Here is a 461,373-nt window from a genome sequence, read left to right as displayed (position 1 = left end):
TGATGTAACTGTTCTTTTTCTTCGTAGGAAAAGCAGCTCTCAATCAAATCACCGGTTTCAATTCGCCGGGGAGTAATGACATCATGGAAGGCCGCTCCTTCTTCAGTCAAATAAATTAGCTGCTTACGTCTGTCTCGTTTGGAATTCCTGGTATCAACAAAGCCAAGCTTCTTCAATACCTTTACTGCGCGAGTCACAGTTGCCGCGTCTGTTTTTAGTACGTCAGCTACATGGCCATTGGTCAATCCGCCGTAAGAACCTAATACGGAAATAACCCGCCATTCTCGCTCACCTATGGGTACACCCGTTTCCTGAAGCAAAAAGGAAAGCTTATTTCCGGCCTGAGCCATTTGCGCAGCAAGCCGGTACATTCGATACGGAAGAAAGCTTTGCAGGTCAAGTGTATATTGACACTTTCCCGCTTCCTTTCTCAAAGGTTTTTCAACCGAAAATTCGTTCTCGTCAGCTTGTATGTTCAACAATCGAACTCCCAAACGCTAAGTTTCGTCAATAACAAACCTTCGATATTACCTTTATTCCTTAGGAATTTAAAATGGACAGTTCAACCTGAGGCCAAATTCTTGCACTTTCTTTATCTCTGAGAGCATCCAATTTTTGTTCAACCAGCAGTTTGCCCATCTGTTTGGCCTGAAAAATGGGTCCTCCTTTGTGGCGCGGGAAGCCATAACCGTGCAGCCAAATGACGTCAATATCGCTGATACGCTGTACTATCCCTTCTTTGAATAAGGCCAAACCTTCCGAAATTAGTGCGAGTATGGCTCTGTCGACTATTTCTTCATCTTCAAAAGTTCGTAGCTGTATACCAAGCTCGGTAGCTTTCGTTCTGATCAGACTTTCGGCAGCTTCGTCAGCATACTTTTTGCCTTCTTCATCATAACGATAAAACCCCATTCCTGTCTTACGGCCCAGCCTTCCATTTTCCACCATAGTAGCTGCTGCGCGGAAATAACCAGGATCATGTTCAGGAAATGGTTGCGCGCTTCGTGCATTGTGACCGATATCGATCCCGGACAAATCCTGTACCGCAAGAGGCCCCATTGCCATCCCCCAATTTGTCATAGCCTTGTCGATTTGCTCAATGCTAGCGCCTTCAAGCAACATTTGTTGTATTTCCCTTCCATAGCGGGTATACATACGGTTTCCAGCGAAACCAAAACAAACCCCGACCAGAACACTCATCTTTCCAAGTTTCTTGCCAACAGACATTGCTGTTGCAAGAGCTAGTTCTGAAGATTTTTCAGCTCTGACCACCTCCAGTAGTTTCATAATATTAGCGGGACTAAAAAAGTGCATTCCGATTACGCGAGGAGGATCATTTACCACTGAAGCAATTTCATTGATATCCAGATAAGATGTATTGGTAGCAAGAATACAATCTTCCCGAGTTACACTATCCAGTTTGGAGAAAACTGATTTCTTAATATCAATGTTCTCAAAGATCGCTTCAATCACAAGGTCAGATCCTGATAATGACTCATACTCCGTGCTAATATGAACACGAGAAAGACATTCCTCGAATTGTGACTGGCTCATTCGCCCACGCTTTACATTTGAAGAAAGATTTTTTTCTATTCTTTCCATACCCGCCGCTAAAGCCTCTGCTGTCTGCTCTATCAGCTGCACTTGAAATCCTGATGTCAGGAACGCTGTCGCAATTCCCGAGCCCATATTGCCGGCACCGATAACACCAACGTTATTCACTTCGAGTGGCACTGTTGTAAGGTCAGTTTTACCCGCAGCTCTTTCAATTGCGAAAGCATATCTGAGTGCTGCAGATTGCTCAGACTCCCTTAATTTTAAAAACGCTTCTCGCTCGAATTTCATGCCATTTTCAATACTGTTTTCCAGCGACTTTCTAATAACTTCAGCGGCAACCACCGGAGCATCCTTTCCTCGAGCCTTTCTTTTGATATTTGAAATTTCCTGATCCCAGTCGATATCACTCGTTTCGACACTCTTCTCGCCAACTCGTTTGACGACTAACTGTCCGCTACTAATAAGCTCTTCAACGTAAGATTCAGTTGCTTCATCCAGATCCGCATCTACCGGAAATAGCTTGTCAATAAGTCCTGTCGAAGATAGTTCGTTCACCCGGTAGTGTTTGCCATTGGTTACCATTTCAAGGGCTTTGCCCACACCAACAACTCTAGGCAATCTTTGTGTTCCTCCAGCTCCCGGAATAAGACCGAGGTTGACTTCAGGCAATCCTACCTTGGCCGATTCTAGCGCTACCCTGTAATGACAAGCGAGAGCCACCTCAAAACCTCCTCCAAGAGAAGTACCAAAGAGACTTGCAATCACAGGTGTATTGCAATTTTCAATACGATTAACAACATCAGGTAAAAATGGTTCTGTTGGCGGCTTTCCAAACTCCTTAATATCAGCACCGGCAATAAAAGTTCGTGACTTACAGCGAATGATAATGGCTTTTATTTCACCACTGGCTTCAAACTTTTCAATTCCGTCAACAATTCCCTGACGAACACCTTGCGAAAGCGCATTAACCGGAGCGTAGTCAATTTCAATAATTCCCAATGAGTTTTTCTCAATTAAGTTCACCGAGTTGATTTCTGAGTTGGCCATATTATTTTCCAAAATAATTAAAATACTGTTATGTTATATATTCATTTAGCTGTTGTATTTGACTACATACAGCAGATAATCAAATTAATTTCTTGTACTCGAAAATCTTCGGCTAAAAGAGCTACTAACTTGAGGCATTAGGCCATACGAATTTTCAAAATGATTTTCAATATAGCGCAAGGAAAAATGCGAAAAATACTGATAGATTTTACCAACCAATATGCATGCTTCATAGCCAGGCCAGTTAGCAGGCAACATTGCCTCTGGTAGCTCGTGATCCTTTAGCAATATTCTTCGATATTCATGAATAAGAAGCAATCTTAAATGTAGTGCCTCTTGATCGTTCAATGGCATGTCGGTTTTTTTGTCAGCAAATTCGATAAACTCCCTAAACGGTTTGTAGGCCTCGACAAATTCTTTATAGCCATTTGCCAGCGCTTCTAAATCCCAGGCCTTGTTGACAAAATTTTTGAGGACTTGACTGGAATTTTGATCCGCAGTTTCGCAAGAAAATACTATTACCGAATCGGTAAGTGAAAGCTCCTTTAACGTTTCATTTAAAGACTCCGACTCAATGGACGGATGGGCAAAGGCCCCGGATGCCAACGGACTAAAACCAAGCCAACGCAGCTGCCGCCGAAAACTTTGCTGCTTTGGCTCTGGAACGGCTGTTGGAATAACAATTAACCAACGAGAGTCTGAACTATATGTCTTATTGGCGTAAATACGACGTGCGGCTTTTGTATAGTGTCGTAACGCAGAGTCAGTGAATGCGTAGAAACTCTTTCGCCCTGCCTTTTCTACCTTAAGCCAATCATCCTGTACCAGACGAAAGACCGACGTTCGAATTAACCGTTCGGAGAATCCCAATGGTTCTAATGCCGCAATCAAACTTCCCATCCAGATCCAGCCACCATGCTGCGATACCAGATCACCAAAAAAGGTAACGACAAAGGATTTACAGCTAATCTCTTTGTCGATTACTCGATTGCTAATAAATTGTCGAGTTAAGTCAGAAAAATCCAACCTGGTCTCCATCAATCGGCACCTGCCAAATCGTATCGGTCAGCGATTAATTGTTCAGGTCGAAATCAATTTCGACTTCATCTGAAACTGGATGCGATTGACATGTCAGCACCATACCTTCGGCAACTTCTTCAGGTGTTAATGAATGATTTAAGTCCATTTCAACTTTACCTTTCACAACTTTTGCCTTACAGGTAGCGCAAACGCCGCCTTTACAGGAGAAAGGTAAATCGGCCCCGGCTTCCATCGCAGCATCGAGGATGTTATCTCCCCCCATTGCCAGCTCAAGCGTGGTCTTGCGACCAGCGACTTTTACCGAAACCTTTGCGGTTTTCTCGCCATATTTTTCAGCTCTTTGTGCAATTTTTTCACTGGCTTTGTCTTCTGCAGATCCGGCGAAAAAGAGCTCATAGTGAATTTTTTCTTTCGGCATTTTATTTACTTCAAAAAATGCAGCCACATCATTAATCATCGACTCCGGTCCACACAGAAAAACTTCATCAAAGCTTGCCAAATCGATGACTCTCGCTTTGTTTAAATCCAGTAATTTCTGAGCACTAATTCTTCCGTTAAAGACTTCCGCTTCATTTTCTTCCTGAGTAAACAAATTGATCCAGTGAAGTCTGTCGATAAATCGGTTTTTAATAAAACTCAATTTTTCTCGGAACATCATAAGAGGTGTTGATTTATTACCATAAATCAGAGTTACCATGGCTTTGGGCTCGTTTTCAAGAATCGTCTGAATATGAGACAGCATCGGAGTGATACCGCTTCCTGCAGCCACCATTAAATAGTGATTACTATTAGTTTCACTTAACTCTGTATAGAAATGGCCTTGCGGCGGCATCACTTCGAGAGTCATACCCGCTTCAAGCTTGTCATTGGCATAATTAGAAAAAAGACCTGCGTCAATTCGCTTGATACCAACGGTTAATTTTTGTTCATTTGCACTGTTACAGATCGAATATGAACGGCGTACATCATGCCCGTCTATATCAGCTTTCAAAGTTAAGTGCTGGCCCTGACGATATTGATACTCATCAGCCAGCTCTTTGGGTAATTCAAAACTGATCGAAACTGCATCTTTTGTCAGCCTTTCCAGTTTACTTATTTTTAAAGGATGGAATTCTGTGCTCATTTTGATTCCTTATGTTCTTTTGATTGCTCTACTCTGTTTGACCACTAGCGCCATTTAAAAGTGTTTAAAGTAATCGAAAGTCTCAAAACAATCGTTACATTGATAAAAAGCCTTACATGCAGTCGAACCAAACTGACTGATGATTTTGGTATTTTCACTTTCACACTTGGGGCAACAAACCTGGTCCTGCTCATTTGGGGGCGCTATATTAATACTTTTCAGGTGAGCTTTTCCCGCTGGAGAAACCATTTCGGTAGACCACGCTGGCGATAAAACCAGATCAACTTTTACATCTAGATAACCAGCGTCATTTAATGTTGTCACGATATCCTGATTGATCGTTTCAACTGCCGGGCACCCACTATAGGTCGGAGTAACAACGATTCGCCAAATGCTATCCGAACTGTCTTCACCTTCCACCAGCTGAACATCCTGTAAAATACCTAGGTCCCAAATGGTTAGTCCGGGTAATTCGGGATCAAAAACATTATCCAGAATTTCCCAGATTTTCTGATGCGGCGAATTATTTCTATGGTTTAATCTCGCCGCATACACCGGGTTTAAGGTAGGAATGACTTTTTCGGAGGGGCTCATGATTCTTCCGTCGTTAAAAAACTAGTTTGCTTCGTTAAGCTGGTTACCACTGTTGACCGGGATAAGCTCGTTGAACATATTGCATATCACTCAACATATGACCTAAATGCTCTGTATGGATCCCTTCTCGACCACCTTGAACTAACAAACGACTTTCTGCAAAGTCAATATCTGAAGCTTTAAGAAATTGTTGAACGTATTCGTCCCAGTTAGCTTTAAGTGCTTTGCGATCCACGGCGATACCTTGCTCAGCCAGTTCAACTTCCCAGGCAGGCATTTCAAAAAGCTCTCCAAGAAAGTTTTCAAGCTCTGCCAAAGCATTTTCTATTCTTCGGCGACTCTCATCGGTGCCTTCGGCTAACTGTCTGATCCATGGCTCACTTCGCTTTAAGTGATATCGACTTTCTTTGACAGCCTTAGCTGCTATTGCCGCGATTCGCTCATCACTTGACTTGCAGAGCTCTTCCAGATAATTACAATAGAAGACATCCACAAAGAACTGTCTAAGCATGGTAAAAGCAAAGTCGTTAATAGGTAGCTCATGAATTAAGAGATTGGTAAATTCTCTTTCATCTCTTAAATAAGCAATGTCATCTTCAGTGCGCCCTTTGCCTTCAATTTCTGCAGCATACTGATAAAACATTCGAGCACGGCCAATATAATCTAGAGCGACATTAGACAAGGCCAGATCTTCTTCAAGGTAGGGAGCGTTACTGCACCATTCTGACAAGCGATGACTTAACACGACTGAGTCATCACCCAGGCCGACTAAAAAGCGATAGAGGTTTTGCTGTTGCTGATCCATTACACCAACCTCTTACATGTTGTTGACGCTATCAGGCAACACGTAATGTGTTGCATGGCGGTATGGTTTATCGTCCATCGGCTCGACAAAATTTTCTGTATCGTTATCTTGCGACGCAGTGATGTTTTTAGATTCTACAACCCAGATACTTACCCCTTCCGAGCGACGAATATAACAATCACGGGCATACATTAACGCGTGCTCAGGGCTTTCTGCGTGTAAGCTGCCGACATGTTTATGATCCAATCCTCTGGCTGAACGAACGAAAACTTCGTATACCGCTAAATGTTCCTGACTCATAATTTTTCTCTCTTAAAATTCGATAATATTTTTGGTCGTCTTTCAAAAATATAACTGTCCAAACTAGACCTATCCAAAATCAATCCTTCGAAAATCAGGCAGCGTTTTCTTTTTTAGCTGCTTGCTTTGCGCGATAAGCTCTCACAGCTTCACGCACCCACTCACCCTCTTCATGCGCTTTAACATGATGCTTGATTCTCTGGTGATTACAGGGGCCACTGCCGTTTATAACCTGGTAAAATTCTTCCCAGTTTATTTCGCCAGAGTCATAGTGGCCACGCTCTTCATTCCACTTGATTTCAGGATCGGGCATTTCCAAACCTAACACTTCGATCTGAGGAACAGTTTGATCGATGAATTTCTGTCTTAATTCATCGTTGGACTGACGCTTAATTTTCCATTTCATTGATTGACCACTATGGGCTGACTCGCTGTCGTGTGGTCCAAACATCATCAATGACGGCCACCAGAAACGATTCATCGCATCTTGTGCCATTTTCTTTTGCTCAGGAGATCCTTTGGCTAACTGATACATGATTTCGTAGCCTTGACGCTGATGAAAACTCTCTTCCTTACAGATACGAATCATCGCACGTGAATAGGGACCATAAGAGGTTCGCTGGAGTGAAATTTGATTCACAATCGCAGCACCATCAACCAACCAGCCAATTGCGCCAACATCTGCCCAGGTCAATGTCGGATAGTTAAAAATAGAGGCGTATTTGGCAACACCGGTTTGCAATGCTTCAATCATTTCGCTACGAGAAATGCCCAATGTTTCAGTCGCACTGTATAGATAGAGTCCGTGTCCACCTTCATCCTGCACCTTGGCCAGAAGAACCGCTTTTCTGCGCAAGCTTGGCGCGCGAGTAATCCAGTTACCTTCAGGCTGCATACCGATAACTTCAGAATGCGCATGCTGGGACATCTGACGGATCAAATTTTTACGATAAGCTTCTGGCATCCAGTCTGTCGGTTCAATTTTCTCTTCTGCCTCAATTTTACGCTCGAACTCTTCGAGCAAGGCCTCTTCATCTTGAGATCGCATTGGCACTTTTCTCCATTATTATCAATGCAGATATGATACTAATATCCTCAATATCAATCAATATGTGTATCATATTATCTCAGAGGTCAAACCAAGCGCCAAACAGGATGCGGGATGCAGGATGCAGGATGCAGGCTACAAAAAAGATAGTTAGTAAAAAACCCGAAGCAGATTCTGCTCCGGGTTTTAGACGATTAAGATGAGTATTGCTTTCTGATCGATGACTATGCGCTTTCGATAATCAGAGCAATACCCTGGCCTACGCCGATACACATAGTACACAGCGCATATTTACCCCCGCTTCGTTTTAGTTGGTAAGCAGCAGTTGTCACCAGTCGAGCGCCACTCATACCCAGTGGATGGCCCAGAGCAATTGCGCCCCCGTTTGGATTAACACGAGGATCGTCATCAGCAACTCCCAGCTCGCGCAGTACAGCAAGTCCTTGAGCCGCAAATGCTTCATTCAGTTCAATGACATCCATCTGATCGAGTGTTAAACCTGTTTTTTCCAGTACTTTTTGTGACGCGCTGACCGGCCCGATTCCCATGATTCGTGGTTCTACTCCGGAAACAGCCATGCCTACGACTCTGGCCAATGGCTTCAATCCATTAGCATTCATGGCTTCCTCACTCGCTAATAGTAACGCACAGGCTCCATCATTAATCCCGGATGCATTACCGGCAGTCACGCTACCACCTTCTCTGAATGGCGCCGTTAATTTGGCCAGTCCTTCAATTGTGCTAGGACGAGGGTGCTCATCGACCGCGAACTCTTTGCTTTCTTTGCGACTAACCTTAACGGTAACCGGTACGATTTCATCATTAAAAATACCAGCTTGCTGTGCTTTTTGTGTTTTGTTCTGTGTATTTAAAGCAAACTGATCCTGATCTTCGCGACTAATATTAAATTGCTCTGCGACATTTTCCGCCGTTTCCGGCATAGAGTCGACACCGTAAACTTCTTTCATCTGCTTATTAATAAACCGCCAGCCCATAGTTGTGTCGTAGATTTCCGCTTTTCTGGAAAATGGCGTTTCCGCTTTTGGCATAACAAAAGGTGCACGCGACATCTGTTCTACCCCACCAGCAATCACCAGAGATTGCTCACCGGTCGCAATAGCTCTGGCCGCCGTACCCACGGCATCCATTCCTGAGCCACAAAGTCGATTAATGGTCATACCTGGTACCGACTGTGGTAAACCAGCTAGCAGGCTACTCATGCGAGCAACATTACGGTTATCTTCGCCTGCCTGATTGGCACAGCCATAATAAACATCATCCACACTTTCCCAGTTGACTTGTGGATTGCGCTCCATCAATGCTTTCATAGGAATTGCGCCTAAGTCGTCCGCTCTGACTCCGGACAGAGAGCCTCCAAAACGACCTATGGGCGTACGTATTGCATCGCAAATAAATACCTTTTTCATTGGTTTTCCTGATTTTCTATTCTCTAAAACTCGAAATATGATGATAAATTCTTTTACGCTGTTGCTATTGGCAAGCTTATTCGCTATTCGCTATTCGCTTACTAATAAGCTTGCTACGACTCACTGCAATCAGCTGATTATTTTGGTCGCAGACTTTAACATCACAAAAGCGGTTGCGACCACTATTTATTGAAACTTTTGCCTCCGCGGTGAGCCTGTCACCGTTTTTTGCTGGTGCCAGATACTCAATCAGATGACTGGCCGTTAGAATGGTCTCCCCCTCGACAGCTGCAGCAAAAGCACTGGCAGTGTCCGCCAGGGAGTAAACAAATCCACCATGACAGAAGTCATATCCATTAGTCATAGCATCAGTCACCAGCATCACTAATCGACACTCATCCTTAGTGCACTTTTCCAGCGTAATGCCGAGCATCTGTGATGCCGGATCATTATTTAACAACTGCTCGACTCTGTTCATACTCAATAATTCCAACAATATAAATTTAGGTTGTCAGTTTGCACATAGAATAAACGCTTAGTAAAAAAAATCAAAACTGACTTCCTGGCAGCGAAAGCCATCGCAGAATCAAGCTGAGCTTTCAGTCCGGCAAGTAAAGTGTCATTATAGCGTTATTGCTTTTTTTGGGGGAACTCCACAATTGCAGGGAAAGTGTATTTACTCATGCCCAAAGTTAATCTTTCCGATGGTCCGAGCGTTTATAGCTCTGATTCAAACAAGTCTGATTTGGGAAAATCAAATTCAATCGAGTTAACTACAGGTGATAAATTGAAGCGCAATCATTTAAAAAATAACACCCAAAGGCCTTATCGCTGGGACTTGTTGCTTCGTTACCGCCTGATTGAAATCATTGCATTGTGGGAAGGACGCCTGACCACTAATTCTCTGCAAACAGCCTTTGGTATAGGGCGCCAACAAGCCAGCAAGGATATTAACAACTACATCAAAGATGTTGCCCCCCAAAATCTGACATATGATAAAACCCTTAAAGGCTATGCTCCTACAGAAATGTTTACCCCAAAAGTATCCTCTGGCGATATCAATGAATACCTCCAGCTTATCAGCAGTCGCCAAGATTTAATGACCCAATTTGAGTCACTTAATGTGCAGCAAACCAACACCGAACTATTAAATCCGTTGATGAGAAAGGTCAATCCAGAATACGTCAGACCTATATTGCAAGCCGCTCGAGAAAACAAGCGTATCGATATCAGCTACGCTTCGCTGACTAATCCGGTCAATGATGGTCGAGTTATCGCCCCTCATACTCTGGTTTTCAACGGGTATAGATGGCACATCAGGGCATACTGTGAAAAGTCAGGAGAATTTAGAGACTTCCTGCTATCCAGACTAACCGAAAAGCCAGAAACTACTCTACAATCGGAAGTCACTATCGCTGATGATGTAGCATGGAATACTCAGGTAGAAATTCAGGTCGTCCCCGACCAGCGACTCAATGCGCACCAGCAGAAAGTTATAGCTCAGGATTATGGAATGGAGGAGCAACTATTAAAAATAAACACTCGCGGAGCGCTAGTACAGTACGTCATGCAACTGTTAAGGCTTGATGTAGCAAATACCAGTCCGTTAGCATCACAGATTATGATTAGAAACCAGGATGAACTATCGCCCTGGCTTTTTAATCAATAGTTGTTCTGATTCATCAACACTAGTTAGATACAGACTTCTCCAGAAACGCTTTTAACCCATCGAAAAAGTGTGCCTTAGCTGCCGCTTTCCGTTGCATCAGGGGTCCAAGGTATCCTTCTACCTGCTCATATTGGATAAATCCATTCAAAATTCCGAGCTTAAGCGAATAAGCGGTGACTATATCGGCCACAGTTAAGCGGTTAGCTACGAGAAAGCCTTCTTCCGGTAGCTGTTGTGCAAACGCTCTACATTTAAACTCGAGTAGCTGCTGAAAAATTCCCTTTAACTCTTCCGGCATAATTCCATAACTTGCCAGAATATAATCGACCAGTTTGCCCTCCATAGATTCTGCGCTCATAGAAATCCAACGCAAATATTCATAACGCTCTTTCTCTTTGGCAAAAACAGCCATCCCCTTTTCCGGAAACATTTCTGCGAGATGAATACAGGTTGCAGTTGATTCCGTCAGAGTTTCGCCGCGATAAATAGCCGTAGGAATCGCACCGAAAGGATTAATTTGCTTATATTCAGGTTTACGATTGTCACCAACCTCGACTTTGTGCTCTTCTACCGATATACCCAATTCCTCAGCCAGCCAACGAACTTTTCCCGAACGATCTGTATAACCAAAAGAATAAAGTTTTAGCGCCTCGTCCAGAATTTGATTTGCAGTATTAGCAGTCGTTTCGGTCATTCTTTTTCCTCTCTAGTGAACATGTTGGAACCTTATATGATTCTCTAGTAGTTGTCAGCAAATTCAATTTCAAATTTAACGCTAAATTTAACGTCAAATCCCTTACGGCCGTCTAACTTGGCTCACCCAAAAGCAAGCATCCACTTTTGAGATATAGCAAATAAACTAACTTTTATCTCACTTTTTGTGTAGGCAAAGGCTTACAAAACTTTGAGTAATTTGGTTCTATTTTTTACTGAATGAAAATCCTATCATGTGCTCGCTTGGCTCGAACAGGAAAAACAAATCAAGTCAAGCCAACAATTCACAAGGAAATTTTAATAAAAAGGAAATTTATAATGAAAAAACTTAATGCAATTGCCGCTGCAATCAGCCTGACAGCATTCAGCCAACTTACAATGGCTGACAGCGATGTAAAAGTCGAACGTCTACTCGCAAAATCAGATCTGGTTATTCAAGGTGAAGTCGTCAACATTGAATACAAAGATTCAAACGAAGGACTACCCCACACTTTCGTTACTTATCGTGTTGACAATTTGATTGCAGGAAACACTCGAAATAAAACGGTCACCTTACGCTTTATCGGAGGCGAGCAAAAGAAAGGCGATATTATTCGTTACCTTTCGGTTTCGGAAGTTCCTACCTTTGAAAAAGGCGAAAAAGATATTCTTTTCGTCAGTAAAAACAATTCTGTCATTTGCCCTCTAGTTAATTGTAGCCAGGGGCGATATCGAGATCTCAATGGTCTGGTTTCAAATGAACATGGCCAGCCATTAATGATGAATGGACAAGGTGAATTCAAGCTAGGCAAAGACAGTATGGTAGAACAAATATCTTCTACCAATCGAAAAACAGGCTTCGCCAAAGGACTGAGCAATTATGAAAATGAATCAAAACCTCAAGTAGAAAAGAACACTTCGGTGCTCGATACGCAAACATTTGTTGCAATGATAAAAGACAAATCAATCAGCATGCAAGCCAATGGTTTGTTAAAGGGTTCAAGTTTTAAATCCAGCAATGCTAAACTGGATTTCTCAACACCTTTGTTTAAAGCTGCTACACCAAAAGATGCTGCGCAATCATTAAATCCATTGCGTTCACCCAAACAACCTACAGCAACAGGGCGTGCCAAATCGGCTTATGACCAATGGGAAGAACAAGCTATTTTGGAAAGCAATGGCGAACCTGTTCTTAACGTACCAGCAAAATTCAAACAATCTAAATAAAGCTAACCAGTGGAAGGTTATCTATTTGTTTTTAATAATTAAACTTAGGATGAGATCATGAAAAAATTAGTTTTAGCATCAATTGCAATCGCAGCGTTATTTAACATATCCAATTCAGAAGCTGCGGCCTGGAGAACTTGTGATGGCAATAAAATCAAATGGGGAAGTAATTCAAAAACCTTTAGAGCCAGCAATGTCAGCTTCCCGTCAGGCAGTTCTTATTTAAGCGCACTGCAAACGGTAATCAGCCGAGTGAATGACAACCCAAGTAAGTTCAATTTCAGTCTGCAAACCGGAGATACTTCTGTCGGCTTTGACAATGGTCAGAATGAGACCTGGTTTACTAACGACTCAGCAGCACTAGATGGAGCACCAGCGGTAGCTTTTACCTGGAGTCATTGTTACTGGCTATTTGGCTGGCACTACGGTATAGATGAAGTTGATGTCCTGTTTAACAATAACGTTGCATACACCAGTTCTTCAAACAAAAGTAGTTCTATAACCTACGGTGGTTCGTTCCGTCCTTTCAGAACAACAGCTACCCATGAGTTCGGACACGCGATGGGATTACTGCATGAAAACCGTTTCTACAACATAATGGGACAGGACTGGGATCATATTCATGCTAACGGTAATTCAACTCGAGCTTATCTTGGTGAAGACGCTGCAAATGGTTCAGTAATTCTTTATGGAACCACAACCGGCACTATGGAAGATGTCTCTTTGACTCATCACAAATATCTGGGAACCAGCGGTGAATACTCTACCCATCAATCGACTAAACTTTACACAAGTACCGGCGGAAACCTGAGTAGTTTTGTCAACAGTGGAGAAAGAGTCTATCGGGTAAATAAAGGCCAATCAGTTAAGCTGGAATTAACCGCTGAGAATAACGGAAAGTCTTCTCAAACTCCGCAAATCAAGTACTACATTTCGACCAATAATATCATCTCTACCGGTGACCAGAATATAGGTACAGGTTCGCTGACGTTAAATCGAAATACCCCCTACACTTTCCAGCGCTCTTTGACCATTCCTTCAAGTCTTAACTCCGGGCAATACTACTGGATTGGTGCAGTCATAGACAGCAATAACGCGATTGCCGAAACAACCGGTGCCAATAATGCGACCTATTTGAGAATCTATGTAAATTAATTATCTAAATACCCAGTTTTCAAATAGATGAAAAGCACTTTCCATACCGGAAGGTGCTTTTTTTAGTTAGTCATAGAAACGACATACTACTATCATTTTGCTGTAACAATCATTAAAGATACTGAGTATAAAAATAGCTCTAATATCTGTCGCTTATTTATTACTGGCTTTGGCCATTTTCGACATATAAGCTTTGTCGATTTTAGGGCTTATTTCACTTTCAGTGATAGTACATTTATACAGGTTCTGTATGATTAACGTAGAATCTTTGGTGAGCGAAAAAATCCCTCAACTTAACAGTCCTAAATTAAAAAAGACATTGACTCACATATTCAGGCGTCTGGCTGTTTTTGATTCCAGCCACTCATCAATATTGAGTTCGACCTCTCCGGCAACCTTCACTGGAAATCCCTCGGTATCAAACTTGCTGATAACGTCAATTTCCGAGCAACCATTAATGAGCGATTGCCAGCTTTCCTGGACACAATTACCAACGGGTGAAACAGTACCATAACCGCTGTTCACAACTCTTCTAGTCATCTTTTGACACTCTTTTTCGGATTTTAAAGATTATCCTAGGAATGAAAAATGATATGCAAATGAAGAAACCTCGACACTTATGTGACGACTAATTACCTGGAACATCTGATCGGTTCCCCAAATATTTTTGTCGCGATATTTTTAACAGCCGTTTGTAGTTAACTCGCTATTTCTGATTATCTTGCTAGCAGCCTGATTCGCTATGCAAACAAGCTTTTCTGCCACCCACTCAGGATCGTCCTGTGGTAAGTCATGTCCGCCCCAGGAATGACAGTAATGAGCTGTTTGATAGTAGTTTATAAGATCGCGACTACATTGAAATGAAACCAGTGGATCCTCAATCGAATAAAGAATCGTAGTAAAAGGAATTTTTTCCGGTTTAGGAAGTGAAAATTTGAAAGCAGCAATAAGCTGCCTCAACTGATTGGTTGAGCTCACAGGATGCTTCAGTTGTATATCAACCCACTTTTCGATCAAACTTTTTTGCAGCGGCCTTTTATTACAGGTTAACTGGTAAATAGCACTTTCCTTGCGATCTATATATACAGGCATAAACAGTTGCGGAAACTTTAAAATGCGCAGCAGATTCAATCGTCGGTAAAACGGTGACAACCGACTACTGGAGTTAATCAACACTAGTTGGCTAAATTTTTGTGGATATTTTTCTGCCCATTTAAGTGCAATCATTCCACCTAGTGATAAACCAACAAGAATGGTTGGCTCGTCAGTGTTAGTCACTTGTGACTCCAGAGCACTAATGTAGGCATCGATTTCAGTCGGACTCTTTTGCTTGAATAGAACCCCTGCACCGGGCAAGTCTGGAGTTTCAATTTTCAAATCAGAACTACACTTTTTGAGCGCATTTAAAAGTGGAGTCCAGTGTTCCTGGTCCCTGCCAAGACCTCTCAATAGAACTATTCGCATGGATGAAAAAACTCTTCGCTTATAATGTTCAGCCTTTTACGCAAGGCTATGTTTTCAATTCAAGCCTAAATATTCACACATTCAACTTTCGATACTTATAGACTTTCCCATTAATCTCGCTGATGCCATAAACTATGTGCCATTTGCTTCAAACTCGATTGCTCTCTTTCATCGGGATACCGGTTTTGATAACTCTGGGTTGCATGACAGAGAAAATCCATTAAAGGTAAGTGTCTTCTTAAAGTGCGCTGCAAACGATGGGGAACCATTGGGTTAAACATTCCTTCAAATTGAAAAAGTTGAAGTGGTCTCTTTTTCACCCAGCTCCATGACCCCATTTCCAGAGTCAAAGGTAACAAACGATTCCTTCCTCGGCCATACTTCTTGTAGAAATAATCCCATAAATCGCTATTTGTGCAATAGTGATTTGATTGCGGTTCAAAAATATATCTATGGTTGGGATAGCTACTTTCCCACAGTAGCTTTAGAGCAACCATCTGAGCAACATCTTTCATAGGTCCACGTCGATATGCATAGGGAAACCATATTCTATCAACAAGTCCCAAACCGGAATGACAGTCAATGGCGATAGTAAATGGTGATACCTGCGTTATCCTTTCGAGTCCTTTTTCTAGCAGCTGGTTTTCTCTGGCAAACAGCCCTACTTTACCTCGATACCAGGGCAAATGAGGTTTTCCTTTGACTGCACGACCAATATCTATTGCATATACCGGAACAGCAATTTCCTTATACTGGAGAATATCCAGCTTGCGATAGCTGACAGAATCTAACTGACCAAAATTGAGTAGTCTTTCCAGTTCGACCAGTTCAGGCAAACGTTTTTGCATTAGGCGCTGGCCTTCACCGCTTCTTTTATGTTTGGGAGTATTTTTCATCAGGAGCGAGTATAAATCCTGATGTATGAATTAATTATTTAAACAGTATGACAGAGCGGAACAAGTTCAGAGCAAGTATGGGACCAGAATCTGGTGAACGTCGATACCAGAAAGCTCTCCTTTAGTGGTGAGCCTTTTTTGACCTTATTGCTATCATTATCACGCAAACCGCGTATAATCGCCCACAATTTAATCAACCCCGTCCGATATTGGTTTTAGATCGCTCTGATGGCGTCCACTCCCATTTGGCAACGCCCATTCTCAATTGGTAACAGGGTTGATTTCACATCCAGAACCGATGTTTGAATTATCGGCTTGCTCAACCTGACTGAGCCTTATACAGATTTTAGGAATATTTTAAGTGACCCCTGTTTTGTTCTCGACCCTGCCGCTGTCAAAAGCGATGCTCGCCAATTTAAAGACTCTCGACTACACTGCAATGACGCCGATCCAGCAGCATAGCCTGCCGGAGATACTCAAAGGTAACGACCTGATAGCACAGGCCAAGACAGGTAGCGGTAAAACCGCCGCATTTGGCATCGGCCTGCTGCACCGGCTCGATGTAACCGAGTTCACAACCCAGGCGCTGGTGATTTGCCCCACCCGCGAACTCTCGGACCAGGTGTGTAACGAGTTACGCCGTCTGGCTCGTGCCATACCCAATACCAAAATTACTGCACTTTGTGGTGGTAAACCCATGGGCGGACAACTGGCTTCTCTGGAATGTGCTCCGCATATCGTTGTGGGTACGCCGGGACGATTGTTAAAGCACCTGACCAAGGGCAGCTTACGCCTTAATCACCTGAAGACTCTGGTGCTCGACGAAGCCGACCGTATGCTCGACATGGGTTTTATCGACGATATTAAAACGATTATTGAACGCGTGCCAAAGCAGCGGCAAACTCTGCTGTTTTCGGCCACCTACCCCGATGAAATCAAACACATCAGCGCCTCGGTACAAAATCAGCCTATTGATGTGCGGGTGGAAAGTCGCCATGAAGACAGCGATATTGAACAGGTCTTTTTCGAAGTTGAACCCGAGAATCGTATCGATGCCCTGCTCAAGCTTCTTGGTCAGGCGCAGCCTGAATCCTGCATTATCTTCTGCAATCGCAAACAGCAGTGTAACGACGTGGCCCGGGAACTCAACGCCCGAGGCATCGCGGCCAAGGCGCTGCACGGAGACCTCGACCAAAAAGATCGGGACAGGGTATTTTCCCAGTTCTGTAACCAAAGTTGTAATATCCTGATTGCCACCGATGTCGCCGCGCGCGGACTGGATATTAAAGATCTGCCCATGGTGATTAATTTTGAGTTGTCACACGATGCCGAAGTCCACGTCCACCGAATTGGCCGCACCGGTCGCGCTGGCGCCCGGGGACATGCCTACAGTTTGTTTCAGGCATCCGAAATGCCCAAGGTGATCGCGATTGAAAACGAGTGCCAGCAAAGTCTGTCATTTAAACAGGCAAGTGACATTAAAGCGGATAAGGATTACCGGGTAAAACCCGAGAAAATTACTCTGGAGATCAACGGTGGACGCAAAGACAAACTTCGCGCCGGCGATATTTTAGGAGCGCTGACAGCGGCAAAACAGATCGCCGGCAGTGACATCGGTAAAATTGATCGCTTTGAACGCTTAAGCTACGTTGCGGTTAATTCAAGCAAGGCTGCGTTAGCGCTTGATCTTTTAAATAACGATAAAATAAAAGGCAGGATATTTAAGGCTCGGCGGGTGAAGTGATTGGTAAATTTAAGAAACTTGGGGCGTTAACGCTCAATCATTAAGTACTGCTCTATGCCGGAATCTAACTTAAAGTCAAACATCCTTTATATTAGAATATTGCGGCCAGTAAGTTGCTTTTAAGCTTCTTTAGATTCTTGCTTTTGATTGATTTAGTATAGCTTTCAATAAGTTGTGTAGGTCCGACACCGATCACTAACCCTTTATGGTTGTTTTGTGCTTATAAAAATCAAGGTAAAAGATTAAAGCAATAAAATCAAAAAATTATTTTCTCGTTCGCGTCAAATGCAACAAAACCTCCCGGTAGTCTTATCTGTTTCAAAATTAAAATTGTCAGATTTTATCTAACCGGTAAGTTCTTTATACTAAGACTAATCCACATAGGCGGATTACTGAAGACTTTCTGTAATTGACATTTTGTTGACACAGGCAAAGTCACACTTATTTTTTAGACACGTTTGAACCTGAATAATTGACATCAAAATAGTATTTAATACAGCTCTAACTCTTCGATGATTACCCCCCATCCTCCACTGGGTTTATTCGATTTTAAAGCCTTTACAATTGATTCACTAATTATGATTGAGCGTGGGTCTTCAGCAAGTCTAAACATACTCACATCTTGAGTCTTCTTTCCGTCAATGACTATTTTGTTAAACGCAACAAGAGGAAGCATGCCAGTTTCTGGATTTCCCGGCATAATTTCGTCATAGTCAGAACGCTCCATATTTGTAACTTTCATCAGACCAATTACGTTAAACAAAAAATAGTCTTTTCTTTCTTCATTAGTTTCAGGATTAATTAGTGTTACCGGAAATATTTGGAAGTTATCGACATTAGCTATTTTTAGCGTGTCTACAAAAAATTGACTCACCAAAACTGCACTATCCACTAACAAGCCAGGAATAGTCTCATTACCAGGAAAGTTGTGTTCAAATATCAATGGAGGAAGGTTATCTCTTTTTAGCAGACGCCCTGCAAAAACACTTTCCGCTCCCAATTTAGGCGATTTAGTAATTCCATAATCAACATAGCAGCTAGATTCCAATAGATAGTACTTATTCATTAACCTTCCTGATGAGTGCAGACTTGTTTGTAATAGTACATAGCATATTTTTAAGGGACAATTCTGTTCAAAGAACATGTCGTACAGAGAAAGTAATGAACAGAAAAAGATAAATTTTGAAAAGAATGGTCGGAGCGAGAGGATTTGAACCTCCGACCACTTGCACCCCATGCAAGTGCGCTACCAGGCTGCGCCACGCTCCGATTGAGAAATTCTTGACCAAACCGATGTCTTCGATTTGAGGCCGGAATATTACCTGATTGGGAAAACAATGCAAGCACTAGATGTATAAAAGTGCTCGCATTTTTTAGAGATTGCTTTGTTAGTAACAGAAAATTAGTGCTTGAGGATTTGCAGCACTTCTTCCAGTTCACCAATGATTGCATTAATCACTTTAGGATCTGCCCCGGAAGGCGCATCTTCAGCTTCAAGCTGCTGACGGGCACCACCGATGGTAAATCCCTGTTCATACAGTAATTCGCGGATTTCACGGATAACTAACACATCGTCGCGCTGATAATAGCGACGATTACCCCGACGTTTTACCGGCTTGAGTTGAGGAAATTCCTGCTCCCAGTACCGCAAAACATGGGGTTTAACCAGACATAATTCGCTAACTTCCCCTATGGTAAAATAACGTTTGTCCGGAATGGGTAAAAGTTCGTTATTGTTGCTTGCTTCCAGCATAGGCCTCTACTCGGGCTTTTAGTTTTTGACCAGGACGAAAAGTTACTACACGACGAGCACTTATAGGGATCTCTTCGCCAGTTTTGGGATTCCGTCCAGGACGTTGCTTCTTGTCTCTTAAGTCAAAGTTGCCAAAACCAGACAACTTCACCTGCCTGTTATTTGCTAGTGAGTCCCGAATCTCTTCGTAAAACCCTTCTACCATTTCTTTAGCTTCACGCTTATTAAGACCTAAGTCCTCAAAAAGACGTTCTGCCATATCTGCTTTAGTCAATGCCATCGCTAATCCCTTAAAACTGCACCCAGTTTTTCTGTTAACGCCGAAATGATTCTATCGAGTGTTTTACTTATCTCGGTATCTTTAAAGGTACGGTCGTTTCGCTCTAATGTAAAGCCAATCGCAACACTCTTGTGACCCGGTTCAATACCTTTACCGCGATAAATATCGAATATCACTATACTTTTTAGCCAATTTTTAGCTGTTTGTCCAATTAAATCAACAATTTGCGTGGAAGTCACGCTTTCTTTTACTAAAATTGCCAAATCACGACGAATGGTTGGAAATTTGGAAAGTGGTTCAAATTTCGGGATCTTGCGTGAAACAGTACGCTTAAGCTCTAGCTCGAAGACATAAGCAGGCATTTCCAGATCAAAATCTTTCTCTGTTTGCGGGTGAACTTTACCGATATATCCGCATTCCTGACCATTTCGCAAAATCTGCGCAGTCTGCCCCGGATGAAGTCCGTTTCGTTGCGCGGCAACAAAAGTAAACTGATCCGCTGCAGCTGTGAGCGCAAATAACGCTTCCAGATCGCCCTTCAAATCAAAGAAATCCACCATTTCATTTTGCGCTTCCCAGTTTTCCGGGTAGCGACGACCAGAGATAATGCCTGAGATAACCTGTGTTTGCTCCAGCCCATCTTCTGTTGGTACAAATTTCAAACCGGTTTCGAACATCTTAACCTGATCATGCTGGCGCTTCTGATTATGCTCTACCGCCTTAATCAATCCGGGCCAAAGCGAAGTGCGCATCACACCCAGTTCAGAAGAGATCGGATTAAGTAATGCCAAAGGCTCCAGATCCGGGTCAATCAGCTGTTGAGAATCACGATCAATAAAAGTATATGTTATGGCTTCCTGATAACCGCGGGCTGCAAGCAAACGTGCCAATTGCAGCTTTTGAAGTTTCTTTTCCGGCTGACGAATCATCGCCATTTCACTGACCGGCTTGCGGCTTGGTACATTATTGTAACCGTAAACACGAACCAGCTCTTCGATTAGATCTGCTTCAATTGAAATATCAAACCTTTGGCTCGGAACTTCAACATCCCAGCCTTTGTCGTTTGAAGACAGTTTCATACCAAGGCGAGTGAGGATATCTTCTACCTGTTCATCGGCTAATTTAATTCCCAGAAGACGTTCTATTCTGGCGCGGCGCAATTTAACCTGCCTGGCTTGCGGGAAATGTTCGCTGGCGATTTCATCAACGATAGGGCCAGCTTCACCGCCGACAATCTCGAGTAGCAGCTCTGTAGCGCGCTCAATGACATCGGCACTCAGGTTATAGTCTACCCCACGCTCAAAGCGGTGCGAGGCATCGGTATGTAGCCCATAACTTCTTGCTTTCCCAGCAATTGCCACCGGCTCCCAATGCGCGGCTTCCAGTAACAGGTCGACAGTATCTTCATTAATACCGGAGAATTTACCGCCCATAATTCCGGCCATCGACAAGGCTTTTTCATCGTCCGCTACCACCAGGGTATCGTCACGCAGAGTGATCTCGCTATCGTCTAGCAGGATCAGTTTTTCACCTTCTTTGGCAAAACGAACTTCCAGTTTGCCATTGTTAACATTATTTAAGTCAAACGCGTGCATAGGATGACCGAGTTCCAGCATCACATAGTTGGTCACATCAACCACCGGATCGATGCTTCGAATGTCAGACGCCAGTAACCTGGCTTTCATCCACTCTGGCGTAGCCGCCTTGATGTTTACCCCTTTCATCACGCGAGCTACAAAACGCGGATTGGCTGCCGGTGCACTTAAAGTCACTTCAACCTTGTCATCGATAGTAACCGGAGCTTTTTTGATTTCAATCGGGTCAACTGTAGTTTGAGTGAGTACACCCACTTCAGTCGCGATCCCTTTAATACCAAGACAATCGCCTCTGTTAGGCGTCAAATCCACTTCAATCGCATTATCTTTAAGTCCCAGATAATCGATTAACTGAGTACCAATTTTGGCGTCTTCTGCCAGTTCCATAATGCCATCGTGATCATCAGAAATTTGCAGCTCTTTACCCGAACACAACATGCCGAACGAAAGAACACCACGCATTTTGGCTTTCTTGATTTTAAAGTCGCCTGGCAGGACACAGCCGATAGTAGCGACTGCGACTTTTAACCCCGCTCTGGCATTTGGCGCTCCACAAATAATTTGCAGATTTTCTTCACCACCAACATTAACCGAACAGACCTGAAGCTTATCTGCTTCAGGATGTTTCTCAGTAGTTTCAATTTGACCGACAACTATACCTTGTAACTCTGCGCCCATGGTTTCAACACCATCGACTTCCAGCCCGGCCATAGTCAAAGTAGCGACTAGCTCATCAGTAGAGATGTTTGGATTAACCCAGGTTCTTAACCAATTTTCACTTACTTTCATTTTTCGTTTTCCGAATTCTTTTTAACTGTTTAATCTTTGAAATTTTCTGTTTCTTTTATATGACTCTAACTCGCTACACGAGTCTCGTCTTTGCAGCTCTAGTTAAACTGCTTCAGGAAACGTAAATCGTTTTCAAAGAAAAGTCGTAAGTCATTTACGCCATAACGTAGCATGGTCATACGCTCAACGCCCATACCAAATGCGTAACCGGTGTACTCTTCGCTATCGATACCGACAGATTCAAGAACGTTCGGGTGAACCATACCCGAGCCCAAAATTTCCAACCAGCCAGTGTGACTACATACGCGACATCCTTTACCGGAACACATCACACATTCAATATCTACTTCAGCTGATGGCTCGGTGAACGGGAAGTAAGACGGTCTGAAACGAACCGCCAGATTATCATTTTCGAAAAAGTGCTTAAGGAACTCGTCCAACACACCTTTTAGATCGGCAAATGAAGTAGTTTTATCTACTAACAATCCTTCCACCTGATGGAACATCGGCGTATGCGTTAAATCCGAGTCGCAACGGTAAACTCGTCCAGGAGCGATAATTCTTACCGGTGGCTGCGTCTTTTCCATAGTACGGATCTGAACCGGAGAAGTATGAGTTCTCAGTAAGTCTCCGTTGCCAAAATAGAAGGTATCATGCATCGCGCGCGCAGGGTGATGGCCGGGAATATTAAGCGCTTCAAAATTGTGGTAGTCATCTTCAACTTCTGGCCCTTCCTCTACAGAGAAACCAATTTGTGAGAAGTAATTTACAATACGTTCAAGAGTTCTGTTTACCGGATGAATACCACCGACCAAAGAATGGCGACCAGCCAAAGTAACATCAACAGACTCGTCGGATAATTGCTGTGCAATAGCGGCCTGTTCAAATTTGGACTTTTGTGAATCCAAGACTTCTTGAATCGCTTTTTTTGCTTTATTAATCGCAGCTCCGGCAAGAGGACGCTCTTCAGCAGGTAACTTGCCCAGTGACTTTAACTGCTGGGTAAGTTCGCCTTTTTTACCTAAAAAGTCGACTTTAACTTGTTCAAGTTCTTGCAAATTGCTTGCATTATTTGCCGCATCAAGGCCGCGACTTAATAACTCTTCTACAGTAGTGGACATCTGTTTTTCCGTTTTAATTTAACTCTTGGAATAAGTACTAATTGATTCAGCTTTAGGGTTCAAAGCTAATAAATTAATACTTAGTAGTGATTATCTTTATCTTTTTTAAATTCTTAAATGAACTATTGGTAATAAAGCTCAGAAGTCATAAAAAATAAAAGGGAAGGACTGACGCCCTTCCCTTTCAAATACTGAAAAAGTTTAACTATTATTAGCTAACCTTCAAATTCAGTTGGTGCTTAAGCAAGAGCTGCTTTTGCTTTTTCAACTAAAGTAGCGAATGCTTCTTTATCGAAAACAGCAATGTCCGCCAAAATTTTACGGTCGATTGCGATAGACGCTTTCTTTAAACCGTTGATAAATTGGCTGTAAGACATACCATTAACTCGTGCTTCAGCGTTAATACGTTGGATCCATAATGCACGGAACTGACGCTTGCGCTGACGACGGTCACGGTAAGCATACTGAGCTGCTTTTGTTACCGCTTGTTTAGCAACGCGGAAAACACGGCTACGAGCACCGTAATAACCTTTTGCTGCTTTTAAGACTTTTTTGTGACGCTTATGGGCGGTCACACCACGTTTAACTCTTGGCATCTTTTAAACCTCCCAATTCTTACGCGTAAGGCAGTTGACGATTCAACTGTTCAACATCTGAAGCTTTAACCATTTCCATACCACGCAAATGGCGTTTACGCTTAGTGCTCTTCTTAGTAAGAATGTGGCGACGATGCGATTGAGCGTGCTTGAAACCACCTTTACCAGTTCTCTTGAAACGCTTTGCAGCGCCACTGTCTGATTTAATTTTTGGCATTGCTTTTTACTCCAAATTAGCATCTGCAGGTCGTAAAATCAGTTAACTAAAAGGCCAACTTCTTTTACTGTTTTGGGGTACCTAACAGTGTTTAACTTTCAAGAAAATTAAAAATTCATTTAACCTTCTCACCAAAATCCACACGGGGTTGCCAAAAACCTCGCGCAGATAAAACAGCCAACAATATCGAAAAAAGCAATATTATTGGCTATTTATTCTATTTGCGAACCTCAATAATTCGCTGAAAACTACTTTTTCTTTTTAGGCGCCAACACCATAATCATCTGGCGACCTTCAAGTTTTGGCCTGGCTTCAACTTCAGAGATTTCAGCCAAGTCCTTTTCCACCCGCTCCATCAACTCCATTCCGAGTTCTTTATGAGCCATTTCACGGCCACGGAAGCGAACAGTAATTTTCGTTTTATCGCCATCTTCAAGAAATTCAGTCAATTTCTTCAACTTAACATTGTAATCACCAATGTCAGTACCGGGGCGGAATTTAATCTCTTTTACATGAACAACGGTTTGTTTTTTCTTCGCAGCAGCTTTTGCTTTTTTCTGCTCGAAAATAAACTTGCCGTAATCCATCACTTTGCATACCGGCGGCTCAGCTCCCGGAGAAATTTCAACTAAATCAAGTTCTTCTCTTTCGGCTACATCAAGCGCTTCCTGAATGGATACGACACCAATTGCTTCTCCATCTGAACCAATCAATCGTACTTCGCGTGCAGTTATTTCTTCATTTATATTGGCACGTTGCTCTTTTTGGCCTGCCTTTGGTCTTGCTCTTTTAATGTTAAATATCCTCTAAATGGTTATCAATTAACAGCGAGAAGCTGACGGTACCCTAACTCTTTAACCTTTACCGACTTCTCCTGCACTCCTTTACTTTTGTATGTTCACCCGCTTATCAATTCGAAAGCCAAGCTAACACATTGAAAATATAGTTTATTTTCACAAGCCTTGAAGAAAAATTTACTTCTCGACCGATTCTTCTTCGTACTTGCCTTTCAATGCAATATTAGCACTTATGTGCTCAGCAAAGGCTTCAATGGACATAGTGCCCAAATCTTTACCGGAACGAGTTCTAACCGAAATCGTACTATTTTCGACCTCTTTGTCACCCGCTACCAACAAGTAAGGTATGCGCTGTAACGTATGTTGGCGAATTTTAAAGCCGATCTTCTCGTTTCTCAAGTCCGATTTTGCTCTAAACCCTTGAGAATTCAAATATTTCGCACATTTTTCGATATATTCCGACTGTTTATCGGTAATATTCATCAAAACCGCCTGCGTTGGCGACAACCATGGCGGGAACTTGCCGGCATACTCTTCGATTAAAATACCAATAAATCGCTCCAGTGAACCCAATACCGCACGATGGATCATTACTGGTACTTTCTTGCTGCCATCTTCCGCAACATATTCAGCTCCAAGGCGCCCAGGCATCGAGAAGTCCAGCTGAACTGTACCACATTGCCATACCCTGTCGAGACAATCTCTCAATGCAAACTCAATTTTTGGTCCATAGAAAGCACCTTCGCCTGGCTGCAGCTCATATTCAATACCTTTCGACTCAAGCGCGTCCGCCAGAGCCTTCTCAGATTGATCCCATATTGCATCGTCTCCAACCCGCTTTTCAGGACGAGTTGACAGTTTAATTTCGATATTTTCAAAGCCGAAGTCTGCGTAAACAGCATAAATCATATCGATTAGTACGCTAACTTCGTCCTGAATCTGTTCCTCGGTGCAGAAGACATGAGCATCATCCTGAGTAAAACCGCGAACACGCATCAATCCGTGCAATGCGCCAGAAGGCTCATTGCGGTGACAGGAACCAAACTCTGCGATACGTAAAGGCAAGTCGCGATAAGACTTAAGCCCTTGATTGTAAATCAAAATGTGTCCAGGACAGTTCATCGGCTTAACCGCAAAAGTACGACTTTCTGATTCAGTCGTGAACATATCATCTTTGAACTTATCCCAGTGCCCCGATTTTTCCCAAAGACTACGATCAAGTACCTGTGGCGCTTTTACTTCCTGGTAATCATGTTTTTTAAGGACATCCCGAATATAAGCTTCAAGCTCTTTGAAAATGGTCCAGCCATCATTGTGCCAGAAAACCATACCAGGAGACTCTTCCTGAAAATGGAATAACTCAAGCTGTTTACCCACTTTTCTATGGTCACGCTTTTCGGCTTCTTCCAAACGATGTAGATAAGCTTTTAAGTCTTTTTTGTTTGCCCAGCAGGTACCGTAGATACGTTGTAGCATTTCATTATTTGAGTCACCTCGCCAATAAGCTCCAGCTACTTTCATTAACTTGAATGCTTTCAAACGGCCAGTACTTGGTACATGCGGACCACGGCAAAGATCAATAAAATCCCCCTGCTTATACAGTGAGATTTCTTCATTACCCGGTATGCTTGCAATAATTTCTGCTTTGTAGGCTTCGCCCATATCTTTAAAAAACCGAACCGCTTCATCACGCATCATAACCGAACGCTCGACAGAGTAATCAGCCTTGGCCAGCTCGCCCATCTTTTTCTCAATCTTGCTCAAATCTTCCGGCGTGAAAGGACGCTCGTAGGCAAAGTCATAGTAGAATCCATTGTCGATAACCGGACCGATTGTTACCTGAGCTTCAGGAAACAGCTCCTTTACTGCTTGTGCCAGCAAGTGAGCACAGGAATGACGCAATACTTCAAGACCATCTACATCTCTTTCGGTGATAATTGCCAAATCAACATCTTCGGTGATGGTGAAAGAGGTATCCACTTCTTTCCCATTTACTTTGCCGGCCAAAGCAGCTTTTGCCAGGCCGGGACCGATATCGGCAGCAACATCATGTACAGTCACTGCGCTGTCGAATTCTCTCTGACTACCATCAGGAAGTGTAATTACTGGCATTGTTCTATTAAAACCTTAATTTATTATTTAATAATCAATAAGTTATAAACATATCTCGAACGGCTTTAGAGTTTGGCTTGAGTGTAAAACTAAGAAAGCACCCTTTTTCGGTGCTTCCTGATAGAGACAAGCGCTTAAAATTGCCGCATTTAACCCGCGGATGATAGCTAATAAGGCGTTGAAAAGCAAAGAAGAAATTGAACCGCGTTTGTCTGGCCTTTTCTCTTTATTGAGAAAGTCCAACAAAAAGACTGACTAGCTTAACTCCCAGATTACAGGAATTAACCCAAGAGAAATCAGTGCAGATATTATGCTAAGAGGTATACCCAGCTTTATATAGTCCTTAAACTGATAACGTCCGGCACTATATACCATCAGGTTGGTTTGATATCCCAGAGGAGAAATGAAGCTCGCAGACGCAGCAATCATGATAGCCACCGCATAAGGCACAATATTGTAGCCAAGCGCGATGACTACGCTGGAAATCAACGAATATGACAAGACTGCAGCCGCATTATTGGTAATTAGCTCAGTCAAAATTACTGTTAAAAAGTAGGTTGCGACCAGCAGGCCAAATGGACTACTGCCAACAGTGTTAACAAGGGCTTGTGCAATTAATTGCGCGCTCCCCCCTTCTGTCATAGCGGCACCGATACCATAAGCACTGCCGATTGTCAGCAAAACTTGCAAATCGATGCTTTTCTTTGCAAGTTCTAGTGAAATACATCCGAACAACACCATCAGTAAAGCAGCAGCCATTGCAGCCACTACGACGGGTATTAATCCAGATGCTGCGGCGATTATAAACCCGACCGTGAAGAAAAATGCATAAGCCCGTTTTGAACTTGGACGAATGGAGAGTTCGTGGCTAGCATGAACCAATAAAAAGTCCTTCGAATACCGATATTGTTCAATGAAGCTCCTTCTGGCTAACATTAACAAGGTATCACCGCGCTCCAGCCTGATATCCCCTATCTTTTTGTCAATTCGCTCTCCTTCTCTTAGCACAGCAATAATGACCGCATTATATTGTTTTCGAAATCCGACTTGCTTGACAGTTTTTCCAGCTAACGGATTTGAAGCACCGACGACAACTTCCACCATTGTTGCTTTTCCAGTGTCATTGGCCAGTTTGAATACCTGGTCTTCCGCAACCTTAAGCCCTTCAACATTAATCAAATCCGAAATACTGGTAACTTTGCCGGTAAACACCAAGCGATCGCCCCCGCTGAGCTTGGTCGATGGGGAGACCGCTGCCAATATCAGATCACCACGAATTATCTCGATCAGGTAAAGTCCTTTTAATTTTCTCAGGTTCGCCTGTTCGATAGTTTTACCTTCAAGTGGCCCATTTTTCGCCACAATCATTTCGACAGTATACTCTCTGGTTTTCTCTGCCTGTTTTCGACTAGAGTCATCTTCGCCTAGAATCCTTTTAGTAAATAGGACGAGAAAAAGTATGCCGAAAATAGTAATAGGCAAACCGACTAGTCCTAAATCAAAAAAACCCAATTTTTCTGAATTCGACGACTGTTGAAGAAAACCAAATATTAGCAAGTTGGTACTCGAACCAATGACAGTACAGGTTCCTCCCATTATTGCCGCGTAGCTAAGCGGCAATAAAAAGCCTCGTTTACTCCATTGGTTAGAACGACACCAAGAAGATATTCCTGGTAATAGCGCGGCAACAATTGGCGTGTTATTCATGACTGAGCTTAATGCACTAACAGGAATAGTAATATTTAAATGAGCCCGCCGATAGCTTCGAACATTGCCCAACATTTGATTGAGAACAGGTTGAAGCAATCCTGTTTCTTTGATTCCAGCGGCAACTACATAAAGGCAGGCAACCGTAAAAAAGCCTGGACTGGCAAAACCACTCAGGGCTGACTCGATAGACACCTGATTGAATATCAGTAACAGCAGCAATCCCCCGCCAAATATCAACTCGGGTTCTTTTTTAGTGGTGAAAAGGGTTATAAAACACCCAGCCACAATTGAAATCGTAATATAGGTTGCCAATATCTTATGCTCGGTTCTGTTTCAACAATTAATGCTATTTGCCTCAATTGTTCTCAAGGTCTAAAGAGCAAAGTTTGTAAAGCTCAAAGGTCCGGGTGATTCAAAATCAATCTGGACTTTAAAAAAGTTTTTGCATCAATTTAGCTGGCGTAGAAATCCGCAACTGTTGAAATGAAATCATCGAGCTGGAAATCTTCGAGCGCGTTGATTCCTGCTGCACTTGCTCGTCCTCCACCGCTGGGATGTTGGCCGCACAGGTCGCTGGCGCCAAATGGTTTTGACTTAGGCGCTCTTAAACTGATGGTTAGTGTTCCATCGGGATTGTCTGAGGCAATGATCACGGCTTTATCAGGGTTCTCTTTTGATAAACGATTGCCATAGGTTCCGCTAATACGCTTGGACCAGGCTTCATTGGGCAACTTGATTGCAACCAGGGTTTCCGACTCAGCAATTGGCATACAAGCAAGCGCGTTTGACAAGTCGCTTTCAAAGCTTGTTGTAAGCTTTTGATAAGGAGAATGACTATCGGCAATCACGTCTAGAGGAGAGTCATATTCAACTAAAATACGATACAAATCCGCAGGATCATAGTGTAAATCTTCGAGAGAATTACCATACCCGTTATAATTGACCAAGACTCCGAGATTTTTAATTGCTTCGATATCTGAGCTGTCCAGTTCGCACTGCTTCGCAAACTCGTAGGCGGACTTATCAAGTCCATCACCGAATAATGCTGCCAATGCCCATAGAGCATGCTTTCCTTCAATGTGCTTATTAATTAACAATCCAGTACAAACAAACGCCGAAGTGTCAATAATGCTTTGCAGAGATTGATGCTCAAATAAGCTATCAGCCTTGTGATGATCGCAATAAAAAACCGAAGCACCAGCCTCAAGGAGCCTCTCTACGTCTTTAACGTTTTTATCGAAAGAAATATCGAGCGCATTGATATGACTGCCAGAGAGATTATTTGTGTCAATTTTTGATAAAAGCTTAATGTCTCTTTTGACACCAGTAACTAAGTGGTGTTCTCCTTTTACAGGATTAGACTTTCTTAATTGAATCAAAGAAAAGATACCGTCCGCATCTCCATTAAATACATCATATACTTTCATTTAAACAATCTCTCTTAGGCGGGAATCACTTTGTGTTTAACCAGATATTCGACTATTTGATTCGCTGCTTCTTCTATCGATAACTTATCTGTTTCAATATGAATTTGTGGACTTGGCGGGGCTTCATACGGAGAAGAAATACCGGTAAAGTTTGGAATTTCTCCTTTTCTTGCTTTAGTGTAAAGCCCTTTTGGATCTCTCTGTTCACAAATTTCGAGTGGAGTATCAACAAAAACTTCGATAAAAGTCTCTTTGGCTAAATTTCGGGCCTGCTCTCTATCAGCAATAAAAGGAGAAATAAACGCGGTGCCTACAATCAAGCCGGCATCGGCAAAAAGGTTTGCAACTTCTGTAATCCGTCTAATATTTTCTTTACGCGAGTTGTCATCAAACCCCAGGTCAGAGTTAAGACCATGACGAACATTGTCGCCGTCCAACAAATAAGTATGACAACCTCGTTCAAATAAAATTCTATCTACTGCATTGGCAATGGTCGACTTTCCAGAACCAGAAAGTCCGGTGTACCATAGCAAACAAGGAGCATGTCCTTTTTGCTCATTACGCTCGCCTGTAGTCACAGATGCATTATGCCAAACTATGTTGCTATTCATTGCTTAAGTTCTATTTTGTTTGATATATCATTAAAAAAGCTCCTTAAAAAAGGAGCTTTTTTAGTTTCTTAAATAATTAAAGTTTTTCCGTCAACTGAGGAAAGTGTTTTCTAACAAGTTCTATCAAGTCTTTTTCAAAAGGACTTAACGCAACTTTTTCGTGCTGAACTTCTTTAGTTGCAACAAGTGCAGAGTCTATCATTCCAGCACCAACGGTAAGATTGCTCAATCTGTCAATAATGATAAATCCGCCAGTTTGCTTGTTCTTAATATAAGCATCAAAAACTACCGGCTCACTCAAGCTGATATCAACAACGCCAATTTCGTTAAGCTCAAGGAAATTTGCATCGGTTTCTTCCAGAGTATTAACATCTATCTTATGACGAATTTTTTCAAAGTCCCCGGAAGTCATCTTACCCGCAAACTTAAAAATATATTCGCGATTCGCTTTCATCGCGTCTTCGTGCATCCAGATGATCTTGGCTTTCAATCGCGGTGATACATGCGGTAATGCATCCTTTTTAACGATCATGCATCCTCGACTAACGTCAACTTCATCATTCAATGTCAAGGTCACGGCCATCGGAAAATGAGCTTCTTCTAATTCTCCATCAAAAGTTACTATCGATTTGACGCTGGAAATAGTTCCGGATGGCAATACTCTTACTGTATCTCCCACCTTCACAGAGCCAGCTGCAACCGTTCCCTGGAATCCTCTAAAATCAGAGTTTGGGCGAGAAACTAACTGAACTGGAAACCTGAAATCTTCGCTCACATGGACAGACTCGATATCTGTAGTTTCAAGATATTGCATCAAGGTAGAGCCCCGGAACCAGGCAAGCTTCTCGCTAGGGTTTACAACGTTGTCACCCTTTAATGCGGAAATCGGAACAAAACGTATGTCAGGAATATCCAGAGATCCAGCCATGGATAGATATTCGTCCTGGATTTCCTTATAACGAGTTTGAGAATAGTCAACCAAATCCATTTTGTTGATCGCAACGATAACTTGTTTAATTCCTAACAATGAACAGATAAAACTATGTCGGCGTGTTTGCGTTTGTACACCCTTGCGTGCATCAACCAGAATAATAGCCAAATCACAGGTTGACGCTCCGGTTGCCATGTTACGGGTATACTGCTCATGCCCCGGAGTATCGGCAATAATGAATTTGCGCTTGTCCGTTGAGAAATAGCGGTAAGCTACGTCAATGGTAATCCCTTGCTCTCGCTCAGACTGCAAACCATCAACCAGCAATGCCAGGTCAATTTCTTCTCCCTGTGTACCAACTTTTTTACTATCTTCGCTGATAGCGGCAAGTTGGTCTTCAAAAATCATTTTACTGTCATGAAGTAATCTGCCAATTAAGGTACTCTTGCCGTCGTCAACACTTCCACATGTGATGAACCTGAGTAACTCTTTTTCTTCATGCTGTTTAAGGTATCCTAAAATATCTTTTTCAATTAGAGGTGATGCATGACTCATTAGAAGTATCCCTCCATTTTCTTCTTTTCCATAGAACCAACTGAATCACTGTCTATGACCCTGCCTTGTCGTTCTGATGTTTTGGTTAACAACATTTCCTGAATAATTTCAGGCAAAGTTGCTGCGGTCGATTCAACAGCTCCGGTTAACGGGTAGCAGCCAAGCGTTCTAAAGCGAACATTCTTCATTTCAGGCTCTTCCCCTTCTTTCAACGGCATTCTGTCGTCATCAACCATAATCAATGTTCCATCTCTTTCAACAACCGGACGCGGCTTGGAAAAATAAAGGTCGGGAATTTGAATATTTTCCAGATAAATATATTGCCAGATATCTAGTTCAGTCCAATTCGACAAAGGGAATACTCTAATGCTCTCACCCTTGTCAACTTTGCCATTATAAATATTCCATAGCTCAGGACGTTGAGACTTAGGATCCCAGCGGTGTTTCTTATCTCTAAATGAATAGACTCTTTCCTTAGCTCTGGATTTTTCCTCATCTCTTCTTGCCCCACCAAAAGCAGCATCAAATCCATACTTGTCTAGGGCCTGTTTTAAAGCTTGAGTTTTCATTATGTCAGTATGTTTGGCACTTCCGTGGACGAATGGACTGATATTCATTTCCAGACCTTCAGGATTTTGGTGGACAAGCAGATCCACTCCCAAATCAGTTGCAATATTATCGCGAAAAGCAATCATTTCCTTAAATTTCCATCCCGTGTCAACATGCAGCAGGGGAAACGGAATTTTACCTGGGAAAAATGCCTTGCGTGCCAGATGTAGAAGTACTGACGAGTCCTTTCCGACAGAATACAGCATAACCGGATTTTCAAACTCTGCTGCAACTTCCCTGAATATCTGAATACTTTCAGCTTCTAGTTGTTTTAAATGTGTAATTTTCATACTTTGATGGCTTGTATAAGTGTCAGGCTTCGATTCAAATTAAGATTTGTCCTTGAAAGCGCGTATTCTAGTAACTTTAATACTAAATTGAAACCTTTAGCTATTGAAATTCTATAAAGGGCGTACATTAGCAGTCTCAATATCAGGAAGAAAAGTTCCATCTGGAATGTGTTCATAACCAATAAATAGGTTTATTATGGCCCCAAATTCGCATTTCAAAAATATCGGATTCACATAAAGCATGCTGAAATTTATTGTAGAACCACGAAATTATGAGTTCTTCTGGCGTCCCCTGTTTTGCGGCATTTCTATAGCGCTTCTATCTTTAACTTTAAGCCCAAAAGTTGTTAGCCCGGTCAGTCTAAATAATATTGACAAAATCTATCACCTTGTTGCTTTTGCTTCATTCAGTGGGAGTTTCAGGCTGGCTTTTAGTAGCTTAAAAATATTTTATTTAATTACGCTTTCCTGCTTGTTCGGAGTTATGATCGAGATTGTGCAGCACTTTATCCCTAATAGGTCCTTCAGTCTTGCCGATATTCTTGCGGATGTTCTGGGAGTTCTGCTCGGAGTTTTAATAGTAAAATACTTATCTACATACAAAATACGAGATCAATAAAAAAGCCCTCTTAGAGGGCTTTCTTATCAACATACTAATGGAATTTAGTCTGCGCGACCATACCTGTCATCAAACCTGACAATATCATCCTCTCCGAGATAGGAGCCAGTTTGTACCTCGATTAACTCCAATGGCACTTTACCCGGATTCTCCAGAGCATGAATCTGCCCTATTGGGATATAGGTCGACTCATTTTCCGAAACCAAAAACGTCTTTTCGCCATTAGTAACGGAAGCGGTACCCGAAACTACCACCCAGTGCTCTGCTCGATGATGATGCATTTGAACACTTAATTTGGCCCCTGGTTTAACGGTGATTCTCTTTGCCTGATAGCGCTCACCCATATCGATAGAGTCATATTTCCCCCAGGGACGGTAGACTTCTCGATGAATTTTCCATTCCGAGCGATCACTTGACTTTAATTTTTCAACAATCTTTTTGACATCCTGTACTTTAGATTTGTGAGCAACGAGCACCGCATCTTTGGTATCCACAACGACAATATCTTCTAGGCCAAGTAATGAAACCAGCCTGTCTTCGCCATGTACCAGACAATTTTTGGAGTCCTCGGCAATGACGTCTCCTAAGGTACGATTGCCATTGTCATCTTTGTCACTGACATCCCAAATTGCAGACCAGGATCCGATATCACTCCAGCCTGCGTCCATTGGCACGACCACCGCTTTTTCGGTTTTCTCCATTACCGCATAATCTATCGATTCTGAGGGACACTGAGCAAACTCTTCTTTGTCAATTCGAATAAAATCCAGGTCCTGCTGAGCTTTAGCTACACTGCGTCGGCACGCGTCCAGAATATCAGGTCGAAATTGTTCCAATTCTGCTAGAAAGCTACTGGCTTTGAACATAAACATGCCGCTATTCCAGTAATAATCACCACTTTCAAAATACTTCCTGGCTGTCTCCAGATTCGGTTTCTCGACAAATCCTGCAACTTTATACGCTGTCTCCGAAAGCTCTGCACCGCGATTAATATAACCGTAACCTGTTTCGGGTGTATTGGCGACTATTCCAAAGGTCACCAGAGAACCATCACTGGCAAACTTCTCGGCAGCTTTAACCGAAGACTGGAAAGCTTTGGTATTCAAGATAACGTGATCCGCCGCCAGCACTAGTAGCAAAGGATCGTCCCCATTTTCTATCGCTCTGAGCGCCGCCAGTGCTATCGCAGGTGCTGTATTTCGGCCTTCTGGTTCAAGAATGATTTCTCCTGCCCCGCCCTTTCCTCTCAATTGCTCAGCTACCAAAAACCGGTGTTCATTGTTGCAAATCACCAGAGGATTTTTAACATCGAGTCCTTCCAGGCGAGCGACCGTATCTTGGAGCATTGTATTTTCCCCAATGATATTGAGGAATTGTTTAGGGTAAAGTTGACGAGATAAAGGCCAGAGTCGCGTTCCCGAACCGCCAGCCATAATAATGGGCAAAATCATAATATCTTCCTTAAATAATAATCCAACAACTAAAGCTGTGCGCTAGATTCGCCAAACTTCAACCCCCTGACTGGCGAGCTCTTCCCTCGGCAAAATGCCTTTAATATCAAATAGAGCTCCGGTCGGAGAAAGCATTGCTTTATACTGTTCAACGTCAAGCTTAACATATTCTTTGTGAGAAACTGCAACCACCACCAACTCACAATCTTTAACAGCCTCAAGGGGACTTAGATTAATGCCATAGAACCTGGTGGCTTCAGAGGACTCAGCCCAGGCATCAGTAACAATTGGCTGAATACCAAACCCTTGAAAAGCCTTAACAAGGTCGACAACTTTAGAGTTTCTCAGATCCGGACAGTTTTCTTTGAAGGTCAGACCCAGAATAGCAACTTTCGCTCCTTTGATTTTGGTATCTTTCAAAATCATATTCTTAACGCAACGTTCAGCGATGAAGTGTCCCATATTGTCATTGACTCTTCGTCCCGACTGGATGACTTCAGGTCGATAACCGACTTGTTCTGCTTTATAGGTCAAATAGTACGGGTCAACGCTAATGCAGTGTCCTCCGACTAAACCCGGTTTAAACGGTAAAAAATTCCACTTGGTACCAGCCGCTTCAAGAACATCCAGGGTATCAACTCCCATACGTTCAAAAATAACTGACAACTCGTTCATTAAAGCAATATTCAGGTCCCGCTGGGTATTTTCAATGACCTTGGCTGCTTCAGCTACTTTGATGGTTGGAGCACGGTGAACGCCTGCAGTTACGACGCTCGAGTAGACATCAGCAACAATATCCAGGGTTTCCTTGTCCATTCCCGATACTATCTTAAGTATCTTGGTGAAAGTTCTTTCTTTGTCTCCCGGATTGATACGTTCAGGCGAATATCCCACTTTGAAGTCAACTCCACACTTAAGACCTGACTCAGCTTCCAGTACGGGAACACAATCTTCTTCAGTTGCTCCGGGGTATACGGTTGACTCAAATACAACAATATCGCCTTTCTTAAGAATTTGGCCGATTGTCTTTGATGCTCCTAGCATAGGAGATAGGTCTGGCAGATTTGCATGGTTGATAGGTGTCGGAACTGCCACAATATGAAAATCTGCCTTTTTCAGATCTTCTGGATCAGCGGTGAACAAAATATCGGCTTCTGCAAGTTCAGAATCTTCTACTTCCAGAGTATGATCTCTACCAGACTTTAACTCATCGATACGAGTCTGATTTAAATCGAAACCAATGACCTGGTGAGACTTTCCAAATGCCACTGCGACAGGCAAACCTACATATCCGAGGCCTATTACTGATATTTTTCTATCCATTATTCCTATATTTCCTTTAACCGGGCTAAAAGCTCGGGAAATTATCCACTAATCGGGAAACTAGTCAAGCAGTCCTGACTTTACCCTATCGCTCTTCAATAATTTTGCACAGCTCAGCCAGCTTTTCTTTCATTAGCTCTTTGTCTCCGCGCGTTTCCAGATTGAGCCTAATTACCGGTTCGGTGTTGGATGCCCTTAGATTAAAGCGCCAAGATTCAAACTCCATACTGATACCATCCGTCCGATCAACCGTATGGGCGTCATCTAAGTATATTTGTTCAATTCTGCTAATCGTCTCTGCGGTATCCGTCACTTTAAAGTTAATTTCACCTGGAGAAGGATATTTCTCAATCCTTTCATCCACTAGCGTGGACAGAGGCTTTTTAGATAAACTCACTAACTCAGCAACCAGCAGCCAGGGAATCATACCGCTATCACAATATCCAAAATCCCTGAAATAATGGTGAGCGCTCATTTCTCCACCATAAACAGCATCTTCAATTCGCATTCTTTCTTTGATGAAAGCGTGTCCGGTTTTCGATTGAACAGCTTCACCGCCGGCAGCGGAGACTATTTCCTGGGTGTTCCATACCAAACGAGGATCATGGATGACTTTTTGACCACTTTTCTTTTGTAAAAATGCTTCCGCCAACAAGCCAACAATGTAATATCCCTCAATAAAGCGTCCATTTTGGTCAAACAAAAAACAACGATCAAAGTCGCCATCCCATGCAATTCCAAAATCTGCACTACTTTCCAGAACCGCCTTTGAAGTCACTTGTTGATTCTCAGGCAATATCGGATTGGGAATTCCATTGGGAAAATTGCAATCAGGTTCATGCTGGATCTTTACAAAAGTAACAGGAACCTTGTTTTCATTGAACTTTTCTTCAATTCGATCAATGACATGACCTGCAGCACCATTACCTGAATTGACCACTAATTTAAGTGGAGCAAGCTTTTTGGTGTCTATATAAGATAAAAGGTGGTCAACATAGGCCTCAAGATTATCCAGTTGACAATACTCACCTTTTTTCTCTTCAGAATTTTCTATTGCAGAAATATCTTTCAAAATAATCTCTGCAGAATTTTTAATATCCAGTAAGCCAGAGTCATTGGATATGGGTTTTGAGCCCTTCCTAACAGGTTTCATTCCATTGTAATCGATTGGGTTGTGTGAAGCGGTAACCTCGATGCCGCCATCAACGCCAAGATGTTGGACTGCGAAATAAACTTCTTCGGTACCGGTTAAACCAATATCGATAACGTTACTCCCAGTATCCATGATCCCTCTAGCAAGCGCCATTTTCAACTCTTCACTCGTTTCTCGAACATCCCCGCCCAGCACTATCGACTTTGGCTTTAAGTACTCTGCGTAAGCTCGTCCAATAGCATAGGCGATATCTTCATTAAGCTCTTCGCCGAGCTTGCCTCGAATATCATACGCTTTAAAACATTTTAAATTCATTCAATTAACCTTTTAAATAATACTGTTTATACCATTCTACAAACTTTTTCACGCCAATGTTTAAAGTCGTTGTGGGCTTAAAACCTACTTCCTCATATAAGGCTGAAGAGTCTGCACAAGTACTTACGACATCGCCACTTTGCATGGGTAAATAATTTTTAAGTGCCTTTTTTCCAAAGGCTTCTTCAAGAACTTCAATAAAATCAATCAGCTTTACCGGACTATTATTTCCTATATTGTAGATTCGGTAAGGCGCATAACTCGTCGCTGGGTCCGGGGTATCACTATTCCACTCACTGTTTGGTTTAGCCGGGTTATCCAGAGCTCGAATAACACCTTCAACTATATCGTCTATAAAGGTAAAGTCCCGATACATATTGCCACTATTAAATACCTTAATTGCTTCTCCGCTTTCAATCGCATTGGCAAAAAGAATTGGTGCCATATCGGGCCTTCCCCATGGGCCATATACGGTAAAAAACCTTAGACCTGTTGTCGGGATGTTATACAGGTGTGAATAGCTATGAGACATTAGTTCATTAGACTTTTTGCTTGCCGCATAAAGCGATACAGGATGGTCCACACTGTGATGCTCGGAAAAAGGCTGCGCAGTATTGGCACCATAAACTGAACTGGATGAGGCATAAACCAAATGTCTTATATTATTGTTACGACATCCCTCCAGAATATTGAGGTGACCGACAATATTCGAATGCGTATAAGCATGAGGATTTTCCAGCGAATATCTGACTCCAGCCTGTGCCGCCATATGTACTACCGTGTCAAACTTTTCCCTTTCAAAAAGAGTAGCAACAATATCTTTATCGGCAATATCAAGTTTGACAAACCGAAAGCGTTTATAAGGTTTCAAATTCTTGAGACGAGCATATTTTAAATCAGGGTCGTAATAGTCATTAATGCTATCAATACCAATTACTTCATCGCCCCTTTTTAATAGATATTCCGCTACATGAAACCCAATAAAACCTGCAGCACCAGTAACTAATATTTTCATAGTAGAGCTCTTCGTAAATGCTTTTTCTTTATATCGCCACTTGAACAGAATCGCCGCGCCCTATCGCATAATAACTAAAACCTTTTTCAGTCATGAGTTTAGGCTCATAAAGATTTCTTCCATCAAAAATCACTTTATTAGTTAAAGACTGACCAATTAACTCAAAGTCTGGAGCTCTGAACTGATTCCACTCCGTACAAATAACCAGGGCGTCTGCATGAATCAATGTTAGCTCTTTGGTGTTACATAATACTAAATCATCCCTCTGTCCATATATTCGTTCACACTCCTTCATTGCCTCTGGATCGAAGGCTTTAACGGTTACGCCATTGTGCCATAAGGCTTCCATAAGAGTGCGGCTTGACGCTTCTCGCATATCGTCAGTATTAGGTTTAAAGCTTAACCCCCAAAGTGCAATCGTTTTTCCTTCAATTGATTTTCCAAAGTAACTCTTAATGTATTCAAAAAGTTTGTTTTTCTGACGATTATTTACTGCTTCCACCGCTTCCAAAATCTGCGGCGCATAATCGATTTCTTTTGCTGTTCGAATCAGAGCCTGAACGTCTTTGGGAAAACAAGAACCACCATAACCACAACCAGGGTAAATAAACTGGTATCCTATCCTTGGGTCGGATCCAATTCCTTGACGTACAGCTTCAATATCCGCACCCAACTTTTCCGCCAGATTTGACATTTCATTCATAAAAGATATTTTAGTTGCGAGCATACAGTTGGCAGCATACTTTGTTAGCTCAGCAGAACGCACATCCATGACTATAAGCTTTTCGTGGTTTCGACTAAACGGCGCGTACAACTCTCGCATAGCCGCAATCGCGGTGTCGCATTCAGTTCCAATAATTATTCGGTCTGGCTTTAAACAGTCACTAACTGCAGCTCCTTCTTTCAAAAACTCTGGATTAGAAACAACGGAATACTTTTGATCTACTTGTCTAGCATCCAACTTTGCTTGAATGACTTTTGAGACTCTATCTGCAGTTCCTACTGGTACTGTCGATTTATCAATAATAATTTTTTCGTCTTCCATATAAGTCGCAATAGTTTCTGCAACTGCCAATACATATTTTAAGTCTGCGGATCCGTCCTCATCGGGCGGTGTACCGACTGCAATAAATTGAAACCGACCATGGTCCACGGCAAATTCAGAGTCAGTTGTAAACTTTAGACGACCAGCATGAACATTTTCGTTTACTAAGGACGTCAGCCCCGGTTCGTAGATAGGGATAATGCCATTTTCAAGGTCTTTAACTTTTCTTTCATCAACATCAACACAAACAACGTCATGACCAACTGAGGCTAGAACAGCTCCCTGTACTAATCCAACATACCCTATGCCAAAAACTGTAACTTTCATTAAACTACTACCTAACTAGTTTTTATATTTCTTCCCATGTCATCTTATCAAAGGGAAATCACGAGCAACTCGAAGTTTTAAATTTTTTCCTCGAAATGCTTTCATATATTCGCAAACTGAGGCTAATGCTCAAAGTTATTGCCTACCAATACCAAAATATTTCAGACCGGCTAGTTTAACCTGGTCTGGTCCGTAGATGTTTCTGCCATCAAAAATCGCTTTGCATCTTAACCTCGCTGCAAGTTCAGCAAAGCTTGGATTCCATAGTTCCTTCCACTCTGTACACACAACCAATACATCCGCATTGTCACATGCATCCATAGCTCTATCCGTCGCTTTTACTGAAATTTCTCTTTCAGCAAAGTACTCAATAGCGTTCTGTTTAGCCATTGGATCGTAGAAAACAATTTCGGCTTGCTGTGCGGTAAGTGACTCAATCAATTGAAGCGCCGGAGCCCCCTCTATAGAATCTGTCTCCGGTTTAAAAGACACCCCCCAGACAGCAATCACCTTTCCTTTTAAAGAGCCTCCAAAAAAATGCCAAATTTTTCTAAATAGCAAATCTTTTTGACGATTATTTATTTCCGCAACTATATCCAATAAACCAAGATCATCATTTCTCCGTTTCAATTTACTCGAAATTCGCTGAAGATTCTTAGACAACGTGGCTCCTCCGTACCCACACCCAGGGTATAGATAACTAGAACCAATCCTTGGATCTGAGCCGATGCAAGCTCTGATCACATCGATATCAACTCCCGTTTTCTCAGCTAGTGCAGCCATTTCATTCATAAAACTAAGCCGAGTAGCTAACATTGCATGACTCGCAAAACAGGCAAACTCGGCCTCTTTGGTAGATACGATTTTAATATCATCTTTTTGTCTGTTGAACGGATACATTAATGCCTTAACCCTTATAGCAGAGCATTCCGTATCGCAACCTAATGTAATTAGTTCTGGTCTTGAAAAATCCTCCAGAGCCCTCCCTTCTCTTATTAACAAGGGACAACTAATCACATCAATGCAATTTTTTACTGTTGAGCCATTGCCATTGTTTCGAGAGTTCAGACGTTTTTTCCAATAAATAGCTTCACCAATATCAGATGGAGACAAGAGAATCCAGATAGCTTGGTCCAGGGTAAATTTAATCGTCCAATCAATATCTTCTAATGAGTAAGTTTCAACCTCTTCACCCAATACAATAATTTCATAGGACTCTTCAAGCTTTTGATTAGTGGTCGAAATCTCTACTATTCGTCCTACTTCAACCTGCTCTTTAAAAAGAGACTCCAATCCCGGTTCTAGCTGATAACGCGAAATAGAACACCCAAAAGAATTAAAATATACAGTGTTTCCTACCGAGGCAAATAAAGATGCAGAAACAAAAGAGTTTAGTCCTCCACCAACAACCAAAATATTCATCATAGACCTCCGCTATCCTTGACTTTAGAGTTTATGAAACGAATTAACTTGTTTGTCGACTGATCAAAATCATCAACTTTACCCTTATTCGATAATGCATCGAGTGTCCCCTCTGCCATAACCTTTCCTAATTCGACACCCCACTGATCAAAAGGGTTGATATTCCATAGTACAGCCATAACGTAGACTTTATGCTCGTAAAGAGCAATCAACTGCCCTAGTGAATAGGCCGATAACTCCTCTAGCAAAATAGTGGTAGAGGGTTGCTCTCCTGGGTAATGTCGATGAGAAGTTGAGTTCGCGGATTCTTCTCTGGTTTTGTTTGATATTCCTTCTGAGCTAGATGAACCTAACATCAAAGCTCTCGATTGTGCAAAACAGTTGGCCAACGTCAAAAGGTGTTGCTCTTTAAGACGTTTACCGTGCTCTCCGTCGGTATTACAAAACCGTTTAACTGGCGCAATAAAATCGCAATTTACCTTTTGCGTACCTTGATGTAACAGCTGATAGAAAGCATGTTGAGCATTTGGTCCTACTTCCCCCCAAAGTACAGGACAAGTGTCGTAATCAACTGCTTCACCATTCAATGTTACAGACTTGCCATTGCTCTCCATTTCTAACTGAGTCAGGTAATCAGGGAATACCGCCAGGCGAGCATCATAGGGCAATATTGCTTGAGCGTTGATCTTACGAAAATTGACATTCCATATACTAATCAAGCCAAGGAGAACGGGTAAATTATTTTCAAACTCAGCGGAAAGGAAATGCTTATCCATTTCATGAGCACCCTGTAACAGCAGCCTGAAATTCCGCATACCAAGCTTAATAGCAATGCAAATACCAACACTTGACCACAACGAAAAACGACCTCCAACCCATTCCCAAAAGAGCAGCTGATGTTCAGCTACAATTCCCCACTCTTCCATTTTAGAAGGGCTAGCAGAAACACCTATAAAATGCTGTTTACTTACCAATGCTTCATTACTGCATTGCTCTAAAACCCATTGTTTAGCCGTCTCAGCATTTGTCAGAGTATCAATCGTCGTAAACGACTTGGATACAACAATAAACAATGTAGTTTCTGGATTAAGTGAGCTAAACAAAGAAGAAATCTGAGAGCCATCCATGGTAGATGCAAAGTGAACGTTAATTCCTGTTTCACCTTGAACTTCGTATTCATCTAAAGCATCACAAACAAGAAGCGGACCTAAATCTGAACCTCCGACTCCCAAATTAACTACATCGGTAATCGGCTTACCACTGAACCCCCTCCAATGCCCATTAATTAACCGGTTAACAATTTCTTCCATTTTGGTTAACTGTAACTGTACGTCGGAATTAATGTCTTCTCCATTTAAAATTAAAGACTTTTCGGCAGGCAAGCGAAGAGCGGTGTGAAGTGCAGCCCTGTCTTCGGTTGTATTTACTTTATCTCCACTTAGCAGACCTGAAATTTTTTCATTTAGATTTACCGATAAAGCTAATTCAAAAAGCATTTCCAATGTATTGGCACTGATTTTTTGTTTCGAAAAATCTATTGTTATTTTATCAAAACCTTTGAACAGGCAGTCATTTCTCTCTCTGTCCTTTAAGAGTTGACAAGTTTTTATGTCTGCAAGTGATTGATGGTGGGCTTCTAAAGCTTTCCATTCTTTAGTATTAGAAATTAGCATTATTCGTAAGGCTACTGTTAATAATTCAGTTAGTTGTAATAGTTAAAATAAAAACTTATCGCGCCAGATTTGTTGTTAATAGCATTAACAATAAATACAGTGGAAAATAAAGTCTGAGAAAGACTAGCGTCTAGCCATCTCAGGATTCGTCACCGCAGGCTTAATTAGTCAATAGCGTTTGACTAAATCCTCTCTCATTGAATTCTTTTCAGGTAATCTCGAAACCGTTCCCCTATTTCTGAATGACGCAATCCGTACTCAACGATAGCTTGCATGTATCCGAGTTTTGAACCACAGTCATGAGACTTACCGACCATGTGATAAGCTTCTACAGTTTCCAGGTTCGTAAGCTCATCAATTGCATCTGTCAGTTGAATTTCATCCCCTGCTCCGGGTGCTGTGTTTTCTAATAAATCCCATATTCCTTTCGACAATACATACCTACCTACAACAGCCAAGTTTGAAGGTGCTTCACCTATTTTAGGCTTTTCTACAACACGTTGCATTTGAATCGAATGACCTTTTTTCAAATCACAGCCGTCGCAGTCGACAATTCCATAATTAGAAATTTTCTCATCAGGAACAGGCTCCACCATCACCTGGGATACTTCTGACTCCTCAAACCTCCTTATCATTGCCGCCAGATTATCACTTTGCAGGTCACAATTTGCATCATCAATAATAACGTCGGGTAATACCACAACAAACGGATTTTCTCCAACCAGAGGCCTGGCAATCGATATCGCATGCCCTAATCCTTTAGATTCACCCTGACGAACATGCATAATGGTTACATCTTTCGGACAAATAGCTTGAATTTCTTCCAGTAATTGGCGTTTAACCCTTTTTTCCAGTGTGGTTTCAAGCTCGAAGGACTTGTCAAAGTGATTTTCAATCGCATTTTTAGAAGAGTGAGTCACCAATACGATTTCCTTTATCCCAGCCAGGATACACTCATTGACTATGTACTGAATAAGAGGTTTGTCGACGATAGGTAGCATTTCTTTTGGGATCGCCTTAGTAGCTGGTAACATTCGAGTGCCAAGACCAGCCACAGGGATAACTGCTTTTAGATTTCGTACCATGATAATAAATACTTTTAAGGACTTCTTTATTGGGCAGAAGTATATTCTGATCGGACTTAAATAGCCAGACTACAGGCTCGAACGTGAAGCGCTTGCAAGAAGGAAGCAAAGGTTATTAATTATGCAACTAATACATATAAAAGTGAGAATGAGTCCATTCTAGATACTCCTTAACAGTGGATTAATTTGTTAAACTTCAATGGAAACGTGACATTAAATGGTAACTACGCGAAAATTCATACTTAGTCTGGGTTGCTTTCACACTAAAACAGTTAGCATTGGCCAATAATTAGACAATTTATCAATACATGAATTCAAATAATAAATTAAAAGTGGTCGCTGTATCGACATCTCGTGCAGATTTTAGTCACCTTTATTGGCCGTTGCGCTTATTGGAAGCCGAGTCATCGATTGAGCTGACGGTACTAGCGATGGCGGCACACTTATCACCAGAGTATGGAAACACCTGGAGTGAAATCGAAAATGCAGGCTTTAAACGCATAGAAAAGCTTGAATGTCTGGTAAGCTCTGATTCCGATGTTGGGATGGCAAAATCTCTTGGACTTGCTACATTGGGCTTGGCAGATCAACTAGATAATCTACGTCCGGACTTATTACTACTAATCGCTGATCGTTACGAAATGTTAGCACCTGCCAGTGTAGCTCTGACCTTGAGAATACCTATCGCTCATATTGAAGGTGGAGATATCAGTGAAGGAGCGATTGACGATGCGGTACGTAACGCACTAACCAAAATGAGTCATTTACATTTCACTCCAACCGAATCCGCGCGGCAACGAGTTCTTAAGATGGGTGAAGAGTCCTGGCGAGTTTATTTTTCAGGCGCTCCTTCTCTGGATCATCTACGTCGTTCCTCTATTCCAGACGAAAAACTTGTTCGAGAAAAATTATCTCTGACAGAAACTGATAAAATAATTATCGTTGCTTATCACCCGGTAACCCTGCTTGACCATACAACGGCCGAAATGGAATCCTTATTTGAAGCACTCGAAAAACGCAATGAACAAATTGTCTTCTGTTTTCCTAACGCAGATACAGGCTCACATCAAATTATGGAAAAAGCAGAAAAATTCAGTGCGCGCCACCCAAAAGCGCAAATTAGAGTTAATCTCGACCCGATCACTTATTTTGGACTTTTATGCTGTGCCAACATGATGGTTGGGAATTCATCTAGTGGAATCATGGAATCGCCAAGTATGGGTTTACCAGCGGTTAATATTGGATTACGACAACAAGGGCGAGAGCAGGCAAAAAACATAATTGATGTTTCAGCGGACGCAACTGCAATATCAATTGCAATTGAAAAGGCCTTATGCCCAGCCTTTAAGGAGTCAATAAAAAATACAATCAACCCTTATGGGGATGGACACGCCGCAGAAAGAATTCTTGAAGTGCTAAAGAGATTACCATCAAAAGAAAAACTGTTATTTAAGAAGTCAACCATATAATTATGATCCCACTTGCTCAACCCGACATATCCGAATTGGAAAAAGAATTGGTTCTCGAAGTTTTGGATTCTGGCCAGCTTTCCAGAGGCCCAATGTTAAGAAAGTTTGAAGCGCAGTTTGCCACGTTAACGAAAACTAAATATGCGTTAGGAGTTAGCTCAGGAACCTCTGGCTTAATCATGTCGCTACAAGCAATGGAAATTGGCTCTGGAGACGAAGTCATTACCGTGTCTTATACGGTCCCCGCTACGGTAAATGCTATTATTTCGGTTGGTGCGACACCAATACTGATTGATATTGATCTAGATACACGAGGCATGTCGCCAACTTGCTTAAAGCGTGCAATCACTCCTCAAACCAAAGCAGTCATAGTTGTTCATTCGTTTGGTCAAGCTGCTGATATCGATAGTATCATTGCTATTTGCGAATCATATGGAATACCCGTAATCGAAGACGCTTGTGAAGCCACCGGAAACTGTTTCAAGGGAAAAGCACTGGGAAGTTGGGGTGTTATCGGCGTTTTTGGCTTTTATGCTAACAAACAGGTAACCACTGGTGAAGGAGGTATGATAGTTACTAACAATTCAGCGATTGCAGATAAAATTATCAAATTACGTAATAATGGTCGAAAAATGGATGGCCGCTGGCTGGATCAGGATAGCGTTGGTACAAATAGCCGCCTGAACGAATTAAGCGCAGCAATAGGATTTGCACAACTTCGTCGTCTGGAAAGCATCCGTAAAAAGAGACAGAAAGTTAACGAAAATTATGCAAAATTTTTCAACGCATTCAAGCCTATTACCCTCCCCTGTTTTAGTCAGCATGAATATAAGTCAATGTGGTTTGCTTATGTAATTCATATCGATAATAGCTTCGCACATCATAGAGACGAACTGTGCCAGAGCCTGGGAGAAGATGGAATAGCGTGTGGTCGCTATTTTTCACCCATACATTTGCAGCCGTTTTATCAAAAGCAATTCTCACCAATTTCACTACCCAACACAGAAATTCTTGCCCGTAACGGTTTGGCGCTACCATTTTTTAACAATATATCGGAAAAAGACATACAAACAGTTGTCGATAAAGTAAAGTTTAACCTTTGCAGATTGAGTGATAGCTTATCAGGTCAATATCAGTGTGGAATCAGAAATGCAACTTAGCAGCATCCCTATAAAAATTATTATAGTCCTCATTTTATCCTACAACATTAATACACTGTTAGTTTTTGCTGCGGAAAAAAGAGAAACGACACCACCAATTTTTGAAGATATCACCTCCTCTTCAGGAATTAATTTCGTACATTTCAACGGTATGACCGGAGAGTACTACTTTCCAGAAATGACTGGTTCTGGTGGAGCTCTATTCGATTATGATAACGATGGCGATCTCGACCTGTATCTGGTACAGGGAAATTTGCTCGGTAAGAAAGATAGCATCAAACAAGCGATGTTTCCTATTCAAGGTACACCGAGAGATCGCTTGTTCCGTAATAACTTGATATCTGGTTCAAAACAACAATCAAGCGTTAGTTTCACTGACATTACTGAACAAAGTGGACTGAATATCCAAGACTATGGCATGGGAGTCGCAACTGGAGATTATAACAACGATGGCTGGATAGATCTTCTGATCACGAATTATGGCAAAAATCGTCTGCTAAAAAATAATGGTGATGGTACTTTTACCGATGAATCTCTGGTACTGGAGAAAAATGATAACCGCTGGAGTACCAGTGCGACATTTTTCGATTTTGATAAAGACGGCTATCTTGACATTTATATAGCGAACTATGTCGAATACGATGTAAACAACAAAAAAGACTGTTATGCACGCAGCAGTCGTCAAGATTACTGTGGACCTGCAGCTTTTATACCGCAAGTCGACACTTTGTATCATAATCAGGGAAACGGCACATTCAAAGACGTCACTCAATCTCTACTTCGTGATTACAAAGCGGGGCCAGGACTGGGTGTCGTCACTGCTGACTTTAATGGAGACGGTTGGATTGATATCTACGTAGCAAATGATGGCGCGGCAAATCAGTTATGGCTGAACAGAAAAGGAAAATTCTTCGAGGATGACGCCCTCTTTTCAGGAACCTCAGTAAACAGTGATGGAAAAGCTGAGGCGAGTATGGGGATCGATGCAGCTGATTTTGATAACGATGGTGATACAGATCTGTTTATGACACATTTGATGGGTGAAACGAATACGCTTTATCGAAACGATGGAAGTGGAATTTTTGAAGACATCACTCAGGACGCCGGACTTGGGCTGTCCAGTTTGCCATACACGGCATTTGGTACAGCATGGCTGGATTTTGACAACGATGCTTTTCTTGACTTGATCATTCTCAATGGCGCTGTTGCTACACTTGAACATCAACTAAAAGCAGGAGAAAATTATCCTCTTAAGCAACCGAATCAAATATTCAAAAATATTGACGGTAAGCGATTTCAGGAAATCGACGACAATCGTGTTCTTGCACTTAAGCAACAAAATGTCTCTCGCGGCGCAGCCTTTGGCGATATCGACAATGACGGAGACATGGACTTTGTTATTTTCAACAATAACGGGCCGGTCAAAATATTGTTAAATAACGTAGGACAAAAAAATTCCTGGATTGGTTTTAGACTGACGGATAAGCTATTAAAAAGAGACAGCCATGGAGCGCAAGTAGAACTTAAGTTCAAAAACAAAAATTCCATGTGGCGACGAGTGAGAACGGACGGTAGCTACTGTTCAGCTAACGATCCCCGAGTTCTCATTGGTTTACATAAGGCCAGAGATATAGAATCGATTTATATACATTGGCCAGATGGCAGTACTCAGGAAGTAAAACAGTTTTCATATAATAACTACCAAACAATCCAAAAGTTAAAATAATAAGTGTGTATCATCAAACCGGTGTACTATAGAGGAAAATCCATGCGTAATAACAATATGATAAAAAGAAGAACATGGCTCAGAAATATCTTTTTTCCTCCTCTGATTGCAACTATGTTAACAACTAATATTAATGCAACCGAACAGAGTATCGAACAAACTATCAACGTTGATATTAGCCCCCTCACCCAGCTTCCGGTTCTGCAGAAAAAAAACCTGGAAAGTGCTGTCGTAGAGCAAATAGAATCTCAGAACAAAAAAATCAATCAACAATTAGTCGAGTTCATGCAGAACAAAACAAAGCTCGCACAGCAATATGAGCTAATGGGTCAACTATACCATGCATATGAACTTTACGAACCTGCAAAGATTAGTTATCAAAATGCACTTCAACTGGAGCCAGGACGTTTCACTTCGCAATATTTATTGGCTCTGGTTTTTCGCAGTAGTGAAATGCCCAATGAAGCTGTAGAGAGTTTTGTTCAGGCGCAACGTATAAATGCGGCTTATCCAGCTCTTTGGATTAACCTTGGTGAAACTCTTGAACAGCTTTCTCGATATGACAAATCAAAAATTGCTTTCCAGAAGGCTCAGGAACTGACTCCTAATGAGCCGAGCATATTTGCGGGAATAGGTAAATTATTACTATCAGAAAAGAAATACAAACAATCAATTCAATTCTTTGAACAGGCGCTAAAACTCGTTCCACAAGCTGACAGACTACACTACTCCATAGCAATGGCGTACCGAGGTTTGGGAGATGAAATAAAAGCGAGGGAACATTTAAAACTTAGCGGAAAAATAGGGATAAAGCCACATGATCCTATCCGAGAAAATCTGGAGCAGTTACTGGCTGGTGAACGAGTGCAATTGCTACAAGGAAAAAATGAGTTTGCTATGGGTAAATATCAAGAATCCATAAACAGCTTCCAGGAAGCGTTGGCTGCAGCTCCTGACAGTGTACGCGCTAGAATAAATCTATCCGCAGCACTAACAAAGCTGAATAAAATTGCCGATGCGCAGGAACACCTGGAAAAAGCAATAGAACTAGCACCAGAGAATGCTACCGCACATTTTAATCTAGCCAAATTGTTACAGCACCAGAAGAAATACTCGGGTGCACTTAAACATTTTGAATCTGCGGCAAAAATATCACCAACAGATGCAGGTATTTTATTTGAATTGGCTAACATACAGCAATATACGGGCAAGATAGATGAAGCATTAAGGAACTTTGAAAAGATTAATAAAATATCACCGGAAAACACTGTTGCACAGGCGGGATATGCAAATCTTTTATTTCATAAAAAACAGTATCAGAAAGCAATAGAGATTCTGGAGCAAGTCAATAAAGCGCATCCAACTGATGGACTGATAGCACACGACTTAGCACGAGCATTAGTTACAGTCCCACAACAAGGTTTGCGCGATGGAACAAAAGCTCTCCAGTTGGCGAAAGTTGTAATGAGCGCTCAACCAACATTAGAGCACGCAGATACCCTAATTCGAGCATATGTAGAAACTGGCTCCTGTCAAAATGCCAGCACACTGGTAGAACAAGTTTTAAATAGTATTGACCCATCAGACCCCAAATTACCTAAGCTAAAGCAAAACTATGAGCGGTTGCTACGAAATATGCCTGGCGGTAAAGCGTGCAACTGAAACATGTTTGTTAGTTCTTCAACCTATTCCTTAAGACCGAGAGATCATTCATGAAACAATTTTTCAAAATTGCGAGTGTGTTGCCAGTTATATTGCTATTGATTTCCGGATGTGACACTCAACCAAAAGAAGAGCTCTCAAAAAAAATCACTCTGGAAATGGTTCAGAAAAATAATCTTGCAGTGGGCTTGATGGGACAATTTGATTACACTGCAGCCCTTTCCATTTTTGAATCATTAACTAAAGAAAATCCAGAATGGACCGATGTAGCAATAAATCGTGTCATCGCGCAACTAAATCGAAATCAGGAAGGTGATGTACAAACGGCATTAACTCTAATTTCAGAAATACTTAATCAAGCACCAAATAATATAAGAGCACATTATATCAAAGGTATACTATCGCAATATGTTGGAAATATTGATCAAGCAATATTGGAATTCCGTTGGGTGCTTGATAATGAAGGCAATAGTGCACATGCATCTTATTTTTTAGCGCAAGCGTTATCTCAAAAAAATAAACATCAACAAGCCTTAAGCTATTATCAAAGAGCCGCAAGCATTAATCCTTATTTGCGAAGCGTATACTATGGTGCTTTTCAGGCCTCGCAGAAGCTAAAACAGCGAGAACTTGCTCGCCAGTATCTGAAGGAGTTTGAAGCCTTACGAAATAACCCTCGTGCAGAGCTGGTCGAAATAAAGTACACGCGGATGGGTACGCTGGCAGAAGTCAAAGCTATAAACATCAATCAAAGCTCTCCCCTACCAACTCCTGGCGGTCCATTATTTGTAGACCCCGTAAAATATGCATCACTGTCTTCGGATAATGAGAACCAAACGCCGTCTGGTTTTAAGAAGAAATCTATAACAACAGCAGATTTTAATCATGATGACAAACAAGACCTCATTGTGCATGACTCTCATATCAACACTTTGCTGATTCAGGATTCAATCACAGGCTGGCAGCAGCAAGGCGGTTCAACTCAGGATGATATCGCAAAAGTAAAAGGCGTCAACTCAAGTCTATTGGGTGATTTTGACAATGACGGATTGGTAGATATATATCTTCTAAGAAATGGCAAGAATCAAATGTGGAAAAACATTGGAGATGGGCGCTTTCAAATCGCTGAACTCCCCGGAATTTCTGGTGAAGAAAATAATAGCGTGGACGGTGCGATTTTTGATGCAGATCACGATGGTGACCTTGATATACTTGTGATCAATTCTAATGGTAAAAATGATTTGCTAAACAACAATCTTGACGGCACTTTTCGCTCTCTCACAGACAAGTATCAAATAAGCAATCAATCACGATCTTCTCAGCAGGTATTAACCTTCGACTTTGATCAAGATAGAGATACTGACCTATTAGTAATCAATCGAAAGCCTCCTCATGAAGCATATCAAAATGATCGCTTATGGCGCTATCAAAACTCAGAAGCCTTTCAGCATCTAATTCAGTCAGATATCAAAGCCGCTGTAGCAGCCGACCTTGACGCAGATGGGATACCAGAAATTTATACACAAAATTCACTAGGTCAACTTAGTCGCTGGTTCAAAGAAGATAAATTGTGGATTGAAACGCCGGTTCTATTCGACATCAAACCTGATCTTTCTCACAATCCTAAGCTGGCGACACAGGATATTACTGGCGACGGAAAACTTGAGCTTATTACTTCCGATGGCAATAGCTGGAGTGTTTATAGTTTTGAGCATATCCCCTTGAAATTTAAACTCCGATATAAGGCAAGTACTTCCAGTGCTTTGGTTGACTGGCTTCCCGTCATTAATTCGCATAGTAAAGGTCCTTCAATCTTTGCTATAAACGAAAAAAATGAACTACTAGAATGGGCGCCCGGCGTTGGACGTTACCCATTTGTGACGATGCAGTTTTCAGGATTGGAAAAGGCCGCCGACTCCATGCGCTCGAATGCGTCAGGAATAGGTACTGAAATCGCCGTTAGAAATGGGTCTAACTGGACTATTACTAGTACCTTTCGCAAATACTCTGGTCCAGGCCAAAGCTTACAACCAGTTGCCGTCGGAATGGGTGATTCTCAAAGTATCGATTTCGTCGCTATGGAATGGTCCGATGGAGTCTATCAAACAGAGTTAAACTTAAAAGCAGGCTTGAATAAGATTACAGAAACACAGCGTCAGTTGGCCAGTTGTCCGGTGCTATTTGTTTGGAATGGCGAAAGGTTTGAATTTGTCAGCGATATCATTGGCGTCGGCGGATTAGGATTTGCTATTGGCCCGGGGGAATACGCAACCCCAAGACCTTGGGAGAACTTTTTAATTCCGGAGAACTTACTACAGGCAAAAGACGGCTTCTATCAAATGATTATCTCAGAACCTATGGAAGAAGTAATGTATTTCGATCATGCCGAGCTTGTGGTGTATGACTTACCTGCGGATTTACATTTAGCAGTTGATGAAAGAATGGGCGTGGGTAATCCGCTACCAACAGGAAAAGCTTTCGTTTACAGTGATATAGTTAAGCCAATACATGCATACAATGATCGTGGAGAAGATGTATTGAACAGCATCAGTCTACTTGATCATAAAGCGCCGCCAGTAGGGAAACTGGATCACAGGTTCATCGGTATGACCCAGACTCACCATCAGGTCTCTTTTATTTTTGAAAACCCGATTGAATACGATAAAAACCCTACCCTTATCATTGATGGCTGGGTGGAGTATCCCTATTCTCAAACTAGCTTTGCCTCATGGCAGGCCAATCGTTCATATCAAGCAGCCGATCTCGAATTTCGTCAAGCCAACGGGGAATGGAAAACACTTTATTCCGAATTTGGTTACCCTGCTGGTATGCCCAGGCAAATGACACTTCCATTAAATAATTTGCCGGAAAATATCACCGAATTACGCCTGAGCTCAAATATGGAAATTTACTGGGATCGTATTCAACTGGTTTACCGGAAAGATCTTAAAGAAATTCCAGAGAGAAGTCGGATTCAGCGACTTCACATTGATAAAGCGGAAGCACTGCAGACCGGATTTGCATTAAGGACAACTGGAGCTCAACGCTTGCCGCATTATGATTTTAACAAAAGCGCCCCACTATGGGATACTCGACATCCCTCCGGTTACTACTCAGAATTTGGCGACGTCACCGAGCTTGTAGCAAACGATGATAGCGCTGTAGCCGTCATAGGCCCCGGCGAAGGCCTTAAACTCAAGTTCCCACAATTGAAACAAACATTAAATGATGGCTGGAAACGCTATTTTGTATTAGAAGCAAAGGGATGGGTCAAAGATATGGATCTATATACGCAAGATGGTGAAACAGTCGGTCCATTACCGGGAAAAGCAAGTATCCAGAGAGATCTGATGCATGCTAAATATAATACACGCTATCACTAGTTACTAAATGAAACATTCTATTTTTTACGGGAGAATCCTTGAAATGGATTTCTTCCAATTCAAATTAGTTTGTTCAGGGTTTTAATATCTCGGCATTGACAAGCTTTTTCGATCTTTTCGAGCAATGCATTAACTTCTTTTCTACTCATTACAGGTTCATCAGCAAGTTTGATTTTTGGATATTCACTGTTTTTTAATTCAGAATTGAACGATAACTCCTCGTGAAGTTTCTCCCCTCGCCTCATACCAATAAATTCAATACCAATTTCTCCTTCAGGTTTTTTCGTATCCCGTACAGAATACCCTGATTCCTCTATTAATTTTTTAGCAATATCCAGGATTCTGACGGGCTCACCCATATCAAAAATAATGACTTTATTATCTATACTCATTTTTGTCGATAAGAGCGTCAAATTAACAGCTTCGCTGATACATATAAAATAGCGAGTCATTTCGGGCTCAGTTATAGTTAGGTTCTTGCCTTGTCTTATCTGCTCTTTAAAAAGCGGAATCACGGAACCGGAAGAACCGATAAGATTCCCAAATCTGATGATCTTAAATTCAGTATCACCAGCAACCTCTTGTGCCGCAGATTGAAAAAGATGCTCGGCAATACGCTTTGTTTTTCCCATAACAGAAACAGCGTTCACTGCTTTATCTGTCGAAATCAGAATAGCTTGCTCTGCCTTAGACAGCTTTGCTAAGCTTGCGATATTTTTTGTTCCAAGGACATTATTCTGAAAAGCGGCAATTGGATTTACTTCGAGTAAAGGTACATGTTTAAAGCTTGCAGTATGATAAATAATATCAATTTCATATTTCTGTCGTATAAAGTTGAGGAGCTCGTTGTCACAAATCGAGCCCAGAACAGGAACCACTTCAAGTTTTTGCTCCTTTAAATTCATGTAGGACAACTCTTGCTCTATCTTATAAAGCGCATACTCACTGTTTTCTAGTAAAATAAGCGTGCGAGGTCTAAGCTCTACAATTTTTCTTGAAATTTCAGAGCCTACACTACCGCCAGCACCGGTAATAAGCACAACTTTTCCGACAAAAAACTCGCCTAGCTCCTTACTTTCTTCAGTGTTAGATTGTCTGAACTCTGAATTTTTAATATTCCATTCAGCTAAGGTTAAATTATCCATTGATATAAACTTTGATCTATTTTTTCACTATTTGATTATTGTTTCTTTGTATAGATATAACTCGATCAACTTTGCCGATATTCGTTACCGCCTGAACCAAACCATCAGGCCAGGTAACTATGATCTGTTCAACCTCTGTATTTTTTCCTAACCCAAAATATGCTTGTGGTAGTACCTGTGATAAGTAACTTCGTGTCGGCATAACTAGCTGCTGCATTTCTTCACCGTTATGTAATTTCACTTTGACAAGCGCGCCGATCGCATTTGAATTCCCTCCCGTTTGAGAAAGCTTCACATGCAGCCAATGATTGCTTAGCTTCTGATCATTCCGTAGCAATAGAGGAACTCCCTCTATTTGGGTTACCAAAATATCTAGATCTCCGTCGCCGTCTATATCTGCATAAGCAGCTCCGCGCCCAACTATGTTTTTGCTCAAACCATTATTGGCATTCGGTTTATGTTCAACAAAGGTTACATCGCACTGCTCTCCACAGTTCCAGAATAATTGAGAAGGCTGTTTATAGCTTTGACTTTTCTGAACTTTATTGATTTCATTTTCCACATGACCATTTGCCTGAAATAAATCAAGACGTCCATCAAGATCATAGTCGAAAAAAAACAAGCCAAAGGATAGTCTAGAGCGACTGGCTGGGCCGATGCCATCAACAATAGACTGATCACTAAAATAGGTTGATGCGTCGTTGGCAACATAAAATGAACTCATTTCATTAGCAAAGTTACCAATAACAAACCCCAGAGATAAATCATTTCGATACCATGCTGCATCGATTCCCATAGCTCCGGTTGCATGCCCATTTCGATCAAAGGCCATCCCCCACAATGCCCCAACCTCTTCAAATTTTCCGTTTCCCTTGTTATGAAAAACAAAATTTTGCACCGTATCATTCGCTACCACTAAATCCATCAAGTGATCATTGTCGATATCCACTGGAATTACCGCCAAAGACTTTCCAACAGGCTTTCCGGTTGCTGAATTGTTCACCTGAATACCGCTCTCAGCAGAGTGTTCGGAGAAAGTACCATCTCCATTATTTAGATAAAACCGCGAATACTGTCCTTCAAAATTGGTAGGAGGTCCATAAGCACGACCAATTCCAGTCAGTCGATAGTCCACCTCCAGATCGATATCACGACTCCACTGTACATAATTGGCAACAAAAAGGTCCAGATCACCATCATTGTCAGCGTCAAAAAATGCTGCGCTGGTACTCCATTCGTCTACGCCCCCTTTTGTTCCGGAACTTTCTGTTACATCGACAAAATGTCCATTATCGTTTTGCAATAGCCGGTTTTCTCCAACTGCAGTGACAAAAATATCGACGTCTTTATCACCATCATAATCACCGACAGCAACCCCCATTCCATAAAGTTTAACAATTAGTCCGGTCTTATCTGTCACATCAGTGAAATTTCCCAGACCGTCATTGTCATAAAGTGTCAGCGATGAGACAGGCGTATTATCCAATGATTCTTCCGGCCAGCTGGTTCCGTTAACCAAGAGCAAGTCAGCGTCACCGTCGTTGTCATAATCAAGAAATGCAACACCGCCGCCCATAGTTTCTGGCAAAAGTTTTTCACCATAAGCACCACTGAAATGCCTAAAGTCAATTCCCGCAGCTGTCGCAACATCAACGAAAGAAACTTGTGGAGGACTCACCGAAGCAATACTTTCAATCTTTAACGGAACATCTAACCCTTTATCACTTACAGCCAGCAATTCTTCCGCTTCTTCTTTATTCATCGACCAGATTAAGGCTCCGCTTACGGCAAGGACTGAAAAGAGAGTCAACGACCAACGAAATGCCTTGCCAATGATTTCATCATTCTGAACGTCATCTTGCAACTCATCTTGTACCGGTTCCAGCCCACTAGTTTCAGATATTTTATTGTTACCTAGTTGTTTCTTTTTATTTCTCATTGCTAACCTTTATTTATTTACCGGTTGTAATGTATTGATTCGTTCTTGATATTCAGTTGTTTTGTTCAAGTCATAAATTACTACTGCGTCAGCAGCATGGTCTGCAGCAGGATTATTACGTCGATGCTGATTGATTGCAAAGTCTCGAGCATTATCATCTACACGATATTTTTCATGTAGCTGATGATGTTTTTTCGACTTTTCATTCATTTCCAGCATTTGATAGATCTGTGCCAGGTTAAAATGCGCCGTGGCATTTTCTTCATCAAAAGTTAGCGTTGTTAAGAAAGCTTGCTCCCCTTTCTTTAAGAATTCATCTCGAGCTTTACGACGCTTTCCTCCGCGTTCTCGTTTTGCACGCTCAATCAGAGTCTGTCCCAATTCGTTCCATACACGATAGTCCTGACTGAAATCAAAATCGCGTTCTCTTGCCAACTCATAATCGTTGGCCAGGATCCGCTCGAAGTTATCAATAGCTTCGTCGAGAAAACCATTTTGCTTATTCACCAAACCAGTATACCAGGCAATGGTCCACGGCCAGGCCGATGTTTCGAATGTTGAAGAACGTTGTAGCTCCATTACAGCTTCATTAAGACGACCTTCCAGGTAATAGACGCGCGCTTTATTTAAAGAACCAAATGCACTCCCTAACTCATCCACTCTTTGAAATGCTTCCTCGGCTTGTCTCAATTGAGATTTTTGAGGTTTTCGAATCAACCCAATGCCATAATCATTCCATCGCATCCAAAGCGGTCTAATATCACCTATTTTTTTCTTAAGTTTTCCACCAGTCATAGTGGGTAACTCAATCGAGTCACTTGCCAATTCCAGAACAGGTAAATCATTCCGGATAAAACTATCGCCTGAAAAATGGCGCATGTAAGTAGTGTCAAACTTACGATAATTTAACTTTGCAGAAATCTTTACCGTTCCTTCAACATCTTCTGGTACGGTCAATCGGTAGTGAATAACATCTGCTGCCCCCGGCGGTATTTGATGATTGTATAAGGGAACAAAGATATCTTCCGCATTGCGGCGGTCTATTCGATTTCCATCTCTATCAAGTAGATAAGCATTTACAAAATGCGACCAGGGATCAACCGATTTATCATTGCTTTTAATACCTCCAGATCGACCTATTATTCGCTCCCCTGTCGACGCAATTATTTCCAGCCAAATTTCATTGGAATCGGCAGTACCCTGGGTAAAGATATGTCCCATCTTCATGGTTCTGACGACAACTTCAATTAAATAAGTCTTTCCTGGTAGCAGCGACACTTGCTTAGATTCCAATGGCGCAATTAACTTGCCATCGATCTCTCCGTTTTCTCGTAATCCAAATATATCCAACAACATTACACCGTCCATAAATTGACGATGATTTTCATTAACCCAATCCGGCAATCCTTTTAGATGAGGCAAAGCAGTATTAGCTGAAGGAAACATATGATCATGTACCTTTAACACTCCCGAATCATCTCGATAGTCGGCCCCAAAGTCATCCGATGCCAATAACGGCATGTGGCAAGTATTGCAATTGTGCTGCGGCTTAGGGGGATAATAAAAGCTGCTCACTCCGTGTCCGGACACGCCACTTAGATGGTAGCTGTCATAATGGTTTTGTCCACGTAACCATTTGTAGTGGTTTAACTCCTTCGGTAAATGCACTTTGTGACAAGTAGAACAAAATTCAGGCGACTGATGCAAAGGCTTTAAAAATGTCTTCTTATGCATTTCTGGTTTAGCTTTAACTAGCTGTCGATTTATCCATTGCAGTATTTCATTGTCGGAATATACAAATGGATAGTGTGCGGGCTCTTCGATTGTAAAGTCAGAATTGCCTTTACGACTGTTCACATGAGTAATTGCATGGCAGCTAGTGCATGTAATTCCAGCTTGCGATGTTGGGTGATTTACATCATCAAAATCAGGATCATCAAAAGCACCACTGAAAAATGGAACGGGGTCATGACAACCAGCACAGAAACGAGCAGCCTGAACATCACCATCTCGCTCAAGAGCGACTTTTCGAGTGTTTCGTACGGAAAACAGATACGCAGGATTATTGAAAGAACTCATTTTGTGAGCACTTCCAGTCCACTGCTTATGAATATTCTGATGACAGTCCCGACAATATTGATCCTGCATTAAGGCTTTTGCCGGGATAAAGTTCCCACTGGCCGTGCGAGCTAACGAAGGAAAAAAATACTTTTCACCTGAATCGGGTCCAACACTATTCCATTGGCGTGGGTCTTGAGTTTGCATATATACTCCTAGTAAAGCAAACACTCCCGCCACCGAGGCAATAACGCCTCCGGCTTTCCAGTGAATTCTTGGCCCCGCCAGTCTGTGCAGCACAAACAACCAGACACAGACCAGAGGTGTAATTACATGTGTCCAATATCCTAAATTTCGAATGATAGGGTCACGTACTTCAAAAAAGTCAAACCTGACTAGTAGCAAACCGGAAATAAGTAATAATAGCATAGTCAACAATAATGCTATTCCTACGTAAACGGCGCGCCTATTTTTTCGTCGCCATGCATTTTTAAAATGAATCACTCCAAATAGAATGAATGGAATTACAAATATCAATCCCAACACTAAATGAAGTAAAAACATTATTTGATAAAAGTAGTCCTGGTAGGTTTGCAGGTATTTCCATTCAAAAAACGTTATAGAGCCCAGATAAAATGCATTGATTGCTAGAAGTGAAAAAACAATGAGCAATCCAGTAAAAAGTATTTTCAATCGTGGGCCGACGACCTGCGTTGGTCGTCGCTTTTCTTGTCGTTTGGTCATTTCAATTTCTTTTTATTTTATTGTTCTTAGATTCACTTAAACAGTGATACACAAGCCGCCTTATTATTGCTCAACAAATCCCGTTTTGGATTTACTTTCGGTGATAAGTTTTTCTAAACTTTCAAAATTAAGCGACTTGGCATCGGAGTTTGTTGAAAACACAGGTTTTCTTTGTTCTTGATAAAGCTCTGTACGTAAGTGTGCCGGCATCATATGACCGGTACGTCTTTTACGTTCGCTTCTAAGTGCTGAAATATTGATCGGAGCTATCACAATTCGCTCACCAGGTCCTGGTGACGCTTCTGATAAAATGCGCCCATCATAGTCAACAATCATACTGCCACCTGGCCAGGTAAATGGGGGATAATTATGTGCCCCCTGATTAGCGGCAACTACATAGCACATGTTTTCCATGGCTCTACAGCGATTCACAACCGTCCACCAGTCCATAGGTTGTGTTGCCCCCCAGGGATCCATATATGCGGAAATACGAATTAAAACTTCAGCCCCTTTAAGCGCTAGTTCTCGTGTTACTTCAGGAAACATCCAGTCATAGCAAGTCGCCACCGCTAAATTCCCAATTTCAGTTTTTACCACCGGTAATGGGTCATCCGGATAATTTTCAATGTCATGCGGGCTGGAATGGACTTCAAATGGAATCCAGGGGTTAACTTTTCGGTATTTGGATAGAATTTCGCCTTGGGGGCTTATCAAGCAGGTGGTGTTGAATACCCTATCAGGCCAGCGTTCATCAACTTCCAGAAAACTGCCCGTTTGTACATATACCCCCAATTCTTTGGCTTTTTCGGCAATACGGTCAGTGTGTTCGTTAGGAACAGGAACAGCCAGTTTTTCTAATATTTCTTCCACATTATCATAAATTGGTACTGCATGAGCAAATTCAGGAAAGACTATTAACTTGATATCATGGAAAGGCTTGTAGCCCAGTACACACTGTTCCATCATCTCAAGTACACGCTCGGTATTAATATGCATTTCTGCTCGACAGACAGGATTGTTCTGGTCGACCTGACAGGCTGCTGCGTAATACAAGTTCATATCATTCACTAGTTTTTAATTTGTTTTAAGTATTATCGCAGACTCTTAGAATAAGAATCTATCATTTGGATCGCTAAAATAAAGATTAAATCCAGAAAGGAGGTTCCCATCCTTAGCGAAAATAACAATTGCTGTACTAAATTAGCGCTAAGAATGGATAATAGAAGGTGAATAGAAAGTAGTTTTCTAAAAGTATTTTTTCATATTGATCGAGATGTCTTTGATATCCTCTCCTGTTTTCTCGATCCCTAACCCTATTGAAACATTTTTCCATCGTAACCAGTCAACTCCAATACCAAAGCTGGTGAGTGACTCTGTATCGGAAGCAATAAAATCTGAATTAGTCTCTAGTCTTGCCGTACCTAGTTTAAACCAGGAGACAAATGAATCATTATTAAAGGGTATCTGATAACCTACCTCGAGTTTTGACAGATTGTAATTAATATACCCATCAGAAAATGCACTATTGAGACTACTTAATTGTGCTTTTCCCAAGCGGTTATAATTAAATTCTACAAACCAGCTTTGTGAAAGATTTTTTCCAACACTAAAGCTAATAGAACTATCGGTATCATCGCTGGTACTCCAGGGGGTCAGGCTGGTTTCTGGCGATTTCTTAGCATAGCCAATCCCTAGGCCGGTGTACCAGCAGTTTTCGGATATACAATTTTCCGACGCGTTGGTATTGAAAATCATCAACGCCATTAACGAAGGAATCGCAAGCTTATTGAAGGATTTTCTAGTCAGAAGCACTAGTGCAAGCAACACCAATAATCCACTTCCCATGCTACCTCCTCCTGAGGTTGCAGTTACTTCCGGTACAGCTTGAAGCCTGTCATTTACCCCATCATTGTTGAAATCTCCATTCTCATTAATATCCGGTATTCCGTCACCATCAGTATCAGTATCACGGAAAGCCAGCTTTCCATCTCCATCCAGATCCACTAGCGAAATTGTGGCATCATCCTGACCATCACCGTTTAAATCTTGACCGCCAGTAAAGTCAACATCGACCGCGTCATCCAACCCATCACCGTCACTATCATTCCCGGTGAGGATGACAGTCAACTGTTCATCGGAATCAGAAATTGAGTCATTGTCAGAATCAGTGTCTAAATAGTCAGCGACACCATCCCCATCGGTATCAGCAATAGTCAGCGAATCATCAATTCCATCGGCATTGATATCTACACCACCGGTATAGTCAACATCATACGCATCATCAATTCCGTCTTTATCGACATCAACACCCAAAGCGTCAGGCCTGTCGGCTTCAAAGGAGTCAGAAAGTCCGTCGTTGTCGCTATCGGAATCTAATGCGTCAATCAGACCATCACCGTCAGAGTCCTCAACTCCTTCAACAATATCAGCAATACCATCGCCATCATCATCTAAATCGATTCTTCCCGGTACGCCATCTAAATCTCTATCAGGCCTGGTACCAAACTGAAACGGTTCATCATCCATTTCATCAACGATTCCATCTCCATCCGAGTCGTTGCTAGCATCATCAATTTGTCCATCACCGTCAATATCCAAGGCTGATGCGGCAGAAGACTCGATATCAAAAATTCCATCATCATTGCTATCCAAATCCAGGTAGTCAGGAAGCAAATCACCATCAGAGTCTGCAGGTGTATCGGTTACTTCGAGACTTGAGTCAACCATTGCATCGAAATTGGCATCGGTCAGCCGGGCCTCGTCAACATCATTAATACCGTCGTTATCTGAATCGAGATCAAACATGTCTGGCGTTAGGTCATTATCACTGTTCAAAATTATTGCTGCATCATCAACACCATCCATATTTGCGTCAACGCCACCGGTAAAATCAACATCAAATTCATCGATAATTTGATCCAGATCGGAATCCACAGGATTCGTTCTCGCTTCCGCTAAATCACTGATTCCATCATTATCACTATCATTATCAATATGGTCATAAACACCGTCGCCATCAGTATCATTGACACTCAACTTAACTGATTTTTGTGTGCTATTTCGAATATTAAAAGCTAATCCATTTTCCAAAGCATCCGGGATAGTATCGTTATCACTATCTCGATCACGATAATCAGGCACCCCGTCTTCATCTGAATCCAACACATCTACAGAATCATCAATTCCATCTGAGTTAGAATCAACACCTCCGGTCGCATCAACATCGAAAGCATCATCGATGCCGTCCCCGTCCGAATCAACACCCAGAGCCCCGGACTCTTCAAAATCGGTCACGCCATCATTATCGCTATCATCGTCAAACGCATCATCGACTCCATCTTCATCTGAATCGATATTTCCTTCCAGACTATCAGGGATTCCGTCTCCATCTTCATCAAGGCTAGTGTCTCGATAGTCAGGAATACCATCTCCATCAGAATCCCCATTGCCTTCAATGCTATCTAAAATGCCGTCATTGTCGCTGTCTTCATCTAAATAATCAGGGATGCCATCTCCGTCCGTATCACCAGTCCCTTCTTCTAAGTCAGGAATACCATCGCCATCAGAATCAAGATCCGAAACAGTCAATGATTCATCACTAAGTACTAACTCATCGGTCCCCTGTTGATCGGTATAAGTCACATAAACACTTAGCGTTTGGCCTATATCAATCTCTGCAATTAGATATGAAGAAGTATTTGCGCCCTCAATATCCAACCCACCCCTGCGCCATTGATAGGCAAAAGCACCGAGGCCATCCACATCTTCAATAGCACTTGTATCAACGGTTAACGTCTCGGTTCGAATGAGAGTTCCCAAAATGACAGGCTGTCCTGTAGGAAGATCATTCACTGGCTCAATTGTAACGTTAACAATGATTGAGTCAGTCAAAGGCTCCAGAGAATTATTGTCCGTTACTTCGACAATAAAACTATCTGAACCATTGAAGTTTGTCGTTGGCGTATAACTAACCTCGATTGAATTTCCGGAGCCAGAAGCTGAAGCTACCCCGTTAGACGCTGTCGAAGAGACACTCCAGGATAGCGTTTCATTCTCTGGATCTGTTGCATTTAAGGTTAGGTTAAATGCCGTAGGAGCTCCGTCTTCGCTCATAGTAACGCTTGTTGAAGTTCCCTCTGTTATGACGGGCGCATCATTATACTGTTTTACAACAGTATCAGTAACGGTCGTTCCAACGTTTCCTGCAGCATCAGTAAGTGTGAAGTTAAGCGTTAAAATTCCTTCCGCTAACCCACTGACGTCAATTCCGATAAAGCTCCCGTTAGCTGAAGAAATTGTCCCTGTACCATTCACGCTTAACGAACCATCAGTGACAACATAACTGTAATCGACTCCGACTTCTGCTCCCGTGTAAGTGAAGCTCATTGCAGTATCATTTGAGGAATTAATAAATGTTTGGTCAATCGATATGTCATACCCCGATGGCGGAGTATTATCAAATTCCAGACTGAACTGGGCGGCGGCAGTATTAGTATTTCCAGCAGTATCAGTAGCTGTACCAGCATTAATATCCACGGTAACAGTACCGGTACTTAGCGGATTAACGGTAGCAGTATAAATGCTTGGACCACCGGCAAAGTTACTTAAAGAAGCGTTGGTTGCTGAAATATCTCCTACAACAAAATCACTAACCGCTTCAGTAAAAGTGATAGTTATAGAAAAAGAAGTATTAGTTGGATCGGCTGAGCTACTTGAGATTGAAACACCAGGCTGAGTATTGTCTACATTGAAAGCCGTACTATTTCCGCTTTCTAAAGCAGAGCCATAGCTATTTCGAGCTGTATCAGCACCAATATTTATGGCTAAAGTTCCGTCACCGGAAATTGAAGACAGTGTAATCGTCGGGCTTGCTGTCGTTCCATTGGTAACACCAACCGTAGCAGTCGCAGTTCCTGTTGTAATCAGACTGATATCCACTACATCCAAATTGATTTGATCTGCATCAGAATAGGTCACACCAAAATTCACCGGCCCAGTATTAGTAAGTGACTGGTCCGGAGTTCCGATCGAAACTGTTGGCAACACATATGCTACCGCATCATATTCTATAGAAAACAGATTAGACTGATTATTTCCATTTGATCCCGAGTCTAAAGCGCTAGATGCTGGAACCTGTAGCGTCACAGTTCCATCAGCAGAAGGTGTAATATCAACGGTATATTCGCTCGCCGAAACAGATACAAAATTACTCAAAGAGCCATTTGTAACTGAACCGGTAATGTCAGAAATATCAAAACCGACAACATCTTCGGTAAACGTAATAGTAACCGCTATTGGCGAAACGCTTGTCGATGGAGATGAACTGGAAGAAATAGTTACATCCGGAGCTTCGTCAATTTCAACATCCAGGCTGGCAGAGAGAGGATTGATACTTATACTAATAGAGTTTTCAGTAAAACCAACATTACTGGTAACCGCTCCGTAAGTTCCTGCAGACGCACCGACGGGCACTGCAATCGAGATATCGAATGTGCAACTTCCTCCCGCAGCAAGATTTCCTCCGGAAAAAATCAAAGTCGTTGTCCCAGATATTGATGACCCACTGCCACAGATATCATTTTGAGGTAGCCCTGTTGTAGTAGCCCCACTAATAATACCACTTACACTCATTGTAAAGAGCAAACTGGTTAATGACTCAGTTGCGCTAACATTATCGAATGTAACTGATAAAGTTGCTGTATCGCCGGGAGCAACAGGATCATTTGTAAACTCAATTGTTCCTATTAAATTGGACACTTGTAGGTCAGTGCTTACGGCCGATCCTGTTGTCACCTCACCACCTACGGTTGCACTTATCGTACTAGAAGTCAGCGTGTATATATTGGAAGGCGCTGCGGCAGGTATGTTTAGTGAAACATCGAATGAACAATTACTACCCGCAGAGAGTGTTCCACCTGTAAACGTTATTGTTGATGTGCCAGATATTTGAGAACCAGCTCCGCAAATATCGTTGACAGGTAATCCTGTTGCTGCCAACCCGCTTAACACACCATCAAGATCGACAGTAAAACTGATGGCTGTTGCATCCGATGAAGCATTCAAACTATGCTCAAGTGTAAAAGTAGCTACAACAGTATCACCAGGATTTACACTGGAGTTATCAAACTCCATGACGAGCGAAGGACCATCAACCACTTCAATTGAATCAGATGCATCAGCTCCTAATACGGTAGTTCCACTAATAGTTGCACTTAAACTATCGGTTGTAAGCTGGATCACCCCAGGCGAAGAACCTGCGGGAATATTAAGTCCTACAGTAAAATTACAATTAGCACCGGACGCTAATTGCGCACTGGAAATCACTAAATAAAGTTCTCCACTGATCGTTGATTGAGTTGCAATCGAACCTGCACCACAAAATCCACCAGCCGGAAGACTAGAAGGTGTTGCTCCAGAAAGCATTTGGCTTAAATTTGCCCTGAATGTTATCGCGGTAGCACTATTGACTGTATCGATATTGGTAATTGTGAAATTGACATCTGCAGCGCTACCCGCAGCGACTACACTGTCGACAAAGCTGACACCAAGAGTCGGTGCTTCCGTTATGCTCAAACTGTAATTTGCGGCATTTTTGGACTCTGTACTTCCATTAATATCCATAGAGATATTGCTGGTTGAGCCTGAGTAGGTACCCGTTGCTGCTCCTGCTGGAATGGATACAGGTATATTAAAAGTACAACTTGAACCTGCCGAAATAGTACCACTACCAAAAGTGAGCAAAGAAGAACCTGAAATGGACGAGCCAGAACCACAAACGTCATTCAAAGGTGTTCCTGTTGCAACCAGTCCTGACAGTAAAGCATCAAGATCGACAGTAAATGATACATTTGTCGCATCATAAGTCCGATCAAAGTTTGTGAGGTTCACCTGCAAGTTAGTGGAAGAACCGGGTGCAATAGGGTTATCTTCAAATAATAATACTGCAGTTGCCGGACTCACACTTAACAACGCACTTCCAGATCCTGCCGCAGTGGAAGTGAAAGTACCTGAGTCAAGATATGTGAGTGAGCCTGTTGCCAAAAAGTCGCCAACACCTGAGGAAACGACATTGACGGTCGCGGTACAACTTGAACCAGCAGCCAAAGTCATAGTTCCGCTCGGCCCAAAGGTAATGCTGTTGCTACCCGGTGTTGCTGTTACAACGGAATTACTACACGTTGTTTGAGCATCCGCATAAGCAGCAACTTCAATTCCTTCTTCAAGCGAAACCGTTGTCTGAAAATTGTACTCCAACGAACCATTTAAAGTGTTATCAAAGGTAAGAGTAAGAACGCTTGTCTCCCCCCGGTTATTTGTCGATGGACTAAAAGACAATGCATAGCCGGGTCTTCCTGAATCAACCGTTAAATCAGCACTGGTCGATCCACTGTTTCCTTCACTGGAAGTCAAATCACCAGTAACGTTACTATGAGTTCCTGCAGTACTCGAGGTAACAGTGACAGTCACTGTACAGCTGCTACTTGCCGGTATTGATGCATCAGAAAGTGTCACCGTCGAGCCACCATCAGATGCGGTCAAAACAGCATCGGTACAGGTGCTTGTCGCGGCGACAGGGGTAGCTAAAGTCACACCTGCAGGAAGAGTATTGGAAAATGCAATAGAAGTTACCGGCGTCACATCTCCATTTGTAATAGTGTAAACTAACTCAGACTGACTTCCCGGACCAATTGTATTTGGCGAGAAAGATATCGAAAAGCTCGGAGGAGCTGACAAGACAGGGCCGACATAACCGCAAAGTAAAAGTGTCGTTACCGTAATAATCCGAACAAACGAAAAACAACGTGAAAGCAAATTAGACATAACTTTTATCCAGATATTCTTTTTATTAACGCAAAGTCTAGTTTAGAGACCCTGCAAACTCCAATGAATATTGATTCATGTCGTTTATATCTCAATCCTTAGAGTTTTCCATTGACCTAATCAGCGACGGAAAGAACAGGCTGGTTTTGACCCAACCTCTCTCTACCAAAGCCTCTAATAGATGTCCGCCACGCTTATTTTTCTGTACCCGTAACATTTTTATTCAACAATAAACTTTAGTTTTATTGGCATGTTTGCTTTTAGAAGCTATTCAGCTATAAAAATAACTTCTTAAATTGATTCTTCAATATATATCACACCGAGATAGAGCAACTTAAAGTACATTGCTCAAAGCGATTCGAAGTGCTAGACTGCTTATTTGCAACAGGGCTACTTTGCTCGAAATAACAATAACTTGGAGGGAGAAAATGCAAATGCATAAATCCATAATAGCAGCAGTTGCAGCCATGGGAGTGGCTACTTCAGTTGCGGCTAGTAATGTGACAATTGCTGATAACATTTTACACATGAAATCCAGCTCATCTGGGGGCAAAGTAGAAATGACTGTGTCCGGTCCAAATGGCCTTGTTTATAACTCAACTTTCGTTGGCGGCGACAATGCAATTTCTGCAGCCGATATGAAGGCAACTAAAGATGGCTTGTACAAATTTGAGCTGCTAGAAATCGAAGAACTTGGAGAAGAGAAAGTTCGCGACGATATGAACGGCCGCGGTTTGACTACTCGAAAAATTGTTAAATCTAATAAAGTATCTGGTCAATTTAGAGTTCAAAATGGAGTTTTAATCGACTCAAAACTGACTGAAGATGAAAACAGTAAAACGTCGCTCAACAAATAAACCTGACCCGACAAGGAGACAAAGATGAAAAAGTTAGCTTTAGGGTCTGTTGCGGCTCTTACTCTATACAGTGCATTTGTTTACGCAGACCAGGTTATCAACGATGATTTAATAGTCACATTCAGTGAGTGTGTTGGTAATGACTGTGTGAATGGTGAGAATTTTGGGTTTGACACTTTACGTCTGAAAGAAAATAACTTGCGTATCCACTTCGACGATACCAGCAACTCTGCTTCCTTCCCGAGTAATGACTGGCGCATAGTGGCAAACGATAGCTCTAACGGTGGTGCTAGCTACTTGGCTATTGAAGACTCAACTGCCGGAAGAATCCCTTTTCGTGTTGAAGCCGGAGCCCCTGCAAATACCTTATATGTTGAAGCCGATGGCGACGTAGGTATCAAAACAGCTAACCCTGTTGTAGACCTTCACGTAGTAGAAGGCAACACACCGACTTTACGTTTGGAGCAAGATGGTTCTGACGGCTTTACTGCGCAAACTTGGGATGTAGCAGGTAATGAAGCCAACTTCTTTATTCGCGATGTAACCAACGGAAGTAGGCTTTCTTTCCGTATCCGTCCAGGAGCACCAGAAAGCTCAATAGATATTGCGGCTGATGGTGATGTTGGTATTGGTACTAGCTCTCCTGCAGGTAAAGTACATGTCGCCGGTTCTGGAGTAATTCTAAACTATACCGAAAGTACTGATAACAACGCGGTCCAAATACGTTTAAAGTCGAATAGCACGAATCGTAGATTTCTTGCAGTCGACAGTAGCAATACTACCAAGTCTCAGATACTTTTTGGGGATGCAGAGATTAAATTTGCCGGACAAACCGATTCAAGTAATCTATTTTTAACAGCTAACGCAACAGGACTTACCGTTAATGGCTCGATTTCAACAACGGCAAGCGGTCAAGTTCACCCTGACTACGTATTTGCAGACGATTATGAATTGATGTCATTATCTGATCTGGAAGCCTTTGTTAATAAAAATAGTCACCTGCCCGAAGTTCCTTCTGCTAAAGAAGTTGCTAAGAATGGCATTAACATGACTGATATGCAGATTACACTGTTGAAGAAGGTTGAAGAATTGACTCTCTACACAATTAATCAGCAAAAAACTATTGATGAACTGCAAAGTCGCCTTACTGAATTGGATCAGAAGAATGAAAAATCAGCAATTGCTAATTAGTTAGAAATATCTGTCGATGCCCTGTCACTTTCAGGGCATCAATTATCTTAATAAAAAATGTTTTAGTCTCTTTCGGCTTCAGAAGAATAACAAGAAACTTCTTCGACTAATCAATAAAATTATTTGCAGAATCGACTAGAAACTTTTTTTGCTCTTGACGCACTTTTCCAAATAACAATGCCTTTTTGTCAGTTGGGGAATAATCTTTTCCTCTAATAGCTCTGTATTCCTCGTGAAACACATTCCAAGTTGCATCCTGTCTCTGTTGGTTTGTTGCGACGCCGCCATGCACTTGATGAAAAGTGCCTTCGCCCAAAAGAGAAATAAGTTCAATTCCTTCAAGTTCAGTTGCTCTAAGATAAGTATCCAGGTTTACCAGGCCCCCGCCCGGAGTCTTAAAGCGTTCATCAAACCCCCCTAACTTGTCCCAGTTTACACGCGTAGTAAAAAAAGCGTTACTTTCTGCAATAGGATTGAACCACCCTTTGGCACTTGAACCTGCAAAAACACTAATATTAAACAGGCTATAACCGTTAGTTTCCCATGGAACTGATTGTAATAACTCATCCTCAACCTGTTGATTGTAACCATTCAACACACTCTTCATTTGCACTTCATGGCCCAAATGATACGCATGAGTTGAAATCAAGCTGTTTTGACTAAGCTTATTGGCCATTAATGCTAGACTAAGAAGATTAGGACTAGCCATTCTAGCTCCATCAATCATTACACCAATAAACTTAGCATTACACTTCGATAAACCAAAATTCACCGCTTCTACAGGTGAGTGTGTTGGATTTGAATAGTTAAAATATCGAATATTATTCCATGACTTATCAATTATTGCCTCTTGAGTTGAACCGTTATCAACAACAATAATTTCAATGTCTTCATTACTGATGTTTTTCTGATAAGAGGCTCTCAACGTTAATAGCGTTCTAGGTAACTCTCTTGCCATGTTAAACGTGATGACAACAACGCTAATTAATGGAGCACTCATAATGTTTTAACCTTACGAATCTTTCGTTTGAACTCATTAAGTAAAGTAATCTTTGCAGAATGATTTGCTCTCCTAAGGTCTTTCGAAAATTGACTTAAACATTCCCATAGTTCAGATTTAGATGGACTAATAGCGAGCTTTCGCTCAACGATTTTAGCTTCAAGTTCCCCTTCAAGCTCCATATTCTTGTATTCCCTGACTATAGGATTATATGATTCTAGAAGGACTTTATTATTAGAATTTAAACCTACAATAATGAGCAAACCGGTTGGCAAGGTGTCCAGATAAATCAATTCCAAATCCGGGCGAAACTTAGAAAGGCACTCAGCCAACTTCCATACATCTCCAGTCCAAACACGGGATTTTCTTTGTCGACTCGACTGAATAACATGATTAGGGAATATATCATCAACAACGACAATGGTATGAGATGACGATTTCTTTTCAATATTTATGAAATCCCTTAGTGCAAACTCAAACAAATGCATCCCGTCAATAAATGCAAGATCAATATCAGCGGTATCAAGTCTACTAATGTCTTCCGATTCGAAAAAACGATCACTGGTCGTACTAAATATTTGATGGTTACTCTTAAGAGCGACTTTAATGTCATATTGAGGATCGATTCCAAGTGCTTCACAATTAGCCAGGCACAAGCTTCTACCCTCGCGAACACCAATTTCCAGATAAAAGTTTGGAACGATGCTCTCATGAAGCTTTGACAATGTTACTAAATAATTTTCTTTCCCTTTTATTAAATTTTCCTGTCGCCGTTCATCTTCTGTTTGTTCATATAGCCTTGCAGGGAAAGTCTCAGCTTCATAACGATTTAACTGCCAAGAAAAGGAATCAGACTTTGTCTTCAACGATTTGGTAAACTCTCCACTCTGTTTACTAAAGACTCCAACAAGGTCTTTCCAAGGTCCCCGTTCATCATGGTAAAGCTGTAGTAAATTGCAATCTGTATAGCTTGCTAATGCTTTATAAGCATCTGGATAAAAACGATAACAATCTACTGGATAACGATGAATTGGACCTGATGAAGGAGCTATCAATATAATTAACCCCGATTCACTAATAACTCTAACCATCTCAGAAAACAACAGCCAGAAAAACTCGACGTGCTCAAAAGCCTGTCCCGAAATAAGGATATCAACACTATTATCTTCGAAAGGAAGCTTGTAAGGATCTTCTAATAAAATGTCGACATTCTCTTCAGGATTAATATCAGCAGATTGATAGAAAAACTCCGAACCAGAAAAAATGTCAGCATATGTTCCGTTAACATTGACACCACCGATATCAACAACAGAAATTTTTCTAGTAAAATCCCAGGGCCATTTCTTTACGAAATTTTCATAGCATTTTTGCATATTTTCTAACGAAGATGCGTGCATCATATCATCCTTTTCTAAAAATCGTTCTGGACTAAAGACATCAAAACTCTTGCTTTTCAATTCAATAAAATTCAGAATTAGATTTTGTAACGCTTACAAGAGAACCGAATTTGAATCAGTAGCCAGCTTATTATAGTAATATTCTATTCTAAACAACTGAACACCTTCCAGCCTAAAAAATCTCACTACGACTTTGCCACATTACTCTACAACTAATAGTCGAAATAAACATTTTGAGAACTATCCTAGCTTTCATTCAGAAAGTCATTAATCGCTACACTTGCTATTTATTAGTCTTCTCTATTTAGTGCTATGTATATAAGCATCAAATTAGAAAGTTGATTACTCCGCCATAATTTTCTCGCCAAAACAGCTTTCAACCGTGAGTACCTATTCATTTCATTCCAGTTAGTCAAATAGTTCATAGGTCCTATAGCATCGCCTTGACTAAATTTATCTTCAAATGCCTGGGCTTGCTTACATATCTTCGAGAAGCTTTCTTGAAAGCTTCTAATGTTTTCCATCAACTCAATAGTAAATGCCTTTAATCCCTTACTTTTTGCGCCTATGGTATTTGAATTGTGCTGTCGATAGTAAACTAACGTATCATCTATGAAATGTAACTTGCCAAATTTACTGGCAACTAATGCTAACCACCAGTCATGCATGTAAGCATCAATCGGAATAGGCATTGCTAACTTTAATAAAAACCTATTAAAAATCATTGAACAACCAGATACAACATTTTGTTGTATAAGATTGTCGAAATTCAAATACCAATGCTTTGATATATTTTTGTGTTTATAATATGAGCAAGAGATTTTATTGAGTTTATCATCCACTATTTTCAAGTCGCTAAACACAAGAATAGGAGATTCTGTTTCCAATTTTGATAGTTGACAAATCTCTTTATGCATATTAAAAATTTTGTCTGGTAACCAATAATCATCTTGATCGGAAAGCATGATATATTCTGCGGTCGTTAGCGCCATACCATACTGAAAGTTGCTCACAGGACCATGAACCTTCGAGTTATTTACAAAGACCTCGATTTTTTTATCACTAGCCTCTAGCTTAGAAAGAATTTGCATTGTACGATCCGTTGAACCATCGTCAACAATAATAAAACGTGAAACTAAGGTTTCATAGTCCCGACTATCCTGAATTGATTTTATCTGCTCCTCTATAAAACTTTCCCCATTAAAAGAGGCAAGTACAATATCTATATTTGGTATCATCTACTATTCCAAAATACAAGAACGCTTTATTTGTGGTAACAACTTACACATTTGATAAAGAAAAACACTTTTAACATGCCAAAAGAAGTGTTTACTCATAAATTTCTTACTGTCCCGATGTCTAAAATGAACTGCTCTAATATTTGATAAGTACTCTACATCAACATTGAGCTTATTGGCTCTATAGCAAAGTTCTATATCTTCACAATACATAAAAAAACATTCGTTAAATCCGCCTAGCGTCCTGTACAGGCTCTGTTTCATTAGTAAAAATGCTCCACTACACCATACTCTCCTTTCTTTTGACAACACTTGTGTTCGATCGAGCATGGTTTCTCTGCTATTAAAGAGAAATGTTCTAACAAAATCAATAAAACGCGGGTAGTAGCGAATATTATCGTCACGAGTAGTGAATTTTTTGTCCAAAAATAGATCGATAGTTAGAATACAGGACCTTGAAACGTTTACCATCGTTTTTTGAAGCTTATTAACTTCACTTTTAGAAATCATAACATCTGGATTTAGTACTAGAAAAAATTCATCATCTTGCGGTACAAGCGCATCCAGGTAATACTTAAAGTTCCTATTATTATTCTCAGCAAAGCCTAAAGGCTTTTCATTAGCAATATAGATAATTCCTAAACTTTCACAGTAGTCTTTCAACTTTTTTACAGGCACGTTATCTCGGCAAATTACAACCACATCTTCAATCTCGGCAATATCTTTTAACGTACCCAACTTGATAATTACATCTTGATGATTATGTGAAACTACTGAGATTATTAGCCGTTTTTTCATATTATTTTTACTAAATCTGTTGGAATCATTTCCAAATAAAAATCATTCTTAACCTTTACAACTAAACTAAAATTCATAGTAATCGGTGGCAAAATTCGAATATTGCTTTCCAGTAATATAACTTATCTCTGGCAAAGGCTTATTCATTAGTAGTTGAAAAAGCTCTTCCATCGAAGTGCCCGCGCCAAATAGTTCTCCAACTCCTACTTCGGGAATTCGATCAGAGAAAGCGCCTAGATCATATGCTATTGGATAAAGTCCATGTTCATATGCTTCGGAAAGTGTATAGCTGAATGTTTCCGGCCACGGGCTTAAAAACAATGCTCTATCGCAGCCATACTTATCGATAAGATGGGTTAATTCACTTTGTTTGTACTTTCCTGTAATGGTCAGGTTTGGATGTAGTGATGATATAAGATGTTCCGAGACATAACCAAACAAAACAAATTGGATTGGAAGCTTTTCCCTATGAGCGTATTTAAGTATCTCAATCAGCTTTAAAACTCCTTTATGAACACCAATCGCTCCAAGAATAGCCACTTTTATAGTTTGGTTAGCTGTATCTAACCTTAAATATCTCTCAATTCTTGTTTCCGGATGAGCCTTTACTTCGATATTATTCCCATCATAGCACCTTGAGAATTTCTCTTGAACCCCTTTTGTTGGGGCAATCAACTTCCTTGCTCCATTCATAAACTGCTGACTTAGCCTCCAGTACTCTGTGTATTCTTTCTCAGAGCCTATTTGCTTGTTGGAAGCCGGGTGACAACCGTATGAAGTTACGCACTTTAAACATGCATCTGATGGTCCTCCGCAATACTCATCTTTATCGCGCAGCATATTAACTCTAGGGCAAATTAGATAGTAATCATGCAACGCAATATCGTATGATACGTTCAATAATCTAGGTAGATCAAATATGCGGCGGTCAAATTCCAGCAGCTGATGAAAATGAATCAAGTTGATTTCAAGTTTTTTTAGCACATCAATTAATTGTTCCAGGTCAGTCAGACAATCAAATTCCATACACAATGATTGGGGACAATTTTGTAGAATCCAGACTCGCCCTCCTTGTTCAGCTCTTAAAATATAGCTCTGAACCTCAAACTTTGAAGACACTTCAATTATTGATTGCATCGCGTACTCTGTTCCCCCTCCTAACGAGTGAGTAACATGAAGCACTTTCCTTCTTCCTTCTATTTTTGCATTATCTAATAATTGCTCATTAATTTTGTTTCTAAGAGCTCTAAACGGATCTTTCTTGATAAATGTTTCAACAGCAGGCAGATAATCTGGGTACATTCGGTTCAGCTTACGTAGATTTTTGGTAATTCTATCCGCTGCAGATGAGCCGAAAGAAACTGAACCAACATGTTTAACGTATACATCACAAGCAGCAACATTGATATAACCAGCATCAATTGCTCGTCGACTAAAGTCATTTTCTTCTGCGTAACCTTTGCCCCATTTCTCTTCATCGAAATATCCAATCTGTTCCAATACGCTACGTTTTATGTACATACAAAAGCCGTGAGCTGTAGGAACTTCAATCCTCTTCCCGCTAGCATTTTTCTCAAGAAGCTTATTAATTTCATCGATAGAGGCAGGTTCAGAATAATCAATTCGAGGATTAGGGATCGGAAGACTAAAAATTGTTGCATTATTGGACATAGGAGTAACGGTTGCAATTTCAGGTAATGCATAAGCAGCTGACACTAGCTTGTCTAACCAATAGTCCGAGACCAATGTGTCAGAATTTAGTAGAATGGCGTCCTTTGACAAGTCATACTTCATTCCTTTATTGACCGAACATACAAATCCAAGATTAGAATCATTTTCGAGCAATACTACTCGGCTATTACTTCCGGTGATCCTTCTAACTTCAGAAACCAAATCAGGCTCTGGAGATTTATCATTAACAATGACTATTCGATAAGGTATTTTTGTTTTCGAAGCTAGAACTGAACTAATACAGTCCAGAGTCACCTCTCTTCCGGCATAGACAGGAATAACAACATCAACTTCAACAGACGCTTCTTTAGTAAGATTCATAGAAACAACATCAGATGTTCTCTTATTCCTCCTTCTGCTTTGAGTTTTTTTGCACCTGAAGTTTACTTGGGTTCTATGTATTAGCCTGTGAGTTTTTGAGCACTTAATCTCCAAAAGATATGAGCTCGGCTTAAAGGAGCTGTTATTGTTATTTAAAAACTGAATTTCAAATCCACAATCACCATCATGTGCAAATGCGTCGATAATATCTTTTCTAAAAACTTCTTGTTTGAAGTAGCTAACTTTATTTCCATCAATGTATAAGTCAAAGTTCTTGACGGCTTTACCCTCAGAATCAACCACCCACCCGGTACTACTAAAATAATTGGCAAAGTTTATAAACCCTGTAAAACCAGACTCAGATATTTTGGGTCGCTCTATTGAAAATTTTGAATATCGTTGAAACAAAAAAGCCTTCAACGAGTAATAGCGATTACCCAAAACAATTTTGGCGGCTAAAATGGCAATTTGTTTAAGCTTTTGGATTTTATGCACAGCGTTCAACTTATTAAGCATCATTATATTATTCTACTTATCGAGCAAGACTTCATCCTGCTATTTACAACTTCAACCAATTTATTTCCTTGTAAAGGAAAGTTTTAGTATTTTATTACACCTACTAGGAACTCCCCTAAAAGTCCATCATCCTTAAGAGAGTCCTTGGAAAGCTAGAGCAATTTTAATATCTACATTAACAGATTCATCTACTCATCTGTTATTGTCTTGGAATTTACATTTTCCACATTAATTAATGATACGTAAGCGCGCTTTACAATTTCCTAAAATTTTTGGTAGAAATTATTGCATTTAACTATACTAAAAGCACATTAATCTTTGTTAATTCCTCAACGATCCCTTGTACAAATCGCTTAACATCGGTCCAACTAGCGTCCAACATTTTTCCACGATTCTTTATCATAGCCAAACAACATAAAATCGTTTTTATATACATTAAATACTTTGTTAGCCATATCCTCAGTATAAACAGTCTCTTCTTTTCGTTTTGGCGATTTATTTGTATGCATTAGCTCCTTATCTATATTTAATTTTCGAGCAACAAACTTAAAATCTTCATCAACAGTTTCAAATTTTCCAATATAATCAACCAGTAACTTTCCAGTTTGATCTGAAATATATCGCTCTTGCGTGTAAAAAAAGTAATGTTTACTGATATTTTTTCTATTAACCCATTCTAGAACGAAATTTTCGAAACTTTTAAAACGTGTAACAAAAGCTACTGAAGTCTTAGGGTGTTCTTTAAACTGTTTAAAACTATACTTGTAAGTACTTAGAATTCTTTCATAAGGATTTCTGACGAAAGCAAATTTAAAATACTCGTTAAAATCTTCTCTAGGTAAGAAGTTATACGTATCGGCAGTAAAGTGAAAGGTATTTTCGCCATATAATGATTGTGAAATACTTGTCCCAGCAGCCTTAGGAATGTGAATAAAAATCGACTTCGTCTGATCAAAAGGTTCTTTCCAGCAGCGCTTCCATACATTATTTTCCTCCATCTGTCTTGCTCTTACTACAGATAGTTCCTCTTTACCTACGTTGGAATTAAAAAAACCAACCAATTTGCTACTAAGAAAACTCATTAACTTTCACCTATTTCAATACTGATGCTTTGACACATTTAGAGCCTTTAATATTTCTGACACAATCTCTTCTTCACTCGGTCTCTTGAACGTCGTCCATGATTCGTCATCCATGGGTACAGGTTCGCTAAATAATTGCTTACCATTTAGAAATTTTTTTGATAAATAAGAATATTGACTCTGATTATTCTTTACTATTTGTCTTCTTCTTTTAGGAGATAGAAGACTTACCTTCTGTCTTACTTCATCTGTTTTCTTCAGATAATCTAAAACAATGCTAACTTGCTCTTTACTAAGTCCCGATCGCTGTGCCACTTCCAAAATCGCGTTTGCCCTATTAGAAAGAGAAGCGTTAACTTTGTTTAGATTTGAAGCGAAAAATTCTTCCGCTCTTAAACCCAATATATCAAGAACGTCAGGCACTATGCCTGAACTCATTATCTTGGACTCATATGGACGGATAATAATGTTCTCTTTCCCAAAAACGCGAGCCCACCTATCTACCAAGTAACGGTAATTAGCATTTTTCGTCTTCTTATTAGTGTTTACGATAAATTTTTCTATACCTTTACCATATTTTGGCTGATGCACCATCTTAAGAGATTGATTGTAAGCAGACTCCAACCATGAGTCATGTCTTCGTAAATAAACCAAAATCTTACATTCAAAATCGGAAAAGGCAGACTCAACATCTACTAGACTCCTATTTAGAACAAAGTTCTCTGAACTAATAAGCAATTTATTTGCAGATGAAGAATTAATTTCTTTGCAAAGAGAACTTTTAAGATAATCAATGTCGTTTATCTCTAAACCATCTTCCCTGTTTTTCCCTGTAAATCCTAAAATATCACTGATACCATAATGAGCGACACCAGAGATCCCTGTTTTCGGATAGAGTATCCCTCGATCCAAAAGCGCTTCTCTATTTTGATTGAACCAATACTGAAGTGCAGACGACCCCGTCTTATTCATCCCAATATGTAGGTATAACGTAGGTTTATTCATTTTTTCTGATTACTCACTACTACTTTTACGACTTCTCAATAGTGCATATCGCTGCATTTTTCTCAATATCAAGGCTCCATTGGGCCGCGCATAAAAAGCCCTTCTAATAAAGAAATTTGCCAACCAAAGACTTCTTGTTTCGAAATATGTGGCAGTATCTCTAAGATAGTTAGCATCTTTCTTGAACAATGCATTTAAGCATGAAAAAAAAGTTGGGATAAACTGCTCTTCATCTTGGGAATCTTTCGAAACATTGGAATTTTCTGCATGAGCCTTTATTGCCAACTTCTCTACCACAGACTTGTAATTAACATTGCAAAAAACACGCCTCGTTTCTTGTGGATGGTTTTGTAAAACTTTATCTATTGAATCAATACATCTTTCAGCACGCTTTAATACAAACAGCTGACCTTCTTTTATTATGGTTTCAATATCCAAGCGCTTGAAAAACAATTCCCGTTCTTTTCTATATCGCTGAAAAACGTCTGCTTCTAACTCAAGTCGAATCAACTTTTTACCCACATTATACCCATGTCTATTTAGCTTTATCGGGATATCATCTGAAGGCCTGCCTCTTGAAAGTAAAGAAACATATTCTATCTCTGAACGATTATTGCGGTGAATAATCATGACATCTCTTAACTTACTAAGCTCTTTCTTCAACAACTGACTTTGCTTTTCTTCAGATTCAAACTGCTGGTTGTCACAAAATACTCCTACCTTACCGTTATCGAGCTCCGAATAGTGTAGCATCAGTTTCTTAACTGGAGCATTTCTATGAAGCATCGTTTTGACATTTCGATGTAAAAAACCTTTAACAGTTTGTCCTAACTTTCTAAATGGAGGTTCCTCCCCCATTTCATTAATCCACTGAAAGACCATTGCAATGGGCTTGTTTGCAGCTCGAATAATTTCCTTAATATTCTTTCTTAGCCCCTTAGAAAACCAAAATTCATCAACATCAATAAATAGAATATAATCAAACTCTTTAGAAAGACGGTTTTCTTCAAAAGCTTTTCCATAAACAACATATTGCAAATGTTTTCCTACTTGAGGATGGCAATAATCCGTCCAATCAGCCGAATAACAATTAACCTGCGGATACTCTTTATTGATTCTATCCATTACCTCAAATGAATTGTCTGTCGTTCGATTTATGTAAACATCAATTGCATCAACACCAATGAACAAATGATGGAATACCCATTCAGCAATGTAGGCCCCCTCATCTTTAGCAATTGCGACAATTTTTACCTTAATATCGTCGTTCACGAGACTATTAAACCCCTTAATTAATCAGCTTTATTTAATTTTGATAATTGTCGCAAAACAGCGAGTGGAGTAAACATAACAGGCTTGTACTGCTTGGCTTCAAAAAGCTCATTTCGACCAAAATACTCTTTAGCAAGTTTTGAGTTTGAAACTTTATAATAATTGTCTAGCATTCTCTGTTCCGGAATACTGTATAAAATCCCTGGAGTTCGCAATTCTGCTATCGAGTTAAACTGAGCGATAACTTCATCCAGATTTTTCTTATATTGTACAGGATCTACAACATTTACATTAATTTGCTTAATTGCAGGCAAAAGCTGATTAGGGACCGAGACATTGACCTCTTTACTATCCTTAGTATTTCGAACCTGTTTTTCAATTGTAAAAAAGTCTAAAAAATCACCTACAATATGCTTGGAGTGAAGAAATATTTTTATATTTTCCTTACCAACAACAGCTTCCCATTTTTTTACTGTATTGTAATAGTCCATCCACTCTATATTAGCCATTGTCAACGAAAAAATAGAGCCCGGATAGCGTACATTTGGATCTTTCACGAGTTGATTAAAAAGCGATAAAATCAGCTCTGACTGTAAGCGTAAAGAAAAAATCACCACTACATTATTAAAATTTCGGTCTACAAAATTGCGAAACTCTTTAAAGTCAAAATAGAAAGGTGAGAGCTCCGATGATATCAGAACTGATTGACAATTTGACTCTAACAACTCTTTTTCTACTGCGGAAATAGCATCATTCAAAGTGAATTCAGACGAATAACCAGACGTCTCATTAAATGCTAATGCAAACTTATGATGGGAATGATCATTCCACTGCACAGACTTAGGATACAAAATGTCTTTCTTTAGAAATAGTTCACTATTTGAATTTATCGCATTTTGCACAGCTGAAGTGCCTGTCTTAGACCAGCCTACGTGTAAATATAGCGTTTTGTCTGTCATATTATGGGTCCTATCTACCTATTCAGTCCTTTACATATATTTTCGAGTACGAAATCCCAGCAAGTAATCAATAACGCTCCCTACATCGAGAGCGACTCCGCCTGATTGTTTAATTAAATGGCAATAATGTTTTCCGAGTAACCCTGCACCGACAAGAAATAATTCACCAGACAAGTCTGACACGTTAATCTGAGAACAAATTCTCTCAAAAGCTGTTGGATAATGTGCCTCCCTAATCTCGTATTTAAACTTATCGGCAAATTTATGCTGAGTAGGCACTTTAATAAAATTGCTTATTTTAGCTTTGTACTTTTCTACAAATGCGTCTCTGACTTTACTTTCGTCATGACCAGAAATTACCGACACATTAATATTTTTGTTTTCAAAAAGATCATCAAAGAAGCTATTTTTTAGCAAATGCTGATTAACATAAGCTGAACAATATACTTTATGAGGAAAATCAATCACCAAACCATTTGCTCTTGTATACCCTCGTCTATAGCGATTCTCTTTAATTTCAAAATCTGATAATTGATGGCCTAAATCTGGTATTCCAAGAATATCAGCGCTTTCAATCGCTTCAACCAATAAACTATTAAAGGATAAACGATCCTTTTCGGTAAACTTTGAATGTCCATACCAAGATTCATACATGCAATTCTGATCTGCTTTTTCTTTGTCTCCCAGATTTGTCGTAAGAAACGCCGACTCTCCGTCACCAATACGAATAAAAGAAAATGGACTAGCCGTATTCACTGCGTGTAGAAGCTTAGTTCTAACTTCATTTTCGGGCCGTAGTAAACAATTTTGGTCAGGATTAACTTCAAGATAGTGAGTTTCAGCTCTTAAATATGGCATTAAAAATGCGTTCAAACTACTGCTATTAAATCCCGATAAAGTATCTCCGATTGCATATCGACTGTTTGAGTTATCTTTGTCTAAATCAAGGAATCGATATGTATCACGCAAAAGCATTCCATTTTCGCTCATCCTTCTAACAATATCTCTTAACTGAAATTGAGCTTGAATTTCTCCTTCATCTTCAACTCCTTGTTCCAGCTGCTTTGCAACTTTTGCGTGAATACGTTTTTCAAGCTGAAGAATTCTTTTACCGTTTGGGCGAACTTCGCGTGCAGCTGCTATTATTTTTTTCGCCATCATTAAGTCATGAACTTCAAAAAAAAGCGCCAAATCGACTAAAAAATCAACCGTAAATTGATATTTAGCTTGTGCAAAATCATAAAGAGATGTAAGTCGCTCATCACAGTTTTGAGGTTTTTTTATCGCAATTTTTCTTAACAATTTAAATCACTCTTTATTTATTAGTGCCGGCGATATAAGCGCTTTGATAATCTCTTTATATTGATTCTCACGGTCATTCTGGCCTGTTTCACTGACATCTTTTGGCTGGAAGATTGACTCGAACCTGTATTCTTCTAAAAACTCGCGGTGAAGAATCTTATTACTTTTATCAAAGTGATTCCGTATCTTTTCTCGCAATGACAAACTTAAGAACTGTGGTGCTTTATCAGAAAGAGCTTTAGCATTTCCAGTAAATTTCAATAGCGTCTTCTTAACTAATGGGTCATGAATAGAGCTGTAGACTCCGTTCATTTCAGACAACACTTCACACAAATAGGGATTCAAGGTTTCGTTAAAAACAACATTCTTTGTATTCAGCTCCTTTGCATCAACCCCAGCCTGCAACATAAACTCTTCTATCAAATTTCCATTTGTTAAAGCGTCAGGATGTAATGGCACAACCTTAACTTTATCTTGGCCATAGCAACTAGCAAAAAAACGACTTACATTTAAATAATTTGGTACACTCTGTCTAATTGACTGCTTAACGAAATCTTCAATTGTTGTCCCATCTTTATGACTCCATTGTTGCCAGGCAGAAAGAATAAAGTCTTCTTGCAACCGGATAAAATAAACGATTTTTATATCATTAAAATGTTTGGCAAATAACTCGTGAACCTTTCTACCATAAGCACCACCTAGTCTATTGACCAGATTTTCAGCGGAAACAATGATTTTTTTACAGTTATATTTCTCTTCGAATCCTTTTATTTCAATCAAGCGCTTTTCAAATTCTATAAGCCTTTCTTCAAGAGAGCTCTCATTCTGACACAAATGAATATTCTTGAAGTACAAACGCGGCGTATCTGCACTCAAATTGCAGTCTTTTTCAAACGAAAAAACAAAATTATTATCCGGAAAATATGTATTTTTCTTTGCCAGTTTATGTCGATTTCTTAGCAGTGCTCTCTGTATCGATGTAGACCCGCATTTAGGATGTCCAGGATGTATGATGATTTGCATCTTTCTATTCTCCAAAGAAAGGATATCGTCCAAAGTTGCATACTAGTCGACCCCACTTAATCGTTTTTTTCTCATCGATCGGTCCTGACAACACATCATCAAACCCAGCCGCAATCCACTTGTCATATGGATTCAATATGTGCACATTCATCATCCCAAGGTCTCCACATAACTGAGAATCGCTTCTGACATTATCCCCCACATGAATATAGCTCTTACCATTATCTTTTGTCAGGCTCCGTATATGATTCCACATGGTCCCATTATCTTTTCGCATTCCCATAGCAGATGAAACGAATAGTTTGCAAGGCGAGACAAGACCTATTTTCTTAAGCATTTTTTCAATATGACTCTGTCTGTAGTATGTATCAGTAATCAACCAAATTTCTGTTCCATTATGCGAAAGCGTGTTTGCCAAATTAACCATTTCATTTTTTGCGAGGCACATATCGAGATCGAATTCAAATTCTAATTGCAGATATTCTTCTTGCTCTACTTCCGACCATTTAAATACTTTACCCAGCTCTTCATAAATCTCGTCTATAATGACGTCACTTTGAAATTGTTTTTCCAGCCTTACCCTATGCTCCGCTTGATTTCTCATCTCAATGAAATCTGTTGGCGATGAAACTACACCTTTTTCAGAGAGCACTTTTCCAAGCTTTAACTTTGCATAATCAGGTACAAAGTACTTTCTTCTCAATAGAGTATCAAAAACATCAAAAGAAACGATATCTGCACCACTCAAATCATTATTAAGACTACTTTCGCTCTTAGCATAATTTATATAAATATAAGATTTGTCTTTAGTGAATTTTCCAGACTGAGGGTGATAAAAAAACTGTTTGTAGCTATTTTTCTCCGCAAGTAAACCGACAAGTCTCTCCATAGCATGAAGATACGAGCCATCAGCTGGTAAAGGCTCTTCAGGAAAATCTTCATACTGGTAATCTTTTGCCAACCACTGTAGAACCGCTGCCGGTCTTGCCCAAAACATTCCACCGACGGGATAGTTAAGAAAATCGCCATTAAGGGTAATATCCCAATCACGAAAATACTTATTTACAAAAGGCCTATTGCATGTCCAATGATTAACCCATGATGGCATCATCCAGAATGATGTCGGATAGTAAATACCAAGTTCATCATTTTGTTTAAAGAGTTTTAAAAGCGTGGTAATAACATGAACATCTTTAAGCAAATACTGGTTAAGATAGTTAGACCATTGACTTTGCTCTCGACCTGAATATAGACTTTTCTTTGAATGAACATGGCACATAAGATCATAATTGAGCAGTTCTTTAGAGAACTCGACCAACAAAGGCCCAAAATTTCGACCTCGATTCGGCGCGACAACAACTTTAACATTTTTGACGCGAGACAATTTGGAAAACACTTTAATAGCGCGTTTTTTCATTAAATCATCTTTCACAGCGACAAATAGGTCTACATTGGCAGGAAAGTCTACGAGACACTGTGCAAACTTATCGATAAAGTCGTCATAAAATATATGCAAGCATATGGCAATTTTTTGCTCTTGCCAGCCGTTAACACTTCCTTCTGGATGAAGCTCACCTTTAGGAGACCAGCGAGAAATTTCATCGTTTATACTTCTCTCTTCAATCTCTCCTTGCTTTAGGTAATGTTGTAAGGCTCCTGTACAGGCATGATATACATCAAGATTGGTCCTTAAATAGTATTCCGTATCAAAACTCTTCGAAGGGTTGATATTTGCAAAGCTCGATTTTTCAAGGTAATCAGAAAAAGCGGCATAAGGACTACTAAACCGACCATATTTTTCCTGATAATACTCGTTATCAAACAACTTCATTACTGTTGCTTTTTTATAGAGCTTCATCGCTGATGGTTTTGTTACGATCTGTCTAAATGCACGCACCCTTCTTCGAAGTGCTCTAACTAAAGTTTTCAAGTTTAAATACTCTTTTTACCAATTTCTCTAAGTTTTAGATTTTAAATAATTGTTTTGATGAGATGTTCCCATTCCCGGAAATAGCGTCATCGATTTCAAATAAATGCTTAACGCCTCCAGGCATCACCAATGGTTTAGTAACGTAAGGCTCAAAAATATGATCGAGTTCTTGAGCATTAAATCTCACATTAAATCTGAAGTTTTCGATGACTGCTTTAATAGCCCCTTTCATGACCGATTCAAGTAAAAAGAAATTTTTCTGAGTGCTTGCTTGAGCACCATAATAAAAATTGTATTTCTCACCATCTGGTAAGTGGTTAAATTCAACATCGATTAACTGACCATTTGGCGCGGTAAGTAGGCTTTCGATAAATAACGAACGATCCAACATAATGTGTCCATCACCTATCTTAATGCCTTCGTGAAACAAGCCTTTCATTGTTGCCTTACAATCACCAATCGCATGAACTCCAGGCTTGCTGGCAATAAAATAAAAACCGCTAATGTCTTTTGATGTCATATGACAAAGTAACTTTTGGATAGTACCTGAATAACCGATATCTAAAACGACTGGGCTATTCGAGCCCATAAAACCAATATCTTCAAGATAACTTTTATAGGCATTTAACGACTTTTTAACGACTTCTTGAAATTGAGCTTGGTACTTTCTTAGTAACTCTTCAGCTATGAACATATCATCGGGCAAGACTATTTCGACTTCCTGATCTTGAGCACTGACAATAGCATTAACATCCTGTTCGCTTATTGCATAACGAAAATGCAATAGACTGGAAAAGCTGCCTTTAAATTTGGGCGAAAGTGAATAGGCCCAAGTATTGGCATCAGCAACACAGAAGCGGAAGAGAGCTGCTCTGGATACTGTAAGGTATTTTGCCTTTACTTTCTCATCTATCAACTCTTCGGACTTTAGTTGATCGATGATTTTTTTAAAAAAATAGCCTTCTCTTGCCAAGCAGAATATCTCATGTTCCTTTTCAAGATTTTCAAAAACTCGAAAAAAATACTCGCTTAATATCGGTCCAAGAAAATTATATCCAAATTCTTCTAATTTCAACGTATCTTACCCAGTCAAAAATTGTATATGCCAAACAAACTATTTGAGTTTGTCAGAATATTATTAGTAATAACTATGGCTACAACTATCCGGTTATCGAAGACACCGGTACGCAACCTTGTTAACTGTTCATTAATCGAACACTGGCAATAACAGCCTGGTGATTCCCGAAAGACTATATTGCGCGATATTGTAGTGCTCTAACGGCGCTAGCTAGTTCTAGCCTTGTGGCCGTGTAATCCAACCAATTGTTTGATTGATATCTCAATAACAATCCAAAGCTAACGAGAAATGTCTGAGAAATCGGCCGCTGTCAAAAACACAATCGAATTTCTCATGAGAAACTCTAAACAATTAATCGCAGCACCTCATTTCAGCCAGTCAAACGGGAAAATCCGTTACATGCTCAATAAAAAGGCAACCAAATCTCAAAATCGCGCATATTCTACCTTATTTTGAATCGTTTCTGAGGTATTTTTTGACGGGATGAGAAATATTTTAATAAGCCTGTGTGCCTGATACAGCTCAGAGTCTTTCGAAACCTCAAATCTGCGTTTTGGTTCCAGGTTTGTTAATGCTCATCAGGATTCGATAAAACAAAAGTAAACGCTAAGATACTGTTATTTAAAGATTTTTATAGAGCGTTTAAATAAAGTTGCGGGACAGAGTAAAATTCGCGTGAGATAGCTTATTTTTTGGACAGTTGATTTTGATGAATGCTATTCAAAACTTTGAACTGTTGCGCTAACAAAGGAGCTGCCACCTTCCATGATTGTACAACATTTAGCCAGTTATTTTCGGGTTTTCTGTCTCTGGCAAGTAGCCGAAATATTCGATAGGTATCGAAGCAGATGGATAAAATACTTTCATTCGCAGAAATTGAATAAGGATCTGCTAAATAGGAAACCAATGCAGGATCATAAAACTCCTCGCTAAATTTCAGTATTTGTTCGGCGTTTGCGTCGAGGTTTAGTGCTTTGGATAGTCTGGTTAGCTCTTGTTCCGGGCTTTTGCAAAAATCGAAAAAATCAACAAAGGTCACGTTTTTCCTGCCATCCAGCAGTTTTTCCAGATAATCCAGGTTGTGGTGCAGCCATAAAAGCTGGCTGAGCATATAAGGCGCCTGATTTCTCTTACCCAAAGAGCGACAAACATCGACGGGATTTCTGAAGGAAAAAATAAATTCTAACTCAAATTCTGCCGTTTCTGCGACTTTAAGCCAAAACGGCAGCACTCTGATTGTTCGGGGATCTTTGAAAGAAAATACGCTGGCGAACTCCTCCAGCCGGGAATTGATCAACTCTCTCCCTTCTAATATGAGCCCCTCAAACTCTGCTTTAGCCCAAAGCGCTTCATCGATAGTTCCAAGCGAATTCCACTCTAAACCTAAGACAGAGAGTACTTTGTTATTGAGAGAGACAAAATCCATATCCTCCCAGTGACCTTTAGGGTTGCCCTTGCCCGCTCCCATCAGGTTTTCGCCAACTTCCAGACCACAGCTATTCAAGCCAGCCATTAGCATGCTAGTTCCGCTTCTGTGCATTCCTATCAGAAGTACTACCTTAGACTTTCTTGTTTTTTCTGTCACAGTAACGTAAGTTTTCCTTGTAATCCGTTTAACTAATGATAATTTAGCGCGAATGTTCATTGCTCTCAATCAAACGGTGGTCGAATACAAAACTCAGGAGTTAAATTTTTATAACATTTGGTTTTGGACACATCATGCTTTGTTAATATCGCGGCCATCTTGGTAGGCTTTAGATAACCCAAATCAAGTAATACTGAGTTTAAAAACTCTAAAAAGTCAATGAAAGCTAAGTCTTTGCTATTAGAAGTATCATAATTTGCACCATATCCTCTACTAATAAACTCATCGGTTAAGTTTCCATACCCTAAAAATGTGTCAAAATTAAAAAACTCAACTAACAGAGGTAAAATTTCATGGGCCCTAATACCCTCAAATCCTCTGTCAGAACAATCATGATTATAAAATTCTTTGAATTCTTTACGCAATAGGTGATGATACTTCTTATTTTCGGGTAAAAATGCCCATATTTTTTCAACAAACTCTAATGCTTCAGGCCATCTCGCGTGACCTTTTGCACCGATCATATCAAATGTAACGAATACACCTTGAGGTTCGAGACCTAGTTTTATTGCTTGAAATAAATGCTCAAGTTCCATTACATGATGCAGAGCATGATGTGCCATAACTCCAGCATATTGTGTGTTGGGTTGCCAGGAATTAAAGTCTCCTTGACTAACTATAAAATACTTTACCATTCCAGCTTTTTCGATGTTTTCGTGAGCTCTTTTTATTTGATGCTCCGATAATTCTAGAATTTCAAAACTAAAGTTATCACATCCTAATTCCAATAGTTTCTTTACTACTTGTATTTCCACTGCCGCATTACCCGCTCCGAGAGAAATAATACGTTTCGTGTTTGATTTATCAATGCTTCGCTTGAACGGCACTGCATAGAATTCAATATGGTTTTTAACTCCTGTAACTTTTTCAAAAATAGGCTTAAAGTGCTTTCGTTTCCAGTAGTCTATTATAGAAGAAAGTTGCCCGTGCATATCCTCCACGTTATCATATTGTTCAATTTGCGCTTTGATTCTTTCTTCGTAATTCATCTTTGACATCCCTGTTTATAACAGAATATTTTTTTCATCCAACATAGATTCAAATCTAAAATCTGCATTTGACTCACAAAATGCTCTTTGCTCAGCTGATAACGAGTATTCGCTCCTTTCTTTTTGAAGTCTCAATGAATTAGCAAGAATATTTTCATACTTTTCAACAGTTTCCCGATCGAACTCTAATTCTAACCAATTATATAATGGACCCAAGTTTCTATTATCAATAAAAACATCTCTATAGTTGACGCACGCAATTTTTTCTGGATAACGTTCTAAAGCGCTCAATGTCAGTCGTAAAGAATTATTCCATGCAAATACAGCCTTTTTAAAATCTTTTGTTGCTGGCCAATTTTCTTTTGCTTCAGCCCTTTTATTCCAGGATGCAGCTACTTCAAATAAATCTCGATAGATAAAAATACATTTAGCGTCTGGAAAAACACTGTAGATTTCGTCATAAACCTCGTATATTTCTGGTCTCTTGTCCCCTATATACCTGTAAGAACCGTTAATTAGTTTATTTTCAATATTCGAGTCCCACCGATGAAATTTTGCGAAATCATCGTAAAAGGTATCGCCATTTCTAACATCCAAAAAACGTTCTTTTGTGAACAAATTATTCGCAATTCTAAAATCATCCTTTTTATAAAATTCTCCGTACCTTTCCATCCCCATTACAACGTCTTTGTTGACGCCGATCAAATGCGCCAACGCGCTGGTTCCTGAACGAGCACATCCGGCTATAAATAGTTTCTTTTTCATAAAATATACTCTTATATTTACTTTTCTTCCAACTCTCGCATTAATTTGCAAAACTTAAAGTAATCTTCCGGAATCCCAATATCAATGAACGAAACATCTACTTTTTCTACACAAAAATCTTTGTAAGTATTGCTCAACACCTCATTTTCAAAAGAAAAAGCTTCTTTTTCAATATTCTGAATCAATTTAGTATTCAAAACATACGCTCCAGAATTCACTAAACCGGGGCCATTTTGAGACTTTTCCGTAAAAGATATTATACGTTCATCTGAATCAAGCTCAACTTTACCGTAACGACCTGTTTCGTTAACTTTAACCAAGCATATACAATTTTGTAGAGGTTTTGACTGCTTAATCAAGCTACTGTAATCGATATCCAAATAGGTATCTCCATTAAGCACTAAGAAGTTATTTGAAGTTACGCTTTTTGATGCCTGTTTAATAGCTCCCCCCGTCCCTAACGGCTTTTGTTCAACGCTAAAAGAAACTTCACATTTAACTGGAGAGTCTAGATTTACACGTTCGATTATAAAATCAGCTTTATAGCATAGAGACAATATAATCTTTTTGCAGCCGAAAGACTCTAGCCTCCTCATCAAAAGATAAAGAAAGGGAGTGCCGTTAATGTTTACCATCGGTTTGGGAGTATCTCCAGTAATGGATTTTAATCGCTTCCCTTTACCTCCCGCCAAAACAACCGCTTCGAACATTTATTCAGCCTTTGTAAAAAGAACTTTTTCTACAATTGCACAAATCATGTGGCCTATACAAATATGTGACTCTTGTATATATGACGTACAATCTGAGGGTACTCCTATGGTATAATCACAGCTATCGTTCAATACACCACTTGAACCACATAGCCCCACCGTCGTTACTCCAATTCTTTTGGCTTCTTCTACCGCATTAATAATATTCTTTGATTCCCCTGAAGTACTTATGCCGATAAATACGTCGCCATTTTGACATTGTGCTTGAACTTGTCTGGAAAAAAGACTTTCGAAACCATAGTCGTTTCCAATAGCTGTTAACATTGATGTATCAGTAGTTAACGCAATAGAGGGTAACCCTGGACGGTCAAAAAGAAAACGACTCACAAACTCTGCAGCTATGTGTTGAGCATCCGCTGCACTACCGCCATTTCCTGCTAAAACCACTTTCCCCCCACTCTTAAAACAACAGATGATGCGTTCAGCAACTAAAGAGATTGTGCTCTTAATAGAGTCACTTGCTAAGATTTTGGTTTTAACTGATATTGAACTATCAAGATAGTTATTAATAAAATCTAAATTGTCCAAGAATAAGCTCCTTCGCGCGTAAATTGAAATTTGTGTATCACTCCTCCAAACTTCTTCAATTGCTGAATTACCTCAACTCTACGTTCTGGTTCTACGAAAACCATCATAAAACCTCCGCCTCCAGCCCCAGATATTTTCAGTGATTTGGCGCCACAATTTAGTACGCAATTTTCAATATCATTAATTAGTGGGTTTGCAATCGATGAAGAAGTCGCTTTTTTTGCTTCCCATGCCAACTTGAACTCCTGCGAGAGTTCCTCAATATTTGCTTTAAATAAATGCTCTTTAATTCTGAAAGCAGACTTTTTCACATTATGCATTGCTTCCAGTCTTCGAATATTTTCACCTCTTATCGACTTCATTTGATCATCAATTATTTTTGCTGAATGACGAGACTTGCCTGTGTAGTATAGAATAAGATTTGCTTCAAGTTCATTAATGATATTTTTTCGAATTCTTAACGGATTTACGATTACTCTATCCTTTTTATAGAACTCAATAAAGTTGAAGCCTCCAAAAGTTGCAGCGTACTGGTCTTGCTTGCCTCCAGCTAAACTACAATCGTTCCGCTCTATTTGATAGGCTAAGTGAGCTACATCATATTCTCCCAAAGGCAGAGACAGCAACTGTTTTAACCCTTCAAGAATGGCTACAACCATTGTTGACGACGATCCTAAACCACTACCAGGAGGTGCATCCGACTCAGTGATTATTCTTAGCGGTAACAAATGCCCGTGATTAAAGTCTCTCATGACCCTAATGTATACTGCACGATGTAGTAGTAATTTTCCTTCTATTGAAAAAGGTTTTCGTAAATCAATTACTTCTCTGATTCCGAGATCTTTTGCTTCAAAAACGACTTCATTACCATTAACTTCTTGATCAATATAAGCATTGGCGAATAAGTTAATCGTTGCATTTAAAACACATCCCCCAAACTCATCACTATAAGGAGATACATCTGTCCCACCTCCAGCCAAACCTAGCCTTAGAGGAGCTTTACTTCTGATTTTCATATTATACCTCTAAACTTATAGTCACAATTAATTGCCGACATCAATACTTTATTAATGTCTCAATACAAAAAACAGATTAAACAACTACTTTTTCTGATTACGAATGGTCACTAAACAATGCATTTTACCCAAGAAAGCTAGCGAATCATCCTGTTCAATCGAATAGTCAAGATTTAATCCATCAAAGTATTTATGCAAAGATAAAAACAGCTTTTCAAAATTCATTTTGCTAATCTTTGTTCCGTCAATCGCTAGATATATACGATAGTAATTATTCCCTTTTACGATCAGCTTCTTTAGTTCTTCTATATCTTTAGCCTCAAACGCACCAATTGCAATGGTCTTATCTATAATCGATGAGCCCCCCCCCAATCTCAAATTAAAATTCAAAAATAGTTCTCTTGATAGAATATTCGTCTTGGAGTTAATAAAGTCGAACTGAATGCTATGTGACTCCAGCTTTTTAGTCGCAGAATCAAAAGATTCACTGTTTGAATGAGTTATAATGTTGGCGAAAGAGATTAATTTTTTTGCGACCATTCGATCCGTTAACAGGCTATTAAGCGAACACAACCAGTTATTAGTAGGTCCCTCTTCGGTAAGTCGAAAAACTTCCTCTTGACCAGAGAAAGGGTTAACTGAGGAAAAAGGTTTGGCATTAATTTTGTAGAGCAGGTTAGACAATTTGGTCGTCATTACTTCAACCGAATAATTCTCTTTAACGAATTGAATTCCATTAGTGGAGAGTTTCTCCCACAATACTTTATCGCTATAGGCACTCAGAAGGTTTTGAACAAACTCTTCGTCTGTGGAAGACATAAGAATATCTCTGCCATTCTTTAACCCCATTCCCTCTGAAGCGACTTTGGATGTTATACAGGGAACACCGTAACTGAGGGAGCTTCCAACTTTCCCTTTGATTCCCGCACCAAACCTCAGCGGTGCAATTGTTAACCTTAATCTATCTAGATAGGGATCGAGCTCTTCTACAAAACCAGTTACAATAATATCCTCATCTTTTTCCGATAGCCTTAACAGTTCTTTAGTTGGTTTGCTTCCGATTACGTAAAATTTAATTCCTGGTATAGAACGCTTCACCTCAGCCCAAATGTTTTCAAAAAAATATAAAACTGCGTCTACATTAGGCGTATGCTGGTACCCTCCTATAAAAGCTATATCTTTTCTATCATCAAATCCTCTTTTACATCCCGGCACATCTAAAATTATAGGGAGAACGGTTGTGTTTTTGATATTAAAACTTTTTTTAAGGAATTTTTCTTCGTAGTAAGAAACCACAATTGAAGTATCTGCTGCCTCAAGCAAGTATAATTCCCTACTTTTTGTTTGAGCGGCTTTTACTAATTTTGCTCTTGAAACATCCTCTTTAGTCTCTAACATTGCTTCCCTTTCTTCTCTTACGAAATGCAGATCAACTGTGTCGAAAATAATCTTCGCTCGAGGTAATTTCTTCTTGACTAACTCAATTAATCTACCGCCTTCCCAAACTCGATAAAGCATAACTATATCGAAATTTTCTTTAACATTAAGAAAATACTCTTCCAAATTTGAAACATAAGGTCGATACAGACATCTTACGCCGATTGCTTGCAATTGCTCAACATAGCCGGGAGAATAATTTAGGTTCGTTGGAATAAACGTAATATCCATACCCAAGTTTCTAAAAATCTTAAGGTAATACCAGACTGTTAAAGAACCTGCATCCTGATCTGGGGTTGGAAATATCGCATCAACTATTAACAACTTTGGAGCATTACTCCTACCAACATCATTTACAGAAAAGTCTTTTGAGCTACCATTACTCTTTAGAAGCCTAATCCACTTTTCATTAAGTTTTTGGCTATTAATAACTTGATATTTCTTGATTCCGGTAGATAGGTCAGTTCCTGAACTTACTCCTTCAAAATGAACTACTTTGGACTCAGGTTGAAGCAAAACTTTCAATCCCATATTTCGAATCGTCAAACAAAGATCACTATCTTCACAGTAAGCGGGCGCATATCTATTATCGAACCCACCAACAGTCTCCCAAAGAGCTGTCTTCAGAAGTATCGCCGCTCCCGATATATAATCTGATTTTCTAAGATATGAATACTCAGGTCTGTTTGGATCATCCCACTTTCCGTAATTAGCTGCTCCATCGTGCCACAACAACCCACCTGCCTCTTGCAAAATTCCATTTGGGAATAGAAGTTTAGATCCTACTAAGCCCACCTGCTCATTCTCTTCGAATACTTTAACTGAATTGTCCAACCAGCCATCAATTACAGCAGTATCATTATTTAAGAAAAATAAAAATTCACCTTTTGCAGCTTTAGCTGCATTATTGCATGATAAGAGAAAACCTAGATTCTCTTCATTCAGAATATATTTAACATTAGATAATTGTGAAAGTTTGGAAAACGTTTCATCTGTCGATTTATCATCTGCAATTATTACTTCATAGTCAGTCGCGTCAACAGATATCGCAATTGAATAGAGACAGCGCAGTGTGTAACTAAAGTTATTATATACGGGAATTATGATACTAACTTTTGGGGTTCGCTGCTTTTCTTCCGCTATTGAAAAATGTGCTTTTACCGTTTCCCATTGAATATATTCTGGTCCATCATCTCTCCATGCATATGGTGGACAAGTTACATCCCCCATAATATTTTCCATATAAAAATGAAGTGGCTCGACATCATTGGGGATTTGATAACGACTTTTCACATATTTGGGAAAGAATTTATCCGATGGTAAGAAATGATCCTTCCATCCGTCCTGAAGATAATGTTCTAAAGAAGTGATGCCCAACTTGGAAATAAACGAATACATGTCGCGGTAAAATACAGGATTGAACCATGGGTTTGGCTCAACGCCAACCTTGTCTCCTTTTAAGACATAGTGTGTTAAGTGAGAATCAAAGCATTCCAGCTCTTCAAGTTTAACTTGAGAAGTGTAATGTTGTGGCCAGAAAACAGGATTCGGCCAAAAATTCAATTTACTACCACATGCAATATAATGAGATAACAAATCATAACTTAAATCTCTTACACCTTTATGCCTGGCTACATAGTAAGTCGGATCAAACAACGGGTGTACTCTTATGTACTTGTCATTAGATTTAAGATAGCTTATTAACGGGACCTCATCCATTAATGAGTTATTTTCGAGATAATAATCGTTATCGAAAAGAGGGTGTAATGAGAAACCTTGTTTATACCCTCCTTTCAGATAGTTAACCAAAGCGTTGGAAACCTTTCTACCTACTTGCACTTCATAGTACTTATGATCATACAATGCAAATGGCTTGGCAGATTTTGGATTCTTTAGGAAATACTCCAGCGGAGAAACTTTAGCCAAGTCTAACTCGTCGCCAGTCAACTGACTTAGAAAATACTCTGGTTTAAACAATTCACAACAAGTCCTCAGTTCTCTAGAACCGAACACGAGAAAATGATGTAGTGCGTTTAATTTTTTCGCACTCACATCCAAATTTTTTTTATAATAATAGCTCGTCGAAAAGAGAAGGTGCGTATCATACCCCTCTTTTGCCCCCTCTCTCAAATAGTGAAGAGCCGCGTTAATCTTGTCATCAAACTGTTGACCGACCTGCTTTTGGTAAAACTCCAAATCGAACAAAGCCGACTGACATATGGTATCTACAATTATTTGTTCTTCAGTTTTTAGTTGTTTTAGGCGTTGAGTCGCAAACCGTCCTTCAGACTTCCCATATTTCAAAAAATGATAAAAAGGGTTAATGTCACTCTCTTCGACGTCCTTATACATTTTAATATAGTCCTTTGTTGAGAAGTTATTGTTGGGATTGAGACCTCTTGAGGCACCAAACAATATATAGTGCTCTACCGCTTTTTTCTCACTTAAATTATATCCGTACTCATTATTATAAAATCTATGATCAAACTCATTTGATGCAATTATTTGTTTAATCATTGTAATTGTTTTGGTCTTCGGAAATAGAAACATAACTTTAGAGTAATTATTATTTTTTTTCTCCAATTAACTTCTCCCACCAACTGTTATTGTCCAGATACCACCAAATCGTTTTTTCAATTCCCGTTTCAAAGGATTCTGCAGGTTTGTATCCAAGTTCATTATTAGTTTTCGTCGCGTCGATAGCGTATCTTCTATCGTGGCCAGCTCTATCCTCCACATATGTAATTAATGACTCTGCCTTGCCACTAGCTACTGCAATCGCGTTTGGGTATTTTTCAGCTAATGCAGGGTTACTCTCAAAAGCATCATTCATCAAGTTACAAATAGTTTTTACAATATCAATATTGGCCCACTCATTGTGCCCTCCAATATTGTAGTTTTCGCCAACTTGTCCTTTATTGATAACCAAATCAATTCCTCTTGCATGATCTTCAACATATAGCCAGTCCCTTATTTGTTGACCATCGCCATAAATTGGAAGAGGTTTATTGTTTAAAATATTGGTAATCACCAGCGGAATTAATTTTTCAGGAAAGTGATATGGCCCATAATTATTTGAACAGTTTGACGTAGTAACTTCGAGACCATAAGTGTGGTGATAAGCCCTGACCAAATGATCACTTGCTGCTTTACTTGCAGAATAAGGTGAGTTTGGTGCGTAAGCTGTATCTTCTTTAAATGCAGGGTCATTTGGCCCCAAAGTACCATAGACTTCATCAGTAGAAACATGATGAAAACGATGAACAGCGGCTTCAATTCCTTTAGCTTTAGGCTCATCGAGCCACTTCAGTTTAGCCGCTTTTAATAAACTATAAGTCCCAAGTATATTGGTTTCTATGAAAGCATCCGGGCCGGTAATCGAACGATCAACGTGGGACTCCGCAGCAAAATGTACGATGGTATCAATCTTATGTTTGTCTATTAGTTTCTCTACAAGTGAAGTATTGCAGATATCACCGTGAACAAATTCAAACTGAGAGCTATCCTCTATTAATTCCAAATTCTCCCTGTTTCCCGCATAAGTAAGCGCATCAATTACAATAACTTTGTCTTGTGGATATGTTTTCATCCAGTAATGTACAAAATTAGCGCCAATAAACCCGGCGCCACCGGTCACCAAAAGAGTTTTATTCATTTTTATTTCTATTCCTAATTCTCAATACGTCTAAACTGCTCAAGCATATCAGATAATTGGTTTCGCCAGTGGGCCTTTTCTAGTTTAGAAAACTCGTTAAATAAACTGGTTTTGTCCAATACACTATAATTAGGTCTTTTAGCCGTCGTAGGATAAGCGCTAGTCGGTATAGGATTTATTTTTATTTTCTGACATAACAGGCCTTTTTCTATCGCGATTTCCTGTATAGCCATGGCAAAATCATACCAACTTGCAACCCCCAAGTCACTCCAATGGTGTACACCGTCAATGGAGTTTTCGATAGCATAAATACAAGCAGATGCTAATCCTCTCGCCCATGTCGGAGAACCTATCTGATCATCAATTATCCCTAGTTCAGGCTTCTCACTCATTAAGCGTAGCATGGTTTTCACAAAATTATTGCCAAAACAGGAATAAACCCAGGAAGTTCTAAATATGGTGTAGTTTTTTTGAACTGTTTTCTTAAGGATAGACTCACCTTCGGCTTTAGACGCACCGTATACGCTTTGAGGAGAGTAAGAATCGGTAGTCAAATATGGACTACCCTTATCACCTTTAAAGACGTAGTCGGTTGAAATATGAACCAGGTGGATTTGACGCTGAGCACAATAACTGGCTAAATTTTGCACTGCAGTAACATTAAGTAAATAGGCTTGTTCTTTTTCGCTTTCCGCTTTATCTACTGCGGTGTAAGCAGATGCATTAATAACTGCTTGAGGTTCAAAGTCATCGAGTTTATTAGATAGGCTTTGCTCGTCGAAGAGATTAATCTCTCTCCGACCAAACAGCTTCATATCATGATTTGGATAATTTTTATTCAGCTCTTGGGCTAGTTGCCCATTTTTACCAATAACAGCTATTTTCATGACATTCATTAATGAGAATTAACTAAAACACCATTCTATCAGCCTCTCTACCGTGATTGCACGTAAACTGTTTTTTTATCTCTGAAAGTTAAATAATTCCTTGGCTCAAAGAATATTTCTGGCTAAAACTTAGGCGCATCTAAAAATGGCAGACCATTTTCATCCTTTTCAGACAGAATTGGTTTAACACCATTGACCAGGGGCCACTGTATTCCTATCGAAGGGTCATCCCACCGAACCGACACTTCTGCTTTTGGATTGTAATAATCGGTACATTTGTACACAAACTCTGCATATTCAGAAGTTACATAAAAGCCATGAGCGAAGCCTTCAGGAACCCAAAGTTGACGCTTATTTGCTTCGGATAGAAGTACTCCTACCCAATGTCCGAAGGTTTCGGACTTCTCCCGCATATCCACCGCGACGTCAAAAACCTCTCCAGAGACAACTCGCACCAATTTGCCCTGAGTGTTTTCAACTTGATAATGAAGACCTCTCAATATTCCTTGTCCCGATTTACTGTGATTGTCCTGGACAAATACAGTATCTCCGCATACTTCATTAAATTCAGGCGCCTTATAAGTCTCCATAAAGTATCCACGCTCATCGCCAAAAACCTTGGGCTCAAGAATTTTTACTTCTGGAATTTTTGTAGAAATGAACTTCATCACGACTCACTCTAAGATTTTAAATGCATTAACTCAAAACTAGCGCTATAAACATAGCTAAATTGGATTCACAAGATCCCGCTCCAACCCAACAAGATTAAATGAGCAATAAATTATTAAGACCGAATTTAATAAACCTTACTTTCAAGCAGGCCTAGCAAATAGCGTCCATAGCCACTTTTTTCCAAAGGCCCCGCTAATACTCTCAATTGCTCCCCATTAATGAAGCCCATACGGAAAGCAATCTCTTCAGGACAACATATTTTTAACCCCTGTCTTTTTTCAATGACTTCAATAAAGTTCGCAGCTTCCAACAAGCTTTCATGCGTGCCAGTGTCTAGCCACGCAGTCCCCCTGCCCATAATTTCAACGTTAAGTTCGCCCAACTTCAAATATTGATCGATAACATCAGTGATCTCAAGCTCTCCTCGAGACGATGGTTTTACATTTTTTGCAAACTCTACTACTCGGGAGTCAAAGAAATATAATCCAGGAACAGCATAGTTTGATTTAGGCTCAGCCGGTTTCTCTTCAATTGAAATTGCACAACCTTTGTCGTCAAACTCGACAACGCCATAAGCTCTCGGGTTTGATACATGGTAACCAAATACAGTCCCACCAACTTCCCTGTCTTTAGCTCTACGCAAAGAGGTAGCAAGGTCGTGACCATAGAACAAGTTATCACCTAGAACAAGAGCAGCACTTTCTCCGGATAGAAACTCCTCAGCTAAAATGAAAGCTTGAGCAAGACCATCAGGACTAGGCTGAGCAACATAATCAAATTTTACCCCCCAACTCTCACCTGTCCCTAACAATTCTTTAAATCTAGGCAGCTCATCTGGAGTCGCAATGATTAAAATGTCCTTTATCCCTGCCATCATCAGCGTGGAAATAGGATAATAAACCATGGGTTTATCATAAACAGGCATAAGCTGCTTGCTAACTACTTTGGTCAAAGGATAGAGCCTGGTTCCACTTCCACCGGCTAAAATAATACCTTTCATTACTTACCTCTTAATCATTGTCAATTATGATAACTCTTGAACTGTTGCCCAGATAAGTCTAACTATTCCAAAGCTCAAACTCAAAACCAGTAAAAACAAAAATACGTTATAAATAACTGTTGGATATGCACTCGCTTCAGGCAACGTAGGTTGCTCAACAATTACCAAAAATTTAATTTGTCGATAGGCTTCTACTTTAGCCTTTTCTAATGAAGCTAGTGAAGCTGTATAAGCCTGCATTGAAAGCTCAAACTCTGCCTTTAAATCGCTAAACTTCGCGATCACTTCACTAACGGCTTTACCATCACCACGCTCCATAGTTAGTCTTTCCCTTTCATTTTTCAACTGTTCCTGAAGTGCGAAGAGCTGATTCTTAATAGTAATAACCTCTTGAGCTTCATGATGCATGAATTTTTCAGCAGCAATTAACTCAGCCTGTTTTGACGCGATTTGGCCTTCCAGATTATAGGCAATTGATTGTAATGCCATCCCTTCCGCAGATGGGTCCAGCAAGCCATACTTTTGCTGATATTCTAAAAGTCGATTCTGCGACTCTTTCAGGTTATTGATCCACTTCTTGTGTTCATTACCAATAAATTCGATTTGTTCTTTAGCTAAGTCGTGGCTAACCGAGTTTATGAACCACTCGGCTCTAGTTATTATTGCCTTATTTAGTTTATGAGCAAACTCTGATGAATATGCCTGGACTCTCACTTCCAGGATGGTGCTATCTTGTACGAGCAATACTTCTATGTGTCTTAGGTAATACTCTAAAAAATCTTCTTTACTTTCCCAATCATGTAGCCGACTAAAAAAGTCAATGGAAGAATTAGAATAGTGCTCTCTTAATTTAATTTGTTCTTCCAAATACGAGAGCATATCCATCGAATAAATATAGGTCTCGACTAGCTTTGAATCGTTATCTCCAGAAGATAATCCAATACCGCTTAAAAGAGCCATTTCTGGGGTCATACTGCTATAACTGTCAGGTTGTTTGACAAATACTTGAGCAGTACTTTCATATCGCTCGCTCGCCCATAGAGCCTGATACAATGCGAAAATAATAGTTGGAATTATTACACACAGAGTAAATGGCTTTAAGGCTTTTACAGCTTTATAGAGCTTATGCTCCACTAACTTTTGTTTCAAGTTAGGGTTGTCTTTATCACTGGATTCAGAGACTTTTGTTTCTAAATTATGCTTTTCCTGAATTGACAATCGGCCTCGATAACTTTCTAATTTTTTGTTTATTACAGGGCCTTTTGGGTTCAAATTATGAGCACGTTGCATTAACCGGTAAGCAAGGGGGAGATTGCCTTTTTCAAACTGTTGTGCCAGTTGCAAAATATACTTTGGATTGTTCCACTCTTGTCGAGAAGCAGAATTGCTCAACATTGTATATTCATCTTCAATCACTTGATCTAACTGTTCGCTCATATTTTTACTCTATAATTCTTTATATTTTTCTATTGCTTTGTTTAGATCGTTATAAAATTCTAACTTGCCCTGATCAATTATAACCGCGCTATCACAAAACTCTTCAATTACATCAATTTCGTGCGAAACCATGATAATGTTAGCTTCTCTACTTTTTTTTATAAGTGCTCGTCTGGACTTCTTACGAAATTTAGGATCAGCGACAGATGTAGCCTCGTCTATTAGGTAGATATCAAAATCAATACAAATACAGCTCGCAAAAGCCAGTTTTGCTCGCATTCCACTAGAATAAGTTTTTACTGGCAAGTGGTACTTTCCCCCAAGTTCAGCAAAATTTCTTACTCTATTCTCATATTTGTTCAAATCGGAAACACCATTCACTCTTCCAATAAACCTGACATTCTCTGACCCCGTCATTTGAGGATGTATGCCGGTTGCCAGTGCCACAGGCCATGAAAGCGACTTATCGGTTACAATCTTTCCTTTTTCAGGATACTCACTTCCAGCAAGCAGTCGGAACAGTGTTGATTTACCTGCCCCATTCTTACCTAAAAGAGCTATATTATGGTTACTTGGCATTTCAAAATTTAAATCCTTAAACACATATTGCGGACCTAAATCAGAAGGATAGAACTTTGTTAGGTTTCTTAATGAAATCATCTGCTTATCATTCTCCTCCAACAAACTGTATAGATCGAAAGAGCTAAAAATGAGATTGAAAGAGTGAAAACATGCAAATAAGTAGAGCTTATTGCAGATACAGGAACAAAAGATTCGTAGGCAGCGCCCCTCGCGAGCTCAACTGCGTGAAGTACCGGATTCCATGCAAGATAGGGCCATGCTTCCTGAGGAATATCAGAAAGTGTAAAAAAAGCCCCGGAAACAAAAATCATGGGCCTTTGTAACAATGCCTGCAATTTATTAACTTCAATAACAAAAAGTTGTCCAACAGAAAAAATCAAACCGACAGCAAGAGCGATCATTTGCACTTCGAGTAGATACAAAATGAACAACAATGGGTTGTCAATTGTTACGTGAAATCCTAAAAGTATAGCGATCATAAACAAGATCAATAAGACAATAATATATGAAATTATTTCTAATATCGCTGAAGTAATAAATGAAGCAAAAGGTATAACCTGCCTAAATGCATACAGCGGTTTATCCTTTCTTATGCATGTAGAAATACTTGACCAAATCGATAGAAACTGAACAACGACGCCCATTCCTAGCAGCATAAATATAAAAACAGGAATACCGTGGACCTCTTCCCCTGTTAAACGACCGCGAAGTGAAGAAAGTACTAGAATAAATATTACTGGTTGAATAATTAACCAGCTGATACCAAATTTATCGTTAAATCGACTTCTTAAATGTCGAATAAAAAGAGCAAAGATTACGTCTCGCCAGAGCTCCAGCCGACTTCTTTTAAGTGCTACTGGCATACTATCTAATCACGAGTAATAACGTTTGCGGCAACAGCTATTTGATAAATAATCTGCGTCATGTCCTTAATAGTTTGCATTGTTTTTGCTTCTACTCTAGGCAACACGATTATTTGATCGCCTGGTGCCAACTTCGTTTGTTTTCCAGATGACAGCCAACTTCCATCTGCAGACACATTGACAAATTCGGTCAAACCATTTGAGTGAACAAGAACTATATCTTCGTAGTTAGCTCTATTGGTATATCCTCCGGCCCAAGCAATATAATCTTCTACCGACGCTTGTTCATTATACACAACTGCTTGTGGCATCAAAACTTCTCCACCAATCTGAATTAGATCGGTTTTTGCGGGAATTACTATAGTATCTCCTTGCTCAAGAGAAATGTTCGCAACATTCCCGTTATCAGACACAATAACCTTTCCAAGAGGAACGACTTCTCTTGCCCTGGCGATAAATTCAGAAATTAATTTAGCCTCTTGAGCCCTTATCTGAGCTTCCCCCGTAGATGATGCTGGTGAAGCATAGATAGATCGTTCTAGTCTATCTAAAGATCGGTCAAGAATTTCTTTCTGTTTTTTTGCAACGCTTTGACGCAAAATATAGATAGAAGAGTTGTCCGCTAGAGCCGGTTCTATTTGAATGTAACTGAGTAGATCATATAGCTTTGTTTTCTTACTCACTGCAAAATAGGATGGTCCCAAATAACTTCCTGCAATTTGAATATCGTATATCTGAGCGTGTAAATCATCATTAAAAAATAGCTTATCACCATTTCTTATTTGATAGTTATTAAACTCATTTATCGCAAGATAGACAGAAAAAGGCCCCGACTCTCGATTTCCAGATATTGCCACATGACTTGTTTTTGATAGCGGTTTAACGAAATCAATTAATTCTTGCCCTGTTATCTGTTCCTTAACAAATTCAAACCTAAAAGGATTTTTAACTCCTCCACCGACATTTATTACTGACTTTTGTTCAGAAACGAAAATAACGTCACTATCTTTAAAGTTAACAGGATCTAGTTGTCCGTATTTTATAAATCGATACAAATCGATTTTCTGTACAACTTCTCCTTTTCGAATGATTTGTATATCGCGGTAGCTCCCTCTTTCCGAATCAATTCCACCTGCTCGTTTCAGGTAATAGAGAACACTGTCAGAAGCCATTCCGGCATACTGTCCTGGTCTGAGCACCCCCCCGGTGATAAATACGGTTACAGGCGTTGCAGTTAACAAATTAACATATATTTTTACACTGGATTTATAAACGGTACGAATCTTACTGGTTACGTAATCATTAACTTGACTCGCTCTAACATTGGCCACATGAACGGGACCAACATTTGGAATGAAAATGTTCCCTTGATTATCAACGGTAGTTACATCTGAATAGTTAGTTGCTCCCCACAGCCAAATGGATATTTTATCGCCAGATGCAATCAAATAGTCTTCATTTAATCCATCAACTCGCTCCGACTCGTAACCGCCAGCAAAGATATTTGCCCCATAAGGTGGCGCAAGCCCATGTTCAGGAATAGGCAAAAGCGCAGAAATGTCTGTCTCGCCTGGTAGCAGCAAGCCATTTCTTAAGTTCTGCTGATACTTTTCAGGTAGCCCTTTCGCTTGTTGACTTACGCTAGTAATTTCTGAACTTTGTTGTGCAAAAATCTGCTGCTGAGACACTGCAACCTGTTTTGCTTCAGATGTGTTATTTGATTGAGAATTTTGATATTGAGCGAGAAGCTCTTCTGGACTCTCAGCGGCACTTAATTGGCCAACTCCGACGATTTGGACGGAAAAAATCATTAAAAGCGCACATGCTTTAATTAAATAATTCATTTTTATCTTATATTTTTTAATATGAGGTAATCGTTGTTGATTGTCTGATCTTCAATTGAAGGAATCAATACCCACTCTGCTTTTAGAGCATTTTCATTACAAGCTACTCGCTTGATGCGGTCACTACTTTCATTTCCGCCTTTAGCAATAAAAACATTTCGACAAATAAATCCTAATGCAGATGTATATTTTTCCCCAAGCTGCAGGGCGAAGTGTTCAAAGTGAACAACTTCCCCAACAGGCGCACGATCAAGCCTCTTGGCCAAAACCAGTGAAACCTCTTTTCCTAGCTTCATTTCATTACTTACCACCAGGCTTCTAGTGGGAGTAATCAACGGTGGCGTAGAGCTACAAGAAATCAGGAAAAAAGACAAAACTAAAGATATTGATACTTTTTCTTTATTATTCATTTTATTAACATTTTTTACGCTATTTGCTTACTACTAATGTAACTGAGAATTCTACTGTAGATAACGAATATCATGAGAAATAGAACGAGCATTAACACTTCAGGAAACTCCAGGAGATGTCCCAAAATTCCAAAAGCAGACATTAACAAAGACATAGTAGTAATTAAAGCTAGGGTTTTCTTTTGTGACAGTCCGGCCTTAATGCAGATATGATGCAAATGATCCCTGTCAGCTTTGAATGGAGGATGTCCTTTTCGTACTCTTCTAATTACAATGGCCAACATGTCCATCAATGGAACGGCAGTGATCCAAAGCGCTGTAACGGGATTAAAAGAGGGATTAGCTCCTTGCGTTCCTTTACCCAATAGCCAAATAACGCTTAATCCTATGAACATACTACCCGCATCTCCCATATAAATTTTACGCGTAAATCTTTTATAAATATCCAAATTGAAAGCCAAATAAGGTAACAACGCGAAAACCAAAATCAAAGGGTAGTTAAGATCTTGATAGTTATTTCCGATAATAAAAAGAATTGCGATAGAAATGAGAGTGTTAAGAGATTGCCCACCGAGAAGGCCGTCGAGACCATCGATCATATTGAAAGCGTTGATCAAGACCAAAATTGCGAAAAAGGTAAAGATAAGACCTAAAGGACCGATCTCCAGCGTTCCAAATCCGAGCAAGTTGCCAAAATTCGAAATATAGGTTCCCACGCCAAAAAGCATTAAGCACGCAACAAGAGTCTGTCCAACTAGCCTCACTCTGACACTTAAGTCGTATTTATCATCCAGAATCCCGATAAAAACCAGCATCGCAGATGCAATAAGATACATCCTCAACTCTTGAGTATCTGGAAGCCAGATTGAAGTTGCAACAAGTACGGCAACAAAGGTCGAAATTCCTCCGATAAGAGGAACATGTCCATCATGTTTTTTTCTTACGCAGGGCCTATCAACCAAACCAATTTCAACCGCTATTGGCTGCACAGCTTTGACCATCACCAGCGCACAACAAAATGTTGTTAAAATCAAAGGGAATAAATCAAAAATCATAATGGTTTCAATTCCTTGAGACGTTTTCACTCATATGCTTTATCAATTAAATTCACCCTACCTTCAGGCTTGGTGCTGAAATGACATCCAAATGATAGTCTTCAACAAAATTGTACTTAAAATAGTAGACTATAAAATCAACTTTTTAGCACCTAAAGTTCGGACGATGCAGCGATTACCACCTGAATAATTCGGTTTTTCTAAACAAGCGAGCTCACTTTTTTCCCTTTAAATTCCTTTACTTAGCTAACATAAAGGAGAGCTATCTCATTTGCCGCGGAATTATACATGATAGTTATATTAAAAGCAGCAAAGAAACAAAAAATCACACTTTTTAACAATTAAGAACGAAAGCCCCGCTGAGCAGCGGTTAAAACTGAAGTTATAACCCAGTATGTAAGCTAGAACGGGATAAATCAAAAAAGAGTTCTATTTTTGCGATAAAAGGTAGGGAAAATGGGAGGAGCTTAATTATTCGGGGACTATACTAGAGGGCAGATATCCTTCGTTTTTCAGTTTCAATTCGGAGACAATACCGTTAATCCCTTGTTTTTCATAAATATTTTTAAATTCATTGCGTTTCATTGAGACATAGCTAATGCCTTCAATCATTACATCATAGATCTGCCAGCCAGTCTCCTTCACATTCAATTTCATCTGAATATCAAAGCTGGGCAAAAGATTCGGAATCACCTTCAACGTTAATAACGCTCGAGAACCACTCTGATTAACTTTCAGACCGTTAAACTCGACTTTTTGCCCGTCATATTTATGGATTCCCATTTGTACGTATCGTTGAAGGGTATTATTAAACTCTTGTACCAGTTGTTTACGCTCCCAGGCTCCCAAACTGTGCCAGCGTTTTTTACCCAGCATGCCTAGCAACGTCTTGTCCCCTTTCCATAGTTTTATCAAGTTAGAGTCAACGAAACTGGCTAGTAGTTGTGGGGATTTTTTAAATTGCTGGTGGTTCTTCTGAAGTTCAATGTCGATATGATTTAACGTTCTTTTTATGTCATTTTCCAGCCACTCTGCTGAGGACCCACATACATTTAAAGAAAAACAAAAAAGCAAAAATAGGAGACAAATCTTATATTTCATATAGCTCTTTCCATTACTCAATAAATCCATTTTCAATAGCATCGACTACAGCATTAAAATGTCCAAATCTTAAGTCGCAACATTTAAATGTATTATATCACCATATTTTTCTGTCAGATAAGATCTAACTGCTAAGGTGATGAAATATTGTTTAGGAACTTTTTGGTAGTCGCGAGTGGACTCGAACCACCGACCCCCACCATGTCAAGGTGGTGCTCTAACCAACTGAGCTACGCGACTAAAATATGAAATGCATGTCTTTCGAGGGAGTCCCTCGAAGAGGCGGCTATATTATCAAATCATTTTTGCTTGGCAAGTATTTTTTCTAACTTTTTATATAACCGCTTTTATTTCAGCAAATTCGTCTAAAAAACAGACTATTACTTGAAACCATCAGGATTTTGGCTTTGCCACCGCCATGTGTCTTCTATCATTTCACTCAGACCATGTACAGCAGTCCAGCCGAGTTTGTCTTTAGCCAGACTAGCATCAGCCCAGCATTCTGCTATATCTCCAGGCCTACGCTCAACAATTTCATATGGCACACTCTTTCCGGTCTCTTTGATGAAGGTTTCGACCATTTGCAGCACTGAATATCCATTCCCTGTTCCCAAATTGAATGTGGAAATTCCTCCTAGAGCTCCTATTTTCTGTACCGCCTTTACATGCGCATCAGACAAGTCAACAACATGGATATAGTCTCTTACCCCGGTACCATCAGGTGTCGGATAATCATTGCCAAAAATTGACAGCTTTTCTCTCTTTCCTACTGCCACTTGGCTAATAAACGGCATTAAATTGTTCGGAATACCTTGTGGATCTTCGCCAATTTGGCCGCTCTTATGAGCACCAATAGGATTGAAATATCTGAGTAGCACCATATTCCAGCGATCATTGGAAGCAGACAGGTCCTTCATGATTTCTTCAATAAAAAGCTTGGTACGTCCATAAGGATTGGTGGCGGAAGTCGGGAAATCTTCGGTTATTGGAACACTAGCCGGATCCCCATAAACGGTAGCAGAAGAGCTAAACACCATTCGATAGCATCCAGCACTTTCCATAACTTTCAGCAGATTGACTGTTCCATAAATATTCTGGTCATAATACTCCAGAGGAATTTCATTGGACTCTCCAACAGCCTTCAAGCCAGCAAAATGGATAACCGAATCGACTTTATGCTTGGCAAATATTTCAGTTAATCCCGCTTTGTCTCTAATATCTGTCTGGTAAAACGTTATCGACTTTCCTGTAAGAGCTTCGACTCTATGGAGAGACTCAATTGACGAATTGGATAAATTATCGACAACGACAACCTCGAAACCAGCCTCTAACAATAATAATGTAGTGTGACTTCCGATAAAGCCCGCGCCACCAGTGACTAATACTGTACTCAAAATATCTTTCCTTGTTATCTATAACTAGACAAAATTATGGCCTGTATGAGGCGTTATTATATCTGACCCACAACAGAGCAGCAATTTTCAGTCATCTGAATAAAGACACGTCCCAGTGTCGAGGTAGCCGCATTTGAAATAGCATCTTTCAGCAGCAACAAAATATAGTTTCGAGCGATATCTTTGCTGGGTGAGAGCTTAGTTAAATACAAGCTCTCCGTTATATACATCAAGTACTATCGGTTTTCCGTGCTCAACACTTCCACTTAGGATTTTTTCAGCTAGCGGATTTTCAACCCAATGCTGAATTGCCCGTTTCAGTGGCCTTGCACCATATACCGGATCAAAACCCAGGTCTGCGATTTTTGACAAAGCCTCGGAAGAAAACTGAAATTCAAAGCCGTTGTCACTCAGCCTTCCGACAAGGTGTTGAAGTTGAATTGCCGCAATTTCCTTAACATGCTCTTTCTCAAGAGAATGAAAAATAACCGTCTCATCGACTCGATTAATAAACTCAGGTCTGAAGTAATTGCCAATAACATCCATGATTTTTTGTTTCAATTCATCGTACTTCTCTTTTCCTGCGGACTCCATGATCAGGTCAGATCCCAGATTTGAAGTCATAATCACAACCGTATTGCGAAAATCAACTGTTCTTCCCTGTCCATCAGTTAAACGACCATCTTCGAGTACTTGCAATAAAATGTTGAATACATCTGGATGAGCTTTCTCCACTTCGTCCAGTAAAATAACCGAATAAGGCTTTCTACGAACTAACTCGGTTAAATAGCCCCCTTCGTCATAGCCGACATAACCGGGAGGCGCACCTATCAAGCGGGCAACAGAATGCTTTTCCATAAACTCGGACATATCGATCCGCACCATGGCATCTTCACTATCAAAAAGAAAATGAGCTAAAGCTTTGCTTAATTCCGTCTTACCTACTCCGGTCGGTCCTAAAAACAGAAATGAACCGTTCGGCCTATTGGGATCTGACAAGCCTGCTCTCGATCTTCTCACAGCGTTTGATACAGCGGTAACCGCTTCCTCTTGACCAATAACGCGAGTGTGTAGATGAGATTCTATTTTAAGCAGCTTTTCACGCTCTCCCTCGAGCATTTTGTCCACTGGAATGCCGGTCCACTTGGACACGATATGAGCAATTTCATTATCGGTAACCCTGTTTCTTAGAAGAGTCATATCCTGCATTTCAACTTGCGACGCCATATCCAGTTGCTGTTCCAGCTCTGGAATACGTCCATATTGCAATTCTGACATTCTCGCTAAGTCGCCAGCCCTTTTAGCTGCATCCAGTTCAATACGTGCTCTCTCCAGCTCAGTTTTAATTGTTTGTGTGCCATGTAACGCAGCTTTTTCCGCTTTCCATACTTCGTTTAACTCAGCAAACTCTCTCTCCATATCGGCAATCTTTTCTTCAAGCTCAGCTAAACGCTTTTTAGAGCTTTCGTCACTTTCCTTCTTCAATGCCTCACGTTGAATTTTTTGCTGAATTAGCTTTCTTTCAAGGCGATCCATCTGTTCCGGCTTCGAGTCAATTTCCATTCTAATTAGGCTGGCAGCTTCATCCACCAGGTCGATCGCTTTATCCGGTAATTTTCGATCGGAAATATAACGGTGTGACAGTGTCGCGGCTGCGACTATTGCGGGATCAGTAATATCAACCCCATGATGAACTTCATAGCGCTCTTTTAAGCCACGTAGAATAGCAATGGTATCTTCTACCGTCGGTTCGTCTACCAAAACTTTTTGAAAACGTCTTTCTAGTGCGGCATCTTTTTCGACGTACTTTCTATATTCATCCAGTGTAGTCGCGCCCACGCAGTGCAACTCTCCACGAGCCAATGCTGGCTTAAGCATGTTGCCAGCATCCATTGAGCCTTCAGATTTACCGGCACCTACCATGGTATGAAGTTCGTCAATAAACAGAATGATCTGACCTTCTTGCTTGGCCAGATCGTTAAGCACCGCCTTCAAACGCTCTTCAAATTCTCCACGAAATTTTGCACCTGCAATCAAAGCGCCCATATCCAGCGATAAGACTCTTTTGTCCTTTAATCCTTCGGGCACTTCGCCATTAATTATTCTCTGCGCCAATCCTTCTACAATTGCAGTCTTACCAACCCCTGGTTCTCCAATCAAAACAGGGTTATTCTTCGAACGTCGCTGCAAAACTTGAATCGTTCTGCGAATTTCATCATCACGACCAATAACTGGGTCCAGCTTACCCTGCTCTGCTCTTTCAGTAAGATCAATAGTAAACTTATCTAAAGCCTGCCTTTGTTCTTCAGCATTTGGATCGTTAACAGACTGTCCGCCACGAATTTGTTCGATAGCTTGTTCCATTGAAGCTTTATCAACGTTTAAAGCTTTCAAAATTCTGCCAAGCTCTCCTTTGTCTTCAATTGCAGCTAAAACGAATAACTCGCTGGAAATATATTGATCTTTTCTTTGCTGCGCGATCTTGTCGCAATGGTTGAGAAGTCTTGCAAGCTCATTAGAAATATGAACATCTCCCGGCGTCCCTTGGACTTGCGGGAGACGGTCCATTGCTTCGGCGAGACTATTTCTCAAGCTATGCAAGTTAGTTCCGGTTTGGGTAAACAGGTGGCGGACACTACCACCTTGTTGATTTAGTAGCGCGGTCATCAAGTGAACTGGCTCAATGAACTGGTGATCCCGCCCGACGGCCAGAGATTGCGCGTCAGCGATTGCCAGTTGAAACTTACTGGTGAACTTATCCATCCGCATGGGTATCCCCTCTTAAGAATGTTATTCAATTGACTTAAAGATGGGGACTCAAAATCGAAAGATCAAGATAGAATTATTAAGCGGAACATTTCAGAAGCAATCGAGTTGACTCTGATCATTATTATTCGTGAATTTCCTCTCTATCTCCCAATAGCCAATCTGCAAAATTTTGTCGAAATTCTGGCCGAGACGCTTGTTCTACAGAGATAAGCTCGTGCGTATCAAAAGTAATATTGCTGCGTTTGAAAACTGAGCTCAAAATGGTTCCTGGGGCCCCAACTCCATTAATTCTGATCGCATATATCGGACATTGACTCAATTGTGCCAGACGGACAATTCCGGGCTTTGTGGTTACTCTCGGTTCATCTGGCCTGTGAATCCCTCCCTGTGGAAACAAAGCAACCAGTTCTCCAGCCTGAATCGCCCTTAATGCACTCCGAAAAGCTTTTTCCACCCTTCCGCTTCTATCGACAGGAATACAACCCGCTGCGCGAAACATCCAGTTTAATACAGGTTTTTCATACTCTTCTTTCGCAATCATAAAACGTATTGGTCGATCTGTTGCAGTTATCATTAAAAAAGGGTCGATACCCGAAACATGATTGGCGGCCAAAATGACATGAGGCTCCACAGGAATATGAACGCTATGTTGATATTGTCGATGATAGTAGCGACAATAAATTCTAATCCAGCCATCAAGTATGTTGGTGGCCCAATGTCCCCAATCAGCCTCATTAAATTTATATCCAATGATCCCTAAAACGATAATCACCAGCAAACTAATACTAAGCCCTATCAATCTTGCCTACACTCCACTTTATATATTCACTAGTATCCGACTATTCAGAAAGCCAGATGAGGGACGCCATTCTACCCGTTTGCCCATCCCTTCGATATGAGAAAAATTGCGAACTTTGTTCAAACGAGCAATGATCTCCACCGAACACACTGATACCAAGTCTATTCAGTTTTTTCATTGCCAGGCCTATAAAGTTGAATTGAAATCTCCCTCGTTGGTTAGGTATGAAAAAATCTTTTGCTTCAATATTTTGTTGATAGAAAGCATCTCTTACTTCTCGGCCTACTTCGAAGTGTGGCTGAGTGATAGCAGGACCGACCCAGGCACATATATCCTGCTTTTCACCTGAATACAGAGCAACTGTTTTCTCAATAATTCCTCCTAGTAATCCCCTCCATCCGGCATGACAGGCCGCAACCCAGTTTGCTTTTCTGCTAGCTAATAAAACGGGTAGGCAATCTGCGGTCATTACTACGCAAACCTGATTTGGTTTTCGCGAAAAACAGGCATCAGCAATAATTTTTTGTGATGCTAAACCATACTCGATACAATCGATGCCATGCACTTGCTCTAACCAAAAAGGTTCACTTGGAAGTTGTGCATTTTTTATTAACAATTGTCGATTTTCAAATACGTTCTCGCGCCTATCTCCAACATGATCAGCAAGGTTCAAACTCGAATACTGTGCTTCACTAACTCCGCCTTGCCGCGTTGTTGAAAATGCTTTAATTCTCTCGGGAATATCCCAGTCTGGTTTTATTAATTCAAACATCTAGCAAGCTTCCACTTTAGACCTGACAATTAAATATCCTACACCTGGCTACTCTTATTACTATTGTCGTGCTCTCGAATTGCACCCAACAGTTGCAGGAAGTCTTCAGGAATATCACAGCTCCACTCAATATACTCACCAGTTTCCGGATGTAGTAAACCAAGTAACCTTGCATGAAGAGCTTGTCTTCTAAAACTGTCATAAGTCTGTGTAAAACTTTCAGAAGCACCTTTAGGCCGTAAATTGCGAATACAATACAGGGGGTCGCCCACTAGCGGATGTTTTAAATGAGAAAAGTGAACGCGAATTTGATGAGTTCTGCCCGTTTCCAACTTCACTCTAACCAAAGTGAAATCTGCAAATTTTTCAACCACCCGATAATGGGTAATGGCTTCTTTACCCGCTTCAACGACGGCCATTTTCTTGCGATGAATAGAATGGCGGCCTATTGGTAAGTTGATAGTATCACCTGAGACCAAAACCCCATGCGCAAGAGCAAGATATTCTCTATTAAAGGACCTGCGTTGTAGCTGATCCACCAGGTGATTATGTGCTTCCGCGGTTCTGGCCACCACCAAAAGCCCTGTAGTGTCTCTATCCAGGCGATGAACAATTCCTGCTCGAGGCAATTTTCGAAGCTCTGGATACCGGAACAAAAGCCCATTAACCAAAGTATCTGTGTAATGACCCGGTGCAGGATGAACCACCAGGCCGGCGGGCTTATTAATAATGATGAGACTTTCGTCTTCATAGTGCACATTTAAGGCAATATCATTAGCTTCCCACTCTCCTTGATCTTCAAGAGTGGTCTCTATCAGCAATGATTCGCCTCCTAGCATCTTGTGTTTTGGTTTGATTATCACATCTTCATCTACCTGAACCTGCCCATTTTTTATCCAGGCTTGCAGGCGAGATCGCGATAGATCAGGAAAGTATGCGGAAAGCACTTTATCTAATCGCTCTCCTGCATGCTGTATATCTACTTCAATAGACTCTAGTGATAAATCATTTGAACTTTTTGTCACGTTAAAGGCCTTATTAGGGTGCTTGCTATAGCGCAACTAAACCCCGTAGGGTAGAATGGCGCGTTTATACGGATTTATACGTCAGATTGTATATCATCTGGCTGTATAAAGGTGTTGATATTTATGTTGATTTATCAAAGAGATAGGCTTAAAAGTTAACACCAGAGCCATCACTTTGATTTACTGGATATTTTAACGGCTTTAGGAATCGATGAGAATACTAAAACTTACAACCTTATTATTATTGGGCGTACTGGTAATTGGCTGCTCGGGTAAAAAAGAGGTCCTTACCGAAGCAAAAAGAATGAATAACGCGCTAAGGCTCTATGAAAAAGCGCAATATTCAATGCTATCTGGCAATTATCGAACCGCTGTAGAATACCTCGAGCGCCTGGATAGTCTTTATCCGTTTGGTGCATACTCTCATCAGGCTCAGTTAAACTTGATTTACTCCTATTACAAGCTTGACGATTTTGCTTCGGGAATAGCGGCTGCTGAACGCTTTATTCGCCAAAATCCCAGACATAAAGATCTCGATTATGCACACTACATGAAAGGCTTGATCAATTTTTCTTCAGAAACAGGCTTCGGCAAAGCTGTTTTTTCTGCTCCCCTTTCACAAAGGGATGCGAGTACTGCGAGACAGTCATTCGAAGATTTTGCAGAATTGATTCGTCTGTTTCCTAACAGCAAATATGCTAAAGATGCACGCCAGAGGATGATTTATCTGAGAAATAGGCTGGCTGAATATGAATTACACGTCGCCAACTACTATATGAAAAGAGAAGCCTACCAGGCTGCTGCCGCGAGAGCACAATATGTTGTCGATCATTACCCTCAAACACCGTCAATTCCTTATGCACTTAGCCTTATGGTAACAGCGTATGAATTACTCAACTTACCGGAGCTCAAGGAAAATGCACGACGAGTGCTACTTTTGAATTACCCGGACTTTGACATTAACGGATAGCCCGGATATCAACCGCTAGCATTGGTATCTAAATGATATAAAAAAGGGCATAAATTGCCCTTTTTTAATGCGTATCTTGTTTCAAATATCTCTGACAGCTTAACCTAGACGGCGCTTTCATTTTCTTCACCTGTACGGATCCGAATAATTTTTTCCACTGGCGTAATAAAAATCTTACCATCACCGATTTTTCCTGTTCTCGCGACATCCATAATGGTCTCTACACAAAGGTCAAGTAAATCATCGGGAACAATGATTTCAATTTTGGTTTTTGGCAGAAAATCAACCATGTATTCTGCCCCTCGATACAGTTCGGTATGACCTTTCTGGCGCCCAAACCCTTTGACTTCAGTTACCGTCATTCCAGTAATACCAGCGTCGCTCAAGGCTTCTCTAACGTCATCTAACTTGAATGGTTTAATAATGGCTTCTAGTTTTTTCATTGTTAACCTTTTATTAAAAATATTATGCAACAGGGAAATAGAGCTTTTTTATCCCCTTAGAGTCGTAATTAATAAAGCTTTTAGCATGAAAGATGCCAAGACTTCGGAACTATATAAGCACATCTTAAACCCTGTTTATTGATAGCTCCTAGCGTATGAAGCTATTATTCAACAATTTCGCACTGAGTTGCAATCTGGATTTAGCTCACCACCTTCCAACAAGCGCACCATTTACGAACCTTAACCGCACCATTTTGGCGCAATACAAAGGCTTAACTAATACACCTCTTATGCTAGAATAGCGAAAATTTTAAACCAAGCTTTAAATGGTGAGCAATTAGATGATCAATCGATTGGATATAATCAAAACCTTAAAGGTATTACCTCAAATCGATCCTGAATTTGAAATAAAGCGAAGAAAAGAGTTTATCAAACAGGCACTAAAGGAAAGTGGGTTGAAGTCTCTGGTACTCGGGATAAGTGGGGGTATAGACTCCTGTACATTGGGTAGAATAGCGCAACTAGCTATTAACGAGCTGAACCAAGATGAAGATGGATATCAATTTGTCGCTGTACGCCTTCCCTATGGTAAACAAGCGGATGAAGATGACGCCCAGGAAGCGATAAAATTCATTCGACCAACCCACTCTATCAGTATCAATATTAGAACGGGAAGTGACGGACTACACGATTCAGTTAGTGAGGCCATGAATAGCGCGGGACTTTTAACTCAGTCAGACCATGCAATAGACTTTAATAAGGGAAACGTAAAAGCACGAATGCGCATGGTTGCCCAATATGAAGTTGCAGGTTTAATCGGGGGATTGGTATTAGGTACCGATCATTCGGCAGAAAATGTAACCGGCTTTTTCACAAAGTGGGGGGACGGCGCTTGTGATCTTATTCCGCTATTTGGTTTAAATAAACGTCAAGTCAGAAAAATTGCTGATTATCTCGGGGCCCCGAATAAGTTAATAACCAAAGCCCCTACTGCGGATCTGGAATGCCTTGAACCAGGAAAAACGGATGAATCGGCGCTAGGTTTGAGTTATGACCAAATAGATGATTTTCTTGAGGGAAAAGACATTGCTCATCAGGCTGCTGAAAAGTTAGTTCAAATATATAATCAGACTGAGCACAAACGCAAGCCGATACCAACGATTTACGACTAGACTCTTAAGAGAACCATATTAATATGAGTAACTCATGGATGGCTGAAAACTATTATCAGGGTAGCGGCTTTAATGTTTCCTGGCGCGCCCTCCAAATTTTTTCAGCCTACAGGGTAATTATTTCACTCTCTTTTCTTTTTATTAATCAAATTGCCAGCGATATTCAGATACTGGGAAATGAGAATCCAGAACTGTATTACACAGGATCGCTATTTTTTGTGGCGTTCGCCTTAGCAAGCTTTATTCTCAGCCTGTCAATCACCAGATTTTATTTTTTACAGCTCGAAGTACAAGTTTTTGTAGATATAGTTCTACTCACAATTCTGATGCACGCTAGTGGAGGAGCTTCTAGTGGCCTTGGAGTTTTGATCGCAGTGAGTACTTCGGCTGCAACAATTCTTACCGCAAGTCCAGCAGCTCTCGGATTTTCAGTTCTTGCTTCATTTGCAATTCTTGGAGATGAAATTTACACAAATCTTACCCATCCCGGAGCGAAGTCCAATATGACACAGGTCGGGATACTATCAGTTACTTATATGGCCACAAGTCTGCTTTCTTTTTATCTGGCCAAAAGACTAAAAGACTCATTGAATGTTGCAGAAGAGTCGAAGCGAGGCCTGGAGAGCATGGAGAAGCTGAATGAGCAGATCATTCAGTTTATGTCTACCGGTGTAATGGTGGTCGATCAAAGCAACGCCATTCGATTGATAAACCGCTCAGCCTGGATTCACCTTGGCATGCCAGAGTCAACCAAGTCAAGGAGGCTAGACGACGTATCCTCCCCCCTTGCCCGTCAATTAACTTTGTGGCGACGAAACCAGAACTATCGTTCTAAACCGTTTAGAAATACCATTACCGGCCCTAATCTACTACCCAATTTTTCTGCGATCGATAATACCCCGCAAAGCATTATCATCTTTCTGGAAGACACAAGTACTCTGAATCAACAAGCTCAAAGTTTAAAGCTAGCCTCCCTAGGCCGACTAACAGCTTCTATCGCACATGAAATTAGAAACCCGCTTGGCGCTCTTAGTCACGCAGCTCAATTGATGAAAGAATCTGAAGGCCTGGATGAAGACAATAAAGGGCTCATAGAAATTATTGAAAAGAATACCAAACGAGTTAATGGCATTATTGAAAATATAATGAACCTTTCACAAAGGCAAAAGGTTCAAGTTAAGGAAATAGATTTAAAAAAGTATCTCCCCAATATGCTACATGACTATTTGGGAGGAAAAGAAATTCCGCCAATTGTACAAACACAATTTCAAGACTCGCCAACTGTAATACTGTTTGACACCAGTCAACTATCTCAAATATTGACAAATCTGATCGATAATGCAGCCAGACACAGTCAACTAAACTCAGGACTCCCCAAAGTTCAAATAATGGTTGGAAAAGAACCGCATAGTCAAACGACCTTCCTTGATGTAATAGACTATGGAGAAGGTATCACTCCTGAACTATCTGAAAAGATTTTTGAACCATTTTTCACTACTTCTCGCAGCGGAACCGGTTTGGGCCTTTATCTTGCTAAAGAGTTATGTGAAGCTAATCGAGCTCGCTTAGATTACATACCAGTTCCAAGGGGAGGTTCCTGTTTTAGAATTAGTTTCTCAGAGGCCAATTTAACACAGCGCTAAACTATAATTAATGATATGATTTAATTTTCGCATTGATTCTTTAATAGGAATTGTATGAGCCAGGCACCGACCGCATTAATTGTTGATGATGAACCAGACATTCTTCAACTTCTGGGGATCACTTTGTCTCGCATGAATGTCAATGCAAAAAAGGCGGAAAGTCTCACCCAAGCTTACCAGCTGCTCAAACAGAATGAATTTGATATTTGCCTGACGGATATGCGGCTACCAGACGGAGATGGAATAGAGCTGATCGAACATATCCAAACTAACAATCCAGAACTGCCTGTTGCACTTATTACCGCTCATGGGAACATGGAAATAGCAATTGAAGCAATGAAAGCAGGAGCGTTTGATTTCTTATCTAAGCCGGTTGATCTAAATGCACTCAAAAACCTGGTGACGACTGCACTCAAATTAAAAACCAGCCAAGCACCGAGTGAGTCAGATAAAAAGCCTATAAAAGGTAGAAAACAGCTTATCGGTGAAACGCCCATAATGAAGCAGTTGAAGCAAACTATTCTAAAGTTAGCACGAAGCCAGGCCCCCGTATATATTAATGGAGAGTCCGGCACAGGTAAGGAACTTGTCGCTAAGCTAATTCACTATAAAGGACCAAGAGCAGATAAGCCTTTTGTTCCAGTCAACTGCGGCGCCATTCCTTCCGAATTGATGGAAAGCGAGTTTTTTGGTCATAAAAAGGGAAGTTTTACCGGCGCTATAGCTGACAAAAAAGGCCTGTTTCAACAAGCCAATGGCGGAACTCTTTTTCTTGATGAAGTGGCTGACTTACCGGTCAACATGCAGGTTAAACTTCTGCGCGCCATTCAAGAGAAATCAATACGACCTATTGGTAGCGAAACTGAAGTGCCTATTGATGTTCGTATTTTGAGTGCAAGTCATAAAGACCTGATAAAGTTAGTCGAAAAGGAAGCCTTCAGACAAGATCTATTCTATCGGATCAATGTGATAGAAATCAGAGTTCCATCTCTAAGAGAAAGAGTCGAAGATATACCCAGTCTGGTAAAGTTTTTGCTAGAACAGATTAGTCGCTCACAGAGCATGAAGACTCCGGGTATCTCTCAAGCCGCTATAAACAAACTAAAATCCTATGATTTTCCCGGCAATATTCGAGAGCTTGAAAATATTCTGGAAAGAGCAGTTACTTTATCTTTTGGTGAAGATATTGAAGAGGAAGATCTTAATATTCAATCTACTCTCTCTCATTCAGCTAATGAATCGGAATTCCTCAGCAAGGATATACATGATTCAAACGCACCTTCCTGGCGAGGAGAACAATCTCTTGATAAATATCTGGAACTCATTGAGATTAATGAAATTCAAAAAGCGCTAAACGAAGCGAAGGGAAACAAAACTCAGGCAGCCAAATTACTTGGAATCAGTTTTAGAGCACTGAGGTACAAATTAAAAAAGCTTGAACTAGATTAGAGCGCAAGCATATTTCCTACAAATATTAAGATATTTCTGACGCTCTAAATCTGGGTTGTCTCCGTTTCCACTCAGATAACTCCTCTATTCGTTATCTTCCTAATAAGGCTAGAATAGTTTCGCTGGCCGAGAAAAAATAAAAAGGAAAGAAAATGAATCAATATAATCAGAGAGGGATCACTTTAATTGACCTTATGCTTACAATTAGTATCATCGGAATCTTGCTGGGGTATGGACTACCAGCCTTTGATGAACTAATCGCACGCAACAAAATGCTTGCCTCCATATCCCAACTAAAAGCATCTCTTCAGTTAGGACGAAAAATAGCAATCAATGAACAAAAGAAAGTTACCGTTTGTCCCTTATCAAATACAACTAATTGCGGTAACAACTGGTCGGATGGATACCAGGTATTTGTGGACTCTAACGGAGATAACACAATCAATGAAAATGATCGCCTGCTGCAAAAAGCAGAAAATACTCTAGAAGATATAACGATCGATTGGAACGCTTTCGGAAACCGACCTACATTTCAATGGCATGAAACAGGGATAACTAATCACCAAAATGGTTATTTTAAACTTTGTTATCGAGAGCGAATCAGATTATCCAGAGCCCTCATTATTTCTAAATCGGGTCGAATACGGCATTCACAAGACTCGAACGGAAATGATATCCACGAAACTTCCAGTGGTAGTGATATTCAATGCAATTAGTGGCTCAGCCGCTATGTCTATGTAGCTCCACATCCAGCATACAACGAAATGCCAGCCCAGCTACAACGAAGACAGTGCTGGGCCCGGAGGAAAAGCTTATACCTAATGAGATTACTTGCCGGGTTGATAAACTTTGACGCTCAGCCCTTTTTGAATCAGCTCTTCCGCTTGCAGCTGACTCATTACGCCTTTATCGCAATACAAGAGATAAGTGGTTCCCTGTTCAAGATCACTGCAGCTGGCTAACTTAAAAAACGGGATCTCAACAACCTTATTTTTTGTCAATCTAAGTGGACTAGCAGCCGACTCATGAGGGTGCCGAATATCAATGATAATGTCATCACCACCAGGCATGTTCACAACTTCAACATCTTCTATATTTTGCGAACTCTGATATAGCTCATCAATATTTTCAACCTTACGGTTTTCAAATGCCTGCTCTAGAACATCGAAGTCAAAGTTACCCTCTTCTTCTTCAATTCTTCCTAACTTTGCACATGTCGTAGGCTTGTCAGAAATAACACCACAATACTCTGGCATTACCTTGGCAAACTCCTCAGAACCTGACTCTCGAGATAATGAAATGATATCCTGCTTGTCCATCGAAATTAATGGACGCATTGTCAGGTAATCAGTTGCCTTGTCGATTACGGCCAGGTTAGTGAGAGTTTGACTTGAGACTTGCCCCACACATTCTCCGGTAACTAAAGCTGGTGCATTAAATTCTTTTGCCACTTTCTCTGCAACTCTTAGCATCATTCGCTTTAGAACGACTCCCATTTGGCTATGATGCACCTTTTCCAGAATTTCGCTAACGACCGCTTCAAACGGAATAGTGATAAAGAGTACTCTGTGAGATGATGAGTACCTTTCCCATAAATAGTGTGCTACTTGTTTTACTCCAACTTCATGCGCCATCCCGCCTAAATTGAAGAAACAAAAGTGAGTTCTAAGTCCACGCTTCATCATCAGGTAACTGGCTACAGATGAATCATATCCACCGGAAATCAGACTCACACAAGACTCTTGCTGACCCATCGGAAAACCACCTAAACCGTTGGTACGAGACTCAATCGTGTAAAGCTTATCCTGCTTGACCTCGAGCTGGACAGTTACGTCTGGATCTTTAAGCTTAACACCTGCCGCCTCGCTATTGTGCAGCAATGCTCCTCCAGCTTTTTGTTCAATTTGAGTTGAATTGAAGGTGTGGCGTCCGCTACGCTTAACTCGTACACAAAATGTCTTACCCTTAACCAGATCTGCAAACTCAGCGATAGTTATATTTGCAATATCTTCGAGTGTTTGAAACTCATGCGTTTTAACCCTAAGGATAAAATCTATTCCAGGTGTATTTCTTAACCTTTCAAGGATTTGTGAAGCAATAAACTCTTCTTGTCCTGGGTCATTGATTGCCTCTCCACTTAACCGTACCTCAACAAAATCCCAGGCTCCGGCGACTACTATGTCATGGTGGATTGGTTCCAGGATCTTTTTAAGGTTCTTTTTAAGCTGAGCGATTAGACGCTTTCTAACCGGCTTACTTTTTACGATAATTTCTGGAAATAATTTAATTACAAATTTCATATAGCAACTCAACCCCAACAGTCTGAAGGGTAAATATTTAAAGACAACTCGAGGAAAAGCGGCCGGAAAGAAGAATAGCCACCATTCGCTAAAAATGGCGGCTATTCTAGCGGAAAAGAGCACAAATTACACTAACAAGCTATCAGCTCTATACAAAGATTATTGAACTGGACCGGCAGCGTTATTGGAGGAAACCATTTTAGATTAGGTACTAGTATTTGCAGATACTTGTCAAATCTAATCCGGACAGCGAAAGTATTCCCTACTAGCTAATTCAATTATCATGCTCGTATCAGACCAACAAACTGGCCTTCAATCGCGAGATTTTCAGCCGGGAGGATAATAGGCTCATAATTTTCGTTAGCAGGCTGTAAAACGGCATTGTTTCCCTGTCTTTCCAAGCGCTTAACAGTCACGTCATCATCAATTCGAGCAACCACGATTTGCCCAACCTCAGCGGTATTTGATTTACGAACAGCAATTAAGTCACCGTCTAGAATTCCCTCATCAATCATACTGTCCCCCCTAACTCGTAATAAAAAAGTCGGTTTCTTGCGTTTCAGTACTTCGGGAATAGTGATATAACACTCTACATTTTCAACAGCTTCAATTGGCAATCCGGCAGCAACAGAACCAACTAGTGGCAATTCATTGTCGTTTGTTTCCAGTATCCTTATTCCGCGGGGCTTATCAGGATAAATTTTAATAACGTTCTTCTTTTCAAGGGCTTTTAGGTGATCTGCGGCAGCTTTTGATGAGCTAACACCTATTAATTCGGCAAGCTCCACATGGGTCGGCGCAATACCATAACTGTCTACATAGTCCTTAAGAACTTCAAAAACCTCAGCTTGTCTTTGTGTTAGCTCTTTCACCATTTATCTCCTCTGGCAACAACCCTTCTAACGTAAAGGAATCAGTCTCATCAATAGTGCTTTGTCTGGCAGCTCTTTCTGAAACAACGAGTTAGCTGTGTACAAAGCCTGACTCCCTTGAAGTATCTCTTTTGATTAATTACTAACGTTCTAACTTACTCTTTAATTTCTGAACGATACTTTTGCAATCAGGAAGCACAACACCTGAATCACTACTATTTGAATAAATAGTAATCTAATTTTATATACTACGCAAGTAATTAGTATTACTGCTCGATTTTGAGCAGGTAAAGCTCAAAATATGGCTAAACCAATAAAGAGATAAATTGTCCCAGGAATTACCTGAGCGGTGGATTTTCTATCAGGATTGCTAGTTGATACGTTTTTCTATTGAAAACATAATCTGAGGTTTTCTCAACTCTCTAAGACCAACTTTATCAAGCGACCAGGTACTTGTCTGATAGTTGGAATACTCCATTATTGAGTAGCCTTTCAGGGTAATGCGGTAAATGGCAGGAATAGTATTTTTATATCGATTGCTCTTTTGAGGAGTACTTCTTTCAAACAATTTGGTTCGAGTAAAGTCTAACGCTTTGGATGGGGCTCTGCTTGTGAACAAAGAAATTTCAGGACGGATTGTGTCAGACTTATTACTATAACTTGGCTGAGAAGAAAGGCTTAATTCAATACCGCCAAAACTTGTCATAGTCGTTACTTTTGCATCACGAAAGTTAACCGAGAACTCAGTTTCCTTTGAATAGCAATTCAGACAGTTAAGCGCCAAGGCAAGACAGAAAGTCAACAGAACGCTTTTACAAGATGCTAATTGAATATACTTCATTAAGGTTACCTCTTTCACCAATACAACAGTAAGAAGTCCTTTAATTCTTTGACCTTCCCCTCTTTTGTCTTATTTATGAGTATTTTGTCAAAACTTGATAAAACAAACTATTTTAGGTCAATCAGTAGAGTTTTATGTAAAACATAAACTTTACAACTACAATACTACCAGAAAATGTTCATTTTTCATCCGCTTCATTCTGATACTGTGAAACAGTACACATGAAGTATTTGACTCGCGAATTAATCCCTCTTCAAAAAAGAGTCTATCTATTTGATAAATAAAAAGTTTCAATGAAACTCTTAAAGAGATTAGACCAGCTATAAAAATGACTCAAATTCTTCAAACGCATTTTGTAGTTTTTTGGCTGAAATACCGCCTTTTGTTTTAATTCCATGTGAAAACAAACTTATTCTGTACTCTTCAAGCATCCAAAAGAGTCTGACTGCATCATAATAGTAGCGATTTTCACTATCCAATTTTTCAACTGAGAGCCACCAGTTCCACCATTCCTGCCATATATCCAACGCTGCCTTTTCTTTTGGGTAGTTTTCATTAATACGTTTGATTCGAGCCATTATTCCCCTGTGATAACGCTGGTAATCGTCAATTTTAAGCTTCTCAACCGATAACAGTAGTTCTTTGCTCCAGAGCCTCCTCAACTGCTCTCTCATATCCTTAATTGATTGACTAAAGATCTTCTCATTCAATGCGGAAATCTGGGAGTAGACTTTTTCCCTCAACCTTATTAAAGGTAAAATTTCATTGAGCAACTCAGACATCATTCCCGATATTGTCTGTGCAAAGTGCTCACTAGCCTGCGAAAACACCTTTTGTTGATCAATCACCGTCTCTCCTACTAGCTGACGAGCGCAAGATAGACATAAAATATCAAACAGTGCCCTAAATCCGTCAAAACGGATACAGAGTCTTTCTAACTCCACTTTATCCGGCCACGAATTAAATAGCTTGTTTACCAGTGTATGATTTTCAAGAATCAGTAAACGAGCAACACCGAGTTTGTGAGCTCTTAGTGCTGCACATTTGGTGGCGAAAGTCTCAGTAACAACGGCAGTTCCTCTATCAACCAATGCCTGAAAAATTCGGCTTTCGACGCCTTTGATTTTCTCAACTTTCTCAATTTCAAAGTGTTTAAAATTCCAGCTAGTCGTCCTCAAATCAGAAATTGTATTCAAGCTAGTCCCTTTTTTACTGACCTGAGTCGCTTTCAATTTCTCAAGGGATTGCCAAACATTTGCTTTACCACTAGCTAAGGGTAAGTATTTCATCTTCAAGTGTTGCGGTAAACTATCAGAATCAAACAGCTCAGTTGATACAGGCTCTCCAAGGATTCGTTGAAGTACCTGTGACAGAGCTTCAAAAAAACCGACGCTATTTTTATCAAAATCGTAAAGCTCTTTTACACATTTTTGTGCGGTCTCCTTAATTGGAATGAGACGCTTCCTCAATACCTTGGGCAGAGACTTTATTGAAGCAGTGACCTTTTCTTCCAGGTAACCGGGAACCAGCCAATCAAAATCTTTTTCATTAAACTGATTAACCATTACCGGTGGTATCAAAACAGATACACCATCTTCTTGACTACCTGGAGCAAAAGTATATTTAACATTTAACTCAACTCCCCTGACTTCTATAACACTTGGAAAGTCTTCTTCATTGCCACCAAGATTTTGTCTTAATGCTTCAATGCTAAATGATAGGTCTCTGTTTCTTTTCTTGAAGTCTTTTCTTAACCATTTTCTCAGTCCAGTAATACTAACGATATGCTCAGGAAGCTTTTCGCTATATAAAGAAGCTAAACTCTTTTGATCAATTCGGATATTTTCCTGCCTGAGCTTATGCTCTTCCGCTTCAAGAGTTTTCAACTTATCAAGATTAGCTTTAAGAAATGGAAAGTCGGCTTTAACTTCTCCACTCGCCAAACCATCATGCAAAAATATTTCTCTGGCCTTTTCCGGATCAACGCTTGAATAATCCACCAGCCGTCTATTTACAACTGGTATTCCCAGTAATGACTGATTGAGAAAAGCACTAACTTGTCCGGCTGATTTTCGCCAGTGAATATCCATATAGTTACTTTTCATTAGATGAGTCGCATACTGCTCAATCCACTCCGCTTTGATCGGGCAGTTCATTCGAGCATAAAGCTTCTCCGTTTCAATCATTTCCGCGGATAAAAGAATTTGTAAAGACTTTTTAAAAGCTAAAGAAGAGGGATGAACCCAAACTTTCAGACCACGTGGACCTTGATAATAAATTTCTTGTGTTTTTATAAAGATATGACTAATAAAACCTGGTACCAATGCTTTGTGAACTTCATCTTCATGTGATTCTCCCTGGCTTACTTTCACTCCAATTTGTTCCACCGCCTCTTTTAACTGGAAGTAGACTCGTCTCCATTCTAACCATCCCAGGAAGTTGATTAAATTATTGTTACACCAGACCTTAAACTGGTTTGAAGAAAGCTTGCTTTTTTCTTCTTCCAGAGTATTCCACAAGTTAATAGCAGTTAGTATATCCGAGTTCTTCTGATTGTATTTACTATGCAGTTGATCCGCCTTTTGCTGCTTATCATGCGGACGCATGCGAACTTCTTTTACACTCATTAGTGAACAGATAATTAGCATTTCATTAACAGCAGCTAACCCCGGGTCCGCCAATATTCTCGCCAATTGGGGATCTACCGGAAGTTTGGCCATCACGCGTCCAATCTTGGTAATATTTTCTTCTTTATCTATCGCTCCTAACTCAAAAAGACTATTAAAAGCAACTCGCCAAGCTCTTTCGGAAGGGCTTTCAATAAAAGGAAAATTTTCAACTTGTGCGACACCTAAAGCCTTCAACCTGAGGACAACTGAGGCTAGGTTTGTTCTTCTGATTTCCGGTGGAGTAAACTCTTCTCTTGACTGAAAATCTTCCTCTGAATACAGCCTGATACAAATCCCGGGCGCAATTCTGCCGCACCTTCCCTTTCGCTGGTCAGCACTGGCTCTGGAGACTTTTTCAACCGGTAATTGAAGAATTTTACTTCGCTGACTAAATCGACTAATTCGAGCTGTACCAATATCGATGACAAAAATGATTCCGGGAACAGTTAAAGAAGTTTCGGCGACGTTTGTTGAAACAATAATCTTTCGCTTACCTGAATCTTTGAAAATTCTTTGCTGCTCATTAATCGACAAGCGAGCGTACAAGGGCAGTAATTCGGTCCCTGAGAGATTAAGCTTTTTTAAATGATTGATGATCGACTTAATTTGCCCTTCACCATCAGCAAAAATGAGAATATTGCCGCTAGACTCAGCAAAACACTCATCAACAGCATTGGCAATCCCTAATAACAAGGGATCATCGTTCCCACTCTCCTCCAACTCATCAAAAGGACGATACCTTACCTCTACCGGATAGCTACGCCCCTCAACTTCCACGATAGGTGCACCGCCGAAGCCAATAGCAAACTTCTCAGGATCTATAGTCGCTGAGGTAATAATAATTCTAAGCTCTTTTCTCTTTTTAAGGATTTTTCGTAGGAAGCCGAGCAAAAAATCAATATTTAGACTTCTTTCATGGGCTTCATCAATAATAATTACTTCATAGTTCAGCAGTAGCGGGTCTTGCTCAATTTCAGATAATAAAACGCCGTCGGTCATCAGTTTGATTCGGGTATTGTTGCTAACTTTGCTGTTAAATCGAATAGAATATCCAACTGCTTCCCCTAACGGGGTCGACATTTCTTCCGCAATACGCCGAGCGACGCTAGTAGCAGCTACTCGACGCGGCTGAGTATGAGCGATCAGTCCCCTCCGCCCAAACCCAGCTCGGACACAAATTTTTGGTAGTTGTGTCGTTTTACCACACCCAGTTTCACCGGCGACTACCACAACCTGGTTGGTCTGCAGAAGCTGGACAATCTCAGCAGCTTTGTGCGCGATAGGAAGATCTGAGGGAATATTGAGCTTTTCTGGCCCAATACGGTTTGCATCAGTCCTGGCTTTCGACTTTTCCAGCAGTTGCTTTAGCTTTTCATCAAGCTGGTCTGCTGCCAGTCCTTTTTTCTTTCGAGCCTGGATAGCACTTGCCAGCTTTTTAACCTTTGGGATATCCCGACATTGAATTTGCGATAAGTCCATCATTAACACGGATTAAAAATTTCAGGCCATAAACTTCAATCTCTTTGCAGGTGCAAAATTTGAGCATGAAGCGTCTGGCAATTGATTAGACGTTAATACGACCTGGTTTATCCAGGATAGTCAGTTCTATTTGAATATCTAATATTCTGCTCACAAAAAAGCCCGCTTAAGCGGGCTTTTATAAGCTTTCCGCTTTACCTAGCTCTGCCAAAAAGCATGAGGCGCTTTTAACTCACCAATGAAGTCAGCTACCGGGCGATAAAAATCCTTGTCTTCCCAATAACCGGTATGGCAAGCAGGATTCCAGGAAGTTGCGGCACTTCCAACATTAATCTCAAAGTCTCCATGTACATACTCATTGTACTCTTCAGATAGCCCCTTAAGTGGGTAGGCAACGATATCATCCTTATCATAGAAGTTGTACCAACGAGCACGCTTCTTCATATCATCGTCTAGTGCTTCACCGACAATATTACATGGCTTACCCAGAATTGAATCTGCAGACTCAAGCGCGTAGAGGCCCAATGGGTTACCAAAAGTGATATATCCAGCCAGTGTCTTCATAGATTCAAAATTTGATATTTCAGACTCAGATTTTTGCATTTCTCGGATATAGTGAGTCATCATCACTCCACCGTAAGAGTGTGCCAGTATAACCAGTGGAGTCTCATTCTGGTCAACACGTCTATGCGAAGCAAACTTGCGTAATCCGTCTCGAATTCGATTGTTTATTTGCTCGTATATTTCAGTGCCTGGACGATAAAGCAGCGCCAATGCCTGAGCGTCAGTCATTATTGAACGCAAATTTTGATACGCAAGATCACCTTTATAATTTACTCTATCGCGGAAACTGGTTAACTCTTCTTTAACCAGGTCACCCCAGTAAATCTCATGGAACAGCAACTCATCTTCCAAACGGCCTTCAGCCGCCTTTACATATTCTTCTGTTATACGATGCTTTAACTCTACTGAATAAAACTCATCTTCGCTACCTAAGCCATGAACAACTGCTATTGCGAGCCTTTTCATTTTTGTCCCTCTTTGCCGAACATTTAGTCAAATTCTTATTGAATATCAATATCATAATTGATAAAGGGAGAATTAGCTAGTCAACAGGAATACAATCATGGAAATCAACCAGAATTAGGCTTGGTCGAGTAGAAATATAGTGAACTTTAACTCTTGCGATAAGATAGAAACTGAAGCTTTGAATATTAAAACATGACACAACTAAGACTCTGACACTAGAAGAAAAAATGGCGGAGTGGACGGGACTCGAACCCGCGACCCCCGGCGTGACAGGCCGGTATTCTAACCAGCTGAACTACCACTCCGCACCGGTGTAGCCCTTGATAAGAAACCTGTTCAGATTTGTTTCTTGGCTACTGCGTGTCAGCGGGCGCCATAATACGAGCAGCCCCCCTAAGTGTCAACGAAAAATTTAAAAAAATTTCATTTTTTTTAAAATTTCCTATTTTTTGTTTATTTTTTATTCTTTTTGTTTAAATATCATGCGGTTTTTCGTCTCCACTTTCAGCGAAGGCGTCGTCCCAGGAAGGCTCTTCATCTTCCTCATCATCTTCAATATCTTCAGAAATTCCTAATTCCAGCTCATCTAAAGCACTATCAATATCATCTAGCTCACTATCAATAGAAAAATCGAGCTCATCATCGTCTTTTGTATCAGTGCTCGAGGCTGTTTCAGTTTCATCTAGTTCGCTTTCCCCCGCTTCAGATTTGCTCTCAGAATCCGCTTCCATCTCGGAATCTTCCTCAAAGTCTTCTACAGGCTCATCTTCAACTTCAGCCTCATCTTCCTCGAAAGAGTCGACATCTATCTCTTCCATGACCAGGTCATCTTCTACAGCTTCTTCTGTTTCCTCCAAAATATCAGCCGCACTCTCCGCAAATGCATCAAAACCATCTAGCTCATCCTCTTCCTCAGGATCAGCACTAAAATCTTCACTAGCAGATTTTCCTGAGAAAGACTCCATTGCAGTTATTATTTGGTCTACAGACATTTCGGTTTCAGGAACTTCCTCACCAAACATAGAACTAAACTCAGCAAAAATATTATTTAGTGTCGTCAAGGTCACATGAACTTCGTGCTTCAGGCTCTTAATCTCACTCTTAAGCTCATCGATATCAATTTCTTCCTCGTGAATTTCTACTTCAGCTGTATCACTACTCGGAACCTGAACTTCGAGATCATGATACATCTTGGCAATGCGGTTTAAATCATCTTCAAGACCAACAACCGCCTCCATATTTTTATCAAGCAAAACACTAATCAAGTTTCTAACCAGAAACTTACGTTCGTTGATCATCTTTTTACTTTGCTTTTTGGCCGCGGTTTCTTCAATTCCGAGCTTCTGAGTCAGAAAACTTAGCAGCATAGCTTTCTGTGACTCTTCACCATTTTTTACGCGTAAAATAAGACTTCTTACCGCTTCTTTATTCTTTTTTCTTGCCCTGACCATAATTATGATGAGGACAATACTCAAAGTTAGAAACGGAAGTACTGCTTCCAGAACGATTAGCCATGAAAAAACTTGGTCACTCATATCTATTCACCGCTCCACTGCATATTCATTCTAGTTTTTATCTTCAGAATCATCATCTTCATCATCTTCATCAATCCCCAACTGGTCTGCCATTAGCGCACTACTCTGATGGCTTTTCTTCTTAATCAGTTTCCAACCTAAAAATCCTAATAAAGCCAAAATCAGATTTGCCCCCAATCCCAGATAAACCCAAAACATCCAGTCTATACTTTCTTCTTTAGGCTCTTTAACCGGTTGATTTGCGGGCTCTTCCACCTTGTCAACAACTTCATTTTTTGGCTCTTCTTCAATCGTTTCTTCCTTGTCAGCGCCATCGTCCGCTTGTTTTAAATCTGGTAATGGTTCTGGCTCTGGCTCTGGCTCTTTAGCTTGCTGCGCCAAATACTCTTTCGTCGGTAAGGCTTCAAATACTATTTCTGCCGGAGAAACAGAAAATGGTCTTCCCAAGATTGAGCTACCTTTAATATCCAGGGCAATTCTATAATTTCCACCAGAAGGTTCCGCCTTTATTTCAAGTGGCACATTAAAGTCATCAAGTCCTATGTATTGCTTTTCAGCACTTGGATGCGTAATTGTGAGATTAACTTTTAATGTATCCGCTCTTACGATATCGTCCCTGACTTTAAAATAAATCTTATGTGGCATGTCATTGGAGTCAGAAAGTTCAAGCTCATGAGTTAAAGGGTTGCCGTATATATTAATTGCATGCTTTCTTGTCCGTTCGAATGTTGGACTTCTTATATCCAACGTTAAATTAAGAACACCTTCAAAATCATCAGTATAGAAATTTTGCTTAAAGCTGTTCTCTCCTCCATCGAAAAACATTGCCAATCGGTTTGACTGTCCATTTTTGTCCTGAATTAACTTAGCCTCAACTAGATTTAAAAAGTCCTTTTTCTTTATCTGGTTACCATCTTCAAGTAATGCAACTTGATAATTGATGGCTTCACCAGCGAGTAAATTGTTGGGAACTTTATCAACTTGCAATCCCAGCTTACTTACGACCATGACGCGATTATCAGGATCCACATCTGCATCTATTTTCCATTCTCCAACTTGTGGCGACTTAATCGTGATCAAATCATAGGAGTCAGTAGAAAACCAACGGACGGTTCCATCACTCGAAGCTTGTGAAACTGACTGCCCATCAGGGTTTTCGAGCTTGGCTTTATCCTTTGCCTGTCGCTTGAATATTAGCAAGGTCATCTCTTCAACGCTCGCATCAACTTTGAAGCGATTGTCAGTCAAAGGAAGACTGTCGCGGTCAGTCGACTGCTCAAAAATTTTCAAAAATACTCGTTGTAATTCTTCAGCTGAATCAACCGCCTGATACCAGCCATCGGTTTGATTTGATAGTGCCTTTAGTAACTCGTGGTCTGCATTTTGAGATAGTGCAATAGTATGAATGGCAACTTTGGCCTCGACTAATTTAGGAAGTATTTTGTTTAGAATCTTCTCTCGCTCGAGAGCATTGACTTTTGAATCTTTTGAAATATCAACCATTCCATCAGTCAATAAGATTATACTACGCTTCTCGTCTGGGTTAGGGGTAGAGAAACCATAGCTTGCTTTCTCAAGAACTCCACCAATATTGGTATAGAGCCCGGCAGAATTAATCTTTTTGGCGGTTGCAGTTGCTTTCTTTTGCCAGGAGCTGTCGACAGTCGCCAGAGGAACCATCATATTTACATACCGGCCAAAAGCCCATACTCCCGCCTCAGCCCCCTGCGGCATCAAATTAGTTACTAGTTGAAGAGCTGGTACCCGTAAGTTATTGGGGTCGTTTTTCTTCATACTTCCAGAAATATCAATTAACAGGCGAACATCCGGCTTAGGTTGTTTCGCCAGAGCAACGCCAGTGAGACAACAGGTTCCACCTGCTATCATTAGCAGAAAAGTTGCGAGTCTTTTTAATTTTGTCATTAATATGCTGCCTGCAAGCGCTCGTATTTACTAGTCTAGTTTAGCTGAATTTTGATTATTTTCCATATTATTCAGTGAGATAGCTAGCATTTCTGGAGTAATGGTGAAGCTGTTCTCAGCTAGAGAAACACATTCTTTGAGCCATGGAAGATCTCTTAGCTTGATCAGCATCAACCGTTTACTACGCAGTCAGGGCTAGTATGACTAAAAGGCGCAATAAAATGCTGAATATAATCACTCATGGAGAAGACCAAATGATTACCGTCGAAGACATTATGACCAGAAACCCAGAAAGTCTGTCTCGATACAATAGCTTAAGCGACGCTCGAAAGTTGATGACAGAAAAACACTTTCGCCATATCCCAATAGTTGACGATAACGGTGAGCTTATTGGCTTGGTAACTCAACGGAATGTGCTTGCTCATGGGATAGCTTCGCAAGATTTTGCCGATGCTGAAGAACTGGATAAGATAGAACAAGGCACACTATTGGCTGACATAATGACCGCAAAGCTGGTTACTGTCTTACCCGAGGTAAAAATTGCCAGCGCTGCTCAACTAGTGCATAAACACAAATTTGGTTGCCTTCCTGTAGTCGACAGTGACAACAAGCTGGTTGGAATCATTACAGATCATGACTTTGTAGAAATAACGATCCAGTTACTGGAAATGATGGAGTCAACCGAGCCAATGGACTTTGATGACTAATAGAGTCTGTCAGCTGATATAGGCTGTTAGGTGACAATACCCGTTTGGAAGAGCCCTTATGAAACAGGGCTTTTCTGATAAATCCACTAGTCTTTATCAAAATATTCATCTTCAACAATATAGTCTTCAATATCATCTTCGTTGATATCAGCTTCACTAATTACTTTTCCGGTAACCGCTCGCCCTGCTAATTTTGTAGAGTCAGGTTTTCCAGTTTCGAGTGGGTGCCACTCGGGTAAAGGCTTTCCATTGGCCAAAAGTTTGTAACCGCAGGTATTGGGAAACCACTCTAGTGCCTTCGCGTTTTCTGGAGTAACTTTTATACAATCAGGAACATAGGTATGACGTTCAGAGTAAACTGTACAGCTACACTCTTGGGTATCAAGGTACTGGCAGACGATATTAGTTTTAAACAGTTCGCCGGTGTCATCATCAATTAATTTATGGGCGCAACATTGACAACAGCCATCACAAATAGACTCCCATTGCTTCTCACTAAGCTCGGTTAGAGGAATTCGTTCCCAAAACCGAGTATCACTGGAGTTATCATTCATAAGAAGAATACTTCGACTTTGAGAGAATCAAAAGGTTACTTAAGCTGTTGCTATATTTAAACACGAGACGCAGGTCCAGTTAGCTTTCAACTTCCGTATTTTCCCACTGACACCCCATAAACTCAAATACTAATTGATCGCCAGGATTGAGCGGGCCGACTCCAGCGGGGGTTCCGGTTAGAATAATATCCCCGGGAAGCAGGGAAAAGCTTTTCGATATGTCTGCTATCAGTTGAACTATTGGGAAAATCATGTCCTCAGAGTTACCCTTTTGAGACACTTTTCCATTTTTTAACATTTGAAAATCAAGATTGGTTAAATCCTGATTCTTGAATGGGACAAAGTGAGATACCGGACATGCGCCATCGAAGGCTTTGGCTCTTTCCCAAGGATGTCCTTTTTCTTTCAAAGAAGACTGGAGCTGACGCAATGTCAGATCCAGAGCCAGTCCTAAGCCAGCAATTCCCTTCTCGGCCGCCTCAGCATCAACATCAGTAAGATTCTTTCCTATTAAAATGGCGATTTCCAGTTCATGGTGGCACTCCCCTCGACCTTTTGGAATATTTATCACTTGCGACAAAGAACATAGCGTCGAGTTGGGTTTAATAAATAGCAAAGGTTCAACAGGAACCGGATTATTCAATTCTCTGGCATGCTCGATATAATTTCTACCCACACAGACAACCTTACTAACGGGCGACAAAAAGGGTTCTATCTCACCACTTTCCGGATTGATTAATTTGGGCAAAAACCAGTTCAAACCAATTTACTCCACTAAAGTTTAATTTTGGGATAACCAATTCGATCCGCCAGATAACCGACTCCGGTGGCAAAAAAATGAGAGCGATTCCAACGCATAATGACATCGAAATTGTTGTAGACCAGGTAAATTCGTCCTTTCTCTCCCCCAGGTGCTATCAAATAGGCTTCAATATCAACGTTTGGCAAGTCACTCATATCACTACGCCTGACTCCTTTTTGCTGCCATTCACTTAACTTGAGCTTATTATTTTTGCCGACGGGATATTCACTTAAAGGTCGAGTAAGCTTAACTTGGCGTCCCCAGGTACCATCAGAATCCCAACCAGATCTGGCCAGATAATTCCCCATAGACAAAAACACATCGCTTTTATTAGACCAGATATCTTTCTTGCCGTCACCGTCACCGTCACGGGCAAAACGCAGAAAACTACTGGGCATAAATTGACAGTGCCCCATAGCTCCAGCCCAGCTGCCTTTCATATCTTCGATAGTGATATGCCCTTCAGACAGAATTTGAGCGGCAGCAATTAGCTCGCTCCTGAAAAATTCTGCACGTCGCCCATCATAAGCTAATGTTGCCAATGCGCTCGGCACATGGAAGTTACCTGTGATCTTTCCAAAGTGACTCTCTTTTCCCCACAAGGCAGCAATAAAACGCGCGCCAACCCCGGTTTCAGACTCAGCTTTTCTTAAAGCCAACAGGTTTTCTTTAAATTTTTCTCTCGCCTTTTTCACTTTCCATTCGGGAATAACCTTGCTCAGATATTCCTCATGCGTCATAGTTCCTTCCGGCTGACGACGGTCTAACTCTATCACCCTGGGAATATAGTTCAGTGATGCAATAATTTCATCGGCTAGATTTTCATTCACACCCTTGGATAAAAATAGAGGTTTCAACGACAGCTTCCATTGAGCGAAATCTTCCTTAGCTACGGAGATGGTCGGGAAAAACAGCACCGATATTCCCAATGCAGTTGCCAATTTAACTAAAATTCGTTTAAACAATTAATTTCTCCCAAATGCAATGGCTTGATCGTCAACGAACCACAATTCAATTAGTTCGAAAATACTCTATCGGGCTTTATTTGGATGAATGACTGGTGGCATTTGAAGATAATAACCTTGCTCTTCAATTTTTCTGGTAACTTCCTGAATATCGACTCTGGCCAATTTTGATCGTTTTGCCAGATTTAATTGCATAGAGAACTCCGGCTTACCAAAAACTTTTAACAGTTCTTCAGGAACAGATGAAAAGTCATCTTTAGTTGCTAAATAAAGATACATTTCATCTTTTTTATTACTTCTGTATACGCTGGCTAACATATTGTTCTCTGTAAAGGCTAACTTCATTCTCTTAATGAACAAAAGGTATTGTAGCTAAGTTGAAGTCAGATTCGAAGTGGCAAATTGTGATAAAACAGGCTCAAAATATGGCATTAACAGATTTCCTCGCCACCCTGCCCAAGCAGCTGCCTGAGACTCTCCTGTCAGATAGCAAACAGCAAACTTCTTAAGCATCCTTTTACTTGCCATTATATTCGGTGTTACATCGAAGTCTTTCGCCACTTCTTTAATTTTCGACTCCAATAACTTTATGAGCGACTTAAGGTCTTTTAGTTCCCGTGGATTAATCACTACGGGCAAAGAACCACTATCATCTTTGTAATCTAGAATCTTTTGAATTAACAGCTCTCCATAGCGTCGGACACTGCCTGGATGAATCTGGCTTATTTGGCCAAGCTTTTGTCTACTGGTAGGTCGTTTAATCGCTATTTCAGCCAACTGCTGATCACGCAAAATATGGTTTCTGGTTCGGTTATTTTCTTTTGCAAGCTGTTCTCGCCAAATATACAACTCTTTAAATAATCCTAGCTGTCGACTGTTTAACAAAGTTACGTCTTTGGCTCTACGATACTCTACTGCAGGATCATTTGGCGCAATTGATAATTCACAAACTTCTTCTGTTTCGGCTTTAAACAGTCGATAAGCTTTTATGTTTTCAATTTTTTGAGACAGCTGCAGATATATCTGATACAGGTAAATGACGTCATTGGCGGCGTATTGAACCTGACTTTGGGTCAATGGTCTGGCCATCCAGTCCGATTGTGTCTCTTCTTTATCGAGGTCGATATTAAGCAATTTCTTGACTAATGCCGCGTACCCGATGGAGGATTCTCCGATAAGGAAATTATAGGCGACCTGAGTATCAAATACTGAATCGAGCTTACAGTCCCAACTATGAAACAAGACCTCCAGATCTTCTTTGCCAGCATGCATGACTTTGATCACACGCGGATCCTGACAAAGTTCTTTAAAAGCTTGATTGCTGCTTACTTTTTGAGGATCAATGATATATACACTACTTCCATCAAAAACCTGTAAAAGGGCAAATGTAGGGTAATAGGTCGTTCGCCGCTCAAACTCTGTATCTATTGCCAGGGCAAAGCTGGGTTGCGAAGCTCGCTCCAACCACTGTTGAGATAAACTAGCAAACTCTGAGTTATTAGCTATCCAAACCGGTTCTAGACCATGATCTTGTGACAAATAAGCCCCTTACTGTACTTCAGCATCTCTTAGTTCTCTTCGCAAAATCTTACCAACATTTGATTTTGGTAACTCATCTCTAAACTCTACGGCCTTGGGTACTTTGTAACCTGTAAGATTAGCTTTACAAAAATCAATAAGCTCTTCTTCAGTTAATGAAGGATCTTTTTTAACAATAAACACCTTCACAACTTCACCGCTGGAGTTAGACGGGATACCAATAGCTGCAACTTCTAACACTTTTTCATTTGCGGCAATTACATCTTCGATTTCATTTGGATAAACATTAAAGCCTGAAACCAGAATCATATCCTTTTTGCGATCGACAATTTTAAAGTAGCCTCGCTCATCCATACAAGCTACATCCCCGGTAGCAAACCAACCATCGTCAGTTAATACTTTTGCAGTCTCTTCCGGTCGCTCCAAATATCCCTGCATCACCTGAGGACCGCGAACCCATAACTCACCTGCTTCTCCAGTGGATAATTCATTCCCAGCTTCATCACGAATAGACACTTCGGTCGAAGGAATTGGAACTCCGATTGTTCCGTCATTTTTCGGCTGATTCATTGGGCTTATACAAACCGCAGGAGAAGTTTCAGAAAGCCCATATCCCACGAGTAAAGGTCGTCCTGTCACATTTTGCCAACGCTCAGCCACTGCTTCTTGCACGGCCATTCCTCCGCCTAAAGTAAGATGAAGATGGCTGAAATCAAGGTCACTAAATCCTGGAGTATTCAACAAACCATTAAACAGAGTATTCACTCCGGTAATTGCTGAAAACTTATGCTTACCAAGTTCTTTGACAAAACCTTTCATGTCACGAGGGTTTGTTATCAATACATTTAACCCACCATTCTTACAAAACACCATACAATTAGCGGTTAATGAAAAGATATGATACAGGGGCAAGGCGGTGATTATCACTTCTTTACCCGGTCTGACCAAATGGGATAACCAGGCATCGGCCTGAAGTATGTTTGCCACCATATTTCGATGAGTTAACACCGCGCCCTTGGCAACCCCCGTCGTTCCTCCGGTATACTGAAGAAATGCAATATCACTATGTCCCAAGGCAACTGGAGTCAGGGACATAGTAGCCCCCTTCTGCATCACTTCTGAATAACTCCTGGCTTTTGGTAAGCTGTACTTTGGCACCATTTTCTTAATATATTTGACAACAAAATTAACTAGGAAACCTTTCAGTCCACCTAACTCATCCCCCAGCTGGGTCACAATCACATGCTTAACAGGCGTTTCTGCGATAACCGACTCTAATGTATGGGCAAAGTTAGAAACAATTATAATTGCATCGGCATTAGCATCCTTTAACTGATGCTTAAGTTCCCGGGGTGTGTATAACGGATTGACGTTAATAATGGAAAGTCCTGCCTTCATTGCTCCAAAAATGGCAACAGGATATTGCAGCAGGTTTGGCATCATGATGGCTAAACGATCACCGTGCTGTAAGCCTAGTTCAGATTGCAAATAGGCTGCAAAATCTCGAGCCTTTGCATCGAGCTCTGCATAGGTCAATACTTTATCCATATTGACAAAGGCGGGTTTGTCTGCGAACTCCTCGATACTCTTATCAAAAATATCTAAGACAGACTGATATTCATCTACATTAATTTCATGGGGAACACCCTCAGGGTATGACTCCAACCATACTTTTTGCATTATCTGTTTTCTCCCACCAACTTCGCATGCCGAGTGCTATAACACTTCTTAAAATGAACTCTGACCAGAGCGTCAAAAGAACTAGTTGGCATAAAAGTATACTAGTCCGATGAGAATGGCAAAACTCTTTTCAAAATTTTTAACAAATATCGAATTTTCACACGAAAATGGTCGAAAACTAATCGATTTTCGAGAAAAATCCCGTAATGTGTTCTGCACTGTCTGAGGGTTGCTCCAAATGAACATGATGTCCACCTACAAGTTTTACCTGTTGCAGTTGCTGGTAGCAAGTTTTACGCTGCTGAAACTTTTCTACTCCGGCTAAATACCCCTGACTACCTTCAATCAATAATACTGGACAAGTTATCTGGTTGAGTAAATTTCTTAGAAAGGGTTCTGAGAGCCGGATTGGTGAAATCACTCTGAGTCTCGAATCTGCTCGCCAGGTATAACCTTCATTCACTCTATCTAAGCCCCTTTCGACAAGCGGCTTAATATGTTCGGGTGCAATTTTTGATGCCTCGGCCCGAACTCTGAGAGCGCTCTCAAAATCAGGATATACCGGCTTTTTCTTGGAAGCGAGTAACTGTCTTTGAACAATTGAGTTTGCAAATAGCTCCTGAATTTCTTCTTCTGACGCTGTTAATGGGCCGAGAGACTCGATCATGACCAGGCCAGAGACTAGCTCCGGTTGACTTGCAGCAAATACCGATGAGATAGCAGCTCCCATTGAATGACCGAGCAGCTTAATTTTTTTCTGCTTGAAATGCTTTGCTAAATCGGAAATTAGATAAATACCATCATAAAAGTGGTAGGCAAGCCCTTCTTCCAGGTGAGCCGAGTGACCGTGCCCAGGAAAATCAACTGCTACAATTCTTAGTTCGGGCATGCACTCTGCGAGCTTCTGGAAAGTGGCGAGATTATCTAACCACCCATGTAAAGCAAAGACCAAATTATTACTTTCCGGGTTCCATTCAGCAACAGCACACTCACAGCCAGAAAGGTTCAACTGGTATTCAACCATAGATTTGCAACCTGTTTAGACATGGTGACCTTACGGTGAAGACCACCTAAATATAAAGTGTACGAGAATAACAGATAACAGCACTAGTCGTCAGCTCGACTAATCGTGTGGGACTTCCTTTACTTTCTTAATTGCTTTGAGTACCTGACGGCGAGCATACTTTTTTAAATCCTTAACTTCTTCCAAAAGCTGTTCGCCTGGAGATTGTTTTTCAAGGAAGTTGCATATATATTTCGCTGGCATATTATTCAGCGCGATTGCAGCGATATCCTGTATTGAAACCTCAGAAGTTGGAACATCAATCGATTCATCCTGAACTAATAGATGAATTTGCTCGAACACAATTTCTTCTGCAAGATTCTCAAGATCATCGTGATAGTACATCTCTTTATACATTAACAGCTCCCAATTAGACGGAAAATTTTAAATCGCTTTATCTAAATTAAAACTTACTAAAATCTTTACTCTGGATAAGTCTAGAACATATCTTAGGGATTTACCGCGATATCAGATAGAATAACCATACCTGAAACTACCTCCATTTATAACAGGAAAACTACTTGATGTCACAGAAGTATGAGGTGATAGTTATTGGCGCTGGCGCAGCAGGCCTTATGTGCGCAGCGACTGCTGGCTACCGGGGTAAAACAACATTAGTTATTGATCATGCCAATAAAATGGCCAAAAAGGTACTAATGTCCGGTGGCGGGCGATGTAACTTCACCAACCTTTATGTGGAACCTGAAAACTACTTGTCTCAAAACCCACACTTCTGTAAATCTGCATTAAGTCGCTATACACAATGGGATTTTATTTCGCTCGTTGAAAAATATCAGATCGACTACTACGAAAAAGAGTCTGGACAACTCTTTTGTAAAAACTCTTCCAAAGAAATCCGGGATCTGCTGCTTGGCGAGTGTCAACAAGCAGGAGCAAAAATCCAGCTAAAGTGTAGCGTCGACAACGTAAAGCGCCTCGAGCAAGGAGGCTTTAAACTCTCAACCAATATGGGAAGTTTTATTTGCGATGCGCTGGTTATCGCCACTGGGGGTTTATCAATACCAACCATGGGAGCAACCGGCTTCGGATATCAAATTGCCGAACAGTTTGGTCATAAAATCATCCCAACAAGTGCTGGACTCACTCCCCTCACCTTTGATGGAAAATTAAAAGGCGCCTTTGCCGAACTTTCAGGAAATTCGGTTCCTATGTCGGTCAGCACAAATGGAGAAAGTTTCAACAGCGCGGTTCTTTTTACTCATAAAGGATTAAGCGGCCCTGCAATTCTTCAGATATCCAATTACTGGAAACCAGGAGAGCCATTGCAATTAAACTGGATGCCGGGCACCAATATTGAGGAGTGGCTATCAAGTGGTATTGAGAAAAAACCAGAAAGCCAATTAAAGACGCTACTTTCCACCCGATTCAGTCAGTCAGTCTCAAGCTTCATCTGTGAACAACTCCAGATAAACTGTAAGCTCAAGCAAATTCAGCATAAAGACAAGGTCAAAATCGTCGATTTTCTATCTGGCTGGATAATTTATCCTAGCGGAGTCGAAGGATATCGCGTCGCAGAAGTAACATTGGGAGGCGTTGATACATCAGAGATTTCGTCTAAAACCTTTGAGTCCCAGCGAGTAGAACGCTTGTTTTTTATCGGAGAGGTACTCGATGTTACCGGGCATCTGGGAGGGTTTAATTTTCAATGGGCCTGGGCTTCAGGAAATGCAGCTGGCGAAGCCGTATAAAAAGCGGCCCCGAAAGGCCGCTCTTAACAAGTAGATAAAACCAGGAGTTACTCCTCTTCCACCAGCTCGGGCTGATTAACCATCTTTCGAAGCAATGCCGATATTTTCTGGCGCATATCTCTTCGATCAACAATCATGTCAATGGCCCCTTTTTCCAGCAAGAACTCGCTTCTCTGAAAGCCTTCAGGAAGAGTTTCTCTTACCGTTTGCTCGATAACTCTTGGACCAGCAAACCCAATCAAAGCGTTAGGCTCTGCAATGTTGACATCTCCTAACATCGCCAAGCTGGCTGAAACGCCCCCCATGGTGGGGTCGGTCAAAACAGAAATAAATGGTAATCCTTTTTCAGACATACGAGCCAGCGCAGCAGAAGTTTTCGCCATCTGGAATAGCGAAATCAAGGCTTCCTGCATTCTTGCGCCGCCACTGGTTGAAAAACAGACCAGAGGCAGACCTTCTTTTATACAAAGACTTGCTGCACGCACAAACTTTTCACCGACTACTGCAGCCATTGAACCAGCCATGAAATTAAACTCAAACGAACAGGCCACAACAGGCAATCCGTTTAGCTCTCCCTTAAAAGCTACTAAAGCATCATTTTCACCCGAAGCTTTCTGTGCTCCGGTTATTCTGTCTTTGTAACGTTTGGAATCTTTGAACTTCAGTCGGTCAACAGGCTTTAATTCGGTGCCGATTTCAGTTAGCTCTCCACTATCCAGGAAGCTTTCCAGCCTTTTCCTTGCACCAATACGCATGTGAAAAGAACATTTAGGGCAAACTTCAAGACTGCGCTCTAACTCAGCTTTATAAATAACTGAATCACAGTTTTTGCACTTGGCCCACACACCTTCAGGAACCGATTTTCTTCGGTCAGCTACTGACGTCGTTCTTTTAGGAAGGAGTCTTTCAAACCAACTCATAGGATGCTCTTTTTAAGGTTAAAAATATGGCGGCTATTCTACCATCGTTTTTTTAAAGGTTAAGTATTTCATTGATTAAAACTGGTCTAATCTCTAGATCCAATAATCCTGTCCCAAATTTGGGTATTTCACGGAAATGCACTCATTATTCGCCAGGTATAGCCGGAATAGTTAAAGGTCCAATATCAATTGCAGGCAAGGCGTACTCCTCCGGATAAGTCACTGAAACCAGATAAAGTCCATCAGGCTTAGCCGTCATGGCTGCCTTGGTTCTGTCTTTCATCGCCAAAACATCTTCCATATAGTTAACCGACTGTCTACCTGTCCCTACTTCGATTAGACTCCCTACGATATTCCTTACCATATGATGAAGAAAAGCATTTGCCGTAATATCGACGATGACGAACTCTAACCACCTAAAAACATGGACTTTTTCAACGAAACGAAAAGGTGTTGTCGATTGACAGGACGAGGCTTGAAAAGATGAAAAATCGTTTTCCCCTAGCAATGCTTGAGCTGATTGATGCATCAGCTCTTCGTCTAATCTGCTTCTAACCCAGGTAACCAGACCATTCAAGTTTGCCGAGCGTACGCTTCGGTTTAATATCACATAACGATACCTGCGCGCTGTTGCGCTGTGTCTCGCATGAAACTCTTGTGGAAGCGCTTTTGCCCAACGGACACAGATATCATCGGGTAAAATGGTATTTGCTCCCATGGTCCAGGCCTTTTCTGGTCTTGAGTTGCTGAGTTGAAAATTAACCACTTGTCCGGTTGCATGTACTCCTGTATCAGTCCTACCAGCACAATAAACTTCCACTGGATGGTTGGCTATCTCGGACAGTGCTTTTTCCAGACAAGCTTGAACCGAAGGTGAGTGACTTTGTCTTTGCCAGCCACAGTAGTTAGTGCCCTTATATTCAATTCCTAAAGCGATGTTCATCTTAAAACCAGAAAATTATTCACGGAAAAATTAGTATATAGATTACAATTTGAGATGGATTTTACTTCAATAAAAAAGGCGGTAAAACCGCCTTTTTAACGCATATCGGTAAAACGGTAGCTAACCTATCTTTTCCATAAGGGATTTAGCTTCTTGTTGCTGTTCATCATTTCCTTCGGCAACAACTTCATTCAATATTTCTTTAGCACCGTCGGCATCACCCATATCGATATATGCACGAGCAAGATCTAGCTTGGTTGCGATTTCGTCGCCCCCCAGATCTTCATCTCCGCCAAAATCATCATCAGAGTCTTCATCAAAATTAAACTCATCGTCGTCGAGGTCAAGTGAAATATCATCATCACTATCAAGATCGATGCTTTCCTCGGTATCGGAGTCATCAAGATCGAGTGAAAAGTCATCATCAGCATCCAGATCCCCAAGTGCAGAATCATCCAGACTGACTTCTTGCTCTGACTCGACGTCGCCGGAGCTGCTATCTAGTGCACCTTCGTCTAACTTAAAGTCATCTTCATCGTCAAGGGAGAAGTCTTCTTCATCCAAGGCATCGAAAGTTTCTGTAACCGCGCCTTTTGTTTCTTCAATTTCAGAATCAAGTGAATCAAGTGCATCTTCGTCATCATGCAAATCCATGTCGATATCAAATTCTTCTTCATCTTCAGCTGGAGAGGTATCGTCTTCAGAGGAAATTGAATCCAGTTCAGCGTCGAAATCATCTTCACCGAAAATATCTTCGGTTGATGGCAGGTCAAAATCATCTTCCTGCCCTGCTTCACCGGTAAAGGCCTTTTCTCTGAGTTCTGTAACCTTATCCTGCCACTCTTCTGCATCAACAGCGGTTGAAACTTCCTGAGCTACGGAGTCAAACTTTTCTTTATCCTGAGTTTCCGCGTAGCATTCAAGTAACTTCACTTTAAGGTCAGAACGTACAGGGTTATCGTCGATTGCTTCCTTAAGTAAATTTTCTGCTTCTTCAAACTTACCGTAAGCAATATAAATGTCTGCTTCACCCAGAGGATCAAAGCTCTCATCATCAGCGTCGCCGATATCGTCAGATTCATCTTCCATATCTAACTCGACCAACATATCATCACCGACGTCAGGCAATTCGAAGCTTTCTGTGGTATCCATGGAGCCAGCACCAGCGCTTGCAACCAGATCATCCTGAAAATCTTCCTCTGCCATTCTCTGCTTCATACGCCAGAATACTGCAAATGCTATTAAAAGCAGAACAGCAATAATACCACCCCACAGCATCATTCCCATATCCAGGATAGAATCCATAAAACTCTTTTCCTGAGATTTAGCTGGAGTAAATATTGGTTTATTGTTCTTTGCTGGAGGAGTCGCGGGCTTCGCCGAACTCTCCTTTGATTGGGCAGAACTTTTTTCAGTCGATGAAGCGACAGCAGGCTCTGTTGACGAAGAATCCGTAGAACTATCTTCTGTTTGACCTAAGCTGGTTTCAGACATGACTTCGTTTGAATCCGACTGCATGCTTGCCTGCTCGGTCTCTGCTGACGACGACTCAGATTCTTTCTGGCTTTGAGTTAACGCTGCCAGCTCGGTATCCGAAACATTTATCGCTCCAGATTCTTGCATTTTTTCGAGTTTCGTTAGCGCATCAGCCAAGCGAGTTCTCAGTTCTTCATTTTCTGCCGCCAAAGTAGCACTTTTCTCTTCAGACTCAGCCAACCTGCTTTCGGTTTCCCGCAATTGCTCATCAAAACCAGATCCACTAGTACCGTCACCACCACTGCTGGAAGGAGAAGTTAAGGAAAGTCGGGCTTCTCCTTCGGAGTCTCCACCCTGACGACTAGTAGAGCGATTCTGCACAATTTGTCTCGCACCGCCGGAACGCCACTGCCTGTTTTGCATCACGACATCTTGAAGCGCAGCACGATGTGGAACCTGAGCAATGGAACTTTCATCAGGTATATTTAACACCTCTCCTTTCATCAAATTATTGATGTTTCCATTTGCAAAGGCATGAGGATTAGCACGATAAATTGCAACCAAAGTCTGGTGAATAGTCACCTGACTGCTTGGACGAGTCCTGGAAGCAATGCTCCAAAGAGTATCGTTTGCGGAAACAGGACCATAATTTGAGCCAGTAAAAGAAGGGGTATACTCTTCCTGAGTTCTTTGGCTTCTATAACCAGTTTGCGGAGCTCTTGGCTCCGCTTGCGCTGTAGATGGTGTTTGTGTTCTTTCAATCGTCGTACTGGCGGAATCATCCATCACCGGCGGGTCGAGCAAGAATGTGTATTCTCTTATCATCCGGCCATTTGGCCAGTTAAGCTCGACTAGAAAATTCAAAAAAGGTTCTTTAATCGGTTCACGAGTCGATAATTGAATGACAAGGTTCCCATTAGCATCCTTTGTCGTTTCAAACCGAATTTGATTCAAAAAGAAAAGTCTGTCGACACCAACCTTTTCGAACTCCTGAAGGCTGGCTAATGAAGCGTTTACCTCATGCTCACTAAGCTCTCCAGCTGAAAGTACCGTAATTTTGGCACTCAGAGGCTGATTCAACCCAGACTTTAGCTCATACTCCCCCAAGCCGACAGCCATGGCACTGCCAGTGAAAATGCCAACCATTGAAACGATTAAGAGGATGAATTTGCGAAACATACGCCTATTTCCTTGTAAATTAACCTTTTATTTTGGACACAAAATCGAAAAAGCTATAATTATTATTAAGGTATAGTTTAAGTTTTTCTTTAACTATTCCATTAAGTTACATCAATAACTTAAGAACTTTCTTTATGATAATGCGATAACTATAGCTGATAAATGGCTTTTTACCAATAGCAAACCCGTCACAATTTCCAGAAAAAAGCTTAATACTGCACAACAAATGGGTCACCTTAGCTTGTTAACTCCAATTCTAGACGAAAATTTTAAAAAGTATTACTTTGAACCGACGAATCTCAAGCTAATAAAAGCTTTAACCGAATTCAACCTCAGCCTGTGAGATGAAGCTACTACATTGCTATCATCAATAGCATGAACTTGTTTTATTACCACCAATAAAAAAGGAGGCAAAAGCCTCCTTTTCAACATAGGTCAGACGATTAGATTAAGTCTGAGTCGACAGCCATTAACTCTTCATAGCCACTTTTAACTTTTGACAAATGGTTTTCAAGGCCACTAAATTGTTGTTTAAGAAAGTAGTTTGCAGCCAGTAATTTTCGCTGCTTTAAGGGTGAGTCTTTCTCACAATCCATAACATTTACCATTTTTAGCCACAACCAGCCATATACTAGCAAGCCTGCGGCGTGTAGATAGTCGACCGCGCCGCCTTGAATCTCATACCCTCTATTGGCGAAGGACTCTTTCAACCAGAGACTGGTATCATCAAATGCCTTCAACGCAGCCTGAACTCGCAGATTCAAGTTAGCTGCCAAATCAGATTGAGTAGCCTTGGCAAGCTCTTCATTTATCTGTGCATATAGCAGTTCCAGCAAACCTAACTTGTCCAGACAAACTTTGCGAACAAGCAAATCCTGGGCCTGAATACCGTTGGTTCCTTCATATATTTGAGCAATTTTTGCATCTCTAACCAGCTGCTCAAGCCCCCACTCCCGTATGAAACCGTGACCGCCGAGCACTTGAACTCCGTGGTTACAGGCATCAAAACCTTTGTCGGTAAAGAATGCTTTGGCTATTGGAGTCAATAGAGCCATCAAGCCTGAAGCCTGATTTCTAACAGACTCATCACTATGATGATACTGCTTGTCTATTTGCATTCCCATGAAGACAGCGAGAGCACGACCCGCTTCAGTATAGGCTCTTTGCTCAATAAGCATTCGGCGAACATCGGCATGAGCGATAATCGTTGTTGCTTCACCACTAGCATTTCTACCTTGTTTCCTTTCTTCTGCGTATGCTTTTGACAGCTGATAAGATGTTTCGCCAAGACCGATGCCCTGAATACCAATTGATAACCGTTCAAGATTCATCATGGTAAACATTGCGAACAAACCACGATTTTCCTTACCAACCAAATATCCTTCGGCTTCATCAAAATTCATCACACAGGTGGCAGAAGCTTTAATTCCCATCTTGTGTTCAATACTTCCACAGGAAACACCATTGGACTCTCCCAGGCTACCATCAGCATTGACTTTTATTTTTGGAACCAGAAACAGGCTAATCCCTTTCGGGCCTTCTGGCGCCCCCGGTAACTTTGCTAGAACCAGATGAATAATGTTTTCGGAAAGGTCATGATCGCCACCGGTAATAAAGATTTTAGTTCCGCTTATTTTGTAAGTCCCATCACCATTATCTGCGGCCTTACTCTTAATGATTCCCAGATCAGAACCTGCATGAGGCTCTGTCAATCCCATTGCACCAGACCAACGCCCCTCTAGCATAGGAGGAAGGTAAGTTTGCTTCAATTCGTCACTCGCATGCGCATGAATAGCATGATAAGCACCATTTGTGAGGCTGGGGTAAAGACAAAATGAAGTATTTGCCGAATAGGTCATCTCTTCAATAAGAACATGAAGCGCTTTCGGTAGGCCCTGGCCACCGAACTCGGGATCCCCATTAGTTCCCTGCCAACCTGCTTCACAAAACTCTTTGTAAGCTTCTTTGAATCCATTCGGCGTAGTTACTTTGCCTTCATCAAAGTGACATCCTTCTTCATCACCTTCTCGGTTCAAAGGGAAAAGAACATTTTCAGAAAACTTTGCCGCTTCTTCTAAAATCGCGCCGTAGAGATCCGTATCAAAATCTTGAAACGCCTCAATATCACCTAAAGATTCCTGGACTTTGAATACCTGATTCAAAAGAAAATTCATGTCGTCAAGCGGTGCTTTGTAACTCATAACTTTCCTTATCTTGTTGATAAAATTATAGAAATGCACAAAAAAGGCTCCCAAAAGAGCCTTTCTTGCGCCTAGATGCGCGCTATTCTACCACAAAATTTCAAACAGGTGTTTTAATCTGCTTGATTCTTCTCAAAATGCTTCCAATAGTTAGTAACAGTTTCCTTCATATCTTTGTGAAGCAACAAGATACCGATCAAGTTCGGAATGGTCATCAGTGCTACTGTCACCAGCGCAATATCCCAAATAATTTTGGAATCAATCACCGAAGCAAGGAAAAAAGCCCCAACATAAACAATTCTATAAGGTAATACGGCTCTTTCACCAAAAAGGTAAATCATGGCTCGATCACCATAATAAGACCAGGCTATTGCCGTACTGAAGGCGAAAAGTAGTAAACCTATGGTGACAATATATTGTCCCCAATCGCCCAAAAATCCTCTTTTAAAAGCTTGAGTGGTCAACTTCACTGAATGCACAAGAGACTTTCCATCCACTTGAATATCTTCAGTAGCCAGTCTGCCATCTTTAATCTCCAGCTCACCTGTGTATGGCTTATCTTCAAGGGTATAAAGCACCTCTTCAGCAACCGAGCGAGCACTAATCAGCGTATAATCGCCAGTAGCTTTGCCATCAGTTACCTTAATCACGCCGGAGTACACCGAAACGTCAGCCTCCCCTTCTCCACTCAGATATTGATGAAGTTTCTTAACGTCTTCACTTTTAGTATCCGTATAGACACCACTTAGATATGTCATATCGGCTCGATCAAAAGTGTTTTGATGCTTATCAGTCCAAGCTCCCGAAGAAAGAATAACCAATCCGGTAATAGTACAAATCACAATGGTGTCAATGAATGGTTCCAACAGAGAAACCATTCCTTCCGATGCAGGTTCACTTCCTCTTGCACTCGCATGCGCAATCGCAGCAGAGCCTTGGCCCGCTTCATTTGAGAATAGGCCTCTATTAACGCCACGTTCCATTGCATAGGCAAAACTTGCTCCAAGGAAGCCTCCAACGGCGGCACTACCTGAAAAAGCATACTCAAAGATAGCGACAAATGACGGTCCAATATTTTCGAGGTTTGCGAATATGACTGATAAAGCTCCAATCAGATAAATAGCGGCCATTGTAGGAACCACTTTTTCAGCGAAGTGCGCTATGCGCTTGATTCCACCGATAATTACCATCGCCATTACTACTGCCAGTACCGCACCGGTAATCCACTTCTCTAAACCAAAAGACTCGTTAAGACCCACCGCAATATTGTTAATTTGGGGCATATTCCCGCTTCCCATGGAGCTGAGAACGGTAGCGACCGCAAAGAGAATCGCCATCCATTTCATATTCAGCTTTTTTTCCATAAAATACATTGGACCACCAGCCATGGTGCCGTCAGCAGTCTGTTCACGATATTTATGGGAAAGTGTTACTTCGACAAATTTTGTTGTCATGCCAAAAAACGCAGTAACCCACATCCAGAAAATTGCAGCCGGTCCTCCAAGGTAAATAGCAAGTGCGACTCCTCCGATATTTCCTGTTCCTACCGTACCTGAAAGTGCAGTAGTCAGCGCTTGAAAGTGACTGGTATCTCCCGGTGCATCATCTTTTGCATATTTGCCTCGCAAGATTCTGGTTGCATGGGCAAAATAGCGTACTTGCGGAAAGCCCAGGTAAATAGTGAAAAGAAGACCAGTTCCGATTAACAATGGCATAAAATACGGTGCCGATCCGAGATATTGGTCTAGCCAAAGCAGAAATGAGTTTAATGCGTCCAATCTGTTGCCCCTTAGAGTCAAAGTGTTTTCTGATAATTATTAAAAGGCATTATAAAGAAGAAGTTACACAATATCTATTGCGTACAATTACTGAAAGGCGTTGAATATTTACCTATATCGACCAGTTTAAAATAGTTAGAGCCTTCTCATTTAGCCCTCATCCGCATCCCCTTTTCGACGGATAGGAATATTTCTGTCGCCTCTATATTGGCAGGGAACAAACAACCGGAAATCTGAGCTGAGGCAATGCTGGCTCCGTGCATATTGCTTTGGCTAAAATCAATACCTCGAAGATCAGCAGCTCTGAAATAACAACCTGTAAAATTGACCCCAGAGGCATCAAGCCCTCTCAAGTCCAATCCCCTGAAGTCACAATCATGAAAATCTATGTGCTCGACGGACTTTCTTTGCTGATTAAAGTCTTTGACTTTTTCATCTCTCAAAAGCTGGTATAGGGGATCCTGGGGAAAGCGGAGTGCCATAAATTACCTCAAATTCATCGAATCAGGTTTTATTGAGTATAGCTCTCTTCTACAAGGCTCGCCGGGTTACTAACTGCCAATAAATGTTAACCGACAAGCGCAAGAAGCACACCAGCAGCAACTGCTGAGCCAATAACCCCGGCAACATTCGGTCCCATTGCATGCATCAACAGAAAGTTATGCTGGTTTGATTCCAGCCCAACTTTATTAACAACCCGTGCAGCCATTGGTACAGCCGAGACGCCCGCAGCACCAATTAAAGGATTAACCTTGCCGCCAGTTAGCCGTTTCATCAATTTTCCCATCAGAACACCACTTGCTGTACCGATTGAAAAAGCTACCGCACCTAACAAAAGGATGCCGATGGTCTCCCAGTTCAAGAACTTGTCAGCGGACAGCTTTGATCCCACACCCAACCCAAGAAAAATCGTAGTAATGTTAATGAGTGCATTCTGGGTGGTTTCTGAAAGCCGGTTAACGACTCCACTCTCTTTCATCAGATTCCCAAAACAAAACATACCGATAAGTGGAGCTGCTGACGGCAACAGGAGAATACACAAGGCGATAACAACCAAAGGAAAAGCAATTTTTTCTCTCTGCGAAACAGGACGCAGCTGCTTCATTTCGATTGCTCTTTCTTTTTCAGTTGTAAGTAAGCGCATAATCGGCGGCTGAATTATCGGCACCAGCGCCATATATGAGTAGGCTGCAACAGCTATTGCCCCGAGCAGGTCTGGTGCTAGCTTGCCAGCAAGGAATATCGCGGTCGGACCGTCAGCCCCACCAATAATGGCAATCGCCGAGGCATCTTTTAATGACCACTCAATCCCCGGAACAGCGTTAAGTGCCAAAGCGCCTATCAGCGTAGCAAAAATACCAAACTGCGCTGCAGCCCCCAAAAACAATGTCTTGGGATTGGCAATTAGGGCACCGAAATCAGTCATGGCACCTACCCCCATAAAAATAATCAAGGGGAAAACACCGGTATCAATCCCTATTTTATAAACGTAATGCAAAATACCGCCAACTTCAGCAATCCCCGCCACCGGAATATTGCTCAGAACAGCACCAAAACCAATAGGCAACAATAGTAAAGGTTCGAACTCTTTAGCAATTGCCAGATAAATAAGGCCGAGCCCGACAAGAATCATTGCCAGCTGAGGAAAAGTAAAGTTGGCAATGCCAGTGCTCTGCCAAAGTTCGATTAAACCTTCAGACATTCTAACTCCTTAAACCCGGGGCTTAACTCAAACCGACCAATTGATCACCAACAGAAACAGCATCTCCTTCTTTAACAAAGACCTTTGCAACTGTTCCAGCAATGACAGCTTTAATTTCCGTTTCCATTTTCATGGCCTCTAGCACAATTAGCGTCTGTCCTTCAGCGACTTCGTCCCCCGCAGCGACCTGAACTTTAAAAATATTACCTGCCAGTGGCGCATCAATACTACTTGCCACGGGAGCTGGTTTTGATGAATGGACAACAGGCGCTTTATTATCAGTAATTGGCGCCGCTTTGATATCGACTAGCTGGCCACTTGGAGCAACAACAACCTGAAACTTTTTACCGTTGACAGCAACGTCATAGCACTCTTGCGACGCCGATGTAGCTGATTCCTTAATATCCGGTTCAGCCGTCGGTACAGGTTCAAAAGCGTCGGGATTCCCTCTATTTTTAAGAAACTTGATTCCTATTTGAGGGAAAAGCGCATAAGTTAATACATCATCAATTTCGTCTTTTGCCAGCTTGATATCATCTTTATTGGCAATATCTTTAAGCTCCTGAGTAAGCTTTTTAACTTCAGGCTCTAATAAATCAGCCGGCCGACAAGTGACAGGCTCAGCACCATCAAGTACCCTTTGTTGAAGCTCTTTATTAACCGGAGCAGCAGTGGCCCCGTACTCTCCTTTTAACACTCCTGCAGTCTCTTTACTTATGGTTTTGTAACGCTCTCCTGTCATCACGTTCAATACCGCCTGGGTGCCTACAATTTGCGACGTTGGTGTAACCAGCGGGATATACCCCAAATCTTCTCTAACTCTGGGAATTTCTTTAAGAACATCATCCAGCTTATCTCCGGCTCCCTGCTCTTTTAACTGGTTTTCCATATTGGTTAGCATTCCACCAGGAACTTGCGCTACCAAAATTCTTGAGTCAACGCCTTTCAGGCTACCTTCCCATTTGGCATATTTTTTTCTAACTTCTCGAAAATAAGCTGAAATTTCTTCAAGTGCATTAAGATCAAGCCCCGTATCTCTTTCATGCCCTTCAAAAATTGATACTACCGATTCCGTTGCTGAATGTCCGTAAGTCATACTCATGGAAGAAATGCTGGTATCGACAGTATCAATTCCCGCTTCCACAGCTTTGGCGATAGTGGTTGTACTTAACCCTGTTGTGGCATGGGCATGCAGAGCGATAGGCAATTGAACGGTTTCTTTTAATCGAGTAACCAGCTCTTCGGCGACATAGGGCTTGAGCAAGCCAGCCATGTCTTTAATACAAATAGAATGAGCTCCCATATCTTCAAGTTGTTTCGCCATATCAAGCCACATATCGATAGTATGCACGGGGCTCACTGTATAAGACATGGTACCTTGAGCATGCTTCCCGGTCTTAATGGTCGCTTTGATAGCGGTTTGCAAATTCCGCATATCATTCATGGCATCAAAGATTCGAAAAACGTCCATTCCATTGGCAGCAGCTCTGTCAACGAATGCTTCTACAACATCATCAGCATAGTGGCGATAACCCAAAATATTCTGTGCACGAAACAACATCTGTTGTTTTGTATTAGGCATTGCAGCTTTTAATTTTCGAAGTCTTTCCCAGGGGTCTTCGCCTAAAAAGCGAATGCAGGAGTCAAAGGTTGCTCCCCCCCAACTCTCAATAGACCAATAACCAATCTTATCTAGCTTTTCTGCGATGGGAAGCATATCTTCGATTCGCATTCGTGTCGCAAAAAGTGACTGATGCCCATCACGCAGCACCAGCTCAGTGATACCTAGACCCTTGCTCATTGTTTGCCCTTTTTATTGTTGATGTTTTTGAATTATTTTTTATTTTGTTGACGATAGCGATGTATCGCACTACTGATTACAGCAATTTCTTCTTCGCTCGGCGAGCTATCAATAGTCGCTTTAGGCGGCTTGTTTACCGAAGGCATTCCAAAAGTTCTTTCCATCATGCTGGTAATAAAAACCAGAATAGAGAGAAAAATAAAAACCATTCCCATGCCCACAAGCATGAGTTGAAGTCCTTCATTGATTAAGTTTGTCTCGTTCATGGTGGCCAGTTTATACGCTTTTCTTGATTCACAGAAATAACTCTATTTAATAACAGCTGAGTCAGAGTGATTGACTCAACCCGTCGCATCCAGCTTTAGTGAAGCAAAAGGATATAGGCCTGTCAAATTTGTCTGGTTGTCTTAAATCAAATTATCGAGTGTTTCTGGTAGCAATAAAAAAGCCGGGTGTAACCCGGCTCTTAATCTTGTTATCAGAGAATAACTTTTTTACTACTGACGTCGTCTTTTTATCCCGAATATTGATACAAGTACCAACACCCATCCCAAACTTCCGCCACCAGAACTTGAAGAACCATTGCTCGAATCACCACCTCCGGTATCTCCGCCAGAACTTTCTTGTACGGTCACTTCCTGACTGCTCGAATGAGATATATTGGCTCCATCAATTGTCGTTAAAATAACCGTAAAAGTTCCAGCGGCACTGTAGGTATGTACTGGAGACTTCTGGGTCGAAGAAGTGCCATCTCCAAAATTCCACTGGTAACGCAGAGTTCCAATACCGCCTGTTGTCGTATTTGTGAAATTGACAGTCAAATCACTAGCAGTAAAGCTAAAAGAAGAAACTGGAGCGGAACCTACTTCCACTTTTTGGGTGAAAGAATCGATATCTCCGCTAACAGAATCGGTAACCGTAAGCGTTACATCATAAATTCCTTCCGATGCATACGTGTAAACAGGCCCATACTCGGAAGACGCAGCACTGCCATCACCAAAATCCCAGCTGAAAGTTAGTGGATTTGGTCCGCTGGAGCGATTTCTAAAAGCGACCATTGATCCTGATACATCAGCTCTAAATCTTGAAGTCGCCACCGTAGGAATTTTTGATACCCTGATGGTTGCCATTTGGCTGGTATCATCCTGGCTGATTAACTCTACACTTAATCCGGCATTAGGCAAAATGACCCCAGATTCTGGTTGCGCAGGGGTGGAATAATCCTGCCCGTCATCGAAAACGCTCACCGCGGTCAAGCTGCTATCACCACTATATGCTGTTTGCTCAAAAGTACGCAGTGCAGCATCCCTTATTTGACGGCTACTACCTCCTGCAGCAATCATATTCTGATCGGTGTCAACCACACTCACGAAACCTCTGCCAGGGTGAATGGATGACTCATTCGTGCCAAACTCACTATCAGAGAACCAAATTACCAACCCGTGGTCGTAACCTGCAGATATGAGCCCGGAATCGTTACCATTGTGGCTTCTAAGTTGAAGCCAGTAATTCTGAGGAGCTCCTTCAGTTTGATTATCTTCTCTTAGAAAGCCGTTCAAAGTAACACTATCTTCGGCCTCAGCATCGTCAACGAAGACCTCAGAATTTCCATCAACAACTTTTAGGTCATCCGCAACAAAACCGTATCCACCAGTATTGCTATCGGTACGATACTCAAACTTAACAGTCACTGTTTGACCTTTTAATGAGCTAACATCGAAACTTAAGTCTACCCAGTTGTTTGCTCCAGTAGCCTCCGCTAATGTAGCAGAAGATGCCGTTATATAGTGTACCGCATCATCATAACCGGGATACTGGCCAGTATAGGGATTGGCCTCTCGGGTGTAATTCCCGGGCAAAGAAGTATCGTTGAAAGTAACTTTGACAAAATCCCAGTCTTCTTCGATTTCCCAGTGCGCCTTCATGGTAAAAGAAACATTATCAGAATCCGGGATACTCACTTCAAAGCTCATTTGATTCGATAAGTCGTGACCACGAGCCGAGTAGTACTGATATTCCCCGGAAAAAGGCTGTTTAAAAGACTCCATAGGCGCAGGTAGATTGACTTTTATAACGTTGGGCAAAGCACCAGCGGTATCTGTTGCGTCAACTAGCTCAATATCAACTGGATCTGTAAAAGTTTCAAAATCCAGAGTTGACTGACTGATCCAGTTAGCACCATGATTTTCCTGAAGATACTCTTTTGCATAGCTACTAAACCCTGTTGGCTCGGTGCCCGCAAGTTCACCGGCCCAGCTACCACCAGCCATAACTGACCAATAACCTACCGGAGAACCACTATTTGCTTCACCAATATCATACTCATCAGGCAAGCCAAGATCGTGCCCAAATTCATGCACAATTACTCCTGGAGCCGCATCAATTGGTTGGATAGTGTATCCGTAAACAGACTTATCTGTTCCCGGAATCTGATAACCAGGAGCCCCGCCCTCAGTACCTTGAGCATCCACATAAAAGCGATGAGACCAAATAGCATCGTCTAGCAGCCTGCCACCACCCGCTTCTTCACCAATACTGGAGTGGAATACCATTACATGGTCAATGTAGCCATCCGCTTCATCGAAAATTCCATCCTCATCGCTATCATAAGGATCTTCAACATCATACTCGGCAAGATTTATACTGTTCGCAGCTACCGCTTTTTCGACGGCCTCTTTAATCAGTTCCTCAACGCCTTTGTCATTAATGTCTCTTCCACTTTGTGGATCGATTGCATGACCACCATATTCTGCAGCATTTTTATCCGCAGTTACCCAGTCGAACACTTCTCCAGTAAAAAAGAATTCTCCTCCTGACTCTCGCTGGTAATATTGGTACCCAGAAAGCAGGGTTTCACCCCCTGGCCCTTCAAAACCAGTAGTTGAAAACATTACATCGCGGTAATGGGATACAGGGTAGGAAGGATAATACATATCTGTATCACCAGAATTTAACCCATGCGAATCATGCTTTAGATCAGGAAAATCAATTAGTACCGCCAGAACTTTAACCGTTTTTGGGGCTGCGGCTTTTTGTAGTGTTTTCTCTCCTGTCACCTTTTGCTTGGCGACTTTTCTCTTGATTGCTCGCTGTTTTGCTTTGAGCAACTTAGAAGGTTCACGATACCCTGAAATTCCTTGCACAAAATTACCAATTTTTACTTGCACTTCTTGCTCAGAAGCCTTCTCAGAAAGTTGACCGCTTTTTTTAAGCCAGTACTCAATTCTTTCTATATTAATAACACCTATATCACCATTAGGACGGTTCACTGGCTCATTCTTCGCAAAGGAATTCAAAGACAAGAATAATACGCTTCCTAAACCGCCGGCCAGCAACCAGTTTTTTACACTAAAACCGGATTGAGTCTTTCTATTTAAAACTTTAGATTTCATCTACTTCTTACCACCTTTAATACATAACTTATACTGAGCGTATTGCCTCGCGATATAGGCTTGAATAGCTTTTTCCCTTTCTTCCCTGGTCATTGATTCAACAATTTCACCACGCTTGATTAACAAAGGCTCTAATGCCCAAATATCTTTCACTGGTGCAGGCTTTTGACAAGCGTAAGGAGGCTTGACAATAACGTCTTGAGAATGGCTGTTTTCTTGAACATTGGTTGTTGTAGCAGCCAAGTCTGTATTTTGTGTTTGGGTACAACCAGAAACGGCTGCGAGAACAAAAATCAGTACTACCAAAGGCTGTTTGCAGGTATTGAACACGATAACCCCTTACTATTTTTAAAAAGCAGGGGATATCCTAGGAAAAAAATTACCTTAGAGGCACGTAAATATTTCACCCTAGTAACTATTCACGAAGATTAATAATTTCTAGTTATTAGTAGTAAGGCTTTTTCGAGAAATCAAAATAAATAATGCCAGAAATGGAGTAATCCAGAAAAGACTACCAGCGGCTTCAAACTCTTCTGTTTCAGGCTGCTCGAAACTGGTACCTGAATCATCGTCGTCCTGACCATCCCCTTCTCCATCATCACTTCCATCCCCGGTATCAGAAGATTCATCATCGGTAATAGTTACACTCACAGTATCAGGAGTTCCTACAGTTGCTCCATTAGTTGGATTTGAGAGTCTTAAGTTGAAGCTTTCGTTGCCTTCGGTTTCCTGATCATCGATTATATTGATAGTGACCAAAGCAGACTGAACACCTTCATCAAATACCAGGGTTTGACTAACGTTTTGATAGTCAGAATCTGAAGTTGCGGTACCGGCAATTGTCGACAGATCGACAGTAACCTGACCCGCAGCACCAAAAGAACGTAATACAGTCAGATCAAATGAAGTTCCATTTTCATCAACAGAGTAGTTCACCCGGTCAAAGAAAAAGGTTCCAGGTTGATTCGAAAATTCATTATCGACAATGGTTACCTTTGATTGAGCTTGCCCGCCCACGCTGGCACCTCCAGTAGCATTACTTAATGTTACCGAAAAGACCTCTGCTCCTTCATATACATCATCGTCCATCAAAGTCACAGCTATAGTCTGGCTATCAACACCGTCGGCAAATACCAGGGTTCCTGAATCAGCAATAAAGTCATCGGGGGAAGTAGCAGTGTCTCCTGTAACTGCCGCTACCGAATAGTCGACGGTTACGCTTCCCATTGTTCCCTGACTTCGATTGACTCTCAAAGTTACGCTCGAATCAGTTTCCTGTACCGAAACTCCGGCAGACGCCATTTCAATCAGGCCAAACGGTAATGATTCAATCCAGTTAAAGATGGTTTCTTGATCTGCCGTACTAATCTGCGGACCACCAAGTGGCATAGCGGCACCACACTGCGGGTTTGTGTTGCTGATTTTGTCGTAAAGAACAGAGTTTGCAGCATCGCCTGGGCTTACTCGCTTTAATGTGCAGCCAGCCAGTTCAGAGTCGACGTTTACAAGCTCCAACTCTGAAGTTGCTGCATCGTCAAGCCCCAAGCCTGCATCAGGCCCTGCTCCACTGTGGCAGTTACTTGAGTTACAGCCATTATTCTGAAATACGGCCTGCACTTGAGCAGGAACATCAGCACTAACTGAAAAGTTGATGCACATCCCCATCACAGCGACTAGCCGGACTGTATTTAGCCACCCTGAAAATTTCATGTTCATGCCTGATCCTGCTTCCATTTTCGTCTTATTGCGTAATCTGAACGCTCTGTTTAAACCAGTTGATGTCAAGTTAACACAAGATAGACAAGATTTACGTGAATTAGGTTGAATTTAATCAGATTAAGTTTATTTGTTTAAGAAAATACAAAAAAAAAGCCGGACATAAGCCCGGCCTTTTTCGCGATTAGCAGTATTTTACAGCTTATCAGCTTCTTCTGAAAGATACTTGGCAACACCCTCAGGAGACGCATTCATACCTTTATCACCTTCTTTCCAACCTGCTGGACATACTTCACCATGTTCCTGGTGGAAGGCAAGAGCATCAACCATACGTAGCATTTCATCAATATTACGACCCAAAGGAAGGTCATTTACTACCTGATGGCGAACATTTCCATCTTCATCGATCAGGAAAGAACCACGGAAAGCAACGCCTGCTTCAGGATGCTCAACGTCATACGCTTTACAGATTTCATGCTTAACATCAGCAACAAGAGTGTATCCTACCGGGCCAATACCACCATCATTGATAGCTGTATTTCTCCAAGCATTATGCGAGAAGTGTGAATCAATAGAAACACCAATTACTTCAACACCGCGCTTTTTGAACTCTTCTAAGCGGTGATCGAAAGCGATCAACTCAGAAGGACAAACGAAAGTAAAGTCTAGCGGGTAAAAGAATACAACTGCTTTTTTACCTTTTGTAGCTTCCTTAAAGTTAAAATCATTAACGATTTCGCCATTGCCCAGCACCGCTGATGCGGTGAAGTCAGGTGCTTCGCGTCCAACTAAAACGCCCATATTAATCTCCTAAGTTTTATTAAAATAAAAACATATTAAATCTGAACCCATACGATACTCGTTTAGCTACGATTAACCAAATTGAGGGTTTCAATTAGAAATATAAAGCAATTCTATCATTGATTAAATTTTGATAGATTATCTCAACTAAACTATTACTCGTGATACGAGCAATAGTTAGTTATAGATCGAGATTGAATAATTTTCAGCTATAAATGATTCAGAAAACTCGCTTCTTCCTGATTTTCGATCAATTTGTCTTCCATTTTTATATTGAGTAATTCCAGTTCTCTTAATACCGGCTCATAAATATCTTTAGTTACAGGAATACAAACCCCTTTGCGGTCTATTTTTCCAGCGAGTATCAAGTCAGCAGCAATAGCTGCTGGATATCCTACCGTTTTAGCCATGGCAGAATAGCCACCAGAATCGCCTTTTTCCACCAAAGTAGAGCGATGAAATTCTTTATTACCCTCGCTATCTACAATGACCATTCGATGTTGCATGACAATCATATCCTGTTCCCCTTCCTGATACTTAAGCTTCTCGGTAAGGAGACTACAAAATGCTGCGATAGGGCTATCACCTAGAATTTTTTCTTCACTAAAACACCCCAGCCACTTAAATGAGTCACCAATAGAGCGGTCATTAAACAAATCAGCAGAACTCTCGACAGACTTTAGTTTAGCCAGGTAGGTCATGAGATCATGCCAGGTTGTAGGCGCTTCACCGTCAAAGCTTTGGCTGGAAAGCAGACCAACTTTTTTGGCAGCATCGATAACCGGGCCGAAGCCTGGATACCTAAGGGTTCCTCTAAGCAGTGTTTTAACCTCTGGAATTCGATACTCCTGCTTGTAACTCAAAGAATTACGATTGGCATACCCTTTCAGCTCCATATCACTAGTCAAAGTAACATCTCGCATTGAAGCTAGCAGTTCTTCTCCGGCTATCGACTTCGACTCACCTTTGCTCAAATAGATTGCATCATTACTTACTGCAGATAAAACTGCCATTGGAGACCATGAAAATTTATAACCCAAAGGGTTGTTGTTTGCTTCAGGGGCAGGAATTCCACCGCACCAGGAAACTAACGCTTCAACTTTCTTACCCTGCTCATGAGCTTCATCAATAACCTTCATAGCGGTCATATGATCAATCCCGGGATCAACACCGATTTCATTCAAAATTGTTATGCCTGCGGCTTTCGCCTCTTCATTCAGCTTCCACATATCTTCATGAGTGTAACTGGCGGTAACCATTGAGGTTCTCTCAGCGACGCATATTTTGGCAACGGATACATGAAACTGGAATGGCACAAAGGAAATAACCAGATCAGCTCCTTTAACCAGCTCGGTTAACTGTTGCGCATCTGTAACATCTACTTGCAGCGGAGTTAAGTTGTCTCTCCCTGCAACTAGCTCTTCGGCTTCATATAAAAACTGTGAGCCAACGGTAATTTGATGGTTTTTCTTGTGAAGGTAATCAACCAGAGGGCCAGTAACAAAACCAGCACCTAGAAGTAGAATGTTTGCCATAACCTTTCGACGTACCTTTATAATCTATTTATTCATTTAAATTGTATGCTGTTGGGAGCATTGTTAAATAACAACCAGGTCAAACGGATAAACTCTCCCTCAGGGAGTTTCATTCTTCCCATTTGCTCGGCGCCAAGCATAGCTAGTTAACAGCAACATGTAAACCAGTAGAAAAATAGAGTGTTGTAAATTAGATCTATTACGAGGGTCTAAGTAGCAGAAAACCCGCAAAAGCGGGTTTAAAATGAATTTTTTCTTAAAAAGATTCTTTTTATAAGGTTACAAATCGTCGCAGCAGATCCAGTGCATACTTGGTATCATTTCTACCAGAAATACCTTCTTTAAACTTGGAAGAAGGAGGCCTCTCACCAAGCCAGGTTTTTAGCAAAAGCTGATAAAGGTCTTTTGACCGGCGAACCTCGCCCAGGGTTCTGCCATTATACGTGACTCTGGTTATTGCTCCTTGTTTATAATAGTCAAAACATATTTTGTCGCCCGGCTTATAAGTTCCCTTAAATAGCTTAAAAAGTTGCTGCAATCCCTCACTTTCACCCTTTACGTTTGTCGGAGCATTATTAATTCTTATTGCTTCAGCAAGCTTTCTTTTGAATCCTCTGCCAGAAATATTACTTTTGGAAGCAATTCTGAACTCCATTCTTCGAGAAGCATCCAGATAGGCAAGATCCTCACCCATATCATACTGCGCAGCTTCATCAACATAAAAAGCGCCAATGTAATAATCGTCATTCATCAAGCGCGTCAATCCCATTCCTACCATCAACAGGGGCCTATCGCCGAGCTTTATTTTCTGCGCAGCCATTAGCTTTTCATTCAATTCAGCTTCAGAGGTCGCCTCTTCTGCGAATGAGAAATTTGCCAATACTAAGAAAGTAACCACCAACAAAATATTTACTATTTTCACCATCTACCCCGACAATCTGTTAACGCAAAGTCTATTCACGGAGCCTTGAAGCCCTCTTCAATTGACATAAACCGAATGCAGTTTGTAAACAATCCTCCCTGCTTCCTTGCTACTAAAACGACATACGTGCACATATATAACCTTAAAGAAATACAGATTGCAAATTTGACATTCCAGACTTCCAGTCATTCTTTTTTACTGATTAGACCAGGAAAAGTCAATTAAAAACAGCCAATTATCCCCTTTTTTTGTCATAAGACCTGTCAAACATCGGAAATTATTGAGAAGATTAAATAAATTATCCATATAAGTCGCTTCTTTGACTTGAAACCCGCGTTTGATTCGAATTATTATGGACTTGGAAGTCCAAATTAAAATAAAAATTACAGTTGGAACGACGACTTAGGGGAAAGAAGTTGGTATTCAGAGACCAATTCTCTATATGTAATGTCTTCTACAACCTCCCCAGCAGGATGCAATTTGAGAAGCCTTGCAGACTACTGAGCCTGCGTAGGCGGAAAAGCTTTACAAATGCAAATAATTTTTAGGTGGAGCCACAAATGCCCAAAGCACTTAAGCAAACTCAAAAACTTGCTCTGTTTTCTTTCCTTTTTGTACTGTCTACTTTTACAACTGGATTACGAGCAGAAATTACTGCCACTTTGTCAAATGGGCAGAGTCTTGAACTTCTTGGAATAGGAATGCATCAGGAGCTGAGAAATGACATCTATGTAGGCGCTTTGTTTGGGCCTGCAGGCATAACAGATGTTGAACAGCTTAAAGATGACAATATAGCCAAGAGAATGTCGATCAAGCTAGTGACAGAATACTCCAGTCGCAAAATGTCACGCCATTGGAAAGAACGCCTTGCGATGAATAATCCCAGGGAAAACTGGCGCCCACTCACCAAGGAAATTGTTCTTTTTTCCCGCAATTTCAAAAGAGGTTTTCAATTAGGAGACGAGCTAAACATAGACCACATTCCAGGAGTTGGGACCCAGGTATATCTTAATGGCACGCTCTTTCAAACAATTGATGCCGGCGGTTTCGTTGATCTGCTGCTAAATGTCTGGTTAGGTACTAATCCACCAACCAAAGCATTCAAGTCAAGTATCCGAGGACAAGACAGCGCGAGTGTAAAAGCATCCTATATCGCCAAATATCAGGCGCTGCAGCCAATTGCCGGGCGCTTCGATGCGGATTTGGCGCCGGTGCAGGTCGCAAAACAAGAACCTGAGGAGCCAACGGTTGAAAAAAAGACCCCTTCTCCTAAGAACGAACCAGTTAAAAAGCAGGCTCAGGCTCAGAAACCAGTGGTCAAAAAGAAGCCTGAACCTGAAAAAAAGGTCGAGAATAAATCAACTCCACAATTGGTTGCCAAGCCAAAGCTAGATATAAAGCCCAAAATTAATTTAGACAACTCCAATAACTCTGTCGCTAATGCGAGTAAGAAGTCAGGCAACGATACTCCGTCAGAGCCAAAGAAAGAGGTTCCAAAAGCCCAACCTAAGGCGGCTAAAGTCGCGAAAATAGAAAAGCCGGTTGAAGAAACTTTAGATGATGACTTTTTTGATGCCGACCTTTTAAGTGGTTCATATACCCGAGATCTAATCAACGCTATTAGAAAATTCGAAGAGTATCCCAAAAAAGCTCTGGTTAAAGGCGAACAGGGCGACGTTGTAGCTAAAGTAGTTATCAATGCTCAAGGAGAAATAGAAGAGCTTGATTTAATTGAGCGCTCAGGCTCACGAATTCTTGATCGCGCAGTAATAAGAATGGTTAAGAAAGCAGCTCCTTTTGAAAAAATCCCTACTGAATTGGAGCAAACTACATTTGAGTTTGAAGTTCCGATTAGCTTTAAACTCTAAACTCTGAAAAGCCGTCATTTTGACGGCTTTTTTATTTGATTTCTCATGTTAAGGAAAGCCAATCGAATCCCGTCTCCTGACTTGCTATTGTATAGCTGCTATTGTTTGAAACATTCACACTTTCCAATAAAGACTGAACGATTGTTCTAGAATTGTTCTCTTCGCTAAGATGTACAGCGACTAGCTTTTTCAATCCCGCTATCCTTTCTTTTGTTAAGAAGCCCACTGCTTGAGTATTATTCAGATGTCCTAGCTGGCCTCCAACTCTAGCTTTCAACTTTCGCGGGTAGGAGCCAGATTGAAGTAGTTGAACGTCATGGTTAAACTCAAGCATCAGTCCATCCAGCCGGTAGTAGCTACTCTCTATGTGTCGTGTAATGTGACCAAGATCAGTCAGAATACCAAGCCTTAGGTTGTTTGACTCTACTATAAACTGACACGCTTCTCGCGCATCATGAGGAACCGTAACAGGAGTGATCTCAAAATCATCAATAGAGAACTTTTTATGGCAAGAAATTATCTTAATATTGTTTATCTTTTCAGCTAGATGATGCAAGGAGGTACCGCGCGACATATACACAGGTATTTCATATTTATTGGCAAAAGTCGCCACGCCTTTCATATGATCACTATGTTCATGTGTCACCAGAATAGCTTTAACGCTCTCAGGTTCAGTATTTCTTTTTGATAAGCGAATCTCCAGCTCTCTACAAGAGAAGCCGGAGTCAATAAGAAGATGAGAACGCTCAGAGCGAACAAGCGTTGCATTTCCCTTGCTACCTGAGCCGAGGCTAGTGAACCACACTGCTATCTATTTCAAACACAAATACGATAGTAAACGAGAACAATTATCGTCGAGTACCAAATTGTTTACTAATCGCAGGATACAGCTTGGTAACTAACGATGCCTCCAGTGGTACGCCTTGTGCATCTTTCAGGACCAAAGCAGTCATGTCTCCAACACTACTTAAAGTAACCTGATAACTTCCATCTTCTAGCTCAAACTTAGGTTTATCTTCATCAAATAAAGAAGCAAAAAATCCGGGTTCTTCCGCTTCAAACTCCATATAGTAAGTCATGAGTCGTCGATCTTTGTCTTTAACTTCAAAGTTTAAACTACGCATTACTCGTGGAGTCTTACTCCAGACATCTTCAATATTTGCCTTGGTCACAAAAGCAGGATTACCTTCAACGTCCTTTGAAAGCTCCATTTTCATTCCTGCAATAACTCTTTCTCGGTTGTGCTTTTCGCGTTCACCCACCCGTTTGTCGTAATGAGCTATAAACAGGTTAAGCATTTCAGCAGAGTCTTGCCAGAAGCTTGGAGTATCTTTCCAGGAATCAGACTCGTCATCAAATTTTTGAGCGCCTACACGCTCGACTTCAACTCGAATCTCTCCAGGTAAGGTGCCTTCTCCAAAGGTGAATACATAGCGAGATTTAAACTCATCAATATCATCTTGAGGCTCCAGGCCAAGCCATACCCCTCTCTCATCCTGGGCTACCCAGCCGGTATCCAGATAGTGGCGTGATTCATCAGAAATAACCGGAGAAATTTCATATTCTTCCATTAGCGAGGTGATAGACTGCCAGACAAAAGCTGCGTCATCATTTACAAAAACGGCTGGATTGTCACCAGTTTTATCCTGTCTGGTATTTTCAATAACGGCAAGGATCTGAACAGGAGCATTGGTGGATAAATCTTTACCCACAGGAGCTCCTTTGGCTTTGTCTCCTATTGCAGGGACCTGGGCAAAATTAACTTTGTTCTCTTGCTTGAGGTCATTAGGAATTATCAGTTCTTTTGACTGCTTGGCGTCTAAATATTCATAGGTTCGGTCTTTGACTAAGCCATCTTCACTATAAATATAACTACAACCAGAAACTACCGAAATACCAAGTATGGCTAAGCTCAATTTAAAACCAATCGGTGTAATGTTTTTCAAAGCTTTTCTACTCCAACTTACTGCGAAAAGCTGCACTCTCGCAGCACATTTTCAATTACTTTGTATGTTTCATGGTTCGCTCTAGTGAGCGGTAACCTGATTCCGTTTTCAATTCTTTTTTTAATACTCAATGCTGACTTCACAGGTATGGGATTTGACTCCAAAAACATCGCTTTGTGAACGGGCAAAAGTATATCAAATATGATTTTGGCCTTGTGTTCTGACTTATCAATCAATTCGATCCATTTTTTCATGGCCTCAGGGAAAACATTTGCAGTTACAGAGATCACGCCATGTCCACCAGATTGGATAAACTCAAAAGCAGTTTCATCATCACCACTAAGAAGAACGAAACTTTCTGACAAATCCTTTATCGCCTCCAGCCTTGACAAATCTCCGGTCGCGTCCTTAATGCCTACAATATTTTCATGTTTTGCTAACTGAATGATTGAACTATCTGCCAAATCTACCCCTGTTCTACCGGGAACATTATAAAGCAACACTGGGGCTTCACACACATCAGCAAGAGTCTCAAAATGTATCACCAGACCACTTTGAGAAGGCTTTACGTAATAAGGCGTTACACATAAAAAGCCATCTGGCTTAAACGGGTTAATCTTTCTCGCAAAAGAAACAGCTTTCTCAGTTGAAGAACTGCCGCATCCAGCAACTACTGGAATTCTTCCATTTGCATATTGAATACTCGCCTCAATAACGGCCAGATACTCCTGTTCAGAGACTGTCGCCGACTCTCCAGTTGTTCCCATAACGACAACACCGTCAGTTCCAGACTCTATATGCCAATCAATTAAAGACCTTAAGCGCTCGAAGTCAATGTCGCCGTTATCAAGCATAGGCGTGACCAATGCAACCCAGCTGCCGGTCAGTTTATTACTAATCATACATCTCACTAATTACCTGGTAGAAAAGAGCATTAGCGAGTCAGAGAACTTTCCCCAAACCTCTCTGCTATACATTGTTCTTTTGCTACAAACTCTCTTAATCCTGGCTAAATGGCTTCAAATCAGGCCAGCTATGTTACTCGTTGAAAGGTACCAACTCAAGTAATTCGGTTCCTCTCTATATATTCAATGGTCGATCTATTATTTTAGTTGACGAGTATGACAGACATTTTCGTTACAGGTTCAATGTCAGTTGAAGAAATCAACGAATGACTACAGGTTCCAAACTATAGCTAACTTCAAAAGGTTGTGATAAAACCTGCTAAATCACGGTTTCCGAAGTTGGTATACCGCTATGAAACCTGAATAACTCATCAGGCTCACAAATAAGCTCCGCTTCAACCTTGAGAAACTCTTCAACTCGAGCCTGAATGTCATAGCCTGCATACTCAGCTGCAAGTGCCAAATAGTCTTCATAGTGGCGCGACTCTGACTTAAGCAGATACCGATAATATTTGGCCAAATCATTCTCCCCTTTAGATTCTAATAAAGGGGCCAGGCTGGCAAATCTTTCACAAGAGCGAGCTTCAATGATAGCTCCAATAATGCACAGATCAACCAGCTTATCGGGCTCGTGAGCTCTAACCATTTTGCGTAAGCAATTGGCATAGCGTGAGGGAGAAAGAATCGTATATTCTATTTTGCGTTCTCGAATCTTCTCGTAGACCTGTTCAAAGTGGAGCACTTCCTCTCTGGCCAGCTGAGCCATTTTAATCTGCAAATTTTCTCTCTCAGAATACTTGAACATTAAGCTTAAAGCCATTGACGCAGCTTTTTTCTCACATTTAGCGTGGTCAATGAGTAGCGTATCGACATGTTCTAACGCAAAATCTAGCCAGCTTACAGGGGTATCACAGTGCAAAAACTCGCGAATATGAGAGATATCCATTGGTCATTTCTATTCAGTTTCTAAAAAACCGCGAAATTATAGGGAACTTGGAGACTTTTTACGAGTAATTACGTTATTAACCTTTAAAAATCGCGTCACTCGTTTGAATTCCCTGACTAATTTTTGAACATCTTTTTGGTTTGCTTCAATCTGGTAGCGCATCCTGATGTACTCTCTTAGAAGCAGGATCAGCTCGGCTTTTTTCGCAACCGTAGAAGCTTTTACTCTAATAATAAGTTCCGCCGGACCGTAACTTTTGTTTTGTTCAATCACTTCCAAGCTGACGAGAAGCTTTTCCAGATCGTCAAAAGATTTGGTGAGAGGAGATTTTTCCGATTTATAATGAAACTGGCGCAAACTGGCAAAAAGGACAAATCCCACAGATACTAATATCATGATAATAATCAGATCCCTATCTCGTATCTGCTGGAAACCCAGACCTGAAAAAAGCTGTCTTTGTTTCCCCTGATTAAAATCGAGTATCCACTCATTCCAGTTAGAATCTAAATCATCCAGCCAATATTGAAACTCCTGATACCATGAAATGTCTCCCAAATTTACTGCAGGAAAGTCCTCAAATAGCGTCTCCCTTTGACGATAATCATTTAGTAAATTCTCTTCAATCCTGCTGCGAGCAATTGCGGCTGTGGGATCAACTCTCAACCACCCTTCTCCTTCGATCCAAATTTCAGTCCAGGCATGAGCATTGGCATAACGAACAATCCAGTAATTAGACAGTGGATTTTTCTCGCCTCCTTGATAACCAATAACCACTCTTGCAGGGATGCCAGCGGCTCGAGCCAAAAATACTAGAGCAGAAGCGTAGTGTTCGCAAAATCCTCTCCTGAAGTCAAACCAGAAACTATCCACAATATCCTCTTCCAGAGTCGGTGGAGTCAGCGTGTAGTAATAAGGTTGCTGATTTATTTGTTGCAATAGCCTTTGAACAAATACTTCATCACTTTCCACACCAAGCCTTAACTCTTGCGCCCAACTTCTAGCTCGTTCATTACCGCTCTCAGGCAGCTGTGTAAAAAATGCTTTTCGGCGCTCACTCATCGTTGGCTCTATGGAGAGGTCGGGCTTCGACTCAAGCTGATATCGAGTTCGATCCTGAATCCGGTATTTTGTTGTGACGGTAAAGTCTCGGTAAAGGCGACTTTTTACTGGCGCCCTCACAGGCCTGTCCAGGCTAACCAGATAGTTCAGCCGAGTAGGCTCGAGAGTAATATTATAAGAAAAAGTCTCACCACCATGCGTAGAGGACTCGCCGGTTTGAACTGGAATTGAGCCTGCGCGTGTCCAGGTTATCCCATCAAACTCATCCAGAACAAGAACGCGCCAATAGAGCAAGCTTTCACTGGGTTCACTGCCACTAAACTGGGCGCGAAAGGCTACTTTTTCAAATAACTGTAAATCACTTACATCCCCGGGCGACATACTGTCGCTGACGCCGGAGACAGCTTGAGAAGTTCCCGGCATACGCCAAAGCGGTCCTGCTAGACGAGGAAAAAAAACAAATAACAATACCATTATTGGAATAGCAAAAATCAGATACTTCACCAGGGACTTAAGAGTTGAAGCTAAACCTTTAATGGAACTACTTCCCAGAGTATTGAGCTGCATTAGAGCATTTAGAATAAGAAGAAGAGCAATAAGCTGATATAATGCGATAAGAGGTTTTTGAGTAAACAGGAAGCCAGTAACAAGAATAAAAAAGCCCAGGTTAAGTAGTAAATAGGCATCGCGCTTTTTGTTTACTTCAAATATTTTAAGCCCATACATTGCACTAATCAGTGCGACCCCAGCGTCCCTGCCTGAAATTTTTCTGAAAAACCAAAACACTCCAGCAATCGCGGCCAATGTTATAAGAGTTTTAACCCAGCGATTTATTACAAACCGATTTTTGCCGCTTGCCCAGAGAACAAGTAATGCAGCAGTAATATTGAGAACGGTTATCCATACAGGAATAAAAAAATATAATGGTATCAGGACTGACTGCTGGGCGAGAATAATCGCATAAAAGGGTAAAGACCTGTTTTGGTACGCCGTATTAGAGACATAAAGAGCTTTCATTGCAGGCTTCTTTCCCTTGCTTCTTTACTTTGTGTATCGTAAAGAGCCAGCACTTTAAGACAATTATTACGATGCGCTTCACCTTCATCAAACATGATGTATTCTCCAGGTAACTTCAGGGAGTAGCCTATCTGCTGTTGTGCAGCCTGGATAACCAGAAAAGTCAGATAAGACAAACGAAGTTCGTCATCGGTCCCCGCATAATCATCCCAGTCAAAACAAAGTTGAGTTCCTTGAAAGACTGCAAACTCTCGAACATAAAGCCCCTTTTCGCGAGCAAAAGATTTCCAATCTATACGCGATAGTGGCTCGCCAATCTCATAGCTCTTGAGGCCAAAAAAGTCCTCACTGCCTCTTTTTTTATGTCCTTGTTCTTCTTCCTGATTACCAACGCTCTCAAATACAGGAGGAGGTTCCACTGGCTTTGGATACACCAGAACGGTTGAACTGAAACCAAAAAAGGACCAGGTTCTTAACCAGCCAAAAGGAAAATAGCTGGTCACCAGAATTCGTTCCAAGGGAACCTGACCTCTGCGTTTTGCTTTGAAACTTAAGCGAACAAGAGATGGCTCATCAGGCTCAACATCAGTCCATACTAACTCTTCCAGACTCCAACCTATTCCAATTGCCGAATGTTTGGTACCGGTAAGACTAGTCAAACTAATCTCTACCTCTGCAAACTCTTCGCAAAACAGCTCTCCATGACCACGAAGAGCGAACTGGATACCTTGAAGGTTTTTAAAAGTAAATATAATAGTGGCCAGGCCAATGCCGACTATTAAAAAAGTTAGTAAAAAGGCAAGGTTGTTTTGGTAATTAGTCGCGCCAACCATCATCAGCAAGATAATAAATATTAAGAAATAGCCACTAGCTGCAGGCCAGATATAGGTGGATCGCTGATTAAACTCCACAATATCGCCACAGGGCATTCGCTTACCGAACCATTTATAGGCTTTCAAACGGATTTGGGTAATCATCAACTCCCTCTCTTACCTGGGTATTGATGTTTCGCTGATTAATTTAGCTAAAAGGCTTTCATCTCCAGCAGCCCTACTTCCAGATTGATTTAAAAGCCTGTGACCAGTAACAGCCAACCATACAGCCTGAATATCTTCAGGAAGCACAAAGTTCCTTCCGTCCAGAAACGCCCATGCCTTAGCGGCTTTAAGCAAACTAAGTCCTCCTCGAGGAGAGAGTCCGTGTAACCACTGGTTACTCTGTCTGGTTGCCTCAATCAAATCCTGTAAATAATCGAGTAGCGTATCTGACGTATTTATTTTTTCTACCTCGGACTGGTAGTCCAACATTTGACTTGCATGAAGCAAGGGCTCAAGCTTTTCTATTTGAGCTCGTGTTTCTTGCCCTTTAAACAACAAACGCTCTACTTTCGCTGCGGGATATCCCAGGGAAATTCGAATTAAGAAGCGGTCCAATTGAGACTCAGGTAGCGGATATGTTCCGATTTGGTGAAATGGGTTTTGTGTTGCAATAACAAAGAAAGGCTCAGGAAGTTTGCGACTCACTCCTTCTGACGTTACCTGATACTCTTCCATTGCTTCCAATAATGCACTTTGCGACTTTGGCGTCGCTCGATTAACCTCATCAGCTAATATAACTTGAGTGAAGATGGGCCCCTGATGAAACTTGAATGTCTCATCACTTCGGCGATAAATAGCTGAACCTATAATATCTGCGGGTAATAGATCACTGGTAAACTGGATTCGTTGAAAATCTAGTCCTAGAACTTTAGCTAAAGCATGAGCAAGGGTTGTTTTCCCCATGCCAGGCAGGTCCTCAATTAGAAGGTGCCCTCTGGCCAGTAGACAAGCAACTGCAAGCTTTATTTGCTGCTCTTTTCCTAAGATAATTTTGTTAAGTAGCCCAATAACTTGCTCGAGTTTTTTATGCATTAGAAAATCACTTTAACGGATAATTAGTAAAGAATGAGTTAACAAAGTACCAATTTCAAGTCTATGATAGATATATTCGTCACATTTTATTTCTTTTTCCCGGTAAATTTAATAGCGCTAGAATTTTCTGGCGAAGCTGATTAGTTGGTCAACCATACTCATAGCCTGAGAATAATAGCTTCCGCCAAACAGATTTGCATGATTTAGAATGTGATATAGATTGTAGAGGCTTTTTCGATACCTGTATCCTTGATTTATTGGAAAACACTTTTCATAGGCTGAATAAAACTCTTCTCCTGGTTCACCAAAAAGCTCTAACATTGCAAGATCAACCTCATGGTCGCCGTAGTAGCTTGCAGGATCAAATATAATAGGATCCCCTTGTTCATTAAAAGCATAATTACCTGACCAAAGATCACCATGTACAAATGAAGCCTTTGGCTGATAGTTTTCAAAGAATACCGGTAGCTCATCGATTAGCCCGATAGCTTTTTGATAATCCCTGGAAGACAATCCCTTTTTCTTTAAAAGTTTTAGTTGGGTTGATAACCTACACTGAGCAAAGAACTCAACCCAGTTGGCTTTCCAAGTATTAACCTGAGGTGTCGCACCAATGAAATTATTTTCATAAAATCCATAGTAGCCATTTTTACTTAAATTATTTGCATGAAGCATTGCCAGTTCTTGCGCAAACCGCTTTATGTCTCCTTTTTTGTTCAATGGTATAAACTCCAGTACCAGATAAGCAAAGTCACCAACTTCACCGCGCGAAATCACTCTGGGGCACTTAATTTGACGAGACAGGTTAATCAGTTCAAGCGCTATTGACTCACTCTTAAAAAAAACGGAATTTTTTCGCGAGTTTAACTTAACAAAAATTTTTCGTTGACTGGAATTTTCAGCATTAGAATTAGATGGTCTAGAAAGAGTTAAAGCGAAAGCCTCGTTAATATCACCACCTGAAACAGGTTGCAAGCCGGTTAGAATCCAGTTTTCAATAGAGTTCGCATTAATGGACTCCAGGATGGAGCTCGTAATATTTTCCTCTATTCCATTCAATCTCAAGTGACTTTTCCCCGCTTAGCTATACAGGAATTGCATTTAAATTACTTTATGATATTGAACTCATCAGCATCCAGGTAAGCTGGAAATTTGGCCTTGAAATTCTCCAGTTCAGCAAAATCAATTTCAAACTCAACAATTTCTTCTGTATCATCTGACGCAGAAACAAGCGTTTCTCCTAGATAATTATAGACTGCAGTTCCTCCAGAGTGTTCGACACCTTTGCCATCTTCCCCAATACGATTAACACCCACAACAAAACATTGATTTTCGATCGCTCTGGCCTTTAGCAATATATCCCATACATTTCTGCGAATGGCAGGCCAATTAGCAACATTGATCATCAAGTCATAATCATTGTTGTTTCTGGACCAAACAGGAAACCTTAAATCATAGCAAACAATTGGTAGTATTTTTATTCCACAAACATCAACTATTTCTCGTCTAGTGCCAGCGATAACATGCTCCTGTTCATTTCCCATCCGAAAAAGATGGCGTTTATCGTAGTAGCAAACTTTACCTTCCGGGTAGACCCAATAGAAACGGTTCACCTTTTTGCCCTGGCATTCAACAAGTACCGAGCCTGCAATAACAGAAGATTTATTGTGCGCCTTTCGCTTCATCCATTCAAGTACACGACCACCACCTGCAGGCTCTTTACAAGCATCACAATCAATTGCAAAGCCGGTAGAAAATGTTTCTGGCAGCAAAATCAAGTCAGGTGCACCCAGCAATTCCAGTAGTCGATCCAGTTCTTGTAGATTGGACTCTTTATCTAACCAACGAATATTCATCTGGATAGCTGCTATTTTCAATCGCGACAAAACCCTCTCCTTTGCAAAATGAATAATGAACCGTCCGCAAACAGTGTGAGCTATAACTGAGACAATATTTCTGCGGCTTGCGCAAGTGTTGCTTCAGACTTGGCAAAGCAAAGCCTCACTACTTTGGCTTGATAGTTTGCTCTTTCGCTTTTGGCATAAAAAGGACTGAGAGGTATAGCTGCGATTCCCTTTTCTTTAGTTAACCAATGACAAAAATCGACATCCTGCAAATCAGAAACCTGACTATAATCTATCAACATAAAGTAGGTTCCTTCGGAAGTTAATATATCTAACTGACTTTCTCGAAGGGCATTTGCCAGAAAATCTCTTTTCTGCTGGTAGAATAATGGTAGTTGATCAATATGTTCCGGTAATTGATTTAACATTTTTGCTACCCCTGCTTGTGCAGGCGTGAAACTGGAGAAGGTTACAAATTGATGAATTTTTCTAAACTCATTAGTTAATTCACCTGGAGCACAACAATAACCAAGTTTCCATCCGGTACAGTGAAATGTTTTCCCAAAACTGGAAACAATAAAACTTCGTGCAAACAGTTCAGGATATCGATGAACACTTTCATGCTGTCTGTCATCAAAAGTAATAAATTCATAAACTTCATCACTTAGCAGATAAAGATTATTTTGTATTACCAGCTCCTGAAGTATCTCCATATCTTCACTTGATAATAAAGTTCCAGTCGGATTATGTGGAGAATTAATTATGATTAAGCAAGTTCTACTATTAATTTTCGAACCAACTACTTCCCAGTCGACGCTGTACAAAGGAGCAGATAAAGGCACATGAATACAGGTACCTCCGGCTAAATTAACCGCTGGTTCATAAGAGTCATATGCAGGATCGAATACAATCACTTCATCTCCCTGCTTTACAATTGCTTGTATCGCTACAAACAAAGCTTCGGTCGCGCCGGAAGTCACTGTAATATTATCAGCAGGATTAAGAGAGCTTTGATACTTCCTTTCAACCAGTTTAGCAATCTGCTCATTTAAGATTGGTAGTCCTGTCGACGGAGCATATTGATTTAATCCTTCTTTAATCGCACTTAGAACATTCTCTTTTAGTTGTTCAGGAGCATCAAACTCGGGAAATCCTTGAGAAAGGTTTAACGCTCCATATTGATTGGACAACGCAGACATTTCAGTAAAGATACTGGTACCTACATCTTTCAGCTTACTGTGTAATCGATCTTTAATCATTTATGTTTCCGGAAAACTGGTAATGAGCGGACTTAGAAGATTGCTAAACTTAGAATATTCCTAAAATTAGAACACACCTAAACGTCAAATGAAGCCCAGATAGGAGCATGATCACTTGGTTTTTCCATACCACGGATTTCATAATCAATTCCTGCTTCAGTACATTTCTCATAAAGTCCCATGCTTGCTAAAATCAAATCGATTCTAAGTCCTCTTTTAGGCTCATCATCAAATCCTTTACTTCGATAATCAAACCAGCTGAATCGATCTTCTACATCTGGATAATATTTTCGAAACGTATCGCCGAAGCCTTTATCCACAATTTTCTGCAACCATTCACGCTCTTCCGGCAAAAAGCTACATTTACCGGTTCTTAGCCATCGTTTTGCATTTTGCGGCCCTATTCCAATATCTTGATCTTTAAATGAAATATTCATGTCGCCAACCACTACCCAGTTTTTCATCATTCGTTCAGTATCAAGATAATCATTCAGATCATTGTAAAACTTTTGTTTTGCGGGAAACTTGGTCGGGTGTTCCCTGCTTTCGCCTTGAGGGAAATAACCATTAAATATAAAGACCGATTCAGTTTCTCCTTTGTGTTCGGTGATCAAAGCTCGCTTTTGTGCATTGTCATCATCCCCGGGGAATCCTTTTTGAAAACCAAGGGGCTCTTCCTTGCTTAAAGTTGCGACACCGTAGTGTCCTTTTTGTCCATGGTATACGGCGTGATAACCAATAGATTCTATTATTTCGACAGGGAATTCAGGGTCATCAACTTTAGTCTCCTGAAGTGCGATTACATCAGGTTGATGCCTGTCAACAATGGCTTCAAGTTGGTGAGGTCTTGCTCTCAAGCTGTTAATATTAAAACTAATTATTTTCATTTTATTCTCATATTTTTTAGTAAATTCATTATTTTCTAAATAGCGTTCACTTAAATCTACAATATATCGCAAATAGAACTACCCAAGCACCCATTTAACTATTTCATCAGCAGGTTTCTCATTTTGAAAGCTTAAGTAGACAGTATTGTCGTCGGAATGAGTCAAAGTACATTCTGTACGATATAATTTATCCCTTCTGAAATAACTGATCGAAACTTGAGTAGAGAGCGGTATTCTTGAGATTGTCTTATCCAACTCGTCAGCTGTAATTCGTATATCATCAATTGCAATTATAATATCGCCACTAGAAATTCCCGCCATTTGAGCACAACTGTCTTCAAAAACGATGCTAACCTTTGCTCCAAGCGGATCTGCCTGGCAGATTACACCTAAAAATGATAATGGCTGTCGTTCCTTCGGCTTATCAATATAGCCTCCCTTTTCGGTAGCTAAATACTGAGGAATTTGTTGATAGTTTACGCCCAGACGATCAAAGTACTCCTTTAGCGGAAGATCATCCGTAGAATAGAGTGCTTTGTCAAAAAATTCATTAAAGCTTTGTCCCGTTAACTCCTTCACTAGCTGTTGTACCTGAGTCTCACCCAGACCTCGACCGGTCTTCCCATAGTCTCGCCAGATAACACGCATTAAATCGTCCAGACTTTGCATTCCATTAGTTTTATGACGAATCTCCTGATCCAGACAGAATGCAACCATTGCCCCTTTGGTGTAATAACTCACTATTGCATTCATTGCATTTTCATCTTGTTTGTAAAACTTTGTCCAAGCGTCAAAGCTGGATTCGGTGACAGTTTGTTTATATCTTCCTTTTCCTCGCATCACTCGAGTATATAGTTTGGCGATCATATCAAGGTATGCATCAACAGGTATCACCCCCGACCGAGCTAATAGCAACTCATCATAATAAGAAGTTATGCCCTCAAAAAACCATAATAATTCTGTATGAACTTCCTTGTTTAAGCTCATCGGAATGAAGCTTGCGGGTTTGATTCGTTTTACATTCCAGTTATGAAAATATTCATGGCAACAGAGCGATAGGAAAGTTCGATAATTTTCATCGACTTTGTCGCTATTTTCACTGATAAGTGGAAGGTCCTCAAAACTACAATGTAGCGCAGTAGAAGCCATGTGCTCTAACCCGCCGAACCCTTTCTTTTGCACAAACGTCATGAAGACGTACCTTTCAAAAGGTGGTTTTTCATCTCCAAAAAATTTAACTTCTGTCTCACAAATCTTTTTAAGATCAGCTGCAATTCTTTCCCAGTCAACTCTGGGCGGAGCTTCTGTAAAGAACATGTCATGAGGCACCCCAAAAACATCAAAACTGACTTTTACTAGCTGTCCAAATTCAAATGGATGGTCAATTAATTCCTGATAATTATCGCTGACATATTTTCCGAATCCGTTAGAATCAATATTTTTCGCAGGCATCGCAGTCGCTACAATCCAATTATTATCTTTCGCTAAAAGAGAGGCATTAAGAATTACGGTGTGCTTTTCTGATTCATAATTTTTAATCGCCAGGAAAAGGCTGGTACCATTGAAGAACCCATGAACATTGTCAAGGTGTGCACTCCTCACAGAAAGATCCCAGGCATAAACCTGATAGTTAATCTCCAGGCAGTCAACATTTTCTAACAATTGCCAACCCGACTTTCCGGTCTTTTCAAAGCCAACAGAAGTCCCCTTCGTATTTGCATCGAGAGTGATGATATTCCTGGCAAAATCGCGAATCATATAGCTGCCGGGAATCCAGTCAGGAAGATAAAACTGCTGACCTTTATGCAGTGGAAAATTAATATTTAGTTTTATGTCAAAGATGTGTGCATTTGCCTGTTCGAATCCAATGGTGTAATGAATCATCCGTTTTCCTGCTCGTCTGGATAAAGTTTTGGCACAAAGTGCCATAGTGTTAAGAATTTTTGTTTAAGCATGATAAAAATAGTCTTATATCAATCATAGCTTTCCTTTCAGCCGTTGACGATCAAAGATTACAAAAAGAATACCGCCTAAACCTGTTATCATTAAGGGTAATAATAGCGCGTATTGGCTCGCATTTTCAGTTTGATTGCTTAGCCATTGATAAAATACGATACCTATCAGCGGGGCCAGTAGCCCCCTTATTCCAGTTAGAGTAACGTGAATTGCCATATAATCCATGGGTCTGGCCTTGCCTACAAAATCATTATGTCCAAGATTCCAGCCTATCACTCCGCCAGATATTGCAATGCCATAACAACAGGCTCCAATAAAAAACAACCACTCAATACCGGAAAACTGCGCAATGTTAAAAAGTAGTAACGCACTGAAGAATCCCCAACTATGAATCGCTCGGAAACGGAATACATGATTTCCATCCAGCAATTTTGCCCACCAGTTAACCGCTACCGGAATCAGAGACAAAGGAATGGCTGTAGTTATCAATATCTGGCTAGTTTTATTGAGGCTGGTATGCTCATTTAAAAAGACAATAAGTGGCGCCATAAACATCAGGTTTCCACTACCTAAAACGAACATAGATAGCATATATTTGGCAAACGGTCGATTTTGTCGAAGAGTAGAAATTAGTTCAAGAAAAGACGCGCTTTTACCACTTAACTTTTCATCTGATACTCGCTTTTGATGATGTCTGACGGAAAGGTATCGATAGCGCCAGGCGCCTGTAAGAGAGAGCAAAGCAAATCCACTGTATATCCAGGTAAAGCTCGAGAAGTGCCAGTCTAAAAGCCAACCAGCGCCAATAGCAGCCAGAGACATTAACAGCGAAGCCATTGTGGCCAGCTTAGCAGTGACTTTACCTCGAATATGCCTGGGATAGTTATCTCTCCAAATTGGAGAGCGAATCGTCAAAATTCCAGACCAGCAAATTCTGGCAAACACAAGTAGAACAATTAAACTGAGCAAACCTTTCGAAGTAAAACTAACTTGACTAATCCCAACCGTGGCGAAACAAACCAGTATAGCCAAATTTGAAACGAGCTTTGCTTTATTTCTTCCATGGCTAATTTTTACCCAGATAAAACTGATTAAGTTAGAGTAGTAGGGAGCACCTGTAGCGATAGCCACACACAAATTTAACAACCAGTCCGAAACTTGCCCTTCAAACCCATTTTTTATTAATACTCCAGCGACACCACCTTCTAGCAAAGCCAGTGTAAACGCCAATGAAGTCCAGCTAAAAAGCTCAGTTTTGATTCGATTTGATAAAACAGACACAGTTAATAGAAGTTTGGAGTGAAAACGAGGCTTATACTAGAGCATAGCTACCTCTATGCCAACCAGGAAGGATCATTATAGCGACTGGCTATCCAACTCTTTTAGAAAATCTTCAACAGCGTGAGCAGCGGTTTGCATATTATCAGCTAAAGTCCGTCCCGATTTTACTCGTGGTTTGAAACTGTGATCTCCATCAGGAAGAAAGCACACCTTTACAGCTTCAGCTAATTTCCACTCATTGATTTCATTACGAGTTCCAAAGGTGTCCCTTTCCCCTTGAAGAATCAGGGTTGGTATTTCAATTGATTCAAGATGTTCTCCTCTGAACCTGTCCGGCTTTCCTGGCGGGTGAAATGGAAATCCCATACAAATAACAGCGAATATCCTATTAGCATGCTCACTACTGGTCGCTAGTAAACTTGCCATACGCCCTCCCATTGACTTGCCTCCAATTACTAACTTTTTATCCGGAGAAATTTGTGCAATTTTTTGCTCAAAATCCGCTATCAGATGCGGTTGACGATCTGGAGGTCTGCGCTTTCCATCTTCTACTCGCTTGATCATGTACGGAAAATTGAAGCGAATAACTTCGACTCCTCGAAGAGATATTAACCGGTCCATCTCCAACATCCAGTCAGAATCTTTGTCCGCGCCAGCTCCGTGAGCCATTAAAAAAACGATATCTGAGTTTGATTTTGTCACTTCTAGACACCAAAAGATTAATATTTATCTGAATTTAAAAGGCTATTTTGCCATTCTCTACCGAATTTTATTGGAAGGCAGGCTAAGGGGGCAATAGCGAAAAACAAAAAAGGCTGATAGCAACTGCTATCAGCCTTTTGAGAACAGCAAGCGATTGCAACTTGTATTAAGTCGCAATCAATCCATTTTATGGCTTCCACTCAGCATTTATGCTTGTACCACTGTAAGCGGTATAACCTCGAATACTGATATACCAGGTATCCGCTCCAGGATTGTTGAAGCTACAGGTTTCTGTATTACCGTACTTATATGGGCGGCAATCATAACTGCTCGTGGTTGGTTGAGAACCTTTACGGACGTATAGATCTGCATCCCCACTTCCACCAGACATATTCACAGTAAAGCTACTCATTCCAGCAGGGATCTGAACGGTATAGTGAGTCCACGACCCTTTTGCTCCGGAAATATTTGACTCAGAGAAAGTTCCACCATTTCCGCCAGTTCCTTCGGTATAAGAGCCGGTAAGGCTTACGCCTGAATAGGTCGAATAAGCACGTAACATGACATGATAAGTACCAGCCTGAACATTCGAAATATTACAGGTTTCCGCATTACCGTTTCTATATGGTCGACAATCCCATGTAGAAGTTGTCGGTTGAGCACCATAACGTACATAAAGGTCAGCATCCCCAGAACCACCACTTATAACAAAGCTCAAGTCTGTTGCACCTTCCGGAACTTCCAACGTGAAGAATTGCTCGTCTCCTTTAGTGCCAGAAAGGTTTGTTTTAGCAACGCCGTTTTCAAGAACATTATCGCCACCACCAGAAGTGGTCACAGTTACAGACTTAGAAGTACTATTGGAAGCACCTTTATCATCAGTCACTGTTAATTGAACGGTATAAGTTCCTGCAGCAGCATAAGTATGAGCAGTAGTCGCACCGGAGGCTGTTGAACCATCGCCGAAATTCCAGGAGTAGCTAGCTATGCTACCATCAGGATCGGAGCTCGCAGAACCATTGAAATCACACGCAAGTTCAGTGCAGCTATTAGTAAATGAGGCTGTCGGAGACTGGTTACCACCACTTCCTCCACCGCAGGAATCAAACTTGAAGCTTGAAATATGAGTACCCCAACGACCATTTGATTTACCGTATTCGTTGGTAAACCAGAAAGTACATCCGTCGACCGGATCTAAAGCGAGATGACTGTAATCGCCCCAACGATTACTGGACACCCCCGAGGTACCATTTACCAAAACGGTTTCTGGCTGAGTCATAGTTCCATTAGAGTCAGATGCCAGACGACCTGTGTAACGCAGGCCGGCGTAATCTGTACTGCTTCCCCAGCTATATGCTAGCGCGATATTGCCATCTTTATCCATTGCGATGGATCCCATCCATCGATTCTTACTATCTGGCGAATAGGTACCTTCTTGATGTAGTGCCCAGGATCCACCCGTATTTCTGCGAAGCTCGAACCAACGAATACCTCCTCTATCAGCACCATTAACATCAGTAACAAAATTGCCCAGAATCATTTCATAGTTATCGAACTTTCGGTATTGAGCACGGAACATCACGACTTCTCGTAAAGGATCCAGATCCGATGATGAGCCGGCTTGAGGGAAACATGAAAAAGAAGTTAATCCACAAAGTGACGAGTCAAATTCTGATACCGGAATGTCAGCAACTTTGCTGAAACTGGAGTTACTTGTGTTATTGAAGTCAGCATCAAATTGCCATAGTTCTACATAATCCTGGCTAGGATTGTTAGAACTTGAATTGTGTACTTCATCATCTCGGTGTCGTAAGAAATAACCCGGGGTTCCCGCTGGCATTGCGGTAGAACCATCATGGTCTACTGGTTGCAACATCTGGAAACCGAATCCGCTTAGTTGTGGTGCAGTTAAGCGTACAAAGTTGGCAGAGCCTCCTGCAAGCATGGCAGTTCTATTGAGCGCATAAACCGTCGGAGAGTTTTCATTCGTACCCACATAGTAAGCGTCCACACCTACACCATATTTGGGATAGTCGGGGAAAGTTGGAGATTGAAATGCGTATGAATACCAACCTCCGGAGACAGGATTAGATGTTTTCGAAACATAGACACATAGATAGTTTCCTGAAGAGGAAAACTCGCTCATTAACCAGCGCTGTGCCATGTCATCAAACAATACTATCGGATCACCTTTACCGCTAGCACAGTTTCCAGATCCCAAAGTTTCCATGTTAGTAGGTCCAGCAACCAGACTGCCATTGGACTTGTCATAAACGGAAAAAATCGCTCCACTTCCGCCGTTAATAGACTGGATATAGTAGTTCAAGCCTACATCTCCAGTAGGGTCAGGCGGATTAACCCCTGTAAACCCATTTCCATCAAACTGTTGCTCTACTACTCGTGCATTTTCCGCGGGCTGTTGTGAAGCGAGTCTCTGCTGAGCGGCTAATGGATCATTTGGGTTGGCGACCGGATTCTTTGGTGCACCTGGTAATACATAATCAGCTCTAAAACGCATTCGAGGTAAATCTCGAATAGCCATTCCGGCTTGCCACGATTGAGTCTGCGGTAGACTCCTCAAATCAATGTCAACATTAGTTGGCTTTACTTTCTTAGAACTCCATAGGCCGCCTGTATGAAGAGATTCTGTATTACTATTCGCTCCAGCGGTAAAACTGGCCGAAATTAACGCAATAGCAGAAAACTTCAAAAGCGACTTTGCTTTTTTATTTATTTTATTCACTTTCGTTGCCTTTTGGTCCTCGTACTTTTTATAAGTACTTATTATTAAAAATTGAACATTTCCCTTGTGACTTGTCCCAATTGCTCATCAAATATACAAAAGTCAACCTGGGCAAAATACGTAAATATTTCACAATAAATCGGTAAACATTTTATTAACCCCGTGAAAATATTATTGCTTAGAGATAAAAATAAAATTTGTTCGTTAAAATAAAAAGCCCGGTAATAACCGGGCCATTTTAAAATCTTCAATCAAGGTGTTTTCTAATTCTTTCGCGACCTTTGTTCATGGCCGTTCCTATCTTCCATTTCATAAACTGGATCTCCCGGCTTCCAGCTTTTTGACTTTGGCAACTCTCTCAGATCCACATCAACAGAATTTACATTAGAGGGCTTCTCCGACTTCAGCAGTTCAGGCGGTTCAACAGGATTAATTTCTATCCGCCCGGTGTCCGAACTTAATGAAACCCTGACATTAGCATCTCCTTTTAAGTACTCTCCACTTTCGCCGGGTTTTCCACCAGCCAAAGTTACCTTTCCCTTAGATTGAGCTTTCAGTTTTATTTCCATGTCGTTAAAGATATTCGCTATAATGTTGCCAGACTTTGTGGTTGCGTGGGAAGTTCCAGCAAGCCGACTACCACGCAAGTCTATCTTTATTGCGCCAGTTTCAGAACTTAGCTTGAAAAGTCCCGTGGTCGCCAACTTAATATCTCCGGACGATGTTTTAGCTTCCACATGACTGGACGTTTTATCTATCTTAATTAGCCCAAAATCTGTTTCCGCGTATATGCTGACCTTCTGTGGAAAGAGAACGGCTACATCCACCCTGCCCCTTAAATTTCCCTGAGAATCTCTAATCGCTTCAGGATACTCAACTTCAATAAACAAATGGTCATTGCGTTGTTCAATACTGAATTTTGGTTTAAGTGGTTCCTTTCCAATTTCCTGAATCGTTGCATGCAGAAAAACCGCGTCGTCAAAATGATTTCGAGAACGGATGCTTCCATAGGGATTCTTCACAACGACCAGACTAGAAGGAGGGATTTTGGCTTTATAGTCATAACTCGAAATTTTTACTTCTGGCTCGGGAGACTCTTTGGAAACTATAGGGAAGTCATTCCTTGTTTCAAGCTGGGCAGACTTAGCAAACACCAACAGAAATACAATGACAAAGTAGTAAACTGGTCCTGGTCTTTTATCAGGGCTCATTGGGGAACCTCGTTTTTATTTTATTCTTTCACCCAAGGATATCCAGATAAGGAAACTAAAACAACGGGGAAATTGCCAAAAATGTTTACTAACAAAATAGAAAATTAACCCGGATCTCTTTAGATGCTAAAAATGACGGTGTACAAAATGATGTTTTTCATTGACTCTTGGCAATTTTGATAAGAACGCACCAAATACTTCCTCACTTAATGCTAACGAGCGACTAATTTCATTTTGAGTTTGTCGCCAAATCGATGCAATTTTTTCAGGGGCATTGTCCAGACCTAATTCGGCTTGATGAGCAGGCAGGTTTAGCCACCTTTTTATCAAAGGCATACTGGCTTCAAGGTGAAACTGGAAGCCATACACTTTGTCATTATAACGAAATGCCTGATTTTTAATTTGATTACCTTCAACTAACAGCTCAGCTCCTTCAGGTAAATCAAAAGTATATCCGTGCCATTGAAAAACATCTTCTGCCGACTGAAAAGCGTCAAAAACAGGATCTGACTTGCCTTTGTCGGTTAAACGCATCTGGTACCAACCAATTTCTTTCTCTTGAGCTGGGCGTACACTCGCCCCCAGAGCCGAGGCAATAAGCTGGGCACCGAGGCAAATACCCAAAATTGGAATGTCTTTCGAAATCGCATCCAGAATGACAGCTTTTTCAACATTCAGGTGCGGAAATTCTGCTTCATCACCTATATTCATTGGTCCCCCCAGAATAATAAGTGCGTCATATCCCTGAATATCTGGCTGCGCGTGAGGATCTCGACCAAAGTTGATATAACGTATCCTGTGTTTATGCGAGCGGATCAAAGGATCAAGAGTCCCCAAAGGCTCGTAGGGTACATGCTGAAACACCATTATCTTTGCCAACTGAAACGACCTCTTGCTTTGCTCTCTTGAAATAGAATTATCTTTTTAAGAAAAGTGAAGGTTCAGTTTAACGTTTTACTCCTCAGTTCAAAATAGCAGTTGGTCATATCAGAATAACTGAAGATTCGATACTAGCTATTGACTTCGCGTGGTTTAATTACTCTAAGAGCTCTAAAAAAACGCCCTATTATTCGAGCGATAAAGCTTCCGAAATCCTCCACCAGGGTAATGGTTGCGGGTAGAAATACTGTAGTCAAAACAGTAGAAAGAAGAAGTCCCCCAATAATGACGTAGGCCATTGAATAGTAGTAAACACCACCAAGCGATGGTTTTTGTACCACAATAGGAATAAGACCAACCAATGTGGTCAGAGCGGTCATGATTATTGGTCGTAAGCGCTCTTTACCACCCTGAATCATGGCTTTTGATCGCTCCCAACCGTCACGTCGATATAAATTGATGTGTTCGATCATGACAATGCCATTGTTAACCACTATGCCCAACAGCAGCAATACTGCAATGCCTGCAGGTTGATCAAAGTCGATCTCGAACAGGAAAAGAGTAAAAGATGCTCCGGCAAGAGCAAAAAGAGAGCTGATCATCAACGCCAGGGCCTGACGTATTGATTCAAACAAGCTGGCCATAACAGCAAAGATCAGGCCGAGGGCTAGCGCCAGGTTAAGAAGAAACTCCATCTGGCTCTCTTCTGCACCTCTCCATCCACCTCCCATCTCCCAACGGTATCCCTCAGGAAGTTGAATCTCGTTTAACACCGAAACCAGTTTATCCTGATGCTCATTTCGCTTACCTTCACTAAACCTCGCACCAACCCAAATACTTGATATTTTGTTTTGACGGTTAATTCTACTCGGACCTTTTTTGGTAACAAACTCAGAGATACTATCCAGCGATATGTTTTCTCCGGTATTTTTGCTAATCGATAGGTTTTTTACATCTGAGACATAAACGTTTTCGCTCTCTCCCAGCATAAGTCGCATTTCGACTTCGCCATTTTCACTTTTAAAGCGAGGTAAATTTCTTCCTCTGAAGGTCATTTCTACCAGACTTGCTGGCTGATTGACTGAAACCCCGTAAGTAGACATTTTCTCACGATCAAGATGAGCTTGGAGTTCCAACCTGCCTCCCTCAGCAGTCGAATAAAAGTCGAAAAGTCCTGGAATTTTTTCGATTCGGCTCAATGCTTCTTCACCAATTTTGCCAAGAGTTTCCGAGTCAGGTCCGACTAACTGCATCGCAACTCGTTTTCCCCGGTTTCTCATCCAAAAAGGAGTATTGTCTTCAACCTTTAGGTTGACCCCCGAGATTTCGGGTAACAAGCTGGGTAGCTCTTTTCTGACTTTATTCATCCATTCTTCATTTTGATACCCTGAAGTCATATATAGACGGGTAATAGCTCGGTCTTCACTCCACCAACTGTAGATAGACTTAACTTTAAGTTTCTCTTTGAATGGCTCCAGAGCTCTCTCGACCTGGTATACAAGTTCTTCTTTAGCTTCCAAGGATAGAGGCTCGCTAATGTCATATCTGACTCCGACATGCATTTCTGAAGAAGATGGTTCCAGGTTAAAGTTAATATTCGACCCCGAATAAATCGTTATGGCTATTAACTTTATTGCTATAAGAAAAGTAATCCACCGATGTTTTAGTGTGAACCCCAGGAGACTTGAATAACCAGATTGCAGCCGGTCCATTATTGGCGTGCGTGGTTGTATTTTCGGCTTTCTTAACAATTTTGTTGAAGCTAATGGAATAAGAGTTTGGCTGATTAACAAAGAAGCAATCAATGAAAAGCAGATTGTCAGGCCTAGCTCCTGAAAAATAATATTCATATTGGTAGGCTTTGAAAAAATCATAGGTAAAAATACGATTATTGAGGTAAGGGTCGCAGTAATAACCGCAATCGATACCTCTTTTGCCCCCAAGATTGCCGCAACTCGACCGTCGTATCCCTTTTTCTGAAACCGATCAATGTTTTCCATGATAACCACAGCGTTATCAACTAGCATACCGAGTCCAACTATCAGACCCAGCAACGAAATAGTATTAAGTGTCTTTCCCTGGAGCCAAATAACGCCACATGCAACAATTAAAGAGAAAGGAATACAGGCAACAGCAACGATAGTGGTAGAGACTTTCCTTAAGAATAGGAACAATACAATACTCGCTAAAATGGCACCAAAAAATCCAGTTTGCTGCAAGTCCCCAAGTGTATTTCTGATTTCTTTACCCTGATCTTGCCAAACAAGAAAACTGATGCCATCAAGCTCAGGATCACTCTTCATTTGCTCTATTTTGGCGTAAATCGCATCGGTAATAGCAATGGTATTGGCAGAAGATTCTTTAGCTACATTAAGCCCAATTGCAAAATCACCATCCAGGTGTCGACCATATCTTAGTGGAGGCTCCTGATAGGTAATATCTGCTACGTCAGACAAAACAAGACTCGTTCCGGTAAGAGGAAGAGCTTTAATCTGCTCTAACGACTTTAACGCCCCCATAGAGCGCAAGGTAATTTTGGTTTGGCTGTTTCTAAGAATACCTATTGAAGCGTTTTGGTTATTCTGTGCAATATCTTGCCACACGTCTCTAGGATCTATTTTGTGACGTTTAAGCTTCTGTAAATCCAGATTAATTCTAACTTCACGCGGATTAACTCCATCCAGAGTAACTACCGCAACACCAGGAATACGTTCTAGCGGTTTAACTATTTTTCGGTCCAGTAACTCGTAGTTCTTGCTTAAATCTCTACCAGAACTTAACCGAGCCTCCATTATGGTTTCTCCCGTTTCGCGCGGGTTCCAATTTCCAGCAATCACGAGTCGTTCCAGATCTTCCGGAAGTTCACTTTTAATCCGATCGACTCTTTCATGAATTTCTGCTCTGGCCAAATCAATATTGGTTTCCAAAGAAAAATTCAGAACAACTCGTCCGCCACGAGAGTCGGCATTTGACCACATGTGTTCAACGCCATTCATTGATGCCAGAACTTCCTCTATTGGCTTTACTATCATTCGTTCAATAGCTTTTGGGGAAGCATTTTGGTAATTGGCGATAACAAAAAGGCTTTTATTTTGTTGTTCTGGCATAAAAGCCAGCTCAAGCTTTACCAAAGCAATAATACCGAGAACAAGAACGCTCACTAGCGCCATGAGTGTTCCAATAGGACGCTTAACAGCTATTTCAGGTAAAGTCATGAAACCTCCGGAGCCTGACTCGAACCGGGAAGGTGATGACTTTCAACTTTTTCTGCGTTGGCAACTTTTTCGTCCAGTTTGATCATCTCTTCATCAGTGATAATAGTAGACGGCATGACAAAATAGGCTGCAGGAATAATTAGCAAAGTCAGTGCCGTAGAAACAACCAAACCAAAAGAAACTACCACTGCAAGAGGAGCTCTAAGCTCTGCGCCTTCACCGAACCCAATAGCCATTGGCAGCAAGCCTAAAACTGTAGTGAAAGTGGTCATTAAAATAGGCCTGAGGCGTGACTTACTGGCAACAATAATCGCATTCATTTTATCTAGTCCCTGTCGGCGATGATGGTTGATTGCATCGACCAGAACAATTGCGTTGTTAACCACCACTCCGACCAAGAAAACTGCACCAATCAGAGATATCACACTGATAGCATAACCACTTAAATACAATCCGAGAATGACTCCGATAAGCGCCAGAGGAATAGTAAATAGAATAACAAATGGGTGGCCCAAATGTTCAAATGTTGCCGCCATTACCAGATACACGAGAAAAATTGCCAATAGCACAGCAAATGTCATGCTATTAAAGGAATCTTCCATTTCTTTCTTTTGACCGCCAAACTCAAACACGACACCAGAAGGAGGAGGATTTTCACTGATCAGCATTTCAATTTCTTCAGCAATATCAGAAAGACTTCTTCCTTTAAAATTGGCCGCAATCACAGCTACTCTAGATTGTTGAATCCGATCGATCGCAGCAGGTCCTTGAGCTGACTCAATTGAAGCGACAGCAAACAAATTTACAGGTCTTCCATCAACTTCACCGATGACAATATTCTGGATATCAGTGACAGAATTTCGATCTGTTTCCTGGTTTCTCATCCGAATATCAATTTGTCGATCAGGCATCTGGAACCTGGAAACTATTTCTCCATCGACTCTTTGATTCAAAGTGTCTGCCACCTGCTGAATAGTCATTCCAAGTTTGGCAAGCTTTTGTCGATCAAATTTTATTTTCAACTCGGGATTTCCAGTTTCCAGAGACGCCTGAATATCGGCAAGCCCCTCCACCTTTTCAAGCTTTATTAAGAGTTCAGCAGAGTACTCTCTGAGCGCTTCAATATCTTCACCAAAAAACAACATTTCCAAAGGCGTTTTTAAACTAAAAAACGATGGTCTTCCGAACTGAGTCTCTGCAAGTGGTACACTTTCAAACGCATTTCTTAAATCATCAATAATTTGTTGCTCAAGTTTAGTATCGCTTCTATCCTTAACAACAATACTGAGCTGACCAAGGTTTTCATCTTTGGTTTTTAATGATAACCCGCCACTGACATTACGGCTACCAACAGACGCGTATACCTTATCAACACCGTCGTGTGACAGGGCAATTTTTTCAAGTTGTGATATGACTCTATCTGTCGTTGGTAGAGAGGTACCTTCGGGCAGTTTAACGTCAAAATAAAACTCTCCTTCACTCATCTGCGGAATTAACGAAGTCGGAATTGACGGCAGTAATTGCAGAGCCAGAAAAAGTGCTACGAATCCGCTCAAAAGTGTCACCCATCTTAACCTTAGCGCTTTTCTCAAAACAGCTTCATACCAGCGAGAGAAGAATCCCAAAGACTCTCGCTCGATCGTTTTCTTACTCTCATTATTTTCGACTGTGACAGTTGAACTTTTATCTTTGCCAATCGATGCAAGCATCGGGATAAGCGTAAAGGAAACAATTAGTGAAGCAAGTAAGCTAAATGTTACAGTCAAAGCTTGATCTCGAAACAACTGCCCGGCTATACCTTCAACAAAAACAATCGGGATAAACACTGCTATGGTAGTAAGTACCGATGCAGTAACCGCACCACCGACTTCACTGGTGCCAATAATAGCAGCTTCAACAATTCCTAAACCTTTCTCTCTTTGTCGGTGAATAGATTCCAGGACAACAATCGCTGCATCAACCAGCATTCCCACCCCAAGGGTTAAGCCGCCTAGAGACATAATATTAAGAGAAACATCCGAGCGATACATCAATATAAAAGAAGCAACGACAGATAGCGGAATAGCCGTAGTAATAATCGCGGTTAGACGAAAATCTCTAAGAAAAATCCAGAGAACGCATATAGCAAGTAAGCCTCCAATCAGCAGAGACTGTTTGACTTCATCGATTGACTGTTGAATAAAGCGAGCCTGATTAAACTGGATGTCAATCAGAGCGCCGGATGGTAAAATTCTTTTAACCTGAGGTAACTTCTCTTTTATTGCATCAACAACTTCAACTGTATTGGCATCGCCTTCCTTATACAGGCTCACCAAAATCCCTTCTTTTCCATCGAAGCGAGCTATTTCCTCTCGATCTTTTGCAGCCCAACTTATTTCTGCAACATCCCCTAACCTCACTGCGGGTCGATTAGGAGGGGTAATTCTTAAATCGCGCATTTCTTCCAGACTATCATACTCATTCAAGGTTCGAACCAATAGCTGGGTTTGTTCATTCTTCAACGATCCACCAGGGCGATTAATATTTGAATTTCCAAGTAATGTTGCCAATTCACTAGGTGAAATTCCCATTGCAGCAAGTTTTCCCTGATCAATATTAACGTGTATCTCTTCTTCCTCTCCTCCCTGTATTTTAGCTGAGGCAACTCCCTCTATTCGCTCTAAAGCCTCCTTGACTTCTTTGTCTCCCAATAACCGTAATTGAGTCATTGGTAAATCACCGCTCAAACTAAGTTTCAAAATAGGATCAAGTGATGGATCATATCGCAAAACAATAGGTTGCTCCGCATCCAGCGGCAATATCAGACGGTCGAGCTTTTCTCGTATGTCCATTGATAAATCATTCATATCAGCACCCCAGCCAAACTCAAGTGTCACTTCAGACACTCCTGAGCGGGAAACAGAATGAATGTCTTTAAGACCTTTCATGACTCCAACAACTTCCTCGACCGGACGAGTGACAAGTTGCTCAATCTCTTCAGGGGCAGCATTCGGAAGCTCTGTTTGAACAGTCAGAGAAGGATAACTTAATGACGGTAGCAAATTGATAGGCAAGCGGGAAAATCCAACAACCCCAAAGGTAAAAACAGCGATAGCCACCATCAAAATGGTCACTTTTCGCTTAACAGAAAAAGTAACGGCCTCTCTTATCATGCGCCGTTTCCTGCTTTGGCTACGACCTTATCTTCACCAACTTTCTTAGCGGCTCTGCTTTTCTCTTCCTCGGATCTAACCGTATTCGGTGACTCAGAAACAGGCTCACCATTCAACGCCATAACTTTTATCAAGTTTCCATTGTTAAGATTGCGTTGCCCTTTAACAACCACCTTATCGCTTAATTCAAGGCCCGACAAAATTTCTGTTTGCGTATCAACAACAAAGCCTACCTCTACATCTTTACGTACAGCTTTTCCGTCTTCTTCCACAAAAACAAAATGTCCACCACGCTCTTCAATCACAGCAACGCTTGGTAATAACATAGCGTTTTCTCTGCTATCAGTTATCATCCTAACCTGGGTAAAGTCTCCAGGACGGATTTTGTCGGAGAAGTCATCAATCCGAATCGTAACCTTAACCGTACCGGTATCAGGGTCTACGATAGGACTCACCAGGTGTACTTTGCCTTTAATTGCTTTTGCGAGAGAATCAACCTTCAAATCAACAGACTGATCTACTGCCACTTTCCCAATTCGATTGGCTGGCACGTGAACACGAAGTAAAAGAGGCTCAATTGCCATTACCCGAAAAAGTAAATTCCCGCTTAAAACATGGGCACCCAAGTCTACTTCGCGCCATACTACCCTTCCATTGAAAGGCGCAGAGACTTTGGTATAAGACAACGCTAACTCGGCCAAATCCAGATCGGTTTGCGCTGACTCAAAACTATTTTTAGCTTCCTCCCAATCAGTAGGAGATACTGCACCAGCCTCATTCATTTTACTTATTCTTTTAAATACATGCTGAGTATTGGCCAGATTTTGTTTTGCCTGTTTGACTCTAAGCTTTTGCTCGTCATCCTCTAGTTGCAGCAGTGTTTCTCCAGCCGATACAACATCTCCCTCTTCTTTATAAATCTTCCTGACAACTCCAGCTGTTCGTGCAAAAACTTCAGCATCACTACTTGGCTCAATGGTCGCGGTAGTTTGATAATAGGATGCGGAAAGACCAATCATAGGGTTAGCGACTGCAACAGCAGAAGGCTTGGCTTCTGGCCTGACTCGATTGTTGGCACCGGGCTTTACATCAGGCCCATCGCTACAGCCAGATAGTAATAACGTAGAAAACACCAGGGCTTTGATTAGTCTAAGTCCAGAAATCTTGTGTTGATTCATCTTATGGCAAACTCTTTATCTTGATTTGAGGTGATTATCTTACAATTCAATCTTTTTGTTTCAGGATATTTACGAATTTTTACATTATTTTCTCTAACAATATCCATCACTTGGGATTACGTAATGCTTAAATAGACATAATTGCCCATGTTTACTTAATACGGTTAAAAATCATATCTGGATGATCCAGTTTATCAAGTATAAGACAGCTATTGGTAAACAGTTCCAATATAGCTACCATTGATAATACATTGAAACTTGTCCCCAACGGCCCGTTTGGGGGTACGGGTGAATCGTACTCCCTCCTTGCTCCCACCTTTCATTCAGCAGGTTTTGAAAAGCCAGTTTGATGCGCAAGTGATTTGACCATTTCCAGCTTACAGCGGAATGCAGTAGCAACACAGAATCGAGACGATTATTTGGTACCTGGAACTCGACCCCGGAATCAGGAAATGAATCAACAACTGGTACTCCGTTAGATGCAATAGAAACGGGAGATAAGCGTTCACCGATATACTGCACGTGTACCTGAGAGCTCAGCTTGTCCGTTGCCTGGTAGTCCCAGGTAAGCCCTGCCTGAAGTTTTGGAATATTAAATATCTCGTCACCTCTGGCTTCATAAAATTCAAAGCTATTAACTCTTTGAAGACTAGTAATCAATCGAAAACGGTTGTTTTCCAACCGATACAGCCACTCTTGCTCTAGTCCGTAAGACTCCATTTCTCCACTATTGGTATAAATAGGTTCATTGGCTGCAGCCAGGTTATTTCTGAAAACAAAGTCTGTATGACGGTTAAAAAACAGATTCAGTCTGAGTGACAAAGACTTGTCCAGCCACAAAAATTCTGGCGAAAGCTGGATAGACTCAAGTATTTCCGGTTTCAGGTCTCTGGAACCTCTAAATGTTGGAAGTGCTGAATAGCGGTTCCAATAAGGGGGATCAACAAAAGAGCGTGAATATGAAGCCTTAAAGTTATAATCGTCGTCGTTAAAAATAAACGCAAGCCTTGGACTTAACTCATTAATATTTTCTCCCGTATGACGATCTTTTACATCGTAACGCGCCCCCAGGTTAACTAGCCAACTTTCGGTTAATTGTCGACGATACTGAGAATAAACTGAATAAACACTTTCGGTTCCTGTTTCAAGTACAGGATTCTCTTGATTGTATGGCCTCGCAGTAATCTCTCCTTCACTACCGGATACAAAGTCGCTTTCTTTTAACTCCATTCCTTCGAACTGGAAGCCTAAAGCCAGCATACTCATTGAAGATTTGTGTTGATACTGAATACTTAGTCCACTGACATTCTCTCGCCAGTTTACCGCGCCAAATGAAGTTTGAGCTGGAGACAGCACAAAGTAGCCTGTCACCTGATTGGTTTCTCCTTGAAGTTCCAGCTTTAAATTCGAGAGGTCAGAAAGTCGGATGTTTTTTTCCAGATTAAGATGTACCCACTCAGACTCAGCTCCTGGCGCACTTCCGTCGACATTGACAAAATCTGACAGGTTGTAGGCTTCTCCGGTAAGACTTCCACCACTGAAAGGCTCAATGTAATGGGTTCGCCGATAGCTGACTAAAGCAGACCAGTCTTCTGCAGTAAATAGTATCCCGGAATCAACCGACCTGTTGTCATCAAAATAATCCAGCCGAGCATACTGAATATCTTCCGAGGGTGATGGTGAGTAATCATTTTCGGGCAAAATGGCGATTTCTTCACCCTTAGTCCTCAAATTGCTCGCCCAGGTAAACAGAGACCCTTCACCTAATTTAATGTTCCTTTCAACATAAATGTTCGCTAGCCCGTGATCACCAACACTTACTTTAGTTAAAGTTTGTTCGTCACTAGCGCTATTTTTCATCACCAGGTTAACAACAGCTGTCAAAGCTACGTTACCATACAACGAAGAGCCTGGACCTCGAATCACTTCTATTTGTTTTAGCTTATCAAGAGAAATAGAGTGATCAGGAGCAGCACTGGAATATGCTCTACTATTTATCCTTTGGCCATTTAACAGAAATAGAATTTTCTGCTGTGACGAAGTATAAATTCCGCGAAAAGCAGTATTGTATTCATTTTGATCCTGTACTGAAGTAAAGCCGGGAACATATTGCGACAATAAATCGCGAATATTAAGAGCTGGACTTTGCTCTATCATATTTTGAGTTATAACAGTCACAGGGACGGGAGTCTGTTTGATGGACTCTTTGAAGCCAGAAGCAGACTCTACTTTAACTTTCAGCAAATCTTCTAATGACAATGCTAAAATATCTTTACCCTCTGACTGAGCAAACAAGCCAGAGGAGACGCCCCCGAAAAGGAAACAGCAGGCAACTTTCCTGAAAACTATAGAAAGAATGGTATCGCCATTATTTTTGTTGCGTTTGCAATTAAGAAACAAATGAAATATCCAAGCGCCTGTTTTATGGAAAGGTAAAGTAAAAACAATTAAAATTCAAGCAATTAGCTACAATCCAACGTTTAAAAGCAAGCTCTGGCTAAAAGTCGATTTTACTAATACTCGATAGCTAAACTTGATAGCCTGTCTCCAATAGCAACTTCCTTGATACGTTGACATGAACTTTTACCTTCTTTTAGTATTTTTACCAAATCAAACAGTTCAGCCTGTGTCGCTTTTTCCCACTGTATTAAAGGGTGTTGCGCTTGAGATTCTCTAGTCTCAACTTCCAGTGAACAGAACTCAATATAGGCTTGCACACAAGACATTGATAACCGGCTAACTTCTGATGCTGGATTAAGCTGCTTATCGAAGAAGGATTCCAGTAAAGACAATAGACCGCTACAAGCATCAGAGGCAGGATAGACTGCATAAAAATCAAAGTCTCGCGGTTCAGGAGTGACTGCTAATAACTTTTCAGTCTGTGCCTCAATATTAATTTTGATGGAAAGTCCGGAGAGCTTCTGCCATATAACATCGAGGATGTTATTTAACACCGCAGCGTCACCAAAAGAGGCAGCTTCTGCAAAATATTGATAATTTGGAACCATTCGCAGCAATAGGCCGGCGGAAAATGCTTTTTGTTGCCAAGGTTCAAGCGAATAAACGTCTAAGGCCATTAAATTATCTCACAAACAATGGTATATATCGGATGCTATTCTACCGTAAAGTCTTTAAAGAAGTCCTCATAACAATCAGTCAAGCTAACAAATCTTCCAACTTAAAAAACACGAATAAATCCTCTAGCGGCTAGATTAATTTGACTTAATTACATTAACATAACCAAATACTCTGCTTTAACCTAAATATGCATGACTGACTGGAACCTTTTAAATGAACACCATTGAGTTTGATAGTTTAACTTCAGAGCGCCGAGAAAAGCGTAACCTCTGCAAAGATATCTGCCGGCAATACGCGCGAGCTCCAGGCAAAGGCAATCAGGCAAAAGTAAAAAAATTACTGGGTGAGTGTGGCCATGAAGTTTTTATTGAGCCCGGATTTCATTGCGACTATGGTGACTCAATTTTTATTGGTAATAGAGTTTTCATCAACTTGAACTGCACCTTTATAGATGGAGGTAATATTATTATTGGAGATGACACCCTGATAGGTCCAAATGTTCAAATTCTAACGATTAACCACCCACTACTACCAGAAGAGAGGTTAAGAAAAACAAACCTTGCCAAGGACGTTGTAATTGGAAAAAATGTCTGGATTGGTGCAGGAGCAATAATACTACCTGGTGTAAACATTGATGACGGCTGCACCATAGGAGCCGGAGCCATCGTTACTCGATCGACCGAAGGTTGCGGAGTCTACTTGGGAAATCCAGCTCGAAAAAAGCCCTTATCAGATCACTGCCCCTAATTTTTGAAATTATTTCCGCGTTTTATAAACTGTTTTTATACTCTATTGTATTAATTATGAACAACCCCAAAACACTTGATTTGTTTTTGAGATAAAGTGCACACTATTTTATCTATTTTGTGCATTATTACCTCATCTGAGTTTTGCACGTTGTGATACTCTAATTCTGGTTATGCGCTGAATTACAAAACTAATGCAAACATGGAAAACAGGGTTAGCTTGGAATCTACTTTAGATAGTACAAACATCCAAATTTCAGAACTGAAGCAAAAGCAGGTTTTTGCGGCTCTTTATCATGGCTTCAATAAAAACCCTGTTCAAAATTCGGGTTCCCGTATAGTTGATTACTTAACGACTCTCAACTCAATATCGGGTACTTTGTTTCAAGAAATTAACACTAATGAAGTCCTCGTAACTTCGTCTTACGCTCTTCTAGAGAAAATATCACCTGATAATTTGCGAGAAATCAGATCAATTCAACCATCTATAAGAGAATTGTGCAGCGTTTTTGACAACATTATTGATTATTTGGTCCAAAACCTTGAGAACAGCTTCCCGTCTCCAAAAGAAATTCTGAATTCAAAACGCAGTGCTATGGCTCAACTAAAGTGTATATATTTTCGATCTATTGTTGTTAGTCCAAGGTTTTTATGTGAACCAGACTCAGTTGAGCGACTACTTTTAAATGAATTTATCCATCAAATCTTTACAGTAGATACTAGTAATCCTGGGCAAGAAAAAGCTGTAACCAATCTGGTAAATAAACTGTTCGAGCGAACTCTGACTACCCATGATAGTGAAAGCCTCAGTCTTGAATTCATCGATGTTTATGAAGAGCTTAAACTGAAAACAAAATTCTATAACGACAAGTCCCTTATTATTCAACGTCGTTCAGTACAGGCAGAAATTGGCCAGGCAATAAGTTCTGGAGTGCGCCTATGGACACAACACAAAATAACTGAGCTATGCTCGGTAAAGCGACTGCCTGAATTTATCAAGTCTTTTATTCAGAATCACTGGTCCAGGGCGCTGCAATTAGAAAAATTAAAGAAACGTCTGGATTCAGAGCTATTGACTCTAACAGTTGCCAAACAAATTATTGTTAGCACTCAACCCATTCATTCATTCGCCGAGCTCGAAAATTTTCAAAAACTGCGAGAAAACCTCTATAGACAGCTCGAAGAAAAGGCCGAAGAAATGTCAATAGACAGTAGTCAATTGAAAATATTTTTATCCCAACTAAAACAATTTCACAAGCATTTACATAGTCTTGCTAAACAAGAGGTAAATAAAGGAATTAATTGCGATGTGATTCGATTAATGCCCACCAATATAATCAATCCAAATTCACGTCCTGAGTCTGACTCTGAAGATACTCTCGAATCAAATGTCAGCACCTGGGCTGAAAGCATTTATCATAAGCTCGAAAAATCGTTCTCAAATCAGCCTTATAGCGATGACCAACAGTCTTCGCCACTGATGAATAAAACAAAGCTCGTCTCTGGAGACTGGTATTTCATTCGCTCAAGCGAGCAAGAGAATGTTTGCCAGATTTGTCGCTATTCCTCATACATTAAAGAAAATAATTCTTTCTTTTTTGTTAATAGCATGGGCAGTAAACAACTCTCTATTCCGTATGGAGACTTGAACACGATAGTAAAGCGAAATCATTTGATTCTATTTAGTGGTGAAACGATGGTTAACAGAGCGTTAAATTTTTCCGCGATAAAATTCATAGAAAACCTAAAACAAAGCCTGGCGAAAGAGCAAATAATAAAGCAGGAAATTCAGCAGCAGGAAGAAGCAATAAAAAGACAGAAAGCGCTAACAGCCAGAATTGAGAAATTAAAAGTTCAAGAGCGAGAGATAGCTGTTAAACAAACCATGGAGCAGTTGCAAAAAGTTAATTCTGGTTCATGGTTTAACCTAACCATCGATGGAAGCCCTCTTCGTAGGAAACTAGTTGCTAAAAAACTTGCGTCACAAACCTACGTAATGGTCGACCGTAGCGGCAAACTAATCAATGAGTATAGCTTGAGAGAGCTTGCTGAGCTTTATTTAGATGGTAGCCTGATAGTCACACTTGAGAATGATCTGAATAATCAGTCGATCACTTCACTGCTTTCTATGAGAAGAAAGCAAACGCCTAGTATGGCAAACTAGAAGGCGACTCCAGATTTATGCTATGCCTGGTGTAAAATCGCAAATTTAAACGCTCGATCAGAAACAATTTCAATACGTAATATTCATTCAGAATAAACTTCCCCCAGGTACACCTTCCTATCTAAAACAATTTTCTAAAGAGAAGCTATTCTGGAAGCAATCTTATCCAAATCAGCCTTAATTGCATGAACTTCTTTATCATATGTCTTTGACTTCAGAATGGATGAATTTACAAAAGGCAGTTCAACACTCTCACTTTCAGTCGTAGAAAAAGGAATAATCTGCTCTTCATTTTTCTCATCAGAAACAAGTTGGCTATTTTCATTCAAGTGCTGAGTTGGCCCCATCCATATAACTAAAAAAGAAGCAAAAAAGAAGGTTGCTGCCAATGCATAGAAATGAAAACTTCTTTTAATCACTGGCTTAACTGAGACTACATCTTCGAATGCTCTATCTCTTGCAATGTTATCATTGATTGAATCCAACAGTTTCTGTGGAACCGAGTCATCGAGAAGTTTTGCATCACCAAGAAGCCTCTCTCTAAGATAAGAGTCAGATACTTCCGTATGTTCTTCGGACTTAAGACTAGCTAACCTTGATTTTAAAGACTTCATTTATTACTCCACCTCCAGCAACTCATCAAATTGAAGCCCATTTTCGATAAATTTGGACTTTAACATTATTTTGATCCGGATTAAATTAATCTTTACCCATGGAAGACTTCTCCCCAACAAGTCGGCAACTTGTGTACCTGTCATACCCTCTACATAAGTAAACCAAAGCAAATCAAATTGTTCTCCAGTTAAAAACTCACTAATTATTTTCCATAAATTAGACTGAAGTGGTAGTTTTTGTTCGCTTAGAAGAAGCTCCGCTCTTTCAATTTGTTCAATTTCATTTTTCTCCCTGACCATTTTCATATTACGTTTTTTAATACAATTTAACGCGATATTAAATAGCCAGGTAGAAAACTTATATTGATAATTAAAGCTCTGAATATAGCGAAAAGCATTAATGAAAGTGTCCTGAAAAATATCCTCCGCGTCATGGTGACTATGGCAGCGGGCTTTGAGAAAACGCATCAGGGAGGAACTATGAAGAGATACGAGTTGCGAATAACATCCCGTATCCCCTGCCTGACTTTTTATAATTAGAGTCTTCTCACTTAACGTTTCGTAATGATGACTACTATTCTCTCTTTCAGAAACAAGCTTCATAAGCTAAGACGATTCTTTGATACTATCTGACTAAAGTGTTTCTGTCTTTTTCAGAAGAGCTTTAAAGCTTTCGACCGGACCTGAAATTTTCATTAAAAGACTTTCAGCGTCCTGACTAATCTGAATACTATTCAGCAAATTAAGCGCTACTGGATCATTTTCCGCTAAAACTTTCAATGCCAACACGCCATTTACTACGGCCAGAATCTTGTTCGCAGACTGCATATCCGCAGCTTTTAGTCCAAGTTGAAATTCCAGGTGACTTCCGTTTTCTCGATAACTCCCAGATACCTGTTTCAGTTTCTCGGCAGATATTGATTCAAAGTTTAATGACTGCGCTCCCTCTTCAAGATTTACTCCTCCATGCATCATTGATTTTTCGACATCAACCACTATTTCAAATAGATTGCCCTGACTTTGTGGTTTCCAGGTATAATCTCCCCTCAACCACTGCTTGATAACTTCTTCTCGCAAGCTAACAATGACTTCACTCTCAGAAAGAAACGCTGCGAAAAGCTCTACTTCTCTCAGGTCTTTTTGCTTGGCAGAACTATCAACAACCAGCTGAGAATCAGTGGCAGAGCCTTCGCTTCGTTTTACGTTGGAAGCTGTCTCCTCGCGTAATGAAATTTCATTAAGAAATCCGTGATAGATAATGGTATTGTCAAAGTTTATCTCTTTGGTTAAACCTAGTTTTTTCCAGTTTTCGACGATTTCTGACTGTTTTCCTGCATAGCTACCTTGTACAAAAATAGACTTGTCTCCCTTATCTTTGATATCCCCCCAAGCTGTAAGATACCGAGTATTGTTAACAAAACTTTTACCTAGCAGTTGATTGGCAACATTTAATCCTTCTGCAACCCCATCTTGCGATTCAATGCTTATTTTTTCCCTCAGCTGACTATTTTTCAATGAAGCGATATCGACATGTAAGTACCAGTCCGAATCCGGCAGTTGAGCAGCTCCAACCCCGTTACTGTGCAAAGCAGCTACGAATAATGCACAGCCGATTATCTTAACCCATTGTTTTTTCATGTTTTTTCTCCATTTCATTTAAACTGTTATCTACTTTTAGTCGACATGACCACAAATGGATACAAATAATTTAAACAAAATAGTGTTGGTAATTTTTGCGGTTTTACCTCTGAATTTGTAAAAAGACTTGTAAGTCGTTCTCCAGCCATCAGATTTTCAGGATTTGTTCTACACTTATTAATAGCTAGCAAATTAAGAACGCGTCCTTAATAAATGGCGAGATATTCGATTGGGTGATTTAAACTTTTCCTTTTTTCGCAACCTGATGAACCGGTTAGGATATATACTGGTTTGTCTCTTTATTCCTTCAGTAGTTGAAGCAGTAGAACTCACAGCCAGCGAAAAACTCTACTTAAAACAAGTTGGTCAGATACGGTTTTGCACCGCAATCAGCTCTTTACCTCTCGATGACATTCAAGACGGAAAACATATTGGTATTGGTGCCGAATATATGAAGCATTTTCGCAATTTTATGCAGATACCATTTGTTTTAGTTGAAACATCTAGTTGGCAAGAATCTCTTGACGCAATAAAACAGGGTAAATGCGATGTTATCGGATTAGCTGCGCGCACCCCACAGCGTGAAAGTTACTTAATATTCACAAAAACCTATGTAGAGGTGCCCTTCGTTGTAGTTACTACCCAAGAAAAATTTTTCGTTTCTAAGCTCGGAGACTTGGTTGAAAAAAATCTCAGCCTGGGTGTACAACGGGGATACGCTTATGTTGACCTGCTCAAAAATCGCTACCCTGAGATAAATCTTGTTGAAGTTGAATCTACTGAAGATGCTTTGGAAAAAGTAACCAGTGGGAAACTTTTTGGCTTTATGAGTGGACTGAATATGGCTGGATACGCGATTCAATCCGGCGGATATACAAATCTTAAAATAAATGGACAGTTTGACGAGTTATCGACAATAAAGCTGGGACTTGGTGTACGCAAAGGAATGCCTCAACTTCGTGCAATTATCAACAAATCGATTGACAGCATACCCGACACCGTTAAAAAACAAATTGATGGCTCATGGCTAACGGTAACCTATCAGATTGTTGAAGATAGAGGAAGGTTGTTCCAGATTCTAATCATTGCTTCAGTAATCCTTGTGTTTTTAGGATATCGCCAATTTCATCTTAATCAGCATAACAAGCAACTCGCAATCAGGGAGAAAGAAATCTGGCACCAGGCAAATTACGACTTTTTGACAGGCCTCCCTAACCGACGTCTCTTCCAGGACCGCTTAAGTCACAAAATTACCAGGACAACTCGGACCGGAAGCTCATTTGCACTGCTGCTTATCGATCTGGATAAATTTAAAGAGGTCAATGATACGCTTGGCCACGATCAGGGAGACAAATTACTTGTCGAAGCAGCAAACCGAATAGAAAGCTGTATTAGAAAATCTGATAGCGTCGCGAGACTTGGGGGAGATGAATTTGTTGTTCTGGTTGACGATACCATTCAAAGAGGCTCAGTTGAAACCGTCGTTCAAAAGATTCTGGACTCCTTATCAAAACCATATGAGCTGAAAGAACAATGCTACATGTCCGCCAGTGTTGGAATTACCCTCTGTCCAAGGGATAGCCGAGATATGGTAGAGTTGCTTAAAAATGCCGACCAGGCAATGTATGCAGCAAAGGAAACCGGGCGCAGTCAATTCCATTACTTTACTCCTGAACTGCAGAATTCGGCAATAAAACGTATGCAATTAATAAAAGAGCTAAGAATAGCGGTCAGTGAGCAACAGTTTGAGGTTTTTTATCAACCAATTGTGAGCCTGGACTCTGGAATATGCTACAAAGCAGAAGCCTTAATCCGCTGGAACCATCCTGAAAATGGACTGGTATCTCCCTTTGACTTTATTCCAATTCTTGAAGACACCGGCATGATTAATAAAGTTGGGCACTGGATTTTTCTGGAAGCTGCGAAAAAAGCGAATCAGCTTAGAAATCATGGCTATCCAGACTTTCAAATTAGCGTCAATGCCTCTCCAATCCAGTTTCAGAGCCTTTCAACCTTTGATTGGCTGAGCAAGTTGAAAAAGGAAAATATCGCTACCAGCGCTGTAGCTATCGAGATAACGGAATCCACTCTAATGGAACAAATTCACATGGTTTCAGAGCATTTGCTGGAACTCAGAGATGCTGGAGTACAGGTATCGCTGGACGACTTCGGTACCGGTTACTCATCGCTGGCCTACCTGAATCGGTTCGATATTGACTACCTGAAAATTGACAAGTCATTTGTTCAAAGTATGGATGCAAAAACTAATGATCTTGCACTGTGTGAGGCGATAATCGTTATGGCACACAAACTTGGACTAAAAGTGATAGCGGAAGGTGTTGAAACAGAGGAGCAGGCCGAACTACTCTTCAATGCTGGATGTGATTTTGGTCAGGGCTATTTTTTCGCACGCCCTCTGGAGTCTAGCCAGCTAGATTCATTTCTTAAAGCCCGTCAGCAAAAAGCCTCTTAATCTATCGAATCATAGCAACAGGCTGACTATACAGCCTTTATATAACCACTCATTCATGTTTGATTCAGTTTACATTTGTTTTAATTGACCTTATCTTGGAAAAATAAGGAAAAGCACCATGTTTGCTCGAATGAAAAGATATTATCTCGCGTTTATCGCAATCAGTTTGTTTCTGCTCAATATTTGTTCTACCAAAGCTGAAAGTGAGCGTACAGATAGTATCTCTCAGGGCGAGCTAGAGCAAATCTTAGCCCCAATAGCGCTTTATCCTGACAGTGTATTAACCCATATTCTTATCGCATCCACCTACCCACTTGAAGTGATCGCCGCAGATCGTTGGGTAAAAAATAACCCCGAGGTGGAGGCTGCCGAAGCACTTAACGCAGTGGAAGACAATAACTGGGATCCCAGCGTAAAAGCTCTAGTTCCATTTCCAAGGCTGCTTTCCAGAATGAGCGATAACCTGGAGTGGACTCAAAAACTGGGAGACGCTTTTCTACAAGATGAAGAAGGCGTTCTTGAAGCAATTCAGTCGCTTAGAGGCAAAGCGAAACAAGCTGGCAGCCTAGACAAGATGGAACATATGGATGTCACCTATGAAGACGACAATATTGTTATTCAGCCGGTAAAAAGGGAAATTGTCTATATTCCATATTACGATACACGAGTAGTCTACGGTCATTGGTATTGGGATCATTATCCTCCAGTCTATTGGGATTGGCATTGGGGTCACCATAGAAGACTTAGCCATCATCATCACTTTTATTGGCATCCGCGTGTGCACATTTCCTGGAACTTTTTCTTCAGCGCTTTTCATTGGCATAACCACCATGTTGTAGTAATTACTCACAGAGACTATCGCCCACATAGATATCATGATAGACGTCAGATAATTTCTCATCGCCATGCTAACCGATGGAACCACAACCCCAGACATCGACGAGGTGTGGCTTACCGTACAGAAACGGTTCGAGAGAGATACCATAGTAATCGACCCAGTCTGGCGGTAACCAGTCGAGAACGACAATTGGAGCAAAGCCGACGTGCGCTAAACCGGAGCAGTAGTTCGCGAGGCATCGAAAATGCTACAACGAGAGGTCGCAGCAGTGAAACATCTTCTCTTAACAGAGCTTCAACACGACAGCAGCAGTTAAGAGAGAGACTGGAAAGAGTAGACCGAAGTGAGAGAGCTAATACCAGAACTAATACAAGCAATACTCGCAACGCTGTTAATAGAGATACCTCAAGCCGAAATGACCCGAAAGCTCATAACCGCTCTCAAAACCGCGAACCGGTGAAGCGTCCTTCAGCGACGAATGAGCGTGTTCGACCAATTAAACAAGATGATCGAAACAAAGGCTTTGTTACCCGGGAAACCAGAAGTATCCAAAGAAGCCCGAGTGCTAACCCGGTAGCACCAGCCCGAGAAGCACCAAGCCGAGAAGCACCGACCCAATCAGCACCAAGAAAAGAAACAACAAAAAATAGCTTTCGCTCATCGCCAGTCAAAGAGAGTTCACGCTCAAGCAATAGCTCTCGTTACGAGTCTCGGGATAGCCGCTCTTTTTCTGCACGTTCATCGTCCAGCTCTCGCTCTGAAAGGAGATCAAGGGGAAGAAGAAATGATGATAATCGTTGAATGACCTGCAATGTAAGAGAAATGATTTACAGTCAATTATTCATCAACCAATACTCCACATAGATACCGGCAAACTCGACCAGGTTTGCTGGTATCCAGATATCATAAGATCAACAACTATACTGCTACATGTTTCGACACCTTAACTCTCTCCCTTTACTCCCTCCTTTTACTCGAGATTTAATAGCCTAAGCCAGCTACTAACATCAAGGAAATATTGCTATCCAAAGCACTATTTGTCCTCAGGCTATAAACGTCGTCAGGGAAATCTCTTCTAACCTATATTCACTTTCTATAGCCGTCTTCTGGTTTTGAGTGTGAATAATTGGAGACTACTGACATGCATGGAGGCTACTGACAGTATCTCTTAAATATTAACGGTGAAGATCGACTTTTTAGACTATCATTAATAAGGTTGGTCAAAATTCTCGTAGTTTAGTTGCACAAACCCAAATGAATCTTTGTAGTTCAGTTTCCAAACATCAAATGAAATCAGCTTGTCTCTGCGTTAAATTTCTTATTTTAATACTACTTTCATTTGCTATAGCATGGAAAATATCTGCCAGTGAGTTGAGGTTCAAGAGGCTGGGAACAGAAAGAGGGCTTCCACAAAACTCAATAACCACTCTTTTCAAAAGTAAAGATGGCAGACTATGGCTAGGAACTCAAAATGGTCTTGCATGGTATGATGGTTACAAGTTTCATGTATTTAGTAAAACGCAAGGAGACCCCGATTCAATCTCTGACAATTTCATCTGGTCCATTACTGAAGATAAATATGGAAAGTTATGGATAGGTACGCGCAACGGCGGACTCAATCGCTATGATCCAACCACCAACCAATTTAAATCTTTTCGCTATGATCAGCAAGACCCCTCCTCTCTGCGTTCAGATAACATTCAATCACTACTTTACGACTCGCAAGAGCGGCTTTGGGTCGGAACCAGTGGCGGAGGATTGAGCCGGTTTAATTTCTCTTCACAATCATTCGAACACTATATTCATGACAAGAATAATTCCAACTCGATTGGTGGCAACCACGTAAAAACGATTGTAGAGGATAAAAACAATAACTTGTGGATAGGCCTAAGTACCGCTCCATTCATCAATATTCCCGGAAAAGGTTTTGACTATTTTGAAGTTGATAGTAAACGTTTTACCCACTACCAACATGACTCAACCCAAGCTAATTCGATATCTTCAAATGATGTAAGCAGTATATATATTGATGCCGACCAAACGCTATGGATCGGAACCTACTTGGGCGGTCTGAATCATTTTAATCCAGAAAAAAAATCTTTTACACGATTCCCGGTCGGAAACAGCTCGATAAAAGAGCTACCATCAAAGAGAGTAATGCAGATTATTGAAGCTGATAACGACGGACTTTGGCTAGCAGTCATTCGAGCAGGTCTTGTTTATTTTGACAAAAAAGATAAAACGTTCACTGTCCACGCCAACAACCCATTGGAGTCCACCAGTCTGAGCAATAGCGATGTTATATCATTGCTAAAAACGAAAAATAACCTCTGGGTTGGTAGCTGGTGGGCGGGTTTAAATAAATTAACTTTGTCATCACAAAAATTTGGCTGGGTAAAACACCACCCTGGAAACAAAAACTCAATTCCCAACACCTCTATCCGCTCTTTCGCGGAGGACAAGGATAAAAATCTATGGCTATCTACACGAGAAGGCGGTTTGGTCAAGTGGAATAAAAATTCAAATCAATTCACCATAATACCTCATTACCCCGGCACGGGTGAAAACTGGTCTCCTCATATGGTATCAAGCATTTTGATCGACTCAAAAAGTCGACTCTGGGTTGGTACTACCAGGAACGGTCTCTATTTCATTGACGAAGAAAACAGGATTTACCGACATTATAAAAAAGCAAATAACGAAGAACTAACGCCCTCAACACTTATTCATGAAAATATTAATGCGATCAAAGAAGATCACGCTGGAAATATTTGGGTTTCTTCTCGCGGAGGAGGAATTTTTAAAATTTCAGGCTCGGGAGATATAATTCGTCGGTTTTACAATGATTCAAAAGATAATTCAGAAATACCATCAAATAATTTTTCATCAAATTCAATTCATGTTGATAGCAAAGGATTTTTATGGTTCGGCACTGAAGATATGGGTGCTGTTCGCATTAACCCGTCGAGTCATGAAGTACTGAATTTCAACTCAAAAGAGAGCGAAAGAAGAATAAGTCATAATCTGATTACTGCCATTGCCGAAGATAATGAGGGCTCCATCTGGTTAGCAACCTATGGAAATGGAATTGACAAGCTCTTTCGCAAACATGGAAGATGGCGAGTAGAAAATTACAACATGAACAACTCTCTATTACCTAGCAATGGGATAGATGGACTGGTAGTTGACCGACAAAATAATCTGTGGATTTCCAGTGTAGGTTACATAAGTCGACTAGTACCTTCTAATGACTCAGTCAATAACTTTAGTGTCTTCGATGGAGCATTACCCGGTGAGTACTTTAATGGCTCACAGTTTATGAGCAGCGATGGTACAATTTTCTTTGGTGGGATTGGCGGTTTTTCATACTTTACCCCTAAGGATCTTCACTTTGAAAATCTTCCACCAGATATATTTCTTACCGACTTTTCTTTGTTTAACAGCGCGGTAGCCGTATCAGACAATTCGACCATATTGTCAGAAACAGTCAATAATACTCAAAGTATTACTTTGGATCATAAACAAAATGTATTCGCTTTCGAGTTCACTACACTTGACTATCTGGAGCCAGAAAGAAACAAGTATGCATACCGTATGCTAGGATTTAGCGACGAATGGATTGAAACCGGTCATGATAATCGAAGAGCGACTTTTACAAATCTTGACTCAGGTAACTACACTTTTCAAATTATCGCTAGCAATAAAGATGGCCAATGGAATAAGAAAGGACGAGAAATCAGCATAAAAGTCCTTGCTGCTCCATGGAAATCCTGGTGGGCCTATACAGTTTATCTTCTTTTCTCATGCACTGCGGTTACTTATTTCGTCTACCAGCGATATAAAGTGTTAGAAGCGAAAACGAAGCAACAAGCTGCTGAAGCATCAAATGAAGCCAAGTCAAACTTTCTGGCGACAATGAGTCATGAAATACGAACACCAATAAATGGTGTTCTTGGTGCAGCCTCGCTGCTAAGTGAATGTAGATTGAGCGATGAAGGGAGTAACTACGTTCGAACGATAAAAGTAAGCGCGGAGAATCTACTGTATATTGTTAATGACATCCTTGATCTGTCTAAAATTGAAGCCGGCGCGATTGTTCTAGAAAGCCATATTTTCAATTTGAGAGAGTGTATTGAAAACTCACTGGACTTATTTACTAACGAGCTAGATCAAAAAGAGGTTGAATTGCTACTAATCGCTGACGACGATGTACCCTGCTTTGTTAAGTCTGATTCGACACGTATTCGACAAATCATCGTTAACCTTGTTGGAAATGCTATAAAGTTCACAAACAAAGGAAACGTTACAGTTTTACTCGAACACATTCAAGGCATCGACAAAACACACAAAATCAAGTTCCGAGTAGTTGATACCGGCGAAGGAATTAGTGAGGAAAAACAGCGCCATATTTTTGAAGCCTTCACTCAGGCGGATGAGTCGACAACTAGAACTCATGGAGGCACCGGCCTCGGCCTAACAATCAGTCAAAGACTTGTCAAAATTTTTGGCGGAAAAATAAGCATTAAAAGCAAAATTGGAGAAGGAACAGAATTTTACTTCACTGTAGAATTAGAGGAAGCCAACGATTTTATCTCAATCAATCATGTTGCCGCTTCCCCTAGCGCCAGCGGTAAGAAAATCACATTTATTGATTGCGACAGTCAACTTCAAAGATTTACAAACAGCATAGGTCAAATAACTCGTTGTCAAATTGAGTATGCTGAGTTAAATGCAAATACGATAAAAAATCTACTAAGAAAGAGACGACCGGATGCAATAATAATAAACATCAAACGATTTGAAAATTCACACCTTTTTCTACTTGAAAAGATAAATGAAAAGGAAGAACTAAGAAACATTCCCGTTATTCTAATGACTCCTCCGGGAGTCTATCATTTTAAAAGCGACGCTATCTCAAAAATTTTCGATCAGGTACTTTTCAAGCCACTACGACTTGGAGATTTAGCAAGCCAACTAGAAAAAGTTTTCAATCGGAGGCATATAGAAAAAACAGACCGACCACATGAAAACAGTTTGCTAGCTCAGGATTATCCAATGGATATACTTCTGGCTGATGATAATGCAGTTACACAAAAAGTATTGCTTTATACCTTTCGAAAATTGGGTTATGAACCAGACATAGTATCAAATGGATTTGAAATACTTTCTTCCATTAAAAGCAAGCCTTATGACTTGTTGATCAGCGATCTACAAATGCCGGGAATGGATGGTCTTGAGGCCACAGAAATTCTTCGCAAGGATTACTCAGAAAGAGAGTTAATCATTGCTATCAGCTCAGCAGAAGTTAGCCAAAATCTTGATGATTTACTTAATAATAGAGTTGTTCAGGGAATAATAACAAAACCAGTCTCAATGTCTGCATTAAAAGATTTTTTAATAAACAGTTATCATAATATACAAAGCTTTAAAAACTCGGTTGATTAAACTGCTCCAGAAACTATCATCGTATTTCTATAACCAAAGAATTTTTAGTATCAAAAATTAACCAAGCCTCTTGTTGTTAACACTTTTCCAGCAACTAAAAGAGATTAGTTGCTATCTGCTATCTATTACTAGTGCTAGCTTTACACTACAAAGCTATTTTCTACAAGATTGAGTTGATTTCTACGGACACAACATCTGTTGGAAATGGGCTGTTCAAAACAGAACTTTTTCCTTCTATATCACCAGGGTTTGATGTAGCAACCCCTGACTTGGAAATTCTAGCAACCACCTGTACTTTATTGAATTTTGATAATCGTAACTCTGGTCTCATTGCATTTGCATCGCTCAAAGTAATTACTCCATCTAATCCCCGGACCGATGTTCTGACAACAGCCAGAGGCGCTCTTGGTCCGTCAATAGCTCGCGCAAATATAAAAACAGCTTCATCCCCCGTCAGGGTTGACTTTATCTCTTGAGGAATATTTAAGACCACCTTAATAACTGCTGAAGCTTCAACTTCTTTGACTGTCATTGTTTCCTCAAGGGCTTCGCTAGAAGCGATTAGATTATTGGATTGAACATCTTGTTTTTCCAGACGTTGTCTGGCAACCTCAATACTCTTATTCAACATCTTTGCCGCGCTAGAACCTGGATCTCGCGTACTCAATAACGCAGTCCAGGCACTGATTGCTTCTTGATACAATCCTAGATTAAAAGAGTTGAAACCCAGCGTAATTAATGCTCCTTGATGATTTGGATACTTACTGACGATTTCACTTAGCATCCTGTTTGCGATTAGAAGTTCTTCATCGTTCTGCGATGTCGCATACGCCTGTGCAAGCTCGACTTTTATATCGATATTATCGGGTTGAAACTTCAATGCTGTTTGAATAGCCTGAAGTGCTTCCTGAGTTCGACCAACTCTTGAATTAAAGTTTGCCAGGGCTCGCCAGTTACTTACATTATTCGGTTCGATTTCCGATTTTACCCTTAACGCAAGATAAAGGTTCTCCAAGTCGCCCCTGCTTTTTGATTGCTCAGCCTGTTGTGATAGTTTAGAAATGTACTCAGGGTCATTAATCAATCTGTCGACAGTAGAAAGTTGCATATTTGCCTGTTCAAGAGAACCTGTCGCGAGATAGCCGCTTAATGCAATAGCTGAAGAAATAAGGATTAGCGCAAGTGCAAAAACTAACGAACGAGAGCTTTTACTGGATTTACCTGCTTTTTGTGTAGATTCTATTGAAGCGAGAGTATCTTTTTCTAATTCATCGGTCATCGCCTTCCACTCTTCTTGATCCAGATCGCCTGCTTTCAATCGTCTCTCCAACTCTTTGGTTCTAAACTGATAGTCCAGCTTCAGCTGTTGCATTCTGACAGTTAAAGAATCTTGAATTGCCTGCAAGGATTTTCCTTGCTTCCCTAGCTGAGAAGGAAGCATAAACATGGCAACAATAAAAATAAAAACGATGAGTATAATTAACATAATACGACAGCTAGCCTTCCGACTTGTTATTTTCTATTGACGACGTATTTTTGTCTGTCGTCTGCTCATTGATATCCTGACTATTCCCTGTCTCCAGCTCTTCTTTCCATTCCGACAAAATAGACTCTCCAGAAACGCTGTCATCTACTTTAGAAACTGAACTCGAAGCCTCATTTTTTCTTCCGGCAACGAAGCGAATAATCAAAATTACTCCAACAACTAATATAATAAAAGGACCAAACCAAATGAGCCAGGTTGAAGGTCTGAGCGGTGGTTTGTATGATATAAAGTCACCATATCGCTCCTTTAGAAAACCAATTATTTGCTCATCGCTTTGTCCCTGATGAAGCTTTTCGTAAATAATATCTTTCAGATCAACTGCCAAAGGAGCGTTAGAATCAGCGAGATTATTATTTTGGCATTTGGGACAACGCAAAATTTGTGTCAGATGATTAAATCTAAGTTCTAGTTCAGTATCCTTAAATTCATACACCAAAATCTCTGAAGAAACGGTGGTAGAAAAAAACACGACAAAGGCAACGAAAATAGCCTGAATTACTTTAATATTTTTAATCATATAACTCATCGTCCACCATGAATCAATTCGCCAGGATAAATTTTGGGTTTTAAAATTTCTTCCCACACTTGTTGATTGACGATTCCCACATGTCGATAGATAATTTCATTCTTGTCGTTAATCAAAAATGTCTCTGGTGCGCCATAAACTCCCATATCTATACCCAGACGACCACTATTATCAAAAATAATCTGATAGTAAGGATTTCCTAAATCATTAATAAACTTAAGTCCTTTACTCCTTTCATCTTTGTAGTTCAGTCCGTAAATCTTAATTTCTTTAGATTTAGAAAGCGTCATTAAATAAGGATGTTCGTTGTAACAAGATGGACACCAGCTAGCGAAAACATTGATCAGTGCAGGACCTTTGATGTCGTCATTAGTGATAGTCACACTCTCATCTTGTAGTGTAGAACGGGAGAAAACAGGAATAGCTTTTCCAATAAGCTGAGAATCTAACTTTGTAGGATCTTTTCCCAAACCAGTCCAAAGCAAAATAGCCATCGCCACGAAGAACAAAAACGGAATTAAAAATACAAAAGTTTTGTTATTCATTATGCGACACCAATCACTTGATTTTCTTCAACTCCGAATTTCTTCTTCACCCGGCTTCGATATCTTTTATCGCTCATAGCCAGCAATCCCCCTATGCCCATTAGTATACCGCCGAGCCACAAACAGGTAATAAAAGGTTTTACATAGATTCTAACTGCCCAGTCGTTGCTGTTTTCAATCTGCTCGCCGAGAGCGACATACAAGTCGCGCATTAAATTAGCATCGATACCAGCTTCAGTCATCCATTGACGAGAAGCCCGATACTGACGCTTTTCAGCATGTAGCTCAGCTACCTGCTCTCCATCTTTGGAAACAATAAAGTGTCCTCTCAACGCATCATAGTTTGGTCCGGTAACATTTGTTATTTTGTCAAATTTGAAATCATACCCCGACACACTTTGCGACTGGCCAATTCCCAGTCGGACGTTTTTCTCTACTGAAAGATGAGAGGACAATACGACACCTATCACAACGATAGCCAAACCAATGTGAGCGAAATACATTCCTAGAAAACTTGGAGAAACTTTAGTCATACCAACCAGAGAATTTGAGGACTTCTTAGAGCCTCGCTTCCACCAGTCTGTAATATTAAGTAGCACCACCCACACAATGAGAAATATTCCAATGAATATTTGCAACAGATCAGTCAGAGCTTTTTGTGACTCAATCACTACCATCGACCCAGCGGCCATTAAGGATACCAGAGCAGAAACTCGTGTCCTTTTAATCAGATCATCAAAGCTATATTGCCGCCAATTTACAATAGGTCCCAGACCAATCAAAAAAACGAGTGGCGTCATCAGAATATTGAAAACCATATTAAAGTAAGGCGGACCTACCGAAACTTTCCCCATACCCAGTAGCTCAGCGATTATTGGTTGCAAGGTACCAAGCAAAATCATCACCGTAACGACTACCAATATTAAATTATTTATCAGAAAAAGAAGCTCACGGGAAAGTAAATTATACCAACTGGTTACTGCAACTTTAGAGCCTCTGATTGCAAACAGGATTAACGAAGCGCCAACAACTACTCCGAGAAAAACCAGGATATAGGTTCCTCTAACGGGATCACTCGCAAAAGAGTGGACAGAAGTTAATACTCCGGAGCGAACGAGAAAGGTTCCGAGCAAACTAAAACTAAAAGCAGCTATTGCCAACAATGTAGTCCAGGCTTTAAATACTCCACGCTTTTCTGTCGCCGCCAAGGAATGAAGAAGCGCAGTTCCGATTAACCAGGGCATAAAAGAAGCATTCTCAACCGGATCCCAGAACCACCAGCCCCCCCAACCAAGTTCGTAGTACGCCCACCAGCTGCCAGCAGCAATACCTAGAGTCAAGAACATCCAGGCTGCCTGAGTCCAAGGACGCACCCAGCGAGCCCAAAGAGTATCAATTCTTCCTTCTAGCAAAGCCGCAATGGCAAAAGCAAACGCGACTGAAAACCCAACATATCCCATGTACAGAAGCGGAGGATGAAACACCATGCCCGGATCTTGAAGTAATGGATTTAAATCGCTGCCATCGATGGGATAAACCGGTAACAGGCGTGCAAATGGATTGGAAGTAAATATAATAAAAATCAGGAAACCGACAGATACTGCGCCGAGAACTGCAAGCACTCGCACCCGAGTTAATGCCGGTAACGATCGACTTAATAGAGCAACTGCGAGTGTCCAGCTGCTCAGCAAAAACACCCAAAGCAATAGTGAACCTTCATGTCCGCCCCAGGTTGCGCCGAGTCGATAAGCAACCGGAAGCGAACGATTTGAATGGCTGGCAACATAGGCAATTGAGAAGTCATTGCTATAAAACGAATATGCCAGACAGATAAATGAAAGCGCAACAAAGAAAAATTGTCCGATTGCAGCCGGTCTGGCTATCAACGCCAGTCGCCATCGATGTGTAAGAATTCCAACTAGTGGAATAATAAACTGAACAAGCGCCAATCCCAGGCCAAATGCCAGGGCTAAACTTCCAATTTCAGGGATCATAAATTCAGTTTACTCTTTTGGTTTACGGGCTTTGGCTTCTGCTTCAGCTTTTTTAATCGCTTCGGCCACTTCAGGCGACATATAGTTTTCATCATGCTTAGCCAGAACTTCTTCGGCGACAAACTGACCATCTTCTTGAAGCTTACCCATGGTAACAATGCCTTGTCCTTCACGAAACAGATCAGGCAAAATGCCATTGTAGCTTACAGTCACTTTCTCAGCATTGTCAGTTAGATCAAATGAAACCTGGAGACTTTCAGCATCACGCTTCACACTCCCTGCAACCACCAAACCTCCAAGTCTGATTAACGGACCAACCGGAGCTTTACCTGTTGCAACTTCTTGAGGAGAGTAAAACAGATTAATATTCTGCTGCATTGCATAGAGACCTAAACCTATGGCTGCGCCCAGGCCAACAACGATTGAAATAACAAATATTAAACGACGTTTTCTTAGGGGTTTCATTAACTATCTCTCGGTTACAAAATTCAAAAATATAAACAAAAGGTTAAAATTAACTCGGTTTCTTTTGCTGCTTACGTTTTTCTTGGCGATAACGACGTTGTAATTGCCTGATTATTCGATTTTTTTGAAGTTTTACGTTGAAATAAAGACCAACAAAAACAACAAGTGCGGCACCATAGCAGCTCCAAACATAAAAGCCGTAACCTCCCATGTCGATAAATTCGTTAAGTGTCATAGACCAATTACCTCCTTCACCCAGCTTTTACTATGCTCTCGGCTAAGTACTTCATTGCGCATTCGGTACATCATAATTGCCGTACAAAATAGAATCACAGCAAAAATCATCAACAACAGTGCAATTAACATTGAAGGGTCCAGTGAAGGCTTTTCAAACTTGGATATGGTTGCTCCCTGGTGAAGGGTATTCCACCACTCTACTGAGTAGTGAATTATCGGTACATTAACAATTCCCACCATAGCCAATACGCCAGCCGCTCTATCAGCGACTTCACGATCTTCAAAAGCCTGATGTAAAGCCATAAACCCCAAGTACAAAAATAATAGAATCAGCTCTGACGTCAGTCTGGCATCCCAAACCCACCAAGTTCCCCACATAGGTTTCCCCCACAGCGCGCCAGTCAATAAAGCAAGGAAAGTCATTGCCGCACCTACCGGAGCAGCGCTGACCGCTGCCATGTGGGCCAATTTGATTCTCCAGATGTAACCGATTGCGGCGGCGACCGCCATAATTACGTAAAACATCATGGATGCAAAAGCAGCAGGTACATGCAAATACATTATTCGTACTGTATTGCCCTGTTGGTAATCTACGACAGAATTATAGAGACCTTGATACAGGCCAGCAGCCATCAATACTAAGCTTAATATCCAAATCCAGGGCAACCAGCGGCCGCTAATTTGGTAAAACCACTTTGGTGAAGACAGGCGATGAAACCACTGCCAGTTCATACATTCTCCCAAATTTAAAACTTGAAGTTTTTTCTATACCTTTCAAAATTCGACTTAACTCATTTAAAAAAGGAATAGACTAATTGTTATTTCAGCGACACCTTTATCGCCGCCACCGAAGCAATCGGGACCAGGGATAAACTTCCCAACAAAAATGCCCCCATAAAAGCTATTTGTCCGCCATATTCCATTCCCATACCCGCTCGAGAAACAGCTCCGGCGCCAAATATCAATATTGGTATATAAAGCGGTAATACAAGCAAACTCAGCAAAACACCGCCCTGGCGCAAGCCAACGGTGAGTCCCATTCCAACCGATCCTATCAAACTTAGAACAGGCGTACCAATGAGAAGCGTTAACATGAGCGCACCAATTGCATTGCTGTTCATTTGCATCATGACAGCTAGCAGTGGTGACATAATTACCAGTGGTAATCCTGTTGTAAGCCAGTGGGATATGATTTTGGCCATTACCACAGAAAACGGAGAACCCGATTGCAATAGTAATAGCTCAAGGGTACCGTCATGGTAATCGTCACGATACATACTTTCCAAAGAGAGCATGGCCGCTAACAAAGCCGCAACCCAAATCACACCACTACCTATTCTACTCAGAAGCTCACTGCCTGGTGCAACCGCCAAAGGAAACAGAGACACGGTAATCAGGAAAAAAATCAGCGGATTAATAAGATCCTGACGGCAACGCCAATGGCGAAGAAGTTCTCGTTTGAGTAGCCTGGCTAGCATAAAGCCTCCTCAAAGCGAACAATCTCCAGAGTTCTGATAGTCTCTTTCAAATTCACTGCTTGATGGCTGGTCAATAGTACGGCACCTCCCTTGGCGGCAAAGTCTTCTATTTGACTTTCCAGCCAGCGACACCCTTCAACATCGAGAGAAGTAAAGGGCTCGTCAAGGACCCAGCAAGGCGTATCGGCCAAAAGCAGCCGTGCCAACCCGACTCGGCGAGTCTGTCCTGCAGAAAGATACCGAGCAGGCGTTTCCAGATAATCGCCAAGACGCACCTCTTCAATCGCATCTTCGATAGGTTCATCATCAAGAAAGCGTCCTGCAATAGGATGAAATTTCAGGTTTTCAAATACGGTAAGTTCCGGTTTAACCGCGGGCAAATGCCCCAGAAACAGAGGAAGACAAGGTAAGTCGTTGATTTCAAGCCAATTGATTTTGCCTTCAGCCTGGGTAAGCAAACCGCACAAGCTACGCATCAGGCTCGTTTTACCAGCCCCGTTGTGGCCGACTACCTGGATAACTTCACCACTTTTAAGCTCAAACGAAAGATCTCTGAATAACCATCGCTCTGATCGTCTGATCCCTAATTTATCTACTTTTAAAACCGAAATGGGCACAGGGCTCATGTGTTAATTCTCTGGTTAGTGTTTTGCACTAACTCGTTTTGACAGGCCTGCTCTTAATTCAAGCATTCCCACCTTTTTTCAGTTACAAGAATTGGCTTATTTTCTAGTTATTTGGCACAAAACAGGCGTTACCTATCTCAAACACGCAGGCATTGTAACCCGAGACCAGTAAAGAGGAAAATGATCTTAATCAATGGCTTGTTACGATCAATTTTTGGTCAAACACTGGTTACCAAGGAGTACAGGAAGAATTAGATAAATTTAATCTATGGGTAGCCTGTGCTACTGAAGCCCGTTCAGCGCAAATCAAGAAAAAATCAGTGTATATTAGACCAGTCTTGTAAATAATAATCGACTGAGTAAGGAAACACTGGCCTCTAAAAATCTCATTTGATTAATATATGTTCAGCATTAATAAATGAATGCAATTAAAAACAATAAGTTAAAACATAATCTTTATCAAAAGCCTGAAATTAATGAGATATCAATGCAATTCTTTTTAGATGCACTATAACTACTAGTAAGCGGCTTAAATTTGTCCAGTTCAACCTTTTTTATTAAAACTAGTTAGTGCACTCTCCAGGGAGGTGACCATGCACATTCCAAATCCGACTGAGTATCTAGATGATCTGGGCATTGACTATGAGCTCATTCCTCATATAACCAGCTTCACTGCCCAACAGACAGCAAGACAGACCCAAATAAAGGGAAGTCGTTTATCCAAAGTGGTGATCCTGGGCTCACAACTACATCTGATGATGGTGGTTATCCCGGCCGACTGTAGCCTACAACTCGAAAGCCTGGCAAAACACTTAAAACTTGACGACCTGCAACTGGTTTCTGAAGAGAAATTTAAAGATCGCTTTCCTCGATGTGAAATTGGTGCCATGCCCCCATTTGGAAATATTTACGGCATGAACGTTTTTGTAGCTCAGGAGCTGCTTAGCAGCCCTTATATTATTTTTAACGGAGGCACTCACAACCTGCTGATACGCATGGATACTGAGGATTTTCAACGAATAACAGGAGCAGAACCAATTAAAGCAGGCTACCGTCGCGAAACAATCCAGCATCCAATTATTTCTCGTCGTAAGGATGACCGAGCGAGAGTGTGAACTGCTCATGAACAACTGTGCAATACAGCCGCTGGTATTTCTCGACATCGATGGTGTTCTTAATTCCATAGGCTGGAAAATGGCCCGCCATTATTACCACATTGAAGAGCACTCCCACTCCCGGGAGCTTAATGACCAATACCGTTATTCAGAATATCCTATTTCTTCAGCTCACGGGGTTAGCGAGGTTATGGATTATGGACATCTCTTAAGTGAGCTTGATTTAACTGCGATTGCCATTTTTGAAACCCTTATTCAGGATACTCAAGCCAGAGTCATTATTTCCAGCAGCTGGCGCCTCCTTCATCGGGGTATCGAATGGTTGCAGACCTTGTTATACCAGAGAGGGTCGAGAATTTTGCCCGATGCCATTATTGGTAAGACTCCGGTAGTCAGAAAGCGTGAGAATTTTAACCAGCGAGGCAATGAAGTGGAAGCCTATCTGGAGAGTAATCCTGAATGGCGGCACAACTATATATGTGTAGACGACTGCAGCTACCACTATCACCCCTATCAAAGGGTTGTCGAAACCAACCCCGCAATCGGCTTCTCCTTACTCGACTATCAAACAGCACTGAACTTTCTATGTAATACCGCAAAAGCGAGTTAATCCTTTGAATTTGTTGAATTTACACCGACTCTCTTGCTTGAGCCGACAAATATTCGAGTCAAGATAATTCATTCAACTCAAGAGCTGCTAAACTTATAATATTCAGACTGAATAATTAGATAGGGAGACGTCCGGTGACAAAGCCAACGAAAGAAGAGCTTGAAATAGCCCTGAAAGAAGCGGCGTATATGAAAGAACATGACGCAGATCCCAAGTTTATCGCCAAGGCCCTTCTAAACCTGAACTATAGGGTTAATTACTTATACGAAGTATTTAAAACTGCTGAGAAGTACCTTTACTTCGGCCAGGAAGAAAATGAACATCAGGCGCTAACCAAAGCAATAGAAAAAGCTCGACACGAAGAGAGAAATATTGAAAAGAAGGAAGACCCTCCAACTTATGGCCTTTAAAGTTACGCCTTAAAATATCGATAATATCCTGACTCTAACGCTCTTGAGCAGGCTGTCTTACAGCATTCAACAGGTAGAAGACCACTCTTACTGTTTCCATATACTCTTCTATGCACTTACCTTCCCTCTTTACAGATTTAATTTGATCGCTAAAATAGCAAACAAACCGGATGGCTACTTCAGCTCAATACGCTAACTTCTTTTAATAAACATCTTTAGCCCAAAAGATGATATAGCGAAGACAGCATTTTTCTAATCAGTAACATCCTAAAGTCATATCAAGAAAAATTATTAAGAAATAATCAGACAGTACTAATTATGGACAACACACCAACTCTTGCAGAAGAAACAGCATCAACATCAGACAATACAAGAAATCAGCAGATAGAAACCATTAAAAATATAATGGCAAGTGATTGGAGCAATTATTATCAAGGGCTCAACGCTTTATCTCCTGGCTATCAGGTTTCCGGCTGCTTAAAACTTCTTCATCAAGCTGATGAACTACTCAATCAGGGAAGAGATCTCTCTGAAAGTGATGATACGGAAAGGATGATGCTTGGTGGTATTAGCGATCGCAATGTTGAAAAACGTTTTCCTTTTGACTGCCAGGTATTGGGAGATTCCAGTGGTTTTGCTTCATTTAAAAAAATCTTGAAAGCAGATGCCTCCGGCCTGGCCAAACTCATGAGAGTCATTCCATCTCAAGGGCCGATCGATGGCTGGCACTTTATGCAGTTTATCGATACCTATCAGCAATGGTTTGAAAACAATGGTTTTAAACAATGCCAACTGTTTCCCGCGACTAGATTACTTGCGATGAAACGCCCGGATCAGTTCGTCCCTATCAGCGAAGCCAGTTTACCGACCTTTTGCGAAGCACTGGGCCTGAAGAAATTTAAAAAAGGCGAATTCCAACGCTATTGGGATGACATCATTAGCGCTATTCACAAAACACAGTGGTTTCAGCAATTTCAGCCAATGGATCCGGCGCAAACGCCATTACATAGAGCAAGAGTTGCGCTCCTGGAAAGACTCGCAGTAGAACCTATTGACGAAGCGCAACTTTTTATTCGGGAAACTTTTGTAACGATCAGTGAGCCTTCGCAAGATACTCACTTGGAAAATCCAAATAATCCAGAAAGCAAAGCCAATTCTACAGGTGACAGCGATAAAATCCAGTTTATCAAAGCTGAGGAGCGACCTGCGAAAGTAAAAAGGCCAACGCAACAACCGAAAAAAATGACCATTACTCAACGAAAATCAGCCAAGGTTAATCAAAATGCGGCGACCAAATTAATGTCTCAGTATTACTTTGCAAATAAAGCCAGGTTTTCTCATTTAGATATGTCTAAACATCGAGACTCGATTATTGCTCGCCTGGTAGAAGGAGAGTCTGTGGAAGCTATTTTCGAAGACTTCCTGCCTTAGTTTAATCAAAAGAATATTTGTAGAACTTGGAGCATACCGCCATTATAGGAAAACTTTCCGGTAATTCGCTTTTAGCAATTTCCGCGAAATTATTTTTTTCGTAGAAGCGATGAGCGGCCAAAAACTCGGCGGTAGTACCCAGTTAAATTTGCCTAACTCTATTTGATTGAGCATAAGCGAGGGTCTGCTTTAACAAGGATAATGCAACTCCATATTGCTTACCTCTATAGTCTCGATGAATGAACATTTTCCTCAATGCCAACTCGTCATTATCTATGTCGAGTAAAGAAATCGTTCCGGCAACATTTCAATATTCGAATCGGCAACACCAATAAACCCGCAAATAGTCTCTTGTTCATCCTTAAAACATCTCAAATTAACCGCATCAAAATAATGCTGCAGGATAAGAGGTCTTAATTCAGCAATATATTCCTCAGAAAGAAAGTTGTGCGTCGCTCTAACAGATGACTCCCAGATCTGTATTAATTTCTGATAATCTTTCTGAGTAACTTTTTGAATACTCATATCAATTCCTAAAGGAAATCAAGTTACAACATTAACTCAAAATAATTATTGGCAAGCTACCGAAAAATCTACATGATAATGTTCATCGTGCCTGACCCAGGAACGCTTGGTAGAAAATTGAATATTACGCTTTAGATATTCGCCATATTGAGTTTTAAACAGATTGGGCTGAAGTTCGGGGGCAAATATCACCCGCCACAAATCATTTCCTGATATTTTGGAAGACTTATGAAGCGCAACAATATGAGCTGCCATGGCTTCATAATCAATTGTCAAACCGTCAAACTGACTCTTGTCGTTAAACTCAATATCATAGCCAAATTTATTAAAAGGATGGGTAGACAAATGAACCGACTTACCTTTTTTGTCGACTACCGGCACCATAAAATCTACTGACAAGCCATTTTGATGAGTCTTGTGTGGTTTAAAGCGTCCCCCTTCTTCAAATCCGGTTTCTGCATATTTATATACTTTGTCTGGGTGTTCTGTTTCCAGCGTTTGATAAGCCATCAGAATGATTTCTCTGACCTTTGCGTGTACATAGGTTCTACCAGATAAATTTCCGATCGAACTATAACTGACAAAGTTGTTACCACTCGAAGGTAGCTTTACACCGTTTTCCAGTCGACCATTTGAAGTACTGCCATAGCATACGCTTTCTTTCGAAAGCGTATGACAGGAAAAGATTAACAATGGCAGTAGAAGTTTCTTCATCGAAAATATTTAGTCATCCACTATGAAGATCGACAATATCAATTTAACATTCAAGTGAGTAATAAACGGCTTCGATATCGCCCAAGGGATCTTTATGGGTATAGGTTTTTATATACTCCATACCGAGCTTTTTCATTATATTAACCGAAGCCTCGTTACCCAGCATAGCTACGGCCGATAATCTTTTAACATCATCCGGTTCACCTACCGCGTCCATTACGGCTTTAGCGGCTTCAGTTCCGTAACCGTTACCCCAGCTCGACCTTTTAAATCGCCAGCCTAGTTCCAGATTATCAAATTCCGGATTCTCAGAAAAAAACTCCATTGGTCTAACTAAAATCCAGCCGATGAAATCTTCGTTATTCTTAACAAAAACGCCCCACATCCCCCAGCCTTTTTCCGGACTGGAATAGCTGGCAAGCCTTGGCAGGTAAACCTCTTCCACGTCTTTCATGGTGGTCATCTTTCCGCCATTGATGTACTTCATCACTTCCGGATCTTGGTCCAGCTCGAACAGAAGTTCTTTATCTTCTGCTCCAAGAAGTCGAAAACTTAATCGCGCTGTTGATGCTACTTCTATCATATTATTCTCCTTCTTGACGCTAAAAATGACATTATTGTTTTGCCGCTACTTTGGCGACAACGGCAATATACTGAAAGTCAGAGCTAATCGCCAGTCTGGAGATGTTAAAGATCTTGTCCGACGAGAGATCTGCCCAAAGATTCCAATTCTTTTCTTTACCCGAGTATAAATACAGCTGGCTATCACTTGCCGAAATCAACTCTTTATGAGGCGTCCAGGCATAATCAATATTGCTCTTTAATACCGGTGCAATAGGTGTAATTGCCCGCGAAGCAGGTTCAATCGATTTAATCCAAAGCTCATCATTTCCTTGACGATGTACGAAGCTAAATAAGTCGGTTGCGGGAATTTTCAACGGCTTAGACGGAGCCGCATGTCCGATAGCAAATGTCGCGTAAGGAGAATCAGGTTCAAAAATGTAGATTGCATTTGCCCATCTTGCCCAGGCGACAGCTTTTCCATCTTTGGCGAAGGCATAATAACCGATAGGAGTTTGAGATTTAACCGCCCAACTTGATTTTCGACTGGCTTGTTCACTAGTTGGATATGGATAACGATGAACCGACTGATATGGGTCTCCCCCCTCTCTAACAGCAGTAAAAGTTTTGCCATTTGCTTCCAGCATTGGAGAAAACTCATTTTCAGGTGTTTGTGTTAGCTGTCTTGTTTTCTTACTCGCTATGTCATACTCGTAAATATCCATCTGCTTTCCGTCTCTGGCGGAAACATACAAAAGCTTCTGATTATCAGGTGAAAAGCTGGGCTGATTATCATATCCCTCCGCCTGACTTACATTGGAAATCAGGGACAGCATAGTCTTTCCAGAATTTATATCTCGCTTGATTTCATATAAAAACACTTCAGTTCCAGGAGCTAACGCTACACTTGACTTTGCATTACTGTGACTAGCCAGCAAAGTTGAGCTATAAATCAATACTGATAAGGCATTTAATAATAGTTTTTTCATTTTCTTTTCCAGGTTTTAATTTGGAGTAACTCTACCTTAGGCAGAGATTAGCCTCAATGCTTTTACAATTAATTTAAATCATTTGAGAAAGGAAGAAGGAGCTCTAATAGCTGGTTTAAAAAGATATGTTCCTGGATTTGAACTATGCCCGTAGTTTATTGAGGGTTATAGGATCAGGCTTACCGTGATAAAAACGGTTCAAAACTTGTTGAAAAATAGCCTCCGTTTGTCTGGTGTTTTCGTTTTGTTTCGCAACCTGTGCAAACAGAGTCATTGAAGAGCAAAGCTTGAGATCGTCCGGGTAGCCTAAAATGTCACGGGCCGATTTTTCCTTAACCGCCAATAAAAGTCGACAGCATTCAATCAACCTTCCTTTCAATAGCGGATCAGATAGATAAGCAACCGCCTCTTCTCGACAGGTAATGGCAAATTTTCTTGCGGTACTACTCGAACCTAAACCTTGTATTTGGGGAAAAATATACCACATCCAGTGGCTGTTCTTTCTCCCCTGGTCAAGTTCAGTCACCACTTTATGGTATACCACATCCTGAGCTACTTTGAAGCGCTGTAAATTGAAAAAATCAGACATTGGAACATAGGCTCCGCCCTAAACAAAATCTACTTTCTTGCATTTGCATTTCTATCATTATAGTTATCTTTTCTTTTCAATAAAAAGGCTTGTTCAGAGCTACTGAGATATCAGTTGAACAAGCCTATTTTGCACTATGTAAAAATCTTAGTAAAAATTATCTGCTACAAGGGATTGGCTTTCACATTTAATGTTACCCCTGAGCTGGCATTATAGCCTCTGATACCAATATGCCATGTCGTATTTGCAGGGTTACTAAAGCTGCATGTTTCACTATTTCCCCACTTATAAGGACGACAATCATAGCTACTGGTTGTTGGCTGCGAACCCTGACGAACATATAAGTCAGCATCACCACTTCCACCTGATATCGAGACTTCAAGATCAGCATATCCAGATGAGAGGTCAACGCTGTGGAAGTACCATTCTCCCTGCCCAACAGCAATGTCGTTGATAGTTTCATCGATTACGTCGCCGGGCGGCTCAGAATCTGTTGTATAACTGCCAGTCAGGCTCACCCCCGAATAGGAAGAGTAGGCTTTAATCCTGATATAATAAGTGCCTCCAGATTGAGTCCCTGAGCAGCTCTCATTGTTGCCATTTTTATACGGACGACAATCGTAATTGGAATCCGTCGGTTCAGAGCCAAATTTAACATAAAGATCTGCATCACCGCTGCCGCCTTCGATTTCGAATCGAATATTTTCGGCTCCTTGAGGAACCTGCATTATGTAGTTAACTGAATCGCCACGATTGGCAGTTAAGTTAGCGACAGGAACTCCGTTCTCCAACTCGCTGTCATTATCAGGTGGCTCGCTGCCCTCACTTTTTGCTAGCTCAGCAAGGAAGGTAACAGATAATCTTGCGAAATTAATAGCGTGTGATGAATCAAAGTAAGTATCACTGGTTGAATGAATTCGCCCATTAGAATCTCCCATTGTCGACTCGAATGGCATTGACGCTGCATAGCCTTCATTATGCCAGGATGCATGGTCACTACAGGCATAACCACAACGACTGGTACCATAACTGATATCAGTTAGATAGGTATCAATCAGTTGCATCATAAAATTGTTCTGCGCGCTGTTCGTATAGTCCGTCATGAAAACAATATCTTTGTCAGGGGTACCATGATTCCCTGTCATATCAAACTGTACAACGCCGACAACATTTTGCCCGGATGATGAAAATTGTTGAGCGATAGCTTTAGAGCCTCGTAATCCAACTTCCTCCGCAGCATACCCCATCAGTTTTATGGTTCGAGCAGGCTTGTAACCACTGGCAACAATGGCGCGTAAAGTTTCAGTAATTACAGCAATCCCAGATGCATTATCGTCTGCACCTGGTGCACGTCCGCCCGACGGATTAGAAGAATTAATAGAATCAAGATGACCACCGATGATTACAATTTCGTTCGCCATCGTTGTACCCTGAATCGTTGCAATTACCGAAGGCTGGCTCCAACTATGATTAAATAACTCAACGGAAATATCACTTCGTGACTGGCCTATATCTTGCCAATGACTCCTTATCCAGTTCGCGGAATCTACACCACTCTGTTGTGTGTAATAACGATTATAATAATTTGATAGTGAAGAAACAGTATCGTTTAAATTAGTACTGGATAAAGTTCCAAGAAGAGCATTAACTGCCTCTGGATTGTCGATGGTATAGCTTACCAGAGGCTGAGGAGTACTCGCAGTCTGCTCAACTCTCGATAGATAATTCTGCGCATCGTCGAATGACTCGTGAAAAACAAATCCACCACAACGGTTAAATTCATCATGCATAAAATGACTTAACTTCTCTATTTGCTTTTCTGAAATAGAGATCAAGTCAGCTTTAGAGTTAGCCATCAGGTTAACTCGACTAGTATCAACCGCAAGTCCATGCTGTTTATTTGCTTTTAAATAGTTTGCAGCGTCCTTGCCTATAGTTAACCAGACTTTCTTGTCTGTATCGTTCAGAGATTTTACTTCTGTTGCCGATGTATTAATTGCCACAAAACTACTGGCAACTAACACCAGTGCAGATGTTAATTGCTTCATATATCACCTATAAAATACGTTTAGTTGTTGGCTATTTTGGTAAGGCTAAGATCCGAAGATAGCTATGAAATTTGAAAATTCTGTATTTTAAGCTCCGACTAAATATTCAGTAGAACATAAAATAAATGTGCCCTCCCCCAGTTCAGGGAGAGGCATTGAGGGAGAGCACAAGTTTCTTAAGGTAGGGGAACCTTAAAGAACCAAGTTGAACCTTTTTATGGGTTCGCTTTAATATTTAATGTGACACCTGAACTGGCATTATATCCTCTTATTCCGATATACCAGGTCGTTGCCGCTGGACTGGTAAAACTACAGGTTTCACTATTCCCCCACTTGTATGGGCGACAGTCGTAACTACTGGTTGTTGGTTGTGCACCTTGTCTTACGTAAAGGTCAGCATCACCACTTCCACCAGAAATTGAAACTTCCAGATCCGAGTAACCAGCACTCAAGTCAACACTGTGGTAATACCAAGCACCTTGCGCAACCGAAATATCAGTAATAGTTTCATCAATCGGATCGCCAGGATTTCCACCATCGGTTGTATAACTACCTACCAGGGAAACACCCGAGAAGCTGGAGTATGCTTTAACTCTTACATAGTAAGTTCCGCCTGTGTTTGTTCCAGTACAAGTCTCGTTATTACCATTCTTATATGGACGACAATCATAGCTGGAATCTGTTGGAGCAGTGCCGAACTTCACATAGAGGTCAGCATCACCGCTTCCACCACTTATTTCAAATTTGATATTTGTAGCGCCAGCAGGAACATCCATAGTGTAAGTGATATCATCCCCGCGAGAAGCAGCAAGACCTGTCACTGGGACACCATTTTCAAGTTCGCTTCCAGTAGGAGGCTCGGTACCACCACAATCACTATTACTTGGATTTGCGTTGACTCCAACTGCGGTTAGAGAAGCCTTTACTTCTTCGACTGAATACCCGAGATCACACGCGGCATCCAGAACACCTACCCCGGCCTGATCCCAATTGGTATTTGAGCTCCAGTACTGCTGGTTTGCTCTCACATAAATATCAAAAGCTTTACGTGTATCCCAGCCATTAGTATTGGCTAACAAGTAGAACGCTTTATTGTATACGCCTGAACTGTAATGAACGTCCATACCTGAGGTATAGTCAGAAGCATGCCCAATTGAACGGCCATCTTTTGTCGGGTCATCCATGTAACGAAGAGAACCATTACCTTTAAAAATCTGAGCGCCAACCATCCAGTCATTCGAACCATTCATATAGAACTCGGCAGCTTCACCCGCGATGTCTGAGAAGGACTCATTCAAACCACCTGACCGCCCTGAATAGGTAAGGTTTGAGTTTTGTTCGGTAAATCCATGACTCACTTCGTGAGCAGATACATCAAGACTAACCAGAGGATAGAAGGTATTGGCCCCGTCTCCAAAAGTCATCGAGCTACCATTCCAGAATGCATTTTCATAATTATTGGAATAGTGAACTCGCATGGTTAACTGAAAAGTCAATGGCGCAGTATTGTACCAGTCGCTATACATGTCAAACACTACGTTTCCAAAGTAGTGTGCATCGTTAAGTGGTGAATAAGCGCCATTGATCTCTTTATAAGTATTACGAGAACAGCTAAAGCTGTATGCACTTGAACCACTGGTACCATGATTAAGGTTAACGGTTTTAACATTACTATTTTGCATGGTACATGTGCTACCGGACTGGCTTACATCCAGATAACCAAAGTCAGTACCATACTCATATTGACCAGTTTTCTGATTTCCACCCGGGCCTGTCGCATTTGCGGTTTGAAGGTTGTCATATTGATGCAAAACTTCGCCAGTTAGAGCATCTATTATCATGTAAGGTCGTGAAGGTTGATCGCTATGCTGCATGTAAGTAACTTCAAAAACCAGACGAGCTTTGCTGTTTTTATCCAGCCAGATCGCCAACCTGCTCGACTCATTCTCATAGGTGGCAGCGCCAGAAATTAGAGTTTTTGCTTTGGCATTTTTAATTGCATTGCTGGCAGTAATTTTAGGAACGGTTGTAGTTACATCTGCAGCGATACCGTTAACAACTGCGCCATGAGCTGATTTGAAAGAACCATTCTTTTTGCGAGAAATAATTACATCGTCACCAAGAACTGGAATTCCTTTGTACATTTGTTGATAACGAATAGTCTGATCGCCATTCAAATCGCGATAAACTTTTCTGATTTGCAAAGCACCATTTGCTGAAAGTCCGACAAGAGCTGCAGGATCAGTCAATTGGAGCGAATTAGTATTTGCCATATTGTTGTTAATGTTGTCGTTGCCACTTAACACGACTCTGTCAGCAGCATTAACTGATGCAGCACCTAATGCACCGAGTACCGCACTACTAACAAGAAGTTTACTTATTGTTTTCATTGGTTTTCCTTTGTTTCTGTAACGTTATTAGGAAGAAATGTCGAAGACACTCCATTTTCACCAGGCCTCCTACCAGCAAAATTTGTTCTTATTGTTTATTGGTTAATGAACAATATTTTGTTGCACCTATTAGCGAAAACAGATCGAGAATATTTGATGGCTATTTTTTATACAAATCGAATCTGAGATATAATATCGAAACGAAATATAGGAGAGGTGTTATTTAAAATATTTATTTTAGAGGGAGATAAAATAACAAGTTATTAAAGTTTAACTTTTATACAAGTGTAAGGCAGATGTGTTAAGACAATCAGAAATAGTCCCCTATTCCTAATTGTCGAAACGCTTGTCTTTGAAACGAAAGACGTTTTGAAAACAGTTGACCCCCTTTAATCTGATGATTTAATTTTTGCAACAGAAACTTTTTCTACACCACCTAACTTAATTGAGTCTACAGCACTCACTAAAATCTGTGCCGTTACCTGGCTTTCAACTTTCACTATTGCATGTTCAACGTCTCTTTTTGCCAGTAGTGACTGGGTTCTTGCACGAACTGCATCAAGATTTATCAGTTGATTTTCCATAACCAGGTCACCATTACTTTTGATTTCCAGAACCAGCGGATTTTTCTGCTTTACTGGCGGCTTGGGATCCGCCTGGTTGGATAAAGATAGCCAGTCAATCGCGTCCTCTTTTACAAATGAAGTCGTCACAATAAAAAAAATCAACATAATAAAAACGACATCCAGCATAGGTGTCATATCAGGAGAATCCACGCTATCAAAGTGTTTTGTTCTTCTCATCTATAGGCCTCCGAATTTCTGATTGATCACGCATTTACCATTAACATAGCAGAACACCGATGTAATATCAATACTACACCTGTAACGCTAGCATTACAAAAACAAGTTTGACTCAAAAATAAAGCCCGACACGTAACAACTGCCGGGCGTAAAGTACCTAGATAAATAGAATAATATTAAAGACTGGATTACTTATTTTTTGGATATTTTCATCTTTAGTCGGATAAACTTAATTACAGGCAGACAAAGCTTTTTCACACACACTTTGATAAAGCAAACGCTGCTGGTAGTGTGATATCCCGGATTTTTTGGCCATTTCCAGAAGGCCGTTAAGTGCAGCAGCAAGGTCCTGAAAAGGGCCTAGTTCGCCTTCTCTGCACTTCACATAAACACTGCCGCGTATCTCGTAGAACCTCTCACTTCGTGCATGTTCTACGTAACTGGACTCATCCGCTGCTCGATTCTGAGACGTCATGCAAAACTCCTTTTTCCAAAAGTCGGCTAATTTTAGTCTTGTCGATGAGCGATTAAAATCGGCCCTTGCTGAAATCCATGTGCGAGATTATCCATAAGCTAATTAGGTGATTAACAATTCCTTACGGTTATCTGGTCGAATGTCATTTCCAAATAGATTAGATTAAATCAGGGTCCAGATAACACAATAACACAGGAATCAGTTATGCCACTCGATCGTCGCCAGTTTATCCTCAGCTCATCAGCCGCAGCAGGGCTGGTTGCTTTTCCCGGTTTTTTAACCGCCGGAATTGATGCAGCATCCAGACCGCTCAATATTTTAGTCCTGGGCGGGACAGGTTTTCTGGGTCCGCATACTGTTGAATATGCTCTTGCCCGCGGTCATAAAATCACTCTGTTCAATAGAGGAAGAACCAACAAAGACCTGTTCCCTGAACTTCCTAAAATTGTGGGGGATCGAGACCCGGACAAAGGTAAAGGCCTGACAGGGTTACAGGGCAAGCAGTGGGACGCCGTAATTGATACTTCCGGATATGTTCCTCGGCTCGTAGAAGCATCTTCCAGATTGCTCGCCCCCAATGTTAAGCAGTACTTATTTGTATCAACTATTTGCCAGTATGATAACTGGGCTGAGGGTGGAACAAACGGTACCGAAAACAGGCCTCCTGCAACGCTGGAAGATCCAAAAACCGAAGACGTCCGTCAACATTATTGCGCATTGAAAGCCTACTGTGAAAAAGCCGCTGAAAAATCAATGCCCGGACGGGTGACTCAAATTCGTCCCGGACTAATAGTGGGGCCCAGAGACAAAACGGATCGATTCACTTATTGGCCTGTAAGGTTCAACCGTGGCGGTAAAATCCTGCTACCAGGAAAGCCGGACGATGTAACACAATTCATTGACGTTCGAGATCTGGCAAAGTTTATGATTCATACCTTGGAAAAAAACCTGACAGGAAGCTTCAATCTGGTACAGCCTACGATGCCTTTCGGTAAACTGGTAGAAAGCTGCAAAAAAGTAGCTGCACCAAAAAGTGAATATACATGGGTTCCTGCAGACTTCCTTAGTCAGAATGATGTCCAGCCATGGAGAGATATTCATATGTGGGCAGACAAAGAAAGTGCAGGAGCTGGTGCTTTGACCTGGTCAAGCCAAAAAGCAATAGACGCAGGACTCACTTTCACACCTATTGATAAGACAGTTGAAGATACTTTGGCCTGGTTTCAATCATTACCTGCAAAACGTCAGGAAAAGCTTAGAGCGGGAATGTCTCTGGAAAAGGAGTCTAAGGTTCTCAATGCATGGTCATTAGAAAAAAACAAAATGGCATAGAGCCAAACATAGACCTGTCGGTCCGTGGTACTTAGATCTATAGGCTGCGGACCCCTCCCCCTTTCATTGTATTTCCTCCAAATAGTCAACAATATTAAGCAATAATAGAAAAATTCTCTTATTTTTTAATTAGTTAGAATTTACTTAGCCAGTTTGAGTCAATTTGCACTTTGCAAAAAGCGCGAACAGATTCTCATTTACAAATGTTCACACTGCTTATTTTGTGAGCAGATTCACAACCAAACATTCATCCGGTTAAGTATTTATAACAGCGTCGATAAAGCCTGTGTAACGGCTCACAAGAGATGTGAGATTGGCAGTTTTATTAGTTTCAGGTGTTTCCAGGTAGTTGATGATGCAGTTTTTCAAGAAGTTCATTCCACTTTTCAGTCTCGTTCTAATGAGTATTTCTTTCGGGGCTCACAGCCGTGGGGCTCATCCATCGATCTCAATTCTTTCTCCCGCGGATAACTCACAGTTATTGCAGGTGAACGAAATTAGCTTTCAAGCTGTGGCGCGGGATAGAAGAGATGGAGATATCAGCCATAAGATTCAATGGTATTCCAATATTCAAGGGTCGATCGGTAGCGGAGCTACTTTCAGTCGCACCTTGCAAACCGGCTATCATGTCGTTCGAGCTGAGGTAAGGAACTCGAAAGGCAAACTCGAGCGTGATTACGTCGACCTTTATGTAGATGCTCCGGAGAATAAAGCCCCTACAATCAACATACTCTCCCCTGAAAGCGGCTCAGAATACACCGAAGGAAGCCTGGTGTTCTTCAAAAGCTATGCAAATGATACTGAAGATGGCGACTTAAGCCATTTGACTCAATGGAAATCAGACAAAGATGGATTCCTTGGCACAGGTACCAATATCAATGCGGTGCTTACGCCTGGAAACCATACAGTTACAGCCAGCGTAAAAGACTCTGCCAATGCGACAGCTTCAACTCAAATAGCAATTGCTGTCACAATGGTAACCAATAGTGCACCACAAGTATCAATTGATACACCTGCAACTAACTCCAGTTTCGAGGATGGAACAATCGTAACACTGATATCATCAGCAACTGATGCGGAGGACGGTGAGCTGAGTAGTCAGGTCATTTGGCACTCAAACATTGATGGAAACCTGGGAACAGGACAAACCATTACGACTTTACTTTCTGCAGGAAGCCACACGATTACAGCAGAAGTATTTGATTCTGAAAATGCGACAGACAGTGCTCAGATTAATTTAAATATTATTAAACCTGTAAATAACACTCCTTCTCTGGAAATTACCGCACCAACAAACCTGGCTGAGTTTATGAGCGAAGATGTTCTGGTTTTCACTGCCGTTGCATCTGATACAGAAGACGGTGATTTAGCTAGCCAGGTTATCTGGTCATCGAGCATAGAAGGAATGCTTGGTAAAGGAGCTTCGTTGCAGTCCACTCTGTCAACAGGAACTCATACCATTTCAGCAACGGTTACCGACAGTCAAAACGCACAAGCAACTAGTCAGATTACTTTGATAGTTAAAGAGCCGCAAAACAGCATACCGACAGTATCTATTGATTCGCCAGCATCTGCTAGCAATCATAGCAACTCCTCTCAGATCACTTTCGCAGGCTATGCCAATGATGCCGAAGATGGAGTGATCAGCGACGTCATTAGCTGGCATTCCAATATTGACGGCGTGTTGGGGCATGGAGCGATTATTAGCGGTAATCTCTCTGTCGGAACTCATACAATCACTGCAATGGTTCTCGACTCTAAAAGCGAACAAGCTCAAACCAGTATCTGGTTAACAGTCGAGCAGGCAAACAGTGAAGAGCCTTCTCATCAGGTTTACTACATTTCACCTTATGGTAATGATTCGAATTCTGGTACCAGTGCCGATGCTCCCTGGAAAACTTTCAAGCGCTCATTTGCCAGCAATGGTGTACAGGCTGGTGAAGAATTGGTTCTTCTGGATGGTGAATACTCGGTAGCCAATCAAACGGGTATTCTGCGCGAAGTAGACTACTATGGTAACTCAGTCGACTACTCAGACTCTATACCATCCGGATTAAGCCGAGAGCAACCTACGGTTGTCCGTGCCGCAAATCCCGGGATGGTAAAAGTTATTGGAAGTGATGAGCTACGCCCCCTGTTTATCGGGCGTTCAAGCAGAAAAGATAAGTTTATTAAAGTTCAGGGAATAACTTTTGAAGGCGGAGGCTCTCTGTTCAACGCCGATTATGTAGTTATTAAAGATTCAGGATTCCACGGCTCTTTCAGTATTGGCACTAACGACCACAGCCAGGGAAATAACTACAATCTAGTAGAAGATGTTTGGGTATGGGCGAGTAATCGACGAATCATTGCTTCAAATTATCGCTCAAACAATAATGTTTGGAGACGAGTTGTAGTACGAAGCGAAGGTTGTGATCAAGCGGGCTGCGAAAGCTATCCTAAAGCAGACCCAAGTGTAGGCATGACAGTATACGACTCGCAAAATGTTTCTGTTCAAAACGTTATAATCATTGACCGCGTGATCAGAAACGATAGTGCTTACGGAGATTTTGCAACAGCGCAACATAGCTCGAACAGAGCAAACTACCTGGGTAATAACGAGTGGTTAGGTAACATGTCTATCAACTCGCAAGATTCAGGAATGCACTTCGAAGCTGACTATGTGTTAGATAATGGTTTGCCTATTTGGACAATTAAAAATTTCGTTTCAGTCGGCAATGGTATTGGCGGAATTAATATTGGTAACACCCCTTATAACTACGACTCGGCAGGCAAACCTCAAAGTTTTATTGATAATGCTACTATCGTAATGAATAACGCGGGAGACAACAAAAGTGCAATCCGTGTTTCGCCCAATCAATCTAGTGTTCTTGTGAGTGATAGTTTGACTGTTGGCGCAACTAGAACCGGATACAATGTCCTGGGTTCCATGGTACAAAATTCCCTCGGATACAACCCAGGCGCAGCAGAAGGAAACTTTGATACTTACAACTGCTTGGAAAACTGTATATCTCTGACAAACTCTCCGTTAACAGATGGTTCACTTTTGTTTCCTCAACGTCTTGAGGAAAATGCGCCAGCACAAAATACCTTGCCACAAAAAATCGGTGCAGACATCACTGTTCGCTATGGCGTTGATGGTGCAATATACGGAGACTCTGACTTCAACGTTGAGACACAGACTTCTTTATGGCCGTGGCCTAACGAAGCGCGTATTAAAAAGGAAATGTGTGTTGATAGCGGTATAACTCGAGGTTTCTGTAGCAATTCAACCCAAAAAGATGGTGCCAGCGAAGTTACCTTGAGCTCCTATATATGGGAATATCTGGGCAACGCAGTAGCAGCAGCGCAATAATCCCGGGTATTAAACTTGAGCCTGAAGCTCGATAGTGTCTTATCGGGCTTTCCAGGCTTTGTATCTTATCAATGATTATTTCATAAAGACCTTGCCACTGATTATTTTAAAAGCAGGAACCCCTCTTATTAATGTTTCTCGCGCAAACACGTTGCTGCATTGAGGACAAGTTACGGGGCTTATAGTAAAATCTTTTACGATTCGTTCTTTAAAGCATTTCACCAGAGCTCCTTTACCGCCCTTTCGGTAGGTGTATAGCGGTCCCCGGCATCGATTACAGTAAATACCAACAGTTTTTACAGGCCCTTTTTTATTTGGCTTTGCCACTTTCCCTCCTGTAACAGTATCTCTTAAGTTAAAATACTCTTATCTTTATGTGTAGATTTTCGTTTATAATCACTTGTGCTTGCAAAATAAATTCTCCTTTCTTAGATTGTAAGCACAAGATCGAGTTTTAAGTTTGCAGGCTATCGTAAATGATAAGAAACGCTTTTCATAGACTAAAAGAGCAAGCATTGGCTGAATCAACCAGAGAATACAAAGCGCGAGGTATTCTCGTTAAAAGGTGCAATGGTTGCCAGTTAAATCCTGAGCTTTGTATTTGCGCCCTTCAGCCTAACCTGTCAACTAATATTGATTTTATTCTTATTTATCATAGAGACGAAATTTTCAAGCCGAGTAATACCGGACGTTTAATCGCAGACACTTTTCCCCAAAATACCTATGCCTTTTGCTGGAATAGAAAAACACCTCCTCCGGAGCTGTTATCCTTGCTCAATGATAAGGAACGACGCTGCGTTATTGTCTACCCTGCAGAAAGTAGCGAAAGCAGAAGGATTAACAGCTCGATAGAACAGCAAGAAAATAAGCGGCTTACGCTTATTTTGCTCGACGCTACCTGGCGTCAAAGCCGTCGAATGTATAATTTCAGTCAATGGTTAAAAGATTTCGAGGTTTTGAAAATCAATCCTGCTCGTAAATCGCACTACCTGTCAAGAAATGCCGCCGATGATAGCTATTTATCAACTGCTGAATCAGCAGGCCTGGCTCTTTCTAGCTGTGGACAGGAACATACAGCTAAAAAGCTGTTTGACTACTTCTATCTTTTTAACCAGCGTTATTCGATGATGCGCTCGAACCATAAACTTTCTTCCGCACAATTAGATAAAAAACAATAAGGTTGTAGCAGAAATAAGCGAAAGTTGTTTCAAATGAACTTAACGTATCCAACATTGAGTTGTAGAGCAGATAAGCACTGGTCACTCCTCCCAAAATTACCGCGCCTATAAATACAAAGCGAAAGACAGGGTACTCGCGAGTCAGATAATTAAGAAAGAAATAGAGGGTTGAGCTTATATAGATGATAAGCATCTCCAGCGAAGGATTATCACTAAAGCCGGTATCAGTCAGAAAAGCATTAAATATAGCTAGAGAAACACCACCAATGGCAATTACTATTGCGCGAATGGTGTAGTTGTACTCAACAAGACGACTCGAAAAGTCAGTATAAATTAAGCGGTTTCCTCTCACAATAAACCTAAATTTTCATTCTGATTAACTTAATAACGAACGAAGCCTGGAACTATTCCTTACCAGCTTTTCCAAAAGCTCAAGTTTCTTTTTTAGCGATCAAATGAAAGTACTTCCCGAACCATAAATATGGATGAGAAGTTCCAAGCTCAATTTCAAGCCTTTTTAGTTGCTGGAAATGAGACTGTTGCATGCCCTTTTCTTTCAAATAGTCATGGAAGCATCGTATCCCGGCTTTATGAATTATATTGAAAGGTAATTCTTCTACTTTATAAATAACTTCTTCAGGAGAGAGAGGGTTTCTGGGACTCAGCTTTACGACTCTAGGGAGTGTTAATTTGTTCTCCACATAATCAAAATTTCCATACAAAATATTACCAAACCTCTGAGCATCACGGTTAAAAAAACTTAATGATAGATACCCTCCATTCTTAACCAGTCCTTCCAGTTTAGCTAAAACTTCAAACGGGCTCGCCAACCACTCCAATACTGCATGGCATATCACAAGATCATACTTCTCTTTCACACTAATACTTTGAATCGGCCCTGCAAAGTAGTCAATATTGCTATAGTTAACCAATGCCTTCCGCGCAATGTCTAGTGAGTTTCCCGAAATATCATTCAGCATAACTCTGTGTCCCAGCTCAGACATTGCCTGAGTCATAACTCCTGTTCCTCCTCCCGCGTCAAGAATAGAGAGTTGTCGATTACCAGCATCAGACAATGTTGGAATAGTGGTGGTCAGATGGTGCATTAAAACTTCTTGGCGTAACTTTCCTTTAGTAGTGCCATAAATATTACTATGAAATTTTTTAGCTATATCATCAAAGCTGCGATCAATTTCAGTTTTCATTTCCGTCACTTCTTTCATAATTGATACTAATTAAAATGAAAAATATTGGCGAATAAGGAACAGGAAAATCCACATTCGTTGTTAAATTAATAAGTTTTAATAAATATCTAGATTGCAGCAGGCAATCCTGGATGACAACTATCGAACCAACAACTAGAAACCTGTACTTTCAGTTGGCATCGATTAATAGTCATTAATTGCAATATATGAGATTATAGGACAATTTAAAAGCTCTAATACAGGCAAACTTAAAGAGTTAAACTATGCCCATTTATCCGTTCCACATAGCTGTACAAGTAAGAGACATTCCTGAAGCTAAAGACTTTTATCACTCTAAAATGGGCCTATCAATGGGTCGGCACTGCAGACAATGGATCGACTTTAATATGTTTGGCCATCAATATGTTACTCATCTTAATACAGCGCTTGGTTCAAAAGGAAAAATTGCTAGCATTAGCAATTCAGTTGATAAACATGATGTCCCTGTTCCTCATTTTGGAGTAGTACTTCCTATGGAGAAGTGGAAGGCGTTTGCCGACAAGATTTCCCTCTTTATTGATAGTTTTATCATAGAGCCGTATATAAGATTTGAGGGGCAAACCGGTGAGCAAGGTACATTATTCTTTAGCGATCCATCAGGAAATGCTCTCGAATTCAAGGGATTCAAAAACATAGAAAGAGAGCTATTTGCTAATAACTAAGCATTTGATAATATGAAAACAACACTTATTTATGGCGCAAGCGCTACCCCTTCACGATATGCCAACATTGCGCAACATCGGCTTATTGAGCAGGGACACAAAGTTATTCTCGTAAATCCGCGAGGTGGCGTTATAGATGGCATCCAATGCTTGACTGATCCAGGTAAAGTGTCAATTCCAGTGGATACTGTAACCGTTTATGTTAGACCTGAAATTTTAGACGCGAATATCGAAGCTATAGCTAGTCTCAAGCCACGTAGAATCATTTTAAATCCAGGAACAGAGTCCAGAATCGCTACAGACTACTTTTCTACAAAAGGCATTGAAGTCATTAATGCGTGTACACTGGTCTTACTGACTCTGGGAACTTATTGATTTATTCAAGCCATACTCCTTTTATTGTCAGAGAAAGCTCACTATTGCTCCTCTAAAATAATCAAGAGGCGATCAGACAGCTAACTACTGCGATTAGTACTAGAAAATACTAACCGCTCTGCGAGTGAGTAATATCAATTTAAGAAGGTAAGAATTCTATCGGGTAGGTAATGGTAATAGGCTCTTCTTTATCACTGCTAAACTTGAATTGTTTAATTCTTGCGAGTAAGCTTTGTTCGAGTTTGGGATTATTTAGCTCACTTGAAATTATGCGAATGAATGAGACCTTTCCGTTAGGGTTAATAGTAATTTCGAGCACTATCTTCCCTTTTAACCCCGGGCTTTTGCGACGCTCTCGATTATAAATCGAATACAACTTGCCTTTATTTTGGTCAAATACTAAAGACACTTCTTCTTCGCTTCTAAAGTTTCCTGAATTCTCTACCCTTTCCGTTTCTTGACTCGAAGCTCCTGATGACTGTTCAGCTATCAATCGTTGATTAATCTTCACTAGCTCCTGAGCCGAAATTGTTGTAGACGATACTCGTGCATCACCATATTTAGAAGCATTGATTCCTCCGCTTCCTTTAGTTGCATTTATGGATAATACTGTACTGTCCAACTGAGCTTTTATATTCGCACCTCCGGATGATGTCACTTTTTTACTAATCATCGAGTCTATTTTTGAAGTATCTACAAGATCAGCCAGTTCACTGGACAAAGCTAAAAGGCCTGACTCTTGTGCTTTGTCACGAGCTTTCTTTTGCTTGTCATTTAGAGGTATTTCGCTTTTAACTTCTCTTTTCTTGGTAACTTTAGGTTTCACCTTTTCTACTGGCTCTGGTTTAGGCAAAGGTTTGGGTTCAGGTTTTGGCTCGACTTTAGGTTGTTCCTTTTCTCTTTCTAAAATAAACTCTGCTATCCTTTTTGGCACTATCTGTTCCTTCCTCTCTTCAACCGGAACTTTGATAGAAGAAAGTCTCCAACCGATAGCGAGAAATACAATCAGACAAATAAAAGCGATCAGTAAAAACCGACGCTCTCCCCTACTCGCTGGATCCCACGCTAAAGCCAGTTCATTATATTCTAGTGCTACAGCCATCTAACTTTTCGCTTTTTGATTGGCAAGAAATGCAATTCTAGTGAAGTTTGCATGGCGACAGGTTGTGAGAATTTTACTCAGAAGCTCATAGGGAATATTTTCATCGCCCACGATAGTTACTGCAAAGCCGCCTTGCATTTCACTATTCAATTTGTTGCCAGAAATGTTCTTTTTCGAAGCATGAAAATCCAGTTCCGATTTTAGTGACTTAATTACCTTATCGGAGTTCTGATTAACGCTTACAATTTTTGCAACGCTTACTCCTTCAACCAGAATATCATCGCTTGTTACCATTAACACAAGGGTTTCTTCTGGCATTGATTTAGTGGTAGACGTAGGAAGCCTAACATCCTTTGAACTTGGTAACTGTTGAGAGCTTGATGATGAAACCAGAAGAAAAAACACCAAAATGGTAAAAATATCCATCAATGATACCAGGTTGAGTGCTGGTTGTTTGCGAAGCTTATTCATCCTCTGCATTCTTTTAGCTCGTGATGACATTTCCATTACGGAGATACTCCATTTTTAAGATCATTAGCTCTATCATCGTTCACTTTTTCCAATGTCATCTGCTTTTCAGCATCAGTAACCACTGGTTCGGCATCACCAATAGAAACATTGGGAAATAGCTCCACCGTCTGTACCTGATCAATATTCACCACCTGGGTTGAACGAACGTGATCCATCACCTGAATTAACATTTTATATGGAACTGTTTTTTCGAATAGCAGAGTAATTCTATCCTCTTCAGGGAACCTTCTTTTTATTTCTAAAAGAATCTCATCAAATGCCTTCCAATTCGACTCCATCACCGAATCACGACTAAATCGACGAATTTCTCCGATATTGACATCCTGAATAACAAAATCTTTTTCTCCAACCACAAGTTGCAACTGAAGTTCAATCGTCTCTGAAGATTTAGATGCAGCATCCAACATAGGCAAATTAAGCTCTAATACAGTTAAGCGAGAGAACACAGCTGTAATCAGGAGAAAAGGAACAAGAATTACCATCAGATTTAGAAACGCAGTGATGTTTAGCTCTTTCGCTTCTTCAATGTAGTTTCTTCGATTAAATTTCATAAATTAATCTTCGTCTAAATCCATCAGATTAAGGCACTTTACAGTAGCCATTTCCAAGCTATTGACTATTTTTGAAGTTCTTGTCGACAAATAAGAGTGGGTTAATAATAATGGGATAGCAACGATCAAGCCAAATGCAGTTGTATTCATCGCAACCGAAATACTCGCTGATAATAAGTTTGCTTTATCAGCAGGATCTGCGCTCGCTACAGCTGTAAAAGCTTGAATCAACCCGACAATAGTCCCAAGTAACCCTAGCAAAGTCGCTATATTTGCGAAAGTCGCCAGATAGTGAGTTCTTTCTTCCAAACTCGGAAGCGCCTCCATCATCCCTTCTTCCATGGCCATTTCTACTTTCTTTCTTTTTACATTTGGCTTTTGACGCGCAAAACCATAATTTAAAATAACGGCCAACGGAGTCTTATGTTCTTTGGTAAAAGCCTTGGCCCTTTCGTAATCATTTGCTTTTAGCATGGGTGTTAATTGAGACCATATTTTCTGTGTACGATTATTGGTTCTCATTAAAAACAGGAATCGTTCAATGGTGATAGCAATCCCTAACGCAAAGACTATCAGGATGGGATACATAAAAGGACCTCCCGATTGAAATATTTTTGCAAATTCCATAGTTTCAATTACCTCTTAAACTCATAATTAATTCAGATCCGAAAAGCGGCTTAACGCTTTCGGTTCATTTTTTGATCTATTTCTTTTAACAGTTCTTTTCTACAACGTCGATAATCATCGTAAGAAATTTCTCGATAGTAATACTCTTGTGAGAGTCTTTGGACTCTATCGAATAATTCTTGCCTATTCATCAATAGTAACCCTAATTGTTAATTTCTCTTGCAACTCTAAATCCGGTAAAGTTATCACCTTCCCCAGAATGGCGACTTCTTGTTGAAATATCGCAGGAATCCATTGATACATTAAAAGCACCACCAATGGCTATTAATTGCTTACCACTTGCGTAAACCCACTCACTTGCATTACCAACATAGTTAACCAACCCCCAGGCATTTTGAGCTCCAACAGTTGTACGGACAAAATTATCTCCTTTGGAAATTCCACGAGTATTGAGTTTGCAATTGCGGTTTGTGTCCAGTTTTACACGCGTACTTTTAGCTGCATATTCCCACTCTTTTAGCGTTGGTAAGCGATAGTTCTTTCCTGTCTTATCGCTCAACCACTGCAAATATTTCTCGACAATCTTGATCGATACATTAGCGACAGGTAGATTTTTGTCTTGTTCAGGGATATCGGAACAAGATTTTGTTGAGCTACAAAACAAACTGAAATCAGCAGCAGATATTTCATACTTTCCTATCGCAAATGACTTTATTCCTTTTCCTGCAGGAATTACAACTAAGTCAGGACCAGTACCATAGCCTTTTATCGAATCTTTACATATCGCTCTTTTTCCTCTGGCACCTAATCCCGCTAAAGCGGGAGAGCAAGGATCTTTTGGAATAATTTGAATTGCGGCTATTTGAGTGCTGTTATTAAATATCTTGAGTGCACTAGCCTTGAACTCACTTGCTCGTTCAGGAAATGTCTTGCCAATTTTAGCAATACATGCTGATAAGGAGGCTATTATCTCCCTTTCATTCTTTTTATACTGACGACTATCTATACTCTTTAGTTTATCAATTGCTGTTCCAAGGTTTCTCATGTCCAGCCGGTTTGATTCACAGCGGATCTGACTATTAACATTTGCTAATGCCGCTGAGAATTCTTGATATTTTTGTTCCTTTACCTGTTTTTTCTTTTTTTCCTGTTGTGCAACCAGTGCTTTTTCCTGATTTTTTTGCTCTTCTAGCATTTTCGCAAGCTTTTCCGCTTCGGCAGCATTTTCTGCTTTTTTGACCAAAGCTTGAACACTGTTCTTTTGTACTTCTAGTTCAGAAAAATCCAAAGTGTAGCGTTGAGCATTTTCAATCAAATTTAATGCAGTTTTAAATTCTTTTTGCTCTATACTATTTTTAATTTGCTCAAGATAAATCTCATAAGCATTTTTACGGGTTTGTTGGAACCAGGCTGTGCTGTTTTCAACTAATAGTTCAAACTCACGATTACTCGAACTATCCAGGATCAGCTGGCCGCTTTTTAAGAGTACTTTAATATCTTGTACATTTTTCCAAAGTTCATCCTCCCATCTTTGAGTAAACAGTCGGGATGCGATAAGCACATCTATGTCCTTTTGAAAGTTTTCAAATCTAAGTTTAAACTCTAACTCACTTCGAATTTCTGTTTCATCAAATGATGTCTCAGAAGCACCATAGTACTGATAGTATCCCAGAACAGCGATTACACCGAGCAATAGCAAAGTAACAGGCCACTTTGCAGCACCCTTTTGCTTGGACATCAAAGATAGAAACTCTTCTGCAGAAGAAAGCCTGTTTTCTCGCTGAAATGATAGAGCTTTTTGAATAGCTTTCCATTGTCTTCGTGAAATATTGGATATTCGTTTTGGCTTTAGTTTCTGTTTTTGAGCTTCATCCGCTGGTATTTTATTAAACGGATGTCGTCCAGTGAAGAGTTCATAAGCGACGCACCCCAAAGCATAAATATCATCGCGAATATCAGGCTCTTGTCCATTCAACATTTCCAGACTTGCGTAAGCCGGCGTTAATGCGCCCAGATCTCCGGCATCAAAAATGGTCCTGTCTTCTGGATTGTCTTCATACTGCTCAGCTTTAGCAACAGCCCTCGCGATACCAAAGTCAAAGACTTTTGTGACCCCGCGATCAGTTACGAAAATATTTCCGGGTTTGAAATCCGAGTGAATGATTTTTTGGCCGTGGGCATATATGAGAGCCTGACAAACACTTTCAATAATACTTAACGCATCATCCGTTGGTAAACCCGTTGATTTGTATTGTCGAATCAACTGGTCGAGAGGTTTTCCTTCGAGAAACTCCATTGTCATAAAGACGGTACTTTTGTCTTTATCGAAATCATGTACATTTACAATATTGGGGTGCGCTATTCTCTGTGTCTTGCGCGATTCTCTCTGAAGCGCAACAAAGGCTTCAGGATGTTCCTTAAACTCTTCGGTCAGAACCTTTATAGCAACGTAAGGGTCTTTGTCTCCAGCTTCTACTTTTACTAAATCCCTGGCCTTATAGACGACTCCCATACCTCCCGCACCGAGTACTTTCTCCAGAATAAAGCGCTTTTTAAGAATCATGCTTCCGTCCGGCTCGCCAGAAGCTGCCAACTCATTGTTCTTTGAAGTATTGCTATTTACGTCTTCTCTTAAAGATTCTGACTGCGTTTCTACCGTTTCTAGAGGGACAACTGGTCGAGCAATTCTGGTTCGTTCCTGCCTTGGCTTAAACTGAGTTCGATCACCATCAACATTTTCAGAAAGTTCAGGTGGTAAATTTTTGTTAACTTTTACTTTGTTGACCCTCGTTTTATTGACTGTTTCTTTTTTACGAGGCTGTTTTTGAAAAACGGTCTCTTCACCAGGAGAGCTTTTAGAAACTGGAGATACACTCACGTGTCCTTGAACACTCTTAGCATCAGGAGACTTTCTGGAGCCAACAATAACGGTGCTATCATTGGCCTCTTTTTGAATTCGAGTTAAATCTTCGCTGCTTCGCTCCACAGTCAAATCACTTCCTTTGGTATTTTCTTCCTGTTCCATATCTTCGGCTACTCAAATGCTTCAACAGTTTAAAAAGTGTCGGCGGTCAATTCGCGCATGGCGACCTTTTCAAACTCACCCTTTACAACAATTGCCGACACATTATCTGGAGCACCATTCTCTATTGAACGCTGTATCATTTGGGATACTTTAGTCTGCAAATTATTGCTCGACATAATTTGTGCCAACTCTTGCTCATCCACAGTGTTATGCAGGCCGTCACTACAAAGTAAATAGACATCTTTTAACAAAGTATCAAACACACAAACTTCTATGCAAAGCTCATCATCAACACCTATAGCTCGAGTAATCACATTAGATTCCGAATGTGATTTAGCCTCCTCAGGTAAAATAACTCCCTGCTCAATCAGCTCTTCAACTCGACTATGATCACGAGTTATCCGCTGAAGTTTTCCTTCCCTCAACCGGTAAAGTCTTGAATCGCCAACCCATAGAGCAACACCAACTCTTCCCTTAATAACCAGGGAAACGATCGTGCTTCCAATCGTACTGTTATCCAGGTTCTGCTCAGAATAATCGAGAATTTCTTGATTTGTTTTAAGTAAAATATCCTCGACCGCATCAACCATTTGTTGAAGGTCGGGCTGAGCTTGTAATTGATTCAAGGCTTCAATAATCATGTTACTGGCAATATCGCCGACTTCATGCCCTCCCATTCCATCTGCAACTGCCCAAAGCCCCAAATCAGAACGAGACAAAATTGCATCTTCATTAACACTTCTCTTAACCCCGACATCCGTTTTAGCGGCACTATCCCACTTAACCTTTCTTCTTATTGTGGCATCACTCATAGCTATCTCTCAGCTCGGTACTTTCTTGTGGTTGCAGTGCATTCAAGCGGTATGCATTTTGCCATCCCCAACCATTCCATTGACCATCAAGCATTGCTGGTACACTACTGATTCTTGGCAAACCTTGAGTAACCATTGTACATGGCTCAACCTGGTCTGAACCTGAAGTACTCCACACACTAAAACTAGACAGTGAAGCTGTCAAAAAGACATCTAACAGCTGTGGAAACACAGCAGATGGTGACTGTTCCTCAAACTCCATCTTGACTACAGCATTCTTTTGACTATCGTAAAGTTGTTCTTTCAGGTAGGTTGCACTAAATTCTGGCGTTAAAACCTCTACTTCTCTGAACAATGTATCAATATCAAAAGTTTCTTCCAGCGAATCAAGCATCAGCTCTTCGGTTTGCTGAAACCAGTCGCTTTGCAAGAGCATTGCTTCAAATAGGCTTACACCTGCTGGTATTTGCGTTAACACCGTCAATGGAAAATATCGCCCGACGCGATCAACACTCGGTATCAATACACCAATCCATGCCATTTCATTTAAAACACCTTCTGATAACGCGAAGCGCCAGATAGGGCTGGAAAGATAGAGGTCCAACCAACCATCTCTCAAATGCTCTTGAGAACCGGCGATATAACTTTGCAACCATTCATCCCACACACTTATACAGCTATTTGGTAAGTTACGAAAAACAAAATCTCCATGTGCAGGAAGCTTTCCAAAAACACCACTAGTATTAAAGCTTTGCATCTAGATTGACTCCGGACATCTGAACGCACCTAGCAAATTTTTGCTGAAAGGATTGTCAACACTCTTGGCCTTAATTAGGTAACTAATAAAATGTTTTGACTTTCCAACAGGAATATCTTTTTCATTTGAGTCTGCAACATGATATTTAACACTATACAATTTTGCTGTTTTAGTAGCTTCCAAAGCAGCCTCATCTTGTAAACGAAACCATGCCCATGGACCATCATAGATCTTGGAATGAAATTCTCCTTGCAAATCCTCAAAAACAAGACGGACTCGATTTAATTCACTTTCAGCTTCCCACTTAATATTTTTCCAGAATTTCGGGCCGTGATTATACGTCAATCGCTCACCACCAAGTTCCATAGTGAAGCGTGCATCTTTCTTACTCATAGACTCTGGTTTCATCTGGAAAGAAATCGCTGGAGTACTCGGATCAAGTTTAAAAAAAACATTTTTAATTTGTTGAGCTCGACTAAGTTGACTTAGTACGGCGCTTGAAATAGCAATACTCCGTCCGTCAACTGTTTTATTTTCCCACGTTTTTGTATTAATAAACGGTTTAAGCATTTCCTGATAGAACTTATCAATACTGCCGTTTGGTTTGAAAAACTCGTTGAAGTCAATTACCGATAGCTCTTCTCTCGACTTGCGATTAATCGGGTAACCATTAGCTAGCGCTCTTGAATATGGCTGGTATACTCTGCTTTTCCATTCAGAATTAAGATAGCTTCTACCTGATTGAAGAACCACTTTCCAAGATTGATCCGCAATAGTATTCATCCATGACTTTATTGGCTCAGGCATTTTCTTCGCATACGTTCTCAAATTGGTAATCGCATTCGGAGCATTACTCACATAACGGGCAGTAGCTATTTCAAACGATTGCTTGTTCGGCTCAGGAGCTACCTGAATAGCATCCATAAAGTCATGAAGTTGCTGGATAGACTGCATAGCCAGTCCAATCGGAGCCATTCGCTGAGGTGACTCGCGTAGAAGAAGGTTTATGCTTTTAAACTGTCTATCTACTTTAGTTTCAAGTTTGGAAGCCAGACTCCCCGCAAGGTTGCCAGCAGTATTAACTCCTCCGGTGGTGAGCCGTGTCTTGTTAACCACTGCTTGTGTGGCCGCACCATTTCCTAAAGGAACGTTATCAAGTACGGGCGGAGTTAACTGAGTATTTTCCTTTCCAACTTGTAGAATTGCGAGCAACGGAGAATATACCGGATCGGTTAAAACCGCTAAGGATTCTGTAGCATGTCGAATATTTTCGAAATCAGCGACTTCGAGTACGTTATAAACTTGTTTCCAAGTTTGCAAATACTCAGCCATATAATGCTCTTTTACTTGCTCGCTAATCTTGTCAAAATCGTCTTCAATAAAGTCTACCTTCTCTTTTTTATTCTCCGCGAGCACCCAGCGATCATTCATGATATCTTGAATAACATCCGAAGCAGGAGAAAAGTCAATATTTTTGTAACCTTCTACAGTAAACATCCAGGGGATCGTGAGTGCCTGGCTAGAACGTTGATCGATCTTGTAAAAATTTCTTACCGACTCTCCAAATAAATTAAGCAAGTTAACGGGTTGGTTATACTCCGGATTGGTTCTAATACGAGCGTAAATTCTCTGTCCCACAGGTACTTGTAATAACAGATTTCGAGTATTGTTGACCAATCTCGGATTTAATTGACTAGGTTGTTGTCTTAGTGATAGCAAGTTTTCTAAATGTTTAATAATTTGCTTTCTAATTGAAGCTTCACCTAGTAACCGTTCATCCAGACTACTTTTGAACCAGTCAATAACCATCGAAGGCTCCATCTTTTCAACTTTATCGAACATCAGGTACACTCGAAAAGTATTGTACAGATCTCCTCCTTGATGTCCTTTTGCCAAATGTGAAGCAACATAATCAATGATTCTTGGTAAAAACATAGTGCGCAACTTTGACTGGTAAGCGCTATCAGCTGATTCATTTACATTATCATCATAGAGCCCCAAACCTGAAAGCCACGGATTTTCCTCTTTGTCATAAATCAGACTTGCGCTATACAGAGAATTAAGCTGAGGAAGTACTACTCTTAAATCCTTACTCCATTGATTACGTTTAGCTTCCAAGAGATTAAATTCTTCGACCTTTTCCTGTACTTCTGTCATCAGCATTTCATGCCGGGTAATACTTCCTGCCCAGACAAGAATAAACGAAATTGCTACAGCAGCCATGGAAGTGAAACCGAGCTTTCTTGACCAGAACAGAAGTTTCTCATATTTCTGATTGGAGCCAACTAGTTCTGATTCTGGAAAAATAACTTTTCTAAAAAGATTTCCTAGAAAATAACTCTTACCTTGAGGTGCCTGTAAATGTGCAGACTCTCGTGAAAAACCAAAGCTCGATGCTACCGATGTCATCATTTTGTCAACCGGAGTACCGTCCTGGGTTCCGCTTGTAAAGTAAACACCTCGCAAATAGGGTTGCGATTGAAAGCGATTTGATTCAAATGCCTTTCTTAAAAATGACGTAACAATTGACTGCAAGTTGTCCATTTGTTGTGGAAAGCCGTAGATCAATCCACGCCGGTTAATATCTCTTTCCTGATGAACGCGCCAAAGAACTCTCTCATACAGCCGCTGGAGCATTGACTTTAACTTTCCATCAAACTCATCAAAATCGATAGCTTTATCTTTTCTGTTATTCTCCGGTAGCGAAATTCCCCATACTTGCTCGCGCTCTTCCAAACCCAAATCTTCGAAAAACTCTGAAAAACCGGAAACCATATCCGTTTTTGTCAACATCAAATAAACGGGAAAGCGAATTTCCAATTTTTCCATTAATTCGTTAATTCTGTTCCTAATTATTTTCGCATGATTAGCTCTTTCTTCTTCGGACTGTGTAAGCAAATCTTGCAGACTAACCGCGACAATTGCACCATTAATTGGGCGTCGACGGCGATTTTTTTTGAGCAATGCTAAAAACGCCTCCCAGCCAGAACTGTCAATAACCTTGTGACTATCCTGCGTCGTATACCTTCCTGCGGTATCAACCAACACAGCTTCATCGGTAAACCACCAGTCACAATTTCTAGTCCCACCAACCCCCTGAAGGGCATTTTTTCCAAATTTATTTGCCAGAGGAAAGTCCAGAGAGGAGTTTACCAAAGCAGTTGTTTTTCCTGAACCGGGAGGCCCTACAATGATATACCAGGGCAGTTCATACAAAGCTTTTCCAGAACTCAATCCTTTAAATCTGGTTTTCTTAAGGGTCTCCAAAGCAGAAGAAAATCTGGCACTTATCTGTTCCTGTTCCTGTTGAGATAACTCACTGCCGCCTGAATCGGCTTTTTTTTGATTCTCGGCCAAATCTTGCACAAACTCTTCATTATTTTTCCGATTCTGAAGTTGAATGCGAAGATTATTTAAACCCCATAAGACTAACGCCACAATGATAGCTACCAGCCTTGCAGTCAAACTTTCAAGGGGTGCAGAATTAGACTCTCCAAATTTAATCAAAGGACCAACGAACCAGATTAAAATGCAAATCGCCAACAAGCCAATAAGCGAAATAACAATCCTGTTTTTAAAAAAATTAATTACCGTTTTCATATGCAAACTAATTATTTTCCCGCTAATACTGTTATTTCTTTGACTCAGTTTTCGCTAAATCATCTAACTGTTTTACCACTGGAGAAGATGACTCGAAAAGCCAATACCGAAACCCTGAATAACTTACAACAAGTAAAGCTGCGACGATACTCGCAACCACCCACATAGGTAAATATTGAGTCAAACCTTTCTTTCCGCTTCCTATCCCCTGCCATTCGTTTGACAAAGACCTTTCATACTCGCCACGATAGTTTCTGATAACAGCAAAAACTTCGTCTCTTACCTGCTCAATTGCATCCCGCCCTCTATTTGCAAACCGGTATCGACCTTCAAAACCAAGACTGAGAAAGACATAAAACAACTCAAGCATTTCAAGATTTTCTGAGGGATTTGATTTTAATCTATCAAGTATCTGGAAAAATTTCTCACCACCGGAAGTTTCGTTGTGAAATACACTTAGTAATGTTTTTTGAGGCCAATGACTCTCAGTTCCCCAAGGCGTATTTAAAACAGCTTCATCAAGCGCAGAACAAACAATATAACGAGCGGCTAGAGCAATTTCCGGTTTGTACCCCATAGCCTGAACTTCGGCATGAAACGTCTTTATTTCATTACTCAGCCGACTATATAAGCCTGGGACATCTGGATGGTTCAGAGTATTTCGCGTTTTCTCAAAAACAGCGATGAGGTTTGCTGCAGCTTTGACGATGGGGTTCAAACCTATCAGAGTCTGAAAGCCTGCGGCAACCTCAAATGAAACTGGATGACCATGTGATGTATGTGATGCATAATTTGTTCGTTGTGCAGCAGTCGCCACTGCCGGCTCTCTAGAGGCAACAGGTTTTCGCCTACCAGGTGTAGGTCGAATAATTGTTTGATCTGGATTTGTGGAACCTCTCGGCCTGAATACCGTCTTGTCACCAGATTCATTCATATCTTTCTTCCTCCTCTTACCCTTTTTCGTTGCGTATTGCTACTGACGAATAGCCCAGAACTCCAACTCTAACCCAGGAAAATCGCCACCAATATGAATAGCGATTCCGCCAGAGTTCTTGAGTTCTTTCCAGTAATCACTGTTTTTCTCTAGCTCAAAGTAATTGTATCCAGAACGGAATGGAATCTGTCGAGGAGATACTGGAAGCGGCTTAATTGCGATTCCAGGCAACGCTGCATTCACCAACTGCCTGATTCTTTCAACCGAGGCGATTTTGATATGTCGTGGTAGATGCCCCCGTAAACTGTCATCAGGTAAATCCGCTCGAGCGGCCAAAACAAATACTCCTGAGTTCAACATGGTTCGGTCTGGAATCTGAACAACTCGAATACCATATTTCTTTTCAACCAACTCAAGAGCCGTGGCGGTTTGTTCATAAACCATACTTAAGCACTGACGCAAACCAGATATCACAGGCGTGAAAGTATCCTGAAGATTCTGATGCCGGTATGCAGGTAAGGAAAGTGCACGTTTATTTTTCGCAAAAAAGGTGGATAACTCACCAACCATCTGAACGATCTCGCGATACAAGTCAATTGGATGAAGAGATTCGACACTCTGTAAATGATGAGCCAAAGGTTCTAAACGATTTATCAATTGAAGCAACATATAGTCGGCTATTTCGGCTGTTCCACCGCGACGTGTATCAGCAAGTCTTCCTGCAATCGCTTCCGCACGATGATGGAGTAACCCAACTAGCTCAGACAAAAAATTCTTCAATTTAGTAGAAGCTTTACTGTTTAGGCACGTAGGAATAAAGTTTTCATCCAGTTTAATATTCTTGTCTTCACTCGACTCTGCAACTCGTAGCAATCCAACACAAGCGTAACCGCTCATATCGTCATCCTCAGTCAGTAGCCTGATTCTTAATTTGCCAACATTAACTTTCAGACTATCACTCCCCTCGACCGTTACATCTCTAACTGGCTGCTCAGCCGAGTAGTACCTCGCAAGACCTTGAGCTTCCTCATCCGCAAGAACATCTACAGCCCCAGCTCTTCTAACAGGAATAGCAAGATAAATCACTTTGTTATGGGTTGATTCGGGTAGCTCTAGAACTTTTGGAGAATTATCGACATCAGGAAAACTAAATGGAGTTCCATCTGGAAAGATACCCTTTGCATTAACCACTGAAATTTTTCCCAGCTTGAGTAATTGCTGGTCAACTTCAAAGGACTCAACGCCCCAACCATAAGCACCATATGCAGCACATTTACCATCAATATATCGCTCAAAATAGCGCTCTTGCTGCTGAAAATGTTGTGGGTTAAGAAACATTCCTTCTCCCCAAACAACCTTACTATCTAATGACATTAAAGCTCCCCTTAAAGTAAGTAGCCTATGACTTTATTCAAAATGCACAAAATTTCTCTGATTGAGAGAAAGTTGCGCCAAAAAATACTCATAACAATACAATCCTTGCTAAAGCAAGAGATAAAGACACTGCTATTTTTCAATTAGAGTCATTTTATTACCAGTAATTTTTATTTTGATTTTATCTTGAAAAACATTATTCGCTTCTACTGGAAAGACAACGCGAAATTGCGAATCATTGTAATTATAGAATTCCGCATACAGGGCTATGTATTGAGTTTGAGGATTTAAAACAAAGTTCTCTTCTCTTTGCTCTCCCGGAGTCAACCTCCTTAACTCTTGCTTAGCAACCATATCAGCGCCTAGAACATCACCATCTCTTTCATATAAATCTATAAAATCAGCATTTTCGAAAACTTTGTTTGATTGAAGTTCATAAAATCTTAAGAACAGTGGCGAAGGCTTCTTCGCATCATCTGGATTAACATCGGCTTCCACATTAATTGTCAACCTCAAGTCGGTATCAAGATTCAATGTTTGCCCAACTGTTTGGCAACCAGAAATAATCATTAGAGAATAAGATAGAAGCAATGCTTTCAGCAGACCATCAAAAATATTACGCATATAAATACCTTCTAATATTTTACTTTTTGTTTCGTCGAGCGAGTGCTAACTTTTGTAGCTGCGCCTCGTATGCTAGTGTAAATTCGTCACCGAACACTGTCTGAAAGGATGTATCCAGATCAGAAAACAAATCTTGGTAATACTGGCAAAAAGAATCCCAGTACTGTGCCTTTTCGTTTCTCGGTATTAATCCTTTTTTGCTCTGTTTTTGAAAGATTCCTTCAAGTCCTTTAGGGTCAAACCTCTCAGCAACTCCGTTAAATGCCGAGCGTACGCCAGCTAGTATGGCAACTTGATGATCAGCAATACTTTCGAAGCTCTCTTCCACTGTTTCAATTGGCTTTTTGTAAGAGTTACCTTCCTTAATGAACATATTCTCCAAAGCATCATCAACATTAGCTGAAAACTTTAAAGGATTATTTTCTTTAGGCTGAATGGTTGTCATGTTCATCCTAAATGTATTCTTGACATTATTTCTCGACGCAAGAGTTTGCATCATGCCTTCAGTTACCTTGCGGATAAAAACTCCACAAATCTCATTTATTTCAGCGACCTTTTCATCACTCAGTTCGTGCTCACTGAAACCAATGCAATCAACTAGCGTCCGGTCCACACCCGAGCCTGTGCGCTTTTTCGCGACTTCAAGCTGCTTCTTTAAACTAGCATTCTGCGCCTTCAGGTTTTTATAGGATTTTTCCAAAGCCCGACGGCGAGCTTCGGATTCAGATAAACTAATTGATTCTGCGTCAGTTGTTTTTTGAACCGCAACCACTTGCGAACTTTGGTAATCCTGAGATGGCCTGACTTTTACGTTTCCAAACGATGTTTCCTCCTGCTTCGAACTAGTCGAATCAAGGAAGTCGTCATCCCAATCTTGTGGTATTAATTCATTATTCTGAGATGTAGAAGGCCAGTCGACGGCCTGCTCGGTAGCCTGCGCATTATCGGAATAAGAGTTCAAATTAAACTGTTCTCTTTCTTTATCTAGTGGTTGCTGACCCACTGAAAAAGATTCTGAAGCATTGTCTAGCGCAGCTAATGGGTCGGTTTCTTCTGGAAGAGAGACCGACGTGAGGTTGTCAGTGTTTAGCCCATCATCAAAATGGGAGGCCCCCGAACTTATTGAGCTACGACTGATTTCCGGTTGGGTCAAAGGCAAAGCATACTCTTGCTTACTGCTAGAAGCGGGGACGGGACTGGCGAAAGGATCATCTATGTCCAAATCAGAACTGCCAGCATTAAAATTTTGAACAAAAGCTTCAGATGAGTCACTTTCAACTGGAATTGAAACCTGAAACTTATAGTCGCTGATTTCAAAAATATCGCCATTGGTAAGCCTGATTTTTTCTCCCTTTCCCAGAGGCTCTCCCGAATTATTAACGTAAGTACCATTGGTACTTCTATCCACGAGATAAAAATCGCTGCCCTCCGAAACAATCTGACTATGACAGCCAGAAAGGAAACGTTCCGGATCACTTAATACCCAAGTATTATCAGGACTTCGACCAAGCGTTCCGCCCTGCTCATCAAAAACCATACTTGATTGGGCCAATTCGACGCCATCGGGAAACTCTAATATCGTCACGACTACAGGCATAAGTCTACATCCTTATTACTGACTTGTTTATCACTCCACTTATTGAAAAACATAAAATTCCTTGTAAAAAACTTTGCCATAGAATCATCATTAAGCCAGTCGAACTCTATTCTGTTAACTCTGAGCCAATATTATCCAACCGCTGAACATCTGATTTACTCTACAGCATTGCTCATAGACAGAAAAGCAAATGAAAACTAACAAATGGTCTATATAATCCGCGAAAATGTCTCAATCTTGTATACTTTGGTTGCAATTTTAAATGACAGTCCGATAAACCACTAGTGATTAATTTTCACTTTGGCAACATTTATCACTATTAGAGATTTGCAGTATGTTTTTTGCTCAGAGAATACTGAGTTTTATCTACCATTTTTCCGAGACATCAATTTGTATCAGAAAAAGCATAATATCAAAACCCAACATCACACTTAAAATATATTTATATAAATATTTTGTGACAAGCTTCTAGAAAATAGTTTATCTGCATGATAGCCTTGCCACGCTGGTTGATCTGAACACGTTGAACTCTTCAGATTGCTAACTCAACAAAAATCTTTGAGTAGTTACAGCTATCGTGGAATTTGAATAAAAATTCCTATTTGAATATTTTTTTCAGCAGTTCAAATTTCAAACAGGGAATTCGCTACAGGGAAAATTTTAGTTATTACTAATAATTTCATCTTGAATATTTCACACTTTCCATTTTGAGATGTAAATATTGCACTTTCTCGAAGATGGTTGATTTGCTTTTTATTATTGATCAGAGATATTTTTGGCTTCAGTGATTTACAGAAATTGACTTATATGCAAAATGATTCACAATGAATTTTCTGCCAGATCGCCATTTTCTAGATAGGTTATGTGGGTTAATTCACAATATACTGGAAGCTTTAGAACACTAATTTTATAGTGTTCGAAGAGAACAGTTTTTATTGCGCTGTTCTGAAAAAAATCGAAACACCTGACAAAGAGTAAAACCAGCAAAACTTGAACATGAATTAAGGGATTACATTGAATGACCTCACAAGCTGTTTTTGATATTGAGAATTTACTTCATCCAATATCGGAAGATAGTCCTACCGGGATTGATTTGCGGGAAGATAGCTCTCCAGACTCCCTTTACTACAAAATCAAAGATGCTCGCAACTCAGCCCGATCAGATGAACGAAAAAATCTTTTTGAGTTTAGTGCTGAAGCCAACGAACTATGGCGTACCGTGCTCGAGCTTGCGCCCAAAATACTTAGCGAACACTCTAAAGATCTTGAGATTACCAGTTGGTATATTGAAGCACTAATAAGACTAAAAGGATTTGCAGGCCTTAAAGATGGTTTCCTATTACTTAAGCAACTAGTAGAAAGCTTTTGGGATGATATCTATCCTCTACCGGATGAAGATGGGCTGGAAACTACGGTAGCTCCACTAGCAGGACTTAACGGCCAGGGAGCAGAGGGAGTGTTAATTGCTCCTATCCGTCGAGTACTTATCACTGAGGGCGATTCACCCGGTCCTTTTGGTTTCTGGCAATATCAACAAGCTCTGGATGTACAAAAAATAGTCGACGATTCTGAACGAAACAAGAAATTTGATTCTCTTGGCTTCAGCCTCGCAGATATAGAAAAATCAGTTACGGCATCCAGCGAAACCTTTTTCATAAACCAACGAGATGACCTGGAACTCTGCATCAGCACCTATAAAGAAATCGGTCGAATTCTCGATGATAAATGCGGTGCGCAAGTCGCGCCGTCAATCTCAAATATAACTGAAACATTGCAACAGTGCCTTGGTGCGATTAAGCACCTGGGCCAGCACAAGCTTCCTATGGAAAGCATAGACCAGGAAATACCTTCTGAAGTGGGAGATGTTGCGGAATCGAATGAAATAGAGTCAGTACCACAACAAACCGGGCCAATTAGAAATCGAGAACATGCATTCGAACAACTCAGGGTCATTTCTGACTACTTTTTAAAAACTGAACCTCACTCCCCTATTTCTTATTCTATCGATAAAGTTATTAAGTGGGGTAATATGCCGCTGACTGAACTGATTAATGAATTGATTCCGGACGGCGGCTCTCGACAATTTTACGAATCACTAACTGGTGTTAAAAGTAACAGCCTGGATTAACAGGGAAATTAAAGAGGAAGCAATATGTCTGACAGCATTCACGACAAATTAAAGCGTGTTAGGAAGCCTAGAGTTCATATCACCTATGATGTAGAGACTAACGGCACTACAGCAGAAAAAGAGATCCCTTTCGTCATGGGAGTTATGGGCGACTATTCCGGCGATAACACTGAAGCAAAAAAATCTCTTAAAGATCGTAAGTTTTCACAGGTAGATCGCGATAACTTTAATGAAGTTATGAGCAAAATCAATCCAAAAGTTGGCTTAAAGGTAGAAAATACTTTAGAAGCCGACGGTAGTGAGCTATCTGTAGAGCTCGACTTCAAATCACTAGAAGATTTTGAACCACAAAAGATTGTCGAAAAAGTAGAGCCATTAAAGAAACTCATGGAAACTCGTAATAAGTTGCGTGATTTGTTGACCAAGGCCGACCGTTCAGACGATTTGGAAGCAGTCCTTGAAGAAGTATTAAGCAATACAAGCGCACTTGAATCTCTTAGCGAAGAATTGGGCATTAATAACGATTCAGATAATAAGGACGGTGAATAATGTCAAAAGTTGAAGAACAAGCAGACGTTCAGGTTGCAGAGGAACAGGAAATAAGTTTCCTTGAGCAAGCCATAGGTGCAACCAAACAAACTCAAAGAGACGAAACTGAAGACCTTCTGAAGAATCTCACTAAACAAGTTATGGAAGGCACGGTTAAGTGGGACAAAAACTTAACTATTACGATTAACAAAGCGATTCAGGCAATTGACGAGACCCTGTCGAAACAAGTTGCGACCATCATGCATCAGGAAAAATTCCAAAAGATCGAGGGTTCCTGGCGCGGATTACATCACCTGATTTCAAATTCTGAGACGGGCTCAGGACTAAAGATCAGAATGCTGAATATAAGCAAAAAGGAGCTGACTAAAGATCTCGAAAAAGCGGTCGAATTTGATCAAAGTCAGACCTTTAAAAAGATTTATGAAAGTGAATTCGGTACTGCTGGTGGTGAGCCCTATGCGGCAATAATAGGTGATTATGAATTTTCTTCTCACCCTGATGACATAGATTTACTATCGAATATGTCGAATATCGCTGCGGCTGGATTCTGCCCATTTATTTCTGCGGCAGCACCAGAAATGTTTGGTTTCGAGAGTTTCACAGAACTATCAAAGCCGCGTGATCTCGAAAAAATCTTTGATTCTGCCGAGTATATAAAGTGGCGTAGCTTCCGAGAAAGCGAAGATTCTCGTTTTGTTACCCTGACTATGCCAAGAGTCCTTGCTCGCCTCCCTTACGGTCAAGCGACCAAACCTGTTGAAGCATTTAATTTTGAAGAAGCTAACTTGAATGCGGAAGGACAACACCTGGAAGCAGAGCACGATTCTTATTGCTGGATGAACGCGGCTTACACAATGGGCTCCACATTAACACAAGCTTTCTCTGAGTACGGTTGGTGTACAAGTATTCGCGGCGCAGAAGGCGGAGGTAAGGTTGAAGGGTTACCAAGCCATGTATTCGTTAGCGACGATGGTGATGCTGATCAAAAGTGTCCAACAGAAATAGGGATCACAGATCGCCGCGAAGCAGAACTATCAAAACTAGGCTTTTTACCGCTATGCCACTATAAGAATACTGATTATGCAGTGTTCTTTGGCGCTCAAACAGCACAAAAGCCCAAATCCTTTGATGATCCGGATGCGACGGCTAATGCGGCAATTTCCTCTCGCCTACCATATATCATGGCAACATCAAGAATCGCTCATTTCTTAAAAGTTATGGCTCGCGATAAGATTGGCTCTTTCATGGAAGTGGAAGATGCTGAACGTTGGTTGAACCAATGGATTCAAAAATACGTTAATGCTACTCCGGGAGCCAGTCCTGAGATGAAGGCCAGATATCCATTGGCTGACGCCAGCGTACAGGTAAAAGAAGTGCCTGGACAGCCGGGTGTCTATAATGCGGTAGCGTATTTGCGTCCTTGGCTACAAATGGAGGAATTAACTGCCTCCTTAAGACTTGTGGCTAATATTCCTAAAGCTGGGTAATCACATCTAAGGGGTGAGTCCGCTCTCCCCTTTAATATTTGTAGTGGAATCATCTGTGCAAGCTTTAGAACCTCTCACCTTTAACAAGAAGAATCACAAAACCGATCTGAATGCTATTGACTATGACTCGGTCTATCTTAGGCCTGCGTATATAATCAATGTTGAACAGTTCCTTGGAGAGAATAACTGCTTAAAAGCCTTGAGCTATTGGTTAGATGAGTATGCTTTAATAGATCGTATTAAAACAACTCAAGATATTATTTTTGCAATCCAGGAGTCAATATCGTTAATCGACAACCTCATCAATGATCAGCTAAATGTCATTATTCATGATGAGAAATTTCAAAAGCTAGAAGCTTCCTGGCGCGGATTAGAATATTTAGTTGCCCAAACTAGTGATACCAAGAATATTAAAATAAAAGTGCTCGATATGTCGTGGGCAGAAGTAGCAAAAGACATGTCTAGAGCCATCGAGTTTGACCAGAGCCAATTATTTCAAAAAGTCTATAGTGAAGAATATGGTACACCCGGCGGAGAACCCTATGGAGTATTAATTGGAGATTACTCGATCAGCCATAAAATATCAGAACGCCACCCTAATAATGATATAGCCACATTAGAAGGAGTTGCAGAAGTTGCTGCAGCGGCATTCACTCCATTTATCGCGTCTGCCTCGAGCGAACTATTTGGACTGGAAAGTTTTGCCACTCTTGGCCAGCCATTGAATTTTGAAGCAATATTTGGTCAAAAAGAATACGTCAAGTGGAAGGCTCTTCGCGAGAAGTTAGATTCGAGATTTGTCGGTCTTACCTTGCCAAGAATGATTATGCGTCTTCCTTACCGAACCGAACCAGGCAGTTACAAAGGTGTTTTTTTCTACGAAAAATCAAAAAGTCGAGGGAATGAAAACATATTGTGGGGAAATGCATGTTATGCATTCGGCGGGCTTTTACTAAGAGAGTTTAATAATGTTGGCTGGTTTGGTCATATCAGAGGTGTACCTAGAGACCATTTAGGTGGGGGATTAATTACAAACCTACCGGTAGATTGTTTTGCAACCGATTCACCAATGATAGCTCGCAAACCTTTAACAGAAGTTATTGTTTCGGATACTAAAGAAAGAGAATTAAGTGATCTTGGTTTTATGCCATTGTGTCAGTGCTATGATGTGCCTTTTGCTTCATTCTTTAGCAATCAATCCATTCACAAACCACACAAACAATCCTCTGAGGAAGCCAATATTAACGCCAAACTTTCGGCAATGCTGCAACATATTCTGTGCGCATCAAGAATTGCACATTATATAAAAGTTATTATTCGGGACAAGGTAGGTTCCTTTATGAGCGCTCTCGATTGCGAAAAATATTTGGCGGAATGGTTGTATAAATATACAACAGGCCGTGAAGACCTTGACTGGGAAGAGCAAGCAAGATATCCGTTGAGAGATGCATACGTCAAGGTAAAGGAGCATCCTGAAAAACCAGGTCAGTACTTTTGCTCTATTTATCTGCGTCCTCATTATCAATTAGATCAGATGATCTCTGAACTAGAGTTGACTACAGAGCTAATACAAAAGTCCTGATGAGGACAATAAAATCTAAAAGGAACGGGAAGTGGCTCATATAGATAAGAATAAAAAACTCAGGCCTTCGATACTTGATCGACTGATCGACAACGAGCCTAATATTCAATCTGAAACCGATCCAGGTAGAGAGCAGCAATTAAAAGAACTCCGTAAAAGCGTTCGCAGAGATTTAGAACGGCTATTGAATACCAGGTACCGTGTTATTGAACCTGCAGAGGAATTCAAGGAGTTAGAACACTCTATTCTGAACTATGGCTTACCGGACCTGGCGACAGTTAACACCTTGGATATAAGCAAAAAGAAACAATTTACACAAAACCTTGAAAACCTGCTAAAGGAGTTCGAGCCTCGGTTTAAATCAGTGAATGTTAAATTTACAGAAAATCAAAAGAAGACAGATCGAACACTGCGTTTCAGTATTGAAGCAACTATTTATGCAACACCTTATCCCGAGGTCGTTATTTTCGACTCAATACTGGAACCAGTCACTCGAACCGTTAATGTGGAAGAAGTAAGATAATGGCTGACGAGTTACTACCCTACTATGAAAAAGAGTTGGCCTATATTCGCCAACTCGGTGCTGAATTTTCAAAAGAGCACCCAAAGATAGCGAGCAGGCTAGGCATAAACACAGACACAATCGAAGATCCGCATGTCTCGCGCCTGGTCGAAAGCTTCGCTTATCTAAACGCTCGTATTCAGCACAAACTGGACGATGATTTTCCTGAGCTTACGGACTCAATGCTTAGTGTGTTATACCCGCATTATCAAAGGCCTATTCCCTCAATGTCTATTGTTCAATTCGAAGCAGACAGAGAACAACTTGAGGCAAGTTATTGTGTTCCCAAAAACACCCTAATAGAAACGTCACCATTTCAGGGCGAAACATGTAAGTTCTCTACTTGTTATGATACAGAGATGCTTCCATTAGAAGTAGAGACAGCTGTTCTTATGGGAAGACCTTTTACGGCTCCTGGTGCTGACAATGTCCGCGGGGCTGGAGGGGTTTTAAAATTATGTATTAAATCATTTTCACCAGCAATTAAAATTTCCGAGCTCGGTATCGACCGCCTTAGATTTTATTTAAAAGGATTGCCGCAACATATAAATCCGCTTTATCAAATGTTGCTAAACGAAACATTAGAAATCGTTGCTACCGCTAATGATGAAGATTCTATCATCTCATGGTTAGGGTCCTGCTCGCTGAAACCGGTTGGCTTATCTGACAGCGAAGGGCTTCTCCCCTACCCTGACTCTTCATTTATTGGCTATAGATTGCTCACCGAGTTTTTTATTTTTCCAGAAAAGTTTATGTTTATCGATATTGAGGGGCTTTCTGAAAAGTTGAAAAATATTTCCGGTGACAAACTGGAACTTTACATCTATGTCAAGTCCTCAGATGTCGAGCTGGAACATAATGTCAATGAACAAACTTTTGCATTGGGCTGTACACCTGTAGTCAACCTTTTTCAACAATTAGCAGAGCCCATTACCCTGGATCACAAACAAACAGAATATCATCTGCTAGCCGATATTCGACGACCAAATGGATATGAAATTTATTCGGTAGATAAAGTAACAGGTTCTAATTCAGCAGGAGAAAGGCAAGAGTATTACCCTTTTTATGGACTGAATCACCAGCAACAAAATGATCAAAATACAGCGTTTTGGTTTGCACAACGGCGCAGTGCTAAACTGAATAATTTCGCTCGCGATGAAGGCACTGAAGTTTTTCTCAGTTTAGTGGATATTGGATTTAATCCCCACCTACCTAACGATTATACTTTATCTGTCAGGACTACCTGTAGTAACCGAGACTTACCCAACCAACTGCCTTTTAATAACGAACAACCAAGGCTTCAATGTGTTGATAGTGCTCCGCCCTGTAGTAGAATTCGTTGTTTAACTCAACCAACAGCGACTACACGACCGCCTTTACGCAATCAGGCCCGTTGGAGACTAATTTCGCATCTGAATTTAAACTATCTGTCATTGACAGGAAGTGGAGACTCCACAAATGCATTAAAGGAGATTTTAAGACTCTATGACTTCAAAGAATCTTCTGTTACACAAGGACTCATATCTGCAATCATATCGGTCTCTGCACGACCAATTAATGCTCCCATTACAATTGATGGAAGAGCCAGTATGTGCCGCGGCATTGAAATTGAAATAGTTCTTGATGGCACACTACTCACCGGAAGTAGCGGTTACCTGTTTGCCCTCATTTTAGAACAGTTTTTTGCTGTTTACTGTTCGATAAATTCATTTACACGATTACTTGTTAAACTACACGGAAAAGAAGGTTACTTAAGAAAATGTCCACCTCGAGCAGGCGAAAAGATACTTCTGTAACCCAGCAATTGATTGACGCTCCTTATCAATTTAGCTTCAATCAAGCAGTCCGGTTACTAGAACGAAGTGCTAACTTCGTTGAAACAAATAATACTGAAGCGACCAGAGCGAATAAATCTGTCGCGCGTTTTTATCCGCCCAATCAGGAAACAGTGAGATTTGTTTCAAATCAGACTCTCGAGTTCAATAATTGTGAAATAGCAAAAATTCACCAAACAAAAACACCTGAGCATAAAGCAGAATCACAATGGCAATTACTAGTTAACTTTTTAGGACTTACCGGCTCTCAAGGCGTTTTGCCTTTTCACTATTCCGAGTTGATATTACAAAGAAACAAGCTCAAAGATCCGGCGATAGCAGCATTCCTGGACCTGTTTAATCACAGAACTATCTCACTGTTTTATCAAGCATCGACAAAATACCGTCTGCCTGTTGAATATGAGCGTAAAAAACTCTTTTCACCTGGCTTGTCTACCAGGGATACGCAAACACAGGCTCTTTTATCCATTATCGGTCTAGGGACAGAACATCTGACAAATCGATTGTACACCCGTGACGAATCTCTGCTTTTTTATGGAGGCCTTTTTAGCCAGAATGTTAAGAACGCCACCAGCCTGGAAAACATGCTTTCAAGTCACTTTGAAATTCCTGTCAAAGTAGAACAATTTGTTGGTCAATGGCAGGAACTTATCGATGATGTCAGAAGCCGTCTTCCTAGCAAAGAATATCCCGAAGGGCAGAATAACGCACTTGGAAAATCGGCGATGCTAGGAAAGAAAGGATGGAGCGCACATAGCAAGGTACGGATCGTTTTGGGTCCATTGAATAAAGATCAAGCGGCGAGATTTAGTCCTAAAACAAGCGCTCTGGCAGCAGTCAACGAATTAGTCAAACTTTATTTGGGCATGGAATATGATTATGACTTTGTACTAAAGATAGAACGCTCTACCAAACTAGACAAAGCGCAGCTGGATCCTGAAAACCCACCAATGATGGGCTGGAATACTTGGCTACTAGGTAGTGAAGAGCAAAATAATGAAGTAGAGAAAGAAACACTTAACATTTCGGTGTCTGCTAATCGATTTAATTAGCAATAAGAGAAAGGTAGGTTGACGAAAACATGTCCAAATCACATTTAATCAGAAAATGAGATTTGAACTATTAACTGAGTCGTCAGAAAATAATACTAAACAAACTTGTTAGGGAAAAAAATGGTTTCTATTAATTTAAAATCTTTGGTTGGAAAGCTAAACCAGCCTTGTCGACAAGCGCTTGAAGGTGCTGCAGGCCTTTGCATGGCTCGTACTCATTACAATGTTGAAATTGAGCACTGGTTTTTAAAGCTGTTAGAAATCCAGGATACCGACCTAAAAGCGATTCTAAAAAAATTTGATGTCGAGCCCGGTAAATTTAATGCTGAGCTAAATAGTGAGCTCGATAAAATTAAATCAGGCAATACAAGAGCTCCAGCACTTTCCCCGACGATTGTCGACCTGGCTAAAAGTGCATGGATTCTAGCTTCCGTTGAATACGGATTAGCCGCGACTACATCAGCTCATCTGTTAGCTGCCTTACTGTTAGACGAAAAATTAAGCCGCTCTACAAATATTACAAATGGCGAATTATCCAAAATTGCACCAGAATCACTTCGCGCTTTATTACCATCCATTGTAGGAACAACCTACGAATCCTCCACTACGGGAACTTCAGGAAGCTCGAATTCAGCAGGAGAGTCGCCAGCTTCGGAAGGCGTGCCAAGTAAAACTCCTGCTTTGGACAAATACACCACAAACTTGACGACGGCAGCCAAGAATGGAGAAATTGAACCTATAATCGGCAGAGACGAAGAGATTCGACAAATAATAGATATCTTAATTCGTAGACGACAGAATAATCCAATTTTAACCGGAGAAGCAGGAGTTGGAAAAACAGCAGTTGTTGAAGGATTTGCCTTAAGAATTGCATCCGGTGATGTTCCTGCACCATTAAAAGGTGTCATCGTGCGCTCACTCGATCTTGGATTATTACAGGCTGGCGCGAGTGTAAAAGGAGAATTCGAAAATCGTCTTAAATCAGTAATAGCTGAGGTTAAAAGCTCGCCTGAACCGATCATTATGTTTATCGATGAAGCCCATACAATGATCGGAGCAGGCGGAAAAGAAGGCCAGGGAGACGCTGCAAACTTACTAAAGCCAGCACTTGCCAGAGGAGAATTAAGAACTATAGCAGCCACTACCTGGGCAGAATACAAAAAATATTTTGAACGAGACCCAGCCCTGACCAGGCGCTTCCAGGTTGTCAAGATTGAAGAACCTTCTGAAGAAAAAGCAATCAACATGATGCGTGCTATTTCTGAAATGCTTCAAAATCACCACGGTGTCAGAATCATGGATGAGGCTATAGTAGACTCAGTTCGTCTTTCTGCAAGATATATCACAGCGAGACAATTACCTGACAAGTCAGTCAGCTTATTGGATACAGCCTGTGCCCGTGTTGCCTTAAGTCAAAGCGCGACTCCAGCATTAATAGATGATACTCGTAGACAAATTACTCAGCGTAAGCGCAACATCGTTTCCCTGGAAAGAGAAAATGCCACGTTAGGTAATGGAGAGGATCGAATAGCTGAGCTTTACGCTGAGGTTAAAACGCTGGAAGAGCAACTTGCACTACAAGAATCACAGTGGCAGAACGAAGCGCAGATTGTCGAAACTATTCATGGCTTGCAAAAAAGAATCGAAGCAGACTTTCTTGCACAGAAGTTAACCGACGAAGAATTATCGAAAGAAGACGCTCCCACCAAGCTTTCTGCACAGGAAAGAGAAACTATTAAGTCAGATCTACATCGCGCAATGGCTGATCTTGAAGAAATTCAAAGAGACCAGCCCATGATACAGGTAAATGTTGGTAGTCAGGCAATCGCTGAAGTAGTTGCAAACTGGACCGGGATTCCTGTTGGAAAAATGGTTTCAGATGAAATTAATTCCATTTTGGATTTAAGTCAGCGATTGGGTGAGAGAGTCATTGGTCAAAACCATGCTTTAGAGGCTATAGCTCAAAGTATTAGAACATCTCGTGCAGGCTTAACAGATCCGAGAAAGCCAATTGGCGTTTTCTTTATGGTTGGTTCGAGTGGTGTAGGGAAGACGGAAACTGCACTTGCCCTGGCTGACATACTATATGGTGGAGAACAGAATATCACCACTATTAACATGTCAGAATTTAAGGAAGAACACAAAGTATCAATGCTGCTGGGCTCGCCTCCAGGTTACGTAGGTTACGGTGAAGGTGGAGTACTAACTGAAGCGGTTCGTCGAAAACCTTACAGTGTAATATTGCTTGATGAAATGGAAAAGGCTCACCCTGGTGTACAAGATATTTTTTATAATCTCTTTGACAAAGGCACGATAAGAGACGGTGAAGGTAGAGATATCGACTTTAGAAACACCGTTATCATTATGACTTCCAATGCGGGCGAAGAACATATTAGAGCGATTTGCGCAGCAGGAGAAGAATTGCCTGAGCCTGATATACTTTTAGATAATTTCAGACCTCAGTTACTTAAGTATTTTAAGCCGGCATTTTTAGGACGTTCTACGGTTATTCCATACTATCCTCTATCTGACGAAAATCTACTTGAAATTTGCAAAATCAATATGAGAAAAATTGAAAAGCGTGTCAGAGCTCACTATGACGCAGAGTTTAATTATGATGAAGAGGTGCTTTTACATATTGTCGCCCGTAGTCAAGAGGTAGACACCGGAGCCAGGAATATTGAAAACATATTAACTCGAACACTTCTGCCAGCTCTAGCAACAGAGTGTTTGTCTAGGTTGGCAAATGGAGAAGAAATCAGCTCAATTCATATTGGGGTAACGGAAGAAGGTTCATTTACCTACGACATCAAGTAAATAGGAAAAGCACATAAGCAGTTAAACTCACCAAGCTTGTGTGCTTTAATTTGAAAATATAGAAATGATTCGATTAAGCTTAATTTTTAAAGCAGCGCCTGTACTCGCTTTTTATTTTTTTATTCAACACTATGCTGTTTACGCTAGTGGTCAAGCGGATACTCTGTCAAATAACAATCTTCAGTCAAATAGCCGCGTTCAGTCAAATAGTGATGTTCAGTCAAAATTATTAGACAATCTTGAGCAGGATTATAGGCTTGCTATAGTCAAATTCTTGCAAGTAAACAAAGACCTTGTATTAGGAGAAATTACTCCTGGTCGCCTCTCCTCTCCCGCCGATGATGACTCATACTTTAACACTCTTAAAGAGTTGACTGCATTCGAGGACTTCAAAGCTGCAGCCTATATCTATAAATATATTGATGAATTCACCCGTCTTGCTTACCACACTGAAATACCTTTTGTATTTCGGGTGTTGTTGAAAAACAACGATCTGATTACAGCCAACAAACTCAAAAAAATTGTCACTAATGTGGGTGATGATTACTTGAATGCCATAGTTGAGATTGAGTTTGCAGAATACTATTTCACTCGTAATGAATGGGAGCAACTATTAAATACGCTTAATATTGATTACCTGATGTTGTCACAAAAACTCGTTGATAGATCGAATCTATTAAAAGGGATAGCTCTGCAAAAGTTAAAACGCCACAGAGATTCAATTCGCTATTACGACTTAATAGAAAGTAGTTCTCCATTTTTTAAATTAGCGCAAATAAACAAAGCTGTAGGCTATTTACGTCAAGGCTGGTGGACTGATGGCCACGCCATAATAAAAAAGATAATAATGGATAAACCAGTTGAAGAACAGGATGAGTTTACCAACCGTCTCTATCTAGTTCTGGGACATTCTCTACTTCGCAACGAATACTACCGAGAATCCAGAAAAGCATTTAGAAATATTACTTTAGACAGTCAATATTTAACTAAGGCTTTAATGGGGATTAGCCTGGTTGCGATCAAGCAGGAAGATTATAAGGCAGCCCTCAATGCACTTTCTCTCATTAAAAACAAACCGAATAAAACATTAGAAGTTATGGAATCATATCTTTTATTACCTGTAATTTTTCAAAATCTGGGACAAAAACTGACTGCAAATAGCGCTTACGAAACCGCATTAACCTATTTTAACGAACAACTTGAGAACGTTAAAAAGCAGTTAAGCAAAAACGCGCTCGATTCAAGCTCTTTCTTTTTAGATCCAGTCACTCTCGAAACAAGGGTCGATAGCCTTCAAGTGAACTTGTCTACAGAAGTACCACAACATTTGCTGTCAGACTATATTCGGTTACAACAAATGTTATCACAAAACAAGTCACATACCTTGAAGGCACTACTTGCAAAATCCAAGCAGAAATATGAGAAAGTTATTGCATCTGGAATCCTAAGTTCACTTGAACATAAAAAGGCTATCATTGAAAGCTACTTAAGTCAGACCCGTTTTGGTCTGGCGAGACTCTATGACAGTAAAGGTGAATGATATTTTGAAAACAATAGCTATTGTGCTTTCATTGTCTTTCCTATTGCCGGGTTGTACGACACAAGCTGTCAGAAAAACTCTTGCAGACTTAGATAAGATTTCGCGCGTTGAACAAGCAGAGGAGAATCAAGCGCCGACACAGGAACACTCCAGAGAAAAAGCTCGGCTAGCCTATTGGAAGTATCTGGACAACACAAGTCGCTCAGATACTTCACGACAAATAGCTTTAACCAGGCTTGCGCAGTTGGAATTTGAAATTAGTAATGAACAGGAAAACGCCTCTGCTTCAGCAGGAGAAAACCATACAGCGCCAACGCCAAAGCGCAATCAAGCTCATGAAGAAAATCAAATTAATAAAGTAATTGAGCTTTATGAGACATCTCTGAAAGATTATCCGAATGCAAAGGGTAATGACAGAATTCTTTATCAACTGGCCAAAGCACTGGACCAGATCGGAAATACAGATGCTTCCATAGAAAACCTTAAGAAACTATCTTCGAGATATTCAAAATCCCCCTACTATGCCGAAGCTCAATTCAGAATCGGCGAAAACCATTTCAGCCGGGCTGAATATAGTAAAGCGGAAATAGCATACACTGAAGTTATACTTAATCCGGTCAATCAAATTTTTCTAGAAAAAGCACTTTTTAAGCGTGGCTGGTCACGATTCAAGCTATCTTTTTATGATGAGGCAATCGACGATTTTATCGCAACAGTACAACTCCACAATTTTAGTGTTCCTGAGAAGCAGACAAAAACTGAAAAAGAACAGTTTGATGAATATTTTCGAGCAATTGGTCTCTCATTTGCAAACCTGGGTGGAGCAGATTTTATATACGAATACTTTAGTCGTCATGGGGATTTTCCACACATTTTTCATACCTACTCAGTTATCAGTGATATCTATCTTAAGCAGGAAAGATATTCTGATGCTGTAAAGATTCTGGAATCCTATAGAAATTTCTATCCTGAAGATAAAAACTATCCGATGGCTCAATTTAAAGTCGTACAAATATGGCAACAGAGCGGATTCAAAAAGAACCTATTTAGCGCTATCGAAAGATTTTATTCTCTATTTAATCCGGCAAACAAATATTGGCTTAGGGTAGAGTCAGGTAAAATTAAATATAACCAGATCAGCTTCGCTTTGAAAAATTATATATTGCTTACCGCCGAACATTTTCACTCAAGATATCAGCAGAATAAGTCCAATTTAGATATGCAATCGGCAAAAATCTGGTACAACCGATACCTTAAACATTACAAGGATACTGCACTGAGTGAAGGAGTCTACTTTCGATACGCTGAATTATTACGCTCTAGCGGAGACTTGAAAAGCTCATTATCCTATTATGAAAAAGCGGCATTCGATGGTGAGTTGGTTTTGAATAAGGATTCTGCATATCAAACCCTGGCAATCAGCAATAATCTTTACCACCGGGCTTCTGGTGTTAATAAGAGTATATTTCTAAAAAAACAATTGACCTACGCACCACTTTTCATTCAGATGTACTCCAACGATCAGAGAAGTGATGATATTGCTGTAAATACGGCACAGCTTGCATATGAAAACAAGCTATTTTCTAAAACCATAGACATTACAAGTTTGCCTCTCAAAGCAGTTACTAAGGAGAATCAGCTGAAAATTGATATACTAAAAGCTCAATCTCACTTTCATCTTAATCAATATGAATCCTCAGAATCTGCTTATTCAGCACTACTAAACCGAACTCAATTAAGCAGTAAAAACCGGGTAGATTTTAGTAATCGATTAGCTCTAGCAATTTATTCTCAGGGCAAGGAAATGAAAGCACTAGGAAGGGTTGACGATGCTATAAACCACTTTATGAGAATATCAGTTGTTACCGCTGACAACGAAATTGCAGCAACTGGCATGTACGATGCAATAGCAATGTTGATGGAAAATAACAGATGGAATGATGCAGTGGAGGCAATTAGACAGTTTCAATCATTATACCCCAAGCATAAATTCAATGGAGAAGTAACCAAGAAGCTATCACTTGCTTATTTGAAACTTGAAAAGAAAGATAAAGCAGCCGAACAGTTTGAAAAAATTTCTGACTTTGAGAAGAACAAGGAAGTAAAAATGGCGGCACTGTGGCAAGCAGCTGAACTTTACAGTTCGCAAGACAAGCACCTTTCTGCGGCTCGCTCCTTATCAAAATATGCAAATAGCTATAAGAAGCCCTTTGATCAATACATGGAAGCTCTTCACAGGCTTATCGAGATATATCAGAAGTTAGGCAACAAAAAGCTCCTTAACACCTGGAGAAACCGTATACTAAAGGCAGATAAAAATGCCTCCCCTTCAGAGAAAACTGATAGAACAAGATATATCGCAGCGATCACACTACTCGAACTCGCAAAAGAACAAAAAGTCAGATTCTCATCGCAGAAACTATCTATCCCTTTAAACAAAAGTTTGAAAACTAAAAAAGCAACCATGCAAAAAGCGGTTGAATATTATGGTAAGGCTTCTTCATATGGAATACCTGATGTAACCACAGAGTCTACATATGGAATAGCATTACTTTACGCAGATTTTAGTCAAGCATTATTGAACTCTGAACGTCCCACAAATTTGAATGACGATGAGCTGGAACAATATAATGTATTATTAGAAGATCAGGCTTATCCATTTGAGGATAAAGCTATTGAATTCCATGAGATAAATTTGTCCAGAATAAATACAGGGATATTCGATCAATGGATAGCCCTAAGCCTCTCTGAACTAAAAAGCCTGTTTCCAACCAAATATGCGAGAAAAAGTAAGATCGATGGTTTTATACAAACATCAAAATAGCTATGGAAGACTTTCGATGAAACGACTTAGCAACCAAATAAAAATATTTCTAAGAACTTTTTTCTATCTATGTGCAATTGTCGTTGTCGGCTGCCAGTCTTTTTCACCTGGACAATCGACCATTCAAACAACTAATAACTCGACGACTAGGGAATATCATCAAAAATTTGAAACCGCTCTGGCAGCTCTAAAGGCTGAAAACTTTGATTCGGCAGAAGAATTGTTTATTATTCTTGCTAAAGAGGTCCCAAACAAAGCTGGACCAGTTGCAAATTTAGGGCTAATCCGCTTTATCAGAAACAAACAGAGTGAAGCCAGGAATTTTTTAGAAAAGGCTATAAAGATAGACCCCAACATTCCGCAAGCCCATAACTTGTTGGGATTGATTTCAATTGATGAGAGAAAAATTATTGAAGCTGAGCAGTATTTAAAGAAAGCTATTGAGTTGAAAGAGGGATATTCCAACGCTCACTTCAACCTGGCCTTGCTGTACGAAGTTTATTTGCAGGACAATTATAATGCCGCAAAGCACTATAAAAAGTATCTGGAAACAGCTGGCGCCGAAGACTCAAATACTGCCGACTGGTTGTCAGGAATTGAATCGGCAATAGAACAAGCGAAATAAAAAAATGTTGATACGTCAAAATATTAAAATTCTAATCATTGCACTATCGGGGGCTATCTTATTAGGATTAAATCCAATGGAGCCAGTTAAAGCCGCCGACAATCGCAATATAAAACTAAAGACACTAAAAATTCATGGTAATAAAGAACTACCTAAAATGTTATTTATAGTGCCATGGAAAAAAAGTGACAATTCTGCAGGCCAAGAAAAAGCGCAGCAACTAGTTCTTCATAGTTTATATGGAGATCTATTCGATCCGATAACACCGGAGCAATATCAAAACTCTATAGCCACGTTGCAAAAAACTATTTCAGAAAAAGCCAAGTAGTGCGAAGAGTTCTATTGGATGATGCTATCAGCTTCCCAGCCTGGCAATTATTTATCAGGATGATTTTCAATAATAAAAATTACATCAAGCGGCAGCCCATTAGGTTCGCTTAGCGATATATCTATATTTGCAACGACGTCGTTGACTAAAATATAATACATTATCTAGATACTAAAACCGGATCACTGAATAATTTTTCCAACAGTCCACCCTAAAAGCTTCTTGTCGGGATCCTGTGATTTAACATGTCGACCAACATCCCTGTGAATGATGATAGTAGCTTTATCTTCATACAATCGAAAGAGTAAAGCATCGTTGGCTTTTTCGGCATCAATTGCAAGCTCATCAAAAATATAAGATCCAGGCATTAATTCAGAGTAAATAGAATTGGAAAGATCCGCACATTGAATAACCCCCAAAATATTAACTGCGAAATAATTATCCCAAATAGTACCATCAACATCGCTTTTTACAATTGCCGGAAAAAGTTGCAAGTTGTCTACTCCCGCTTCCTGCAATAAACTTACAAATTTTTCTGACATCAATGGGAAACTACAGTCTTTAAAATCCAACATTTTGGCTCCGTGAGTCGCATCTGTAGAGTAAATAATTGGCTGCTCAATTTTTTGATTTATTACGCTCCCTTTCATAAAGCTAATATCTTCTGATATATCGCTCGGCTCGTTTACTCTATAGTCTGTATCTAACAGTAAGTTATTTTTAAGAATGTAATACATTATTTTTCCCACATTTAAAGCGTTTATAGATCATCTAACGGATCGGCCGCAGCTTGCGAAAGTTCCTTAAAATATTTCTTTGCATATTTTGAAATAAAGTATGGCCAGGTACTGGGGGACGAAGTTAGCTTTTTTTCTATGTTCTTTGATAAATTATCAAGCCATTGATTAACTTTGTAAGGAGGAACAAAAGGTTTTTTTGGCTTCCCACTACTTTCAACACAGAAAGGACATTCTTCACTTTTTTCTCCAACTCTATCTTTCAATAAAGTTAGTCGCTTTTTGATCTCGTCAGGATAGGACTCACAGTATCCATCAATACCATGCCCCTTGTGACCACCTATATGAACCTGCCCTTTTCCCGCATCCATAGCAAGTTTCATAATCTTATACTTCTCAGAATCACTTTTTACTCCCCACTTCCCACTATATTTTTTTGGATAGGAAGGCAGAAATACACCGTTGTCTCCATTGTTGATCGTATAGCCTGTGTCGCCTTTATATTTATCGCCCTTGGTTATTGCCTTTTCTATAGCGTGTCCCTTCATTATTTCATTTCCACTTATGCAGTGATGAGCTTCATTGCCATACTCTCCGTGCTCTGAATTTTCAAATATAGGTGATGGACTCGGCCGTTCTTCACTGATATTTTGATTGGGATATTTACCATCTTTAGGCCTGGCACCAGACTGATGAGCGTAGTTACACCTTTTGGGGTTATTCATGGCTTCTCTTAATATACCGCCATCATTGTCAGCACCTTTAAAAGTCTTCCACTCATGTTTAGTCTCTTTCCCTGGACAAAACGGACAATCCTCACTATCTGGATTATCTAAATGTATCTGAATTTTTTCACCAATTTGAGTCATATCTGCGTCTCTTCGATTCCAGTTCAAATTTACAGCCGCAACCAGACATTAGATTGCAGTCAAGCAAACCGCTGCTCGCTTTTCAAGATCCGATGAGCAATAAACCAAATGCTGATTACCGGTCTTTAAGCTCTTAATAGCATCCAAAGCACTCACTCCTAGCAAAACGGCTCCGGTCGCAGCCCCAATATCGCCATAACAATCCGCTGGATGGATCACTTCATAACTTTGCGAAAACTTTTCAGCGTTTCGTATTGACGCAACGCCAAGCTCTTTAACAAAGAAATTCTCACCGTTCATACTGGAATAAATGCGCTCTACTTTGCTATCGTTAACGGGGATTAATGCTTTTTCAAACGCCTTCGCCAACCCTTCCCCCATGTAAGGTTCATCTTCTGCATAAAGATGCCCTGCCTCTTTTGCTATACCAGGTAGGGATAAGGCTACCGGTAGGTAAGATATATCGTACTGCTTGCATAACAATAGGAATCCAGCCCCTTCTCCTGGGGCAAAGCCATCGGATACTCCTAAAGCCAAAACTCTATTCTCGCTATCCAACCGGCTTAAGATGCCTGGGTTACTAAAAGTATCAACACCACCGACTAAAATACAATCATTTCCTTCCTGGGACAGGTATTTAAAAGCGTAATTAATAGCTTCAATAACACCTGCACGGCCAGTTCCTGCATATCGACTCGCTTCCATATCAAAATCAAACTTAGTTTGAAGCTTTAAATACTCTATAATATTGGGCGCGATTGGCGTTGAACGAGCAGGAATGTTCTCGGGACCGGCTAACACTAAAGCGAGCGGCTCTTGAATAGAGACTGTTTGTAAAACTTCATTCAATCCGGCATGACATAGCCTGATAATTCTTTTTACATCCCCATTTAGCCTATATTGCATTAACTCTTCATCTAATGGGGGGAGCGCTTCATTTGGAACCCATGAAGTTTTTATTGGTTTGTCATTTTTATTGATATACACCGAGTCCTGATAAGCACTGATTCCAGCTCGTATCGATGCTGCAGTCATTTCAGTACTCATTCCGACCGGAGTGATCATTCCTGTAGCAGCAATATAGAGCTGCTCCAATTGATTCATCGCTCGGTCCTCGCTTTAATATTAACCAATGGGACCTGCGGATTTAATAAAGCTAATTCGTAAGCAGCAGCAATTCTTTGTCTTTGCAAACCTGAATTTAGTTTCTCTTGCAACATTGATTCACAAATTTCTTTTCCCATGAAATATCGCTTTCCAACCTGATACTTGCCTCCATATTTCTGCCACGTTAATGCAACTTTATCAACATCCGGAAATGGCAAATTCTCATCAGGGTCCATACTAACATCCTTGTCCTCAGGGTCATCCGTTGGTAAAACTGAAATGTCTTCAGGAGCATCTATCGCCAAGCCATATTTTTCTAAGTCGATACCAGTAATCATTGAAAAAGCCTCCCCTGCCAGCCTGGCAGTCTCGACTTTACGCATTTTCTCGATAAGCCAAGGTATCGCATGAGGGTCTCCCAATACCCCCGTCGCTTCTATCACTAATCTCGCTGACTTCTGTTCGACAGCCATTTTAGAGATCCACATTCTAGCTTTGTCAATCGACAGTGATCTAAAAGCGGTATTCATAGCAATCAGTTTTAACTGACAATCTTCCCTTAAATAGTTTTGTAGCTGTGGAGCGGCTGTTTTATCGCCAAGCATCAAAGTTGACCAATTTACCCAAAACTTAACTTCAGGATCCTCATCTTCATAGGCTTCATCCAATGCCCAACGCAACTCAAATCGTTTCAACTCTCCGATAAGTCGAAGCATTCTTGCCCTTAGCGGTTTGTGAGCCAAACAGTCTTCTCTTTTCAATAAGCTTGTTAGCATCTCACCTGGAAACTCTCTACGTACACTAAAAACACTGACAGCAAGGTATTTATGTTCAAGGTTCTTACTCCCCAGAAATTTATACATCCATTCAGCTACCAAAGTTTGCGGCAACCAGGCCATAGCCGATACCAGTCCTTTAATAGTTTCCGGTGACTTCAAACCCGCGAATACTGCAGTCTTGATTTTTTCGATATCTCGCGAGCGAAAAGCAACCACGGCGACGGTAAATATTTCTCCTGGCTGTTCGTAATCTAAAGCCTCAAGACAAACATCCCACGAAATATCTAGTGCGGTCATTAATCCGTCAAGATGGGCTTCTATTCTATTCTCTAATTCAAGTAAATCTTCTTGACTATAGTGGGGTTGTGATAGGCCAACACACCTTAACAACCATAAAAACGATGCGTCAGTTACATGCTGTTCATAAATATCCCTAAACGCACTGTTGGGTACTTCCTGAAATTTTGATGTTAATTTTTTTATTATATTCATAGCGCAATTCGGGTTAGCCCATAATATTCTTCTTATTGTGGAAAAGTGGATCCCCCATACGACAAACATTTTTTCCTTCAAACTTAACATCGAATGAGTACATCATATACTCGCATTCACCTTTAGTCTTGCCACTAATGACGCCTCCCCCGGCGGTACCAGCTTCGTCTCCAGTACTGGTAGAATATACGGCGCCTTTCACCATAGGCATTTTCTTATCTGTTTTAACCGACTTGGGTCCTTTTGATGTATCAGAAGACTTACCTATGTTGGGATAAGGGATGGGAACCGGTCCCCCTGGAGTTGGAGTTTTACATACATCAGGAAATACTGGACTCATTCCTCCGCTACCCTTATGGGCTATCCCTCTGGTATTGGCAAATGTCGTTTGCGCCATAAATATTTCCTACCTTCTCAAATTGAATTCAGCGACTCGCAGATTCATCTATCGATTAAACTTGATACCAATTTCACTGACCTTTAAAGCTTGTTTATCACACTCAAATATAGCTTTCCAGACCATAGAAACTTGCTTTAGATTTGGTTCAAAAATTAACGTTTCCATAAAGAATGGAAGCCTGTGCTTGTTGCCTGCAACACTAATTTCACACTGCATCGAAACACGGGGCAATTCACCTGTTATCTCTCCATCAGGATGCATACTCTTAATGGAAAAAAACTCTCCCCCTTGAATGAAACCGCTATAAATCAAATCTGGATGCGCTACATTCAAAAAGCGACTATCAAAGTCTTTTGGTAAATAAGGGGCTCGAGTCTTTTGCCATCGTTCGTCATAGGTACCGGCAAAAGATCTTCTGGGCAACCAGTCTGGAGAGCAACATCCAAAGCCTACAGGTTTTGGCTTGTCCGAAGGATATTGAATCAGCTCATCAGGATCTTCTATGTTTGGCAATAACGTCCCTTCCATCTGAGAAGCACTTCTTTTTCCCTGAAATCCACGACCTACAGGGTTTCTTTCTTCAGCCAAAATAGACTCGTCATCTAACTGATGAATACCTCCAAAAGCTCTTTCATAAACAACAGGCATGGAGTTAAATGGTTTTGCAGTAGTAATTGCACCATTCTTCCATATCCTGTCCCCAAAAACTTTTACGCTCTTTGAAATATTCCCTACATTTACTTCGACATCAAGTTGACTGACCATCTGTCCATTCGGCGCAACAGCATTACCAAGCATGATGATGTCTGTCGCTAATTTTCCTGTATGAAAATCAGAAGCCAGTCTTAAACTAGAAGCAGAAGGCTCGCCCCAGTATTCATCCTCAGCCTGAGGAGGAATTTGCTCGTCAGCTAATACCCAACCATTTTCTAAACGAAAGCTTGCTTTAACCATGGTATAAAGAGTATCTATTCCATGTTCGTTGGGAAAAAGAGCAACATTGCTGGCAAATGGTGTCGTATTTTTTAGCTGAAGCATTGTTTCTACATGGGACCTGATAAATATCGATATAGTTGATGAAGCACTTTTTTATGTCTAATTTAGTTTAGTAATATAAGAAGCATCTACTGGATTGGATAAAGCTAATTTACCTGAACAGAACCACCCATGATCCGATTAACACCTGACGAGCGGTTTAGCAAATATTTGCCACGAATAAGTATTTTTCCGGCTTTCGTTAGCCGAATACTTGCTTCTCCACACCTTAATTCAATTTCTTCTTGTCCTTCAATTATCACTTTTCTTCCATCAACATAAGCTGTGTTTTCAATGCTCTTAACGTTTTCATTTTTGTTTTTTTGAGCCTGACTGGCGTCAACGTCTTCTAGCGGATCAATCTCGCCATTTTCGCTTTCTAGTGAAGAGTCAACAATTTCAATGTTGTTAAGAATATCTAGCAATGGACTGTGAATGAGTCCCATAATGACCGGTTTATTAAGGTCGCCATTGTTAAACAGCAATGCAACCTGCCTGTTGATATGTTCTCGATTTACAGAGACAGTCGAAAGAGCTGCGATGGGTACTTTATAATTCTCACCAAAACAAACTAAAGGTCGACTCTCTTCATCAAAGCCTCTTAGCTCTCCGATGACAATTTCTCCGGGAGCTATTGTCTGCTTATCAACAACAGTAGGCTCTTCATACAAATCTGTTTGCTTAATATCCATCTACAATTACTACTTTTTATGAATAATGAAAATCATGATCAATTCGCTGAAACCTTACTGCCTTTCAAAACGACATTTCCAGACCCTTTAACATTAATGTTTTTACCACTAATCGTAATGTCACCATTGCTTTTCATTACGATCTGCGCGGAACCAGTTTTCAGTGTAATTTTGTCATCTGCTTGCATGGTTATGGACTTTGCTTTAAGTCCATACTCCTTAGTTACAGCTTCACTGTACTTTCCACTAACCGTTTCCTGTAAGTCTTTACCTACAGAAATAGTCATATTTTTGCCAACGTTTTCTGTGTGGTTATCACCTATACTAATGTCAATGTTTTTACCAACACTGAAAGTTTCATTTTCACCGACATCTATAGTGGCATTCTTGCCGATAGACTCAGTATGATTTTTACCTACATTTATTGATTTGTTTTCACCGATATCTTCAGATTGATTCTTACCGACCGACTTGTTTCGATTATTATCAATAGTAGAGTTTTCATCATGTTTTACATGCTTGGTGCGATCATTATCAACTGTAAGTGTTTCATCATTTTCGACTTGTGTATCCATATTCTTTTCTGCATGAATATAGATTTGTTCACTATCTTTCTTATCGTCGAAGCGAATTTCATTGTAATTATCCGCGGTACCTTTTTTAGTCGAGCGAGTTTTGATACCGCTTTGTGTTTTCGACGAAAAAGGTGGTTTATTCTTTCCGTTATATACACTCCCTGTTACTAAAGGACGATCAGGATCTCCATCCAAAAATGAGACAATGACTTCATGTCCAATACGAGGAATAAATGAACTCCCCCACTGATTCCCGGCCCACATTTGGGCAACACGAATCCAGCATGAACTATTTTCATCAAGCTTACCATCTCTATCCCAAATAAACTGAACTTTAATTCGTCCATATTCATCAACATAGATCTCCTCACCAGAAGGACCAACAACTATTGCTGATTGAGGCCCTTTCATTTCAGGTCTGAAATGAATTTGTATTGGCCGGAAGTGTACCTTGGAAGGAATACAGGTAAAATCATTTTTATATGAGACGTTGGCGTCCTGGCTCCTATTGACGTAAGTCTCATCTACAGCGTGATGATGAACTCCAGTTAGGATATACTCGCCTTTTTCATCTTTATGCGCATGATTCTTAACAGAGAACCGACCGCCTGCATAGAAAGTACTACAGTCACTTTCTCCAAGGATTGTCTCTCGAGCAACTTCTTCTGCATCGAGCCGCGTTTTGATTAATGCACTTCCCACTTCAGGCGTATAGAGTGCTGGATACTCGTAGTGCTCAAACTTTTTATTATTAAGAAATTTACTGGTACTACTGGTTGTAGCTATTAATGAATTAGCCGGTTCCTTAAAATTATAGTCATTTAATGTCCATGCACCTTTACGAAATTCGAACGCTCTAACCCATTTACTGATCTGAGCTTCTGTATTACTACCTTGTGCGTAATCTAATTCAGTTTCTGAGCAAACCTCATAAGCATTTTTTTGGTCAACCAGGTTTAATATGTGCTTTCCATCCTCATGCTTGAAATAGTATGCGATCCCCTCTTCTTCAAGTAGACGCGATACAAACTGGAAATCACTCTCATTATGTTGAATACAATACTCTCGCTTCTCTCCTCCAGCGGCTTTAAAATTAAAATCTCTAAAACCTAAATCACTGAAAATCTGAGAAACTATATCTTTAACATTCTTTTCCTGAAATATTCTGTGATTATTGTTCTTTTTAAGAAACCATAGCCAGGGAACCATAGTCATTTTGTAGCATCGCAAATTATGCGCTTTCACTTCGTCGAGATAAAAGGTCTTAATAAAGCCGTTTAATTTACGTTTTTGATTATTATTGATAGTAATAGTGGCGTTTTTTCCAACAACATCATCAGGAGAAATTTGATGATTCTCCGAAAGAACCTCTATTTGAAATTCAAAAGGCCTGGAAACATATTCACTTCCTTCGAATCTAGTAAGCAGAAAGGTATCTTTTCCAAGAGAGAAATCGCTAATTGAAATTAAATGATTTTCCTGAGTGAAAGGGCTCATATTTTACTCTATCTCTAACTGAAATAAATATTTCAGTAATGCTTCCATTTATCCAAAAAATCCGCTAAAAAGTCTTCAAATACCCGCTAACGCCAAATTTTTTGGGTCCTATACTGAATTGAGCTAACGGGTTAAATGTTATCTTTGTTTTTGGGTCAAAACAATACTTAGAAAGGGTTATTTGTGATGTTAATCACCAATTTAACTGAGACGAACTTTGAACAAAAGTATAGAATTGACCCCTTATCTCTCTGAAAAATTAATCGCCCTGGAATTCAGAGAATTTTGACGGTATATATCGATTTTTATTTCGTCTCGATGAAACCAAATAAAAAGGAATCCGGTTTTGAAAATATTGCTTGTCGATGATCATGATATGTTTCGAGATGGCATTTCAATGTTGCTGCACAAAGAATATCCAGATATCATCCTTTACCAGGCGAAAGACCTAGTTCAAGCTTTAAATATTTTGGCTGAATTTGAACAACCTGATATGATTTTGCTCGATCTACATTTGCAATCCTCCTCCCCTGTAGAGAATATCAGGAGCATAAAAAGCCGATACCCATCAATTCCTGTGACAGTAATTTCCGGTGAAGAAAGACCTGAGTTTATTCGTAATATTATGAGCTATGATATAAACGCCTATATACCTAAAACAGTAGGAAATACAGAGTTCATGAATGCAATAAAAACAGTCCTTCGGGGTAGAAGCTATTTACCTCCCAGTGTAGCTTCAGAGATCGAAAGGGGTGAAGCGATGGGAGCACAAAGTCTTGATAACTTAACACAAAGACAAAAAATGGTTTTATCGCTGATGGCACAGGGGATTAGTAATCAGGAAATTGCAGACAAGCTTAACATTTCTAAAAACACAATTTCTGTTCATGTAAAAAATATTCTAAAAATACTAAACGCTTCCAATAGAACTGAAGCAGGCTTCCTTGCAGTTAAATACGGTTTAATCTGAGCATTGGCTGAAAAATAGTTTTGAAATACTAACCTGGTACTTTCTGCTCACTTTCCAAGAGAGATTTAACTCGTGATTTGAGAATCTTCGGATCTGCAGGCTTGTGCAATAGCTTTATTCCTGAGCGATTAATGTCACTCAGGCTTTCTTTTCCTGTATCTCCAGTCAGAATTACCGCAGGAATTGTGCAATGACAACGTTCTCTTATTGTTTCAACCAGCTCAACGCCTGTGTAATAATTAGGCAGCCGATAGTCAACAATCAGAAAGTCAGGAACTATTTCTTCTTGTGTAATCAACTCAACAGCCTCCTCATAAGAGTCTGCTGTTAACACCAGACAACCCCAACTCAAAACTAATCTTGAAATACTGTCTAGTACGACATCATCATCATCTACCAGTAATACCACTTTTTCGAATAAAACATTATCTGAAACAGTATTTGAAGATATAAACTCATTTAGAGAAACGGGTTCTTTTCCTACCGGTAACCTTAAAGTAAAGCGACTCCCCTTTCCTATCTGGGATTCGACATCAATTTCGGTTCCCAGCAATTTTGCCAGTCTAGCAACAGCGTAAAGTCCCAACCCAAAACCTTTACTACGGTCTCTCTCGGGATTTTTCACTTGATAAAACTCATCAAAGATCTTATCAAGATGGTTATTTTCTATACCAATTCCAGTATCAGCTACATCAAACTTCAAATAGTCTTGCTCTTGAATGCAGCTGACTTTAACAAATCCAAACTTGGTATACCTAAGGGCATTTTCTATCAAATTTCTTAAAATTCTTTCCACGCTGGTAATATCACTATAAACATATTCATTTTGAGAAGCGAACTCAATATTTAGGCCCATATCTAACGCCTGCATCTCATAATCATTTTTCAACTTGCTGAAAAGTTCTTTTACAGAAAAATCGATTTCATTAATATCAATAAGATTTGCGTTAAGCTTGGAAATATTGAGCAATTGATTTAATAAATTCTCCAGTGCTTGATAAGCTTTAAGGGTTTTATCAAAAAGGGCTTTTTTCCTAGGTTCTCTTAAATAGTCAGAGAGCATGACAATATAGAAACCTAAGGCTTGTAAAGGTTGTCTCAAGTCATGACTGGCAGAAGCGAGAAACTTTGACTTACTTTCATTAGCAGCTTCCACTTTTTGATTTTGTTCGAATAACTCATACTGTAATTGAATCCGTTCTTTGGCTTTTTTGCTAGCCCAGGCGGAAAAAAGTACCATAACCCCAAGATAGCCAATAATTAATGATAACCAGGAATTTGAAACATCGGATTGAATTAGCATGAACATAAAGGGTGTAGCCAATGCTATGGCAAATAAGCAGAAAAGCTTAAAAAAATTCATTAACACAGGGTAATGGCAAGAAAGCGCTATTACATAAATTACGATCAAGTATGGCTGTTCCGAAACCTTTAATAGAGGGTAAAAAGCAGATAGCGCTCCTCCCCAGGCTAGGCCGCTCCACACACAACTTATGGCAATAATTCCGCGCCATTTCATTGAAAAAATCTGGTCAATCTTTTCGTTTGCACGCATAAAAAATGCGCTGATTAGAATTTGAAGTATACTGCCTATAATGACGAGCATTAACCAGCTTTCCCAAACTTCTTGAGGCAAAAATTCGTTCATTCCAAGACTTATGATACTCGCCAGAAGCAGGCCACCTATTGCTGCAATGGGCAAGACTTTGATAAATTCTTTTAATTTCTTGGTTTCAACTTTCTCTTGCAAAACTTTTGAGTTCAAGGTCAGTTATCATCCTTAATAATGGATACTAAATTAGCATAGATATATCTTGTGTGAGTCAATTAGGCGTCAATATATGTCCTACGGGCATGATCATCAAATAATATTCATTTCATTGATGAGATGAGATGAGATGAGATGAACCTCGACTATGCAGGTTAAATATTAAAATTTAAGCAAACTACTTTTTGACTGGGGAAATTATAACAGCAAACCTATAAAGCGCGAATAACATTGTACAGAAATCATACATCGTTAACATAAATAAGCTTTTCGGGGCAGAATAAGCAATTAAAGCGAGTACAAAAAAACCCAACACAAATTCATGTGTCGGGTTTTCATTACCTATGTAATCTTTTGAATTAAACAGGTTTACCATCAGTAAGGCTGTAACCCGCAACTTGCTGACTCCCAACACCCATTTTTTCGTCAGTATCTTTGTAAGTAACCATAAACTTAGCAAAGCTTAAGGTTAAATTTTCAATTGGAGCGTCATCGCCATTTGCAGACATTGAGTAGCTGCTTACTAAACAGTTTTCCAACTCGTAAATCATGTATTCCTGAACTTTATCCGCGCCAGTACGTACAAAACGGATTTTAACTGTCTTGCCCGCATCACCGGTTACAGACTCTTTGAAAAGAGCAATAACAGAAGTGTCAGCTTCTTTGGATATAGAAATCTCACTCAATGATGGACGTGTTGCTTCACGATTAGAAAGATTACCAGGCTCCATGGAAATTCCACGAGATACACCAAAATTACAAGAAAGCAATGCGATTTGACCTTTGAAACCTTCTGCAGTTACATTACCTTTGATTCCTTCAAACTCTAAATAAATAGCCATGTTGTTTACTCCATCGTTTAAATAAAATAATTAACTTAAAAATTCGTTAGGCATTTCGCCTTCCTTGGTGTGTAATATATCAATCAAGCATGAGGGCCAACATCACCCATTTGGGGTATTTTTCAGTTTTTTTTGAGATATTTCAAACAAGTCGGTTATTAGATTCCCCAACGTTCAGAATCTGGTTTTGCCTTTACTGACAAGGCTCCAGGCAAGATTTTATATGCTTCCGATTAAATACGGTGTTTATTTGAACTTTTTAACGACTCTAGAAAGAGCAAAAAAATTTCCTGGCGGTAAAATATTAAAGATTGTATTTTCCAGTATTTGTGATGTATTCATCGAGAAACTTGGATTAGCCCTTTTCATCAGCGAATTTCGGGTCAACTTTGTCTTTATTTATTTTCCCCATTTTAATAATCGTTGCGTCCGGTACGGTACAGGTTTACCATCAGGTAATACAGCGTCAATCACTCATATGACATTACACTTTGAGGCTATTTTCAAGTTCTTATTAAATAACCAAACCACATGCATCGGCGAATTAAATCTATTTGTTTGAACCAAATAATAATTTAGAGTTTGTATTGAAGCTCGAAAAGCACACCCGCATCACTTTCTCCGGTATCCAGTTCAAAGCCATCTGGAGTCCTGTATTCTTCTCGAGCCGAACTGGAAATCTGTAACTTGGCGCTAAGATCCGAAGAAAACGAGAATTGAAGTCCTACTCCATAATTCGCAATTTCTGCTTTTGTTGATGCCACCGCGTTTACGCTGGAACTGGCCAGACTCTTTGCTTCTCCATAAGCAAAATCGATGAAAACAAAAGGTGCAATCATATCCTTTAGAGTACCATCACCAATTTTCACGTCCATAAAGTCAGGCGCATTGAAAAATAGATCCAACCCCGCGTAGATTCCGGAGTCGGCAGAAAACACTTTGGCCTCAAAAGCCCTGGCTCTGGTTGGGCCACCAAGACTAAAGCGGTTGACTGAAGAAAGAATGTCATCCGTATACTGTAAAGAAGCTCGTATAATGGCTCGTGTTTCAATTTCGGTAAATGGAATCGTCCAGAATGTTAATAATGAATAGTCCGCCAGTAACATGGAATAACTTTCATCCTGCCCTCCATCTTGACCAACAACGAATTCGCCGCTTTTAATACGAAGATTCCCCTGATGAAGCATTTTCTTAGTTTCTTGCAGCATTTCAAAATCAAATCCGATATATGCATTATTGACCTCGTCATCCATAATTCCAGAAATTCCACCCAAGCGTATAATCGATTCAATATTTTCATACCCAAAATTGATCGAATAATTTTCTACTCGACTTCGTTTCATTTTATATTTTAAGGTAAAGTCTGAAATATTAGTTTCACCTTCAATATCTAACGCATTAATTGCTTCAGAATCAGTTCGTCCTAAAACAAAAGCATTGCTGGCATATCCGATACTTGTATTAATCCGTGGACCAAAAATATTAGTTTTATAACGTATTTGACCATAAGTAGTTTTTGACTCACCACTGGCTGCAAGTGCACCGAAATGAAGTTGATCTGTTGTTCCCGTAGGATTATTCCAAAGAAACTCAGCGTATAGGCGATTTTTGCCTGTTTCGTCGGTTCCATGGTTGTCAACACGAAGATTTGAGGTATACCAGTCCTGCGCTCTCACATTAATATTCAAACGTGTATCACCAACTTGTGATCCCGCTTCAAAAAAACCCTGTGTAACCAGTCCCGGATAATCATTTAAGAGAAACAGTCTCTCTTCTATCGCATCACTTGTTACAGGCTTTGTCATAACATCAGAAAAGGCATCACTCAGCCACTTATCCTGATAAAGTTCACTATTATTAACTTGGATTTCCCCTAATACGCCTAGAAGTAAACTGAGCGTAACGACACCATCCCTGACCTGTTGTTGTGGAATATAGGCTTTCGCCAAAATAAATCCGTGCTGTCGATAATACCTTGTGATTCGATCGGCTACAGTTTCAATCATTCCAAGCGTAACACCGCGCTTCGACATCTGTTCTCTAACCAACCAAACAAGCTTTTGCACTTCAAGGGGGCCAACATGACGGTCCTTAACTTCGCTTTCAATATCAGCCATTAGATCAGAAACTTGAGATAACTCTTCAAGTGTGTATCCAGACTCTAGTAGTTTACCTTCCCCCATCATATCAAACCGAATATCTTCAACTATCTTACCGATTTCGTTACGAGTAATCCCCAACTCAGGGTACTCTACAATCCCTTGTAATCTAAACTCTTTAACGGATAAACGTGGGCCGGCATTAGGATCTGGATCTCTATCTCGAACAGCAGGAATATCGAGATCCTTAAGCATAGTCTCTTTTTTAAGCTCGGGTACTTCTGTAATACTGGGTAATTTCAGCTCTTTTGCACATATAGAAAATTGAGCCATCCCAGTCAAAATTGCGCACAGTACAACTGTTCGACTTAATCGAAAAAACATCATAGCATTTATTATCTTTGTCACAGTTCGGCTAAACCGAACTAAAATCCCTAAATTTTTAAACTACATTTGATTATTGTTTGAAAACGTCTTTCCCAGATTACAAGCTACCAGCACCAACCATTGTGTCTTCTTCATCTTCGTAAAGTTGATCCCGAGGTAACTTAACAGCTACTTCATCATGATTATAGTTGCGAACATCTGTAAAAATTGCAGGGTCGACGTCTTCCAGCTCTTCAACTACAACGAATTGACCACCAGCGATCGCAGCGATGGTATCAAACGAGCTAAAACTGAATAATGAATCACTTGTATTTATCTCCGGCTGAGGATCAGAAAACAACGGGTTCAAACTGGTTCGTACACTGATAATCACTGAGTCTCGAATTCTTAGTACCAAAGGACGATCGAAACCACCAAAAGTTCCTAAACGCAAAGTATCAATAAAACTAGCCTCGCGCGCTACGATATCAGCATTTTCAAAACTGGGGATAGCTCCAAGCCCAAGAAAGCTTCCTCCCTCGGTGGTCATTGTTAATACACCAACATCGTAACCGGCATCCACGCTGTTAGCCATGAAATAGATATCACTTCCGTCCATGTCTGAGTTATTAAACTCAATATTACCTAATGTTGCCAACCGCTCAAGAACAATGCTTCCGCGGTTATTAAATCTAATAGCTCCTTCATCATTTTCAGCAAAAAGATTTGAAAGCTGAGTTTCCAACGCATCGGTTGCGCCTATTCCGCTGTGGGCAATAATTTCAGCTCTACTGGCTACAATATTATCCAGTGCGCCATTGGCGTCAAACACCGCACCATTTGTTGCCTCGAGTTGAACTTCTCCGCTCGATGACTGCAATGAGCTTATATTTAAATTATTGCCGGCAACATAGCGAATATCTCCACTAGAGGTCACACTAGAAGCACCCTCAGACATTAAAATATTTTGCGTTGCACTCAATGCAATATCTGCTGCACTTAACAAAGCACCGTTTTGTCCAATAGTCGAAGCACTTATAACTAAATCGCCATTATTTGTAGTTAAGTCACTATTGAGCTGAACTGTTCCAGAGGCATTAAACAGCATTTCATTTGTGGAAATATCTTGCGAGACTGTCACGTTTTCAGCATTTACTTCAATTCGATTTGCAACATTCATATTGTTCAATGTCAGTTGCCCAATATCGCTCAAAAGCAAGTTCTCAGCTGAATTCACACTGAGATTATTGAAATTATTTCCGCTGCTATCTAGCAAAATATCGCTTCCATTAGCGTCAAGAATAGTAGTTGAAGTCACAATAATATTTCCTGAGTCGGTAATATCACCGTTAATAGACAGGTTCAAATTTGTTGCTTCGATTCGCTCGAAGTTAGTCGCAAGACTATTTACAAACTCGATATTACTTCCAGCTATCAGACTGACATCTCCTGAAAGTTGATTGCTTCTGTTAAGAGTAATATTTCTTCCACTACTAATAATAAAATCATTATTGCTAGTTAAAATTGAGCTATTAGACTGCGTAACATCCCTGCCAGCCAACAGGTTCAGTACACCGCTAGTCGAAACATTCATCAACTGGATATCATTAGCTTCATTTAAATAGATATCAGAAGAATTGTTCAAAATAGTTAGTTGATTTATATCTGTATTTATTCTCGACTGTTCGCTACCAACACCAGAACTGGAGGCAACTATCAAACGATTTGCTCTCAAGGTCGCACTGCTTGTGTTCGTCAAACTGGAGTTTTCAAGCCTTAGGTTTCCAGTACCAAGATTTAGATCTCCTACAAGATCAAAGACGTCAATAGTTTCTCCGGATAAAATTAAATTCGTTCTATTAGAAAAATTGATAGCTGTATTATTGTTTACAGAAACGTATCCAGTTGATAGCGCAATCGTATCCTGTGCAGCTGAACCATAAATCGTAAAGTTTGTCGCCACTACCTCATCGGTAACAGACTCAACACCACTATAGCTAACGGCATAGCTTGCTCCGGAGCTATTGGTATATTCGAGCTGTTCGTAGCCATTAACGTCTGACGTATAGTAAGCGTCAAAACTGCTATTGCCGCCAGTTAATAATACTGAGTCTGTTCCACTACCGCCAACGAAGTTAAATTGACCTGCTTGATTTAAACTCAAGTTTAATTGGTCATTACCAGCCCCACCGTGAACATAGCCAGTAATAGAAGCACCATTGTTGACATTAAATATGTCTGCTCCGCTACCACCTTGAAGAATGTTGAAGTTAATAAAAGAGATCGTATTACCGGCTTGATCCTGAAAGATGCCATCATTGATCCCATCAGCAATACCATTGCCATCAAAATCAAAAAGTGTCCAAGTATTATTGCCATCGTTCACAGTAATTTGGCTGTTAAATGAACCAGTGGATCCATCATTATTTCCAATCAGTCCTTCAATCCCGTTAATCGTAACGCCGTCCGGTCCCAAGCTTCCGCCGATATTAATATTGATATCAGATAATGTATTTGAATAATCAATTAAGTCATTTCCGGCCCCGTCCCCGCCAACTATCTGAAGCAAGTTTGAAGCATCAAGGATCACAAAAGTATCATCACTTAACCCGCCTTGAATTTGGTTAAAACCAGAGAAAGTGACTGTTGTTTCATCTGTTGGCGATTGCGTATAAGCAACACTACTAGTGTTCGCAGTATCAATAGACCAGTTACTCGAAATACTCTGACCGATAATAGTGTTGTCATTAGAAGAGTTAGCTCGAATTGACTCTACACCCGTGACGTAAAGTACTCCGCTGTCACTCGCACCTGCATTTGGTCCCAACTGCACAGTGATATCTCGACCAAGGCTAAGAATATTTAATTCATCGTTAGCACCACCACCACCGTTAATCAAACCAGTTATGTGATCGCTGCCATTCAAGTTAAAAGTATCGTTCGCACTGCCACCAGTAAGATTAGCGAAACCTGAAAAAATGAGCGATTGGGTGGAGAAAGCTAAAGTACCCGAGTTTGTTCCGTTAACAGTCCAGACATTATTAACATCGCCTGCCACTAGAACATTGTTAAAATTGCTATTAGCATCAACTCTTTCTACCCCAATAATATTGACATCGGCGCTGGCGGAACCATCCACACCAAGACTAAGATCACTGTTTATGGCAGTCAAATCAACAAAATCGTTTACGCCTGCTCCTGCTCCGCCGTCGATAATTCCGGTTATTTGACCTGCAGCCTCAAAAACAAATTGATCAGTTCCCGTACCACCAGTCAAATTATTGAAATCAGTAAAATCAATTCCTGCTACATCACCATCATTTAATCCTGTGATATTCCAAGTATTACTACTATTGTTACCGACTAAAGTTGAATCAGTACCATTTCCAATTAAAGCTTCAATCGAGTTCAAACTGGAAATATTTACCATCACCTGACTCAACGCAGAGTAGTCAATAGTATCGCTTCCATTGCCTCCAGCTAAGCTTCCGGAAAGACTTCCGTTAGCACCAAACACGAAAATATCGTTCCCCGTTCCGCCAGTCAGATTATTAAAATCGGTAAAGTCAATGCCAGCCACATTACCAATATTGCTGCCAGTGATATTCCAGGTATCGCCTGAGTTGGTTCCTATTATTGTACTGTTACTACCATTTCCAACTAGAGCCTCAATTTCATTGAGAGAATTTATGTCAACGATCACATTCGCCAGTGCTGAGTAGTCTATCGTATCGTATCCGTCACCGCCGACTAAATTACCAGAAAGGTTACCATTGGTACCAAAGACAAAAGTGTCGTTGCCGCTTCCTCCAGTAAGGTTATTAAAGCCGGAAAAATCAATACCTGCGACATTGCCAATATTACTGTTGCTGATGTTCCAGGTATCACCAGTGTTTGTCCCCACTATCGTACTATCTGTACCATTTCCAATCAGCGCTTCAATTTCATTCAGAGTATTCAAGTTGACAAGGACACTAGCCAAAGCAGAATAGTCGATTGTATCTACACCCGCACCGCCGAAAAGATTACCGGTAAGACTTCCATTCAAACCAAAGACAAAGTTATCGCTACCGGTTCCGCCCGTCAGATTATTAAACCCAGTAAAGTTAATACCAGCTACATTACCGACATCGTTACCAGTAATATTCCAGGTGTCTCCTGAATTAGTTCCTACTATAGTACTGTCAAAACCATTTCCGATTAGTGCTTCAATTGAATTAAGCGTATTAATATCTACGAGTACACTGCTTAGTGCTGAATAATCAATGGTGTCTGTACCTGCGCCTCCAAGGAGATTGCCAGACAAGTTGCCAGCGGCACTAAAAACAAAGGTGTCATTACCAGCACCGCCTGTTAGGTTATTGAAACCAGAAAAATCGATCCCTGCAACACTACCAACATCACTTCCAGTAATATTCCAGGTATCGCCTGAGTTGGTTCCGACTATAGTACTGTCCGCGCCATTACCAATTAGTGCTTCAATTTCGTTGAGTGTATTAATGTTAACAACGACAGACAATAATGCAGAATAATCAATGGTGTCAGTTCCCGAACCATTTCCACCAGTTAAACTTCCTGAAAGACTACCATTGACATCATAAATAAATGTGTCACTACCACTTCCGCCAGTTAGATTATTAAAATCGGTAAATGAAACTCCGGCTACATCGCCAGAATCTGTACCTGTAATATTCCAGATCGAATCGCTATTGTCTCCAATTAAAGTACTATCAGTTCCATTTCCGACTAGTGCTTCAATTTGATTCAAAGTTGTTAGATCTACAGAAACAGTAGTCAGAGCGGAATAATCAATCGTGTCAATTCCAGTGCCATTTCCACCGGTTAGAATTCCGGTCAAATTACCGTTTATTCCGAATATAAAAGTATCACTTCCAGTACCACCAGTAAGGTTGTTAAAGTCGGTAAAAGTGATTCCTGCAACACTTCCTGAATTTGCCCCGTTTATATTCCAGGTGTTGTCAGAACTCCCCCCAAAAAGTGTACTGTTAGTTCCATTACCAATCACCGCTTCAATTGAATTTAAAGTAGTAATGTCTACCAATACATTATTCAAATTTGAATAGTTGATGGTATCTGTACCATCACCGCCAAATAAATTTCCTGAAAGACTACTATTTAAACTAAAAACAAATGTATCGTTACCAGTTCCACCAGTAAGGTTGTTAAAGTCAGTAAAAGAAATACCAGCAACATTACCTGAGTCATTACCAGTTATACTCCAGGTATTATTGCCATTCCCCCCAAAAAGGGTACTGTCGATGGCATTACCAATAAGAGATTCAATTGAGTTGAGTGTAGTAATATCAACCATTACGCTACTTAAAGCAGAATAATCAATAGTATCGCTACCAGCACCTCCCAAAAGATTACCGGATAAACTACCAGATGCGCTAAATACAAAAGTATCATTCCCTGTACCACCTGACAGGTTGTTGAAACCGGTAAAATCTATCCCGGAAACACTCCCCTGATTTAACCCATTGACGTTCCAGGTATTATTGTTGTTATCACCAATGATTGTACTGTCAATATCGTTACCGACTAATGCTTCAATTTCATTTAAGGTAGTGAGGTCTACTGAAACACTAGCCAGCGCAGAATAATCAATGGTGTCGTATCCATTGCCACCAGTCAGGTTACCTGACAAATCTCCATTAATTTCAAAAATAAAGGTATCGTTCCCGGTTCCGCCGGTTAGGTTATTAAAACCATCAAACGCAATTCCACCAACATCTCCGATATTTGAGCCAGTAATACTCCAGGAGTTGTTTGCATTTCCTCCATATAAAGTACTATCAACGCCATTACCCAATATCGACTCAATTTGGGTTAAGCTAGTAACGTCAACCCAAACACTACTCAATGCTGAGTAATCAATTGAGTCGGTTCCGCTCCCTCCGTCGATGCTACCTGACAAGCTGCCACTCGCCCCAAACACAAAAGAGTCGTTACCAGCACCACCGGTTAAATTATTGAAATCGGTAAAGGTCACACCGGCGACATTTCCGGCGTTACTTGCTGTGATGTTCCAGCTACTGTCACTGTCACTGCCCAATAAAGTACTGTCGCTACCGTTACCAATAACGCTTTCAATTTCATTCAACGAAGTCAAATCAACAACGACACTACTCAAAGCGGAGTAGTTAATTGTGTCACTTCCATCACCGCCGCTAATACTTCCGGACAAACTGCCGCCTGCACCAAATACAAAAGTATCATTACCGGTACCACCGGTCAGGTTATTAAAATCAGTGAAGTCGATCCCTGCAACATTACCGTCATTCGCTCCGTTAATATTCCAGGTATTATTTCCATTGTCGCCAACTAAAGTACTATCAGTGCCGTTACCAATAAGTCCTTCAATAGAACTCAACGTCGTAATATCAACCAAAACGCTGGTCAGTGCCGAGTAGTCAATCGTATCCGTTCCATCACCACCGGTTAAATTTCCAGATAAGCTACCACTTGTACCAAACACAAAAGTATCGTTGCCGGTACCACCGGTCAGATTATTAAAATCAGTGAAGTCGATCCCCGCCACATTACCATCGTCTGTGTCGGTAATATTCCAGGTGTTATTATTGTTGTCACCAACAATGGTGCTATCGGCCCCGTTTCCGATAATCGCTTCAATTGTATTCAAACTCGTCAAATTAACTGAAACGCTGGTTAGTGCAGAATAATCAATCGTATCCGTTCCATCACCGCCGGTTAAGTTTCCGGACAAGCTACCGCCGGCTCCAAACACAAATGAATCATTACCGGTGCCGCCGGTCAGATTATTAAAACCGGTGAAACTGACGCCAGCAACATCCCCTGCATTCGCTCCGCTTAAATTCCAGGTTGCGTCGCTATTAATTCCAACCAGAGTCGCGTTAGCACCATTGCCAATTAAACTGCTGATATTCAGTATATTTGATAAGTATGCTACGACTGTTCCGGTTACCACTGAATAATCAATACTGTTGGTACCGCCTGTACCACCATCGATAATCCCGCTAAGACTACCATTTGCCCCAAACACAAAAGAGTCGTTACCAGCACCACCGGTTAAATTATTGAAATCGGTAAAGGTCACACCGGCGACATTTCCGGCGTTACTTGCTGTGATGTTCCAGCTACTGTCACTGTCACTGCCCAATAAAGTACTGTCGCTACCGTTACCAATAACGCTTTCAATTTCATTCAACGAAGTCAAATCAACAACGACACTACTCAAAGCGGAATAGTTAATTGTGTCACTTCCATCACCGCCGCTAATACTTCCGGACAAACTGCCGCCTGCACCAAATACAAAAGTATCATTACCGGTACCACCGGTCAGGTTATTAAAATCAGTGAAGTCGATCCCTGCAACATTACCGTCATTCGCTCCGTTAATATTCCAGGTATTATTTCCATTGTCGCCAACTAAAGTACTATCAGTGCCGTTACCAATAAGTCCTTCAATAGAACTCAACGTCGTAATATCAACCAAAACGCTGGTCAGTGCCGAGTAGTCAATCGTATCCGTTCCATCACCACCGGTTAAATTTCCAGATAAGCTACCACTTGTACCAAACACAAAAGTATCGTTGCCGGTACCACCGGTCAGATTATTAAAATCAGTGAAGTCGATCCCCGCCACATTACCATCGTCTGTGTCGGTAATATTCCAGGTGTTATTATTGTTGTCACCAACAATGGTGCTATCGGCCCCGTTTCCGATAATCGCTTCAATTGTATTCAAACTCGTCAAATTAACTGAAACGCTGGTTAGTGCAGAATAATCAATCGTATCCGTTCCATCACCGCCGGTTAAGTTTCCGGACAAGCTACCACCGGCTCCAAACACAAATGAATCATTACCGGTGCCGCCGGTCAGATTATTAAAACCGGTGAAACTGACGCCAGCAACATCCCCTGCATTCGCTCCGCTTAAATTCCAGGTTGCGTCGCTATTAATTCCAACCAGAGTCGCGTTAGCACCATTGCCAATTAAACTGCTGATATTCAGTATATTTGATAAGTATGCTACGACTGTTCCGGTTACCACTGAATAATCAATACTGTTGGTACCGCCTGTACCACCATCGATAATCCCGCTAAGACTACCATTTGCCCCAAACACAAAAGAGTCGTTACCAGCACCACCGGTTAAATTGTTAAAGCCAGAAAAAGTCAGACCCGCTATATCTCCGGCATTGCTACCGGTAATATTCCAGGTATTGTCTGTATCTCCACCCAATAAAGTACTATCGCTACCGTTACCTACCAGATCTTCTATTTCATTGAGCGTATTAATGTCGACTGAAACACTTGCCAATGCGGAATAGTCAATAGTATCGGAGCCATCACCACCGGTTAAATTACCTGACAAACTACCACCAACACCAAACACAAACGAATCATTCCCTGTGCCGCCAGTCAGATTATTAAAGTCAGCAAAAGTGATACCTGCTACATTCCCAGAATCACTCCCTGTTATATTCCAGGAGTTATCATTGTTGTCACCAACAATGCTACTATCTGTCCCGTTTCCAATAATCGCTTCAATCGTGTTCAATGTAGCCAAATCAACCGAAACACTGCTCAATGCAGAATAATCAATGGCGTCAGTTCCATCACCGCCGACTATGTTTCCGGACAAGCTGCCACTTGCACCAAACACAAAAGTATCGTTGCCGCTACCACCGGTCAGATTATTAAAATCAGTGAAGTCGATCCCCGCCACATTACCATCGTCTGCACCGGTAATATTCCAGGTGTTATTATTGTTGTCACCAACAATGGTGCTATCGGTCCCGTTTCCGATAATCGCTTCAATTGTATTCAAACTCGTCAAATTAACTGAAACGCTGGTCAGTGCAGAATAATCAATCGTATCCGTTCCATCACCGCCGGTTAAGTTTCCGGACAAGCTACCGCCGGCTCCAAACACAAATGAATCATTGCCGGTGCCGCCGGTTAGATTTTCAAACCCGGTAAAACTAGTGCTTCCAACATTTCCCTGATCGCTACCGTCAATATTCCAGGTATTGTCACCTGATGAAACCAAAAGCGTATCAACACCCGTATTTCCTGTTACAGAAAGACTAGAAGTAAACAAGCCTGCGTGGTTAATTGTTAATTGACTGGTTTGAACATCAGAACCATTAAGAGAAATATCTACAACACCATTGTCAGAAGCATCTGTTGTATCTTGAGTATTAATATCACCGTTTAGAATAATCGATGGGGTTCCGCTTGTATTATTATCTGTTGCTCTTAGTGTGATTGCACCACCAAAGGCTGCGCCTGAAGTATCTATAGCACCAACTTCAATATCCTGTGCATCGATAGTCACACCACCACCGTTAGTACCGCCGGATGCGTTGATACTGGCAACATAAACACTATCAGAGTTAATCGTTACCGTGCCGCCATCAGTAACACCAGATGTATCGATATTGCCAGAGGTAAATGATGATGAGTTTTGAACATTAAGCGAGCTGGCTGTAATATCCAGTCCAGAGGCATTTACACTGCCCGTTGCATTAATCGTCACACTACCCGCACTATTGGTATCTCCAATATTGCCGGTAAAAAGGATATTATTTCCTGTAAGCGAAAGGTTTGCCGCGTTTGTTCCATTTCCATCAATAGTATGGGTGGACGTTGGACCATCACAGTCATCAGCAAAGCAGATGTTTCCATTGGTAGCTCCTGAAGCGTCAATCGACAAACTGTCTGCAGCCAGTGTCACCGGACCATCTAGCGTAATATTGGCGCCATTACCTTGACTTCCCCCATTAGCACCTGCGCCACCTGTTGCAGAAATATCTCCATTGAGAACCAACGAAGTACCTGACAATGTGACGCTACTTCCATTTCCACCGTCGGTACCTGGATTTCCTCCACCGGCATCAGCATCGCCACCGTTAGCATTGATATCGCTAAGAGTAACAATACCGCTTGTCGAAGAGATACTAACTGTTCCAGCATCACCACCTACTGCGGTTGCACTTCCACCCGGATCTTCTCCATTACTTCCGTTAGTCTGGATCGTGCCATTAACTGTAATATTACTTCCCGCAGTTAAAGTAATATTTCCTCCGTTAAAACCATTTTGGTTGCTAGCACTACCGCCGCTTGAACTTAAGCTACTGGTGGTAATAGTTCCTGAAACATCGGTTGCACTAATCGTTATATCACCACCATTTTGGCCACTGCTCCCTGTCGCATTAACGGCTCCGCTCAGATCAACAGATGCACCGGTGATTGTTACATTTCCGCCATCAGAAACTACATCACTCAGAGCTCCCGCAGTAATAGCTCCTCCTGCTTGAAGAAGAATAGTTCCTCCATCAGAAACTACATCACTGTCTGTTCCTAAAGTAATCGTGTTGGTGGCATCAAAAGCAATATTTCCACCATCAGAATCAACAGCTGCAGAATCGGCAACATTGATATTTACACCACTTATATCAATGTTTCCAATTCTACTGGTTATGTTCGCATTTATGTTAACGTCACCAACACCGTTTCCATCATAGTCGGCAATAAATACCAAGTTGGTCATGTCGGCAGGTCCAGCTCCATCAGTGTCAGTTATTGCCTGATTTATAATAATATTATTATGAGCACTGAGTGTTAGAGTCGGCGGATTGCTATTGTCGTTCCCTGCCCTATCATTTAAATCCAAACTAGTATTTAATGTAATATTTCCTTCTTCACTTCCACCTGCGCCAGTTTGGACTGTTACATTCACCCCATTATCTGTAAGTGCAGCTATTATTAAATCCACTCCCAACTGAGCACCATCGGTATCTGATGTAAATGGATTACCCGAATCCATTCCCGTACTGCCACTACCTGCGATGATTTCAATATTATTAGGGTCAATTAGCCACTCTCCGCCTAGCCCATTGCTGGCCGAAGCATCTGGTGCTGAAGAAATTTCAAAACCGACCAAACCAGATGTTTCAATAAATCCGCCGTCGCCGCCATCAGCACCTCCTCGAGCAAATAGATTTCCATATATTCTCGATGTATCTTCGGCAAAAACAATAATTCGACCACCGTCACCTACCGCTCCGGAACCGGTAGTTGAACTTTGCAAACCATCCGCAAATACCTGAACATCTTCATCGATAAAAGTGAATTCAGCGTTAGTTATCAGTGAATTTAATCCTTGTTGGTCACCACCTATCAATACCTCGCCACCATTTAAACCTGATGCATCGACAATTGACTGGTCGAACAAGCCAACATTAGTGCCGAGCAGATTAATATTTCCTCCCTGACCCGGAGTAGCTCCGGTAGCGGTGGCAGACGTAACACTATTTTCCACAAGCTGGGTAGTCTGACTCGCTTCCAGTCTGATATTACCAGCTTGTCCACTCTCGGCATTGGCCAATATATAGCCACTACTGGATACATTTTCCCCCAGCAATGTTATTTGTCCGGCATTATCTCCCTCTGCAGTAGTCGAAACATCAATAGTTCCGGAGTTAACGACGTCACCGCCGCCAGCAACAGGCCTGGTTGAATGAGACGAAGAAGTACCAGCAATATTAATAAGCCGGGTAGGTAAATTTACTTCACTGGCAAATTCACCATAGTTAACTGCATTGTGAGGCGAACGCCCTCCCAAAGTAAATGAACCATCTTCATGAACAATTACTTCTTCAGCTTCTCGAAATTCTCCCAGATTAACAGCCTGAGAAAAAATATCTTCGCTAACGCTCCCAGTTAATAGAATTTTTCCTCCTGCAGCAGTAATCTCACCGGTATTTAATACTGCAGGATCTACTCCCAAATCTTCTTGTAGTACTGCCTCAGTAACTCTTACTCCAAGTAAGCCCATTCGATCAAAAGTTAACACGGCTTCTCTACCTGCAGCCAAATTCACTGAGCCTAGCTGTGCAGCTATCAACCCGTGATTTTCTACCCGACTTCCCAGCAACGCAACGGAACCTCCCGAAGCGGCATTGATAACACCATGATTAACTACACTGCCACTTAATTCACCGAGATCACTAAATACATAGTTTCCATTCATAAAATCTTCGGGTGAGATACTCAAGCTGCTAGCGATCATTCCACCAACATTTACGCTGGCAGTTTCACCAAAAAGAATACCGTTTGGATTTAATAGAACAACATGTCCATTGGCATTGATACTGCCAAAAATCTGAGAAGGGTTAACATCCAATATTCGATTCAGTGCGATAGCATTGGCATCCGGTTGAACAAAATCCACCTGGCCATTAACACCTAGATTAAAAGTATTCCAATCAATTACAAGAGACGAGGAGTTTTGATTGATAGTGGTCAACAAGCCTGATTCGGTAATTATTCCCTCACCATGTGTCACTCGACCGCCGGTAGGCATTTCATTGTCATCAGCTAATACCTGATTTCCAAAAATGCCCATACATATACAAAGTACAATTGGCTTAAGTTTGAACACAGGTTGTTGCGAACACGCCAGCAATGAACGATTCAATCTTTTCGACGAAATCAAACTTTGCGAATTATTCTTCACTGCTTCAGGTGCAGTTCCCTTAACTATATTCCCAAACATTACCGCTCAAACTTCCCTTGAAAAACCATTTGGCCAGCACGCCAATTCATACCAGTGACTACATCTGGTGTGAGGAATTTATGAAGATTATTGTTAAATGCTACAAAACCTTTGGTACTTTTTTAAACAACCTGTTCAAAAAAGATTTTGGCACGGTGTCGAATAATACAGAAAGAGTGTGACAAAAAAAATGTGAGGATTACGCTTTTAGGTATTGATATTTATTTTTTTGAACTTTTATCACATTTTGGGATTATCGTTTCTAATTAATAAAGGAAAAAGCGCCTCATAACGAGGCGCTCAAAACAAATTCCACTACGTAATTATGACTAATGAATTGGTTCAGGTCCTCCATCTCGGAAACTCCAATCCTTACTATTTCGTAAAAACTCTCTTGCTTCTGAAGCTGGCGCATTATAATAAATATTATCTGCGTCAAGTGAAACATTACTCTGAATTCCAGGTAGCTGACTCCAACCAATTAACGCATTTGAATAGTTTTCCGTAGAAAGTCCCGAACCAGTAAAAATTTGCCTCATAGAAGTTACGGACGAGACATTCCATGAACTAAGATCGCCATCAAATACAGTAGAATAGAAGAAAGCTCCTTCCATATCAGTAACAGAAGACACATCCCAACGACTAATATCTCCATTAAAGGATTTCGCGGCATTAAATGTGTATCTCATGTTGGTTACAGAAGATACGTCCCATTCGCTTATATCTGTATTAAAAGAGTCCATTCCTGCGAGCATATATTCCATGTTCTGTATTGAAGATACATCCCATCGACTAATATCTCCATTGAAAGTGTGAGTTCTTGAAAGCATTGATTCAGCATTTTCGACGGAAGACAAGTCCCAATTACCCAGGTATCCATTAAACTGATTTCCTGATTTCAGAGTGGAAGAAAAGGTTCTAGACAAATTTGTAGCTTCTCTTAAGTCTAAAGCATCGCTCCCAGAAAACACCAGGTTTTCCGCGCCGAAAAAAGCCCCTCCATTATTACCTAATCTCAGTGCTCCCCAGTGCTGAACTTCAATAATTTTTTCTTCATCACCCTCATTGTTAAACCTGAATCCGTCAATGTCGCCACGAATAACTACCGTGTAGGTTCCTGCTTCAGCGTAGGTATGAGTTAGTTCTGCTTGATCCCATTGGATAATATTGTCAGACGTACCGTCTCCCCAATCAACTGTGAAGTCATAGAAACCTGTTTCTTCTAGCGGCAGCGTAATCTGGTTATCATCACTCACTCCAGGGTTATCTGTCTTCCAAACAGAAATGAAATCCCCATGTTCTTTGGTCGTGATACTAAAGAATCCCCAACTCTCGCCAATAGTCAATTTTGCAGTAGTCGTAATATTATAATCATCTCCAGCTAGAGCCCTTACCCTCACTTCCTGTCCGTTATTGATAAAGCCATTTTGAGCGGTCCATTCTCCTCTATCGAGCTGGTATTCCCCGTTTTCAATACTGATGGGAGTTGAATCGCCAATATTGTTAATTTCGACGATGTGAGTTTGTAGTCTGGCATTCAGCGCTGCACCAGTAAAACCTTCAAAGTTGTACATGCCCTCAGTTGTAACACTAAACACAGCTTCAACATCACCAACAGTTAAAGTTGCTTCGCTTGTTGTTTCCGGTTGAGCGGATGCGGTTAACCGGACCACTACAGACTGACCATTGCTAATGGTGCCAGCTACGCTAGTAAAATCCCCACCATCGATAGCATATTCGCCCCCAGAAATATTTACGGGCGCAGTATCTGTAATTCCGGAAATCGTAACACTGTTAGATTCAACCGATGATTCTGGAGAAACTTCCGTTTGCGGTATAAATGAAAAAGCATTCGGCGTCGTGTCATTTTTGGTCGTTACTATAAATATACCACTGACACCGCCAATCATTACCGTAGCTTCAATGTCCGTAGCAAAATTCTCAGAAGCCGTAACACGGAGCTGAATGGTTTGACCGCTATCAATACTCCCCGAGCCACTGGTATAGTTTCCACCATCAATTGAGTATTCACCACCAGAAATGCTGACGCTAACTGCTTCATCAACACCCGAAATAGTCACAGACTCTGATTCAACCACAGAAGATACTTCAGCGTTAGTTACCTCTGCAAAGCTAAAAGCATTCGGTGTCAAATCTTTCTGCAAAGGCGGAGCACTGCTTCCACCACCACAGGCAATAGTTAATGAGAGAAGAATCGATGCGCTCAGGGAAAACACGTATTTGCTAAACACTTTCATATTGTTTCCTTTGGGACCAGGCTTTGGCGGCTGGATCAATTTATTTCAGTAAGTTTATTTAGATAAACAGGAGATTACACAGGAAGGCGCTGACCGAGTGTCCAAGTCAAATACAAACAAAAAATCCAAAAAATGAAACTCTTCCCTAAATCTCATATACTCGATTAATATTAAAATTGGAGACTCAATTGGCAATCAATTGGTCTCAACTCTTGACGTCACTATACGAGCAAAAACAAAATCGTCGAAATTCTAGAAAGAATCTCGATTAACTTCAAGGGAACTAAATCACAATTCAAGAATTATTTGTTCTTTAGTGTAGCTTTTATCTCAAGAAGCTCTGCATTTGCGTCAATAAGCATCGCATTTATCTCAAAAAACTAATTAGTAAACCCTGAGTTCGCCTAGCTTGAACCTTTACTCACAGTACACCAATTGAGCACTCGACTCTCTCCAGGCGTTTACAATGTAAAACCGAACAATAAATACTCAAATATGATTATTTCAATCAATATTTAATCATGCTAGCCTGCGATTACTCATAAGAAAACCTGATATACAATGAGAACAACTTTTATAGTAACAATCATCTTTCTATTAGTTGTGGCAGGATGTACCGAGGAGAGTAACGAAAACATGCTGAAGCCAATGATGAACAAGCCTGAAGAAAAAACCTATGTCATTGCATCTCCATTGGAAGGAAAGCTACTTAAGGATGGTATTCCTCTTGCCAATGTCAAACTAAAACGAAAGCTAACCTGGAACGCCAATCAGGAAGGCGTTTTTCAGGAGTACAGGAGTGACTCTGAAGGAAACTTCTCACTTCCGCTTCACCAGGATTCCTTCAAAATGAGTTCAATTACCGAGTTTGTAGCGCAACAAAAAGTCTGGGTAATAGAAGATGGAGAAGAAGATCTAATTTGGCTTTCAACTAATAGAAATGGAAAGCTTTACGGCGAAACCGCTGATAAAAATATTGGCATAGTCACTTGTGAGCTATCCAATGAATTTGAAAGAGTGTTTGGAGAGAATCAAAGCCTGTTAGGTACTAAATGTCGTTGGAAATCCATTAAATTACAGGAGTGACAAATGGCTGAGTTAAACCCTTCTATCGCGGCAAGTCTGGCATCAGAAATTTATGATGTGCAAGATAACGATGCTTTTCAATTATTCCTGGCTAGAGGAATTTTTTCAAAAAAAATATCTCACAAGTCAAAATTGACAGCCACTGTGGGTGGTCGATTAATCAATAAAGCAAAAGATGGATTTGGACTCTGCGCAATGGGAGATGGGGCAAAACATAAAGGTGATGCTTTTTTTATTTTTCGTGGAACAACTATGGCCAATAATAAAGCTGATGTAATCAGTGATGCAAGAATTGGCACTCAGTTTTCCAAGACAGGAACTCAGGTACATATTGGTTTCAACGAAGTCTTTAAGAGTATGCTGCAGGAAATCAGGCAGTTTATTAAAGACAATAGTGGTGAACTTAAAGGAATGATTCACTGCGTAGGACATAGTCTGGGTGGAGCCGTCGCGACGTTAGCTGCAGACTGGTTAAAGTCAAATACAGGACGTACTGTAAAACTCTATACTTTTGGGCAACCGCGGACAGGGCTCGCCCTTTTTAACTGGAAACTCACATCCAAGCTAACTGCAGGGAATATTCATCGCGTATTCCACTCTACCGATCCGGTACCTATGGTACCGATCTTTCCTTACTTGCATAGTCCGACGCCTGGTGACGGCCATTATATTCACTCGGAAAATAAAATCATCTCCGGTGAAGCTCATAAAATGGCGGGATATATAAAATCAGTTAAAAATATGAGCTGGACGGGTTTACAGCGTCGGGCGCCAGTGTTTAATCACGAGCAGGCAATAGTCGAGCTTTTAGAATCGAAAGTCGGATTAAACCCGGAAAATCCAAAAACCTGGGCCTGGCTTGATGCAGCTCTAATATTTGTAATTAAAAAGGTTGTTGGTAATGCAATCTCACTAATACACTCGGGTATAGTCGGTATACATACTCTAGCCGACCGTATCGCCTGGATATTAGAGAAAGGCATTCATCTAGCCGAAAGCGTGAGCTATTATGTAAAACTTTTCATTAAGAAAATCATGCAAGTATTGGGTATGCGTCCAGTAGAAGATAGTAAGAAACTTACTCGTTCTTTTCTACAAGGATTACTGCGTATGCTTATTCATCGCTCTCATGAGCTGGCCAAAAAAGCTTTTCGTAACCTCTAGTTCATCCAATCCAGTTTAAATATGGCGCTCTATAAGAACTTAAGCGCCATTCCTTTATTAATCAACCCTCACTTTGGCCAAAAGTACTGAGTAAGGTGAAAAGCAAGCAGAAAAGCAACAGCTGCCCATATAAGAAGCAGCGCATACACTATCAAAACTGCCAAGCGAGGCCTACCTGAGGCCTTTATTTCTTCAACAAACTCTGTTACCCGGCTATTCAGGAAAGCCATAACCATTTTTCCTAACAGGCAAGAATTGAAAATTGCTCATAAAGATTATTGAGCAAAATATTAAAATACTCCAGGTAAATCCAATCTAATGGTTAGGACCTAAATTGATTTTTCCAAATCTCCCATCGCCACAAGTATTTTCCTTTCTCCTTTGAAGGGTAGCCGTGCATGGGCAATTATTCGATTATCTACCATTAACAGATCCCCTTTTTGCCAATTAAACTTCACACAGTTGCGGACACAAGCGTCGTATAGCTCATTCGCGATTTCATCGCTAATTATACTTCCATCGCCAAACCTTACATTCCGAGGCAATCCCTCCTCACCAAATAATTCAATCAATGACTCTCTTTCTGAATGATTAAGAAAATTGGGATGATGAAGTTGAATTTGATTAAAGAATATATCCTCTCCAGTTACAGGATGTTTTTTGATTGCATCTACTCGCTTCGATATTTTTAAACGACCAAATTCCCCCCATTCAACCTGCATATTTTCTGCTTGACACGCCAGCTCCACGTCGGCTTTTGATTCTGTCTTAAAGAAATCTTGCCAGCTAACATCCAGACCCGGGATGAAATTTCTAATATAGAGCAGTCCATGCTGCTTGCATTTAGCAAGAAACTCTTGCGGAAGCTCTTTGTACAAGACTCGACAGTCTACGATTGGCGTTTCTCCACCAGTGTGAGATGGTGTAACACAAGCAAAAAACTGCTTTGTTGGCCATTGATTTAAGTGTGAACTTTCGTTATGGAAGTAAATTGTTTTATCTTCTGGATATGGAGTCGAACCGTAGATCACATCAGTTCCACTCTCTTCCGGAAGATCTGCGTAATTTCCGATAAGTTGGTTGCAAGCTTGCGCGGCAAACCTTTCAAACCGTTCTTTTTCAGCTAACCTGAATCCTCTAAAAAGAAGGGCTCCCTTTTGTAATAGCTGCTCTTCTACAAAGCCCCTATTTCGTTCTAGCCAGTCATAAATATCCGCAGAATCACTATCGCCGGAAACAACCGCAGGATAATCATATCCTTCCAACGAAAAAACGTTAATTGGCTCTTCCAGATCAATTGTAAAAGATTCAACTGAATCCGCCTCCGTCTCACTATCTATATTAAGTGTTTGTTGGCTGTTCAAATTACACCTCGATTATTAAATATAGTTAATTTATCGCTTCATATTGACTGCCCATAGTGTTTAGACTGATATGAAATTCAGATTAAAGCGCAAAAATGAGCAGTATACTTCTAGTATTCCCTTCTATTATTCATAGCGGAGAGCGTGTATAGGTTCCAGTTTAAGTACCTTTCGAACCGGATTAGCGACAGCAATTACAATGGTCAAACTAATCGCTAGTGGAACCAGAATAAAAATCATCGCCGAAAAGCTCACTAGTTCAGATTGAATAAGCATGTTTAGCAAGCCGATACCTACTGGAATTCCGACCAGAAGGCCTGTAATTAATTGAATGGCCCCCTGTTTAAGGAAGTGAACATGTATCTCTTGGTTATCTGCGCCCAAAGCTCTTCGTACACCTATTTCTTGAGTCTTCTGAGTCACCGTATATGCCATAACGCCATAGATTCCACTAAACGCGAGAATCATCGATGCAATCGCAAAGAGGATAAATAATCGACTGATAAAATTAATGTCTGCTACTGCACGTTCATGATTGCGTTCCATAGTAAGAACATTAAATAAGGGAGCGTTAGGCTCCACTTCAAACGCAACCCTTCGAAGCGTTTCTCTCAGTAAGTTAGGATCATTCGCCGTTTTAATAACAACACTCATTGCCCTTTCAGGATTTTGTTGCAAATTGACAAATACACTGGGTCTTTCGATGTTATAGCTGTAAGGCCACCCATGGGTAACGTCATTAACCACCCCAACAATCGTATACCAATCACTCCCACTACGAGCCAACTTAATACGCTTTCCTAGGGCTGGTTCTCCATTCATATACTTTTTAATAAAGTTCTGGCTTACGATTGCAACTAAAGGTGTGTCGGCTCGATCCTGCTCGCTAAATGTACGCCCTTCAAAGAGCTTAATCTCTACAGTACTAAAGTAATCATTAGAGACTGTTACGATTTCTGGTCTTGGATACTTGGGATCTTTTCCATAATCAACACCTTCAACTTCGAATTGCTCAACCCTTGCCCAGGTTATAGGTACCATACGCGTAAAAGAAACATCGTCAACGCCAGGTTGTTTCTCCAGTTCTTGCTCTAATTTTTGGAAAAAGCTTAGACGTCTCTCATCTGTTCTATAATCTGAACGATTAAGCGAAACTTCAGCTGTTAAATAGCCATCCAGTCTAATCCCATAGTCCGTATGATTTTTTTCTATCACAGAAAGAGCAACCGAGGTTGCAATGAGCAGGAGCGCACTTGATAGAGCAACTTCGGATATCACAATTAGCTTACTAAGCCTACCGGATTGAAAGCTCTGCGCTCCTCGAGTACCATCTCTTAAGATCGAGCTGACATCTCCTTTTGTAGCTTTTATAGCCGGTAATAAGCCGGTAATAACTGCCGTTGCAACGGTCATAAATATTGCTGCCAGATAGCTTTCAAGAGTTAGTTCAAACCTCCACCAATAAGGAGGTTCGCTACCTAAAAACATACTTTTTAACGCAGTCAAACTACCTTCCAGGCTAAGGCTTACTATCATCAGAGACAGTACACCAGAAATCAGACAAATTAGTACTGCCTCCATCATAACCTGAGTTACCAGCACTCCTCGAGTAGCTCCCATCGCAGTCCTTATTGCAGACTCTTTACTTTTCTCGAGAGCTCTCGATAACAGCAAATTTCCTGTATTGATACAGGCCAGGAGTAAAACTAGTCCAACGCATAATTGCATTGCAAGAATAAGAGTATCGGTGGTCATAGCTGCCAACTTTTGAAAAGTCGTTACGATAACCGATTCACCTTCGTTTAATTCGGGATATTCCAGCGCAATTTGTTCCATAATCTGCACCAAATCAGCTTCAGCTTGTTCATCGCTAACTCCTTCCTTGAGTCGTCCGTAAACAGAAGCGTAAGGTACATTACTCCTATTAATCCCCTGGGTCGTCATGTCAAATGGCGCCCAAATTTTAGCGTAGTCAGGAAAACGGTATGTAGCCGGCATCACTCCGACAATAGTGAAGGGTTTGTTTTCAATTCGCAGTTCTTTACCGAGAACATCATCCGCGCCCCCATACAAGTTATCCCAAATATGTTCACCAATTACTACAACTGGAGCTGCACCGGGTAACATATCATCTTGATTAATCACTCTACCTTTCAATGGTCTTGCATTAGATACCTCAAAGAAAGGAGGATTAACGTAAAACACCCTGTCTCTAAAGGAGCGATCACTTGACACTAAATTTCTACGACGATTGTAGTATGTATCAAAAACGTCAAACGTTGTTTGAGACTTTGCCATATCCTGGTAATCGGAAAGTCTAAAGCTCAAGAATTGGTTTGTGGAAGTGATCGGCTGCAGCTTTCTTACTCTCTCACCTTGATCAAAAGGCAAAGGTGCAGAAAGGGTATTATAAAGAAAGCTGAACATATAAATTGACAAAGACAACCCTGAAGTCATTACAAAGATCGCCAATAACGAGAATCGAAAATTTCGTCTCATCGATCTAAAAGTCACTTTTAAATCTGCAAAAAAATTCATTTTCGGCTCCTTAGGCAACGGTGGCTTCGGTTGCTAACTCTTTCTCAGATTGTTCTGTTTTTTTGGGTCTGGACAGGGATGAATCAGCCACAACTCTACCGTCAAATATTTCGACACTTCTCTTGGCTCGTTTTACTCCACGTGGATCATGAGTTACCATACATATAGTTGCCCCCTCGCCATGCAACTGATCGAGCAAACTCATTACTTGCTCAGCATTCTTTGAGTCAAGATTTCCTGTTGGCTCGTCAGCAAGAATAATTGACGGATTTCCAACTACAGCTCTTGCGACAGCTACCCTTTGCTGTTGCCCACCTGACAATTGTGAAGGATAATGTTTTCTTCTGTGAGCCATATCAACTTTTTCCAGAGCATTAGCAACCATTGATTCTCTTTCAGCTTTTGACAACTCTTTTCTATAGGTCAGCGGTAACTCGACATTTTCCTCTACTGTTAAATCACTTATTAGGTTAAACGATTGAAAAACAAAACCAACTTCCTTTTTACGAACATCAGCTCGTTGCTTTGCATCCAATTCACAAACATCAGTGCCATTCAAAATAAACGAACCGCCACTAGGCGTATCGAGCAATCCCAAAATTGAAAGAAGCGTCGACTTTCCACAGCCTGATGGTCCAGATATACAAACATATTCTCCGCTTTTTATTTCAAGATCGATATCGCTCAAAGCATGAGTATCAACCTCTTCTGTAGAAAACACTTTCTTTAATTTCTTTAAACTAATTAACGCACTCATGATTTGCTCCTATTGTTCTAATTTATGGCTATCTTTTTGTAATTTTCAAAGCTACTTATTTCGGAAACTATAATTTTGTCGCCTTCCTCTAGTCCTTCAAGTATTTCTATATCTATGCTCGATGAGACACCAAACTGAATATTAATCTTCTCTGCAACGCTTTGGTTATCATTCAACCGAAAAACAGACATCCTCTGATTAGATTGGGAAAATGCTGGTCGCCGTACAAATAAAGTATCAGGTTTTTCATCAATGAATATTTCTCCGTTGATGGAAAGATCAGGGCGGGCTTCAACAGGTAATTGACTAGTCAACTCAACGTCAACTTGTACGACCCCTTCCACGACAGCAGGATCTACTCGAATAATCTTTCCTTCAATTTTGCTGGTTCTTGTATCAACTATAACTTTTTTACCAACCTGAACCTGCAATGCATTAAATTCGGGTACCCTTAGTTCAGCGATCAGGTCATCTTGTTTAGCAAGCTTAGCAATATTATCTCCTATAGCTAGGCGCTGTCCTAAATCGATAGGCATGGCCTGCAATACGCCATCGACAGGAGACAATATTTTAAGTGATTCTAATTGGAATTTTGCCCGCTCCAATTCATTCTTAAGCCTGCTCAATCGAGCCAGTTGAGCTTCAAATTCTGCGTCTAAGGTTAACCTGAGCTGTTCGGTTCTTGCCTTGTCCATTTCGAGAGTCTTTTTGAGCTGTTCAACAGTAAGCTTTCTGGATTGAAAATCAAGCATCGATACAGTAGCATTTCCTTTTCTTATAAGTTCTTCTTCAGCAGATGCGCGTATACTTTCCTTGTTATACTCCATCTGATTGTTCAGTGCCGTAGCTTCCATATCAAGAATTCGTGTGGAATGTCTTTCTTTAAGAGCTCTGGTTTCAGCCTCCATTTCTTCGATTTGCCAATTCAGCTCTTGCACTCGTCGCTTCAACTCAGGGTTCGCCAATTCTGCAATTAGCTGTCCTGCCTTTACAAAGGCACCAGGTTTGACAATGATACTCTCCACCTTGCCTTCTACATTGCTGGCAACCCACTGAATATCTCTAGGAACCAAAGTACCTGGTGCAGAAACCTTTACAGCAAGATCTCCACGTCGAACTTGTGCGGTAATAAATGAATTTGATTCTACTGAGTGAACGGCAAAATCGATAACATTACTTACCAAAACACCTACACTTAAAATTAAACCTGTGCAAACTATCAAAAACGTTCTCTTTTTGTAGAATGGCTGTGATGTTTTGGGCTTAACAAAATCCATACACTTTCCTTAATTTAACTTTCAACTTTTCTTTATTATTTTATAGACACATAAAGCCTTAACTGTATACGTCACCTTTTCCGGACAGCTCAAATCAATTCCCCATTGAAACAAGAATCTTCCTTTCTCCTTCAAACGGTTTTCTTCCGTGTGCTACGCGATAGTTGTCAAGAAGTAAGACATCTCCTTTTTGCCAGTCAAACACTACTTCTGCTTTCCTATATGCAGCTCGAATATTTTCAGCAAACTCATCAGGAATAGATTCTCCATTCCCATAACATGTGAAATAAGGAAATTCTTCAGGGGCAAACGCGTTAGACATGTATTCGAAGTATTGTTTGGGCAAACTTGAGGAATGCCAGAATACTATGTGATTAAGCCAGAGTGGCAAATCACTATTAGGATGATTGGTTACAGCACTCCTTAAATGAATTGTTCTGAGCAAATCAGATTTGATTACTTGCAATTCAACATCGCGCTTTTCGCATTCCCTTTTTATTTCATCAACATCAGTCGTCCCAAAGCCCGATTCTACATTTGGCCCAAATCCCATTCCATAATTTCTAATAAGTTTCCATCCGTTATTATTATAAAAAGCAGAAATTATCTCAGAATCAATATAATCGAATACCCGATTTACGTCTGCAATTTGAGTTTGTCCGCCTTTCACCGGTTGCTGCAAGCAGAAGAAAAGCAATTTAGAAGGAATGGAGTGCTCATAGGATAGTTCGTTGTGCAAGCTGATTTCTTGATCTGAAGGAAACTCAGTAGAAGTAGATACCTTGGACGAGATCACTTTTCTAGGAGTTGCTCCACCTAGATAGGGTGTAACCTCCTCTAAGACAGTTTGAATAACACCCTCGAAATCTTCCACATTCTCTAGTTCAAACCCCCTGAAAAGTATTGCTCCATACTCAAGTAGGTTAGCCTGAATCTGTTCCTCATTTTGCTGATAAAATGATTGCAGATTAATTGCTTCCTGCTTTGCTTCATACACTAGAGGTAGCCTGTCTTCCTCATTAAAGAAATATTGATTAACAACTTCATTAGGCAAATTTTTCAAATTCTGATGATCGTGAAGTTGTTTGTTTTCTACTATATCTTCAATCATTATCATTAACCTTATTTGTCATTCCACTCAAAACATCACACCCTGAAGTTCGTCCAGACAGCTAAAAAATCGAGACACATCTTTTTCACTGTTATACACATACGCCGATATCCTCAATACTTGGCCTTCAGAATGTTCATCCACGTAGGGCTGAGCACATAGATGCCCATTTCTACAGATAATTCCGTACGAATCACTAAGAATTCGAGCAATGTCATCCAATTCACTGAGTCCTGGTATCTGAAAACTAAGAACGGCTCCTCGATCCAGGTTCGGAGCTGAATTTATCACCCTTAAATAATCTCTTTCGAGGGCCAAATCCAGCATATGCTGCCCCATAGATTTGTCGTGGGACTCCATCGCTTCCAAGCCTAGATTCTGTATATATTCGATAGCTGCACTTAGTCCATATGCGCCAGCGATATGAGGAGTTCCCGCTTCATGCCGATGAGGTATTTTCCTCAAATCATAGGAGTCCTTTTCTACCCAGTTAACCATTCCTCCCCCCAGGTTGAGCGGCTGAAGATTGTTTAGCATTGCCTGTCGTCCAAATAAGATGCCTATTCCTGTCGGGCCCAACATCTTGTGAGCTGAAAATGTTAAGAAGTCGACTTCAAGCTGAGTTACATTAACTCTCCTATGGGGAATAGATTGAGCTGCGTCGACAAATGTAATCGCGCCGACTTCCTTTGCAGCTCTCAACATTGGCTCGATAGGTTGATAGACCCCAGTGACATTAGAGCAATGATTTATCGCTACCAGTTTTGGATTCAATTGGAGTAATTCATAATAGTGATCGAGATCCAGGCTACCGTCATTTCTGGTTCTTACGGTCAATAATTGAGCTTGTCTCATCCAGGGCAGAAAATTTGAGTGATGTGAGTCAGATGAAACCAGAATTTTGTCACCTTCATCGAACTCCAGACCATTGGCAACCAAATTAACACCTTCTGTGGTATTACGAGTAAATACTACTTCGTTTCCCGAGCATGATAAAAGCTCCGCTACAGCATAACGGCACTGCTCATAGCGATTAGATACTTCTTCCAGACTATAGCTTTTTCCGCGATGCACATTGGTCGATATTCCCAAATAGTATTCGTTGACCGCATTAACCATTGACACGGGCTTAAGCGTTGTAGCAGCATTGTCCAGATAGGTAACTTTAGTCCCATCAATCATTTTGCTTAGCGCAGGAAAGTCTTTAATAAAATCCTGTTCTTTAAAAATATTATTTATCAATTTTCATTCCTTTTACTGCTTGAAATTTGCCCGATCTTTCCGACGCAATATAGTCCACGACTTCGAGACGTATATCGACAGATTTTCCCAGTAAGCCTTTCAGATTACTGATTACAGCGTTTTCCGATTCAGCTTGATATTTCTTATTGACTATCATCTTCAATATAAACTTTTCATGTTCTATTTGTTCCAATTGATACAAGTCCAACCAATCTGGAGCGCCGATTAGTCGGTCAATTGAAAGTGGAGAATGCTGAATACCATCGCCAAGCTGGATAAAGTTACTTTCGCGACCTTCAATTACAATTGAACGATTTTTGCTTCCGCACTCACAATTACCGTGCAACTGGGTAACCATATCTCCTGTTTGGTATCTCAAATGCGGAAGCGCTCCCTGATCAATGCTGCTGATACATAGCTGAGCAAGATCGCCAGCCATAGCAGGTTCATAGTTTCGATCAAGAAGCTCGAAGAAAAAACTTTCTTCATTTAGATGTAATCGCCCAGACGGACATTGCATAGCGATCCAGCCCATTTCAGAAGATGACAGGAATTCAGCAAAATGAGTCTTTGGATAGAATTCTAAGATTTGTCTCTTGCTAACTTCTGTTGCTGCAGAGTATGAGGTAATCACCGGTATTCGAGGCGGCGTTAAACCTCTTTTCTTGTACTCCCTCAACAAAAATGCAAAGTGCGTCGGATCAACGTAAAATAAATCTGGCTTGTACTGTTCTATCTCATCAATCGCTCTATCCACAAGCTGTGGTGAAGTAGTCAATAAGTCATGGTAGACGGGTAGGACTAAAGTGCCATCCGCTAACAGCCTGTCTTGCAAAGTACTATGTGGACTAGCACACTCAACATCGGAACAGTTAGGTGCAGCATAACGACATATTTTGCGGTTTGGTTGAGTAAATACATCTTGTATATAGGGGTTGACCTGTGTACAGGTAATAGCTCTTTGCAACAAATTCATCCCAATTTCAAATGTCACAAGCCTTTCACCAGTAGTTCCAGAACTCTGGCTCTTGTTTAACATAGGGTGATTTAAGGAAAATCCTTTTGCCAAAACTCCAATTGGGAAATTTTTACGATAATCTCTTTTGTCCGTTAATGGTAATTTTTGCTGATAACTATCTTGACATAACTCGCCGGTAATAACGCCAAGCTTATCCAAAGCCTTTCGATAAAACGGGACATTCTGATAAGCATATTCTACTTCCTCCAGGAATTTATCTAGAACTGGTGATTCCATATTCATAAGGCTTTCACCTCATGTGGAGTAGTCATAGCTGTGAGAACCTTTCTATCTCCTTTGAATGTCTCTCTACCGTGACTATACATCATATTGTCAAGTAACATTACATCTCCCTTTTGCCATTCAAATGAGAACTTATTTTCTTGATAGATTTTGCAAATCTCACTAATGACGGAATCCTCTATCCTGCTTCCGTCTCCGTAAAAAGCATTTCTCGGAAGAAACTCCTCTCCTTTAGAAACGAGTAATGCTTGCTGCAGTTCTTTTCCTATCGTCGATGAATGAAATAGATGAGCCTGGTTGAACCAAAGAATCTCCCCGCTAGAGGGATGCATAGCTGTAGCCGGGAGTACTTGCTTAGTTCTTAAATCATTTTCGCCAATCCATTGATAGTCGATCCCGTTTCGTTCACAATACTGCTCGACCACTTTCTTGTCTTCAGTACAAAAAACCTCAGTCCATGGCAAATCAATATCTGAAAAATTACGTACATACTGCACACCTTTTTTGTCAAATTCTTCTCGAATTTCAGATGGTATTTCTTGATATATCACCCGGCTATCAGCAATAGGTGTCTCCCCTCCTTGTTCGGCGGGTAACAAACAGAAAAACGCAATTCTCATTGGCCAAATATTGGTATAAGCTTGTTCGTTGTGCTGTACGATCATTTTTGCCTGATGGTATTCCGTTGAAGTGTAAACATTTCCTTTCAGCTCTGTTCTTGGGGACGAACGATGACTATATGAGAGTAGCTCCTCATCGAAAATCTGACTAACCAATCGACCAAATTGACGACTACTAGTCAAGTTAAGCCCACGCAAAACAAGCGCTCCTTTTGAATCTACCCATTCATTAATGACTGAACGATTCTGTGCTATCCAATCCACTAACTTCATACCAGACAGTTCTACTGAAACAATTAGTTCTACATCATTCACTGACTGAACACATAAAGCGGAATTATTTATCATTGACATTATTTATCCCTTGAATATTGCTCGTTTAAGTTTATCCGACAAATCACTGACAACAGGATGAAGCATCAACTCATGGTGTTCACCCTCAATATCGATTACTTCTATTTCTCCCGACGAAATGCATTCCCACCCCAGTTGACTCGACTTATCTATACGACTTGTCGCTCTAAACAAAGTCATATCAGAATTGCTAGTCGAATGAACAAAGCTTGCAGTTTTTCTTTCGATTTCGAGCAAGTAATTTAGGTAACGACTAAATAAATTTTTATCCAGCCCAGCTATCGACAGTTCCTGACAAAAATAGGCTTGCCTGACTGAATCAATTCCCTCTTTCGCTGATAACTCAACCAGATCGTTCCAATTGAAATCAAATTGAAATTCGGAATTTTGAGATGAGTAGAAATCAAATGCCTTTTTAATAGGTATATACCACTCTCTTCTTTCTTCAACCTTACGAGCGACAATAGGTGGTGAATCGATAATACCCAAAAACTCAATTTGAGCTCCTCTATTCTTGAGTTCTCTTGCGACTTCAAAGGCAATGGGGCCTGCTAGCGAATATCCAATAATGGAATAGCCTCCAGTTGGTTGTACAGATTGAATTACATCACTGTAGAATCCAACCAAATCTGAGAATGTTTGAGGAGTATCCTTCTCGAAAAATATTTCCGGTGGCTGTAGTGCATATAATTCAAAGTCGTCTGCTAGTGAATCTGACAAGCCTCGATATGCTGCTGCACTCCCCATTCCTGGAGGCAAGCAGAAAATTTTTCTTTCGCTATAAGATTGATTAAGCCTGACGATACAGCTCCCGAAACGTTCAACAGCTCTTTCAAATTCCAAATCACAAGTGCTACCTTCTATTAAATTAGCTTGCAGCCTAAGGCTCGAGCTTCGAAAAATCTCACGCATTGGTAAACTTAAGGAAAATACCTCGCGAATATTTGAGATTAGTTTCATCACCAGTAATGAATGGCCTCCTAACTCAAAAAAGTCGCTATCCCTGCTCACTTGTGCCAATTCTATGTCAAGCAATCGACTCCATATTGCTGCCAACTTAATTTCAATATCTCCAAGAGGTGCAACATAGTCTTCATTGGAAGTAACTGCAGAGTTAACTTTTCTAAGCGCCTTTTTATCAATTTTACCGCTAGCGGTTTTAGGCCAGTCATCGACTATCACAAAAGCACCTGGAATCATATAGTTTGGCAAAAGTTTGCTTAGATGTTGTTTAAGCGAATCTTTCACTTTTTCTTCTAGCGAAGCTTCAGAATTTATTAGCTTTAAATAAGCCGTTAGCCTTTTAAACTCAGATTCATCCGTAGCAGCGACTACTACGCATGCACTAATGCCAGAGAACTGGTTGATATGGTATTCAATTTCCCCTAACTCAACACGGAAACCTCTTACTTTGACTTGCTCATCTTTGCGTCCTAGAAACTCATAATTCCCTTTGCTTGTATACCTTACCAAATCACCTGTTCTGTAATATCTTCCGAACTCTCCGCAATGATTGCTCTCGACAAACATCTGTCTGCTTAATTCTGGATTATTCATATAGCCCGTAGCCAAACTTCGTCCAGTTATACACAACTCTCCAACAGCTCCCTTTGGAGCAGGATTTCCATCGAGATCTATAACGAAGTGATGGTATCCATCCAGTTCGTTGCCAATAGGAATAACCTGAGAGTCTTCACTCAAGTTGACTTTTTTAAGCATTGACCATATCGTAGTCTCTGTCGGTCCATAGCAATTCCATAAAGTATTACAAAGCGGCAGTATGTTCTTGGCCAACTGTATTGATAGAGCTTCCCCGCCACACAAGGCAGTCAAAGATTTACTTCCTTTCCATTGAGAATCGAACAACATCTGCCAGGTTGCCGGTGTTGCTTGCATACAGGTTACTTCATGTTCTTTTAGTAAGTCTGAAATTTGTGATGGATCTCTAGCTTGATCTCGACTAGCTAATACTACTTCACCACCATTCACCAAAGGAGCAATCAATTCAAGCGCGGCAATATCAAAAGAAAAGGTCGTGACAGCGAGTAACTTTCTGATATCTTTTCCTAGTCGTTCGCTGATACCAAGTATAAAGTTCGCAAGCGCGCCATGGTCTATCGCCACAGCCTTAGGCATACCGGTTGAGCCAGATGTAAAAATTGCATAAGCTAGATCCTGAGAATTCAATGTTACCTGCGGCCCGATCTCTTCTGATACTTCCTGACACAGCTTGGCTTGAACTTGTTCCTCACAAAGTTCAAGAATATCCAGGGTCCCTAAAGACAGTCCTGAAGTATCCAGGTCGGTTATAACGAGAGCCAAATCGACTTGTCCTATCATCGATTCTATTCGTTTTGCTGGTTGCTCTGGATCGATTGGCACATAGGCCGCACCAGCCTTCAAAGTTGCAAGTAACGCGACCATCAAGTCAAAACTTCGATCCATATATAGGCCTATCATCTTTGACTTGGTAATGCCTCTCGCCCTTAGTAGATCTGCCAGCCTGTTAGATCGGCGATCCAGTTCGGAATAGCTAAACTGCTTATTCATCCAACTGACGGCTATCGATTGCGGACTTTGCTCGACCCAACAAGTAAACATTTCCAAAACACTTTGTGGTCTTAAATTGGTAAGACTATCGTTCAATGTTGGTGGAGGAAGAGAAGCGTCATAACAGATATCAGTAGACACTGAAAACAAATTCGACATACGATCATCTGAAGGTTCAGATAGCCTGAGAAGAACAAATTCAAGATAACTACTAAGCCGCTGTATACTTGTCGGCTTAAACAGAGATTTATCATAACACCATGACAAAACCAGTCCCTCAGTGGTCTTGGCTGCGCTAATGTCAAGATCGAATTTCGCTACAGAACTTTTGTTTTCACTAAACGATGATATTTCCAATCCGGGAATTGCAAGACTTCCCCTTTCATTGGTATTCATACTGAACATTATTTGAAACACAGGTGTATGTGCAGTCGTTCTTGTTACATTCAGTTTTTCAACGAGTAATTCAAAAGGTAGTGCTTGATGAGCCTGCGCTGCAATATTTACTTCTCTAACAGACTTTAGATATTCCTCCAAACTCTCGAAACTGGTGTCAACTTTAAGCGCTAGCATATTCAAAAAGAAACCAATATTAGACTCGAACGAACCATCAATACGATTCGCTATAGGGGTTCCAATTACAACTTCTTTACGATAGCTAAACTTTGATATCGTCAATGATAGAGCCGCGTGTACTAACATGAATAAAGTCATATTGTGTTTATTAGCTATAGACTCAAGCTTTTGCAAAACATCCAACGGCAAGCATGAACTAATTTTTTCGCCAACATATTTTTTGTTCAATGGTCTGGAAAAATCTATTGGCAAACCGTGTACTAAATTTGTATCTGCCAGATTGCTTCGCCAATAATCCAGGTGACCATTGAGCAGTTCACCTGTTAACACCTTATGTTGTTTCACTGCATAATCAGTATATTGAACATCCAGTGGTTTAAGCTCTGCCGCCTTACCTCTTTGTAGTGAAGTGTAGTACTCAACAAACTCTTTTATTAATATGCCTGATGACCAGCCATCAAAAGCGATATGATGCATATTTAAAACAAATACGCCTTCGCTTGCACCCTCATTTTCGCTACTCCCACGCTTATTTGTGGTCACAAAAGTAGCCTTAACCATTAAATCTTTGCTTAAGTCGAATTGATAATTACAAGCACTATCTATAGTTTTTTGTATTAACTCATCTTGTTCAGACGGCAATAAATTAGACGCATCCAATCTTTCGATGGTAAATTCAAAACGCTGTAAAACTCTCTGAGCAGGAACATCATCTTTTTCTATATAGACGGTTCTTAGAATCTCATGCCGCCTGACGATCTCAGTTAATGCACTCTCTGCATTATCGAGATTAAAGTCACCTTTTATCTTGAAGATTTTAGGCATATTGTACTCAACACTTTTACCCTGAAGCTTATCAATAAACCACAATCGAGCCTGGGCATAGGACAGCGGCATTCCAGAAGACTCTGAAGATTTTCCTGGCTCTCCACAGGAAACATCTGGCGACATTGAAGCATCTTCAAAATGACTTCCCTCACTATCAGCAAAAGTCAAACCACTTTTATTCTTAAGCAACTCTATTTGTTCGCCTAAAGTTAGATTCTCAAACAAGTCTTTAATGCCGATTTTTATACTAAACGCTTTATCAACTTCATATATCAAGCGCATCGCCAATAAAGAGTGCCCTCCAACCTTGAAAAAATCATCCGACAGCTCAATCGTTTCAACTGATAGTAAAGTCTTCCATAGCCCAATAAGTTTATTCTTAATTTCCTCTTCTAAACTCAGCTGCTCTATCGGTGCTGTATCTTTTAACAATGACGAAATTAGTTCCACTTGTGAAGAAAGCGTCAGATTCTGAAATAAGTCTTTAATATTAAGCGTTACCTTAAACTGCTTTTCCACTTCATAAATTAGCCTCATAGCCAAAAGCGAATGTCCGCCTGACTTAAAGAAATCATCGTCAGGGCGAACGTCGTCTTTCTGCAACAATTCCTTCCAAATTACAGTAAGTTGCAAGGAGACGTTTGTTGAGTCGGATACTTCTTCACTAGCATCTTTTACTATGTTCTCATCCTGCTTTAAGCTCTGAAAATCGATTTTTCCATTTCGATCTTCAGGAAATTCTTTCACCAGGTAAATATTGGATGGAACCATATACGGCGGGAGCTTAAGAGCAACAAAGTCCTCTAACTCTTCCGAAGTAACCCCCTTATCAGTAATAGCAAACGCGTTGAACCTGACGACATTTCCCACGTCATCAAAATCAACTTTAATCGCTGAACTTACCACTCCGTGATAACTATTAATAACCCGTGTAATTTCCTGAGGCTCAATACGATACCCCCTGAATTTAAATTGACTGTCCACCCTACCGACATACTCTAACTGATTATTTTCGGTATAACGGACTCGATCTCCAGTTTTAAACAGGATCTCGTCGCTATTAAACGGAGAGCTTATAAAGGCTTTTTTGCTTAAAGTTATGTCGCCCGTATACCCTAGCGCAACGCCTTTACCTCCTATGTATAACTCTCCCACACAGCCTTTAGGTACCAAGTTTCTATTTTCATCAAGAATGTAGATCGAACAATTCTGTACCGGTCGACCAATATTCGTTGTTTCCTGATCATTTATTAATGCAAAAGATGCGTTAACTGTCGTTTCAGTTGGTCCATATGCGTTTATTGCCCTGATATTATTTTTGGCGCAGAATGAATATATTTCTTCCCAAAGCTTTTGACTTACATATTCTCCGCTCACAATCAGATGCGTTGGGCTTTCCAGTTTATCCAACAAAGGTAATAGAGATTGAATAAGCATAGGAGGTCCATTTACTACTGGAATTTCATTGAACTCGACTAATTCTGTAAGGGCATTTAGGTTTGTTAGTTCTTCTTCAGATGGAATGATCAGTGTCCATCCTTTCGCCAGACAAACCAAACCTTTGACGGATGCATCGAATGCGTAAGAAGAATTCCAAAGCCAGCTATGCCTTTCGTTCAAGGTTAGAGCCGTTAACTGCTCCTCAAATCCACTAGCAAAATTGGATAAATTACCACTCGAGTTGATAACTCCTTTTGGCATGCCACTGGTTCCAGAGGTATAGATAATATAAGCTTCCTTATCGATTGCAGTGCCCTTTAAATTTGGAAGATTCATTGCATCATAATGTTCCATTTGTTGCTTAATACCCAAAGCATCAATTGCATACATAGACACATTAATTTTTCCCAGGTTTTCAGCAAGTCTTTCACTAGTCAGCAACAGATCTGCTGCCGAATCTTCAAGGATAAAATTCAGGCGTTCTCGCGGAGTATCGGCAGCAATAGGCACATAGGTAATACCTGCTTTTAACATGGCGAAAATTGACACTACCATTTCAAAGCCTCTTTCAAAATAAAGGACTACTCTTCTTCTATCTGAGTCCAGTTCTTTTCGTTCCAAAATAAATTTAGCCAGTCTATTGGAACGTTGATTTAACTCATCAAAAGTAATTGCGTCCTCATTGAAAACTATTGCTATTTCATTGGGTGCATCTTTTACGTGTTGCTCAAACATAAGATGTAATTGAGAATCATCGTTTACATCAATTTGCTCGACATTAAGTTCTGATATGAGGTGTACGCTTTCTTGTTCTGACAGCATTTTTACACCAGCGAGAGAGTCCTCTTCTATACTTGCGATAGAGTTCAGAACATTAATCATGTGTTCCTTAACCATCTCGATATGACTTTCAGTAAATAATGAAACATCATAAAGCCAGGATAGGTTAATTCCCTCATCCAGATCTTTAGCGACTAAATGCAAATCATATTTTACTGTTGGAGTAGTCTCTGGAATGCTTGAAAAGCTTACTCCGGAAATATCAATACTGCGCTGTTCCTGAACAGCCATATTAAAAATAATCTGGAAAAGTGGTGTATGAGATAGGTCACGCTCAACATTTAGTCGTTCAACCAAATAGTCAAATGGAATGTCCTGATTATTTTGCGAATCGATATCTACTTGACGAACATGAGCCAAATAATCAGATAGGTTGTCAAACTGGGTATTTGTTCGCAAAACCAAGGTATTGATAAAGAAGCCAATCATCGGTTCCAAATCGGCATTTAACCGGTTCGCCATCGGAGTACCAATCACCACATCGTGACTGGCACTATGTCTTGATACTACAATCCCCAGAGCCGCATGCAGTAACATAAATAGCGTCATTTCATTTTTTGCTGCTATCCCTTTTAACTTTTTACTTAGCTCGGACGACAAGTCACAGGATATTATCTTGCCGTGATGCTTTTTAACATCTGGCCTTTCAAAATCTAATGGAATAGTATGAACTTTCGGTAAGTCATTTAGCTGTTGATCCCAATAATCCAGCTGTTGCTCCAGTCGCTTATCGGTTAGCCAGGCGCGCTGCCACTCGGCGTAGTCAGTATATTGAACCTTTAGCGGAGAAAGAGGATTGGTTTCACCTGCTAGTAGTGCTTGATAGTTGGCGACAAATTCCTTTATCAGTAATCCTACGGACCAGCCATCAGAAGCAATATGGTGATTAGAAAGCCACAATACACCTTCATTATTGGAAAGTTTGATATAACCAACACGAATCAGTAAGTCTTCAGCAAGATTAAATGAGCGCTCTCCTTCGGCCTTTAAAACTTTCTTGAGTTTAATATTCTTCTGGTAACTGGATACCTCTGATAAATCCATCCGTTGAATTGAAAATTCAATATCGTCACACACTTTTTGATAAGGACCTTGATCATCCTCGCCAAAAACTGTTCTTAAGGTAGCATGTCGCTCAATAATTTTTCTCAACGAATTCTCAGCAGCATCTATGTCAAAATGACCTTCTACGTTTAATACTTTAAAGTTGACAAACTGCGAGCTATCTTCGAGCATATTATCTACCAGCCATAGACGCTGCTGTGCAAAAGAAAGCAGGTATTTTTCCTTTTTCTGCAATGCGACAATTGGAGGCAGTTCTTTTTGTATCTTGGTGCTAAAATCTTTATACCCGAGGCTGATAGCAGTAAGCTTCGATTCGTCACTCAAGAATTCTTGATTAAGTTGTTTTTTCCATGACGATGAAGCTGAGGCATTGACTGATTTGTGTGAATGGAACTTTACATCGCCGATCATTCTAGAGTCGGAGTGGACACCATCCGTCATCTTGCCTTTCGAACCATCGTATGGATTTGACATTGATTCAACATACTCAATGCCCAAAAACTTACTAACTTCGCGCATGCACTTTTCCGGACTCTGCGTAAGTTCTTCAAACTTAACTGAATGTTTTCTCTTCTCTGGTATGTTTTCCAGAAATCCCAAAATATTTCTTTGAGAATTAACCCAAACCAGCTCAGCTAGCTCTCTGGTGGAGAGCTCATTCCTTTCTAAATGAAGAATCTGATCCATCTGAGCCTTCTCAAATGAATTTATCATCCCATATGGATGTCTGGCCAAGTGAATATATTGCGCATTCGGGAAATAGATTTCAGCCTGCGCAAGTATATCCGGGTGATACGAATAAAATGGAGTCTTATCAACTAAAAGCCGGCCTCCGATACTTTCATTTAACTCCTTGTAGCATTCAAAAACGGACATGCTGGCTGACTCGTACTCTTTCATTAATTGGATCGCAGCTTCGGCGTCAAGCGACTTTGCTTCCATAAAGGCCCTGATGCATCCTTCTAGTCTAAACTTGAATTTTCCAGAAAAAGCTTCCTGCCTTTGTGCAAGATTATTAAACTGCAACAATTCCAACTCTGGCGGAGCAAATAACTGAGGACTTCCAGCCAACATAACCCTAAGCAATGTAGAACCAGAACGTGGCGGCGAAAGCAGAAATACAACCTTTTCATCTGATGGTTTAATTACTGATTTATTGTCTGGTCGGTTAGGCACAAGCCTTTGCAGGAAATCAATTTTCTCATTATCAACAGAAAATTTATCCATTGATTGCTCAACGTTTTCGACCACATCAAGAAGTCCCTTCTCCTGCAAGGAAGAAGTGTAGTTCTGAGCTAAATAGAGCGCCATTTTTTCAACTGTATTATTGTCAAAAATTATCGCCACATGGACAATTTCGCCAATAAATTTCTGCAGTTGACTTATCACCTGAATCGCGAGTAATGAGTGCCCCCCCAGTTCAAAAAAGCTTTGGTCTACACCTATAGCTTTTCTCTTTAAGACTTTTTCCCAGACAGATAACACATAGGACTCAAGAGCATTCCTAGGAGTTAAAATATTATTGTCGCTACCAAATCTTGCATTAATATTGACTAATTGACGCTTGTCAACTTTTCCATTACTACCTATAGGAAGCTTCTCTATCTTGACTAATGCTTGTGGAAGCATGAAGTCAGGTAATGAAAGTTTAACCTTAGTTAAAATTTCATCACTGAGTTTGCTTTCTTCTTCCACCTTTTGAGAGGTGTAATATGCAATCAGTTTGGAGTCGTTTTCAACCGCTTCAGAATCCGCTAACTGTTCACTATCACAGTGGTAACACACTACAGCCTGCTCTACTTCTTCCAACGCTCTTAAAGCATTCTCAATCTCTCCTAATTCAACTCGATACCCCCTGATTTTGACTTGCTCATCGGAGCGACCGACAAACTCCAAATTACCATCTTTTCCCCAACGAACTAAGTCGCCGCTTCGATATAATTTTGAACCGTCTTGCTTAAATGGGTTGTCTACAAATTTTTCTCGTGTCAGCTCTGTCTGGTTAATATATCCCTTAGCGACACATTTTCCACCAATGTAAAGCTCCCCCAGACTCCCTTCTGGAACCAGCTGTTTATCGTGATTTAGAACATAAACCTCCGTATTTGCCATCGGTTTGCCTATCGGAACAACGTGATCCAAAGTATCGATAAACTTTGAAACATCAAACAATGTACAACCGATTACCGTTTCTGTAGGACCATAATGATTAAATATTTGGCTATCTGGAAAGCTTGCCTGTAGCTTTCTTGCGGTTTTAATGTCAAGTTTGTCGCCTCCAATCACAAATACATGAGCCCCAATGAGCCTTTCATTATCAAGTAATGACAACAAGCCCCGAATATGAAGTGGTGTCATTCTGAATAAGTAAGGACGATTACCTGTACTTCTCAAATGGGATATCAGATGTTCGAATATTTCACATTTTCCAGGTAGAAACACAGTTCCCCCAGACATTAGAGGCAGATAAAGGCTGGGCTTGGTTATGTCAAATTGAGGAGAAGTTACGACTACAGAATCTTTAGTCTCGCCTAGATAATTTTCCAATGCAAATTGGCAGTAATCTAATAGTCCTCCATGTGATACTTCTACCCCTTTGGGTTCCCCTGTAGAACCTGATGTGTAAATGATATAGGCACTATCTTCCAAACACCTATCAGTTTCAGCCAGAAAACCTGAATACTCTTCACCCCAGCCTTCATTTTCTATACTATCATCGATAGAAAAGACATTGACTTCTCTTAACTCTTCTTTTCCAATAAAATCATTCGATGTAATCAGAATCGATATGTTAGCGTCGTGAATTACTTTCTTTACCCTTTCAAACTCCTGATCATATTGCAAAGGAACGTAGGCAGCGCCAGCGCGCATTACGGATAAGAAAGCTACGGGCAAAGCTGAATTTGAAGTTAACAAAACACCTACCCGCTGCCCACTACCTATTTTTTGAGCACATAAAAAACCTGCAATTCGCTGAGTAATATTATTCAATCTTGAATATGAAAGCTGATATCTATCACATTGGAGAGCGATCTCATCAGGAGTAAGAGTAGCCTGCTGAATGATAATTTCATCAACTCTTTGGTCTTTTGAGTATGATTGACTTGTATTGTTTATCACATCTATCAATCGATGTTTTTCCTTAGCAGAAATCGTAGAAATCTCACTAATAGACTGAGCTGTATTTTCTGCTATACGTTCAAGTATTTCTGTCCAATGCTGGATCATTCTTTGAACTCTGGCTTTGGAAAAGAGTGACTTATCATAAAGTAGATTTAGATATATTTTCCCTTGACTCACTTCCGCACGTATACGCAAATCTGATTTAGTCAGCGGTTCGGCCCCATCGAGCTGGCTAAAACTGACATCCGATAACTCCAGTACTTCTCGCTCTATCGAGTTCATTGAAAATGAAATTTGAACAAGAGGATTATATGACTTGCTCCTTTCAACATTTAATGCTTCCACCAGAAAATCAAAAGGAATTTCCTGATTTGCCATCGCATCAAGATTAACTTTCTTAACATGAGCTAAATAGTCTTCAAAGCTCTCGTGTTCGGTATTAACTCTTAACACCAAAGTATTAATAAAGAAACCTATTTGATTCTCGAGCTGTGCATCTTGACGGTTAGCAACGGAGGTACCAATCACCACATCTTGGGACTCACTGTGTTTCGCCAGCAGTAAAGCCAATGTAGCATGTAACACCATAAACAAAGTCATGTTCTGTTCTTTTGCAATTTGTTGCAATGATTGAGTCGTTCCAGCACCAATTTCACCAGAAACCCACTCCCCAGCAAATTGCTTTTTCTCTGGCCGCTTAAAGTCCAGCGGTATCTTGTGAACGGCAGGCACATTATCAAGCGCATCCTTCCAAAAAGATAATTTCTCCTCTAATATTTCACCACTAAGTAATTCTCTTTGCCACTGCGCAAAATCGACATATTGAATTGGCAAAGGTTCAAGCGAACTTTGCTCGCCCTGCTGAATAGATTGATAGAAAAAAGTAAACTCTTTAATCAATATTCCCATCGACCATGCATCGGAACTTATATGATGAATATTGAATAATAGTACCCCATCATCTTTACCCGTTTGTACAAAACTGACTCTCACAGGGATTTCATTTTCAAGATCAAAAACCTTCAATCCATCTTCATTTATGAGCCTTTCCAGACTATCTTGCTGTGCTACACCTTGCTCCCTTGTTAGATCATAACGCTTAATTTCAAACTTGATATCTTGTAATATTTTTTGACGAGGCTCTCCAGAAACTTCGTAAAAAACCGTGCGAAGAGAATGATGCCTTTCAATCAACTGCTGAAGTGCTTGTTCAGCGATACCTAGATCAAACTTACCCGTAACACGCACAGCAATGGGAATATTGTAGTGCGGACTTCCACCATGCATTTTGTCAACAAACCATAGACGCTGCTGAGCAAAAGATAGTTGATAATCTTTCGATTGAGGAAGAGGCTTTATCGAAAGCTTCGCAGATATTTTTTCTTCAGGATAGCCAAGAGAGGCTGCTATTCCCCATGAATCCTGGCAAAGGAAATCATCTTTTATATGCTTTTTCCATGAGTCTCTGGCACTAGCATTAATTTCGTCGTGACTGTGAAACTTGACGTCACCTAACATTCTTGAAACACTATGCACGCCATCAGTCATTCGCTTCTGGTTCTGGTCATAAGGCTTCAACATAGATTCCTCGAACTCAATGTCAAGAAAATCACATACTTTCCGCATCACCATATCAGAATCACTTAGAAGCTCTTCAAAGGACACTCGACACTGTCTTTGCAAAGGGACTGTACTTAGAAAATCCAGAATATTGCTATGAGAGTTTGCCCAAACTAGCTCACCAAGCTCACGAGTAGAGTAATCATGTTCATTAATCAATAGCACCTGATCCATCTGCGCTTTTTCGAATGAGTTAATCGTAGCGTACGGATGCCTTGTCAGATGAATAAAATGGGCATTTTCAAAACATCGCTCAATGTTCTTCAGAATGTCAGGATGGTAAGAATAATATGGTGTTTTATCTACCAGTATTTGCGGCGAAACTTTGCTTTGTAGATAATCGTAAAAAGATGCTATAGAGATATCTTGCTCAATAAATCGTTCTACAAGTGCACTTGCTTCATCTAAATTTATATCGTTGATTTCCATTAATGTTTTAAGTACGCCTTCTCGTCGGAACTGAAAGCGTCCACTAAATGCACTCTGGCGTTGAGCTAAGGAATCAAAGTGAATTAATTCCAGTTCAGGCGGCGCAACCAGACCGGAGTGGCCTGCTAACATTATTCGTAACAATGTCGAGCCTGATCTCGGTGGAGAAAGTAGAAAAACTACCTTCTGTTTATTTCTATTTTCAAGCATGGCCTCCAACTTTGGCGTGAAAGGAATCAATTTCTTGAACTGTTCAATATCACTCATGGTAAAGCCTGATGAACTATTCGATCTACTTGCATCTTGCCAATCAGTATCCTCCAACAGTCCTAACCGATTCAATTCCTCACTGTATTTTTCGCTTAGATAACTAGAGAACTCTCGTACAGTCGGCGCATCAAATATAACAACCAAATGAACAATACTATCCAGGTACTGTTGAATTTTGTTTACTGCCCGAATAGCTAAAATGGAGTTCCCACCCATCTCGAAGAAATTATCTACCACGCCCAGATGTTCACTTCCTAAGACCTCTCGCCAAATGCGCATTACAAATAATTCCAGTTTGGAATTTGCCTTTTCAGCAGAGCAACCTGAAAAAGAATTGTCGAGAAGAGATATCAGCTTGGCATGATCTACTTTTCCATTGGGCTTTAAAGGAATTTCATTTAAAATTTGGAGTCTTGAGGGAAGCATGTAGCTTGGAAGTACTCTTTTAAGTGCCGATTTGATTGCAGAACTTTCCTTCTCGTACTCAGAAGAGTCGACATGATCTTCCATTACAATGAAACCAGCTATATATTTCCGCTCCGCCCCCCCATCAACAAGGGTTACCACTGCAGACTTGACTTTGTTGCAATTAGCAAGATTACATCTAATTTCCTCTAACTCAATTCTATGGCCAGACACTTTCACCTGATTGTCACGGCGTTCGATAAACTCAAGCTCATTGCGTTTATTCCAACGAACAATGTCACCCGTTTTGTATAACCGGCGAGTTTCCTTATTCCCGATAGATAATGAAACGAAACTTTTACCCGTCTCATCCATGTTGTTTAAATACCCCTTGGCTAACCCGGCTCCAGCGATATACAGCTCTCCTTTTGTACCGACAGGTACTAGATTCATATTATCATCGAGCACAAAAAGATAGTGATTATCCATTGGGAGTCCAATCGGAATAGATTGTTCAATTAGTTCAATATTATCGGATATATTGTAGATTGCGCACCCGACTGTAGTCTCTGTAGGGCCGTAATGATTGTATATTGTTGCTTTCGGACAAATTCTTTGCAGTGCCTTAGCATCGGCAGCTAGAAAGCTTTCTCCTCCAACAACAAAAATATGACTCCCGACAATTTTTCTATCGCCAATTAACTCAAGTAGAGCTTTAACATGCATGGGAGTGAGTCGTAGCAATAATGACTGAATTTCACTACGAATTAATTTTTCAGCAAGAAATGAAAGAGGGTTTTCCTCTCCAGGCAAATAGACTGTTCCTTGATTTATCAGTGGTAGAAATAAGCTTGGGACAGTGATGTCGAAGGCATGTGAAGTAACAACAACAGAGCCATTTGCACTCTTATAATAATTAGCATTGGCATATTCACAGTAGTCTAATAAGCTATCATGACTTATTTCTACGCCCTTCGGTTTCCCTGTAGTGCCAGACGTATAGATCACATACGCTGACTGATTTGGTTCATAGACATGCTTAACTTCATCATTTGTAAATTCGCTCAACCACGAATCATCATTCGCGACATCGTCCATTAATAAAACTTCAACACCAGATAACGAAAGTTGTGAGACCATGTTGCTACTAGTAATGACTATGTTAATTTCTGCCTCATCTACTATTGATTGGAATCGCTTATCCCCCTGCTCGGGTAGAATGGGGATATACACTCCACCAATTTTAAGTATCGCTAAAATGGCAATCATTAATTCATTATTGGGAGGTAATAAAATTCCGACCTTTTCTCCAAATTCAACCCCCTCATCTAGTAAGAAGGCAGAGAACTTGTTTACCGCAGTTAGTAATTCAGAATATGAAACTCTTTTACCATTGCAATCCAGAGCAGTAGCGTCCGGACATTTTGAAGCTGAAAGTTCGATTAACTGACAGATTGACACACTATGTTCAGATTTAGTCTCAACTCCAGAACCAATGCTAATAATTTGTTGCTCTTCAGGTGCAGACATCAGCCTAATTTTGGACAAATCAATATTCGGAGTTTCTGCGACCTGGTTAATTAGTGCAATAAATCCTGCTTGAAGAAGCTCAATGTAATTCTTATCGAACAAATGTTCATTAAATACCCAACTAATTTCTGTACCTTGCTCAGATTCCATCACGTTAATTTTCAAATCAAATTGTCCAGATACGTCAACCACTCTGTCTTGAGAGAATGTCAGACCATCTATATCCAGATCCGCAACTTCTGATTTATTGGCGGTAATTAATATTTGTACTAGTGGGTCGAAATCTGTATTTCTCGGAACTTCTAATTTTTCGAGTAAATGCTCAAACTGGAAATCCTGATTATCTTGAGCCGAAAGATTGACTTCTCTTACATGAGACAAATACTCCAAAAATGTCTGACTGTTGGTGTTTGTTCTTAAAACTAATGTATTAACAAAGAAGCCAATCAGTGCTTCCAGATCAGCATGGGTTCTATTGGCAACCCGAGTCCCCACAACAATATCTTCGCTATTACTAAACTTTGAGAGTAGCAATGAAAACAGTGCATGAAATAGTACAAACACAGTAACATCATTTTGTTTTGCAATTATTCCCAATCGTTCGCTCAAGCACTCAGACAGCCTGAAATCGATTGTACTGTTAGCTTGAGTTTTACCGGCTTTTCTTGGATTAGACAAAGGTAGAGAGTGAACCAAAGGAACATCTAAAAGTTGTTTTTTCCAATACTCAAATTGCTTGGCAAGCTTTTTCTCATTTGCTTCACTTCTTTGCCATACTGCATAGTCGATGTACTGAATATCTAGAGATGAATAAGGATCTTGTTGTCCCTGCATGCAGGCATTGTACTGTGCAACAAACTCTTGCATTAAGACACTCATTGACCAGCCATCTGAAGCTATATGGTGCATATTGAACAGCAGCACACCCTCCCTTTCAGCGGCCCCACACCCCAAGTCAACAAATGTTACTTTGAGCATCAAATCCCTGTTCAGATCATAGGAAACAAGTTCATTCTTAGTAATTAGTCTTTCAAGTTCTTTATTTTTTTCAGCACATGGCAGATCACTTAAATCATTAACAAAGAGACTAAAATCAAAGGTATCTCTTAGTTTCTGAAAAGGTTGTCCATCTTCCTCTATGTAGATTGTTCTTAATATCTCATGTCGTTTAATAATCCTGTGTATAGCCTTTTCCGCATGCGAAATATCAAAATCGCCTCTTACGCGAAATGCCGCAGGCATTGTATTGGTATTGTTCTTCGAAAGCATTTCGATAACCCAGAGACGTTGTTGTGCGAACGAAAGTGGGTAGTATTTTTCTGTACTTCTGTCTACACGGACGATTTCATTAATCTTCTGAGTACTCCCATCGCTCGAACTGGACTCGAGAAATGCTACCAGAGCATCTTTATGTGTCCTGATAAGCTGCATTAAGCTTTCATTCATTACACCCTTAGGAGCTTTAATCGATAGTTTCCCATCGCTAACATTAACGTGAATATTTTTTTCAATTAATTCTTCTATGATTTTTTCTACTTCATTCACAGTGAAAACTCCTCAATTTCTGCTTCATCCATTTCACTAATTGTTTCTGATATTTTGCGAAGTGCCATTTTCTTATCAATCAAGCCCGCAATCGTTCTAATCGAGTTATAGCTGTATAACTCATGTAAGCTTATTTTCACTTCGAGCTGCTGTTCAATTTTTGCGACCATTCTCACCGCTAGTAGAGAATGCCCCCCAATTTCGAGAAAGTTCGCTATAGCGCTGATTCTTTCTTTTTCCACCTCGAGAAGTTCTGCCCAAATATTCAACAGTGCATATTCAAGTTCTCCTTTGACGGGCTGATACTCATCTGAAGTCAGAAATTCCTCAGACTTGGGTAGCGCTTTTAAATCAACCTTACCATTAGCTGTGAGAGGCCATTGTTCCACGAACACATAGTGATTAGGTACCATGTAGTCTGGCAATTCGTTTTGTAACAGTTGCTTTAACTGTTTTTTGAACTCTGCCTCCACTTTATTGTTTACCAATTTGACAAAAGCGACCAAATATTTAGTCCCATGCGAGTTTTCTCTTGCCAGAACCAAGCAACTTTCAACATCTTTGCATGCATTTAACCGCTGCTCAATTTCACCAAGCTCTATTCGAAATCCGTTTATTTTTACTTGATGATCGACTCGTCCAATAAACTCAATATTGCCATCGCTCAAGTAACGTCCTAAATCTCCAGTACGATAAAGTTTCTGCTGTAGCTCTTCGTGATAAATAAATCTTTCCTGACTTAGTCTTTCATCACCGTAATAACAACGAGCAACGCCTTCCCCACCAATACACAACTCACCAACCACACCTATAGGTGACAATTGTTGATTGCCATTGAGAATGAAAAATTTCTGATTTCCCAGAGGTTTTCCATAGGGAACAGATTTAAGACTACTGGTATCGTATGTGATAGGATGATGAATGGACCAAATAGAGCCTTCAGTTGCGCCTCCCAGACTATAAGTTTTTGCCTCCGGAAATACGTTCCAAATACGCTTGGGTAATGCGGGATTAATCCAGTCACCACTCATCATCACACAACGTAAAGGTGCGGTACTTTGTCTCTGTGACATTTCTAGTTGTTCAACCAATAGTCCAGCCGATACAGGTACGGTATCCCAGATGGTAACCTGATGTTTTTCAATCATATCCAACCAGTGAGACGGGTCCTTAGCCAAGCGGTCATGAGGAAATACTATGGTTCCCCCCACGGCGAGTAATCCGAAAAGGTCATAAACCGACAAGTCAAAACTTAGAGCGGAAACAGCCAACACTTTATCTTGTTGGCTAACGCCATACTCCTGGTTAATATCTAAAATTGTATTAACTGCAGATCGGTGTTCTATAGCGACACCTTTTGGTGTTCCTGTAGAGCCTGAAGTAAAGATAACGTATGCCAGATCTGCAGGTCTCTGCATAGGCTTGTATTTTTTCACTTCATCAATGTAACTTTGATTAATTTCCCGTGTGACATCCAAAACAACCGGCTGAGTAGACGAAAGCGCCAGTGAATCATCCAGTACCAAAACAAACCTGCATCCAGCGCGTTTTACAATGTTTTCACATCTTTCATCAGGCCACGACAATTCAAGTGGTAAGTAAGCGACGCCAGACATCATAACGCCTAATGTTGCAATCAGTTGCCATCTACCTTTCGGCAATCTGATCGCAACTAACTCTTCATGATGTAGATTTAATGAAGCTAGTCGCTCAGACAGTTCGAAACAAGCACAAAACAACTCTGCGTACGTCAAGCTTCCCTGCTCGTCAACCAAAGCAATATTCTCAGGATTGTCTTTTACTTTTTCAACAAACAGCTGTTCCAAACATTGCTCAAATTGATAATCTCTCTGTGTATTATTGTATTCGTTTCTCAAGAGATGAATTTCGTGTTCTGAGAGCATCACTAATTTATCTAGCTTTTGATGCCCAGGCTCTACAATACTTTCAAATAGATTGCGCAAATGATGTAGTACGTTTTCAATTATTCGCCTTTCAAATTGTTTTTCCTTCACTTGAAGTCGAAAAGCTAGTTCCTCACTGCCAAAAACAACCAAAGTGATAGGGTAATTTGAGGTTTCGAAACTGCTCATTTCTTTAGTAAGGGAACGACCATGCTTACCTTGTCCACCGCTTTGTTTTTGACTGGAGAAATTCTCAAAAACCACAATTGAGTCAAAAAGGGACTGAAAGCTACTACAAGCTTGTATCTCTGCTAACGGGAGGTAGCCAAACTCGTTTGAGTTATTAAAGTCGCTTTGGATGTTGTTGACCAAGTCGCCGAGAAGTTCATCCTGATTAAGCTCAACAATAACTGGAATTGTATTAATAAATACTCCAATAATATCCTCCACTCCAGGCAAGTCTGTCGGTCGACCAGAGATAACCGAACCAAACAAGACCTTTGACTCTCCCGTATAGTATGACAACAAACACGCCCATGCGGCGTGCACCAGAGCACTTAAAGTGCAGTGATGCGCTTTGGCGTACTCATTTAGTTTACTTGTTAGAACTTTCCCTAAAGACAATTCAAATTTTTCATCCCCAACTAAATCTCCGAGAGTTTGTTGTGGAAAGTGAGAAACATTCTCAATTTTTGAAAGATATGATGTCCAATAGTCAATTGCCTTTGAGCTGTTGGCACGTTCCAGCCAGCTTATGTATTGCTTATACTGTGCTCTCGGCTGAATAGACAATTGCTCGAGAGACTGTAACTCGTGATAGATAGATATAACTTCATTATAAATGAGCGAATTGCACCAACCATCCCACAATACATGATGATGTGACCAGAGCAATCGATAACTATTCTCAGCCAACCGGAATAATCTAAAACGCATCAAGGGCGGATTTCTAAAATCAAATCCTTTAGCTCTATCATCTATCCTGGCACGGTCGATATACCGATACTGTTCGTCTTGCGACAAATCAGAAATATTAATAACTTGCCAGTCCAGATTAGGACTTGTTACAACTTGATGATACCCTGCCTCAGTTAGTACAAAGGCTGTTCGCAAAATATCATACCTATCTATAATTTTATTCCATGCCTCCTTAAAAATTTCTTCTTGTATATCGTCTATAGTCAATAGCATTTGATTAACATAGGCTTCCTTAGAAAGCTCACTATGATAAAGAAGACCAGATTGAACGCCAGTGGCACGATAAATATCGTCAACTTTGAATTCAGTTGAAAGCTTCGCAAGTTCATCAATAGTCAGTCTCGCTAAGGGATAATCGCTCGGGTGCTTAAAGTCTTCGACATTGTTAGTAACAGCTATTACTTCAGCAAGACATGCTTCTAATTGAACAACTATTTCTTCAATCAGTGAAGGAGCAACTGCATTTTGCTCAAAGCTTATTCCAAATTGAACTCTGCCATCTACAACCATGGCATTGATGCTTAATTTTTCTCCCAAAAAGAAAGCTTCATCAGATATAATATTAACGCTTTCCTTTGCCAGACCTATATCCATACCTTGTTCCTTAGACAGTTCAAACTGTCCAAGATAGTTAAAAATTACTTCTGGCTTAATAAAATCGACGGGCGTATCACTTTCAAGCTGAGATAAAACGCTATAGCCTAAGCCTTTATCACATGGTGTATTAAACTGTTCTTTAACAGAAATCAAACGCTCGCTAATCGTATCACTAACCACCAGGTGTATAGGATACAGGCTGGTAAACCAACCCACGGTTTGGCTTAAATCAACTGATGAGTCAAGCTCCTCTCTGCCATGAGTTTCAACGAAAATTGATATAGAGTCGTATTTTGCACTTCGTTCAAAAGCTACCGAAAATGCTGTAAGGAGAATCATATCATCAGAAAGTTGATTATGTTCTTTGTCCCTTAACAATAGCTTTTTAGTAATTTCCCTGGACAATGAAAAACTACGAGTCTGCCATTGTAGATTTTCGGCTGTTAAAGGAGAGGGAAAGTTTTCTACTAACTGCTTATTTTTTGTTTGCCAATAGTTACTCTCTTCGCGCAATCGATCGCTACAAACATAGTTTTTTAACGCTGCGCCCCAATCTTTCAGTGAACTGGTTTTTTGTCCTAAATCAAAAGCTTCACCGTTAGCGTATTGACTCCACATCACCCCCAAATCTTCTACTAAAATCCTCCAGGATACTCCATCAACCACAAGATGATGAGTTAACCAAAGCAGTCTTCTCTGCAGACCACTTTTGATTAGAACAAATCGAGTCAAGTAACCAGATTCAGGTTTAATATGCTTTAACTGCTCGCAATAAATGGATTGCAGGGTTTGTTCATCCAGATTCTGAACGTCTATTTCAGATACAAACTCTTTTGCGCTATAGTTTTCCAGAGCTTGAATTTCACCCTGACAGGATTTAAACATTGTACGAAGCGCGTCATGCCTGGCTAGTATTTCATACACCATTTTAGCCAGAATATCTCCATCAAGTTCCAGAGGTACATTCAATAATACATTTTGTACTAAGCAATCTTTGGGATATCCACTGTTTAGGAAAAGCTTTTGTATAGGAGTCAGGTCGACCTTTCCAGTCACCTCACTATTAATTGCACTTGCTCTAGTCTCGCTGTTTCCTTCAACTTGTTTAGCAAGAGTTCTTATCGTTTGATACTCAAATATCAGCTTTGTGGAAACCCTGATATTCTTTCGAGAAGCTCTCGCTGATACTTGTATTGCAAGAATTGAATCTCCACCTAGCGAAAAAAAGTTGTCGTTAACACCAACTTCGTGGTTCTGGAGCAATTCTTTCCAGATTTCCAATAGCTCAAATTCGATTTTATTTGCAGGTTCTTTGTCATTATGTTCGACCAAGGTAACATTATTTCGCGGTAGCGCAGAACGATTGATCTTTCCATGGCTGGTCAAGGGCCATGATTCTAGAATGATGTAGCTAGAGGGAAGCATATAAGAAGGAAGATTCTGTTTTGCAATCCCCCTTAATTCTTCAATCAACGAACTATGGTCCGACGCGAAAACAGAACCCTCAACCAAAACAAAAACTATCAGTTGCTGCTTACCATTCTCCAGAATATCCACGTCAGCGATAGCTTCTTTGACAAAAGGACTTCGGCAGATATTTGCTGAGATGTCTTCAAGTTCTATTCGGTAACCATTAAACTTTACCTGCTGATCTTTCCGACCTAAAAAAATCAAATCTCCTTCCTCAGAATATCTGACCAAATCACCAGTGCGATAGAGTCTATCTCCATCCACAAATGGACTCTCGACAAACCTCTCTCTCGTCATATCCGGTGAATTCAGATAACCTCTTGCGACGCCTCCTCCGCCGATAAATAGTTCGCCTTTTGCACCTCTTGGCAAGAGTTTTCCATAGTCATCGAGTATATAAAGTCTTGTTGCATTAATCGGTTTACCAATAGGTATTGGTGATCTTGGCTTGAGGTTGGTATCGCTATTAATTGAATATGTTGTACATCCTACAACTGTTTCAGTGGGTCCGTATTCATTGATAAATAAAGAACCAGGCAAACATTGTACAACCCATGGTTCTAGACATTGGTATGTAAGTTGCTCACCACCGATGACGATAACGTGCTGAGCACTAACACTAGTTTGCTTGTCCTCTAGCTTTAAAAGAGTATTGAGATGTGCAGGCGTTAGTTTAAATAACCAGTTTTGTTCAGACTCAAATAAATAAGTGCTAAGTTCTGAAAAAAGCTTTTCGCTACAATCACTCAATAGAACTACAGTTTTCCCAGCCGTAAGTGGCGAAAACAAACTCGTAACTGTTGCATCAAAAGAAGTTGGAGTACTAACAATCGCTCCGGCTATATGGCGGTCAAAATATGAACTTAAACAGTGTTGTAAGTAATGAACAAAATTCCTGTGCTCTACAGCCACACCTTTTGGATTACCTGTAGTACCTGAAGTATACAAAATATAGGCTAGATTTTCATATGTAAGACTTTCTATATTTGGGTTTTCTGAGCTGTATGCGGAAAATCCTCCACTTGTAATTTCATCCAGATCAACAAAATCAACACCCTTGATTGGCAAGTCCGAGATTAGGTCAGACCATACTAAAATCATTTCCAAACCTGCATGAGCAATTTGAAAATTAAGCCTTTCTTTCGGCAATGAAGTATCTATAGGTAAATATGCTGCTCCAGCTTTTAGAGCGCCTAACATTGCTATAACCATTTCTATCGAACGGTTTGTTGGAATACCAATGACATCACCAACTTGCACGTCTTCTTCCACTAAGAATTGAGCGAGCTGATTAGCGGCTTTATTAAGTTCTCCGTATGTAATCGTTCGCTCATAATGTCTTACAGCAATCGCGTCAGGAACTTTCTCTGCCTGCTTTTCAACTAATTGATGCGCTAAGTTCCCTTTTTCATTCTGTGCACCACTGCAAATAATTGACTCCGTAAGCAGACATTGTTGTTCACTTGAAACAAGACTAATCTTGGCCATTTCAATATTAGAATTTTCGGCAACGACGTGAAGTACATGTTCAAAACAACTCGCAATACTTCTGATAGAATCTTCAGTAAATATAGAACAGTCATACCAGAACTTAAATTCAATTCCAGAATCATGCACCTGGGCGCCTACTTCCAGGTCAAATTTAGCCACACTATACCCTTCTCCATACAACTCAAATCGGGTGTTTTCAAATTGCATATCAAATGATTCGGTATTATTCATTGTAAAGACAATTTGGTATAATGGGGTGTGCTGTGCTTCACGAGGAATCTTGCAGAGATCAAGAATTTTTTCAAAAGGTATATCTTGATTGGACTGAGCGTCAAAATTAACTTCCTTCACGTGCGCGAGATAGCGTTTAAAATCGGTAAAATCACAACTTGTTCTTAGCACTAACGTATTTATAAAAAATCCTATTAAATCCTCTAACTCAGGCAGCCTTCTGTTTGCGACAGACGTACCAATTACGATTTCTTTTTCGCCACTAAATCTCGTCAAAACAAACGCTAAAACAGCATGCAATACAACAAAAAGAGTTGTATCACATTCATTCGCCAACTTATTCAACAGCTTTAATGTGGGCAAAGGAATTTTGGAACTAACCAGTTTTCCTTTTTGTTTCTTTACCGACGGCCTATTAAAGTCTAAAGGCAAGTTGTGAGTCAAAGGAACATCTTCTAGTTGATTCTCCCAATAGACCTGCTGTTTCTGAAGCCTATTACTATCAACCTCTTTTCTTTGCCAAATAGCATAGTCTGCATATTGAATACTGAGCGGCTTAGCTTTAATTTTTTGTCCTGCTAACAGCTGCTGGTAAAACTCGAGAAACTCTCTTACCAAAACGCCAATAGACCACGCATCAGAAGCAATGTGATGCATATTAAACTGGAGAATGCCTTCTTTGGTATCTGAGTTTTTATCAAGCAATAAATAGCTTGCTCTAACCATTAGACCTCCATCTAATCGGAATGGCTCTTTATTATCTTCAGATATAAATTCATTTACTCTGATTACCTGCTCTTTCTTGTCATACGTCGAAAGATCGACACAGCCTACCCTGAAATTGAAATCAGAATTAATTTTTTGAAATGGAACACCTTCATTTATGCCATATCCAGTTCTAAGAATTGCATGTCTTTCAATTATTTTACGTATTGCTTCTTCCGCAACACTGATATTGAAGTCGCCAGTAACTTTTAATGTAAATGGCATATTGTAAATTGAATTATCCTGCCCTAATTCATCAACCAACCAAAGCCTTTGTTGCGAATAGGAAAGCGGTATAGCATCACTATAGCTGTCAACAACTGGAGTGATCGAATCGCTATAATCCAATCCCTTCAGGTACTCAATCACTGCTTGCTTATTCTGCACTAAAAATTGTTTTGTCTCAGAGCTGACAGTTTCTAAAGCTCCGGTTACCACAAGATTATTCGCATTGACACCGACAGATACATTATTATTAGCAAGATCTAAAAGTGTTTTTCTAATTATCAAATTATCCATTTTTCTTCCTTACCCTTACTCTCGTCGGATATATCTTGCGCTGCAACTTTGAGTAGTTGATTCTCGTCCAGATAAGTTGCGAGTTCTTTAATAGTTGCTTGTTCAAAAAGCACTCGTAGCGGTATATCCGTGCCAAAACTTTGTCTTATCTCAGTTACTAGTCGAGTTGCCAGCAAAGAGTGCCCACCGATAGAAAAGAAGTTGTCGTGGGTACTGATAGATTCGAGTTCAAGTAATTCCTTCCAAATAGAATGCAATTTGGTTTCTGTTTCAGTATTAGGCTGAATTAATTCATCAGTTAAAAGTGACTGTCCTTTTGGCTCCGGAAGCGCTTTACGATCAACCTTATCATTTCTCGTTAAAGGAATTTTTGACAAGGTCATAAAACTAGTTGGTACCATATAGGCAGGTAGATGTTCCGAAAGATAAGCCTTCAAAGCATTTACCTGAATTTCTTCTCCCGCAACTGGAACAAGATATCCAACCAGCACTTCATTCCCTGATGTCACTGTTGAGTCTTTTGGCTTATGAATATTAACGACTGCCTGCTTAATCGATTCATGTCGACTTAGCACCGCTTCAATTTCACCCAGCTCTATTCGGAATCCCCGTAATTTAACCTGATGGTCTTCACGACCAAGAAACTCCATATTCCAATCAGGTAACATTCGACCAATATCCCCGGTCTTGTACATTCTCGCTAACTGTCCATCCGCACCTTTATCTACAAATGGGTCATCATAAAAGGCAGCAGCAGTTTTCTGCGGGTCATTCATATACCCTTCTGCCACTCCAACTCCACCTATATATAAATGACCTGCCACTCCTTTGGGTTGTGGTTTTTGTTCATCATCCAGAATGTAGAATCGATTATTGGATAGCGGCTTACCATAAGGAATGCTGTTACGATAATTTATTGCCGTATCCACCGGATAATAATTTGACCAGACAGTCCCTTCTGTCGCTCCTCCCAGGCTAATAATTTCTGCTTGCTTAAAGTAGGTTTGTATTCGAGCCGGTAAATTCACCGGGATCCAGTCGCCACTCATAAAAACTAATCTTAAGTGTTGCAGCTGCTCCAGTTCCCACTGATTGTCTTCATCCAGGTAAGAAACCAGATGATTCATGGTCGCAGGTACTGAATCCCAAAAAGTAATTTGCTCTTTCACTAACAGTGCTGCTAGTCGCGATGGGTCTTGCACTTCCGTTTGACTCGCCATCACTATACAGCCACCGCTTGCCAACATGCCAAACATGTCATACACCGATAAATCAAAACACATCGAAGTAATAAACAGTAGTTTGTCCGATACACCTATTTGGTAAGTCTGATTAACCCACTGAATAAGGTTGACTGCAGAATGATGCGCAATCATTACTCCCTTTGGCGTACCCGTTGAGCCCGAAGTGTAAATCACATAAGCAAGCGATTGAGCTCTTCGACTGCTCGTCAGGTTATGCTCAGGATAATCAGCTAGCTCCGCATCATCCATCACAAGCATTTTGTCGCAACTATCCTGAATAACTTCATCTGTTAGCACCGCAACTATTTCTGCACTGTCAATGATCGCTTGTTGACGCGCTTTCGGGTAGTCCGGCTCCATTGGCACATAAACTCCGCCAGCTTTCAAAATGGCGAGCAAACCGACTACCAAATCAGGAGACCGTTGCGCAACAAAACCAACATGATCACCCGGCTGGATCCCCTGGTCGACTAACCAGTGAGCCAGACGATTGGCTTTTTGATTTAATGCTAAATAACTAAGACTCAAATTTCTCCGCTTGATAGCGATGGCATTCGGTGTTTTTGTGACCTGTTCTTCAAATAGTTGATGAAGCAATACGTCTTGAGGATAGGACTGCTCGGTTTGATTAAACGCCTGCAACAACTGATGACGCTCTTTCTTATCGACCAACAACTCAGCATCGAGTGTTTCATCTCCTGCGGCCAGGTAGTGCAAAATATTTTGATAAAGTTCAAGCGCAGAATCAATTTCTGTAGGATAAAAATATGCAGGTGAATACTTCAACTGAAGTCTTAAACGTTGACTCGAAGCGTGATGCACTTCCATATCAAAAAGCGTATTGGTCATTTCCGAACTTGATACTTCGAGTTCACTATCAACTTGCGGCTTATCACTCAGTGACTGGCTGATACTATCGTACTGACTAAAGTCAGTAAAATTGAACAAAGTATCAAAGATGGGATTAACTCCACCATCACCACCGTCGACTAATCCGGCTATTTCTGCAAGAAAAATTTCATGGGCCTTAACTTCACGTAAATAGTCTCGAACCTGCCCAACTAGCGACTTAACTTTGACTTGCTTGTTCGCCTCCATTCGAAGCGGAATAGTATTTAAGAAACAACCCAAAATCAGTTCGCTATCCGGTAATGCCGGCCGGTCATGAGTTACCACGCCAGTGACGATTTCTTTATCAAACGATAGCAAGGATAATAAATAAATATGCGCCGATAAACACAGCTCCTTTAACGTGCACCCTAATTCGTGTGCGCGTTGCTGTAATGCTTGATACAGGCTCTCATCGACCTGCGCATAACAGGTATTCATCCCCTTCTCATCATTGATAGGTCTGCCGCTGAAGTTAAAGGGCAGCTTACTTCGCTCATAACCTTGCAGATAATTCTGCCAATAACTTTGAGTATCTGCTGAAACTTGACGAGAAAGCTGTAATGCAACGTAATCTTTATATTGACTACGTCCTTGTTCAACCTGAACACTATCTTCTTTCTTGAGCTGTTCGTAGGTATCCACCAAGGCACTATTGAGTACATTGACGCTCCAGCCGTCTAGAATCGCATGTTGAAAAGACAGTACCATGCAAAACTCTGTGTCGTTTAACTGGAAAACAGCCAGCCTCCACAGCAGTTCTCCTCCCTGCAAAAACTTATGGGCTTTATCCTGTTCACAGTAGCCTTCTATATACTCACTTTTTGCCGCGTCTGTTAGCTCTGTGATATCTTCAAACCTAACCCGTTGCGTCAGCCCTCGGTGAACCAGTTGCATCGGCTCATTGAAATTGTCCAGGTCAAATGTTGTTCTTAGAATCGGGTGCTGCTGACAAACCTGATCAACTGCTCGTTGAAACAAACCTTGGTCAAAATCCTGCCAGGACAAAACAAAAGTGAACTGATCATGATAAATCGGCTCATCGGGTCGCATTTGCACCAGAAAGACCATTCCTCTCTGGATTGGACTCAGTGGATAAAAATCCTCTACCGACTGCGCCAGGTTCGGATGAGTCGATAACACCATGTGTCCATCTTGTTGTAACTGCTCTATTAACCCATGTCCCTCGGTTAACGCATTCTGCAGATTGCTGCCTTCTTCAACCTGACTCGATGAAAACAATCCTTCAATAGTCGGATTCAGGAACAAATCTTTGATTTGAATGTGACATCCTATTGCCGCATTCATTTTACTCACTAAACGTAAAGCGCTGATTGAATCTCCACCTAACAGGAAGTAATCATCAGTAATCCCCACTTGCTCAAGGCCAAGCTCCGCTTGCCAGATTTTACAAGCGGCTATTTGTTCCGAAGTTTGCGGTGCTACAAAGGAATCCTGAACTAATGCTGCGCTATCTGGATGAGGAAGATTTTTGACATCAACTTTACCATTTACCGTTAAAGGTAATTCTTGTAAGACGACAAAATACGCCGGTACCATATACTCCGGCAGTTGAGCTGACAATTGACTGCGCAGCTGCCTGACTAGCTCTCCTTCTGTCAATGATTTGTCGCTTGCGCCGGGCTCTGAAACACTAGTGCTTTCTGGAACTATGTAGGCGACAAGATTTTTTAATTTGGAATTCAATACGACACAACATTCCTGTAAATCTTGTGCAAGAAGAGCTGACTCGATTTCCCCAAGCTCAATTCGAAATCCTCTTAATTTGATCTGGAAATCTGCCCTTCCCTCGTAACACAATTCCCCGGCACGGTTGTATCTTGCTAAATCCCCGGAGCGATAGAGTCTTTGTTTCGGGTCAAATGGACTTTGGATAAATCTATCATTTGTTAGCTGCTCTCGATGTAAATAACCTCTTGCAACACCTGGACCACCGACATAGATCTCTCCAATGACACCATCTGGAGTCAGTGTTTGTTGCTGTGTCAATAAATAAATAGACAGATCATCTATCGGTTCACCTATCAAGCTTAAAGCTGTATTTCTTTCAATATCATCTCTGAGCAATCTTCGGTAAGTAACATGTACAGTAGTCTCTGTGATACCGTACATATTGATTAGTCTAGGCTGTTTATCTCCATGTAATTCAACCCATGGTTTCAGTGCAGATAATCTTATCGCTTCCCCACCAAAAATCACGTGTTTCAAATTAAGCTTTGACTGAAGTTTTTTATCTATTTCTATGAACTGGTTAAAAGCGCTCGGAGTCTGATTCAACACGGTTACAGACTCGACAGTAACGAGCTTGTAAAAATCTTCAAAAGATCGAGTAACCCAATGAGGGACAATTATCAGTTTCCCACCATACAGTAACGCGCCCCAAATCTCCCACACTGAAAAATCAAAGGCAAATGAATGATAAAGCGTCCAGATGTCATTGTGAGAAAATCCGAACTGCCTATTGGTCGAGGTAAACAGGCGACTAACATTTAGATGTTCAACCATTACTCCCTTCGGTTTACCTGAAGATCCAGAAGTATAAATAACATAGGCGAGCCGTTCCGTACTTCTTGTTAGTTCACCTGAAAGATTATCCTTGGAAAGTCTTGCAATTGCGGCAACAAATGATTCTTCATCAACAGATATAACCTTGACTTTGTCTTTCAGTGAAAGCTTATTATTCAATTGGTTCGTTGAAATGACGAACTCTACTTCCGAGTCCTGCAATATATAATCAATTCGGGAATTTGGATAATTGGGATCTATAGGTACGTATGCTCCTCCTGCTTTCAGAATTGCCAGAATAGCTACAATCATATCAACGGATCGCTCAAGACAGATTCCAACCAGGGACTCTTCGTCAACCCCTAACTCTCGCAAGTAGTACGCCTGTTGGTTTGCTGATTCATTTAGTTGCCGATAAGTCATAGATTCATTTTCAAACTTAACAGCCTCCCTATCTGGAAATTTTTCCACCCGAGACTCAAATATTTCATGCAGCATTTCGCGCGGCGCATGTGCCTCAACCTTAAATTGAGAGCGCTCAATTAACTGTTTACTTTCCTTAGGTGAAAGCATAGAAATCTCACTGATTCTCCGGGATGGATTGTCAACAACACTTTCCAGGCCACAAATAAAATGATTTGCAAGTCGACTGACCGTACTTGAATTGAAAATACTATCGTTGTAAATCCAATTTATTTCTACTCCTGATTCAGAAATATCAACTGCCACTTCGAGATCAAACTTCGTACTTACCTTTACTCCTTCAAGGCTTTTAAATTTCAAACCGGGTAACTCTAATCGATACTCATAATTAGTATTCATAGTTAACATTATTTGAAATAAAGGGGAGTAGTTTGCACTACGATGAACGTTATTGCTTTCTACCAAATACTCAAAGGGAAGATCTTGATTAGCTTGTGCTTCAGAATTTACTCGTTTGACATTATCCAGATAACTCAAGAAATCTTTATAGTCAGTCTTTGTTCGCAGAACTATAGTGTTTACAAAAAATCCAATCAAAGGCTCCAACTCAGCTTGCAGCCTGTTTGCAAAAGGCGTACCGATAACTATGTCATCTTGATTACTGTTTCTGGAAACAACCAGCGCTAATACAGCATGAACTAGAACAAAAGGAGTAACTCCAAGACTATTCGCTGTCGAACTTATTTTTCTGGCATACTCTGAGCGTAATTTTGTAGTTACTAGCTTACCATTAAACTGTTGCTCATCTGTACGTTCAAAATCTAAGGGTATACTGTGAGTTAACGGTATATCTGCGAGTTGATTTTTCCAGTATTCAAGTTGTCGCTGAACAGACTTTTCGGTTAACGTTTCTCGCTGGCTTACTGCATAGTCGATATACTGTATATCAAGAGGCTTTTCGCTAATGGGTTTACCATCTGCAATGGCCTGATAAGTTTCAACAAACTCTTTTACAAGAATCCCCATCGACCAGCCATCTGATGCAATATGATGCATATTGAATAGCAAAATAGTTCTTTCAAATGACGACTTTGACTTTAGTTTTATCGATGTCACTCGAATCATCAGATCCTTTGTTAAATCAAATACTTTTGTTCGTTCTGACTCGACAAGCGAATTTAGTCTTTCTCTTTCTTCAGTCTCATCAAGCTCAGAAAAATCATAGCGTTCAACTTTAAAAGAAAAGTCTTCCTGAACCCTTTGAAAGCTTCCTTTCTCACTTTCAAAAAACACAGTCCTTAAAGACTCATGCTTTCCAATAATGTAGCCAATAGCTTGCTCCACAAAATCAATATTAATTAGACCTTCTACACAAAATCCATTGAGCATATTATATTGGGGACTACCAGACTCCATACGATCAATAAACCAGAGCCTTTGTTGTGAAGAAGATAGCGGAAAATAATTAGTTTCTCTTTTAATGGCTGAAATAGCTTTACGTGTAGTAACTATCTCGCACCTTTCAATTCTTTCAACTAGCTGCAGTACACTTTGAGCTTCAAAAACATCTGAAATAGGTAGTTCAATTGAAAAATGATTACGAATTTCTGACACCAGCTTGACGGCAAGCAATGAATGACCGCCAATTTCAAAAAAGTTATCATTCAAACTTATCTGGGCTTCGTCTTCACCCAGGAGCCTGGCAAGGATGTTGACCACTATTTTTTCATTGGTGCTCTCTGCGCCAACAAACTCGTTATTAATTAATTGAATATGTGGCTCCGGAAGCGCTTTACGATCAACCTTATCATTTCTCGTTAAAGGAATTTTCGACAAGGTCATAAAACTAGTTGGTACCATATAGGCAGGTAGATGTTCCGAAAGATAAGCCTTCAAAGCATTTACCTGAATTTCTTCTCCCGCAACTGGAACAAGATATCCAACCAGCACTTCATTCCCTGATGTCACTGTTGAGTCTTTTGGCTTATGAATATTAACGACTGCCTGCTTAATCGATTCATGTCGACTTAGCACCGCTTCAATTTCGCCCAGCTCTATTCGGAATCCCCGTAATTTAACCTGATGGTCTTCACGACCAAGAAACTCCATATTCCAATCAGGTAACATTCGACCAATATCCCCGGTCTTGTACATTCTCGCTAACTGTCCATCCGCACCTTTATCTACAAATGGGTCATCATAAAAGGCAGCAGCAGTTTTCTGCGGGTCATTCATATACCCTTCTGCCACTCCAACTCCACCTATATATAAATGACCTGCCACTCCTTTGGGTTGTGGTTTTTGTTCATCATCCAGAATGTAGAATCGATTATTGGATAGCGGCTTACCATAAGGAATGCTGTTACGATAATTTATTGCCGTATCCACTGGATAATAATTTGACCAGACAGTCCCTTCTGTCGCTCCTCCCAGGCTAATAATTTCTGCTTGCTTAAAGTAGGTTTGTATTCGAGCCGGTAAATTCACCGGGATCCAGTCGCCACTCATAAAAACTAATCTTAAGTGTTGCAGCTGCTCCAGTTCCCACTGATTGTCTTCATCCAGGTAAGAAACCAGATGATTCATGGTCGCAGGTACTGAATCCCAAAAAGTAATTTGCTCTTTCACTAACAGTGCTGCTAGTCGCGATGGGTCTTGCACTTCCGTTTGACTCGCCATCACTATACAGCCACCGCTTGCCAACATGCCAAACATGTCATACACCGATAAATCAAAACACATCGAAGTAATAAACAGTAGTTTGTCCGATACACCTATTTGGTAAGTCTGATTAACCCACTGAATAAGGTTGACTGCAGAATGATGCGCAATCATTACTCCCTTTGGCGTACCCGTTGAGCCCGAAGTGTAAATCACATAAGCAAGCGATTGAGCTCTTCGACTGCTCGTCAGGTTATGCTCAGGATAATCAGCTAGCTCCGCATCATCCATCACAAGCATTTTGTCGCAACTATCCTGAATAACTTCATCTGTTAGCACCGCAACTATTTCTGCACTGTCAATGATCGCTTGTTGACGCGCTTTCGGGTAGTCCGGCTCCATTGGCACATAAACTCCGCCAGCTTTCAAAATGGCGAGCAAACCGACTACCAAATCAGGAGACCGTTGCGCAACAAAACCAACATGATCACCCGGCTGGATCCCCTGGTCGACTAACCAGTGAGCCAGACGATTGGCTTTTTGATTTAATGCTAAATAACTAAGACTCAAATTTCTCCGCTTGATAGCGATGGCATTCGGTGTTTTTGTGACCTGTTCTTCAAATAGTTGATGAAGCAATACGTCTTGAGGATAGGACTGCTCGGTTTGATTAAACGCCTGCAACAACTGATGACGCTCTTTCTTATCGACCAACAACTCAGCATCGAGTGTTTCATCTCCTGCGGCCAGGTAGTGCAAAATATTTTGATAAAGTTCAAGCGCAGAATCAATTTCTGTAGGATAAAAATATGCAGGTGAATACTTCAACTGAAGTCTTAAACGTTGACTCGAAGCGTGATGCACTTCCATATCAAAAAGCGTATTGGTCATTTCCGAACTTGATACTTCGAGTTCACTATCAACTTGCGGCTTATCACTCAGTGACTGGCTGATACTATCGTACTGACTAAAGTCAGTAAAATTGAACAAAGTATCAAAGATGGGATTAACTCCACCATCACCACCGTCGACTAATCCGGCTATTTCTGCAAGAAAAATTTCATGGGCCTTAACTTCACGTAAATAGTCTCGAACCTGCCCAACTAGCGACTTAACTTTGACTTGCTTGTTCGCCTCCATTCGAAGCGGAATAGTATTTAAGAAACAACCCAAAATCAGTTCGCTATCCGGTAATGCCGGCCGGTCATGAGTTACCACGCCAGTGACGATTTCTTTATCAAACGATAGCAAGGATAATAAATAAATATGCGCCGATAAACACAGCTCCTTTAACGTGCACCCTAATTCGTGTGCGCGTTGCTGTAATGCTTGATACAGGCTCTCATCGACCTGCGCATAACAGGTATTCATCCCCTTCTCATCATTGATAGGTCTGCCGCTGAAGTTAAAGGGCAGCTTACTTCGCTCATAACCTTGCAGATAATTCTGCCAATAACTTTGAGTATCTGCTGAAACTTGACGAGAAAGCTGTAATGCAACGTAATCTTTATATTGACTACGTCCTTGTTCAACCTGAACACTATCTTCTTTCTTGAGCTGTTCGTAGGTATCCACCAAGGCACTATTGAGTACATTGACGCTCCAGCCGTCTAGAATCGCATGTTGAAAAGACAGTACCATGCAAAACTCTGTGTCGTTTAACTGGAAAACAGCCAGCCTCCACAGCAGTTCTCCTCCCTGCAAAAACTTATGGGCTTTATCCTGTTCACAGTAGCCTTCTATATACTCACTTTTTGCCGCGTCTGTTAGCTCTGTGATATCTTCAAACCTAACCCGTTGCGTCAGCCCTCGGTGAACCAGTTGCATCGGCTCATTGAAATTGTCCAGGTCAAATGTTGTTCTTAGAATCGGGTGCTGCTGACAAACCTGATCAACTGCTCGTTGAAACAAACCTTGGTCAAAATCCTGCCAGGACAAAACAAAAGTGAACTGATCATGATAAATCGGCTCATCGGGTCGCATTTGCACCAGAAAGACCATTCCTCTCTGGATTGGACTCAGTGGATAAAAATCCTCTACCGACTGCGCCAGGTTCGGATGAGTCGATAACACCATGTGTCCATCTTGTTGTAACTGCTCTATTAACCCATGTCCCTCGGTTAACGCATTCTGCAGATTGCTGCCTTCTTCAACCTGACTCGATGAAAACAATCCTTCAATAGTCGGATTCAGGAACAAATCTTTGATTTGAATGTGACATCCTATTGCCGCATTCATTTTACTCACTAAACGTAAAGCGCTGATTGAATCTCCACCTAACAGGAAGTAATCATCAGTAATCCCCACTTGCTCAAGGCCAAGCTCCGCTTGCCAGATTTTACAAGCGGCTATTTGTTCCGAAGTTTGCGGTGCTACAAAGGAATCCTGAGCTAGTGCTGCGCTATCTGGTTGAGGAAGATTTTTGACATCAACTTTACCATTTACCGTTAAAGGTAATTCTTGTAAGACGACAAAATACGCAGGTACCATATACTCCGGCAGTTGAGCTGACAATTGACTGCGCAGCTGCCTGACTAGCTCTCCTTCTGTCAATGATTTGTCGCTTGCGCCGGGCTCTGAAACACTAGTGCTTTCTGGAACTATGTAGGCGACAAGCTTGTCTTTGCTCTGATTTAATGTGGTATAAGCTCGCGCTACTCTATGTGATGTTTCTAAATGATAAGAAACCTCACCAAGCTCGATTCGGAAACCTCGTAACTTAACCTGACTATCTATTCGTCCCAAGTAAATCAAGTTACCGTCATCAGAAAGTCTGGCCAAGTCTCCCGTTGCGTAAAGCTTAGACGAGACTGCAGGATTGATCGTATTACTAATAAACTTTTCTGTAGAGAGTTCAGCTTTGTTGAGATACCCTCGAGCAAGACCTGTACCGCCGATAAAAAGTTGACCTATTCCACCTCTAGGACAAAGTTTTAGATTATCATCAAGAATATACAATTGAATGTTCTGAATTGGTTTACCTATAGGAACAGTAGAAGCACTACCCAAATTTTTGCAATCATAATAAGAGACATCAATTGCTGCTTCAGTAGGACCGTACAAATTGTGGATCGCAATACCGGGATAATCTAACTGAACTTGTTTAACTTCATTTACCCCTAAAGCCTCACCACTGCAGAATATATACCTTACACTCGCAGCAAATTCAGCGCCTTCTGTGTGTATAAATGCATTTAACATTGAAGGTACAAAGTGCATAACGGTGACCTTCTCAGCATCAATAAGTTGCCCCAAATATAAGGGATCCTTATGTCCTTCAGGCTTTGCAATAACTAAAGTCGCACCAAACCCTAATGTCCAGATAAACTCCCAGACAGAAACATCGAAAGTATAAGGCGTTTTTTGTAGCACATTGTCGGATGAGGACAGTTGATACTCATTTTGCATCCATTGGATTCGATTAACGAGAGCCTGATGTTCCACCATTACACCTTTAGGCTGCCCGGTTGAGCCAGATGTATAGATAACATAAGCAAGCGAACGCGAAGTCAGATGAGCATTTTGCTTAATATTGTCACCTGATAGATTCTGTAAACTAGCCCTGAACTGTTCAGAATCTAGCTCAACTATAGAACAACCTGCTATGTCGCCAATTCCAGAGCTTAGATTCTGGCTCGTTAGTAAAGACTTAAGTTCGGTATCACCAACAACATAGTCAAGTCGAGTTTTGGGAACCGATGGATCGATAGGGACATATGCAGCACCGGTCTTTAGAATGCCAAGTATACTAACAACCATATCTATCGAACGTTGTAAATAAATTCCTACAAATGAGTCACTCTCTACGCCTGTTAAAAGCAGATATCGAGCTAGTCTATTTGCAGCACGGTTAAGTTCCCCATAAGTTAATTTCTGGCCTTCGAATATGACGGCAGTGTGTTCAGGATTTTTCTCTGCCTGCGCTTCAAAAAGTTGATGTGATAGCAGTTCTTCTTCGAAATACCTATCGGTTTTATTGAAAATCTCTACTAAATACTGTTTTTCCTGCTCAGGTAGAAGTTCGAGTTCATTCAGTCCAACGTCGTTACAACTGGATACTGAATCCAGCATGTTTTCCATGTAGCAATGGAGTCGAGCGATGAAATCTTCACTAAAAATTGACTCATCATAGATCCAACCGACAAACATTCCCTCGTCAGACTCTTGAATCACCACTTCAATGTCAAACTTGGCAACCAGCTCAGTAAAAGGTTCAGGCTCAAAAGTCACCCCCGGTAAGCTCAGCCCGCTGCCTTCCTTTATATTCATGGTTAGCATGATTTGAAATAACGGTGAATGTTGAGCGTTCCGACTAACCCCCAGATTTTCTACCAAATATTCAAATGGAACATCTTGATTAGCATGCGCTGACAAATTAACTTCTCGAACATGGGAGAGTAAATCAGCGAAGCTCTCAAAATTCGTACTAGTTCTAAGAACGAGAGTATTAACAAAAAATCCTATTAATGATTCAAGCTCTTTTTGTGTTCTACCAGCAATTGGAGTTCCGATAACTATGTCGTTAGAGCGACTATATTTGCCGATAACAAATGCCAGGCATGCATGCATCATCATAAATAATGACACATCATTTTTGCCGGCAAAATCTTTCAGCTGACTAGAGAGATCATGGCTCAAGGTTTGCTTGTACATTTTGCCTTTAAATTTCTTTTCGGCCGGACGTTCAAAGTTTAGTGGCAAACTATGTGTTAGAGGCAAGTCGCTCAGTTGATGCTTCCAATATTGAATCTGCCCAGCTAACTTTTCATTAACATCCCACTCATTCTGCCAATGAGAAAAATCAACATATTGAACAGGAAGCTGAGGCAAAATTGCGGTTCTTTCAAGTCGAATGGCTTCATACAACTCGGTAAATTCATTTAACAAAATAGCAAATGACCAACCGTCTGCGGCTATATGATGCACATTAAAAAGTAATACACCTTCTTGTGCTTGTTGAATGTTATTGATAAGCAGGTACCCTACTCTCATCATTACGTCAGTCGACAAATCAAAAGTAAGATTACTGTCATATTCAATTAATTCATTAATCCTAAATTCTTGTTCTTTGCCAACAAGATGAGTCAAGTCATGTAAATCAATCTGAAATTCAAAGTTATCAATAACTGATTGAAAAGTATTTTCTCCATCATCTAAATATACCGTTCTTAAAATCTGGTGTCGTTCAATGATTTTTGAAAGAGCCTGTTGGGCAATTTCAACATCGAACTCTCCCCTTACCCGAAATGCAGTCGCCAAATTATACTCAGCACTTCCGTTGTTTAATTTATCGATAAACCATAATCTTTTTTGCGAGAAGGACAGTGGCGCAGTAGTCAAATTTCTTTTAACAATTATTTGAGACTTGCCTTTCTTACTTCCAGGCACACCATTTTTCTCAATTTCAGATTCAGCATTTAAAGCCTTTTCTATCAAGCTAACCTGGTCTACAAAAGTTGAGTTTTCAAAAATATCTCTAAGACTAAGCTCAAGTTGAAAATGACTATTCAGTGCAAGGAGTAGCTTGGTTAACAGTAAAGAATGACCACCCAAACTAAAGAAATTGCTCTCCAATGTAATTTTTCTATCCTTAGTCCCAAGAACATCCAACCACAATCTGGCAACAAGATTTTCCAATTCAGTAGAAGGTTCCTTTCCTTTACTTTGGAAATCACTGAATAAAGGAAGCGGCAGCGCCTTCTTATCAATTTTTCCATTCTGCGTTTTAGGTAAAGTTTCCAGCTTCACAAAATGAGACGGAATCATATAATCCGGAAGAAACTTCGATATCGTTGACTTAATTTCACCAACCAGTTGCTCAAACCCTTCGGATATATCTTTCAACACGATATACGCAACAATCCGAGCGTCACCTGGCTGCAACTCTTTCGCTGCTACAGCTGCTTGAAAAACCATTCCTGTTAACTGGATTTGATGCTCAATTTCGCCGCATTCAATTCGATGGCCTCTAATCTTAATCTGTTGATCTTTTCGTCCAATGATCTCCAGTTCACCATTATTGTTCCATCGGCCTAAATCACCAGTCGCGTACATTCGGCAATTCTGAATAACAGGATCAATATGGAATCTCTCTTGGTTTAATCGCGGTCTGTTTAGATAGCCGCTAGAAACAGCCTTTCCAGAAACATAAATTTCGCCGATAACTCCCAATGGCAGCAGACTTTTATTTTCATCAAGAATTCTAACCTGATAGCCAGGTAACGGTTTTCCAATAGGACACTCACCGTCAAAGCGCTCAAGCTTATGAAAAGTTGACCAGACGGTAGCCTCGGTTGGACCATACATGTTGTAAATTTCAGCCGAGGTCAAATTTCCTAGATTTTGCGCCAGGTTAATTGGAAATTTTTCGCCCCCTACATATATTTTCTGTAGGCTTGCCAACTCATCGGCATTGCCTAGATCAACTAAGTGCATCATTGCAAACGATGGAGTACATTGAATATGAGTTACTGAATGCTCACAGATTAGTTCTGAAATACTTTTAACTCTATCAAGTTCCTTAGAAAGGTTTTCGGGCCGCTTGTCAACCGTAAGAAATTGCGTTTGTGCTATAACCACTCTGAATCCGTACGCAAGCGCACCGAAGATCTCCAAAACAGAAATATCGAATGATATTCCGGTCACAGCCAACCAGACTCCATTGTTATTTGCCATTAAATCCTGCATTGCATCGATAAAGTGACTCATATTAGTATGATTTATGAGTACTCCTTTCGGCTTTCCAGTTGTACCGGACGTGTAAATAATGTACGCAGGTTGCTCAGGATTAATTTCTGGTAGACCATTGGCACTATCATTGAAACAGGCCAGATTTTCCTGAGCCAAATCATTTGACTCGAGTGTCAAACAAGCTTCGCAATCATCAAGCATGTAATTCAGTCTTTCCTGCGGATAATCCTTTTCCAGAGGTAAGTATGCAGCTCCAGCCTTGAGGATACCGATCAAACCAACTACCATTTCTATTGAGCGCTCAACAGCAAGAGCCACTATTGAACCTTGACCAATAGCTTTTGCCTGTAACATGTGCGCCGCTTGGTTACTTCTTCTATCTAGCTCTCTGTAAGTCAAGGCATCCGTACCACAAGTTAACGCTATAGATTCAGGTGTTAAATCAACTATTTCTCGTATACGACCAAGAATTGATTTAGTTATTCCAGTATTCACTAGCTGATTATCAGAATATTTTTGTATAATTCCTAAATCGCTTGGAGGAACGATTTGATAAGAACTTAGAGCGCAACTCTGAGACTCAATTATTTGATCAACTAAAATAGAAAAGCTTTGGGCTACTCGCTCAATGGTGCTTCTCTTAAACAAAGATGTCGCATAGATCCATTTCAATTGAACCGAATCATCGATTTCATTAATTGCAAGCTCAAGGTCGAACTTGGCCTTATCCTCAAATAAATCAGCTTCTCTAATAGTCAAACCATCAACGTCAAAATTTGGTTTATGTTCTGAGTGGAGTGAAAATAGGATTTGAAAAATGGGAGAATGGCTCAAGTTTCTATCAGGCTGTAGGCGATCGACAATAATTTCAAATGGGGCCGTTTGATGTTTGTACGCCTCAAGAAGATTTTTCTTATTTTCAGCAAGAAAATCAAGAAAGCTGCTTTCACCATCTACATTACTTCTTAGGGCAAGATTATTAGTAAAGAAGCCTATCAAATCATTTAGTGAATCTTCAGTTCTTCCTGCGATCGGCGTTCCGATAATCACGTCTTTGTTTCCTGACCAACGTCCTATTAAAATGCTAAAAACTGAATAAAGCATCATAAAAAGAGTTACCCCATTTTGGCCACATAATTCCTTAATAGAAGTAAGTCTTTGCTTATCTAAGATAGTTACAACAGAGTTTGCATTAAAATCTTGAACTTTTGGTCTGGAAAAATCGAAAGGCAGGCTGACTTCAGCAGGTTGATCTTGAAGCGTACTTAGCCAATAACCAATTTCCTCCTCAAAAAATTCACCATTTTCTGACTGCCAGATAGCATAATCCGAATATTGTATCGCCAGCTCAGTTTTTTTAGATTCTTTATTAGCCTGATGAGAGTCGGCGGAAGCGCGCCTGCATTCTATGGCTAACTTATAATTTTCAACAAATTCCTTAACTAAAATTCCTATTGACCAGCCATCGCATGCAATGTGATGAACGGTAAACAGAAAAACACTCCTCTCCTCTCCCTGCTTGATTAATGTAGCGCGAAGCATTACTTCATCGCTCAAGTCAAAGGCCTTTTCAGATTCTTCTCGTATTATTGAAGAAAGTTTTTCAGCCTGTTCTTCTTTTGAAAAGCATGAATAATCCAGAATAGTTAGATCGAAACCCGAAAATTCTCTTATATATTGGCGTTGTTCATCTTTATCATAAACAGTCCTAAGTATCTCGTGTTTAAGGATGATTTGTGAAATAGCTATCTCGACTACTTTTTCATCAACTTTCCCCTGAACCTCTAACCCGGTTGACAGATTGTATTCCGAACTCCCGCCGTTAAGCTTATCTATAAACCATAGCCTTCGTTGAGAGTGAGACAAAGGTGCAGATTTGCTTCCCAGCCTTTCTATGGAAGAAAATTCTGACCTTTCGTTCTCCGATAAATAGCCAATTAAAGCTTCCTTATTTTCTCGCAATGACTGTATAAGTAAGTCCGATGGACTATCATCAAAGAGTACTTCCAGTTGCTCATCAACAACTCTTAACTCTACCGATTCTTCAATACACTTCTGAAGTATTTCGTTTATCGTCATTTTAGTCATTCCATTCATATTAATACTTTTTTCTTCTTTTCTTGTTCTTCAAACACTAAAAATTCAGTTGCTCCGTGAGCAGAATTTATTACAGTAGAGTCACTCATATCCGGCACTCCCCTAAGGAAACTTCCCGCGTATTTCCCACTAAGAGAAAATATCCCCCAAATCATGCGAAAATTCTGATAGCCAGAAAACTCATCTGCAGTTAAAACCAAATCCGGCTCGCAGTACGACTGTACAATCCAGTCATTATCGTTCCTTAACATCTCCACTGAATCAGACCATTCTTTATCGCTAACCGAAGAACCGATAATAACGTCCTCTCCTTGAGCCGAATGAGCCTTCTTTAAAAGAAAGCGATTCTTTTGCTCAAGTAAAAGCTGAATATCTATTTCATCACTTCCTTGTTCTTCAATCTTTGACAGCTTCCTACTCCATGGAAAATACTGCTGAATAGTTTCGAGTTCATCTTTGCTCAATTTTTTTTGAATTGAATTCTCATGCATTAGTGAAAAGACATGCTTATTTCCCATTAGTACGAAATTTGAATGGTCTGGGTAGTAAAATTTACCCTTTGCTGATTCAGCCTGCACTTGATTATATTTACTGACCGGAACCTGGCCATCCTTGTCTACAGCAAAGATAATCGCGTCTACTACAACAGAGTTTGCTAGCGCATAGCCATCTGAAGAAAACTCCAGGTCGCTTAGGTTTTTGATAAATATTACGTCTCCGCTACTTAAGTGGCTAGGCCTCACATACTCGTAAACTGACTGAAATCGTTGCTGAATTATGGAACGCCGTTCATCAGTTAACTCAGGCATATAGAACAATATATTGCCGGTCACCTTCTTCCCTTTTATTCGAAATATAGACTGACAAATCGAGCCAAATAGACTTTCACAAATATTTCTATGCTTAATATTCCATGTTCCTGACTGTTCAAAAACGTGTAAAGAATTGAGCACCTCCGGAGAAAGAGAATCCATCTGCCAACCGCCTAGCGCAGCACCACAATTTAGCTCTAACAGTCTTATTTGTCGTTCTTGAATGATTGCATCGAATCTTATTGGCACATCACTAATGTCGAATTTCTGCTCGTTGAAAAGGGCTGCCACAATAGGAGAGACATTCAAATACGAAGCGAACTCATCGACACCTTCATCTAACTTCAATCTAAGTACTTTTTGGACTAAAGATGGAACCTTGCGCACTAGATCGTTAATTTTTTTGGTGAACTTTTCGCCAATAATGCAAGGCCAGGGACTTACTCTATATTTATAATTGCGCATAAAAGGCTCTATCCTTTCCGAACCAGAATTAAAGCGCATTTTTTGAACTTCCGTGTTCTTTCCAATAAGCACTGATAACTCGAAAAATAACTCAGAATAAAATCTGTTATCAGCTACAACATTCTCAACTTCCATGAGCCCCTCTAAAAAAATCTGTTAATTTGCTAACTTTTCTATATTGTTATTTGATTTCTTTTGCTATTTGAAGCTTTAACTTTTGCCAGCTTCATTTTTTGTTCTATCAATTCTGCCACTTCTCTAATTGAACTATTTTCAAAGAACTCCCTATAACTTAACTCAATTTGGAACTGCTTCTTTAGCCTTGAAAACAGACCTGTCACCAACAAAGAATGGCCTCCAACATCAAAAAAACTATCTCTGACACAAATATCATTTACATTAAGGAGTTCCTTCCACATACCAAGAATACTTTTCTCGAGGTCATTTTTGGGCAGCTCAATTTGCACTTCGAACTCAAAATCAACCATCGCATGCAACTTTTTGAAATCCGTTTTCCCATTCATCGTCATAGGAATTGTGTCTAGAAAAATAAAATGCGCCGGAACCATATGCATTGGCAGACTCTCTTTTAAAAATCCCTTTAACACTCTGTCATTCAATTCCGAACAACAATCCTTAGTACAAACAACAAACGCAACCAGAGTTGCATCTATCTGGTCTGGATTAACGATCATCACACGTGATTGAGAAACGCTTTCAATGGATTCAATTCGATTTTCGATTTCTGCAGGCTCAATACGGAAGCCTCTCAATTTGAACTGGCGATCTTTTCTACCAAGGCATTGGACATCACCATTGACGAGATAGCGTCCTAGATCGCCTGTCAAATAGATTAGGTCGGTACTAACGTTACTCTGTGGATTAACAATAAATTTCTGACTAGTTAACTTCTTGTCGTTCAGATAGCCCAATGTCAAATTTGGGCTCCGAATCCCAATTTCACCAATCTCACCAATCCCACACTGTTTTTTACGCCCATTCAGAACTACTAATTGAACATCAGACACCCCTCGTCCTACAGGAAGTACCGATTGACAATTTTTAATTCGGTCAAATGATTTAGGGTTGATATAGTAGCTTACAGCCCGACTTGTCTCTGTAGAACCATATAGATTAATGACCTTTGCGTTGGGCGCGTGATTATAAATTGACTTCACATGTTCTACAGATAAGGATTCCCCAGCCAAAAATATATTTCTCAAACTATTAACCGGCTCTTCATTAGCAGCGAATACAAAGTTTGCAAGACTAGGTGTTAGATGCAAGGTCGTAATTTTTATCTTTCGCATCCATCGACCAACATTTTGAAAATCAAACTCTCTCTCACTTGGAATACAAATCGTCGCACCTAAGCATAACGGAGTAAAAATATCGCGTTGCAAAGGATCATGTAAAAGTCCTGCGAGCATTCCAAAACGGTCATCAGAGTTCAAATCGAATTTTTCTGCCATCCACTCTGTATATGCTGTTAACGAACCATGACATCCTTGAATTATTTTAGGCTTGCCTTCCGTTCCAGAAGTTAGTGCAATATAAGCAGGTGTAAACTTATTAAATACATTTGCCGAGACCGAACTATTTTTATCCAGCTCGTCATAATTACCTGAGCATTTCAAAGGATCAGCGGTTAAAGATTTGGACTCGGTGAAAGACACTACTCTTAGATTATTGTTTTCAATTAGCCATTCTTTGATTTTGCTACTTCTTCCTCCAGGCAGAACTACTAGCTTAACCGCGAGTAAGCTAAGCTGTCTTTCAATATGCTCTGCGGGACTGTCAGCTGATATCAATAGGTACGAAGCTCCTACTTTAAACAGAGATAGAATTGCAGTAACAAGATTATGATTTCGTTCTGCAACAATTGCGACCACGTCTCCTTCTTCTACACCACTCCTACTTAGTCGAAGAGCAAATTTGCAAACAGACTCTAGTAGCTCGGCGTAGGTTAAATTAGTTCCTGAGTATTCGATAGCTGACTTCATTGGTCTAAGTCTGGCATTTCTTTCAAAATGCTCGATTACGGTTCCCTTAAATTCTTCATTTAAAGGCTCGCTTAAATCTGGTGTACTTAAGTTAATAGTGTTCAGCTTATTATCGACATACTCATTTGAGCTTCGAAGCTCGAAATCGCAAATCAATTTATTTGGTTTCTCGAATACCTGCTCTAACAAGCTTACATACTGATTTAGCAATATATTGGCTTCGACTAAAGAATATTTTTGCTGGTCGAAGTGGCATTGCATTGAAAGTACATCGTTTATTTCTTCCACGTAAAAAGTAAAGTCAAATTTGCTATCCAGAACCGGCATATAATCCAGATCAGCCTTAACTAAACTGCCAGAGAGTTCCAATTCGGGAAGGTTAAGCAGGTTCAGAAAAATATTGAACAATCCAGATGATTTCTTCTTTCCCTGATTCTTTATGTTCTGGGCGATGGTCTCGTAGGGGATATCCTGATTCGCCTGAACACTTTGTAAATTAGATATTTGCTGTTCCAGAAAATCTTTAAAGCTCAGATTTTGATCGATCCTGCTTCGTATTGGAAGGTTATTGATAAAGGCTCCGAATAGCTCTTGTGTACCGGGAAAATTTCTACCGGAAACAGGAAAACCTATTGTTATATCGTCTTGATTAGTTAATTTTGAAATCAGTATTACAAGTGCTGACTGTAGGATATTAAATAAACTACCTTTGCTAGATGAAGCGAGCTCTATCAATTTCGATAACACTTCACTTTCTAAAAGAACACTAACTTTATTATCAGCAGCTAATGGTTTTGTTTTTATTTCATCATTTACATCACCATCTTCGCCCTCAAATATAGTATTTGCCAGGCTCTCGGTAGGAATAAAGTCTTGCAAATAATTTTTCCAGAATTCTCGTTGTCTTTTACTCGCCTCTGATTGTAACTGTTCCCTCTGCCATTCAATGTAGTCAAAATAGTCGAGTTTATTTTTTGCAGACTCATGCAAACTTCCTTGAAGTGATTGCTCGTAGTATTCAATAAATTTCTTAGAAAATATTGAAAGTGACCAACCATCACAAATAAGATGATGAAAATTAACATGGAAAAGCCATTTTTGCTCTTCTAACTTTACTACCAAAGCGGAAAATAACGACTCCTTATCTAGTTGAAAACGTCTGGCAGCCTGTTTAAGACAAAGCGCTTTTGCTAGCTCTTCTCTTTCATTTTTATCTATGTTACTTAGATCATGAAACTCTGGTCGGTAGAAAGACTCCGCATCAAGGTAAAGTTTTGGAACGCTATCAACCTCCATTACTCTGACATGGAAAAGACTATTTTCCTTATAGAGTTTTTCTAGCGCATCTTCAACAGCAGCAAAATTTAGAACACCGCTAACTCGAATGCCGCCAGCAATATTGTTCTGATTGCTGTTTTCATTCAGTTTTTCAGAAAACCATATACGAAATTGAGTCGCAGACAGATCCATTGGAAATTTTTTTTCTGTCGCCTTAAGATCGGTGAAGTTTTCATTGTTAGAGCTTTCAATCAATAAAGCTAGCGCTCTAATCGATTGCCCCTTAAAAAACTGTTCTGTCGTGATCTTTAAAGAATACTCATCAAAAGCACGATGAATAATCTGCGTAATCAAAAGCGAATGTCCACCTAGTTCAAAAAAATTGTCTTCTATACAAAGATTCTCTGGTGAAATATTTAGAGTTGAAGACCAAATATTGTGGAGATACTCTTCCGTCTTATTTTGAGGTAGTTTGATTGTCTCTTTAGCAGAATTCGTTTTATCCCATGGCAACGCTGAATAATCGATTTTACCATTGATATTAGTAGGAATGTTTTCAATTTGGATAAATCGACCTGGTCTCATATACACAGGAAGAGACTGCATAAGATGACTATTCAAATCTTGAATTAGCAGCCCGCATTCAGCTTCAGAATCGCAAGTCAGAATCAAAAATCCTACAAGCTCCGAATCGATAGAACCAGTATTCTTAGCTGCTACTACACAATCTTTAACTGAATCAAACTCACGAATTCGATTTTCTATTTCTTCTAACTCTATGCGATAACCTCTTATTTTGACCTGATTATCAACTCTTCCTAAAAATACTAGCGAACCATCCGCCTCGTAAGCACCAAGGTCACCAGTTCGATAGGCTCTTCCGATCTTCTTAATATTCGTTATAAACTTCTCATTGGTTAGATTTGGCTGGTTTATGTAGCCGTCGGCAAGGCACGCTCCTGAAATCATAATTTCACCAATACAACCTATTGGCGATGCTTGCTCATACTGGTCAATTACCCATACATTATGGCCTGACAAGGGTTTTCCGATCCTGACTTGAGAGCAATCATTTTCAGAAATAAGCTGGAGAGTAGATGTAATAACAGCTTCGGTAGGTCCATATGCATTATATAACTGACAACCAGACTTTCCTCCATAGCGAAACCAGGCTTCAATCACATGCGTAGTAAGATTATCTCCTCCAACGACCAACCTTGACAATTTGGATTGATTCCACAAATCACTGAAAGACTCATTCAATAGCTGCGAGAAATATAAAGGAGTTAAATCAGTCAAAGTAATTCGGTCTTTAACTAATGACTCCAAAAATGTGCGACCGTCAAAGAGCCCTTGACTTTTAATAAATAATGTAGATCCGGAAATCAAACTTGCAAATGTTTGCTCATAGTAAGTATCGAATCCGAATGAGTTAATTTGCAATATTTTGTCTTTGTCAGTGATCTCAAGTTCTCTACAAATACTCTCAATATGGATTGCAATCGCATAGTTTGAGACAACAACTCCCTTGGGTTTACCGGTTGTTCCTGAAGTAAAAATCACATATGCTGGATTTTTAACCGACAGTCTGTCATTAACAAGAGAATTAACAGATTCTTTGCTATCTTTTGATAACTCTTGCAGTTCAGAAATGCTACACACTCTGAACTGACTAAACTTTGAGGAAACCGGTAATGTTTCACTGGAAATAATCAATGATAAATTCGATTCCTCTGCCATAAGCATCAGTCTTTTGGCAGGATGAGAAGAGTCTAGAGGGACAAAAGCAGCGCCTGCCTTTAATATGCCAATAATGCTTTTAATCGTGTCAATTGAAGGGAGTAGACACACGCCTATGTAGTCACCAGGATTTATTGCGTAACGAGAAATCAAATTTTGCGCAATACGGTCTGTTTGTACATCAAGTTCTTTATAAGAAATTTGATTTTGATCACAGTCTATTGCAACAGAATCAGGCGCTCGCAAAGCCTGTTCCCGAAATTTTTCAATTAGGTGAACGCCCTGATCTCTTTCTAGCGGACTACTTTGTGAAGCATTATCTATAAATTCAGCTTCCTGGTCACTCATAATTCTGAGTCGACTGAACTCGAAGACTCGTTCTACTGAAATTTGCTCTATTAATTTGATAAATCGCTTTTCAAAAAGCTTAATATTTTCAGTTGAAAAATAATCTTTACGATAATCGATTAGAACTTTCAAATCGAAGTTTTTGCCATACTCCCAAAAAGTTAAAGTTAATGGCGTTTCATCATGGTCATGAGACTGATAGAATAACTCCGATTCACAATCACCAATTTTAACTCCACTATCGAGTTTCAGATAATTGAAATCAACTTCGAAGAGGTCTCTATGACCGCCCTCCAGCCCCAGGCTTCTAACAATATGTCCTAGCGGGTATCGCTGATATTTGAATATTCGCTTCTGCTCGGTCCCAATATGATCACAAAGCTGTTGAAACCTGCTCAAATTTGTCATTTCTATTAGTAATGGGCTAACACTGGTAAACACACCCACCGCTGCTTTCTGTTCCTTTCCTCTTCGGTTATGTACGGGTACTCCGATAACAAACCGAGAGGTGTTACAAACTTTATGCAAATAGAGAGCAAAGCAGGAGAGATAAAATCCTGGAATGGAAATCGCCAATTCAGTAGTAAGAGTTTTAACCGACTGATGGAGATGATCAGGAATGACTATAGTAAAGCGTCCACTAGTTGGCTCTGAATCAGTTTTCCTGCATGATCTGGTAGAATCAACAAATACTCTCTCCGGTATATCCTTAAGATAGTCATCCCAAAACTTTTTGTCTTTTACATATCTGTCGCTCGAGAAATACTTGCTATCGAGCTCCACCACATCCCGCCATGAACTTCCCGTTTGAACATGATTACCTTGATAAAATTCACTCAAGGCTGACGCCCAGTTAGCAAACCCCCACCCATCTATCAAAAGGTGATGAGCGATTCCAACATATCGGAAATCATCTTCTGAGAGCTTCACTAAAAATGCTCTATAAAGTTTTTTTTCTTTCAGAGAAAAGCTTGTCTGAAAAAGTTCCTTAATCCAACAATGAAATGCGTCATCGGGCGATGCAGATTCACTCATATCTTCCATAACGAGTTCGCTATTTCGCTCTTCCGAGACTCTCTGATAAATCCCCTGACTACTACTTTCAAATTGAAGTCCAAAGATATCGTAGTGAGTAATCACCTTCCTATGAGCATCACTAATTCTTTCAAGGTTCACCTTTTTAAGCTGGATATAACCGCCGATATTGTAGATTGGAGAACTTCCGTTTCTCGCTTGATCCCAGTAGATATCCTGTTGCACCAATGTCAAAGGCAACAAGGAATCTGCTCCAGTTTCATTGATTGTTTTCATCTAACAGAATTCCTCAACCATTGACTGTTTTTCCGTGTTGCTTAGCTCTTGATTAGCCTTACTCATGGCACTACCTTGTTCCATAACAATGATTTTGTCGGCCACGTGAAAATATTTATCATCATGACTGATAACTATGACGGCTTTATTCTTTTTCTTTAGTTCTGGCAGTATGCGATGGTAGAAAACTCGCTTAAAAACCGGATCCTGATCTGCGGCCCACTCATCAAAAAGGTATACAGGTTTATCTTCAAGGAAAGCAACTAAAAGAGCCAGCCTTTTGCGCTGGCCGTCAGAGAGTGAAATAGTAGAAAATCGACCATCAGTTATTTTTACTTTTGACGATAAGTGAAGCAGATCCAGGTATTCATTTGCCAACCTTTCCTTGTCAGAATCAACATTAATCAGAAGTTGATCAAAAAGAAAATAGTCAGAGTAAATTGCTGAAATGCTTTGGCGAAAAGTAAAAACCGACTCACGGTCTATTGGCTGATTTCCAAAAGATATTGTTCCTTTCTGTGGTAGATAGTGTAAAGTAATTAATTTGCTTAAAGTCGATTTACCAGAGCCATTGGCGCCTATTATAAAAGTGATTTTCCCTTTCTCTATTTCAATAGAAATCGGACCAACTTCAAAACCGGGCTCGTCATCTGGCGACTCATACTGATAATAGACTTTGTTGAATTTAATACTCTGCCAACTGTCAAAATCTTTAGCTGAACGCTCTATCTCTTCATTTGGGATTGCTTTCAGTAGCTGTCCAATTTTTCGTACCGACACCATCGATACGGTAAGCTGCGGAATGGCATTTAAAATGATTCCCATAGGTCCAACGAGATAGAGCAAAGCCATTACTACACCGATCAACTCTTGCTGTGTCATCGAATGATAATTGACAAAAACAAAGCTAACGAGCCCAATAACAAAAAAGCTCATTAATTCGCCAAAGCTAGAAGTCACATTTACAATCGTATGTGCTAATTTGTCATTTTTTAGAATTTCTTGTTCATGTTTGTTTAATACTTTCTCGAAAAACACAGCACGCTTTTCACTACTTAGCTTAAGCTCTTTTGCACCGTATACAAGCCCCCGAATCCCCTCTTGTAATTCATCTCGAATATTTCTGGAACGAGTAAATATTTTTCTTCCAAAGAGCATTGGAATTTGATAGGTAATCACACCAAAAACAATTGCCATTATTACTAGTTTAAATACTTCCGCATTCAGGTAGAGTAAAAAGCCAAGCATTCCGACTAGAGATACAGAATTTATTAACAAACCAGGGATAATTCTTGCCCCCATCACAACTCTTGGCACATCGATATTTATTGACGCAATCAGCTTTGAAGATCCTAGCTTTTCAAGCGCTGCAATGGGCGCATTGGATATTTGATGATAAAAGCGGGTCCTGAAATCTTTAGCTACTAGAGCAGCCACACGCAAAAGTATAACTTCAGAAATTGTGCGAATAGCTAAAATAAGAAAACAGGAACTAAAGAAAAGAATAGCTAACTCCAAACTGGCAACCTCGATCCCAAGAACTGTGTCTACCTGATCTCCGACTTCAACAAATGATTCATCTTTAGGCTGTACACTGATTAATACCAGGGGAATTAGTGCAGAATAGCCAATACCGGCAATTGTTCCTAATACAACAGACAGAAAGACCTTATTAGGGGCTCTCCTCATAAATTCTGTGAACAACTTCATCCTTAACCTTCCTTTGTGGATTCTGGCATTAACGTCAATATCTTTTTGTCTGAAACCTCAGTTCTAAACTGAGTAAACTCGACTTGATTGAACAATTCGACCATATCATCATAGTGCTCACTAGATACCTGTCCAGATTGACCTGTTGAATTGCTAAAGAAGTGCTTTGAAGCGCCATTATGGAGCTCGATTATCTGTCTAAATCCAGCCCCAAATTTCTGTAGATATCCTTCAGACTCATCGAATTGAATATCTGCTACATTGATCGAATTCGGCGAACCACCGTTACTAATCCTACGCTCAAATATTGAATCTAATACTTTAATATTGCTAAAGGGCATGTGCTCATACAAGGTTAGGTGAACACTTCCCCAAGCCCAGTCATCAATATCATCTCCTACCAGTTTTTCTATTTGGTTAATACTTTTCTCAAGAGATGCAATCAATCTATCTGTGCACACTTCATCTTCAGTCGTTTCTATATCATTACACCATTCGGGATTATTGTTGATAATGTCTACAACTTGATTTGCGGTTAATGTATTTAGCAAGGAATTTAAGTAAGCAGATTTATTATTTTCATTCCACGCAGCTTTAAATTCGTCTGAAAAAATGGAGCGCTTCAGATGTTCGAACCAGGTAAAATAGATGGTAGCGGCCACACTATTTTTATCTGCATTTCCATCCCATTGGGCCAATAGATTAACTACATAGGAAAGCTGCTTTTCTTCGACTTTTAAATTGGAAAGCATACTTTTAAGACGTTGAGTAGAATTGTCAACTGTATCTTTCTGCATGTTTTTCATGTCAGCAACCGATAACTTCTTCCTGTTATCCAACTTACTTTGTACTAATTGAGAAATCCGGTTAGCTCTATCAGGCGTGGCCCAATTTGAGGAGATATGGTAGGGATAAGAGTCTTCAACATTTTGATTGTTAGCAGATACAATGAATTTAGATTCTGGATTCAGACTATGAGGCATTTCATCAAAGTCAATATATCCTTGCCAGTCATAATCAGGAGAACTACCCATGACTGGGAGGTTTCCAGTCCCTTTGTTTCTTATGGGTATCCGACCAATTCCTTGAAAACCAATATTATTCTGATCGTCAATGTATAAGATATTTAACGCTGGTGCGACATAATCACTTAATGCTGTTCTAAGTTCGCTTGAATTTTTTGCATAGTTCAGCTTAAGAAATGATTCATACGTAGTGTCGTCTTTATCCAATGCTGTCCAGCGCAATGCTACCGGCTGTTCTACACCTTTTACTACATCGCTTATAACAGGACCATGAACCGTTCGTCTTACCTTTATTTCAACAGGCTTCAAAGGCTTTCTAAGTCCAGCAGGAAAGTCTTGCTTTACTTGTATTAACTCGGATTTCACTTCAAACTTTATCCAGCTGTTATCAAATAAGTACTCTTGCGGATTTTCAAAGTTTGGAGTTTCGATATACAAGTCTTGAACATCTGCCTGCATAGCTGTTGCTCCCCATGCGACATATTCATTTTGTCCAAAGACAACTACAGGCAATCCTACAAGACTCATCCCTTTGATTTTGAAATCATCAATATTTTGTTCTACTGGGTACCAGAGTGAAGGAATTTGTATTCCCAAGTGAGGGTCATTCGCTAGTAGCGGCTTTCCTGATTCTGTGAGGTCTCCAGAAATAACCCATGCGTTACTTCCAACAAATATTCCTCCGATCTTCAACTCATTTTCAAATGAAAAATCAATAGTGAGTAAGTTACTGACTGCTTTCAGAGATTCTGATGCTAATTTGTTTTGCTTATCTTCATCAACACTATTAGATTCAGTTTGATAGTTTGGAAAGATACTAGCAATTTGCACTTTATTTAAATGCTGTGACGCTACGTAGTGCTGGATTTCAGAACGAAAATTTCCAGCCAGATTAAGCGCAAAAATTTTACTCCAGGAAACTGAATCTAATATACTCCATGGTTCAGGTTCAACACCAAAAACTTCAAATTCAATGGGCAATTGGTTTCTTTCTTCCAACCAGGAATTAATTCCAGAACTATAAGACTCTAAAGATTGAATAGCATCTTTACTCAAATGTTTGATTGCTTCTTTTGCAGAGTCTCGAATTCCTAGCGTCCTGATCCAGACATCCTGGTTTAAGCTCTCCTTGCCAAAAACCTCACTTAATCTACCCTGACTAATGCGCCTTTGAAGTTCGAGTTGCCATAAGCGATCTTGAGCATGAGCATAGCCCATTGCAAAATAGACATCGTTTTTATTCTTTCCATTTAGGTAAACTACGCCGAAATCATCTCTTTGAATTGTGACCTGGGAAGAAATACCTTTTACAGAAATTTCCCCACTGTCTTTTGGCAATGGCTGGATTAGAAATCGGTCATATAAGAACCATCCTGTAATCATTAATGGAATGATAATAAAACCCAGCATCCTCCATAAAATTGGATTTCGTTTTAACATAGATGTCCCTTAGCGATACTTTCTGATTTTATAATTGCAAAATTAGTATTTTTTTAGTTCTATCAGACCATAAAATACTGCGTCCTATTTGCAGGCGAGATATGTATATCAAAAGAAAACACATATATCTATGACAAAGATGACGATTAAATCTTTTTTGAGCAAAATAATCTCGAAGAGAAATATAAATTAATTTTGCAAATATACGTCACTCTCGGAAGTGATTGTTTTTCGCGCTATAATTTCACAGCGAGATATTATCTTGATGTTTTTTTGCAAACAAAAGTCCTTTCAATTTAAATCTTTTAATGTTTTTCTTTCGCCAATATATTTTCCAGACCTTCAGCTTTTTTGATAACTTCTTTCAAACCAATTTCACATTTAGATAGCACGAGCAAAACGACATCTCTCAAAGCAATAACAAATCCCTTCTAGAGATATTCATTCTGTTTTCTGATTTTTACTTTTACTTAAATGCATCTCCTTTGTTATGCTTCGCCAAAAATCTGTTTGAAAGTTTTACTATGATTACAAGTAAATGGTTTTTAACGCCTCAAAGAATTCTTGATCCGCAACTAAGAGTTTTTTGCTTCCCATACGCAGGAGGCAGTGCATCAACCTATATCCCATGGGCTAAGAAATTGCCCTACAACGTTGAGCTTGTCGCTGTGCAACCCCCAGGACGTTCATCACGAATACTTGAGGAACCCTATACGGATATGAATGAATTAATCACATCCTTATTCCCAGAATTCGTAAATTTAACTGACAAGCCCTACATATTGTTTGGTCACAGTTTAGGTAGCAGAGTTGCGTTCGAGCTTGCAAAAAAATGTCTTCAAGAAAAGGTTAACCTTCCACTACACTTTTTTGCTTCGGGTAGTAGAGCGCCGTTCATTCCTTGTAGGGAGGAGCCTATTTACAATCTGCCGGATAACGAGTTTGTTGACCGGTTAAGAACTTTAAACGGGACACCCGCTGAAGTTTTGCAAAACAAGGAACTAATGGAATTGTGTATTCCATTGTTAAGAAGTGACTTTAAAATTGCAGATACCTATCTGGCAAATACGGAAACGGTAATTCCTCTTTCAGCGTCAGTACTAAGCGGTACTAATGATATAGAAATTACTTCTGAGGATCTGAACGCATGGAAAAAGGTTTTCAGCAAAATTGATGAGTTAAAATACATTGAAGGTGATCATTTTTTTATTGAATCTAACCGGGACTCAGTAATCGACTTCGTTAACTCAACAATAAATAAAACACTAACAAAAAGTAATGTAGGTCAAATCTTTAATAAAAAGGCATTCGCCTAGTGCACAGCTACTTTGGTGATACCCGGTGCTCGTTCATTAAAAATGTTAAACGTGATTTCCTGAATCAACCATTGCCCATAAAAGGCTGCCAGGTTGATTTCGAAATAAGTGAATATGAAGATCGACTGTTTGTTGCGTGGGGAATTGACTGCCCTCCCAAAATAAGACGAGCGGTAGTCAAGAGAAAGGCTGAGTTTCTAGCAGGCAGAATCGCGGCCGGCTTCGTTCTATCAAAGCTTAACTTAGAAAATCATAACATTACTATAGGAAAAAATCGCGAGCCTGTTTGGCCCCTCGGCATCAATGGTTCTATCACTCACACCAACTCCAAAGCTGCAGCAATCATCGCGCCTGACAAGGACATTACTTTTTTGGGGCTTGATCGTGAGGATTGGATTGACTCGAGAGTAAGTCGAGAAATTGTTTCCTCAATTCTGGACTCTTACGAGATTCACCAACTAGAATCTGCTAATACTAACTTGGCACACTTCGACTATAACCAACGACTCACAATTCTGTACTCAGCCAAAGAGACTTTTTTCAAAGCCCTTCACCCTAAAATCAAGTCTTACTTTGACTTTAAAGATGCCAGGGTCAATTTAGGTGTTGAACAAACAGACTCTCTTGAGATTTCGCTTAGTCGAGCGCTATCGCGGGATTATTTGGAAGGATTCATGCTACCTGTGAAGTTTAAAACTGACACTGAAAGTGCTACAACCTATATTATTGAGTAACCTTAATTTAAGGTTGTAAACCCCATCTAGAAACTTTAGGCATATCAGTTCTAAAATAGAAATTTAATCTGCATCACAGCTAAATTACTGATAAATGGCCAGCAGTAAGTCTGTGAACTTGCGAAAATCAGGAAGCAGTACTTTACAGGCTGAGCTACTGGTACTGTCTTGAAAATGGTCCAGTTGAAACTAAGAATGAACAAATTCAACAGTTAATTGCACGCTTGAGGATATGAGAATGGTGAAGAGTATAAAATTTGGAGCGGGAAACGAGATTCGAACTCGCGACCCCAACCTTGGCAAGGTTGTGCTCTACCAGCTGAGCTATTCCCGCATCTGGTACTAAAACCATGAGGCTTTAGTCAATGGTGCCCGGGGCCGGAGTCGAACCGGCACGGTGTTGCCACCGAGGGATTTTAAGTCCCTTGCGTCTACCAATTTCGCCACCCGGGCAGACGTCTTTATAATTTTCTCAAAGAGAAAATGGAGGCTGGGGTCGGAATCGAACCGGCGTCCACGGAGTTGCAGTCCGCTGCATGACCACTCTGCCACCCAGCCATCACTTGAGCGCTCCAAGGAAGATATCATAACCATTCCTCAGTGCTAAAAAAACCTCAAAGCAGATACTTTTATTTGAACTCAAGTAGCTTGCGATTGAGGTTTTAAAATTTGGAGCGGGAAACGAGATTCGAACTCGCGACCCCAACCTTGGCAAGGTTGTGCTCTACCAGCTGAGCTATTCCCGCCTCAAGTGGATGGGCATTTTACAGCAAGATTAGGTTCTGTCAAGCAAGAAAATAGGAAGATTTTAAACTTTTTTCTCGATTGACCTAATTTTGTTCAAGCTGCTGATTTAATAATCAATTTTCGTCGTTATCCGTTCGATCTTCGAGCCTTGCAGACATTAGCAGTGGCCAGGTCGCGCGTACGTATATGTACATCGACCATAAGGTCAATGCTACAGCAATATATAAAAAGATGTAGCCCCATATGTAAAGCCAGCTATGCTCCCACAAAGAAGCTACCTCTTCTTCTCTCCCCGCCAATAACAAGAAGAAAATCGCTGATAACTGCATCAATGTTTTAACTTTGGCAACAAAAACAACTTTAACCGCTGAGCGTTCACCGTATTCAGCCATCCATTCTCGCAGTGCAGAAACAGTAATTTCTCTACTAATAATCACAAGCGCAGGTGCTGCAATCCAAATCGTTGCGTGCTGCTCTACCAGCAATACCAAAGATGCAGCCACCATGAGTTTGTCAGCAACAGGATCAAGAAACTCGCCCAGTGGAGATTGCATATTAAAAGTTCTGGCAACCCAACCATCAAACCAGTCAGTCCAGCCGACAACGGCAAAGATCAATGCCGCAGTGGTTTGCCCCCAGCTCACCGGCAAATAGAAAAACAATACCAATAATGGGATACAAAGGATACGGAACGAAGTGAGGAGGTTTGCGATATTCATTGATTATTATTCGAATTGGTTTAACGGCTGTTTTAATGCAGGCCATTGTAACATCGGTAAAATAGATGTCATCCCAAATTTGTACAAGTGTCTAACATAGCACAGGAATTAGCTGAAATTTGTAACAATGGCAAATATATAGACCATTGGTCACTAACCTACAACAGAGGTCGTCAATGAAGATAGTCATAAATCGTTTGAGCGATCGCCTGACTAATACCTTCAACCTCCTTCAAGTCGTTCACTCCTGCCCTTTTGACCCCCTGAAGCCCTCCAAAATGCTGAATAATGGCCTTCCGTCGCTTAGCTCCAACACCGGGGATACCTTCAAGAACAGAAACCTTTCGCTGTTTATCCCTTTTTCCTCTGTGTCCAGTTATAGCAAACCGGTGAGCTTCATCCCGAATAGCTTGAATCAAATGTAGTCCCAGAGAATCTTCTTTGAGACGTGTAGCAATCGCTTCAGAAGGAAAGAAAATCTGCTCCATCCCCACCTTTCGATCACTTCCTTTAGCAACGCTAATCAGGGTAACGTCAGTTATATTGAGGTCTTCCAGCACCTTTTGTGCTTGATTCAACTGCCCTTTTCCACCGTCAATGATTAATAACTCTGGTAATCGGGCCTCTTCTTTAACCAGGCGATTAAAACGTCGTCTTACAGCCTGCTCAATCGCAGCATAGTCGTCGCCCGGTTCAACTCCCTCAATATTAAATCGACGATAGTCACTTTTCTTGGCTTGCCCCTTCTCGAAAACCACACACGAAGCCACAGTCTGCTCTCCTTGAAAATGGCTAATATCGAAGCACTCCATTCGATATGGCATTTTATCAAGATTCAATTCATCCATTAGAGCCTGCATTCTTTTGCGAGTATGTTGTTGCGTAGCCAGTTTTGCGCCGAGCATTTCACTGAGATTGCGCGTCGCCATTTCCAGCCAGGCAGCCCGATCAGTCTTTACCTTGTGTGCCAGTCGGACTTGACAGCCTCGAATTTGACCAACAATAGTCGCTAATTCGGATTCATTGGGCAGAGCCAGATTGGTTACAATTTCTTTTGGGACTTCATTATTACTCACCGAATAAAAGTGACCGATAAAAGACTCCAGCACCTCTTCTTCACTTGTATCCTGTGGAATTTTTGGATAAAAGTTTCGACTTCCCTGAACCAGACCGTTTCGAACATGCAAAACGAATATACCTGCAGTTTTTTCGACAACCCCTGCCGCGATAATATCGATATCAATACCGGTACCTTGAACTGTCTGCTTTTCCAACACGCGTCGAAGCTGAATAATTTGATCACGAATTTGTGCAGCCCTCTCAAATGCCAGATCTTCTGACGCTTTTTCCATTCGTTCAGTTAAAGCTTTTATTACCGATTCATTTTTGCCCTGATAAAAAAGTCTTACCAACTCAACGTCTTTCAAATAATCGCTCTGACTGATCTTACCAACACAAGAGCCGCTGCAACGATTGATCTGATATTGCAGGCATGGACGAGAGCGATACTTAAATACGCTATTTTCACATTGCCGAATTTGAAACAACTTTTGCATTAAAGCAATACTGTACCGTGCGGCAGTAGACCCGGTAAATGGTCCAAAATAGTTGCCTTTCCTGTTCTGGGCGCCGCGTTGAATACTGAGTCGTGGATAGTCTTCTTCGGAAAGATAAATATAGGGGTAACTCTTATCGTCGCGAAATATTACGTTATATCTGGGACGATGTTTTTTGATAAATTGATTTTCCAGAATTAGCGCTTCATTTTCACTATCAGTTACTACCACCTGAATTTCGTGAATCTGACTAACCATAACCTTGGTTTTAGGGGAGTGATCCTGCTTCTGAAAGTAACTTGATACTCGTTTTCTTAGATTTTTGGCTTTTCCAACATAAATGATATCCCCGTTATCATTAATCATTTGATAAATACCGGGTAAATGCGTCAGGTTCTTTAAGAAAGTCTGATGGTCAAACTGGTTTGGAGAGTCGGTCACAACTGAATCGCGAGAAATAATTGATAGCTTTAACTAATGAATGAGAAATATTATACGATATTCGTAATACGAAACAATGAGCGAAGTAGAATTCTGGAATATATCCAAACCAGGAACTTTAAACACTTTGTCGAAAAACTTTGGAAAAGCTGAAGCTAAGAGCTACAGCTTTTCCATTTCGATAATGCCGTGTTTAATTGCCAAGTGAGTCAGTTCGACATCATTTTCAATTTTGAGCTTTTCAAACAAGCGATAACGGTAACTATTAACCGTCTTAGGGCTTAAAAAAAGCTGTTCCGAGATATCCTGGACTTTTTGGCCTTTGGTTATCATTAACATAACCTGCATTTCACGGTCGGATAGTTCATCAAATGGACTTCCATCATCCGGATTTACAGCTCTTAACGCCATTGCTTGCGCAATTTCCGGAGCGAGATACCGTTTACCGCTTGCGACTTGCTTTATCGCAATTATCATTCATCCTGAATATCAGCATCTTTTGTGACATATCCAGCAGCTCCAGCCTGCATAAACCGAGTTGGATATGGTTCATCTCCATGAACGGTAACCGCAATCACTTTAATATCAGGATCGTAGCGGACCAGTCTGCGTGTAGCTTCCAATCCACCAATGCCAGGCATATTTGCATCCATCAATACCACGTCTGGCCTCAATTCTCTGGCTTTAGAAACGCCATCTTCTCCGCTAGACGCTTCACCAACCACTTCTATTTTATCGTCGTCAGCCAATAGTCGGCTAATTCCGGTTCTTATTAAATCATGGTCGTCAACAACGAGTACTTTAATCAAGTTATCCCTCCTTGAACTGGCCACCAATTCGCCAGCTATTAAGAAAGCTTACCACTTAATTCTAGATGTGAAAATATGATTACGCTATTTCTATTGATGGCTGTTAAAATTACAATATGCAACAAAAACAAACAGGATAATTCATGCACAACTACCAAGCCCCCGATGACCTATTAAAAGACCGCGTTATACTGGTTACAGGCGCAAGCGATGGCATTGGGAAAGCAGTGGCTAAAGAATACGCTCGAGTTGGAGCCACAGTAATACTTCATGGCCGTGATACCTCCAAACTGGAAGCCGTCTACGATGAGATTATCGCGTCAGGCTATCCTCAGCCAGCAATTTTACCTTTAAATCTGGTTAATGCATCGCCAGAGCAGTTTGCATCTCTCGCTAATACAATTCGCTCTGAGTTAGGGCGCCTCGATGGGATTTTGCATAATGCAGGGATGATCAGCGAACTCACACCAATTGAGTTCACGTCTTCAGAAACCTGGAACCAGCTAATTCAGGTTAATTTAAACTCGGTTTTTCTTCTTACTCAAGCTTGTCTTCCTCTCCTACGAGAGGCAGACAACGCATCAATTATTACCACCTCATCTGGTGTCGGAAGAAAAGGCAGAGCTTTCTGGGGAGCCTATGCAGTATCAAAATTTGGCATCGAAGGCTTTACCCAGGTATTAGCTGATGAACTAGAAGGCTCCAACATACGAGTCAATGCGATAAATCCCGGGGCTACCCGCACTAAAATGAGAGCAACAGCCTACCCGGCAGAAGATAAATACTCTCTTAAGACTCCGGAACAGATTGCTTCCTTATATTTATACTTAATGGGAAGTGACAGTAAAGATGTCCATGGTCAGTCAATTGACGCTCAAGTTTAAAGAGTCTTTCTGGACATTGTTTCCAACCCATACAGTTCTAAATTAGTTAAAAGCGGCAACTTTTTGCCGCTTTTTTGACACTTTTGTTTATTGGCCTCAGAGATTTCTTAGATTGAAAGAGTTACAAAGCCAAATTTCCGACAATTTTTTGCCGAAACAAGTCTCAAATTAAAATAAAGCCTCTATCTTTCTGATTTTAAAGAACATATTATTTATGGCACAGCTATTGCTGTGTTTGTTAGGAAATCACCAAAATCCAATATGGATTTTACAATGCCAGCAGATAGATAAAGTGCAGTAATTATATGAACACTCCGACACAATCAAAGATAATAGGGCTCGAACGCTATAGAGTTGCCGCAAATAGTGCAGGTAAAGAATTCGACATCACCCATCTGGCACTGCAGCTTCAGCAAACGCTTGAGCTCCCACCGTTACTGCAAACTTTTTGCGAACACACGGCCCAGATTGTTCCCTGTGATAGTGTCCAATATAAACACAAAGATAAAGAGCTGGAATACCAAACAGGCAGCGTTAAAAAACATACATGTCATTATCAACTGGAACTAGAAGACAGTCATTTAGGTGAGATCCAATGCACCAGAGAGACACCCTTTTCCATTAGAGAAACAGAGTTGATTGAAAAGCTTTTGAGCTTATTAATCTATCCTCTACGAAATGCATTACTATACCAACAGGCAGTAGCAGAAGCTCATAGAGACCCTCTCACAGGAATTAGCAACCGGGCAGCCTTTGAAGAAGCACTAAGCAGAGAAACCAGCTCTTTTAAGCGACACTTAACCGGTTTTTCATTGCTTTTAATTGATATCGACTTTTTTAAGCGAATCAATGACACATACGGCCACATTGTTGGAGACTCGGTACTCAGAAATGTTGCCCAATCAATACGTTGCACTATTCGCCGTTCAGATGAAGTATTCCGCTATGGAGGCGAAGAGTTTGTGGTGTTATTGGGGAATACTGATACCAAGGGCGCACAATTTATCGCCGAAAGAATTCGCAAACAAGTTAAGTCTCTTGAATTCAAAATTAATCAGGATATTCGAATTTCCGCTTCTATTGGTGTTGCTTCGACAAGGAGCCTTAGCGATGTACACAATACATTGGATAAAGCCGATAAAGCGCTATATCAAGCCAAGGAAAGCGGACGAGACAGAGTGATAGTTAGTAAATAGTGTGGCAACGCAAGAGAAACCAAATATTGCTATCGATATAGTCCTGTATTTTTAGGATATTACTGCCTATGTTTTAGGAGGCAGACTCTTCACAAAGCTTTCACAAATACTGACCCATTTATACAGCTCTGCATCACTTTCAATACCTTTGGCCGCAACGAATACCATTCCCTTCATAGCTTTTCCAGTAAAATCCATTTCTCGGACATGCTTCTGTTTGAGGCAGCTTTCATACGCTTTCGGCCCTACACGTGCCATCAAGGAATCACCGACGATACCGACACACATATGATGCCGAATCAAATAACAAAGTCCGCCAAACATTTTTTTTGACTCAGCGTCATTATTCTCTGCAAAATATTCATCAAGCCGTTGGGCCAATTCCTTGTCATATGCCATGGATTATTATCTCATTCAGTGTCATCAACTATTCAAGCATAAAACTCTAACTCACCTTATGCAAAAAAGTCAGCGACTTGCCAGCTAGTTCAATCAGTTAATACCGCTTAACTTGCCGAATCGTCAAATAATAAACTAATATGAGTTAAACAAAAATCATTGCCTGTGCAGTCTTTCTCTTTGTTCTTAAAAAAAAAGGAAAGATAAAAATCTTTCCTTTTAATGACAGGGAGAAAATCTAATTGAAAATCTAGTAAAAATTTTCTCCGGTATTCGCTTTGTCCACCAACATTTTAGCCGGCTTGAAGCGCTCTCCTTGCAGGTTAGCCAGAGACTCCATTTTGCGAACGATTTTATCCGCTCCAATTGCGTCAATATAGCGAAAAGGACCACCAAGAAATGGTGGAAAACCGATACCAAAAATCGAGCCGATATCACCATCTCGTGGGCTACGAATAATACCGTCCTCAAGACATTTAACTGCTTCATTCACCATCATTAATAAACATCTTTCGGTAATATCTTCAGCACTCATCATCTTGTTGGGCGTCACGCCAAGCACTCGATAAACGCTCTCATCCACCGGCTTTTTACCTTTACCTTTTCCACTATACAGGTAAAAACCTTTACCATTTTTACGACCTTTGCGATCATCTGCTTTGAGCTTATCGAACATTGCCGGAGGCGCCATGCGCTCGCCAAAAGCTTCTTCCAGAATTGGTGCTACTTTAGTAGCAACATCAATACCCACTTCGTCCAATAGAGTCATTGGACCAACCGGGAAGCCTGCATCAACCAGAGTCTTATCGATTAAATCAACGGCAACACCTTCAGCGACCAAGCGGCCAGCTTCGTTCATATAAGGGGCGAGGATTCGATTGACATAAAAGCCAGCACCATCCTCAACAACGATTACTGTTTTGCCTTGCTGCTTGCCAAACTCGACACTGGTGGCAATGACTTCATCGGATGTATGTTCGCTCCTGATAATTTCCAGAAGGGGCATTTTTTCAACTGGAGAAAAATAGTGCAGGCCAATTACTCGTTCAGGTCGGCTGCTAGCTTCAGCAATATCTTTGATCGGAATGGAGGAAGTATTGGTTGCAAAAATAACCTTCTCACCACAAACAGCTTCAACTTCCTTCACCATATTGCGTTTTAGTTCGAGATCCTCGAATACCGCTTCAATCACCAGATCGCTACGCTTAAATCCACGATAGTCCGTTGTACCGGAAATCGCGGCAAAACGTTTACTGGCTTCGTTAATTGAAAGCCTTCTGCGTTTGACCTGCTTGCGATAAATTTCCCAGCAATATTTGAGTGCGCTATTGATTCCCTGCTCGCTGATATCTTTGATACGAACCCGCTTACCCGCTTTATCAGCAGTCACATACGCAATACCGGCTCCCATTAATCCGCCGCCAAGTACACCAACCCGTTCAATCGATTGCGGCGTGATGTCAGAATCAACGCCGGTATCTTTTTTCATTTCAGTCGTTGCAAAGAAGATACCCATAAGTTGAGCCGACTCAGGAGAAACAACCAGTTCTCCAAAGTTTCTTGCTTCAACGTCAAGACCCTTTTCAAATCCTTCTTCCATACCCACGCGAACACATTCGATGATTTTTGGTGGTGAAGGATAGTTGCCTCGTGTTTTTTTCAATACAGCTTGCAAAGCCTTATCAAAAATCACTTTGCGACCATATGAACTTGTTTCCAGAACCAACTTTTGCAACTCTGGCATTTTCAACAGTGAAGAAGGCTTAAACTCGGTTTTCAGCTCGCGAACTTTACGCTTCTTTTTGCCTGCATTTTTAAGTGCCAGTTTTTCTGCTGCTTTTCTTAAGTTCGCGAGCGGGACAACTTCGTCGACCAGTCCGAGCTTTTTAGCCTGCTTGGCCACCAGTTGACGACCAGTGAGCATCATATCAAGCGCCGAAGCAATACCGATCAGTCGAGGCAAACGCTGGGTTCCACCTCCGCCAGGGAGCACACCTAACTGAACTTCAGGCAAACCAATTTTTGTCGCGCGCTCATCGGTACAAACGCGGTGACTACAGGCTAAAGCCAATTCCAGCCCCCCCCCCAGACAGGCACCATTAATAGCCGCGACTACCGGAACCTTCAGGTTTTCCATTCGAGCAAAAACCTGATGGCCCTGTTTGGCCAAAGCTGTTGCTTCTTCGGCTTTGGTGATTTTTTCCAGCATGGAAATATCCGCGCCGGCAACAAAGTTATTATCTTTCCCACTGATTAAAACCAGCGCTTTGATATTGCTGTTAGATTCAATCTCATCAAACAGTGCAGTGATATCGTCAACAAACTCACCACGGAGCGTATTTTGTGATTCACCGGGAACGTCCATGGTGATCCAGCCAACGCCATTGTCTGCGACTTCTAGTGAGAAAGCGGAAGCATTTTCAACAGGCTTGTTCATTATTCCACCTCCAGAATCATCGCCGCGCCCAGTCCACCGGCAGCACAAGCAGTAGTCAACGCCGTTCCGCCACCACGACGTTTTAGCTCGCGGAGCATCTGGGTAATCATTCTTGCGCCGGTTGCAGCAAACGGATGCCCGTAAGCCAGAGAGCCGCCGAGCACGTTGAACTTATCCCAGTCAATTTCGCCGATTGCGCTGGAACGGTTGAGTTTTTCTTCGGCAAATTTTTTGCTGCCGAATGCTTGAACATTACACAGAGTTTGTGCGGCAAAAGCTTCATGCATATCAACCAGAGTCAGGTCAGACAGCTGCATACCGGCTCTGTCCAACGCCATAGGTGTCGCGTAGGAAGGTCCCATCAGCATATCGCAAGTAGCGTCAATTGCGGCAAATGCGTAGCTTTTAATAAAGCCCATTGGCTCGTAGCCCAGTTCTTTTGCTCTGGACTCACTCATCAACAGCAAAGATGCCGCGCCGTCAGTCAGTCCTGTACTGTTCGCCGCGGTGAGAGTACCGTGTTGTCGGTCAAAAGCAGGACGAAGTTTGGCGTAGCTTTCCAGTTTGGAATCAAAGCGAACCGTGTTGTCGCGGCTTAAAGCCTCTTTATAAGGCTGCACATAAGCAGTCATAACCTCGTCATCGAGCAGACCCTCGTTCCAGGCTTTCGCTGCCAGAGTATGTGAGCGATGGGCCAGCTCATCCTGCGCTTCACGGCTGATACCATGGTCACGTGCCATCTGCTCGGCGTTTTGCCCCATAGTTAGACCGGTTGAATACTCTTTTACCGAAGGCGGTATTGGCGTTAGATCTTTTGGCCTGAGCTTGCTGAGAACCTTTAAACGCTGCCCCATGGTTTTCGCTTTTGACAAATCAAGCATCAAGGCCGCAAATTTCTTACTGAAGGTAATCGGTACAACCGAAGAAGTATCTGCCCCGCCGGCGACGCCGACGGAAATCGCGCCGGCCATAATGGATTCGGCAATGTTGACCGTCGACTGGAAACTGGTGGCACAGGCTCGTGAAACACTATAGGCGTCGGTATTCACATTCATGCCCGAGCCCAGCACAATTTCACGCGCGATATTGGGCGCTTCAGGGTGAACCAGTACCTGGCCAAATACCACTCGCTCAACCAGCGAAAGGTCAATTTCAGTTCTTTCCAGCATTTCAGAAACAACCATTTTGCCCATTTCGATGGCGTTGGCCGACTTAAAATGAGTCAATTGACGAGCAAATGGGGTTCTTAAACCGGCCACAACCGCCACTCTCTCTTGCTTGGAAGCTTTACTCACTTTCTTACGTGGACTCGACTTTTTCGGCTTTTGCGCCGCCTCTGCCTCTTCGACAGACGCCTTGGTTTCTGGCGTATCGCTCATAATTCACTCTCACTTAAGGTTAAAGTTTTCAAACACTTAGTTGTGTTTAAAACTTAGTACAAATTGACGGGAATGGTTTAATTTTCAAGTTATTGAGCAGAATTTAACTCATCCGACCAATTAATTCAAACGTTTGTTTGAATTAATGCTTATCAAAGTGTTAATGGGGGATCTTTAGATTAACCGCGAGTTTATGAGGCCAGACTGTTAACAATTCGACAGCTTATTATCTAAAGGGGACTTCCGCTTTTTTAAAAGCTTAGCAAAATTATTAGTTCAAGAGCATTTCGCAGCGCTGCGCTTTCCTGCGACAGTTTTTTGCTCCTGCAAAAACTGCATACAGTCCATCCATGGACATAAGTAACTTTTTTCAAGAGCGAAAAAAGTAACCAAAAACGCCCGACGCTCAGGCCGCTGGGCCAGCGCTGTTGACATCAGATAAGGTCTTGAAAGAGCCTGATCGCCCACCACCTATTTGTGTTCACGCCCCACCCTCTACTAGGACCTCTCTATGAACCATGAATAATACATTTTCAGTTGTGACTATAGTCGTTGGTAAAAAATCGGTTTGGCTTTATTTAGCTGTTTTAACGGCCTTGTGGAATGAATGATTCTTCAGATAAGCAGGGTGAATGTTTGAGCGTAGCGAGTTTTTGCCCTGCCTGAAGAATCGGCTTCAAGTTGGGAGCAGGCAAAGGCTTTGATTAAATTGAAAGTCAATAGGGACTAGTTAACTCAGCGTGATGACCTTTTGGTTTCTTTTGGGGCTTTGGCCAAAAGAAACTCGCAGGAAAGCGCAGCGCTGCGAAACGCTCTTAAATTAAGTTTTCCCTAGCTTTTATAAAAAAGCTAAAAGGTCCCCTTTAGTGAGAAGTCTGTCATCAACATCAAAAATCGAAATTAGATTCAAAACTATGTAAAGCTCAAGCCTCGACTTTATCAATCAAATACAGAACGAAATAATAGTAACAGCACCATATCTAAATATGGTGCTTATAACTCTAGCCCCTTACCTGCCCGTCCCCCACAACAACAAACTTCTCCGACGTCAAAGCGTCCAGTCCCATAGGTCCATAAGCATGAAGCTTGGAAGTCGAAATACCAATTTCGGCCCCCAACCCCAATTCTCCTCCATCAGAAAAGCGTGATGACGCATTCACCATAACCACAGAAGCATCCACTCGATTAATAAATCTTTCCGCGACATTTGAGTCTTCAGTAACAACCACTTCGGTATGCCCTGAGCCATATCGATCAATAACCTTTATCGCTTCTTCCAAGTCCGAAACTACCTTGCAGGAAATTATCAACGACAAAAACTCGGCGCCAAAATCATCGTCTTTTGCCAGCTCGATATAGCTATCGATTGCACATGATTCTTCACACCCTTTTATGACAACATTTTTCTCTCGCAGCGCTTTAACCGCTGCCGGTAAAAAGTCGGCCGCAATACTGCGGTCAACAAGCAGACCTTCCAGTGCATTACACACGCCAGGCCGTTGCGTTTTTCCATTAACCAGAATATTTAGTGCCTTTTCAAAATCAGCCGACTGATTGATATAAAGATGACAAACACCTTTGTAGTGTTTGATAACAGGAATGTAACTATTGGCAACCACATGACGAATGAGTCCCTCTCCTCCCCGAGGAATAACCACATCAATAAATTCATCCATTTTTAATAATTCATCCAGTATCTCTCGATCAGTAGTATCCAGCACAAATACATTGGTTTCATTCAAATCATTTTCCAATAGCGCCTGTTTCCATATAGTTCCCAGAAGCTGATTAGTTTCAAATGCCTCTTTCCCTCCTCTTAAAATTATGGCATTCCCACTTTTTAAAGCGAGCGCAGCAGCTTCTACAGTTACATTAGGTCTGGACTCATAAATCATCAAGATGACACCCAGTGGTATCGACTTCTTCTTTACCTCGATGCCAATAGGACGAACTATCGCGTTTCGTTCGACGGTCAAAGGATCGTCCAGAGATGCCACCTGCGTTAAAGACTCTATCATTTGGCAAATTCTTTCATCATTTAATCTCAGACGATCGACCATAGCATCAGATAAACCGCTCTTTATCGCAGATTCTAAATCCAGTTGGTTGGCTGCAAGAATCTCTTTCTGCTTTTCTTTAATCAACACCGCCATAGACAACAAAGTCTGATTTTTCTGTTCTGTCGATATACAACCAAACTCTTTCGACTGCTGTTTTACCTGCTTTATTTTTACCAAATAATTTTGAGCATTCATCATCAGACTTCCTCTACTTGAGCGTTTTTTTGCGAATCATTTTCACCGACAGAATTCAATTGTGCCCGTATCGATTTATTGGTGTTTGTCTGTGTTTTAAACCAGGTCCCCGGATTTGTACCACTCTTTAGCTTTTCGAAAGTATGAGCACTTTTACCGTTAACAATAAAGGTGTCTACATTATTTTGAGTAGCAAATTGAGCCGCCTGAAGTTTGGTTCGCATTCCACCTGTTGCAATCGGATTGTCTGTATCACTGGCAAACCCTAAAACGTTATTGCAAATAGTTTCGACTTCAGAAATCAATTCTGCGTCGGAAAATAGAGAAGGATTTTTGTCGTAAAGACCGTCAACATCGCTGCAGATAATCAGCGTATTCGCCTGACATAAAACCGCGACCTGTGCGGCCAGATTATCATTATCGCCAACCACCAGCTCGTCAATTACAACTGAATCATTTTCATTGATGATAGGGATAGCCCCCATTGCAAATAGTGCTTCCAGGGTATTCTTTGCATTGCTTCTTCGTCGTTCACTTTCAATGTCAGAACGGGTCAGCAGTATCTGCGCACAACTTTGATCAAACAGCTTTTGCCAATGTTGCATCACTTGTGACTGCCCCACAGCCGCAAGCGCCTGCTTTTTTTCAATACTTAGTTTGGCAGTCATTGATGTTCCGGTAACCCCGGCGCCAGCGGCCACACTACCGGAGCTGACAATCACTAGCTGAGAGCCCTGAGCAATTAATATATGAAGGTAGTCGGCCAATGCCAATAAATACTTTGTACTGCACCTTTCTCCACTTGGGGCAATTAAAGCACTTCCTACTTTGACGACCACCCTTTTCCATTGTTTGGTTTGCATAACCATAAAATTTTCACCTGATTGTTCGTTCACAAAGTCTGACCGTTATGCTTTGCGGTTGAAACGAAAATAAATTCATCCCGAGAAATTAAAATACGCCAGATAAAGCACCATGATGAAATGGTTTTGAATATCGATTGCGTATATTGAAGTAGCTTTTTCAGGGCTGCTACCGAGCCGGCCTGGATCGATTAGTTACCCACAAGGGGACGAGGAGATACGGGTAATACGGGAAGAGAGTTTGAGGAGATATGAGCGAGTAGATTGTCAGATTCGGTATAAACTTGAGAATCGGTATAAATTTGAGAATAAGAATCCCCCTGAGCTAACAGAGAGTCAGTCAATAAAATTCCAGTCTGTAATAATTTGAAGTGAAATTTCATTTTGCTTAAGGTTCGGTTTGCTATTTTACGGTTTTTCGCTTTGCTGATTTTCGGTTAAGTATTTTTAAATTGAGTATTTTCAAATTCAGTATTTTTAATTTCAGTATTTTTAATTTCAGTACCATCAGTATTAATGTTAATAATACAATCGCTCCGACAATTCGACTATATTGCCCGAGTAGAATCCAGATAACAAGCAACCCTAATGCTTAAAAACATAATTAAAAGTAATAAAATTTTGTACACAGAAAATTTTTTTGAGTAGATTGATAAGAAGTTAACTAAGAAATGTGCAAGAAAATCAGGCAATTCTAACGGGCAACCGTCTTGCTCCCCAGGTACCGGGTTTTGCCTCGAAAACACCATGAACAGCCTCTCCACAGGCAGTACATTTACCGCCAGCATCCAGATTCCAGTCACTAAGCGTATACCAGTCGCGGCCAATAACTAACTCCCCACAGTGATGACAATAGGTACTCTGCCCAGCTTTGTCATGAGTATTACCGGTATAGGCGTAGAAGATGCCGTTTTTCATTGCAATTTCTCTGGCTCGGGAAAGTGTTAAGTCGGGTGTGTGAGGGATATCCTGCATTTTCCAGTCAGGGTGAAATGCAGTAAAATGCATGGGAACTTCAGGGCCCAGATTTTCGACAACCCACTGGGTCATAGCTTCCAGCTCTTCGCTGGAATCGTTCTTTCCCGGAATGAGCAAGGTTGTCAGCTCCAACCAGACATCTGTTTCCTTCTTCAAATAAAGCAAAGTATCTAACACAGGTTGCAGGTGAGCGCCGGTCAATTTGTAATAAAAGCTCTCGGTAAACGCTTTTAGATCGACATTGGCAGCGTCCATATATTTAAAAAATTCCCTTCGAGGCTCCTCACATATGTAGCCGGCAGTTACTGCAACGCTTGAAATATCGGAATCATGACAAGCCTGGGCAACATCGATTGCGTATTCATGAAAGATAACCGGGTCATTGTAGGTAAACGCGATGCTTTTACATCCATATTCACGCGCAGTATCAGCCAGCTGTTGTGGTGTTGCCTTTGAGCCCAGCTTGTCAATTTCTCGAGACTTGCTGATATCCCAGTTTTGACAAAACTTACAGGCTAAATTACAACCAGCAGTGCCAAATGAAAGAACAGAACTTCCCGGATAGAAATGATTAAGTGGCTTTTTTTCAATAGGATCAATGCAGAACCCACTGGAGCGCCCATAGGAAGTTAACACTAGCCTATCTTCCTCGTTTTGGCGAATAAAACAAAGTCCTCTCTGTCCTTTTTTTAACTTGCAATAACGCGGACATAGATCACACTGCACTCGACCATCTTCCAGCCGATGCCAATACTGCGTTTTGTGAATTGAAGTATTCATAATTCAATCATGGTGGTATTTTCCTAAAAAGCAAGCTCATCAATTAAGGCTTATGAAAAATAGTCTTTAACCTGCTTTTCATTATTTCATTGAGCAATATATTTGTTTGCAGCACTTTAATGTGTAATCGCTAATATTGAATAGATTTTTCATTTGCTAACGCAGCGCATAATACGTGCCAGCAATTTAAAAGCAAGCAACCACCAGCATGACCTGGGTCAAAATTCGGATTAGATTTTCGTCTTAAAATAGCCAGAGTAAAAGTTGTGTTTTCTTTACTTATTTTTGGCAGTTAATTTTTAACATCATAAACAAGAGGAGATTGATTATGAGCCTGGTAAGATGGAATCCCTTCAGAGAATTTGACGACTTTTTCACACCAAAATCTCGAATGTTAAATTTTTCGCATGATAATGGCTTTGAGACAAACTGGAAGCCACTAGTTGATGTCACCGAAGATGCCAATGAATATCTCATTAAAGCCGAACTTCCAGAAGTCAAGAAAGAAAATATCAAGGTAGCTACTGCTAATGGATATCTGACAATTAGCGGTGATAGAAAATTTGAAAAGGAAGATAAAAAGCTGCATACAATGGAACGCTTTTATGGCTCTTTTGAACGAAGTTTTAATCTACCAGATGACGTTCGGGAAGATGATATTAAAGCCGAGTTTAAGGATGGTTTGTTGATACTCCATTTGAGAAAGACGGAAACACCAACCAGCCAGCAACGCCATATTGCGATAGACTGATTTTCGATTATTTGGAGATTGAGTCTTAATCCGAGACAATATTCCAGGGCGCAGTTGAACGGCGCCCTTTGTCGCGCTATGCTTATTATCGAAGCAATTTTATCATTTCTGACACTAACATTGAGGTTGCAGGATGATTAGCGTAAGACCTCCGGCAGTTGCGGGCTCTTTCTATTCAGCAGATTCCAAGCGGTTAACCAACCAGCTGGCTCTATTATTTGAGTCGGTGACGCCGATCGCAGGTTCCATTCAACATCCAGTAAAAGCATTAATTGTTCCACATGCCGGTTACCAATATTCAGGCACTACCGCAGCTCAGGCCTATCAACTACTAAAACCCGATCTCAATATTGAGCGCATTGTTATTATCGGCCCTTGTCATCGAGTGTTCATTCACGGACTGGCAGTCCCCTCTTGCGACTATTTCTCGACACCATTGGGCGAGCTTCCCATCGATAAAGAGGCCTTGTCAATAGCATTACGCTTTGCCCAGGTACAAGTTAATGACCCGGCACATCAGCAGGAACATTCCATTGAAGTTCAACTGCCCTTTGTTCAACGCATCTATGGTGAAATGCCTATTTTGCCGATAGTATTTGGCGACGTATCTTCAGAGAAAGTCGCAGAAGTGCTTTCTCCTTTACTTGATCTACCAGGAACGCTATTACTGGTAAGCTCAGATTTAAGTCATTTTCACGATTACAATACGGCGCGACGTATCGATCTGCAGACTACGCAACTTATTGAGGACGGTCAGTATCAACTCATTGACCATAACCGCGCTTGCGGCAGTACAGGAATTAACGCTCTACTCAAAATAGCCAAAGAAAAAAACTGGAAAGTCTCAACACTCAGTCAATGTAACTCCGGCGATACTGCCGGCGATCACTCTCGCGTTGTAGGATACGGGGCCTATGCCATCTACTAAACTGACACTAAAAGACAAGCAAAATATTTTACAGGTTGCCCATCATGCAATTCAGTACGGCTTGACCTATAAAGAGCCTCCGGTTTTAGAGCTAGAAAAATATTCAGATAATTTAAAAGCGCAAGGCGCCAGCTTTGTAACCCTTAAAGAAGGGAATCAACTTCGCGGTTGTATTGGTACTCTGGAGCCATACCAGCCGTTAATCCAGGATGTTGCCGAACATGCTTATGCCGCGGCATTTAACGATCCTCGTTTTCCGCCGGTTAATTCGATCGAGGAGCCTCTACTGCATATTTCAGTTTCAATTTTATCTCCACCGAGCGAAATTGAGTTCGCCAGCGAAGCGGATCTGCTTTCTCAAATTAACCCGAATGTCGATGGCTTAATCTTAAAGTTTAATGGTCATAAAGGAACCTTTCTTCCAAGCGTCTGGAAAGATTTACCAGAAAAAGAAATCTTTTTAGCCCATTTAAAACAAAAAGCAGGATTAGACCAAGGCTTCTGGCATGAAAATATTCGTGTATTTCGATATACAACAGATGTGATTGACTAAGGCTGCTCATTGACTTCCCTACTAGAGTTTATTACAGGGATTGGACTGTTTCTATTTGCAATGAAACAGCTTGAACAGGCGTTCAAACAATCCGCCAGCGGTCGTCTTCAAAAAACGATTATCCAGCATACCGATAACCGCATGGGTGCGATAGGTACCGGAATTGTATCTACCGCACTGGTACAAAGCAGCTCACTCGTAGGTTTAATTGTTTTGGCACTATGTGGTGCAGGAATATTACCTTTATTTAACGCCATAGGAGTCATGATAGGCGCAAACCTGGGAACCACTTTTACCGGCTGGCTGGCGACTTTTATTGGTTTTAAACTCAATTTTACCGCATTCGCTATCTACCTGGTTGGTCTGGGTGGACTGATATATGTGTTTTCATCCTATGAAAAATTGAAAAACTGGAGCTGGGCTTTTATCGCTATAGGATTAATATTGATGGGGCTCGACCTGATGAAAGGTTCAGCGCAAGGTCTGGCACAGCATTTTGAGATTAAATCTCTGCAAAATCAATCCAGTTTCTATTTTCTATTCTTTGGAATCCTGCTTAGTGGAATAATTCAATCCAGTTCAGCAGCAATGATGATCACTTTGAGCGCGTTGAATATTGAAGCGATTTCATTACAACAGGCAGGGGCAATTGTTATCGGTGCCGATTTAGGAACGACATCCACAGTGTTGTTGGCCAGTATCAGGGGAGCAGGAATTAAAAGACAACTGGCGATGGCGCACCTGTTATTTAATGTCATCACTGACATTATTGCTTTTTTACTTCTATTGCCATTTATTGTCACTATCACCCATTGGCTGAAGATAAATGATCCTTTGTACCAGCTGGTAGCATTTCATTCCTTGTTTAATTTTACAGGGATACTCATTTTTTTACCGGCACTTTCCAAATTCAGTCATTTTCTCGAACAAAAATTTAAAGACAAAACTGTCTCACACGCCCACTACATCAATAAAGTTCCACTCGATATTCCGGCAATTGCAATTCAGGCACTCCAGAACGAGTCGCGAGAACTGTTATCGAGAGCTTTGCGAGCTAATCAAAAGCTTCTGGAGATTCCTTACTCGCAAAGAAAGGAGACCTACTATCATTTAAAAGCAATCGAGGGAGAAATTCTGCGTTTCTGTCAACGCCTACAAAAACACGCTTTAAAAGAGAATGAGGTCAAAGAGGTTGAACAACTCAGGCAAGTAGTCAGATACGCGATTTTTTCCTATAAGTCACTCAATGATGTAATCCATGACGTTTCAAAACTGCAATCAGAACAAGGGGCGGTCCAATCAGAAAGCGTTATTTTTCAGCCCTCTCGAAATCTTTTTGAAGATCTAAAACAAATGTTCGGCGCATTACTTGAGTCACTCACTTCCAAAGGCATTCTTTTGTCACAACAAGATTTGGAAGATTATCGAGTCAATTTGAAGCTTTGTCTGGAACAGGGCCAGCAAGCCTTGTTAGAAGTTGATTCAGAACCGGAACTTACCAATATAGAAGTTAGTAGCTTGCTTAATTTAAATCGCGAACTATATAACGCCGGAGAGTACGCAACTTATAGTTATGAGCATTTAAATCAGGTATCTAAAGTCTAACAAATAGATCAATTAATGAGTTCCGACAATCTCATACTTTAAGACTCTGGGCTATACTAGAAAAAGGCTATTAATTTTTATTAGCCAAATTATCAGCATTAGTTAACCAGGTTATAAAAGTGTCTCTATTTAAAATCAGTTGCTTGATCTGCCTTGTCGGTACAGCCATCATTTTAGGCCTCCTTGGTTGTGGCGGTGGCAGCGAAAGCGAGGAGCCAAAAATCTGCTTTAGAAGCAGCATTTACCTGTGCCCTTCCAACTCATTCAATGATCCCTTTGGTATTTCTTTAGCGTTTGCCTGGTACAGTGGCCAGTGTACAGAGCAGGTCGACTGTATTGACGATTTACCCGAGCAGGATTTTGCTGCCGGAATTATTAGCGGAGACTATCTCGATGCGTTAGCTGGCATTTCTCAGACTAACGAACAAGAGCCAAACGACAATTTTGAGCAGGCACTGGCATTTATTATGCAGCAAGGGGCAACGGTTTCCATTAGTGGTACGATTAACTCTATTAACGATGTTACCGATATGGTTGTTTTTGCTTCTCGCTCGGGAAATCTGCACGTTGCCTATGTGTGTCGAGAGCCAGGCAACTGTACAACGCCTTTCTATCAAGATACCAATATTTATATCGAACTGTACGATTCAGAGGGAAATGTTATAGCGTCTACACTGAACGGTTTATCCAGTAACGGTCAGTCTTTTACTTTTACACCAGTTGTTGGTGATATTTACTACCTGTCTATCAATGCTATTGACACCGCAGGCTTGGATCTTAGCTATGAACTGGTGGTTTCTGACTAAATACGAAACCATGGAATTGGATTAGATAACCAGACGAGTTCGTGAAAACATTTCACAAATCACTAACCTCATCACTGGAAGCAAGTGTTTCGCACCTTCTATATTGTGTTTTAGCTAGTCCGGACTAGATTATCAACACATCGAATCCAGCACATCAAATCCAACATATCAACTAAAGGAGTGGCTATGTCTCTCAAATCTATCCCTTGCATCATTTTATCACTCACATTGTCTCTGGTGAGCAATGCTTCCATAGCGGAATCCAACAAAGAGAAGGATTTTATTGCAAAGAAAAAAGACTATGAATTCTTGATCGGAAATTGGAGCTGCGAGTGGCAAAAGCTCGATGCCAATGGCGATGTAAAAAACAGGGCGAACTGCCAATGGGATGGAAGATATACTTTTAACGGCAATATGGTTCAAGACGATTTTAGGATGTTTAATCCACAGGGTGATTTAGTCTATGCAGGAACTACGTTGCGTAGCTTTTCTCCGCAGATAGAACAATGGAAACATACCTATTTAGCCGTAATGGGCGGGCCTTCATTCGAGGATTTCATTGGCGATAAAATAGACGACGAAATTCATTTAAGTGCGACCAGAAAATCAATAGATGGACAGGAGACTTTTATGAAAATTCGATTTCATAGTATAAATAAGAATAGCTTTCGCTGGGAAAGCCATACAAGTACAGATAAGAAAGTATGGACGCTAGACTCGAGAATCATTTCCAATAGAAGATAATGAGCAAGTGGCAACCTGAGTAAATTTCAGGATGCCACACTAATCACCACTAACAGTGGTTTCACATCAGTTCTGCCTATTTATTTTCATCTCCTGCTGTAATGTAGGAACTATCAATCTCCAGCGAAAATAGTTCACTAGCCAGCTGAATGTTAAATTCGACATTGGCAGTCATAGAAAAGGACTCTTGCCCACTATAATCCTTTTGACTAACTATCACCTGAACCGGAAGATGTGACTTTTTATCCGCCCAAAGGATGATTTCCACTCCAGACTCAATAAATGACAATCCATAAACGTCAACACCATTGACAGTATTCCAACCTAACTCTGTTACCGGCCCGTCATAGTCATGAATTGCATCGAACCAGAATAACGGATTCTCCCGCGGCGAAGACTTTTGATCGTTGGCTTCAAAGTTAAAAGGCATAGCCATCTTTGGTCCTTCAAGAAAAATCACTCCTTTTCCCAACGAAGTATCCAGTACATTTATACTCGTTGCATTTTCGCCATTTTCAACCAAAGGCGTCGTCTCGATACGCACTTGTCCGGGTTGTCGATAAAACACTTTGAGCTGCATCATTGTGTTTCCCTGATTTTTCATCTCACTGACAAAGCGCATGCTGGTGATTTTTTGTAGCTCAGCCACGACTTCAGCAAAAGCGACACTAGAATTACCACCCCAAAAAACAATACTAATCATGAAAGCAGTTAAGGAAGCGGCCGCTCCTCCCCATTTCAGCGAGGGTAGTTGCACTATTGCTTTAAAAGACTCAGCTAACTTTTGCCAGAGCGATTGATTAGCAGACGGAATCTCTTCATTCGCCGACTCAAGTTGTCCCTGTTTGGCAATAGCAGCCTGTAAGTTAAATTCCATCCTTTGCATATCTTTTTCAGATGGCTCATTACTCTTTAAAACTTCGACATAATGGTTTAATTCAGAACTCAAATTATCCTGTGATTTCATAACCTGCTCCTAAAAATTGTGACTCTCCCAACAATTGAGAAAGCTTCTGTTGAGCGCGGTGCAGAGTAACACCAACCAGACTCGTTGAAATATCCAGCAAATCAGCTATCTCTCGATAAGACATTTCTTCGACGTGTCGCAAGCAAAAAACTTGAGCGTCTTGAGCCGTGAGAGCAGTCAGAGCTTTACGAAAGCTCGCCAAATCTCGTTGAGTCGCCAAGTGTCCGAAAGGATCTTTGGCCTCCTGATTACCCAAAGAACTCGTCTGATTTTCTCCGGGCTCCAGTGGTTGCTCTGATAACCGCTTGTGACGTCTTAGTTGGTCGATGGCACTCGATGATGCCATGGATTTTAGGTAAGCAGGCCAGTTTAGTATTTTGTCGAATGCTTCAGGCGTTTTCTTAAACAGCTTTAAAAAGACTTCCTGGGTAATATCTTCAGCCAGATGGCTATCTCCCAGTAAGCGAAAAGCAGTTTGAAACACCTGGCGTCCATATTGGTTTGCCAAATCGGCAATTTTGGCCGTGTGTTGTTGTTTATTCAATGACTTTCTCCTTATCGCGCTTCTATCCTATAGGACGAAGGAGATTATCTCTTTCTTACAAGAAATTTTCTTTTTTAGTTAAAAAGTTAACTAATCCGTGCCTTTCCGTATTTCAATTTCCTGCGTTTCGTTAAGTGAAATTTGTTGTAGATAAAACACCTTATGTGTTTACCGTATACGCTGACATCCCCATCAGAATTATTAAGACTATAACCATAGTCCCCCCAGCAAATCGAACAACTTGTCTTTATTGGGGATTGGCTTTATACCAAGAAAAATTTAGGGTCAGTGTAAATCTATCTCTAAATCAAAGTTATCGACATTGACCTCGCTTTTTGATTTTTCAGAGAATTAATTAACTCTGACACCAATTTTTGTGACACCAATTTTTGTTATGCATTTTTACAAGCCCCTCTTATTTTTAACAATGCATTCTGCACTATGGTTTGCACTTCATCGAATTTTTCATTATTAATAGCATTGTAAATTTCATTGTGTATGGAGTGGTCGATGAATTGTCCGTTTACAATTTTCATAACATTGGGAAAACCAACGTTTCTTAAGCGACACAAAGAATAGGACATGAACTTCTCATCAAATTCACTCTTCGGCACCTTACCTTCCAGTTTTACAATGAATATATCACCTTCCAGATTCGGGATTAGCTTCTCTTCAATAAAACTGCAAAATAGCTCTCTATTCGTATAGCAAAAGAACTCACTTCCCTCATTTTCCTCAAGAAAAGCATCATACGCCTCCTTGAATCGCTTGTTTTCTTGAGACGAACGATAGCCTGCAAAACAAATGAGTAAAAAAACGACGAAAAATAGCATTAATCCGTACATGATGACTTATGCATAACACTTGGGTAAACTGCGCCGCTAGGCGTCAGTTTGAACCTTTTGTTATGTGATTACTCTTGCCATAGAAATGACGTTGCATATTTTTTGTTGCCGTCTTCATCATCTATACCAATATAGTGTGGAAATCCTGCTGCAACTAGCGCTATAGATAAGTCACTCAGCAGCATCCAAGCATCTTCGACAGGAATTTCGAAATATCCATGCGCGATCATAATATCAGTATCCGATGAGTCCATTGCCCACTCGAGGTAATTACAATCTTGCCCCGCCTTTAAGATGACTTTTTTGTTATATCCAGATAAATATGGCATAACGTCAAGCCTACAACGACCTAGATGCTCCTCTATCCCAGCTAGTCCTTTAGGGGCTTCTATCTCCATATAAAATTTGCATTCTGGATTCATATTTTCACACACATAACGAAAAGTACATGTGCGAAGTGTCTTTCAACTTTGTCACATGCTACGGGTTGTTAAGAGCTCGCACAATTCTGTCTGATGTATTCCTGTTTTTCGGAATACTAACTTTGTACGATCTCAGATTGGCGAGTTTACGATAGGAAGAACAAACAAGGAATGATGGCGATGTGACTTTCTTCTCCTTAAGGCGGAGGCAGTGTCCGTTGCATGTAACCACGATTTCATCAACGCGCCCGGCCTCCGCCTTAAGGTAACGATGAAAAAATGGCACGTCAACTCCCTTATTTATTTTTCTCTCGATAAAACGCAAATATCGATACGGCATTATGTTACCGTATCACTCAACTACTCTCAGCAGAAAAATTTGTTCTCCGTATTCTGCTCTTAACAGATTATTATCTTCACTAAATCACGATAATACGGAAAATTTTTTATATGCAAAAGAGCTTTTTGTCTCGTAGCCATGAGTTAAATCTATTTTCAGACATCCTGATTTAATCCAATATCCTACAACATCAACCGGCCTTTTCCTACAGCTTGAGCGGATTTAGCTGATTGGCGTGAATCAATGAACAGGTAGAATAAGAGCAGAACTTTCTTCTCAAGGATGAGAACTAATGGCCATACCTCGTAAATATCTCGTTGACAGTGAGTCAGCTGGATTTTATCACTGCATTTCCCGCTGCGTTCGACGCGCTTATCTATGTGGCGATGATCCTGTTTCTGGGCGTAACTGTGACCATCGCAAAGCTTGGCTGGAAAATCGAATGCTGGCGCTGTCAGATATTTTCTCTGTATCACTCTACGCTTACGCCATCATGGATAACCATTATCATCTGGTTCTGAAAGTTGACCCTAAAGGCGCTGAAAAATTAACTGATGAACAAGTCGCCGAGCGTTGGTTAAAGGCCTATCCCGGCCGATTGGATAAACCTGAGAACCATAAACTTCGAGAATTAAAGAAACAGGCTATCATGGCGGATAAAGCTAAACTGGCCAAGTATCGAAAACGCCTCGGCAAGCTTTCCTGGTTTATGGCAAGGCTGAATGAGCCTCTGGCGAAACAGAGTAACCTGGAAGATTGTGTCAAAGGTCGATTCTGGGAATCTCGCTATCAGTCGATTCCGCTACTCGATGAAACTTCAGTTCTTGCCTGTATGGCTTATGTCGATTTAAATCCAATTCGTACAGGGATTACTCAGGAGCTGGAATCCTCACTCCACACGTCAATCAAACGGCGAATTGATAAACTAAAAACTTCACCCCTTCAGATGAATGAACCACTGATTCCGGTTAACCAGTCGCCTGATGAGTCTCTTTGCACATTTAACCTGAGTGATTACCTAGCTTTAGTAGAATGGACGGGCCGTGCTATTGTTCATCAGAAAAAGGCTGCTATTCCGCCTTATGTCAGCTCCATCTTTCAGCGTTTAAATATTCAACAAGGTAATTGGCTCGACCAAATTCAAAAGCTCTGTCATGGACAACCGACGATGATGGGCTCAATTGATAAACTCAGAGAAAAGGCTAAAGCCATTAAGAAAAGCTGGGTTAAGGGAGTTGGGCAGGCGAAGTTGCTGTATCAGTCCTAATTGATAAAGACTAAAAAATCTTTTCTATTCTGATTTGGTAGGCGTAGCTATGTCGAAGAATCAAATGTCGATACATTATTCTTACGAGTTTTGGCTTTTTGTTTTTTCAAGCAATATCTATAAGCCTTTCTTAAGTTTTACCCTTAAAATACTGATAGGCCGTGAGTCATATAGGCATCTATTAAAACCTGAGTGTCTGATTTAGTTTGTGTCAATCATAAAAGTACATATAACGCTTGTTTAAATTGTGAGGCTGTTTTTTAGCCGAATTCATTTTCTAACCCTTGTTAGGCATTTTCACACACGTACTTAGCGGGATAGCCAAGTCTCATATCTATACATAAGACACGGGAGTTCCCCTTGGCTTCACAATTAGGAGCGGATACATATGTTTCTTGTTGAGGAATCACTCTAACACTAAAGTATGGGTTATCTCGTACGACTTCATATGGAAATCCATCATAGTCGAATCTATCATCATGTGTAGCGCCGTTTAATCCACTTAAAATCTTTCCTATGAAGTGGAAAGTAACTCTTATAGTTCGCTCTTCATCTCCAGAGCCAGAGCCGTAAAGATCAGTTGGTGATTGAAGCTCAACTCCAGCTCGGCCAAACTCGTCTAATAATTTTTCAGGGATTATTTTCTTATACGCCAACTTCCATTCTGTGCATAAATCACAATCACATCCGTAAGCAGGCGTACCTTTCTGATTCTGTATTTTTCTGGTTTCTTCCAAATCAACAGCCAGCATCCAGCCTGAAAATGGAATTGTAGGTCGACGTTTCTTCATATGTGCCTAACGAAAAGTACATGTGCGAAGTGTCTTTCAACTTTGTCACATGCTACGGGTTGTTAAGAGCTCGCACAATTCTGTCTGATGTATTCCTGTTTTTCGGAATACTAACTTTGTACGATCTCAGATTGGCGAGTTTACGATAGGAAGAACAAACAAGGAATGATGGCGATGTGACTTTCTTCTCCTTAAGGCGGAGGCAGTGTCCGTTGCATGTAACCACGATTTCATCAACGCGCCCGGCCTCCGCCTTAAGGTAACGATGAAAAAATGGCACGTCAACTCCCTTATTTATTTTTCTCTCGATAAAACGCAAATATCGATACGGCATTATGTTACCGTATCACTCAACTACTCTCAGCAGAAAAATTTGTTCTCCGTATTCTGCTCTTAACAGATTATTATCTTCACTAAATCACGATAATACGGAAAATTTTTTATATGCAAAAGAGCTTTTTGTCTCGTAGCCATGAGTTAGACGTCAAACTTAAAGTAAAGTCTCGTTATTATCGTGATTTACTGACGATAAATACACATCTCGAAAATAGAAGTTCTTTTAAAATCATATGGATAGCCAAATAATGAAGCGTGGTAAGAACATTATCACTTGACCACAACTACTTATACAGTACGAGTAGGAGCCGATACATTTTATTTTTACGAACGAGTCATCCTGACGCCAGAATTCCCCGAATGGTTTGACATGGCTCCACATAGCTGATTAGTAATATTGAAGATTTATTACCATTCACCGCCTGTATCCACGTTCCATCCCGGCCAGGCCGTTATCCTACAGCACCAGCCTTCCATTTGCCGCTATTATTAAATACACTGCCGGAAACCATCTATCGTAGTAGACCCCTTACTCATGCAATGGCTTAGTCGCAACAAACCACTGGTTAAACACGTATTAATACTAATGTCTTCGATCACGCTCGGAGGCATCATATACGTATTACTGGCACAATTATCGGGTCTGCTGACAATACACGAATTCGAGCCTCACCCTATAAGCCAAATCAGTTTTCTGCTGTTGAAGATCTGTTTACCCTGGTTGTTACTTTCACCGTTGGTGACAATCATCGCTTTAAGAATCCCATTAAGTCCGGTTAAATGGGCGTCTCCGGCGCTGATTCATCTGGGGCTTTTTCTCCTTGTGTCGCTGGCTCACGGAATTGCTATCAGCTACTCTTACCACTACCTGGAAGATATGAGTCCCGGTATGAGAGGATATCAACCCTGGCAGCATGCCGGTCATTTTCTATTTGGCGACTCCCTCTTTCTGATCGATATCATCGTCTATACGATATTTATCAGCAGTTTTAATCTGAAGAATTTCTATGCCATTGCCCAGCAAAAGGAGCTCGATTCAGTACGACTTAATCAGCAACTGACTCAGGCAAAACTGGAAACTCTGCAGATGCAGGTTAACCCTCACTTTCTGTTTAATACGCTGAATGTAATATCCGTACTGGTGTTAAAAAATGACAGCGAAAAAGCCGGACAAATGATCGAGCGCTTAAGTAACTTTTTTCGCCAATCGCTGAATGATAACCATCAAATGATGGTTACGCTAAAACATGAACTCGAAACCATTCAGAACTACCTGGCGATTGAACAAGTACGATTCGGTGAGAAATTGTCGATTGAAATCAATTGCGATAAGAAACTGGAATCGATAAAAGTACCTAATATGATCCTGCAGCCCTTGGTAGAAAATGCCATGAATCATGGTATTGGCCAAATTGAAGGTTTGGGTAAGCTCACTATCGATTGCAATCAAATCAAGGACCGTTTGACTCTTCGAGTAGAAGACAACGGTGCAGGATTCGACTATAAGCAAAATAAACAGAGTAGCGGTATTGGTCTCACCAACGTGAAAGCTCGACTTCAACAAATTTATGGTGATGACCATCAATTTGAAATCAATGGCCGAGCCGGCGAAGGCGTCTGTGTTACTTTAACCTTGCCTTTACAAAAAGCTGAAAGGACTTAATCGAATGACAATCAAAGTGTTGCTTGTAGATGACGAACCATTGGCTCGGGAAGGTATCCGGTTGAGACTTGAGCAGGAGGCCGATATCAAGATCATCTCGGAGTCTGGTGGAGGCAGCGAAGCAATCCGCTCCATTTTAAGCGACAAACCTGATGTCGTATTTCTCGATATCAATATGCCCAAAGTGAATGGCTTCGATGTAATCCGGGCTGTGGGGGTTGAAAATATGCCGCTGGTTGTGTTTTTAACTGCGTATGATCAATACGCCATTGAGGCTTTCGAAGTCAACGCCGTTGACTATATTTTAAAACCGCTTTCCCGGGAGAGACTTGAGCAAAGCCTCGCCAGAATAAGGGAACAACTGAATAGCAATAACATTGGAAAACATGTTGCACAATTGCAGTCCCTTTTGGGGGGTATGTCCGATACCGAGCGAACATCCTCCCCCGGTAAGCCATCAGAGCGAATCCAGATCCGCTCGCATGGCCGGGTAGTCTTTGTCACGCCGGATGATATCCGTTGGATTGAAGCCGATGGTGACTATATCAATATCCACACGACGACAGCCTCTCACCTGATGCGTGAATCGCTACGCAATATGGAGCAACGTTTACAAGACTCCGGCTTTCAGCGAATACACCGTTCAACCCTGATCCGCCTCTCTTTAGTCAGGGAATTGCTTACCAATGACGCCGGCGACTATACCGCGGTACTTGATGATAATACTCAACTGAAAGTTAGCCGAAGTTATCGCGAGCAACTGATCTCCAGTCTCACTGAGCAGAACTAATCAGAAAAAGATTAAATTCTTTCACCGCATCACTCTGTCACTAGACCTAACTTTCAGGCTGTTCACAGATTAGCAGGTGCGGCACCAATATGCCTTGAATAATATAGTGTTTATCACAGCCTATTATGCAAGGAAATAATAATGTTTCGAATACTGATCTTGACACTCTTTTTGATTACCCCGTTTGCTTCGGCAAAACAGACAGAGCAGCTTGCACAAATCACCAACTTCCATTTCGTCAACGACGATCTTGCCTCCGCAGGACTCCCCAAGCCTGAACAACTTAAATTGTTGAAAGACTATGGCTTTCAACATGTGATCAACCTGATACCGGGAGTACAGCTCAAGGAGAAACGAAAAGTTCAGCAGCTGGGTATGACTTTTGAACAAATAAAAGTCGACTGGCACAACCCGACACTGGAAAATTTCAAGCAGTTCGTCGCGTTGATGGAGCAATATAAAGATGACAAAGTCTTTGTTCATTGTCAGCTTAACTGGCGAGCATCAACTTTTGTTTATCTCTATCGAATAACCCAGTTAAAAATTGATAAGCAACAAGCGGTAAAAGATCTTGTCGCTATCTGGCAACCAGAAGAAAGGTGGCAAAGCTTTATCGATGAGACACTAAAACACTATGCTAGGTCCGACAGTTCAATACGGTCAGCCCAATGACCAGGCAATACATCAACCCGTATCTTGCAGGTATTATTTTAGGCCTGATCTTAACGGCGAGTTTTTTAATCGCCGGACGCGGACTCGGGGCTTCAGGCGCGGTTGCGCAATCATTGGCCGAAACGCTGCCGAATCAGGGAAGCTATCTAAAATCAATCGACGCGCCAGGAAGCCTTTTGGAGTCGTGGATATTTATCGAAGTTATCGGAATGATTGTCGGCGGTTTCCTGTCGGCAAAGTTTAGCGGACGTTTCGCTCCAAGGGTGATCAAAGGAAGTCAACCGAGCAACTTTCGACGATTTGTCTGGGCTTTTAGCGGCGGCATATTAATGGGCTTTGCGGCCCGCCTTGCAAGAGGCTGTACCAGTGGTCAGGCGCTGTCCGGCGGTGCTCTACTCAATACCGGTAGTTGGGCATTTATGCTGGCGGTCTTTATTGGCGCCTACGCTACTTGTGTTTTCTTTAAAAAGGAGTGGCGATAGTGTTTCCGCTGTATGAGTTTCAACATATTGGTGACGGTATCCACCTTATATTCGCGCTTATTATTGGCCTGGCTTTCGGCGCAACTTTAGAGCAATCCGGACTGGGCAATCCGAAAAAATTAACCGGACAATTTTTACTACATGATATGACGGTTTTCAAAGTTATGTTTACCGCCATTATTACCGCGATGACAGCATTGTTCTATCTTCACTATCTGGGCTGGATAGAGCTTTCCATCATTCGCTTTACTGCAAGTTTTCCGGCTCCACAATTTATTGGCGGTCTGATATTGGGGGTGGGCTTTATGATCAGTGGTTACTGTCCCGGAACAGCTTTTATCGGTGCAGCAAGCGGTCATAAAGACGGATGGTTCACAATTGTCGGTCTTTTTATTGGAAGCTTTGTGTTTGCGACTAGTTACACATGGCTGGAAAGTTTCTATTCAAGCCGCTCACCCCTACCAGAATTTCTTTACCAGTTTTCTATGCTGACTTACGGCATGACAATATTAATTATTTGTTCTTTAGCACTATTGTGCTTTTTTGTGGTGGAAAAAATAGAAAATCATTTTTCGCTATCGAGGAGTGAGCTATGCAAAACAGAACCTTAATCATACTAACCCTGGTATTTCTTCCTCTTGGACTCTCGGCATTTTTTCTTGAAGAACGACCGATAACCGATGAAGATGCGTTAATGCTCTCTTTCACGGAGTTTGATGAATTAGTTGAACAAAAAGTGAGGAAAATTTCACCACTCAAGCTCGCAAAACTCTTAATGGAACAGAATCAGAACTATTTCCTTTTAGATCTGAGGGAAGCTGCAGACTACAAAATCCCAACATCAGAAAACTATGACCTGAACCTCATTAAACAATCAAAATGGCGTTTAAACGACAACATCATTCTTTATTCAGAAAATGAAGCCGAAGCACTACAAGCTTATTACTTGCTGATGATTAGAGGCTTTTTCAAGGTTACTATTTTAAGCGGAGGGTTCGAAGCGTGGAAAAAAGAGGTTCTATTTCCACAGAAAAGCGAAATACCCGCAGAACTTCTCAAAGAGCGAGAAAAAACCAGTCGATTTTTTGGCGGTGAGCTTAGCGACAGTAATAGCTCACCACCGTCAGCTCCCAATCCTATACAGCTACTCAAACAAAAACATCAACGTCACGGTTGCTAATCACAGTAATAAAATTTTCAACTATAGACCGGATAGAGAGTCTTCGTGCAAGCCACACTCTCTTTTCAAACCGCCAAAACGTGTTTCTTCTTCACTCATTCCTGCAGATAATGGCACTGTGCTATGGATATCACCGATGGACACGTATCCTTTCTCCCAAAGCGGATGATACGGTAAATTATGCTTTTTAAGGTATTGATAAACCACCCGATTATTCCAGTCAATCAGCGGATGAACTTTTAACCTTCCCCTGATTTTTTGCAACACTTCAAGATTCTGTCTGCTATTTGATTGGCTTCGCATTACACCTGCAAACCAGGTGGATACATTAAGTTGTTCTAGTCCCTGCTCCATAGGTTCGACTTTATTCAGCTGATTATATTGCTTTAAACCATCTAACCCTTTTTCCCAAAGTTTTCCAAATCTTGCCTCCTGCCATGCAGGGCTAATAGGCGAACGAAAAACTTTCAGGTTAAGGCTTAGGCGGTCAGTGAGCTCCTCGATAAACTGGTAGGTTTCCGGAAAAAGATAGCCGGTATCAACCAGGATGATCGGGATATCGGGCTTTAACTGGGTCACCATATGCAGGCTAACCGCAGACTGAACGCCAAAGCTCGAAGACAGGGCAAACTCTCCCGGTAAATTTTCAAGCACCCAGGCAATTCTATCCTGGGCGCTCATTTCTTCCAGCGCTTCATTTGCGGTAGTAATACGTTGTTCATTCCAAACTGAATCAAGCATCTTGCATTGCTCCGTTATGAAAAACCCCATGTTCCTGTTTTTAGTATTTACTTATGAAAATCAAGACCATTTTCGACAGCTTTAATGACACCTGTTCGAATAACAAAGTCACCAAAGCGTTCATCAGTCAGCCTACTTTCAGAGTAGTCTTTCAGGATCGGCCTTAAGGTCTCCAATATTTCCTGCTCTCCGATGTTTTCACGAAAAAGCTTGTTGAGCCTGTGTCCGGTATGACTAGCCCCAAGATAGAGGTTGTATTTGCCTGGTGCTTTACCAACCATACCTATTTCGCCCAGAAATGGTCGCCCACATCCATTCGGGCAACCGGTCATTCGCACATTGATCGGCAGATCGCGAATTGAGTACTCAGATAATATTTCTTCCAGCTTATCAACAAAACTCGGCAAATATCGCTCGGCTTCTGCCATAGCCAGTGAACAGGTTGGAAAAGCCACACAAGCAATCGAGTTTAATCGAGTCGGCGACTCAGTTTCACCAATACTGATATTGTGTGTTTTCAATATCGCTGACACCTTATCTTTGATGGTCGGATTGATATTGCTGATGATCAGATTTTGATTCGGAGAAATCCTGAACTCACCATTATGAATTTTTGCGATCTCAAGCAGACCGGAAAAAATCTTTTTGTCTTCACTATCAATAATTCTTCCGCTATGGATATACAGCGTTAAATGCCAATTGCCATTTTCATCTTCAATCCAGCCGTAACGATCGCCATTATGAATAAATTGATAATCTCGTGCTTCTGGCAATTCAAATCCTAAATAGGCATGTAGCTTTGCAACAAAGTTATCAATGCCCAAGCTATCGATAGTGTATTTGAGTCGAGCATGTTTACGCACTTCCCTGTTACCAAAGTCGCGCTGTACCTTGACTACATTTTCTGCAACAGCAAGCACTTGTGAAAGATCACAAAATCCAATGATATTCCCTACTCTAGGATAAGTTGTCTGGTCTCCATGGCTGCTTCCCATGCCACCGCCAACAACAACGTTAAAACCTATCAATTCATTGTTTTCAACAATTGCGATGAAGCCGAGATCGTTGGCAAAAACATCTACGTCGTTGTAAGGAGGAATAGCGATCGCTGTTTTGAATTTTCGCGGCAAGTAAGTCTGTCCATAAATAGGCTCTTCACTCGACTCCACTTTCTCACCATCCAGCCAAATTTCATGGTAAGCCCTGGTTTGTGGCAATAGATGTTCACTAATTCTTTTAGTCCACTCGAAAACCTCTGCATGAATTTTTGACGTTTCCGGCAAAGGGTTACTCATCACGTTACGATTGACATCACCACAAGCTGCAATGGTATCCAGCATAGTTTCATTAATACCAGCGATGGTTTTTTTCAGGTTTCTTTTAAACACACCATGCCATTGATACGCCTGACGCGTCGTTAACCGCAAACTGCCACTGGAGTATTTGGTCGCCAGTTCAGCCATTTGAATATATTGCTGAGAAGTTGCAACTCCGCCCGGAATTCTTGCCCTGATCATAAATGAATACAAGGGTTCCAGTTTTTGCTTACGTCGCTCATTTCTAAGATCACGATCATCTTGCTGGTAGATTCCGTGAAACTTAATCAGCATTAAATCGTCGTCCGCCACAGAACCTGTTACCGAATTTTGCAAGCTTGGAGTAATGGTTCCGCGCAAATAGTTACTTTCGACTTTGATACGCTCTACATCAGAGTGCTTACCAGGATCGAAGCTGGTTGGCTGGATAGCGTCGTTAATTTCGACCTTATTCTGAACTTCATTAATCAATTTGCTAGTAGCCATAATTAGTACACATCTCTTTGGTATCGTTTGTCTTTTCTTAATTGTTTCAGGTAATCATCAGCTTGTTCAGCTGATAAGTTTCCTTGTTCCTGAATAATATTCTTCAAGGTAGCTTCAACATCTTTTGCCATGCGGTTCATATCACCACAGACATATAAATAGGCACCTTGCGAATTTATCCAATCCCAGATTTTCTCCGCATTTTCTTTGAGCCTGTCTTGCACATAGATTTTTTCTTCCTGATCTCTAGAAAAAGCAACACTCAACTCATTAAGAACCCCAGAATTTAACGCTTCCAAAAGTTCAGTTTGATAAAGAAAATCGGTATTGAAATTCGGATTTCCAAAAAACAACCAGTTCCCCCCTTTAGCCTGGCGCTCTTCGCGTTCTTGCAAAAAGGCTCTGAACGGCGCAATACCTGTACCAGGACCAATCATTAAAACGGGCTTGTCATTTTCAGGTAATTTGAAGTGACGGTTTTCTTCAACAAAAACTAGTACCTGATCATCTTCTTCAAGTCTTTCCAGAAGAAAACTACTGGCGGCACCTTGTCGCTTGCCGGATTCATTTTCTGATTCGGCCAAAGCGACAGTAAGATGCACCTCTTCCGGGTTAGCTTCCAGACTGGAAGAAATTGAGTACATGCGCGGCTTGATCGGTTTTAGCAGATCAACCAGTTGTTGAGCTTCAAGCTTTAGTGGCGCGAGAGAGAGCAAATCAATTAGTTGATGATTGCTTACATATTCTGCATAACCTTCGCTAACAATTTTGGCAACCTCGTCACTGCCAGAAAGTTTTGCATAGTCGCTTATCAAGCCTTTATTAAGTAGTGTGATCTCCAGATTTTCAATCAATGCCTGTTTTAAACTACGCTCGACAGATTTGATTACAACCTTTTCATCACCGTTTAGCTCTACCAACTTAAGGATATCGTTAACAGTTTGCTCGTCATTTTTCGCCCAAACCCCCAGAGAATCTCCTGGCAAATAATGTATGCCCGAATTTTCCAGACTGAGTTCAATATGATGGATCTGTTTAACTGAACCACGGCCGGTTATCTTCTGATTTGCTAACACTGTAGCGCTAAACGGCTTTTCTTTACTCCACTGATCAGGTGCTACATTATGTACTGCTTGATTAGAATTAGCTGATGACGGATTGCTTCCCGTCAACTCTCTGAGTTTTTCGGTGATAGAGTTGATCCACTCTTCGGCCTGAGCTTCATAGTCCAGATCGCAATCAACGCGTTCAATCAAAGGCTGAGAACCCAATTTGCCAAACGCCTGGTCAAAGTCTTTACCTGTCTGGCAGAAAAACTCATAGCTGGAATCGCCGAGACTTAATACCGCATGCTTCACACCATCAAGTTTTGGCGCTCTTTTACCTAACACGAACTCATGAAAGTCGATAGCATCGTCCGGTGGCTCGCCCTCACCATGAGTTGAAGCGACCAGAAGTATTACCTGCTGCTCTTTAATTTCTTTACCTTTGATATCGGCGACCGAAGAAAGTCTTGCTTCCAGACCACTTTGCTCCAGGCTTTGATGAAGTTCAGTAGCAATTTTCTCGGCATTTCCTGATTGAGACGCGAAAAGCACCAACGTTTTTAACGCTACAGCACTATTGGACTGTTCTAACAAGTCTTGGCTCGAAGACAGATTTAAGCCGACAGCAGTATTGACTGCATTAGGAGATTTCCCCCTGGCATCAGCTAAACCGGAACAGTATCCGCTAAGCCAATATAAAGACTTGGCGTCATATTGCTGGACACTTTCAAGCAGGTCGCTATTAAGCGGCGCCGCTCCTGTAGGAAAATCGACTTTATCGTTCACAAGGTTAACTTCGGATTAATGAAAATTGACCTAGATTTTGGACTTGTAAAGAAAAAGGAACCACTAATTAACAGCTATTGGGAAATAACCTGGAGTCATGATGAAAATAGAAATCAGCCTGGAGGCAGGAAATATTATGTCGAATAATCAATGAATCAGGATGCGACTCAGGGTTCATGAAAGAAGATCGTCTGCTTTTTTCCTTTATCTTTTGCTCGATACATTGCTAAATCAGCACAGCGTAATAATTGATTAACAGAAATAGCGTCCTGAGGATAAATACTAACTCCCACACTTGCGGAAACACTGGCGTGTCCCATTAAATCTGTCGCTCTTGTTACCGACTCGATCATTTTCTCGGCAATAACTCTGAGTTCGGATATATCCTTGAACTCTTCAACCACTAGTACAAACTCATCTCCGCCCAGGCGTGCTAACGAGTCGGTCTTGCGTATTGATTTGTTCATTTCAAGAGCGGCGGCCTTTAAAATGCTGTCTCCTACATGGTGACCCAGTCGATCATTTACTTTCTTAAAGTTATCAAGGTCGATAAACAGAACCGCGAGCATTCTGCTGTGTCTTTCGCATCGACTAATACCTTCTGAAATACGCTCCAACAAACTGGCGCGATTCTCCAACCCGGTTAGCCCATCATAACTTGCGGCTATCTGAAGACGAGTTTGTTCTTTTTCACGCGTCAAAATGATGGCTGCCAGCTTAGCCACAGTTTCCAGTAACAAATAGTGAAATTGACTAGGCTCTCGAGTCGTTTTACTCGCTAATGCAAAAGAACCTATAGACTTTTGTTGAGGGTCCCTTACCGGCATTGACCAGCAAGCTCTGATTCCAAATTCTTCAATATAGCCAGCAAACCCCTGCCATCGATTGTCACAGGCTGTGTCGCACACAAATTGAGCTTCATTCTTAAAGACTGCAGTACCGCATGAGCCCGCATTTTCACCAGGAACCAATCCTTCCAGCTGGCCAATTGCTTCCGCAGGCATATTGGGAGCGGAGCGAACAACCAGATGATTTTCCGGCTGCTCAAAAATCATGATCGATGCTGTCGAATCTGGCAGCAGACCTTCTGCAGCAATACATAATTTATCAAGCGCTTCCTGATATTGGTTGCTGGTAACCACTACTTCCAGAATGTCTTTTTGTACTTGTAAAAGTTGATTGGTTTGTTGTTGTTTGAGCGCAACAGCAGCACGCTCCTCAATACTTCCCCTCACTCCCACGTGCCCTCCTGATCCTTCTGCAACGTAGTTTGAACAAACTACTTTAAGCTAGCTGTAGATATAGTGCTATTGAGATAAGCTGTTAATTCACAAATCATATTAATACTATTTTTTTAATTCGATTTACCGAATAAAAAACTTCTCCATAAGAGATATATGTAATTATAAACTTGAGTGATTGAAGTTCCGGCAAGAGAACTGAAATTTAACAGACTAGATTAGATATGTAAGATATTTCAGGAGGCATAAAAAAACCCGCATAAAATGCGGGTTTTTATTAAATGGCGGAGAGATAGGGATTTGAACCCTAGATACGCTATTAACGTATGCCGGTTTTCAAGACCGGTGCTTTCAACCACTCAGCCATCTCTCCGTTGAGGCGCGCATATTACCGGATAATTAGAAATTGTAAAAGCCTAATTTGACAAAAAGAACATTTTTTTTGTTCTTTGTATAAAGAACAACCAGTAAACACCCATCTCAAGCCAAAATACTTGACCTTAAGGGTTGGGTTCTTTATTTTGAACCCTTATTATATAAAAGAGTCCAAGCCTGTTGAGAAGGCATTTTTCTGGCTTGAAATTGTACGTTAAACAGGAGTTTATCAATGCAACAACCAACCCCGGTAATTGAAAGAGCCCGCGGTCAATCAATTGAGATCAATAAGGTTCTGAAGAATACCTATTTGCTACTATCGGCAACTTTTATTTTTTCGGCTGTAATGGCGACAGTGTCTACACTGCTTTATATGCCACCAATGACTTACTTGATTTGTATTGGTCTTTCATTCGCTCTAATCTGGCTGGCACTTCCACGCACAGCAAATTCTGGAGCAGGAATTCTGGTGGTGTTTGCAATAACCGGTTTAATGGGCTTTGGTATAGGGCCTCTATTAAACCATTACCTGGCGATGTCTAATGGCACACAAATCGTGGCTACAGCCCTCGCAGGAACAGGACTGATTTTCTTTGCCCTTTCTGGCTACGCCTTGATGACCAAGAAAGACTTCAGCTTTATGGGTGGCTTCTTGATGGTGGGTATGCTGGTTGTACTAGTTGCAGCGCTGGCAAATATCTTTTTGAATATTTCAGGACTCTCACTTGCTATTTCTTCAGTGGTTATCTTAATCATGAGTGGCTTTATTCTGTACGATACAAGCAGAATGATTAATCAGCCGGAGTCTGCAAATTACATCGTGATGACCGTGTCTCTGTTTCTGAATATATTCAACATCTTTGTTAATTTGCTTCATTTGCTTGGATTTGCAAGTGACGACTAATTAGTCGAAGAATTATTTAAATATTAAAAAGGGCTCATCTACAGAGCCCTTATTTTTTTGCGAGTAGGATAATATGGACTGGATGAAAATAGGCTCGGCCATTTTATTGACAATGTTTATATTTATGGTCTTTCCAAGGGTTCGGCAAGAGTTGAAGCACGGAAAGAAAGGCAGTCAGCAAGAGTGGATGGGAGCTTTGGCTTTACTTGGCGGAGTAGCCTTATTTGTATGGCTGCTAATGCAATCGGTTTAGCCTTTCCCCATTGATTGATAACTCTGCCCGGCAAAGATTTAATACCGGGCAGATTTATGCCGATTACTTAGATAATACCGGGCTACTAGATAAGACTAGACCACACCGTACGCCAGCATCGCATTGGCAACTTTAACGAAACCTGCAAGGTTAGCGCCTTTAACATAGTCTACATACTCGCCCTCGTCACCAAACTGCAAGCACTGGCTGTGAATACCGGCCATAATGCCTTTGAGCTTTTCATCCAGCTCTTCACGAGTCCAGGACAGTCGCTGACTATTTTGCGACATTTCCAGTCCTGACACAGCAACACCACCCGCATTTGACGCTTTGCCAGGCGCATAAAGCACTTTGGCGTCATGAAAAACGTGAATAGCATTGATAGAAGTCGGCATATTAGCCCCTTCAGAAATAGCTTTGACACCGTTGGCGACCAACTTTTCTGCATCTTCCTTGTCAATCTCGTTTTGAGTAGCGCAAGGCAAGGCGATATCACATGGAATGGACCAGGGCTTTTGGCCTTCAAAGTATTCAGCGTTGTATTTCTCTGCATACTCTTTAATTCGACCACGTTTTACCGTTTTAAGGTCAATAATATAAGCCAGTTTTTCTGCATCGATGCCGGCAGGATCATAGATGAAGCCCGCAGAATCGGACATAGTTACTACTTTACCGCCCAATTGGATGATCTTCTCGGCAGCATACTGGGCAACATTTCCAGAGCCAGAAATAACAGCGGTTTTGCCTTCTATGCTGTCCCCTTGATGTTTCAACATCAAATCGAGGAAATAGACTGCACCATAACCGGTTGCTTCAGTACGAATCAGGCTTCCACCGTACTCTAAAGACTTACCTGTTAGCGTACCGGTAAACTCATTTTCAAGACGCTTGTATTGACCGAACAGGTAGCCTATCTCGCGCGCGCCGACACCGATATCACCTGCAGGTACGTCCCGGTTTGGGCCAATATGCTTATGCAACTCAGTCATAAAAGACTGACAAAATCGCATGACTTCTCGATCTGATTTGCCTTTGGGGTCAAAATCAGACCCCCCTTTCCCCCCCCCCATTGGTAATGTGGTCAAAGAGTTCTTAAATACTTGCTCAAATCCAAGAAATTTCAGGATGCTTTGGTTTACTGATGGATGGAAACGCAAACCACCTTTGTAAGGGCCAATCGCACTGTTATATTGCACACGGTATCCGCGGTTAACTTGAATATTCCCGTCATCATCTTCCCAGCAAACTCTAAAAGAAACGATGCGGTCCGGCTCTATCATTCGCTCCAATATAGCGGCCTGATTATATCGAGGATTTTCGTTCACAAATGGAACAACGTCTTCTGCTACTTCCTGTACGGCCTGATGGAATTCAGGTTCGCCTGGATTACGTCGCTTAACCTCAGCCATGAAAGACTCGAGGTCCAGGTGCTGCTTTTTCATCTTGTGTTGTCTCTTTGGGTCACGTATCTCGTAAAAGATACTGTTGTCGTGCCTGCAACAGCTAACCCTACAGCTTCCCTAAATTAAAAGTTAGTTGGAGAGAAACCATTTGAATATCGCCGTTACAACTTAAAATTATTTTTATTTGAGACCATCGTTAATTACACTGCTCATTTGAGCTGGATTTATGATTTAAGTCTCGGCAGCGATTATCTATCTCCTTTTCTCACAAAGAGATTAGACCAGTCTAATATTCGATCAAAATTGTGCAAAACTTGATTTAGATTAAGGGTTACAGGAAAATAAGGCTCTGTATTCCGTTAAATTAATCAATATCTTGTCATGTCTACCTGCTTTACCCTATTGGTAACCGGCTCTCCGACAAATTCTCAGGCCCACTTGTCTGCAATTCGATTTGCTAAAGCAGCTTTAGCTGCAGGACAAAAAATTGCGAATATCTTTTTTTATCAAGAAGCCGTATTAGTTGCCAGCGAGTTCATTATAAAACCTGATGATGAGGCGCAACTAACCGAAGAGTGGGAAGAACTCTGCAATAAAAATGGTATCGAGCTTCAAGTCTGCATTGCAGCAGGAAACAGGCGAGGAATCATTGAGCAAGAAGAAGCTAATCTAAAAGGCAAATCTGGAGCTTCAATTAGACCTGGATTTAAAGTTTTAGGCCTCGGTCAATTTGCCGCAGCACTTTCATCCGGCGAAAATAAACTGGTTCATTTTAAATAGTAGATTTGGTGAAAGTGTGGTGACGCTTTAGGCTGGCCAGACTGATTTCAGGAGCAAAGTAGCGATGAACAATTCGATAACCACAAGTATCATAATCCAGAGCCCTCCTTTTTCTTCAATCGCAGGCAAAGAAGCGGTTGATCTGGCTTTAGTCTGTGCAGCTTTTGAACAACAGGTAAACTTGATATTTTCAGACCGGGGTGTGCTCCACTTACTTAACAACCAAGGCAAAGAGGGTATTAATGACAAATTGCATGACAAGCAATTAAATGCCCTGGCTTTTTATGATATCGATACCATCTACGTCAACCAGCAAAGCTTGAAAGAACTAAACCTGGACGAGTCGCAGCTACTCAAAGAATGTACAATTGCCCCAGCAGAGCAAATTAATAGTCTTGTACAGGCTAGTCAAAATACGGTGACTTTCTAAATATGAATAATCTTCATTTAATTAGCCAAAATATGTCAAGGCCGGAGCTGGAAACTAAACTGAAGCTACTGGCTCAGCATGGTGACAATGTTCTTTTTATTGGCGAAGGAGTGTCAAGTTTGCTAGGCAATGGACTGAAAAATACATTTAAAGAGTTCGGGACCAAACAAATTTTCGCACTAGAGTGCGATTGCACTTGCCGCGGTATTTCGGCGTTACTTAATGGAGCTGCCGAACTAGTGGATGACACAGAAATGGTATTTCTATGCGCTCAAGCAAAGCAGATTATTAGTTGGTAAACCATGCTGCCTCATACTATTAAAACTGATCAGGAAGGTTACTTAAAAGATGCCAACCAATGGAATGAAGAGATTGCGTCAATGATTGCAGAAATGGAAGGAATTGAAATGACCGAAGACCATTGGCAAGTAGTGCGTTATGTTCGTCAATTCTATGAAGAGTTTAATACCAGTCCGTCAATACGTCCATTGGTCAAATATCTTGCAACAGTTTTGCCTGCAGAAAAATCAGGAAGTCTATTTTTGCAAATACTTTTTCCTGAAGGTCCTGCCAAGCAGGCAACCAAAATTGCGGGCTTACCCAAGCCAGCTCGCTGTACCTGAGGCCTGTCACTTGTAGTCCAGGAATACAATTGGCTATCCCTCCACCTCAACGATTCACCCTAAGTCATACGAAAGTACCAGTTAGTGTTAAAAATCGTAAATATTCTTAAAAAGTGAGCTATTTGCTACCGGGGTTGGTAAAATACCCAGACGAAGTCAATGAGTTCAGTTTCAGTTCATGCAAACTGGATAGTATGAGAGTACATACTGAAAACGTAGAAAGCCGCCTTTTCAATAGCACCAGCTCTGACTTATCGGCCTTTCTTAACAGTCCAAACGATATTAAATTTCGAAAACCAATTTGGAGAGTGGTTTAAAATGAAAAAACTAATTAGCAGCATCCTGTTGTTTGTTTCTTTTGTTGGTATTACTAGCGCAAATGCTGACCCTTCGGCTTATCTGGAAGGTATTGCGAATACAATGATCAAAGAGATCGAACAAAATAAGGAAGCTTTGAAAGCCGACAACTCACTTGCCGAAAAATTAGTTCGTGACCACTTATTGCCTGTTATAGACAAAGAATCGTTTGCAAAATCAACTTTAGGTAAAACAATTTGGAAAGACCTGACAGATGAACAAAGAGGCAAATTCATCGATGGCTATATTAATCGTGTAATTAATAAATATGCAAAAGGATTATCACTCTATGACGGCCAGGCGTTTGAATTTGACAAAGCTGAGTTCAGTGATAAATCAGATAAAGTAAGAGTCAAAAGTGAAATGAAGCAGGAAGGTTCAACTCCTCTGGATATCTATTACATCCTGAAACCTGCCAATGATAGTTGGTTAATTACCAATATGTCGATTGCCGGCACTAGCGTGACTAAAAGTTACAGAACCCAGTTCTTACCCAGAATAAAAGAAATCGGATTTGATAAGTTTTTGGAAGAGCTGGCAACGCAAACCGACCCCGAAGAATAGGAACTTAATTGCCCTAATAAAAAACCGCCATAAATGGCGGTTTTTTATTGCTCATAATTTACGAACTCGACACTCAGCCAATAATGTCCATTTTCATATATGGCTTCAAAGCCTCAGGCACTCGAACTCTTCCATCTTCCATCTGGTAATTTTCCAGAATCGCAACCAGGGTTCTTCCTACAGCCAATCCTGAGCCATTAAGCGTATGTAGCAACTCAGGCTTTCCGGTTTCCGGGTTACGGTAACGAGCTTTCATTCTTCTCGCCTGGAAATCCCCCATGTTGCTACAGGAAGAGATTTCTCGATATGTATCTTGTGCAGGTAACCAAACTTCAATATCGTAAGTTTTGGTAGAGCCGAAACCAATATCTCCGCTACATAGGATGACCGTACGATATGGCAACTCTAGCAACTGTAAAATCTTTTCAGCATGACCGGTTAACTCATCTAGCGCAGCCATGGAATCTTCCGGCTTTACGATTTGCACTAGTTCGACTTTTTCAAACTGATGTTGACGAATAAGTCCCTTAACATCTTTACCATAAGAGCCTGCTTCACTGCGGAAACAAGGTGTATGACCAGTCAGTTTAATGGGCAAAGAATCAACATCGACAATTTCATCTCTTACCAGGTTCGTCAGCGGCACTTCTGCTGTAGGAATCATGTACAAAGGCTTATCATCCTGCGTTGTTCCTTGTACCGCAAACAAGTCTTCAGCAAACTTAGGTAGCTGTGAAGTCCCATATAAACACTCAGGATTAACCAGGTATGGTACGTAAGTTTCCTGATATCCATGTTCTTGAGTATGAGTATCCAACATGAGCTGAATCAAAGCGCGATGCAACTTAGCGACTGCTGACTTCATCACGACAAAACGAGAGCCACTAAGTTTCGCTGACGCAGCAAAATCAATACCGTCAATCATTTCACCAATGGCGGTATGGTCTCTAACGTCAAAATCAAAACTGGGGATCTCACCCCACTTCCTGACTTCTACATTGTCATCTTCACTAGCACCTTGAGGTACTTCATCAGACACCAAATTAGGTAACCCCAGATAAATATCATCCAGCTTATCTTGAACTTCCTCAAATGCAGCCTTAGCTTTATCCAGCTCATCACCTAGATTGGCAACTTCGTCCAGGAGAGGTTGGATATCTTCTCCGGAGGCTTTAGCTTTACCGATAGACTTTGAGCGTACTTTTCGCTCATTTTGCAATTCTTCTGTTTTTAGCTGTAACGACTTACGTTGCTCTTCTAATTCAAGATAAGCCGCTTTATCGAATTTAACACCACGTTTGGCAAGGTTTGCCACAACATTGTCCAAATCCGTTCGAAATAACTTAGGGTCTATCATAGTAAATCCAAATTAAAAATTATTGTTTATCATTTATTGTTTATCATTCATTTATCGATGATAAATTGCTGTAACAGTCCATCAAAGTCTAACCAAGCATAATAGGAAAGTATCAACTGGCGCCTATTCTACCACCAAGCCACGCCCCAAAAAACACGCAAACCAGGCATAAAAAGCAATTTGCTGCGATATTTACGAATAATTTAAGGTTTTCTCCCTGATGAAACAACAGAAAGCTATCCAGAGCAAAAGCAGAAAAGGTTGTAAAGGCACCGAGAAAGCCAACGAAAAAGAAGAGTAACCTACCCGCAGGCCAATGCGTACCTGTATGCTCAAGCCACATATAAACGAATCCGGCCAAAAAGCAACCGACGACATTAACTATCAAGGTACTAAAAGGAAACTCTGTTCCGGAAATTGCCGGAAGATATTCACGCACGTAAAATCTAGCTGTAGCTCCAAGTGCACCACCCAGGGCAACAAGCAAAGTTGGGCCAAGTTTTGTTACGATAACATCAACCATAATCCGAATTTCGACAATTGTTAGTTTTGTACCAAGACTAACAGATTACAATCAGTCTAGGTTAGGCTTGTTTTCTTTCAGGATTTTTTGCCAAGCGACTTTAAACGCTGAAGCTTTTCTCCAATCTGTTTTTCCATTCCCCGCTCAGTCGGAAAATAGAATTCTTCTCCAAGAATTTCTTCTGGTAGGTAAGTCTGCCCAGCAGCAAATGCATTTGGCTCGTCATGATCATAGCGATACTCTGCCCCATAATCCAATTCTTTCATTAGTTTGGTCGGTGCATTTCTCAAATGAAGCGGAACAGGTAAACTCTTTTCCTGCCGTACCAAATTCATGCAGTTTTTAAAGGCCGTGTATACTGCATTGCTCTTTGGAGCCACCGCCAGGTAGGTAACTGCCTGGGCTACAGCCAGCTCGCCTTCAGGACTCCCCAGCCGTTGTTGCACATCCCACGCATTAATAGCAATTTGCAATGCTCTCGGATCTGCGTTGCCAATATCTTCACTTGCCATTCTGACGACTCTTCGAGCAATATAGAGAGGATCACACCCGCCATCAATCATCCGACAAAACCAATAGAGGGCTCCATCCGGATTAGATCCTCGTACCGACTTATGCAATGCGGAAATCTGATCGTAAAAATCTTCTCCGCCCTTATCAAACCGCCGAACATTATCCCCTACTACTTCGCTAACCAGTTCAGAGGTTAACAATCCATTTTTTTCTACAAGATCGCAGGCCATTTCAAGCAAGTTTAACAATCTCCGAGCATCACCGTCGGCAACTTCAACTAAAAGTGTTTTTGCCTCAGGCTCGACGGTTAATGCAAGTTCTCCGACACCGGCAACAGGATCAACAAGCGCACGTTCCAGAATATCCCCCAGAGCATCATTATCTAAAGATTTTAGGACATAAACTCTGGCTCTGGAAAGCAAAGCATTGTTAACTTCAAATGAAGGATTCTCTGTTGTCGCTCCGATAAATATAAAAGTTCCATCTTCAACATAAGGCAAAAATGCATCCTGTTGAGACTTATTAAACCTGTGAACCTCGTCGACAAAAAGTAGAGTTCGCTTTCCTAATTGTTTTTGTGAATTCGCTTCTACTACAGCAGCTCTAATTTCTTTTACACTTCCCAATACAGCTGAAATCGCAATAAAATGACAGTCACTTTGCATGGCAATCATTTTGGCTAATGTTGTTTTACCGGTTCCTGGAGGTCCCCAGAAGATCATTGAGTGAAGCTTGCCCTGACTTATTGCTTCATAAAGTGGCTTTCCTTCACCAAAAAGGTGGTTCTGGCCAGCATATTCAGACAATTTTTTTGGACGCATACGCGCCGCTAGTGGACGGTGTTCTTGCAGATTAGATCGTTCTGGTTGTATCGGCTGTTCCTGTCCATCAAATAGGTCTCGCATAAGATTAATACGCTCTATTCAACATATTCTCTGGAGTCGATAACATCAACACCTTCAGGAATAACAAACTGAAAAAGTGATTGTGGCAATTCAATATTAGTACGTATATCGGAAAATATTACACTTGTTTGTTGACCAAGAGAATCAGCCATCAACAGCTCTGTAATTTCGTTATTTTTAAATAAAATATGGACGGAACTAAAAATATTACCGTCTTTCCTCGGCTTCAATAAAAACAAGTTGCCGTCTTCAGCACTCGACAAAGTTAATAGCTTTATATCAAACGCATCCGCTAACGCTTCTGCATCACTTGTCATCAACAGCAATGGTGAGTCTGCTAATGCGTGATTTTGCAACTGGATAGTTACTTGCTCTAGTTCGGGATCATAAGTATATAAATATTCGCCATCAGCAACAATTACCTGTTCGAAACTCTCCTTAACTTCCCAACGAAAATGATCGGGACGCTCTATTGAAAACTTTCCGGAAGTAAAATCTATCTCCACCCCGTTTTCATTTTTCACTCTTTGCTCAAATTTAGCTTCAAAGGTTTTTAGCCCTCCGATTTTTTTTACTAGCAACTGCGCAGCGGTTGTATCAGATTGACTTACAATCTTGTCCTGAGCTACCTCTTCAGCACTAACAGTCAAAATAGACAGCGAAATAATAAATACTGAAAGAGTAATTAAACTTGTAATGGTGCTTTGTACTATTCGATTCATAAATGTTTAACGTTCGTGATGATTTTTTAAAATTCTTCTGCCAATATTAGTCCGCAAGAAAGAAGGTTTAGCCTGATAACTCTAATCTTAAAGTCTACTACTGAACCCAAAATGAATAACTCTCTGTGAAGTATTACCAAAGTAGACTCTATAATAGTTATGGCGCAGGCGGCGGCGGCGGTGCCAAAACCTCTCGCGAGCCATTGGACTGCATTTCGCTAACAATACCTGCAGCCTCCATTTCTTCAATCATTCTTGCGGCACGATTGTAGCCAATTTTTAGGCGTCGTTGTACGCCAGAGATTGATGCTTTGCGTGTCTCTGTAACAATCATGACAGCCTGATCATATAACTCATCCTTTTCACCGCCATCAGCACCTTCAGCTCCCGGCATCCCTGGCACGTCGACATCAGGAGCGCCAGAGGTTATCGACTCTTCATAAACAGGTTCACCACGCTTCTTCCAGTCACCAACAACTCGATGAACCTCATCGTCAGCGACAAAAGCTCCATGAACTCGAATAGGAATACTGGTTCCGCCAGGTAAATAAAGCATATCCCCTTGTCCCAGTAATTGCTCGGCACCAACCTGATCAAGAATAGTGCGAGAGTCAATTTTTGAAGAAACCTGGAAAGCTATTCGCGACGGAATATTGGCTTTGATCAAACCTGTGATAACATCAACAGAAGGTCTTTGGGTTGCAAGTAGCAAGTGAATACCTGCAGCACGCGCCTTTTGAGCAATACGCGCGATCAACTCTTCAACTTTCTTACCAACTATCATCATCATATCGGCAAGCTCGTCTATAACAATGACTATTTTTGGTAAAGTCTCAAGCTCCGGAGCCTCTTCGTCCATCGAGTCGGTCGGCTGCCACAAAGGATCCCTGATTGGGTCTCCGTTTTTTATGGCGTCGGAGATTTTTCGGTTAAACCCGGCCAGGTTTCTAACACCTAGTGCAGACATCAGCTTATAACGCCTTTCCATTTCAGCAACGGCCCAACGCAAAGAGTTGGCAGCTTCTTTCATATCGGTAACAACTGGAGTTAAAAGGTGAGGGATTCCTTCGTAAACAGAAAGCTCCAGCATCTTTGGATCGATCATTATTAAGCGGACATCCTCAGGCGAAGACTTGTATAAAATACTCACCAGCATCGCATTAATTCCGACTGATTTACCCGACCCGGTGGTACCTGCTACCAATAAATGGGGCATCTTAATCAAGTCGATAACAACGGGGTTACCGGAAATATCTTTTCCTAAAGCCATACTTAAATTGGATTTTGAATCATCAAAAGTACGACTACCAATAACTTCTTTTAGACGAACAATTTCTCTACTCTCGTTCGGCACTTCGATTCCGATGTAGGGCTTACCGGGGATAACTTCGACTACACGAACACTGGTAGTCGCTAGCGCTCTTGCTAAATCTTTTGCAAGGTTGGAAATTCGAGCGACTTTGACGCCAGCAGCCAGGTCCAATTCAAACCGAGTGATAACAGGCCCTGGGTGAACAGCAACTACCTGAGCCTCAACTTTAAAATCTGCCAATTTAAGCTCAACCAACCTTGAAAGTGCTTCCAGCGCTTCATCAGACATACTTTGTGTATGAGGCTTGGGCTCATCAAGCAAACGAACGGGTGGCAACTCTCCTTCAACAGGCGCATCCTCAAACAAAGTGGTTTGCTTTTCTTTCTCTTCTCTTAAGCTTGGCTCGATTTTTTTGACTTCTTTCTCGATCTTCACTTTTGGGCGCTGTTCTATTTTTACTTTTTCCTGCTTAAATACCGCCTCTCGTTGCTGCTTGATCGTTTTCTGCGCTTTTTTGTCCTTCATTCGATCAATAAATTCAACTAACTTGTTATTAATCCAGGCAATGCCATCAAGCGTTACCTTACCGACCCAGTCCATCAACTGAAACCAGGATATTCCGGTGAAAAGAGTCATTGAAGCAAAAAATGCAGCTAACATGATGAGCGTTGCACCGACTGGGTTAAACCAGTTAACCAACAAGTCTGCCACCGCCTGACCAAAGATGCCCCCTGCCAGATAACCATATTCCATTTGTGGTTCTGTAAAGTGTTGTGCAGAAATGGCGGCTCCGAGCAAAAGAGTGAATATCAAACCAAAAAGACGAAATGACCAGAAAGCCCAGCTATTTGGCAATACAGATCTCCGCTCTCGAAAAATAAGATAACCGGAATAAATCACCATAAAAGGAAAGAGATAGGCCAGATATCCGAAAAGATGTAAGAAAAAACTGGCAAACCAGGCGCCGGCCCTTCCGGTCGCGTTGGCAATTTCCCGACTATCCTTAGCCAAAGTCCAACCCGGATCGTCCGGAGAAAAACTCCATAATGCCATAAAAAGGAAAACAGCCAGCGCAATTAGTAATATAAAGCCGCCTTCCTTAATTCTTACCATCAAGATATTTACAGCCTGTTGATGATCAACCTTGGTATTCATTCTCGTTGCAAAACCCTAAATAATTCTTCTACCTAAAACTTATTAAACCTACTCGAGTCCTTTCTTTTCACTTAACTTTGTCAATAAAAGCCCAGCTTGGGAAAGGCGGCGAAATTATACATTTAACTATTTCTGAAACGCTCACTATCGTGCTATTAAAAGCGACTGTCAGTCATCTGTGTAACACTATTGGATTTATCTGGACAACTCTTAATCGCAAGGCCGCCAATTGCAGCCGAAATTGTTATGGGATATCAATAATACTGCTTTCTTTAACTTCTTCCATCACAACATAAGTTCTGGAACCACTCACTCCTGGCAGTGTGAGCAGTGTCTCACCGAGCAAATTTCGATAAGCAGCCATATCAGCAACTCGTGCTTTAACCAGATAATCAAAATCGCCAGATACAAGGTGGCACTCTAACACCTGCGGTAAATCAATGATAGATTTTTTAAAATCCTCAAAAACATCCGGTGAAGTCCTTGTTAGCCGGATTTCTACAAATACTAATAGGGCCGCCGAAAGCTTTTCGGGCGCCACATTAGCCGTGTAACCTTTAATATATCCGCTCTTTTCCAAACGCTTTACCCTTTCAAGACAGGGAGTAGCACTAAGACCAACTCTTCTGGAAAGCTCCACGTTGGCCATTCGGCCATCTTTTTGAAGTTCTCTTAATATGGCTTTGTCAATGCGGTCCAAATCACTGGCAGTGGTCTTCATTTTGGAGTTTTTAACTATTTAAGCAACACTTGACAGACAATAATACTTTAAAAGCCGAAATATAAGCAAGTTATTCTACACGATACTATATATACTAGCGGAAAATTTTACAGGCTTGCTCAGGAACAGGATATTGTTCGACAGAGGCCAGATATTAGCTAATATGAGGTATCAATTATGTTGATCGGTGTACCAAAGGAAATAAAAAATCACGAGTATCGCGTTGGAATGGTTCCTGCGAGCGTTAGAGAAGTTGTCAGCCATGGCCATAAAGTTATCGTTGAAACCAACGCAGGCACAGGAATTGGTTTTACCGACGAAGATTATATCGCTGCCGGAGCAGAAATTCGCGACTCAGCGGAAAAAGTCTTTGCAGAAGCAGAAATGATTGTCAAAGTTAAGGAACCTCTGGCTGAAGAGCGTGCCAGGTTGCGAGAAGACCAGATTCTTTTCACTTATCTGCATCTTGCTCCCGATCTTCCACAAACAGAAGACCTGATTAAAAGCAAGGCTATCTGTATCGCCTATGAAACAGTAACCAGCGACCGTGGCAGCCTGCCTCTACTTGCTCCAATGTCAGAAGTAGCTGGTCGAATGTCAATCCAGGCTGGCGCACAATGTCTTGAGAAGTCCAAAGAAGGTCGCGGCATGTTGCTTGGTGGCGTTCCGGGCGTATCTCCGGCAAAAGTCGTTATCATTGGTGGTGGTGTCGTTGGTACTAATGCGGCTCAAATGGCTGTTGGTATGGGTGCGAATGTCGTTATCCTTGATCGCTCAGTAGATGTTCTGAGACGAATCGATGCACAATTCAACGGTGCGGTAGAAACTGTTTTCTCCAGTAAAGATGCATTAGAAAGCCATGTGCTATCTGCTGATCTAGTCATCGGTGGAGTCCTGATTCCTGGTGCAGCAGCACCGAAGCTGGTAACTGCGGACATGATTAAACAAATGAAACCTGGAGCAGCGGTTGTTGATGTTGCTATCGATCAAGGTGGCTGCTTCGAGACTTCCAAAGCGACTACCCACGCAGAGCCAACTTATATTGTCGATGAAGTTGTCCATTATTGCGTAGCTAACATGCCTGGCGCTGTACCACGTACCTCAACCTTTGCACTAAATAATGCTACCCTGCCTTTTATCATCAGTATTGCTAACAAGGGATACAAAGCGGCTCTGGAAGCGGATCAACATCTTTTGAATGGTCTCAACGTTCACAAAGGTATGGTCACCTGTAAAAGTGTTGCCGATAATCTTGGATTTGAATATGTTGAACCAGCTGACGCGTTAAATGTTTAATTGGTAAGTCAGTTACCCGGATATAAAAAAGCCCCTGCTACAGGGGCTTTTTTGATTTGGAAAAGCAGACTTATTTAAAGTGAAAAATCAGACTCATCGACAAAAGAGAAATATCGTCCCCAAAACGCTCATATTCAAGACCGATAGACCGCGAAGTTCCGCTGAAAGTCCAGCGACTACCAACTCCCCAGGCAAATAAATTATCGTTTTCGTCAAAAGTAAAATCCGAACGAGTATTCATACCAGCCCAGCCGCCTTTGATCTGAAAAGCCAACAACTCACTTTCTTGATATCGGTAGCCTAGTGACAATGAAGTCATGGAGTATTTAATATATCCTTGTGGCTGCAGAAGCGGATTTAAATTCTCAAATTTCGCCTTTCCAAGTTCGGCATATGCCAGTTCGGCAAAGAATTGTTGCTTTAGGTCGATGCCTAAATAAAGCTTCTGTCCTGAAGAACTATCATCTTCTATAAGCCAGCTGGTTCCCTCCGTCGAAGGTTCGAATTCTGACAAGCCTGCTCCCATCCCAAAATCCAGACAGTTGGTCACAGAACTGCTATCTTGCCAACACCAGTTATTATCAGAAGCCTGAGATTTAAAGGAGACAGGCATTAAAAGACAGGCAAGTAAAAGTACTTTGGTATTTTTGGCGCGTTTAAATAATAACAATAAAGCTAGCGCAATCAGCAATACTCCTCCCATACTGCCACTACCTGATGTCGCGGTAACATTATTTTCTGCCTGCAACCGATCATTAATACCATCCTGATTAAAATCGCCATCTTCATCAGCATCCAGTATGCCATCACCATCGGTGTCTGCATCCCGAAAAGCTAATATGCCATCATTGTCGAGATCATCAGTATTGAGCAGTGAATCATCCATACCATCTCCATTTGCATCGATGCCACCTGTGAAATCAACATCCACAGCATCATCCAGACCGTCACTATCGCTATCCGCTCCCAATAGTTCTACTAAAACCTGTTCCACCGTATCACTGATTCCATCATTATCACTATCAGTATCCTGAAAATCATATTGACCATCACTGTCTGTATCAGCATGCACGAAGAGATCACTAACGCCATCTCCATTGGCATCGTTTCCGCCGGCAAAGTCCACATCGTATCGATCATCAATTCCATCTTTGTCGACATCCTGATTTAAAGGAGCCGGACGATCGGCTTCAAATCTATCGGGCAACCCGTCTCCATCACTGTCTACATCATTGGAGTCAATCAGTCCGTCCTGATCGGTATCCAAAGAACCTTCAACCAGATCTGCAATTCCATCACCATCATCATCCAGGTCGATTGATGCTGGAATACCATCGTGATCACGATCTGGTGCGGTACCAAATTGCTGAGGCTCTTCGTCTATTATATCGACCAAACCGTCATAGTCAGTGTCACTTACATCGTCGATCTCACCATCATTATTTTCATCCAGAGAATTTGCTCCACCAGATGCTATGTCGAAAATACCGTCATCATTACTGTCCAGATCGATATAATCCGGCAAAGAATCCGCATCTGAGGCAGTCGGCGAGTCAGTGTACTGTATTCCCTCATCCAGGATTGCGTTTAGATCGCTATCAGTAAATCCAGCTTCAGATACATCCGTTATGCCATCGTTATCGCTGTCCAGATCAAACATATCGGGAGACAGATCGGAATCAGAGTTTTGCAGAAAAGCACTATCATCTACGCCATCTAGATTCACGTCCTGGCCACCAGTATTATCAACGTCAAACGCATCAATGATCTGGTCATTATCGCTATCAGCGAATGACATTCGAGATTCAGCCTGGTCACTGATTCCATCCTCATCGGAATCTTTATCGCGATAATCCATCACGCCGTCGCCATCAAAATCAGATGTAATCGCAGGATTTGGTTGAATAGCGGACAAAGTTAACCCGACACTATTTTCAAGGGCATCCGGGACAAAATCATTATCGCTATCTCGGTCAAATGCATCAGCAACACCGTCCATGTCGGTGTCAACCAATCCACCATCGTCAATTCCGTCAGCATTTGCATCAATACCGCCAGTTTGATCAACATCAAAGGCATCATCTATGGTATCGCCATCGGTATCGACCCCACTAGCATTTGATTCATTAAAGTCTGGAATGCCATCATTATCACTGTCGGTATCAAATACATCTGCCGTGCCATCACCATCAGTATCGGTATTAGCATCACCGTCATAAATATCAGGAATACCATCACCATCTTCATCCGAACTGGAGTCTAAATAATCGGGAATTGCATCTCCGTCTGAGTCTCCATTGCCTTCATCTTTATCAAGGATTCCATCTCCATCACTGTCATCGTCAAGATAATTTGGAATGCCATCGCCATCAGCGTCACCGGTTCCCTCTTCAAGATCGCCGATACCATCACCGTCGGAATCTATGTCGGATACGACAGCAGTAGAAGCACTCGTTAATGACTCGTTCGTTCCACCGCCATCAAGATAACTCACAATGATTCGAACTGATTGACCTATATCGTCTTCTACAAGCGTGTAACTATTAGTGGTTGCTCCCAAAATATTGAGACCAGACCTCTGCCACTGGTAGCTGAATGCTCCCAACCCATCTTCATCATTAATCGTCGAAGTATCGACACTCAGGTTTTGTCCCCTTATAGCTGATCCATTGATTACAGGCTCTCCGGTAGGAGCATCATTGACGCCTGTTACTGTAATGACAAAGCTTTGATCCACATCCACTGAACCATCATTGACCCGCAAAGTTACATTGTGTCCTCCCACGTGAGCATCCAAAGGCGTACCTGAAAGCACTCCAGTTGCAGCATTAAAGTTTAGCCAGGTAGGAAGAACTGGTGAACTGAGGGTTAGAGTATCTCCTAAATCCTCATCAGTTGCCGTCAAGGTATAGCTATAAGATGAGTCTTCGATCGCACTGGTTACAGCTGAGCTGGTAATAATCGGCGCATCATTTGTATTACTCACTGTGATAGTGAAGTTTTGATCAACGTTTACTGTGCCATCATTCACGCGTAGGGACACATTGTGATCGCCTACTTCATTGTTCGTAGGCGTCCCCATCAACACGCCGGTTGAACTATTGAAGTTCAACCATGAGGGCAATGTCAGCGCGCTGTATGTGAGCGAATCTCCAACATCAACGTCGGTTGCAGTAAAGGTATAAGTGTATGCAGAGTCTTCGTTCACGCCAGTTATAGCAGAGCTAGTAATGGTTGGAGCATCATTGGTATTACTCACCGTGATAGTGAAGCTTTGATCAACATTCACCGTACCATCATTAACTCGTAAAGTTACGTTATGATTGCCGACTTCGTCATTAGTCGGAGTACCAGATAATAGTCCGCTACCAGTGTTAAAATTCAGCCAGGCTGGCAGTACCGGAGCACTGTAAGTTAAGGGGTCGCTATCAGCGTCTGTTGCAGTTAGCGTGTAAGTGTAAGCAGCATCTTCATCTACTGCGGTCACTGCACTACTGGTTATGACCGGAGCGCTATTGACAACTGCTGTCAATTGAGAGCTGTTTACAGTACTTAAGCCTCCGGAGCTAGCTTGCAAATTAAAGTTTTCATTGGAACCGCCGCTCGCGGTATAAGTAATTTGCAACCCGGTATAAGTAGACACTCCTGAACCAGGTATAATGGAAACCGTCGATGCACTACCATCTGTATCCCCGGTACCACTCATTGTCGCCGAGCCGGCACCGTTGACTTCGGCCAAAGTAATAGCGGTTGAGTAGCCAGTATCAACGACACCATTTCCGTCTTGCGCGGATACAACCGGTACAGTGGTAAAGTTGGTAGCAACCCCGGAACTTACGGTAAGTGGAGCCGGCTGAGTAGCAAACACTAGTTGCGTTGCAACAACATCCGAAATGACTGAGTTTGCATCAACCGTAGGTAAATCCGAGCCGACACCATTTTGATCATTGGCGGTCAGAGTAAAGCTCTGTTGATCCGCGGTCGCGGTATAAGTCAACCCACTAAAACTCGCTACCCCTGAAGACGCGACGGCAGTATTACTGGTTAAAGAGCCAGCACTCGACTCGGTCAGAGTTATAGTTTCTGCAAAGTCTACGTCGGTATTGCCAAAAGCGTCGCGTGCGGTCACAACCGGTTGTGTTGACAAAGCGCTTCCTGATACTGAACCGGCCGGCTGAGTGGTAAATGCCAGTGCCGAAGCGGTAACTCCCACCGTAGATCCAGTACTGTTATTAACTGCGGCAGTGCTTCCCATTCTGGTACTTCCGCTATTCACTGTTAAATCGGTGTCACCGTCAACACTAAGTATCAGAGTCTGATTTTCGCTAAGCCCGGTATTATCATTGTAGTAAGCATTAATCGTGTAAGTTTCACTACCTCCGTCAGCAATTGACAAGGTTAACCCGCTGAAAGTAATCACTCCTCCACTATAATTTCCGGAAACATTCGAGGCATCCGGACCATTTAATCGATAGGTTAATTTACTCGGATCAACTGTTCCGGAAGTGTTTATTCTAACTTCCGAAATGCTAGTTGCCTTACCATCAGATGTACCTCCATCACTGATAGTAAAATCGAAAATATCAAGTGATTCGCCGACTGTATCTACGGTGGTATCAATCGCCACCGGTTCGCTAACACCGGAGCCTGCAATAACGTCAGCATCCGCATCAGAAGAAATACCAGTTAACTGGCTGCTGTTTACTGTCGACAAGCCACCTGAACTGGCTTGCAAATTGAAGTTTTCATCAGCGCCTCCACTGGCGGTATAGGTTATTTGCAATGCAGTAAAGGTCGATACGCCGGAACTGGGCGTTATGGACACCGTTGCTCCGCTACCATCGGTATCTCCTGTAGCGGTTAAAGTAGCCGAGCCAGCCCCATTCACTTCAGCTAATGTAATATCGGTGCTGTAACCGATATCAACTACACCCATGGCATTTCTCGCAGAGACCACTGGAACTGTTGTAAAACTGGTCGCAACACCACTGTCAACAGACAGGGGGACCGGCTGAGTATCGAACACTAACAAAGTGGCAACAACATCCGAGGTCACCGAATTAGCGTCGGTAGTCGGCAAATTACTTCCGACGCCATCCTGATCGTTTGCGGTCAGAATAAAACTTTGCTGATCCGCAGTTGCGGAATAAGTTAGTCCACTGAAGGTTGCAATACCGCCGGTTGCTGTTGCAGTGTTATTCGTTAAACTTCCAGCACTGGCCTCAGTAACGGTAACGGTTTCAGAAAAATTAACGTCAGTGTTACCAAACGCATCTTGCGCCGCGACAACAGGTTGCGTCGATAAGGCACTGCCTGAAATTGAACCGGCCGGCTGTGTAGTAAAGGCCAACACAGTAGCCGTAACATCAAGTGTACCGCCACTTCCATTCGTAACGGCCGTGGTCGAGCTCATTTGTGTTCCAGCCCCGCCAACAGTTAAATCGGTATCACCGTCGACACTTAAAATAAACGTATCATCTTCGGTGACACCGGTATTGTCATTGAAATAAGCATTAACCGTATAAGTTTCACTTGCGCCATCGGCAATAGAAATACTTAAACCACTAAAAGTTATCGTGTCTCCTCCCGCACTGTAAACACCGGTTACATTTGCCACATCATTACCGTTTAAACGCCAGGTAATATTATTACGATGCGTGTCCGTTGTTGTACCACTCACGTTGACAACAACTTGTGAAACGGTCATGGCAAGTCCATCGGTTGAGCCGCCATCGGATAGGGTAAAGTCAAACACATCCACCGCTTCTCCAACCGTATCGACGGTAGTGTCCAGATTAACCGGTTCAGTCACCGTCCCACTGGCCGTTAGAGAGCCATCGCTGTCAGGAGTGTCCGTAACTGAAATCGTTCGTGAATCATTTGAACTACCTGCATTGGTATCAGTCGCGATAAAGGTTACCGTCCGGTTAGATGTGCCCGGTGTACTGGAGCTATTGTTGTAATGAATGGCGCGTAAAGTTTGTTGTACTAACGCATTGGTTGCATTGCCATTAAAAGTAATAGTGAGAGCGGTACCACTGGTGACAGTTCCTTCACTGGCACTCAAGGTGCCAATGGTGGTACCACCATTTAACAAATTGGTGCCCGAAGTATTAATGGTGCCAACCACATTGTCTGGAATGGATAACTGATCTGCCGCTTCGTTGTTTGCAGTAATTTGTGCAACTAAGGTTCCCCCATTCCAATCTGCATCGCCGTCAGCATCATTTAAAGTCGCTGCACTATCAACCTGAGTGACACCGTCACCTTCGGTAAATGCGAGCGTAGAAACGTCGATACTGATGGTGGGATCCGAGTTAATGTTGAAGTCCATTACCAAGTTGTCAGTGTCCCAATAAGCAGATGAACTCGGTGTAATATAAAGTTTCGTAATGCCATCGAAACCGGTTAGATCGACAGTCGTACCACTCGCAGATGCTAACGATGATGTCGTAACGGAATCACCTCCAACATCCGAAGTTACCGTGAAAGACAAAGCAGCTCCGTAGGAGTTATAAAGGTACAACGAAGATGCATTAAACGTTTCATTTCCAGAAAAAGATAACGTTAACTGAGATTCAAGATTACCAAAAGCACCCGAATATATTCGACCGACCGCTGAAAGAATCTGCGTACTCACATCAGCGCCATCAGCGATAATGGTGTAACCGCCATTCGTGTAGGAAGCATTAATCGTATTGGCTCCATCGTATGCTCCAGAATCGGAAGCCACCGAAAATGCAACGGTTCCCGGAATGGGAAGAATGGAGGTAAAATCTTTTAGCGCAAGGTCGCTAAACGGTTTATCTGTCTCAATATTCCCTTTAACAATTTCCAACTCCCAATCGCCATTATGCTTACTCGAACCGGTTTTGTTATTGGATGCAGCAACATCAACATTGGCCTGGTTTGCTATTAGTTCTAGTAGTTTTTCACCAGAACTACCTGAAGCCAGCTCACATCCATAAATCAATAGATCACCGTGATCTTTTAACGCATCATCAATTGAAGCCAAGGCCCGAACATGCTGTTTTAAATTAACTTCGGTAATAGACTGCTCGCCCAATTGAATCACACCATTTTTCGCATGAGAGACTAAGTGCAATGCATCCAGACTTTGATAACTTGAAAGCACTTCGGATAACTGATCTAAACTGTCACTTTTAAACTCTATTTCGACCACATCAATGCCTGGACGACTCATGTTGTAAAACACGTGCTTGTCTTCCACCGCGGCATCAATAATGACCAGTTCTTTAACAGGCTGTAGTAATTTGAGCTCGACATCGTTAACAAGTATGAAGTCGGCTTTGCTATCAAGAATTTGAGGTTTGCTTAATGAAATTAACTCGACATCATTAGTATTTGGGTTAACGTCTGTCTTTGGTTGTGCTGAAAATAAGTCGGGGCGTGGTGCAATCGACCTTCCTAAACTTAAAGGCGAAGCTGCTGTCAAACTTAAGGTTTCGAATCCTCTACTACTACGGTAAGTTGACGGCGATGATACTCGAGCATAATAAGTGGCGGAAGCTAATGGCGACATCCCCACCCCCAGCCCCAAACCCAATGGAAGAACCCTGCTTGCAACTTGATGAACTAACTCTCTATTCATGTCCTGTTCCGATTTTAATGGTTCGAACTTCTATCAATGGCCTTTTGTTTTAGTCAACAAATATCAACTAAAGAAAACTGGCTACTCCTTGCCGACTTTATTAATTCTAGAACGACTTTGCTTAATTATTTTTATTTATCTAATAACTCTTTAATCCTCTTTAGGGGAAATAATGCTGGCGTTAGTCCCTGTATTATCTTTCCAAAAAGCCATATCGTTATATTTAGCAAACAAATCAGGAGGCAAAATAGTTCGACGCGGAGAAAATTCAACTTTGCGCTTTACAGTATGCAATCCTTTGGCGCCCAGCTTTTCATCAAACTCTACTTCCTGATAATCCACATTTTCAAAATCATGCTCAAATGGAGATTGGTCGATAAATTCATACAGCAGCTGCAACGTTTTTTCGGGATGCTGCGTCAACAAGTCATAATCGATCAACAATAGTCGCTCAGAATGCTCTCCATAGTAGGCTTCCTTGAGCGCAGTCCAGGCGCTACCAACAACACTGGAGGCGTTAATCAAGGTTTCACACCTCGAATAGACAGTCAGGCGAGCCTGCGAATTGTACATTCGGCTATAATCAAACGGATTTTTCCGATAAATGCGCTCAAAGCTATCCATAATCCAGGCCGGATTTCTAACGCAACAAATAACTTTAAACTGCGAGAACAGTTCCGAGAGTTGATGTAGACGAGCATTCCATAACCGATTAGTATCAAAAATAACGGTATTATCTGCTTTATCTTGATAGTAGGCTTCAAATAGTGAACGACAGATACGTTTGCGCTTTTCCGAGTCGAAAAAGGTAAAGAACTCTCCGCCAGCTCCCATCTGTTCCAGACAACCATTCATTAGTGAAGCGACCGGACTGGACATGGCAGCAAAAAAATTTGGATTTTGTCTTAGAAGACCGGACAACAGGGTTGAACCTGAACGAGGTAATCCGGAAATAAAATGATACTTTCTACTCATACAACACTTTACGAATTTGTTTAACCAACAATTTAAAACATGCCGGGACTAGCCCGGCTTTCAGGTTAGCTTCGAGATGGATACAAGCCTTGTAGCGCAATGCAAAAGTTTACTCCCAAAGTCGGTTGCCTATTTTCGTGAGGTTGACTGGAACCGCTATTGGCAATGGCCTTTTCAGACAACTGCGCATTAATTGATGTTTGATCCGAAGTGAATGCAATAACTTCAGCTGCCGAGTCAGCATCCTGCCCCATAAAGTGAGACTCACTCGGTTGTGCAGAATTGCCACTTTCGGCAACACCATTTAAGATATGGTCATGTGGCGGTAGTTCTGATTCAGTCAGTGTAACGTCATTAATACCTATTTTGTCGCCGAGACGTCTGGGTGTTAATCCTGGTCCATTTCCCGGATTCATAGGTACACGATCTGTCAAATTTGGTAAGGCCATGGTTGTTCTACCATCTCCTCCATAAATATTTCCGATAAGAGAAAACAAAGCGGTATTTTCAGAAATAGGCATCAGTTGGCCATTACAAAAAGCCCAGGTTCTTGGAGCGAAGTTGCAAGCCCACATACGAATTTCTGCGATAAATGGTTCAGACATTTTTGACTCCTTAGCTTCGAGACGGGAAAATCCCGAATAGGCAGATAATAAAGTTCACACACAAAGAAGGCATCATATTGGTGTGCGATAGCCCACCACCACTCAAGCCGATAGTCTGGCTGTTGAGTTGTTGAAAGTTAGCCGGATCAGAGGCAGCCCCCGCATAGGGCTTATCTCCATCAGACTGCGATGCTAAAACGTCACTGGCAGGATTACTGGAATCTGCATCATTCAAACTAGCAACGAAAGCATGATTGTGATTCGGTATTTGATTAACATTTAAAGTTACCTTCTCAGATCCAAATTTTTGGCCAATCACTCGAGGCGTTAACCCTGGCCCCAGACCTTGATGAACTGGAATTCTTCCTTGAAAATCAGGCAGAGCAAAAGTTGTACGACCATCACCACCATAGGTAGTCCCCAGCAAAGCAAACAGAGCATTATTTTGTGCAATTGAAAGAAGCTGTCCGCTGCAATTAGCCCAGGAGCGCGGCGTGAAATTTCCAGCGAACATACGTATTTCGCCAATATATGGTTCACTCATCAGTCAAACTCCATTAGTTAATTTCTTGATGGGAATAAGCCGGTAACAGCAATACAAAAGTTAACGACCAATGTTGGTTGTATATTGTTATGCGCTTGATTTCCGCCCATAACAGAAATGCTCTGAGAACTAAGTGCTGTTAAGTTTTCCGGTGGTGCATACATGTTTTTAGGACCCTGCCTCGATTCACGACCAACGTATTGGTATCCAGAAGCGAGTACTTTGCTGGAGAAGTTATTAACATTCGCGTTTGCAGTGGTTCCTCTAAGAGCATGAGTGTGTGTCGGCATTTCCGACATGTTCAAAGTGACATTCTCTAACCCGCTGGTTTCCCCCATTCGAGTTTGTCCACCTTCTGCATGAATAGGCGCACGTCCTCGCAAATCGGGTAAACCGAATGTAGTTGTTCCGTTTCCACCATATGCTGTTCCAATTAGTGAGAACAAAGCTTCATTTTGTGTAATCGGCATTTGCTGTCCATCACATTGTTGCCATCCTCTAGGAGGCCAACTAAACCCCCACATTCGAATTTCGCTTAAGAAAGGTTCCGCCATAACAGTTTCCTCTTTACAAATTAAGTGAGTCACCCCACAATCAAATTATTAAAAATAACTACCTACTACACATGACAATAAAAAACTGGAAAAACAAAATCTCTTTGCGTAAATATTCAAGTGACGATATTTCCTTTATGCATCAGTTGTACGCTTCGACACGCGAAAGCGAGCTGGCACTGACTAACTTTAGTGTTGAAGAAAAAGAGCGCTTTATTTCTCAACAATTTAGCGCACAACTGGAGCATTACACTCGACATTATGACACCAGCTCGTTTTATATTGTTGAAGTTGGAAATCAGCCAGTGGGTCGTCTTTTTGTAGACTACTGGGAAAGCGAAATACGAATTGTTGATATCGCCTTGATGCCCGAATACCGAAATCTGGGAATTGGATCTTATTATTTCGAGAAACTTTTTGAACAAGCTCGCGAGCTGAATCAACCTGTTACCATTCATGTAGAACACAACAATCCAGCCAAAAAACTTTACGAACGGCTGGGGTTTAAACTCAAAACTCAGACAAATGAAATTTACCTTTTGATGGAATGGCGTCCCTGTCATAATTAGTGTTCGCACTATACGACAGCCACATCTGATTTCGCATCTCGCCTTCGAGCAATTACTGTCTCATATTCAGTTTCTGAATTTGGCGACAAGAACAGTTCTTTTTCACCAAAAGCTTGATGATGAAGCTTGTAGGTTCCCTGCGGCACAGAAAAATCAGGTTTCCCCTGATAAATTACTGAAAAGGCTTCCCACTGCTCCCCATCGATTTGCCCTTTATTTACTTCAGCAATAATAAGGTGAACCTGATTTCCTTTTCTATCTTCAACAACAACCGCTTGACCAATAATCTCGTTTAGAGTTTTGTAGTTATAGCTATCTAACATGGAATATCCTTAAAACAAGTTTGTTAGTATTTTTTTAATTAAACTGTTTCGTAAGCCATCAAATACAATAAATAGAACAATTTAAAATATTACATAATTAAGCTAGTCTGGTTTATTCCCTTTCGCAAGAAATTGGCAATTTCTTATTCAACTGTTTGCAACAATAACTCATTTTGAAATATTTGATATTTTACAAGAGACAGGTCGTAGCGGCTTGTGAGCCTACCATCAGGAGATGCAAGCAGCGGCTAACAACATGGGGCTCCATAAAGGCAGGTATTCAACAAAGTTAGTACCAATCCGGGTTTAGTCAAACTGAAGACAGAACCTTACTTAACAAATCATTGAAAACAAAAAGCTCCCGACGAGAGCTTTTCTATTGAATATGATATAGAGAGTAGCACTTAGACCTTAATGAATAGCTGGGTTTGAATACTCACACTGACGGGCTCAGAACTTGTTTTGCAGCTTTTTTTTGCCGAAGCGTACTCTTCCACTAGTGATTCTCTTTGTGCAATAAAATCGAACATATCCAGTAACAGATCTTTATCAAGCACCAGATTTAAATCATCTTCGGAAACTTCAACCTGCTCAGAAGAAACTATTACATTATATTCTAGATAAGGTTTAAACCCGTGTTGTCGACCGAGTTCTGGCAGGTGATTCATTATGTTTCGATCGCCTTCATAGATTTCACAATGCCTTTGTACGACTTTGCTCATCGCTTCAGGGCCCCTAAAAGAACTATCGTAAACGTCTACAACATAGAGTACCCCCCCTGTTCTTAGGAGTCGGTTAAATTCCGCCAATGCCAGTGACGGACATAAAAGGTGGATCATCAGAAAACTACAATGAACAAGGTCAAATGATGCATGTTCAAAATCAGTTTGATAGGCACTTCCTGTATACCATTTAATATCAGGGAATTTTTTTTGAGCGATCTGATGTAATAACGAGGCGCTTTCGACACCTGAAAACTCGATATTTTCTAATTCGCGGTCACGACTAAGCAAGTTAAGGTAGGCTCCCGCGCCTGAACCTACATCCAGCCAACGCTGAATCTTTCCTATTTTTTGAATTTTATGTATAAAGACTTTTTGTGTTGCATATAGTTGTTGAGCCTGAGCACATAGTCGAGGTAAATCTAGTTCAACATCAAGTCCTTCGGTATAAAGATTTTCCCGCATTAAAGATTGATAAGCGATCAAGTCCTCTCGCCCTTCCTGGAACAGAAAGCCCGACAGGTCAGGCAATTCTACTGAGCTAAAGTATTTCTGCTTTAATCTTGCGAGGCTTTTTCTACTTTCCAGATATTGCTGTAACCTGTCTTTTTCATCGTCACACATCAATACAACTTGTTCTTCGTGTTTTTTATATTCTCTGTGATTCCAACGCTTTTCATAGAACTTCTGTAGTGAGTAATGTTGAGGATACAAAACAACATAAGTTCGAACAGGTCTAAGGCATTCGAAGATACTTTTGCATAACCAATTACAGAGCAAACTGTTTAAGTGGCTTCCTCTAAAACTTGAAGACTCCATTCTCATTCCATATCTTAAGGAGAGTTCGCCATTACACACCTCCTCTCTCAGCAATGCGCTATTAGCGTCAAGAATGTAAGCCGATATTGAAGAAACAAGTTCGCCGTCATACCAGGCGCCCAGATGAATAGCGTCCTCATCTTCCCTTATTTTTGTCAAGGATTCACATACTCCTTGTTCCTCCACATAAATGGAATTTCTAAATTTGAGTACTTCTATTTCATGGTTCTTGAAGGAAAACCAGCGAATACAAAGTTTAGATAAATCTAAAGGCATAATAATTATTTCCAAATTAGTGAACAGTTTTCACACTTCAATAGTTAAATATCTTGCAATAGCCAGGTTTTATAGAAATGACGTCTTAAGGATATGAATGATAGATTATTTTTGGCTCAGAATATTGCGAGTATAATTGCACCGGTTTGATGGTCGGTTTTTTGAGCACTTAACAATGAGCTGGAGAAAATTGAAAACAAACATTCAATGATTTCATTTAGTTACAAGGTTTATAACAACGGCTGCAAGCTTTATCACCGGAGCCTATTATTGCTTTTTAGCTCCTCTGACATTCCAACTTCCAGCCCGTCAACTCAGGACTCTAACCTGGTTTAGAGCCAATAGTTAAAGAATTTTTAATTATCGGACCAAACGGCATACTCATTGCCATTGGGATCGGCAAAATGAAATCGTCTTCCACCGGGAAAACTGAATATTGGCTTTATTAGCTTTCCTCCAGCTTCGATAATTTTATCTTTGGTCGTTTCAAGCTCTTTACTGTAGAAAACCACTAAGGCACTACCTGTTGCTGTGGAAACAGTCTTATCTGAGGTAAAGAAGCCTCCATCAATTCCCTGGTTGTTAAATGCAGTATAATCAGGTCCGTAATCAGTAAAAGTCCAGTCAAATACTCTTGAAAAGAATGCTTTGGTTTTAATCAGATCCCTGGACGGAAACTCAACATAGCTTATTTTTTCGTGTGACACTTTCATTCCCCTTTCTCTACGCCGCAGTCATCCCTGCGAATTTAGATAAAAGCGCTTCAAAGCTCAGCTCGGGCGCAACTTAGTAGTTAACCGAAGATTATCTTACTTAAAAAAATAAAACACTTAAAATGCTACTTGAATTTCTGCTAAAAATCCCCAAATATGCGCGATATCCATTTAAAAGCTACAGTATAAATTATGGCCTCTTTACAAGAACAACTCCTCAAAGCCGGTTTAGCCAGCAAGGACAAAGCCAACAAAATCAACAGTGCCAAGCGCAAACAGAAGAAAATTGCGCGTAAGCAAAAAGTCGAGACGGTCGATGAAAGCAAACTTGCAGCCCAGCAGGCGATGGCTGAACAGGCTGAACGAGCACGCCAGTTGAATCAGGAAAAAAACGCTAAAGCTGAAGAAAGAGCGATCCAAGCTCAAATACGTCAACTTATTGAGGTAAACAGCCAGTCAATGGGTAAACCTGCAATAAAGTTTAATTTTTCTGATAAAGGGGCAATAAAATCCTTCGAGGTATCCAATCAGGTTCACCGTTACCTGACCAATGGTCAGCTTGCGATAGCTGTGATGGATGAAAAATATCACCTGGTTCCGAAAGCCGTAGCAGACAAAATCAACGAGCGCTCACCGGAATATCTGGTATTAATCAATGATCGTACCGAAGAAGTGGACGAAGATGATCCTTACGCTGATTATCAGATCCCCGATGATCTAATGTGGTAATAAAGTAAGCATTTGCGGACTTCCCAGCGAATTACTGGTCATTTTTCAAACAAAAAGAATAAGTAAACTGCTTATTGCCTAAGGCAATGAATGGGATTAAATAAGATTACTTGAGTCGGTCGTAGAAGCCTCCTAGAATCTACGGTCATTAATATTAAAGAAAGAATTAACCTGCTTGCTAGAAAGCATGGATAAACAAACAAAGAATCTGGAGTAAATAATGCCTCAATCGCGCCATTGCAAACTACTTATCCTAGGCTCAGGACCTGCTGGCTATTCAGCGGCGGTCTATGGGGCTCGTGCCAACCTGGAGCCTGTGATTATTACCGGAATGGAAAAAGGAGGACAGTTAACCACTACAACTGATGTTGACAATTGGCCGGGTGACAATGAAGGCGTTCAGGGTCCAGAATTGATGGATCGTATGGAAAAGCACGCGGTTAGGTTTGGTACCGAAATCATCTTTGACCATATCCACACAACAGATTTATCAAAACGTCCTTTTACTTTAACCGGAGATCAGGGAACTTACACTGCAGATGCGTTGATCATAGCAACTGGCGCTTCAGCGATGTATCTTGGCCTGGAGTCGGAAGAAGCCTTTAAAGGTAAGGGAGTTTCAGCCTGCGCGACCTGTGATGGATTCTTCTATCGCAATAAAAAAGTTGCAGTGATAGGTGGTGGAAACACTGCTGTTGAGGAAGCGCTGTACCTTTCAAATATTGCATCTGAAGTTCATCTGGTTCACCGAAGAGATGCCTTAAGAAGCGAAAAAATTCTTCAGGACCACCTGTTCGAAAAAGCCAAAAATGGCAACGTGACAATCCACTGGAATAACACTCTGGATGAAGTACTGGGCGACAACATGGGAGTTACCGGGATCCGCATTAAAAGCACTAAAGATGAGTCGACTCAGGAGCTGGACCTGGATGGTGTATTTATCGCCATTGGCCATAAGCCAAATACGGATATTTTTGCCGGTCAACTGGAAATGGAAAATGGCTATTTAAAAGTTAAAAGTGGATTACAAGGCAATGCTACAGCAACGAGTGTCGAAGGAGTTTATGCCGCAGGCGATGTTGCCGATCAGGTGTATAAACAAGCAGTGACTTCTGCTGCTGCGGGCTGTATGGCAGCGCTGGATGCAGAGAAATTCCTGGATGCACAAGGATAAGCAAAACTTAAGTTTCATAAGCCAAAAAAAGGAGACTTTTCTGTCTCCTTTTTTTGTCTTCTATTTAAAATTCTAAAATATCAGATTTTAGCTTTGTATATAGCAAGAAAAGTAATTCAAATCATATGTAAACTTCGTAATAATTCCTGATAAACAAATGCGCGCAAACTAATCATATCATCATCATCAATATCATCGATATTGACCCCATAAATATAAAGCTCTTCTTCCGGTTTTTCCTTAACATAAGTAACCACAGTATCCATAGTGACCAGTTTTTCTATGCCCTCAATATTAAACTTCATGGTAACGTTAAGCTTGTTGTCCTGTAGCGCCATTTTCATACTACTTTCAAGGCGAAATCCAGAACAACTCATATTAGTTACCTTACCTCCCAAAGCGGGAGAACTGTGCGTCTTGTTAATCACAGTAACAGACAAGGCTGTCGCAACCCGAACTTCTTTTCTCACCTCAACTGTTTGAATCTCTTTCGGAATATCAAGGTGCAAATAAGGGTATGGTTGACCACGTGTAACTAGCACTCGAGTGGTAAAACCCGATGCAACGTTCTTGGCTACGAAACGCATTGTTACTACCTGACCTTCGCGGATAAACATCAATTTGTCCGCTCCAGTCTTGGGCGCAGAAACAATTACACTCCCCTTGGGATTGCAACCATAATACTTAACAGGATAACGCTGTTCAGCGCTGTCGCCAATTTGAATCTGCATAGCGTCCCCTATTGCCAAGCCTAGTTCTTCTATCCTCATTGAAAGCGGGTCCAATATTCCTATTGTTGATTAAGATACGTTAAGTGTAGACTCTATTTAACTAAAAAAAACTAACTGTTACCTCAATAAAATGCAAAAGCTTAAAAACCACCTCCTTTGGACAACTCCACTGATTAGCCTTCTGCTGGGTCTAGTATTAAACCAGCTAGATATGAGTACATCGGTATCTATCGTTGCCGCTACCACTTTACTATGCGCCGTCTGGTGGATTTTTGAGCCAATACCAATACCGATCACTTCATTGCTCCCGCTAGCCATATTTCCGCTTACCGGAGTACTCAAACCATCAGAAGTAGCTCAAGCCTATGGACACTATCTCATACTGCTGTTACTTGGCGGCTTCATCTTGTCACAATCAATGTCTTATTCAGGAGCCCACCGTAGAATAGCTTTGATTATGGTAAATTTATTCGGAGGCTCCTCCCCTCGCAGGCTGGTAATGGGGTTTATGGCAGCCTCCGCATTACTTAGCATGTGGATTTCCAATACCGCAACCACATTGATGCTCCTGCCTGTTGCTCTCGCCACCATGGAGAATGTAAAAGATAAACAGCTCACTACCGTTTTGCTACTTGGGATAGCCTACGCGGCAAGCGTTGGCGGAATAGGCACGCCGATTGGCACTCCACCAAATGCCCTGTTCCTTTCTACATATGGCGAAGTCAGCGGTCAGTCTCTCGGTTTTTTAAGCTGGATGAAATGGTCTGTTCCACTCATTATCTTATTCATACCACTGATGATGTTATGGATCACCCGTCACATTAAATCAGAACAGACGATCTGCGTGCCTGATACAGGAAAGTGGACCACCATAGAGAAGAGAGTCATGTGGGTGTTTGGTGTAACCGCTTTACTCTGGATCACTCGCTCAGAACCTTTTGGCGGTTGGCGGGAACTTACCGGTTTGACAACGGCAAATGATGCCAGCGTCGCCATGTTGGCTTGTATTGCTATGTTTATCATTCCAGACGGCAAAGATGGACGCCTGCTGGACTGGAAAACCGCTAATCAAATTCCGTGGGGAGTACTACTTCTATTCGCTGGTGGAATCTGTATTGCGAAAGCCTTTGCAGCTAGCGGACTAAGCGAGCTAATCGGCAATCAGTTGGCGGGAGTCACAGTGCTTCCAATCTTTCTGTTAATCATGGCAGTAGCCTTTACCGTAACCTTTATGACAGAGATGACCAGTAACACGGCAACCACTGCACTACTGATGCCCATCTTAGCTTCAGCCGCTCTAAGCGCGAAAATTGATCCGGCGCTCATAATGTTGCCGGCGGCAATGAGCGCCAGTTGTGCATTTATGCTTCCTGTGGCCACCGCACCAAATGCAATTGTTTATGGCAGTGAAAGAGTTCCAATCCAGCAAATGGTGAGAAATGGCTTTGCGCTCAATCTGCTGGGAACATTTTTGATTACTTTAGTCTGCTATTTTTTAATCTGAAATAAAAAGCCGCTAGCAAGCGGCTTTTTCTGATTTTTAATTAGATATGATTATCGATTCAAAAACGCATCAAATGCAGCTTTGGCTTCCTGACTCTGTAATCTTTGCCCAAAAATCGTCGCTTCTTTTTTAATAAGCTGAACGACATCTGACACTTGCTCTCCTTTTAGTAGAAGCTTTGAAGCAACAAGAACATCCTGCGAACTTTTGCTCATTTTCTGTGCCAGCGCCCCAGCTTCATCCCACAAAGTATCAACATTTTCAAAAACTTGATTAACCAGGCCTGTATTCTCTGCTTCATTGGCAAGAATATTTCGTCCGGTTAATAGCCACTCGTTTGCTTTTAAGTCACCGCAACGAGCAGCCAGTAGTTGACTTGATCCCCCTTCAGGAGTTAAACCCAGTTTAATAAATGGGACCGATAACTTTACATCAGCCGATGCAAAAACAATATCGCAATGCAACAGCATGGTCAGCCCTATTCCTACAGCAGCACCATTGACTGCAGCCACAACCGGCTTGGTCATTTGCGCCAAGGTCAGTAAAAACTGAACCACATTACTCTCGAGGTTAAATTCCGTTTCTAAAAAATCGGCCAGATCATTACCGGCACTAAAGTGAGGACCACTGCTACGCAAATAGACAACGTTGATTTCTTTGCTTTGTTCAGCCTTTTTGAAAGCAGCAACCAGGTCGGCATACATGGCATCAGTTAATGCATTCATTTTATCCGGACGATTAATCTGGATTTCCAGCACAGCCCCTTGCTGTTCAACTAAAACCAAATCTGACATAAATTCTTCCCGTAAATGTTATTTAAATTTGAGCCTAACGGCTGATTTTTTGTTCACTATTAGCTGACAGGTAAGCGAAAACGACATATGCAGCCGTATTCTGAGCTAAGTTCTCAGGCTTTACCTTATCCAAAGTATCATCTGCTGTATGGTGTAAATCAAAATAGTCGGTACCGTCCTGTTTTAAACTAAATACCGACATGCCTGCATTATAGACAGGCCAAAGATCGGGTCCAGGCCCAGCATTGTTGTCTACATATTCAATTCCGAGAGGCTTCATTAATTTTGCCATTTTATGAACGACTGGCATGTTGTCTGCCGCGACATTTGAAGAAAAGGCATAAATCGGTCCTGCGCCAAAGTCTGACTCTGCTCCTGTTACGTGATTAGCGATGTCATTCGCGTGTGCTTTACCATAGGCCTTTGCCCCCACTAGACCTTGCTCTTCGTTAGCAAATAGCACAACCCGAATAGTTCTCTTTGGCCGAACTTTTGCATCGCCTATGATTTTGGCTGCTGCCATAGTAATCGCCACTCCAGCACCGTCATCCACGGCCCCAGTACCTAAATCCCAGGAGTCCAGGTGCCCACCAATAATGACCTTTTCATCAGGAAATTCTGAACCTGTCATTTCTCCTATAACATTGTGAGAAGTATACTCCGGTCCCGCGTGAGAATTCAGACTCAGCTTCATAGTTACTGGCTTGCCGCGCTCGAATATTCGCAACATCAGATCTGCGTCGGGATTAGACATTGCTGCAGCCGGTATCTGTTTTATTCCTTCTTTATAACGCATCATTCCGGTATGGGGTAATCGGTGCGAGTCTGTACCAATTGAACGAATAACTACAGCAACAGCCCCTTTCCTGGCAGCCTCTACCGCGCCAGTACTTCTGGCTTTAACAGCCGGACCGTACCCTTTACCATCGCGGAATCTCTCCATTTTGCGACTGATAAAAACAATTTTTCCGTCAGCGATACCTTCTTCAGCTTCGATTAAATCTTCAATAGTGTTGAAATGAATTACTTCAGCTTCGATACCTTCGTCAGGAGTTGGAACACTAAACCCCAAAGCAGTAATATTCAGCTGGTGTTTGAATGGTGCAACAATCTCGGCAGCTTCCGATTTACGAATCCATGTGTCAAAAGTCACCGGCTCTGTCCAAACCTTGTCAAAACCAAGAGCTTTGAATTTTTCTACCCCCCATTTAACCGCCAATGCGTCTTGCGGTGTACCAGCCATCCTGGGCCCGACTTCGGTAGTCAGAGACTCCAGAATTTCATATGCAAGGTTACTCCCTAGAGCCTGATCCCTTAACTGGGCAACGATTTTTGTCTCTTCTTCAGAATACGCAAAAGAGGAAAAGCTTTGAAGTGAACACAGAGCAATACAAGTAAATCCCAAAAAGCGTTTTATATGTTTCATTGAATTAGCCTATTTTTTAGTAATCGTTTAACTATCAATTTTATCTGGCAAGAGCCAAAGCTTATCAAATCAATCGATAAAGTGTAATATCCATATGCTATCAATTAGAAACAATCACAGGGCGAATACAGATGACAAGCAGTATTTATGACTTTCAAGTACGCAATATAAAAGGCGAAGAGCGTCCGCTGTCGGACTTTAAGGGAAAAGTTCTGCTAATTGTCAATACCGCAAGCAAGTGCGGTTTTACACCTCAATACAAAGGGCTTGAGTCGTTATATGAAAAATATAAGGATAAGGGCTTTACTGTTCTCGGCTTTCCCTGTAACCAGTTTGGAAAGCAGGAGCCAGGTAGCAACGAAGAAATCTCTACCTTCTGTGATTTAACATTCAAGGTTAGTTTTCCGATGTTTGCAAAAATTGATGTTAACGGCAATAATTCTGAGCCGCTCTATGAATATCTAAAAGAAAGCGCCCCCGGAATCCTAGGCTCTCGTTCAATCAAATGGAATTTCACAAAATTTCTGGTTGACCAGTCAGGAAAAGTACTTAAGCGTTTCGCGCCGAAAGACAAACCTGAGGATATAGAAAAAGAGGTCGCGGCCCTGCTAGATCAGAATACCAACCACTCCAGTTTGAAGAATTAATGATGCAAGATAAAGAAACCACAGATTTATTGGAATCAAGGATCGAAGAGCTTGAAACCAAGTTAATGTTTCAGGAAGAGCTGGTTGATCAGTTAAATCATTCATTGATATTGCAGCAAAAAGATATTAACAAGCTAATTAGTCTGATCGAAAAACTCAACGCACAGGTCGATTCATTGCAGGAACCGAATGTAATTGATGCAAACCTGGAAACTCCGCCACCTCACTATTAAAGCCTGTGTGTAACTGGTTTATATATCAGCGTTAAAGAGTCGCAATTATCGGCATACCATTGGTGACAATCACCGTATGCTCAAATTGTGCAGAAAGATTTCCAGAGTGTCCAACTAAGGTCCACCCATCTTCTTTTTCTCGAACCCAGGTACTTCTAGTGGAGAGAAATGGTTCTATCGCGATAACCTGGCCTAACCTTAACTGGCGCTTATCTGAGCTATCAAAATAGCTCACAATATCCGTCGGCTCTTCGTGTAAACTTCGACCAACCCCGTGCCCGGCAAGGTTTTTAATAACCTTAAAACCATGAGCTTTAGCCGTCTGCTGAATAGCTTTACCGATTTGATTGATAAAACGACCTGCTCTGACCTCAGTCAATGCATTTTTTAGCGCTAATCTCGTCGCATTACATAATCGTAATTTATTATTGGATTCAGGCGGGACAACAATTGTCCCGCCGGTATCAGCAAAGTACCCATTCAACTGTGCTGAGACATCCACATTAACAATGTCTCCTTTTTGTATAACTTTTTTGCCAGGTATTCCATGAGCGGCTTCTTCATTAACACTAATGCAGGTTTCACCGGGGAAATTGTAAACAGTTTTGGGCGCAGATAAAGCTCCAAACTTTGCCAATAGCTCGCCACCCAAGTTGTCTAGTTCGGCCGTTGTTATTCCCGGTTCTACGGCTTCTAACATAGCATTACGGACGTGGGCTACGACTTTTCCCGCCTGCAATATTCCGTCAAGATCTTGTTGACTTTCAACTGTCATTCTTTCCTCGGAGTTCATGTATTTATATACTACTAAAAAATAATTGCTCACAGGGTTTCTGTAACCTGTCGATATCTGTGAATCAGCTTAAAGCAGGCAAATAATTAAGTCGGTTATTTTTTGGGTAAAGAAATTGAAAAGCAAGAGCCTTTTCCTATTTTCGACTCGATTGACATACTTCCGCCATGAAGTTCTATTAAATGCTTGCATATAGATAGGCCAAGCCCTGCCCCTTCCCTGGTTTTGTTATTTTGCTTGAGCTGCTTGAAGGGTTCAAAAATTGTATTACGATGCTCTTCACTGATACCAATACCGGTGTCAGTGACTTTAATGACCACCGAACTCTCTTCCGGCTCAATACTGACTTTTACCCCGCCTTGATCGGTATATTTCAATGCATTATCTAATAATATTGTCAGAACCTGTCTCATTCGACGCGGATCCGCATTAACGATAACGGGAATGCTGTTTAAAAGCTTCAGATAGAGGCCTTTGTTTTCTGCTTGAGGCTGAAATGTCAGAACGATCTTCGCAATATGCGAACTAATATCGATCTTTTCTTTATATAGATTGATGACTTCTTTCCGTGTTTTAACAAACTCCAGTAACTCGGAAACCAGCTCTTTCAAATGCTCACTTCTTTGCGCAATCAGTTCGATATATTCCTTGCGTTCATTTGGACGAAGCTCGATTTCCTCATCCAGCAAAACCTGTGAGAGCCCTATAATTCCATTTAGCGGCGTATTTAGTTCATGAGAAGTCCGCGCAAGAAACTCATCTTTCATATCATCGAGCTCTTTTAACGCTTTGTTGGATGATTCGAGCTCTTCATTTTGTGCCTGAATCAAGGCTCTGGTTTGTTGCGCATGTTTAACAGCCTGCCTTTCCGAGTCAAGTTCCCTTTTTAACAATGTCTGTTTCATAGACTGCATCCTGTCGACCATTCCCAGCGCAAGCAAAATCCCTTGCCAGGCAGAACCAAATTGAGAAAGGCTCACAATGGAAAAAGGCAAATCATCCATTGCAATATTGCCAATTTCCAGAAATGGCCAGAAGAATAAGACCAGCAAGATGATCCCGTTTCCTGCAACAAAATACCAAGCGTAACGTTTTCCTCTTAGTGCTAGATAGATGGATGAAACTAAAAGCAGGATAGAAGCTAAAGTAGTTAATATCGCTTGAATAAACAGTAAATCAATCCCCTGATAAAACACAGCCAGGGAAGAAGCTAATATCAGGTAAAATAGCTGTATTACAATCCTGTTAACTTTAGGTAAATAAGTTCCAATATTAAGGTAGCTGGCACCGAACCTAAGATAGAGCGCTGGAATCACTGCGGCCAGCAGACTAGAAGAATACTCATTCCACACTGGCCACTCTGGCCAGAGATCTGTAAAACCTAAGCCCAATAGCGCATGGTAAAATACCGGACCGCCAATCATGGCAACAACTAGCCACAAATAGGTTTTCTCTCTGAACCAGATCCATAAAACCAGATGAAAACCTGCAATCGCAATAGCAAACCCCATGTAGCCACCCTGCACTCTCTCTTCTGAGGCTACTTGCTTAAGATATTGCGGTTCGGAAAATAGCTGTATTTGTTGTGCAATTGGATCGCGGCCGAATCTGAACCCCTGATTCTTAAAAATCAGAGTTATCCCCTCGTCAGGTATATCCAATACAAGCATCGGCCAGTGACTCGGATATTGTCGCTCTGATACAGGGGTGAAAACACTAGTATTGAAACTATTCCATTTGCCTTGCTCGTTGCGAACAAATGCCTGACTCTTGTGCCATAGGCCGGGAGTAACCAGCCAATGCTTTTGCTGCTGAGCCGTTTCTATCCTTACCCTAAACCAATAGGTTGTTTTAGGATCAGGACTAAAGTTTTCCGGCAAATCCTGCCACCCTTTTTCTATTCCCGATAGAATCTGTGTGTCTGTATACTGGGCCGAAGGGAATGCTAAAAACTGAATATGCTTAAAAGGTACGCGACCATAGAAGTCGTCTGGAATATTGAAAGTAGGTTTGTCTGGTGCGAATGGATCGATTAAATCAATAGCATTATCCGGGCTGGCGAACACAATACCTGTACAGTATTGAGATACCACCACCACCAAAGCCCATATAAGAAACTGCTTTATTCGAGCCAAATGCTTCCCAGATCCATTAATGTTTTATCCGATTTTGTTATATTCTAACCCGATATTGCAAAAAAGCGCCACTAAGGCGCTTTTCTTATTTACCAAACAAACCAGCCTGCTCAAAAAACAATCAACTCTAGCCCTGTAGTTTCTCAAAAACCAGACTCGCATTGGTACCACCAAAACCAAAGCTATTGGATAGTATTCGATTAAGTTTAGCATCTTCAGTTTTCTGAACGATAGGCAAGCCTTCTGCGTCTGGATCTAGCTCATTAATATTTATAGAACCAGCAATAAAATCATTATCCATCATAATCAGGCTGTAAATCGCTTCATGCACACCGGTTGCACCAAGAGAGTGACCCGCTAGAGATTTGGTAGAGCCAATTTTAGGCAATTTATCACCGAAAGTTTCTTTAATAGCTGCTAGCTCCTGCGTATCTCCCACCGGAGTACTGGTGCCATGTGCATTAATATAGTCGATATCACCTTCTACCGTTGCAATAGCCTGCTGCATACATCTAACAGCTCCTTCTCCAGAAGGGGCAACCATATCATAACCATCGGAAGTTGCACCATAGCCAACAATTTCAGCATAGATTCTGGCTCCACGTGCTTTTGCATGTTCCAGCTCTTCCAGAACCAATATTCCACCGCCAGATGAAATAACAAATCCATCACGCGTCGCATCATAAGGCCTTGAAGCAGTCTCAGGAGTTTCATTGTATTTGGAAGACAATGCCCCCATCGCATCAAATAAAAGTGTTAAACGCCAGTCTTCTTCTTCACCACCACCGGCAAACACAATATCCTGTTTACCCAGTTGAATCTGCTCAAACGCATTGCCGATACAATGAGCACTGGTAGCGCAAGCAGAAGTGATCGAATAGTTAATACCTTTAATTTTAAATGGCGTGGCCAAACAGGCTGATGTAGTACTAGCCATAGTTTTGGGTACAGCGTAGGGCCCCACTCTTTTTACACCTTTTTCGAGACAAATATTAACTGATTCTACCTGTGCTTTTTGCGAGCCGCCTCCAGAACCAGTAATAATTCCGGTACGAGGATTCGAAACCAGTTCTTCGCTCAAACCGGCATCATCTATCGCTTGCTTCATTGCAATATAAGTGTATGCCGCAGCATCGCCCATAAAACGCATCACTTTACGATCAATATGCTCACTGACATTAATATCTGGTCTACCAGCCACATTGCTACGCAAGCCAATTTCCTGATATTTTTCCATAAAGCGAATGCCGGAACGACCTTGTATCAATGACTCTTTAACACTCTCGACGTCATTTCCAAGGCAGGAGACAACTCCCATTCCGGTAACAACTACTCGTTTCATGATTATTCCTCTTTAATAAATTCTGTTCTAAGCCATACTTTAACTAGCTACTCAGCTCTATCAAAGTATTTTAATTTAGAAATCATCAGTGGATTCAAACAACCCGACCCTGAGATTTTTTGCAGTGTAGATTTCTCTACCGTCCACAAACATGGTGGCGTCTGCAATAACCATCGACAAACCTTTTCTGAGGACTCGTCTGATGTCGACCACATATTTAACTAACTTAGCAGTCGGCAAAACCTGTCCAACGAACTTTATTTCACCCGCACCTAGCGCTCGCCCTTTGCCTGGATAACCCATCCAGGACAAAAAGAAACCAGTTAATTGCCACATTGCATCCAGGCCCAAACACCCAGGCATCACAGGATCTGATTCAAAATGACAGCCAAAAAACCAAAGATCAGGGTTAATATCAAGCTCCGCGACAACCTGTCCCTTACCATATGCTCCTCCCTCATCGCTGATGCAGGTGATGCGGTCCATCATTAGCATATTTGGAAGCGGTAAACGAGCAATTGGTCGACCTTCGGTAGCAGTACCAATCAGCTCTCCTTTTCCACAAGCAATTAATTCTTCGCGTGTAAACGACTCAGTACGACTCATAGATAAAAACCTTTTTAAGACAGCGGGATTATGGCGATAAGCGCTTTGATCCATCACTGGTAAATTACGGACTTAATAGCCCCAGATTAAAAACGCGCTATTATCCCTTGTTTACCATGTTGAACTGGTACGACCTTAGCGAACAAGTGTACGCTGACTAATGTAGCCTTTTCGTGACCTAACCACCAAAACAGCAATTCTTCAAGAAGCGGTATTACTCCCTACGCCAACTGGTAACTCCTCCCTTATCTTCCAGCACAATACCGTCCTTCAATAGTTTGTCTCTGATCTCATCGGCAAGCGCCCAGTTCTTTTCAGCTCGAGCCATGTTACGCTGCTCAATTAAAACCTCTATTTCCGCCGCATCAGACTCCTCATCAGAGGCTGAAGACTTGAGAAACGCTTCAGGCTCTTGCTGCAAAATACCAAGGACTTCACCCAGCATAATTAAAACAGCAGCACTTTCGCGTGCTTTATCAGCATCATCGCCCTTCAGGCGGTTGATTTCTTTGGCTAATTCAAACAGGACTGCTATCGCTTCCGGGGTGTTAAAGTCGTCATCCATAGCCAGCTTAAATTTTTTCAGAAAAGCATTGTCATCACTAACAACGGGCAACTCCGTCAACTCCAAATCTCTTAAAGACAAATATAGTCTCTCCAGACCAGCGTCAGCAGCTTTCAAGTTATCTTCACTATAATTAAGCTGACTACGATAGTGACTACTTACCATGAAAAAACGAACAGCTTCTGGACGAAATTGTTTTAATACATCACGAATAGTAAAGAAGTTGTTCAAAGATTTGGACATCTTTTCCTTATCCACCTGCACCATACCTGTATGTATCCAGGTGTTAGCAAAGCAGCAGCCATTTGCCGCCTCAGATTGTGCTATTTCATTTTCATGATGAGGAAACTGCAAGTCAGAACCACCGCCATGTATGTCAAAATGATCACCCAGACACTTTTTTGACATAGCCGAACATTCAATATGCCAGCCAGGTCTCCCGGCTCCCCATGGCGAGTCCCAACTAGGCTCTTCTGGCTTTGCTTTCTTCCAAAGGACAAAATCAAGGGGGCTTTTTTTGTCTGTAGCAACATCAACGCGCTCTCCGGCCTGCAATTGTTCTATGTGCTGCTTGGATAGCTTTCCATACTCCGCAAACTTAGGAACATGGTAATAGACATCCCCGGAATCTCCCTGATATGCGTAACCTTTATCGACCAGGGTTTCAATGATATCAATTATCTCATCAATAGACTGGGTTGCTTTGGGCTCAACATCAGGCTTCAACATTCCCAAAGCAGAAAAGTCTTCATGCATGATTTTCTCGAAACGAGTAGTCAGTTCACTTATGGACTCACCATTCTCATTCGCTCTAGCTATGATCTTGTCATCGATATCAGTGATGTTTCGGACAAAAGTTAAATCATACCCAGAAAAACGCAAATATCTGGTCATCACATCAAAAGCAACGAAAGTTCTTGCGTGCCCTACATGACTGTAGTCATAAATAGTAATCCCGCACACATACATGCGTACTTTACCGGGCTCGATAGGTTTAAAAATTTGTTTTGACTGCGAGATACTGTTGTATATTTGCAACATTTGCAATGTTACTCCTAACCAGAAAATATTCTATAACTTGACTTGGACTACACTTACTACAGGCAAACTCTTACTACAAGCAAACTCTTACTGCAGGAATGCTCCATAAAACATAATGCATCCTGAATAATCAACCTTTCTTATTCTGAAGGAATTCTCCATGCAATAAAGCATTCAAAAGGCGTCTAAAATTTAACCAGGTAGCGCCTAGCCTTTCTTCCATTATAAATAGGTTGAAATGCTAAATCACGTCTATTCCAATGAAATTAATAAATGTGAAGTTGAGATGCCTATGTCAAACATTTGCCAAACGTAAATAGAGTGTGAAAAAAATTCTATTAATTCAATTGAAACGCTCAATGACAGCAGGTAAGACATTCCAATAAGAAAGTGTAATCACCATTGTCACATCCTTCTGGTATATTTTTCATACCATTGGATGAACTCTTTTTCAGAAACAGGTTTGAGAAAATAATAGCCTTGAACATAGTCACAACCAAGTGACTCCAGAATATTCAATTGACTTGCAGTTTCGACACCCTCGGCAACAAGCTCCAAACCCAGCCCTTTTCCTAAAGAAACAACTCCCTTAATCAGTCGTTTATCTTGCTCATTGACATCGACTGAATGAATAAAGGATTGATCCAGCTTAATACAGTCAATAGGCAAAGTTCTCAGATAGTTAAGGGATGAATATCCTGTACCGAAATCATCCAGGCTAAGCCGGACCCCTAACCTCTTTAGCGCGCTTACTACACTTTGCGCAACCTCCGGATCTTCGATTAATACGGCTTCGGTTATTTCAATTTCAAGTAATCCGGGATTGATAAAAAAATCATCAATCAAACCCTTGATTTTATCGACAATTCGATAGTTGGTAAAATGACGTCCCGAAAGGTTTACAGCCAAAGAGATTTCAGATAATTCAGAAGATTGCCATCTTTTTATAGTCTCACACGCTTTCTTAACAACATAGTAGTCAAGAGATATTATTTGCGAACTCTCTTCCATATAAGGTATGAACTCTCCAGGAGAAAGAAAACCTTCTTTTGGATGTTCCCATCTCACTAACACTTCACAACCTTTAATTAGTTTCGCCTTATTGTGAATTTTTGGCTGAAAATAGAGGAGAAGCTGTTCTTCTTGTATCGCAGTCTCCAGATCATTCTGAATCATTAACCGATACCTGACATCTTCTTGCATATCTGGTGTATAAATATAGAAGCAATTTTTACCGCCATCCTTTGCTCTATACATTGCAACATCTGCTTTTCTTTTAATAGAATTCATTGTGGATCCATGATCAGGAAAAAGACTGGCCCCAATGCTCACTCCGGTTCTGACCACTTCATTATTGACGTAAAACTCCTTACCGACCGCCTCAATAATTTTTTCTAGCAAGGAATACAGACCTTCCGTTCCCTCAATGTCGCTGAGAAGGATTACAAACTCATCGCCTCCTAATCTGGCAACCAGATCCTCTCTTCTAATTGTGTTTTTAAGACGATTGGCAACTTCTATAAGAAGCTGGTCGCCATAACTATGTCCTTTATTATCATTGATCGTCTTAAAGTTATCCAAATCTAACAACAAGCACGCAAACTTATTCTGCCTTCGTTTAGCATGCTCGATTGCAAGGTCAAACCTTTCCGAAAGCAATGCCCGGTTTGGTAAACCTGTCAACGAGTCATGAAAGGCCCTATGTTTGAACTCTTCAGCCAACTTTTCAAGTTCAAAGGTTCGTTGCTCAACCAGCTTTTCCAGCTTTTCGTCACGTTGCTCAACTTTTTCCAACATCTGATTAAACATACTTGCCAGACTCCCGACTTCATCTTGACTATGTTGCCTGGCTCTGACCGAGTAGTCTTGAGTTTTTGCGACTAACTTTGAAGTTTTGTATAGATTCAAAATAGGTGCAGATATCAACTTCTGTAGAAATGCGGCCAGAATACTTGCCAGTACAACCGAAAGCACAATATTCCACGCCATTGTTGTAAAAATATTATGTATTATTGAATCTAACTGATAGTTGATTGCACTAATTTGTAAAGTACCGACTCTCTCTTCATCTACAACGATTCCCTTGTCAACCAGAGTTATCGACTCTTTTGTTTCCAAATGAAGATTACCTCGACTTCGGCTTGAGGCGTCTTTTAGGACAGCAGGGTTGTCATTCAACCTTTCCTCTCTTATAGACTCAAAGAAAAGTACACCTTCTTCATCAAAAACCGACACAGAAAGGATTGACCTATCCTGAAAAAAACTCTTACTTGTTTCAGCTAGTGTATCCCTGTCATTAAAAAGGACTGCTGAACCAATATTATCGCTTATAATCTGGGCTTCAAGAGTTATTCTTTTGTAAAAGTTTTGCTGTGCACGATAGTACTCTTGAAAAGCCAAAACGACAGTCATCATCAAAGATACAGTAAAGCTTATCAAACAGGTGATGATAATAATTTTATCTCGGATCGAAGCATTAAGAAAAAGCTTTCTCATCTGCTTTTCTCCTGAGAAAGCTTGAGTAGCTTCGAACTGATCTTCAATCCCTTTTGAATTGCAATATCATTATCAATTTCAAATTTAAGCTTATTATCCGATCGATGAAGCAAAATAACACGTCTTGCTACAGATTCAGACTCTGCTACTACCAGGGCGTGCTCCGGTACTCTGGCTAGTCGCTCGTGATACCAGTCAATCATATTATTACTTACAAACAATATATTGCATCTTTCGATCACGGATTCATTTTTATCCTCGCGATCCGCATAGTGACTATCATCATCAGGTTCAAGATAAACAACATGGAGAGTTTTCTGACCAACCTTCTTTCCATCAATTGTTCCCAGTTGAAATCTGATATTTTCATTGACTTCACCTGCGCACAAATTGAGACTTTCCATTTCACTTTGAACTTCCTCAGGCCAGGATATGAATTTTGAAAAGTAATAAAGATAAGCGACTTTTAAAGCTTCCGTCTTCTGTATCTCTGCAGCATTTAAAGCCGGAATATAGCTTAGAAAAAGAATAACGAAAAATCTTGCAAGAAATTTAGAAGACACGTCAAAACACCCATTCAACGGCTAACAGATGATTTTCTTCAAGATAAAGATATTCATGAGTAAAGAACTCGCGAATTCCGTTTAAGTACCTCTCTTCACCAATGTTTTTAGCTGTGTAAAATATTTTCAATTGATTCATCAGCTGATAGGAGAAAATAAAATCATAGGTATCAGATTTATCAGTTGCCAAAACCTCGTTGCCTGAAGAGTGTCTAAACCAAAGGGCAACCGAAAAATCCTCCGTGATACGATACTGACTTCTAATCGAAGCAAGGTTTTTCGCACCATAAATACCTTCTTCATCAACATCATTAAAACTGTAAGCCAGCTCAAAATCCCAAGAAGGATTAAATCTGGCCAGAAACCTTATTTCCGCACCATGACTCTTATAATTATAGTTGGATGCCAACTCTACTCGTTGAGTCAAAAAGGAGCTTTCATCAGGAGGCCAGTTAGAAATCTGAGGTTCTCCTAACTCAATAACGGCCAACTCATTACTATACCTGAATTCATATAAGGCTACGTCAATATGAGCTTGCTCCCATACATAACGTCCGCCCAGTTCCTGCGCCGTGACTCTTGTTGCATCAATATTTCTTATCTGCTCTTCACGAAACACTACTAACGGATATGGTGAGCCTGTTTCTTGCGGAGTTAAGTAGGTGAAAATATCATCAGAACCACCGTTAACAACAGCCGAAGGTATTGTAGAGGCTTGCGACAAGGCATACCATACACGCCCTTTACCAGATGCTTTCCACATCAGCCTCATTGATGGCTGAAACTCATAACCTGTTTGAGAGTTATGATCGAGGCGAGCCGCAGTTACCAGTGTCAGATTTTTGTCAGGAATAGAAAATTTTCCATTAAAATATATTCCAGAATAATCAATCTCCACTCTATCTGGTTCAATATGAATAGGTAACCTGTCACTGGTAGCCAGGACCCCTATTGAACGTCTGAAATTAATACCAAATCCAAGTTGATGTTGATCGTAGATGTGTAGAAAATCCACATCAGCCTGATAATTTTTAGAATCCCACCGGTAAGATAAACTGTCTCTACTTGTATTTTGTGCTGATACTCTGGTCTTTATCTGAGTCTTGTCAGACTTCCAATGTTGCCAGTCCAGTTGAATCACTTCGGTATTTTTTTCTTCATCAATTAATTCAATATCTCGTTCGGGTAGACTGTATACGCTCCAGAAGTTAGAGGATTCATTGAACGCTTTATCAAATGAAATTGAAAACCGGTTTGCCTTCTCAACTTTTTCTACGTGGTATTGTGTTCGCCAGCTGGAAGTTGAGTTCTCTTCGAGCGACATATCTCGATTTTGCAATCCTTCTACAGAATGAGAGTTAATTGCAATAGAATGATACCAGTTATTTTTTATTTCCTGCCCCAGAGATAGTTCGGCTCGATAGCTAGAGTCGTTACTCTTTGTCAATGACAGTCGGCTAGTAGAAAGTTCGCTCGGGTTAGAGGTAATTATATTGACAATTCCATTAACAGCATTTGCCCCCCAGGATTCAGCATTTGGCCCGCGAATGACCTCTATTCTTTCAATATTGTTAAGGGAAAGATTAATTTCATCCCAGTTAACTCCGCTAAACATGGTATTGTTTAACGAACGTCCATTGACTAATACGAGTACAAATCGGGAAAAACGTCCCCCGGCTCCCCTGATTGATACCCCCCATTCTCGACTGCCCATCTGTTCAACGAGAATTCCAGGCGCCATTCTTAAAGCTTCGGGAATGGTTTGAACCTGATATTCTCTGATGTCTTCCTTAGTGATCACATAAGCAGCATATGGCAGGTTAAGTGCTTTAGTATCTTTTTTTCCGGCGGTTTCAATCTCAATTTCCATTGAAACCAGATCTTCTAACTGCAGCTCAATTAAGTCCGCGGCGGTTGGCGGTTCATTTGTTGATGCATTAGAGGAGCCGAATGAGAGCAGAAATGCTGCGAGTAACATCTCCAAAGGCTTTTTCATAAGATTAAAGCTCCGGTCAGACAAACAGGATTCTTGCATAAGAGTATAGACTCTGGCACTTAAATTGCCATTTAATCTATACCGCTAACAATCACGAAACTCTTTTATTTTCAAACATATAAATGTAAAAAGAACCATTCTGAGTAGAAACTCAATTTTCAATCTACGAGTAATGAGGTAAGATCGACTTCAGTACAAACTATCAGAGGCCTTAATAATGGTTACATTACATACCAACTATGGTGACATAAAAATCAAACTGTTTGAAAAAGAAGCGCCACAGTCTGTAGCGAACTTTCTGGAATATGCAAAAGAAGGTCATTACGACGGTACAATTTTTCACCGAGTAATCAGTAATTTTATGATTCAAGGGGGTGGATTTGATGCAGATTTAAAACAAAAGCCAACCAAATCTCCCATCTCCTGTGAATCTCAGAATGGATTGTCGAACAAGACAGGCACAGTAGCGATGGCCAGAACGATGGATCCGCATTCTGCAACTTGCCAGTTTTTCATTAATGTTAAAGATAATGACTTCCTGGATTTTAGCGCAGAAACAATGCAAGGCTGGGGTTATGCAGTATTTGGAGAGGTGGTTGAAGGAATGACTGTGGTGAACCAGATTAAGGAAGTCAACACAGGTTTCAGAGGAAACATGCAGGATGTTCCCACTGAAACGGTAGAGATAAACAAGGTAACTATTGAAGAGTAGTAGCGCGCTTTTATTTCACCCTGTTTTTTGTATTGAGTCAGATGTATTCGAGTGCTTATCCAGTTTATCGAATTGAAATAAGCACTTTGAATAGGATGCAGACTCCAAATCACAGTCAAGCAAAATCATAAGACAACTAAAAATCGATCAGCCAATGAGCCAAGTTATCCACTTCATTTCAGACCTCCACCTGGAAACACCGCAAAGCCATCTGATGGCTTTGTTTCGTTACTACATGATGGAAATCGCGCCAAAAGCCAGTCAACTGTATGTATTAGGAGACTTATTTGAGGTATGGATTGGAGACGACGATGATAGTGAACTGGCCCGCCAAGTAACCGAATTATTCAGAGAATATTCCAGAAATAGTGGTGAGTTATTTTTCCTGCATGGAAATCGTGATTTTCTTCTTGGAGCCGAGTTTATTGCAGCCTGCAACGCGAATCTACTCGATGACCCAGCTAATATTTCATGGCAAAATCATAATATCAGTATCATGCACGGAGATAGTTTGTGTACCGATGACACTGATTACCAGAACTTTCGAAAAATGGTTCGCAGTGCAGATTGGCAACAGAAATTCTTGTCAATGACCCTTGCTCAAAGGAAAGAGTATGCAGCAAGTGTAAGAGCGCAAAGTAAGGCAGCTCAAGCTGACAAGCAAACCGAAATTATGGATGTGAATCAAAAAGCCGTTGAAGAAGCGTTTATCCAGTTAAATTGTGACTGGCTGATTCACGGACATACTCATCGACCGGACGAGCATACACTGAAATTAAATCTGGAAGAACCAGACAATATCGAAACAGTTAGAAGTCGAACAGTTAAAAGAATAGTGCTTAGTGACTGGAGAGAAAAAGGACATTATCTGGAACTCAAAAACGATAAAGCTACGAGTCATTTTTTTTCAATCACAGATTAAGAGCCTCTAACGTCTGAATCTCACTGGACAGTAACTGTTATAGGTTACTTCACTTTTTGGAAGAACACAGCCTTCATGAATAAATTCTGATAGCGCTGAACAATAATCCTGAAGCCAGATACTATCAACTATGTTTTTTGAGTTCGCAACTTTTCTTTCCAACTGTTCGACCCGGCTATAGCTTCTTTTACAGCGGCTCGACAATTCAATTTTGGTGGGACTATTAGAAACTGAAGTTGTTCGATTGGTCTTCTGTTTTGTTTGACCGGAAGAACTGTTCGAATAAGGAGAAGCAGTCACAGGTGAATATCTTTCTTCGCCTTTGGCAGTGACAATTTCGATTTCTTCGTACTCTCTTTCTTGAGGCGGTTCCTGAGTGTACTGAATAACGCCTTTCTCATCCTTCCATTGATACATTCGACTCTTAACTTCTTGATCCGAATTATTCACGAAAGAATCTTCAGAAATAGCCGGAACTGCTTCGGTATTTTTTTCTGTTTCAGACCTTGAAATGTTTTCAGTATGGCTGGACGCTGAAGGATCGGCGGACTCCGTTTGGTTGACTATATAGCGAAAAAAAACAAACATGCTACATGCCACTATCGCAAATGCAATTAGCCTTACCCAGGTAGCTCCCACAATCAACCAAGCCTCTTACTTCAATTAATAATTAGCAGATAAAAAGTATAGCTCGATAAAGGCAATATTTCCTCGAATGATACTGACCATCTATGCTAATCGATAATAAACAGCGACAGATAGATAAAAGACCAGCATCAAGGCTTAAAGAATCTGGAACTCAGTAATAGCAATAGCAGACCCTAAGACGCCTGATATTGCTGAATACTGAGATACCACTGTTACGGTCTAATCACTCTGGTCTAATAATGCCAGGAGAAATCTACGCTGATTCCGTTTTCTATATCTGCTGAAAGGTAATGTTGATATGCAATGGAGACAGCCATAGTCGAACTTGTAAAGAATCGAAAGCGCGGTTTAAAGTAGAGTCCGCCGTCCAGATTGATATCCTCACTCGGACAGTTGGAGCAATTAGTGATACCCCTTTCAGCCCAAAGTAACTCTACTCCACCTAAAATATCAAAACTTGCATTATTACTCTCAAAAGGCATGCTATAACCAATTTCACCAAAGCCACCAAAAGCGGTTGCATCAGAGGAAGCGGTTGAAACATCACCAAAATAGTCTTCGACGACAACACTAAAGGAATCATTATCGGATAAAAAGGCAATCGTCAATCCTGCACCATAAACCAGCTGGTCCTTGTTCCCTTCCCATGCGCCTCTTAGATAGAACGCGGTATCTTTGATACCTTCAGCAAACGCATTTTTTTCTTCAAGATTCAAATGTCCAAGTGAGACAGACCAACCATTGGAAGAATCAGGTCTATTTCCCATGCTATTAACCGACTCTTGACTATCCAGAGCCTTCAGGTTGGCACTAAATAACGCAGAAACCATCAAGGTAATAATTTTAAACTTCATAATAACTTTCCAAAATCCTTATTCTTAAAACTCTATTCGGGCCTATTATCCGGTTAGCTCACCAGCAACCCAAAAACCGCGCGAATACTATCAGAATCCCGCTGTTCAGGCACCTTTTATTGATTGATGAGATAGATGAAGTCGGTTTAAGACAGATATTTTAGGAAGAAAAAAGCAAACAGGAATTGGACCTGTTGAATAAAAGCGTCTATCGCGACTCCAGCAAAAGCTCAAAATGGTCCAGCATAGGAAAATAAAGTCCGGCCTTAACTGGCAGCTCCTCCAGCTTGATAAACATATTGAAGTAGTCAGTTATTTGTTGCATATAAGCGGCTGACTCTCGCTTAATAAATGCCTCTATCGATTCATTGTTCTGTGGCTGCGCGGACTTATAGTCTACTATCCAGCGTACCCCTTCATCGACAAAAGTTCTATCGATGATTCGAGTTAAGAAATATCCATTTTCCAGTTTCTTGTGCAAAGTGAGCTCAGACCGAGCAGATGTAGATGCACCCAGAATTTTTCTTCCGAAGTCAGATAGTAAAGTTTTAGTCAGGCCAGACTCTATTCTCCGAATTCCACGCTCAACATCATCATCACTATAAATACCTTCTGCCCTCAATAACACATTTGCATTTTCTTTCCAGCCCGACGGCAAAATGTACCCCGGTGTCCAATGGTTTGCTATCCACTCAAGATAACTATGCAATACCTTTCCAACAGCGATATTGAACTCCTGACTTTCATGAAATTGCTCTCCATATTCTTGCGTAGAGCGCACATCTTGCTCATTGCGAACCTGTGTACTTTCACTCCTGGCAATGGAATTCTCTGAAAAATCCAGCTGTATTTTTTTTGAACTATCAGTTTGATTTAATATGCCAGCTTTGTTCGAAGCCACTTTTGGCGAACCGGATGAAGTCTGTGACTCTGGAAGCAATTCAATTTTGTTCAGGTTAATTAATTTGGTATAGCGGTTTATATAAGCCTGTTGTGTTGACTCTTCAGTTTTGGAAAAATATTCTGATTGTGCCACCTGACAAACTTTTGCTTCCTCTATAATCCCCTTCCATATTATCCCGAGATAGGATCTTTTATTCGGAATTTTAAACTGCGTATCAGCCACCTGAGCTGCCTTTGACAATCCTTCCCCCTGGACATTTTCAGCAGCATTAACATTGCCCAACAAATACAGCCTTTCTTTGGCTCGAGTAGCGGCAACGTAGAGAACACGTTGAAACTCATATTCTGCCTTTCGCTTATCCAGATAACTAATCAACTGATAAACTTCGTCTGACTCTTTACCTGCTTCGCGAGAAACGGCAAGTAGCTGATTGGTATTTCCCTCATTATCAATAATATCCGTCCACTTCAACAAGCTCTGTTCTTCTGCTGGTGGGGATTTATCCAGGCAGGGTAAAATAACCGTATCAAACTCTAATCCTTTCGACTTATGAATGGTCATCAACTGAACTTGACCGTCGGCTTCAGGATTGGGAGCAGCAAACAACTTTGCGATGGAATCCTTAACCAGCCTTCGATCATTTAATTCACCGCCGTCATTGATTTCGCTAAGTTTATCTAAACAGGCATCAAAATCATCTTTTTCTGACTGATAATCTAATTGGGACATTCCCCCCAGAGAAATAAAACATCCTGCTAACCACTTCCTAAATGGCTTGGTTCCTTTTGATTCAATTGCACACTGTAAAATAGGTAAAACTCTCTCACAACGTCGCCTCGAGTCATCAGGAAATTGTGATGAAGCCGCAACTATTCTTTTCAACAAGGACTGGTTTACATCAGTAGCTGTGAGTACCTTTTTGATATCATTTAAAGTCAAACCAAACCAGGGCGAGCGCATAATCGAAGCCCAGCTTAGTTCATCAAAATGATCGGTAAGCGCGAATGCAAGATTGGTGAGATCTGCAACTATCACTTTGTCGCTAAGAGAATCCAGTTCGATCGCTTCATAAATAATACTTTCTCTGTTTAGTTTCTCGACAATTTCCCTAAAATGAGCGCGACTTCTTGCAAGAATAGCCAGCGTTTTATTATCTCCTGACTCCTTGTTGCGCTTTAAATGCGTTTTAACTTCCGCAACTACCCATTCAGCTTGTGCCAGGTTATCTGTCGCGCCGCTAAATAATATGCAAGCCACCTCATCATCCTTTCGGGAGTGATTAAAAGCGACCGAAGGTGCATAGCTGACAGCAGACAACGCAATGTTATCCTCCTTTGGCATAACACTTGAAAATTGTTGATTCACCCAGTTAACGATCTTTTCACTTGATCGAAAGTTAACTTTAAGTTGCCTGAAGTCGAGCGGTAAATGCGCAATGCCTTGTTCTCGAATTTGCATAAAAAGGCTAACGTTTGCATCTCTAAAGCGATAAATTGACTGCATCGGATCGCCAACCAGAAATAGTGAGCGACCATCACCTTCTTCCCAACCAGCCACCATCATTTCAATCAGCTCGATTTGAGGTTGCGATGTATCTTGAAATTCATCAATTAAAATATGCTCAAGTCGATAATCCAGCGCTAATGCCAGGTCGGTTGGCATGTCCGGATGTCCTAGAGCATCCAGAGCAGATAAAGCAAGTTCTGAAAAATCAATCACATTATATCGGCTGAAAACCAGCTTTAAGTGAGCAGCTGCAACTGGAAGTAAAGCAACAACAGCTTTAAGGCTAGGCTGTTGTGTAGCTCGATGGACATCATCCGGAAAAAAACTAACCTGCTTTAAAAGCTCTACCACTTGCGGCATGTTAGCAAGCTCTTTAGCAATATCTAATGCTTCTTTTTTGCTTTGTTCGAATAATTGCTTCTCATCCTTGTTTTTACCGCTCGTTTTGGCTGGAAATCCTTTGTCGGCTCTTAAAGACTTAACCATTTCTCCTTTTGCAGTTAAAAACAATTCCGCTATAGCTTTCCAGACAGGAAGAGCTTCTATGTTAGGAAAATCTATAGTCCCCACCTCATCCAGCGCTTGAACTCGAACTGCACTGACTTTTTCTGCACGCTTCAAATTTGCTGAAGCAAAGTTCAGAATTTTTGCAATTTCACAGGTAATATTCAACGGTATCGAGTGATATAACTCCATCAACGTAGAGCTAATAATATTTTCCAACGCATCGCTTAAAGAACTTTGATTGAAGGTTCTTGCATGCTGCTGTAAGGGCGACAGCCACTGAAGACGTTTTGCCAACATTTGCGAAAGCAGACTCATTACCAAAGGCAAGTTGTTATCTTTATGCTTCAGTAATTGTTGGATATTTTCCGCAGTTTCACCTTCTTCACTGACGCTATTTATCAGCTCTTCAACTGCCAGACGATAATAACTGGTTGCATCTTCAGCAATCGATGGCATCGCGCCTGTCTGAGATAGTAAAGGTAAGGCAGAACTCAGACTAGCGGATAAACTATCGATTGTAGTGATATTTAACCTTGCAGGGTTGCCAACAAGCTTCCACTGCATTTTCAGATCCCGTTGCAAAACTTTTTGTGCTAAACGCCAACGAAATTTCTCGTGGGCAGCTTCAGGCTCACCCTGTTGACCAAGCAACAGAGCAGAGACTACCCTTTCTCTCATTTCTGCTGCAGCCTTTTTAGTGAAGGTAATAGCTAAAATATTTTCAGGCTTTTCAACAACGGTGAGTAATGCAAGAATTCGCTGAGTCAACAACTCTGTCTTTCCAGATCCTGCGGGTGCCTGAACAATAAAAGATCGTTCTGTATTGAGTAGTTCCTCGCGAACACATTGATCGACGACTCTAGTCATTGGTATGCGTTCCTTGATTACTATGGTCAGTGGCAACATCCAAACTCATAAAATCGTTAGTGATACTCTCTTCTGGTTGCTCTTCTTTTATACGGCAAAAACTACTATATTCACAAAATTGACAAGTTTCATTAATGTTTCCAGGAGACACAGGGGCCATTCCACTGGCAATATTTGCAGCAAGTCTTTCAAGATTTTCTCGCCACTGAGTTTTAAGAGGTCGATGCGTGTCGTATACTTCTTTGTTCAGTTTTTTAACTTTAAATGGTTGATTGACAGTCTGTTCAAAGACCTGAAATTCTGAAGAGCTTTTTAAGTCAAAAACAATTCCAACTCTGGAGACTTCTCCGGTACGGAGCCTGGCGTAAGATAAAGCACTCAGATTCAATTGCTCGTTGATTGCTTGAGCTTCATTCTCACATGCAATTACGTAAGCCGGCATCTGTGCTTCTTCCGGTCTTTCACTCATCCATTTTTTTACACTAACTTTTCCTGTTTTATAATCGATAATTTCGATACTTTGATTTTCGAATGTATCTACTCTATCAATTTTAAAGGAAAAGTTGAGCCCAGCTAGCTCGAGAGACTTTTCGACTTCAGTTTTCACTCTAAATGCTGGTTTCTGCTTGTCGATTTCAAGCCACTCAGAAATCAGGGTTATCATTTTACGTCTTTCTATTTCAATAATTTCTGGCGCAACAGCGGCATAAAGTTTATGTTCCTGTTCAACCTTTGCCTGATTTACATACTCCTCGACTTTACTTATCAATTCATCGCAGCTAAGAGAAATCAGATTGGACTGGCTCTGAGTATGATTCCAAAATAATTCAACAGCTCTATGTAACCAGGTTCCCTTCACTCGGGGATCGATTCCTTCTTTTAACTCTTCGGAGGCATCCACTTTTAATACATGTCGAGTTATAGCCATAAAAGGACATTTGGCATAATCGCTGAGTAGATAGGCACCACCTTTCACCGTTCCTTGAGGAATATCTATTGAGCAATCACTCCTCCACCGATAATCCGTGTTCAGTTTTACCGAACCTTTAATAAGCTTATCTAAGCGGAATTCTTTGACCGGTATCGATTCAAAAAATATTGATGAAAGCTGTTCTCCGTTTTCGCTAGTTTTAGACTGAGTAATACATATTTCATCAGCAATTCCTAGCAGTGAACGAGAAACCTGCTCTGCGTATCGATACTCCCGCTCGGCAGAAGAGCCAGGCATATCATGCATTCCTTGAAAATCATAAGGCAAAAATGGACTAGCAGAAGCTTTTTGCGGCCAGTTACCTCGATTAAATCCAATCAATATGACTCTATCAAATTCAAGCCCAACGGCTTCCAGTACACCGAGTACGTGAACATTAGTTCTGTCACTGGGTAACTGAAAAGCAGATTGTTTTACTAGTTGAGTAAAAAGTTCAAAAGCGGCTTTATGACTATATTTAATGCCAGTTATCGAGAGTTTAGAAAAGTCGATAAGACAATCCAGAAAATCACTTTCAACCTTTACAGAAAAATCATCAATGCCTTGATTAAAATGACTTTGATTGCTATCTGAACAAGCTTCACCAATGGTCCCCCACCCCCATTGTTGCAGGCAGTGTTTCCAAGAGCGACTCCAGGCCGGAAGAGCTCTGGTAATAAAGCTTCTTTCTTTTAACTCGATAATCCGTGCGCGCAAAAGTTTTAACTGGTTGACATTCTCATGCTGATTGATCTGCTCTATTAGATAGTCCACTCGGTATTTTGGCAATGCGAGCAGACTTAATTGATTGAGAAAGTTTTTGATAGTGCCCTCAAACTCTCCCCAGTAGATAAAAGGAGTATTCTTAATAAATCTAAGCTCTTCAAGACTCAGCTCAAATGATTTTAACTTTAGTATTTTTAGCGCAGCTGAAGCTTTTGGGATTTGCGCAATGGGAGTGCCTGCAGAAACGTTGTATCGACACTTGCCCAACCCACTCCATGGCTTAATTTCATCCTCTTGAAAATAATCACTGAAAATCTGGTGAACCTTTTCTACCTGGCCAGACAAGCCGTGTACCACAACGCCAATGCTTTCATCTGGATAGGCGCTCGTCCATTCTAAGGACTTAGCTGCAGCGAATTCTATTTCCTGAGAACTATTTTGACAAATAGCCTTATAGACATTGGGCTCATTCTTTTGTGGATAAAATGATTCCACGGAGCAATTACGCTCTTGTATTTTTTCTAAAAATGCATTCTCAACAGGGGTAACTTCATTAAAGCCGATCATTAATACTTTGTTGGGTAGCTCTCGCTCGAGTTTGGTTAGATTCTCTAAGATTATCGGCCACTTTTGGCAATCGAGAATAAGCTTTCTTTCACTTAGATAGCTCAACATTTGCTCTATCCATTGGACAAAGTACCTTTGTTCCTGAGTCATAGCTTCGGGCAAATCGCTAATACTGATTTGCCAATGAGTTAGATTTTTAAAAGTATCGAGAACTTTTTCAGCTACCCCCAGTTCGTTGGTAAGCTGCCAGTTATCTTCTTTAGCAATAAGATCTTTAAGCCAGAACTTTAACTCCAATTGATTAATTACCACCGGTAAAACCTTTGTAAAAGCCAGGCTACGCCAGAGCTCATCTCGCCACTGGCCTATTGACATTATGTTTGGAGAATATGTTACGTCATGCTGCTTAACATCTTTCATGAAGCCGGCAATAACAGCACTTTGAGTTCTGGCATTCGGAGTTAAAATCAAAGAATTTTCAGAGCTTTCCGGCTCTGTACTTTCTATTGATTTAAAAAAGTGTGCTACTTGGGAAGTATCTATGGCTATCGGCATATTGCTCAGATATTTATTATGCTACTTAAATTTGAGTCTTTATCATTCAAACTTTGCTGCTTTTATCGCGCAGCGTCTTTTATTTTCAATGACTTTGCAGTCGTTTGGCAAGCAATGATTTTTATTATAAAAAGATATGTAGTGGCATATTGCAACCAGAACTTTTGATTCACGGTCTTAATTTGGTGTAATTCTCCACCGTCGGGCAATAAAAAAGGCAACCTCGCGGTTGCCTTTTTTAATTTTCTTCGACCTATCCAAGAATAATCCTTTGCCTATTCCTTATGGCTCCGTAATAATTCCCTCGAGTCCTTTCAGTTCCTTTGATGGGCTATTCCTTAACCCTTGTCCCTTTCTTCCCTGACTCATCCTTGTTCTTCATCCTGAAGACAATTTGCAATCCGTTAGTCCTTAGTTCCTTCTAAGTCCTCAAAATCCTTCAACGTCCTTATCGTTCCCTTTTCCTTCGTCCTTATTCCTTTAGCAACACAATCAGCTCATCTTGAGCTTGTCCTTCATTGAAATCATTTCAATGCGCTTGTTCCATCAAGCAGTGTTTCCTTGTCTGCATCTCCTTGCGACAAGATGAAGTTTAGATTAACACTGTATTTAAACAAGTGTGAAATAATAACAATTTAATTGTACAGGTTATTTTTAATAGAGATATGACAAAAAATATTATTTAAAAACAACAACATAGATATATCCCTAAACAAAAACTACCAATATCCTAATTCACATTCGGCTATTTCTCACGTCTTTGTGAGATATTTCTCACAAAGAATGCAGTCAATATCCCACAAAGATAAACACAGCACCACACTACCAATTCCTGAATTGGATTCCGGTATAAAAAATTTAAATTTTTCAGTAAGTTACAACGCCTGATTGGCTAGCATAAGGAAAATTTTTATTGCGAGATTTGGTTCACATTTTTTGTTATTCAACCTATCAAATATGTGGTAGCAGGATAGTTTCCAGTTACAAGATTTCTAGTCAGAAGACACATGATTGGTTAACTAAAGTAGGTCCCAGAAACAATGAATTCACTTGTGATTAATAAAAGCGACATTAATTGGCCTGCATCACTTAGCCTAAGCCTACCGGGTAAAGTACGAAGTCTCGATATCCGGTGACAACTTTTTTGGTACCCTTAAGCTGTTGGTCAAGCACCTTGTCTCCGGTATCAACAAGTAGCGGTCTACCATTCAAAGCTGTTAATTTGCTTTTGGTTGCAATAACTTCAAAGTTTTCCCAACCTGCTTGACGGATCACAGATGGACTTAATTGATGATTGCCACGTCCAAGAAGATGTCCCTGCCCTCCTATTACCGTAATGATAAATTTAACTTTGTGTCCTTTTTCCAATAGTGCCAACAGATCTGACTCGATCGCGTCTGACAGATAAAGAGATTCCTGAAAAACAATGTCTGAGCCGAGAAGAGTATTATCTAAGCCAAGCTGTTCCATAACCGCGGCACAGGTAGTTCCAGAGCCAATCACATAGTAGGTATCATCTTCCATTTCTTCGATAACTTCCGCAGCAATATCCTCCAGAACTAACTCTTCAACTTCCTTGCCACCACTTTTGGTAGATTGAACAAATTGCAAAGCTCCGGGAATATTGAGATATCCATATTTTTTAGCTTTGACAATCCCTTCACGAAAAGCATTTTCATCGATGTCCATAACATCTGCATTAAGCAGACTCATCATCTCGCCACAAACTAATGCCTTAACTATTTGACCGGCTGCGTCGGGAGATATCGCGTACACACCTGAGTGGATTTTCACACCGGCAGGAATCCCCAAAACCATCTGATTTTCGTCGCAAGCCTCGAATATATTTCGCGCGGTACCGTCACCGCCAGCAAACAAAATAAGATCAACTTTCTCTTCTAACAGGGTTTTA

The 461,373-nt window shown here is 40.9% G+C and carries 324 protein-coding genes, 8 tRNA genes and 2 pseudogenes (2 of these 334 cut by a window edge); 82 read left to right on the top strand and 252 right to left on the bottom strand.

Going from position 1 to position 461,373, the window contains the following annotated elements; all coding sequences use genetic code 11:
• The 10 genes from IYN84_RS03655 to IYN84_RS03610 form a co-directional block, all read right to left on the bottom strand.
• Positions 1–479, bottom strand: partial view of a MarR family winged helix-turn-helix transcriptional regulator gene (locus IYN84_RS03655; RefSeq protein ID WP_196137802.1) — the 5' portion only. It extends 67 nt beyond the left edge of the window; only the first 479 of its 546 coding nucleotides appear in the window; it begins with the start codon at positions 477–479; the stop codon falls past the left edge of the window.
• Positions 480–540: 61 nt separating this feature from the next.
• On the bottom strand, positions 541–2,604 hold the full coding sequence (locus tag IYN84_RS03650; protein WP_196137801.1) for a 3-hydroxyacyl-CoA dehydrogenase NAD-binding domain-containing protein: 2,064 nt from the start codon (positions 2,602–2,604) through the stop codon (positions 541–543).
• An 84-nt stretch (positions 2,605–2,688) separates the two neighbouring features.
• Positions 2,689–3,642: a PaaX family transcriptional regulator C-terminal domain-containing protein gene (locus IYN84_RS03645; RefSeq protein ID WP_196137800.1), complete on the bottom strand. Its 954-nt coding sequence runs from the start codon at positions 3,640–3,642 to the stop codon at positions 2,689–2,691.
• 34 nt (positions 3,643–3,676) lie between these two features.
• Positions 3,677–4,768, bottom strand: a complete 1,092-nt coding sequence (gene paaE, locus IYN84_RS03640; protein ID WP_196137799.1) for a 1,2-phenylacetyl-CoA epoxidase subunit PaaE — start codon at positions 4,766–4,768, stop codon at positions 3,677–3,679.
• 54 nt (positions 4,769–4,822) lie between these two features.
• A complete protein-coding gene (gene paaD / locus IYN84_RS03635) occupies positions 4,823–5,362 on the bottom strand; it encodes a 1,2-phenylacetyl-CoA epoxidase subunit PaaD (protein WP_196137798.1) in 540 nt (179 codons plus the stop codon).
• 43 nt (positions 5,363–5,405) lie between these two features.
• Positions 5,406–6,167 (bottom strand): 1,2-phenylacetyl-CoA epoxidase subunit PaaC, encoded by a 762-nt coding sequence (gene paaC / locus IYN84_RS03630; protein ID WP_196137797.1) that lies wholly within the window; start codon positions 6,165–6,167, stop codon positions 5,406–5,408.
• 12 nt (positions 6,168–6,179) lie between these two features.
• Positions 6,180–6,467, bottom strand: a complete 288-nt coding sequence (paaB, locus tag IYN84_RS03625; protein WP_196137796.1) for a 1,2-phenylacetyl-CoA epoxidase subunit PaaB — start codon at positions 6,465–6,467, stop codon at positions 6,180–6,182.
• A gap of 94 nt (positions 6,468–6,561) precedes the next feature.
• Complete coding sequence (gene paaA / locus IYN84_RS03620) at positions 6,562–7,515, bottom strand: 1,2-phenylacetyl-CoA epoxidase subunit PaaA (RefSeq protein ID WP_196137795.1); 954 nt, start codon at positions 7,513–7,515, stop codon at positions 6,562–6,564.
• Positions 7,516–7,739: 224 nt separating this feature from the next.
• Positions 7,740–8,942, bottom strand: coding sequence for a 3-oxoadipyl-CoA thiolase (gene pcaF / locus IYN84_RS03615; RefSeq protein ID WP_196137794.1), 1,203 nt, complete (start codon positions 8,940–8,942; stop codon positions 7,740–7,742).
• A gap of 76 nt (positions 8,943–9,018) precedes the next feature.
• Entirely contained in the window at positions 9,019–9,420 is a 402-nt protein-coding gene (locus IYN84_RS03610; RefSeq protein WP_196137793.1) for a PaaI family thioesterase, read from the bottom strand.
• Between the two features lie 204 nt (positions 9,421–9,624).
• Here IYN84_RS03610 and IYN84_RS03605 point away from each other — a divergent pair, with 204 nt between their 5' ends.
• Entirely contained in the window at positions 9,625–10,611 is a 987-nt protein-coding gene (locus tag IYN84_RS03605) for a WYL domain-containing protein (RefSeq protein WP_196137792.1), read from the top strand.
• 19 nt (positions 10,612–10,630) lie between these two features.
• On the opposite strand, the gene IYN84_RS03600 is transcribed toward IYN84_RS03605, so the two are convergent.
• Positions 10,631–11,305: a glutathione S-transferase family protein gene (locus IYN84_RS03600; protein WP_196137791.1), complete on the bottom strand. Its 675-nt coding sequence runs from the start codon at positions 11,303–11,305 to the stop codon at positions 10,631–10,633.
• A gap of 338 nt (positions 11,306–11,643) precedes the next feature.
• Here IYN84_RS03600 and IYN84_RS03595 point away from each other — a divergent pair, with 338 nt between their 5' ends.
• Both IYN84_RS03595 and IYN84_RS03590 read left to right on the top strand, forming a co-directional pair.
• On the top strand, positions 11,644–12,531 hold the full coding sequence (locus tag IYN84_RS03595) for a hypothetical protein (protein ID WP_196137790.1): 888 nt from the start codon (positions 11,644–11,646) through the stop codon (positions 12,529–12,531).
• 57 nt (positions 12,532–12,588) lie between these two features.
• Positions 12,589–13,686 carry a CARDB domain-containing protein gene (locus IYN84_RS03590; protein ID WP_196137789.1) on the top strand — a complete coding sequence of 366 codons (1,098 nt, stop codon included), beginning with the start codon at positions 12,589–12,591 and terminating at the stop codon, positions 13,684–13,686.
• 324 nt (positions 13,687–14,010) lie between these two features.
• On the opposite strand, the gene IYN84_RS03585 is transcribed toward IYN84_RS03590, so the two are convergent.
• From IYN84_RS03585 to IYN84_RS03575, 3 genes are all read right to left on the bottom strand, one after another.
• Positions 14,011–14,226 carry a beta-ketoacyl synthase N-terminal-like domain-containing protein gene (locus IYN84_RS03585; protein ID WP_196137788.1) on the bottom strand — a complete coding sequence of 72 codons (216 nt, stop codon included), beginning with the start codon at positions 14,224–14,226 and terminating at the stop codon, positions 14,011–14,013.
• A 141-nt stretch (positions 14,227–14,367) separates the two neighbouring features.
• On the bottom strand, positions 14,368–15,150 hold the full coding sequence (locus tag IYN84_RS03580) for an alpha/beta fold hydrolase (RefSeq protein WP_196137787.1): 783 nt from the start codon (positions 15,148–15,150) through the stop codon (positions 14,368–14,370).
• Between the two features lie 110 nt (positions 15,151–15,260).
• Positions 15,261–15,998, bottom strand: a complete 738-nt coding sequence (locus tag IYN84_RS03575) for a hypothetical protein (RefSeq protein WP_210330284.1) — start codon at positions 15,996–15,998, stop codon at positions 15,261–15,263.
• A 409-nt stretch (positions 15,999–16,407) separates the two neighbouring features.
• Here IYN84_RS03575 and dbpA point away from each other — a divergent pair, with 409 nt between their 5' ends.
• Positions 16,408–17,790 carry an ATP-dependent RNA helicase DbpA gene (dbpA, locus tag IYN84_RS03570; RefSeq protein ID WP_196137785.1) on the top strand — a complete coding sequence of 461 codons (1,383 nt, stop codon included), beginning with the start codon at positions 16,408–16,410 and terminating at the stop codon, positions 17,788–17,790.
• Positions 17,791–18,280: 490 nt separating this feature from the next.
• Here the strand turns inward: dbpA and IYN84_RS03565 are convergent, their stop codons facing one another.
• From IYN84_RS03565 to cysD, 15 genes and pseudogenes are all read right to left on the bottom strand, one after another.
• Entirely contained in the window at positions 18,281–18,856 is a 576-nt protein-coding gene (locus IYN84_RS03565) for an imm11 family protein (protein WP_196137784.1), read from the bottom strand.
• A 126-nt stretch (positions 18,857–18,982) separates the two neighbouring features.
• Positions 18,983–19,059, bottom strand: a tRNA-Pro gene (locus IYN84_RS03560).
• Positions 19,060–19,192: 133 nt separating this feature from the next.
• A complete protein-coding gene (locus tag IYN84_RS03555) occupies positions 19,193–19,543 on the bottom strand; it encodes a MerR family transcriptional regulator (protein ID WP_196137783.1) in 351 nt (116 codons plus the stop codon).
• Positions 19,521–19,823 carry an integration host factor subunit alpha gene (ihfA, locus tag IYN84_RS03550; protein ID WP_196137782.1) on the bottom strand — a complete coding sequence of 101 codons (303 nt, stop codon included), beginning with the start codon at positions 19,821–19,823 and terminating at the stop codon, positions 19,521–19,523. The genes IYN84_RS03555 and ihfA overlap by 23 nt, the downstream gene beginning before the upstream one ends.
• Before the next feature lie 2 nt (positions 19,824–19,825).
• A complete protein-coding gene (gene pheT, locus IYN84_RS03545) occupies positions 19,826–22,207 on the bottom strand; it encodes a phenylalanine--tRNA ligase subunit beta (RefSeq protein WP_196137781.1) in 2,382 nt (793 codons plus the stop codon).
• A 98-nt stretch (positions 22,208–22,305) separates the two neighbouring features.
• On the bottom strand, positions 22,306–23,328 hold the full coding sequence (gene pheS, locus IYN84_RS03540) for a phenylalanine--tRNA ligase subunit alpha (protein WP_196137780.1): 1,023 nt from the start codon (positions 23,326–23,328) through the stop codon (positions 22,306–22,308).
• Between the two features lie 239 nt (positions 23,329–23,567).
• The gene (gene rplT, locus IYN84_RS03535) at positions 23,568–23,924 is read right to left on the bottom strand and encodes a 50S ribosomal protein L20 (protein ID WP_196137779.1); all 357 of its coding nucleotides are present in this window, start codon (positions 23,922–23,924) and stop codon (positions 23,568–23,570) included.
• Positions 23,925–23,943: 19 nt separating this feature from the next.
• Entirely contained in the window at positions 23,944–24,141 is a 198-nt protein-coding gene (gene rpmI / locus IYN84_RS03530; protein ID WP_196137778.1) for a 50S ribosomal protein L35, read from the bottom strand.
• A gap of 248 nt (positions 24,142–24,389) precedes the next feature.
• Positions 24,390–24,944 (bottom strand): translation initiation factor IF-3, encoded by a 555-nt coding sequence (gene infC, locus IYN84_RS03525; RefSeq protein WP_371734815.1) that lies wholly within the window; start codon positions 24,942–24,944, stop codon positions 24,390–24,392.
• A gap of 171 nt (positions 24,945–25,115) precedes the next feature.
• Complete coding sequence (gene thrS / locus IYN84_RS03520; RefSeq protein ID WP_196137777.1) at positions 25,116–27,050, bottom strand: threonine--tRNA ligase; 1,935 nt, start codon at positions 27,048–27,050, stop codon at positions 25,116–25,118.
• A gap of 255 nt (positions 27,051–27,305) precedes the next feature.
• The gene (locus IYN84_RS03515) at positions 27,306–29,072 is read right to left on the bottom strand and encodes an SLC13 family permease (RefSeq protein ID WP_196137776.1); all 1,767 of its coding nucleotides are present in this window, start codon (positions 29,070–29,072) and stop codon (positions 27,306–27,308) included.
• Positions 29,073–29,212: 140 nt separating this feature from the next.
• Positions 29,213–30,187 carry a DHH family phosphoesterase gene (locus IYN84_RS03510; RefSeq protein WP_196137775.1) on the bottom strand — a complete coding sequence of 325 codons (975 nt, stop codon included), beginning with the start codon at positions 30,185–30,187 and terminating at the stop codon, positions 29,213–29,215.
• 14 nt (positions 30,188–30,201) lie between these two features.
• On the bottom strand, positions 30,202–30,798 hold the full coding sequence (gene cysC, locus IYN84_RS03505) for an adenylyl-sulfate kinase (RefSeq protein ID WP_196137774.1): 597 nt from the start codon (positions 30,796–30,798) through the stop codon (positions 30,202–30,204).
• Between the two features lie 76 nt (positions 30,799–30,874).
• A complete protein-coding gene (gene cysN, locus IYN84_RS03500; protein ID WP_196137773.1) occupies positions 30,875–32,284 on the bottom strand; it encodes a sulfate adenylyltransferase subunit CysN in 1,410 nt (469 codons plus the stop codon).
• Positions 32,284–33,195 (bottom strand): annotated as a pseudogene (cysD, locus tag IYN84_RS03495) (sulfate adenylyltransferase subunit CysD); the annotation flags it as partial. The gene cysN and the pseudogene cysD, both read right to left, overlap by 1 nt.
• A 229-nt stretch (positions 33,196–33,424) precedes the next feature.
• On the opposite strand from cysD, the gene IYN84_RS21625 reads away from it, so the two are divergent.
• Positions 33,425–33,802, top strand: coding sequence for a VanZ family protein (locus IYN84_RS21625; protein ID WP_196137771.1), 378 nt, complete (start codon positions 33,425–33,427; stop codon positions 33,800–33,802).
• Positions 33,803–33,846: 44 nt separating this feature from the next.
• Here the strand turns inward: IYN84_RS21625 and IYN84_RS03485 are convergent, their stop codons facing one another.
• The 8 genes from IYN84_RS03485 to galU form a co-directional block, all read right to left on the bottom strand.
• Positions 33,847–35,253: a mannose-1-phosphate guanylyltransferase/mannose-6-phosphate isomerase gene (locus IYN84_RS03485; protein ID WP_196137770.1), complete on the bottom strand. Its 1,407-nt coding sequence runs from the start codon at positions 35,251–35,253 to the stop codon at positions 33,847–33,849.
• Between the two features lie 42 nt (positions 35,254–35,295).
• Entirely contained in the window at positions 35,296–36,576 is a 1,281-nt protein-coding gene (locus IYN84_RS03480) for a nucleotide sugar dehydrogenase (RefSeq protein ID WP_196137769.1), read from the bottom strand.
• A gap of 85 nt (positions 36,577–36,661) precedes the next feature.
• Positions 36,662–38,044 (bottom strand): phosphomannomutase CpsG, encoded by a 1,383-nt coding sequence (locus tag IYN84_RS03475; RefSeq protein WP_196137768.1) that lies wholly within the window; start codon positions 38,042–38,044, stop codon positions 36,662–36,664.
• Between the two features lie 4 nt (positions 38,045–38,048).
• Complete coding sequence (locus tag IYN84_RS03470; protein WP_196137767.1) at positions 38,049–39,059, bottom strand: NAD-dependent epimerase; 1,011 nt, start codon at positions 39,057–39,059, stop codon at positions 38,049–38,051.
• 28 nt (positions 39,060–39,087) lie between these two features.
• A complete protein-coding gene (locus tag IYN84_RS03465) occupies positions 39,088–40,431 on the bottom strand; it encodes a UDP-glucose/GDP-mannose dehydrogenase family protein (protein ID WP_196137766.1) in 1,344 nt (447 codons plus the stop codon).
• 135 nt (positions 40,432–40,566) lie between these two features.
• On the bottom strand, positions 40,567–41,856 hold the full coding sequence (locus IYN84_RS03460) for a nucleotide sugar dehydrogenase (RefSeq protein ID WP_196137765.1): 1,290 nt from the start codon (positions 41,854–41,856) through the stop codon (positions 40,567–40,569).
• A complete protein-coding gene (gene pgi, locus IYN84_RS03455) occupies positions 41,853–43,526 on the bottom strand; it encodes a glucose-6-phosphate isomerase (protein ID WP_196137764.1) in 1,674 nt (557 codons plus the stop codon). The genes IYN84_RS03460 and pgi overlap by 4 nt, the downstream gene beginning before the upstream one ends.
• A gap of 194 nt (positions 43,527–43,720) precedes the next feature.
• Positions 43,721–44,611: a UTP--glucose-1-phosphate uridylyltransferase GalU gene (galU, locus tag IYN84_RS03450; RefSeq protein WP_196137763.1), complete on the bottom strand. Its 891-nt coding sequence runs from the start codon at positions 44,609–44,611 to the stop codon at positions 43,721–43,723.
• 308 nt (positions 44,612–44,919) lie between these two features.
• On the opposite strand from galU, the gene neuC reads away from it, so the two are divergent.
• Genes neuC through IYN84_RS03425 form a run of 5 tightly spaced genes read left to right on the top strand, consistent with a single transcriptional unit; the run spans position 44,920 to position 54,011 of the window.
• On the top strand, positions 44,920–46,080 hold the full coding sequence (neuC, locus tag IYN84_RS03445) for a UDP-N-acetylglucosamine 2-epimerase (protein ID WP_196137762.1): 1,161 nt from the start codon (positions 44,920–44,922) through the stop codon (positions 46,078–46,080).
• A gap of 2 nt (positions 46,081–46,082) precedes the next feature.
• A complete protein-coding gene (locus IYN84_RS03440; RefSeq protein ID WP_196137761.1) occupies positions 46,083–47,240 on the top strand; it encodes a DegT/DnrJ/EryC1/StrS aminotransferase family protein in 1,158 nt (385 codons plus the stop codon).
• The gene (locus IYN84_RS03435; protein WP_196137760.1) at positions 47,230–48,966 is read left to right on the top strand and encodes a CRTAC1 family protein; all 1,737 of its coding nucleotides are present in this window, start codon (positions 47,230–47,232) and stop codon (positions 48,964–48,966) included. The genes IYN84_RS03440 and IYN84_RS03435 overlap by 11 nt, the downstream gene beginning before the upstream one ends.
• A gap of 42 nt (positions 48,967–49,008) precedes the next feature.
• Positions 49,009–50,628 (top strand): tetratricopeptide repeat protein, encoded by a 1,620-nt coding sequence (locus IYN84_RS03430; protein ID WP_196137759.1) that lies wholly within the window; start codon positions 49,009–49,011, stop codon positions 50,626–50,628.
• 50 nt (positions 50,629–50,678) lie between these two features.
• On the top strand, positions 50,679–54,011 hold the full coding sequence (locus tag IYN84_RS03425; RefSeq protein WP_196137758.1) for an FG-GAP-like repeat-containing protein: 3,333 nt from the start codon (positions 50,679–50,681) through the stop codon (positions 54,009–54,011).
• Between the two features lie 59 nt (positions 54,012–54,070).
• Here IYN84_RS03425 and IYN84_RS03420 read toward each other — a convergent pair whose 3' ends face one another.
• The 5 genes from IYN84_RS03420 to IYN84_RS03400 form a co-directional block, all read right to left on the bottom strand.
• Positions 54,071–55,051, bottom strand: a complete 981-nt coding sequence (locus tag IYN84_RS03420; RefSeq protein WP_196137757.1) for a polysaccharide biosynthesis protein — start codon at positions 55,049–55,051, stop codon at positions 54,071–54,073.
• Between the two features lie 121 nt (positions 55,052–55,172).
• Positions 55,173–57,095, bottom strand: coding sequence for a CRTAC1 family protein (locus IYN84_RS03415; RefSeq protein WP_196137756.1), 1,923 nt, complete (start codon positions 57,093–57,095; stop codon positions 55,173–55,175).
• Between the two features lie 9 nt (positions 57,096–57,104).
• Positions 57,105–59,897: a multiheme c-type cytochrome gene (locus IYN84_RS03410; protein WP_196137755.1), complete on the bottom strand. Its 2,793-nt coding sequence runs from the start codon at positions 59,895–59,897 to the stop codon at positions 57,105–57,107.
• A gap of 63 nt (positions 59,898–59,960) precedes the next feature.
• On the bottom strand, positions 59,961–60,956 hold the full coding sequence (locus IYN84_RS03405) for a nitrilase-related carbon-nitrogen hydrolase (protein ID WP_196137754.1): 996 nt from the start codon (positions 60,954–60,956) through the stop codon (positions 59,961–59,963).
• A 186-nt stretch (positions 60,957–61,142) separates the two neighbouring features.
• Positions 61,143–67,718 (bottom strand): Ig-like domain-containing protein, encoded by a 6,576-nt coding sequence (locus tag IYN84_RS03400; RefSeq protein ID WP_196137753.1) that lies wholly within the window; start codon positions 67,716–67,718, stop codon positions 61,143–61,145.
• 434 nt (positions 67,719–68,152) lie between these two features.
• On the opposite strand from IYN84_RS03400, the gene IYN84_RS03395 reads away from it, so the two are divergent.
• Both IYN84_RS03395 and IYN84_RS03390 read left to right on the top strand, forming a co-directional pair.
• Positions 68,153–68,575, top strand: a complete 423-nt coding sequence (locus IYN84_RS03395; protein ID WP_196137752.1) for a hypothetical protein — start codon at positions 68,153–68,155, stop codon at positions 68,573–68,575.
• 24 nt (positions 68,576–68,599) lie between these two features.
• Entirely contained in the window at positions 68,600–69,766 is a 1,167-nt protein-coding gene (locus IYN84_RS03390) for a hypothetical protein (protein WP_196137751.1), read from the top strand.
• 106 nt (positions 69,767–69,872) lie between these two features.
• On the opposite strand, the gene IYN84_RS03385 is transcribed toward IYN84_RS03390, so the two are convergent.
• The 37 genes from IYN84_RS03385 to rluD form a co-directional block, all read right to left on the bottom strand.
• Positions 69,873–70,766, bottom strand: coding sequence for a glycosyltransferase family A protein (locus IYN84_RS03385; protein WP_196137750.1), 894 nt, complete (start codon positions 70,764–70,766; stop codon positions 69,873–69,875).
• Entirely contained in the window at positions 70,763–72,166 is a 1,404-nt protein-coding gene (locus IYN84_RS03380) for a methyltransferase domain-containing protein (RefSeq protein WP_196137749.1), read from the bottom strand. Before IYN84_RS03380 ends, IYN84_RS03385 begins: the two co-directional genes overlap by 4 nt.
• A gap of 287 nt (positions 72,167–72,453) precedes the next feature.
• Entirely contained in the window at positions 72,454–73,401 is a 948-nt protein-coding gene (locus IYN84_RS03375; RefSeq protein WP_196137748.1) for a glycosyltransferase family 2 protein, read from the bottom strand.
• 3 nt (positions 73,402–73,404) lie between these two features.
• A complete protein-coding gene (locus tag IYN84_RS03370) occupies positions 73,405–74,199 on the bottom strand; it encodes a glycosyltransferase family 2 protein (RefSeq protein WP_196137747.1) in 795 nt (264 codons plus the stop codon).
• Between the two features lie 66 nt (positions 74,200–74,265).
• The gene (locus tag IYN84_RS03365) at positions 74,266–76,770 is read right to left on the bottom strand and encodes a glycosyltransferase (protein WP_196137746.1); all 2,505 of its coding nucleotides are present in this window, start codon (positions 76,768–76,770) and stop codon (positions 74,266–74,268) included.
• 365 nt (positions 76,771–77,135) lie between these two features.
• Positions 77,136–77,849: a sulfotransferase family 2 domain-containing protein gene (locus tag IYN84_RS03360; protein ID WP_196137745.1), complete on the bottom strand. Its 714-nt coding sequence runs from the start codon at positions 77,847–77,849 to the stop codon at positions 77,136–77,138.
• A gap of 15 nt (positions 77,850–77,864) precedes the next feature.
• Entirely contained in the window at positions 77,865–78,854 is a 990-nt protein-coding gene (locus tag IYN84_RS03355) for a hypothetical protein (protein ID WP_196137744.1), read from the bottom strand.
• A 9-nt stretch (positions 78,855–78,863) separates the two neighbouring features.
• Complete coding sequence (locus IYN84_RS03350; RefSeq protein ID WP_196137743.1) at positions 78,864–80,126, bottom strand: glycosyltransferase family 2 protein; 1,263 nt, start codon at positions 80,124–80,126, stop codon at positions 78,864–78,866.
• 20 nt (positions 80,127–80,146) lie between these two features.
• Entirely contained in the window at positions 80,147–81,085 is a 939-nt protein-coding gene (locus IYN84_RS03345; RefSeq protein WP_196137742.1) for a hypothetical protein, read from the bottom strand.
• 30 nt (positions 81,086–81,115) lie between these two features.
• A complete protein-coding gene (locus IYN84_RS03340) occupies positions 81,116–82,387 on the bottom strand; it encodes a hypothetical protein (RefSeq protein ID WP_196137741.1) in 1,272 nt (423 codons plus the stop codon).
• A 6-nt stretch (positions 82,388–82,393) separates the two neighbouring features.
• Positions 82,394–83,410 (bottom strand): hypothetical protein, encoded by a 1,017-nt coding sequence (locus IYN84_RS03335; protein WP_196137740.1) that lies wholly within the window; start codon positions 83,408–83,410, stop codon positions 82,394–82,396.
• A 4-nt stretch (positions 83,411–83,414) separates the two neighbouring features.
• On the bottom strand, positions 83,415–85,340 hold the full coding sequence (locus IYN84_RS03330; RefSeq protein ID WP_196137739.1) for a rhamnan synthesis F family protein: 1,926 nt from the start codon (positions 85,338–85,340) through the stop codon (positions 83,415–83,417).
• 34 nt (positions 85,341–85,374) lie between these two features.
• A complete protein-coding gene (locus tag IYN84_RS03325) occupies positions 85,375–86,415 on the bottom strand; it encodes an HAD family hydrolase (RefSeq protein WP_196137738.1) in 1,041 nt (346 codons plus the stop codon).
• Positions 86,416–87,103: 688 nt separating this feature from the next.
• Complete coding sequence (locus IYN84_RS03320; protein ID WP_196137737.1) at positions 87,104–88,003, bottom strand: sulfotransferase family protein; 900 nt, start codon at positions 88,001–88,003, stop codon at positions 87,104–87,106.
• 65 nt (positions 88,004–88,068) lie between these two features.
• Complete coding sequence (locus tag IYN84_RS03315) at positions 88,069–89,052, bottom strand: trans-aconitate 2-methyltransferase (RefSeq protein WP_196137736.1); 984 nt, start codon at positions 89,050–89,052, stop codon at positions 88,069–88,071.
• A 15-nt stretch (positions 89,053–89,067) separates the two neighbouring features.
• Positions 89,068–89,817 carry a sulfotransferase gene (locus IYN84_RS03310; RefSeq protein ID WP_196137735.1) on the bottom strand — a complete coding sequence of 250 codons (750 nt, stop codon included), beginning with the start codon at positions 89,815–89,817 and terminating at the stop codon, positions 89,068–89,070.
• Positions 89,818–89,834: 17 nt separating this feature from the next.
• On the bottom strand, positions 89,835–90,527 hold the full coding sequence (locus IYN84_RS03305) for a nucleotidyltransferase family protein (RefSeq protein WP_196137734.1): 693 nt from the start codon (positions 90,525–90,527) through the stop codon (positions 89,835–89,837).
• Positions 90,528–91,115 (bottom strand): D-sedoheptulose 7-phosphate isomerase, encoded by a 588-nt coding sequence (locus IYN84_RS03300; RefSeq protein ID WP_196137733.1) that lies wholly within the window; start codon positions 91,113–91,115, stop codon positions 90,528–90,530.
• Positions 91,103–92,131 (bottom strand): dehydrogenase, encoded by a 1,029-nt coding sequence (locus IYN84_RS03295; RefSeq protein ID WP_196137732.1) that lies wholly within the window; start codon positions 92,129–92,131, stop codon positions 91,103–91,105. Before IYN84_RS03295 ends, IYN84_RS03300 begins: the two co-directional genes overlap by 13 nt.
• An 84-nt stretch (positions 92,132–92,215) precedes the next feature.
• Positions 92,216–96,151: a glycosyltransferase gene (locus IYN84_RS03290; RefSeq protein ID WP_196137731.1), complete on the bottom strand. Its 3,936-nt coding sequence runs from the start codon at positions 96,149–96,151 to the stop codon at positions 92,216–92,218.
• Entirely contained in the window at positions 96,135–97,223 is a 1,089-nt protein-coding gene (gene rfbB, locus IYN84_RS03285; protein WP_196137730.1) for a dTDP-glucose 4,6-dehydratase, read from the bottom strand. Before rfbB ends, IYN84_RS03290 begins: the two co-directional genes overlap by 17 nt.
• A gap of 14 nt (positions 97,224–97,237) precedes the next feature.
• Positions 97,238–98,110 (bottom strand): dTDP-4-dehydrorhamnose reductase, encoded by an 873-nt coding sequence (gene rfbD, locus IYN84_RS03280; RefSeq protein ID WP_196137729.1) that lies wholly within the window; start codon positions 98,108–98,110, stop codon positions 97,238–97,240.
• 122 nt (positions 98,111–98,232) lie between these two features.
• A complete protein-coding gene (gene rfbC, locus IYN84_RS03275; RefSeq protein WP_196138545.1) occupies positions 98,233–98,778 on the bottom strand; it encodes a dTDP-4-dehydrorhamnose 3,5-epimerase in 546 nt (181 codons plus the stop codon).
• A 128-nt stretch (positions 98,779–98,906) separates the two neighbouring features.
• Complete coding sequence (gene rfbA, locus IYN84_RS03270) at positions 98,907–99,782, bottom strand: glucose-1-phosphate thymidylyltransferase RfbA (RefSeq protein ID WP_196137728.1); 876 nt, start codon at positions 99,780–99,782, stop codon at positions 98,907–98,909.
• 24 nt (positions 99,783–99,806) lie between these two features.
• Entirely contained in the window at positions 99,807–101,219 is a 1,413-nt protein-coding gene (locus tag IYN84_RS03265; RefSeq protein ID WP_196137727.1) for a lipopolysaccharide biosynthesis protein, read from the bottom strand.
• A 9-nt stretch (positions 101,220–101,228) separates the two neighbouring features.
• Complete coding sequence (locus tag IYN84_RS03260; protein WP_196137726.1) at positions 101,229–101,879, bottom strand: ABC transporter ATP-binding protein; 651 nt, start codon at positions 101,877–101,879, stop codon at positions 101,229–101,231.
• A complete protein-coding gene (locus IYN84_RS03255) occupies positions 101,876–102,664 on the bottom strand; it encodes an ABC transporter permease (RefSeq protein ID WP_196137725.1) in 789 nt (262 codons plus the stop codon). The genes IYN84_RS03260 and IYN84_RS03255 overlap by 4 nt, the downstream gene beginning before the upstream one ends.
• Positions 102,665–102,669: 5 nt before the next feature.
• Positions 102,670–104,508 carry a polysaccharide biosynthesis/export family protein gene (locus IYN84_RS03250; protein ID WP_246722582.1) on the bottom strand — a complete coding sequence of 613 codons (1,839 nt, stop codon included), beginning with the start codon at positions 104,506–104,508 and terminating at the stop codon, positions 102,670–102,672.
• Positions 104,509–104,510: 2 nt separating this feature from the next.
• Complete coding sequence (locus tag IYN84_RS03245; protein WP_196137724.1) at positions 104,511–104,918, bottom strand: hypothetical protein; 408 nt, start codon at positions 104,916–104,918, stop codon at positions 104,511–104,513.
• Positions 104,919–104,932: 14 nt separating this feature from the next.
• A complete protein-coding gene (wecA, locus tag IYN84_RS03240) occupies positions 104,933–106,003 on the bottom strand; it encodes a UDP-N-acetylglucosamine--undecaprenyl-phosphate N-acetylglucosaminephosphotransferase (RefSeq protein WP_210330282.1) in 1,071 nt (356 codons plus the stop codon).
• 441 nt (positions 106,004–106,444) lie between these two features.
• Positions 106,445–107,074, bottom strand: coding sequence for a phospholipid-binding protein MlaC (locus tag IYN84_RS03235; protein ID WP_196137723.1), 630 nt, complete (start codon positions 107,072–107,074; stop codon positions 106,445–106,447).
• A gap of 163 nt (positions 107,075–107,237) precedes the next feature.
• Positions 107,238–107,314: transfer RNA gene (locus tag IYN84_RS03230), tRNA-Val, on the bottom strand.
• Positions 107,315–107,454: 140 nt separating this feature from the next.
• Positions 107,455–108,468 carry a UDP-glucose 4-epimerase GalE gene (galE, locus tag IYN84_RS03225; protein ID WP_196137722.1) on the bottom strand — a complete coding sequence of 338 codons (1,014 nt, stop codon included), beginning with the start codon at positions 108,466–108,468 and terminating at the stop codon, positions 107,455–107,457.
• Between the two features lie 198 nt (positions 108,469–108,666).
• Complete coding sequence (clpB, locus tag IYN84_RS03220) at positions 108,667–111,237, bottom strand: ATP-dependent chaperone ClpB (RefSeq protein ID WP_196137721.1); 2,571 nt, start codon at positions 111,235–111,237, stop codon at positions 108,667–108,669.
• Positions 111,238–111,358: 121 nt separating this feature from the next.
• Positions 111,359–112,036, bottom strand: coding sequence for a lysophospholipid acyltransferase family protein (locus tag IYN84_RS03215; RefSeq protein WP_196137720.1), 678 nt, complete (start codon positions 112,034–112,036; stop codon positions 111,359–111,361).
• A gap of 40 nt (positions 112,037–112,076) precedes the next feature.
• Complete coding sequence (gene pgeF / locus IYN84_RS03210; protein ID WP_196137719.1) at positions 112,077–112,808, bottom strand: peptidoglycan editing factor PgeF; 732 nt, start codon at positions 112,806–112,808, stop codon at positions 112,077–112,079.
• Positions 112,809–112,846: 38 nt separating this feature from the next.
• Positions 112,847–113,833, bottom strand: a complete 987-nt coding sequence (rluD, locus tag IYN84_RS03205) for a 23S rRNA pseudouridine(1911/1915/1917) synthase RluD (protein ID WP_196137718.1) — start codon at positions 113,831–113,833, stop codon at positions 112,847–112,849.
• Between the two features lie 211 nt (positions 113,834–114,044).
• Between rluD and IYN84_RS03200 the strand changes: the two genes are divergently transcribed.
• Positions 114,045–114,803 (top strand): outer membrane protein assembly factor BamD, encoded by a 759-nt coding sequence (locus IYN84_RS03200; RefSeq protein ID WP_196137717.1) that lies wholly within the window; start codon positions 114,045–114,047, stop codon positions 114,801–114,803.
• 104 nt (positions 114,804–114,907) lie between these two features.
• On the opposite strand, the gene glnB is transcribed toward IYN84_RS03200, so the two are convergent.
• Positions 114,908–115,246 (bottom strand): nitrogen regulatory protein P-II, encoded by a 339-nt coding sequence (glnB, locus tag IYN84_RS03195; protein WP_196137716.1) that lies wholly within the window; start codon positions 115,244–115,246, stop codon positions 114,908–114,910.
• A 341-nt stretch (positions 115,247–115,587) separates the two neighbouring features.
• Between glnB and nadE the strand changes: the two genes are divergently transcribed.
• The 4 genes from nadE (at position 115,588) to IYN84_RS03175 (ending at position 120,226) form a co-directional block, all read left to right on the top strand.
• Positions 115,588–116,418: an ammonia-dependent NAD(+) synthetase gene (nadE, locus tag IYN84_RS03190; RefSeq protein ID WP_196137715.1), complete on the top strand. Its 831-nt coding sequence runs from the start codon at positions 115,588–115,590 to the stop codon at positions 116,416–116,418.
• A gap of 23 nt (positions 116,419–116,441) precedes the next feature.
• Positions 116,442–118,061, top strand: a complete 1,620-nt coding sequence (locus IYN84_RS03185) for a PAS domain-containing sensor histidine kinase (RefSeq protein WP_196137714.1) — start codon at positions 116,442–116,444, stop codon at positions 118,059–118,061.
• Between the two features lie 54 nt (positions 118,062–118,115).
• Positions 118,116–119,510, top strand: coding sequence for a sigma-54 dependent transcriptional regulator (locus tag IYN84_RS03180; protein ID WP_196137713.1), 1,395 nt, complete (start codon positions 118,116–118,118; stop codon positions 119,508–119,510).
• 152 nt (positions 119,511–119,662) lie between these two features.
• Entirely contained in the window at positions 119,663–120,226 is a 564-nt protein-coding gene (locus tag IYN84_RS03175; RefSeq protein ID WP_196137712.1) for a GspH/FimT family pseudopilin, read from the top strand.
• Between the two features lie 111 nt (positions 120,227–120,337).
• Here IYN84_RS03175 and thiI read toward each other — a convergent pair whose 3' ends face one another.
• The 8 genes from thiI to IYN84_RS03135 form a co-directional block, all read right to left on the bottom strand.
• Complete coding sequence (thiI, locus tag IYN84_RS03170) at positions 120,338–121,810, bottom strand: tRNA uracil 4-sulfurtransferase ThiI (RefSeq protein WP_196137711.1); 1,473 nt, start codon at positions 121,808–121,810, stop codon at positions 120,338–120,340.
• 281 nt (positions 121,811–122,091) lie between these two features.
• The gene (lexA, locus tag IYN84_RS03165) at positions 122,092–122,685 is read right to left on the bottom strand and encodes a transcriptional repressor LexA (RefSeq protein WP_196137710.1); all 594 of its coding nucleotides are present in this window, start codon (positions 122,683–122,685) and stop codon (positions 122,092–122,094) included.
• A gap of 367 nt (positions 122,686–123,052) precedes the next feature.
• On the bottom strand, positions 123,053–123,523 hold the full coding sequence (locus tag IYN84_RS03160) for a hypothetical protein (RefSeq protein ID WP_196137709.1): 471 nt from the start codon (positions 123,521–123,523) through the stop codon (positions 123,053–123,055).
• Between the two features lie 320 nt (positions 123,524–123,843).
• Complete coding sequence (gene hrpA / locus IYN84_RS03155) at positions 123,844–127,674, bottom strand: ATP-dependent RNA helicase HrpA (protein ID WP_210330280.1); 3,831 nt, start codon at positions 127,672–127,674, stop codon at positions 123,844–123,846.
• A gap of 195 nt (positions 127,675–127,869) precedes the next feature.
• Positions 127,870–128,700 carry a hypothetical protein gene (locus IYN84_RS03150; RefSeq protein WP_196137707.1) on the bottom strand — a complete coding sequence of 277 codons (831 nt, stop codon included), beginning with the start codon at positions 128,698–128,700 and terminating at the stop codon, positions 127,870–127,872.
• A 228-nt stretch (positions 128,701–128,928) separates the two neighbouring features.
• Positions 128,929–129,005, bottom strand: a tRNA-Asp gene (locus IYN84_RS03145).
• 168 nt (positions 129,006–129,173) lie between these two features.
• Positions 129,174–130,235, bottom strand: coding sequence for a hypothetical protein (locus IYN84_RS03140; RefSeq protein WP_196137706.1), 1,062 nt, complete (start codon positions 130,233–130,235; stop codon positions 129,174–129,176).
• 30 nt (positions 130,236–130,265) lie between these two features.
• Complete coding sequence (locus IYN84_RS03135) at positions 130,266–132,158, bottom strand: VWA domain-containing protein (protein ID WP_196137705.1); 1,893 nt, start codon at positions 132,156–132,158, stop codon at positions 130,266–130,268.
• Positions 132,159–132,379: 221 nt separating this feature from the next.
• Between IYN84_RS03135 and IYN84_RS03130 the strand changes: the two genes are divergently transcribed.
• Complete coding sequence (locus IYN84_RS03130) at positions 132,380–132,865, top strand: HPP family protein (protein ID WP_196137704.1); 486 nt, start codon at positions 132,380–132,382, stop codon at positions 132,863–132,865.
• Between the two features lie 86 nt (positions 132,866–132,951).
• On the opposite strand, the gene IYN84_RS03125 is transcribed toward IYN84_RS03130, so the two are convergent.
• The 8 genes from IYN84_RS03125 to IYN84_RS03090 all read right to left on the bottom strand — a co-directional run bounded on the left by IYN84_RS03125 (position 132,952) and on the right by IYN84_RS03090 (position 139,825).
• Positions 132,952–133,419, bottom strand: a complete 468-nt coding sequence (locus tag IYN84_RS03125; RefSeq protein WP_196137703.1) for a YcgN family cysteine cluster protein — start codon at positions 133,417–133,419, stop codon at positions 132,952–132,954.
• 79 nt (positions 133,420–133,498) lie between these two features.
• Positions 133,499–134,179, bottom strand: coding sequence for a fumarylacetoacetate hydrolase family protein (locus IYN84_RS03120; RefSeq protein ID WP_246722580.1), 681 nt, complete (start codon positions 134,177–134,179; stop codon positions 133,499–133,501).
• 14 nt (positions 134,180–134,193) lie between these two features.
• The gene (locus tag IYN84_RS03115) at positions 134,194–135,186 is read right to left on the bottom strand and encodes a lytic transglycosylase domain-containing protein (RefSeq protein ID WP_196137702.1); all 993 of its coding nucleotides are present in this window, start codon (positions 135,184–135,186) and stop codon (positions 134,194–134,196) included.
• Between the two features lie 66 nt (positions 135,187–135,252).
• Entirely contained in the window at positions 135,253–135,504 is a 252-nt protein-coding gene (locus IYN84_RS03110) for a YcgL domain-containing protein (RefSeq protein ID WP_196137701.1), read from the bottom strand.
• A gap of 54 nt (positions 135,505–135,558) precedes the next feature.
• Complete coding sequence (locus tag IYN84_RS03105; RefSeq protein ID WP_196137700.1) at positions 135,559–136,725, bottom strand: HRDC domain-containing protein; 1,167 nt, start codon at positions 136,723–136,725, stop codon at positions 135,559–135,561.
• Positions 136,726–136,734: 9 nt separating this feature from the next.
• A complete protein-coding gene (fadD, locus tag IYN84_RS03100) occupies positions 136,735–138,405 on the bottom strand; it encodes a long-chain-fatty-acid--CoA ligase FadD (RefSeq protein WP_196137699.1) in 1,671 nt (556 codons plus the stop codon).
• A gap of 178 nt (positions 138,406–138,583) precedes the next feature.
• The gene (locus IYN84_RS03095; RefSeq protein ID WP_196137698.1) at positions 138,584–139,429 is read right to left on the bottom strand and encodes an alpha/beta fold hydrolase; all 846 of its coding nucleotides are present in this window, start codon (positions 139,427–139,429) and stop codon (positions 138,584–138,586) included.
• A 99-nt stretch (positions 139,430–139,528) separates the two neighbouring features.
• Positions 139,529–139,825, bottom strand: coding sequence for a late competence development ComFB family protein (locus tag IYN84_RS03090; RefSeq protein ID WP_196137697.1), 297 nt, complete (start codon positions 139,823–139,825; stop codon positions 139,529–139,531).
• Positions 139,826–139,992: 167 nt separating this feature from the next.
• Between IYN84_RS03090 and IYN84_RS03085 the strand changes: the two genes are divergently transcribed.
• Entirely contained in the window at positions 139,993–141,177 is a 1,185-nt protein-coding gene (locus tag IYN84_RS03085) for an NAD(P)/FAD-dependent oxidoreductase (RefSeq protein WP_196137696.1), read from the top strand.
• A 47-nt stretch (positions 141,178–141,224) separates the two neighbouring features.
• On the opposite strand, the gene accD is transcribed toward IYN84_RS03085, so the two are convergent.
• The 15 genes from accD to IYN84_RS03010 all read right to left on the bottom strand — a co-directional run bounded on the left by accD (position 141,225) and on the right by IYN84_RS03010 (position 161,543).
• Positions 141,225–142,097, bottom strand: coding sequence for an acetyl-CoA carboxylase, carboxyltransferase subunit beta (gene accD / locus IYN84_RS03080; protein ID WP_196137695.1), 873 nt, complete (start codon positions 142,095–142,097; stop codon positions 141,225–141,227).
• A gap of 145 nt (positions 142,098–142,242) precedes the next feature.
• Positions 142,243–143,040 carry a tRNA pseudouridine(38-40) synthase TruA gene (gene truA, locus IYN84_RS03075; protein WP_196137694.1) on the bottom strand — a complete coding sequence of 266 codons (798 nt, stop codon included), beginning with the start codon at positions 143,038–143,040 and terminating at the stop codon, positions 142,243–142,245.
• Between the two features lie 120 nt (positions 143,041–143,160).
• The gene (locus tag IYN84_RS03070; protein WP_196137693.1) at positions 143,161–145,695 is read right to left on the bottom strand and encodes a FimV family protein; all 2,535 of its coding nucleotides are present in this window, start codon (positions 145,693–145,695) and stop codon (positions 143,161–143,163) included.
• Positions 145,696–146,138: 443 nt separating this feature from the next.
• Entirely contained in the window at positions 146,139–147,896 is a 1,758-nt protein-coding gene (locus IYN84_RS03065; RefSeq protein WP_196137692.1) for an acyl-CoA dehydrogenase, read from the bottom strand.
• Positions 147,897–148,009: 113 nt separating this feature from the next.
• A complete protein-coding gene (locus IYN84_RS03060; RefSeq protein ID WP_196137691.1) occupies positions 148,010–149,674 on the bottom strand; it encodes a sodium:alanine symporter family protein in 1,665 nt (554 codons plus the stop codon).
• A gap of 146 nt (positions 149,675–149,820) precedes the next feature.
• Positions 149,821–150,156: a pentapeptide repeat-containing protein gene (locus tag IYN84_RS03055; protein ID WP_196137690.1), complete on the bottom strand. Its 336-nt coding sequence runs from the start codon at positions 150,154–150,156 to the stop codon at positions 149,821–149,823.
• An 86-nt stretch (positions 150,157–150,242) separates the two neighbouring features.
• The gene (locus IYN84_RS03050) at positions 150,243–151,376 is read right to left on the bottom strand and encodes a sodium ion-translocating decarboxylase subunit beta (RefSeq protein WP_196137689.1); all 1,134 of its coding nucleotides are present in this window, start codon (positions 151,374–151,376) and stop codon (positions 150,243–150,245) included.
• 22 nt (positions 151,377–151,398) lie between these two features.
• Positions 151,399–153,177: a sodium-extruding oxaloacetate decarboxylase subunit alpha gene (gene oadA, locus IYN84_RS03045; protein ID WP_196137688.1), complete on the bottom strand. Its 1,779-nt coding sequence runs from the start codon at positions 153,175–153,177 to the stop codon at positions 151,399–151,401.
• Between the two features lie 32 nt (positions 153,178–153,209).
• Positions 153,210–153,443 carry an OadG family protein gene (locus tag IYN84_RS03040; protein WP_196137687.1) on the bottom strand — a complete coding sequence of 78 codons (234 nt, stop codon included), beginning with the start codon at positions 153,441–153,443 and terminating at the stop codon, positions 153,210–153,212.
• Between the two features lie 231 nt (positions 153,444–153,674).
• The gene (locus IYN84_RS03035; RefSeq protein WP_196137686.1) at positions 153,675–156,569 is read right to left on the bottom strand and encodes an immune inhibitor A domain-containing protein; all 2,895 of its coding nucleotides are present in this window, start codon (positions 156,567–156,569) and stop codon (positions 153,675–153,677) included.
• On the bottom strand, positions 156,570–156,899 hold the full coding sequence (locus IYN84_RS03030; RefSeq protein WP_196137685.1) for a hypothetical protein: 330 nt from the start codon (positions 156,897–156,899) through the stop codon (positions 156,570–156,572).
• A 108-nt stretch (positions 156,900–157,007) separates the two neighbouring features.
• Positions 157,008–158,285 (bottom strand): Calx-beta domain-containing protein, encoded by a 1,278-nt coding sequence (locus tag IYN84_RS03025; RefSeq protein WP_196137684.1) that lies wholly within the window; start codon positions 158,283–158,285, stop codon positions 157,008–157,010.
• A 195-nt stretch (positions 158,286–158,480) separates the two neighbouring features.
• A complete protein-coding gene (locus tag IYN84_RS03020; RefSeq protein ID WP_196137683.1) occupies positions 158,481–159,086 on the bottom strand; it encodes a peroxiredoxin in 606 nt (201 codons plus the stop codon).
• Between the two features lie 209 nt (positions 159,087–159,295).
• Positions 159,296–160,621 carry a saccharopine dehydrogenase C-terminal domain-containing protein gene (locus IYN84_RS03015; RefSeq protein WP_196137682.1) on the bottom strand — a complete coding sequence of 442 codons (1,326 nt, stop codon included), beginning with the start codon at positions 160,619–160,621 and terminating at the stop codon, positions 159,296–159,298.
• A 271-nt stretch (positions 160,622–160,892) separates the two neighbouring features.
• Positions 160,893–161,543, bottom strand: coding sequence for a chalcone isomerase family protein (locus IYN84_RS03010; protein ID WP_196137681.1), 651 nt, complete (start codon positions 161,541–161,543; stop codon positions 160,893–160,895).
• Positions 161,544–162,103: 560 nt separating this feature from the next.
• Between IYN84_RS03010 and IYN84_RS03005 the strand changes: the two genes are divergently transcribed.
• Positions 162,104–163,411 carry a TonB family protein gene (locus tag IYN84_RS03005; RefSeq protein WP_196137680.1) on the top strand — a complete coding sequence of 436 codons (1,308 nt, stop codon included), beginning with the start codon at positions 162,104–162,106 and terminating at the stop codon, positions 163,409–163,411.
• Between the two features lie 43 nt (positions 163,412–163,454).
• On the opposite strand, the gene IYN84_RS03000 is transcribed toward IYN84_RS03005, so the two are convergent.
• From IYN84_RS03000 to IYN84_RS02895, 22 genes are all read right to left on the bottom strand, one after another.
• Positions 163,455–164,216 carry an MBL fold metallo-hydrolase gene (locus IYN84_RS03000; protein ID WP_196137679.1) on the bottom strand — a complete coding sequence of 254 codons (762 nt, stop codon included), beginning with the start codon at positions 164,214–164,216 and terminating at the stop codon, positions 163,455–163,457.
• Between the two features lie 43 nt (positions 164,217–164,259).
• Positions 164,260–165,357, bottom strand: coding sequence for an outer membrane protein assembly factor BamC (gene bamC, locus IYN84_RS02995; protein WP_196137678.1), 1,098 nt, complete (start codon positions 165,355–165,357; stop codon positions 164,260–164,262).
• Positions 165,358–165,374: 17 nt separating this feature from the next.
• A complete protein-coding gene (dapA, locus tag IYN84_RS02990) occupies positions 165,375–166,259 on the bottom strand; it encodes a 4-hydroxy-tetrahydrodipicolinate synthase (protein WP_196137677.1) in 885 nt (294 codons plus the stop codon).
• 322 nt (positions 166,260–166,581) lie between these two features.
• Positions 166,582–167,208, bottom strand: coding sequence for a tRNA-(ms[2]io[6]A)-hydroxylase (locus tag IYN84_RS02985; protein WP_196137676.1), 627 nt, complete (start codon positions 167,206–167,208; stop codon positions 166,582–166,584).
• Positions 167,209–167,244: 36 nt separating this feature from the next.
• A complete protein-coding gene (locus IYN84_RS02980) occupies positions 167,245–169,284 on the bottom strand; it encodes a DUF3488 and transglutaminase-like domain-containing protein (protein ID WP_196137675.1) in 2,040 nt (679 codons plus the stop codon).
• A complete protein-coding gene (locus IYN84_RS02975; RefSeq protein WP_196137674.1) occupies positions 169,281–170,261 on the bottom strand; it encodes a DUF58 domain-containing protein in 981 nt (326 codons plus the stop codon). Before IYN84_RS02975 ends, IYN84_RS02980 begins: the two co-directional genes overlap by 4 nt.
• Positions 170,262–170,273: 12 nt before the next feature.
• Positions 170,274–171,194, bottom strand: a complete 921-nt coding sequence (locus IYN84_RS02970) for a MoxR family ATPase (protein ID WP_196137673.1) — start codon at positions 171,192–171,194, stop codon at positions 170,274–170,276.
• Between the two features lie 117 nt (positions 171,195–171,311).
• A complete protein-coding gene (locus tag IYN84_RS02965) occupies positions 171,312–172,259 on the bottom strand; it encodes a fructosamine kinase family protein (protein ID WP_196137672.1) in 948 nt (315 codons plus the stop codon).
• Positions 172,260–172,300: 41 nt separating this feature from the next.
• Positions 172,301–173,080 carry an amidohydrolase gene (locus IYN84_RS02960; protein ID WP_196137671.1) on the bottom strand — a complete coding sequence of 260 codons (780 nt, stop codon included), beginning with the start codon at positions 173,078–173,080 and terminating at the stop codon, positions 172,301–172,303.
• 50 nt (positions 173,081–173,130) lie between these two features.
• Positions 173,131–174,297 carry a methionine aminotransferase gene (locus IYN84_RS02955; protein WP_196137670.1) on the bottom strand — a complete coding sequence of 389 codons (1,167 nt, stop codon included), beginning with the start codon at positions 174,295–174,297 and terminating at the stop codon, positions 173,131–173,133.
• A 77-nt stretch (positions 174,298–174,374) separates the two neighbouring features.
• Positions 174,375–175,184 carry an exodeoxyribonuclease III gene (gene xthA, locus IYN84_RS02950; RefSeq protein ID WP_196137669.1) on the bottom strand — a complete coding sequence of 270 codons (810 nt, stop codon included), beginning with the start codon at positions 175,182–175,184 and terminating at the stop codon, positions 174,375–174,377.
• Between the two features lie 78 nt (positions 175,185–175,262).
• Complete coding sequence (locus IYN84_RS02945; protein ID WP_196137668.1) at positions 175,263–177,068, bottom strand: M61 family metallopeptidase; 1,806 nt, start codon at positions 177,066–177,068, stop codon at positions 175,263–175,265.
• Positions 177,069–177,161: 93 nt separating this feature from the next.
• Entirely contained in the window at positions 177,162–178,421 is a 1,260-nt protein-coding gene (locus IYN84_RS02940; protein WP_210330279.1) for an MFS transporter, read from the bottom strand.
• A 75-nt stretch (positions 178,422–178,496) separates the two neighbouring features.
• Complete coding sequence (locus tag IYN84_RS21080) at positions 178,497–179,123, bottom strand: alpha/beta fold hydrolase (RefSeq protein ID WP_210330278.1); 627 nt, start codon at positions 179,121–179,123, stop codon at positions 178,497–178,499.
• A gap of 187 nt (positions 179,124–179,310) precedes the next feature.
• Positions 179,311–181,866 (bottom strand): pre-peptidase C-terminal domain-containing protein, encoded by a 2,556-nt coding sequence (locus IYN84_RS21530; protein WP_210330277.1) that lies wholly within the window; start codon positions 181,864–181,866, stop codon positions 179,311–179,313.
• A 263-nt stretch (positions 181,867–182,129) separates the two neighbouring features.
• Positions 182,130–183,077 carry a DUF4097 family beta strand repeat-containing protein gene (locus IYN84_RS02925; protein ID WP_196137666.1) on the bottom strand — a complete coding sequence of 316 codons (948 nt, stop codon included), beginning with the start codon at positions 183,075–183,077 and terminating at the stop codon, positions 182,130–182,132.
• Positions 183,078–183,203: 126 nt separating this feature from the next.
• Positions 183,204–183,956, bottom strand: coding sequence for a type 1 glutamine amidotransferase (locus IYN84_RS02920; RefSeq protein WP_210330276.1), 753 nt, complete (start codon positions 183,954–183,956; stop codon positions 183,204–183,206).
• Positions 183,957–184,087: 131 nt separating this feature from the next.
• Positions 184,088–187,171 (bottom strand): efflux RND transporter permease subunit, encoded by a 3,084-nt coding sequence (locus tag IYN84_RS02915; RefSeq protein ID WP_196137664.1) that lies wholly within the window; start codon positions 187,169–187,171, stop codon positions 184,088–184,090.
• Positions 187,168–190,323 (bottom strand): efflux RND transporter permease subunit, encoded by a 3,156-nt coding sequence (locus IYN84_RS02910; RefSeq protein WP_196137663.1) that lies wholly within the window; start codon positions 190,321–190,323, stop codon positions 187,168–187,170. The genes IYN84_RS02915 and IYN84_RS02910 overlap by 4 nt, the downstream gene beginning before the upstream one ends.
• Positions 190,320–191,501: an efflux RND transporter periplasmic adaptor subunit gene (locus tag IYN84_RS02905; RefSeq protein ID WP_196137662.1), complete on the bottom strand. Its 1,182-nt coding sequence runs from the start codon at positions 191,499–191,501 to the stop codon at positions 190,320–190,322. Before IYN84_RS02905 ends, IYN84_RS02910 begins: the two co-directional genes overlap by 4 nt.
• Before the next feature lie 234 nt (positions 191,502–191,735).
• On the bottom strand, positions 191,736–193,901 hold the full coding sequence (locus tag IYN84_RS02900; protein WP_196137661.1) for a TonB-dependent siderophore receptor: 2,166 nt from the start codon (positions 193,899–193,901) through the stop codon (positions 191,736–191,738).
• Between the two features lie 113 nt (positions 193,902–194,014).
• The gene (locus IYN84_RS02895; RefSeq protein WP_196137660.1) at positions 194,015–194,578 is read right to left on the bottom strand and encodes a YjaG family protein; all 564 of its coding nucleotides are present in this window, start codon (positions 194,576–194,578) and stop codon (positions 194,015–194,017) included.
• A gap of 214 nt (positions 194,579–194,792) precedes the next feature.
• Here IYN84_RS02895 and IYN84_RS21525 point away from each other — a divergent pair, with 214 nt between their 5' ends.
• Both IYN84_RS21525 and IYN84_RS02885 read left to right on the top strand, forming a co-directional pair.
• Positions 194,793–195,326 carry a sugar O-acetyltransferase gene (locus IYN84_RS21525; RefSeq protein WP_196137659.1) on the top strand — a complete coding sequence of 178 codons (534 nt, stop codon included), beginning with the start codon at positions 194,793–194,795 and terminating at the stop codon, positions 195,324–195,326.
• A 594-nt stretch (positions 195,327–195,920) separates the two neighbouring features.
• Complete coding sequence (locus IYN84_RS02885) at positions 195,921–197,489, top strand: DUF1631 family protein (RefSeq protein WP_196137658.1); 1,569 nt, start codon at positions 195,921–195,923, stop codon at positions 197,487–197,489.
• 134 nt (positions 197,490–197,623) lie between these two features.
• Here IYN84_RS02885 and IYN84_RS02880 read toward each other — a convergent pair whose 3' ends face one another.
• The 3 genes from IYN84_RS02880 to IYN84_RS02870 are packed head-to-tail and all read right to left on the bottom strand — an operon-like array spanning position 197,624 to position 199,741.
• On the bottom strand, positions 197,624–198,103 hold the full coding sequence (locus IYN84_RS02880) for a hypothetical protein (protein WP_196137657.1): 480 nt from the start codon (positions 198,101–198,103) through the stop codon (positions 197,624–197,626).
• 3 nt (positions 198,104–198,106) lie between these two features.
• The gene (locus IYN84_RS02875) at positions 198,107–198,706 is read right to left on the bottom strand and encodes an RNA polymerase sigma factor (protein WP_196137656.1); all 600 of its coding nucleotides are present in this window, start codon (positions 198,704–198,706) and stop codon (positions 198,107–198,109) included.
• 30 nt (positions 198,707–198,736) lie between these two features.
• On the bottom strand, positions 198,737–199,741 hold the full coding sequence (locus IYN84_RS02870) for a hypothetical protein (protein WP_196137655.1): 1,005 nt from the start codon (positions 199,739–199,741) through the stop codon (positions 198,737–198,739).
• A 229-nt stretch (positions 199,742–199,970) separates the two neighbouring features.
• Here IYN84_RS02870 and IYN84_RS02865 point away from each other — a divergent pair, with 229 nt between their 5' ends.
• The 3 genes from IYN84_RS02865 to IYN84_RS02855 all read left to right on the top strand — a co-directional run bounded on the left by IYN84_RS02865 (position 199,971) and on the right by IYN84_RS02855 (position 208,497).
• Positions 199,971–202,214: an EAL domain-containing protein gene (locus IYN84_RS02865; RefSeq protein ID WP_196137654.1), complete on the top strand. Its 2,244-nt coding sequence runs from the start codon at positions 199,971–199,973 to the stop codon at positions 202,212–202,214.
• A gap of 118 nt (positions 202,215–202,332) precedes the next feature.
• Entirely contained in the window at positions 202,333–203,853 is a 1,521-nt protein-coding gene (locus IYN84_RS02860; RefSeq protein WP_196137653.1) for a DUF3300 domain-containing protein, read from the top strand.
• Positions 203,854–204,339: 486 nt separating this feature from the next.
• Entirely contained in the window at positions 204,340–208,497 is a 4,158-nt protein-coding gene (locus IYN84_RS02855; protein WP_210330275.1) for a hybrid sensor histidine kinase/response regulator, read from the top strand.
• A 160-nt stretch (positions 208,498–208,657) separates the two neighbouring features.
• On the opposite strand, the gene ccmI is transcribed toward IYN84_RS02855, so the two are convergent.
• The 9 genes from ccmI to ccmA form a co-directional block, all read right to left on the bottom strand.
• Positions 208,658–209,983 carry a c-type cytochrome biogenesis protein CcmI gene (gene ccmI / locus IYN84_RS02850; RefSeq protein ID WP_196137651.1) on the bottom strand — a complete coding sequence of 442 codons (1,326 nt, stop codon included), beginning with the start codon at positions 209,981–209,983 and terminating at the stop codon, positions 208,658–208,660.
• A gap of 10 nt (positions 209,984–209,993) precedes the next feature.
• The gene (locus tag IYN84_RS02845) at positions 209,994–210,569 is read right to left on the bottom strand and encodes a cytochrome c-type biogenesis protein (RefSeq protein WP_196137650.1); all 576 of its coding nucleotides are present in this window, start codon (positions 210,567–210,569) and stop codon (positions 209,994–209,996) included.
• Positions 210,566–211,114, bottom strand: coding sequence for a DsbE family thiol:disulfide interchange protein (locus IYN84_RS02840; RefSeq protein ID WP_196137649.1), 549 nt, complete (start codon positions 211,112–211,114; stop codon positions 210,566–210,568). The genes IYN84_RS02845 and IYN84_RS02840 overlap by 4 nt, the downstream gene beginning before the upstream one ends.
• The gene (locus tag IYN84_RS02835) at positions 211,114–213,108 is read right to left on the bottom strand and encodes a heme lyase CcmF/NrfE family subunit (protein WP_196137648.1); all 1,995 of its coding nucleotides are present in this window, start codon (positions 213,106–213,108) and stop codon (positions 211,114–211,116) included. Before IYN84_RS02835 ends, IYN84_RS02840 begins: the two co-directional genes overlap by 1 nt.
• 9 nt (positions 213,109–213,117) lie before the next feature.
• Positions 213,118–213,573 (bottom strand): cytochrome c maturation protein CcmE, encoded by a 456-nt coding sequence (gene ccmE / locus IYN84_RS02830; RefSeq protein ID WP_196137647.1) that lies wholly within the window; start codon positions 213,571–213,573, stop codon positions 213,118–213,120.
• Positions 213,574–213,622: 49 nt separating this feature from the next.
• On the bottom strand, positions 213,623–213,808 hold the full coding sequence (gene ccmD / locus IYN84_RS02825; RefSeq protein ID WP_196137646.1) for a heme exporter protein CcmD: 186 nt from the start codon (positions 213,806–213,808) through the stop codon (positions 213,623–213,625).
• On the bottom strand, positions 213,805–214,542 hold the full coding sequence (locus IYN84_RS02820; protein WP_196137645.1) for a heme ABC transporter permease: 738 nt from the start codon (positions 214,540–214,542) through the stop codon (positions 213,805–213,807). Before IYN84_RS02820 ends, ccmD begins: the two co-directional genes overlap by 4 nt.
• A gap of 86 nt (positions 214,543–214,628) precedes the next feature.
• Entirely contained in the window at positions 214,629–215,288 is a 660-nt protein-coding gene (gene ccmB / locus IYN84_RS02815) for a heme exporter protein CcmB (RefSeq protein WP_196137644.1), read from the bottom strand.
• Positions 215,282–215,914 (bottom strand): cytochrome c biogenesis heme-transporting ATPase CcmA, encoded by a 633-nt coding sequence (ccmA, locus tag IYN84_RS02810; RefSeq protein WP_196137643.1) that lies wholly within the window; start codon positions 215,912–215,914, stop codon positions 215,282–215,284. The genes ccmB and ccmA overlap by 7 nt, the downstream gene beginning before the upstream one ends.
• A gap of 593 nt (positions 215,915–216,507) precedes the next feature.
• On the opposite strand from ccmA, the gene IYN84_RS02805 reads away from it, so the two are divergent.
• The 4 genes from IYN84_RS02805 (at position 216,508) to IYN84_RS02790 (ending at position 219,480) form a co-directional block, all read left to right on the top strand.
• Entirely contained in the window at positions 216,508–217,029 is a 522-nt protein-coding gene (locus tag IYN84_RS02805) for an aminoacyl-tRNA deacylase (protein WP_196137642.1), read from the top strand.
• A 7-nt stretch (positions 217,030–217,036) separates the two neighbouring features.
• Positions 217,037–217,639, top strand: coding sequence for an HAD domain-containing protein (locus tag IYN84_RS02800; RefSeq protein ID WP_196137641.1), 603 nt, complete (start codon positions 217,037–217,039; stop codon positions 217,637–217,639).
• A 134-nt stretch (positions 217,640–217,773) separates the two neighbouring features.
• The gene (locus tag IYN84_RS02795; protein ID WP_196137640.1) at positions 217,774–218,049 is read left to right on the top strand and encodes a hypothetical protein; all 276 of its coding nucleotides are present in this window, start codon (positions 217,774–217,776) and stop codon (positions 218,047–218,049) included.
• 318 nt (positions 218,050–218,367) lie between these two features.
• Positions 218,368–219,480: a hypothetical protein gene (locus tag IYN84_RS02790; RefSeq protein WP_196137639.1), complete on the top strand. Its 1,113-nt coding sequence runs from the start codon at positions 218,368–218,370 to the stop codon at positions 219,478–219,480.
• Positions 219,481–219,622: 142 nt separating this feature from the next.
• On the opposite strand, the gene IYN84_RS21620 is transcribed toward IYN84_RS02790, so the two are convergent.
• The 10 genes from IYN84_RS21620 to IYN84_RS02745 form a co-directional block, all read right to left on the bottom strand.
• Positions 219,623–219,727 (bottom strand): hypothetical protein, encoded by a 105-nt coding sequence (locus IYN84_RS21620; RefSeq protein ID WP_371734757.1) that lies wholly within the window; start codon positions 219,725–219,727, stop codon positions 219,623–219,625.
• Positions 219,728–219,753: 26 nt separating this feature from the next.
• The gene (locus IYN84_RS02785) at positions 219,754–220,005 is read right to left on the bottom strand and encodes a hypothetical protein (RefSeq protein WP_196137638.1); all 252 of its coding nucleotides are present in this window, start codon (positions 220,003–220,005) and stop codon (positions 219,754–219,756) included.
• 45 nt (positions 220,006–220,050) lie between these two features.
• Positions 220,051–220,719, bottom strand: a complete 669-nt coding sequence (locus IYN84_RS02780) for a penicillin-insensitive murein endopeptidase (RefSeq protein WP_196137637.1) — start codon at positions 220,717–220,719, stop codon at positions 220,051–220,053.
• A 43-nt stretch (positions 220,720–220,762) separates the two neighbouring features.
• Positions 220,763–221,302 carry a GNAT family N-acetyltransferase gene (locus IYN84_RS02775; protein WP_196137636.1) on the bottom strand — a complete coding sequence of 180 codons (540 nt, stop codon included), beginning with the start codon at positions 221,300–221,302 and terminating at the stop codon, positions 220,763–220,765.
• A 31-nt stretch (positions 221,303–221,333) separates the two neighbouring features.
• A complete protein-coding gene (locus IYN84_RS02770; protein WP_196137635.1) occupies positions 221,334–222,269 on the bottom strand; it encodes a PD40 domain-containing protein in 936 nt (311 codons plus the stop codon).
• A 142-nt stretch (positions 222,270–222,411) separates the two neighbouring features.
• Positions 222,412–222,858 carry a DUF1810 domain-containing protein gene (locus tag IYN84_RS02765; protein WP_196137634.1) on the bottom strand — a complete coding sequence of 149 codons (447 nt, stop codon included), beginning with the start codon at positions 222,856–222,858 and terminating at the stop codon, positions 222,412–222,414.
• Between the two features lie 164 nt (positions 222,859–223,022).
• Entirely contained in the window at positions 223,023–224,906 is a 1,884-nt protein-coding gene (locus IYN84_RS21405) for a M28 family metallopeptidase (RefSeq protein ID WP_196137633.1), read from the bottom strand.
• Between the two features lie 215 nt (positions 224,907–225,121).
• Positions 225,122–227,296 (bottom strand): M4 family metallopeptidase, encoded by a 2,175-nt coding sequence (locus IYN84_RS02755; RefSeq protein ID WP_196137632.1) that lies wholly within the window; start codon positions 227,294–227,296, stop codon positions 225,122–225,124.
• Positions 227,297–227,685: 389 nt separating this feature from the next.
• Positions 227,686–228,099 carry a biopolymer transporter ExbD gene (locus IYN84_RS02750; RefSeq protein ID WP_196137631.1) on the bottom strand — a complete coding sequence of 138 codons (414 nt, stop codon included), beginning with the start codon at positions 228,097–228,099 and terminating at the stop codon, positions 227,686–227,688.
• A 229-nt stretch (positions 228,100–228,328) separates the two neighbouring features.
• On the bottom strand, positions 228,329–228,574 hold the full coding sequence (locus IYN84_RS02745) for a hypothetical protein (protein ID WP_196137630.1): 246 nt from the start codon (positions 228,572–228,574) through the stop codon (positions 228,329–228,331).
• Positions 228,575–228,778: 204 nt separating this feature from the next.
• On the opposite strand from IYN84_RS02745, the gene IYN84_RS02740 reads away from it, so the two are divergent.
• The 3 genes from IYN84_RS02740 to IYN84_RS02730 all read left to right on the top strand — a co-directional run bounded on the left by IYN84_RS02740 (position 228,779) and on the right by IYN84_RS02730 (position 234,439).
• Positions 228,779–229,906, top strand: a complete 1,128-nt coding sequence (locus IYN84_RS02740) for an NAD-dependent epimerase/dehydratase family protein (RefSeq protein ID WP_196137629.1) — start codon at positions 228,779–228,781, stop codon at positions 229,904–229,906.
• 352 nt (positions 229,907–230,258) lie between these two features.
• Positions 230,259–233,261: a hypothetical protein gene (locus tag IYN84_RS02735; protein WP_196137628.1), complete on the top strand. Its 3,003-nt coding sequence runs from the start codon at positions 230,259–230,261 to the stop codon at positions 233,259–233,261.
• 476 nt (positions 233,262–233,737) lie between these two features.
• A complete protein-coding gene (locus IYN84_RS02730) occupies positions 233,738–234,439 on the top strand; it encodes a tRNA-uridine aminocarboxypropyltransferase (RefSeq protein ID WP_196137627.1) in 702 nt (233 codons plus the stop codon).
• On the opposite strand, the gene IYN84_RS02725 is transcribed toward IYN84_RS02730, so the two are convergent.
• On the bottom strand, positions 234,369–234,791 hold the full coding sequence (locus IYN84_RS02725) for a hypothetical protein (protein WP_196137626.1): 423 nt from the start codon (positions 234,789–234,791) through the stop codon (positions 234,369–234,371). The two genes, IYN84_RS02730 and IYN84_RS02725, sit on opposite strands and share 71 nt — an antisense overlap.
• 79 nt (positions 234,792–234,870) lie before the next feature.
• Positions 234,871–235,644, bottom strand: a complete 774-nt coding sequence (locus IYN84_RS02720) for a methyltransferase domain-containing protein (RefSeq protein WP_196137625.1) — start codon at positions 235,642–235,644, stop codon at positions 234,871–234,873.
• Between the two features lie 263 nt (positions 235,645–235,907).
• On the opposite strand from IYN84_RS02720, the gene IYN84_RS02715 reads away from it, so the two are divergent.
• Together IYN84_RS02715 and IYN84_RS02710 are read left to right on the top strand one after the other, a co-directional pair.
• Complete coding sequence (locus IYN84_RS02715) at positions 235,908–236,345, top strand: VOC family protein (RefSeq protein ID WP_196137624.1); 438 nt, start codon at positions 235,908–235,910, stop codon at positions 236,343–236,345.
• A 12-nt stretch (positions 236,346–236,357) separates the two neighbouring features.
• Complete coding sequence (locus tag IYN84_RS02710; protein ID WP_196137623.1) at positions 236,358–236,720, top strand: CoA-binding protein; 363 nt, start codon at positions 236,358–236,360, stop codon at positions 236,718–236,720.
• Between the two features lie 139 nt (positions 236,721–236,859).
• Here the strand turns inward: IYN84_RS02710 and IYN84_RS02705 are convergent, their stop codons facing one another.
• The 13 genes from IYN84_RS02705 to tagH all read right to left on the bottom strand — a co-directional run bounded on the left by IYN84_RS02705 (position 236,860) and on the right by tagH (position 252,254).
• Positions 236,860–237,822: an AgmX/PglI C-terminal domain-containing protein gene (locus IYN84_RS02705; protein WP_196137622.1), complete on the bottom strand. Its 963-nt coding sequence runs from the start codon at positions 237,820–237,822 to the stop codon at positions 236,860–236,862.
• A complete protein-coding gene (locus IYN84_RS02700; RefSeq protein ID WP_210330274.1) occupies positions 237,823–238,293 on the bottom strand; it encodes a biopolymer transporter ExbD in 471 nt (156 codons plus the stop codon).
• Positions 238,294–238,328: 35 nt separating this feature from the next.
• Positions 238,329–238,904 carry a biopolymer transporter ExbD gene (locus IYN84_RS02695; RefSeq protein WP_196137620.1) on the bottom strand — a complete coding sequence of 192 codons (576 nt, stop codon included), beginning with the start codon at positions 238,902–238,904 and terminating at the stop codon, positions 238,329–238,331.
• Between the two features lie 3 nt (positions 238,905–238,907).
• A complete protein-coding gene (locus tag IYN84_RS02690; RefSeq protein ID WP_196137619.1) occupies positions 238,908–239,531 on the bottom strand; it encodes a MotA/TolQ/ExbB proton channel family protein in 624 nt (207 codons plus the stop codon).
• Between the two features lie 50 nt (positions 239,532–239,581).
• Positions 239,582–239,722 carry a hypothetical protein gene (locus IYN84_RS02685; RefSeq protein ID WP_196137618.1) on the bottom strand — a complete coding sequence of 47 codons (141 nt, stop codon included), beginning with the start codon at positions 239,720–239,722 and terminating at the stop codon, positions 239,582–239,584.
• An 11-nt stretch (positions 239,723–239,733) separates the two neighbouring features.
• Positions 239,734–242,556 carry a bifunctional serine/threonine-protein kinase/formylglycine-generating enzyme family protein gene (locus IYN84_RS02680; RefSeq protein ID WP_196137617.1) on the bottom strand — a complete coding sequence of 941 codons (2,823 nt, stop codon included), beginning with the start codon at positions 242,554–242,556 and terminating at the stop codon, positions 239,734–239,736.
• A gap of 29 nt (positions 242,557–242,585) precedes the next feature.
• Complete coding sequence (locus IYN84_RS02675; RefSeq protein WP_196137616.1) at positions 242,586–243,368, bottom strand: PP2C family serine/threonine-protein phosphatase; 783 nt, start codon at positions 243,366–243,368, stop codon at positions 242,586–242,588.
• The gene (gene tagF, locus IYN84_RS02670) at positions 243,361–244,125 is read right to left on the bottom strand and encodes a type VI secretion system-associated protein TagF (RefSeq protein WP_196137615.1); all 765 of its coding nucleotides are present in this window, start codon (positions 244,123–244,125) and stop codon (positions 243,361–243,363) included. The genes IYN84_RS02675 and tagF overlap by 8 nt, the downstream gene beginning before the upstream one ends.
• Positions 244,126–247,725, bottom strand: a complete 3,600-nt coding sequence (gene tssM, locus IYN84_RS02665) for a type VI secretion system membrane subunit TssM (RefSeq protein WP_196137614.1) — start codon at positions 247,723–247,725, stop codon at positions 244,126–244,128.
• A 31-nt stretch (positions 247,726–247,756) separates the two neighbouring features.
• A complete protein-coding gene (icmH, locus tag IYN84_RS02660; RefSeq protein WP_196137613.1) occupies positions 247,757–248,659 on the bottom strand; it encodes a type IVB secretion system protein IcmH/DotU in 903 nt (300 codons plus the stop codon).
• A 39-nt stretch (positions 248,660–248,698) separates the two neighbouring features.
• Positions 248,699–250,033 (bottom strand): type VI secretion system baseplate subunit TssK, encoded by a 1,335-nt coding sequence (gene tssK, locus IYN84_RS02655; RefSeq protein WP_196137612.1) that lies wholly within the window; start codon positions 250,031–250,033, stop codon positions 248,699–248,701.
• Between the two features lie 132 nt (positions 250,034–250,165).
• Positions 250,166–250,657: a type VI secretion system lipoprotein TssJ gene (gene tssJ, locus IYN84_RS02650; RefSeq protein ID WP_196137611.1), complete on the bottom strand. Its 492-nt coding sequence runs from the start codon at positions 250,655–250,657 to the stop codon at positions 250,166–250,168.
• Between the two features lie 19 nt (positions 250,658–250,676).
• Entirely contained in the window at positions 250,677–252,254 is a 1,578-nt protein-coding gene (gene tagH, locus IYN84_RS02645) for a type VI secretion system-associated FHA domain protein TagH (protein ID WP_196137610.1), read from the bottom strand.
• A gap of 1,018 nt (positions 252,255–253,272) precedes the next feature.
• Here tagH and tssA point away from each other — a divergent pair.
• From tssA to IYN84_RS02585, 12 genes are all read left to right on the top strand, one after another.
• Positions 253,273–254,382, top strand: coding sequence for a type VI secretion system protein TssA (tssA, locus tag IYN84_RS02640; RefSeq protein WP_196137609.1), 1,110 nt, complete (start codon positions 253,273–253,275; stop codon positions 254,380–254,382).
• Positions 254,383–254,406: 24 nt separating this feature from the next.
• The gene (gene tssB / locus IYN84_RS02635; protein WP_196137608.1) at positions 254,407–254,931 is read left to right on the top strand and encodes a type VI secretion system contractile sheath small subunit; all 525 of its coding nucleotides are present in this window, start codon (positions 254,407–254,409) and stop codon (positions 254,929–254,931) included.
• Positions 254,931–256,418, top strand: coding sequence for a type VI secretion system contractile sheath large subunit (gene tssC, locus IYN84_RS02630; protein ID WP_196137607.1), 1,488 nt, complete (start codon positions 254,931–254,933; stop codon positions 256,416–256,418). Before tssB ends, tssC (IYN84_RS02630) begins: the two co-directional genes overlap by 1 nt.
• A gap of 55 nt (positions 256,419–256,473) precedes the next feature.
• A complete protein-coding gene (gene tssC, locus IYN84_RS02625) occupies positions 256,474–258,000 on the top strand; it encodes a type VI secretion system contractile sheath large subunit (RefSeq protein WP_210330273.1) in 1,527 nt (508 codons plus the stop codon).
• A 31-nt stretch (positions 258,001–258,031) separates the two neighbouring features.
• Positions 258,032–258,523 (top strand): type VI secretion system baseplate subunit TssE, encoded by a 492-nt coding sequence (gene tssE, locus IYN84_RS02620; RefSeq protein WP_196137606.1) that lies wholly within the window; start codon positions 258,032–258,034, stop codon positions 258,521–258,523.
• On the top strand, positions 258,523–260,358 hold the full coding sequence (gene tssF / locus IYN84_RS02615; protein WP_196137605.1) for a type VI secretion system baseplate subunit TssF: 1,836 nt from the start codon (positions 258,523–258,525) through the stop codon (positions 260,356–260,358). Before tssE ends, tssF begins: the two co-directional genes overlap by 1 nt.
• Positions 260,322–261,449, top strand: a complete 1,128-nt coding sequence (gene tssG / locus IYN84_RS02610) for a type VI secretion system baseplate subunit TssG (protein WP_196137604.1) — start codon at positions 260,322–260,324, stop codon at positions 261,447–261,449. Before tssF ends, tssG begins: the two co-directional genes overlap by 37 nt.
• 120 nt (positions 261,450–261,569) lie before the next feature.
• Positions 261,570–264,266 (top strand): type VI secretion system ATPase TssH, encoded by a 2,697-nt coding sequence (gene tssH / locus IYN84_RS02605; RefSeq protein WP_196137603.1) that lies wholly within the window; start codon positions 261,570–261,572, stop codon positions 264,264–264,266.
• Positions 264,267–264,330: 64 nt separating this feature from the next.
• Entirely contained in the window at positions 264,331–265,806 is a 1,476-nt protein-coding gene (locus IYN84_RS02600) for a tol-pal system YbgF family protein (RefSeq protein ID WP_196137602.1), read from the top strand.
• Entirely contained in the window at positions 265,787–268,630 is a 2,844-nt protein-coding gene (locus tag IYN84_RS02595) for a tetratricopeptide repeat protein (protein ID WP_196137601.1), read from the top strand. Before IYN84_RS02600 ends, IYN84_RS02595 begins: the two co-directional genes overlap by 20 nt.
• A 16-nt stretch (positions 268,631–268,646) precedes the next feature.
• Positions 268,647–269,255, top strand: a complete 609-nt coding sequence (locus IYN84_RS02590) for a tetratricopeptide repeat protein (protein WP_196137600.1) — start codon at positions 268,647–268,649, stop codon at positions 269,253–269,255.
• 4 nt (positions 269,256–269,259) lie between these two features.
• Positions 269,260–269,583 carry a hypothetical protein gene (locus tag IYN84_RS02585; RefSeq protein ID WP_196137599.1) on the top strand — a complete coding sequence of 108 codons (324 nt, stop codon included), beginning with the start codon at positions 269,260–269,262 and terminating at the stop codon, positions 269,581–269,583.
• 182 nt (positions 269,584–269,765) lie between these two features.
• Here the strand turns inward: IYN84_RS02585 and IYN84_RS02580 are convergent, their stop codons facing one another.
• From IYN84_RS02580 to IYN84_RS02545, 8 genes are all read right to left on the bottom strand, one after another.
• Positions 269,766–270,320: an imm11 family protein gene (locus IYN84_RS02580; protein ID WP_196137598.1), complete on the bottom strand. Its 555-nt coding sequence runs from the start codon at positions 270,318–270,320 to the stop codon at positions 269,766–269,768.
• A 23-nt stretch (positions 270,321–270,343) separates the two neighbouring features.
• On the bottom strand, positions 270,344–271,189 hold the full coding sequence (locus IYN84_RS02575; protein ID WP_196137597.1) for an AHH domain-containing protein: 846 nt from the start codon (positions 271,187–271,189) through the stop codon (positions 270,344–270,346).
• Positions 271,190–271,237: 48 nt separating this feature from the next.
• Positions 271,238–272,293 carry a hypothetical protein gene (locus IYN84_RS02570; RefSeq protein WP_196137596.1) on the bottom strand — a complete coding sequence of 352 codons (1,056 nt, stop codon included), beginning with the start codon at positions 272,291–272,293 and terminating at the stop codon, positions 271,238–271,240.
• A complete protein-coding gene (locus IYN84_RS02565; RefSeq protein WP_196137595.1) occupies positions 272,290–273,567 on the bottom strand; it encodes a TIGR02270 family protein in 1,278 nt (425 codons plus the stop codon). Before IYN84_RS02565 ends, IYN84_RS02570 begins: the two co-directional genes overlap by 4 nt.
• A 13-nt stretch (positions 273,568–273,580) precedes the next feature.
• Entirely contained in the window at positions 273,581–273,964 is a 384-nt protein-coding gene (locus IYN84_RS02560; RefSeq protein WP_196137594.1) for a DUF4150 domain-containing protein, read from the bottom strand.
• 48 nt (positions 273,965–274,012) lie between these two features.
• On the bottom strand, positions 274,013–275,005 hold the full coding sequence (locus tag IYN84_RS02555; protein ID WP_196137593.1) for a DUF2169 domain-containing protein: 993 nt from the start codon (positions 275,003–275,005) through the stop codon (positions 274,013–274,015).
• A 104-nt stretch (positions 275,006–275,109) separates the two neighbouring features.
• Complete coding sequence (locus IYN84_RS02550) at positions 275,110–275,694, bottom strand: DUF6484 domain-containing protein (RefSeq protein ID WP_196137592.1); 585 nt, start codon at positions 275,692–275,694, stop codon at positions 275,110–275,112.
• Between the two features lie 38 nt (positions 275,695–275,732).
• On the bottom strand, positions 275,733–277,766 hold the full coding sequence (locus IYN84_RS02545) for a type VI secretion system Vgr family protein (protein WP_196137591.1): 2,034 nt from the start codon (positions 277,764–277,766) through the stop codon (positions 275,733–275,735).
• Between the two features lie 346 nt (positions 277,767–278,112).
• On the opposite strand from IYN84_RS02545, the gene IYN84_RS02540 reads away from it, so the two are divergent.
• Entirely contained in the window at positions 278,113–278,736 is a 624-nt protein-coding gene (locus tag IYN84_RS02540) for a response regulator transcription factor (protein WP_196137590.1), read from the top strand.
• 28 nt (positions 278,737–278,764) lie between these two features.
• Here the strand turns inward: IYN84_RS02540 and IYN84_RS02535 are convergent, their stop codons facing one another.
• From IYN84_RS02535 to IYN84_RS02515, 5 genes are all read right to left on the bottom strand, one after another.
• On the bottom strand, positions 278,765–280,501 hold the full coding sequence (locus IYN84_RS02535; protein ID WP_196137589.1) for a hybrid sensor histidine kinase/response regulator: 1,737 nt from the start codon (positions 280,499–280,501) through the stop codon (positions 278,765–278,767).
• 362 nt (positions 280,502–280,863) lie between these two features.
• Positions 280,864–281,346 carry a type VI secretion system tube protein Hcp gene (locus tag IYN84_RS02530; protein ID WP_196137588.1) on the bottom strand — a complete coding sequence of 161 codons (483 nt, stop codon included), beginning with the start codon at positions 281,344–281,346 and terminating at the stop codon, positions 280,864–280,866.
• Positions 281,347–281,921: 575 nt separating this feature from the next.
• A complete protein-coding gene (locus tag IYN84_RS02525) occupies positions 281,922–283,778 on the bottom strand; it encodes a ShlB/FhaC/HecB family hemolysin secretion/activation protein (RefSeq protein ID WP_196137587.1) in 1,857 nt (618 codons plus the stop codon).
• A gap of 151 nt (positions 283,779–283,929) precedes the next feature.
• On the bottom strand, positions 283,930–296,379 hold the full coding sequence (locus IYN84_RS02520; protein ID WP_196137586.1) for a hypothetical protein: 12,450 nt from the start codon (positions 296,377–296,379) through the stop codon (positions 283,930–283,932).
• Between the two features lie 329 nt (positions 296,380–296,708).
• A complete protein-coding gene (locus IYN84_RS02515) occupies positions 296,709–298,637 on the bottom strand; it encodes a BspA family leucine-rich repeat surface protein (protein WP_196137585.1) in 1,929 nt (642 codons plus the stop codon).
• 561 nt (positions 298,638–299,198) lie between these two features.
• Between IYN84_RS02515 and IYN84_RS02510 the strand changes: the two genes are divergently transcribed.
• A complete protein-coding gene (locus IYN84_RS02510; RefSeq protein ID WP_196137584.1) occupies positions 299,199–299,723 on the top strand; it encodes a DUF6795 domain-containing protein in 525 nt (174 codons plus the stop codon).
• Positions 299,724–299,726: 3 nt separating this feature from the next.
• A complete protein-coding gene (locus IYN84_RS02505) occupies positions 299,727–300,887 on the top strand; it encodes a lipase family protein (protein WP_196137583.1) in 1,161 nt (386 codons plus the stop codon).
• A gap of 329 nt (positions 300,888–301,216) precedes the next feature.
• On the opposite strand, the gene IYN84_RS02500 is transcribed toward IYN84_RS02505, so the two are convergent.
• The 15 genes from IYN84_RS02500 to IYN84_RS02430 all read right to left on the bottom strand — a co-directional run bounded on the left by IYN84_RS02500 (position 301,217) and on the right by IYN84_RS02430 (position 364,248).
• Positions 301,217–302,251 (bottom strand): TauD/TfdA family dioxygenase, encoded by a 1,035-nt coding sequence (locus IYN84_RS02500; RefSeq protein ID WP_196137582.1) that lies wholly within the window; start codon positions 302,249–302,251, stop codon positions 301,217–301,219.
• Between the two features lie 126 nt (positions 302,252–302,377).
• Complete coding sequence (locus tag IYN84_RS02495) at positions 302,378–304,789, bottom strand: ADOP family duplicated permease (RefSeq protein ID WP_196137581.1); 2,412 nt, start codon at positions 304,787–304,789, stop codon at positions 302,378–302,380.
• 10 nt (positions 304,790–304,799) lie between these two features.
• Positions 304,800–305,546, bottom strand: a complete 747-nt coding sequence (locus IYN84_RS02490; RefSeq protein WP_196137580.1) for an ABC transporter ATP-binding protein — start codon at positions 305,544–305,546, stop codon at positions 304,800–304,802.
• Between the two features lie 17 nt (positions 305,547–305,563).
• A complete protein-coding gene (locus IYN84_RS02485; RefSeq protein ID WP_196137579.1) occupies positions 305,564–306,823 on the bottom strand; it encodes an efflux RND transporter periplasmic adaptor subunit in 1,260 nt (419 codons plus the stop codon).
• 94 nt (positions 306,824–306,917) lie between these two features.
• Positions 306,918–307,934: a TauD/TfdA family dioxygenase gene (locus tag IYN84_RS02480; protein ID WP_196137578.1), complete on the bottom strand. Its 1,017-nt coding sequence runs from the start codon at positions 307,932–307,934 to the stop codon at positions 306,918–306,920.
• A 27-nt stretch (positions 307,935–307,961) separates the two neighbouring features.
• Positions 307,962–309,176 carry an aminotransferase class V-fold PLP-dependent enzyme gene (locus tag IYN84_RS02475; protein ID WP_210330272.1) on the bottom strand — a complete coding sequence of 405 codons (1,215 nt, stop codon included), beginning with the start codon at positions 309,174–309,176 and terminating at the stop codon, positions 307,962–307,964.
• Positions 309,166–310,437, bottom strand: a complete 1,272-nt coding sequence (locus IYN84_RS02470; protein WP_196137577.1) for a phenylacetate--CoA ligase family protein — start codon at positions 310,435–310,437, stop codon at positions 309,166–309,168. Before IYN84_RS02470 ends, IYN84_RS02475 begins: the two co-directional genes overlap by 11 nt.
• On the bottom strand, positions 310,434–311,411 hold the full coding sequence (locus IYN84_RS02465) for a TauD/TfdA family dioxygenase (RefSeq protein ID WP_196137576.1): 978 nt from the start codon (positions 311,409–311,411) through the stop codon (positions 310,434–310,436). Before IYN84_RS02465 ends, IYN84_RS02470 begins: the two co-directional genes overlap by 4 nt.
• 3 nt (positions 311,412–311,414) lie before the next feature.
• Positions 311,415–327,632: a non-ribosomal peptide synthetase gene (locus IYN84_RS02460; RefSeq protein ID WP_196137575.1), complete on the bottom strand. Its 16,218-nt coding sequence runs from the start codon at positions 327,630–327,632 to the stop codon at positions 311,415–311,417.
• Complete coding sequence (locus IYN84_RS02455; protein WP_196137574.1) at positions 327,629–335,587, bottom strand: non-ribosomal peptide synthetase; 7,959 nt, start codon at positions 335,585–335,587, stop codon at positions 327,629–327,631. Before IYN84_RS02455 ends, IYN84_RS02460 begins: the two co-directional genes overlap by 4 nt.
• Complete coding sequence (locus tag IYN84_RS02450; protein ID WP_196137573.1) at positions 335,575–352,098, bottom strand: non-ribosomal peptide synthetase; 16,524 nt, start codon at positions 352,096–352,098, stop codon at positions 335,575–335,577. The genes IYN84_RS02455 and IYN84_RS02450 overlap by 13 nt, the downstream gene beginning before the upstream one ends.
• A 14-nt stretch (positions 352,099–352,112) precedes the next feature.
• The gene (locus IYN84_RS02445) at positions 352,113–353,528 is read right to left on the bottom strand and encodes a hypothetical protein (protein WP_196137572.1); all 1,416 of its coding nucleotides are present in this window, start codon (positions 353,526–353,528) and stop codon (positions 352,113–352,115) included.
• 38 nt (positions 353,529–353,566) lie between these two features.
• Positions 353,567–360,073, bottom strand: coding sequence for a non-ribosomal peptide synthetase (locus tag IYN84_RS02440; protein WP_196137571.1), 6,507 nt, complete (start codon positions 360,071–360,073; stop codon positions 353,567–353,569).
• On the bottom strand, positions 360,074–361,783 hold the full coding sequence (locus tag IYN84_RS02435) for a cyclic peptide export ABC transporter (protein WP_196137570.1): 1,710 nt from the start codon (positions 361,781–361,783) through the stop codon (positions 360,074–360,076).
• 2 nt (positions 361,784–361,785) lie between these two features.
• Positions 361,786–364,248, bottom strand: coding sequence for a penicillin acylase family protein (locus tag IYN84_RS02430; RefSeq protein WP_196137569.1), 2,463 nt, complete (start codon positions 364,246–364,248; stop codon positions 361,786–361,788).
• Between the two features lie 524 nt (positions 364,249–364,772).
• On the opposite strand from IYN84_RS02430, the gene IYN84_RS02425 reads away from it, so the two are divergent.
• Both IYN84_RS02425 and IYN84_RS02420 read left to right on the top strand, forming a co-directional pair.
• Positions 364,773–365,564 (top strand): thioesterase II family protein, encoded by a 792-nt coding sequence (locus tag IYN84_RS02425; RefSeq protein ID WP_196137568.1) that lies wholly within the window; start codon positions 364,773–364,775, stop codon positions 365,562–365,564.
• Positions 365,564–366,298, top strand: a complete 735-nt coding sequence (locus IYN84_RS02420) for a 4'-phosphopantetheinyl transferase superfamily protein (RefSeq protein WP_196137567.1) — start codon at positions 365,564–365,566, stop codon at positions 366,296–366,298. The genes IYN84_RS02425 and IYN84_RS02420 overlap by 1 nt, the downstream gene beginning before the upstream one ends.
• Positions 366,299–366,556: 258 nt before the next feature.
• Here IYN84_RS02420 and IYN84_RS02415 read toward each other — a convergent pair.
• The 7 genes and pseudogenes from IYN84_RS02415 to uvrY all read right to left on the bottom strand — a co-directional run bounded on the left by IYN84_RS02415 (position 366,557) and on the right by uvrY (position 370,570).
• Positions 366,557–366,632: transfer RNA gene (locus IYN84_RS02415), tRNA-Gly, on the bottom strand.
• 32 nt (positions 366,633–366,664) lie between these two features.
• Positions 366,665–366,751: transfer RNA gene (locus IYN84_RS02410), tRNA-Leu, on the bottom strand.
• Between the two features lie 31 nt (positions 366,752–366,782).
• A tRNA-Cys gene (locus tag IYN84_RS02405) sits at positions 366,783–366,856 on the bottom strand.
• 112 nt (positions 366,857–366,968) lie between these two features.
• Positions 366,969–367,044: transfer RNA gene (locus tag IYN84_RS02400), tRNA-Gly, on the bottom strand.
• Between the two features lie 114 nt (positions 367,045–367,158).
• The gene (gene pgsA, locus IYN84_RS02395) at positions 367,159–367,764 is read right to left on the bottom strand and encodes a CDP-diacylglycerol--glycerol-3-phosphate 3-phosphatidyltransferase (RefSeq protein WP_196137566.1); all 606 of its coding nucleotides are present in this window, start codon (positions 367,762–367,764) and stop codon (positions 367,159–367,161) included.
• 173 nt (positions 367,765–367,937) lie between these two features.
• Entirely contained in the window at positions 367,938–369,761 is a 1,824-nt protein-coding gene (gene uvrC / locus IYN84_RS02390) for an excinuclease ABC subunit UvrC (RefSeq protein WP_196137565.1), read from the bottom strand.
• Between the two features lie 162 nt (positions 369,762–369,923).
• Positions 369,924–370,570, bottom strand: a pseudogene (gene uvrY, locus IYN84_RS02385) (UvrY/SirA/GacA family response regulator transcription factor).
• A gap of 143 nt (positions 370,571–370,713) precedes the next feature.
• Between uvrY and IYN84_RS02380 the strand changes: the two are divergent.
• Positions 370,714–371,454 (top strand): YciK family oxidoreductase, encoded by a 741-nt coding sequence (locus tag IYN84_RS02380; protein WP_196137564.1) that lies wholly within the window; start codon positions 370,714–370,716, stop codon positions 371,452–371,454.
• A gap of 305 nt (positions 371,455–371,759) precedes the next feature.
• On the top strand, positions 371,760–372,650 hold the full coding sequence (locus tag IYN84_RS02375; protein WP_196137563.1) for a GGDEF domain-containing protein: 891 nt from the start codon (positions 371,760–371,762) through the stop codon (positions 372,648–372,650).
• Between the two features lie 66 nt (positions 372,651–372,716).
• On the opposite strand, the gene IYN84_RS02370 is transcribed toward IYN84_RS02375, so the two are convergent.
• The 6 genes from IYN84_RS02370 to amrS all read right to left on the bottom strand — a co-directional run bounded on the left by IYN84_RS02370 (position 372,717) and on the right by amrS (position 381,741).
• Entirely contained in the window at positions 372,717–373,049 is a 333-nt protein-coding gene (locus IYN84_RS02370) for a TfoX/Sxy family protein (protein ID WP_196137562.1), read from the bottom strand.
• Between the two features lie 250 nt (positions 373,050–373,299).
• Entirely contained in the window at positions 373,300–375,486 is a 2,187-nt protein-coding gene (fadJ, locus tag IYN84_RS02365; protein ID WP_196137561.1) for a fatty acid oxidation complex subunit alpha FadJ, read from the bottom strand.
• Complete coding sequence (gene fadI / locus IYN84_RS02360; RefSeq protein ID WP_196137560.1) at positions 375,486–376,865, bottom strand: acetyl-CoA C-acyltransferase FadI; 1,380 nt, start codon at positions 376,863–376,865, stop codon at positions 375,486–375,488. The genes fadJ and fadI overlap by 1 nt, the downstream gene beginning before the upstream one ends.
• 1,001 nt (positions 376,866–377,866) lie before the next feature.
• Positions 377,867–379,123 (bottom strand): glutamate-5-semialdehyde dehydrogenase, encoded by a 1,257-nt coding sequence (locus IYN84_RS02355; protein WP_210330271.1) that lies wholly within the window; start codon positions 379,121–379,123, stop codon positions 377,867–377,869.
• On the bottom strand, positions 379,123–380,016 hold the full coding sequence (gene proB, locus IYN84_RS02350; RefSeq protein ID WP_196137559.1) for a glutamate 5-kinase: 894 nt from the start codon (positions 380,014–380,016) through the stop codon (positions 379,123–379,125). The genes IYN84_RS02355 and proB overlap by 1 nt, the downstream gene beginning before the upstream one ends.
• Positions 380,017–380,667: 651 nt before the next feature.
• The gene (gene amrS, locus IYN84_RS02345; protein ID WP_196137558.1) at positions 380,668–381,741 is read right to left on the bottom strand and encodes an AmmeMemoRadiSam system radical SAM enzyme; all 1,074 of its coding nucleotides are present in this window, start codon (positions 381,739–381,741) and stop codon (positions 380,668–380,670) included.
• A 328-nt stretch (positions 381,742–382,069) separates the two neighbouring features.
• Between amrS and IYN84_RS02340 the strand changes: the two genes are divergently transcribed.
• From IYN84_RS02340 to IYN84_RS02315, 6 genes are all read left to right on the top strand, one after another.
• Entirely contained in the window at positions 382,070–382,492 is a 423-nt protein-coding gene (locus tag IYN84_RS02340; RefSeq protein ID WP_196137557.1) for an Hsp20/alpha crystallin family protein, read from the top strand.
• Positions 382,493–382,625: 133 nt separating this feature from the next.
• Positions 382,626–383,420, top strand: coding sequence for an AmmeMemoRadiSam system protein B (gene amrB, locus IYN84_RS02335; protein ID WP_196137556.1), 795 nt, complete (start codon positions 382,626–382,628; stop codon positions 383,418–383,420).
• Complete coding sequence (gene amrA / locus IYN84_RS02330; protein ID WP_196137555.1) at positions 383,407–383,973, top strand: AmmeMemoRadiSam system protein A; 567 nt, start codon at positions 383,407–383,409, stop codon at positions 383,971–383,973. The genes amrB and amrA overlap by 14 nt, the downstream gene beginning before the upstream one ends.
• A gap of 9 nt (positions 383,974–383,982) precedes the next feature.
• Complete coding sequence (locus tag IYN84_RS02325) at positions 383,983–385,578, top strand: Na/Pi cotransporter family protein (protein ID WP_196137554.1); 1,596 nt, start codon at positions 383,983–383,985, stop codon at positions 385,576–385,578.
• Between the two features lie 119 nt (positions 385,579–385,697).
• A complete protein-coding gene (locus tag IYN84_RS02320; RefSeq protein WP_196137553.1) occupies positions 385,698–386,384 on the top strand; it encodes a hypothetical protein in 687 nt (228 codons plus the stop codon).
• 186 nt (positions 386,385–386,570) lie between these two features.
• Positions 386,571–387,128 (top strand): hypothetical protein, encoded by a 558-nt coding sequence (locus tag IYN84_RS02315; protein WP_196137552.1) that lies wholly within the window; start codon positions 386,571–386,573, stop codon positions 387,126–387,128.
• Between the two features lie 76 nt (positions 387,129–387,204).
• On the opposite strand, the gene IYN84_RS02310 is transcribed toward IYN84_RS02315, so the two are convergent.
• The 4 genes from IYN84_RS02310 to IYN84_RS02295 form a co-directional block, all read right to left on the bottom strand.
• Positions 387,205–388,095, bottom strand: a complete 891-nt coding sequence (locus IYN84_RS02310) for a hypothetical protein (protein WP_196137551.1) — start codon at positions 388,093–388,095, stop codon at positions 387,205–387,207.
• Positions 388,079–388,639 (bottom strand): RNA polymerase sigma factor, encoded by a 561-nt coding sequence (locus IYN84_RS02305; protein ID WP_196137550.1) that lies wholly within the window; start codon positions 388,637–388,639, stop codon positions 388,079–388,081. The genes IYN84_RS02310 and IYN84_RS02305 overlap by 17 nt, the downstream gene beginning before the upstream one ends.
• Positions 388,640–389,031: 392 nt before the next feature.
• On the bottom strand, positions 389,032–389,472 hold the full coding sequence (locus tag IYN84_RS02300) for a hypothetical protein (protein WP_210330270.1): 441 nt from the start codon (positions 389,470–389,472) through the stop codon (positions 389,032–389,034).
• A gap of 80 nt (positions 389,473–389,552) precedes the next feature.
• A complete protein-coding gene (locus IYN84_RS02295; RefSeq protein ID WP_196137548.1) occupies positions 389,553–389,882 on the bottom strand; it encodes a hypothetical protein in 330 nt (109 codons plus the stop codon).
• A 656-nt stretch (positions 389,883–390,538) separates the two neighbouring features.
• On the opposite strand from IYN84_RS02295, the gene IYN84_RS02290 reads away from it, so the two are divergent.
• Positions 390,539–391,513 carry a transposase gene (locus IYN84_RS02290; protein ID WP_196137547.1) on the top strand — a complete coding sequence of 325 codons (975 nt, stop codon included), beginning with the start codon at positions 390,539–390,541 and terminating at the stop codon, positions 391,511–391,513.
• 287 nt (positions 391,514–391,800) lie between these two features.
• Here IYN84_RS02290 and IYN84_RS02285 read toward each other — a convergent pair whose 3' ends face one another.
• Entirely contained in the window at positions 391,801–392,304 is a 504-nt protein-coding gene (locus tag IYN84_RS02285; RefSeq protein ID WP_196137546.1) for a hypothetical protein, read from the bottom strand.
• Between the two features lie 871 nt (positions 392,305–393,175).
• On the opposite strand from IYN84_RS02285, the gene IYN84_RS02280 reads away from it, so the two are divergent.
• From IYN84_RS02280 to IYN84_RS02255, 6 genes are all read left to right on the top strand, one after another.
• Positions 393,176–394,303 (top strand): sensor histidine kinase, encoded by a 1,128-nt coding sequence (locus tag IYN84_RS02280; protein WP_196137545.1) that lies wholly within the window; start codon positions 393,176–393,178, stop codon positions 394,301–394,303.
• 4 nt (positions 394,304–394,307) lie between these two features.
• A complete protein-coding gene (locus tag IYN84_RS02275) occupies positions 394,308–395,093 on the top strand; it encodes a LytTR family DNA-binding domain-containing protein (protein ID WP_196137544.1) in 786 nt (261 codons plus the stop codon).
• Between the two features lie 141 nt (positions 395,094–395,234).
• Positions 395,235–395,765, top strand: coding sequence for a protein tyrosine phosphatase family protein (locus IYN84_RS02270; RefSeq protein ID WP_196137543.1), 531 nt, complete (start codon positions 395,235–395,237; stop codon positions 395,763–395,765).
• Positions 395,762–396,247, top strand: a complete 486-nt coding sequence (locus tag IYN84_RS02265; protein WP_196137542.1) for a YeeE/YedE thiosulfate transporter family protein — start codon at positions 395,762–395,764, stop codon at positions 396,245–396,247. The genes IYN84_RS02270 and IYN84_RS02265 overlap by 4 nt, the downstream gene beginning before the upstream one ends.
• Positions 396,247–396,858 carry a DUF6691 family protein gene (locus tag IYN84_RS02260; RefSeq protein WP_196137541.1) on the top strand — a complete coding sequence of 204 codons (612 nt, stop codon included), beginning with the start codon at positions 396,247–396,249 and terminating at the stop codon, positions 396,856–396,858. Before IYN84_RS02265 ends, IYN84_RS02260 begins: the two co-directional genes overlap by 1 nt.
• On the top strand, positions 396,840–397,427 hold the full coding sequence (locus IYN84_RS02255; protein ID WP_196137540.1) for a rhodanese-like domain-containing protein: 588 nt from the start codon (positions 396,840–396,842) through the stop codon (positions 397,425–397,427). The genes IYN84_RS02260 and IYN84_RS02255 overlap by 19 nt, the downstream gene beginning before the upstream one ends.
• Positions 397,428–397,448: 21 nt before the next feature.
• On the opposite strand, the gene IYN84_RS02250 is transcribed toward IYN84_RS02255, so the two are convergent.
• From IYN84_RS02250 to IYN84_RS02230, 5 genes are all read right to left on the bottom strand, one after another.
• The gene (locus IYN84_RS02250) at positions 397,449–398,168 is read right to left on the bottom strand and encodes a phosphoadenylyl-sulfate reductase (protein WP_246722576.1); all 720 of its coding nucleotides are present in this window, start codon (positions 398,166–398,168) and stop codon (positions 397,449–397,451) included.
• 47 nt (positions 398,169–398,215) lie between these two features.
• Positions 398,216–399,970, bottom strand: a complete 1,755-nt coding sequence (cysI, locus tag IYN84_RS02245) for an assimilatory sulfite reductase (NADPH) hemoprotein subunit (protein WP_196137538.1) — start codon at positions 399,968–399,970, stop codon at positions 398,216–398,218.
• Between the two features lie 2 nt (positions 399,971–399,972).
• On the bottom strand, positions 399,973–401,802 hold the full coding sequence (locus IYN84_RS02240; protein WP_196137537.1) for an assimilatory sulfite reductase (NADPH) flavoprotein subunit: 1,830 nt from the start codon (positions 401,800–401,802) through the stop codon (positions 399,973–399,975).
• Positions 401,803–401,969: 167 nt separating this feature from the next.
• Positions 401,970–403,043: a sensor domain-containing diguanylate cyclase gene (locus IYN84_RS02235; RefSeq protein ID WP_196137536.1), complete on the bottom strand. Its 1,074-nt coding sequence runs from the start codon at positions 403,041–403,043 to the stop codon at positions 401,970–401,972.
• 282 nt (positions 403,044–403,325) lie between these two features.
• Positions 403,326–403,416 (bottom strand) — tRNA-Ser (locus IYN84_RS02230).
• Between the two features lie 234 nt (positions 403,417–403,650).
• On the opposite strand from IYN84_RS02230, the gene IYN84_RS02225 reads away from it, so the two are divergent.
• Positions 403,651–404,322 carry a Bax inhibitor-1/YccA family protein gene (locus IYN84_RS02225; protein WP_196137535.1) on the top strand — a complete coding sequence of 224 codons (672 nt, stop codon included), beginning with the start codon at positions 403,651–403,653 and terminating at the stop codon, positions 404,320–404,322.
• Positions 404,323–404,395: 73 nt separating this feature from the next.
• The gene (locus IYN84_RS02220; protein ID WP_210330269.1) at positions 404,396–404,575 is read left to right on the top strand and encodes a hypothetical protein; all 180 of its coding nucleotides are present in this window, start codon (positions 404,396–404,398) and stop codon (positions 404,573–404,575) included.
• A gap of 95 nt (positions 404,576–404,670) precedes the next feature.
• Here the strand turns inward: IYN84_RS02220 and gdhA are convergent, their stop codons facing one another.
• A complete protein-coding gene (gdhA, locus tag IYN84_RS02215; protein ID WP_196137533.1) occupies positions 404,671–406,017 on the bottom strand; it encodes an NADP-specific glutamate dehydrogenase in 1,347 nt (448 codons plus the stop codon).
• A 342-nt stretch (positions 406,018–406,359) separates the two neighbouring features.
• Here gdhA and tusD point away from each other — a divergent pair, with 342 nt between their 5' ends.
• The 5 genes from tusD to IYN84_RS02190 all read left to right on the top strand — a co-directional run bounded on the left by tusD (position 406,360) and on the right by IYN84_RS02190 (position 408,732).
• Positions 406,360–406,758 carry a sulfurtransferase complex subunit TusD gene (gene tusD, locus IYN84_RS02210; protein ID WP_196137532.1) on the top strand — a complete coding sequence of 133 codons (399 nt, stop codon included), beginning with the start codon at positions 406,360–406,362 and terminating at the stop codon, positions 406,756–406,758.
• Between the two features lie 64 nt (positions 406,759–406,822).
• Positions 406,823–407,188, top strand: coding sequence for a sulfurtransferase complex subunit TusC (gene tusC, locus IYN84_RS02205; RefSeq protein WP_196137531.1), 366 nt, complete (start codon positions 406,823–406,825; stop codon positions 407,186–407,188).
• 2 nt (positions 407,189–407,190) lie between these two features.
• Positions 407,191–407,487: a DsrH/TusB family sulfur metabolism protein gene (locus IYN84_RS02200; protein WP_196137530.1), complete on the top strand. Its 297-nt coding sequence runs from the start codon at positions 407,191–407,193 to the stop codon at positions 407,485–407,487.
• Between the two features lie 3 nt (positions 407,488–407,490).
• On the top strand, positions 407,491–407,811 hold the full coding sequence (locus tag IYN84_RS02195; RefSeq protein ID WP_196137529.1) for a TusE/DsrC/DsvC family sulfur relay protein: 321 nt from the start codon (positions 407,491–407,493) through the stop codon (positions 407,809–407,811).
• Between the two features lie 318 nt (positions 407,812–408,129).
• On the top strand, positions 408,130–408,732 hold the full coding sequence (locus tag IYN84_RS02190; RefSeq protein ID WP_196137528.1) for a phospholipid-binding protein MlaC: 603 nt from the start codon (positions 408,130–408,132) through the stop codon (positions 408,730–408,732).
• Between the two features lie 73 nt (positions 408,733–408,805).
• Here the strand turns inward: IYN84_RS02190 and serS are convergent, their stop codons facing one another.
• The 6 genes from serS to lrp all read right to left on the bottom strand — a co-directional run bounded on the left by serS (position 408,806) and on the right by lrp (position 415,940).
• A complete protein-coding gene (gene serS / locus IYN84_RS02185) occupies positions 408,806–410,089 on the bottom strand; it encodes a serine--tRNA ligase (RefSeq protein WP_196137527.1) in 1,284 nt (427 codons plus the stop codon).
• Between the two features lie 112 nt (positions 410,090–410,201).
• On the bottom strand, positions 410,202–410,612 hold the full coding sequence (gene crcB, locus IYN84_RS02180) for a fluoride efflux transporter CrcB (protein ID WP_196137526.1): 411 nt from the start codon (positions 410,610–410,612) through the stop codon (positions 410,202–410,204).
• 77 nt (positions 410,613–410,689) lie between these two features.
• Positions 410,690–412,030, bottom strand: a complete 1,341-nt coding sequence (locus IYN84_RS02175; RefSeq protein ID WP_196137525.1) for a replication-associated recombination protein A — start codon at positions 412,028–412,030, stop codon at positions 410,690–410,692.
• Between the two features lie 14 nt (positions 412,031–412,044).
• Positions 412,045–412,752 carry an outer membrane lipoprotein chaperone LolA gene (lolA, locus tag IYN84_RS02170; RefSeq protein WP_196137524.1) on the bottom strand — a complete coding sequence of 236 codons (708 nt, stop codon included), beginning with the start codon at positions 412,750–412,752 and terminating at the stop codon, positions 412,045–412,047.
• Positions 412,753–412,909: 157 nt separating this feature from the next.
• Positions 412,910–415,219 carry a DNA translocase FtsK gene (locus tag IYN84_RS02165; RefSeq protein ID WP_210330268.1) on the bottom strand — a complete coding sequence of 770 codons (2,310 nt, stop codon included), beginning with the start codon at positions 415,217–415,219 and terminating at the stop codon, positions 412,910–412,912.
• Between the two features lie 244 nt (positions 415,220–415,463).
• Positions 415,464–415,940 carry a leucine-responsive transcriptional regulator Lrp gene (gene lrp, locus IYN84_RS02160; RefSeq protein WP_196137523.1) on the bottom strand — a complete coding sequence of 159 codons (477 nt, stop codon included), beginning with the start codon at positions 415,938–415,940 and terminating at the stop codon, positions 415,464–415,466.
• A gap of 177 nt (positions 415,941–416,117) precedes the next feature.
• Between lrp and ald the strand changes: the two genes are divergently transcribed.
• Complete coding sequence (ald, locus tag IYN84_RS02155) at positions 416,118–417,236, top strand: alanine dehydrogenase (RefSeq protein WP_196137522.1); 1,119 nt, start codon at positions 416,118–416,120, stop codon at positions 417,234–417,236.
• Positions 417,237–417,306: 70 nt separating this feature from the next.
• On the opposite strand, the gene IYN84_RS02150 is transcribed toward ald, so the two are convergent.
• The 5 genes from IYN84_RS02150 to IYN84_RS02130 all read right to left on the bottom strand — a co-directional run bounded on the left by IYN84_RS02150 (position 417,307) and on the right by IYN84_RS02130 (position 427,526).
• On the bottom strand, positions 417,307–424,848 hold the full coding sequence (locus IYN84_RS02150; protein ID WP_196137521.1) for a DUF4347 domain-containing protein: 7,542 nt from the start codon (positions 424,846–424,848) through the stop codon (positions 417,307–417,309).
• A gap of 150 nt (positions 424,849–424,998) precedes the next feature.
• The gene (locus IYN84_RS02145) at positions 424,999–425,823 is read right to left on the bottom strand and encodes a sulfotransferase (RefSeq protein WP_196137520.1); all 825 of its coding nucleotides are present in this window, start codon (positions 425,821–425,823) and stop codon (positions 424,999–425,001) included.
• Positions 425,824–425,888: 65 nt separating this feature from the next.
• A complete protein-coding gene (locus IYN84_RS02140; RefSeq protein WP_196137519.1) occupies positions 425,889–426,428 on the bottom strand; it encodes a phage tail protein in 540 nt (179 codons plus the stop codon).
• Between the two features lie 10 nt (positions 426,429–426,438).
• Positions 426,439–426,972: a phage tail protein gene (locus tag IYN84_RS02135; protein WP_196137518.1), complete on the bottom strand. Its 534-nt coding sequence runs from the start codon at positions 426,970–426,972 to the stop codon at positions 426,439–426,441.
• A gap of 17 nt (positions 426,973–426,989) precedes the next feature.
• Positions 426,990–427,526: a phage tail protein gene (locus IYN84_RS02130; protein WP_196137517.1), complete on the bottom strand. Its 537-nt coding sequence runs from the start codon at positions 427,524–427,526 to the stop codon at positions 426,990–426,992.
• Between the two features lie 104 nt (positions 427,527–427,630).
• On the opposite strand from IYN84_RS02130, the gene IYN84_RS02125 reads away from it, so the two are divergent.
• Positions 427,631–428,095 carry a GNAT family N-acetyltransferase gene (locus IYN84_RS02125; protein WP_246722573.1) on the top strand — a complete coding sequence of 155 codons (465 nt, stop codon included), beginning with the start codon at positions 427,631–427,633 and terminating at the stop codon, positions 428,093–428,095.
• An 8-nt stretch (positions 428,096–428,103) separates the two neighbouring features.
• Here IYN84_RS02125 and IYN84_RS02120 read toward each other — a convergent pair whose 3' ends face one another.
• The 3 genes from IYN84_RS02120 to IYN84_RS02110 all read right to left on the bottom strand — a co-directional run bounded on the left by IYN84_RS02120 (position 428,104) and on the right by IYN84_RS02110 (position 430,948).
• A complete protein-coding gene (locus IYN84_RS02120) occupies positions 428,104–428,418 on the bottom strand; it encodes a hypothetical protein (RefSeq protein ID WP_196137515.1) in 315 nt (104 codons plus the stop codon).
• 404 nt (positions 428,419–428,822) lie between these two features.
• Positions 428,823–430,118, bottom strand: coding sequence for a class I SAM-dependent methyltransferase (locus tag IYN84_RS02115; protein ID WP_210330267.1), 1,296 nt, complete (start codon positions 430,116–430,118; stop codon positions 428,823–428,825).
• 473 nt (positions 430,119–430,591) lie between these two features.
• Positions 430,592–430,948: a VOC family protein gene (locus tag IYN84_RS02110; RefSeq protein ID WP_196137513.1), complete on the bottom strand. Its 357-nt coding sequence runs from the start codon at positions 430,946–430,948 to the stop codon at positions 430,592–430,594.
• A gap of 192 nt (positions 430,949–431,140) precedes the next feature.
• On the opposite strand from IYN84_RS02110, the gene IYN84_RS02105 reads away from it, so the two are divergent.
• On the top strand, positions 431,141–431,677 hold the full coding sequence (locus IYN84_RS02105) for a DUF2058 domain-containing protein (RefSeq protein WP_196137512.1): 537 nt from the start codon (positions 431,141–431,143) through the stop codon (positions 431,675–431,677).
• Between the two features lie 220 nt (positions 431,678–431,897).
• Positions 431,898–432,851, top strand: coding sequence for a thioredoxin-disulfide reductase (trxB, locus tag IYN84_RS02100; RefSeq protein ID WP_196137511.1), 954 nt, complete (start codon positions 431,898–431,900; stop codon positions 432,849–432,851).
• Positions 432,852–432,967: 116 nt separating this feature from the next.
• Here the strand turns inward: trxB and IYN84_RS02095 are convergent, their stop codons facing one another.
• Positions 432,968–433,582, bottom strand: coding sequence for a flagellar brake protein (locus tag IYN84_RS02095; RefSeq protein ID WP_196137510.1), 615 nt, complete (start codon positions 433,580–433,582; stop codon positions 432,968–432,970).
• Between the two features lie 211 nt (positions 433,583–433,793).
• Here IYN84_RS02095 and IYN84_RS02090 point away from each other — a divergent pair, with 211 nt between their 5' ends.
• The gene (locus tag IYN84_RS02090; protein ID WP_246722570.1) at positions 433,794–435,086 is read left to right on the top strand and encodes a DASS family sodium-coupled anion symporter; all 1,293 of its coding nucleotides are present in this window, start codon (positions 433,794–433,796) and stop codon (positions 435,084–435,086) included.
• Positions 435,087–435,136: 50 nt separating this feature from the next.
• Here IYN84_RS02090 and IYN84_RS02085 read toward each other — a convergent pair whose 3' ends face one another.
• Positions 435,137–435,880, bottom strand: coding sequence for an enoyl-CoA hydratase/isomerase family protein (locus IYN84_RS02085; protein ID WP_196137508.1), 744 nt, complete (start codon positions 435,878–435,880; stop codon positions 435,137–435,139).
• Positions 435,881–435,914: 34 nt separating this feature from the next.
• Positions 435,915–437,306: a M20/M25/M40 family metallo-hydrolase gene (locus IYN84_RS02080; protein ID WP_196137507.1), complete on the bottom strand. Its 1,392-nt coding sequence runs from the start codon at positions 437,304–437,306 to the stop codon at positions 435,915–435,917.
• Between the two features lie 131 nt (positions 437,307–437,437).
• Between IYN84_RS02080 and IYN84_RS02075 the strand changes: the two genes are divergently transcribed.
• Together IYN84_RS02075 and IYN84_RS02070 are read left to right on the top strand one after the other, a co-directional pair.
• Positions 437,438–437,953 (top strand): glutathione peroxidase, encoded by a 516-nt coding sequence (locus tag IYN84_RS02075; protein ID WP_196137506.1) that lies wholly within the window; start codon positions 437,438–437,440, stop codon positions 437,951–437,953.
• Positions 437,953–438,186: a SlyX family protein gene (locus IYN84_RS02070; RefSeq protein ID WP_210330266.1), complete on the top strand. Its 234-nt coding sequence runs from the start codon at positions 437,953–437,955 to the stop codon at positions 438,184–438,186. Before IYN84_RS02075 ends, IYN84_RS02070 begins: the two co-directional genes overlap by 1 nt.
• 31 nt (positions 438,187–438,217) lie before the next feature.
• Here the strand turns inward: IYN84_RS02070 and map are convergent, their stop codons facing one another.
• The 8 genes from map to IYN84_RS02030 form a co-directional block, all read right to left on the bottom strand.
• Complete coding sequence (gene map / locus IYN84_RS02065; RefSeq protein WP_196137505.1) at positions 438,218–438,961, bottom strand: type I methionyl aminopeptidase; 744 nt, start codon at positions 438,959–438,961, stop codon at positions 438,218–438,220.
• A 113-nt stretch (positions 438,962–439,074) separates the two neighbouring features.
• The gene (locus IYN84_RS02060; RefSeq protein WP_196137504.1) at positions 439,075–441,114 is read right to left on the bottom strand and encodes an ATP-binding protein; all 2,040 of its coding nucleotides are present in this window, start codon (positions 441,112–441,114) and stop codon (positions 439,075–439,077) included.
• Between the two features lie 127 nt (positions 441,115–441,241).
• Positions 441,242–442,456, bottom strand: a complete 1,215-nt coding sequence (gene fabB, locus IYN84_RS02055) for a beta-ketoacyl-ACP synthase I (protein ID WP_196137503.1) — start codon at positions 442,454–442,456, stop codon at positions 441,242–441,244.
• Positions 442,457–442,531: 75 nt separating this feature from the next.
• Positions 442,532–443,062, bottom strand: a complete 531-nt coding sequence (gene fabA, locus IYN84_RS02050) for a bifunctional 3-hydroxydecanoyl-ACP dehydratase/trans-2-decenoyl-ACP isomerase (protein ID WP_196137502.1) — start codon at positions 443,060–443,062, stop codon at positions 442,532–442,534.
• A 214-nt stretch (positions 443,063–443,276) separates the two neighbouring features.
• Positions 443,277–444,668, bottom strand: a complete 1,392-nt coding sequence (gene cysS, locus IYN84_RS02045) for a cysteine--tRNA ligase (RefSeq protein ID WP_196137501.1) — start codon at positions 444,666–444,668, stop codon at positions 443,277–443,279.
• A gap of 405 nt (positions 444,669–445,073) precedes the next feature.
• Positions 445,074–447,164, bottom strand: a complete 2,091-nt coding sequence (locus IYN84_RS02040; protein WP_196137500.1) for an EAL domain-containing protein — start codon at positions 447,162–447,164, stop codon at positions 445,074–445,076.
• Positions 447,161–447,727 (bottom strand): YfiR family protein, encoded by a 567-nt coding sequence (locus IYN84_RS02035; protein ID WP_196137499.1) that lies wholly within the window; start codon positions 447,725–447,727, stop codon positions 447,161–447,163. The genes IYN84_RS02040 and IYN84_RS02035 overlap by 4 nt, the downstream gene beginning before the upstream one ends.
• 1 nt (position 447,728) lies before the next feature.
• Entirely contained in the window at positions 447,729–449,723 is a 1,995-nt protein-coding gene (locus IYN84_RS02030) for a TonB-dependent siderophore receptor (RefSeq protein WP_196137498.1), read from the bottom strand.
• Between the two features lie 217 nt (positions 449,724–449,940).
• Between IYN84_RS02030 and IYN84_RS02025 the strand changes: the two genes are divergently transcribed.
• Both IYN84_RS02025 and IYN84_RS02020 read left to right on the top strand, forming a co-directional pair.
• Positions 449,941–450,435: a peptidylprolyl isomerase gene (locus tag IYN84_RS02025; protein ID WP_196137497.1), complete on the top strand. Its 495-nt coding sequence runs from the start codon at positions 449,941–449,943 to the stop codon at positions 450,433–450,435.
• Between the two features lie 154 nt (positions 450,436–450,589).
• Positions 450,590–451,357, top strand: a complete 768-nt coding sequence (locus IYN84_RS02020) for a UDP-2,3-diacylglucosamine diphosphatase (protein ID WP_196137496.1) — start codon at positions 450,590–450,592, stop codon at positions 451,355–451,357.
• Positions 451,358–451,363: 6 nt separating this feature from the next.
• Here the strand turns inward: IYN84_RS02020 and IYN84_RS02015 are convergent, their stop codons facing one another.
• The 5 genes from IYN84_RS02015 to IYN84_RS01995 form a co-directional block, all read right to left on the bottom strand.
• Positions 451,364–451,945: a DUF4124 domain-containing protein gene (locus tag IYN84_RS02015; protein ID WP_196137495.1), complete on the bottom strand. Its 582-nt coding sequence runs from the start codon at positions 451,943–451,945 to the stop codon at positions 451,364–451,366.
• Between the two features lie 293 nt (positions 451,946–452,238).
• Complete coding sequence (locus IYN84_RS02010; protein WP_196137494.1) at positions 452,239–452,859, bottom strand: hypothetical protein; 621 nt, start codon at positions 452,857–452,859, stop codon at positions 452,239–452,241.
• 208 nt (positions 452,860–453,067) lie between these two features.
• Positions 453,068–456,643 carry an exodeoxyribonuclease V subunit beta gene (locus IYN84_RS02005; RefSeq protein ID WP_196137493.1) on the bottom strand — a complete coding sequence of 1,192 codons (3,576 nt, stop codon included), beginning with the start codon at positions 456,641–456,643 and terminating at the stop codon, positions 453,068–453,070.
• Positions 456,636–459,461, bottom strand: coding sequence for a PD-(D/E)XK nuclease family protein (locus tag IYN84_RS02000; protein ID WP_196137492.1), 2,826 nt, complete (start codon positions 459,459–459,461; stop codon positions 456,636–456,638). The genes IYN84_RS02005 and IYN84_RS02000 overlap by 8 nt, the downstream gene beginning before the upstream one ends.
• Positions 459,462–460,550: 1,089 nt before the next feature.
• On the bottom strand, positions 460,551–461,373 hold the 3' portion of the coding sequence (locus IYN84_RS01995; RefSeq protein ID WP_196137491.1) for an ATP-NAD kinase family protein. The gene runs 296 nt beyond the window's last position; the window shows 823 of its 1,119 coding nt (coding positions 297–1,119); the start codon falls outside the window, past its right edge; it ends in the stop codon at positions 460,551–460,553.

This window comes from Aliikangiella sp. G2MR2-5 (assembly GCF_015687155.1).
Classification (GTDB): domain Bacteria; phylum Pseudomonadota; class Gammaproteobacteria; order Enterobacterales; family Kangiellaceae; genus Aliikangiella.
The sequence above is the reverse complement of the archived record's forward strand: the minus strand, read 5'-3'. Positions and strand labels throughout refer to the sequence as shown.

Coding starts and splice junctions, on each gene's coding strand:
- thrS (WP_196137777.1), bottom strand. CDS start 27,050: ATGCCAGTAATTACACTTCCTGATGGTAGTCAGAGAGAATTCGACAGC.
- IYN84_RS03370 (WP_196137747.1), bottom strand. CDS start 74,199: ATGAAAAAACGGCTAATAATCTCAGTAGTTTCACATAATCATCAAGAT.
- cysI (WP_196137538.1), bottom strand. CDS start 399,970: ATGGCTACTAGCAAATTGATTAATGAAGTTCAGAATAAGGTCGAAATT.
- tssJ (WP_196137611.1), bottom strand. CDS start 250,657: ATGCGTAATATTTTTGATGGTCTGCTGAAAGCATTGCTTCTATCTTAT.
- IYN84_RS02845 (WP_196137650.1), bottom strand. CDS start 210,569: ATGAGTTATATGATTAAAAATATTAAAGTAATTCAGGCTATTTTCGTT.
- IYN84_RS02895 (WP_196137660.1), bottom strand. CDS start 194,578: ATGGCCTTAGACGTTTATTCGCTTGAACCTTGGCAACAAAAAGCATTT.
- IYN84_RS02120 (WP_196137515.1), bottom strand. CDS start 428,418: ATGTTAGATAGCTATAACTACAAAACTCTAAACGAGATTATTGGTCAA.
- fabA (WP_196137502.1), bottom strand. CDS start 443,062: ATGAGTCGTACTGAGTCGTTTACACGCGAAGAATTAATTGCTTGTGGA.
- lolA (WP_196137524.1), bottom strand. CDS start 412,752: ATGAATCGAATAGTACAAAGCACCATTACAAGTTTAATTACTCTTTCA.
- fadD (WP_196137699.1), bottom strand. CDS start 138,405: ATGCAAAAAGTATGGTTGGAGTCATACCCTGAGGGTGTTCCCCATGAA.
- IYN84_RS02515 (WP_196137585.1), bottom strand. CDS start 298,637: ATGAAAGTGTTTAGCAAATACGTGTTTTCCCTGAGCGCATCGATTCTT.
- IYN84_RS03305 (WP_196137734.1), bottom strand. CDS start 90,527: ATGTTCGAAGCGGTTGTTTTGGCGGGAGGTAAAGGGAAGCGATTAAAA.
- IYN84_RS02790 (WP_196137639.1), top strand. CDS start 218,368: ATGGACAACACACCAACTCTTGCAGAAGAAACAGCATCAACATCAGAC.
- IYN84_RS03070 (WP_196137693.1), bottom strand. CDS start 145,695: ATGTTTCGCAAATTCATCCTCTTAATCGTTTCAATGGTTGGCATTTTC.
- IYN84_RS03410 (WP_196137755.1), bottom strand. CDS start 59,897: ATGACCAAACGACAAGAAAAGCGACGACCAACGCAGGTCGTCGGCCCA.
- IYN84_RS02005 (WP_196137493.1), bottom strand. CDS start 456,643: ATGACTAGAGTCGTCGATCAATGTGTTCGCGAGGAACTACTCAATACA.
- IYN84_RS02200 (WP_196137530.1), top strand. CDS start 407,191: ATGAATAATCTTCATTTAATTAGCCAAAATATGTCAAGGCCGGAGCTG.
- IYN84_RS02525 (WP_196137587.1), bottom strand. CDS start 283,778: ATGGCTCAATTTTCTATATGTGCAAAAGAGCTGAAATTACCCAGTATT.
- IYN84_RS02470 (WP_196137577.1), bottom strand. CDS start 310,437: ATGAATATGGAATCACCAGTTCTAGATAAATTCCTGGAGGAAGTAGAA.
- rplT (WP_196137779.1), bottom strand. CDS start 23,924: ATGCCAAGAGTTAAACGTGGTGTGACCGCCCATAAGCGTCACAAAAAA.
- IYN84_RS02225 (WP_196137535.1), top strand. CDS start 403,651: ATGCAACAACCAACCCCGGTAATTGAAAGAGCCCGCGGTCAATCAATT.
- clpB (WP_196137721.1), bottom strand. CDS start 111,237: ATGCGGATGGATAAGTTCACCAGTAAGTTTCAACTGGCAATCGCTGAC.
- IYN84_RS03035 (WP_196137686.1), bottom strand. CDS start 156,569: ATGAAATCTAAAGTTTTAAATAGAAAGACTCAATCCGGTTTTAGTGTA.
- ihfA (WP_196137782.1), bottom strand. CDS start 19,823: ATGGCATTGACTAAAGCAGATATGGCAGAACGTCTTTTTGAGGACTTA.
- IYN84_RS02190 (WP_196137528.1), top strand. CDS start 408,130: ATGAAAAAACTAATTAGCAGCATCCTGTTGTTTGTTTCTTTTGTTGGT.
- IYN84_RS02505 (WP_196137583.1), top strand. CDS start 299,727: ATGGCTGAGTTAAACCCTTCTATCGCGGCAAGTCTGGCATCAGAAATT.
- IYN84_RS03020 (WP_196137683.1), bottom strand. CDS start 159,086: ATGGGCGTTTTAGTTGGACGCGAAGCACCTGACTTCACCGCATCAGCG.
- pheT (WP_196137781.1), bottom strand. CDS start 22,207: ATGAAAGTAAGTGAAAATTGGTTAAGAACCTGGGTTAATCCAAACATC.
- IYN84_RS02745 (WP_196137630.1), bottom strand. CDS start 228,574: ATGACGTCTCAGAATCGAGCAGCGGATGAGTCCAGTTACGTAGAACAT.
- IYN84_RS02485 (WP_196137579.1), bottom strand. CDS start 306,823: ATGGATTTTGTTAAGCCCAAAACATCACAGCCATTCTACAAAAAGAGA.
- IYN84_RS02220 (WP_210330269.1), top strand. CDS start 404,396: ATGGACTGGATGAAAATAGGCTCGGCCATTTTATTGACAATGTTTATA.
- IYN84_RS02450 (WP_196137573.1), bottom strand. CDS start 352,098: ATGACGATAAACGAAATACTTCAGAAGTGTATTGAAGAATCGGTAGAG.
- dapA (WP_196137677.1), bottom strand. CDS start 166,259: ATGATTAGTAATAAACTGACCGGCAGCTGGGTTGCATTGGTCACGCCT.
- paaB (WP_196137796.1), bottom strand. CDS start 6,467: ATGAGTCAGGAACATTTAGCGGTATACGAAGTTTTCGTTCGTTCAGCC.
- tssB (WP_196137608.1), top strand. CDS start 254,407: ATGTCTGACAGCATTCACGACAAATTAAAGCGTGTTAGGAAGCCTAGA.
- IYN84_RS03140 (WP_196137706.1), bottom strand. CDS start 130,235: ATGAGTGACCAAGTTTTTTCATGGCTAATCGTTCTGGAAGCAGTACTT.
- amrS (WP_196137558.1), bottom strand. CDS start 381,741: ATGAATACTTCAATTCACAAAACGCAGTATTGGCATCGGCTGGAAGAT.
- IYN84_RS02270 (WP_196137543.1), top strand. CDS start 395,235: ATGTTTCGAATACTGATCTTGACACTCTTTTTGATTACCCCGTTTGCT.
- IYN84_RS03315 (WP_196137736.1), bottom strand. CDS start 89,052: ATGAATTACGAAGAAAGAATCAAAGCGCAAATTGAACAATATGATAAC.
- amrB (WP_196137556.1), top strand. CDS start 382,626: ATGATTAGCGTAAGACCTCCGGCAGTTGCGGGCTCTTTCTATTCAGCA.
- IYN84_RS03440 (WP_196137761.1), top strand. CDS start 46,083: ATGATCCCACTTGCTCAACCCGACATATCCGAATTGGAAAAAGAATTG.
- IYN84_RS02925 (WP_196137666.1), bottom strand. CDS start 183,077: ATGAGCCCTGATAAAAGACCAGGACCAGTTTACTACTTTGTCATTGTA.
- IYN84_RS02755 (WP_196137632.1), bottom strand. CDS start 227,296: ATGAAAACAATAAGTAAACTTCTTGTTAGTAGTGCGGTACTCGGTGCA.
- IYN84_RS02375 (WP_196137563.1), top strand. CDS start 371,760: ATGAACACTCCGACACAATCAAAGATAATAGGGCTCGAACGCTATAGA.
- IYN84_RS03335 (WP_196137740.1), bottom strand. CDS start 83,410: ATGCAAATCATCATACATCCTGGACATCCTAAATGCGGGTCTACATCG.
- rpmI (WP_196137778.1), bottom strand. CDS start 24,141: ATGCCAAAAATTAAATCAGACAGTGGCGCTGCAAAGCGTTTCAAGAGA.
- IYN84_RS02680 (WP_196137617.1), bottom strand. CDS start 242,556: ATGGAACAGGAAGAAAATACCAAAGGAAGTGATTTGACTGTGGAGCGA.
- rfbD (WP_196137729.1), bottom strand. CDS start 98,110: ATGAAAATAGCTGTTATTGGTAAAAATGGGCAACTAGCCCAAGAGCTG.
- IYN84_RS02945 (WP_196137668.1), bottom strand. CDS start 177,068: ATGATTCATTACACCATTGGATTCGAACAGGCAAATGCACACATCTTT.
- IYN84_RS03580 (WP_196137787.1), bottom strand. CDS start 15,150: ATGCGAATAGTTCTATTGAGAGGTCTTGGCAGGGACCAGGAACACTGG.
- IYN84_RS02545 (WP_196137591.1), bottom strand. CDS start 277,766: ATGAGCCCTTTCACTCAGGAAAATCATTTAATTTCAATTAGCGATTTC.
- IYN84_RS02730 (WP_196137627.1), top strand. CDS start 233,738: ATGATAAGAAACGCTTTTCATAGACTAAAAGAGCAAGCATTGGCTGAA.
- tssF (WP_196137605.1), top strand. CDS start 258,523: ATGGCTGACGAGTTACTACCCTACTATGAAAAAGAGTTGGCCTATATT.
- pcaF (WP_196137794.1), bottom strand. CDS start 8,942: ATGAAAAAGGTATTTATTTGCGATGCAATACGTACGCCCATAGGTCGT.
- IYN84_RS02030 (WP_196137498.1), bottom strand. CDS start 449,723: ATGAAAAAGCCTTTGGAGATGTTACTCGCAGCATTTCTGCTCTCATTC.
- paaC (WP_196137797.1), bottom strand. CDS start 6,167: ATGGATCAGCAACAGCAAAACCTCTATCGCTTTTTAGTCGGCCTGGGT.
- truA (WP_196137694.1), bottom strand. CDS start 143,040: ATGAACATCGCTTTAGGAATTGAATATAAGGGCACTAACTACTGTGGC.
- IYN84_RS03645 (WP_196137800.1), bottom strand. CDS start 3,642: ATGGAGACCAGGTTGGATTTTTCTGACTTAACTCGACAATTTATTAGC.
- IYN84_RS03585 (WP_196137788.1), bottom strand. CDS start 14,226: ATGACTAGAAGAGTTGTGAACAGCGGTTATGGTACTGTTTCACCCGTT.
- lexA (WP_196137710.1), bottom strand. CDS start 122,685: ATGGTGAAAGAGCTAACACAAAGACAAGCTGAGGTTTTTGAAGTTCTT.
- tssH (WP_196137603.1), top strand. CDS start 261,570: ATGGTTTCTATTAATTTAAAATCTTTGGTTGGAAAGCTAAACCAGCCT.
- thiI (WP_196137711.1), bottom strand. CDS start 121,810: ATGAAATTTGTAATTAAATTATTTCCAGAAATTATCGTAAAAAGTAAG.
- IYN84_RS02860 (WP_196137653.1), top strand. CDS start 202,333: ATGTTTGCTCGAATGAAAAGATATTATCTCGCGTTTATCGCAATCAGT.
- IYN84_RS21405 (WP_196137633.1), bottom strand. CDS start 224,906: ATGAAGCAATTAACATCTGCACTGGTGTTAGTTGCCAGTAGTTTTGTG.
- IYN84_RS03400 (WP_196137753.1), bottom strand. CDS start 67,718: ATGTCTAATTTGCTTTCACGTTGTTTTTCGTTTGTTCGGATTATTACG.
- IYN84_RS02040 (WP_196137500.1), bottom strand. CDS start 447,164: ATGAGAAAGCTTTTTCTTAATGCTTCGATCCGAGATAAAATTATTATC.
- IYN84_RS02785 (WP_196137638.1), bottom strand. CDS start 220,005: ATGAGTATTCAAAAAGTTACTCAGAAAGATTATCAGAAATTAATACAG.
- IYN84_RS03040 (WP_196137687.1), bottom strand. CDS start 153,443: ATGAACGAGACAAACTTAATCAATGAAGGACTTCAACTCATGCTTGTG.
- tssG (WP_196137604.1), top strand. CDS start 260,322: ATGTCCACCTCGAGCAGGCGAAAAGATACTTCTGTAACCCAGCAATTG.
- IYN84_RS02165 (WP_210330268.1), bottom strand. CDS start 415,219: ATGAATACCAAGGTTGATCATCAACAGGCTGTAAATATCTTGATGGTA.
- IYN84_RS02440 (WP_196137571.1), bottom strand. CDS start 360,073: ATGAAAACAATCAATGAAACTGGAGCAGATTCCTTGTTGCCTTTGACA.
- IYN84_RS02820 (WP_196137645.1), bottom strand. CDS start 214,542: ATGAACTGGCAGTGGTTTCATCGCCTGTCTTCACCAAAGTGGTTTTAC.
- IYN84_RS02695 (WP_196137620.1), bottom strand. CDS start 238,904: ATGAAATTTAATCGAAGAAACTACATTGAAGAAGCGAAAGAGCTAAAC.
- icmH (WP_196137613.1), bottom strand. CDS start 248,659: ATGAATGAATCTGGTGACAAGACGGTATTCAGGCCGAGAGGTTCCACA.
- IYN84_RS03385 (WP_196137750.1), bottom strand. CDS start 70,766: ATGAGTGCTCCATTAATTAGCGTTGTTGTCATCACGTTTAACATGGCA.
- IYN84_RS03160 (WP_196137709.1), bottom strand. CDS start 123,523: ATGAAGTATATTCAATTAGCATCTTGTAAAAGCGTTCTGTTGACTTTC.
- paaD (WP_196137798.1), bottom strand. CDS start 5,362: ATGAGCCCCTCCGAAAAAGTCATTCCTACCTTAAACCCGGTGTATGCG.
- IYN84_RS02020 (WP_196137496.1), top strand. CDS start 450,590: ATGAGCCAAGTTATCCACTTCATTTCAGACCTCCACCTGGAAACACCG.
- IYN84_RS02770 (WP_196137635.1), bottom strand. CDS start 222,269: ATGAAAAAACTATTATTAAATGCCTTATCAGTATTGATTTATAGCTCA.
- map (WP_196137505.1), bottom strand. CDS start 438,961: ATGACAGTTGAAAGTCAACAAGATCTTGACGGAATATTGCAGGCGGGA.
- IYN84_RS02425 (WP_196137568.1), top strand. CDS start 364,773: ATGATTACAAGTAAATGGTTTTTAACGCCTCAAAGAATTCTTGATCCG.
- IYN84_RS02370 (WP_196137562.1), bottom strand. CDS start 373,049: ATGGCATATGACAAGGAATTGGCCCAACGGCTTGATGAATATTTTGCA.
- IYN84_RS02875 (WP_196137656.1), bottom strand. CDS start 198,706: ATGAAGCTTGTTTCTGAAAGAGAGAATAGTAGTCATCATTACGAAACG.
- cysC (WP_196137774.1), bottom strand. CDS start 30,798: ATGAATAGCAACATAGTTTGGCATAATGCATCTGTGACTACAGGCGAG.
- IYN84_RS02765 (WP_196137634.1), bottom strand. CDS start 222,858: ATGTCTGATTTTTTCAATTTACAGCGCTTCAAAGTAGCTCAGGATGTG.
- IYN84_RS02690 (WP_196137619.1), bottom strand. CDS start 239,531: ATGGAATTTGCAAAAATATTTCAATCGGGAGGTCCTTTTATGTATCCC.
- IYN84_RS02175 (WP_196137525.1), bottom strand. CDS start 412,030: ATGCGAGACCTATTTGATGGACAGGAACAGCCGATACAACCAGAACGA.
- IYN84_RS03460 (WP_196137765.1), bottom strand. CDS start 41,856: ATGATGAATATTTTGGTTGTTGGTGGAGGACTAAACTCTTTTGTTTCT.
- paaA (WP_196137795.1), bottom strand. CDS start 7,515: ATGCGATCTCAAGATGAAGAGGCCTTGCTCGAAGAGTTCGAGCGTAAA.
- IYN84_RS03065 (WP_196137692.1), bottom strand. CDS start 147,896: ATGAGTTACAAAGCACCGCTTGACGACATGAATTTTCTTTTGAATCAG.
- IYN84_RS03415 (WP_196137756.1), bottom strand. CDS start 57,095: ATGAGAAATAAAAAGAAACAACTAGGTAACAATAAAATATCTGAAACT.
- IYN84_RS02520 (WP_196137586.1), bottom strand. CDS start 296,379: ATGTTTGGGAATATAGTTAAGGGAACTGCACCTGAAGCAGTGAAGAAT.
- cysS (WP_196137501.1), bottom strand. CDS start 444,668: ATGTTGCAAATATACAACAGTATCTCGCAGTCAAAACAAATTTTTAAA.
- IYN84_RS03090 (WP_196137697.1), bottom strand. CDS start 139,825: ATGTATAAAGAGATGTACTATCACGATGATCTTGAGAATCTTGCAGAA.
- IYN84_RS03310 (WP_196137735.1), bottom strand. CDS start 89,817: ATGAAAAAGAAACTATTTATAGCCGGATGTGCTCGTTCAGGAACCAGC.
- IYN84_RS02585 (WP_196137599.1), top strand. CDS start 269,260: ATGTTGATACGTCAAAATATTAAAATTCTAATCATTGCACTATCGGGG.
- IYN84_RS02085 (WP_196137508.1), bottom strand. CDS start 435,880: ATGTCAGATTTGGTTTTAGTTGAACAGCAAGGGGCTGTGCTGGAAATC.
- IYN84_RS03200 (WP_196137717.1), top strand. CDS start 114,045: ATGAGAATACTAAAACTTACAACCTTATTATTATTGGGCGTACTGGTA.
- IYN84_RS02070 (WP_210330266.1), top strand. CDS start 437,953: ATGATGCAAGATAAAGAAACCACAGATTTATTGGAATCAAGGATCGAA.
- IYN84_RS02095 (WP_196137510.1), bottom strand. CDS start 433,582: ATGCAGATTCAAATTGGCGACAGCGCTGAACAGCGTTATCCTGTTAAG.
- IYN84_RS03590 (WP_196137789.1), top strand. CDS start 12,589: ATGAAAAAATTAGTTTTAGCATCAATTGCAATCGCAGCGTTATTTAAC.
- IYN84_RS03375 (WP_196137748.1), bottom strand. CDS start 73,401: ATGATACCAAATATAGATATTGTACTTGCCTCTTTTAATGGGGAAAGT.
- IYN84_RS02595 (WP_196137601.1), top strand. CDS start 265,787: ATGACAGTAAAGGTGAATGATATTTTGAAAACAATAGCTATTGTGCTT.
- IYN84_RS02465 (WP_196137576.1), bottom strand. CDS start 311,411: ATGTCAATGATAAATAATTCCGCTTTATGTGTTCAGTCAGTGAATGAT.
- IYN84_RS02570 (WP_196137596.1), bottom strand. CDS start 272,293: ATGAATCAATTGGAGCAGCTCTATATTGCTGCTACAGGAATGATCACT.
- ccmE (WP_196137647.1), bottom strand. CDS start 213,573: ATGAAACCCCTAAGAAAACGTCGTTTAATATTTGTTATTTCAATCGTT.
- IYN84_RS03005 (WP_196137680.1), top strand. CDS start 162,104: ATGCCCAAAGCACTTAAGCAAACTCAAAAACTTGCTCTGTTTTCTTTC.
- IYN84_RS02510 (WP_196137584.1), top strand. CDS start 299,199: ATGAGAACAACTTTTATAGTAACAATCATCTTTCTATTAGTTGTGGCA.
- IYN84_RS03245 (WP_196137724.1), bottom strand. CDS start 104,918: ATGAATAATAAAGAAAAAGTATCAATATCTTTAGTTTTGTCTTTTTTC.
- IYN84_RS21620 (WP_371734757.1), bottom strand. CDS start 219,727: ATGTTCATTCATCGAGACTATAGAGGTAAGCAATATGGAGTTGCATTA.
- fadJ (WP_196137561.1), bottom strand. CDS start 375,486: ATGAACAAGCCTGTTGAAAATGCTTCCGCTTTCTCACTAGAAGTCGCA.
- IYN84_RS02870 (WP_196137655.1), bottom strand. CDS start 199,741: ATGAAAAAACAATGGGTTAAGATAATCGGCTGTGCATTATTCGTAGCT.
- IYN84_RS02310 (WP_196137551.1), bottom strand. CDS start 388,095: ATGAAATCACAGGATAATTTGAGTTCTGAATTAAACCATTATGTCGAA.
- IYN84_RS03125 (WP_196137703.1), bottom strand. CDS start 133,419: ATGAATGATAACTCCAGTGATACTCGGTTTTGGGAACGAATTCCTCTA.
- paaE (WP_196137799.1), bottom strand. CDS start 4,768: ATGAGCACAGAATTCCATCCTTTAAAAATAAGTAAACTGGAAAGGCTG.
- IYN84_RS03345 (WP_196137742.1), bottom strand. CDS start 81,085: ATGACAGACAAAACGCTATATTTACACGTAGGCTGGTCTAAGACAGGC.
- IYN84_RS02455 (WP_196137574.1), bottom strand. CDS start 335,587: ATGGATAATTTGATAATTAGAAAAACACTTTTAGATCTTGCTAATAAT.
- IYN84_RS02855 (WP_210330275.1), top strand. CDS start 204,340: ATGAAATCAGCTTGTCTCTGCGTTAAATTTCTTATTTTAATACTACTT.
- IYN84_RS03025 (WP_196137684.1), bottom strand. CDS start 158,285: ATGAACATGAAATTTTCAGGGTGGCTAAATACAGTCCGGCTAGTCGCT.
- IYN84_RS02265 (WP_196137542.1), top strand. CDS start 395,762: ATGACCAGGCAATACATCAACCCGTATCTTGCAGGTATTATTTTAGGC.
- hrpA (WP_210330280.1), bottom strand. CDS start 127,674: ATGATGGACTTATCGCAAATTCAATGTCGGGATATCCCAAAGGTTAAA.
- IYN84_RS03360 (WP_196137745.1), bottom strand. CDS start 77,849: ATGAGTTTTCTTAGTAGCAAATTGGTTGGTTTTTTTAATTCCAACGTA.
- fabB (WP_196137503.1), bottom strand. CDS start 442,456: ATGAAACGAGTAGTTGTTACCGGAATGGGAGTTGTCTCCTGCCTTGGA.
- IYN84_RS02140 (WP_196137519.1), bottom strand. CDS start 426,428: ATGTCTGAACCATTTATCGCAGAAATTCGTATGTGGGCTTGCAACTTC.
- IYN84_RS02430 (WP_196137569.1), bottom strand. CDS start 364,248: ATGTTAAAACGAAATCCAATTTTATGGAGGATGCTGGGTTTTATTATC.
- IYN84_RS03470 (WP_196137767.1), bottom strand. CDS start 39,059: ATGAAAATATTAGTTACTGGTGCTGCAGGTTTTATTGGGTTTCATGTA.
- IYN84_RS03110 (WP_196137701.1), bottom strand. CDS start 135,504: ATGTTAGCCAGCGTATACAGAAGTAATAAAAAAGATGAAATGTATCTT.
- IYN84_RS02735 (WP_196137628.1), top strand. CDS start 230,259: ATGATGCAGTTTTTCAAGAAGTTCATTCCACTTTTCAGTCTCGTTCTA.
- IYN84_RS03510 (WP_196137775.1), bottom strand. CDS start 30,187: ATGAAAGTATATGATGTATTTAATGGAGATGCGGACGGTATCTTTTCT.
- IYN84_RS02300 (WP_210330270.1), bottom strand. CDS start 389,472: ATGCTATTTTTCGTCGTTTTTTTACTCATTTGTTTTGCAGGCTATCGT.
- tssK (WP_196137612.1), bottom strand. CDS start 250,033: ATGTCATTAGATAGTAAGGTTGTTTGGGGAGAAGGAATGTTTCTTAAC.
- IYN84_RS03430 (WP_196137759.1), top strand. CDS start 49,009: ATGCGTAATAACAATATGATAAAAAGAAGAACATGGCTCAGAAATATC.
- lrp (WP_196137523.1), bottom strand. CDS start 415,940: ATGAAGACCACTGCCAGTGATTTGGACCGCATTGACAAAGCCATATTA.
- IYN84_RS02800 (WP_196137641.1), top strand. CDS start 217,037: ATGAACAACTGTGCAATACAGCCGCTGGTATTTCTCGACATCGATGGT.
- tssC (WP_196137607.1), top strand. CDS start 254,931: ATGTCAAAAGTTGAAGAACAAGCAGACGTTCAGGTTGCAGAGGAACAG.
- IYN84_RS03055 (WP_196137690.1), bottom strand. CDS start 150,156: ATGGCACTCCGCTTTCCCCAGGATCCCCTATACCAGCTTTTGAGAGAT.
- crcB (WP_196137526.1), bottom strand. CDS start 410,612: ATGGTTGATGTTATCGTAACAAAACTTGGCCCAACTTTGCTTGTTGCC.
- IYN84_RS02340 (WP_196137557.1), top strand. CDS start 382,070: ATGAGCCTGGTAAGATGGAATCCCTTCAGAGAATTTGACGACTTTTTC.
- tusC (WP_196137531.1), top strand. CDS start 406,823: ATGAACAATTCGATAACCACAAGTATCATAATCCAGAGCCCTCCTTTT.
- IYN84_RS02530 (WP_196137588.1), bottom strand. CDS start 281,346: ATGGCTATTTATTTAGAGTTTGAAGGAATCAAAGGTAATGTAACTGCA.
- IYN84_RS02775 (WP_196137636.1), bottom strand. CDS start 221,302: ATGATAGAAGTAGCATCAACAGCGCGATTAAGTTTTCGACTTCTTGGA.
- IYN84_RS02480 (WP_196137578.1), bottom strand. CDS start 307,934: ATGATTGAAGATATAGTAGAAAACAAACAACTTCACGATCATCAGAAT.
- ccmD (WP_196137646.1), bottom strand. CDS start 213,808: ATGACACTTAACGAATTTATCGACATGGGAGGTTACGGCTTTTATGTT.
- IYN84_RS02435 (WP_196137570.1), bottom strand. CDS start 361,783: ATGAAGTTGTTCACAGAATTTATGAGGAGAGCCCCTAATAAGGTCTTT.
- amrA (WP_196137555.1), top strand. CDS start 383,407: ATGCCATCTACTAAACTGACACTAAAAGACAAGCAAAATATTTTACAG.
- IYN84_RS02565 (WP_196137595.1), bottom strand. CDS start 273,567: ATGAATATAATAAAAAAATTAACATCAAAATTTCAGGAAGTACCCAAC.
- IYN84_RS03150 (WP_196137707.1), bottom strand. CDS start 128,700: ATGAAAAGGCTCGCAATAGCAGTTGTTCATGGCTTAGGTAGCGAAGAT.
- galU (WP_196137763.1), bottom strand. CDS start 44,611: ATGGTACGAAATCTAAAAGCAGTTATCCCTGTGGCTGGTCTTGGCACT.
- IYN84_RS02880 (WP_196137657.1), bottom strand. CDS start 198,103: ATGAAGTCTTTAAAATCAAGGTTAGCTAGTCTTAAGTCCGAAGAACAT.
- IYN84_RS03405 (WP_196137754.1), bottom strand. CDS start 60,956: ATGAACTTGTATTACGCAGCAGCCTGTCAGGTCGACCAGAACAATCCT.
- IYN84_RS03425 (WP_196137758.1), top strand. CDS start 50,679: ATGAAACAATTTTTCAAAATTGCGAGTGTGTTGCCAGTTATATTGCTA.
- ald (WP_196137522.1), top strand. CDS start 416,118: ATGTTGATCGGTGTACCAAAGGAAATAAAAAATCACGAGTATCGCGTT.
- IYN84_RS03380 (WP_196137749.1), bottom strand. CDS start 72,166: ATGATGCACGCATCTTCGTTAGAAAATATGCAAAAATGCTATGAAAAT.
- IYN84_RS03265 (WP_196137727.1), bottom strand. CDS start 101,219: ATGAGCGAACAGTTAGATCAAGTGATTGAAGATGAATATACAATGTTG.
- IYN84_RS02710 (WP_196137623.1), top strand. CDS start 236,358: ATGAAAACAACACTTATTTATGGCGCAAGCGCTACCCCTTCACGATAT.
- IYN84_RS02010 (WP_196137494.1), bottom strand. CDS start 452,859: ATGAAGTTTAAAATTATTACCTTGATGGTTTCTGCGTTATTTAGTGCC.
- IYN84_RS02130 (WP_196137517.1), bottom strand. CDS start 427,526: ATGGCGGAACCTTTCTTAAGCGAAATTCGAATGTGGGGGTTTAGTTGG.
- IYN84_RS03235 (WP_196137723.1), bottom strand. CDS start 107,074: ATGAAATATAAGATTTGTCTCCTATTTTTGCTTTTTTGTTTTTCTTTA.
- IYN84_RS03555 (WP_196137783.1), bottom strand. CDS start 19,543: ATGCTGGAAGCAAGCAACAATAACGAACTTTTACCCATTCCGGACAAA.
- IYN84_RS02355 (WP_210330271.1), bottom strand. CDS start 379,123: ATGATGAATGCTCAAAATTATTTGGTAAAAATAAAGCAGGTAAAACAG.
- IYN84_RS03575 (WP_210330284.1), bottom strand. CDS start 15,998: ATGCAAAAACGTTTGCCTGAACTGGTCGAACTGGAAAGACTACTCAAT.
- IYN84_RS02685 (WP_196137618.1), bottom strand. CDS start 239,722: ATGAATAGGCAAGAATTATTCGATAGAGTCCAAAGACTCTCACAAGAG.
- xthA (WP_196137669.1), bottom strand. CDS start 175,184: ATGAAAATAATTAGTTTTAATATTAACAGCTTGAGAGCAAGACCTCAC.
- pgi (WP_196137764.1), bottom strand. CDS start 43,526: ATGCTAATTTCTAATACTAAAGAATGGAAAGCTTTAGAAGCCCACCAT.
- IYN84_RS03465 (WP_196137766.1), bottom strand. CDS start 40,431: ATGAAAGTTACAGTTTTTGGCATAGGGTATGTTGGATTAGTACAGGGA.
- IYN84_RS02915 (WP_196137664.1), bottom strand. CDS start 187,171: ATGACTTTACCTGAAATAGCTGTTAAGCGTCCTATTGGAACACTCATG.
- IYN84_RS02980 (WP_196137675.1), bottom strand. CDS start 169,284: ATGAAAGCTCTTTATGTCTCTAATACGGCGTACCAAAACAGGTCTTTA.
- neuC (WP_196137762.1), top strand. CDS start 44,920: ATGAATTCAAATAATAAATTAAAAGTGGTCGCTGTATCGACATCTCGT.
- IYN84_RS02580 (WP_196137598.1), bottom strand. CDS start 270,320: ATGTATTACATTCTTAAAAATAACTTACTGTTAGATACAGACTATAGA.
- IYN84_RS03600 (WP_196137791.1), bottom strand. CDS start 11,305: ATGACCGAAACGACTGCTAATACTGCAAATCAAATTCTGGACGAGGCG.
- IYN84_RS03130 (WP_196137704.1), top strand. CDS start 132,380: ATGCTGAATATAATCACTCATGGAGAAGACCAAATGATTACCGTCGAA.
- IYN84_RS02000 (WP_196137492.1), bottom strand. CDS start 459,461: ATGCCGATAGCCATAGATACTTCCCAAGTAGCACACTTTTTTAAATCA.
- IYN84_RS03095 (WP_196137698.1), bottom strand. CDS start 139,429: ATGGTTGAATACCAGTTGAACCTTTCTGGCTGTGAGTGTGCTGTTGCT.
- tagH (WP_196137610.1), bottom strand. CDS start 252,254: ATGCCTGTAGTCGTGACGATATTAGAGTTTCCCGATGGCGTCGAATTG.
- glnB (WP_196137716.1), bottom strand. CDS start 115,246: ATGAAAAAACTAGAAGCCATTATTAAACCATTCAAGTTAGATGACGTT.
- pheS (WP_196137780.1), bottom strand. CDS start 23,328: ATGTCCACTACTGTAGAAGAGTTATTAAGTCGCGGCCTTGATGCGGCA.
- IYN84_RS03175 (WP_196137712.1), top strand. CDS start 119,663: ATGAATCAATATAATCAGAGAGGGATCACTTTAATTGACCTTATGCTT.
- IYN84_RS03255 (WP_196137725.1), bottom strand. CDS start 102,664: ATGCCAGTAGCACTTAAAAGAAGTCGGCTGGAGCTCTGGCGAGACGTA.
- IYN84_RS02290 (WP_196137547.1), top strand. CDS start 390,539: ATGGCCATACCTCGTAAATATCTCGTTGACAGTGAGTCAGCTGGATTT.
- IYN84_RS03295 (WP_196137732.1), bottom strand. CDS start 92,131: ATGAAAATCAGAAGTAAAGCTCCTCTAAGGCTAGGTTTGGCTGGAGGT.
- rfbC (WP_196138545.1), bottom strand. CDS start 98,778: ATGAAGTTCATTTCTACAAAAATTCCAGAAGTAAAAATTCTTGAGCCC.
- IYN84_RS02720 (WP_196137625.1), bottom strand. CDS start 235,644: ATGAAAACTGAAATTGATCGCAGCTTTGATGATATAGCTAAAAAATTT.
- cysN (WP_196137773.1), bottom strand. CDS start 32,284: ATGAGTCATGCATCACCTCTAATTGAAAAAGATATTTTAGGATACCTT.
- IYN84_RS02280 (WP_196137545.1), top strand. CDS start 393,176: ATGCAATGGCTTAGTCGCAACAAACCACTGGTTAAACACGTATTAATA.
- IYN84_RS02025 (WP_196137497.1), top strand. CDS start 449,941: ATGGTTACATTACATACCAACTATGGTGACATAAAAATCAAACTGTTT.
- ccmI (WP_196137651.1), bottom strand. CDS start 209,983: ATGTTAATTATACTCATCGTTTTTATTTTTATTGTTGCCATGTTTATG.
- IYN84_RS02835 (WP_196137648.1), bottom strand. CDS start 213,108: ATGATCCCTGAAATTGGAAGTTTAGCCCTGGCATTTGGCCTGGGATTG.
- IYN84_RS02910 (WP_196137663.1), bottom strand. CDS start 190,323: ATGATAAGAGAGGCCGTTACTTTTTCTGTTAAGCGAAAAGTGACCATT.
- IYN84_RS02840 (WP_196137649.1), bottom strand. CDS start 211,114: ATGAATAACAAAACTTTTGTATTTTTAATTCCGTTTTTGTTCTTCGTG.
- tusD (WP_196137532.1), top strand. CDS start 406,360: ATGTCTACCTGCTTTACCCTATTGGTAACCGGCTCTCCGACAAATTCT.
- IYN84_RS02780 (WP_196137637.1), bottom strand. CDS start 220,719: ATGAAGAAACTTCTACTGCCATTGTTAATCTTTTCCTGTCATACGCTT.
- accD (WP_196137695.1), bottom strand. CDS start 142,097: ATGAGTTGGTTTGAAAGACTCCTTCCTAAAAGAACGACGTCAGTAGCT.
- IYN84_RS02110 (WP_196137513.1), bottom strand. CDS start 430,948: ATGAAAGTGTCACACGAAAAAATAAGCTATGTTGAGTTTCCGTCCAGG.
- IYN84_RS03085 (WP_196137696.1), top strand. CDS start 139,993: ATGTCACAGAAGTATGAGGTGATAGTTATTGGCGCTGGCGCAGCAGGC.
- IYN84_RS02285 (WP_196137546.1), bottom strand. CDS start 392,304: ATGAAGAAACGTCGACCTACAATTCCATTTTCAGGCTGGATGCTGGCT.
- IYN84_RS03355 (WP_196137744.1), bottom strand. CDS start 78,854: ATGAATAAACCTACGTTATACCTACATATTGGGATGAATAAGACGGGG.
- IYN84_RS02090 (WP_246722570.1), top strand. CDS start 433,794: ATGAGTACATCGGTATCTATCGTTGCCGCTACCACTTTACTATGCGCC.
- oadA (WP_196137688.1), bottom strand. CDS start 153,177: ATGAGCAAGGGTCTAGGTATCACTGAGCTGGTGCTGCGTGATGGGCAT.
- IYN84_RS03650 (WP_196137801.1), bottom strand. CDS start 2,604: ATGGCCAACTCAGAAATCAACTCGGTGAACTTAATTGAGAAAAACTCA.
- IYN84_RS02445 (WP_196137572.1), bottom strand. CDS start 353,528: ATGGAAGTTGAGAATGTTGTAGCTGATAACAGATTTTATTCTGAGTTA.
- IYN84_RS02705 (WP_196137622.1), bottom strand. CDS start 237,822: ATGGCTGTAGCACTAGAATATAATGAACTGGCTTTAGCGTGGGATCCA.
- IYN84_RS02905 (WP_196137662.1), bottom strand. CDS start 191,501: ATGAATCAACACAAGATTTCTGGACTTAGACTAATCAAAGCCCTGGTG.
- IYN84_RS03605 (WP_196137792.1), top strand. CDS start 9,625: ATGCCCAAAGTTAATCTTTCCGATGGTCCGAGCGTTTATAGCTCTGAT.
- IYN84_RS02975 (WP_196137674.1), bottom strand. CDS start 170,261: ATGATTACCCAAATCCGTTTGAAAGCCTATAAATGGTTCGGTAAGCGA.
- gdhA (WP_196137533.1), bottom strand. CDS start 406,017: ATGAAAAAGCAGCACCTGGACCTCGAGTCTTTCATGGCTGAGGTTAAG.
- IYN84_RS03610 (WP_196137793.1), bottom strand. CDS start 9,420: ATGAACAGAGTCGAGCAGTTGTTAAATAATGATCCGGCATCACAGATG.
- IYN84_RS02380 (WP_196137564.1), top strand. CDS start 370,714: ATGCACAACTACCAAGCCCCCGATGACCTATTAAAAGACCGCGTTATA.
- IYN84_RS02080 (WP_196137507.1), bottom strand. CDS start 437,306: ATGAAACATATAAAACGCTTTTTGGGATTTACTTGTATTGCTCTGTGT.
- IYN84_RS02805 (WP_196137642.1), top strand. CDS start 216,508: ATGCACATTCCAAATCCGACTGAGTATCTAGATGATCTGGGCATTGAC.
- IYN84_RS03435 (WP_196137760.1), top strand. CDS start 47,230: ATGCAACTTAGCAGCATCCCTATAAAAATTATTATAGTCCTCATTTTA.
- IYN84_RS03250 (WP_246722582.1), bottom strand. CDS start 104,508: ATGAATTATTTAATTAAAGCATGTGCGCTTTTAATGATTTTTTCCGTC.
- IYN84_RS02675 (WP_196137616.1), bottom strand. CDS start 243,368: ATGAGTGATGCCACAATAAGAAGAAAGGTTAAGTGGGATAGTGCCGCT.
- IYN84_RS02490 (WP_196137580.1), bottom strand. CDS start 305,546: ATGAGTGCGTTAATTAGTTTAAAGAAATTAAAGAAAGTGTTTTCTACA.
- IYN84_RS03565 (WP_196137784.1), bottom strand. CDS start 18,856: ATGAATAAGTACTATCTATTGGAATCTAGCTGCTATGTTGATTATGGA.
- pgsA (WP_196137566.1), bottom strand. CDS start 367,764: ATGAATATCGCAAACCTCCTCACTTCGTTCCGTATCCTTTGTATCCCA.
- rfbB (WP_196137730.1), bottom strand. CDS start 97,223: ATGAATAAAACTCTTTTGGTGACCGGTGGCGCCGGGTTTATTGGCGCT.
- IYN84_RS02715 (WP_196137624.1), top strand. CDS start 235,908: ATGCCCATTTATCCGTTCCACATAGCTGTACAAGTAAGAGACATTCCT.
- IYN84_RS02075 (WP_196137506.1), top strand. CDS start 437,438: ATGACAAGCAGTATTTATGACTTTCAAGTACGCAATATAAAAGGCGAA.
- IYN84_RS03595 (WP_196137790.1), top strand. CDS start 11,644: ATGAAAAAACTTAATGCAATTGCCGCTGCAATCAGCCTGACAGCATTC.
- IYN84_RS02135 (WP_196137518.1), bottom strand. CDS start 426,972: ATGAGTGAACCATATATTGGCGAAATACGTATGTTCGCTGGAAATTTC.
- IYN84_RS21525 (WP_196137659.1), top strand. CDS start 194,793: ATGAACACCATTGAGTTTGATAGTTTAACTTCAGAGCGCCGAGAAAAG.
- IYN84_RS02315 (WP_196137552.1), top strand. CDS start 386,571: ATGTCTCTCAAATCTATCCCTTGCATCATTTTATCACTCACATTGTCT.
- IYN84_RS03390 (WP_196137751.1), top strand. CDS start 68,600: ATGAAAAAGTTAGCTTTAGGGTCTGTTGCGGCTCTTACTCTATACAGT.
- IYN84_RS03015 (WP_196137682.1), bottom strand. CDS start 160,621: ATGGCAAACATTCTACTTCTAGGTGCTGGTTTTGTTACTGGCCCTCTG.
- IYN84_RS02255 (WP_196137540.1), top strand. CDS start 396,840: ATGCAAAACAGAACCTTAATCATACTAACCCTGGTATTTCTTCCTCTT.
- IYN84_RS02195 (WP_196137529.1), top strand. CDS start 407,491: ATGCTGCCTCATACTATTAAAACTGATCAGGAAGGTTACTTAAAAGAT.
- IYN84_RS02295 (WP_196137548.1), bottom strand. CDS start 389,882: ATGGAGATAGAAGCCCCTAAAGGACTAGCTGGGATAGAGGAGCATCTA.
- IYN84_RS02275 (WP_196137544.1), top strand. CDS start 394,308: ATGACAATCAAAGTGTTGCTTGTAGATGACGAACCATTGGCTCGGGAA.
- IYN84_RS02985 (WP_196137676.1), bottom strand. CDS start 167,208: ATGGATATCTCTCATATTCGCGAGTTTTTGCACTGTGATACCCCTGTA.
- IYN84_RS02250 (WP_246722576.1), bottom strand. CDS start 398,168: ATGCTTGATTCAGTTTGGAATGAACAACGTATTACTACCGCAAATGAA.
- serS (WP_196137527.1), bottom strand. CDS start 410,089: ATGATAGACCCTAAGTTATTTCGAACGGATTTGGACAATGTTGTGGCA.
- IYN84_RS02700 (WP_210330274.1), bottom strand. CDS start 238,293: ATGAATAAGCTTCGCAAACAACCAGCACTCAACCTGGTATCATTGATG.
- IYN84_RS02550 (WP_196137592.1), bottom strand. CDS start 275,694: ATGGATATTAAGCAAACAGATTTGTATGAAGAGCCTACTGTTGTTGAT.
- IYN84_RS02970 (WP_196137673.1), bottom strand. CDS start 171,194: ATGCATAAAAAACTCGAGCAAGTTATTGGGCTACTTAACAAAATTATC.
- IYN84_RS02560 (WP_196137594.1), bottom strand. CDS start 273,964: ATGGCGCAAACGACATTTGCCAATACCAGAGGGATAGCCCATAAGGGT.
- IYN84_RS02150 (WP_196137521.1), bottom strand. CDS start 424,848: ATGAATAGAGAGTTAGTTCATCAAGTTGCAAGCAGGGTTCTTCCATTG.
- tssM (WP_196137614.1), bottom strand. CDS start 247,725: ATGAAAACGGTAATTAATTTTTTTAAAAACAGGATTGTTATTTCGCTT.
- IYN84_RS02955 (WP_196137670.1), bottom strand. CDS start 174,297: ATGATTAAAGATCGATTACACAGTAAGCTGAAAGATGTAGGTACCAGT.
- IYN84_RS02885 (WP_196137658.1), top strand. CDS start 195,921: ATGGCTCAACTAAAGTGTATATATTTTCGATCTATTGTTGTTAGTCCA.
- IYN84_RS02105 (WP_196137512.1), top strand. CDS start 431,141: ATGGCCTCTTTACAAGAACAACTCCTCAAAGCCGGTTTAGCCAGCAAG.
- IYN84_RS02575 (WP_196137597.1), bottom strand. CDS start 271,189: ATGACTCAAATTGGTGAAAAAATTCAGATACATTTAGATAATCCAGAT.
- IYN84_RS02015 (WP_196137495.1), bottom strand. CDS start 451,945: ATGTTTGTTTTTTTTCGCTATATAGTCAACCAAACGGAGTCCGCCGAT.
- IYN84_RS02555 (WP_196137593.1), bottom strand. CDS start 275,005: ATGCTTCAGCTAAAAAATACGACACCATTTGCCAGCAATGTTGCTCTT.
- IYN84_RS03485 (WP_196137770.1), bottom strand. CDS start 35,253: ATGATTTTGCCCATTATTATGGCTGGCGGTTCGGGAACGCGACTCTGG.
- fadI (WP_196137560.1), bottom strand. CDS start 376,865: ATGAGCGATACGCCAGAAACCAAGGCGTCTGTCGAAGAGGCAGAGGCG.
- IYN84_RS03050 (WP_196137689.1), bottom strand. CDS start 151,376: ATGTCTGAAGGTTTAATCGAACTTTGGCAGAGCACTGGCATTGCCAAC.
- IYN84_RS03135 (WP_196137705.1), bottom strand. CDS start 132,158: ATGACAAAATTAAAAAGACTCGCAACTTTTCTGCTAATGATAGCAGGT.
- trxB (WP_196137511.1), top strand. CDS start 431,898: ATGCCTCAATCGCGCCATTGCAAACTACTTATCCTAGGCTCAGGACCT.
- tagF (WP_196137615.1), bottom strand. CDS start 244,125: ATGCAAAGCTTTAATACTAGTGGTGTTTTTGGAAAGCTTCCTGCACAT.
- IYN84_RS02495 (WP_196137581.1), bottom strand. CDS start 304,789: ATGAATTTTTTTGCAGATTTAAAAGTGACTTTTAGATCGATGAGACGA.
- IYN84_RS03260 (WP_196137726.1), bottom strand. CDS start 101,879: ATGATTTCATTAAGAAACCTAACAAAGTTCTATCCTTCTGATTTAGGT.
- IYN84_RS03480 (WP_196137769.1), bottom strand. CDS start 36,576: ATGGATAGAAAAATATCAGTAATAGGCCTCGGATATGTAGGTTTGCCT.
- pgeF (WP_196137719.1), bottom strand. CDS start 112,808: ATGTTTGAATTAATAAAACCAGACTGGGATATTCCCGAGAGAATTAAA.
- IYN84_RS02590 (WP_196137600.1), top strand. CDS start 268,647: ATGAAACGACTTAGCAACCAAATAAAAATATTTCTAAGAACTTTTTTC.
- IYN84_RS03475 (WP_196137768.1), bottom strand. CDS start 38,044: ATGAATTTAAAATGTTTTAAAGCGTATGATATTCGAGGCAAGCTCGGC.
- IYN84_RS02740 (WP_196137629.1), top strand. CDS start 228,779: ATGCCACTCGATCGTCGCCAGTTTATCCTCAGCTCATCAGCCGCAGCA.
- nadE (WP_196137715.1), top strand. CDS start 115,588: ATGATCAATCGATTGGATATAATCAAAACCTTAAAGGTATTACCTCAA.
- rfbA (WP_196137728.1), bottom strand. CDS start 99,782: ATGAAAGGTATTATTTTAGCCGGTGGAAGTGGAACCAGGCTCTATCCT.
- IYN84_RS03365 (WP_196137746.1), bottom strand. CDS start 76,770: ATGATGCTTAATAAGTTGAACGCTGTGCATAAAATCCAAAAGCTTAAA.
- IYN84_RS02145 (WP_196137520.1), bottom strand. CDS start 425,823: ATGAGTAGAAAGTATCATTTTATTTCCGGATTACCTCGTTCAGGTTCA.
- ccmA (WP_196137643.1), bottom strand. CDS start 215,914: ATGAGCCCTGTGCCCATTTCGGTTTTAAAAGTAGATAAATTAGGGATC.
- ccmB (WP_196137644.1), bottom strand. CDS start 215,288: ATGCTAGCCAGGCTACTCAAACGAGAACTTCTTCGCCATTGGCGTTGC.
- IYN84_RS03185 (WP_196137714.1), top strand. CDS start 116,442: ATGAGTAACTCATGGATGGCTGAAAACTATTATCAGGGTAGCGGCTTT.
- tssA (WP_196137609.1), top strand. CDS start 253,273: ATGACCTCACAAGCTGTTTTTGATATTGAGAATTTACTTCATCCAATA.
- IYN84_RS21625 (WP_196137771.1), top strand. CDS start 33,425: ATGCTGAAATTTATTGTAGAACCACGAAATTATGAGTTCTTCTGGCGT.
- IYN84_RS02750 (WP_196137631.1), bottom strand. CDS start 228,099: ATGAGAAGAACAAAACACTTTGATAGCGTGGATTCTCCTGATATGACA.
- IYN84_RS02600 (WP_196137602.1), top strand. CDS start 264,331: ATGATTCGATTAAGCTTAATTTTTAAAGCAGCGCCTGTACTCGCTTTT.
- IYN84_RS03395 (WP_196137752.1), top strand. CDS start 68,153: ATGCATAAATCCATAATAGCAGCAGTTGCAGCCATGGGAGTGGCTACT.
- IYN84_RS03180 (WP_196137713.1), top strand. CDS start 118,116: ATGAGCCAGGCACCGACCGCATTAATTGTTGATGATGAACCAGACATT.